We start from the raw sequence: 452,990 nt of genomic DNA on the forward strand, positions 1-452,990 counted from the left end.
CCGGGTGCAGCAGATGCCAGACGATGATGTAACCGGAATAGAGCACCATCACGAGCAGGCCCGGCAGGAAGCCGGCGAGGAAGACCTGGATGATCGAGACGTTCGCCGCCACCGCATAGACGACCATGGTGATCGAGGGCGGGATCAGGATGCCGAGCGTGCCGGCGCCGGCGAGCGAGCCGAGCGAGACGGTTTCGTTGTAGCCGCGCTTCTTCAGCTCCGGCAGGGCGATCTTCGCGACGGTGGCGCAGGTCGCGGCCGAGGAGCCGGAAACCGAGCCGAAGATGCCACAGGCCAGCACGTTGACGTGCATCAGCCGGCCCGGCAGCCAGTTGAGCCAGGGGGCGAGGCCGCGGAACATCTCTTCCGACAGCCTCGTCCGGTAGAGGATTTCGCCCATCCAGATGAAGAGCGGCAGCGCTGCCAGGGTCCAGGAGGCGCTGTTGCCCCAGATGGTCGTGGCCAGCACCGAGCCGGCCGGAATGCCGCCGCCGACGAACTGCATCGCCACCCAGCCGCAGGCCATCAGCGAAATCGCGATCCAGACGCCACCGGCGAGGAAAATCGCCAGCAATAGGAGCAGAAGCCCCGAGATTTCGATCATTGCCATGCGTCACACTCCGCTGGCCATGGCGCGCTCGACGATCTCCTCGTCGGTTTGCGCAGGGGGCTTCTCGTAGCGCGGCTCCTGGCCGCGGATCACGACATGGACGAATTCGTCGAGGATCGCGATGAACAGGATGGTCAGTCCGCCGGAATAGCCGAGCTGCGGAATCCAGAGCGGCATCGGCACGACGCCGCCGGCGACATCGTTGAACTCGAAGGACTGCCAGGTCATCACCGCCGCGTGCCAGGCGAAAAAGCCGGAGAAGCCGAGGCCGAGCACGAGCGAGAACACCTCGAAGCACCAGCGCTTGCGGCCCTTGAAATGGTCGATCAGCAGCCCGACGCGGATCATGTCGCCGGATTTGAAGGTGTGGGCGAGGCCGAGGAAGGCCATCGCCGCCATGCACCATGAGGTGAAGTCGTCGCCGGCGGGGATGTTGAAGCCGATCTCGCGGCCCACCGACATCACCATCATCAGGACGAAGATCAGGACGAGGAAGACACCGGCCGCATAGCCGGCCCAGAGGTAGAGCGCATCAAGCGTCCTGCGGATCATGGCGCGCGCCGCTCCCGCAGGTCGATGGCGCGTGCGCGCCCGGTTGCCAGGGTTGCTCGCATCGTCACATCCTCCGCATTCGTGCCGGCCCGGCCCCTCAGCCATGTTCCAGCCACAATCGGGATCGTAGCCAGCGGAATCGCCTTGTCAATAACTCATCGACGATTTATCGATGAAACGTCAGCGTCATCCATCGCTGGCATGGCGGAGGGGAGAACGTCTTATGTCGGCAGCGTCTTGGGACTTCTGGATCGATCGCGGCGGCACCTTCACCGACGTGATCGGGCGTGATCCGGCTGGCAATCTCCATGCCAGGAAGCTGCTCTCGGAGAATCCCGGCGCCTATCGCGATGCCGCGGTGCAGGGCATCCGCGACCTGCTCGGGTTGAAGGCGGGCGAGGCGATTCCGGCCGGCGCCGTCGGCGAGGTGCGCATGGGCACCACCGTCGCCACCAACGCGCTGCTTGAGCGCAAGGGCGATCGGACGCTGCTCGTCACCACCAGGGGGTTCCGCGACGCGCTGCGCATCGGCTACCAGGCGCGGCCCGACATCTTCGCCAAGCAGATCATCAAGCCCGAGCAGCTCTACGAAGACGTCATCGAGATCGAGGAGCGCGTGCTGGCTGATGGCACGATCGAACGTGCGCCCGACGAGGCGGCGATCCGCAGGGCGCTGCAGGCGCAGTACGATGCCGGCTTCCGCGCCGTCGCCATCGTCTTCATGCATGGCTATCGCTATCCTGCCCATGAGCAGGTCGCGGCCCGGATCGCTCGCGATATCGGCTTCCCGCAGGTCTCGGTCAGCCATGAGGTCTCGCCGCTGGTGAAGCTGGTTGGCCGGGGCGACACCGCCGTGGTCGATGCCTATCTCTCGCCCATCCTTGGCCGCTATGTGCAGCAGGTTTCGGAGGAGTTGGGGATTGTTGCTGGCGATGCCGGTGCGCGCGCCTCTCTCCCCCCTGGTGGGGGAGAGATGGAGAGGGGGGGCGAACGACTGGGTGAGCGCTCACCAAGCGGGACGCCCCCCACCCCCAGCCCCTCCCCACAAGGGGGAGGGGAGGAACCCATCCGCCTGATGTTCATGATGTCCTCGGGCGGGCTCACCGCAGCCGAGCTTTTCCAGGGCAAGGACGCCATTCTCTCCGGTCCCGCGGGTGGCGTGGTCGGCCTCGCCGAGACCGGCCGCTCGGCCGGCTTCGACAAGGTGATCGGCTTCGACATGGGCGGCACCTCGACCGACGTGGCCCATTTCGACGGCGAATATGAGCGCGCCTTCGAGACCGAGGTTGCCGGCGTGCGCATGCGCGCGCCGATGATGCTGATCCACACCGTCGCGGCCGGTGGCGGTTCGATTCTCCACTATGACGGCGCGCGCTTCCGCGTCGGTCCGGATTCGGCCGGCGCCAATCCCGGCCCGGCCGCCTATCGCCGTGGCGGGCCGCTCGCGGTGACCGATGCGAATGTCATGGTCGGCAAGCTGATCCCGTCCTACTTCCCGATGATCTTCGGGCCGCAGCAGGACCAGCCGCTCGATGTCGGGACGGTGCGGGCGAAGTTCGCCGCGCTGGCGAAGGAGGTCGGCGACGGCCGCTCGGCCGAGGAGGTCGCGGACGGCTTCATCCAGATCGCCGTCGCCAACATGGCCGAGGCGATCAAGAAGATCTCTGTCCAGCGCGGCTACGACATCACCCGCTATGCGCTGAACTCCTTCGGCGGCGCCGGCGGCCAGCACGCTTGCCTTGTGGCCGATGCGTTGGGCATCAAGACCGTGCTGCTGCACCCGTTCTCCGGTCTGCTCTCGGCCTATGGCATGGGGCTCGCCGAAATCCGCTCGACGCGCACCGCGGCGCTCGATGTCCCGCTCGACGGCGAGGCGAAGACCGCGATCGAGGCTGTGGCCGAGAAGCTCGCGGCCGAGACAAAGGCGGAGGTCGCGGGGCAGGGCGTAGCGGAGGGCGATATCGCCGTCCATACCAGAGCCCATATCCGCTATGCCGGCACTGATACCGCCATTGCGGTTCCCGCCGGCACGCGCGCCGCGATGCAGGAGGCCTTCCAGACCGCGCACAAGGCGCGCTTCGGCTTCATGGACGAGACCAAGGCGCTGGTCGTCGAGGCCGTCGAGGTCGAGGCTGTCGGCGGCGGCGCGAAGTTCGAGGAAGCCTCGACCGTCGAGCAGGCGGGCGAGCCGGCGGTTGCCGAGCGCACGCGGCTGTTCTCGAAGGGCGAATGGCATGATGCGGCGATCGTCCGGCGCGAGGCGATGCAACCCGGTCAGAGCGTCGCCGGTCCGGCGATCATCATCGAGCCCAACCAGACTGTCGTCGTCGAGGATGGCTGGAGCGCGAAGCTGACGGCCAAGGATCATCTCGTCCTGGTCCGCGTGAAGGCGCTGGTCCAGCAGGCCGCGATCGGCACCAAGGCCGATCCGGTCATGCTTGAGATCTTCAACAACCTGTTCATGTCGATCGCCGAGCAGATGGGCGTGACGCTGCAGAACACCGCCTATTCCGTGAACATCAAGGAGCGGCTCGACTTCTCCTGCGCCGTCTTCGATCAGACCGGCGCGCTCGTCGCCAACGCGCCGCATATGCCGGTGCATCTCGGCTCGATGGACCGCTCGGTCGAGACGGTCATCTCGAACAACCCGGTCATCAAGCCGGGCGATGTCTACTGCCTCAACGCGCCCTATAACGGCGGCACACATCTGCCCGACATCACGGTCTGCACGCCGGTCTTCGATGCCGAGGACAAGGAGATCCTGTTCTGGGTGGCGAGCCGCGGCCACCACGCCGATGTCGGCGGTACGGCGCCGGGCTCGATGTCGCCGCTGGCGACCAATATCGAGGAAGAAGGCGTCTATATCGACAACTTCAAGATCGTCGATCAGGGCCGCTTCTGCGAGGAAGACCTCGTCAAGCTCCTGACCGGCGCACGCTATCCCGTCCGCAACGTCGTGCAGAACGTCAACGATTTGAAGGCGCAGATCGCGGCCAACGAGAAAGGCGTGGCGGAGCTGCGCAAGATGATCCGCTCCTTCGGCCTCGACGTGGTGCAGGCCTATATGGGCCATGTCCAGGACAATGCGGCCGAGAGTGTGGCGCGGCTGCTGACCAAGCTGCACGACGCCGAGTTCACCTATCCGATGGACCAGGGCTGCGCGATCAAGGTGAAGATCACCATCCACCGCGAGAAGCGCGAGGCGACGGTCGATTTCACCGGCACCTCCGAGCAGCGGCCGGACAACTTCAACGCCCCGGCGCCGGTGACGCGCGCTGCCGTGCTCTACGTCTTCCGCGTCATGGTCGACGACGCGATCCCGATGAATGCCGGTTGCCTCAGGCCGATCCGGATCGTCGTGCCGGAAGGCTCGATGCTGGCGCCGCGCTATCCGGCCGCCGTGGTGGCTGGAAATGTCGAGGTGTCGCAGGCGGTGACGAACACGCTGTTCGGTGCGCTTCAGGCGATGTCGGCGTCGCAAGGCACGATGAACAATCTCACCTTCGGCAACGACCAATACCAGTACTACGAGACGATCTGCTCGGGCTCGCCGGCAGGCCCCGGCTTCAACGGCACCTCGGGCGTGCATGTCCACATGACCAATTCGCGGCTGACCGATCCCGAGATCCTGGAGACACGCTTCCCGGTCGTGCTGGAGGATTTCCACATCCGTCCCGGTTCCGGCGGCAAGGGCGAATGGACGGCCGGCGACGGCACCAGCCGCACCATCCGCTTCCTCAAGACGATGGACTGCGCGATCCTCGCCTCGCACCGCAGGGTTCGCCCCTTCGGTGTGAACGGCGGCGAGCCCGGCCAGCTCGGGAGGACGCTGGTGCGCAGGCTCTCGGGCGCGATCGAGGAACTGAAGCCGTCCGACCAAACGCTGCTGGAAGCCGGAGAGGCCGTGACGGTGATCACGCCGACGGCGGGGGGCTACGGCAAGGCGAAGGGCTGAGGCGCATTTTCCCGTCATGGTCGGGCTTGTCCCGACCATCCATGTCTTCGCTGGTCGAAGGTCGTGCTCAGGATGTGGATGCTCGCCACAAGGGCGAGCATGACGAAATTGCGTTGGCCGCTCTGGCAAGCCTTCCCGAAGGGGCCTAGCTGAGAGTCTTCTGTAAGGAGACTCTCATGCCTCAGACTTGGATGATCACCGGCGCCAATCGCGGCATCGGGCTCGCGCTCACCATCGAATTGCTGCGCCGGGGCGACCATGTCATCGCCGCGGCGCGCAACCCCTGGGGCGGAGCGCTCGGCGAGCTCGCGGCCGCGCATCCCGGGGCAGTGACGCTGGTCGAACTCGACGTCACCTCCGATGCGAGCGTCGCCGCTGCCAAGGAAGCGCTGGCCGGCCGTGCCATCGACGTGCTGCTCAACAATGCCGGCCTCTATGGTCCACGCGACCGGCAGGGCGGGCTCGACGTCGATTTCGACGCCTGGCGCGAGGTCTTCGAGGTCAATGTCTACGCGCCGATCAGGGTGGCGCAGGCTTTCCTGCCGAATATCGAGGCCGGGCAGGGCCGTAAGATCGCGACGATCTCGAGCCGCATGGGCTCGATCGGCGCCAATCCCGGCAACGCCCTGATCTACCGCTCGTCCAAATCGGCGGTGAATATGGCGATGGTGGTGTTCGGAAACAGCGTGCGCGAGCGCAATGTCAGCGTGCTGCTGTTCCACCCCGGCTGGGTCCAGACCGACATGGGCGGCAGCGGCGCCGACATCACCCCGGCCGAGAGCGCCGGGGGGCTGATCCGCACCATCGACGCTTCCGGCATGGGCGAGACCAACAGTTTCCGCGACTACACGGGCGAAAGAATCGCCTGGTGAGGCGAGGCCAGTGGCCGCTCAGTTCGCCCGTGTCGAGGCGAGCCAGAGGCCGCCGCCGACCAGGAAGCCGCCGCTGAGCTTCGACAGGAGCCGGACGCGCCGCTGCGAGAGCATGTGGCCGGCGCGCCCGGACAATACCGCATAAGCGCCATCGCTGAGCGCGGCGAAGGCCAGCGCCGTCGCGCCCATGATCGCAATCTGGGTGGCCTGGTCCCGCGACGGATCGAGGAATTGCGGGAAGAAGGCGCCGAAGAACAGCAGCGTCTTCGGATTGCTGAGGGCGACGAGCGCGCCCTGCAGGAAGAAGCCGCCGCGCGGCGGCTTAGCCGGCGCGCTGCCGTCGAGGCCGGCGCCAGCCGAGCGGAACATCTTGCAGCCCAGCCAGATCAGATAGGCGGCGCCGGCCAGCCGCAGCCACTCGAACCAGTGGCCGAGCGCTGCAATGACCGAGCTCAGCCCGATGCCAGCGACGATGACCATGATCGCGAGGCCGGCCTGGGTTCCTGCCACATTGAGGAGGCCGGCGCGGGTACCGTGCTTCAGGCTGTTGGCGACGATCAGCGTGACCGTGGGGCCGGGAACGATAATGATGACGATGCAGGCGAGCAGATAGGCGGCGTAGACTTCAAGCGACATGGCGCGGTCTCCGGCTGTGTCGCCTAGTGATCTGCCGATGTCGGCTTCCTGTCCAGCCGTCTCGCATCGCCATTGAAGGGAAGGTCGCGATGGACCGAACAGGTTTTTCCGTGGTGCCGCTCACGCCGGAGCGCTGGAGCGATCTGGAAGATCTCTTCGGGCCGCAGGGGCCTTGCTATGGCTGCTGGTGCAATCATTTCCGCATGCCGCAACGATTGCGCAAGCCGTTGCTCGGCGAGGGCGCGCGCCGGCTGTTCGAGGAACGGGTGAAGCGCGGGCCGCCTCCGGGCGTGTTGGCCTATGCGGAGGACAAGGCCGTCGGCTGGCTGCAGGTGGGGCCGCGGGCACATGTGCCCGAGTGGAACAATCCGCGCCGCGCCTCGACACCGCTGCCGGACGCGCCGGCCGAGGATGAGCGCAACTGGGCAGCTTCCTGCTTTTTTGTCAGGCGCGGATTTCGCGGGCAGGGCGTCACCGGCGCGCTGATCGAGGGCGCGGTCGATTTCGCGCGGGAGAGCGGTGCACGGCTGATCGAGGCCGCAGCGATGGACAACCGGGAGAAGCGCAGCGCCGACGGGCTCTATGTCGGACCGGAAAGCGTGCTCCGACGCGCCGGGTTTGTCGAGGTGGCCCGACAGAAGCCGGGGCGGCCCCTGCTCCGGCTGGTGCTGTGAGGGGCCCTAAGGTGCGACGCTTTGGATGAACGCCGTCAGCCGGTCCAGCGCCTGCCTGCCCTCGGGGCGATCGAGATCGAACTGGTACTCGTGCGGCAACTTCGGCTCGGTCTCCGGCGGGAAGAACAGCGTGTCGACCTTGACGCCGCGGTCGCGCAGGGCCTGGGCCATCACCACCGATTGTGGTGCCAGCGGGTCGCCGTTGCCGACCGAGATGAAGCTGCGGGGAAAGGCTTCCGTCACATAGCGAGGCACCGCGGCCTCTGTGATGCGCTCGTTGTCGAACGGATTCGACGTGCCGAAATAGGCCAGGAGCACGGAGCGGATGAAGCCGCCGAAGGGACCGGTCAGCTCGAACGCTGTCGGGTCGAAGGCGCCGCAGAACAGTACAACGCCCCGCAAGGTTGCAGGTGACGCGGTCGGCTTCAGGCCGAGCAGCTCGGCATAGTCCCCGCCTGTCAGGCCGGCGGCGAGTTGCGCTGCAACATGGGCGCCGGCCGAGTCACCTGCAAGCACAATTCGGCTGGGATCGAGGCCGAGACGTTGACCTTCGCGCTGCAGAAAGCCGAGCGCCTCGTTCACCTGCAGAACCGGCTCGGGATAGCGGGCGGTCGGTGCACGGGTATAGCCCACGGCAACGGTGGGAAATCCGCGCCCGGCCAGGATCTTCAGATAGGGAGCGACATCCCGGCGGTCGCCGGCGACGAAGGCGCCGCCATGGATCCAGACGACGGTCGGTCGCCCCGGCTTGGCATCGCCTTGCGGAAGATAGACATCGAGCCGTGCCTCTTCCGCTGCGCCATAGCGGATATCGAGCTGCTCGCGGATACTGGTCGGAACATGTTTGGCGAGGGCGGCATTGGTCTTCGCGGCGCCGTAGCCGAAGGCAAGCCGCGTCAGCAGGGTCGAAGGCCAGGGCGAAAGGACGAAGGCTGCATAGGCTGCCAGCGCAAGGCCAAGACAGAGCAGGAGAATCCGGGTGGCGCGAGGTCTCATGTCGCGAAGCTAGGCTGCCTCATCTTCGCGGGCAATGGCGGCGGAGGCGAACCGCAGAGCGGCTGTCTTCATCATTATGTAATCGGCTAAAATATTGATTTTGTTTTGGTATGTCAGTTCGCATTAACCTTGCGTTCGCTCGCATCTGCGAAAGGAGCCCTGGCTACGAGGTGGTGACGACCATGAGGCGACTGGGATTGACGGCGAAGATCATGGCATTCTTCGCGCTGCTGAGCCTCGCCGGGGCGCTCGGCCTCTTCAGCGCGTTGCGCGGCTTCGACGAGGCCCGGCGCATCGATGCCGCCGCCTTCACCGATATCGGCCTCGCCAGCAGCGCTTCCTTGCTGTCCAGCCGTGTCGCCGCCACGGCACTGCTGAGCAATATCGATCCTGAGATGTCGAAGCCGCAGGTCGAAGCCATGCTCGAGCGGCTGGAGGGCTCCCTTGATCTGGTCGATGCGGCACGCGCGCATCTGATCTCGGCCTTGCCTGCGGCCTTGCGCGAGGCCAACCCGACCCTGGACGCGCGGATCCGCACATTCATCGCCTTCCAGCGCGGCATCGTCGACATCGGCCGCCGGGTTTCGGCGAAGGCGGCACTTCTGGAAGCCGGGGCCGAAGACGCGCGCATCAATGTCGACCAGATCATCACGACGACATCGACCTTGCGCGACCAGCTTGCGCGTCGGGCCAGCGAGGCGACGGCCCGTGCCGGGGAGCGCGCAGGCAATGTCCGCCTCTGGACCATTCTGTTTGCCTGCCTGTTGCCGCTGGGCGGTGGGCTCGCGACTTTGCTGCTGCTCCGCAGCCATCTGACGCGGCCTCTGCGACGCCTGATGGCCGCGATCGGTGAGGCCGCGGCCTCGGACCGGGTCATCGAGGTGCCCTATCGCGGGAGGGCCGACGAGATCGGCCAACTCGCCCGCGTCGTGCGCCAGTTCAGCGAGGTTAGAGCGACGCTGGTGACACGCGAGGCGGAAGCGGGCGATGCGCGGCGCCACGCGCAGATGCGCAGCACGGAGCTTGCCCGGATCGCCGACGAATTCGAGACGCGGCTCGGCGTGCTGCTCGGCGAGATCGGGCGGGAGAGCGAAGTGCTGCGCATGGCGCTGCAGGACTCGGCGGTGCGGGTCCATCAGGTCTCGAAGAGCACGGAGACGGCTGCTGCTTCCGTCGACGGAGCCGGGGTCGAGGCGATTCGTTCCAGCGAGGCCGCGCTGCGGATGGAGCATGTCATCGGGCAGATCAATGCCGAGGTCAGGCGTGTCTCGGAGATGGCAACCGCCGCGACCCGCGAAGCGGCAGGAACCCACGCTCTGGTCTCGCGGCTGACGGAGAACGCCGCACAAATCCGCGATGTCGTCGGCATCATCGAGGCGGTCGCGCGCCAGACCAATCTGCTGGCCCTGAACGCCACGATCGAGGCGGCGCGCGCCGGAGCGCAGGGACGCGGCTTCGCTGTCGTCGCCGCCGAGGTGAAGACACTGGCGAACCAGGCGTCGGAGGCTGCCGCGCGGATCGTCCATCGCATCGCGCAGGCCGACGAAGCCCTGTCGCACGCGGCGCAGGCCGTCTCGGCCATCGGGGCGAGCGTCGCGGCGGTCGAGCAGACCGGCACCGAGATCGCGACGATGGTCGGATCGCACGTCGAGCTTCTCGGCTCGCTTGGCGAGACGGTCGGGCGCATCTCGGATGTGACCGCGACAGCCGCGATCGCGATGTCCGAGATCGCAACGGCCAATCTGCAGACCGTCGGGCAGGCCGATATGGGCGCTGAGAGCGCCGGCGAGCTTGACCGGCGGATCAATGCGCTGCAGGCGGAAGCCGGCGCCTTCGTCCGGCGCCTGCGCGCGGCCTGAAGCATCGTCGCGCTTGCCTTTGGCGCGCGACTCTGCCCCATCTGGGCCATGCCTTTTTCGACGTCTCCTTCGCGATGAGCTGGTCGCCCCAGCAGGATGCGGCTTTGACCGCCGTGGCGCGCTGGCTGCAGGCCGGCGAGCCGCAGCTCTTCCGCATGTTCGGCTATGCCGGCACCGGCAAGACGACGCTGGCGCGCCATATCGCCGAGGCGGTCGACGGCGAGGTCGTCTTCGCCGCCTATACCGGCAAGGCCGCGCTCGTGCTGCGCAACAAGGGCTGCACCGGTGCGCAGACCATCCACTCGCTGATCTATCGCTCGCGCGGGGTCGAGGAGGAGAGCCCGACCTTCGTGCTCAACCGCGAGAGCGCCGCCGCCAAGGCCAAGCTGATCATCATCGACGAATGCTCGATGGTGGACGAGGAACTCGGGCGCGACCTGCTCTCCTTCGGCACGCCGGTACTGGTGCTGGGTGATCCGGCACAGCTGCCGCCGGTCAAGGGCGGCGGCTTCTTCACCGAGCAGGAACCCGACGTGATGCTGACCGAAGTGCATCGGCAGGCGGCGGACAATCCGATCGTGCGGATGTCGATGATCGTGCGCGAGGGTGGCAGGCTCGAATACGGCGATTACGGCCCGAGCCGCGTGATCCGGCGCGACGAGGTCAACCCGGAGATCGTCATGGCGGCCGATCAGGTCCTGGTCGGCATGAACAAGACGCGGCGCAACTACAATGCCCGCATCCGCCAGCTGATGGGGCGCACGGACAACAGCCCCGTTGCCGGCGAGAAGCTGGTCTGCCTACGCAACGACAAGAGCAAGGGGCTGCTCAATGGCGGCTCCTGGATCGTGCAGGAGATCAAGACCTCGAAGAAGGGGCTGGTCACCATGCGCGTGACGCCGGAGGACGACACCGGCGCCAAGGCGGTGAAGGTCTCGGTGCTGCCGAACTTCTTCGACGGCACCGAGGAGGAGGTGCCGTGGGAGCTGCGCAAGCACACCGACGAGTTCACCTTCGGCTATGCGCTCACGGTGCACAAGTCGCAGGGCTCGCAATGGGATGACGTTGTGCTCTTCGATGAGAGCTTCGCTTTCCGCGAGCACCGGGCGCGCTGGCTCTACACGGGTCTGACGCGGGCGGCAGAGACGATCACGGTCGTGATGTAGCAGCGCGGCGCCTGCCTCTCCGCTCGCCCGGATGGCACGGACTTCAGTCGACGATGCCGTCGCGGCCTTCGATCGCCATCAGCGTCGCCGTCAGCAGGGCGACGAGCCGCTCCTTGCCGTCATTCTCGGCAAAAACCTCGGCTTGAGTGAGGATCAGGGTTCGGCCGCCTTTCACCACCTTGCCGCGTGCGATCAGGCGCCGGCCCGCTGCCGGAGCCAGAAGATTGATCTTGAACTCGGCCGTCAGAACGCCGCGGTCCGCCGGGAGTGTGCTGAGAGCGGCATAGCCGGCCGCACTGTCGGCGATGGAGCTCACCGCGCCGGCATGGACGAAGCCGTGCTGCTGCGAGATTTCCGGCCTGGGAACCAGCGCGATCTCCACCTGCCCCGGCGAGACATGGGTGACGCTGGCGCCGAGGGTCTGCATCAGGCCCTGCTTGGCGAAGCTGGCGCGGATGCGCCGGTCGATGCTGGCTTCGTCGATGGTCATCCCGAGCTCCGTTTCAGCGCACGGTGCCAGCGCCTCGATGCTGTCGCAACCGCGCAAGTGCACTCGAGTCGACGCCGGGATGCTCGAACATTGCCGAATTGTCATGAATCCCTTTGCTTTTTTGCCATAGTCGCTGTGGATGCTGGTGCGGATGGTCAGCGGAGGCCGGCGGCATGGCGGGACCGGACGATCTGAAGGCAGGAGCCGTCGCCCTGCAGCGTTTCGGCCTCGGGCCGAAGCCGGGGCAGGGCGAGGCCGTGCGCCGGCAGGCGCGGGACCGGCTGCTGGCAGAGATCGCGAGCGGGGTTGTTGCGCAGCCTCAGGGTGCGCTGCTTTCAGGAGCGGCCGAGATCGGCAAGGCGCTCTACGCTTTCGAGGACGAGGAGAAGCGCGAGCGCGAAGCGAAGCGTTCGGCTAGGCAGCCGCCTGCGCAGGGGATGCAGGTCGCCAATGCGACACAGCAGGCCGAAGCGCAGCCCGGCCCGTCGCAGAACCAGATGGCACAGCCTCCGAAGGCATCGAACGAGCCGGCGCTGCCCTATCGCACCTATCGCGACGAGGTGAAGGCGCGGGTTGATCTGGCGCTCGCGGCCGAGACCGGCTTTACCGAGCGGCTGGTGATGTTCTGGTCGAACCATTTCTGCATCGGTGCGACCAAGAGCAACATGTCCCGGATCATGGCGGGAAGCTATGAGCGCGAGGCCATCCGCCCGCATGTCTTCGGCCGCTTCGAGGACATGCTGGTTGCGGCCGAGAGCCACCCGGCGATGCTCGACTTTCTCGACAACCGTCAGTCGGTCGGTCCCAACTCTCCGGCGGGCCGGCGGCGCGGGCGCGGGCTGAACGAGAACCTTGCCCGCGAGATCATGGAGCTGCACACGCTCGGCGTCTCCGGCGGCTACAGCCAGGCTGATGTCACCAATCTCGCCCGCATCATCACGGGCTGGACTGTCGTGGGCCGCGAGGGTGTGTTGGGCTTTCCCGGCTCCTTTGCCTTCAATGCCGGTCTGCACGAGCCCGGCGTGACGCCGCTGCTCGGCCGGGCTTACGACCAACCCGGACGGGCGCAGGGCGTCGCGGCGCTGACCGACCTCGCACGCCATCCCGCCACGGCGCGTTTCATCGCCACGAAGCTCGCCCGGCATTTCGTGGCGGACGATCCTTCGCGCGAGCTCGTCGACCTGCTGGCCACGACCTTCCGTCAGAGCGATGGCGACCTGCCTGCCGTCTATCTGGCGCTGATCGGCAGCAACGCGGCGTGGGCAGCGCCAGCGAGCAAGATCCGCACGCCACAGGAATTCCTCCTCGCGTCTTACCGGGCACTCGGGCGCCAGCCCGATTTCGGCCAGATCGTCGGGCCGCTGGCGGCGATGGGCCAACCCTTCTGGCAGCCCTCCGGGCCGAACGGCTATGCCGACACCAATGCCGCCTGGGCCTCGGCCGAAGGCATCAAGACGCGCATCGACGTCGCTGCCGGCTGGGGCCGGCAGGCGGCGAATGCGGTGCCCGACCCGCGCAGCCTGAGCGAGGACATTCTCGGTCCGATCCTCTCGCCCGAAACGAAGCAGGCGGTGGCGCGGGCGGAGAGCCGGCCGCAGGCGCTGGCGCTGCTGCTGATGTCGCCCGAATTCCAGCGGAGGTGAGGCCGATGGATCACCACGACGACGATGATTGCGAACGGATGACGCCGTCGCGGCGCGCCGCGCTCGGCGCGGCGGGCGCGCTCTTCGCCTGGTCCTTCGTGCCGAAATTCGCCTATGCGGCGCCGGGCAGCCGCGATCCGCGCTTCCTGCTGGTGGTGCTGCGCGGGGCGCTCGACGGGCTTTCGGCGGTGCCGCCGATCGGCGACCCCGATTATGCCGGCCTGCGCGAAGGCATCGCGCTGGCCAAGGACGGCCCCGAGGCGGCCTTGCCGCTCGACGGCTTCTTCTATCTTCATCCGGCGATGCCAAACCTCGCCCGGCTCTATCGCGAGGGGCGGGCGGCGATCGTCCATGCTGCCGCCACAGGCTATCGCGAGCGTTCGCATTTCGACGGGCAGGATGTGCTGGAGAGCGGCCAGCCGGGGCCGGGCCACACCGAGAACGGCTGGCTCAACCGGCTGATCGCAAGCCTGCCGGCCGGGGAGGGCATCTCGCGCAAGGGCGTCCTCGGCGTCGGCGTCGTGCCGCCGCTGGTGGTGCGCGGGCAGGCGCCTGTGCTCGGCTGGGCGCCGCCGCGCATGGCGCGGGCCGGCGTCGACCTGACGATGCGGCTGGCCGATCTCTACGGTCAGCGCGATCCGGGCCTTGCCGCGGCGTTGCAGCAGGCGATCGAGACCGAGGGGTTGGCACGGCGCAGCGGCATGGCCGAGCCGAAAGGCGGCGGCGGGCCGGACACGGCCGACGGCATGCGCCGGATCACTGAGGGTGTCGCCGGGCTCATCGGCGCCGATGACGGGCCGCGCATCGCCGCGCTCGCCTTCGAGGGCTGGGACACCCATGCCAATGAGGGCGGCGCCAAGGGACGGCTGGCGAATCTGCTCGGCGGCCTGGACGGGGCTTTCGCAACGCTGGAGCAGGGGCTGGCGCCGGTCTGGAAGGACACCGTGGTGATGGTCGCGACCGAGTTCGGCCGCACGGCCGCCGTCAACGGCACGGTCGGCACCGACCACGGCACCGGCACGGTCGCCTTCCTCGTCGGTGGCGCGGTGAAGGGGGGCCGGATGATTACGGACTGGCCGGGGCTCAAGACGGAGCAGCTCTTCCAGAACCGCGACCTCAGGCCGACGACCGATATCCGCGCGGTCGCCAAGGGCGTGGTGGCCGATCTGTTCGGGCTCTCGGGACCGGTGCTGGCCGAGAAGGTCTTTCCCGGTACGGGCGATCTCAGGCCGATGCAGGGGCTGGTGGTTTAGCGCCGGCCGTCATGCTCGGGCGAAGACCCGAGCATCTCTTGCCGCAGCCTGGCCATGGGATTCTCGGGTCCGCGCTGTGCGCGGCCCGAGAATGACGCATGGAATCAAGCCCAGGCGCGCTGCTTCAGCTTGTCCTCGAAGGCCTCGATCTTCGACTCCTTCTCCATGGTCAGGCCGATGTCGTCGAGGCCGTTGAGCAGGCAGTGCTTGCGGAAGGGGTCGATCTCGAAGCTGATCTCGCCGCCATCCGGGCCCTTGATGGTCTGGTTCGCGAGGTCGATCGTCAGCGTCGCGTTGGAGCCGCGCTCGGCGTCGTCGAACAGCATGTCGAGCTGCGCGGGCGTGACCTTGATCGGCAGGATGCCGTTCTTGAAGCAGTTGTTGTAGAAGATGTCGGCGAAGCTCGTGGAGATCACGCAGCGGATGCCGAAGTCGAGCAGCGCCCAGGGAGCATGCTCGCGCGAGGAGCCGCAGCCGAAATTGTCGCCAGCGACAAGGATTTCAGCCTTGCGATAGGCCGGCTGGTTCAGCACGAAATCCGGGTTCTCGGAGCCGTCCTCCTTGTAGCGCATCTCCGAGAACAGCGCGGTGCCGAGGCCGGTGCGCTTGATCGTCTTCAGATACTGCTTGGGGATGATCATGTCGGTATCGACATTGACCACCTTCATCGGAGCGGGCGTCGAGGTCAGCGTGGTGAAGGGCTGCATGGTTCTTGTCCTTGCGTGAAGGCCGGCTCAGCCGGCTGCCTGTTCGATGGCTTCCATGTCCTCGTCGGAGAAGCCGAAATGGTGGCCGATCTCGTGGACCATGACGTGGGTGACGATGGCGCCGAGGCTCTCGTCATTCTCAGCCCAGTAGTCGAGGATCGGCCTGCGATAGAGATGGATGGTGTTGGGCATCTGGCCGGTTTGCGGAGAATAGCCCTGCTGGGGCAGACCGACACCGCTGAAGAGGCCGAGCAGGTCGAAGGGGCTCTCCGCCTCCAGCTCCTTCAGCACGTCGTCCTCGGGAAACTCGGTGACGTTGAAGACGACGTCGGCGCAGAGCGCGCGGAACTCGTCCGGCAGGCGGTCGAAGGCGGCCTGCGCCAGCACCTCGAACGCCTCCAGCGACGGGGCCTTGGCCCCGTCCCAGTTGATGTCCCTGCTTTTGGTCGCCACGGCGTCCATATCCGTCACCAGAATTTCAACTGATGGCCGAGCCACCAGGCCAGCACGATGACGCCCAGCAGCGAGAGGGAGCGGCCGATGCGCCGGCCCCAGAGCTCGATGCGGTCGCCCTCGGGCGCGTCGGCGCCCGAGAAATGCTGCGCCGCCCGGTTCATCGAGGAGCCGAGCACGGTTTCGCTGTCGCGCTTGACGCGCTCCAGCGCCGCCTTGGCCTCGGCTTCGCGTGCAGCTTCGCGGGGATCGTTCGACATGATGCGGTCCCCGCGTTTGCCGCTCAACCCAGCGTGCGGACGTCGACGAAATGACCGGTCAGCGCCGCTGCCGCTGCCATCGCCGGCGAGACGAGGTGCGTGCGGCCGCGATAGCCCTGACGACCCTCGAAGTTGCGGTTCGAGGTCGAGGCGGCGCGCTGGCCGGGCTTGAGCTGGTCCGGGTTCATGCCGAGGCACATCGAGCAGCCCGGCTCACGCCATTCGAAGCCGGCGGCGAGGAAGATCTTGTCGAGGCCTTCCAGCTCCGCCTGCTGCTTCACCAGGCCGGAGCCCGGCACGATCATGGCGTAGTCCAGGCTGTCATGGACCTTCTTGCCCTCGACGATCTTCGCCACCGTGCGCAGATCCTCGATGCGGCCGTTGGTGCAGGAGCCGATCCAGATCACGTCGAGCGGGATCTCGGTCATCTTGGTGCCGGCGGTCAGGCCCATGTAATCGAGCGCGCGCTTCTTCGAGGCACGCTTGACCTCGTCCGCGATCAGCTCCGGATCGGGCACCGCGCCGGTGACCGAGATGACGTCCTCCGGGCTCGTGCCCCAGGAGACGATCGGCGGCAGGTTGGCGGCGTCGAGCCTCACGATGCGGTCGAAATGCGCGCCCTCGTCGGAGCGCAGCGTCTCCCAGTAGCGCAGGGCGGCGTCCCAGGCCTCGCCCTTCGGCGCCTTGGGGCGGCCCTGCAGGTAGTCGAAGGCCTTCTGGTCGGGCGCGACCATGCCGGCGCGGGCGCCGCCCTCGATCGACATATTGCAGACGGTCATGCGGCCTTCCATCGAGAGGCCGCGGATAGCCTCGCCGGCGTACTCGATCACCGAGCCGGTACCGCCGGCGGTGCCGATCTCGCCGATGATGGCGAGCGTAATGTCCTTGGCGCCGACACCGGGAGCAGGCGTGCCGTCCACCTGGACGAGCATGTTCTTCGCCTTCTTCTGGATCAGCGTCTGCGTCGCGAGGACGTGCTCGACTTCGGAGGTGCCGATGCCGTGCGCCAGCGCCCCGAAGGCACCGTGGGTCGAGGTGTGCGAGTCGCCGCAGACGATCGTGGTGCCCGGCAGGGTGAAGCCCTGCTCGGGGCCGACGATGTGGACGATGCCCTGGCGCTTGTCGAGCTCGTTGAAGTACTCGACGCCGAAGTCCTTGGCGTTCTTGGCGAGCGCCTCGACCTGGATGCGGCTTTCCTCTTCCTGGATGCCCTTGGAGCGGTCGGTCGTCTGGATGTTGTGGTCGACGACGGCGAGCGTCTTCTCAGGGCTGCGGACCTTGCGGCCGGTCATGCGCAGGCCCTCGAAGGCCTGCGGGCTGGTGACCTCATGGACGAGGTGGCGGTCGATATAGAGCAGGCAGGTGCCATCTTCCTGCCGGTCGATGACGTGATCGTCGAAGATCTTGTCGTAGAGGGTGCGGGGGCCTGTTGACGCAGTCATGGCTTGGTCTCGGTCTTGGGAATTGTGATCTGGAAAATCGATGCATCGCCGCGCCGGTCATTCCGACGCGCTCAAATCAGTCGCCTGTCGCCGGCCGCGCGGAAGCGGCCGGTCTCAGGCGCCGGTAAGGCCCGCGGCGATGGAGGCGGTGAAGCGGCCGAAGAAGCGCCACGGCAGGCGGGCATGGTCATGCAGCGCGGCAAAATCCTGCGTCGTCGGCAGGGGCGGCAGATGGCCCTCTCCCTGCACGGCGCAGAAGCGCTGCAAATGATGCTCACACGGCGACATGGCCACTATGTAGCAGTTCCAATGAAGCCGGACAATCGACGCCGTGCAGGAGCGTCATCGCCGCGACGCAGAGGTCTGGAGCAGCATGAGAGCGGCCGGGTCCGTGGTCACAGCTCGCTGCGCAACTGCCAGAGTTCGGGGAAGAAGGAGCGCTCCAGCGCGGTCTTCAGGAACTTCACGCCGCTGGAGCCGCCGGTGCCCGGCTTGAAGCCGATGATGCGTTCGACCGTCTTCATGTGGCGGAAGCGCCATTGCTGGAACTGGTCCTCGAGATCGACCAGCTCCTCGGCCAGCTCGTAGAGATCGAAATGGTGCTGCGTGTCCCGGTAGATCGTCAGCCAGGCGGCCTTTACGGCGTCGCTCGCGGCGTGCGGCACGCTCCAGTCGCGCTCGACACAGTCCGCCGGGATCGGCAGCCCGCGCCGGGCGAGCAGGCGCAGCGCTTCATCATAAAGACTCGGCGCTTCCAGCAGCGCCTGCAGATGGGCGTGATGCTCGGCATGGTGCCGGTGCATCGCCAGCATGCGCGGGTCCTTGGCGCCGAGGCGGAACTCCAGCGCGCGATACTGGTAGGACTGGAAGCCGGAGGACTGGCCGAGCGCGTCACGAAACGCGAGGTAGTCGGCCGGCGTCATCGTCGAGAGCACGTCCCAGGCGGTGACGAGTTGGGCCTGGATGCGCGAGACGCGCGCCAGCGACTTGAAGGCAGGCTGCAACTGGTCGTCCCGGATCGCCGCGATGGCGCCGTCGAGCTCATGCGCCGCCAGCTTCAGCCAGAGTTCCTGGACCTGATGAATGGTGATGAAGAGCAGCTCGTCGGGGGCGTCGCTCAGCGGCTTCTGCGCTGCCAGCAGCAGATCGAGGCCGAGATAGGAGCCGTAATCCATGCGCTCCTTGAAGTCGGTCTGCATGCCCGGTTCGATGCGGCTGTGGTGCTCGCCTGTGCCGGTGCCCATTTGCTCTGCCCTCGCTCGCCATGCGCCTTGACGAAGGGAAGGCGCGATATATTTTAAGCTTAAAGTATTTTGCCGCGTGAGCAAAGCGAACAGGACATGGCGATGGCGAGCGACCAGGCGACGACTGTTCCCGCAGGGCTCGGACAGCCGCCCTTCAATCTTGCCGCCGACTTCTCCCACTTCCGCCAGAACTGGCCGGCTGAGTTGCATTTCGCCGCCCATAGCCATCATTTCTGGCCCGATGTCACGCGAGAGGCGCATCTGCGCTGCTGGGACGATGCCGCCCGCCTGGTCGACGGCAAATGGGAAGAGGTTCTCGGCCCGGTCTGGCGGAAGGTGGCTGAGGGCGTGGCGAAGCGCCTCAACCTGCCCGGCATCGACGGGCTCGTGCCGGCCAACAACACCCATGAATTCGTCAACCGGCTGCTTTCCTGCCTGCCGCGGGACCGCGTGCCGCGCATCCTGACGAGCGACGCCGAATTCCATTCCTTCCGCCGGCAGATCGAACGGCTGGCGGAGGAGGGACTGATCGCGCTCACCATCGTGCCGGCCGAGCCTTTCGCCAGCCTGACGGAACGATTGATCGCGGCGGCGAAGGCGGGCGACCCCGATATGGTCTTCGTCAGCCAGGTGCAGTTCAATTCCGGCTATGCGCTGACCGATCTGGAAGGGCTGGTTGCGGGGGTCTCCGCGCCCGGCCGTCTTGTCGTCATCGACGGCTATCACGGCTTTCTAGCGCGGCCGACCGACCTCTCGGCCATCGCCGACAAGGCCTTCTACATCGCTGGCGGCTACAAATACGCCATGGCGGGCGAGGGCGCCTGCTTCATGCACTGCCCGCCCGGCTTCGCCATGCGGCCGCGCGACACCGGCTGGTATGCTTCGTTCGGCGCGCTCTCCGGGCCGCAGGGCGGCGTCGGCTATGCCGAGACGGGCTGGCGCTTCATGGGGGCGACCTTCGATCCATCGGGTCTCTACCGTATGGGCGCCGTGTTCGACTGGCTCGATGCGAAGGGCCTCGATGTGTCGGCGATCCACGACCACGCCCATGCCCTTCAGGCGATCATCGCGGAGGGGTTGGCGCGCCGGCCCTGCGGCGTGCTTGCGCCGGAGAACCTCGCGCTGCCGCTCTCCGAACCGGCCCGCGGCAATTTCCTGACGTTCCGCCATGCCGATGCGCCGCTCTGGCATGAGCGGCTGGCGCGGGCCGGCATTACCGTCGACCTGCGCGGCGACCGGCTGCGTCTCGGCTTCGGCCTCTACCAGAACGCTGACGACGCTGGGCTTCTGCTGGAGCGGCTCGCGACGCTGGGTTGATGTGGCGCGGGGTCAGCGCCGCGAGGTATCGACGCTGACGACCACCGACATGCCGGGCGCCAGCTCTCCCGCCAGGGGCTGGCCCGGTTCGACGGCGATGCGGACCGGCACGCGCTGGGCGATCTTGATGAAGTTACCGGTGGCATTGTCCGCACGGATCACGCTGAACTCGGAGCCCGCTGCCGGTGAGAAGCGCTCGATCTTGCCGGTCAGCGTGGCATGGCGCAGCGCATCGACGGTGAAGCTCACCGGCTGACCGACGCGCATGCCGGGCAGCTGGGTTTCCTTGAAATTGGCGATGACCCAGGTCTGGGCGGGCACCAGCGCCATGAGCTGCGTGCCGGCCGAGACATATTGGCCGAGCCGGGCCGAGACCTCGCCGAGCCGCCCGTCCTGGGGCGCGGTGATGCGGGTGTTCTGCATATCGATCTCGGCGAGGTGGACGGCGGCCATCGCACCCTCGACCGCCGCCTCCAGCGACTGGCGGTTGACGATGGCAGTCTGGACGTCCTGTCGCGCGACGTCGACGGCGGCGTGAGCCGCTGTGAGCGAGGCGCGGGACTGGTCGAGCGCCTGCTGGCTCTGGTCGGTGCTGGTCTGGCTGACGACGCCGCGCTCGCGCAGCGGTTCGATGCGGCCCCAGTTCGCTTCGGCGGTGCGCAGCGCGGCCTCGGCGCCGGCGACATTGGCCTCGCTGGCACGCAGCCTTGCCTCCGCGGCGGCGCGGGACTGCTCGGAATTGGCGAGCGCTGCGCGCTGGGCGGCGAGTGAGGCGCGGGCCTGCTCCAGCTTCTGCGCATAGATGCGGTCGTCGATGCGTAGCAGTAGGTCGCCCTGCTTGACCGTCGCGAAATCCTGGACAGGCACCTCGGCGACATAGCCGGCGAGCTGGGGCGCGATGACCGTGATCTGGCCGCGCACATAGGCGTTCTCGGTGGTCTCGATGGCGTTGGCAAAGGGCGGCAGCCGCCATGCGTAGAGGATCACGGCGAGGCCGACGAGGCCGATGGCGAGCGCGATATAGGTCGAGACGGAGCGGAAGAGGCGGGTCATGGTCGATGTGAGTCAGCCGGCTGCCGGGGCAGGGGCGGTGGCGGATTGCGCCCTGAGGCGCAGGACGGCGAGGTGGATGAGAAGGCCCCCCAGCGCTAGGCTGGCGATCAGCGAGATCAGCAGGAAGGCGTCGTTATAGGCGAGCACTGTCGCCTCCCGGATCGCCTGCTGGCCGAGTAGCGTCACGCCCTCGGCCCGTGCCAGCACCGTGTCGGTCAGGACATGGCCGTAGCTGCTGCCGAGCTGGCTGATGCGCTGGGCGACGAGCGGGTCGGACATGGCGAAATGCTCGGCCAGCACATGGTAGTGGAAGCTGGTGCGCAGGGTGATGAAGCTGCCGAAGATGGCCGAGCCGAGCAGGCCGCCGATGCTCTGCGTGAACAGGAAGACGGTGATGAAGCTCAGGATGTAGACGGGGCCGCGCGCGATGGCGCCGCCGAGTCCCTGCGCCATTGCCGCCGGCAGGAAGAGCGCCGAACCATAGGCGACGAGCGCCTGGCTCAGATAGATGTCGTGCGGCCGCGTCTGGCTGGTGGCGCCGCTGTCGAGCCAGGCGCCGAGCGCGACGCAGGCCAGCGCCGTGCCGTAAAACCAGTTCTCGCGGCCCGGCCGCAGCAGGAGCGCGCAGGTCAGCCCTCCCGCGAGGATCGTGCAGAGGATCACGGTATAGAGCGACAGGGTCTGCTCGTTCTGGATGCCGAGCGCCTGGAAAAAGTTGGAGGCGCCGACCGTCTGCTCGGCGAGGACGACGCGCAGCAGCAGCAGCGCACCGGCGAAATGCAGCGTCGTCGGGCTGGTCAGCCAGCGGATGTCGATGAGCGGGCTGTCGCGATGCAGCTCGATGATCGCGGCCAGCATCAGGCAGGCCACCGCGCAGGCGAGTAGCCAGCCGAGCCAGGGCGCCTCGAACCACCAGTAGAGCCGGCCGAGGGCGAGCACGACGGCGATCGAGCCGAAGCCGACGGCGATGAACAGATAGCTGACGAGATCGAGCGGGCCGATCCATTTCACCCGCGGCGGCGAGGTCAGCGGCAGCGCGTAGACGAAGCCGAAGGCGAGCATGGCGAGCCCCGTCTCGAACAGGGTCAGGCCGTGGAAACCGCCGGTCTCCAGCAGCCAGGGCGAGATCAGCCGTGTCACCGGGATGCCGAGCGTGGTGTTGGTCAGCGCCAGCGAGATTCCGACGGTCAGCTTCTTCGGCGGCGGCAGCGGCTCGATCATGTAGAAGAAGGCGAGCGAGGACATCGGCGCTGCCGCCATGCCGCTCATGAAGCGGACCACCACGGCCGATTGCAGATCGTGGACGAAGAAGAAGTTGAGCAGCGTGGCGAGGACGAAGCCGGCGAGGCTCATCTCCGCAAAATTGCGTAAGCCATACTGCATCCGGATCTTGATCAGCGCGATCGAGAGCGAGACGTTCGGCGCCATATAGGCGGCGATCAGCCAGTTGGTCTCGGCGACGGTGGCGCCGAGCTCGCCCTGGATCTGGTAGACGTTGGTGTTGACGATGTTCTGGCCGATCTGCTGCGTCATCGCCAGCGTCACCGAGGCGAGCATATAGGCGAGCGCGCGGGCGGGTGGCATGGTGAGCCCGAACGGTTGGGCGGCAGGCGCGGTCGTGGTTTCGGGCGCGCTCACGGGGCGGCACTCCGCCCGGCTGCGATGTTGCGCGAGGTGCGGCGGAGAACGTCGAGCGCGGCCTCCAGCTCCTCCGGCGCTATGCCCTGCAGGATGCCGGCGCGCAGCTCGGCGAGGAAGTTCAGGATGTCCTGCGCCTGGGCGCGGGCGGTCTCGGTCAGGAAGACACGTCGCGCCCTCCGGTCGCCCTCCACGGCACGGCGCTCGATCATGCCGTTGCGTTCGAGCCCGTCGAGCAGGCGCACCAGCGTCGGCTGCTCGATGTCGAGCAGGCCGGCAAGATCGGACTGGATCGGGCCGTCTTCCTTGGCGAGTTCCATCAGCAGCCGGGCACGCGAAAGGGTCAAACCCATGTCGCGGGCGCGCTCGTCGACGAGCGCTCTCAGCTTCCGGTTGACGGAAGCGAGTTCAGCAGTGAAGGCGGCTTGAAGCGGGGCGAGGTCCATAGGATGAATATAAGTAGCATGCTAATGATTGGCTTACTTATATCTGAGTCTGACGCATATCAAATGCTCATGATGCGGTGCGATATGCGTTCTTGGAATGATTGTGGTTGCGGGCAACAAAAAACGCGGCCCCGAGGGACCGCGTTCCAATCTCTTTGCGCTGAGGCTGAGCTTACTTGCCGGCGGCCTTCGAGCCCTTGGCGGGCTTGGCCTCGACGCGCTCGGCGATGCGGGCCGACTTGCCGCGGCGATCGCGCAGGTAATAGAGCTTGGCGCGGCGCACCTTGCCCTTGCGGACGACCTTGATCGAGTCGAGGTTCGGCGAGAAGAGCGGGAAGACGCGCTCGACACCCTCGCCATAGGAAATCTTGCGGACGGTGAAGCTCTGGTTGAGGCCGCCGCCGTTGCGGGCGATCACGACGCCTTCATAGGCCTGGACGCGGCTGCGCTCGCCTTCCTTGACCTTGACGTTGACCTGCACGGTGTCGCCGGGCTGGAACTGCGGGATCTCGCGACCTTCGCTCAGCTTGGCAATCTGCTCCTGGTCGAGCTGTTCGATGATGTTCATGGGTCTCTCCATGGCCGTTTCGCGTGTGGACACGCGGGCGTTACGGCTCGCTGTTTTCAGTTGAGTGCGGGGCCTTACAGGAGCGCGGCGGATTTGTCGAGCGGCAATGCCGGCAAAGCGCGGCGGCGCCGAACCGCTTGTTGGCGATCCGCGCGACATGCATAGCCTTGGCCGAACCGAGACGCCACCTCGACCGGATGCAGGCCATGACCGACCAAGCCATCAAGACCGCTCTCGTGACCGGCGCCGCGCGGGGCATCGGCCTTGCGACGGCCAAGCGCTTTCTGGCGGAGGGCTGGCAGGTCGGGTTGCTCGACATCGACGGGGCTGGGCTCGAGCGGGCCGCCGCCGAGATCGCGCAGCCGGAGCGGACGCTGGTGCTGACCTGCGACGTCGCCGATCCGGCGCAGCTCGCGGCCGCCTTCGCCGGGCTCGCCAAGCGCTTCGGGCGGCTCGACGCGCTCGTCAACAATGCCGGCACGGCGGTGTTCAAGCCGCTGCTGGAGACGACCTATGAGGAGTGGCAGCGGGTGCTTGCGGTGAACCTCACCGGCCCGTTCCTGGCGACGCAGCTCGCCGCGCCGCTGATGGCTGACCATGGCGGCGGCGCCGTCGTCAACATCACCTCGATCTCCGGCCTGCGCGCCTCGACGCTGCGCGTCGCTTACGGCACGTCCAAGGCGGCGCTGGCGCATCTGACCAAGCAGCAGGCGGCCGAGCTTGCGGGCCTTGGCATCCGCGTCAATGCGGTTGCGCCGGGGCCGGTTGAGACGGCGATGGCCAAGGCCGTGCACAGCCCCGAGATCCGCGCCGATTATCGCGACGCGATTCCGCTCGGCCGCTACGGGCTGGAGGAGGAGCTGGCCGAGTCGATCTTCTTCCTCTGCTCGGAGCGCGCGAGCTACATCACCGGCCAGGTGCTGGCGGTCGATGGCGGCTTCGACGCAGCAGGTATCGGGCTGGCGACGCTGCGCGGGGAAAGGCGGAACCTGTAGGGCGTGTGAGTCCGCTTTCGACAGTGTCCGCCATTTGGGGAACTTTGCTCGACCTCGGCGATCACCACATCGACACCACGCCCCAGCGGATCTCCCGCGCTGCGCGCGGCAGTGTCGCTAGGCCGCGCGTTCAAGAATGACGTAGGTGTCGGTATATTCCGGTTCCTGCACCACGAGTTGCGTGCATGTGGCGTCGAGCCAGCTCGCCAGCTTCACGACCTGCCCGGTGGTCTGCTTGTCCTCCGTGTCCTGCGCGGGTTCGATGATGCTGAGCCCTTCGGCGTCGAGGAAGAAGGTATGCTCCCCGAAGGCGTCGCAGAACTTGGCGGCCACCGGGTGCTCTTCGGGCACGGCCCTTGCGTTCAGCTGGTTCAGAGTCTGTTGGATGTTCGCTTCCGCTAGCTTCATGACCAATCCTTTCGACGCAGTAATGACCGTTGGGGGATGCTCATCGATCGATTTCGCCGAAGACGATATCCAGCGAACCGATGATGGCCGCGACGTCCGCAAGCATGTGCTTGCGGGCCATGGCCTCGATCGCCTGCAAGTGAGCGAAGGAAGGCGCACGGATCTTGCAGCGATAGGGCCGGTTGGTTCCGTCGGAGACGAGATAGACGCCGAACTCACCCTTGGGCGCTTCCACGGCAGCATAGACCTCGCCGGCCGGGACGCGGTGGCCCTCGCTGTAGAGTTTGAACTGCTCGATCATGGCCTCCATCGAGCGCTTCATCGTCTGGCGACGCGGTGGCGTCACCTTGAAGTCCTGGGCCGCGACCGGCCCGGCCCCGTCCGGGGAGCGAAGGCGTTCGATGCATTGCCTGATGATGCGCACGGCCTGGCGCATCTCCTCCATGCGGATGAGATAGCGATCATAGCAATCGCCGTGGCTGCCGACGGGGATGTCGAATTCCATCTCCTCGTAGCATTCATAGGGCTGCGCCTTGCGCAGATCCCAGGGGGCGCCGGAGCCGCGCACCATCACCCCCGAAAAGCCCCAGGCCCAAGCTTCGTCGAGCTTGACCACGCCGATATCGACATTGCGCTGCTTGAAGATGCGATTGTCGGTCAGCAGCTCTTCCAGATCATCGCAATGTGCGAGAAATGGGTCGCAGAACGCCCAGATGTCGTCGAGCAGAGCCGGCGGCAGATCCTGGTGCACGCCGCCGATCCGGAAATAATTGGCGTGCATCCGGGCACCGGAGGCCCGTTCGTAGAAGATCATCAGCTTTTCGCGCTCCTCGAACCCCCAAAGCGGTGGCGTGAGAGCGCCGACATCCAGGGCCTGCGTCGTGACGTTGAGCAGATGCGAGAGCAGCCGGCCGATTTCGCAATAGAGCACGCGGATGAGCTGGGCGCGCCGTGGCACCGGCAGGCCCAGGAGCCTCTCCGCGGCAAGGCAGAAGGCATGCTCCTGATTCATCGGCGCGACATAGTCGAGCCGGTCGAAATAGGGCAGCGCCTGGAGATAGGTCTTGTGCTCGATCAGCTTTTCGGTGCCGCGATGCAGCAGGCCGATATGCGGATCGATGCGCTCGACGACTTCGCCATCGAGTTCCAGCACGAGGCGCAGCACGCCGTGCGCGGCCGGATGCTGCGGGCCGAAATTCACCGTGAAGGTACGGGCTGCGGCATCGGCCAATGCGGCTCTCCCTTCAACTGGCGCTTGCTGGGCTAGATGTGAGCACGCGCCGATCTGACTGCAACGCAGTCAGATCGGAGAACGCGTTCTCTCACTGTAAGTTGAGAGCAGGGTAACGAGGGGGAGCCCCCCGAGAAGGCCTGCTTCATTATCGCCAAATCACGCGAGCATGGTGTGAAGGAGCTGTGACCGAGGACGCGGCGATTGCGCGGGCGGGGCTTGTCCGGCCGTGAAAGCCGAGGCGGCGCGTGCACATCATGACCCTACGGTCAGACATCTTCTCCGATCGCCGTGATGCCGGCCGAAAGCTGGCGAACAGGCTTCGCCGGTATCGTCAGCGGAGCGGTGTCATTGTCCTGGCGTTGCCGCGGGGTGGCGTACCTGTCGGCTTTGAGGTCGCGCAAGCCTTGAAGGCCCCGCTCGACGTCCTCGTCGTGCGCAAGCTCGGCGTTCCCGGCGATGAAGAAATGGCCATGGGCGCGATCGCGACGGCGGGGGCTCGTGTCCTGAACCGGGATGTCATCGCCGTACTTGGCATCGACCCGCATATCATCGACATGGTGACCGCCAAGGAAGAGCAGGAGCTGCTTCGCCGCGAGCGCCTCTACCGGGGTGATCGCGCGCCGCTTCTTCTGGAGGGAAGGACGGTCATCGTGGTGGATGACGGCCTGGCCACGGGCGCGACGATGCGGGCTGCGGTCATGGCGCTTCGGGAGAAGCATCCGGCCCGCATCGTGGTTGCAGTTCCGGTCGGCAGCCGGGAGACCTGCGAAGCGATGAAGGCGGTGGCTGACGAGGCGGTTTGCGCGACGATGCCGCGCTACTTCGTGGGCGTTGGAAGCTGGTATTCGGACTTCTCGCAAACCAGCGACGACGAGGTCCGCTCCCTGCTGGACAAGGCCAGCGGATTGCCGCCCAGGCCGGGCCATTAGGACGATGCGCGACCCAGCTCAGGACAGTTCCGACCAAGCCGGCGGCGCATAGGGGCCGGCCTGCTCGTCGAAACGGGTCCAACCCTCGCGCTGGTATTCGGCGCGGCGCATCTCGGCATTGATCGGCCCGGCCCCATCCATGATCTTCTCGATGGCCGGAGCATGGCTATCGCTGGTGCGGACCGAGACGACCGCTCCGCCCCTGCGGATGGTCTCCGCCAGAAAATGGGCCTCATCGTCACTGAACCCGGCGCCGGCCATGGCTCCGATCAGAGTACCGACAGTGGCGCCGGCGGTCGCCCCGACCGCGAGGGTGCCGAAAATCCAGCCGGCAGCCAGGACCGGGCCTACTCCCGGAACCGGCAGAGCCGCCAGCCCCGCCAGCAGGCCGGCACCGGCTCCAACCGTGCCGCCGACTTCGGCGCCGACCGCCGCATCGTCCGCGACCTTCGCCGTGTGATAGCCGATGATGCTGATATCGTCCGAAGAGAGCCCGGCCGCTTCGAGCCGGGTCACGGCCGTCTCGGCATCCGCGTAGTTCTCATAGGAACGTGTGACTGTCCGTGCCATGAAGCATCTCCGTGGATGGGACGCCCCCTCGGGAACGAACCGGCTTAAATCGACCTTGTTCCCTGCTCGCTTGCCTTCCTGATTGCGGCCGCCGAGAGGGGCTCCCGCTGTCGATATCCGGGCAAAGCGATGTCGCCGGCGGCTGGCGCCGCGAGCGATGAGCGTTGGTTCGTTAGCGCCCTGCGCCGGCGGCCGAACCATCACTGTGTTTTTGTGCGGCGGGTCGGGGAAATTCGGGAACCAGGCGTGAGGCTCGTTGTTCCACGAGCAGCGACGACCGATGCTGCGCTCGCTGATCCGAGCGCAGCCTTCATCCGACCGACAGAAAGGGAGAGCCGCTATGCAAGTCAGCGAAGTGATGACGCGCGAGGTCTGCGTGGCCAATCCGCAGGAAACCATTCAACAGGCGGCCAGGCTTATGGCCGGCCTCGACGTCGGAGTGCTGCCAGTCGGAGATGACGAGCGGCTGGTGGGCATGATCACCGATCGCGACATCGCCATTCGCGGCGTCGCTGAAGGCAAGGCTCCGTTGACCAAGGTCAGCGAGGTCATGAGCAACGAGGTCAGATACTGCTTCGCCGATCAGGAGATCGCCGAGGTCCTGCAAAACATGGGGGATATTCAGCTGCGCCGCCTGCCCGTCGTCGATCGCGACAAGCGGCTTGTCGGCATCCTCGCCCTCAGCGATGCAGTAGCTGCCGTTGCCAATGGTGCGGCAGGTGAGGCGCTGGCAGGTATCTCGCGTCCGGGTGGCCTTCATAGCCAGACCGGCTAGGCCCAAGCGCGCCGTCGAGGTTCGTGCAGTTCTCGACCGGACGACGGGGTGTGGAATTCGAAGCGATGGGTGCGTGATTGCCGATCGCGGGAAGAATTCTCCCCAAGACGAGAGTGCAGCAACCGGCGGGTTTCACCCAGCCGGTTGCTTGCATGCTTGCGACCTATTCGATGACATCGATGATTTGGCGGCTCCGCGGGTCGACGATCAGGACGTCGTCACCCACCAGGGTGTATTGGTAGCCGCGAAGCTGCTGGTCCCGCCCTGGAGTGCCCGCTGCGGGACGGCCGAGCGCTAGTCGACGAAGCGCACGAGAGCGCCAGGTTTCACCATGCCGGCAAGATCCTCCGCATCCCAGTTCGTCAACCGCACGCAGCCATGCGACGAGGCTTTGCCGATCCGGGAAGGCTCGGGCGTTCCGTGGATTCCGAATGTCGGCTTGGAGAGCCCGATCCAGACGGTGCCGACAGGGTTGTTCGGGCCGCGGGGAAGCACGAGCTTGTGCGTATTGCGGCCTTGCTGGAAGTTCTTGACCGGATCGTAGTGATAGGTGGGTTGCCTGACGACGCGCGCGACCTGGTATTCGCCCTCCGGCGACGGGGTGTCGCCACTGCCGATGGTCGCCGGATAGCTGGCGATCATTTCGCCTTGTGATCCATAGGCGGTGACCCTGCCGGTCCGCTTGTCGGCTTCGATCAACTGCACCTCTGCGCGCGGGGCGGTGCGCCCGGCTGCGATGACCAGAAGTGTTTCACCGGCCGCGCGGTAATGCGCGCGCGGATTGAGGGCGCGGAGCAAGCCCTCTCCCATTTTGAAGCGCTCGGCGAACATTTCCGGAGCTCTGCTGTAGGCGAGGCGCCGCATCCGGGCCTGTCGGGCGTAATCGCGCGGGATTCGTTTTGAAAAGACATAGCGGGCATCCGCCTCCGTCACCGTGTAGGAGGTGACGATGTCCTGGCTACTGTCACCGCCGAGGGCGCGCCAGGTGGCGTCGTCAACGGCATCACCGGCGCCGAGATTTTCGCGTCGGCGGAACTGGGCAAGAGCCTTGCGATAGTTCTCGCCATCCATCCCATCGATCTCGCCGGGGGAAATGCCCTGGCGTACCAGCAGCGTCTGCAGCTTGACGATGGCCGCGCCTGGCTTTGCGCGCTGTACGATTGGCTTTGTTCGCTGGACGGAGGAGGGCACCGGCCTGCCCGCCCGATTGATCTCGTCGGCCGTAAGGGCACGTGCATTGCCGAAGGCCGCGAGGAGGAGCACGACCGCAACGATGGTCGGCACGGCGCGGGATTTCGGGACCGGCTTCGGCATCTGTGTGCGCTCGTCGCTCAGCTAGTTGCGAAGGCAAGACGCCCGCCACCGCTGGGTGGCGGGCATCACGTCTGGTTCGCTATTCGATGATCTGGACGACCCGGCGCGTGCGCGGCTCGACCAGGACCGGCCGGTCGTTCACGACCGTGTAGCGATACTCCTTGTTGACGCGGAACTCCGCCGGGACGCGGTGATAAACCACGCCGCGCTGGGGCAAGACGGTGCCGACGCGCAATTCCTCACCATAGGAGTAGGAGGGGACGCGCTGTTCGACGACGTATTCCCGGAAGCGCGGTGTGTTGTCGCCGACAATACCGCCTGCAACCGCGCCGCCGACGCCGCCGACCACCGCCCCTACGGGACCGCCGACAATCGCGCCGCCCACTGCACCCGCCGCCGCACCACCGGCGGCTCCGCCGCGGGCGCCCTGCGGATTCTGAGCGAAGGCCAGCGCGGGAATGACCGTGAGCATCGCGGCCAAAGCTAATTTCTTCATGGCTTTTTGTCCTCCTGGAACAACCCAGACCCAACCGGCAAACCCCCGGCGTCAAGGCTTGGTTCCGCAGAAGAGCCAAATGCCCAATGGCTGGCATAAAGTTGCCGGGTTGGTTCCAGGTTCCGGGAAAGCTCGGATTTCATTGGCGTTTCTTGCCGCGAAGAGACCTGCGGGCCGACAAACGACGCACGCCACGGGCGGGGTCCATGTGCATCGCATGCGAGGCGGCAGCGGCCGCCATGTTTCCGCTCGAAAAGCCTCGGACGCTGTTGGGAAACAGCATCCCTTCCGGTTTCGCTTGCCTTCATCCCGTTCGGACAGTTTATATGTAAACGTTGTGCAGAGCGGAACAGCCGGCGCTTGCGCCTTGGTTCGCCGTTCCGCACTCTATGACGATGACAGTTCAATGACATCGACAAGGCCCGGAACCCGGCGATGACGGGTAACCGGGCGACAGGGAGGAGAGGATGAACGCGATCGGCGCCACGCAGGCCAGGCATGATGCACGGCCGTGGCTTGCGCATTATCCACCGGCAGTGCCGGCGGAGCTGGACGACGCCAAGATCGGCACGCTGGTCGATCTGATCCGTTCGTCCTGCGCGCGCTATGCCAACAGGCAGGCCTTCGAGAGCTTCGGCAAGACGATCACCTTCGCGGAAACCTTGCGCGCGGCCGAGGCCTTCGCCGGGTGGCTGCAGGCCAAGGGGCTCAAGAAGGGGGACCGTGTCGCGCTGATGATGCCGAACATCCTGGCCTATCCGGCGGCGATCTTCGGCACGCTCATCGGCGGCTTCACCGTCGTCAACATCAACCCGCTTTATACGGCGCGCGAGCTGACCCATCAGGTCAACGACGCGGGCGCACGCGTGCTCGTGGTGATCGAGAACTTCGCCCATGTCGTCGAGGAGGCGAAGCCGAACCTGAAGCTTGATGCCATCGTCATCGCCACGGCCGGCGACCTGATGGGCTTCAAGGGCAAGATCGTCAATTTCGTCGCGCGCCGGATCAAGAAGGTCGTCAAGCCGTTCAACCTGCCGGGCGCGGTGCCGTTGCAGCAGATCCTGACGAGCGGCGCTGGCATGACCCCCGTGACGGTGACGTCGGAGGATGTCGCCTTCCTGCAATATACGGGCGGCACGACCGGCGTTGCCAAGGGCGCGACGCTGACGCATCGCAATGTCGCAGCGAATGTCCAGCAGGCCGGGCTGTGGCTGGAATGGGTGCTGGAGCCGCCCCAAGGGCGCGGCGAATACCAGCACGTCATGGTGACGGCGCTGCCGCTCTACCACATCTTCGCGCTGACCTGCTGCTGCATGTTCCTGCTGCGGATCGGCGCCAAGAGCCTGCTGATCGCCAATCCGCGCGACATTCCTGGCTTCGTCAAGACGTTGAGGTCGAGCCGCTTCACCCTGATCTCCGGCGTCAACACGCTCTACAACGCGCTGGCCAACCATCCCGAGATCAAGAACGTCGATTTCTCCGAGCTGCGCTTCGCCGTCGCCGGCGGCATGGCGACGCAGGCTGCGGTCGCCAAGCAGTGGAAGGCCGTGACCGGGCGCCCGATCATCGAAGGCTATGGATTGTCCGAGACCTCCCCGGTCGCGACGATCAACCGGCCCGATATCCAGGAATTCACCGGCACCATCGGCTATCCGATCCCCTCGACGGAGATCGCCATCCGCGACGCCGAGGGCCACGACATGCCGCTCGGCGATTCCGGCGAGATCTGCATCCGCGGGCCGCAGGTGATGGCCGGCTACTGGAACCGCCCGGACGAGACCGCCAAGGCGATGACGGCCGACGGCTTCTTCCGCAGCGGCGATATCGGCGTGATGCTGCCTGACGGGCAGATCAAGGTCGTCGACCGCATGAAGGACATGGTTCTCGTCTCGGGCTTCAACGTCTATCCGAACGAGGTCGAGGACGTGCTGGCCTCGCATCCGGGCGTGCTCGAAGCGGCGGTGATCGGCCTGCCCGACGAGCATTCCGGCGAGGCCGTCACCGCCTTCGTCGTGCGCAAGGACCAGACGCTGACGGCGGAGGAGCTGCGCGCCTACTGCAAGGAGAACCTGACAGGCTATAAGGTGCCCAAGCAGATCTTCTTCCGGGAGACCCTGCCGAAGACTAATGTCGGCAAGGTGCTCAGACGGGCGCTGCGCGAGGAGGTCGTCGCCAAGCGCTGAGACGCGGACGGTCGACAGCCGGGAGGACAACGTGTCTTCTAGGCGCGGCTTTGCGGGAAGGAATCGCTACTGCTGGCCGTCGCAGGAGAAGATTGTCGCTTGCCTCACCGCCTCGCCGAATTGCCGCTGCTGCGCCGGCTGAAGCCCGGTCTCCACGTCTACGATGAGGAGGCGCTGAATGCCGAGCCGGCCATCGGCCTGCTCGACCAGCAGATCACGCCGATCGACTCCTTCTTCATCCGCAACAACGGCGAACTGCCGGAGATCGGCGACGGACACGACTGGACGCTGACGATCGATGGCGAGGTCGAGCGCCCGACGGTCTGGACGCTTGCGGGCCTGCGCCAGCGCTTCGAAACCGTGACGGTCACGGCCGTCCTCGAATGCGCCGGCAATGGGCGTTCGCAGTTCTCTCCGGCCACTGACGGGCTGCAATGGCGGCTCGGCGCCGTCGGCTGTGCGCGCTGGACGGGTGTGCGACTGGCGGATGTGCTCGAGCATGCCGGCCCGAAGCCGAGCGCCGTCTATACCGCGCACTACGCACCCGACCGACAAATCGGCAAGCCGGAGAAGGCGGCGCTGTCGCGCGGTCTGCCGATGGCCAAGGCGCTGGCGCCCGAGACCCTGATCGCTTTCGCCATGAACGACGAGCCGTTGCCGCGCCTGCATGGCGGGCCGTTGCGGATCGTCGCGCCGGGCTATCCCGGTTCGGCCTGGCAGAAATGGCTCGACCGCATCAGCCTGCGCCCGGTCGAGCATGATGGCGAGAAGATGCGCGGCACCGACTACCGGATGCCGATCAGGCCGCTGCAGCCGGGCGAGGCGCTGGACCCGGCCAATTTCACAGTGATCACCGACATGCCGGTGAAATCGCTCATCACCACGCCGGTCGACGGTTTCACCATGAAGGTGGGCGAGCGGCTGACGGTCGGCGGTTTCGCCTGGAGCGGCGCCATTCCGCTCGCTTCGGTCGAGCTCTCCTGCGATAGCGGCGAAAGCTGGCAGGAGGTGCCGTTGCAGCCGGGCGAGGGGCCTTTCGCCTGGCGGCGCTTCGAGGCGGAGGTGTCCGCCGATCAGGCCGGACCGCTCGTCATCATGGCGCGGGCACGCGATGTCGCCGGCAATTGCCAGCCGCTGGAGATCGCCTGGAACCCGCGTGGCTACTGCAACAACCAGGTGCAGCGTCTGCGTGGCTCGGTCGTCGCCTGAGGATTGAACCTTTTCGGCTCTCGCTGCGTCTAATCTCCGGGCCAGCCGCTTCGGCAAGGCTCCGCCGCCCCGGTCTCTCCTCCTCCTCCCATCGGCGACCGGGGCGGCTATCCCCTTTCGCGATGGTTAGAACCAGCTGACTTTCGGTGGAAACGCGCCGTCATTCCGGGCTTGCCCCGGAATCCATCGTAGAGCGCTTAAGCCCTATGATGGATTCCGGATCGCCGCCGCTTCGCGGCTTGTCCGGAATGACGGGACCGTTTCCGTGAAAATCCAGCATGCTCTACGCCGCCAGCAAAGCGCGTGCGTCGGCCGCATGGCCGGTCGCTGCCACGATCTCGCCGGCCGCAATGTCGCGACCGAAGCGCACCAGCGTGAAATCCTCTGCCCGTCCGGTATTGCCGCGTTCGGTCAGGACGCTGAGCGGCCTGCCGATGCGCTCAGTGAGATGCCGCTCATGCGCGGCGCCTGCCGCCGCCCGCAGCCGCGCCGCTCGCTCTGAGACGACGGTGCCGGGGAGTTGCGGCATGCGCGCGGCCGGAGTGCCGGGACGGGCGGAATAGGGGAAGACATGGACGAAGCTCAGCCCGCATTCCTCGACTAGCGCGAGCGAGCGGGAGAACATCGCCTCGTCCTCGGTCGGAAAGCCAGCGATGAGATCGGCACCGAAGACGATGTCGGGACGCAAAGTCCGGATCTCGGTGCAGAAGCGGATGGCATCAGTGCGACTGTGGCGTCGCTTCATGCGCTTCAGGATGAGGTCGTCGCCGGCCTGCAGCGAGAGATGCAGATGCGGCATCAGCCGCGTCTCGGTCGCGAGCAGGTCGCGCAGTGTGTCGTCGACCTCGACCGCGTCGATCGAGGACAGGCGCAGCCGCGGCAATTCGGGCAGGTCGCGCAAAATCGCTCGCGCCAGCGTGCCGAGCGACGGCTGATCCGGCAGATCGCGGCCATAGCTGGTGAGGTCGACGCCGGTCAGCACGATCTCGCGCGCGCCGGCTTCGACCAATCGGCGGCATTGCGCGATCACATCATCGGCCGCAAGCGAGCGCGAATTGCCGCGGCCGAAGGGGATGACGCAGAAAGTGCAGCGATGGTCGCAGCCGTTCTGCACCTGGACGAAGCCGCGCGTATGGCCGGTGAAGCGGCCGGTGACCGGCGCACGCAATGTCGTGCGGGCCATGATGTCGCCGACATCGAGCTTGTCTACGGCGGGTGCATCCGCGTTTCCAAGGCTGTTCGATCGGGCAAGCGCGGCCCAGCTCTCGGGGTTGAGCTTCTCGTCATTGCCGATGACGCGGTCCGCTTCGGGCATCGCCGCGAAACGGGCGGGCTCGATCTGCGCGGCGCAGCCGGTGACGATGACCGGCCGGTCAGGCTGCTCGCGCTTGAGGTGGCGCACGGCCTGTCGCGCCTGCCGGGTCGCCTCGGCCGTCACGGCGCAGGAATTGACGATCGCGGCGTCCTTCAGCCCGGCGGCTTCGGCCTGGAGCCGCAGCGCCTCGCTTTCGACGATGTTGAGGCGGCAGCCGAAGGTGACGACCTCCAGTGTCATTAGGTCAGCCCCTTAGGCCGCGCGCTCGATCAAGGCCGGGTCGATCCGGCCTTCCCATTCGAATTCGATCGGGCCGGTCATCAGCACATGGCCGTCGCTCTCGCGCCATTCGATGGCGAGATCGCCGCCCGGCAGGCTGACCGTGGCCTTGCGGGCGGTAAGCTCGCGCCGCACGCCCGCGACCAGCGCCGCGCACGCGCCCGAGCCACAGGCCTGGGTGATGCCGGCGCCACGCTCCCAGACGCGCAGGACGATATGATCGGGCGCCTTCACCGCGGCGAGCTCGATATTGGCGCGGTCGGGGAAGATCGGGTGGTTCTCGAGCAGCGGACCGATCTGTTCGAGATTGTAGGCATAGGGGTCCTCGACGAAGAAGACCGCATGGGGATTGCCCATGTTGACGGCGCAGGGCGTGTGCAGGATCGGATTGTCGATCGGCCCGATCTGCAATTCGAAGCGGCTGGTATCCTCGAAGGGCTCGGCGAGCGGGATCTCGTCCCAGGCGAGGCGCGGCGCGCCCATGTCGACGGTGAAGAGGGCCTCGCCCTCGCGCACGGTCGGCAGCAGCCCGGCCTTGGTCTGGAGGGCGAGGCGGGTCTTGGCGGCATCGCCCATCTGCGGATCGGCGACCATCGCCCAGGCGACGCAGCGCGTGCCATTGCCGCAGGCGCCGGCCTCGGAACCATCGGTGTTGTAGATGCGCACGAAGGCGTCGGTGCCGGGCGTCACGGCGTCGTGCAGGACCATGAGCTGGTCGAAGCGGGCGCGCGGTTCGGCGGCGATGGCGCGGGCCTCGGCCTCGCTGACGACATGCTTCGTGCCGCGCAGGTCGAGCACCGTGATCTGGTTGCCGAGCCCGTTCATCTTCAGGAACCGGCGATTGGCCAGAGCGTTCATTTGGTCACACGTCCCATGAATAGTGGGTCTATGGCCGAGGCGACGTGAAAAAGCCACCCTCATCCCCGTTCCTGAGAAAAGGTGGACATTCTATGTTGCACTGCAAGGGCGCGAATCGCGTGAAACTCAGGGCCGTGACGATGCGGTATTCCCGGATTTGTGTTCTGGCTCTCGCCGGCATGGCGAGCATGTCCAGTGGAGTGGTCTTGGCACAGGGGCGCGTTGCTGCGCCAAGCCCTGTCGAATCCGCGCCGCTCGCGCCACCGCCCGGCGCGGCTCCCGCTCAGGTTCCTGCCGCCCCGGCACAGACGCCGCCGGCGCCCGCTCCCGAGCAGCCGTCGACCCCGCAGCCGGTGCAGCCGCCTCCGGCGCTGCAGGGGCCTGTGATGCCGCAACCCGTTCAGCCCGCGCCGACGATGCCGATCGAGCCGCAGCCGGTGCAGCCGCCGCCGACGCTGCCTGCGCCGGGGCAGCCGCTTCCGCCTCCGCCTTTGCAGCAGCAGGCCGGCGTGCCCGATCCCAATTCGACCTTGGCCGGGAAGGGCACCGACAGCAGCGATGTCGGCGAGGTCGTGCTCGCGCCGAAGCCGGTGCTGATGCAGTCGGGGCAGGCGACCTGGGACCAGGGGTTCCAGAAGCTCTCCAACAGCATCAAGGCCCTGCGCGCCGAGGCGCAAAGGGCGGGGTTGGCGGTTGCCGGACGGCCGCTCTCGCTCTTCGTCGAGACCACCGATGATGGCTTCCGGTTCGATGCCATGCTGCCGGTCGCGATCCCGCCCGGCGGGCAGGCGCCGTCCCTAGGCCCGGATTTCCGGATGGGCACCTCGCCCGCGGGGCGCGCGCTGCGCTTCCTGCATCAGGCGCCCTATGACGACATCGATTCGACCTATGAGACGATCACCGCCTATCTCGAAGCGAAGAGCATCGTCGTGAAGGACGCCTTCCTCGAGGAATATGTCAGCGAGCTCAACGATCCCGGCGATCCGAACCTCGAGATCAACGTCTACGTGCAGCCGAAATAGGGCGTGCAGGCTGCCGTGCGGTCATTCCGGGGCGCGCCGAAGGCGCGAGCCCGGAACCCAGAACCGATGCCGTTTATCGCAAGGGCGCCGGCGGTCTCAGCCTATCGGTTGAAGGACATCGGTTCTGGGTTCCGGGCTCATCGCTGCGCGATGCCCCGGAATGACGGCGGTGCGTGTCACGCGCTCCAGCTCAATCCCGGTCGCATCGGCCTGAAGCGCTCTTCCGGCAAACCGGCCGCCGCCAGCGCCGCTTCCAGCGCCTTGAGCGGGCGCTCCACGCCCTCGTCGGTGAGCTGGAAGGTGCCCCAGTGGTGGCCGATCGCCTGCTCCGCGCGCAATGCCAGCATCACCCTGACCGCTTCCTCCGGGTTCATGTGATTGTCTGACATGAACCAGCGCGGCTCATAGGCGCCGATCGGCAGCACGGCGAGGTGGAAGGGTCCATGCTCGCTTCCGAGCCGCTCATAGAGCGAGCCGTCGTGATAGCCGGTGTCGCCGATATGGAAGATTTTCGTGCTTGCCGTTTCCAGGACATAGGAGCACCAGAGCGCCATGCGCCGGTCGAAGGCGCCGCGCGCCGACCAGTGATAGCTCGGCAGCAGCGTGATCGCGACGGCTTCCGACAGCTGAAGCCGGTCGTTCCAGTCGTGGGCCTCGGCATGGGCGTCCGGAATCCGGGCCTTGACGATGGTGTCGTTGCCGAGCGGCATGATCATGCGCGGCTGGTCGCGGTGGTGGAGGCGTGCCAGCGTTTCGATGTCGAGATGATCGTAGTGGTTGTGGGTGATCAGGACCGTATCGATCTTCGGCAGGTCGTCGAAGGCGACGCCGGGCTCGTTCACGCGCCGGGGACCGATGAAGGAGAAGGGGCTGGCGCGCTCGGAATAGACCGGGTCTACCAGCAGGTTGAGGCCGCCGACCTGATAGAGAAACGAGGCGTGGCCGAGATGGACGATGCGGATGCCGTCGACGCGCGCCGGCGGCTTGTCCTGCGGCGGCGCGGCATATTGCAGGGGGAAGGCCTCACGCTCGCGCTTGCCCGCCTGCCAGCGCAGGACGTCGAGAAGTCCCTTGTTGACCGACCGGCCATCGCTGAAGACGATGCCGTCGAAATGGTCGCTGATCGGGCCCTGATAATAAGGGTTGCGCGAGCGGGAAATCGTGGCCCAGGCGGCACCGGTCGAAGCCAGCAGCGCACCGAGGCCGACGAAAGAGAGAAGTTTGCGGCGGGTCATGGCCCAGAAGAGGTAGGCCGCCGCAACGCGGCGTCAAGGCTACGACGCCTTAATCGCCAGGGCGTGAAGCCAGCGCGTGGCCATGCGGTCATAGCCTGAGCCCATCTCCTCCTCGATCTGCAGGGACTGCCAGCGGCTTGGGGCTCCGAAGGCGTCGCGCAACTCGGCGGAGGAGAGATAGTTGAAATAGCGGCCGAGGCTGTCGCGCCCTTCGGCTTCTCCGGCCTTGAAGCTGGCGTAGAAGGCGCCGCACGGCCGCAGCGCGGCATGGATGCGGTCGATGATGCCGGGCAAAGCCGGGCGCGGCGCGTGCAGCAGGCAGGCATGCGCCCAGACGCCGTCATAGGCCGCGACCTCGTCGAGATTCTCGAACAGCAGGACACGGACCTCGCGGCCGAGCCGCTGCGCCGCCTGCTGAGCCAGCTCCGGGGAACCGTCCGTCGGGACAACGTCGAAGCCGCGTCGCAGCATCTCCTCGCTGTCCTGGCCGCCACCGCAACCCAATTCGAGAATGCGGGCGCCGGGAGCAAGTCCTGCCGCGAAGATGTCGATGCGGCGGTGCTCGGCCTGCCGGTCACGCCCCGCATAGGCGCCGGCTTCCTCGGCATAGAAGCCGAGGGTCTGATCGTCCTTGCTCGACATGACAGGCGTCAGTTGCTCCCGGAGCGGATCGCGACCGTCGCGACGCCGGCGCCGATCAGCAGCGTGCCGCCGGCCTTGTTGAACAGCCCGATCGCGCGTGGGTTGCTGACCACGGCCCGGGCGCGCGAGGCGACCAGCGCGTAGCCCATGGCGTTGGCGAAGGCGAGGCTGATGAAGGTCGTCTCGAAGATCAGCATCTGCGTCCAGAAATCGCCCTTGGTGTCGAGGAACTGGGGCAGGAAGGCGACGAAGAAGGTGATGCTCTTCGGGTTGAGCGCGGTCACCAGCCAGGCATGGCCGAGCATCTTCCAGGCGGGCGCGGCATCCTCGCGCGGCTTGGCATCGAGCGAGCCACCGGCGCGGAAGAGCTTGATGCCGAGCCAGACGAGATAGGCGGCGCCGATCCATTTCAGCGCGGTGAAGACCATGGCGGAGGTGGCGAGCAGAGCGCCGACACCGAGCATGGAGAGCGTCATCGCCGTGAAATCACCGAGCGCGACGCCGACGGCGATAGGGAAAGCCGTGCGCCAGCCCTGGCCGAGCGCATAGGAGATCACGAGGAGAATCGTCGGTCCGGGGATGACCAGGAGGACGGCGGTGGCGGCAGCGAAGGCGGCCCAGGCTTCGAAGGTCATGATGATGGCTCCGCTAAAAACCAGAGCCATCACCAGAAGCGGGTGTTTGTAAAGAGGGTCAGCGAGCCGGTCGCGGATTATTGCCGAACGAGACCGCGGGGCCGGCCCCCTCGGCCGCCATTTCACGGCGTACCTCCGGCTCGGCCGCGACGACCAGCACCCACCAGGCGCGATAGCTCGTGCGCGGGTCCTTGGACAGCGCGATGCCGTAGCGGGTCACTTCCTTCAGCCTTAGATTGGCATCATGGCCGGGCGACTTGCGCCAGCCGTCGAAGGCCTCCTCGACCGAGAAATAGCCACCGCCCAGATTCTCCGCCGCTCGCGCGGCGTCGACACCAGCGGCATGGATGCGGGCGGTGAAGTTGCCGCCGGCATCATGAGACAGCGCGTTGGCGGCGACCATCGCGTCGGCCTGGCGCTGCGCCATCGCCATCAGCCGCGGATCCGGGCGGACCGGACCGAGGCCGTTGCTGGCGCGGTAGGTGTTGAGGATGCGCCCGGCCTGGGCTGGATCAAGGGAGACGGCGTTGAGCTTCTCGACCATGCGGGGATCGAGCGGGCCCTCGCGCCGCGGATCGCCAGCGCAGGCGGCGAGGAGGGCGGCGGAAACCAGCAGAGCCAGGGCGGAGAGGCGTTTCATCGCGGCATAGTCTCGAATCGGGCGGGCAGCGATGCCGCCCGATCAGGGCCTTTCTGGGGCCGTGGCAGGATTGGAGCATCGGACCGAAAAGTGGAATCCACTTTTCGGAGAAATCCGATGCTCAAACAAAGGGCTAGATCGCCACTTCGTGTCCGAAAGGGCGCACGGCGATCTAGCTGCGCGCGCCGCCGATCACGCGGCAGAAGGCCTTGCGGACATAGTCCTCCGGCGCGACCTGCCCGGCCTGGACGACGAAGACCGCATCGACGCGCGTGCCATTGCCGTTCTTGCGGGCGGTAATGCGCAGCGTCTGCGGGCGGCCCGAACCGGTGGATTCCTGGATGGCGACGACGGCGCTGGTCGGCTTGTCGATACGCATGTCGGCAAAGCCTTCTGCCGAGACGGCGGCGGCAAGATCTTTGAGCACGGCAGCGGGCTGACGATTGGGGACGAGATCCCAGGTGCGATAGCTGAGGCCCGTGACCATCGGCACGCCATCGACCTTGAAGTTGCTGGCGCAGGGCTGGGCGAGAGCAGGCGCCGCGAACAGGACCAAGCCCGCAGCAGAGGACAATGCCGTTCTGAAAAGTGAAGACATTCAGCGATCCTTTGGTAATGAAATGAAGCCGCGGAAAATTGCGGCAAGGTGCAGAGAGATGCAACGGCAGGCCGTGCGGGGCACCGGGGTTTTCCCAACTCAAAACTTGACTTTCGCCACATTCTTCCGCTTTAAGACCGCATCCGTTTCGCCGACATCGCCGAAACCACATCCGCCGACCGGGCCGCGCCAGCCGCTTCCATGAGCCCGGAGGTCAACGTCCGACAGCGCGTTTGCGCCCTCGGGCGCGAAACCGTTTGGCAATGAGGTTCTGACGCTGACGGTTTTCTGAGGCAAGTAGGCAGGTCCGCATGTTCGGCACGCTGAGCGAAAGACTCTCTGGCATCCTCTCGGGGCTGACCCGCAGGGGGGCGCTGACCGAGGAGGACGTCAACGCCGCGCTCCGCGAGGTGCGCCGCGCGCTGCTCGAGGCCGACGTCGCGCTCGAGGTCGTCCGCAGCTTCACCGACAAGGTGCGTGAGCGCGCCATCGGCGCCGAGGTGCTGAAGTCGGTCACGCCCGGCCAGCAGGTCATCAAGATCGTCAACGACGTCCTGATCGAGACGCTGGGCGGCGAGGGCGAGGTCATCAGCCTCGATGCCGTGCCGCCGGTGCCGATCCTGATGGTGGGTCTGCAAGGTTCGGGTAAAACCACCTCCACCGCCAAGATCGCCAAGCGCCTGACCGAGCGCAACAAGAAGAAGGTGCTGATGGCGTCGCTCGATACGCGACGCCCGGCCGCCATGGAGCAGCTCGCCGTGCTCGGCCAACAGGTCGGCGTGCAGACGCTGCCGATCGTCGCCGGCCAGTCGGCGGTGCAGATCGCCAAGCGCGCGATCGAGGCGGGTCGCCTCGGCGGCTACGACGTGGTCATGCTCGACACCGCCGGCCGCGTGACGCTCGACGATACGCTGATGGAAGAGGTCGCGCAGGTGAAGGCCGCGACCGGGCCGCATGAGGTGCTGCTCGTCGCCGACGCGCTGACCGGCCAGGACGCGGTCAACACGGCGCGCGCCTTCGATGCCCGCGTCGGTCTCACCGGCATCGTGCTGACCCGTATGGACGGCGATTCGCGCGGTGGTGCCGCGCTCTCGATGCGCGCCGTCACCGGCAAGCCGATCAAGCTGGTCGGCACCGGCGAAAAGACCGACGAGCTCGACGATTTCCATCCCTCGCGCGTCGCCAACCGCATCCTCGGCATGGGTGACATCGTCTCGCTCGTCGAGAAGGCGGTGCAGACGGTCGATGCCGACAAGGCGCAGGCCCTGGCGCAGCGCCTCGCCAAGGGTAATTTCGACCTCGACGACCTACGCATGCAGCTCCAGCAGATGGAGAAGATGGGCGGCTTCGGCGGCGTGATGGGGCTGCTGCCCGGAATGGCGCAGATGAAGAACCAGCTCGCTGCCGCCAAGGTCGACGACAAGATGATCGCGCGTCAGGTCGCAATCATCAATTCGATGACCCCGGCCGAGCGCAGGAATCCCGACCTGCTCAAGAACAGCCGCAAGAAGCGCATCGCCGCCGGCTCCGGCACCTCGCCGGAGGCGATCAACAAGCTGCTCAAGATGCATCGCGGCATGGCCGACATGATGAAGGCCATGAAGAAGCAGAAGGGCGGCATGCTCGGCAAGCTCGGCGGCATGTTCGGGCTCGGCGGCGGACTGCCTGCGGGCATGCCCGACCCGTCCAAGATGGATCCCGCTCAGCTCGAGGCGCTGCAGAAGCAGCTCGGCGCGGGCGGTGGCGGCCTTCCGCCGCTGCCGCCGGGCGGTTTCCCCGGATTGCCGAAGGGCGTCACCCCGCCGGCTGGCATGATGCCGAAGCTGCCGGGCCTCGGTGGCGGCGGCCTGCCGGGGCTGGGCGGACCATTCGGAGGCAAGAAGAAGTGAGACATCGTTCGGCCGTGACGCCTGCCGTCATGGTCGGGCTTGTCCCGACCATCCACGTCTTTGCGACGTCGAGGCCGGGTGAAGACGTGGATGCTCGCCACAAGGGCGAGCATGACGGACGAGTGCCCGGCGCGAGCCGGTAAGACCAATCAAGACCAAGACCAGAGAAAGAGAAGATCCATGTCCCTCAAGATCCGCCTGACCCGCGGCGGCGCCAAGAAGCGCCCCTACTACCGCATCGTTGTCGCCGACGCCCGCTCGCCGCGCGATGGCCGCTTCATCGACAAGATCGGTTCCTATGACCCGATGAAGCCGAAGGATGCCGCCGACCGCGTCGTGCTCGACACCGAGAAGGTCCAGTCCTGGCTCGCCAAGGGCGCCCAGCCGACCGACCGCGTCCTGCGCTTCCTCGACGCCGCCGGTCTTGCCAAGCGCCCGGCCCGCAACAACCCGAACAAGGCTGTTCCGGGCGAGAAGGCCAAGGAGCGCGCCGAGAAGAAGGCCGAGAAGGCCGCTGCTCCGGCTGCCGAAGAAGCCGCCGCCGAGTGAGCTTGTCTTGAAGACGGGGCTCCGTCATTCCGGGCGACCGAAGGGAGACCCGGAATCCATCCTAGAGCGGCGTCGCCCTTCGATGGATTCCGGCTCTGCGCCGCTTTGCGGCTTGGCCGGAATGACGAGCCATGTCTGACGAAAACCTTATCCTCCTCGGCGTCGTCGGCGCGCCGCATGGCGTGCGCGGCGAGGTCAGGATCAAGACCTTCACCGGCGATCCGCTTGCGATCGCCGATTACGGCCCGCTTTCCGACGACAAGGGCCGCAGTTTCGAGATCACCAATATCCGCCCCGCCAAAGAGGTGGTTGTCGCCCGGCTCAAGGGCGTGACCACGCGCGAGGCAGCCGAGGCGCTCAACGGCACCGAGCTGTTCGTAGCCCGCGACAGGCTGTCGGCCGGCGAGGACGAGGACGAATTCCTGCACGCCGATCTCCTCGGCTGCAGCGTGGTCGGGCCGGGCGGCGTCGTACTCGGCACCGTCACCACCGTCGAGAACTATGGCGCAGGCGACCTGCTCGATATCGAGACGCCGGACGGACGTTCCGTCCTGATGCCCTTCACCAAGGCCTTCGCGCCGCGCATCGACATCGCCGCGCGCCGGATCGAGGCCGAGCCGCCTCTGGGATTGTTCGAGCCCGACGATGACAAGCGATAGACCGGCCCGTGCGCTGATCTTCGACATGGACGGCACCATCGTCGACAACATGCGCTTCCATGACGACGCCTGGGAGAGCTGGCACGTCAGCAACCAATTGCCGTTCGACCGCAAGACCTTCGCGGCGCGCACCGCCGGCATGGCCGGCAACGAGATCATCTCCTCCTATTTTCCGCAGGCGGCCGTCGCCGAGCTCGATGCGATGAGCGACGCCAAGGAAGCCCTTTATCGGGAAGCCTATCTGCCGCATGTCGCCGCGAATGCCGGCTTCCTGGAATTGGTCGCACGCGCCGAGGCCGCCGGCGTGCCGATGGCGGTGGCGACGGCCGCGTCGCCGGCCAATATCGAGGTGGTGCTGGATACGCTAGGCCTGCGCCAGCGCTTCGCCACCATCGTCTCGCCGAGCCAGGGTTTTCGCGGCAAGCCGCATCCGGACATGTTCCTGGCCGCCGCGGAGCGGATGAAGGTCGAGCCGGCCGACTCATCGTCTTCGAGGATGCGCCGCTCGGCGTCGAGGCGGCGCGCCGCGCCGGCATGCGGGCGGTGGCGCTCTTGACCATGCTCGATGCGGGCGGCTTCGCGAATTACGACAACCTGATTGCGTCGGCTCCCGATTTCACGGCGCTGGACGGGCTGCCGGCGCTGCGCTTCGGTTAGTTTGCTTTTTCACCGGCGTGTCATCCCGGACAAGCGGCGAAGCCGCGCCGATCCGGGATCCATGCCTGAACTTTTTCGGTTACGCTCCGGCATGGATCCCGGGTCTGCGCTTCGCTTCGCCCGGGATGACCAGTCGAAACCAATCCTCTCGAACATCGATCGGCCATGCCCTTCCGCGCCTCGATCCTGACGCTCTACCCGGAGATGTTTCCGGGGCCGCTTGGCATTTCGCTGGCGGGCGAGGGGCTGCGCAAGGGGCTGTGGTCCCTCGATACCCACCAGATCCGCGACCACGGCATCGGTCGTCATCGCAATGTCGATGACAACCCGGCCGGCGGCGGCGCCGGCATGGTGCTGCGTTGCGACGTGCTGGCGGCGGCGATCGACGCGGCGGTGCCGGCGGATGACCTGCGTCCGCGCCTTTTGATGTCGCCGCGCGGGCGTCCGCTCCAGCAGCGCCAGGTGCGCGAATGGGCGGAGGGCCCCGGCCTCGTCGTCGTCTGCGGGCGGTTCGAGGGCGTCGACGAGCGCGTGATCGAAGGGCGCAACCTCGTCGAGGTCTCGATCGGCGACTACATCCTCTCCGGCGGTGAGATGGCCGCGCTGACGCTGCTCGATGCCTGTGTCCGTCTCATTCCCGGCGTGATGGGCAAGGTAGCCTCAGGTGAGGATGAGAGCTTCGAGAACGGGCTGCTCGAATATCCTCATTACACGAGGCCGCGCGAATGGGAGGGCAGGGGCCTGCCGGACGCACTGCTCTCCGGCGACCATGCCCGCATCGCGAAATGGCGGCGCGAGCAGGCGGAGAAGATCACGCGGGAGAGACGGCCGGATTTGCTCGCTTCTCCTTCTCCCCCTGCGGGAGAAGGTGCCCCGAAGGGGCGGATGAGGGGTCGCACCGCGGATTCTGATTAGCGGAATTGCAGGCGGTCCGGAAAGGGCAGCGCGCCCCCTCATCCGTCAGCGCTTCGCGCTGCCGCCTTCTCCCGCAAGGGGAGAAGGGACCTCACGGATACTCCGCCACCGGCAGCTTCTCAGCCAGCCACCCGCCCGGCCCCAATACACCACCCCGCACAGCCGCAAGATCGCGCCAGCCGCGTCCGGCGAGCTTCTGCGCGACGGCAACCGCCTGCGCACCGGTGCGATCGATCAGAACGATGCGCTTGCCGGGGTTGTCGAGACGAAGCCCGGCGATCCTGACCTCGAAGGCGGGCGCGTCGGCGTCGATCGGCACGGCGCCCTGTGGCAGGCCGGTATCGGCCCATTCCTCCGCGCTGCGGATATCGATCAGCACGATCCGTTTTGCCAATGCCGCTTCAAACGCTTCGCGCGGGGAGAGCGTATTCGCGCTTTGCCCGAAAACGAAACTGGCCGGGAGCACGAGGCTCCCGGCCAGAACAGTTCGGCGCGTTGCGGCGCCTCTCGTCATCCGCTTAGCGCAGCTCGGCGCAGAAGCGCTGGATCCGGCGGCAGGCCTCTTCCAGCTTCTCGTCCGAGGTGGCGTAGGAGATGCGGAAGTTCGGGCCGAGGCCGAAGGAGGAGCCGTGCACGGCCGCGACCGCCTCGGCTTCCAGGAGACCCATCACCAGATCCTCGTCCGTCACGATCTTCTGGCCGTTCGGCATGGTCTTGCCGATCAGCTCCGAGCAGTCCGGATAGACGTAGAAGGCGCCTTCCGGCGTCGGGCACTTCAGGCCACGGGTCTGGTTCAGCATGGAGACGACGAGATCGCGGCGGCGCTCGAAGGCCTTCTTGAACACCGGCAGATGGTCCTGAGGGCCATCCAGAGCCTCGACGGCGGCCCATTGCGAGATCGCCGAGGTGCCCGAGGTCTGCTGGCCCTGGACCAGATCCATCGCCTTGATCAGGTGTTCGGGGCCGGCGGCGTAGCCGATGCGCCAGCCGGTCATGGCGTAGGACTTCGAGACGCCGTTCATGGTCAGCGTGCGCTCGTAGAGGGCGGGCTCGACCTGCGCCGGGGTGACGAACTGGAAGTCGCCATAGACGAGGTGCTCGTACATGTCGTCGGTCAGCACCCAGACATGCGGATGGCGCATCAGCACATCCGTGAGCTTCTTCATTTCGGCGTGGCTGTAGGCGGCGCCTGACGGGTTCGACGGCGAGTTCAGGATCACCCACTTGGTCTTCGGGGTGATGGCTTTCTCGAGGTCTTCCGGCTGCAGCTTGAAGTCGTTCTTCAGGGAGGTCTCGGCGAAGGTCGCCGTGCCGCCGCAGAGCGCCACCATCTCGGGATAGCTGACCCAGTAAGGCGAGACGCAGACGACCTCGTCGCCAGGGTTCAGCGTGGCCAGCAGCGCGTTGTAGATGACATGCTTGCCGCCGGTCGAGACGATGGTCTGGCTCGCCTTGTAGTCGAGGCCGTTCTCGCGCTTGAACTTGCGGGCGACGGCCTCGCGCAGCTGCGGAATGCCGGGAACGGGGGTGTACTTGGTCTCGCCACGGCGGATCGCGGCGATGGCCGCCTCCTTGATATTGTCCGGCGTGTCGAAATCGGGCTCGCCGACGGAGAGCGAGATCACATCCTTGCCCTGGGCTTTCAGGTCACGGGCCTTCTGCGTGATCGTGATGGTCGCTGACGGCTTCACGCGCTTCAGGGCATCGGCAAGAAAGGCCATGGGACTGGTCTCCGGAGGAGCGGGAGGGTGAGCGCCCGATGAGGCGCGCGCGTGGTTTATGACTCGGCGGCCGTGATCGCAAGCGCAACTGCTTGATGTTTTGCAGAAGCGTCATGAATTTAGAGCCTCTAACAAAATCCGGAGGGGTCTCGATGGGCTTTGGAGGGCCGCCTGCGGCGTCGGAGCGACTTGCCGATATCAAAAATATCGGCTTCGCGCTCCTCCTGGCATCCGTCTCCTCCAAAGCCCATCGAGACCCCTCCGGATTTTGTTAGAGGCTCATGGAGCGGTTTGCCCTTGCGGCCACAGCATGCGAAGGCCGGGGCATGACGAGCGCTGCCGCAACCATCGCGATCTATGTCGATGCCGACGCCTGCCCGGTGAAGCCGGAGATCTACCGCGTCGCCGAGCGGCATCGCATCAAGGTGTTCGTCGTCGCCAACAGCTTCATCAATGTGCCGCGCGAGCCCTCGATCGAGCGCGTCACGGTCTCCGGCGGCTTCGACGCCGCCGATGACTGGATCGCCGAGCGTGTCGGGCGCGGCGCGATCGTCGTCACCGCCGACATCCCGCTGGCCGATCGCTGCATCAAGGCCGGCGCTGATGTGATCGGGCCGACCGGCAAGCCCTTCACCGAAGCCTCGATCGGCATGGCGCTGGCGACGCGGGACATGATGGAGGATCTGCGCGCGATGGGGACCGTGCAAGGCGGGCCGAAGCCGTTCTCGCAGAAGGACCGTTCCGCCTTCCTCCAGGCGCTCGATCTCGCGATCCAGCGGCTCAGGCGGGCGGGGTTCGGTGGGTAGCATCCTCTTTTCGATCGGCTGCCCGACCCGCGCTGGATGTAATGGGCGGAAGGCCGAAGATGGGAACAGCTAGCGCTGCACAGGCGATCGAGATGGCCGCGCGCGACTCCCCTCCCCCTTGTGGGGAGGGGATGGGGGTGGGGGTCGCTCCGCTTGGTGACCGGTCTGACATCTCGCCCGACCAGCGCCGCCTCACGTCGACACGCTGCACCCGGTGTCCGACCCCCCACCCCTATCCCCTCCCCACAAGGGGGAGGGGAAGAGCTTCCCGTCATGGCGCGACTCGCGTCGTTGCTCCTTAGCGAAGCAATCCAGGGAGACGTAGAGCTCTGCCGCCCCTGGATTGCTTCGTCGCTGTCGCTCCTCGCAATGACGGTGGAGCGGCAGGAGGGAACGAGCCGGGCAGAAAGAGTTGGCGGCTATGACTTTCGCCCCGCTGGACGTTCGCGGCCGTTGCCCGTAAATCCCCCGCCCAATCAATGCCTCGCCGCACGGGCGGGGCCGGAGGACGTTCATGTCGTTGACCCGCCGTTCCACGCTCGGCCTGATGGCCGGCGCCGTCTTTGCTCCGTCGATCGTCCGGGCCGAGAGCTTCCCCAGCAAGGTCATTACCCTGGTCGTGCCTTATCCGGCAGGCGGGCCGACCGACGCGATCGCGCGCTTCGTCGCGCAGGATCTGTCAACCGCCTTCGGCCAGAACGTCATCGTCGATAACCGGGCCGGCGCCTCGGGCGCGGTCGGCACGCGCGCCGTCGCTCATGCGGCTCCCGACGGCTACACCATCATCTTCGGCAACAACCAGACGCACGGCAACAACATGTTCCTGTTGAAGGAGCCGGGCTACGACGCAGTCAAGGACTTCGCGCCGCTCGCCGGCGTCGGCGCCTTCGAGCATGCCTTCGTCGTCCGCAACGACCTGCCGGCCAAGAACATCCAGGAGCTGATCGCGCTCGCCAAGGCCGATCCGGGCAAGCTGAACTACGGCTCGACCGGCGTCGGCTCCGGCTCGCATCTGGCGATGGAGCTGTTCATGCAGCGCACCGGCATCAAGATGACGCATGTGCCGTTCCGGGGCGCCGCGCCGCTGGTGCAGGAGATCGTCGCTGGCCGCATCGACATCGCCAATTCGACCCTGCCGAGCGTGCTGGAGCAGATCAACGGCGGTGCCCTGCGGGCGCTCGCCCTCGCCAGCCCCGAGCGCAACCCGCGCGCCAAGGACATTCCGACGCTGCGCGAGCAGGGCGTCACCAATGCCGACGCGGATTCCTGGGCGGCGTTCTTCGCCCCCGTGAAGACGCCGGACGCCGTGCTCGACACGCTGTCCAAGGCGGTCATCGCCTCGCTGAACAAGCCCGAGACCCGTGAGGCCATCCTGAAGCTCGGCTTCACGCTCAAGGTGCGCGATCCGGCGGCGTTCAGGCCCTATCACGTCCAGGAAATCGCGACCTGGAAGCAGATCATCGCTGAGGCCGGCGTGAAGCCGGAGTAAGCGGCACGTTCGATCGGCTTCGACGGCCGAACGTTTCCAGTGGCCGTCATTCCGGCCAAGCCGCGTGAGCGGCGCCGAGCCGGAATCCATCGTAGAGCGCCAACGCCCTTCGATGGATTCCGGGTCTTCGCTTCGCTCCGCCCGGAATGACGGTGCCTTTTGCTGTCCCGGCAGGAGAGCCTTGCCCATGAATCTGATGCCCAAGCTCGCCGCCCGTCGTGAGGCGGGGAAGCCCGTGCGCGCGGCGCTGATCGGCGCCGGCAAGTTCGGCTCGATGTTCCTGTCGCAGGTGCCGCATATCGAAGGGCTCGAAGTCGCGGTTATTGCCGATCTCGATCCCGAGCGTGCCCGGGCCGCCTGCCGCAATGTCGGCTGGGACGAGGCGCGGATCGCGCGGACCCGTTTCCTCGACGACGGCGCTCAGGCAGCCCGCGCCGATGGCGTCGAGGTGGTGCTGGAAGCGACGGGGCATCCTGCCGCGGGTGCCCGGCATGCCCTCGCCGCGATCGAGGCCGGGCGCCATGTCGTCATGGTCAATGTCGAGGCAGACGTGCTGGTCGGGCCGGTGCTGGCGCGGCGCGCGAAAGCGGCCGGCGTGGTCTATTCGATGGCCTATGGCGACCAGCCGGCGCTGGTCTGCGAGATGGTCGACTGGGCGCGTGCCACCGGCTTCACCGTCGCGGCCGCCGGCAAGGGCACGAAATACCTGCCGGCCTATCACGACGTCACCCCCGACGATGTCTGGACCCATTACGGCCTGACGCCGGAGGCGGCGAGGGCGGCGGGCATGAACCCGCAGATGTTCAATTCCTTCCTCGACGGCACCAAATCCGCGATCGAGATGGCGGCGATCGCCAATGCCTGCGAGCTCGACGTGCCGGAGGCGGGTCTCGCCTTCCCGCCCTGCGGCGTCGATGACCTCGCCCATGTGCTGCGGCCGCGCGCGGTTGGCGGCCAGCTCGAACGCGATGGCATGGTCGAGGTCGTCTCCTCCCTGGAGCGCGATGGGCGTCCGGTCTTTCGCGACCTGCGCTGGGGCGTCTATGTCGTGCTGAAGGCGCCGAACGACTACGCCGCGGCCTGCTTCAAGCAATATGGCCTGCCGACGGATGCGACGGGCCGCTATGCGGCGATGTACAAGCCCTTCCATCTCATTGGCCTCGAACTGCCGATCTCGGTGCTGAACGCAGCTCTGAGAACCGAGCCGACCGGCACGACGCGCGGCTGGCGCGGCGATGCCGTCGCGGTCGCCAAGCGGGCGCTCAAGGCGGGCGAGATGCTGGACGGCGAGGGCGGCTACACCGTCTACGGCCGGCTGATGCCGGCGGCCGCGAGCCGAACCTGCAGCGCGCTGCCGATCGGGCTCGCCCATGGCGTCAAGCTCAAGCGCGATGTCGCAGCCGGCCAGCCGGTGACGGAAGCGGATGTGACGCTGGACGAAAGCCAACCGATCGTCTCACTTCGTCGTGAGCTCGTCGCAACGGCTTGGTGATCCGCGACGTTCCCTTCTATCTCTGGCGGGCGCGGAGGATGAGAGGGAGATGTCGATGCGGCTTGTGTCTGTAGGGCAGGTGTTCGCCGCGGGAATGCTGGCGGCACTGATTGCGGACACGGCTGCGGCCCAGCAGCGCTTCCCCTCCAGCGCCGGCGAACTCGCCGTCGAGACCGTTGCCAGCGGGTTGGAGCATCCCTGGGGCCTCGCCTTCCTGCCGGACGGGCGCAAGCTCGTCACCGAACGGCCCGGCAGGCTCAGGATCGTCGATGCGGAGGGCAAACTCTCCCGGCCGATCACCGGCGTGCCCAGCGTGGTGGCGCGCGGGCAGGGCGGGTTGCTCGGCTTGGCGCTCGACCCGGCCTTCGCGCAGAATCGCCTCGTCTACTTCTCCTTCGTCGAGCCGCGTTCGGGCGGCAGCGGCACCAGCGTCGGGCGCGGGCGCCTCAACGAGCAAGGCACGGCGCTGACCCAAGTCGAGGTGATCTTCCGGCAGATGCCGTCGATCAACTCGAACATGCATTTCGGCTCCCGCCTCGTGTTCGACAGGACAGGAGCGCTTTTCGTTACGGTCGGGGACCGCTACAGCCAGCGTAACCAGGCGCAGAACCCGGCCAATCATCTCGGCAAGGTCATCCGCATCCGCCCCGACGGCGGCGCGCCAGCCGACAACCCGAAGAAGCAGGGTTGGGCGCCCGAAATCTGGTCGATCGGCCATCGCAACGTCCAGGGCGCAGCGTTGCATCCCGAAACGGGCCGGCTCTGGACGGCCGAGCACGGCGCGCGCGGCGGTGACGAGATCAACACGCCCAAGGCCGGACTGAACTATGGCTGGCCGGTCATCACCTATGGCGTCGACTATTCCGGTGCGAAGATCGGGGAAGGGACGGCGAAACCCGGCATGGAGCAGCCGCTGTTCTACTGGGATCCGTCGATCGCGCCCTCCGGCGCGGCCTTCTATACTGGACCGGTCTGGCCGGCCTGGAAGAACTCGCTCTTCGTCGGCGCGCTTGCCGGCCAGATGCTGGTCCGGCTTTCGACACAGGGCGAGACGGTGACCGGCGAGGAGCGGCTGCTCACCACGATCGGCGAGCGCATCCGCGACGTGGTCCAGGGGCCGGACGGCTTCCTCTACCTGCTCACCGACGACGATAACGGCAAGATCCTGCGGGTGCGGCCGGCGAAGTGAAGCCGGGCGATCGATTGGCGCCGTCATTCCGGGGCGCAGCGAAGCTGCGAGCCCGGAACCCATGAACACAGGTTTAAGACAAGGAAGCGCAGCCGGAGCAGCCACACCTGGCGCGACCTGTGTTCATGGGTTCCGGGCTCAAGCGCTGCGCGCTTGCCCCGGAATGACGGCAGCGGGTCTGCTACAAACGAACTCCGCTCTCACGGCCCGCAATCCCACTCGCTTTCGACGGCGAAGACCTTGCGGGTCGAGAGGTGACCGTTCGCATCATAGAGGTCGCCGACATAGTACTCTGTGCCGGCGGCATCGCGCGTGCTGCGCTCGACCTGCAGCGACCAGCCATAGCCGAGCTGCTTGCCGCCCTGCCAGCTGCGATGGATGGCGGCCGGCGAGGCGGCAGAGAGGATGCGGGCCGTATCGCTGCTCGGGCTGCAGGTTGGGCCGGCGATCGCCGCCGCCGGGGTGAGCACGAGGCCGCAGAAGATCAATGCCGTCTTGTTCAAGGCTGGTATCCCTAGTCGGTTGGTCGGTTGAGGCGCCGGCCGGGTCGAAGCGCCGTCTGCTCAGCCCTTGGCGTGGAAGATGAAGAAGGCCCCCGCCGCGATCAGGGCGAAGCCGATGGCGTGGTTCCAGCTCAGCGATTCCTTGAGCCAGAAGACGGAGAAGCCGGCGAAGACGGTGAGGGTGACGACTTCCTGCAGCGTCTTGAGTTCCGCTGCCGAATAGACGGCGGAGCCGATGCGGTTGCCCGGGACCGCCAGCATGTATTCCGGCAGGGCGATCATCCAGCTTGCGAGGATGGCGAGCCAGATCGCGGTGCTCTTGTAGCTCAGATGTCCGTACCAGGCGAAGGTCATGAAGATGTTCGAGCCGAACAGCATCACGATCGGCAGGATATGGGCGAGGCTCAGGGAGGGCATGCCGGGAGCTTTCTTCGCGACGGCAGATGACGGGTGTTCGGCGCTGCTGTTCCGGCCGTCAGCCGAAGCGGAGCTTCATGGTGAGGATGATCAGGACGAGTAGGAGCGTCAGCGCATTGGCGGTGATGACCGGCCAGGACAGGATCTGAATGCCATAGCTCAGCCACAGCGCAGTGCCCGCGGCAAAGAGCCCCTGCGTCCACAGCGAGATCGCACGGGTGTCGCGGGTGCGGATGGTCCGCCAGGCCTGTGGCAGCCAGCACAGGCTGGTCAGCGTGGCAGCGGCAAAGCCGAGGAGCTCGATGGCGGCTGGCGACATGGCGGCGAATCGCGGGAGGAAGGTTTGCTCCCCCATAACGGAATTCGCTTCTTCGTGCCGCCATTCTCGACGGTTAACCTCCATTAACCACAGCGACCTAGCCTGCCCGAGCATCTGTCCGAATCGGTGGAGACCATGCGCGTCTATCAACTGGCCTTGCCACTCGTCCTGTTTGCTTCCGCGGCTTCGGCCCAGGGCAGTTTCCAGTCCTGCCTTGCAGGCCTCCGTTCGGAAGCGGCGGCCAAGGGCGTCTCGGGCGCGACCTTCGATCGGGCCATGGCCGGCGTCGAGCCGGACATGAAGGTCATCGAGGCGATGAACAACCAGCCGGAGTTCAAGACGCCGATCTGGGACTATCTCGGCACGCTGGTCGACGAGGAGAAGGTGGCGGAAGGACGCTCGATGATGCGTCAGCATGCTTCGACCCTTGCTGCGGCCGAGCAGCGCTTCGGCGTCGACCGCCACACCATCGCCGCGGTCTGGGGCGTCGAGAGCGATTTCGGCAAGGCGCGCGGCAAGATGCCGCTCGTGCAGGCGCTCTCGACCGGCGCCTGCCTCGCGCCGCGCCGCAACGCCTTCTTCAAGGGCGAGCTGATCGCGACGCTGCAGATCATCCAGCGCGGAGACGTGCGCCCCGAACGGCTCTTCGGTTCATGGGCCGGCGCCTTCGGCCACACCCAGTTCATCCCCTCGACCTATCTCAGGCTCGCCGTCGACGGCGATGGTGACGGGCGGCGCGACCTCGTCGACTCCATTCCCGACGCGCTGCATTCGACCGCGAATTTCATGGCCAAGGCCGGCTGGGTGACTGGCGCGACCTGGGGCTACGAGGTGCGCGTGCCCAATGGCTATTCTGGCCCGACTGGACGCAATCCCAAGCAGCCGGTCTCGACATGGGCGGCGCGCGGCATCGTAAAATACGATGGCTCGCCGCTGAACGGCACCGGCAATGCCGGCCTGCTGATGCCGGCCGGCAGCAACGGGCCGGCCTTCCTCGTCTTCAAGAACTATGATGCCGCTTACAGCTATAACGGCGCGGATTCGTACGCGCTCGCCATCTCGCTGCTCTCCGACCGGCTGCGGGGCCGGCCGGGCGTGCAGGGAGAGTGGCCGACGGACGATCTGCCGCTTTCCCGCGAACAGCGGCGCGAACTGCAGCGCCTGCTGATCGCCCGCGGCTACAATGTCGGCGAGCCGGACGGCGCGGTGGGGTCGCTGACCCGGACGGCGATCAAGGAGATCGAGGCGAAGCTCGGCATGCCCCAGACCGGGCGGCCGGGCGAGAAGGTGTTGCGCGCGCTGAAGAACGGGCGGGTTTAACCGCAGGCGAGACCACGCCGTCATTCCGGACAAGCCGCGGAGCGGCGCCGATCCGGAATCCATCATGGAGCGCTGCGCGCTACAGTGGATTCCGGGTCTGCGCTTCGCTTCGCCCGGAATGACGGTGCATTTTCCTTGGCCGGCCGATCGCTCTGCCACCTTTCCAGAAATCGGGTGGTGCCGTGCTTCGACTCTCGCGAAGCCGGTGCTCGACCACAAGGAGCAATCACATGACACGCCGCCTCATTTCCACTGGCTCGCCCTTCGAGCGCTCCTTCGGCTATTCGCGCGCCGTCATCGACGGCGATCTCGTCTTCGTCTCCGGTACGACGGGCTACGATTACGCGACCATGACGCTGCCGGAGGATGCCGCCGAGCAGGCGCGCAACATCTTCCGCACGATCAGCTCCGTGCTGGAGGAGGCCGGCTCGTCCCTGTCGCAGGCCCTGCGGGCGCAGTACTTTGTTACCGACCGCAGTTATTGCGAGCCGGTTCTGGCCGTCTGCGGCGAATTCTTCCGCGAGATCCGCCCGGCCGCCGGCATCTATGTCGTCGCCGGACTGCTCAAGCCGGAGATGAAGGTCGAGATCGAGGTGACCGCACGTCTCAAGCCGGTCTGAGCCTTCGTCGAAGAGCCCGCATGGCGGCGTCTCGGAGTATCTGATATATCTCTTGCCTGACTCGAGCGGGCCGCCAGGAGCCCGAGGGCAGCAAGAGGGATGATGCCATGCCGATTGATCGCCGTAAGCTTTTGAAAGGGACGGCCGCACTGGCTAGTTCGGCCTTCATGGCGCCGAAGAGCTTTGCCCAGGCGCGTGCCGGGATGCTGCGCTTCATTCCGTCGACGCCGCTGCCTTCGCTCGATCCGATCGTGGCGACGAGCTATGTCATCCGCAATCACGGCTACCTGATATATGATACGCTGTTCGCGACGGATGCGCAGTTCGGCATCCAGCCGCAGATGGTGCAGAGCTGGGAGACCGCTCCGGACGGGCTGCGCTGGACCTTCCACCTGCGCGACGGCCTGACCTTCCACGACGACCAGCCGGTGCGGGCGCAGGACTGCATCGCCTCGATCAAGCGCTGGTCGGCGCGCGATGCCTTCGGGCAGACCTTCGCCACCTTCGTCGAGGGCTATGACGTCGTCGACCCCCGCACGTTCGCGGTGCGGCTGAAGAAGCCCTTCCCGATGCTGCCGGCCGCGCTCGGCAAGCTCTCCTCCAACGTGCCCTTCGTCATGCCGGAGCGGGTCGCCTCCGGCGATCCGTCGAAGCCGCTGACCGAGGCGATCGGTTCCGGCCCCTGGCGCTTCCAGGAAAAGCAGTGGATTCCCGGCCAGAACGCGATCTACGAGCGCTTCGCCAAGTACAAGCCGCGCGAGGAGGCCCCCTCCTGGGCCGCGGGCGGCAAGGTCGCCAAGATCGACCGGATCGAGTGGCTCGCCCTGACCGAGGCTTCAGCCGCCGTCGGCGCGCTCATGCAGGGCGAGGTCGACTGGTACGAGCAGCCGCCGGTCGATCTTCTGCCGGTGCTCAAGGGGAACAGCGAGATCACGATCACCAACGTGCCGCTCGGGCTGATCCTGCTGATGCGCTTCAACCACCTGCAGCCGCCCTTCAACAATCCGGGCGTCCGGCGCGCGGTGATGATGGCGCTCAACCAGGCCGACTACATGGAGGCGGTCGTCGGCGACAAGGCCTATTACCAGGACTGCAAGACCTTCTTCACGCCGGGCTCGCCGATGTCGACCGGAGCAGGGGGCGCCGAGGCGCTCGGCAACAATCTCGAGCGCGGCAAGGCGATGCTGCAGGAGGCTGGCTACAAGAACGAGAAGGTCGTGCTGCTCGCGCCGGCCGACCAGCCGATCGCCTACAACCAGTGCCTCGTCACCGAGCAGCTGCTGAAGAAGCTCGGGATGAACGTCGATCTTGTCGCGACCGACTGGGCGAGCTTCATCGGCCGCCGCTCCAATCGCGGCGGGCCGGAGCAGGGCGGCTGGTCGGTGTTCCACACGCTCTGGTCCGGCGCCGACGTGCTCAACCCGGCGCTGCATCCGCTGGTGCGCGCCAATGGTGCGGCCGCCTGGTTCGGCTGGCCGGATGATCCGACGCTGGAAGGCTTGCGCGACCAGTGGATCGCGACGCCCGACGCCGGCAAGCAGAAGGAGCTGGCCGCAGCGATCGAGAAGCGCGCCTTCGAGACCGTGCCTTATGCCCCCGCCGGGTTGGTGCAGCAGCCGATGGCCTATCGCAAGAGCCTCACCGGCATGGTGCTCTCGCCGGTCCAGTTCTTCTGGAACATGGAAAAGAAGGCCTGAGCATCGCTCCCGGCGCCGGCGCATGGTCCGCCATGCGCCGGCTTCGCACGCCTGGCGCTTGCGTCGTCACGGTTCCAACCGTAAGCACCGCCGCAAGACCGGAAACCGGTACGGTTCACGACCAAGCGCGAGGCAACGACCATGGCGACCCACAAGCTCCTGCTGCTCCCCGGCGACGGCATCGGCCCCGAGGTGATGGACCAGGTCGAGCAGATCGTGTCCTGGTTCGGCAAGCAGGGCCTCGCCTCGTTCGAGATCGAGAAGGGCCTGGTCGGCGGCGCGGCCTATGACGCGCACAAGGCGGCGATCTCCGAAGGCGACATGAAGCTCGCCCAGGACGCCGACGCCGTGCTGTTCGGCGCGGTCGGCGGCCCGAAATGGGCGGATGTGCCCTATCAGCATCGCCCGGAAGCCGGCCTGCTGCGCCTGCGCAAGGAACTCGGCCTCTTCGCGAATCTGCGCCCGGCGATCTGCTACCCGGCGCTGGCTTCGGCCTCCTCGCTCAAGCCGGAGGTTGTCGAGGGGCTCGACATCCTGATCGTGCGCGAGCTTACCGGCGGCGTCTATTTCGGCGAGCCGAAGGAGATCGTCACGCTGGAGGACGGCTCCAAGCGCGGCGTCGACACCCAGCTCTACACCACGCCGGAAATCGAGCGCATCTGCCGCGTCGCCTTCGAGCTGGCGCGCACCCGCCGCAACAAGGTCTCCTCGGCCGAGAAGCACAACGTCATGAAGACCGGCGTGCTCTGGAAGCAGACGGTCACCGCGCTGCACGCTGCCGAGTACAAGGATGTCGAACTCGAGCATGTGCTTGCCGACAACTGCGCCATGCAGCTCGTGCGCTGGCCGAAGCAGTACGACGTCATCGTCTGCGACAACCTGTTCGGCGACATCCTCTCCGACGTCGCGGCGATGCTGACCGGCTCGCTCGGCATGCTGCCCTCCGCTTCGCTCGGCGCGGAAGATCCCGCGACCGGCAAACGCAAGGCGCTCTACGAGCCCGTCCATGGCTCGGCGCCGGACATCGCCGGCAAGGGCCTCGCCAACCCGATCGCGATGATCGGCTCCTTCGCCATGGCGCTGCGCTATTCCTTCGGCGCGGGCGAGGCGGCGGACCGCCTCGAAGGCGCGATCGCCGACGTGCTCGGCTCCGGCACCCGCACCAAGGACATCGCCGTGCCCGGCGCGAACGCGGTCTCGACCAGCGAGATGGGCGCCGCGATCATCAAGGCGCTCGAAGCGCGCGGCTGACGCCCTTCCTTCTCCCCTTGTGGGAGAAGGTGGCCCGAAGGGCCGGATGAGGGGTCGCGCAGGTCTTGCCGTTTGGGTGTTCGGCTCGCGATCAACGTTGCGCGACCCCTCACCCTAACCCTCTCCCGCAAGGGGAGAGGGGACAGGCCGAGCCGCCTCTCCCCCTCGTGAATTGCCGTGACTCCGCTTTCATGGCCTAACAGCGGCCATAGCATCGGACCGAAAAGTGGAATCCACTTTTCGGAAGAATCCGATGCGATAACAAATCGGTAGATCACCGTTGTCGCGTCCGAACGGACGCGCGGCGATCTAGCGAAAGCGGAGTATGTCCGTCATGCTGATCAAGCGCCGTGCCGGCTGGGAAATGCCGGAAGCCGAAGCCACGCCGGAGAGCGTGTTCCTCAACCGCCGCCAGTTGATGAGCGCGGGAGCGGGGTTGATCGCGGGGGCGGCATGGCCTGGCCTCGCGGCAGCGGAGGCGCCCGATCCGACGCTCGATCTCTACCCCGCCAAGCGCAACGAGGCCTACAAGCTCGACGTGCCGCTGACCAAGGCGGAGGACGCGGCGAACTACAACAACTTCTACGAGTTCGGCATGTCGAAGGACATCGTCGATGCCTCGCGCCGGCTCGCGACGCGGCCCTGGAGTGTTCAGGTCGATGGCCTGGTCGAGAAGCCCTTCGAGATCGACTTCGACGAGCTCGTGCGCAAGCTGCCGCTGGAAGAGCGGCTCTACCGATTCCGCTGCGTCGAGGCCTGGGCGATGGCGGTGCCCTGGACGGGCATCCCGCTCAAATCCTTCGTTGCATTCGCCAAACCGCTCTCGGGCGCGAAATACATTCGCTTCGAGACCTTCCTCAACCCGCGGGTCGCGCCCGGCCAGGGGCAGCGCTGGTATCCCTGGCCCTATACCGAGGGGCTGACGATCGCGGAGGCGACAAACGAATTGCCGCTTCTGGTGACCGGCATCTATGGCAAGCCCCTGCCGACGCAGCACGGTGCGCCGATCCGGCTGATCACGCCGTGGAAGTACGGCTTCAAGTCGGTGAAATCGATCCGCAAGATCAGCTTCGTCGCCGAGCGGCCGAAGACCTTCTGGGAGGGGCTCCAGGCCTCGGAGTACGGCTTCTGGGCCAATGTGAACCCGGCCGTGCCGCATCCGCGCTGGAGCCAGGCGAGCGAGCAGGTGCTGGGCTCGCGCGACCGGCGCCCGACGCTGATCTACAATGGCTATGGCGAGCAGGTCGCCGGACTCTACAAGGGGTTGGAGAACGAGCCCCTGTTCATGTGAGGGGAAGCAGGTTTCGGGTGCCCAAGCCTCGCCGGGCCATGGTAGCGTGCAGCCACCATGTAGTTGGAACGACATGAGTCGCCCATGGCCACCCAGCATTTCCATCTCTTCGACACCGCGATCGGCAGCTGCGCGCTGATCTGGGAGGGCGAGCGCTTCATCGGCGCGCAATTGCCCGAACGCGATGAGGATACGGCGCGCAGGCGACTGGCGCGGCGCTATCCGGAGGCTGACGAGGCCGAGGCGATCGGGTTCGTCGCCGAGGCCGTGGCCGGCATCCGGGCGCTGTTCGAGGGCGAGAAGCGCGATCTCGCCCATCTGCCGGTTGCGCTGGAGACTGTTTCCGACTTCAACCGCAAGGTCTATGAGGTCGCGCGCTCCATCCCGCCGGGGGAGACGCTCACCTATGGCGAAGTGGCGCAGCGCATCGGCGAGCCCGGCGCGGCGCGGGCGGTCGGCGTCGCGCTCGGCCAGAACCCCTGGCCGATCATCGTGCCCTGCCACCGCGTGCTGGCGGCCGGCGGCAAGACGGGCGGCTTCTCGGCCGATGGCGGCGTCGAGACCAAGCTCAGGATCCTGACGATCGAGAAAGCGCGCACCAGTGCCGAGCCCAGCCTGTTCGGGGCGCTGCCGCTTGCGGCACGACCTGCCCGAAGCTGAGCCGCGCAATCACCTGTTTTTCTTGAAATCGCGCAATAGATCGCCGCACGTCCTATCGGACGCGATAACGGTGATCTATGCATTTGTTATCGCATCGGATTCTTCCGAAAAGTGGATTCCATTTTTCGGTCCGATGCTATAGCGCGCTTGCAGCGTGGTTGCTTGCGAGGCGCGCGCAGGGGCCGCTACTGTTTCGGCCTTTCCACGCTTCTTCGAGGGATATCATGGCCAAACTCAAGCTCGCCGTCATCGTGGGCAGCAACCGTCGCGACTCGATCAATCGCAAGCTGGCCCAGGCGCTGGTGAAGCTGGGAGCGAACGCTTTCGACGCGTCCTTCGTCCAGATCGACGACCTGCCGATGTTCAATCAGGATCTGGAGCCGAACCGGCCGGAGTCGACGCTGCGGCTGAAGCGCGAAATCGAGGCGGCCGACGCGATCCTGATCGTGACGCCGGAACACAACCGCTCGATCCCCGCCGTGCTCAAGAACGCCATCGACTGGGCCTCGCGGCCCCATGGCCAGAACTCCTGGGCGAACAAGACCGTGGCTGTGACGGGCACCAGCGGCGGCGCGGTCGGCACGGCGGTCTCGCAGCAGCAACTGCGCATGATCCTAAGCAATATCGCCGGCGTCGTGGTCGGCGGGCAGGTCTTCATCACCTTCAAGGATGATCTGGTCGACGCCGAGCATAACATCACTGTCGAGCGGACGCGGGCCTTCCTGCAGGGCTTCCTCGACAATTTCGCGAAGATCGCCGGCAAGCTCGCGGCCTGACGGGCCAGCGCGTCCCACAGCCATGCATTTTCGGGCGTCGCCTTGCCGGGCGGCGCCTTTTTTATGGCCGGCGTCGGGGCAAAAAAAAAGGGCCGGCGTCCCCGAGGGGAGCCGGCCTTGAAAGTTTGAAACATCTGGCGAAACCGCCAAACATCTCAGAGGGGAACGGCTGAAACGAACTCAACGCCGGGAGGAGATTGCGGAGCCCGTTCCGAACAACCGTGAGCACAATATTGAGCATGGCCTGCCGTTTTGCAATGCAGCATAGTTTGGGGCCGCCATGCGTAGATTGCATGCGATAGTGGCAAATGGTACGAATTTGAGCTTAAATGATTGAGAAATATGCATTCATTGCAAGGTCAAGCTTAGCTGGCGAGGCTGTTTCGTCCGGTTTCGCCGGGTGTTTGCGCCCCCTCTGAGTCTGAGGGACGCTTCGGTGTGCGGATTTGCGCATGGATTGCGCATCGCTGGTCACAATGTTGCCAGAATTGAAAACGGGCGCCATGGGCGCCCGATTCAAAGCCGTATCGCGTGCACTCGATCGCCGCGCGTCCTATCGGACGCGATAACGGCGATCTATGCTTTTGTTATCGCATCGAATTGTTCCGAAAAGTGGATTCCACTTTTCGGTCCGATGCTAGGGTTCGGCGTCAGTAGGTCCAGCGCTGGGCCTTCTGGATCAGGAAGTCGCGGAAGACCTGGACGCGGGCGACCGACTTCATCTCTTCCGGATAGACCAGATAGCTTTCAAGCTGCGGCATCTCGGTCTCGCGCATCAGCTGCACGAGCGGGGAGCCGGTCTCGATCAGATAATCCGGCAACACGGCGATGCCTGCGCCCGAATCGACTGCGCGCTTCATGGCGGTGATGTTGTTCACCGTCAGGTGGATCGGCCGCGGGTTGCGCTGGTCTCGCCCCATCGTGCCGAGCCAGTGCACTGCCGTCAGATAGGAGGGCGAGGTGCCGCCGAAGGAGAGGATGCGATGGTTGTCCAGATCGTCATAGGTCTTCGGCTCGCCGAAGCGCTTCACATAGGCCGGCGAAGCGTAGACGTGGAAGTGCACCGTGAAGAGCTTGCGCTGGATAAGGTCCGGCTGCTGCGGCTGGCGCAGGCGGATCGCGATGTCGGCCTCGCGCATCGACAGGTCGAGCTCCTCATCCGTGAGGATGAGCTCGACCCGGATGTCCGGGTAAAGATCCATGAACTCGGCGAGGCGCGGAGTCAGCCAGTGGCCGCCGAGACCGCGCGTCGCGGTGACCTTGAGCTCGCCGGACGGATGCTCGCGCGTCTCCGAAAGCTGCGAGCGGGTCCGCTCCAGGCGCTGCGTCATCTCGCGCGCGGCGCGCCAGAGCAACTCGCCCTGCTCGGTGAGGATCAGACCCCGCGTATGCCGATGGAACAGCGGTGCGCGCAGCTCCCGCTCGAGCGCCCCGATCTGCCGGCTGACGGCCGATTGACTTAAGCCGAGAACATCGCCAGCCTTGGTAAAACTGCCTGACTCCGCGACCGTATAAAATATTCTAATGCGGTCCCAATCCACCGCGCTTCCCCCGCTATGCGTTTTATGCATGATGGGGGATAAAGAGTTCGTGCGTCAATGTCCGTGTGACAAATGTCGCCCATTATCCGTACTTAATCTGGTTACAAATCCCATCAGCTTCGGTGATGAGTGCGGAAAAGGCGGCTATTCAGCCGCTTCCCGCTGGTCGAGTTCGCTGGCGGCGAGCCAGCGCTCTGCGTCGAGGGCGGCCATGCAGCCCAGGCCGGCCGCCGTGACGGCCTGGCGATAGTGCTCGTCGGTGACGTCGCCGGCCGCGAAGACGCCCGGGACGTTCGTGCGAGTCGTGCCGGGCTCGACATCGATGTAGCCGGATTCACGCATGGTGAGCTGGTCGGCGAAGAGCTCGGTCGCCGGCTTGTGGCCGATCGCGATGAAGACGCCGTCGGCCTTCAGCTCGCTCACCGCGCCGGTCTTGGTGTTGGTCAGGCGCAGATGCGTGACATTCGGCGGCTGCGTGCCGCCGCAGATCTCGGCGATGGCGCTGTCCCAGATCACCTCGATCTTCGGATGCTTGAACAGGCGCTCCTGCGTCACGCGCTCGGCGCGCAGATGATCGCGGCGATGGACCAGCGTGACCTTGCTCGCGAGATTGGCGAGGTAGAGCGCCTCCTCGACCGCCGTGTTGCCGCCGCCGACGACCACGACCTCCTTGTTCCGGAAGAAGAAGCCGTCGCAGGTGGCGCAGGCCGAGACGCCGAAGCCCTGGAAGGTCTGCTCGGAGGGAAGGCCAAGCCACTTTGCCTGAGCGCCGGTCGCGATGATCAGCGCGTCGCAGGAATAGGTCTCGCCGCCATCGCCCCACAAACGAAAGGGGCGCTGCGAGAGGTCGACGCGGGCGATGTGGTCGGAGACCATCTTCGTGCCCATGTGCTCGGCCTGAGCACGCATCTGCTCCATCAGCCAGGGGCCCTGGATCACGTCGGCGAAGCCGGGGTAGTTCTCGACATCGGTGGTGATCATCAGCTGGCCACCGGCCTGCAGGCCGGAGATCAGCACCGGCTCCAGCATGGCGCGGGCAGCGTAGATCGCCGCAGTGTAGCCGGCCGGGCCGGAGCCGATGATCATGACGCGGGCGTGGGTGTGGGCCATCGTCTCCATTCCTCTCCTGCGGGCGAGAGCCGCAGCTTCGATCCGTCACATACGGCGGCGCGGCGCCGAAACAAGAGCCATCGGGCTCAAGCAGCGCCCAGCCGCAAAGCGGCCCGGTGGCGCTGCCAGCCCTGCCGTATCGCATCGGCGATGACGGGCGTGGAGTCTATCGGCTGGTAGCCTTCACCTTCAAGGCGTCCACAGAAGCGATGCACAACGCCTTGGCGCTCCAGGGCCTGGATCAGCGCCGCGATCTTGGGATGGCCCCCTTGCGGCTCGAACACCAGGATCGGTGCGCCCGTCGCGGTGGCCTCGCCGATCATGTTGGTGGAATCGGCGGTCGCGACGATGGCGTCGGCATTGGCGAGCAGAGCGAGATAGGGATTCTCGCCCGAGCCGTCCCACCACCAGCCACGGTTCCGGGCGAAGACGGCTGCGACGGCGGCGGCCAATGCGGGGGAGGTGCGCCGGGAGGGCGAACCGATCAGGGACGCGCCTGACTGTGCCAGATCGTCGAGTTGCCCGGCGAAGCGCTCGATGTCAGCCGGCGTGAAACGGTGGTGGCGGCTGTCTCCACCGACCAGCACCGCGACGCGCGGACGTGGCAGGCCGGCGAGGGCTGCGGGTGGCGCAGCGCGCGCGGCGGCGAGCTTCTCTGGTGTCAGGCGATGAGGGGAGGTGGTGGTGACGAGGACATTGTCGCCGCGCAGCCGGTCATGTCCGGCCACCCAGATCAGGTCCGCGGTGCCGGGGCCGGTGAGCGGGTCCTTGAGGAAGACGGTATAGGTCGCGCCGTTCGAAACTTTCTTGAGCGTCCGCAGATAGGCGACGGCACGCCGCCCCGAGGCGATCGCGATCTCCGGGAAGGGCGGGCTGAGGGGGCTCCCAGGCCGGTCTGGCGCCTCGCGTGGATCGATCGGGCCGCGCGGCATCAGCCAAGTCCATAGCCGGCGTGGCTTCACCCGGCGGATTTCCGGAACGACGCCCAGCCGTTCGGCCACGCCGAGGCACTGCAATTCGTCGCCGGCCTTGCCGTCGCTCAGGACCCAGACGGTCGGCGTCGGATTTTCGTGCATGGCTGTCTGCGTCTGCGGCATGCGCCTTGTATCGCCCGTCACTGCCGTCTACACCAGCGCGGCTCTTCTTCGAGGATATTTTTGCCTTTTGGGGATATTCGTGCGTCCGAAACTCGACGATATCGACCTGCGCATCCTGCGCGAGCTCCAGGCCGATGGGCGCATGACCAATGTCGAGCTCGCCAGCCGCGTCGGCATCTCGCCACCGCCCTGCCTGCGCCGCGTCCGGGCATTGGAGGAAGCCGGGCTGATCCGCGGCTACCACGCCGATCTCGACGAGCGAAAGCTGGGCTATGAGGTGGTCTGCTTCGCCTTCGTGCATCTGGCGAGCCAGGCCGAAGCCGATCTCGCGGCCTTCCAGGGCCGCATCCGCGAATGGGCCACGGTGCGCGAATGCTGGACGCTCTCGGGTGACATCGACTTCGCGCTGAAATGCGTGGCGCCGGACCTGAAGGCCTTTCAGGACTTCGTGTCGGAACTCACGGCCATGCCGAATGTCCGCAACGTCCGTACCGCGCTCGCCCTCGACCGGGTCAAGGACGAGCCGATCGTGCCTTTCGGCTGAGAGCCCATCTCGAAACTCTACTGCGGCGGCCATCTGACGGCGCTTTCTGCGCTTCCGGTGCTCACGGACCGATATCCGCTGCGCTCCGGTTCTCAAAAACGCCGCCATCCGACTCACCACAGCGAGTTTCGACGGGCTTTGAGCGCTCAGCCGATATAGCGCTTGATCCAGTAGGCGTTGTTGCGGGCGAGCGCCCTCAGGCGAAGCTGATCGATGTCCGGCCGATACCAGGCGCCGGCCCCGCCGGAGAGCTCCGTCGACATGATCGGATAGCTGGCGAGCTCTCGGTTGCCGCGATCGTAGAGCGTCGCCGTGCTTTCGAGATAGTCATTAGCGCCCCCGCCATCGGACGGCTTGCCGCCGCCGCCACCGCCGGCATAGCTCGCCAGCCAGATCTTGCTGACGTTGACGACGAGATGCGTACCGGCGCCGCGCTGCAGCGACGGACCGAGCAGGTCGATCAGCGTGCGTTCGAGTTCGCTCCTGACGATCGCAACATTCGCGCCCCAGGCGTGGGTCACGGCTGGCAAGAACTGGATCTTGATCGAGCCGATCGGCACTTGAGCGGCGGCAATGCCGGGGACGAGAGTGAACGCCGCGGCACCGAGCGAGGAAGCCAGAACAAGTCGACGCGTCATCATGGCCGGGGTCTCCAAAGGCTTGCGTCTTCAATGTAGGCGCGCGGCTGCGATAGTTCCATGGCCGCGCGCCCGCGCCTCATCTTCGTATCGAAACACGCCGTCATTCCGGACAAGCCGCGTCAGCGGCGCCGATCCGGAATCCATCGTAAGGCGCCGGAGCCCTTCGATGGATTCCGGGTCAAGCCCGGAATGACGGCGTGGTTCCGTCAAAAGACCGCTCGATCCGGCGCATTTCCGCGTTTCTCAGAATCGCGGAGATGCTATATCGCCTGGCCGGCGATGCCCGAAACACGAATGCCCGCCACGAGGGCGGGCATGGTGCTGTCTGCGGAGGACGCCGACCTCAGCCGAAGGCGATGCTGACGACCTCATAGGACTTGCCGCCGCCGGGCGTGTTGACCTGGACGGAGTCGCCGACCTTCTTGCCGATCAGCGCGCGCGCGATCGGCGAGCCGATCGAGACCTTGCCGGACCTGACGTCCGATTCCGGCTCGCCGACGATCTGGTAGCTCTTCTCTTCCTCGGTATCGTCGTCGATCAGCTTGACGGTGGCGCCGAACTTGATCGTGTCGCCGCCGAGCTTGCTGACATCGATGATGTCGGCGCGGCCAATCAGCGATTCGAGTTCCAGAATCCGGCCCTCGTTCAGCGACTGCGCCTCTTTCGCCGCGTGATACTCGGCGTTCTCCGACAGGTCGCCGAGCGCGCGCGCCTCGGAGATCGCGGTGATGATGCGCTGACGCTCGACCTGCTGGCGGTGCTTCAGCTCCACCTCCAAAGCGGCGAAGCCGCTCACGGTCATCGGAACCTTTTCCATTCTTTCCGTCCCATAAAGCCCCGAAAACGCGGTTCGCCGGCAGCATCTCGGCCGCCGGCGCCTCCGCGCTTCCGCTCAACCCTTAAACTTCGCCGCGAACAGCCGGTCAGGCCGCGCGTTCGAAGTATGACTGCAACGATCGTACTTCGAGATCGCCGCTGCAATAGGCCTTGATGCCCTCCGCTGCTGCGATCGCTCCGGCCAAGGTGGTATAATAGGGCACCTTGTGCAAGAGGGCCGTTCGGCGAAGGGAGCGGGAATCTGCAAGCGCCTGTGGACCCTCGGTGGTGTTGAAGATCAGCTGAATCTCGCCATTCTTGATCGCGTCGACGACATGCGGCCGGCCTTCCAGAACCTTGTTGATCCGCGCGGCCTCGATGCCTTGCTCCTGCAGCAGGCGCAGGGTGCCGCCGGTCGCGACGATGCGGAAGCCGAGATCGGCGAGGATGCGCACCGCCGGAACGATGCGCGGCTTGTCGTCATCGCGAACCGAGACGAAGACCGTGCCCTTGACCGGCACCTTGGAGCCGGCGCCGAGCTGGCTCTTGGCGAAGGCGGTGTCGAAAGAGCGGTCGAGACCGATGACCTCGCCGGTCGAGCGCATCTCGGGCCCGAGCAGCACGTCGACGCCGGGGAAGCGCGCAAAGGGGAAGACGGCTTCCTTGACGCCGACATGGTCGAGTTTCGCGGGCTTCAGGCCGAAGCTTGCCAGCGCCTCGCCGGCCATGACGCGGGCGGCGATCTTGGCGATCGGCTGGCCGATGACCTTGGCGACGAAGGGCACCGTGCGCGAGGCGCGCGGATTGACCTCGAGGACGTAGATATCACCGTCCTTGATGGCGTATTGCACGTTCATCAGGCCGCCGACATCGAGCGCGAGCGCCATCGCCTTGGTCTGGCGCTCCAGCTCGGCGATCGTCGCCGGGGAGAGCGAGCGGGGGGGCAGCGAGCAGGCCGAATCGCCGGAATGGATGCCGGCTTCCTCGATATGCTCCATGATCCCGGCGACGAAGACGTCCTTGCCGTCGCAGAGGCAGTCGACATCGACCTCGATCGCGTCCGACAGGTAGCGGTCGAACAGCAGCGGGTTCTTGCCGAGGACGGTGTTGATCTGGCCGGTCTTGTCGTTCGGGTACTTGGCCTTGACCTCGGAGGGGATCAGCGAGGGCAGGGTGCCAAGCAGATAGTCCTCGAACATCACCTCGTCGCGGATGATCGCCATGGCGCGACCGCCGAGCACATAGGAGGGGCGGACGACGAAGGGCAGGCCGAGCTCGCCGGCAATGATGCGGGACTGCTCGACCGAATAGGCAATGCCATTCTTCGGCTGCTTCAGGTGCAGCTTGTCGAGCAGGCGCTTGAAGCGGTCACGATCCTCGGCGAGGTCGATCATGTCCGGCGAGGTGCCGAGGATCGGGATGCCCGCTTCTTCCAGCGCATTCGCCAGCTTCAGCGGGGTCTGGCCGCCGAACTGAACGATGACGCCGAGCAGCGTGCCGTTCTGCTTCTCGGTGTCGAGGATCTCGAGCACGTCCTCGGCGGTCAGAGGCTCGAAATAGAGCCGGTCCGAGGTGTCGTAGTCGGTCGAGACCGTCTCCGGGTTGCAGTTGACCATGATGGTCTCGTAGCCGGCGTCGCGCAGGGCGTAGCAGGCGTGGCAGCAGCAATAGTCGAACTCGATGCCCTGGCCGATGCGGTTCGGCCCGCCGCCGAGAATGACGACCTTCTTGCGGTCGGACGGGTTGGCCTCGTCCGCCGCCTTGCCGGCGAAGGGCATGGCGTAGCTCGAATACATATAGGCCGTCGGCGAGGCGAACTCGGCTGCGCAGGTGTCGATGCGCTTGTAGACGGGGCGGACGTCGAGGGACTTGCGCAGGGCCCTGACCTCGGCCTCGGTCTTGGCCGAAACGGCGGCGAGGCGCTTGTCGGAGAAGCCCATCGCCTTGATCTGGCGGAAGGCGCCCGGCGTCTGCGGCAGGCCGAACTTGCGGATCTTCTCCTCGGTCTCGACGATGTCGCGCATCTGGGCGAGGAACCACGGATCGATCTTGCAGCTCTCGTGGATCTCCTCGTCGCTGAAGCCGAAGCGCATGGCCTGGGCGACATGCAGGATGCGGTCCGGCGTCGGCGTCGAGATCGCCGCCTTGATGGCGTTGCGGTCGTCGCCATGGCCGAAGCCCTCGATCTCGATCTCGTCGAGCCCGTCCAGACCCGTTTCCAGCGAGCGCAGCGCCTTCTGCAGCGACTCCTGGAAGGTGCGGCCGATCGCCATGGCTTCGCCGACCGATTTCATCGCCGTGGTCAGGGTCGGCTCGGAACCCGGGAACTTCTCGAAGGCGAAGCGCGGAATCTTGGTGACGACGTAGTCGATCGTCGGCTCGAAGGAGGCGGGCGTCGCGCCGCCGGTGATGTCGTTTTCGATCTCGTCGAGCGTGTAGCCGACAGCGAGCCTTGCCGCGACCTTGGCGATCGGGAAGCCGGTCGCCTTCGACGCAAGAGCTGACGAGCGCGAGACGCGCGGGTTCATCTCGATGACGATCATGCGCCCTGTGGCGGGATCGATCGCAAATTGAACATTGCTGCCGCCGGTCTCGACGCCGATCTCGCGCAGCACCGCCAGCGAGGCGTCGCGCATGATCTGGTATTCCTTGTCGGTCAGCGTCAGGGCCGGGGCGACAGTGATCGAATCGCCGGTGTGGACGCCCATTGGATCGAAGTTCTCGATCGAGCAGATGATGATGCAGTTGTCCTTCTTATCCCGGACAACCTCCATCTCGTATTCCTTCCAGCCCAGCACGCTCTCCTCGATGAGGACCTCGCTGGTCGGGGAGGCGTCGATGCCGCGCTCGACGATGTCGATGAACTCGCCCTTGTTGTAGGCGATGCCGCCGCCGGTGCCGCCCATGGTGAAGGAGGGGCGGATGATGGCGGGAAGACCGATGTCCTCGAGCGCGTCGAGCGCCTGGCCGAGCGTCTTGATGTGATGCGAGCGCGGGGTGTCAAGGCCGATCTTGGTCATCGCCTCGCGGAAGAGCTCGCGGTCCTCGGCCTTGTCGATGGCCTCGGCGGTGGCGCCGATCATCTCGACGCCGAACTTGTCCAGCACGCCCATCTTCTTGAGCGAGAGCGCGCAGTTCAGCGCCGTCTGGCCGCCCATGGTGGGCAGGAGTGCGTCGGGGCGCTCCTTCTCGATGATCTTGGCGACGATCTCCGGCGTGATCGGCTCGACATAGGTCGCATCGGCCAGCTCCGGATCGGTCATGATCGTGGCCGGGTTCGAGTTGACGAGGATGATGCGGTAGCCCTCGGCCTTCAGCGTCTTGCAGGCCTGGGTGCCGGAATAGTCGAACTCGCAGGCCTGTCCGATGATGATGGGGCCGGCGCCGATGATCAGGATGGACTTGATGTCTGTGCGCTTGGGCATGATCTCGACCGGTCTTGGGCAGGCGCGCGCAAGGCCGGTCCGATCAGTCGAGCGGAGGCGAGGCGAGCGTCTGATTGAATGCTAGGCGCTCGCTATAGACGGGCAAGGCGACGGAAGGAAGCTAAAAGCGCTCGCCGCCCTGTTCAACGCACAGGCCGTGCTGCCGGAATGGCGAGATCGATCTCAAGTGGTCGAGGCGCTCGGCGTTTGCGCCGCATGGCGATGAACAGCACGGCGAGCGCCGCGATCTCGCAGGCGGCGCCGACGAAACCGAGCGGCCAGGTGCCGGCATGGCGCATGACCTGCTGGCCGAGCGCGGCGCCGGCCGCGATGCCGAAATAGAGCGCCGAGGCGTTGAGCGAGAGCGCGACGACGGCGGCATCCGGCGCCATCGCAGCGAGGCGCGACATCTGCGAGGGATGGCCGGCCCAGCCCGCCGCGCTCCAGATCAGCAGCACGAAGGGGATTGGCCAGATCGCCAGTGCCGGCGGCAGGCTTACGGCGATGAGCGAGGCGGTGAGCAGCGCCGCGGCCAGCACGGTCAGCACGACGGTCAGCGTGCGCTCGGGGCCGAAGCGGTCGCTGGCGATGCCGCCGAGCTGGTTGCCGATGGCGGAGCCGACGCCGGAGACGACGAGCGTCGCGGCGAGCCAGGGCCCGGCGATGCCGGCGTGGTTGGTCAGGAAGGGCGCGATATAGGTGTAGAGAACGAAGGCGCCGGTGGTCCACAGCATGGTCGTGGCCAGCGCCAGCAGCACATCGCCGCGGCCCGCGACCTGCAGGCGCTCGCGCAGGGTGTTGGTGCCGCGCGGCAGGCCCCTCGGCAGCTTGACGAGCAGGCCCGCCAGCGAAAGCACGCTGAACAGCGTCACGATCAGGAAGGCGAGATGCCAGCCGCCAAAGCCGACGACCGCGGTGCCGATCGGAATGCCGAGAATCAGTGAGACGGTCATGCCGCCGGTGACGAGGGCGATGGCGCGGCCGCGCCGCTCCGGAGCGGATACCGCCACCGCGACGGCGTTCGCTGCCGGCATGAAGACGCCGGCTGAAAGCGCCATCACGATCCGGGCGGCCATCACCACCCAGAAATCGCTGGCGAAGGCGGCGCCGAGATTGGCGAGGCCGAACACCGTCATCGCGCCGGTGAGCACCAGCTTGCGGTCGGCGTCGCCGAGCAGGGTCGAGAAAACGGGAGAGCCGATCGCATAGGCGAGGGCGAAGATCGAGATGAGCAGGCCGGCGGTGTCGACCGAAACGTTCAGGCCGCTGGCGAGATGGGGCAGGATGCCGGTGACGATCAGGCTGCCCGTGCCGATGGCGAAGGCGCCGCCGGCGAGGGAAAGAAGGCGCGTATCCATGGGAATGATCCTTGCGGATGATCGCTGTTTCGAAGGCGAGCTTCAAAATTTCAATGATCGTTGAATTTTAAGATCGCCGATCATTGTGCGCAAGGGTAATTTCAATGAATGTTGAATATTGTCAGGAGCGACGGCATCGCCTATCTCGAAGGTCATGAAGCCGGTCTTCCATCCCGATATCGAGGATGTCGCGCCCGCCGACGTGTTCGCGGCGCTCGCCGATCCGATCCGGCTCGGCATCCTCGTCGCGCTCTCCGACGTCAGCGAGGTCGACAAGGCGCGCTGCAGCCATTTCACCGCCTTTGCCTCGCCCTCGCTCTTGTCCTACCACTTCGCCAAGCTGCGCGAGGCCGGCATCACCCGCATGCGGGTGGAGGGGACGTCGCGCTATCTCAGCATCCGGCGCGACGAGCTGAACCAGCGTTTCCCGGGTCTGCTCGACAGCGTGATCGAGACCGCGCGGCGTGACCCGAACCTGCCACGGCTCGGGCCCGAATGGCTTGCCGGCAGCGACGAGACGCGGGGTCCGACTTCGCCCCGTTGACAGCGACCGGCGCAGGTTTAGCGTCCTCATTTCCGCGATGGCGTCGAGCCGGATCGCGACACGGCACCGGCCACGCCCGAATCCGAGGAGCATGGCCATGCGTGCTGCCGACCCTGAAAAACTCGATGTCCTGGTGGGGCGTCTCGTCGGTGACGTCGGAGCCTCCATCACCGGCGCCCTGATCGTGCTGGGCGACCAGCTCGGCCTCTACAAGGCGATGGGCGACGGCGAGCCCGTCACGTCCCAGCAACTGGCGGACAAGACCGGCCTCAAGGAACGCTATGTGCGCGAGTGGCTCGCCGGCCAGGCCTCGGCCGGCTATGTCGACTATGACGAAGGCAGCGACAGCTTCAGCCTCTCGCCGGAACAGGCCATGGCCTTCGCCGAGGAGGACAGCCCAGCCTTCTTCGCCGGTGCCTTCGAGGTCGTGCAGTCCATGTGGGTCGACGAGCCGAAGGTCGAGGAGGCCTTCCGGAAGGGTTCCGGCCTCGGCTGGCATGAGCACAGCAAATGCCTGTTCCGGGGAACAGAGCGCTTCTTCCGGCCGGGCTACAACGCGCATCTGACGGCGGACTGGATTCCGGCGCTGGAGGGTGTCCAGGCCAAGCTGATGCAGGGCGCGACCGTCGCCGATGTCGGCTGCGGGCACGGCTCCTCCACCATCCTGATGGCGCAGGCCTATCCGCAATCGCGCTTCTATGGTTTCGACTATCACGGGCCTTCGATCGAGCGGGCGCGGGAGGCGGCCGAGGAGGCTGGCGTGGCCGACCGCATCGTCTTCGAGCGCGCTTCCGCGAAGGACTTCCCGGAGCGGAAATACGACCTCGTGACGATGTTCGATTGCCTGCACGACATGGGCGATCCGGTCGGCGCGGGGAAGCATGTGCGCGAGTCGCTGGCGCAGGACGGCAGCTGGATGATCGTCGAGCCCTTCGCACATGACCATCTCAAGGACAATCTGAACCCTGTCGGGCGGATCTTCTACGGCGCGTCCACCATGATCTGCACGCCGGCCTCGCTCTCGCAGGAGGTCGGGCTCGGCCTTGGCGCGCAGGCAGGGGAGATGCGGCTGCGCAAGGTTGCGATGGATGCTGGCTTCTCGCATTTCCGTCGCGCGACCGAGACGCCGTTCAACATGGTATTCGAGGTGCGGGACTGAGCGGGCTGCGTTTTGACGGAACCGCCATCGTCATTCCGGAGCTTCGCGCTAACGAAGAGCCCGGAACCCATGAACACGACGTTAATCGGAAAAGCGCAGACAGCGCGGGGAACCCCTCTCCTGCATCGAAGTCGGCTGTTGCCGACTTCGACACTTTAAGTGCTGATCTCGGGCAAGCCCGAGATCAGTGAGAGGGGCAGGGGTGAGGTGTAGGCCGTTCAACCAGTTCATGATGCCCTCACGGCGGCAGCCGTCAGGTCACAGCTAAAGCGTCCAACGGCCTTCCCCTCACCCTGCCCTCTCCCTCTGGGAGAGGGTTCCCCGCGCAAACTGAATCAGCGCCGTGTTCATGGGTTCCGGGCTCATTGCTGCGCAATGCCCCGGAATGACGGAGCGCTTCCGATTGAGGCTCAGGCATGGATCCCGGATCGGCGCGGCTTTCGCCGCTTGTCCGGGATGACGACATCTTTCCGGAAACCCCGAGCATGCTCCATCCCTTTGTTTGATCGCATTTTCTTCAGGCGAACCGGTATCCACTTCGCTCGAAAATGCTCTAGGAAGCGCGGATGCCGTTTCGCCGCTATCCGCGCCAATTCCGCCAGCTCATGGCCTATGTCGTCGCCGGCGGGCTGACCGCGGTCGCGCATTACGGCGTGCTGATCGGGCTGGTCGAACTCGGCCGGATCGACCCCGTTCCGGCGACGCTCGCCGGCTTCGTCGTCGGCGCGCTGGTTTCCTATACGCTGAACCGCTGGATGACTTTCGACGCCACGCGCACCCATGCGCAAGCGGGATGGCGCTTTGCCCTGATCGCGGCCGGCGGCTTCGTGCTCACCGGCATCCTGATGCATCTCTTCGTAACGCGCGCAGGCTTGCCCTATCTGCCGATGCAGATCGTGACGACGGGGGTGGTGATGGTGTTCTCGTTCCTCGGCCACAAGTTCTTCAGCTTCGCCGACCGGGCGGCGTGAAGCTGCCGCCCGCAGGGGTTTGCCTTACTGCGGCGGGGCGACGGTCAGCGTGAGCTGGCGGCGGCCGATGCGGCCTTCCTTGTCGGTCGCCTCGATCTCGATGACGTGGTTTCCGCTCGGGACGATGACCGAGGGCGCGTCGATTCCGGCCGGCGTGATGAAGGGCTTGATGCGCTCGGTGATGTCGACCGGAGGCTGACGGCGGTAGAAGACGCGCACGGTTGCCGGATCGATCGGCACGCCATTGCTCGGCATGAAGCGAACGGCAAGGCGGAAGGGCTTGCCATCGATGCCCTTGTCCGGCGTCGTCAGGGTGTCGATGCCCGGGCCGCGAGTGAGGTTGCGCGTGCTGGCCGCGGTCTTGGCCGTCGTCGGAAGGTCGGCCTCCTCGCGGGTGATGAGTTGGACGGGGTCGGCGGCGTGCGCCGCCGTCAACATCGCGGCCGTGGCGAGAACAACACGCAGAATGTGCGGGATGAGCACAGTCTTCATCATCGTCCTTATTTCACTCCCAAGATTCCGGCGATCAGGCCGGTGATGGCAGAAATGATCGTACCGACCAGCAGGATGGTGGTCTCGATGGTCTTCAGCGTTTCCATCGGCACCTTGCCATGCACGGCCAGCAGCCCCTTTCGCAGTTCCGGCAGCGAGACGAGGCCCCGCGCGGCAAGCGCAGCCTGCGTCACGCGCAGCAACATCCCCGAGAACATGGAGGCGCCGATGCTCAGCGCGTAGAACGAGGTCTCGCGCCAGGCTGCCGGGCCCTGCGGAAGGAGCGGTATGTTGTCGTGCCAGCTCAGCAACGCGTTCATGGTCACGACAGAAAAAATCGCGAAGGCGATGGCGATGGCGATGTCGAAGGCGATCAGCCGCGGGCGAAGCCCGAAATAGAGCATGCCGGTGACGAAAGGGATCGCAATCGAGGCGAGGCGCAGCACCCAGAGCGGCAGGTCGAACCAGAGCACGATCGCGCAATAGGCCAGCAGCAGCAAAGTCAGGCCGAACGGCAACACCCAGTAGCGGCGGCGCGCGACGGGCAGGGCGATCGGCGGGGCAGGCTCCGGCGCATCTGCGGGCTCGGATGCCGCGGATGCTGCGGCCGCGACTGGTCTGGCCGCGAGCGCGGCACGGTCCTCTTCGGCACGCTTCTCGAAGGCCCCGAGCCGCTCCTCGAGCGCACCGAGACGACGCAGCAGGGGAAGGACAGGCGTCAGGTCGCGCCCGCAGCAACGACAGGACAGCACGCCTGCATTGAGCGCAGCATCGCAATAGGGACAGTTGAACTGGTCCTGCACGGAGCTCTCACGCCTTTGGGGCAAGCCGCGCTCAGAGCCATGTTTGCCCTGTCAGATCAAGATGTCTGGCGACTTACAGCTACGGAACTTTAGTATTAGTCGTGGCGGGGATCCGGGAGACGCGCCGCCTCGCCGGTTAGTTCGGCTTGGCCGCCTTGAAGGTCATTCGGTGCGGGTTGTGGCCGAAATTGGTGGGCCGCTGCAGATCGACGAAGCCGGCCTCGCTGATCAGTTCCGAGATGGCCTCGGATGTGTAGGTCGACAGCCCGTATTGGGCTCTCAGCTTGCGATAGTCCGAAAAGGCTGTGCGGACGAGGCCGGCGAGCGCCGCCGTCAGGAAGCCGCCGCGCCAGGCGAAGGCGAGAAGCTGCGAGGCATCTGTGAGCGGGCTGACATTCGGCGGGATCACGTCCGCGATCACCAGCTTGCCGTCGGGCTTGAGCTTGCCCCGCCAAGTCTCCAGCAATGCCTTCAGCTCGTCACGGGAGAGATACTGGACCAGCGAATTGGCGACGACGAGGTCGAGCGAGGCCTCCGGCAGGGCCTCGACCTCTTCGGGGGAGACGACCGTGATGTTGTCCTTGCGGCCGAATTGAGCGCGCAGCTTCTCGCGCACGTTGGGCGCAGCTTCGCAGAGAAGGAGCCTGCCGCAGGACGAGGCGACGCGCGCGGCGTCGAGCGCTTCGCCGCAGCCATGGTCGAGCACGACGGCGTCCGCAGCGGGAATATGTGCCATCAAGTCGCTAGCGATGGCGCGGTAATGCAGCGCCTTGTGGCGCGGCGAGACGTAGATGGAATGTTCGCCGTTCCAGAAATCGCGCCAGGACATGGGCAGTTTCGATCCTCGGGGGCCGCTCGCGACCGTTGCCCGATGACTAGAGCATCGGACCGAAAAGTGGAATCCACTTTTCGGGCAAATCCGATGCTACAGCAAAGAGATAGATCGCCACTTTGCGTCCGAAAGGACGCATGGCGATCTAGACGCAAGCGGTGGGGCTCCGCAACAGCCGGGGTTCCGGGATGCCGCGGTTTCCGCTTAAGTCACGAGCGCGTCCGCGACTCAGGGGCGCTCGGGACGGGGGATACCGATGCTGCTGCTGCCGCGATTGCTCAAGGGATTCGTCCGGCAGGGACGCCTCACCGTCATAACGCCGGACGGCAAGCGCCATGTCTTCGGTCCGGGACCGGCAGAGATGCTGTTCGCCGGCGTCACCAAGACTGCGCCTTCGGTCACCGTTCGCTTCCATGACGACCGCATCGAGCGCGAACTCTTCCTCAATCCCGAGCTCGCTTTGGCCGAGGGCTACATGGATGGCCGGATCGACTTCGAGGAAGGCACGATCCACGACCTGCTGACGCTGTTCTGGCTGCAGCGCAAGGAACTGCGCAAGCATCCGCTGCAGAAGGCGATCCGGCAGGTGCGCTTCCGTATCCGGCGCTGGCGCATGCACAACCCGCTCGGCCTCGCCGGCAAGAAGGTCAAACATCACTACGACATCCCGACCGATTTCTACCGGCTCTGGCTCGACGAGACGATGACCTACTCCTGCGGGTATTGGAGCTCTCCGGACATAGGACTGGAAGCCTCGCAGAAGGCCAAGCTCCGGCACATCGCTGCCAAGCTCAAGATCGAGCCGGGCATGCGGGTGCTCGACATCGGTTCGGGCTGGGGGGAGCTTGCGATCTATCTGGCCAAGGCCTGCGGGGCGAAGGTGACCGGCCTCAACGTCTCGCCCGACCAGATGGCGGCGGCCTCGAGGCGCGCCGAGGCGGCGGGTGTCGGCGATGCCGTGACCTTCATCAACAAGGATTATCGCGAGCTCACCGGCACCTTCGACCGCATCGTCTCGGTCGGCATGATGGAACATGTCGGCGTCGCGCATTACGGCGAGTATTTCGAGCGGATCCGCGACCTGCTGACGCCGGACGGGATCGCGCTCGTCCACTGCATCGGCCGCGCCGGCCCGCCCGGTTTCACCGGGCCGTTCTTCGAGAAGTACATCTTCCCAGGCGGCTATGCGCCGGCGCTGTCGGAGGTGTTCGCGGCGGTGGAGCAGACCGGGCTCTGGTCCTCGGACTGCGAGTTCTGGCGGCGGCACTACCACTGGACGCTGGAAGCCTGGCGCGAGCGCTTCATGGCCAGTCGCGAGGAGGTGGTTGCGATGATGGGCGAGCGCTTCGCGCGGATGTGGGAGTTCTATCTCTGCGCCTGCTCGATCTCCTTCGATATCGGCGGCGACATGGTGTTCCAGCTCTTGCTGGGGCCGCACAAGAGCGCCGTCCCGATCATCCGCGACTACATCGCCGATGACGAGAAGGCGCTGGCGGCGCGGGGATTTTAGGCTGCTCTGCCGCAGCCGCGTTTGCTCGGCGTTTCCACACGCGAAACGTCATCCCGGACAAGCCGCGAAGCGGCGCCGATCCGGGATCCATCGTAGAGCGCAGAGCCCTGCGATGGATCCCGGGTCTGCGCTGCGCTTGCCCGGGATGACGGAGGCGTTTCGAGCGCCGATCGGGTTCAGCGCTTCAGGTTGACGATCACCACACCGGCGAGCGCCATGGCGCCGCCGATCAGGCCGAAGACCGTCGGGACTTCGCCGAGCCAGAGGAAGCCGATCAGCATCGCCATCGGCGGCACGGCGTACTGGAAGTTCGCGGCACGCGCGGCCGGGAGACGCGAGAGGGTGATGGCCCAGGTGCCGTAGGCGATCAGGCTCGGCACGACGGCGAGATAGACCACCGACCAGAAGGAGACGGCCGGAGCAGCTTGAGCCTGCGCGATCGCTCCCGGCAGGAAGGGCAGCAGCACGAAGCCGCCGATCGCCTGGTTCCAGGCCGCGACATGCAGCGGCTTGTAGCGGGCGAAGAGCGGCTTCTGCACCACCGTGGTGATGGCGTTGCAGAAGGCGGCGCCGAGGATCAGCAGCACGCTCATGCCGATCTCGACATCGAGCCCCTTGCCGAGCGCGATCACGCCGATGCCGGCGAAGGACAGCGCGGTGCCGAGCCACGCGGTCAGGCTGAAGCGCTCGCCCAGGGTCATCATGGCGAGAACGGCGGTCATGATCGGGTTGGTGTTGATGATGAAGGCTGCGGGCCCGGCCGGCACGACGCGCTGGCCGAAATTCAGCAGCAGCGCATAGCCCGCGATGAAGATCACGCCGCCGACGAGGAAGCGCCAGATATCGCCGAACTCGGGCAGCTTTGCCCTTGTCAGGATGAGGAAGAGCGCGGCCGGGCCGCCGGCTAATGCGAAACGCAGCGCCGCCATCTCGGCCGGGCCGAAGCCGGCGAGACCGGCGCGGATCGCCGGGAAGGACGAAGCCCAGGCCATGACCGTGAAGGTCACGGTGAAGACCAGCGTCGGGTCGAGGCGCTGGCTGCCGGAGGCGAGGGCGGGAGAGGCGCAGCTTGAGGAGGACATGATGTCGATCCATCGGTGATGAGAAGTTGCTCCCGATAGACGCCTCGGCGAGCTGATTGACAAACGAACAATTCGCGCATGAGCTGTGACGATGGATCACAGCTCGAACCTGCCGCCGCTTGATACCTTGCGCGCCTTCGAGGCCGCTGCCCGCACCGGCAGCTTCTCCTCGGCGGCGGAAGCGTTGAACCTGACCCATGGCGCCGTCAGCCGGCAGATCGCCAAGCTGGAGCATTGGCTGGGCCTGCGCGTTTTCCTGCGTCAGGCGCGCGGCGTCTCGTTGACGCCGGAGGGCCAGCGCTTGCTCCAGCGCACGCAGGAGGCTTTTGCGCTGATCGCCGACACCTCGGAACGCTGGCGCGAGGCACGGGGCGCCGCGGTCGTGCGGGTCAGCGCGCCGCCTTCGGTCTGCTCGCTCTGGCTGATGCCGCGGCTTGCGGTGCTGGAGTCCGGCACGCCTTCGCTGCGGATCGTGCTGCAGGTCGAGCATCGCAAGGTCGACTTCGAGGAGGAAGGCGTCGATCTAGGTATCCGCTGCGGGCGCGGCGGCGCGCCGGATCGGCTCTCGCTCAAGCTGTTCGAGGAATGGTGCTTTCCGATTGCTTCGCCTGAGATCGCGGTCGCGATCGGGGAGGGAGCGCCGGAGCGTCTGCTCGCCCACCCGCTGATCCATGATTCCGATGCCGCCGGCTGGAAGGCCTGGTTCGCTGCGCAGGGGCTGGACTATCGTCCGCGGCCGCAGGATCGCCGTTTCGAGGATTACAACCTCGTGCTCGACGCCGCCGCCCACGGCCTCGGCATCGCGCTCGCCCGTCCACCGCTCGCACGCGAGCAACTGGCGGCAGGGCGGATCGTGCGCGTGGATGCGCGCGAGGCGCTGAACCCGGTGTCCTACTGGCTCGACCGGCCCCATGGCGCTCTCAGACCTTCGACGGCGGCACTCGCTGAGCGCATTGCGCGGGAAGCCGGAGCCGGGCCGGTTGAGGTTGAGGCGTTCCTCAGCCGAGAGGCGCGGGCTGCGTGATCCACGTCATGCTCGCCCTTGTGGCGAGCATCCACGTTTTGAACACCACCCTTGATGAAGGAAGACGTGGATGGTCGGGACAAGCCCGACCATGACGGCGAGGGCTCTTCTCACCGCAAGCTGTGCCGCGGCGCCGCGAACTCCCCGCGCTGGCTGGCGCGTGCCATCTCGAAGCTGTCGGCGATGCGCCGTGCCCGGACGATGAAGGCATCCGCAATGCCAGGCGCGCAGATCTCGCGCGCGGTCGCCTCGAACAGGTCGAGCCAGCGGTCGAAATGCTCGGCCGTCAGCGGCAGGATCAAATGCGGGCGCATCGGCCGGCCGTTGTAGCGGCCGGTGCGCAGCATCACGCCGCTCCAGAAATCGGTGATCTTGCCGATATGCTCGTCCCAATCCTCGACCGCCGCCGCGAAAACCGGGCCGATCACGTCGTCCCGCCGCGCCCGCTCGTAGAAGGTGCGGACCAGCTCGGCGATCATCGGCTCGCGCAGGTCAGGGTGGGCGGCGCCCGGATAGATGAGGGGATTGTCGGTCATCGTCGCAGGATCGGGAAGTGACGGCATCCGATATGGCGGATGTGAGCCTGGCTGTGTAGGCCCGCTGTTGTCGCAGCGTTCCGTTGGTTCGATCGCCATCCGTTTTCGGTCATCCCGGACGAGCCGCGTTAGCGGCGCCGATCCGGGATCCATGCCGGAACCTTCATCGGAGAGGCTCAGGCATGGATCCCGGGTCTTCGCTTCGCTACGCCCGGGATGACTCGCGCTTTGATCAGATGACCAGGCGCTGATCATCGGCTGCCGCCATAACGCTACCGGCTGGTTCGATCTGGGCTTGTGGGACATGCCCCTGCTCCAGAAAGAGCCGCATCTCCTCGGCCAGCGCGAAGAAACGATCCCGCACCGCCTTGGCATGCGGATTGGCGCGCTCGATCGCCATGAAGACGTTTGGTGCGTCGTAGCGGACCATCTCGGTCGCCTGCATCAGGAGGTCGAAGCTCGCGGTGGTCATCGTCCGGGGCAGCGGCTCCATGCGGATCAGGATCTTGGCGATCAGATGGGTCAGTCCCTGCACCATCGCAACCTCGCGGTCATGGGCGTCTGCCGTCGTCACGATGACCTTCAGCTTCAGCACATGGCGCAGGAAGGCGGCGATCCGTGGCGTGCTGCTGCCGCGGATCGGGCACAGCGCGATCTTGAGGCCGGCGAGGCCGTTGCGGGCGCTTTGCGGGCCGAAAAGCGGGTGCGTGCCGATGATCTCGACATCGCTCGGCAAGGCGGCCTCCATCGCCCGGGCCGGACCGATCTTGACCGAGCCGACATCGAGCACGATGGCGCCGGTCTTGAGATGCGGGCGCAGCGCCGCGACCGCCTCCGGGATCGCCGGAACGGGCACGGCGAGGATCACGAGGTCGCAGGCGGCGACTTCGGCAGTGCTCGCTGGAGCCACTCCCTTGCCCGATGAATCCAGCTCGGCTGGATGCGTGGGGTCGCAGATGCGCAATGTAAAATGCGGCTGGAGATGGCGGGCCATCAGCCGCCCAAAGGCGCCGAAGCCCATGATGCCGATGGAGGTAACGGTTCTGATCCTGGAAGACATCGCTCTGGTCCGGTGGAAGCCGCGATGTCGGATGAGAGCCTGATTTCAACCGCCAGCGCGGCGGTTGAACATGGGAATGCCACCGCCTCTATGAGGACGGGGCGTAATAGCTGCGGAAGCTGGCCATCAGGCTGGTCATGACCCGCTTAAAGCGCGCGGGCGCAACGCTGTCAATCGAGCGGGGGCGAATAGGCGGTCAGCGTCAGCGTGCGGTCCTCGATCGCGCCGACCATGTCGCCATGCTCGTTCTTGGTGAGGCGCTTGATCTCGCTCCATTCCGGATCGGCCATGAAGCTCGCCCAGGCCTTCGCCTTCGTCTCGGCATCGGGCCAAGCGAGGATATAGGCGAACTCGGTGCGTCCGGCGCTCGCCGTCTCCCACATCGCCACGATCTTGAAGCCGTGGCGGGCCATGATGCGGGCGGCGTGATCGCGGAAGCGGGCATGGAAGGCCGCCTTATTGCGCTCGAAGATCTCGTAGATGCGCAACTGGTGGATCATCGCGGCCTCCATCCTCATCCTGCCGAGCCCTCATCCTGAGGAGGCCGCATCGCGGCCGTCTCGAAGGATGATCCGGCGCTCGTCGGAGCCTCCTGAAGCATCCTTCGAGACGCTAGCTTTCGCTTGCTCCTCAGGATGAGGGCTGGCGCACGCCGTTAGCGGCTGTCAGGCCGCCTTCCTGCTCTTTTCCGCCACCATCAGCTCGACGAAGCGGTTGAAGAGATAGTGGCTGTCCTGCGGGCCGGGCGAGGCCTCCGGGTGGTGCTGGACGCTGAAGGCCGGACGGTCGGTGAGCGCGATGCCGCTGTTCGAGCCGTCAAAGAGCGAGACATGGGTCTCGACCGCATTCGTCGGCAGGCTGGCGGGATCAACAGCGAAGCCGTGGTTCATCGAGACGATCTCGACCTTGCCGGTGGTCTTGTCCTGCACCGGGTGGTTGGCGCCGTGATGGCCCTGCTTCATCTTCATCGTCTGGCCGCCGATGGCGAGCGCCATCATCTGGTGGCCGAGGCAGATGCCGAAAGTGGGGATCTTTTTGTCGAGCAGTTGCTTGATTACCGGCACGGCGTACTCGCCGGTCGCGGCCGGGTCGCCCGGGCCGTTGGAGAGGAAGATGCCATCGGGATTGAGGGTCAGGATGTCCTCGGCGGTCGCGGTCGAGGGCACGACCGTGACGTCGCAGCCGGCCTTGGCGAGCAGGCGCAGGATGTTGCGCTTCACGCCGTAGTCGATGGCGACGACCTTGAAGTTGCTGGTTTCGCGCTTGCCATAGCCGGCCGGCCAGACCCAGGGGGTCTCGTCCCAGTCGTAGCGCTGCGCGGCGGTGACGAGAGGGACGAGGTCGAGCCCGGCCATGGAGGGCAGCTCCGCCGCCTGCTTCTTCAGCCGGTCGATATCGAAGATGCCGTCCGGGCTGTGGGCGAGGATGGCATTGGGCATGCCGTTGTCGCGGATCAGCGCGGTCAGCGCGCGGGTGTCGACGCCGCAGATGCCGACGATGTTGCGCGCCTTGAGCCAGGCGTCGAAATGCCGATGGCTGCGCCAGTTCGAGGGCTCGGTGATGGCGGCATGGAGCACGCAGCCGCGCACGCCCGAGGAGGCGGCGGCGTTCACCGTCTCGGTGTCCTCCTCGTTCACGCCGACATTGCCGACATGCGGGAAGGTGAAGGTGATGATCTGTCCCGCGTAGGAAGGATCGGTCAGAATTTCTTGATAGCCGGTCATCGCGGTGTTGAAGCAGACCTCGCCCGGCGCCTCGCCCACGGCGCCGAGGCCGAAGCCTTCCAGCACCGTGCCGTCAGCGAGCACAAGGAGCGCGGTCGCGCGCGGTTCGGTCCAGCCGCCAGCGGCGGGGTTTCCTTCGGAAGCGGTCATGTCTATGTCTCGGTCCAGGCCGCGACAGCGGCAAAATGCGGGGGCGGGGCTGTAGCAATCCACTCCGCCGGTCTGGAACGCGAGCCATAAAGAGCCGGGCGCTGCCCGTCAATCGAAGCTGGCGCAGGCCGCACAGAACAAAAGAGCAAGAGAAAAAGGACAATCACCATGACGAGCCTGCGCGAGCGCTTCACCGGCGATCTCAAGGAAGCGATGAAGGCCGGCGAGAAGGGCAGGGTCGCGGCGATCCGTCTGATCCAGGCGGCGCTGAAGGACAAGGACATCGAGGCGCGCGGCGCCGGCAAGGGCGAAGCCTCGGCCGAGGAGATTCTCGCGTTGCTCCAGAAGATGATCAAGCAGCGCCAGGAATCGATCGCGATCTACGACGCCAACAACCGCCCCGAGCTTGCCGATGGCGAGCGCGCCGAGGTGGCCGTGATCTCCTCCTACCTGCCGAAGCAGATGTCGGACGACGAGGTGAAGGCCGCGATCGACAAGGCCGTGGCCGAGACCGGCGCGACAGCCGTCAAGGACATGGGCAAGGTCATCGCCGCCCTGCGCGCGGCCTATGCCGGCCAGATGGATTTCGGCAAGGTCAGCCCGATGGTGAAGGCTGCGCTCGGCGGGTGAGCGGTCCGCGGCGGGCGGGCCTCAGGCCCGCTCGATATCCGTTTCCGAGAAATCGTCGCCCTTGTAGAGCAGGGGCCAGCCACGCGCCTTAGCGAGCACGTAAGCCGCGCAGTCGCCCATGTTGAGCCGGGCGGGGTGGTGGCCCTTGCCGTAGCAGCCATAGGCCTCGAAGGCGAGGTCGGAGAGGGGTTCGTCGAAGGGCACGATGTCGATGCGTTCCCGGATCAGGAAATCGGGGGCTGTTTCCGGCACCAAGCCTTTGCCAAAGCTCAGGACCAGCCGGGCCTCCAGCAGGTTGACGCTGGTCATGATACGCCGCGTAGCCGACGCCATGATCGCGGTGAAGGCGTCGGCCTCGACTTCCTGCGCGACGATGGCGACGACGGCCGAGGTATCGATGACGAGGTTCACCACATCCCGTTCTCGTCATAGCCGATGATGTCGTCCATCTCCTGCTTGGTCATGGAGCGCTCGGCCGGCCTGATGTCGTACTTCTTGTAAAATTCCTGCATCCGCGCCCGGGCTTCCGCCACCCGCCGAGCCTTCTCCTCTTCGGACAATTCGTCCTTGCCGAGCTCGCTCCTGACGGCCTGGCGCACGGCTTCGGTCAGACTGAGGCCACGGCGGCGCGCGAGCAGGCGCACGGCCTCCTCGGTTTCGCGATCCTTGATGTTGAGGGCCATGGCTTTCTTCCTTTTTCGCGATTTTCTTTACCACGCGGGCTCTGCTGTGGATATGGTCCATAAGCCGCCGGAAGGAAGCCTCGGCTGTTGGCAAGAGGCTTCGCAAAGGCCAGATAGAGCAATATGAAATTCCCGCCCTCCGTCCTTGAGGAGATCAAGGCGCGGCTGCCAGTCTCGGCGGTCGTGGGCAAGCGCGTGCGCCTGCAGAAGGCGGGGCGCGAATGGAAAGGGCTTTCCCCCTTCAATGCCGAGAAGACGCCCTCCTTCTTCGTCAACGACCAGAAGGCGTCCTTCTTCGATTTCTCCTCGGGCAAGAACGGCGACATCTTCAAGTTCGTGATGGAGACGGAGGGCCTCTCCTTTCCCGAGGCGGTCGAGAAACTCGCTGCCGAAGCCGGCGTGATGCTGCCGAGGATCACAGCAGAAGCGCAGGTCCAGGAGGAGAGGCGCAAGGGACTGCACGAGGTCGTGGAGATCGCGGCGAAGTTCTTCGAGGCCGAACTGATGGGCGATCGCGGCGGCGCGGCCCGGCGCTATCTCGCGACGCGCGGGCTGGATGGCGAGGCGCGCACGCGCTTTCGCCTCGGCTACGGTCCGGCCGATCGCTTTGCGCTGCGCGACCATCTCGCCAGCAAGGGCGTGCCGGCGGAACTCATGATGGAGGCGGGGCTGCTCGTGCATGGCGAGGAGATCGCCGTGCCCTATGACCGCTTCCGTGACCGCGTGATGTTCCCGATCCACGATTCCCGCGGGCGCGTCATCGCCTTCGGCGGGCGGGCGATGAGCGCGGAGGTCGCGGCGAAATATCTGAACTCGCCGGAGACGCCGCTCTTCCACAAGGGCCATCTGCTGTTCAACCACCACAACGCCCGCAAGGCCGCGCATGACACCGGGCAGGTGATCGTGGTCGAGGGCTATGTCGACGTCATCGCCATGTCGCTGTCGGGCTATCCGCAGACAGTGGCACCGCTCGGCACGGCGCTGACCGAGGACCAGCTCGGCCTGCTCTGGCGGATGGCCGATGAGCCGGTGATCTGCCTCGATGGCGACAAGGCCGGGCGCAAGGCGGCGAGCCGGGCCATCGATCTGGCGCTGCCGCTGCTGGAACCGGGCAAGTCGCTCTCCTTCGCGCTGCTGCCGGACGGGCAGGACCCCGATGATCTCGCCCGCTCGGGCGGGCGGCAGGCGATCGCGGAAGTGGTTGCGGCGGCGCGTCCGCTGGTCGACATGCTCTGGCAGCGCGAGGTCGAGGCCGGCCCGCTCGATACGCCCGAGCGCCGCGCCGCGTTCGAGCGCCGGCTGAAGGAGCCGCTGACGCAGATCCGCGACGAGACGACCCGCAAGCATTATCGCCGCGAGATGGACGAGCGGCTGGCGCAGCTCTTCACCAGCGCCGCCCCGGCGCGGCAGGAGCGTGGCGGCGGGGGCGGCAACTTCCAGCGCGGCCGGGGCGGACCGGCTCCGCGCGGCGGCCGGCAGGTGCCGTCCTGGCTCGCCGGCCCCTTGCGCGCTTCGAGCGCGCTGACCCAGTCACGACTCGTGGCGAAGGTGCGTGGCGAGGATCAGCGTGAGGCATTCATCCTGCTGGCGCTGGCGAGCCATCCTGACCTCATCCTGCGTTGCGCCGACGACATTGCCGAGCTGTCGCTCGACGGACCGGCGGCCGAACGCTTCCGTCAGGCACTGCTCGATGCGGTGGAGGACAAGCTCGACCTTGAAACGCTGGCGAATCGGCTGGCGCAGCAGCGCGTGCGGGAGGCCCGGAGCCAGCTCATGGCCGTCACCGGCCCCGCCGAGAGGCGCAAGCTGGCACAAGATGCTGATCCTGAATCGGTTTTTGACTCGATTCATCAGGCCATCGTCTTGCATCATCGCGCGCGAACGCTAAATAGCGAGTTGAGAGCAGCCGAGCGTGCATTGGCTGACGACGCGACCGAAGCCAATTTCGCCTGGATCAAGGACGTGAAGGCCCGCCTCGAGACAATCGAAGGCACTGAGGCCATGTCCGAGGATTGATTGCCCAGCGAGTGGTGGACGCAGGTTCGATGCGCGCGGAGCTGCGGGGTGGTTCACGATTCGTCAATGACGTCTGGTGCCATCTGCGAATGGATTTGGGTGGGTGAGCGCGCCGGGCCTGCGGTCGCGCCGCCCTTTTATGCGTCGGTATATGACATCTGCTGTCATGGCCGGCGCGCGAGTGCGGAGCGCTGATTGATGGCGACGAAAGCGAGCGAACGGGAAAAGACCGATCAGGTCGCGCCGGATGCCCCCCCGACTACCGACGGCCCGTTGCTCGACCTGACCGATCAGGCCGTAAGGCGGATGATCAAGCTCGCGAAGAAGCGCGGCTATGTCACCTATGACGAACTGAACGAGGTGCTGCCCTCGGAGGAGTTCTCCTCCGAGCAGATCGAGGACGTGCTCGGCCAGCTCAGCGAGCAGGGCATCAACGTCGTCGACAATGAGGATCCGGAAGCGGCGGGCGAAGAACGCGCCAATCGCAAGGATGCCGCCGGCAACGACGATGACGAGGCCGAAGGCGGCGATCTGGTCGATGCTTCGCGCCAGACGCTTCCGGTCGAGACCAAGCGCAATCTCGAGCCAACCGAGCGCACCGACGATCCGGTGCGCATGTATCTGCGCGAGATGGGCTCGGTCGAGCTGCTCTCCCGCGAGGGCGAGATCGCCATTGCCAAGCGCATCGAGGCTGGCCGCGAGGCGATGATCGCCGGTCTCTGCGAGAGCCCGCTGACCTTCCAGGCCATCATCATCTGGCGCGACGAGCTCGTCGACGGCAAGGTGCTGCTGCGCGACATCATCGACCTCGAAGCGACCTATGCCGGTCCGGACGGCAAGAACCCCGACGCGATGGCGGGCGAGGAAGGCGCGGAGGAGGCCGAGGCCGCCGAGACTCCGGAGGGCGGTGCCCCGCCGGAGATGGACGAAGACGACATGGAGAACAACGTGTCGCTTTCGGCCATGGAGGCCGAGCTCAAGCCGCGCGTGCTCGAGACCTTCAACGCCATCGCCGACGACTACAAGAAGCTGCGCCGCCTGCAGGACCAGGACATCGCCGGCCGGCTGGAGAACAACAAGCTCTCGCCGTCGCAGGACCGCAAGTACAAGAAGCTCAAGGACGACATCATCACCGCGGTGAAGTCGCTCTCGCTCAACAACAACCGCATCGAGGCGCTGGTCGAGCAGCTCTACGACATCAACAAGCGCCTGATCGGCCATGAGACGCGCCTCCTGCGTCTCGCCGAGAGCTATGGCGTGGCGCGCGACGACTTCCTCAAGCAGCATGTCGGCGGCGAGCTCGATCCGAAATGGGTGCTGCGCGTCTCCAAACTCGGCTCGCGCGGCTGGAAGGAATTCGTCGCCTCGGAGAAGGACCGGATCAAGGACCTGCGCGAGGAGGTGCACACGCTCGCCTCCGAGACCGGCCTGGAGATCCAGGAATTCCGCAAGATCGTGCTGATGGTCCAGAAGGGCGAGCGCGAGGCCCGGCAGGCGAAGAAGGAGATGATCGAGGCCAATCTGCGTCTCGTGATCTCGATCGCCAAGAAGTACACCAACCGCGGCCTGCAGTTCCTCGACCTGATCCAGGAAGGCAATATCGGCCTGATGAAGGCGGTCGACAAGTTCGAGTACCGCCGGGGTTATAAGTTCTCCACTTACGCTACATGGTGGATCCGGCAGGCGATCACCCGCTCGATCGCCGACCAAGCCCGCACGATCCGCATCCCCGTCCACATGATCGAGACGATCAACAAGATCGTGCGGACCTCGCGCCAGATGCTGCACGAGATCGGCCGCGAGCCGACCCCGGAGGAGCTGGCCGAGAAGCTGGCCATGCCGCTGGAGAAGGTGCGCAAGGTCCTGAAGATCGCCAAGGAGCCGATCTCGCTCGAAACCCCGATCGGCGACGAGGAGGACAGCCATCTCGGCGACTTCATCGAGGACAAGAACGCGATCCTGCCGATCGACGCCGCTATCCAGAGCAATCTGCGTGAGACCACGACGCGGGTGCTGGCCTCACTCACCCCGCGTGAAGAGCGTGTGCTGCGCATGCGTTTCGGCATCGGCATGAACACCGACCACACCCTTGAAGAGGTCGGTCAGCAGTTCAGCGTGACCCGCGAGCGCATCCGCCAGATCGAGGCGAAGGCGCTGCGCAAGCTGAAGCATCCGAGCCGCTCGCGGAAGCTCCGGAGCTTCCTGGATAACTGATGGCTTAGGGAGATCACCCTCCCGGCCGATCGCGTATGGCGCCCGCCCCGCACCCGGAGGCGGGCGTTTCTTTTGAGCATGCAGAATGGCCTGCGGCGAAGGCGAGCCACCGGTGCCCGGTCGCTGATCGCCCTCCTATGAACGAAGGACGCTGCCGGGCCGGCCGCTGGTCAGTCTGCCGCCGCTCGATGATCGGGCAGGCGCTCGATCATCGTCGCCGCCTTGCGGTCCAGGAGGTTGCCTATGCTCCCGTTCACCTATGACGCGCTGCAGGAACGCTTCGCCACGATCCGCCCTTGGGCGAAGAACGCGATCGGCGATGCCACCAATCGCTGCGCCATCTGCATGGGCTATACGCTGCGGCTGACGCCGTCCCAGGACGACGCGACGATCCAGGCCATCATGAATGCGGAGCTCGGGACGTCTTTCCAAGGGGCGCCGCCGCTGGCAGGCGGGCCGCGCCCCGGCGTGCTGCCCGGCTCGGGGCAGCCACTGCGCGGGCTGAGCCAGCTCCTCTTCATCCGCGCATCAGAATTGCTGCCGCGTGTCCAGCGGGCCTATGGCCCGGCCGATATCGAGGGCGTCTGCAAGGACGTCACCCCCGAAGTGCTCGGCCGCAAGGGCGTGCTCTATCTGGAGAACTGCTACCAGACGAACGGCGACAAGAAGCGCTCCTTCCTGTTCTTTCAATGGACGAGTGGCGACCATTGGGACCTGTTCGACGGCACCAACATCGTCGCGCAGGAGCAGAAGCTGGTCGGCAACCGCCATTCCGGCCAGCTCTACTTCTGGCAGGCGCGATAGCCACCGCTACCAGCTGCCCGGTTCCGCCACAGTTCTGCTATGGTCACCTCGAAGATCGGAGCTTCCCTCGGAGGAGAGCAGATGACCGGTATCCCAACCGCCGAAGAGATCGAAGCCGCCAAGGCGGCGCTGCAGGCGAATGTCGAGGATGAGGCAAAGAAGCAGGCGGGCTCGTCGACCGGCGACATCGTCGGCGGCGCCCTTGATGTTGCAGGCGACGTTGCGGTCGAGGGCGTGGGCGCGGTGGTTGGCGCCGCCGTCGAGACCGTGGTCGAGGGCATCGGCACCGTCGCCGTTGCGACTGGCGAGGCGGTTGTCACGGTAATCGGCGGAATCTTCGAGGGGCTGAGCTCCTGATGTCCCCCGAATTCCTGCTGACCTCGCTGATCATCGTCGCTTCGCCCGGAACAGGGGCGATCTACACCATCGCTGCCGGCCTGACGCGCGGCAGCCAAGCGAGCGTGCTCGCCGCTTTCGCCTGCACGATCGGGATCGTGCCGCATCTGATCGCGGCGATGATGGGCATCGCGGCGCTGCTGCATGCCAGCGCGCTTGCCTTCGCGATCGTGAAATATGCGGGCGTCGCCTATCTGCTCTACATGGCCTGGCAGACGCTGAAGGAGCATGGCGCGCTCAGGGTCGAGACCAAGGCGGATGCGCGCTCGGCCTGGCGCGTGCTGCGCGACGGGCTCGCGATCAACCTGCTCAACCCCAAGCTCTCGATCTTCTTCGTCGCCTTCCTGCCGCAGTTCATCGCGGCCGACGAAGCCAGCCCCATGGCGCGGATGCTGGAACTCTCGGGCGTGTTCATGGCGATGACCTTTGTCGTCTTCGCGCTCTACGGGCTCTTCGCCGCGGCGATGCGCGACAAGGTCATCGGGCGCCCGGCGGTGATGGCGTGGCTGCGCCGCAGCTTCGCCGCCGCCTTCGTCGCGCTCGGCGCCAAGCTCGCTCTGACCGAGCGCTGAAACGGCCATGTCGCGCCAGACGATCCTGACGATCGATACGCGCGGGGCGGGGCTCTACGAGTTCACCGACCGCGCCGTGGCCTTCGTGCGGGCCGGCGGGGAGACGAGCGGGTTGCTGACGCTGTTCGTGCGGCACACCTCCTGCTCCTTGCTGATTCAGGAAAACGCCGACCCAGACGTGCAGCGCGATCTCGACGCGTTTTTCCGCCGGCTGGTGCCATCCGCCGACGATCCGGCGATGGATTATCTCGTCCATCGCGCCGAGGGGCCCGACGACATGCCCGCCCATATCAAGGCGGCGCTGACGTCGGTTTCCCTCTCGGTTCCGGTGATGGGTGGGCGCCTCGCGCTCGGCACCTGGCAGGGCATCTATCTCTTCGAGCACCGGGCCAGGCCGCATCGGCGCGAGGTCGCGCTGCACCTGAGCGCGTAGCGGCGCTCAAGCCGGCGGAGCGACGACCAGCGCGACGAGGCGCCGGACCACGGGCAGGACGAGCAGCAGGGTCGGGAAGGCGACGATCCAGGACAGGGCCCAGGAGCTGGGCCAGGTCTGCAGGAACGCGATCGTCGGTCCCAGCGCCTTCAGCGTCGAGATGCCCGAGACGACGAAGGTCATCAGCACGGACAGGAAGAACGGCATGGCCACCCCGGCGTAGCGGGCAGGAAGGCGGCGGAAGACAAGGCGAGGCATAGTCAGGCTTTCGCAAGTGGCAGGCCGTTCGGACGCATCCCGATACGGCCATGAGCCGGTTGGATGCGTTGCCTGACGTGAGACGCTTACGAACGGGAACGAAGCCCGATGGCGGCTCCATAGTCGATTGGCATGGCGCTGCCAAGCCGTCTACCGTGCTACGTACATGTCGGGAGTGGGCCGGGGCTCCCAAGCTTCGCCTGCGCCGACGAGGCAGCTGACGCCGCCCGGCGTTGTGGCGAGCAATGTCCAGGTGCCGGCCGGCCCGACATAGAGCTCGAACAGGACGCCGCTCTCCGCCAGACCGCTGCCGACCATGCGCTCGCCGAAAGTCTCTTGGAGCTTTCCGATGACATGGGTGCGTTCGGCACAGGGTGGCTCGCGCGGCACGGGCTGCTGGGCAAGGGCGGGAGGCGCAAGTGCCACACTCGCCAATCCTGCGATCATCAGGAACTTGATGAGTGTCATGGCCACCCCCCTGTCCGGAAGCGGCCGCCTGGGCGGCATCACGACGGGAAGTCTTGCGACCGCCCCTGAACACCTTTGATGTGGGAAGCTCAGCAGGGGTGTTCAAGCGGTTGAACCAGCGAGACGCGCCAGTTTTCGGCCTGCCGAAACAGTGCTCCACTTGGCGCAGCTCCTGTCCTAGATCGCGTCGCATTTTGACGGAACCGTCAAAATGCGACGAACGTGATCGGTTCTAACAGTTTAGAGCATTGCTTCGGCAAAAACCGGTGCCCACTTTTTCGCGCAATGCTCTATATCAGCCGCAAGCAATCCGGAGGTGCCATGTCTTTCTTCAAATCGCTGTTTGGCGGCCGCAAGGCTGCGGAGGAGAAGCCGGCCGGCCCGGTCAAGAGCATCGAGCACAACGGCTTCACCATTCATGCGACGCCTTATCAGGAGGGCGGCCAGTACCAGCTCTGCGGTGTTATCGAGAAAGTGATCGACGGCGAGACGAAGAGCCATCGCTTCATCCGCGCCGACCGTTTCCCGGGACAGGCTGAAGCCGCCGATTTCACGTTGGTGAAGGGCCAGCAGATCGTCGACATGGAAGGTGAGCGAATCTTCCGTTGAGCCTTGGCGCAGTCGACGCGGCCCAGGCGCGCTATTTGTGGGCGGCCCGCCGCAGCTCTTCCAGAAGCGCCTCTCCGGTCCATGAGGATCGCGGGCTTTGCGCTTCGGCGTCATGGACGAGTTCGCAGAGCCGGGCATTGACGGGGGCGGCTCGTCCGAGCCCTGCCGCCAGCCGGACCACCTCGCCATTGATCCAATCGATTTCGGTGGGGCGGCCGGCCGCGAGGTCTTCGGCCATCGAGGAGCGTGCGCTCGGGTCGATGGCGAGCATGCGCCGCGCCAGCATTCCGAACACGAAATCCGGCAATTCGAGCAGGGCGGGGAGCCACCGCGCAGGCAATGGTGTGAGCCGTGCGGGCTCGATGCCCGCCTTGTCCAGAAGCGAAAGCGCCTCGCGCTGCGCAGTGGCGAGGCAACGCCGATAGCCGCGCTGCGACAGTTCCTGCTTCAAGGGCAGGCCTGCCAGCGCATTGATGGCGTTGTTGAGGTTGAGCAGCAGCTTGGCCCACTGAACGGAGCGCATGTTGGCCGGTCGCGTGAGCGGCAGGCCGGCGCGGTCGAAGATCGCGAGGCGTTGATCGGCATCGCCGCCTGCCTGGACATAGAGATGCCCTTCCGAGGCCTGGTGGAACGTTCCCGGCCCCTTCGAGACGACATTGAACGGCACCATCCCGTCGAGAACAGTTCGGTTACCCAGTGCCTCCCGCAGCAGGGCGCCGTTGCCGAGGCCGTTCTGGAAGCTGATGACGGCGGCCGTAGGCGGCAGCACCTCTGCCAGATCGCGAGCGGCCGCGGCCGTGCTGCCCGATTTCACGGTGACGAGCACGAGATCGGCATCAGACGCCATCGTGGCATCCGGGCCGAAGACGATCGTCTCTGGCGGCGCATGCCAGCTGCGGCCGTCGTAACGGGATGAGGTCAGGCCCTTCTGCCGCAGGGCCTCGCCCATGGTGGGGCGGCCGACGAAGCGGACATTGCCGCCGGCGGCAAGAACGCGTCCGCCGAGGTAGCAGCCGATCAGGCCGGCGCCGTAGATGCAGATCCTCGTCATGTCCCGCGCTCCAGCCGTCCCGGTGTTCCGTCAAAGTGGAGGGTCGTCAAGCGCCCTCGGCAGACCGATCCTGCCGCGGCCGCGCGGCCGCCCTGCCTCCGATGCGCTTGTCCGGGGCATTCCAGTCGCTAAAGCTGCCGGGAGAAGAGCCATCTCCGTACAGGTGGCCGCCGAGGAAACATGTCCCACGCTGCCGACCGCTACCAACCCGATTCTCCCTATGCCTGGCTGCGCCTTGCCGTTGCGCTGGTGATCGGCACCGTCGCCTGCGTCGGCTCCTGGTCGATCGTGGTGGTGCTGCCGGCGATGCAGGGCGAGTTCGAGACGCTGCGTGCCGGCGCCTCGCTGCCCTACACCTTCGCCATGCTCGGCTTCGGCGCCGGCAACATCATCATGGGCCGGGTCGCCGACCGCTACGGCATCATGGTGCCGATCATCGTCGGCGCCCTGCTGCTCGCGGCCGGCTACACCGCTGCGGGGCTGTCGCATTCGCTCTGGCAGTTCACGCTGGCGCATGGGTTGCTGATCGGCTTGGGCACAGGCGCTGGCTTCTCGCCGCTGATCTCCGATTTGTCGCACTGGTTCCGCCGCCATCGCGGGCTCGCCGTGGTCTGCGGCGCCTCAGGCAGCTATCTTGCCGGCGTGGTCTGGCCGCAAGTCATCCACTGGGGACTGGCCAATCATGGCTGGCGCGCCACGCATTTCGGCATCGCCGTCGTGGCGCTGGTGGTGATGCTGCCGCTGGCCCCGTTCTTCCGGCGCCAGCCGGCGGCCGCGACGCTTGCCGCCGCGGAGGCGCATAGTGCCGGCGCGCGCGGCGATCTCGGCCTCAGCGCCAACCAGCTCCAGCTTCTGCTCTGCGTCGCCGGCTTCGCCTGCTGCGTCGCGATGGCGATGCCGCAGGTGCATATCGTCGCCTATTGCGGCGACCTCGGCTACGGCGTCGCGCGCGGCGCCGAGATGCTGTCGCTGATGATGCTGCTCGGCATCGTCAGCCGCATCGGCTCGGGCTTCGTTGCCGACAGGATCGGCGGGGCGGCGACGCTGGCGCTGGGCTCCTTGATGCAGGGCGTCGCGCTCTTCCTCTATCTCTGGTTCGACGGGCTGACTTCGCTCTATGTCGTCAGCGGCATCTTCGGCCTGTTCCAGGGCGGCATCGTGCCGATGTACGCCGTCGTCATTCGCGAGTACCTGCCGGCCAAGCAGGCGGGCGTGCGCATCGGCCTCGTGATGTCGGCGACGGTGCTCGGCATGGCGGTCGGCGGCTATCTGTCGGGCGTGATCTTCGACTATTTCAGCTCCTACCGGATGGCCTTCCTGAATGGTCTTGCCTGGAACCTCGTCAATCTGAGCGTGGTCTGCTGGCTGATGCTGCGGTCGCGGCGGCCTGCGTCGCCGGCTCAGCTGGTCGGCGAGGCGGGGCGGTAGGTGCCGAAGCACCAGATATGGCCTTCCGGGTCCTTGCAGATGAAATCCCGGCTGCCATAGGGCTGGTCCCGCGGTTCCATGCAGATCTCGGCGCCGGCCTCGCGGGCGCGCTCGCAGCGCGCATCGATGTCGTCGGTCGCGATATAGGGCGAGGCGGTGGTGCCACCGAGCTCGGCCGGGCGCGAGACCAGCTTGCCGAACTCGTTGTTCTCCGCCGAGCCGAGCATCACGAAGCTCGTGCCCATCCGCAATTCGCCGTGGAGCAGCGTCTTGCCGTCCTCGGAATAGGAGGCAGCGTGCTTCTCGAAGCCGAAGGCTTCGATCAGCCAGTCATACATGCGTGGGGCGTCGGCATAGCGCAGCGAGATGCAGATCATCGGTTCCGGGCTGGACATCGGCGGTGATCCCCTTTGGTTAAACCTCGGCGACTGTCGCCGGTAACGCTGTGCGGGGCAAAGGGTTCGGGGGCGCTTGCCTGCAATTCGCCGTCCCGCCATCATCGCTGGGCGGATCTTCCCGTACGCCTTGCAGGATGCCCATGACCAAAGCCCATCGCCATGAAGACGAGCCGCGCGGCACGCTGACGGTACGGACCATCGCCATGCCGGGCGATACCAATGCCAATGGCGATATCTTCGGCGGCTGGGTGATGTCGCGGATGGACCAGGCCGGCGGCATCGCCGGCGTCGACCGGGCGCAGGGGCGCGTGGTCACGGTGGCGGTCGATGCGATGACCTTCATCCATCCGGTGAAGGTCGGCGATGTGCTGAGCGTCTATACCGAGATCGAGTCGATCGGGCGGACCTCGATGAAGATCCACGTCGAGGCCTGGGCCAAGCGCTTCCGCACGATCCTGCACGAGAAGGTCACCGACGCGACCTTCACCTTCGTCGCGATCGACGAGGAAGGCCGGCCGCGCCCGGTGCCGAAACCGACCGAGGATTGAGGGCGCCGCAAATCCTAACGGGGCGTGAAGCCGGCCTCGAACAATGTGATTCAAAAGAATCCACTTTTAAACGTTCTTTAAGCGCGTCCGGACGATGCTGCGGCCCGACAGACCGGGGAAGACCCGGCCGGGGGAATTCATGTCCGTTCGATGCCGCATGCGGGTCCAGCCGCCTGGCCGTCGCCAGGGGAGGGAGGGGATTCCCATGGCCGCGGCGCTACCGGCTCGGCACCTCCCGGCTGTGGCCGGGGCGCCACCCATTTTCCCTTGAGTTCGTAGTCAGCGTTGCGTGATATCCGGAGTACGACTTCATGACGAAAGCCAAGCCCGCGCGTGAGGGCAAGCCGTTGCGGATCGGCATCGCGGCACGGATCTATGCCGCACTCGGCATGATGACGGCGCTGACCCTCGTTTCGTCCTCGGTCGCATGGTTTTCCTACGGCCGAATCGACCAGACGGTCGACGATCTCGTCGGCAAGAAGATGCCGGTCGTGGAGCTCGCGCTGGAGCTGTCGCAGGCGGCGACCCAGTCGACCGCGCTCGCGGCGCGCTTCAGCGAAATCGAGACGGTCCAGCAGCGCTCCGCTCTGACCGGAGATCTCGACAAGGTCGAAGCCCGGCAGATGGACCTGCTGCGTCGCATCGCCGAGCAGGGCCAGGTCGACAAGGCGAAGACGCAGGCCGCGATCGATGCGCTGGCGCGCCAGATCAACGACATCAACGACCTCACCGGCGATCGGCTGCGCAACGCCTCCGAGCAGGGCGAGGCGCTCACCAAGCTTTCGAAGGCCCGCGAAGGCTTCACCGCGCTCGCCGATTTCGAGACGGGCGATGCGCAGTTCAACGTCAAGATGAACATCGCCAGCGCGACCCAGCTCACCGGCAAGGAAATCGAGGAAGCGCTGTCCAACATCATCGACAAGGACCTGGCGGCGCTGCAGACGGCGCAGGCGCTGCAGCTCCAGCTCAGCGAGATGGTTGGGCTGCTGCGCGAGATTTCCCAGATCGAAAGCCCCGAGAAGCTCGAGAACGCGAAGGCGCGTTTCAAGGCGATCCTGGGCCAGGTCCGCGGCTTCCTCGCCGCGGCGGACAAGATCCAGCCCAATCCGGCGCGCGGCCAGGCGGTGAACGCCGTGATCGATCTCGGCGAAGGCCAGAGCGGTCTGATCGCGATCCGCGAGCGCGATCTCGCCACCCGCACCGCGATCGAGGCCGGTCTCAAGCAGACGCATGTCGCGGCCGAGGCCGTCCGCGGCCAAGTGGGCGAGCTTGTCAGCACCGCGCGTGGCGAAGCGGTCGCTTCGGGCGAAGCGACCTCGGCGCTGATCGATCAGAGCAAGCTCTGGCTCGGCGGCATCGGGCTTGGCTCGCTGCTGATCGCGCTGGCGCTGTCGCTGTTCTATGTCCGGCCGATGATCGTCGGGCGCCTCAACCGGCTCTGGGCGGCCACGAAGGCGATCGCCGACGGCGCGTTGGAGACCGCGGTCGACACCAAGGGCAATGACGAGATCTCGGACATCTCGAAGAGCGTGCTGCTCTTCCGCGACAACGCCGTGGCGCTGCGCGCCGCCGAAGCCGCCAAGATCGAGGATCAGGCCCGCGCTCAGGAGCAGCGCCGGCAGATGATGCGGGAGCTGGGCGAAGCCTTCGGCGTCGTCGTGGCGGCAGCCGCAGCCGGCGACTTCAGCCAGCGCGTCGCGGCCCAGTTCGCCGATCCCGAGCTCAACGCGCTCGCCGGCTCGGTCAACACGTTGCTGGAGACGGTGCAGACCGGCCTGTCCGAGACCTGCGAGGTTCTGGCGGAGCTCTCGGCCGGGCATCTCTCGGCTCGTATCGAGGGGCTCTATCAGGGCGCTTTTGCCGAGCTCAAGGACGGCACCAACGCGCTGGCCGACGAGTTCGAGAGCACGCTGGCGCGGCTGGCCGAGACGGTCTCGGCCGTGCGCAGCGCCACCAGCGAGATCCTCGACGGCGTCACCGATCTGGCCGAGCGCACCAGCGAGGAGAGCAACGCCGTCTCGATGGCGACCAACCAGCTCGGCGCCTTCGCCGGCACCGTCAAGAAGACGGCGAGCGAGGCGGCCCAGGCCACCGGCATGGCGCAGGGCGCCGAGGAGCGCGCGCAGCAGGGCGAGAAGGTCGTCGCCTCCGCGCTCGAAGCGATGCAGCGCATCCGCCAGTCCTCGAGCAAGATCTCCGAGGTCATCGCGATGATCGACGAGATCGCCTTCCAGACCAACCTGCTCGCGCTCAATGCGGCGGTGGAGGCGGCGCGCGCCGGCGATGCCGGCAAGGGTTTCGCGGTGGTCGCCACCGAGGTGCGCAGCCTCGCCAAGCGCTCGGCCGACGCCTCCAACGACGTCAAGAAGCTGGTCGAGGCGGCGCATGGCGACGTCAAGGTCGGCGTCGGCCTGGTCGAGGAGACCTCGGCGATGTTCGGCGCGATCGTCTCTTCGGTGAACGAACTGACCGGGCTGATGAACGGTATCTCGCAGACCGCGCGCAACCAGGCCAACGACGTCTCGGCCATCAACACCGAGATCGACGGCATCGGCACGATGGCGCACCAGAATGCGGCTCTGGTCGAGGAGACCAACGCTGCGCTGGCGCTGACCGACGAGCAGACCCGCGCGCTGACCGAGCACATCGCCCGCTTCACCTTCCGTGAAGGTCATGCCGCCGGGCATCACGACAAGTCGGCGATGGCGAGCGCAGCCTGAACCGCAACGCGCTAGATCGCCGCGCGTCCTATCGGACGCGAAGTGGCGATCTAGCCCTTTGTTTGGGCATTGGATTTCTCCGAAAAGTGGATTCCACTTTTCGGTCCGATGCTCTAACAAGATGAAGGCCCTGCGCAGCTGCGCGGGGCCTTTTCCTTTTCGATGTGGCCGCTATCGCCTTGCTTGCCGGCCTCGGGCGGTGCTAGGCGAGTGCTGGGCCGGTAGCTCAATGGTTAGAGCTCGCTGCTCATAACAGCGCCGGTGCCGGTTCGAGTCCGGCCCGGCCCACCAATTCCTGCAGAGCGCCGTCGACTTCGGACGCTCTCAGCCGGAGACCGCCACAAGCTGATGCTCGGTCCAGCGCATAGGGCGCCGGCAATTCGACCTTAGTGGTCGGATTTTCTCGTGTATTCTTCTTCTGGAATTGTCCAGTCTCGCGACCGGCCGACATGTTCGAGATCGGCCGCGAGCTTCTTCATCTTGTCGCCCTCGTCATGACGGTCGGCGAGATAGTGAACCATCATGAGCCGGCGGGCCTCCTTCAGCTTCCTGAGCCACGCCTCCCGCTCGTCTTCAGCCATCCCAGAACCTCTCATCCTTGATCGCGAATGGGGTAGAAGTCTGTCCTCTTCAATCTAAAGCACGCATGTTTCGCTTAGGAATTGGCCGAGGGGCGAGCGCTTCGGCCGCGTAGCTTGCCACAGGATACGCCAAAAGCGACGACAACGCCTTACGCTTGGATGGGCAGCGCTTCGGCGTTGACAGGCCTGCCTGCTTCGCCAACCCTGCGTGGGCTGTGCGCCGGCTTGGCGATCGCCCCTCAAGGTCTTGGACAATCGGCTGATGAAGTGCCTCGCGGTGGGCGAATGAACCGTTATCCGATGTTCAACCCACAGCTGCTGCTCAGCTTCGTCGCAGTGTGCGAGACCCTGAGCTTCACCCGCGCGGCCGATCGCGTGTCCCTGTCGCAATCGACCGTCAGCCAGCAGGTTCGGCGGCTGGAGGATCTGCTCGGCAAGCCGCTGCTGGAGCGGTCCTCGCATCAGGTCGAATTGACCGAGGAAGGGGGCAGGCTGCTGCGCTATGCGCGGCGCATCATCGCGCTGAACGAGGAGGCGCATGATGCGCTGACCGGATTCTGGCGCGACGGCGTGCTCAGGCTCGGCATGCCGGAGGACTTCACGGTACCGACCGTCGATCTTCTGGCGGCGTTCAGCCGCGAGCAGCCGCATTTGCGGCTCGATGTCACCAGCGGCCTCAGCGCCGATCTGCGCAGCGCCTATGACCGCGAAGAGCTGGACCTGATCCTGGTCAAGCAGCGCCGCCGCCAGCCGCCCCGCGCCGCCCGGCGGGAGCCGTTGCTGTGGCTCGACAGCATGGCTCATCCGGCGATCGAGCGCTCGCCGGTGTCGCTGGCCGTCTTCCCGCTCAATGGCCTCTACCGCGAGGAGCTTTGCGAGGCGCTCGACGGCCTCGGCATTCGCTGGCGCGTGAGCTACAGCAGCGCGAGCCTGGCTGCGCTCGCCGCCGCATCGGCTGCCGGGCTGGGCGTGACCTTGCTGCCCGCGAGCTGCCGCCTGCCCGGCCACCGGACGCTGGGAATGGCCGAGGGATTGCCGGAGATCACGGATTTCGAGCTCGCGCTCTACTATCGCGACAATGCACCCGCCGCGGCCATCGTGCTGGCCGAGCGACTGGCCGAGTTCTGCAAGCTGGAATGGTGAGCAAGCGGCGGCTTGCCGGGCGGCATTGCCGTTTCGAATAGCCAGGATTGGCAAATATCGCTGCCAAGCGGGGCTGCCCGCGCGTAAATCCGAGGGCGGAAACGCAACCATCGAGGCAACGGAAAACCGCCATGGAAACCAGGCATCACCACAGCCGACGGGCCTTTCTCAGCCAGACCGGAAAGGTCACCGCCGCCTATGCCGTCGCCGGGCTGGCGAGCGGAGCCGCCCAGGCCGCACCGGCTGCGCCCCCTCAGACGCGTCCGATGTCCGAGGCAGGTGTCAGCAAGCTGACGGATCAGCATTACTGCCTGACCGAGGTGCGGCTTGAGGAAGGCTTCGAGCGTGACGGCGAGATCGTCATCGGCACCCGCACGGCGCTGTACACGCTCGAGATCAAGGCCGGGAAGATCGCTGCGCTGCATCCGGCCGGTGCGGCCTTGCCGGCCGGCGTGCCCTGCTATCGCGCCCATGGCCAGCTCGCCCTGCCGGCGATGCGCGACATGCACATCCATCTGGACAAGACCTTCTATAGTGGTCCGTGGCAGGCCCCGCTGCCGCGCCAGGGCAAGACGATCCTCGACATGATCGCCCGCGAGGAGAAGCTGATTCCGCAATTGCTGCCGACCTCGCAGCAGCGTGCCGAGGCGCTGATCGCCCTGCTGCAGTCGAAGGGCACGACGGTGGCGCGCAGCCATTGCAACATCGATCCGGTCAGTGGCCTCAAAAGCCTCGAACACCTCCAGCGCGCGCTGGAAAACCATCGCGACGACTTCGTCTGCGAGATCGTCGCCTTTCCGCAGCACGGCTTGCTGCACTCGAAGGTCGACGGGCTGATGCGGGAGGCGATGAAGATGGGCGTCGCCTATGTCGGCGGGCTCGATCCGACCAATGTCGACGGGGCAATGGAGAAGTCGCTCGACGGCATGTTCCAGATCGCCCTCGATACCGGCAAGGGCGTCGACATCCACCTGCACGAGACCAATCCGGCCGGCGTCGCTGCGGTCAACTACATGATCGAGACCGTGGAGAAGAACCCGGCCCTGCACGGCAAGGTGACGATCAGCCACGCTTTCGCGCTCACCACGCTGTCTCAAGGCGCGCTGGCGGAAACCATCGGGCGAATGGCGGCGCAGCAGATGACCATCGCCTCGACCGTGCCGCTCGGAAGCCTGACGATGCCGTTGCCGCAACTGAGCGAGAAGGGCGTCTTCGTGATGACCGGCACCGACAGCGTCATCGATCACTGGTCGCCCTTCGGCAAGGGCGACATGCTGGAGAAGGCGAACCTCTACGCGCAGATCTACAGGGGCAGCGACGAGTTTCGCTTGTCGCGCGCCATGGCGATCGCAACCGGCGGCGTGCTGCCCCTCGACGACAGCGGCAAGCGGGCATGGCCGAAGGCTGGTGACGACGCAGCTTTCACGCTGGTTCCGGCCAGCTGCTCGGCCGAGGCGGTCGCCCGCCTGCCGGAGCGCAGCGCCACCTTCCATCGCGGCCGCATGGTCTTCGGCAGCGTCGGGGTTGCCTGATCCCGCACGCTTCGTTCGTTGCGAATTTCGTATGGGCGCCGCCTGTCGGTTACCGACAGGCGGCGCCAATACGCTGATCTTACTGCTTTAGCGGGACTGTCGGCCGCCGCTCAGATCGCGAGCTTGCCGGCCTTGGCCGCAGCATAGCGCTCGTTGACCTTCGCCCAGTTCACGACGTTCCACCAGCTCTTGAGGTAGTCCGCCCGGCGGTTCTGGTACTTCAGGTAATAGGCGTGCTCCCACACGTCGTTGCCGAGCAGGACCATCTGCTTTTCCATGATCGGGCTGTCCTGGTTCGGCTTGGCCAGCAAAGCGAGCTTGCCGTCCTTGTCGACGGTGATGAAGACCCAACCCGAGCCGAAGACGCGCAGGCCGGCCGCCTCGAAATCGGCCTTGAACTTGTCGAAGCCGCCGAGGTCGCGGGTGATCGCGGCGGCGACGTCGCCGGTCGGCGCGCCGCCGGCTCCCGGGCCCATCACCTCCCAGAACATGGTGTGGTTGGCGTGGCCGCCGCCATTGTTGCGCACGAGGGTGCGTACGCTTTCCGGCAACTGGTTTAGGTCGGCCAGCAATTCGCCGACCGAGGCCTTGGCGATCACACCATTGTCCTTGGCGGCGTTGTTGAGCGCCGCGACATAGGCGGCGTGGTGGCGGTTGTAGTGGATGTCCATGGTCGTCACGTCGATATGCGGTTCGAGCGCATTGGGCTCATAGGCGCGCTTCGGCAGCGAGAAGGGGCCGGTGGGCGCTGCCGGGGCGGTGGCCTGCGCCCAAACCCGGGGCGCGGCGGCGGCCGCGAGGGTACCGGCGCCGAGGCCGAGAACGGCACGGCGGGAGAAGACCGAAAACTCTGTCATGACGTCCTCCGATGTGAAGCTTTGTGCAGGCAGCGCTTGAGACTGCCGTCGGTGATGGTTGCTTTGTCTACGTCGAAAGGTCGAGCGGGTTCCCGTGGCTAAAGCGTCCCCCGAATAGAGGAAGGGCTGCTAGCCCCCCAGCCGGCGGCAGCAATGAAGGCTCACCCCATGTTCCGGCCGCCCTTGACGCCCGGAATGCCTTCTTAACCAGCGATTTACCGCGTTTCACTACGGTCTGGAAGGAAATCCGTCGGTTCGGGGAACGCCTCGCATGCACGCACTGGCTCTCAAGGCCGATCTGGCGACCCTGGACGAGTCGTTCAACGATGCGGCGGCGCCCGTCGGTGTATCCGCTCGCCCGATTGCTGCTCCGGAAACCGGCGCCGAGCGCGCCGTGCGCGAGATCGCGGATCGCTTCGGCAAGCTCAGTGCTGAGATCACCGATGTCGCGGGCCGGATCGGCGATGTGACCCAGCAGTTCGGGACCCAGACCGCAGGGCTTCGGCGCGTCGTCGGCGCGGTCGAGCAGGTCTCGCGCGCCAACCACGCGATCCGGCAGTCGGCCGAGGGAGCGCAAGCGGCGGCTTCGGTCGTGCGCAGCGGGCTCGAACGTGTCACCGGCTCGGTCAAGCTCGGCCTCAATGCCGCGCAGACGGATATCGAGACGCTCTCGGAGGAGGCGCAGTCGATGTCGCAGGCGCTGGCGCAGGCCGTCCGCGACGCGCACAAGGCGCGTGCCTCCAGCGACGCGATCCAGTCGATCACCCGCGAGATCCAGCTGCTCTCGATCAATGCCGGCGTCGAGGCGGCGCGCAGCGGCGAGGCCGGCAAGGGCTTCGCCGTCATCGCCGCCGCGGTGAAGGCGCTGGCGGAGCAGACGCGGGAAGCGACTGCCGCGAGCGCGACCCAGCTCGACCTTCTGGTCAAAGCGGTCGACGCGCTCTCCCGCCGTAGCCAGGAGAATGCGCAGACGGCACAGCGCGCCCGCGAGGGCAGCCGGTCGATCTCGCAGCAGGTCAGCGAGTTCGACAGCTTCGGCCGCTCGGTCGTCGAGCTGATCGGCGAGATCGAGGCGGTATCGCGGCCGACGCGGGAGAATGCCGAGGCCTGTGCCAAGGCCGGGCATGACCTAGCCGGGCTGGTCGCCGGCGTCGATGCCTCGACCGATATCCTCGACCAGGCCGTGCGGCGCACCGAGACGCTCGTTGCGATCAGCGAAGGGGTCCTGGGCTCGATTGCCGCTTCCGGTGTCCGGACGGCACAATCAGAGTTGATCGCGACGGCGATGGAGACGGCCGCGACGATCGGAGAGCTGTTCGAGGCCGCGTTGGCGCGGGGCGACATGACGCTCGCCGATCTGTTCGACGAAGCCTATCGGCCGGTGCAGGGCTCCGATCCGGTCCAGCACATGACCCGCTTCGTCGGCCTGACCGACCGGCTGTTGCCGCCGCTGCAGGAGAAGCTGCTGGCCTCGAACGGGCGGATCGTGTTCTGCGCCGCGGTCGACCGCAACGGCTTCCTGCCGACGCATAACCGCAAATACGCGCAGCCGCAGGGCAGGGACCCGGTGTGGAACAACGCCAATTGCCGCAACCGGCGCATCTTCGACGACCGGACCGGGCTCGCCGCCGCACGCAACCGCAAGCCCTTCCTGTTGCAGAGCTATCGGCGCGACATGGGCGGCGGGCAGTTCCTGGTGATGGAGGACCTGTCGGCGCCGATCATGGTGAAGGGGCGGCACTGGGGTGGCTTCCGCATTGGGCTGAAGGTGTAGCGGCCATTCGTGTCGTCTGTGGAGTTGAGTGAGCGAGTACCCGAGCGAGCGCCATGCATATTGCGCCAACCTTCCCGAACCTGTCGGTGCTGCTCATCGACCCGAGCCCGCACTATCGGCGGATCATCCGCACGATGCTATACCAGACACAGCTCAACCGCATCTTCGAGGCGCCGGACCTGTCCTCGGCCGCGACGACCTTCATCCAGAAGCAGCCGAACATCGTCATTCTGGACTGGGATCTGCCGGATGGCGGCAGCGTGAAATGCCTGGCCGCGATCCGCTCGTTCAAGACCTCGCCCTTCGCCAAGGCGCCGGTGCTGGTGATGATGGAACGGCCCGACCGGCGCTCGATCGTCCAGGCGGCGAAGCTCGGCGCGCACGAGATCATCACCAAGCCGATCTCGCCCAACAACCTCTGGCTGCATATGTCGGGCATCATCAACATGCCCCGGAAATACCGGGAGGCGAACGGCAAGATCACGCTGGTGCCCCGCGCCATCAGCAACAACATGTTCTGAGCCGGGGCGCGTCGCCGCGCAATTGTGGCGAAAGCGTCACGAGTATTGACGGGCCTCGCGCCATTTAGCGAAGTTTTTACCAGTTTGTTGTGATGCTCCGTGGGCAATCCTGGGTCGCCCTTCATGGTCATCACCGTCTCGCTTCCGCCCTTCCTCGGCCGTTCCGAGGCCGCGACGTTCCGCAACCAGTTGCTCGTCGCGCTGGAGCAGAAGGAAAGCGTCGCCGTCGAATGCGCCGAAGCCGGGCCGCTGCCGAGCCTCTGGATCCAGCTCCTTCATTCCGCAGCCGCCAGCGCCAGGGCGCGGGGGCTTTCGGTCACGCTCAAGGCGGCCTCGTCGGAGTGCCGCGAATCCTTGCGGGCGATCGGCTTCGATGCCGCTCACAGCGCTCTCGTTCTGGAGTGACAGGCATGAAAATCCTGGCCATTGACGATACCAAGACCCTGCTGAGCCTGCTCAGCCTGACGCTGCGCAATGCCGGCCATGAAGTGACCGAGGCCGAGAACGGCGAGGACGGGCTGAGCAAGTTCGACCAGTTCAAGCCCGATCTCGTCATCACCGACCTCAACATGCCGATCATGGATGGCATCGAATTCACCCGCGCCTGCCGCTCGCGGCCCGCCGGGCAGAACACGCCGATCATCGTGCTGACCACGGAGAACGGCGCCGAGATCAAGGCGGAAGGACGCCGCGCCGGCGCCAGCGCCTGGATGGTCAAGCCTTTCGAGCCCAACACGCTGCTCGGCCTCGTCGCGCGCTACCAGAACTGAAGGCCGGCCGATGGATCCGTTGGCAGAACTCAAGCAGACCTTCTTCCAGGAATGCGAAGAGCTTCTCGGAGCGCTGGAGCTGAAGCTCCAGGCGCTCGACGAGGGCTCCAGCGATCCTGAGGATGTCAACGCGGCCTTCCGCGCCATCCATTCGATCAAGGGTGGGGCAGGGGCTTTCGGCTGCACCGAGCTGGTCGGCTTCGCGCATGTCTTCGAGGCCTCGCTCGACCATCTGAGGTCCGGCCGCGTCGCCATCGAGGATGCGCCCTTCACCCTGTTCCTGCGCTGCTCGGATGCGGTGGCCGATCTGGTCGCAGCCGCGCGCAACGACGAGCCCGCGACCGAGCGCCCGGATCTGCTGGCAGCGCTCGAGCAGGTCGGCAAGGAACCGGTGGCGCAAGCCCCTGCACCCGTTCCCGAGCCTGCTCCGGTCGCTATTCCCGCGCCCGCTGCCGCGGCCACCCACAATGACGCGCCTCCCGGCATCGCCGCGCTCGGCAACCTCCTCGCGATGGTCGAGGCGAAAACCGCGGCGCCCGTCCAGCCCGTCGATGACGGCTGGGACGACGAGCCAGTCGTAGTGCCTGCGCCCGCGCCCGCCGCCGAGAAGCCGGGACGGGATCTGCGCCTGCGCATCACGCCGGAGAACGACCTGTTCCGCCGCGTGATCGAGCCGCGCGTGGTGCTCGGCTCCCTGCCGGCCGACGATGTCGTCGCGATCCGCTGCGATCTCAGCCAGGTACCGTCGCTCGAAACCCTCGACGTCACCGATTGCTGGATGCGCTTCGAGGTCGACCTGCGCACCGAATTGTCGGTCGAGGAACTGCACGGGCGCTTCGACTTCAGCCTGGCGAATGAGGAATTCGAGATCGAGACGCTCGAATCCGCCTCCGTTGCCGAAGCGGCTCCCCCCGCCGAGCCGGCTGCGGAAGCCTCCGAGGTTCCAAGCTCGGTCGCTGCCGATCTCTCGGCGATCCTGGCCAAGCTCGGCCCGGCGCCTGAGGCGGCGAGCCAGCCCGAGGTTGCTCCCGCGCCGGCACTGCCGCCGGTCGCCCCTGCCGTCGTTGCACCCGTCGCCGAAGCGCCAGCCGCCATCCGCACGGCGCCGCGGTCTCCGGCCAACGATCAGTCGGCGCGTCAGCGCCAAGCCGTCAGCGTGCGCGTCGATCTCGACCGCATCGACAAGCTGATGAACCTGGTCGGCGAGATCGTCATCACCCAGTCCATGCTGGTCGAATGCGTGCGCTCATTGCCCTATGACGTCTACGCCAAGACCGCCGAAGGCATCCTGACCCTGTCGCGTCAGACGCGCGAATTGCAGGACCATGTCATGGCGGTGCGCGCCCAGCCGGTGAAGGCGGTGTTCCAGCGCATGCCGCGGCTTGTGCGCGAGCTTGCGCAGACGCTCGGCAAGGAAGTGCGCCTCGTGCTCGAAGGCGAGAATACCGAGGTCGACAAGACGATCATCGAGGAACTCGCCGATCCGCTCACCCACATGATCCGCAACTCGATGGATCATGGGCTGGAGACACCGGACGAGCGCACTGATGCGGGCAAGCCGCGCGAGGGCACGATCAAGCTGATCGCCGAGCATCGCGCCGGCCGCATCGTCATCTCCGTCACGGATGACGGGCGCGGCATCAACCGCGATCGGCTGCTGGCCAAGGCCCGTTCGCGCGGCCTCGTCGGCGCCGACGAGAAGCTTGCGCCGGAGGAGATCGACCAGCTCATCTTCGCCGCCGGCCTCTCGACGGCCGAGCAGGTCAGCGACATTTCCGGCCGCGGCGTCGGCATGGACGTGGTGCGCCGCAACGTCGAGTCGCTCGGCGGCCGCATCAGCGTCGATTCCGAGCCGGGTCGCGGCTGCAAGTTCACGCTGGCGCTACCGCTGACGCTCGCCGTGCTCGAAGGCATGGTGATCCGCTGCGGCGACGACCGCTACGTCATCCCGATCGCCTCGGTCATCGAGACGCAGCACCTTGCCTCGACGCCGATCGAACGGCTGCCCTTCGGCCAGGAGGTGCTGCGCTGGCGCGGCGAGGTGACGCCGCTCTATCGCCTCGGCGAGGTCATGGGCTCGACCGGCACGACCAACGAGAACATCGTGATCATCGCCGAGACTGAGCGTGGCAACAATGTCGGCATCGCGGTCGACGAGATCGTCGGCCAGCAGCAGGTGGTCGTGAAGAGCCTCGAGGCGAATTACGGCACCGTCAACGGCGCCTCGGCGGCGACGATCCTCGGCGACGGCCTCGTCGCCCTGATCCTGGATATCGACTCCATGCTGCGGCTCGCCGCGTCCGGCGGCCGGCCTCCCGTGTCAGATCTCAAGATGGCTGGATGACCATGACCCTCCAACTCGGCGAAAAGCACTTCTCGTCTGCGCAGCCGGAAGCGGCGGCGCGTCGGATCGTCACCTTCAAGGTCGGCGACCGCACCTTCGGCATCGATGTCGGCATGGTCCGCGAGATCAAGGGCTGGCAGGCGACGACGCCGCTGCCGCATGCGGCGCCGCATGTGCGCGGCGTGCTCAACCTGCGCGGCGTCATCCTCGCGGTCTACGACCTGCGCACCGCGATCGGCATGGGCGTCACCGACGCCTCCGCCACCCATGTCATCGTCGTCGTCGACGTCGAGGACAAGACGGCGGGCCTCCTGGTCGACTCGGTCTCGGACATCGTCGACGTGCCGGTTTCGGCCGTGCGCCCGGCGCCGGATCTGGAGCGCGACGAGCACGGCCTGATCGAAGGCCTCGTCCTGCTCGACAGCGATATCGTGGCGCTGCTCGATCTGGCGGCGGTCATCCGCGACGGTGGCGGCGAAGCGCAGCTCAAGACCAGCCGCGCCGCCTGAATACCTTGTAGCCTATCGCCCGAGCGTAGCGTCCAAGCGGGCCAGAACAAGAAACGACAGGACCTATGGGCAGCGCGCTCGGCCCCCTTTCGCGACTCTCGGTCAGCCAGCCGCTGACCGCGGCCGGCTCTGCGGCGCTTGCCGGCGGGCTCGCCTATTACACGGCTGCGTCCGGAGCTCCCGTCATAGGGGCTCTCGCCGTCTCGGCCGTGGCGCTACTCGGCGGGCTCGCCGCCTGGGGCGCTAGCCGCTCCGTCGCCAGCCTCTCGCGGGTTGCGCCGCGTCTGGCGGAGGACGGCGATCTGGCTCTGCCGGAGGCTGGCGGAAGCCATGAAGCCGCAGAGCTGTCGCGGGCGCTCGCCAGCTTGCAGGATCGAGCGCAGGAAGCTGTCCGGCTGCGCTCCGCGCTCGATCATGGCCGCGCCAATGTCATGATCTGCGATCCCCAAGGCCGGGTCATCTATGCCAGCAAGGGGCTGCTGCGCTTCTTCGCCGAGGCGCAGGAGGATTTCCGCGCCGCCTTTCCGGGCTGCTCGGCCAAGGACATGCTCGGGCGCGTGATGGAGCGCGTGCGGGCCGAGCCCCGCCTTGCGACCGGCCCCTCCGTTCGCCTGACGCTCGGCCGGCGGATCGTCTGCCTGACGCTGACGGCCATCGAGGCTGCCGACGGGCGCAGCCTCGGGACGGCAGTGGATTGGCACGAGCTGACCGACGAGCTGGCCGTCGCCAAAGAAGTCTCGCAACTGATCGATGCGGCCGCCGAAGGCGATTTCTCGCGGCGGATCGCTCCGCAGGGCAAATCCGAAACCGTGGCCCGGATCGCCGAGGGCATGAACCGGATCAACGGGCAGCTTGATGAGGCTTTCGCCGATATCGACGCGGTGGTCGAGGCACTGTCGGAAGGCGACCTGACCCACCGGATGGGCGGCCGCCACTCGGGCCGACTGGGGCGGCTCCAGCACGAGCTCAACCAGGCGCTCGGCCTGCTCGCGGAGCGGATCGAAATGATCCGCGCGACGGCCGGCTCCGTCTGCCACGTCGCCATCGACGTGAACAGCATCGCGACCGACCTTGCTGCGCGGACCGAGAAGGTTGCGATCGAGCTGGGTGAGACATCGGGAGCGGCGGTCGAAATCGCGGCCTCGGTCGGACGGAGCCATGAGCGTTCGCGCGAGGCCAGTGAGCTCGCGGGCACGACCATGGGCGTGGCCCAGGAAGGCCGGAACGTGGTCGCCAAGGCGGTCGGCGCGATCGAGCGGATCGAAAGTTCCTCGCTGCGCATTGCCGAGATCGTCGGGGTGATCGACGAGATCGCCTTCCAGACCAATCTGCTGGCGCTGAACGCGGCGGTCGAAGCGGCGCGCGCCGGCGATGCCGGCAAGGGTTTCGCCGTGGTCGCCTCGGAGGTGCGGTCGCTGGCGCAGCGCTCGGCCCAGGCAGCGAAGGACATCAAGGGACTGATCGCGACCTCGAACGGCCAGGTTGCCGAGGGCGTCGGCCTCGTGCGCGAGACGGGCGAGACGCTCGGCCGCATCGTCGCCGCGGTGAGCAAGGTTTCCGAGACGGTCGCCGAGATTTCTGCCGTGAGCGCCGAGCAGGCGCGCGGCATGGGAGGGATGAGTCGCAGCGTGGCGCAGGTGGACAAGGGTATCCGGCAGAATGCCGAACTGGCCGGACGCGGCGTCGAGGTGGCCGGCGAGCTCGCCGATCAGGTTGCGACGCTGAGCGAGATCGTGGAAGCGTTCCGTCCTGCCGCCGTGGCGGCGCGGATCGAGCCTCCGCGCGCGCGCCGCGCATCGCCCGCTCCGATTCCGGCCGAACCGCGCATCGCGCCCCAGGCACCGTCGCGCCGTTTCGCCGCCGGCGCACGGATGGGGGGCTGAGGCATGTCCAGACCGGTATCGATCCCCAGCATGGCGCCGCTCCAGCCGGCCATGGCCGACATCACCCTGACGCGCGACGACATGAAGTTCATCGCGGCGCTGGTCTATGAGCAGGCCGGCATCGTCATCCGCGAGCACAAGGAAGCGATGACCCGCGGCCGCCTGGCGCGCCGCGTCAAGGCGCTCGGCATGGGCTCCGTCGCCGAATACTGCGCCTTCCTGAAGACGCCGCAGGCGGCGGGCGAGCTGCCCGAGCTGATCAATGCGGTGACGACGAACCACACCGCCTTCTTCCGCGAGCGCCACCATTTCGATCACCTGCGCAAGGAGGTGATGCCGCGGCTGCTGCAGGAGCGGGCGGGCCGGCGCGGGCGCATCCGCATCTGGTCCTCGGCCTGTTCTTCAGGCGAGGAACCCTACTCGATTGCGGCCTCCTGCCGCGAGGTGATGGGCGCGCGCAGCGATCTCGACTTCAAGATCCTGGCGACCGACATCGACACCGACATCCTGGTACGGGCCGAGGCCGGCATCTATCCGGCGGAGCTGTTCGAGCGCCTGCCCGCCGATGTGAAGCCATTGCTCAAGCTGGAGAGTGGAGCGGGACGAGGCGAAGCCCGGATCAGCGAGGATCTGCGCCGGCTGATCGCCTTCAAGCGACTGAATCTCATCGAGAAATGGCCGATGAGCGGGCCGTTCGACGTGATCTTCTGCCGCAATGTCTTCATCTATTTCGACACGCAGACCAAGGCCTCGATCCTCGATCGGTTCGTGGCGCTCTTGTCGCCCGGCGGCTTCCTCTATCTCGGCCATTCGGAATCGCTGCCGCAGCCGCACCCGCATCTGCGCCTGATCGGCCGGACTATCTACGAGAGGACAGCATGAGCGTTTCCCGGTCCTCCCGCCGCTATTTCGATCCCCGCTTCGAGGCGACGATCATCACCGTCGCGCCCGGCGAGCACGAGATCACCTCCGCCAAGGACGAGATCGTCGCGACGGTCCTCGGCTCCTGCGTCTCGGTCTGCATGCGCGATCCGGTGGCCGGCGTCGGCGGCCTCAACCATTTCCTCCTGCCGAAGAACAATGGCGGCGCCGATACCAGCGCCGGCGAGCGCTATGGCGATACGGCGATGGAGGTGCTGATCAACGACCTGCTCAAGCGCGGTGCCAAGCGCAGCAATTTCGAGGCCAAGGTCTTCGGCGGCGCTCGCGTGCTCTCCGGCGCCACGATGCTGGCGATCGGCGACGGCAATATCGCCTTCGTCAACGAATTCTTGAAGGTCGAGGGCATTCCCGTCGTCTCGCGGGATGTCGGCGGCACGCGCTCGCGGCGCATTCACTACCAGCCCTCGACGGGCCGGGCCTGGGTGCAGCATGTCCAGCCGACGGCGCGCGACAGCGGCCACGAGCAGGAAATCGCCTATCTCAACCGGCTCAAGAGCCAGCCTGTGGCTGGTGAAGTGGAGGTCTGGTGATGAGCATGCCGACGTCCTCTGCAGCGCCGGTCAAGGTTCTCGTCGTCGACGATTCCATCCTGATGCAGAAGCTGATGACGCAGATCATCGACTCTGCGCCGGGCTTCAAGGTGATCGGCGTCGCCGGCAGCGCCGAGGAGGGCTGGGACGCCATCCAGGAATTGCGGCCCGATGTCGTGACGCTCGATCTCGAATTACCCGGCCGGCACGGTCTCAAGCTGCTGGCACGGGTGCTGAAGCAGGATCCGCTCCCGGTGCTGATCGTCTCGGCCTTTGGCGGGCCGGGCGCCGACAACACGATCCAGGCGCTCGAGCTCGGCGCCATCGACTTCATCGAGAAGCCGGACGGCACGACGCACACGCTCGAAGGCTTCATGAAGCATCTCGTCGCGGCGCTGCAGCGCGCTGCAGCGAGCCGCAAGATGATCGCCGCCGCCCGCCAGATGGCGCAGATCGCCGCCCCGGCGCGCCCGAAGGAGCTGGCGCGCGCCGGCAAGACCTCGCTGATCGCGATCGGCGCCTCGACCGGCGGCGTGCCGGCCGTGCAGACGGTGATGCGCGATCTCGCCCATCTCAGGCTGCCGATCGTCGTGGTGCAGCACATGCCGCCGGGCTACACGGCGAAGTTCGCGGCAAGGCTCGCGACGGCGACGGGGCTCGATGTCCGCGAGGCGGTGGATGGTGACCGGTTGCGGCCGGGCATGGCCGTGGTGGCGCCGGGGGGCTTGCGCCATCTCGAAATCGAGGAGCGGCGCGGCGAGCTCGTCTGCGTCCTGAAGGAGGGGCCGCTCGTCAGCGGCCACTCGCCCTCGGTCGACGTCATGTTCCATTCGGTGGCGCGCAGCCTGGGCTCGCATGCGGTCGGCATCCTGCTCACGGGCATGGGCCGCGACGGCGCTGACGGTTTGTTAGCTATGCGCAAAGCAGGCGCCGAGACGTTAATCCAAAGTGGTGAGACCTGCGTGGTAAACGGGATGCCGAAAGCGGCCTTCGAGATGGGAGCCGCCGACAGGGTCGTTCCGCTCAGCCAGATCGGCGCGGCGGTCGGGCAGCTGATCGGCGAGCGCCCGAATCTGCGGAGCGCGTAAGGAGCAAAGTTATGTCAAAGGCCAGAAGCGAGTTCCGCATCCTGGTGGTCGACGACCAGAAGAGCATGCGCGGTCTGGCGACCTATTTCCTGAAGCAGATCGAGTTTCAGGACATCGACGAGGCGGAGAACGCCCGCGAAGCGCTGATGAAGATGCAGCAGAAGCGCTACGATCTCCTGCTGCTCGACTGGAACATGGAGGGCATGAGCGGCATCGACCTGCTGCGCGCCATCCGCTCCGTGCCGGAACTCAACCAGATCAAGATCATCATGGCGACCTCGGAGCGTTCGGTCGACAAGATGGACGAGGCGACCAGCAACGGCGCCGACCATTATGTCGTGAAGCCCTACGAGCTGCGCGACCTCGAAGTGCGGGTGAAGAAGGTTCTCGCCTGCTGAGGCAGCCGGTCTCGTCATCGTGAAGCGAATCCCTGCGCCGACCGGCTGCGGGGCTTTTTGCTTTGCGGCATGATCGGCGCGTCGGATCGCAGGGAGAAGCGCCATGAGCGTGTCGCGCCGGGAATTGCTTGCTGGAACAGCCGCGATGGCAGCGGGCCTCATGTCGCGTGAGGCTCTGGCGCAATCGCTTGCGGGAGCGCACGCCTTCGGCTTCGACCGGCCCGGCGGCGGGCGGCTTGCACTGTCAGACTATCGCGATCGGCCGATCCTCGTCGTCAATACGGCGACACGCTGCGGCTATGCCGGGCAGATGGCGACGCTGGAACAGCTCTGGCAGCGCTATCAGACGCGCGGAATGATGCTCGTCGCCGTGCCCAGCAATGATTTCGGCGGGCAGGAGCCGTTGGACGGCGCGGCCATCGCCGAGGCTGCCCATGACAGCTATGGCGCGACTTACGCCTTCGCAGAGAAGACCGTCGTGCGCGGGCCCGAGGCTCATCCCTTCTATCGCTGGGCGGCAGCGCAGCGACCGGCCGAGGCGCCGCGCTGGAACTTCCACAAATACCTGATCGGCCGCGACGGCACGCTGATCGGCGGCTTCCCGGCGGCGACCGATCCACTCTCCCCGCAGCTCGTCCAGGCGATCGGGCGGGAATTGCAGGCGGGCTGAGTTCAGCGGTTCCAGCGAGCACAGCGCCGTCATTCCGGGTTTTGGCGAGGGCGTCATTCTCGGGCGAAGCGAAGCGCAGACCCGAGAATCTCCGGAAGAACGAGGCGCCGGAGCCTCTTTCGGCAGGAGATGCTCGGGTCAAGCCCGAGCATGACGGAAAGCTCCTTCGGCCTCACTTCTTCGGCCGGAACGCGGCGATGACCGCCGGGTCGGTTTCCAGATAAGGCCCTTCGATCAGGTCGATGCAGTAGGGGATCGCCGGCATCACCGCGTCGAGGCATTCGGCGATGGCGCGCGGGCGGCCCGGCAGGTTGACGATCAGGGTCTTGCCGCGAATCCCGGCTGTCTGGCGCGAGAGGATCGCGGTCGGCACCTTGGCGAGGCTGACCTGGCGCATCAGCTCGCCAAAGCCCGGCATCGGCTTCTCGATCACATCTTCTGTCGCTTCCGGCGTGACGTCGCGCGGGGCGGGGCCGGTGCCGCCGGTGGTGACGACGAGGCAGCAGCCCTCGCGATCGGTAAGCTCGGTCAAGGTCTCGGCGATGAGCTTGCGGTCGTCGGGGATGACGCGCTCGACCGCTTCCCAGGGAGAGGTCAGCACCTTCGCCATGTAGTCGCGGATCGCCGGGCCCCCTTCGTCGGCATAGATGCCGGCCGAGGCCCGGTCCGAGACGGTGACAATTCCAATCCGGGCGGTTGCAGTCATCGGGTGTCTCCTGCGTAGCGCTCCGGCTCTATCGGCGAGCGGGAAGGGCGGTCAAGCGCGCTTCGCTACGCGCTCACGCCTTGCCGCGAGGGCTTGGCACAGCTGCCGAGCGCGCCTTCGCCGCCTCCCGCAGGCGCCGCAGCCACATCCGGCTGAGGGCCGCGAACTGCGCTGCGCCGGGTCGGCCGGGGCCGATGCGGATGATGGCGTTGGCCATCTCGCGGCGCTCGCCCCAGGCATAGGTGCCGGCATCGACGCCTTCGCCAGCACCGCTGTCGAAGAAGGCGGGCGGTGTGCCGGCAAGATCGGCCTGCAGCATCGCGATCGTCAGGGTGCGGCCGGGGGAATGGCGCGCCTGCGCTTCGTCATAGGCGATCTTGAGGAAGTGGCGGCGGTCGCCGCTTTCGATGAGCAGGCCCATGGCGAGCACCTGCCCGTCGAGCAGCAGAGTATCGATCTGCAGCGCGTCTGCGCCGGCGAAGAGCTCGGCCATCCGGCGGATATAGGCGGCATCCGCCGGCAGGCAGGCGATCGCCGTCCCGGCCTCGCCCTTCCAGCCCGAGGCTTCGAGCGTGAGGAAGACGTCGAGGGCGTCGAGCGCCGCGCGGCCGCGGCTGCGGCGGAAGGTCAGCGCGCCATGCTTCGCCACCGCCCGGAACTGCTGCATCCGCTTCTTGTAACCGGAGCCGAGGGAGCGTCGCAGATAGCGCTCCATATCGTCGCCGGGCTGAGGGATCATCACCGGCCGGATCCAGCGCTCGTAGAGCGAGATCTGGCTGCCCGTCTGGCGGCAGGCTTCCGAAAGGATGGCATAACAAGGGCCGTCGAGCGGCAGCAGCGGCAGCAGAAGCCCATGCGGCAGGTCGCGTGAGGCAAGGAGGTAGCGCATCAGCGCCCGTGCCGTCTCCGCTGCGTGGTCGTGGTCGAGCACTGGATGCGAGGAGACTTCGTAGAGCGGCACGAGCGGGGAAGCGAGGGTGCCGGCAAAGCCGCTGCGCCAGCCCTGCTCGCGCCGGAAGGCCCAGACACCAACCAGCCGTTCGAAGTCGAGCGCCTCGCTGAACCAGGCGCAGAGCACGATGATCTCGTCAGCGGGGACGAGCAGGGTCGCGGCGGTGACGGCAGCCGGCGCCATATGCGGATTGGGCTCGAGCGCATGGCGGGCGAGCTCCGCGAAAGCCGGTCCCAGCTCCGCATAAGCGGCCGGGCCGATGCGCCTGACGACGATGCTGTTCAAAGTCGATGGCCGTCGCGGTTCAGCCGACGCAATTCGCCGCGCAGCGACAGCACGAAGGCGATCACCTGAGCCGTTGCGCGGTAGAGCTCCTCCGGAATCTCGTCGTCGAGTTCGACGGCCGAGAGCGCCTGGGCGAGGATGGCGTTCTGTTGGATGGCGACATCATGTTCGCGCCCGGTCTCGACGATGCGTTCCGCCAGCTCGCCACGCCCCTTGGCGGTGACGCGCGGCGCGCCTTGCCCGTCATATTCGAGTGCGACGGCGATGCGGGGCGGCTGTGCGCTCATGACAGGCGGTCCAGGAACTGGCCGGCCGTCGGCTGCATCACACGGGGCTGGCCGGTATGGATGTCGACGGCGCCGCTGGCGAAATCGGCGTGGAGCAAGGCGCTTTCGAGGCCGGGCGCTGCGCCGCGCAGGAGATGACTGGTTTCCTCGCGCTCGGCCCAGAGCGTCACGCCGACATCGCGTCCCTGCAGGGTCACGACGCCTTGCAACGGCCCCATCGGCTCGACATCGAGGGCGAAGCGAATCCGCCAGAGCGGCGGGCTCACGCCTTGAACATCCCGCCGCGGGGCTTCGCGCTCGACTTGCAGCGGCAGGATCGCGGTGCCGTGCTGGAAGGCGAGCGGGATCTCGGCGAGCCAGCGCTGCGCGGGCTGGCTGCTGTCCTGTCGCGTTTGATCCAGAGGCAGCGAGGCGTATTGGCTGAGCTTGATGCGATCGAGCGCCGCGTCGGTCTGATCGAGCAGGGTCTCCGCGATGGCGAGCGGCTTCTCGCCTGGAGATAATGTTGGCTCGGTTGCCGCCTGTGGCAGCAGCGGGCCGTCACGCCGCGGCGGAGCAGCGCGGTTGGCATTGTCCGACGTGCCGCCCGGCAGGCTGTCGGATGGCCGGTCGGCCGCGAGCACTGCTGCCGCGCGTTCCTGCAGGCTTGCCTTCGGCCCGGGCGACAGGCTCTCGATGATCGGCAGCAATGTCTCGCGCAGCGCCTGGAGGCCGATCTTGAGATCGCCCTGCCTCGGAGCGGGCGCCCCGGCTGTCTGGCGAGCCTCCGCGAACAGACCTGAGCTCTGGAACGCCTCCTTCAGGCGCTGCGCCGTGACCGGCTGACGCTCGGCCGGTATGGCTTGGGCCAGCACGCGGTCGATGGCCGACAGCAGGGGTTTCGGCAAGGTCAGCGCGATCGAGCCCTGCGCCAGGCCGCGCAGATTGGCGAAGAGCGGAGCGAGGCTGTCCTGTCTCTGCAGCACGGAGCCGAGCAGCGGCCCGGCAAGCATCCGCGCCGCGGTGGGATTTGGAATGGCAGGGCCAGCCGGGGGCGGTGCCGAAGGCGCTCCGGGCTGCGCGGCCACGCCGGCAGACGAAACGAGCGCAGAGGCGGCAAGCGCATTGCCCGCGGATGGAACAATCGCATGGGCAGGAGCAGCCAACGGCACAGAAAGCGGCGACTGGCTGGTGGATGACGGCAAAGGCGTGGGAGCCGGGGCCGGTACCTGAGTGGTGGAAGGCGGGTTACCGGCCGGTAGCGGCATGTCCGGCCGCGGGCTCGGACCTGTGATCGCTGCTTGCGAGGCTGCCGGGCTTGAGGGCGAGGCCGCGGGCGGACGCACTTCGACCAGGGTGGCGCGCAGATCGCCGCCGGGTTGCTCGGGCGGGTCGAGCCGTAGCAGCAGCGTGGCTCCGGGCTGCAGCTCCGCCTGCTTCGCCTGCGGGCCGGCCAGCACGAGGGCGACCTTGCTGTCGCCGATCATGGCGGTTGCCGTGCCGTCCGTCTCCAGAGAGAGCAGCCTGGCCTGCACCGTCCGGCCAGCCGTCAGCTCGCCCGCCGCTTCGAGCGCCTGCAGCAGGGTGGCAAAGGTCTGGCTCTTGACGAGCTGGGCGAGGTTCATCTGGCTGCCATGTGACGACGGCTCATCCTGTCACGAAAGATTAAGCGTTTCCTTGCCGTTGGCCGCGTCGCGCAGGGCGCGTTTGCGCCTGCGCCTCTGGTGTCGTGGGGAGGGCTGCGGCAGGCTCGGCCCTCCTCGATCCGAAGGATGACCGCCATGGATTATCGCCGCCTCGGCCGCTCCGGCCTCAAGGTCTCGCCGCTATGCCTGGGCACGATGATGTTCGGCGGCCAGACGGATGAGGAGACCTCGCGCCGGATCGTCGACAGTGCCCGCGAGGCGGGCATCAACTTCATCGACACGGCCGATGTCTACAACGAGGGGCGCTCGGAAGAGGTCACCGGCCGCGCCATCGCCGCCAATCGCTACGACTGGGTGCTGGCGACCAAGGTGGCGAATGCGATGAGGCCGGGGCCGATGAGCGGCGGGCTGTCGCGTCGCTGGATGATGCGCGCCTGCGAGGACAGCCTGCGCCGGCTCGGCACCGAGACGATCGATATCTATTACCTCCACAAGGAGGACCATCAGACGCCGCTGGAGGAGACGGTGCACGCGCTCGCCGATCTCGTCCGCCAGGGCAAGATTCGGCATTTCGGCGTCTCGAACTATCGCGCCTGGCGGCTGGCGGAGATCTGCAGGCTCTGCGACGAGCTCGGCATCGACCGGCCAGTCGTCAGCCAGCCCTATTACAACGTGATGAATCGCATGCCCGAGGTCGAGCATCTGCCGGCCTGCGGCTATTTCGGGCTCGGCGTCGCCTCCTATTCGCCGCTGGCGCGCGGCGTGCTGACGGCGAAATATGCGCCCGGCGAGGCGCCCGCCGAAGACACCCGCGCCGGGCGCGGCGACCGGCGGATCATGCAGGCGGAATGGCGCGAGGAGAGCCTCGTCATCGCCCAGGCGCTCAAGGAGCATGCAGCGAAGAAGGGGCTGACGCCGATCCAGTTCGCGGTGTGCTGGGTACTGAACAACGCCTTCGTCACGGCCGCGATCGCCGGGCCGCGCACCTTCGAGCAATGGCAGGCCTATCTTGCGGCGCTCGACGCCGGATTCGACAAGGAGGACGAGGCGCTCGTCGACAGCCTCGTGCCGCCGGGCCACCCCTCGACGCCGGGCTATTCCGATCCGGCCTATCCGCTTGAAGGGCGGATCAGCCGGTCGGGCTAGCGCCGCCCGGGCGGGGCATGCGCGAGCGTTGCTCTCTCTCCGTCCCTGTTAAACACTTGCCCTGTTGAACACTTGCCTTGTTGAACAGTTGGCGCGCCCGCTAGTTTGAACGGCGGGCCGCAGCGAGCCCGCCGCGAAGGAGGGCAAATGGCGGCCGAGGCAGGATTGACGAGCGACCTCGTGAAGGTCGTGGCGCTGCTCGGCGCCGGTGTCGTGGCGGTGCCGGTCTTCCGCAAGCTCGGGCTCGGCTCCGTGCTCGGCTATTTCGGCGCGGGCATCGTGATCGGCCCCTTCGGCATTGGCCTGTTTTCAAATCCTGAAGGCATCCTGCACATCGCCGAATTTGGCGTGGTGATGTTCCTGTTCGTGATCGGGCTGGAGATGCAGCCCTCGCGACTCTGGGGCCTGAGAAGCAGCATCTTCGGCCTCGGCATCGCGCAGGTCCTCGCCTGTGGCTTCCTGCTGACGCTGTTCGGCATGGCCGGTGGCCTCGCTGCCAAGGTCGCCTTCATTGCGGCGATGGGCTTCGTTTTGTCCTCGACGGCCGTGGTCATGCAGATGCTGAACGAGCGCGGCGAGACCTCGACGCCCCAGGGCCAGAAGGCGGTCTCGATCCTGCTGCTCGAAGACCTCGCCATCGTGCCGCTGCTCGCCATCGTCGCGCTCCTGTCGCCGCAGCAGGGCGGCAGCGAGCAGGCCTGGGTCTCCTTCGCCATTGCCGCGGGCGCGCTCGGCGGGCTGATCGCGGCCGGGCGCTGGCTGCTCAACCCGATGTTCCGCGTGCTGGCGGCCGCCGAGGCGCGGGAGGTGATGACCGCCGCGGCGCTGCTCGTCGTGCTCGGCTCGGCGCTCGCCATGCAGCTCGGCGGCCTGTCGATGGCGATGGGGGCCTTCCTGGCCGGCGTGCTCCTCTCGGAGTCCACCTTCCGCCATCAGCTGGAGGCGGATATCGAGCCGTTCCGCGGCATCCTGCTTGGGCTCTTCTTCCTCGCCGTCGGCATGTCGCTCGATCTCGCCGTCGTGGCGCGCGAATGGCATCTCGTCCTGGTGGCCGTGATCGGCTTCATGGCGGTCAAGGCGCTCGGTATCTTCATCGTCGCCAAGCTCTTCGGCTCGGACTGGCGCGAGGCGATCACGCGCGTCGCCCTGTTCTCGCAAGGCGGCGAATTCGCCTTCGTGCTTTATGCCGCCGCTTTCGCCGCCGGCATCTTCGATCCGCGCATTACCGCCATCGCCAGCGGCACCGTGATCATCTCGATGGCGCTGACGCCACTATTGGCGATCGCGCTCGACCGCTTCCTGCCGGCGCCCCCGACCGATCTCGACGGCATCGAGGTGGCGGATGGGCTGAAGGGGCAGGCGCTGATCGTCGGCTTCGGCCGCTTCGGCCAGGTTGCGAGCCAGGCGCTGCTCGCCCGTGGCATCAGCGTCTCGATCATCGATTTCGACGTCGAGATGATCCGGGCCGCGTCGCAATTCGGCTTCAAGCTCTATTATGGCGACGGAACGCGGCGCGACATCCTGCACGCCGCGGGCGCCGAGCGGGCCGAGGTGATCGTGGTCTGCGTCGACAGGCGCCAGACCGCGGACGCGATCGTGCGGCTGGTGCAGGCCGAGTTCGCTCATGCCAAGCTGTTCGTGCGGGCCTATGACCGCGGCCATGCGCTCGACCTGGTCCATGTCGGGGTCGAGTATCAGATCCGCGAGACCTTCGAATCGGCGATGGTCTTCGGCACGGCGCTGCTGAAATGCCTCGGCGTTCCCGCGGACGAGGCCGAGGCGATCGAGGCGGATGTCCGCCGGCGCGACGACGAGCGCTTCGATCTGCAGCTGGCAGGCGATCTCTATTCCGGGCGGGAGCTGCTCCGGAGCAACGCGCCGACCCCGACGCCGCTGACCAAGCCGAAGCGGCCCGGCCAGATCCCGGCTAATCTGCCGGACGACATCGGTGGTGAATCCTGAGCGCCAGCGTCAGTTCATGATGCAGAAGCCGCCGACCACCACCTCGGTCCGGCACCAGGGCTTCTGATTGCCTTCGTTGGCGGTCAGGCGCAGCAGAACGGGTTCCTCGCGCGGTGTGCTGGACGGCGGGAAGGGCACCCGCTCGGGCTTGCTGGCCTCCGCCGCCTGCGCGCGATTGGCGGCGGCCGCGCCGGGGACGATGATGATGCTGCGGCTGGTCTTGGTGGCGGCGCTGCTACGGCCGCCACGGAAACGGGCAGCCTCTGCCTGAACGGGCAGGAGGGTGGCGGCAGCGAACAGGCAGGCGACGGCGGCAAGGCGGCGCATGGGCGATCTCCCGGTTGCGGGCAGGATGTCGCGATCTGCCGCAAGGGCAAGCAAAGCCTCGGATCAGCCTCAGCGAGGCGTTAACGCGAAGGATCAGGCTACAGCGCGCGGCCGGGTCAGGCTGTCCCATGCCGCCATGGCGCCATGCACGATCGCTTCCAGCATCGTGCGGGAGGCACCGTCACGGGCCTGGATCGACATGCCCTGCTGAACGGTGACGTAATAGCTGGCGATTGCCTGGAGATCGAGCGAGGCGGGCAGTTCGCCTTCCGCGATGGCCCGCTTCAGCCGTTCCTCGATCATGGCGACGCTGCCGGCGCGCATCTCACGCAGGATGCGACTGGTCTCCTCGCCGACGCCGACTGCGTTGACCGCCGAGAGCACGACCATGCAGCCGGGCGGGCGGCCGGGCCGGGTGAAGGTTCTCGCGCTGGCCATGAGATAGCCTTCGATCGCCTCACGTGCGGTCGGCGCGTTCTGCAGCGGCGCGAGGATGTCGTCGCTCTCGGTCGCGGCGAAATGCGCGACGGCCTCCCGGTAAAGCGCTTCCTTGCTGCCGAAGGCCGCATAGAGGCTCGGCGAATTGATCCCCATCGCCTCGGTAAGGTCGTTCATCGAGGCGGCGTGATAGCCGCGATCCCAGAACACCTCCATGGCGCGCTCCAGCGCGAACTGCCGGTCGAAGCTGCGCGGGCGCCCTCGCTCCGCCATCGTCATCTCGCCCCCGAAATTTCTGTGCTGATCATTATGTATTTCCCTTGACGGCATGAGGCAAGCGCGTCACCTATTTATGTATCGATCACCACACAAATGGAGTTTGCCATGTCCCGCCTTGCTGGAAAGCGCGCCCTCGTCACCGGTGGCAGCCGCGGAATCGGTGCCGCCATCACCAAACGGCTCGCCACCGAAGGAGCCGATGTCGCGCTCACCTATGAACGTTCCGCCGACAAGGCGGCCGAGGTCGTGAAGGCGATCGAGGCACTCGGGCGCAAGGGCGTCGCCATCGCTGCCGACAGCGCCGATCCCGCCGCCGTGAAACGCTCGGTCGACGAGGCTGCGAAGGCGCTCGGCGGCCTCGACATCCTCGTGAACAATGCGGGCATCTATCGCGGCGGCCCCGTCGCGGATTGGAGCCTGGCCGATATCGATACGACGATCGCCGTCAATATCCGCTCGGTGGTGCTGGCCTCGCAGGCGGCTGCCGCGCATCTCGGCAAGGGCGGGCGGATCATCTCGATCGGCTCCTGCCTCGCCGACCGGGTCGTGGAGCCGAACATCACGCTCTATGCGATGAGCAAGGCGGCGCTGATCGGCTTCACCAAGGGGCTGGCGCGCGATCTCGGCCCGCGCGGCATCACCGTCAACATCGTCCATCCCGGCTCGACCGACACGGACATGAACCCGGCCAATGGCCCGGGCGCCGAGGCGCAGCTCGCGCGCATGGCCATTCCCGCCTATGGCAAGCCGGAGGATATCGCCGGGGCCGTGGCCTATCTCGCCAGCGAGGAAGGGCGCTTCATCACCGGCGCGGGCTTTGCCGTCGATGGCGGCGTCAACACCTGAGGAGCCGTCATGCTCGGACTTGACCCGAGCATCTCATGACCAGGTAACTCTGGAGCCTCCTCCGGTCTGAGATTCTCGGGTCAAGCCCGAGAATGACGGCATGGTTCCGGCAACTCGATCACTCAGTGTCCGGGCAGAACGATCATGGTGGGGGTCGCCGGCAGCGTGGCCTTGCTCAGCGTGATCGTCGGCTGCTCGCGCCGCTCGACCGGCCAGAGATCCTGCGTGCGGGCGAGGAAGCGGTTGAGCGTGCCGCCGCCAAAGAAATGCATCGGGATCATCACCCGGGCCTGGATCGCCTTCAGCACCTCCAGCATGCCTTCCTGGTCGAGGGTGTAGCTGCCGTCCACCGGGAAGAGCACGACATCGACCCGGCCGAGCGCGCGCAGATGGCCGGGTTCGAGCGGATGGTGCAGATGGCCGAGATGGGCGACGCAGAGATCGCCGATCTCGAAGACGAAGATCGAGTTGCCGTCGAAATCGGTGCCGCCGTCATAGCTGCGGATATTGGTCGGCACGTTGCGGACGCGGACGTCGCCCAGCGTGACGTCATGCCTGGCCGCGCCTTGTCCCGACGGATCCCAGCCGGGCAGGACGCGTTTGATGGCGGGATCGGGATTGCGGGAGTTATGCGTCGAATGCGCCTTGTTCATCGTGGCGATGTCAGGCGTCACCGGCGGGCGGACATAGTCGTTGTAGTCGGTCGCGATCTTCACGCCGCCCGGCGTTTCGATCAGGAAGGTGGCGTGGCCGACGAAGGTGAGCCTGACCTCGTCCTTTGCCAGTTGCACGCGCTGGATCGGCAGGTCAAGGCGCGCCATCTCCGGGCGGCAGCCCGGCTCGTTGGATTGGGCGCGGGCGGGCGCGGGGATGAAACCGACGATCGTGGCGACAACGAAAGCCAGCGCTGCGAAGGGGCTCGACCAATTCATCGAACGGCTCCTGCTTTCCCATTGCCTGTGACGATCAGGCAAATGCGGGGCCGTTGGAAGCGCTCTGGCGATTTCGTGAACTGAGCCGCCGGGATGCGGCCTGCGACACCATTTCACTGTTGGGGCAATCTGACCTCAACATTCGCCTCGGCGAGGCGGCGGTAGAGCTTCCTGCGGCGCAGGATCGGCACCCAGTCGTAGAGAAACATCTCCGCCGGGCGCCAGATCACGACCCAGCCGATGATGACCAGGCTTTCCTGGAAGAGGCGCGCGAAGGGGCCTTCAAGGCCCTGTGTCAGCAGCCAACTGAGAAACAGGCAGGCGGCAAGCCCGACGAAGCCGATGGCGAAGGCCAGACGGCCGTCGCGAAACAGCTCGCGCAGGGCATGGGTCTCGGTCTTCGCCCGGCCGGCGAACCAGCTCGTGATCGCTGTGGTGAGATCGGGCACTGGCTTGTCGGCGGCGTCAGGTCTTTCGAGATGAATCACGATCGCGATCGGTTCGTCCTTGGGTAGGTCGCGCGCCCAATCGACGATGTACGCCTCGGCATCGGCGGCGATGTCCCCCTCGCGAAAGGGGAAGGGGTCAAGCGTGTTGAAGAGCTGCGCGCCGTCGCGCAGTCTCAACTCGATCGTCGCCTTGCCGTTCTGCTCTGGCATGTCGGATGGCCCTGGCCGGGGAAAACCCGCATTGTTCAGGACTGCCCCACGGTCGGCAATCCGCCCGATGCGGTTGCGGCGCGGGCTGCCGCTCGCTACATAGCGGCCAGATTTCCCGACATCCCGTGTCGCCAAGCGCCTGAAAGCGGAGCCCGCTCGCCTCATGTCCCGCCAGTTCATCTACCATATGCGCGGCCTGTCCAAGACCTATCCGGGCGGCAAGCAGGTCCTGAACAACATCCACCTCTCCTTCTATCCGGATGCCAAGATCGGCGTGCTCGGCGTCAACGGCGCCGGTAAGTCGACGCTGCTCAAGATCATGGCCGGCTTCGACAAGGAATGGACCGGCGAGGCCTGGGTCGCCGACGGCGCGCGCGTCGGCTATCTGCCGCAGGAGCCGAAGCTCGACGAGAGCCTGACGGTCCGCGAGAACGTCATGCTCGGCGTCGCACCGCAGAAGGCGATCCTCGACCGCTACAACGAGCTCGCCATGAATTATTCGGACGAGACCGCCGACGAGATGACCAATCTCCAGGACGAGATCGAGGCCAAGGGGCTGTGGGATCTCGACTCCAAGGTCGACCAGGCGATGGACGCGCTGCGCTGCCCGCCGGATGACTGGCAGGTCGACAAGCTCTCGGGCGGCGAGCGCCGCCGCGTCGCCATGTGCAAGCTCCTGCTGGAGCAGCCCGAATTGCTGCTGCTCGACGAGCCGACCAACCATCTCGACGCCGAGACCACCGCCTGGCTGGAAGGGCACCTCAGGACCTATCCGGGCGCGATCCTGATCGTCACCCACGATCGCTACTTCCTCGACAACGTCACGAGCTGGATCCTCGAGCTCGATCGCGGCCAGGGCATTCCCTATGAGGGCAACTACTCGGCCTGGTCGGTGCAGAAGCAGAAGCGCCTCGCGCAGGAAGGCCGCGAGGACGCTTCGCGCCAGAAGACGCTGGAGCGCGAAGCGGAGTGGATGGCCGCCTCGCCAAAGGCGCGGCAGGCCAAGAGCAAGGCCCGCATCCAACGCTATGACGAGCTGGTGCAGAAGGCCTCGAACAAGGGGCCGGACACCGCCCAGATCATCATCCCGATCGCAGAGCGGCTCGGCAATAATGTCGTCGATTTCGAGGACCTGTCGAAGGGCTTCCAGGACAAGCTCCTGATCGACGGGCTGTCCTTCAAGCTGCCGCCGGGCGGCATCGTCGGCGTGATCGGTCCCAACGGCGCCGGCAAGACGACGCTGTTCAAGATGATCACCGGCGTGGAGAAGCCGGATGGGGGCTCGATCAAGATCGGCGAGAGCGTCCAGCTCGGCTATGTCGACCAGAGCCGCGACTCGCTCGACGACAAGAAGAATGTCTGGGAGGAGATCTCGGGCGGCAACGACATCATCTATCTCGGCAAGAAGGAGATCAACTCCCGCGCCTATTGCTCGGCCTTCAACTTCAAGGGCGGCGACCAGCAGAAGAAGGTCGGCTCGCTCTCGGGCGGTGAGCGCAACCGCGTCCACCTCGCCAAGATGCTGAAGAGCGGCGCCAACGTCCTCCTCCTCGACGAACCGACCAACGATCTCGACGTCGACACGCTGCGCGCGCTCGAAGAGGCGCTGGAGGATTATGCCGGCTGCGCCGTGATCATCAGCCACGATCGCTGGTTCCTCGACCGCATCGCGACCCACATCCTCGCCTTCGAGGGCGACAGCCATGTCGAGTGGTTCGAGGGCAACTTCGCCGAGTACGAGGAGGACAAGAAGCGCCGCCTCGGCATCGACTCCACCATCCCGAAGCGGATTCAGTACAAGAAGTTCACGCGCTGAGGCGCTGATTTCGGACTTGAAAGCCCCGCGGCAGCGATCCTGCCGCGGGGCTTTTTGCTTGGGCAATATGAGGCTGCCATCCGGCGGAGCGAACAGCAGATGTGGGTGGAAGTCGCTCTCTAGAGTTCGCTGACTTTTACGGAACCACCGTCACCCCGGGCTTGACCCGCCATCGGGAGGATGAAACCGCACTCCGCGATGGTGAAGACGAAGGGCCTGCCGGGTTCCGGCGCCGGTCAATGACTCTGAGCCTTCAACGTTTCCGTGCCACGAGGAATGGCCGCGCGTCCCGGCCGCGCGAGGCGTGTTGGCCGCGTTCGATGATCTCGAAGCCCGCCGCGGCTATCGTGCGCTCCAGCTCTCCTGCGGACAAGGACGCCACATAGGGCGCCTTGCCGAAGGCCTGCATGACGGGCACCGCGATGCGCACGATCGGATTCATCTCCTTGAGACAAGGGGTCTTGGAGATGAACAGCCCGCCGGGTTTCAACAGCCGGTGCACGCCGCTCAGCGCCGCTTCGCGGGCGGCCACCAGATGCAGGACGTTGAAGCCGAGCGCGACATCGAAGGTTTCGTCCGGCCAGGGCGCCGCATCGGGGGTGCCAACCTCGAAGACGACGTTGGCGTGGTGTCCGGCCTCGGCTCTTTCCCGCGCGATGGCGATCATGTTGCCGGATATGTCGGTCGCCACGATGCGCGCGAGGAAGGGCGCGAGTTTGAGCGCCGTCGTTCCGGTGCCGCATCCGAACTCGAATGCCGTGTCGCCGCCGCTGAGGTAATGCCGTGTCCGCTCGAGCGTGCGCTCATAGCCGGCCATATCGGCAACCGGATCGGCAGCGTATTTGCGTGCGATGCGGTCCCAAAAGCGCGCGTCGTTCATGGCGCGGAACATGGTGGTCTCCCGTGCAGCGTCCTCCGGTAGATGCCGGGAACCGGCATCGCGGCGTTGTCGAACGGAAACGGCCGCGGCGGACGGCCGTTCTGTCAGCCCGCCAGCCGCTTGATCGCTCCCGCGCGGCCGCCCACCAGGATGCCCTCGTCGACATCCTTGATGTCGCGCAGGCCGCAGAGCGCCATGGTGACGTCCATCTCCTTGCGGATGATGTCGAGCGCGGCGGTGACGCCCGGCTCGCCCATGGCGCCAAGGCCGTAGAGGAAGGCGCGACCGATGAAGGTGCCCTTGGCGCCAAGCGCGATCGCCTTCAGCACATCCTGGCCCGAGCGGATGCCGCCGTCGAACAGCACCTCGATGCGGCCGCCGACCTGCTCGACGATGCCGGGCAGGGCCTCGATCGAGGACAGCGCGCCGTCGAGCTGGCGGCCGCCATGGTTGGAGACGATCAGCGCGTCGGCGCCGCTCTTGGCCGCCATCTCGGCGTCCTCAGGGTCGAGGATGCCCTTGAGGATCAGCTTGCCGCCCCACTGGTCCTTGATCCACTGCACATCGTCCCAGTTGAGCTGTGGATCGAACTGGCTGGCGGTCCAGGAGGAGAGCGAGGACATGTCGGCGACGCCGGTGACATGGCCGACGATGTTGCCGAACTGCCGTCGCGGCGTGTCCAGCATCTTCATGCACCAGCGCGGCTTGAAGGCGAGGTTGATCAGGTTGGCCACGGTTGGCTTCGGCGGGGCGGAGAGGCCGTTGCGGATGTCCTTGTGGCGCTGGCCGAGGATCTGCAGGTCGAGCGTCAGCACCAGTGCCGAGCAGCCCGCTTTCTTGGCGCGCTGGATCAGCCGGGAAATGAAGTCGCGGTCCTTCATCACGTAGAGCTGGAACCAGAACGGCGCCTGGGTGTGGTTCGCCACGTCCTCGATCGAGCAGATGCTCATGGTCGAGAGGGTGAAGGGCACTCCGGCCTTGGCGGCGGCGCGGGCGGCGAGAATCTCGCCATCGGCGTGCTGCATGCCGGTGAGGCCGGTGGGCGCGAGCGCGACCGGCATCGAGACCGGCTGCCCGATCATCTCGGAAGCCAGCGAGCGGTTGGTCATGTCGACGGCGACGCGCTGGCGCAGCTTGATCTTGGCGAAGTCGGTCTCGTTCGCGCGATAGGTGCCCTCGGTCCAGGCGCCGGAATCGGCGTAATCGTAGAACATGCGCGGCACGCGGCGCTTGGCCAGAAGGCGCAGGTCTTCGATGGTCAGGGGCTGGGCCATATCTCGTCTCGCCGTTCGCTACCCGTTGCTTCGGGCTGACTCGCATGACGGACGGCGGGGCGCAACCGCCTGAGGGGCAGGGCGACCTTCCGTCAGGAGATCGCCATGTAGCGGCCCGGCTTGTGGTTCATCGCCAGGATGGCATTGAGGACGAGCGTGCCGACCAGCGACAGGGCGACCTTGTCGAGCGGCAGCACGAAAAGGGCGGCGGCGAAGATCGCGGCGTCTATGCCGAGCTGGACCCAGCCAGCGCGCAGACCATGGCGCTCCTGCAGGTAGAGCGCGAGGATGTTGACCCCGCCGATGGCGGTGCGGTGACGCGCCAATGCCAGCAGGCCGAGCCCCATCGCGACGCCGCCAGCGATGGCGGCATAGAGCGGCGCCACCGCCTCGATCCGGAACCAGCCGGGCGTTGCCCAGACGAAGAGCGAGATCAGCGCGACGGCGGCGATCGTGCGCAGCGTGAAGGCGAAGCCCATTCGCCGGAAGGCGAGCCAGTAGAACGGCAGGTTGATGACGAAGAACAGCAGGCTGAAATCGGCGCCTGTGGCGAATTGCAGCAGCAGGGCGAGCCCGGCCGCCCCGCCGGTCAGCAGGGTCGCCTTGGCGAAGAGGACGATGCCGATGCTGATCATCAGCGTGCCCAGCGGAAGGGCGAGCAGATCTTCGTAGAGACGGTGCTGCTGCGGCATGGCGGCGATGGCGGTCTGGGACATGGCGAGCCCTGTATCGGCTGGAGGCTGCGGGCGCCAGAGGCTATGCAATGGCCGAGCCATGAAGCGGAGGGAACCATTCCGCAGGGCGCGGACTTCTCCTACTTCTCGTGTTCCTCGGAGAGATGCCTTTCATGCTTCTGCGGCTCGTCGCGGCCCTTCTGCTGCTCATTCCGGCGTCGATTGCCTCAGCCCAGCAGCCTGTCGCCTGGAAAACCGGGCTGGAGGCGCGCGAGATCGAGCGCAAGGTCGACGCGCTGATCGGGAAGATGACGCTGGAGGAAAAGGTCGGCCAGCTCCACCTGTCGGGGCGCGGCGAAGGCTTCGACATCAATCAGGTCCGCAGCGGCGACATGGGCGCGGTGATGAATTTCGTCGTGCCGGCCGAGGTCTTGGCAGTCCAGAAGGCCGTGCGCGAGAGCCGATTGAAGATCCCGCTGATCATCGGGCTCGACGCAGTCCACGGCTTCTCGACCTATTTTCCGCTACCACTCGGCCAGGCTTCGAGCTGGAACCCGGAGTTGATCGAGCAGGCGGCCTATTGGACGGGGCGGGAAGCCTCGGCCGCCGGCATCAACTGGACCTTCGCGCCGATGGTCGACATCTCGCGCGATCCGCGCTGGGGCCGTGCGCTGGAGGGGGCAGGGGAGGACGCCTATCTCGGCTCGGTCGTCGCGACGGCGCGTACGCGCGGCTACCAGCGCGGCGGGGTGGCGACGACGCCGAAGCACTTCGTCGGCTATGGTGCCGTCGAGGCGGGGCGCGACTACAACGCGACCTGGATCCCGACGAGCCAGCTCTTCGACCTGCATCTGCCACCGTTCAAGGCCTCCTTCGAGACCGGGGCGATGACGGCGATGGCGGCCTTCACGGCGCTGAACGGCGTGCCGACGACGGCGCATCGCGGCATGCTGACAGACCTCCTGCGCGGGCGCTGGGGCTTTCGCGGCTTCGTGACCTCCGATTTCGGCTCGATCACCGAACTGAGGCTGCATGGCATCGCCCGCGACGATGCCGAAGCGGCGCGCAAGGCTCTGCTCGCCGGGATCGACATGGACATGATGAGCGATGTCTACCACAAGCATCTCGCCAACGAGGTCCGCGTCGGCCGCGTGCCGGTGAAGGCGGTGGACGAGGCGGTCAGGCGCGTGCTGCGCGTCAAGTTCCATCTCGGCCTGTTCGAAAAGCCGGATGTCGACCCCGCCACCGCACCGAGCCTGATGCAGACCGAAGCTGCCCGCGAGGTCGCGCTGCAGGCGGCGCGCGAGGGTGCGATCCTGCTCAAGAATGCCGACGAGACGCTGCCGATCCGCGACACGGTGAAGTCGGTCGCCGTGATCGGCGCGATGGCTGTGCCCGAGGACGAGCGGGTCTGGACCGATCCCGCGGGGCTCGGCCGGCGCGTCATCACGCCCTTGCCGGATGCGCTGCGCGAGCGGCTGCCGAAGGACGTCTCGGTAAGCTACCAACCCGCCTTCACCAAGAACTGCGGCACCGCGTTCGCGGACAAGAAAGCAGCGATACACGCGGCCGCCGCAAGCGATCTCATCGTCACCATGCTCGGCGAGGATTGCGAGTTCATCGGCGAGGCCGCCTCGCGCACGAAGCTCGAGCTGCCGGGCGTGCAGCAGGAACTGCTCGAAGCACTGGTCAAGACCGGGAAGCCGGTGGTTCTGGTGCTGGCGACGGCCCGGCCGCTCATCCTGACCTGGGCGAGCGAGCATGTCGCTGCGATCCTGCAGATCTTCCATGGTGGCACGGAGGGGCGGACCGCGATCGCGGACATCCTGACCGGGCGCTACAATCCGTCGGGCCGGGTGCCGATGAGCTTCCCGCGCTCAGTCGGCCAGATCCCGGTCTATTACAGCCAGCTCCCCAGCGGCCGGCCGGAAAAGCCGGGCGAGCGCTACGCGTCCATCTTCATGGACGAGCGCAACGAGCCGCTCTACCCCTTCGGCTACGGGCTCTCCTACAGCCGCTTTACCTATGCCAATCCGCGCGTTTCGGCCTCGTCGGTGCGACTCGACGGCTCCGTCGAAGTGGCGGTTGACGTCACCAATACGGGTACGCGCGACGGGCAGGAGGTGGTGCAGCTCTATATCCGCCAGCCTGTCGCGAGCCTGTCGCGGCCGCTGCGCGAGCTGAAAGGCTTCGAGAAGGTCATGATCAGGGCCGGAGAGACGAAAACTGTACGATTCAAGCTGGAGGCCTCCCGGCTCGGGGCCCATGACGAACAGGGACGTTACGTCGTCGACCCGGGCGAAGTGGAAATTTACATCGGCGGATCGTCCCGCGCCGCAGCAAAAGCGCAGGTCATGCTGATCAGGTCTTGAGCGATTATTTGATTCGTCTGCTCCGTGTTTAATCTCGACAAGTTTCGGTTTTCGGTGAATCCTTCCGTTGCCGGCTTGCGCGCCTTGGCGCGCGGGCCGGTGGGCGCGGCTTCGAGGGATGTGGCGATGGCGACCGGAACCGTAAAATGGTTCAATACTGAAAAGGGGTACGGCTTCATTCAACCGGCGGAAGGCGGCAAGGACGTGTTTGTCCATATTACTGCCGTCAAGGAAGCCGGTATGATGACGCTGACGGAAGGGCAGAAGGTTTCTTTCGAGCTGAAGACCGAACGCGGCAAGACCGCGGCGGGCGATCTGAAACTGCTCTGAACGTTTCCTGCTGCAAGGAAGAACCGCCTGCCGCGTGCGGCCCAGGCCGCGGCAGGCGTGTACTGACATTCAAGGACCGGATCGGCGCTGACCGCCGTATCTCCGGTGCTGTGGTTTTCACTTTTCTGGAGAGACGCACCGAAAGCCCCGTCCAGGCCTGGCCTGCGGGGTTTTCGGGCTTTAGGCGTCCGAGGGATGCGCGGAGCCTTGCGGCGTTCGCAGTCGACGGCTGCGTGCCGATGTCGAGTCGATGTCGAGATGTCGAACAGCGACGACGCGCGCTTTCCGCCCAGCCGATCTCGGCTGGGCGTCAAGAATTCGCGCTAAGCTTTTGAGCATGTTCTGAACATGCTCGCGCTGCCCGGCTCCGCGCACGGGTATCTGGGGGTTCCGCTTCGTTCTGGGTTCCGGCGAAGGAGCGGGCCTGCCTGTTGGGCCCGGACGAAGTCGGCACCTCCGCGCTATCGCATCGGATGCTTCCGATGCGATACCACATAGATGGATCAACGTTATCGCGTCCTATCGGACGCGCGGCGATCCTGCGGACCCGCGAAGCCCGCAATCCCCTCCGGCCCACGATGCCTCGCGAAGCCCCTCGGTCGGATGGGACGGCGCAGCATAGGCATGGGTGGAGAGGGCGGGGATAAGTTTAGGCTCGCGCCAGCGGAGTGGTTTCGGATAGCGAATAGAAGCAACTGCTTCACGTCATGGTCGGGCTTGTCCCGGCCATCCACGTCTCTCTTTGTCGAAGGCGGTGTTCAAGACGTGGATGCTCGCCCCAAGGGCGAGCATAACGGCGAGGCGCGCGGCGCCTTATCCGCTGGACATGACTTAGTCTCACGTTGTCAGAAGAGCTTGAGTTTGTCACCGCGCGCTTAAAAATAATTCAATTACTTAGACGAGTCGAGGCGTTGAAGTCCGTCACCGTGGAGCGTTGAAACTGTCACCCGCGATCGGTGCCCCGGGCCAAAAAATGGCCCCGGAGAACGCCGGGGCCGTTAATGAAGCGGATTGTCGGGAAGGTGCGAGACTGCGTGGCGCCTTCTTAAGGGGCGACTTTTTGGGCTCTCTTACGGGTGGGGTCGCGCCAGAACTACCCACGGGCCTGCCGTAAAGAATGCGCCAAAGCGGAATTTGGCATAGCTCCCGGAGCCGGGCGTTCGGATGCCGGCGTCTAGCGTCGCGAACTCGCAGCTCCGGCCACCTCTCACGTACGATCTGACCAGCAGCAGGCGGGTTGAAACTCGATCCACCCAGGATCCGGATCAGGCTCTGCACACGCTGTTGCTCTTTCTTGTCTATGCCAAGGTACAGGTCCGTCTGGCGATCTATCGAGAGCAGACATCGGAGGGGCCAGTAGAGATCCAAGCGCTCAACGAGAACAATTTCCTTCGCTACTGCGCTGTCACCCCGCTCCGAGATCACGCGAGTGCTCGGTGGTGAGCGCACTTCGGCGAGAGGTGATTGATGAAAGCGATTTTGACGTGCGAGGCGATGCTCCCTCGAGGCCGCGCCGCTGCCGCGACGGTCGTCATCATGGTGGCGTTCAACGGCATCTTCCTGACCGCGAACGGCCTTTTCATGCTGATCGCGCCACTGGCTTGGTACGAACTTGTCCCGGGCGTGACTGATACCGGCTTCTTCAACCAGCACTTCATTCGCGACATCGGGATGATCCAGATGTTCCTCGGCGTGGCGTTCGGCCTCGGGCTTTTCACGCCCCGGCGCCGCGTTGGACTATGGGCAGCCGCGACGTCCTGGCTTTGCGCGCACGCGCTCTTCCATTTTTGGGAGGTTGCCGTCGGAATCTGCTCGCCTGCTGTCATTCCGCGGGACTTTCCGGCGGTGACGCTGCCGGCGCTTCTCGGACTGGCGCTTACGCTCTGGGCACTGCGGAATTCCTTGCCGGCAAGTCGAAGCCTCTCCCTGGCCGCGCCCGCCGAGCCGCCTGACTGCACCTTCTCCTGTCTTCGACGCCGACGTCTGGATTGACTGGCGAATTCTTTGGCCAAGCACCCCAGGCACGAGCTTGCGCTGGCTGCTCTGACCCTACCTACAAACCCGGAGAACGCATATGAAACCGAGTGTCTTCGCTTTGGCGGCAGCCGCCGCGCTGCTCACCATGGCTATGCGACCAGCGCAAGCAGCGCCTCGTACCAAACCGACCGTCATTCTGGTGCACGGTGCCTTCGCCGAATCCGCGAGCTGGAATGCTGTGATCGCCCGGCTCAACAAGGCTGGCTACGAAACGATCGCGGCCGCCAATCCACTACGCAGCGTGAAGGGGGACGCGGCCGAAGTCGCGACGCTCATACGATCCATCTCCGGCCCGGTCGTTCTCGTCGGCCATTCCTATGGCGGGCCGGTGATCACAGAAGCTGCGAACGGGCAGGCGAATGTGAAGGCACTCGTCTATGTGGCCGCGTTCGCGCCCGAGACGGGGGAATCCAGCCTGTCGCTTTCAGGCAAGTTTCCGGGAAGCACGTTGGGAAGTGCGATCCAGGCGGTCGCGACGCCGAATAGCGGGCGCGATCTCTATATCAGGCCGGAGAAATTCCGGATGCAGTTCGCAGCCGACGTTCCGAAGGCTCAGGCTGCGTTGATGGCTGCCACGCAACGCCCTGTTGCCGAAGCGGCACTGGCCGAGCCGTCGGGTGTGCCTTCGTGGAAGTCGCTGCCGTCATACATGATCTACGGAACCGGTGACCGGAACATTCCACCGGCTGCGATGGACTTCATGGCGCAGCGCGCGCGGATGGTGAAGACCGTCGCGATCAACGGCGCGTCGCACGCCTTGATGGTTTCGCGCCCCGGAGCGGTCGTATCCATGATCGAGATGGCTGCGTCGTCACGATAGTCGAACAACGACCATATCGGCCAGACTGCGCGCGCTCGATCGGATTAAACGCTGTAGTCGCTTATCGGATTTTGTATCTAACAGATATTACATGCACAAAACCGCCGATGGGCAGCGGTATGATAAAATAAATTAAATACGACATCTTTCGAGAGATTCAGATCAACCTATTATGCGGAATATATATACCTGTTCTTGGGTCCAGTATCCCGCATAATGGCATGAATCTAACGTCCTCCAAGCCGTGATCTGAACGGCATCTCAATTAGGAGAGAACCATGAGCATAGACGTCGCTTCACGCTCCGGACGACCGGCGCCCGAAGAACTGGTCCCGTCGCGCTACGCGGTGCGGGTCGGCGAGATTGATGTTCTAGTGGTCAGCGACGGGGTGCTGCCGCTCCCGACCAAGATGCTGGGGCACAACGTCGCCGAAACCGAACGGGCCGATTGGCTGAAAGACATGTTCCTGCCGTCCGACGCTTTCGACTGGGCGCTGAACGTGGTCCTGGTGCGCAGCGGCGAGCAGGTCATCCTTATCGACGCCGGACTGGGTCTTGATCCGGAACTGAACCTGCCGCGGGCCGGACAACTGGTTAAGCGCCTGGAGGCTGCTGGCATCGATCTCGGCACCGTCACCGACGTGGTGCTGACCCACATGCATATGGACCATGTCGGCGGTCTCCTCGTCGAGGGGGTGAAGGAGCGACTTCGCCCGGACTTGCGGATCCATGTGGCAGCCGCCGAGGTGAAGTTTTGGGATGCGCCCGACTTCACGCATGTCAACATGCCGGCGGGTTTCCCGGATGCCCTTCGTGCGGCCGCCAAGCGGTTTGCACAAGAGTATCGCGGTTACCTGAGGATGTTCGACGAGGAACACGAGGTCGCGCCGGGTGTCATCGTCCGCCGTACGGGCGGCCACACGCCCGGACACAGCGTGGTCCGTCTGTCCTCCGGCGGCGACCGACTGACGTTTGCCGGCGATGCCATTTTCGCTGTGGGGTTCGAACACCCTGACTGGTATAACGGCTTCGAGCATGACCCCGAGGAAGCGGCTCGCGTTCGCCACCGTCTGCTGACGGAGCTGGCGGGGACCGGTGAACAGCTCGTGGCCACCCACCTCCCATTCCCGTCGGTCGGTCGGGTCGCGGTCGAGGGCAGCGCCTTCCGCTGGGTTCCAGTCTTCTGGGACTTTTGAATACCAGTCTGGCTCTCGGCCGAGCCTGGCTGCGCAGTATCCAAAGCCATGCCGGCTCGGCCGACAACCCGACCTCGACGAGGTCGCCCCCATCACATCGATCGAACGACGCACCGCATGGGCGGCTGCGCAGGAGGCATCTCATGAAAATTGTCATTATCGGCGGCACCGGACTGATCGGATCGAAGACCGCGGAGCGCCTGCGCAAGCAAGGGCATGAGGTCGTTGCCGCAGCCCCAAATACCGGCGTCAATACGATCACCGGCGAAGGCCTGGCCGAGGTACTCGCGAATGCCGAGGTGCTGATCGACCTCGCGAATTCGCCTTCCTTCGAGGACAAGGCCGTGCTCGAGTTCTTCCGGACGTCCGGCAAGAACCTGACGGCGGCGGAGAAGGTGGCCGGCGTCAAGCATCACGTCGCGCTCTCCATCGTCGGCACGGACCGTCTGCCTGACAGCGGCTATCTTCGCGCCAAGGTCGCTCAGGAAGAGATCATCAGGAAATCCGGCATTCCCTATACGATCCTGCGGTCTACGCAGTTCATGGAATTCCTCGGCGGCATTGCCCAAGCCGGCACATCCGGCGACACTGCCCGATTGTCGACGGGCAATCTTCAGCCGATCGCATCCGACGACGTCGCCGATTTCGTAGCTGAGGCAGCGCTGGCAGCGCCGGCCAACGGCATTATCGAAATCGCGGGCCCGGAACGCGCGCGCCTTTGCGATTTCGTCGCCCGCTACCTCAAGGCGATCGGAGATACCCGCACCGTCGTCGCCGATCCGGATGCCCGGTATTTCGGGACCAAGCTGGAGGCTGGCTCGCTCGTCTCCGACAACAATCCCCGCATCGGCCGGATCGACTTCGATCGCTGGTTCGCGACAGCTCCCCGGAAATAATGGCGCGTGGATGAGTCGACTTCGAAGCGGCTCATCCACTTTCATAGTGAAAGGACGATAGACATGATCAAGTCACTGGCGTGCGCCTTTGCGCTGACAGCTCTTCTGTCGATTTCGGCATTCGCACATGACGCGCCCGGAGGTGGCGAAGGTGCCAAGGTTACGCTGGTCTACGACCACGAGCTGCCTAACGTACCAGGCAAGAGCATGAGGGGCGTTCTCGTCGAATACGCTCCGGGCGGATTCTCGGATGGCCACACACACCCGGCTTCCGCTTTCATCTATGCAACCGTGCTCGAAGGGGCGATCCGCAGCCAGGTCAATGATGGCCCCGTCACGGTCTACAAGGCCGGCGAGAGCTTCTCGGAATTCCCAGGCGACCGTCACGGAGTCAGCGAGAACGCGAGCAAGACCCACCCGGCAAAACTGCTTGCCGTGTTCGTCGTCGATACCGCCCAGCAGGAACTGACCTTCCCGCTCAAGAAGTAGATAGCGACGCCGGACAACCATCCGGCGCATCATCCCTCAGCATGAGCTACCGCCAACGGAACTTCTTTCCATGCCCGGCGAAGACCACTTCCTGCCTTTGGTGCTGATCAACATCCTCGGAGCCGCCGGCATCATCGTGTGGCACGTTCAGGGCTGCGAACGTCCGACGGGTCGCCTGATCGTCCAGATCCTGTTCTTCATCGGCATGAGCATCGTGCTCTATACCAGTGGTATCGCTCCGCACCAGGCCGATGACGTCTATGCGGAGGGGCTGGAAGCGGTGCTTTCCAAGTCCGCCAGAATTCTCTGGTGGACCCATCTCGCCTGGACGATCATCGGCTTCATCCACATCTACGTCAGGCTCAATCGTAAGCCGCAGGAAGCGCACCTGATCCTGGATATGGCCGTCGCCGGCATCTATCTCGGTGTGGCGCTGTCGGTCCTGGGGTTCGTCTTCGGCCTGCCGATCGCCACCCTGGTTACGACCTCGGGCGTCGTCGCCTTGATCCTGGGCCTCGCATTGCAGAACACGCTAGGCGATGTCTTTTCCGGCATCGCGCTGACACTCGGCAAGGCCTATACGATCGGCGACTGGGTCCAGTTGAGCGACGGTACGGCGGGCCGCGTCATGGAAACCAACTGGCGCTCGACCAACCTGCTGACCGGATTAAACAACATCGTCGTGCTGCCGAACAGCATGCTGGCAAAGCAAAGCCTGACCAGCTTGAGCCGCCCCGACGAGTCGCACCTCATAACACTAGGCGTGCGCTTCGCCGCGGGGCAAAGGCCGCGCATCGTCGAGGACGCGATGCGGACAGTGCTGGAAGCCAGTACCCGCATCGTCAAGGATCCCCCGCCAGCCGTTGCCCTGAAGGCCATCGATGCGGCGGCCATCGAGGTGGAATTGCAGTTCCGTGTCGCGAGCCTCGCAACGGGGACATCCGCCAAGAACGAGATCATCGACCTCATCCATGACCAATGCGGCGCGAGCGGTCTTTCGCTGGCCGGGCCTGCCTAGGAGTCTCCATTCTGGTGCCAAGGTGGGTTGCGGCGCTTGTCCGCACGCCGTCGCGCGCAGCAACGGAACACTGGACGATCTCCTTGCAAGTCATGGATTTCCATAAGTGCGGCCGAGGTGTCCTGGCGCTAGTTTCCACTGAATTTGCCAGCCGGATGTTCGAAGACTGGTGCTAGATGATGCTGTGACGGTTTCCAGGTAATCCGTCTCCGGAAGGGCACCCGACCATGATTGCAGCGCTCCATCGAACGCCACCGATCCTGGTGTCCCTGACTCTGGCTGTTGGCCTCCTGGCATACTGGTTGGCCGGGACCACCATAGGAATGCTGGCGCCGCTCGGTGCGCTCTTCCTCTATGCGCGCGGATATCTGCTTCGATCGCTCTGGGGCGGGCTGCTCGCCGCTTTTGCCGGGGCGGCGGTCATTGCCATTTTATATCCTGGCCCCGTACGGGAATCCGCACTTTCGCTTGTCGCATCCGTCGCGGTGGCAGCGTGCATCGGCGCGCTCATCGTGCGCGATCCGTCCAGACGAGGCGCCCGGGACGCGGCCGCGCAACGCCAAGAGCCGGTGCATCCCGGTGGTCGCGGTGCCATCCCAGATGACGTGGCCGAGGGTGCGATCCACCCGGATGACAGGGCTGCGATCGCACAGGCGGCGGCCTATGCGTTCTGGACGGGCGTGCCGCAGGTGACGAGCTATCGGTTGCGCCAGCCGGACGGCAGCTATCGCTGGACCGAGCTCCGTGCCGAGCCGGGCTATGGCGTCAGCGTCGATGTCGACGCCATGGTTTCGAGACCGGATGATCGCTGGACTGTCGCGGAATCGCTTGGCGAGACCGTGCAGGCGGTGCAGGCCGCCAAGGTGATCGAGAGCTTACACGGCAAGGCCTGGGCTTTCGATGCGACTGGGAAGTTCACTTATGTGACCCCTGCTGCCCAGATTGCCATCGACATGGCTCTGGAGGATCTCAATCGCCGTCTCGGCGAACGGGAATTCATCGATGGCGGTGAGGTCGGCTGGATGCGCGGTGTTCATCCGGACGACGTCGACGGGGCCGCTGCGACCCTGCGCCATTGCCTGAAGACGGGCGAGCCGTGGAACATCGAATACCGCATGCTGCGCGCGACGGGCCACTATGTCTGGCACCGCATTTCAGCGCGGCCGACACGGGATGGCGAGGGGCGTATCACCGGCTGGTTCGGCACCTCGATCGATATCGACGTCTACAAGAAGACCGAGGCTGCGCTGCGAGAGCGAGAAAAGCATCTCGAACAGCTCATCGACACGGTGCCTGCCATGATCTGGAGCATGTCATCGGAGGGTCGACCCATCTATCTCAACAGGCGGATCATGGAGGTCACCGGCGCCACGCTAGATACCGTCAAGGCGTCGGATGGGTCTCTTTCGTTGAAAAAAATGATTCATCCGAATTTCTGGGAGCTGGCAGAGCAAACCTTCACGAGATCGGTCGTGACCGGCGCGCCGTACAACATCAAGTACCTCCAGCATCGGGCTGGCGGCAGCTATCGATGGACGCAGACGCGCGCAGAACCTCTGCGCAACGAAGCCGGTAAGATTATTCGATGGTACGGTGTATCCGTCGATATCCACGATCTGATCACCACCCAGACCGAACTCAATCTCCGAAAGCAGGAATTGACGCGGCTGATCGATCTGGTTCCGAGCTTCCTCTGGCGACTGACCCCGACCGGGGCGCCGAATTTCTTCAACCGCCGCTTCATCGACTTCCTGGGCATTGACGAAGGCAACCTTGAGAAATCGCAGACGGAGCGATACGCAGCCGCCCTGAAGGCTGCGATCCATCCGGACGACGCCAGTCGCGTTTGGGCGGAAATCAAGGACTGTCTCAGCAGCGGTCGGCCCTACGCGATGCGCTATCGCTTGCGACGCCACGATGGCGTTTATCGCTGGATGGACGGGCGTGCCGAGCCGCTCCTGGACGACGATGGCGGCATCATCCAGTGGTATGGTCTGTCCCATGATATCGACGACCAGTTGCGCGTCGAGGAGGCGCTCAGGGAAAGCGAACGATCGCTGCGCCAGTTGGTCGAGACGCTGCCCGCCCTCATCTACTGCGCCGCGCCGAATGGGGAGCCCATCTATCGGAGCGAGAAGCTTGGGGAATTTCTCGGCTTTGGGCTAGAGGACAAGGACGAGGACGGTCAGACACGCCTCACCGGCACGCTCGAAGCGATCATCCACCCTGACGACCTTCCTGACGTCAAAGAGAAATATGGGCGCTCACTGGCGACCGGCGCACCCTATGCGATGAAGCACCGCCTCCGGCGGGCGGACGGCGAGTATCGCTGGGTGGAGACGCGAACCGCAGCGATGCGAAATGCCGAGGGGGAGATCGTTCAATGGAACGGCATCTGCTTCGAGATCGAAGATCAGGTGCGCGCTCAGGAAGCGCTGACATTGACGCAGGAACGCCTGGCACGCGCAGCGCAGGCTGCGAGCCTGGCAGAGCTATCTGCCTCGATCGCCCATGAGGTCAACCAACCGCTAGCGGCCGTGGTCGCCAATTCGCACGCATGCCAGCGCTGGCTGACCTCGGACCCGCCCAATCTTGAGCGGGCTCAGAAAACCATCGAACGCATCATCCGCGATGCGAATTCAGCCGCCGATGTCGTCGGCCGGGTCCGTGCCTTGTTCAGGCAGACGGACCAAGCACGAAACCTCTGCCCGCTCGACGCTATTCTTCATGAGGCGCGGGATCTGATGACGGAAGAAGCGGCCCGGCGTCGCATGCGTATCGAGGTCGAGGTCGAGGCTGGTCTTCCGTCGCTGGAGCTGGATCGCATCCAGATTCAGCAGGTCCTGGTCAACCTGATCCGCAACGGCCTTGAGGCGATGGAGCCTGCTCGGCGCGGGGTTCTGCGCGTCCGAACATTGCGCGCCGGCGATTTCGTCAGGACCGAAGTCCGGGACACCGGCATGGGTCTTGGTGCGCCCGATAAGGTCTTCGAAGCCTTCTTCTCAACGAAACCCAATGGGATGGGCATGGGGTTGGCGATATCGCGAACCATCATCGAGACCCATGGCGGGCGACTGTGGGCAGAGAACAACCAGGACGGTGGGGCGGCGTTCATCTTCACCCTGCCTGTCGAATCGAAAGCCGATCATGACCGTTGACGACGCCATCGTGTTCATCGTCGACGACGACGATGCGCTCCGGGAGGCCCTGGGTGAGTTGCTGGCGGCGAACGGTGTCCGATCAGTCCCATTCAGCTCCGCCGGCGACTATATCGGCTCGAACAAGCCCGATCTCCCGGCCTGCCTGATTCTCGATGTCGAGCTCCCCGATATCAACGGACTGGAGCTACAACGCCAGATCGCGCAGGGAGACCATCCGCCGATCGTCTTCATCACGGGGCATGGCGACATCCCGTCATCGGTGCGAGCCATCAAGCATGGTGCCGTCGATTTCCTGACTAAGCCGTTCAGCGACACGGCGCTGCTCTCGGCCATCCGCTCGGCGATCGCGCAGGATCGGGAAACAAGGGCGAAACGCGCCGATCTCACGCGGCTGAGGGAACGCTATCACGATCTCTCTCCGCGAGAGCGAGACGTGCTTCCGCTGGTCGTGAGCGGACTCCTCAACAAGCAAGCTGCGGCCGAGCTCGGCATCAGCGAAGTGACCCTTCAGATTCACAGAAGAAACGTGATGCAGAAAATGGCGGCGTCATCGCTCGCCGACCTGGTGCGAATTGCGGAGCGGTTGGAAATCCCGATCCAACATTCGCGCCGGATGGGAGGAATCTGAGTGTGACCAAGCATAAACATGTCATAGCCGTCGTCGATGACGATCCGAGATTGCTCGAATCGCTTGAGGAATTGCTCGAGTCCGCGGGGTATGCCGTTCGTAGCTTTTCGTCGGCGGCAGCGCTGACCCGGGCCGGCCTCTCCGGACTAGATCTCCTCATCACCGATGTCGGCATGCCGGGGTTGAACGGCTTCGAGCTGCGCGACTTCGTCAACCAAGAGCGCCCGGATCTGCCGGTCTTTCTCATCACCGGGCGCCACGAGATCGCAGAGCAGATCAGGGCGCGGGCCGTGGAGAGCTTCTTCTGCAAGCCGTTCGATGGCCAAGCCTTGCTCGCGGCGATCGCAAGGGCATTAACTCAACAGCACGTGGAAGGTGAACATGATCATTGACCGCTCAATCTCGCGGCTCTCCTCCAGGCGAGGTGCAGCCGAAGAACAGCAGCCTCTCGTCATCATCGTCGATGACGACGCGTCGGTCCGAGACGCACTGTTCGAGCTGATGGAGTCAGCCGGCTTTGCAGCGGTTTCATTCAGCTCGACACAGGCGCTGCTCGAGACCAGCATGCTCGACCGGCCGGGATGCCTCATTCTCGACGTGCGTATGCCCGGCTTCAGCGGACTCGACCTCCAGCGTCATCTGACGATGAACGGAAATCCAAAGCCGATCATCTTCCTCACCGCGCATGGCGACATTCCCATGACCGTCCAGGCCATGAAAGCAGGCGCGGTGGATTTCCTGACGAAGCCGGTTCGCGACCAGACGCTTCTGGACGCCGTCAATGCGGCGATCGGGCTGGATGCGGCGCGAAGGACGGAAGCTGCGAAGATCAAGGGATGTGTCGAACGCTTGCAATCTCTGACGCCACGGGAGCGCGAAGTCATGTGCGAGGTCGCACGGGGTCGCCTCAACAAGCAGATCGCCTTCGACCTCGGCATCAGCGAGGTCACAGTCAAGCTTCACCGGGGCAACCTGATGCGGAAGATGGAAGTTGCCTCACTCGGCGAACTTATCAGGGCGTGGGAGGCTCTTCCGGTCGGCATGCGTATGGCGAACGCCGCCTAGCCTTGGCGAGGCTGGAGCACCGGCTTCGGTGTTCCAGAGCTCATGGCCACGGCATGATGCCTCGCCAATTCGCCTGAATAGCTGAGGGAGGGAAGCGGCATGGCGACCTCTTCTGAGATCAGGTCAGCGTGATGCCGCCATCGACGGCCAGGTTGACGCCGGTGATGAATTCCCCGTCGGCGGAGCAGAGAAAGAGACCCGCCTGTGCGAGCTCTTCCGGCTTTCCCATCCTGCCGAACGGGATCATCCGAGCGGCCTGCTCTTCGACTTGAGCCTGCGTTTCCGGAGCGACGCCGAGCTTTCCCACAATCGGCGTATCGGTCGGGCCGGGGCTGAGCACACTTACGCGAATGCGCCTGTCCTTAAGTTCCAGTGCCCAGTTGCGCGCGAACGCTTCGATTGCTGCCTTGCTGCCAGCGTAGACCGCGTGACCATCCAGCACCTTGCGGCTCGCGATCGAGCTGGTGAGCAGGATCGCGCCGCCATCGCGCAACAGCGGAGCGATCTTCTGCACGCCGAAGAACGTGCCGCGCGCATTGGTAAGGAACTGCGTGTCGTAGTCGGCGGCCGTCACGTTGAAGCTTGGCTGAATGCGGATGCTGCCCGCATTCGTCACATAGATGTCGGCCTGCCCAAAACGATCGGAGACCATCGCGGCGACCCGTTCATGCGTGGCGAGGTCGGCAACGTCACCTGCGAAGCCGGTCGCCTGAGACCCGAGGGCGGCGACGGCTTTGGTCACGGCGTCTTCTCGACGACCGACGATCAGTACCTTCGCACCTGCGGCTATGAACAGGCGCGCTGTCGCGAAGCCGATCCCGCTGTTGCCGCCGGTGATCACGGCGACCTTGTTCGATAATTTTCCCATGTGGATCTCCATTGATGATCCACAGTCGGGCCGCTCCTCATCGAAATCAAAATATGCCGAAGTCGATATGATCTATACATTTGAATAGAATGAGCGGCCTTCGAGCGTATTGATCGTCGCTTTAGGAAGATGAAAAATATATCTACCTCAGAAACCCGACGATCATATCGATATCATCGCCGATTTGAGGTCGAAACATCGGGGTTTATCGCCGAATCGGGCACCCTGAGCATTTCGGTCCGCAACCAGTATCTGCGCCCTGGAGGCGCCAATGCCCAACGAAGTACCATCGAGTTCTACCGACCTCAGTCGGCGGGATCTCCTTTGCGGCGGCGCAGGCATAGCGGCGGCTGGCACGCTTCCGCTCCAGTCCTTGGCGCAGCCCGCCACCGTTCCCCCTCACAACAGCACAAGGAGCCGACGCATGAATTATGTCACGACGCGGGATGGCGTTGAGATTTTCTACAAGGATTGGGGCCCGAAATCGGCCCAGCCGCTGGTCTTTCACCATGGCTGGCCACTGAGCTCGGACGACTGGGACGCCCAGATGCTGTTCTTTCTGGCACAAGGGTTCCGGGTCGTCGCTCACGACCGGCGCGGACACGGCCGTTCGAGCCAGGTCAGTGAGGGACATGACATGGACCACTACGCGGCCGACGCCGCGGCCGTCGTCGACCATCTCGACCTACGCAATGCGGTGCATATTGGACACTCCACCGGAGGCGGCGAGGCCACGCGCTACGTCGCGCGCCATGGCAGGAGCCGTACCGCTAAACTCGTTCTCATCGGCGCAGTCCCGCCGATCATGGTCAAGACCGATCGGAACCCCGGCGGCCTTCCGATCGAAGTCTTCGATGGCCTTCGGAAGAGTCTCGCTGCCAATCGCAGCAAGTTCTACACCGATCTCGCAGCGGGGCCGTTCTACGGATTCAATCGCTCCGGGGTCGAGACGGATGCCAGCATCATCCAGAACTGGTGGCGCCAGGGCATGATGGGAGCCGCCAACGCTCACTACGAAGGCATCAAGGCCTTCTCCGAGACCGATTTCACCGAGGATCTCAAGGTCATCGAGGCTCCGGCTCTCGTCATGCATGGCGATGATGATCAGATCGTCCCGATCGGCGACAGCGCCCCGCTTTCGGCCAAGCTCCTGAAGCGGGCGACCCTGACGATCTACAACAAGTTCCCGCACGGCATGGCGACCACCCATGCGGACACGATCAACAGGGACATCCTTGCCTTCGTCCGAGGGTGACGCTCACGGACGAGGCGGCTGGCGAAGCCGCCTCGTCATGCTTGCCGTCCGCCGATCAGCTTCGGCGGCTCGGACGCTGGTGGGTGAGCCATCGCATAGGGAAGCTGCGGCCTGCGAACCGACCGTTCGCTGAAAACTTCTGGAACCCGTCGATCGAGGCCCTCGAAACCCATGTCAGAGATCCAAAAAGACCGTCAAATTCTGGCCGGGGTTGCTGTGCCGGATACCGAACTGGTAGCCAGCGCTCTCGCTTATGCCCGCCGAGCCTGCGAGCCTTACCTGTACAACCACGTTGTGCGCTCCTGGCTTTTCGCGGCTCGCCTAGGGCAGCTTCGGAATATCCATCATGATGAGGAAGTCGTCGCTGTGGGGACGCTCCTGCACGATGTCACGCTGAACGAGCGCTTCAACGGGCCGCGACGGTTCGAGGTCGAGGGCGCCGATCTCGCGCGAAGCTTTGCCCGAGAGGGCGGTGTCGACGAGCGTCGTGCTCAGTTGATTTGGGACAGCGTAGCCCTCAACTCAACACCGTCGATCGGCCTCTACAAGGAGACTGAGGTTGCGCTCTGCACGGCAGGCATCTGCCTCGATGTCGTCGGACTGCAATACGACGCGCTCCCGCCGGACGAGGTCCAGAAAATCCTCCTGGCCTATCCGAGGCTCGGGATGAAGCGGCTGATGACGCAGTGCTTCTGCCACATCGCCGGAACCCGTCCTGAAACCACCTACGACAATTTCGTGCGTGATTTCGGCGAGCGGCTCGTTGCGGGCTACCGAACGCCGTCATCGGTCGATTTTGTCGAGCGCGCGCCGTTCGATGAGTGACATGCCGGGCAGGAAGCGAGGATATCAAGGAGACGGCGGATGAAGATCGTTGTGGTAGGCGGGACCGGCATGATCGGGTCCAAGCTCGTCGATGCGCTGGCCGGCGGTAGTCACGAAATCGAAATCGCCTCGCCATCGCGCGGCGTCGATACGGTCACCGGAGAAGGCCTGGCCGAGGCGCTGTCCGGCGCGCAGGTAGTCGTGGACGTTTCCAACTCTCCGACCTTCGATCGGGACGTCGCGCTCGCCTTCTTCGAGTCCTCCGGACGGAACCTGCTCGCTGCCGAGGAGGCCGCCAGCGTCCGGCATCACGTCGTTCTCTCTGCCGTTGGGACCGATCGGCTGCCCGATAGCGGGTATTTCCGAGCCAAGATGATGCAGGAGGTGATCGTGAGAAGCGCAAACGTGCCCTATACGATCGTGAGGTCGACGCCCTTCTTTGAATACATCAACGGAATCGTCGAGGCCGACGCGGAAGGAGATTCGCTTCACATTTCGCCGGCCCTGCTCCAGCCCATCGCAGGCGACGATGTCGCGCTAGCGCTGCGCGACGTCGTCCTCGGGCGCGCGAACAACCGCGAACTTGGAAATCGCTGGCCCGGACCGCTTTCGGCTCGACGAAATCGCTCGTGATATACTGGCTGCGAACGAGGACCCGCGGCCGATCGTGGCCGATGCTAAAGCGCTCTATTTTGGAGCGGTATTGCGTGACGACACCCTCGTGCCTCGTGATCATCAGCTCATCGCGGCGCCAACACGCTTCGAGGATTGGCTGCGACTGTACGTGACACAATCGCTGGACCCAGCCAACTAAAGCAGTGTGCCTGCGGGCATCTACGCAGCGAAGTTCGGCTTTTACTCCGTGCAGTTTTCCGGGAGCGTGAAGTCAGAGGTGCGTCACCGCGACGGGAATGACGCGAGCGTCGGCGCCAACGACTCATTGCAAACTCGGCGCTGTTCGAGCAGGCGCAACGGTGGCGACCCGGACGACCTGGTGGGACTGCTGATCGAGCTGCGTCCTCTCGCCAATTTGGCGAACACGTTCTGCAATACGCTGGTCGTCGCGTTTTCTGTCTGCCTTGCTCATCTTTCCTAAGATGGCGGCCGTGGAAATGTCCGTCTGGCATCACTCCGCGCAAATGCATGGTCCTCAGGTGAATGCGAAATTTGATCCGATAGATCCGTAAGACGTCGCGCTACAAGATAGCGTGGTATTGATACCCGACCCGCCAGTTCAATAAATTCGGCGCCAAAGAGGTCAAGACAGATTCTGGATATCTATAAAAATCGGCGTCCAAGGCTCGATTAAATCAAAATTTCATGCCTGTGACGGCTCGTGTACAACTTATACATATGTTTATACTAGCGATCGTATAAATTACTAGCGATCGTATAAATTAGGTTTTGCAGATTAAGACCTAACCTCCGGCATAGTTCTAAAATCATTTACATTCGCCAAAGTGGTTCCGCGGAACAGACATCCGTCACCTGGTAAGGCCATGATTAGCATTGGGGGCCAAGATGAGCATACAGATCCACATCCCAGAACCTGGGCAGGAGTCGCGAGGCGCCGCCGATCAGTCGTTGCAGGCGATGGCGCGCCTATTGGCGGTCGCGGGGCATGATCTCAAGCAACCAATTCAGATTGCAATGCTGTCGATCGCCCTAGCGGCCGGAAAGAACACCTCGGCACCTGTCAGATCAAGAAAGCCCTGCCAGACATGGTCGAGAAGGCGACACATCCTGAGCTCAAGCGCGGCTTCGAAACGCACTTGCGCGAGACCGAGGGACAGATCACTCGCCTGAAGGAAGTCTTCCGTCTGCATGGGGTCGAGGAGAAGGGTGTCACCTGTCCCGCGATCGACGGCATCCTGGAAGAAGCCAACGATGTTGCCGGCGAGGTCGAAGACAAGCAGGTGCTTGATGCTGCGCTGATTGCCGCGGCCCAGGCGGTGGAGCATTACGAGATCACGCGATACGGCACGCTTGTCGCGTGGGCAAAGCAGCTCGGTCGGATCGACTGCGCGTCGCTGCTGAAGCAGAACCTCGATGAGGAGTTCTCGACTGACAAAAAGCTCACGAAACTGGCGACGGACGGTATCAATCGTCAGGCCGCCTGAGAGCCTTAGCTCATCGGGTCGGAACGCTTGATCGCTGCCGCGTGACCTTGAATCTTGCGGATTGTGCCGGAACGCGGGATGCCGTGGCGATACCCGCGGATCTCGACACGGTCGGGGCGCTCCCTGGCGACGATCGCCTTCAAGAGATGAGGCAATGCCGTCGTGACGGTTATCGTCAGCAATAGGTGGCTCGCATCGTTGCGACGAGCCTCTGGCTCCGCGCGCGAGGCGAGCCAATAAACCGAGCAGAGCGGAAGGAGGAGCCGCTCATCGGCGAGACGGGTGAGGACCTTCGCCAGGAATTCGACGCGGCGGTCAGTATGCTTGGCAATCGTCCTGGCGATGTGTCGATCGATCGAGAAAGCTCTGAGCCGCCACCGTTTCATCGTGCGTAGCCTGCTGGGGACCTGGCTGAAACGAGGCAGATCAGTAATTGTTCAAAGTGGTGCAGCAAAGCTGACGGGAGAGCCCGAGCATCTTCGACAAATGGATACGAGGGCGTGACATCCCGGCCTGGCATTCAATTGGAAAGTTGTGCCCTTCTCTCGCGCCATGCCGCGGAGGTTTGCGGCTTGACGAAAATTGCGACGATATCCGAGCGGCACTTCTTCAGCTTCGCTTCCACACGTTCCACGCAGTCTTCGATATCGGCTGTCGACCGGTCGTCCTTGAACTCCAGGCTCAGTGCTACGACGATCTGATCGGGGCCGAGATGAACTGTGGTCATGTCGTTGACGCGCTCGACGTCGGGGGCGCCACTGACCGCCGCCATGATCTCGTGCTGCACATGCGGCAGTGCGCCTTTTCCTATCAGCAACGCCTTGCTTTCGCGCGCAAGCAGCATCGCGGTGGCCGCGAGGATGACTCCGATCAGGATCGAGGCGACGCCGTCTCGTTCCGGCCTGTCGAAATAGGCGGCGGCCGTGAGGCCAAGAAAGGCGAAGAACAGCCCCAGCAGCGCTGTAGTGTCCTCGAACAATACCGTGAAGACGCAGGGATCCTTGCACTGCCGAACGGCGGCAAAGTCGCTCAGCGAACCTTTTGCCGCGCGAAATTCCTTCAGTGCGCTTGCCTCGTATCGCATCCACGCTCAGCTTTTGCGATCAGCAGCGTCCGCTCCGCGGAAGCCGATGGGCATCGGTGACCCCTCCGTCGTGTCGCGTTCCGTCTGCCGCTCAGCCTCTGCATTCAATTCAGCACCAATCAGAACGATGGTCGCTGAAAGCCACATCCAAGTCAGAAGCCCGATGACCACCCCCACCGCGCCGTAAGTCTTGTTGTAGTCTTCGAAGTTCGCGACATACCATGAGAACAGCATTGAACCTGCTAGCCAGGCGATGGCAGCAAAGAGTGCGCCCGGACTGACCCATTTCCATTGGGCATCATCCCGGCTTGGGCCCAGACGATATAAAATGGCCAGGGCAATGATCAGCACGGCGAACAGCACCGGCCAGCGGCCAATCGATATGAGCCACGCGCTCGCGGCACCGAGATAGACGAAATTCAGGATGACCGGGATCGCCGCCACGGCGCCCAAGGCGATCAACAGAAAGGCCAGGATGCCGGCGGTGAAAGCGAGCGAAATCGCATTAAGCTTGAGGAAGCCCCGCTTTTCGTCTTCGCCGTAAGCAACGTTCAGCGCATCAAAGAGAGCTTTGACGCCAGCATTGGCACTCCATAGGGCTGCGCCAAGGCTGATCAGGAAGGCGAAGCCGAGCGTGGTGGTACCTCCCGCGCTGATGCGAGAAACCTGATCCGCCAGAAAGTCCGTTGCTCCGCTCGGAAGAAAGGCGTTGAACATAGCGAGTTGGCCGCCGATCGAAACCGGATCAGCAACAAGCCCATATAGCGAAACAAACGCCGTCAGTGCAGGAAAAAGCGCGAGAAGACCGTAGAATGTGACACCCGCGGCGACGGCAAGAACCCGGTCTCGATCGACTTCCGCGTATGCCCGTCTGGTAATTTCCCACCAGCCGCGTGGCGGAATCTCTGTTGGCGTTGAAGCTAACGCTCCGGCCCCCGAACGATTCGCAGACTTCGCTGCAAACCTTCGTTCGCGAGCGTCAGGGCGATGTCCGCCGAATGCCAAGTGAAGGGCTATGGACAACCCGATGGAACCAGATACCAGCGCCAGCCATTCGCGCCAGCCAAACACGATCCGATATTCCCCAGGGCGCTCAGTCTTCATTATCGAGCTGCCGACGAAGTTCATTGTCTGCTGAACCCAGAAGGGCCTCGGCCATTCTGGAGGGCAAATCCGGAAACTCCTCCAGTATTTCCATTTCAGGTACGCCAGACGAGCGGGCTGCGCGCAGGGCATCTTTCGCCAGTTGCTCAAAGCCGGCTTGCGCTCCGCCCTCAATGGAGGTCTCGGAGGAAACGTTCTCCGCTATCCACCTCTCGATAAAAGCGACGCCCCGCTCTGACATCGATCACTCCAGGGACTACCTTCACGATCAACTCGGCCGTGTGCTGATGGTTCGACCTGTCGCCCGGCGATCGCGGATCAAACAGGGAAGGCGCGGCGTTGGTTCAGCGATGCTGCATTTTCTCACCGACGGAGAGTGATCAATGGCCGACGAGACCAAACAGGAGCCTCAGGAACGGGAGGCGAAGGCACAACTGAGGAAAGTGAACCGCAACCTTGCCGCGACCGCGACTGAAAACACCAACGAGCGCAACAAGGAACTGACGGCGAACCTCAAGGAGTTCGGAATCGATACTGACCGCATGACAGAGGCAGCCAACGAACGGGTCGGAGACCTCCAGCAGATGCTGATGGACGAAGTTCGCGCTCGGCCGATGCTGGCGTTGTGCTGGGCCGCAACGATCGGTTTATTTGTCGGCTTCCTGGCGGCGCGCTGATCATGCTCGGCGCAGGGTTCTCGGCATTGGTGGCCTCGATCTCCGACATGATCGCAATCTGCAGGTCAGCGTCGGACTGCTTCATCTTCCCGGCCTCGATCAGGCGGGGATAGACGCGCTTGCGCTGTGCGACCTCACGGGCGGCGGCGCGCTGCTTGTCTCGCGCGGTGAAGCGGTCAGCCATGGCGGCGCCCCCGAATCCTGTCGCGCAATGGAACTGTGACATTCCTCTGGCATTGAACATCATGAGCGTTCTGCGTCGGCGTTCTGCCACCAGCGCGCGCCATTGAGACTTTCCTCGCCCTCAAATTCACGGGGGAAACCGCCATGGCGTTCATTTTCGACGAGCATACTGCCCCTGATTTCGAACACGGGGGCTTGAGCATCCGGTTCTGCATGGTGAACGGCGACGAACGAGCCACCTGCCAGATCGGATGCGAAACGCTGCGCGAGCTTGGCCCGGATGAGGTCGAAACCGACCAAGAGTGGCTGGATCGGTTTTTCCTATACCGAGGCCCCATAGTCACCGCTGCTGCTCGCCTTCTCGCGAGGGGGGCGCATAAGGGCGGCACGGTCATACAGATCTTGCGGGCCAACATGGCGTGAGAGTCAGCCATGGCGGCGGGCCGCCCGAACGGGCGTCTCCCTGACAGCGCTTGCGGGGGTAATGCACCGGCGCTTGATGAAGGAAGACTTGAGCATCGCGCTATCGCTGACGCGATCGGAGCGCGCATTGAAGGTTTGCCTTCTTCTTCCACCACCCCGGAATGAGGCCCCATCGCGCCTTGCGGAGCCGATGCGGTGGAGGCGCGCGCGGACGAGCTGACGACCGGCATGATCTGTGAGCCGCCGGGCGTTTTCCCGCAGCGCTCGGCGAGCGCCTGCCCCGCGAAGGCGACGAGCTGCGCCAGTTCTCGGCGCGCCGGCTCCTCGCGCAGGATCACGAGCGCTTCGTCTGCCGCAATGGCCATCCGGGCTATTCTCGCGCGTTCTGTTCCTGCATTGGATCGTTGCCGGGCTCGACCGTTGTCGGTTCCGTTGGAGAGGCGACGTGCCCGGCTGGCGCCGCGACGGCTTCCTACAAGGTCGCAATCGGCGGCACCCAACCGGATCCCGCGAAAGCGTGTTAAAGCGCTTGGACCTCAATGAGGTCGGGAGCAGGTCGAAATCTCTGCAGTTTGAACCAGGCCTCTGGCAGCCCAGCTTGCTCGATCATCAGCCGTCCGAGGCCTACCTTGTCGTCCGGTGCCTGCCTGTACCAAGCCTCCAGCCGGTCAACATTCGCCGTGATACCGATCGCCTCGGCCATTTGTTCGGCATCGCGCCTGACTGCCGAGTTGGGCAGAACGGCGCGCAAAAAGAGCAAATGCCTCGATAGATCAGAAGTTGCATGGTCGGAGCTCGGCATAGCTTTGAGAACTTCAGAGTAAAGCGCTTCCCAAAACTCACCGGCGCCCGGGAGCACGAGTTCGAACGGCACAATCGTCAAATGCTCCAAGTCGTTATCGAGCGCCGCGACCTGAAGCCGTAGCCGTGCCGGCAATGCTTCGGCGGGAGCGAACTGCCAAACCCGATCAACCAGATAACGCTCCAGGTGACGCAACTCGTGAGCTTCAATTCGATGGTCGAGCTCGCCACTGACTACGACATGAGCGGCTCGCGCATTGGGATCGACCTTGGCAAATGAGCGGTTCCAAACATCGAGGAACCCCGCTTCGCTGGGAATGGGTCGACGTATTCTGACAAGGTAGCCTGATTGCTCCTCAATATCTTTAGCAAGAGTCCGGGCCTCTTGGCTGACTCTAAGACTGGAATCGATCCGCACCCGTCATCCCCTACCGCGCGCGACCGCCGCGCTCCGAGGCATTGATAGGGCCGAAGCAAGAGATGGTCGAGCCGGCCACCATGTGCCGTCTATCGCCTCGATCCCCGCCAGTATCCCGCCACTTGTAGGAGCCGATCTCGGTCGCAAGTTCGCGGCCGGCCGCCAACTCGGCGTTCTCGAGCGACGATAGCTTGAAGTTGAGGCCGATGGGGTGTCGCGGCCGATGGGCTTGGACACTGACAATGCCAGGCCGTGCAAAACTGGCAGGGCTTCGCGATCGGTCCCCCTGGCTCGACAGCCGTCACAGAGGCATCACCCAATGTGCGCCCGGAGATCGAGTTCATGCCTTTGGAGAATGCGGCGGCGGCCTATCAGCGAATGAAATCGGGCGAGGCCAAATTTCGCGTGGTTCCGACGATGGTGATCCTCAACGCTGGTCGGCTAGCGCCAGAGGCGGACCTTTGCATTGACCCCGAAAGTGGAATTTGGACCGAGGCAGTGGCACGGCTGACAGGCCGATTTCAAGCAAAAGGCGCGATGTTCAGCTGTGGCGTGTGTCGGGCGAGAACACACCAGCCTTACGCGGGGCAGCGGTGGGCCGCTCGATCGAGAGTGTCATTTCCGGCGCCTCCTGCCCCAAGTGCAGATCGACGAGGCTGGCATCCAGCGCCCTGTCGGCGGCGGTCCGGCGGTAGTTGAAACGCAGGTAGTCGTTCCAGGTGGGTGTACGGAACGTCTCGGTCCAAATGGCCGTATCGTGCAGATTGCGTGTCAGAATCCATCGGCGTGCGCCGTTGCGCCCCTGGGCGCGCCGGCGCTGTAGCATCAGGGCGAGGAACGGCTCAACCTTATCGGCTGCGATCCGGTATTCGATTTTCACCGCGATCGGTCCGCTTCTCGGCTTCAAGTCGAGGCTGATTGCAGGCGCCTCGAAGTGATTCGGTGTCGACACATCTGCGTCCTTGCGTTGATGGATGGGCAGGATCAAACCAAGAATGGCGACGCCGAGAGACGCGGCGGTCGACCCCTGCAAGGCGACACTCAGGGAATAGCTCTCGGTGACCATGCCCCAGAGCCAGCTCCCGACGGCGAGCCCGCATGAAGTGAGAGCGTAATAGAGCGAGATCGTCCGGCCGACGACCCAGCGGGGACTTGCCCATTGCACGCTGATGCTCAAGCCCGACCATCCCAGGACCCATCCGGCACCGCCGAGTATCAGCGCCGCCACGGCGACGGCAGCGGTTTGCGTCAGCGAGAGGCTGATCGTGCAGGTCGCGCAGGCGACACAAGCCAGCTTCAACAGCTGTTCGTCAGACAATTTTCGCCTGAGTGCCGTCGAGGTCAGGCCTGCCAGCAGCGCCCCTGCGCCGAAGCCGGCCATGAGGACGCCATAGGCGACGGCTCCCAATTTCAGCTGATCGCGAACCACCAGCGGAAGAAGGGCGAGGATGGCGATGCCCGCAAGGCCGAACAGGAAGCCGCGCGTCAGCGCCGTCTTGATCTCCGCCGACAGCGACGTGAAGCGAACGCCATCGGAGATCGCCGTCAGCATCGCTTCGGGCGGCAGCCTCGATACGGGCACTTTCCATTTGGACCGCCACACCACGATCAGCGGCGCGAAATGGCCGAGGGTGTACAGGCAAAAGGCGGTCAAGGGCCCGAAGGTCGCGAGAATGATGCCGCCGAGCGCCGGACCCACGCTGCGGACGGTGTTGAACCCGACGGATGTCAGCGTCACCGCCGCGGCAAGATCGTCTCGATCAACGATGTCGCCCACCGATGCCTGCCAGGCCGGGTCATTGAAGGCGATGCAGCATCCTGCGAGGAAGCTGAAGAACAGAATGATCCAGGGATTGATCAATCCGACCGCCACGAGGACCGTCAGTGTGGCGGCGGTCAGGGCCATCAGGGAGCGCGCGATCAGCATCACTCTGCGACGATTGAAGTTATCGACGATAGCGCCGGCAAAAATCGAAAGGATGAAGGCGGGCAGGTTCGTCGCGGCCTGAACCAGTGCGACCATCATGCTGGACGGTGTGATGGTCGCCATCAGCCAGCTCATGGCGATAGTCTGGATCAGCCATCCCAATCCGGAGATCAGCCCGGCAAGCCAGATCGCCCGGAAAGTGACGTTTCTGAGCGGCGCAAACGGCCCAGTTGCCGCCACGGGCTTTCGCACATCCATAACCGGCTTATTTCCGACGTCTGTTGATGGGGCGCCGGTTGATTCCGAGCGTGACGCCGAATTCTTATGTCACGACCTCTGTTTGGAAAGCGTCATTTCCGTCTCCTGCTCATTACCGGAAAGCGGAGGTCGAGAACGCATAAAGGCGCCCCGCGGCAGATGTCTCGGGTAAGACAATCTTGCCGGCCTAGCGCTATAAGCGGAAGTTGGCGCTTTGCCCGACAGCGGACACTCTTCAACCTAGGCGAAGGACGCCCTGGATCGAGCGGCGCACCGTATAGCGGGCGTTTAGGCTCCGTTGCGGGCGTCACCGGATCTCTGCCAGCCGGGTGTCCTGCGATAACACCAGGCACCTGTGCGGCTCGAAATCAGCGCCCATCGGCCAAATCCAGCTTTCGAAGATCGTCAGCATCGGCGCCTGGTAGCGCTCGAACCATTGGCGCTGGCACAGCACGAACTTGGTCGCGGCCACGACGCTTTCGCGATCGATGAGGCATAGCGCCACGATGTCGGGATGGGCGTCGAGAAAATGCTGCACGGCGACCATGAGTGTCGGGTAGCCAGGGTGCAGCATGTCGTCGAGCACGATCAGGCCGCCCTCGGCCAGGCAGGCGGTGGCGAGCGCGAGATCCTTCGCCAGAGCAGCGCGCGAGTGTTCGCCATCGATATGGATGAGCCGCAGGCGCTCGCCCCGCGCGTGCGCGATGAGATCCGCCGGCGTCATCGTGCCGCTGTCGGCTTTCACGGTGACGCGGCGCTCTGGGCCGATACCATGGCGTGCCGCGTTCGCCTCAAATCGCTCTTGCACGCCGGCATCCGGCCACTCGAAAAGGTCGACCGCCAGTGCGACCTCGCCTGGTTCCAGCGCATGAGCGAGTGCGATCAGGAAGCGGCCCTCGAAGGCGCCGATCTCCGCGATCGGTCCGCTCACGCCCTGTTCAGTCTGAAGCCGCAACAGCCGGGCGCATATCGCAGCGGCGAAGCGCGAGGACATGCCGGGAACTCGGTCGTATCCGTCCTCGAGGTAGGCAGAGACGGCGGGATGGGCCGGGCTAGGATCGGCGCTCATCGAAATCCTCCGCATACCGTTTGGCGCCAACTCCGGACATTGAGAGCTTGCCTCAAACCAGACATCAGTATCGCAATTGGGCCACGGGGGCTGCTCCATTCCGCGTCCCTGTTGCACGGGTCGAGCGAAAAATTTCGATGAAGTGGCCGTGGAACTGGCGCGGCGCGACAACGAGGCTCCGGCATTGGAGCGGATCGCCGTCGCCGTCGATCTCGGTCGCCAGGCATCCCGCTTCCCGCGCGATGATCACGCCGGCCGCCAGATCCCAGAGATCGAGCCTGGCGCCGGAGGTCCAGAAGCCGTCGAAGCGGCCTTCGGCGACATAGGCGATTTCCAGTGCTGCCGAGCCGGGACTTCGGATGCCAGAGACCCGCGGCATGATCGCGGCCATCTCACGGGCGGCCCTTTCGGTGTCGCCCTTGCCGTTATAGGGGAAGCAGGTTCCGACGACCGCATGGGCGAGGGACTTGCGGCCAGAGCCGCTTAGCCGCCTGTCGCCGAGATAGGCGCCTTGTCCGGCCGCGGCCCAGAACATCTCGCCGCTCAGGGGATTGTAGGTCACGCCGGCGGTCACCTCATCGCCCTCCATCAGGGCGAGCGAGGCCGAGAATTGCGGGATGCCGTGCAGGAAGTTGTTGGTGCCATCGAGCGGATCGATGATGATCCTGAGCCCATTGCCGGCATCGGGGGAAGCCGCGCCTTCCTCGCCGAGCACCGCGACCTCGGGCGGCTTTTCGTTGAGATGGGCGACGATCAATCGCTCGGATTCAATGTCGGCGGCAGAGACGAAGTCGGACGGGCCCTTTTCCAGGATAGGCAGCGCGGAGAGGCGCGCGAAGTTTTCGGCCGGCGACTCGCCGCCGATGCGCGCGGCCTCCTTCATGGCATCGACGATCTCGCTGCGGGTTCGGGGCTTATCGTGCATGATGGTAACCTGGCAGGAATCGATGGGCTCACCGGTGGGTTCACGCCGCCGGCACGATCCCGGCTCGCGGAACCGCGATCCGGCGCAGCGCCGCCTGGTGCAATTCTGCATTGGCCGCTGCCAGGCAGTGCCCGCTTGAATGCAGCGTCAGCGGGGCGCCGTCCCAGTCGGTGATGACGCCGCCGGCATTGGTGATGACCGGGACATGGGCGAGGACGTCGTGCGGGGTGGTGAAGCGGTCGATCGCGATGTCGATCCCGCCTGAGGCGAGCCGCCCATAGGAATAGCAGCTGCCGCCATAGACACACCAATGGACGGACGAGCGCAGCGCCTGGAAGACCGGAAGGCTCTCGGGATCGTAGAGCTCGATATTGCTGGTCGACAGGACGGATTGCGCGAGGAGCTTGCGGCCGGAAGCTGCCGGTTCGCAATGGGAGACGTTTCGGAGATCATGGACAATCGGCGCGGCCCGCGCAGGTCGGTCCGTCGGGCTCGGTCGAGACGTCGTCAATGGCTGGCCACCGCATGGTCTCATCGTAGCACAGCGGTAGCGCTTGGCTGCCCGGCCCTCCGCATTCGACGAGACGGGTCGCGATCGGAACAATAGGTGTGCGGCGCTGTTCGAGGTGGATCACTGCAACGCTGGAGGATCCCATGGCGACCGAACCCAAGAAACTCGACGACCTCTTTCTCGATACCCTCAAGGATATTTACTACGCCGAGAAACAAATCCTTAAGGCGCTGCCGAAAATGGCGAAGGCCGCAACGTCCCCTGACCTCAAGAACGCCTTCGCGAAGCACTGCGACGAAACCGAAACCCATGTCGAGCGCCTCGGAGAGGTTTTCGAACTCATCGGCAAGGCACCGCGCGGCAAGACCTGCGATGCCATCCTCGGCATCATCGAGGAAGGCAAGGGCATCATGGAGGAGTTCGAGGGAAGCCCCGCGCTGGATGCCGGCCTGATCGCCGCGGCCCAAGCCGTCGAGCACTATGAGATGTCCCGCTACGGAACCTTGAAGGCCTGGGCGCAACAGCTCGGGCACAAGGATGCAGTCATGCTGTTCGAGCAGACGCTGGGCGAGGAGACCAAGACCGATCAACTGCTCTCCAAGCTCGGCATTTCCGGCAGCAACAAGAGGGCAGCTTGACGTGACGGCGCCCCGGTCGCTCGGCCGGGGCGCCTTTCGGGGAAGACCTCAATGGGCAGCTCGATCGAGCATCTGATTCACAAGGGCAACAAGGCCTCGCTGTTCACGCGCGTCGCTCAAGCCGTCGCGACCTGGACCGGGAAACCCCTGACGTTCTTCGTCGCGGTCAGCTTGATCGTCGTCTGGGCCGTGTCGGGGCCGATCTTCAACTTCAACGATACGTGGCAACTCGTCATCAACACCTCGACGACGATCATCACCTTTCTGATGGTCTTCATCATCCAGAACAGCCAGAACCGCGACACGGCTGCGATGCAGATCAAGCTCGACGAGCTCATCATCCGGCTCGAGGGCGCCCGGGAAGAGCTTCTGGATCTCGAGGAACTGGACGAGGCGGACCTGTCCGAGATCCGCAAGGACTTTTGCGGCCGCGCTTCAACCGCTCGGGAAAAGTCGGCCCGCATGAAAACACGGCGCTAGGCAGCCGCCCATTCCGGGCGGCGGGTGACAATGAGGCGTCCAGCAAGAACGACGGCGAGAGAATGTTGTGCCGTATCGGTCGAGCCTCGACTGGCTGAACTTCCTGCTGGCTGATCTCCGCGGCGGCCTGGGGCCTTACGTCAACGTCTTCCTGCTCACCGAGGTCGGTTGGGACCAGGCGACGATCGGGACCCTGCTGACCGCGAGCGGTCTGATCGGCATTGCCTTTCACGCCCCGATCGGTGGCCTGATCGATGCGACCCGGGCCAAGCGCGGCCTGATTGTGGGGGGAGCCTGGGCCTTGGCGGCCTTGGGCGGAGCAATTGCGATCTATCCGACGCTCACGATCGTTTTCCTCGCCGATGTCGGCATGGCGTTGCTCGGTGCCGTGTTCGCACCGACAGTCGCGGCGATCACGTTGGGGCTTTCCGGCTCCCCGGGCATCGCCACGCAACTCGGGCGCAATGCCGCCTTCGACCGTTTCGGCAACCTGTTCATTGCCGCGGTAGCCGCGGTGGTAGGCACCCAATTCGGACAGCGCGGCGTGTTCTACATGCTGCCGCTGTTCGCCGCGCTGACGACCACCGCCGTACTCTCGATCCCGGCCAACGCCATCGATCATCAGCGCGCTCGGGGCCTCGATGAAACCCGGCTCGGGACGGGCCAGCCGTCCCCATGGCGGCGCTTGTTCGCCGAGCGGCCCTTTGCCGTGCTGGCGATCGGCACGACGCTGTTCCATTTCGCCAATGCGCCAATGCTGGCTCTCGCCAGCCAGAAGCTTGCCTTGGAGGCCCGAGGGTTCGAGTCCGCCGTGACGTCGGCGGCGATCATCGTCGCCCAGCTCGCGACGATCCCGATGGCGTTCCTCGTCATGCGCGCCAACCTGATCGGCGGCAAGCCGCTGCTCATCCTGGCATTCGCCGCCCTCCCGCTGCGCGGCATCCTGTTCGCCATGGTCGACGATCCCTACTGGATGATCGCCTTCCAGATCCTCGATGGGGTCGGGGCCGGGTTGTTTGACGTGCTCCTGCCGCTCGTCCTCTATGGCGCCGTCCTGGGCAGCGGTCGCTACAACATGGCGCGCGGTATCATCGGGACCATTCAAGGCATCGGCGGCGCATCGAGCTACGTATTCGCCGGCAGCCTCGTCGTGTGGGGCGGATATGCTGTCGCCTTTGCGGTGCTGGCCGGGGTCGGGCTCGCCGCCCTCCTTTTGATGCTCACGGCCATGCCAGAGACGGTGCCCCGAGACCGGGTGGCAACCCCTCTTGGCGGGACCTGACCCCGAACTTTCGGGGCTGGTCGGCGTTGTTAACTCGCCCGCATTCGTGGGGCGTTGTCCGCTTGGAGACGGAGGATGCGAATCGCGCAAGTGGCGCCGCTGGCTGAGTCGGTTCCTCCGCGGATGTACGGGGGGACGGAACGCGTCGCCTCATGGCTCACCGAGGAGCTCGTTAGGCAAGGACATCAGGTCACCCTGTTCGCTTCGGGCGATTCCCAAACCTCGGCCAAGCTGGTTGCCTGCGCGCCCCAGGGCCTGCGGCTGGCTGGCATTCGCGATCATACGGCCAGCCACCTCGCCATGCTCGCCAAGGTCCGTGAGCGGCAGGCGTCATTCGACATCATCCATTTCCACCTCGACCTGCTTCAGCACGCCATGTTCACGGACCTTGCCCAGAAATGCGTGACGACGCTGCACGGTCGCCTGGATCTCCCCGACTTCCTGCCGGTCTATCAGACCTTTCCGCGGATGCCGCTGATATCGATTTCCGAGGGCCAGCGGATACCGATGCCTGCGGGGGTGAACTGGCTGGCAACGGTCTACCATGGCCTGGGGCCGGGCCTGTGTCCGTTCAACGCGCGGGGAGGGGAGTATCTCGCGTTCCTCGGACGGATCACGCCCGAGAAACGGCCGGACCGCGCGATCGAGATCGCCAAGCGCGCCGGACTGCCGCTTCGGATCGCGGCAAAGGTCGATCCGGTCGATGAGGAGTATTTTCGGAGCCGAATAGAGCCGTTGCTGAACGATCCGCTGATCGAGTTTATCGGGGAGATCGACGAGGCGCAAAAGGCGCCGTTCCTCGCCGGCGCCCGGGCCCTGCTATTTCCGATCGACTGGCCCGAGCCGTTTGGGCTCGTCATGATCGAAGCGATGTCGGCGGGAACTCCGGTCATCGCCTGGCGCAACGGTTCAGTGCCCGAAATCGTCGAGGACGGCGTATCCGGGATCATCGTCGACTCGATCGCTGAGGCCGTTGCCGCCTCCCAACGCAGTGCCGCCATGGACCGGTTTCGCGTGCGAGCCCATTTCGAACGCAATTTTACCGCTGCCCGGATGGCCCGTGACTATCTGACGGCATTCGACCGCTTGCTGGGCTTGCCGCAGGATTCTCGCCGGGCCGCAGAATAGACGCAGAACCATGAGCCTATCGGCCGGACAAGCCGCATGACCTCCGGCGAGGAGAGCTTCGGATGCATGAACAGGACCTTCCCCCAAAGCCGCCCGGGATTGCGGCACCGCAGGAGCGTTCGACCGATCATGCGCTTGATGCGCATCCCTCGCTCGTCGAGCGCCCGCTTCGCACCTTGAAATCCGGCGACGTCTTCGCGGTTCTCGACAACTATGGTGACATCGGCATCACCCCCGACACCTCCGAGGGGCTGTTCAGCAACGACACCAGGCATCTTTCGCGGCTGCAACTGTTCTTCGAGGACACGCGCCCCCTGATTCTCGGTTCCGTGATCCAGAGCGACAATACCGCCTTGACGGTGGATCTCGCCAATCCCGAGATCACGCGTGAGGACGGTTCAACCTTGATTCCGCGGGACGCGATCGCGATCGAGCGGACGAAATTCCTCTGGAACTCGGTCTGTTACGAGCGGGTCGGGTTGCGCAACTTCGATCGGGTTTCGCACGAATTCACCTTGTCATTGTCGTTCGGAGCGGATTTTCGCGATCTCTTCGAGGTTCGAGGGATGAAGCGCGCCCGTCGCGGCGAGACGGAAACCCATGTTTCCTCGGGGGCGGCGCGCTTCGCCTATCGTGGTCTCGACGATAGGGTCAGAAGAACGGTCCTGCGCTTCAAACCCAAGCCGTGCCAATTGAGGAACGGGTTCGCCTCGTTCGGATTTCGCCTCGAGCCCGGCGAACGAACCTCGCTGCTCGTCACCGTCGCCTGCGATCTGATCGATGTGTCGGAGTGCGACGATCATCTCCTCATGAGCGCGCCCGGCGTACCGCCGAAGGATTTTTCCAGAGCTTACCAGGATGCCCGCCGGGGCCTTCGCGCGCTGACGGCCAGCATATCCAAGGTGGGTTCGTCGAATACCCTTTTTACGGATCTGATGAGCCGATCGACCTCGGACCTGTACACGCTGATGACGCGCGGGCCGGACGGGCTTTACCCCTACGCCGGCATTCCGTGGTTCTCGACGATGTTCGGGCGCGACGGGATCATCACGGCGATGATGCTGTTGTGGGCCGATCCGGCGGTCGCCCGTGGTGTCCTGCTGCAATTGGCGAGGACACAGGCGGTCGCCTGCGATCCCGTCGCCGACGCCCAACCCGGGAAAATCCTGCACGAATGCCGAAGTGGCGAGATGGCCAATCTCGGGGAGGTTCCGTTCGGGTTCTACTATGGCTCGGTGGACGCCACGCCGCTCTTCGTCATGCTGGCGGGTCAGTATTTCGATCGCACCGGCGATCTCCCCATGATCGAGCGGCTCTGGGGAAACATCGAGGCCGCTCTCCTCTGGTGCGAGACGTTCGGCGACCGCGACGGCGACGGGTTCATCGAATATTACCGCGAAACGGAAAACGGGCTCGCCAACCAGGGCTGGAAGGACAGTCACGATTCGATTTCCCATGCCGATGGAGCTCTCGCCCGAGGCCCGATCGCTCTCGTCGAGGTACAGGCCTATGTCTATGCCGCCAAGCAGGCCGGGGCGACGATGGCGCGAGCTCTGGGGCTGGGCGCACGCGCCGACAACCTTACGCGGCAAGCTTCAATCTTGCGGGAGCGTTTCGACCGAACCTTCTGGTGTGAGGAAATCGGCTCCTACGCACTGGCTCTCGACGGTGATAAGCGTCCCTGTCTGGTTCGCTCCTCGAATGCCGGACATGCGCTGTTCGGGGGCATTGCCTGTCCCGAACGCGCCGCCCGGGTCGCTCAAACCCTGATGAGCGAAGGCAGCTTCAGCGGCTGGGGCATCCGCACGCTGAATGTAGGTGAGGTACGCTACAATCCGATGTCCTATCACAATGGCTCGGTGTGGCCGCATGACAATGCACTGATTGCTCTGGGCTTCGGCCGTTATGGCTTCCAGCTCGAGGCGGCGCGATTGTTCGAGGCCATCTTCAACGTGGCGACCCACGAGGATCAGCAGCGCTTGCCGGAGCTGTTCTGTGGCTTTCTGAGGAAGCCACGACGGGGGCCGACTGCCTATCCGGTGGCCTGTTCCCCTCAGGCCTGGGCCGCGGCGGCTCCGTTCGCGATGCTGGCGGCATGCCTCGGACTGCAACTTCCGGCCGCGGCAAACGAGATCAAGCTGGTCGATCCCGTTCTGCCGTCATTTCTCGATGACCTGATCATTCGCGGTTTAACGCTGGGTGCCTCGCAATTCGATCTGCGCGTCCATCGCCATCAAAGCGACGTCACGATCAACGTCCTGAAGCGTTGGCACGATAGCAACGCGCAGCTCACCATGATCAAAACCAAATAGGACCCGCGGGTGAGCCGGCTCCGAGGGCAAGGAACAGCGCATGGCCGCGCAGGGACTGGTTCATGGACCGCTGGACAAGAGCTGCCTTCATCTGTGCGTCGACATGCAACGGCTGTTCGGACGTGGCTATCCCTGGGCGGTACCCTGGCTCGAAAAGGTTCTGCCCGCGATCGAAGCCTTATGCGCTCGGCATCCGGACCGCACCGTCTTCACCCGCTTCATCCCGGCGGTTCGGGCGGGAGAGGGACGCGGGACCTGGGCTCGTTACTATCGACGATGGGCTTCCGTTACCCTGGAGCGTATCGGCGACGATGCCGTTCGCCTTGTGCCGGCCCTCGAACGTTTCGCCCCGCCGGCGCGCATTCTCGACAAATCGGTTTATTCACCCTGGACGGAAGGGCGGCTCGATCGATTGTTGGCGGGATCCGGCGTCGACACCGTGATCATCTCCGGCGGAGAGACCGATGTCTGCGTTCTCGCAACTTTTCTCGGGGCCGTCGATCGCGGCCTGCGCGTCATTCTCGTGACCGACGCTCTGTGCAGTTCGTCGGACGAGACCCACGACGCGCTGATGGAGCTGTATCTCTCGCGATTCAGCGAACAGGTCGAGGTAGCGCGGACCGAGGAAATCCTCGACGGCTGGCGATAGCGGAGGAGCCGTGACCGGAGCCGCTGACCATCACGCGAAGATCGCCACCTTCAACGTCAACGGCGTGAATGGGCGGCTTCCGGTGCTCTTGCGCTGGCTCGGAGAAGCCAAACCGGATGTGGTGTGCCTCCAGGAACTGAAATGCGGGGACGAGCGCTTCCCTGCACGCGAGGTCGAGAAGGCTGGTTATGGCGCCATCTGGCACGGCCAAAAGAGCTGGAACGGCGTCGCCATCCTGGCACGGGGTCGCGACCCCATCCTGACCCGTCAGGGACTTCCCGGGGATCCCGACGACACGCACAGCCGCTACATCGAGGCCGCCGTCGACGGGGTGCTGATCGGGTGTCTCTATCTTCCGAACGGCAATCCCGTCCCCGGCCCGAAGTTCGACTACAAACTGCGCTGGTGCCGTCGACTGCAAGCCTATGCGAGCGAACTGCTTGGGTTCAAGATTCCCATCGTGCTCGCGGGCGACTTCAACGTGATCCCAACCGATCTTGACGTCTACAAGCCGGAGCGGTGGCGCGATGACGCCCTGTTCCGTCCGGAAGTGAAGCAGGCCTTCCGAACCCTGATCGAAGGGGGCTGGATCGACGCGCTACGCAGGCTGCATCCGGACGAGCGCATCTATACGTTCTGGGATTATTTCCGAAACACCTGGAGCCGAGACGCCGGGCTCCGGATCGACCACCTGCTGATCTCTCCAGTCCTTGCGAGCCGCCTCATCGCCGCTGCCGTCGACCGACATGTGCGCAGTTGGACCAAGGCAAGTGATCACGCCCCGGTCTGGATCGAACTAGCGCGGTGACGTGCGAACTTTGGTCAGGCCGTTGAGAATTCAGAGCACGCGGAAGCCTTTGGAGCACGCCGCATCGCCGTCGGAAACTGCCGCCGGTCTCAGCCAAGACCGCGTCGATCTCATCGTCGCCCACCGGAAAGGGATCAGGTCCAGGCGAGCCCAGCGGCTCGACTGCTGATATCATGGTTCATGTCCTCGAACGCTGGAACAAAAAAAGAACGAACTCGCCTTGGAGTCAAGCGCTGATCGCAGGGGATCACGATGCCAGCTCCCGCCAGTCCGGCTCGACTTCGACATCGCGATCCTTGTCGATCTCGAAGCCTTTGATCTGGTGCTCCCTGTCGACGGGTTCATCGGTGACGGGATCCGGTGCAGAAACACCTGCTGAAGCTGATCGCTTCGAAGAAGCGCCGGAAGGGTACGAGGGTTTCGGCCAGCCGTGAAGACGGCAGGCCCGCCAATATGGTCAATCTGTTCGACGCTCTGAAGAAGAGCCTGCAAGCCGATAAATCTCTGAGAAGCTGAAACTCGGCGGAACAGAATCGGCGTTCTGATCGTTCGAAATTCATCCGCGGCTAGTTCGCGAATTTCGAGGTGTCCGAACATGAAGAAGCTCTTAATCGCGTCGCTAATCGCGACGGCGACTACCTTTGGTGCGCTCGCTCAGACCGCCACCACTTCGCCAGTACCATCGCCCAAGGGCGACGCGGACAAGAATGCCCCGCTGCCCGGCGCGAATAGCTTCACCGAAGGGCAGGCCAAGAGCCGCCTCGAGGCCAACGGCTATTCGCAGGTCGGCCCGCTGACCAAGGACGCAGACGGCGTCTGGAAGGGTAGCGCCACTCACGGCGGAACGAAGCTGAACGTGACCGTCGACTACCGCGGCAACATCACCCGCAAGTAACTCGGGAGGAAGCAAGATGACCCAGACACTCACTCGTTCCTACGATAGCTACGAAACCGCTCGTTCGGTGGTCGAGGCCCTCGAGGCAGGCGGCGTTAGCTCCGCTGACATCAGTGTCGTCGGTCGACACGCCAAGGCGGATGACAGCAACGCGCGGGAGGGCGCAGGGATCGGCGCAGCTCTCGGCGGCGCAGCCGGACTGCTGGCAGGCATCGGACTGATCGCCATTCCTGGGATTGGTCCCGTGGTCGCGGCGGGTTGGCTGGCGGCCACGGCGGCCGGAGCCGCGGCAGGCGGAGTTGCCGGGGGCATCGTCGGGGCGCTCACCAGCGCCGGTCACAGCGAAGAGGATGCCAACTACTATGCCGAAACGGTTCGGCGCGGCGGCACCGTGGTTTCGGTTCGCGTTGCCGATGAGCAGGTTCCGGCGGTCGAGGCCATCCTCGACGGGGCAACGCCAATCGACAGGGATGCCCGCCTCGCCGAATACCGTGCGGCAGGCTGGAACCGGTTCGATGAGACGGCGGCTCCCCACCGTTCCACGGTGATCTAACCGAGGCTGGCCAGCCCTCGCAGGAGGGCTGGCCAGTTCGCATGAACGGCCAAGCGCTGGGGATTCTCCTACAGATGGAGAGCGGCATGGGTTGGTTTTCCAAGGATATCGCCACGATGGACGACCTCTTCGTTCATACATTGCGAGACGTCTACTACGCCGAGAACCAGATCAAGAAGGCGCTGCCGGACATGGTCGAAAAGGCGACGAACCCAGACCTCAAGCGTGGGTTCGAAACGCATCTGCGCGAGACGGATCACGCGCCTGAAGCAGGTCTTCCGCCTGCACGGGGTCGAGGAGAAGGCGTTACCTGTCCCGCGATCGACGGCATCCTAGAAGAGGCCAATGACATAGCCGGTGAGGTCGAGGACAAGCAGGTGTTCGATGCCGCGCTGATTGCCGCGGCCCAGGCTGTGGAGCACTACGAGATCACGCGCTACGGCACGCTTGTTGCCTGGGCGAGACAGCTCGGTCGAAACGAATGCGGCTCGCTGCTGAAGCAGAATCTCGACGAGGAAGCCTCGACCCACGAGAAGCTTACCAAGCTCGCGCTCGACGACATCAATCGCAAGGCCGCCTAAGAGCCGAGGCCCCGCCGGATGTGCGGCGGGGCCTTCTTTGTCCCCGACGATCGGGAGGCTTCCATGGTTCCGTCAGAGCCGGTTACCTCCGGCCAGGATCTCGCCCTGCACATGAAGGCCGCGTTTCCGGAGCGTGATTGGGTTGCGCTCCTGGCGGAACGGGCCGGAAAGAGCCGTGACTTCGTGGAATGGCATCTCCAGGAAGACATGGCCCCTCCTGAAGCACTGCTGCGAGCCGCCTCCGAACTGCTCGACGAGAATGCCGCCAGCCGCAAACCTCAAACGGATTCCCAGCGATGACGCTCAAAAACCACGAGGAATACGAGGCTGCCGTAGAGTGCGCCGCCGCGCTGAGCGACGCGCCCGAAGGTTCTCCGCAGGCAGCCGAGTTTCAGCAGCTCACGGACGAGATCCGGCACTGGAACGAGGCGCACAAGGGCGAGAACAGCCACGGCCCGGAGCCGGCGGATAACTTGCTCAGGCCGGGCTCTCGGGGCTGCCGGGCAACCTCGGGAATCTCAACGACAATTGAGCCGCGTTCGCCATCAGAGGATCGGATGACCGCCGGTCACGGCGACGGTGGCCCCCGACACGTAGCTCGAGAGGGGATCGGCCAGCATTACATAGGCCGTCGCCAGTTCGGCCGGCTGTCCCGGCCGTTTCATCGGAACCTGCTTGCCGAAATTCGAGACGCTGTCCCTCGGCAGGGTCGAGGGGATCAGCGGCGTCCAGATCGGTCCCGGCGCGACGGCGTTGGCCCGGATACCTTTCTCAGCCAGCAGCTGCGCCAACCCACCGGTGAAGTTCTGAATCGCGCCCTTCGTGGTGGCATAGGCGAGCAGGGTCGGATTGGGCTTGTCGGCGTTCACCGAGGCGGTATTGATGATGCAGGACCCGGGCTTCATGTGCGGGACGGCCGCCTTGGTCAGGTAGAACATCGCATGGACGTTCACCGCGAAGGTGAGCCGCCACTCCTCGTCCGAAATCTCGCCGATATCCTTGAAACTCGCCTGATGGGCGGCGTTGTTGACGAGGATGTCGACGCCGCCGAGCTCGCTCACAGCGCGGTCGACGATCGTGCGGCAATGGGCCGATTCCTGAATGTCGCCGGGCACCAGGACGGCCTTCTGTCCAGCCTTCTCGATCCAGCGGCGGGTCTCATCAGCGTCCTCGTCCTCGTTCAGATACGAGATCAGGACGTCAGCACCCTCCCGTGCGAAGGCGATGGCGACAGCCCTTCCAATGCCACTGTCCCCCCCGGTGATGATCGCGCGCTTGCCCTTGAGGCGGTTGGCGCCGACATAGCTGTCTTCGCCGTGATCCGGTCGGGGCGACATGGCATCGGTCCGTCCTGGCATGGGCTGCTGTTGCGCCGGGAAAGGCGGTTCGTAACGTGCCGTCATCCCTGCCTCCTTGAGTGTTTCAGTCTTTGCTCTTGTGCTCGGGCTTCCCCTTACGGCTGGTCGAAGCCATCTTCTCGAGCTCGGTCTCGCTCATCGATTTCTCCATCGATTTCGATGCGCCCTTGAGCTCGCTCTTCTTCATGTCCCCGCGCTTGGCGGCGAGCGCTGCGCCGGCGGCCTTCTGCTGAGCGGCTGATTTTGCAGGCATGTCGTCCTCCTCAACGCGTGACGGCGTCGTCGGAATTGAACCCCGGCGACGGATCCGTGTTCCCTGCTCGCAGCGATGCTTCCTCTCGTCGCCCCCGGGGAAGCCTAGGTTCCTTTGGCGGGCGAAGAAAAAGAGGGTACGCCTTCTCGGCGGTAGCGTGCGATCGCGCGACGCTTCAGGTCGTCCTCGTCTTGGGCGATGGCAACCAGGGCTGCTACGATGCAAGCAAGCTTGGTTCGCTTGCGTTCATCAAATACATCAGAGATCGTCGCGAGTTCCTCCCAGGCTGCTTCGAAGGCGGCCTCGGCTCGAGCTATGTCCACTGGGTCAGTCAACGATGAAAAGAGCATAATTCCTGCCCTTGCGAATGTCGTCAGACAAGGTTGTTTTAGCTTCGCCTCGCGCCCTCAGAAAGGAATGGCGTGATCGTTTGCGGACCAAGGTGCTCATTCCGTTCGGTCGCAGGATCAGCCCTGACCGCTTCGAGTTTGCCGAGCGCGCTCCACGGACCGCGCCGCTCGCCTGGCCACGCGCAGTTCCTCGAGCGTAGGTTGCCACCACCCGCGGAGGAGGGCGCTCGGCGCGGTTGGATGGCGGTCGGGCCAGGTTCTGACCAATTCTCCGTGCGTGGGACGCCGCCACAATGCCCAAACAAGATCGTCAGGCTGCGCGACGCTCCATGGATAATGCCGATGAGCGGTTTCCTCGGGCACGATCTCTCCGGTCACCTCAAGGACGACGAGCGGCCCCTCATGGGACATCAGTACTCTGTCGGCCGGCGGCAATTCGGTCGCAGAGACAGGATAGCGGCGGCGCCGCCGCTCGATCGTCGTCGCTTTCGTTTCTTCGTACCCGGGCGCGGATTTTGCCGCTTCACTCCGTTGCCTTCGCGCCTCCGGTTCATGGCGCTTGGCAGCCGCTTCGATCACCGGCCATCTTTTGCGAAGTTCCTCGATTGATCGAAACGGAACGTGCCAAGCCTTTTCCTCGCCGTTCCACCAGGCCCAGGGCACCGCACGCAATTCCTCAACAACCGTTCGCGAATACGGCGTGCGCACGACGATCTCACCAGCGGCCGTTACATAAGGGCTGGCGATCGGCTCGAACGAGAAGGAGTCACGGCCGCGCTGATCGGCGAGAGAGAATGCACTGGGAAGCTCGCGATCGAGCCATCGCATTGCTCGTTGGACCGCGTTCGTGCCCGGTAGCCGCCACGCTCCCAATCGATCGCTCCAGCGCGCTCTCGGAAAGGCCTGCCGGAAACGCTCAACGAATCCGACGTCGAAAGGAAACGAGACGATGGCGCCCAGGCTTTCATCATCGTCGCGAATTTCGACATCGCTGTGCTCGTGTTGGACCATGGCCAGTGCGACTCGTACCACCAGTAGCGAGCTGACCCGGGAAATCTGGACACGCCGTCAAACGTCGATGACCTGCTTGACGTGTTGGGCCTTACTTCCCTTTCATCACCTGGCCGCGCACTTCACCATTCGGGTTTGCGGCCGTGTGAATGTTGAAGTAGGTCTGGCCCGCGGCCAGCGCCTTCGCTTGATCGTCGGTCAATGTGACCGATCCTTCGAATGGCCCCGTCGTGATGCCCGGCACCGGGATCATAATTCCTGCGTTCTTGCCGGTTTCGGCCGGGCCATGAAAGTGCGCCGCCGTCGCCGGGCCACTCAGCCCTGAGACGGTGCCCTTCCAGGCAAGCTTCTTTCCGACGGTGTCGTACGTTGCAGTCACACTGCCGCTACCCTTGCTTGTCACCGGCGGGACTTCAGACGCTCCCTTCAGGTCTGCCTTGAACGACATCATCTCAGCCCAAGCCGGCGTAGCGCCCAGAGCCGCTGCTATCGCTAACCCAGCGAATGTCGCGCGTACAAATCTCGTCACTCTAGCCTCCCGTCGATATCGATCGACTGCTGGCCGATCAGAAGCTTTTGGGGCTCGAGAAGAGACGTTTGGCGCGGCCGTTTGTTCCGTCGGACGTGTGGTGCCGACAGCACAGCACGTCCGCGACGGGGCGATACCACGCGTGCGGCAGGCGCGATGAGACTCATGGGCAAATGAACACGGTCAGTTAGCTGAAGCCCGGCCGCATGCCTCGGTGATCATCCGCGCTAGTTCGCGCGGCTCGTACGGCTTTTGCAAGGTGAGTTCAGTACAAAACTCGGCCGAAAGACCGGCGCTGCCGTATCCCGTGGCGAACACAAACGGGATACCCCGGCGACGCAGGATACCGGCCACCTGAAAGGACTTCATCTCACGTAGATTGATATCCAGAATCGCAAAGTCGATGTCTGCCTCTTCTGCGAATTGAGCCGCTTCATTGACGCGGCTGAAACTGGCTATCACTTCGTGTCCCATGTCCGCGAGAAGGTCCTCCAGGTGCATGGCGATGAGGGGCTCGTCCTCAACGATCAGAACTTTCCTCGTCCGCTGAATGGTCACCTTGCCCTCCCAGCAAAGCTTGCCCGGCGGGCAGAGGTGCGACGATCGTGCACACAACGCCGGAGGACTCGTAGTCAACACTCACTTTGCCGCCGAGTTCCGTTGCCAGGGCGCGCTCGATCAGGCGAGAGCCAAAGCCCTTGCGCTTCGGCTCGGCGACAGGAGGCCCGCCGCTCTCCCGCCAGTCCAGGATGACCTCGCGGCTGGCATGCTTCCCTTCGATCCGCCAGGCGATCACGACGTGCCCGCTTTCGCAGGACAACGCCCCATACTTCGCGGCATTGGTGCCGAGCTCGTGAACCGCCATGGCGACCGCCAGAGCAGCTTTCGGCGCGAGCCGGATCTGCGGACCCGTGATGCGGAAGCGGCCATCTCTACCCGCGTGCGGCTTGAGCGTATCGGTGATGATGTCCGCCAGGTTTGCGCTCTGCCAGCTTTCACGCGTCAGCACGTCATGCGCTTGCGCCAGGTTGATCAGCCTGGCCCTGAATGTGTCCCGGGCGTCCTCCAACGTTGATGCGTGACCCAGGGTCTGAGACGCGATCGACTGGATGACCGCCATCGTATTCTTGACGCGGTGGTTGAGCTCGCCCATCAGGGTTTTTCGATGTTTGTCGGCGCGCCTGCGCTCGGTCATGTCCCGGGCGATCGTGGATGCCCCGACGATCCGGCCTCCGGAACCACTCAGCGGCGACAGGGTCAAAGAGACCCAGACCCGGCTCGCGTCCTTGCGCTGGCGGATTGTTTCGTAGTGCTGGATGTGTTCCGCCTTGCGGAGACGGTCGAGAATGTCGAGTTCCTCGTCCCGGCGGTCCGCCGGCACCAAGGTCATGATCGATTTGCCGACGATCTCGTCAGCTCGATAGCCGAAGAGTCGCTCAGCCCCACTGTTCCAGGTCGTGACGATGCCGTCGAGAGTCTTGCTTATGATGGCGTCATCGGATGACTCGACGATGGCGGCGAGACGTTCCGCAAGCTCTTCGGCCCGCTTTCGCGCGGTGATGTCCACCAGCATGTTCACCGCGCCGGTGACTTTGCCCGCCGCGTCGTGCAAGGGAGTGGGGTAAGCAAGGAACGGGATCCGCACGCCATCAGGTCGTTCGGCGACGGCCTCTGCACCTCGTATCGGCCGCTTTTCCTTCAGGGCGATCGCCATCGGACACTCGTCATGCGGCAAGGGTGTGCCGTCGGGGCGATACATGCGCCAGGACCCGCACCATTCATCTGAGCCCAGTTCTGGCTCACACCCCCAAAGCTCGGCGGCGGCAGGGTTATAAGAGGTGATCCGACCTTTGGCATCGGTCGTGTAGACCGCGCCCGGAAGCGCTTCGACGAGATCGTTGAGGCGCTGCTCGCCGGCGCGGATGGCATTTTCGCCTTCCCTGCGCTGCGTGATGTCCTCGATCGCCAGCAGGATCAGCTCTTCGTGACCACCTCCCTGGACCAATTTGCGGGCATTGAGCAACATGCATCGCCGACCAAGTTCACGAAATTCGTGCTCAACCTCGTAGTCGGCGACCTCCCGGTTCTTCGACAGCACTTCCTCGAGGAGCGTCCGCAGGGCGGGAATGTCCCATTGCTTGTTGCCGAGGTCATAGAGGAGCTTGCCGGTGGTCTCCTCCGCGGTGACACCGAACAGTCCATAGAAGGCTGGATTGGCCGACTGGACGCGCAGTCCCGCGTCGAGGACAAGCAGCGGCTGCCGGACGGTCCCTACGATGGCTTCGGCATAGAGCCGTGCATCATTGACCGCTGCCGCGGCGGCCCGGCGATCGGTGATGTCGCTGAAGGTGATCACGACGCCCGCGATGTGGTTGTCGCGCGTGCGGTAGGGGAGCATGCGCCGCAGGTACCAGCGTCCCGCATCGCTCGGAACCTCGGCCTCGACCGTAGTGAGCTTCCGCAGCACCGTTTCGGCGTCCGACAGCAGGTTCTCGTCCGAGAACTTCCGCGCGAAATGGGTGATCGGTCTGCCGATGTCGGAGCTTACGAGATCGAATAATTCTTTCGTCGCCGGCGCGAACCAGCTGATCGCAAGCTTGTTGTCCAGGAAAAGCGTCGCTGTTTCCGACCCCGCCAGCAGGTTGTTGAGATCGTTGGTGGTGCGTTCCAGTTCCGCGATCTTGTGCTGGAGCTGGCTGTTGACGATGTTCAGCTCCTCGTTGAACGACTGCAACTCCTCCTTCGAGGTTTCCAACTCCTCATTGGTGGACTGAAGCTCCTCGTTCATCGAGGTCGCTTCCTCGTTCGAGGCCTTCAATTTCTCGTTGGCGGTCTCCAGATGCTCGATGGTGTTGCGCAGTTCAGCGCGCATCGAGACCAGTTCTTCCTGAAGCGCTCGCTCGCCGGCGTTCGATTCCCCGGTATCGTCGCGAATGGGCGGCGGGTTGGGAGCGCCTGCTGGAGTCCCGGGCGTGAAGCTGACCAAGACGAGCCTGCCGCCTTGCGGCGAGGCGGGCAGCGGCATCACCGCCATGACGACGTCCCGTGGCGCTTCGCTTTGATGCAGGCGGCCATGGACCGTGACGCTCCTGTCGCCCTTTAACGCCTCGCGTATCGCGCCGCGCAGTTTCAGGGCCAGCCCCTCGCGCGCCATGGCCAGCAGATCCCTGGTCGGTTCGCCCGATGGCTGTTCCAGATAGTCGCGCGTCGTGCCGTGGAAATAGACGACACGGCCCTTGTGGTCGATCAGCACTGACGCAGGGGCGAAGCGCTCCAGCAGGGCGCGCCGGGCGATGTCGGCGACAGGCGCGGAGGCTGCGTCCGACTGTATAGGCGGATCGCTCGCCATTGCCGATGTCGCCGAGCCCCGGGGCGGCCGATAGTCGAGAAGATCATGTCGGGTGGGGCCAATCCGGCGGTATATTCGCCACTTCTTCGACACTGTGTCGAAGAGATCGTCGTGGCGCCCGATCGTTTCGGCGTTGCCGAGAAACAGATGCCCATCCGGACGCAAGGCGAAGTGGCATTGGCCTATGACGCGGTGTTGCGCTTCAGGCTCCAGATAGATCAGGAAATTTCGGCATGAAATAATGTCCAGTCGGGAGAACGGCGGATCGCGCAGCAGGTTCTGTGCCGCGAACACCACCATGTCGCGGAGTTCCTTGCGCACCTGAAAAGAGCCATCGAGCATTTCGAAGAAGCGTCGGATTCGTTCGGGCGGAAATCCGGCCAGCGCTACGGCAGGGTAGATGCCATCGCGCGCCTTGCGCAGGTTGTCCTCCTGAGCATCCGTGGCGAAGACCTTCACGTCAAAGCGCTTTCCGGCGGCTTCCGCCTGCTCGGTCACCAGCATGGCGATCGAATAGGCTTCCTCCCCGGTCGCACACGCCGGAACCCAGACACGAACAGGCGCGCCGCTCCTGCGCTCCGTGACGAGAGGCGCGATCACCAGCTCTCCGAGCGCCTTCCAGGCCTCAGGGTCGCGGAAGAAACTGGTGACGCTGATCATCAGGTCGGCGGCGAGGGTGGCTACCTCGGCCGGATTGGCACGCAAGTCATCGGTGTAGTCGGCAAGCGTCTCGATGTTCCGAAGCCCCATGCGACGATGAATCCGCCGTCTCAGTGTGTTGCGCTTGTACCTGCCAAAATCATGTCCACCCCGGGCACGCAGGACCTCGAGAACCTGTTCGATTGTCGCTTCACCGCTCAATGAACCGGGTTCGACCTCGGCGGCGGCAGAGAGGTAGCCATGACGGACATAAGCGAGCAGAGCCTCCGGCATCTTGTCCGGAGCAAGCACGTGGTCGGCAAGACCCGAGGCGATCGCGCTCCTCGGCATGCCGTCGAACTTGGCCGTTTCCGGCGCCTGAACCAGGCTCATGCCACCCTCGGCGCGGATCTCCTTCAATCCCTCGGTTCCGTTGCTCCCGGTTCCGGAAAGCACGATCGCGACCGAACGCTCGTGCTGTCCTGCCGCGATCGAGGCAAACAGGACATCGACCGGATGTCGTAGACCGCGGGGTTCAGACGGTCGCGACACTTTCAACCGGCCTTCCGTGACTATGAGATCTGTATCGGGGGCGATGACGTAGACGTGGTCGGCTGCCAGCGCCATTCCGTCTTCGACCTGCGCTACGGGCATTTTCGTGCGGGCACTCAGGATGCGGGCCATGGCGCTTTCGCGCTTAGGATCGAGATGCAGCACCACGACGAAGGCGCAGCCGCTGTCGGCAGGCATGGCGTCAAAGAAGCTGCCCAGCGCCTCGATGCCGCCTGCGGAGGCGCCGATGCCGACGACGGGAATTGTTCTGGCGAGCGGGCGATCGGCGTCAACCGCCTCATCGCCGTGCCCTGGCCCGGATCGGGAGGCCAGTCCCGAATGTCCAAGGCTCAATTTTGACCGCTTCGCCATCGCGCCTGCTCAGAAATCCACTGGGGATACACGACGCCCAAAGTCCACCCCCCAAATAAACGTCTTCTGGCGTGTAAAGAGAGGACGGCCTCGAAAGCCCCATTGCGGAAGAGTTTCGAAGCCCACATTCCACTGAACCTCAAAACCATTCCTAGTCTTCCAACATGCGCCCAAGTGGGCGTTGACTGACCGGCTGCCCCCAGAGCGGCAAACGACAGCGTCATTATTAAGCCGAGCCAAGTTAGAGCGCTGATCATCAGGAAAGTGGAAAAACCCTGCGAGGTTTGCATGGTCGTCTCAATGAGAACGTCAGCGGCATGACGAGCAAGCAATCTATCAGCGGAACGATACCCGCAATGGATCGCGACCTGACACCGGTCAGCGGCGTGTCGCGCGCCGAGTCTCCTTCACAACCGTTGGAGCTGTAACGGCACCTGCCGCTCCGCCGACAACCGCGCCAACCGGTCCGCCTACCGCGGCGCCGGTGCCAGCTCCGACAGCAGCTCCTCCAACCCGTTGCTCGGTCGTGCTACAGGCAGTCGCGACGATCGCGGCCGTGATTAGCATGGATATCGTCAGGGCATTCATGGGGCATCCTCCCTAGCCCGGCAACGCGCACCGAAGATCGCAGTTCCGCCAATCCTTGACGCGTGGCGCATCTCCGCCGGAACCATTGTTACGATGACGCCACCGGCGCCATGAGGGAGTCAGCAATCGGTTGGTGGAGGACCTCAGCCCTTCGCCTTCAGCGCCGCATAGCGATCGACCTCGGCTCGCGCCCACCCAATCCGTGCCTTGTCCCACTGGGCTTCGTCGGATCGGTTTCAGGGCCTTTTGCGGTTCCGAGGACCCCTGGCTGTCACGGCGGGGTTTCGCTCCCAGATCCCTGAATTCAGAGGAGCGCAACCATGAAAAAGCTAGCTTTGATAGTGGTGTTTGCCGGGGTGGAGCATAGCGCCGGGAATGTCAGATTAGCGGGCGGTCCGATACCACTTACGACCTCAGCGACTTGTCCGCCTGCAGGCTCTTCTTCAGCGCATCGAAGAGGTTGACGACATTGGCCGGCCGGCCGTCCTCGCGGCTTGCAGATACGCGCGCGCCCTTGCGACGCTTCTTCGAGGCGATGAGCTTGAGCAGGTGTTCCTGGACGGGATCCTTGACCAACTCCGGTGACCAATCGGCGCTTTTCGCCTTGATGAATTTCTGCGCCAGGTCGAGCAGCTCGGGTTCCGGCTTTTCCTCGTCGATCTCGGAGAAGTAGGCTTTCTCGTCGCGGACCTCGTCGCCGTAGCGCAGTGTCCAGAGCACGATGCCGCGGTCACGCGGCTCCAGCATCACCGCCCGCTCGCGCCGGTAGAGCACCACGCGAGAAATGCCGACCATCTTGGCGGCGGCCATGGCATCGCGGATCACGGAAAACGCCTCGACCCCCGACCTCATCGTCTGGAACCAGATAGTGCGGGCTGTCGAGGTAGACCCACGGGATCGAATCCCTTGGCACGAAGGCGTCGACGTCGATGGTGCGAACCGTGTCGAGCCGGACTGCCTCCAACTCCTCCTCTTCGATCACAACGAAGCGGCCGGATTCGGCCTCGTAGCCTTTGGCCTGATCTTCGGGGTCGACGGGCTTGCCGCTCTCAGCATCGACGTAGCGGCTGATGATCCGGTTGCCGGTGTCCCTGTTCAGCGTATGGAAGCGGACCTTCTCGCTTTCGGAGGTCGCTGGCGTCATCGCGACCGGACACGTCACCAGCGACAGCTTGAGATAGCCCTTCCAATAGGTCCGAGCGGGCATGACAACGTAACTCCGCGAACGAAACTGCGGATTCAATGCTGATCGGCCAGAACAGTTCCCGCGTCTGGGAACATGCTGGTCGACGCGGCATTGAATCGGGTGGTGTTGCGTCCGGAGTTTAGTGCCATGGTTGCGGCGCGGGCGAACTGGAAGGGCGTAGAGTTCGGCAATGCGGCTCCCGGTGGCCCGCCTGAGTAGGAAGCGCCTATCGGGCCACCGGAGCATCAATCGCGCCCGTCCAGATCGTTGTTCTCGCGTCATCGCAGCCAAACTTGATTGCGAGGCTGTCCTTTGGTGATTAAGCAAGGCGACGGTCAAGCCGACGTGCACAGAAGCGAACAGAGCTCCTATGCGGCTTTGCGGTTCAACAATCGGCGATAGTGATCGGCCTGCTGATAATGGCGTTCAGCATCAATCTTGTCGCCTACCGCTTCAAACCCTCGGGCCAGAACGATGAGGCGGTCGTAACGTGCTTGAAGGTCGCACGCCATCTGCCCCTCGGCTTGATTGCGCCCATCTCGACCTCGCAGCCTGCGATTTGTGAGATTCATGTGTTGCCCTCCTAAGCCCCATTATCTGCGCGGCGATTTTGCGCATTAAGGCTGGGCTTCGCCGGATCGCTGGATGCGGTGGATCAATCCTCGCAACGAGTTAGCATTTTCCCCGACGGAAGCGAGAAGCGGTACTCGTCTTCGTAACGAACCGGCGTGCCGTCCTTGAGCGTGTAGGACGTCGTTGGGAGGCCGGGCCACTCGCTCCAGACAATGACGATATAGTGGTTGCCATACTCATCTTGGCAGCGCTCCCGATAAAGCTCGCGCCGAGGTGGCATCGGCCGGCGCGCGGACGGCCCTGCAGGCTTTCGCAACGCAACCATGGCACACCTCACACAACGCACTGCTGAGGAATTCAACCTGATCAATAGGGGCGCGGTTCCGTGCTGGTGTGAAGGCTCTTGCGAACTGAACCGCCCCGGGTTTGTCGGAGGCCCCAACTCCTGAGTATCCGTGTTGGTCAAGCGCGGGTTGCAGCCCATCGACGGCCGTCGCGGATGAGGGCGTTGGCCATCACGATGATTTTCCGCATGATCGCGGTCAGCGCGACCTTCTTCTCCTTCCCGGCAGCGATGAGCTCTTCGTACTTCTTCTTGAGATCGGGGTTGAAGCGTGCCGCGGCTATTGCCGGGAAGTAGAGCGCCTGGCGCAACATGGCGCGACCGCCTTGGATGCGTTCTTTGCCCTGCCATTTGCCCGACTGACGGGCGACAGGCGCCAGTCCGGCCAGACTCGCTGCCTGCTTTCCCTCAAGCTCCCCGAGTTCCGGCATATCGATGATGAGCGCTATGGCGGTTACGTCGCCGACGCCCGGTATGCTGCGCAGGATGGCAAGGCGCTCCGCCAGGCCAGCATCCATGTTAGCCAGTGCCGCCAACTCGGCGTCGATGCGCTCCAGGTCATCGTCAACGCGCTTCAGCCGCGCATCCAGCTGGCGCCTTTTCAAGGCGAGTCTTGCGGTCGATCGGCGTATCTTCGCAGCGGTCCTGTCCTTGATGAGAGCACGCCGTGCGGCGAGCAACTCTCTGAGATCATGGAAGCTCTGCCGCCGAGGTGCCTGCGGTGCCAGAGCAAGGGCAGCGCCCATCCGAGCAAGCATTGCCGCATCGACGCGATCTGTCACCGTCGGCCACGAGGAGTTTTGCATACGCGGCCTTTAGCGAAACCGACCAGATGCTGCCTGATGCGAACTCTCTTCTCGGATCTGCTCCGGTGACAAGTTATTTGCGCCGCGGTGACACTTTAGGGGTGCAGGTGTCATCGGCCCTGCATTTTGAGATCACGTTCGCTATGTCCGTCCTGTTTTCCGCACGACAATCCGCTTGCACGAACGATGTTTCTGACATAAAGATATCTTTATATCTTTTTTTCGAGCGCGGGAGGCGTTTGCGTGCGGCAGCCGACAGCATTGTCCTCCGATGTGCTTCTCGCCGGCCTGCGGGCCGCGGGCGAGGAGACGCGCCTGCGTATTCTGGCGCTCCTGTCCGAGGGCGAGCTCTCCGTTTCCGACCTGACCGACATTCTCGGCCAGTCGCAGCCGCGCATCTCGCGCCATCTCAAGCTCCTGGCCGAGGCTGGGCTGGTCCGGCGCTCGCGCGAGGGGGCCTGGGCCTTCTTCCGGCTCGATGAGACCGGGCCGGGCGGGGCCTTCGCTGCTTCGCTCGCCGCCTGGCTCGACCGCGCCGATCCTGTGCTCGCGGCCGATCGCGAGAGGCTGGCGGCCGTGCGGGCGAATCGCGCCGAGGCCGCGCAGAGCTATTTCGCCAGCGTCGCACGCGACTGGGACCGTTTGCGCAGCCTGCACGTGCCCGACCATGCCGTCGAGGCGGCGGTCGAAGAGGCTGTCGGCGAGGGGACGCCGGGTGCGATGCTCGATCTCGGCACCGGCACCGGCCGGATGCTGGAGCGGATCGCGCCGAAATTCGGCCGCGCCGTCGGCGTCGATGCCAATCATGCGATGCTGGCGGTGGCGCGTGCCAATCTTGAGCGGGCGGGATTGTCGCGCGTCGAGCTCAGGCAGGGCGATATCTATGCGCTGCCCTTCGCCCGAGGCTCCTTCGACCTCGTCATCGTCCATCAGGTGCTGCACTTCCTCGATGATCCCGGCCGGGCCGTGCGCGAGGCCGCGGCGATGCTGGCGCCGGGCGGGCGGCTGATCGTCGTCGACTTTGCTCCACACGACATGGAATTCCTGCGGACCGAGCATGCGCATCGCCGGCTCGGCTTCTCGCGGCAGCAGATCGCCGGCTGGTTCGCTGAAGCCGGTCTCTCCTGTGATCTTTCCCGCGAAGTCACCTTGGCCGATGGCGGCTCGGGGCAGTTGCCGGTCATGCTTTGGCGCGGGCGCGACCGGCGCGTCCAGTCCGATCCGCCGACCCGTATGATCAATCTCGAGGTTGCGTGATGAATGCCTTTCGCCCCAGCCGGCACGGTTCGCGCCGTCCCAGCGTCTCCTTCGAGTTCTTCCCGCCGAAGACGGCGGAGATGGAGGTCGCGTTGTGGGAGAGCGTGCGCCGGCTTGAGCCGCTCGGCCCCAGCTTCGTCTCGGTGACCTATGGCGCGGGTGGTTCGACCCGCGAGCGGACCCACGCCACGGTGAAGCGCATGATCGAGGAGACCGCGCTGAAGCCGGCAGCGCATCTCACCTGCGTTTCGGCCTCGAAGGCCGAGGTCGACGAGGTCATCCGCTCCTATTGGGATGCCGGCGTGCGCCATGTCGTGGCGCTGCGCGGGGACCCGGCCGGCGGCCTCGGCACCACCTACGAGGCGCATCCGGAGGGCTATCAGCAGACCTCCGATCTCGTCGCGGGCTTGAAGAGCATCGGCGATTTCGAGATCACCGTCTCGGCCTATCCGGAGAAGCATCCGGAAGCGGCCTCGCTCGATGCCGATATCGACGCACTGAAGAAGAAGGTCGATGCCGGCGCGACGCGGGCGATCACCCAGTTCTTCTTCGATAACGATGTCTATTTCCGCTATCTCGACAAGGTCCGCGCCCGCGGCATCGAGATCCCGATCGTGCCCGGCATCGTGCCGGTGCAGAACTTCAAGCAGACCGCCGGCTTCGCCCGCAGGACGGGCGCAAGCGTGCCGCAATGGCTGGCCGATCGCTTCGAGGGGCTTGAAGATGACCCGGCGACGCGCCGGCTGGTGGCGGCCGCCGTCTGCGCCGAGCAGGTGCTCGACCTGATCGACCGCGGCGTCACCGACCTGCATTTCTACACGATGAACAAGGCCGACCTCGTCTACGCCATCTGCCATCTCGTCGGCCTGAAGCCCGAGAAGCTGGCGGCGCAGGCGGTGGCGGCGGAGTGAGGAACGTCATTGCGAGCGAAGCGAAGCAATCCAGGGGGACCGGGTCGAGCCGTTCAGCTCTGCGGCCCCTGGATTGCTTCGTCGCTTCGCTCCTCGCAATGACGGTCGAGACCGAGCATCAATTGTTGAAAGCGTAATGATGTCCGACTTCATTCCCACCCCCGTCGACGGCGCCGAGATCGAGCGCTCACTGCGCCAGGCCGCGTCCGAGCGCATCCTCGTGCTGGATGGCGCGATGGGGACTCAGATCCAGAACCTGAGGCTTTCGGAAGCGGATTTCCGCGGTGAGCGCTTCAAGGGGTTTAACCACGACCTCAAGGGCAACAACGACATCATCGCGCTGACGCAGCCCGAGGCGCTGCGCGACATCCATCTCGCCTATTTCCGGGCGGGCGCGGATATTGTCGAGACCAACACCTTCTCCGGCACCTCGATCGCCCAGGCCGATTACGGCATGGAGGCGCTGGTCTACGAGCTGAACGTCGAATGCTCGCGCATCGCCCGCGAGGCGGCATCCATTGCGCAGAAGGAAGACGGGCGCCGCCGCTATGTCGCGGGCGCGATCGGCCCGACCAACCGCACGCTCTCGATCTCGCCGGACGTCAACAACCCCGGCTTCCGGGCCGTGACCTTCGACCAGGTTCGTGAGTCCTATGCCGAGCAGGTGAGGGGGCTGATCGACGGTGGCTCGGAACTGCTGCTGATCGAGACGATCTTCGACACGCTCAACGCCAAGGCCGCGATCGTTGCGATCGAGGAGGTGTTCCGCGCCAAGGGCATCCGCCTGCCGGTGATGATCTCCGGCACGATCACCGACCTTTCGGGCCGCACGCTCTCCGGCCAGACGGTGGAGGCCTTCTGGAACGCGGTGCGCCATGCCGCGCCGCTGACCGTCGGCCTCAACTGCGCGCTCGGTGCGCGCGAGATGCGGGCGCATATCAAGGACATGTCGCGCGTCGCCGACACGCTGATCTGTGCCTATCCGAATGCAGGCCTGCCCAACGAATTCGGCCTCTATGACGAACGGCCGGAGGCGACCGCCAAGATGCTGGCCGAATTCGCCGATGCCGGTTTCGTCAATGTCGTTGGCGGCTGCTGCGGCACGACGCCGGACCATATTGGGGCGATCGCGCAGGCGGTGGCCGGCAAGGCGCCGCGCCAGATCCCGGAAGCGAAGCCCTATCTGCGCCTTGCCGGTTTGGAGCCCTTCACGCTCGACGAGACCATTCCCTTCGTGAATGTCGGCGAGCGCACCAACGTCACCGGCTCGGCCAAGTTCAGGAAGCTGATCACCGCCGGCGACTATGCCGCTGCGCTCGACGTGGCGCGCGACCAGGTCGCCAATGGCGCGCAGGTCATCGACGTCAACATGGACGAGGGCCTGCTCGATTCCGAGAAGGCGATGACCGAGTTCCTCAACCTGATCGCCTCGGAGCCCGACATCTCGCGCGTGCCGATCATGGTGGACTCGTCGAAGTTCCCGGTGATCGAGGCCGGCCTCAAGACGATCCAGGGCAAGCCGATCGTCAACTCGATCTCGATGAAGGAGGGCGAGGAAGCCTTCCTCGAGCATGCCCGCATCTGCCGGCAATATGGCGCGGCGGTGGTCGTCATGGCCTTCGACGAGGTCGGGCAGGCCGACACCTTCCAGCGCAAGATCGAGATCTGCACCCGGGCCTACAAGCTCTTGACCGAGAAGGCCGGCTTCCCGCCGGAAGACATCATCTTCGACCCGAACATCTTCGCGGTGGCGACGGGCATCGAGGAGCACGACAACTACGGCAACGACTTCATCAATGCCACCCGCGCGATCCGCGAGACGCTGCCGCATGCCCATATCTCCGGCGGCGTCTCGAACCTCTCCTTCTCCTTCCGCGGCAACGAGAAGGTGCGCGAGGCGATGCACTCCGTATTCCTCTACCACGCCATCAAGGCGGGGATGGACATGGGCATCGTCAATGCCGGCCAGCTCGGCAGCTACGACGATCTCGATCCCGAGCTGCGTGAGCTCTGCGAGGACGTCGTCCTCAACCGCCGCAAGGATTCGACCGAGCGGCTGCTCGAAGCCGCGCCGCGCTTCAAGGGTGACGGCTCGGTGGCTGCCTCCGGCAAGGACCTCGCCTGGCGCGAGCTGCCCGTCGAGAAGCGGCTGGAGCACGCGCTGGTCGCCGGCATCACCGAGTTCATCGAGGTCGATACGGAAGAGGCACGGCTGAAGGCCGAGAAGCCGCTGCACGTCATCGAAGGCCCGCTGATGGCCGGCATGAACGTGGTCGGCGACCTGTTCGGCTCGGGCAAGATGTTCCTGCCGCAGGTGGTCAAGTCCGCCCGCGTGATGAAACAGGCCGTCGCCTATCTCATGCCCTTCATGGAGGAGGAGAAGCGCCTCAACGGCGGCTCCGAGCGCGCCGCCGCCGGCAAGGTGCTGATGGCGACGGTGAAAGGCGACGTCCATGACATCGGCAAGAACATCGTCGGCGTCGTGCTCCAGTGCAACAATTACGAGGTCATCGACCTCGGCGTGATGGTGCCGACGCAGAAGATCCTCGAGACGGCGCGCAAGGAGCAGGTCGACATCATCGGCCTCTCCGGCCTGATCACGCCCTCGCTCGACGAGATGGTGACCGTCGCCTCCGAGATGGAGCGCGAAGGCTTCGACATCCCGCTGCTGATCGGCGGGGCGACGACCAGCCGCGTCCATACGGCGGTGAAGATCCACCCGGCCTATAGTGCTGGGCAGACGGTGCACGTCAACGACGCCTCGCGCGCCGTCGGCGTGGTGTCGAGCCTGCTCTCGCAGGAGCAGAAGCCTGCTTACGTCGCCGGCGTGCAGGCGGAATATGCCAAGGTCGCCGAGGCGCATCGCCGCTCGGAGGCCGACAAGCAGCGCCTGCCGCTGGCCAAGGCCCGCGCCAACGCCTTCAAGCCGGACTGGGCGAACTACGTGCCGCCGAAGCCGAGCTTCCTCGGTACCCGCGTCTTCCGGACCTACGACATCGCCGATCTCGTGCCGGTGATCGATTGGACTCCGTTCTTCCAGACCTGGGAGCTAAAGGGCCGCTTCCCGGCGATCCTGGAGGACGAGAAGCAGGGCGAGGCGGCGCGTGCGCTTTGGGAGGATGCGCAGGCGATGCTGAAACGCGTCGTAGAGGAGCGCTGGTTCAACCCGAAGGCGGTGATCGGCTTCTGGCCGGCGAACGCCGTCGGCGACGACGTCCGCCTCTATACCGGCGAGAGCCGGCAGGAGACGCTCGCGACCTTCCATGGGCTCCGCCAGCAACTCTCGAAGCGCGACGGCAAGCCGAACATGTGCCTCTCCGACTTCGTCGCGCCGGAGGGCGGAGCGCCCGATTATGTCGGCGCCTTCGTCGTCACGGCGGGCGCGGAAGAGGAGCGCATCTCCGAGAAGTTCGCGCGCGACAACGACGACTACCGCTCGATCATGGTCAAGGCGCTGGCGGATCGCTTCGCGGAAGCCTTCGCCGAGCGGATGCACCAGCTCGTGCGCAAGGAGTTCTGGGGCTATGCGCCGGACGAAGCCTTCAGCAATGACGAGCTGATCCGCGAGGAATACCAGGGCATCCGCCCGGCGCCGGGCTATCCGGCTCAGCCCGATCATACCGAGAAGGAGACGCTCTTCCGGCTGCTGGAAGCGGAGCGGCGCGTCGGCGTGAAGCTGACCGAGAGCTATGCGATGTGGCCGGGCTCCTCGGTCTCGGGCCTCTATTTCTCGCATCCCGACGCCTATTATTTCGGCGTCGCCAAGGTCGAGCGCGATCAGGCCGAGGACTATGCCGCGCGCAAGGGCATGAGCATCGAGGAGGTCGAGCGCTGGCTCGCGCCGATCCTCAACTACGACACTGCCGCCTATCGGCTGGAGGCGGCGGAGTAGCTCACGTCATGACGGGAGGCTCTTCCCCTCCCCCTTGTGGGGAGGGGATAGGGGTGGGTGTCGAACGACCGGGTGCGGCGTATCGACGTGAGGCGGTGCTGGTCGAGCGAGATTTCGGACCGGTCACCAAGCGGAGCGACCCCCACCCCCATCCCCTCCCCACAAGGGGGAGGGGAGTCGCGCGCATCTCGATCGCGTCCCGCGCCGCCAGCCGTCCTCCATCTTCCGCCCGCGGCTCGTGACAGCAAGCGCGGGTCGGCGGCCGGCTGGTGCTGAACGCGCAATGACGGCGCGCTTCCGTTTCGGCGCGGCGGGCGCTATGGGGCCATCACAGGGTTTTGAAGGAGTGGATATGGCCGACGACGATTACGTTTATGACGAGGCGACGGGCGAGTGGCGCCCTGCTTCCGAGGTGGCGGCAGCCGCTACTGCCGCGGCGCGCGTCGAGGTGCGCGATTCCGCCGGCAATGTGCTGGCGGAGGGCGATTCCGTCGTCCTGATCAAGGATCTGAAGGTCAAGGGCGCCGGCCAGACCCTGAAGCAGGGCACGGTGATCCGCTCCATCCGCCTGACCGACGATCCCGAAGAAATCGATTGCCGCCACGACACCATCAAGGGTCTCGTGCTGCGCACTGAGTTCGTCCGCAAGCGGTGAGCGGGCGGCCGTGATCCGCAAAGCCACTCCCGACGACCATGCGCGCATCCATGCCATCCGCATGGGCGTGCGTGAGAACATCCTCAGCGATCCGTCGCTGGTGACGGCCGAAGAAGTCGACTGGTATCGCGATCACGCCATCTTCCTGGTCGCGGAGGAGGCGGGCGAGATCGTAGGCTTCACCTGCGCCAACCATCAGACCGGGCTGGTCTGGGCGCTGTTCGTCGATCCCGCGCATGAGGCGCACGGCCATGGCCGGGCGCTGCTCGATGCGGCGTTGGCCGAGCTCGCGGCGGCGGGCCACGCGCAGGCCTGGCTGACGACGGGTTCCGGTACGCGGGCCGAGCGCTTCTATCGCCGCCATGGCTGGCGCGAGATGGGCCGATCGATCGACGAGCAGATCGTGTTCATCCGCGCGTTGGCGCAAGAGGACGCTGGCTGAGCTGCGACGAAGCCCCGATCAGGCCGAAGTGGCCCGGGCACGGATCGCCGTAACCGGCCCGTCGAAGACGCGGACGCAGTCGCCGCCTTCCATGCCGGCGACATGGAGTGCGGCTTCCGCCTCGGCGAGGATTTCCTGCTGCTGGCGATAGCCGTCCGCTGTCGCGAGCGCGGCGCCGATCGACAGCGTGAAATCGAGCACGAGCGCGCCATGCGAGACCGGGCGGCAGAGCAGCCGGCGCGTGCCGTCGAGCACTGTCCTCAGATAGTGCCGGTCGCCCGGCATCTGCAGCAGCAGGGCGAAGGCGCCAGGTCCTGCCTGATCGATGGCCAGGGCATCGGGGAAGAGCCGCTTCAGCCGCTCGGCGATGCAACGCGAAAGCGTCTCGCTCGCCGCCTTGCCGAAATCTTCGACCAGATTCCGGAAGCGATCGATCTGGAAGATCGCGAGGGCGAAGCGGTCGGGACCCGAGCGTCGATCGTGCCTGATCTGCCGCAGCGTGTCGGCAAAGCTGTGCGGCACGACATGGCCGGTGAGCGGTTCGCTGCGCGCCATGACGGCAAGGTCGGTCCAGAGCCCCTTTTCGGCGGTGACGTCCTGCTTGGAGCCGAAGATGCGCAGCGGGCGGCCATGCTGATGGCCGACGCCGACGACAAGGCGCATCCAGCGCTTCTCGCCGGTCGCTGCCTTGATCCGGCAATCCAGCGCAAAACCCTGGCCGGTGCTGATCGCCTTGCTGCGCAATTGGTTCATCTCGCGGCGCGATTGATCCTCATAGAGATCCAGGATCGAGCTCCGATAGATGCCGGAGCTGCGCTGCAGGCCGAAGAGGTCGTAGACGCCGTCGGTCCAGCTCAGCGATTCATTGGCGAGGTTGCATTCCCAGGCGCCGATGGCCGCCGTGGCTACGGCGCGATCATAGAGGGGCCGCGTCGCCGCGATGAGCTGCTGGCTGTTCAAGACGCCCCTCCTGCCTGCCGACAGGTTGACCCTAGGCTGGGTCCGTTAAGGGACCTTTGCGCTACGCGCGCGGAGGCGGGGATTTCATTCGCGCCTGAGCGCTTCGATCGGATCGAGCCCTGCCGCGCGCTGTGCCGGGTAGAAGCCGAAGAAGACGCCGATCAGCCCGGAGACGCCGACCGCGATCAGGATCGTCTCGATAGAGATCACCGTGGGCCAGCCGGCTACATGGGCGATGGTGAGCGCCGCTGCGATGCCGAGCGCGACGCCGGCTGCACCGCCGATCGTCGCGAGCGTGGTCGCCTCGATCAGAAACTGGGTCAGCACCGCGCTCTGGCGGGCGCCGACTGCCAGCCTCAGGCCGATCTCGCGGGTGCGCTCGGTCACCGAAACCAGCATGATGTTCATGATGCCGATGCCGCCGACCAGCAGCGAGACGGCGGCCACCGCTGCGAGCAGCCAGGACAAGGTGGTTGCGGCGGCGGTCGCGGTGTTGGCGATCTCGGTCAGGTTGCGGACGATGAAATCGTCCTCCTGATCCTCCATCAGCCGGTGGCGCTGACGCAGCAGGGCGCTGACCTCGGCGATGCCCGGATTGATCGCCTCCTCGCTCGCGAACTTCACCATGATGCTCTGCACCGAGCGGTCACGGGCATAGTTGCGGCCGACGATGCGGCGCCGGCCGGTATCGAGCGGCACGAAGATGACGTCGTCCTGGTCCTGCCCCAGCGCCGACTGGCCCTTCGGCGCCATCACGCCGATGACCTTGAAGGGCACGTTGCGGATGCGGAACTGCTGGTCGAGCGGGTTCTCCTCGCCGAAGAGATTGCGTGCGACGGTCTGGCCGATCACGGCGACGATCTCGCCCTTGCGCAGCTCTTCGGGCTCGAACAGCCGGCCGTCGGCAAGCTCCCACTCGCGGGCGGCGAAGAAGTCGAGATTGGTCGCGGTGATCTGTGTCGACCAGTTGGTGCCGGCATAGACTGCCTGGGCGCGGGTGATGATGACGGGGGCGGCGGCGGTGGCGTCCTCGACCTCCTTGAGGATCGCCGCTGCATCCTCGTCGGTGAGAGTGGAGGAGGCGCCGGCGCCGAGGCGCACGCCGCCTTGCGTGACGTTGCCGGACTGGATGATGGCGAGATTGGCGCCGAGCGACTTGATCTGGCCGGTGACGCGCTCGCGCGCGCCGGAGCCGATCGCGACCATGGCGATGACGGCGGCGACGCCGATGATGATGCCGAGCATCGTCAGGGCCGAGCGCAGCGCGTTGGCGCCGATGGCGGAAAGGGCGGAACGGAGGGCCTCAGTGAGGCTCATGCGGCGGCCTCCGGCAAATCTGTCTCCGGCAAGGTGGCGCCGGCATCGAGCGCTGCCAGCGCGGAGCGGGCATCCGCCGGCTCCTGCCTGATATCGCTGAGCAGATGCCCGTCGCGGAAGCGGATCAGCCGGCGCGCATGGCGGGCGACTTCGGCGTCATGGGTGACGAGGACGACGGTGACGCCCTCGCGGTTCAGGTCCTGGAAGAGCGCGAGGATCTCGAGCGCGGTGCGGCTGTCGAGCGCGCCGGTCGGCTCGTCGGCGAGCAGCAGGCGCGGCTCGTTGACGAGGGCCCGCGCAATGGCGACGCGCTGTTGCTGGCCGCCGGAGAGCTGCATCGGGCGATGATGGGCGCGTTCGGTGAGGCCGACGCGGGAAAGCGCCGCTAGCGCGCGTCTTCTGCGTTCGGCCCGCGCCACGCCCGCATAGACCATCGGCAATTCGACATTGGCGCAGGCATCGATGCGGGGCAGCAGGTTGAATTGCTGGAAGACGAAGCCGAGCTTGCGGTTGCGCAGCTCGGCCAGGCCGTCGCTCGACAGCGTCTCGACCGCGACCCCGTCGAGCACGTAATGGCCGGCGCTCGGCCGGTCGAGGCAGCCGATCAGGTTCATGAAGGTCGACTTGCCCGAGCCGGACGGCCCCATCACCGCGACGAGATCGCCGGCCTCGATCGCGAGCGAGACCCGGTCCAGCGCCGTGACGCGGCCGGAATCGAGATCGTAGACGCGGGTGAGGTCGCGGGTTTCGATCAGGGGCATCCTGGCCTCCATCGCGACCGACGGCTCGCTACGCCGTCATGCTCGCCCTTGTGGCGAGCATCCACGTCTTGAACACAGGCTTCGACCAGCGAAGACGTGGATGGCCGGGACAAGCCCGACCATGACGTGGGAGGTGGGGCCATAGATGCGAGCCCCCTCATCAGAACAGCCGCGGTCCGCGGGGACGGGAGGCCGGCGGCTCGGGCGTCGTCGTGATGCGCGGACCGCCGCCGACCACGACCTGCATGCCCTCCTTGACCTCGCCGCCGAGCAGCTCGGTGAAGGCGCCGTCGGTCGGGCCGAGCATGACCGGCACCGGCCTGGGCTGGCCGGTCTCGTCGAGCACATAGACGCGGCCCGGGACGCCCTGGCGTGGGGCAGCACGCCCTTCCTGCATGATCGCCTCGAACCTGGCGCGGCGCTCGGGATCGAGGGCCGCGCCAATCTTCGCGACGAGCTCGTCGCGTGCGGTGCGGAAGGCGGCGCGGCGCTCTTCCGGCGAGAGACCGGCCATGGCTTCGCGCGTACCGCGGCGCTCCTTCATGATCTCGGCGATCGCCTGCTTCTGCTCGGCCGTCGGCTGCAGCTCGGTTTCGATCCGCTCGCGCAGGGCCGCAGCGGCGCGCGGGCCGCGTTCGCTCGCCGGGCCATCTGATGCCGGGGCAGCCGTGGAGACGGCGGGGGCTGCCGCGGCACCGGCCGGGCGGAAGCGCAGGGCGGCGTTGGGCACGCGCAATGCTTCGGACCGGTCCTCGGTCACGACCTGCAGATTGGCGGTCATGCCCGGCAGCAGCGCCATGTCACGGTTCTCGACCCGCACGATGCCGGTATAGGTCACGACGTTCTGAATGGTCTGCGCGCCGAGGCGGACCATCTCGACGCGACCCTGGAAGGTGCGGTTCGGATAGGCGTTGACGGTGAAGGAGACCGGCTGACTTGGCTTCAGCCGGCCGACATCGGCCTCATCGATATTGGCGTAGATGTCGATGGTGCGCAGGTCCTGCGCGATCTGGAACAGTGTCGGCGCCGAGAGCGAGGCGGCGACCGTCTGGCCGAGATCGACTTGGCGCTGGACCACGACGCCGTCGACCGGCGAGCGGATGTCGGTGCGTTCGAGATCGATCAGGATGTCCCTGAGCTTGGCGTCGCGGCTGGCGATCAGGGCGATGCCGGACTGGACCTGTCCCTCGGCGAGCTGGATATCGGCATCGAGCCCCTTGAGTTCGGCGCGGGCCGAGGTGAGCTGGGCCTCGTTCGAGGCGAGCGTCGCGGTCTGGATCTCGACCTGCGTGCGTGCTGTGTCGAGATTCTGCTGCGAGCCGGTGCTGCGGTTGAAGAGCTGGTCCTGCCGCTCGAAGGTGCGCTTGGCATCGGTGAGCTGGGCGGTGGTGCGATCGCGCTGGGCTTCGAGGTCGCGGATGATCGAGTCGGCTTTGGTGCGGGCGGTGCGGGCGCGCTCGAGCTGCGCGCGCTTGACGATGAGATCGGCCTTGGCCTGTTCGAGATCAGCCTGCGCCGCGTCGCGGCGTGTCCTGATCTGATCGCTGTTGAGCCGGGCGACGATCTGGCCGGCCTTCACCTGCGAATTGTAGTCGACGAGGATCTCGACGATCTGGCCGGAGAGCTGCGAGCCAACGAGGACGGTGGTGACCGGCGTCAGCGTGCCGGTGGCGCGCACGGCGGCGGTGATGCGGCCGTGATCGAGCGCCGCGGTGCGATAGGGCGGTTCATTGGCGGCCCCGCCGGCCGGGCGCAACGCCCAGTAGCCGCCGGCTGCAGCGAGCACGACCAGCCCCGTTCCGATCAGCCATTTGCGCAAGGTCGCTTCCCCATCCCGCCTGCGCGCAAGCGCAGTTGGGCAGGACTTTGCCAGAAAGCGGATCGGCCGGCGAGTTAACTTCCTGCAATCTTTGGGTTAGCCACCGCTCAGGCCGTACGGGAGCCCTGCGTCGCCGCCAGCAGGTCCCGCAACGTCGTGATCGTCGAGGAATCGGCGACGCCGTCGACCTTCTCCGGCCGCCAGTGACGCTGGAAGGCGGCGACCACTGCTTCGAGCCTCTCATCGAAGACGCCGTCGACCGTGACGCCATAGCCGAGCATGGCGAACATCGCCTGCAGCGCCTCGACCGGCTGGCCGCTCTCGCCACGGGCGAAGAAGCGTCCGCCCCGGATCGGGGCCGGTTCGCTCCACAGGCCGACGCCGGCCTCGGCAAAACGCCGCCAGGGGAATTTCTCGCCGGGATCGACCTTGCGGCCGGGCGCGATGTCGGAATGGGCGAGCACGCGCTCGGGCGGGATCGACCAGCGCTCGCAGATGTCGCGGCAGAGGTTCAGCGTCGCCGCGATCTGCTCTTTCGGGAAATCGGGCAGGCCGCCGGGATGGCCGGGATTGGCGATCTCGATGCCGATCGAGCAGGAGTTGATGTCGGTCTCGCCAGCCCAGTGCGAGGCGCCGGCATGCCAGGCGCGACGGCCTTCCGGCACGAGCTGGAGCACATGGCCGTTCTCGAAGACGAAATAATGCGAGGAGACCTGCGAGACCGGATTGCAGAGCCACTGCAGCGCTTCGCCTGAAACCGGCATGCCGGTGTAGTGCAGGATCAGCATGTCCGGCCGGCGGCCGGGAAGGGCGCCGGAATTCTTGCCGTCGCGCTGCTTGCGCTCGCCGTGATTGGGCGAAGGAAACACCTTGGCGGCGAAGCGGCTGTCGGGGGTTGCGGCTTCTGCGCCGAGCACGGCTTTTGCGTCTGCTGTCGTCATCGTCCCATCGCGCCGTCATTCCGGGCTTGACCCGGAATCCATCGTAGAGCGCCGAACTCTACGATGGATTCCGGATCTACGCCGCTTTGCGGCTTGTCCGGAATGACGAGCCTTTTCTTGTTGGAAGGCGGCATCTGTTAAGCTGGTTCGGGCGCGAGGTTGCGGCTCATTCCGCGTTCTTTCCGGATCGCGTCCCAGGCGGCATTGATCGCCGAGAGCCGCTTCGTCGCGATGGCGATCGCCTCCTCGGGGAGGCCGCGGGCGATCTCGCGGTCGGGATGGGTCTCGGCGACGAGGCGGCGGTAATGGCGCTTCAGCTCGGCGTCGTCCATCTCGCGGCTGGCGCCGAGGACGAGATAGGGATCGTCCGCACGGCGGGCGTGGCGCGCCTCGATGCGCGCGAAATCGCGCTCCTCGATGCCAAAGATGCCGGCGACCGAGCACAGATAGGCGTGCTCCGCCTCATGGATCGCGCCATCGGCAGCCGCGATCAGGAAGAGGCCGTCGAGGACGTCCTCCAGCAGTGCCGGCTCGTCCTTGAAGGCGCCCGCGATCTGCGCGGCATAGGCCTCGAAGCCGGCGCTGGTCTGCTTGGCGAGATCGAACAGGCGCTCGACACGCTGCTGCTGCTCGGGCGGGACCTCGATGATGCGGCGGAAGGCGGTGACCTCGTCGCAGGTCACGACGCCGTCCGAGCGCGCCATCTTGGCGGCGAGCGCGACGAGGCCGGTGGTGAAGACGAGCTCGCGCGGCGCCGGCCCGAAGGGGGCGCCCTCGCGATCGACCAGCACATGGCCCGCAACCGCGCCGAGCAGAGCGCCGAGGGGGCCGCCGAGCACGAGCCCGAGCCCGCCGCCGCCGAGTGCACCCCAAAAAGAGGAAGCCATGAACCGAGTGACCCTGGTGAATCCGAAGGGCGAATGATGTGGGGAGCCGCGACTCCGATGCAAGGGGCGTGGCTGCGGCCGCCTGACGCGCCGAAAAAGTTCGCCAAGCCGAAAATTGGGCGGGAATGGGGCGCTTCGGATGCCTGCTTGATTCGTTCTTGCCGGCGCGGGCCGGCCAAGTTTTCAAGGTGCCGAAATACATGGAAATACTGAATGGATAAATATAGAATAAATTCCTGTTTACGTATTGAATTGTATGTTTTTCTTCGCTTTGAGACAGATTATCGACACATTCGACCATCAATTGAGCGCCCCCATTAGCCAGTCATGGCGTAAGATGGGTTCAGTTCGACATGCGATATATCTGTGGTGGTCTCGCGGCTGTGTGCCTGATTAGCCTCTCCGGCTTGGCTTCGGCGGAGGAATTCGTGAACACGGAAACGGACGCCAGAGCCTTTATCGTTCGCGAGGCGGAGATCGCCCGCGAGAAGGCCGGGGAGGCGAAGGGCGAGCAGACCGAAGCGACTGCCATGAAGGCGGGCACCAGGGCCGAGCGCAAGGCGGCGCGGACGGCCAAGGCCGAAGCGGCGCGTGCTGCCAATGCCGAGACAGAGAAGGCCGAGCCTCGCGCGAGCCATGCGCTGGCCGCTCCGGCCGGGGCCGAGGGCATCAAGGCGATCGTCGCGCGCCATGCCGCCGCCAACGGCGTGCCGTTCTCTCTCGCCGACGCCGTGGTGCGGGTCGAGAGCCGCTACAATCCCCGCGCCGCACATGCCGGCAATCTCGGCCTGATGCAGATCCGCCACCAGACCGCGCGCGGCATGGGCTATTCGGGCGGCGCCGGCGGCCTGCTCGATGCCGAGACCAATGCCCGTTACGGCATGAAATATCTGGCGCTGGCCTACAAGTTGGCCGGCGGCGACACCTGCCGCACCATTATGAAATATCAGAGCGGCCACATGGCGACCCGGATGAGCGGCGCCAACCGCACCTATTGCGCCAAGGTGCGCACCATCACGGCGCGCAACTGAGGCGACAAGCCGGCTCAGGCTTGACGCCGGCCGCGCCAGCGCGCATCTCCCCCTCGCCAGTCGGCCGGACGGCCGCTCCCGCAAGAGCTCAGGTTCTTTCGGGGGAGGAAAGTCCGGGCTCCACGGAAACACGGTGCCGGATAACGTCCGGCGGGGGCGACCCCAGGGAAAGCGCCACAGAGATCGAACCGCCGCCGGTCAAGGGCTTCGGCTCCTGCCCGTCGGTAAGGGTGAAAAGGTGCGGTAAGAGCGCACCGCGGACCCGGCAACGGGGACGGCATGGCAAGCCCCACCGGGAGCAAAACCGAATAGGGACGACGCTTTCCGCGCAAGCGGAAAGGGGCTGGTTTCTGAGCCCCGTCGTCCGGGTTGGTTGCTCGAGGCGCGCAGCGATGTGCGTCCCAGAGGAATGGCCGTCACGTCGGGGGAGCGATCCTCCGGCCATCCAGAACCCGGCTTACAGGCCGGCTGGCGCCCTCACGAAACGAGAAAGGGCTGGGAGCGATCCCGGCCCTTCGTTCGTTCTGGCCTGCGGTCAGCCCATGCGTTCAGAGCGTGTAGCTCCACTCGGCCGGCACGAAGCGGAAGGCGTTGCCGTTCTTCTTCACGGTGCCGAAGCCGGGGAAGGGCATATGGGCGCCGCTGAACGGAATGCCGTCCGCCGCGATCATGTCGAGGACGCGCCGGCGCGAGGCTGCGGCCTGGGCGCCATCTCCGTCGAAAACGAAGGTGATCTCCGGCCGGGCCGTCTGAATCGCGACGTTGTGCACGCAGTCGCCGACCAGCAGAACCTGCTCCTTGCCCGAGGAGAGCCGCAGGACGCTGTGTCCCGGCGTGTGGCCCGGCGCATCCTCGAGGGTCAGTCCCGGCGCAATCTCCCCGGCCTTCACCTTGCGGGTGCGGGCGGCGTAGGGCGCGAGCGCCCCGCGCGCCGAGGCGAAGAACGGCTTCATCTCGGCCGGCACCCGGCTGAGGATGCCGTCATCATGCCAGAAGGCGTACTCCGTTTCATGGATGACGACCTCCGCATTCGGGAAGCGGGCGGCCTTCTGCGCGGTGACGAGCCCCTCGGCATGGTCGGGATGGGCATGGGTCAGGATGACGGCGTCGATCTGGGCGGGCTCGATGCCGGCCGCGCGCAGATTGGCCTCGGCTCGACCCATGGTATCGCCCATGCCGGTCCAGGCGCCGCTGCCGGTGTCGAGCAGGTAGGTCCGGTCCTTCGTATTGACGACGAAGGCGTTGACGGAGGTCGGGAGCGCCTCGGTCAGGCCGGCCTCGGCGACGAGGCGCGACACCTCGCCGGCGTCACCGCCCATATAGGATTTCGCTCCGAGCGGCACGTAGCCGTCCAGGATCGCGGTGACCTCGATGTCGCCGACCTTGCGGCGATAGATGCCGGGCACCTGCGCGGCCGTTAGCGGGGCGCGGGCGAGAGCGGGTAGGGCCGGGAGAAGCGCGGCGGCGGAGCCGGCGAGCCATTGGCGACGGTTCAACATGGCTATGTTCCAGAGGCTAGAGGAGAAGGCTTCCGGAAACGACGCCCGCGCCTCCATGGGCGCGGGACTTGGTCGTCTCGCGGCCGGGGTGGCCCGGCCGCGCGAAGAAGATGGGTCGCCGGGTCTCAGGCCGCAACCTGCAGATCGACCGAGATGTTGCCCCGGGTCGCGTGGGAATAGGGGCAGACCACATGGGCCTTCTGGACGAGGCCTTCGACCTGGGCCTTGTCGAGGCCCGGCACCGAGATGGTCAGCTTGACCGCGAGGCCGAAGCCGGTGCCGTCGTCGCGCGGGCCGATACCGACATCGGCACTGACGCGGGCGTCCTCCGGGATCTTCACGCCTTCCTTGCCGGCGACGAATTTGAGCGCGCCGAGGAAGCAGGCCGAATAGCCCATCGAGAAGAGCTGTTCGGGGTTGGTGCCTTCGCCGCCGCCGCCGCCGAGCTCCTTCGGCGTATTGAGGACGAGCTTGACGTTGCCGGTATCGGTCGCGGCCTGGCCTTCGCGGCCGCCGGTGGCGGAACCATGGGCGGTGTAGAGGATTTTCATGGGAATGCTCCTTCTCTGCGGGAAACCAATGCTTGTCATTTAGATTGTGCGCAATTAGATTGTCAACAACTAATTTGCGCAAACGTTGGAGCGGTTGATTGCGCGGGCAAATTCGGGTTTGCCTCAATGCGAGAGGATGAGGGCGAGATGGCTGATCAGGATAAGACCGAACAGGGGATGCCGCGGCTGGAGCAGCAGCTCTGCTTCGCCGTCTATCAGGTCGGTCACGCCTTCAACCGCGCCTACCGGCCGATCCTGGCCGAGCTTGGGCTGACCTATCCGCAATATCTGGTGATGCTCGTGCTCTGGGAGCAGGACGGGTTCACCGTCAAGGAGCTCGGCGAGAAGCTGATGCTGGATTCCGGCACGCTGACGCCGCTGCTCAAGCGGCTCGATGCTGCCGGCATCATCCGGCGCGAGCGTGATGCGCGCGACGAGCGTCAGGTCCGCATCCTGCTGACCGAGAAGGGCGAGCGAATGCGCGAGCGGGGCCGTTGCGTCCAGGATGCGATCGGGCAGGCGCTGGGGACGACGGCGCCGGATGCGGGGCGGCTGCGCGACCAGCTCGACTTGGTTCGCGATGCGCTGCTGGCGGCGTCCCGGGACGTTTAAGCATTTCGTCTTTCACCGCGTCGTCATTCCGGGCTTGACCCGGAATCCATCACAAGGCTCCGGCGCCCTCCGATGGATTCCGGGTCAAGCCCGGAATGACGGGGCATTTCCGTAAAAATTTTTCGTCGCGGTCGTGCTGCGTGTTGCCGCACCCAAGGGCTTCGCGGCGCCAAATTCCGCGCGCTTACGGATACTTAACCTTAACGAGCTGTGATGGCAGAGAGTCCCCGCAGCTGCGTTGGTGCATCTGCGATTCCATTGACGCCCATTATTGCCCATGCTATCCCAAATCATCCCGTCGAAGCCGGCAGGCAAACTTCAGATCAAGGTCCGTGTGCCGCGCGGATTTTGGTTGTCGGAGGTGCCTTGCCCGCTTCGGCGGGGGGTCTTTCCGCCGCCCGCCACGCAGCGCTGCGGCGCCATGAGGTGCAAGCCGGGAGGCGGCGTTGACGGACCGCTTCGTCTCGAACTTCACCAACCGGCTCGACGCCAAGGGGCGTGTTTCCATTCCTTCAAGCTTCCGGGCTGTCCTTGCGAAGGACGGCTACGAGGGGCTCTATGTTCACCAGGCGCTCGACCTGCCGGCGCTGGACGCCGGCGGCAACGCGCTGCGGGCCACGATCGACGACATCCTGGCGCGCTTCTCGCCGTTCTCGGACGAGTGGGAGCTGCTTTCGACGGCGCTCAACGGCACCTCGGAGGTGCTGAAGGTCGACACGGAGGGGCGGATGGTGCTGAGCGAGGCGCTGAAGGCGCATGCCGGGATCGGCGACACGGTGACCTTCGTCGGACACGGCCACAAATTCCAGATCTGGGAACCGGAGCGTTTCCGTGCCCATCTCGAGGCGGCGCGGACGCGGCTGCGCGATGTCAAGCGCACGCTGGGCGGGTTGACCATTCCAGCCGGAGGCGTGGGCACATGACGGATCATGGCGACCGTCGCGGTGCGGCCGTCGGCGAACCGGCTCGTCACGTGCCCGTGCTGCTCACCGAGGTGCTGGAAGCGCTCGCGCCGCAGCCGCGCGGGCGCTATCTCGACGGCACCTTCGGCGCCGGCGGCTACACGAAGGCGATTCTTGAGGCAGCGCCGGATGCGATCCTGCTCGGGCTCGACCGCGATCCGACGGCGATCGCCAGCGGGGCCGACCTCGTCGCGGCGATGGCCGGGCGGCTGACGCTGTCGCAAGCCTGCTTCGGCGAGCTTGCCGAGGAGGCCGAGCGTTTCAAGATGACGCCGCTCGACGGTGTCGTGCTCGACATCGGCGTTTCGTCCATGCAGCTGGATCAGGCCGAGCGCGGCTTCTCCTTCCGCTTCGACGGGCCGCTCGACATGCGCATGAGCGGGCAGGGGCAGAGCGCGGCCGACATCGTCAACGAGGCTGAGGAAGGGCTGCTCGCCAACATCTTCTACCACTACGGCGAGGAGCGCCGCTCGCGCGCCGTTGCCCGCGCCGTCGTGGAAGCGCGCCGCAAGGCGCCGCTCACCACCACCAAGCAGCTCGCCGATCTCGTCGCCGGGATCGTGCGCGGCGAACCGGGCGGGGCGCATCCGGCGACGCGCGTCTTCCAGGCGCTGCGCATCGCGGTCAATGACGAACTCGGCGAGCTGGTCAGGGCGCTGCATGCGGCCGAGGCCGTGCTGAAGCCCGGCGGGCGACTGGTCGTCGTGACCTTCCATTCGCTGGAAGACCGCATCGTCAAGCAGTTCTTCGCCGAGCGCTCGGGCCGCGTCCCGGCCGGTTCGCGCCATGCCCCGGCCGTAGCGGCCGCACAACCGACCTTCCGGCTGATCGCCAAGGGCGCCGTCGCGCCGTCCGAGGCCGAGATGCGGGCCAATCCGCGGGCGCGCTCGGCCAAGCTGCGCGCCGCCGAGCGCAATGAGGCGCCGGCACGCCATGCCGATGCCGGGCTCGTCGCGCTTTCGATCGTCCCTGACCCGCAGCCGCGCCGGAGATCCTGAGCGTGATCAAGCTCCTGCATGTCATTGCCATCGGCGCGCTGGTCTCCTCGGCGGTCTATGCTTACTCGATCAAGTACGAGACGACGCTGGCGGCCGAGCATCTCCAGAAGCTCAAGGCCAAGACCCAGCGTGAGCGCGACGCGATCCAGGTGCTCAAGGCGGAGTGGCAGTTCCTGAACCGGCCCGACCGGGTCCAGGCCCTGGCGGAGCGGCACCTCGACCTGCAACCCTTCGTCGTGACGCAGGTGGTGAAGCCTTCCGACATCCCCAATCGCGGCCCCAAGGTCGACACGATCGGCCGCAAGCTCGAGGATCTCGGCCTCAGCGTCCCGACCGAAACGCCGAGGAATACCAAGGCGGGCGCGACCACGCCGGGACCGATGCCATGACCGAGCCGACACAGAACGAGGCCCCGATGGAGCAGCAGCACGAGGTCGCTGAGGGCGCGGTCAAGCGCGGGCGCCTGGCCTGGCTGCGCGACGTCTTCCGGATGAGCGGCGAAAAGAGCCAGCCGCGTGTCGGCCTGGTCATCCTCGGCTTCTCGGCGCTGTTCATCGCCATCACCGGCCGGCTCGTCATGCTGGCGACGCTGCCGAACGAGCAGGTCGGCCTGCGCCGCGCGACCTCCAACGCGATCTCCGCGGCGCGGCCCGACATCACCGACCGCAACGGCGAGGTGATGGCGACCGACATCCGCACGGTCTCGGTCTTTGCCGAGCCGCGCAAGATCCTCGACAAGGACGAGGCGACCGAGCTGCTGACGGCGGTTCTGCCGGACCTCGACGCCAAGGACCTGCGCGACAAGCTCGGCACCAAGAAGGGCTTCGTCTGGGTCAAGCGCGAGATCACGCCGCGCCAGCAGGCCGAAGTGCACCGGCTCGGCATCCCCGGCGTCGGCTTCGTGCCTGAGAACAAGCGCGTCTATCCCAACGGCACTGCGGCGGCGCATGTGCTCGGCTTCGCCAGTATCGATAATGTCGGCATCGCCGGCATCGAGAAATACATCGACTCGCAGGGGCTGCAGGACCTCAACGGCGCCGGCCTCGCGACCGAGGCCTCCGACCTGAAGCCGGTTCAGCTCTCTATTGACCTGCGTGTCCAGCATCTGCTGCGCGACGAGCTTTCCAAGGGCATGGAGCGCTTCAAGGCCATCGCGGCGGCCGGCGCGATCATGGAGGTGAATACCGGTGAGGTGATCGCGCTGGCTTCGCTGCCGGATTTCGACCCGAACAACCCGGTCGATGCGCTGGAGAAGGACCGGATCAACCGGATGAATGTCGGCGTCTACGAGATGGGCTCGACGTTCAAGGCGCTGACCATCGCGATGGCGCTCGATTCCGGCAAGGTCAACATCAATTCGAGCTTCTCGACCGCCGGCGGGATGATGCGGTTCGGCCGCCAGGTCATCAAGGAATACCACGGCACGGGCCGCACGCTGACGGTGCCGGAGGTCTTCCTGCACTCGTCGAACATGGGCTCGATCAAGATGGCGCTCGCCGTCGGCGTCGAGGGCCACAAGGCCTTCCTCAAGAAGATGATGCAGCTCGACCGGATGACGACGGAACTGCCGGAAAGCGCAGCCCCGATCGTTCCGCAGCGCTGGGGCGAGATCAACACGGCGACCATCGCCTTCGGCCACGGCCTCGCGGTGGCGCCGCTACAGGCGCTCTCCGCCGTCGCCGCGCTGGTCAATGGCGGCTATCTGATGAAGCCGACCTTCCTGAAGCGCTCCGAGGAGGATGCGCGCAAGGTGGCGACGCGCGTGATCAAGCCGGAGACTTCCGAGGCGATGCGCTTCATCATGCGGCTCAACGGCGAGAAGGGCTCGGCCCGCAAAGCGGACATCCCCGGCTACTTCGTTGGCGGCAAGACCGGCACGGCCGAAAAGGTCATCAATGGCCGCTATGCCAAGAACAAGAACTTCACCACCTTCACGGCGATCGCCCCCTCCGATAAGCCGAAATACGTCTTCCTCGCGATCTATGACGAGCCGAAGGGCTATGCTGAGAGCGGCGGTTACTCGACCGCCGCCTGGAACGCGGGCGTCACCACCGGCAGGGTCATCGAACGCGCGGCGCCGATCCTGGGGCTCTCGCCACGCTTCGACCCGCCGCCGTCGCCGTTCCCTCTGATGGCGAAGCTCGGGGCCTGGGGTTCCCGCTGAGCGCAGTCTATAACGGTGACCATGACGATGACCGGATACAGCCTCGGAGACCTCTTCCCCGAGATTTTCGACGCTGACACCGCCAGCCAGCAGGTGCATGGCGTCGCCTTCGACAGCCGCAAGGTCACGGGCGACGACGTCTTCGTCGCGCTCGCCGGCGCGAAGGCGGATGGCGCCCGCTTCATCATGGACGCGGTCGGGCATGGTGCCGTTGCGATCGTTTCGGGCGGACCGCGCCCGGCGGATCTGCCGGCCGGCGTCGCCTTCGCTCAGGTCGACGATCCTCGGCTCGCATTGGCGCTGGCCGCTGCCAAGGTTCATCCGCGCCAGCCGCAGACCATCGTCGCGGTGACCGGCACCAGCGGCAAATCCTCCGTCGCGGATTTCACCCGCCAGATCTTCCAGGCGCTCGGCCATGAATCGGCGAGCCTCGGCACCATCGGCGTGGTAACGGCCAAAGGCGCCGATTACGGCTCGCTGACGACGCCGGACCCGCTCTCGCTGCATGCCTCGCTCGATACCCTGGCCGGGGAGGGCATCACCCATCTCGCGATGGAAGCCTCTTCGCATGGGCTCGACCAGCGCCGCCTCGACGGCGTGCGGCTGAAGGCCGGGGCCTTCCTCAATCTCGGGCGCGACCATCTCGATTATCATCCCAGCGTCGAGGACTATCTCGCCGCCAAGCTGCGACTCTGGTCCTTGCTGCCGGAAGGCGCGCTGGTCGTGATCAACCGCGACGAGCCCTATGCGGAGGAGGCGGCGCAGGCCGCAGCCGCCGCCGGGCATCCGGTCATCGGCATCGGCCGCAAGGGCGAGACGCTGACGCTGCTCGCCAATGAGCGCGATGGCTTCTCGCAGCGCCTGACGGTCGGCTTCGACGGGCAGCAGCTCTCGGTCGCCCTGCCACTGGTCGGCGATTTCATGGCCGGCAACGCGCTCGTCGCCGCAGGGCTCGCGATCGCGACCGGCGAAGACAAGGCGGCAGCGCTGCAGGCGATTGCGGGCCTCCAGGGCGTGGCCGGACGGCTGGAACGCATCGGCGAGGCCAATGGCGGGCTCGTCGTGGTCGACTATGCCCACAAGCCGGATGCGCTCGCCGCGGTGCTGACGACGCTGCGGCCCTATGCGACGGGGCGGTTGATCTGCGTCTTCGGCTGCGGCGGCGACCGCGACAAGGGCAAGCGGCCACTGATGGGGGCGATTGCGGCCGAGAAGGCCGATATCGCCATCGTCACCGACGACAACCCGCGCAGCGAGGACCCGGCGACGATCCGGGCCGAAATCATGGCTGCCTCGCCGAAGCTCCTGGAGATCGGCGACCGCGAGGAGGCGATCAGAAGCGCGGTGTGCATGCTGATGCCTGGGGATTTGCTGGTCGTTGCCGGAAAAGGCCATGAAACCGGCCAGATCGTGGGCGACCGCACATTGCCCTTCTCCGATCACGACGTGGTCCGGAAAGCGCTATCGGAGATTGCAGGATGAGCGCCCCGCTCTGGACCGGAGACAAGCTGATCGCGGCGCTGGGCGCGCGGCCCGAGGGCGCCGTACCGCCGGCCGTGACCGGGGCCTCGATCGATACCCGCACGCTCGAGCCAGGCGACGTCTTCTTCGCCATCAAGGGCGAAGCGCGGGATGGGCATGACTTCGTCAAGGCTGCGCTTCAGAAGGGTGCTGCGCTCGCTGTGATCGACGAGGCGCATGCGGCGGAGTTCAAGGGCGCTGGCGCGCTTGCGATCGTGCCGGACGTGCTGAAGGCGATGGAGCAGGCCGGCTCGGCCCGCCGGGCGGAGCTTAAGGCCGGCGTCATCGCCGTCACCGGCTCGGTCGGCAAGACCGGCACCAAGGAGGCGCTGCGGCTCGTGCTCTCGCGGCAGGGCAAGACGCATGCGCCGGTTGCGTCCTACAACAATCACTGGGGCGTGCCGCTCACATTGTGTCGTACTCCCAGCGACGTGGCCTATGCGGTCTACGAGATCGGCATGAACACCCCCGGCGAGATCGTGCCGCTGGCGCGGATGGTGCGCCCGCAGGTCGCGATCATCACCACGATCCAGCCGGTACATCTCGCCGCCTTCGCTTCGGTGGAGGGGATCGCGGAAGAGAAGGCGGGCGTCTTCTGGGAGCTGGAGAAGGGCGGCACGGCGATCGTCAACGCCGACATCCCGCAATCCGAACTGCTGCGCGATATCGCCAAGTCCGGGCCGGCCGGGCGGATCATCACCTTCGGCGAAAGCCCCGATGCCGATGTGAAACTCGTCTCCTGCGCGCTGAAGCCGGATATGTCGACGGTCGAGGCGCGCGTCTTCGGCGAGCCTGTCGCCTATCGCCTCGGCAGCCCGGGCAAGCATATCGTGCTGAATTCGCTTGGCGTGCTCGCCGTCGTCCATGCGCTGGGCGCCGACCTCGCGCTCGCAGCGCTGGCACTGGGAGACCTGAAGCCGCCGGCGGGACGCGGCGCGCGGCAGATCCTGCATGCGCCGGGCGGGGCGATCACGCTGCTGGACGAGAGCTACAACGGCAATCCCGCTTCGATGCGCGCGGCGATCGCGAATCTCGGCCGCCTGCCGGTCGAGGGGCGGGGCCGGCGCATCGCCGTGCTCGGCGACATGCTGGAGCTCGGATCAACCGGCGCGGAGCTGCATCGGGGCCTGGCCGAGCCGCTTGTCGCCAACAGGATCGACAAGGTCTTCGCCTGCGGGCCGCTGATGAAAGGGCTCTATGAGAGCTTGCCTTCGGCCATGCGGGGGGCTTATGCCCCCGGGGCGGGCGAACTGGAGCCGCTCGTGCTCGATGCGATCCGTGCCGGCGACGTCATCACGGTCAAGGGGTCGCTCGGCTCGCGCATGGGGCCGATCGTCAAGGCGATCCTCGCGCGCTTTCCTGCCGTGCCTGCCGAAAACTGACCTTCAAGAGAACACCCAAGCATGCTCGTCTGGCTCGCCGAACTCTCCGGCACCTTCCCCGTCCTGAACGTCTTCCGCTACATCACCTTCCGGGCTGGTGGGGCGACGGCGACGGCGCTGCTCTTCGTCTTCTTCTTCGGCCCGGCGGCGATCTCCTGGCTCCGGATCAAGCAGGGCAAGGGCCAGCCGATCCGCACCGACGGGCCGGAATCGCATCTCGCCAAGCGCGGCACGCCGACCATGGGCGGGCTGATGATCATGTCCGGGCTGTTCGCTGCGGTGCTGCTCTGGGGCAATCTGCGCAACCCCTATGTCTGGATCGTGCTCGGCGTCACCGCAGCCTATGGCGCCATCGGCTTCTATGATGACTACCTCAAGGTCACGAAGCAGTCGCACAAAGGCTTCTCGGGCAAGGCGCGCATTGCCATCGAGGTCGTGGTCGCGCTGATCGCCTGCTATTTCATCATGCAGATCCAGCCGCCGGCGATCTCGTCCGGCTTCGCGATGCCTTTCCTCAAGGAAGCGATCATCCCGCTCGGCATCCTGTTCCCGCTGGTCACGGCCTTCGTCGTGGTCGGCGCCGGCAACTCGGTGAACCTGACCGACGGGCTCGACGGGCTTGCCATCGTGCCGGTGATGATCGCGGCCGGCACCTTCGGCTTCATCTCCTATCTCGTCGGCAACGCGATCTTCGCCAACTACCTGCAGCTCCACCACATCCCCGGTGCCGGCGAACTCGCCGTGGTCTGCGGCGCGGTGATCGGCGCCGGCCTCGGCTTCCTCTGGTTCAATGCGCCGCCGGCCCAGATCTTCATGGGTGACACCGGCTCGCTCGGCTTAGGGGGCCTGCTCGGCACCATCGCGGTCGCGACCAAGCACGAGATCGTGCTCGCCATCGTCGGCGGCCTCTTCGTCGTCGAGGCGCTCTCGGTGATCATACAGGTCGCGGTCTACAAGCGCACCGGCAAGCGCGTCTTCCTGATGGCGCCGATTCATCACCACTTCGAGAAGCTGGGCTGGACCGAGCCGCAGGTCGTGATCCGCTTCTGGATCATCTCCGTGGTGCTGGCGCTGGTCGGCCTCTCCACGCTCAAGCTGCGCTGAGAGTGTGAGCATGACGCCCGTCACGGTCTTCGCCGGGCGCAGGGTCGCCCTTTTTGGCCTTGGCGGCTCCGGGCTTGCCACGGCGCACGCGCTCAAGGCCGGCGGTGCCGAAGTCGCTGCCTGGGACGACAATCAGGGCAGCCGCGACAAGGCCGCGTCGGAAGGCATCGCCGTCGTCGATCTGGCGGGCGCGGACTGGTCCGGCTTCGCTGCCTTCGTGTTGTCGCCCGGCGTGCCGCTGACGCATCCCGAGCCGCATTGGACCGTGGGCAAGGCCAAAGCGGCAGGCGTCGCGATCATCGGCGATGTCGAGCTGTTCTTCCGCGAGCGGGCGAAGATCGCGCCGGGCTCAGCCGTCGTCTGCATCACCGGCACCAACGGCAAATCGACCACGACGGCGCTGATCGCGCATGTGCTGAAGGAAGCCGGCCGCGACGTGCAGATGGGTGGCAATATCGGCACGGCCGTGCTGGCGCTGGAGCCGCCGGCGGCGGACCGCATCCACGTGATCGAGTGCTCGAGCTACCAGATCGACCTCGCGCCGACATTGGCGCCGACAGTCGGCATCCAGATGAACCTGACGCCTGATCATCTCGACCGGCACGGCTCGCTTGAGAATTACGCCGCGATCAAGGAGCGGCTGGTCGCTGCGGCGGAGATCGCCGTGGTCGGCGTCGACGATGAGGCCTCCAAGCAGATGGCACGCCGCCGTGCCGCGGGGGGCCGCCCGCTCGTGAAGATCAGCGGCGAGCAACCCTTGGATGAGGGCGTCTTTGCGGGCGTTACTGCCAATCAGGGCCGGCTCGACACTCGCATCGTCGAGGTCAGGGACGGCAAGCCGAAGGTCGTCGCCAATCTCGCCGGTATCGGCTCGCTGCGTGGATCGCACAACGCGCAGAACGCGGCAGCGGCCTTCGCCGCCTGCTCGGCTTTGGGCCTGAGCGCGGCCGAGATCGAGGCTGGCTTCAAGACCTATCCGGGGCTGGCGCATCGGATGGAGGAGCTCGGCCGCATCGGCCGGGTCGTCTTCATCAACGACTCCAAGGCGACCAATGCCGACTCGACCGAGAAGGCGCTGACCTCCTTCCACGACATCTTCTGGATCCTCGGCGGCAAGGCCAAGGATGGTGGCATCGAATCCCTGCGCCGCTATTTCCCGAACATCGCCAAGGCCTATCTGATCGGGGCGGCGAGCGACCTCTTCGCCGCGACCTTCGACGATGACGGCCGCGTCGCCTATGAGCGCAGCGTCACGCTCGACAAGGCGGTGGCGGATGCGACCCGCGACGCGCTGGGCAAGCCGGGCGAGGGCGAGATCGCGGTGCTGCTCTCGCCGGCCTGCGCCTCCTTCGACCAGTTCCCTAACTTCGAGGTCAGGGGCGACAGCTTCCGCAAGCTGGTCGCGGCGCTGCCGGGTTTCGTGCCGTTCGGAACGGCCGGAAAATCCACCGCTCCGTAGAGCCCGCTGATTTGACGCGGAAACGCGCCGTCATTCCGGGCTTGACCCGGAATCCATCATAGGGCGCCGAGCTCTACGATGGATTCCGGATCGGCGCCGCCATAGCGGCTTGTCCGGAATGACGGCGCGTTTCCGCCAAACTCCAGCAGGCCCCGATCCGACTCAGGACGCCGGGCAAGCAGCGCCGCTATCGGCCCAGGCCTGCATCAGCGCGGTGAACTCGGCGGGGGCGCCGGGCGCCGGCTCGCGGCCCTTGCCGGGCTTCCAGGCCCAGAGCACCAGGCTGTCGGTCGTCACGTGCTTGATCAGCGCGGCGGTATCGCGGCTGCCGTTGCGGCTCTGGTCCTTCAGTTGCTCGCAGATCTGCGCGAGGCTCTTGCCCTCCCAGGCCATCGAGGCCGGCGCCAGCGCCCAGTGCTCGTTGCCGGGGATTCGGGCGGGGTCGAAGTTCTCCTTGCCGTGGCAGGTCGCGCAATGGAGAGCGGTCGCGCCATGCCCGTCCTTGCCGCGCACGACGACCGGCTCATGCAGCTTGCGCGCATCGCCCTGCCGGGGCCGCTCCGTTGCCGGATGGCAGTTCATGCAGCGCGGATGCGTGAGCACCTTGCCCATCTCGTTGAAGAGCGCGACCGAGCGGTCGCGCTGGTTGGCGATGGTGGAGAAGCTTGAGGCCGGGCGCAGGGTGGCGCCGCCCGGCTGGGGTTGGCCGGCATTCTGCGCCAGCGTCAGCGCGCTGCCGCCGACGCAGACGGCAAGCGCCGCCGCAGCGGCGAGGATCAGGTTCCGGCTCATCAGACCGTGCCTCCCTGCATCGGCAGCTGGCGTGGCCGGCCATGACCGAGCGCCGCGAGCGCATTGGCGACGGCGGGGCCGATCGGCGGCACGCCGGGTTCGCCGACGCCCGTCGGCTTCTCGGTGGAGGCGATGATCCTGACCTCGACCTCCGGCATCTCGTGGATGCGCAGCGAGCGGTACTCGTGGAAGTTGGTCTGGACCGGCCGGCCGCCATCGAGCGTGATCTGGCCGTAGAGGGCGTGGCCGAGGCCGAAGCCGATGCCGCCCTCCATCTGGGCGCGGATGACGTCGGGATTGACGGCGACGCCGCAATCCACCGCGCACCAGACCTTGTGGACCTTCGGCTCGCCCTCCGGCCCGATCGAGACCTCGGCGATCTGGGCCACGAAGGAATCGAAGCTCTCGACCACCGCGACGCCGCGGGCGCGGCCATCGATCGGGGCGGAGCCCTTCCAGCCGGCCATCTCGCCGACCGCCTTCAGCACGGCTGCGGCGCGCGGGTGCCTGTCGCCCATCATGGCGAGCCGGCCCTGCAGCGGGTCCTGCCCCGCGGCCTGCAGCAACTCGTCGACGAAGCATTCGACTGCATAGCCGGTATGGGTATGACCGACTGAGCGCCACCACAGCGTCGGCACGCCGACCTTGGGATTGTGCACCTCGCAGCGGAAGTCCGGCACCTCGTAGAAGATCTCGTTGGCGCCCTCGACCGAGGTCGCGTCGATGCCGTTCTTGACCACGAAGGACTCGAAGGGCGTGCCGAGGAAGAAGGACTGGCCGACCAGCGTGTTCGACCAGGCGGTGATCTTGCCGTCCTTCACCGCGCCCCTGAGGCGGTGCACGAAGAGCGGGCGGTAGTAACCGCCGGTGAGATCGTCCTCGCGGGTCCAGACGATCTTGACCGGCCGGTTCGGGCCGATCGCCTTGGCGGCCATGGCGAGCTCGGCGGCAAGGTGCTGGCTGACCTGCGCGCGCCGGCCGAAGCTGCCACCCGCGAGCATGGTCTCGAGGTTCACCTTCTCTGGCGGCAGGCCGAGGATGGTGGCGATGGTCTGGTGCTCGGTGGTCTGGAACTGGCTGCCGAAGCGGGCATGCGCCTTCTCGCCATCCCACTCCAGATAGCCGTCGAGCGGCTCCATCGGCGCATGCGCCAGATAGGGGAAGACGAACTCCGCCTCGATAACGCGGTCGGCCTTGGCGAGCGCGGCCTCGGCGTCGCCATGGCTGCCCGCGAGGGTGCCGGGCTGCCGGGCGAGGCGACGATATTCGGCGATCAATTCGGCGCTGCCGCGCTTCTCGGCTTCGCTGTCGTCCCAGGTGACCTTGAGCGCCTCGCGACCCTTCAGAGCGGGCCACATCCCGTTGGCATAGACGGCGACGCCGGAGCCGATCTGCTTGACGTCGACGACGCCCTTGACCTTGAGCGCCTGCGAGGCGTCGAAACTCGCGACCTTGCCGCCGAAGCGCGGCGAGCGGGCGACCACCACCGTCAGCATGTTCGGCGTGTGGATATCGATGGTGAACTGCGCCTTGCCGCGTGATTTGTCGGCTGTGTCGAGGCGCTTGACCGCGCCCTCCTTGCCGATCAGCCGATAATCCGAGGCCGGCTTCAGCGGCGGGTTCTCGGGCACGGGCAGCTTCGCGGCGGCCTCGGCGAATTCGCCGAAGCGACCCCGCTTGCCGGAGGCGTGGCTGATGACGCCTGCCTCGACCTTGACCTCGGCGACGGGAACCTTCCAGGCATCAGCGGCAGCCTGGACGAGCATGGCGCGGGCGGCGGCGCCGGCCTTGCGCATCTGCTCCCAGCTATTGGCGATCGCCGTCGAACCGCCGGTGCCCTGAACGCCCAGCGCGAGATTGGCATAGCGCTTGACGTCGGCCGGCGCGTGCTCGGCGCGCATCTGGCTCCAGGCGGCGTCCATCTCCTCGGCGGCGAGAGTGGCGAGGCCGGTGAACGGCCCCTGGCCGAACTCGATATGCTTGACGATCACGGTGACGGTGTCGTCCGGCGCGACGCGGATGAAGGCGTTGGGGGCGAAGCTGTCATTGCCGCCGGGCTTGAAGCCGGCAGCCGCGCCGGACTGGGCGCGGGCGTTGCGCGGCAGGCTGAAGCCGATGATGAGGGCGCCGGCGCCTTTCAGCAGCGTGCGGCGGGAGAGAGCAGGATCATGTGCGGTCATGGCTCAGATCTCCAGCGCGCGGGCCGCGTCATGGATCGCGGCGCGGATGCGGACGTAAGTTGCGCAGCGGCAGATGTTGCCGTTCATCGCGAGGTCGATGTCGCGGTCGGTCGGCTTGCGGTTTTCCTTGAGCAGGGCGATGGCGCTCATCACCTGGCCGGACTGGCAATAGCCGCATTGCGGGACGTCGCGGGCGATCCAGGCGGCCTGGACGGCATCCGCCTCCTTGCCGGCGAGGCCTTCGATGGTGGTGATCTCGCTGTTGGCGACCGCCGAGACCGGCGTCACGCAGGAGCGCAGGGGCTGGCCGTCGATGAAGACGGTGCAGGCGCCGCATTGGGCGACGCCGCAGCCGAACTTGGTGCCGGTGAGGCCGAGATTGTCGCGGATGGCCCAGAGCAGGGGCGTATCGTCGTCGACGTCGACGGTATGCGTCGTCCCGTTGACTTTGAGAGAGACCATGATTGCCTCCGATGCTGGCATGACGCAGCGCGGCACCATGGTGCGGATCGAGGGCTCGCCCTCGATGGCCCGATCTGACATATCAGATGGCGGGCGATGAATCCGTAGCCCTGGGTCGCGCGACTGGACTAAATAGACGTTTTGAGTCTATTTGGGATGGTCGCGCGCAGTTTGGATTTTGTCAAGACTACTGACGCCGCAATGCAGGACAGAGACGAAAGTTCCAGCTCTCTCCCCGTCGACGATGCCAGCGCTCGCGTTGACCAGATCGCCGATGCGGCGCTGCGTCTGTTCGCCCGCTATGGCTACAAGCGCAGCTCGATGGACGACATCGCCAAGGAGGCGGGGCTCGCCAAGGCGACGCTCTACCTGCACTTCAAGGGCAAGGACGATGTCTTCCGGGCGATGCTGGACTTGCTCGGGCGCCGCGTCGAGGCACGTTGCCGTGAGGTCGTCGCGACGAAGGGGCCGTTTCCGGAACGGCTCGCCGCCCTGCTCCAGGCTCATCACGGGCAAGCCTATGCGAGCTTCGGCACCGGCGAACATCTGGTCGAGCTGAAGGCTGTGATGTACGCCATCGCGACGCGCGAGTTGCAGGCGTTCGAGCAGATCTTCGCCAGGCTCGCCGCGCAGCTTCTTCACGAAGCCGAGAGCCAGGGCGAGATCGTCTTTTCCCGCGCGTCCGTCACCACCGGGGACTGGATCGCCGGGCTGATGTTCGCCGCGGCTGGCGCAAAGACGGGCGAGCCGCCGAGCTGCGAGGTCTATGCGCAGCGGCTCGCCGGCATCGCCCGCATCTTCGCGGCGTCGGTCGCCGCCGGCTGACGCGCGGTGGACAACCCCGCCGCTCGCAGCAGCATGGCCGTGCGACCCCGAGCATCGGAATCAATCGGTTAACCATTCATTGACAGAGTGATTCGTCACGCAGGCGCGGCTTCGGCCGCGCAGAATTTGTCGATGGGATACCCGTCATGGTCTCGCGCGCGGAACCTTCTCTCAGCGGCCGCTGGTGGTGGTCGATCGACCGCCTGATCCTCACCGCGCTCGTCGCCCTGATGGTATCGGGCGTCGTGCTACTGATGGCCGGCGGGCCGCCGGTCGCCGAGCGGCTCGGGCTCTCGACCTTCCATTTCGTCAATCGCCAGGCCGCCTATCTCGCCGGCGCGATGGTGATCTTCCTCGGCGTCTCGCTGATGACGCCCCGGCAGGTGCGGCGCGTGGCGCTGATTCTCTACATCGTTTCGCTCGCCATGGTGGTGGCGACGCTCTATTTCGGCGTCGAGGTGAAGGGCGCCAAGCGCTGGCTGACGCTCGGGCCGCTGGGCTCGGTGCAGCCGTCCGAGTTCCTGAAGCCGGCCTTCGTCGTGCTCGCCGCTTGGGCCTTCGCCGAGGGCACGCGCCGGCCGGACTTGCCGGGCACGATCCTGGCGCTTCTGCTGCTGCCGGTGACGATCGTGCCGCTGGTGCTGCAGCCCGACTTCGGCCAGACCATGCTGGTCAGCCTCGTCTGGTGCGGCCTGTTCTTCGTCGCCGGCCTGCACTGGTTCTGGGTGATCGGGCTCGGCGGCGTCGGCGCCGTCGGCATCCTCGTCGCCTATGAACTGGTGCCGCACGTGCGCGCCCGCATCGAGCGCTTCATGGACAAGGGCTCAGGCGACACCTTCCAGGTCGATACGGCGCTGGAGAGCTTTGCGCAGGGCGGCTGGCTCGGGAAGGGACCGGGCGAGGGCACCGTGAAGCGCATCCTGCCGGACGCGCATACCGACTTCATCTTCGCGGTCACCGCCGAGGAGTTCGGCGTGCTCGTCTGCATGCTGCTGGTCATGCTCTTCGCGGTGATCGTGCTGCGCTCGCTCTTCGTGGCGCAGAAGGCGGAGGATCCGTTCATTCGCCTGGCGGTGACCGGGCTCGCGCTGCTCTTCGGCATCCAGGCGGCGATCAACATGATGGTCAACCTGCACATGATGCCGGCCAAGGGCATGACGCTGCCCTTCATCTCCTATGGTGGCTCCTCGCTGCTCTCGCTTGCGGTCGGTACCGGCTTCCTGCTGGCGCTGACGCGGCGGCGGCCGCGATCGGTCGATTTCGGTTCACACAGGCGTTAGGGTCTGGATCCATGATGGACGCTATTCTGACGCAGGGCATTTTGATTGGCGGGCAGGAGCGTGGCCGCCGCAAGCCGCCTGGCTTGCAAGGCCGCGCGATGCACCGGCCGAACAAAGGGCCCGCGCCCCGGAGGGGGCGGGCGAAAACGGCTGACAGCTGCGTCGGTCCCTTGCCCGATGCCTGGGGCATCGGGCGGCGGGCGCCTCCTTGCTCTCGGCCGTTTTGGCCCGATCAGAACAGCGCCCATCATGGATCCAGACCCTAAACCATGGCCACGGGCAAGCTCATCATGCTGGCTGCCGGCGGGACCGGCGGCCATCTCTTCCCCGCGGAGGCGCTGAGCCACGCGCTGCACGCCAAGGGCATGCGCGTCGTGCTGATGACCGATACGCGCGCCGCCGAATATGCCGGCAATTTCCCGGCCGAAGCGGTCCATGCCGTGCCGGCGGCGACGCCGTCGGGCCGCTCGCCGCTGCAGAAGGCGATGGCGCTGTTCCACATCGCCAAGGGGACTTTCGCGGCGCGACGGATCATCAGGCAGGTCAGGCCGGATGTCGTCGTCGGCTTCGGCGGCTACCCGACCGTGCCGCCGGTGCTCGGCGCCTCCCTTGCCGGCGTGCCGACGCTGATCCATGAGCAGAACGCCGTGATCGGCCGCGCCAATCGTTTCCTCGCCGGCCGCGCCGATGTGATCGCCACCGGTTTCGCCAAGGTCGGCGGCCTGACGCTGGCGCAGCAGGCGAAATGCCGCCATGTCGGCAACCCGGTGCGCCCGGCAGTGATCGAGGCCGCAGCCCGCGACTACGACTGGCCGGGCGAGGGCAAGATCAGGCTGCTCGTCTTCGGCGGCAGCCAGGGCGCCCGCATCATGGCCGACATCATGCCGCCGGCGATCCAGCTCCTGACCGATGCCGAACGGGCACGGCTGGCGGTTGTCCAGCAGGCACGTGCCGAGGACGAGGAGCGCGTGCGCGGCATCTATGACAAGCTCGGCATCAAGGCGACGATCGCGCCCTTCTTCAAGGATCTGCCGGCGCAGATGGCGGCGGCGCATCTCGTCGTCGCGCGCTCCGGCGCCTCGACCGTCGCGGAGCTCACCGTGATCGGCCGGCCCGCCATCCTGGTGCCGCTGCCGGGCTCGCTCGATCAGGACCAGGCGGCCAACGCCGCCTTCCTCGAAGGAGCAGGTGGTGCGATCCGCATTCTCCAGCCGGAATTCACGCCGCGGCGCCTCGCCAGCGAGTTGTCGCAGCTCATTGCGCAGCCAGCGCACTTGACGAGCATGGCCGCAAACGCGAAGAGCGCCGGCATCCCCGACGCTGCCGACCGCCTGGCCGATCTCGTGATCGCCACGGCCCATTCTTCGAACTGACAGGACCCACCGATCATGAAGCTGCCGCCGAAGCTCGGCTCCATCCATTTCGTCGGAATCGGCGGCATTGGCATGTCCGGCATCGCCGAGGTGCTGCACAATCTCGGCTACAAGGTGCAGGGCTCGGATGCGTCTGACGGCGCAAACGTCAAGCGCCTCGCCGAGAAGGGCATCACCACCTTCGTCGGCCACAAGGCCGAGAATCTCGGCGAGGCCGAGGTCGTGGTGATCTCGACCGCGATCAAGCGCGACAACCCCGAGCTGCTCGCCGCCCGTGAGAAGCGCCTGCCGGTCGTGCGCCGGGCCGAGATGCTGGCCGAGCTGATGCGGCTCAAGACCTGCGTCGCCGTCGCCGGTACCCATGGCAAGACGACCACGACCTCGCTCGTCGCGACGCTGCTGGAGAAGGGCGCGCTCGACCCGACCGTGATCAATGGCGGCATCATCAACGCCTACGGCACCAATGCCCGCATGGGCGAGAGCGACTGGATGGTGGTCGAGGCAGACGAGTCGGACGGCACCTTCCTGAAGCTGCCGGCGGACGTCGCGATCGTTACCAATATCGACCCCGAGCATCTCGACCATTTCGGCACCTTCGACGCGATCAAGGCGGCCTTCCGTTCCTTCGTCGAGAACCTGCCCTTCTACGGCTTCGCGGTGATGTGCATCGACCATCCGACGGTGCAGGGCCTTGTCGGCCAGATCACCGACCGGCGCGTCATCACCTATGGCGAGAACCCGCAGGCCGATTTCCGCCTGCTCGACATCGATCTCTCGGGCGGGCAGGCGCGCTTCACCCTGCTGATCCGCGACCGCAAGAACGGACGGGACGAGGTAATCCGCGATCTCGTCATGCCGATGCCGGGCCATCACAACGCGCTGAACGCCACCGCCGCCATCGCGGTCGCCTATGATCTCGGCATCCCCGTCGAGCGCATCCGCGAGGCGCTGGCCGGCTTCGGCGGCGTGAAGCGCCGCTTCACCAAGACGGGCGAGTGGAACGGCGCGCTGATCTTCGATGATTACGGCCACCATCCCGTCGAGATCGCCGCCGTGCTCAAGGCGGCGCGCGCCTCGACCAAGGGCAAGGTCGTCGCCGTGGTGCAGCCGCATCGTTACACCCGGCTCTCCAGCCTGTTCGATGACTTTGCCGCCTGCTTCAACGATGCCGACACGGTGATCGTGGCCGACACCTATGCGGCCGGTGAGGCGCCGATCCCAGGCGCCGACCGAGACTCGCTGGTCGCCGGCATCAAGGCGCGCGGCCATCGCCATGCGCTGGCGCTTGAGGGGCCGGACAAGCTCGCCGGCATGGTGGCGGAGCTCGCGGGGCCGGGCGACTACGTCGTCTGCCTCGGCGCCGGCAACATCACGCAATGGGCCTATGCGCTGCCGGGAGAGCTCAAGGCGCTGAACGGGTGAGGTTGGGTTCGCCGCAATTGCGCCGTCATGCTCGGGCCTGACCCGGGCATCTCGTGAAAGAGATTCTCGGGTCTCCGCTGTGCTTCGCCCGAGAATGACGACCTGTTCCGTCCCAGATCATCATGCTCTAAAGCGACGCCATGGCATTCCAAGACCTCTCCTCCGACATCCGCGCTTCGGCCCCCGACCTGCGGGGGCGGCTCCTCGCCAATCAGGACCTCTCGGGGCTGACGTGGTTCCGCGTCGGCGGTGCCGCGCAGATCCTGTTCACGCCGGCCGATGACGAGGATCTCGCCTATCTGCTCTCGAAGCTGCCGGAGGAGATCCCGGTCACCGTGGTCGGTCTCGGCTCGAACCTGATCGTGCGCGACGGCGGCATTCCCGGCGTCGTGATCCGGCTCGGCGGCAAGGCTTTCGGCGAGATCACGCTGGAGAGCGGCGATCGGCTGCGGGCCGGCACGGCCGTGCCGGACGTCAAGGTCGCGCGTGCGGCGGCCGATGCCTCGCTCGAAGGGCTCGCCTTCTATCGCGGCATTCCCGGCTCGATAGGTGGAGCACTGCGCATGAATGCCGGTGCCCATGGCGGCGAGACCACCGATGTGCTGGTCGAGGCGCGTGGCGTCACCCGCAGGGGCGAGATCGTCACGCTCTCCCATGCCGAGATGGGCTTCACCTATCGCAACAGCGCGGCGTCGACCCGCGACATCATCTTCACCTCCGCCCTGTTCCAGGGGCGGCCGGGCGATCAGGCGGTGATCCAGGCCGAGATGGACCGGGTGACGCAGGCGCGCGAGGCGGCTCAGCCGATCAAGGAACGCACGGGCGGCTCGACCTTCAAGAACCCGGAAGGTGGCAAGGCCTGGAAGCTGATCGATGCCGCCGGCTGCCGCGGCCTGCGCGTCGGCGGGGCCCAGGTCTCGGAGATGCACTGCAACTTCCTGATCAACACCGGCGGCGCGACGGCCGCCGATGTCGAGGGGCTCGGCGAGGAGGTTCGCCGCCGGGTCAAGGATAATTCCGGCTTCGAGCTCCAGTGGGAGATCAAGCGGCTCGGGGTTGCGGCGTAGCCGAGGCCGTTGCGGCCGTCGCGGCGCGGCGGGAGAGCCGCATGCCGGCGATCGTCGAACTCAGGATGATCGCGATGCCGAAGAACTGGACTCCGCCGAGCCATTGCCCGAGCAGGACGGCGCCGAGGATGGTCGCGACCGTCGGGCTGAGCAGGCCGAGGAAGGCGACGCTGGCGCCGAGCGTGGTGATACCCCTGATCCAGAGCCAGTAGGTGAGGGCGGTGCCGATCAGGACGAGGTAGCTCAGTCCGAGCCCGTTCAGCGCGGTCGGCCTCGGCGGCAGGCCTTCGACCAGCAGCGCGACCGGCAGTAGGATCAGCCCGCCGAGCGTCAGCTGCCAGGCCGCCAGCGCCAGGGGGGAGCCCATCTTGCCCCAGCGCTCGATCAGCACGGTTCCGGTCGCCATCGAGGCGGCGCTGGCGAGGCCGGCGATGATGCCGATGGCATCGGGCTTCGCATGCGGATCGAGCACCAGCAGGGCGACGCCGACGAGACCGGCCAGCGCGGCGAGGATCTGCCCGCGGCGCGGACGCCGGCCGAGCAGCGGCCATGCCAATAGGCCGACGATCAGCGGCTGGGTCGAGCCGACCGTGGCAGCAAGCCCGCCCGGCAGGCGCGCGGCGCTGACGAAGAGCAGCGCGAAGAACAGGCCGATATTGGCGAGACCGAGCGCCGCGAGCGGCAGGAGCTTGTCGCGCGGCGGCAGGCCGGGGCCGAGCGCCATCAGCAGGAGACCGGCGGGAAGAGCCCGGAGCGCGCCGACCAGCAGCGGATGATCCACCGGCAGCGTCTGGGTGAAGATGATGTAGGTGGAGCCCCAGATGCAGGGCACGAGGATCGTGGTCAGCAGGGTTCTGTTCAGCGGCATGGCGGTTTCCGATGCGCGTGGAGCTTGGCTCGCGAAAGCGCGGCTGCTAGGTTGGTTTGATGCAAGATAATTTGATATTAAATTATCTGACGTGAAGTTATCTGGCAAGGAGCGGAGATGAGTCAGGATCGGCCCGGCGTTCAGGGCGGTGCGATGGATTCGATCCTGGCGCAGTGGCGGCGGGAGCGGCCCGATCTCGACACGAGCGTCATGGCGGTCTGCGGCGATCTCTGGCGGGCGGCCGACCGCGTGCGGGACGGGGTTTCGGCCAACCTCGCGGCCGATGAGCTCGATTTGGCCGGTTTCGACGTGCTGCTGACGCTGCGGCGCCAGGGCGAGGGGCGGGCGCTTTCGCCGTCTGAACTCGCGCAGGACATGATGATCTCGACTTCGGCGATGACGAACCGCCTTGATCGCCTGCAGAAGCGCGGGCTGATCGAGCGGCAGGCCGACCCGGAGGATCGCCGGGCGCTGCGTATCGTGCTGACTGCGACGGGCTTCGCGCTGGCGGACCGAATCGTCGTCTCGCATGTCGCGACCGAGGAGCGGCTGGTGAGCGCTCTCTCCCCGGATGAGCGTGCACAGTTGCGACAGTTGCTCGCGAAAATCGGTTGATTCCGAACTCGTTAACGAGCGCAGGCTTATGGTTAACGGGCTGTTAACCATCTCGGGCTGAGGTACGGCCATCGCGTCGAACGAGGCCGGCATGAGCAAACACGTCGTAGTGCTGATGGGGGGATGGTCCGTTGAACGGGAGGTCAGCCTCAACAGCGGTGCGGCTTGCGCGCGGGCTCTCGAAGGGCAGGGCTTCCGCGTCACCCGCCTCGACGTGCAGCGCGACATTGCCGAGGTGCTGGCGAAGCTGAAGCCGGATGTCGCGTTCAATGCGCTGCATGGGCGCTTCGGCGAAGACGGCACGATCCAGGGCGTGCTGGAGATCCTGCGCATTCCCTACACCCATTCGGGCGTGCTCGCTTCCGCGCTCGCCATCCGCAAGGACCGGGCGAAGACGGTGGTGAAGGCGGCGGGCGTGCCGGTCGCTGATGGCGTCAACGTCTCCCGCTTCGCCGCGGCGAAAAGCCATGTCCTGCCGCCCCCCTACGTGCTCAAGCCGATCGACGAGGGCTCCTCCGTCGGCGTCGTGATCGTGAAGAAGGGCAGGGAGCATCCGCCGCAGGAAATCGCCCGGCCGGACTGGCCTTGCGGCGAGATGATGCTGGCCGAAACCTTCATTGCCGGGCGCGAGCTGACCTGCGCCGTGATGGGCGAGCGGGTGCTGGGCGTGACCGAGATCAAGGCCGCGACCGGCGAGTTCTACGATTACGATGCGAAGTACGCGAAAGGCGGGTCGATCCACATCTGCCCGGCTCAAATTTTACCGAAAATTTACCAGCAGATCGAAGAGTGGGCGTTAACGGCGCATCAAGCAATCGGATGCCGGGGCGTCAGCCGATCTGACTTCCGCTACGACGACGAGACCGACACGCTCGTCTGGTTGGAGGTCAATACGCAGCCCGGGATGACCGAAACCAGCCTGGTGCCCGAACTGGCTGCCCATGCGGGTCTGAATTTCGGTGAGCTCGTCAAATGGATGGTGGCAGACGCCTCCCTCGATCGGTGAAAGCGATGACGGCGAAACCCGTTTCAGCGCAGCGACGTAGCCCGGCCACGGTGCCGGCTGCGCGCCTGCCGGTCCGGCATGCCGGGCCGCAACTGCTCGTCGGCGAGCGGCAGGGGCGCTGGATGCGCCGCACGCGCCGCAGCGCCATCGCCGTGCCGCTGTCGCAGCGCCTGCCGCGCAGCCTCGGCACCTGGCTCGCCCTCGGCTTCCTGACGCTCAGCCTCGGCACCGGCTTCGTCATGGGCGGCCACTGGCAGAACCTCCAGGACAATTACGGCGAGCCGCGCCACATGTTTGCGCGCGTGCTCGGCTTCGGCATCGACCGCGTCACCATCTCCGGCCTGTCGGGGCTCTCGGAGCAGGAGGTTCTCGTCGCAGCCGGCATCGATTCGAAGACCTCGCTGGTGTTCTTCGACGCCGACGAGGCGCGCAAGCAGCTCGAGGCGACGCCGCTGATTCGCGAGGCGACGGTGCGCAAGCTCTATCCGGGCGAGGTCTCGATCGCGCTGACCGAGCGCGATCCCTATGCGCTCTGGCAGGTCAAAGGGGAGCTTTTCGTGATCGCGGCCGACGGCACGGTGATCGACAAGATGGATGATGGCCGCTTCGCCTATCTGCCGCTGGTCGTCGGCAAGGACGCCAACAACCGCGCCGGCGAATATCTGGCGCTGCGCAACCAGGCTGGCCCCTTCGCCCAGCATATCCGCGCGGCGACGCTGATCTCCGGGCGCCGCTGGAACCTGAAGCTCGACAACGGCATGGATGTGCGCCTGCCCGAGACCAAGCCGGAAGCGGCGCTGAAGCGCCTCGTCTCGCTGGAAAGCGACTTCCGCGTCCTCGACAAGGACGTGCTCGCCATCGATCTGCGCCAGCCGGACCGGGTGGTGATGCGCCTCTCCGAGGAGGCGGCCGCCGCGCGCGCCGACCAACTGAAGAGCAAGGCCAAGAAGAAGGGAGGCGAGGCGTGAACCACGTCACCTCCCAGGGTCTCACCCCCCGCATGCGTCCGCTGTCGTCGCGCAAGAGCGCGACCTTGTCGATTCTCGACATCGGCACGAGCAAGGTCGTCTGCCTGATCGCCGAGCTCAACCCGGCCGAGGCCAATGAGCGGCTGCGCGGACGCACCCATGTCGCCCGCATCATCGGCATCGGCCATCAGCGCTCGCTCGGCCTGAAGGGCGGGGCGATCATCGATCTCGAAAGCGCCGAGCGCGCCATTCGCGCCGCGGTCGACGCGGCCGAGCGCATGGCCAAGGTCGAGGTGCAGTCGGTCATCGTCAACCTGACCGGCGGGCGCATCGGTTCGCAGCATTATGCGGCGAGCGTCGATCTGCGCTCCGGCTCGGTCGGCGACAGCGACGTCAAGCGCGTGCTCGCCACCGCCGCGACCCATGCGATCCGCCCCGGCAAGGCCGTGCTCCACGCCCTGCCGACGGGCTATGCGCTGGATGGCGTGCCGGGTGTGCTCGATCCGCGCGGGCTGATCGGCGGCAAGCTCTCGGTCGACATGCATGTCGTCGCCAGCGAGGCCGCGGCGGCACGCAACGTCATGCTGGCAGTCGAGCGCTGCCATCTCGAGGTCGAGGCCGTGGTGGCGACGCCCTACGCCTCCGGCCTCTCCGTCCTGGTCGACGACGAGGCCGAGATGGGTGTGGTCGTGGTCGATCTCGGCGGCGGCACCACCAGCCTCGGCGTCTTCTCGGGCGGCCATCTCGTCCATGCCGACGCGATCGCGGTCGGCGGCAACCACATCACCATGGACGTGGCGCGCGGCCTTTCCACCCGCGTCTCGGCGGCGGAGCGGCTGAAGACGCTGCACGGCTCCTGCATTTCCAGCGCTTCCGACGAGCGCGACATGATCGCAGTGCCGCAGGTGGATGACGACGAGCGCGACATGCCGAACCATCTCGCCAAGTCGCATCTCGTGCGGATCATCAAGCCGCGCGTGGAAGAGATTCTCGAACTGGTGCGCGACCGGCTGACCAATGCCGGCTTCTCGGCCCAGGCCGGGCGGCGCGTCGTCCTCACCGGCGGCGCCTGCCAGCTCACCGGCCTGCCGGAAGTGGCGCGCCGCATCCTCGGCGGGCAGGTCCGTACGGGCCGTCCCCTCGGGATCAAGGGTCTGCCGGAAGCGGGCAAGGGCCCGGCCTTCTCGGCGGCGGTCGGCCTGCTGGTCTACCCGCAGGTCGCCCATGTCGAGCACTTCGAGCCGCGTACTGCCGGTGCGCGCTACTTCGCGACCGGGACGGATGGCTACTTCTCGCGTGTCGGGCGGTGGCTGAAGGACAGTTTCTAGTGAGTTCGGCTCGTTCGAAAGGGCGGGCCACGGCGTCAAACGTAGCAATCGGGACGGCTCCCGCCAGGCGCCGGACACAGGATCAAAAGAGGCAACCATGGCGATGAATCTGCAAGCCCCGGACATCCGGGAACTGAAGCCCCGAATCACGGTCTTCGGCGTCGGCGGAGCCGGCGGCAATGCGGTCAACAACATGATCGAGGCGGGCCTGGATGGCGTCGACTTCGTCTGCGCCAACACCGATGCCCAGGCTCTGGCGCTCTCGCGCGCCCCGCGCATCATCCAGATGGGCCTGCAGGTCACCGAAGGCCTCGGCGCCGGCTCGCAGCCGGAAGTCGGGCGCGCGGCGGCCGAGGAGGTCATCGACGAGATCCGTGACCATCTGGCGGGCGCGCACATGGTCTTCATTACGGCCGGCATGGGCGGCGGCACCGGCACGGGCGCCGCTCCGGCCATCGCCCGCGTTGCCCGCGACATGGGCATCCTGACCGTCGGTGTCGTCACCAAGCCGTTCCAGTTCGAGGGCCAGCGCCGCATGCGCATGGCGGAAGCCGGCATCGGCGAGCTGAACGAGGCGGTCGACACCCTGATCGTCATCCCGAACCAGAACCTGTTCCGCGTCGCCAACGAGACCACCGGCTTCGCCGACGCCTTCGGCATGGCCGACCAGGTGCTCTATTCGGGCGTCGCCTGCATCACCGACCTGATGGTCCGTCCCGGCCTGATCAACCTCGACTTCGCCGACGTGCGCGCCGTGATGCGCGGCATGGGCAAGGCGATGATGGGCACCGGCGAATCGCAGGGCGAGAAGCGCGCGCTGACCGCCGCCCAGGCCGCGATCAACAACCCGCTGCTCGACGATGTCTCGATGAAGGGCGCGCGCGGCCTGCTGATCTCGATTACCGGCGGGCGCGACATGAAGCTCTATGAGGTCGACGAGGCCGCCACCCGCATCCGCGAGGAGGTCGATTCCGAGGCCAACATCATCGTCGGCGCCACCTTCGACGAATCGCTCGAGGGCACGGTCCGCGTCTCGGTCGTCGCCACCGGCATCGACAAGCCGATCTCCCAGCATGGCGAGGTCGACGAGACCGAAGCCCGCATCGCCCAGGTCGCCGAGCGCCTGAAGCAGGAAGCCCGTCTGCGCTCGACCGCCGCCGCTCCCCGTCCGGTCGCCCATGCGGCTCCGGCCCCGGTGATCGAGACTGCGCGCGTCGCCCCGATGGCGGAGCCGGCCCCGGTCGCCCCGATCGCGCAGGACATCCGGATCGAGCCGGTGCAGCCCCGCCCGGTGATGGTCGCCGCTCCGGCCCCGGAGCCGGTCCACCATGCCGAGCCGAGCCTGCATCTCGACGACAGCTTCATCCCGCCGATGCCGGAGCGCGCCGTTCGCCCGACCCGCATGCCGCGCGTCGAGGATCTGCCGGCTCCCGGCCAAGCTCAGCTCAACGCCCAGCGCGGTGCCCAGCCTGCGCCGCTGCCGCCGAATGCCGTCGAGCAGAAGCGGATGTCGCTGATGCAACGACTCGCTTCGGTCGGCTTCGGCCGCAAGGACGAGGAATATGCCGAGCCGGCTCCGGCTCCGGCGCCCGTCCGCCACGCCCCGCAGGCTCCGATGCCGCAGGCGGCTGCGCCGAGCGCTGCGCATGCCGAATACATGCGCCGTCCGGCTCCGCAGCCGGCCTCGCGCCCGGCCCAGGGCCAGCTCGACCCGCATGGCCGAGTCGCCCCGACTCGCAGCAGTGAGGAAGATCACCTGGAGATTCCCGCTTTCCTGCGTCGCCAGGCGAACTGAGCTCCAGCCGTTCTTTACGGTTCTGTAACAAATCCCGCCGCGGCCTTCCGCGGCGGGATTTTCGTTGTTAGAAAATCGTTATCTTTCAGCGTGTTATAAAGACCCGTCCGCGGGCTTTCGGTTGTAACACAGCGAAAGAAAGCGTGATTTTGAGAGGTTGCTCCAAGAGCTTATGTTGCAGCCGCATCAAGAGGATAGCGTGTCGGGTCTGACCTGACGTCAACCTCGGAAGACATCGTCGGCGGCGGCCACTGCCCAAAGCAGGTTCGGTGCGGCCCGGTGATCAGGATTGGATAGCGGAATGAACTTCGATCGGCAGACGACCTTGCGGACAGCCGTGACCCTGACCGGAATCGGCGTGCATTCCGGAGCCCCCGCGAGCATCTGCCTGAAGCCTTCCAGCGCGAATTCCGGTGTCGTCTTCCTGCGGACGGGCATCGAGGGCATGCCGCCCCAGCTCATCCACGCCAAGCACACCAAGGTCAGCGCCACCGAGCTCTGCACCGTGATCGGCGATCGCGGCCCGGCCTCGGTCTCGACGATCGAACATCTGATGTCGGCCTGCGCCGGCCTCGGCCTCGACAATGTCCTGATCGAGATCGACGGCCCCGAGATGCCGATCATGGACGGCAGCGCCACGGCCTTCGTCACTGCGATCCAGGCGACCGGGACGGTCACGCTTACCGCGCCGCGCCGCTATCTCAAGGTTCTCCAGCCCGTGCGGATCGAGAACGGCCGCGCCTTCGCCGAGCTGATGCCGGCCAAGCAGGGCTTCCGCCTCGATGTCGAGATCGATTTCGACAGCGCCGTGATCGGCCGCCAGCGCAAGATCTTCGACCTCGACGCCGAGGCCTATGCCAGCGAGATCTCGAAGGCGCGCACCTTCGGCTTCATGCGTGATGTCGAGCAGCTCTGGAAGGCCGGCTTCGCGCAGGGCGCCTCGCTCGACAACACCGTCGCGATCGGCGAGGACAAGGTCATCAACCCCGAAGGGCTGCGCTACAGCGACGAGTTCGTGCGTCACAAGGTGCTCGATGCGATCGGCGATCTCGCGCTTGCCGGCTATCCGATCATCGGCGAGTTCCGCTCCTATTGCGGCGGCCATCGCATGAACGTCCGCATTCTCGAAGCGCTCTTCGCCGACCGCGCCAATTTCGCGATCATCGAGGCCCAGCCGGTTTTCGCCACGCCGCGCGCCGTGAAGATGGCTGCGGCCTCGCCGGCCGCCTACGCGCCGGATCTGCACTGAAAAGTCGCAGGGCGGCGCTTTTTCGCCTTTCCTTCGCCGGGTTTTTGTCCCAGATGCCGCAGGGCGGCGGAATCGTGCCCTGACCGGCTTTCGGCAGTGGCGCGGTGGAAGCGTCTGAGGTAAGGCATGCTTCCCGCCAACTGGGACGATCGAAAGAGGACGGACGACGTGAGCGTGAAGCGGCATAGCCTTCCGGCAATCCATCGCGGCCAGTATCCGCGCAAGGGCATCGCCCTGGCGCTGGGCGCCGCCATGCTGCTCGGCGGCTGCGATACGCTGTCGTCGCTCAATCCTTTCGACAAGCCGGAGGTCTACAAGCCGGACCTCACGCCGCCCGAGCCCGCCGACAAGCTCTATAACGAGGGCCTCGCGCGCCTGCAGAATGGCGACAGCGAAGGCGCGACCAAGAAGTTCGAGGGTATCGACAAGGCGGCACCGTTCTCGCCCTACGCCCGCAAGGGCCTGTTGATGACGGCCTACACCAATTTCCAGGCCTCGAAGTGGGAAGAGGCGATCACCGCCTCGAAGCGCTTCATCGCCCAGAATCCGGCCAGCCCCGATGCTGCCTATGCGCAGTACATCCTGGCGATGTCCTATTATAACCAGATCCCCGACACGACCCGCGACCAGGAGCGGACGGTTCAGGCGGTCCAGGCCTTCGAGCAGCTCATCGCCCATTATCCGAAGTCGGAATACGTGCTGGACGCCAAGGAGAAGCTCCTGGTGGCGCGCGACCAGCTCGCCGGCAAGGAGATGAACGCCGGGCGCTATTATCTCGAGAAGCGCAACTACACCGGTGCGGTGAACCGCTTCCGCGAGGTGATCATCAAGTACCAGACGACGCGCCATGTCGAGGAGGCGCTGATGCGCCTGACCGAGGCCTATATGGCGATGGGCATCACCAACGAGGCGCAGACCGCCGCGGCGGTGCTCGGCCACAACTTCCCGGACAGCCCCTGGTATAAGGACGCCTACAAGCTGCTGCAGAGCGGCGGCCTTGAGCCGCGCGAGGATCGTGGCTCCTATATCAGCCGCGCCTTCAACGGCTTCCAGAGCACGGTCGGCAGCCTCCTCGGGTTCGGTGGTCGCTGACGAGGCGTGCATGACGGGCCTCGGGCGACCCTGCCGGCTCCGAAAACCGAGCTGAGCGCCGATGCTGGCGCAGCTCTCCATTCGTGACATCGTTCTGATCGATCGCCTCGATCTGGGCTTCCGTGAGGGCTTGAGCGTCCTCACGGGCGAGACGGGTGCCGGCAAGTCGATCCTGCTCGACGGCTTTGCGCTGGCGCTCGGCGGACGTGGCGATGGCTCGCTTGTCCGCCATGGCGAGGCGCAAGGGCAGGTCAGCGCTGTCTTCGACCTGCCGCTCGAACATGCAGCGCGCAAGCTGGCGCAGGCCCAGGAAATCGACACCGACGGCGACCTGATCCTGCGCCGGGTGCAATATGCCGATGGGCGCACGCGCGCCTTCATCAATGACCAGCCGGTTTCGGTGCAGATCCTGCGCATGGTTGGCGCCGCGATCGTCGAGATTCACGGCCAGCATGACGACCGCGCGCTGACCGATCCGGCCCAGCACCGCGCCATCCTCGACGGCTTCGGTGGGCTCGAAAGGCAGGCGGAAGCCGTCGCCGAGGCCAGCGAGACGCTGAAGCGGGCGCGGCAGGCCCTGCAGTCGCAGCGCATGCGGGTCGAGGCCGCGCGCAAGGAGGCGGATTTCCTGCGCCACGCCGTCGAGGAGCTCGGCAAGCTCGCGCCGCAGCCGGGCGAGGAAGATGCGCTCGCCGCCACCCGCCAGTCGATGATGCAGGCGGAGAAGGTGGCGCGCGACCTGATCGATGCCCATGAGGCGGTCGGCGGGCAGGCATCGCCCGTCGCGGCGCTCGCCGCGGTGCTGCGCCGGCTGGAGCGCCGGGCCGGGCAGGCGCCCGAGCTGGTCGATCCTTCGATCGCCGCCCTCAACACGGCCATCGTCGCTCTGGAGGAGGCCGGCGAGACGCTCGAAGCCGCGATGCGCGCCGCCGAATACGATCCACGCGAGCAGGAGCGCATCGAGGAGCGGCTCTTCGCGTTGCGCGCGGCCGGACGCAAATACGACGTGCCGGTCGATGGGCTGGCGGTCCTGGCCGCCACGATGGCGAGCGATCTCGCAGCACTCGACGAGAGCGAATCATCTTTGTCGCGACTGGAAGCCGAGCTGAACGAAGCGGAAGGCGCCTTCGTCGTGCGGGCGCTGGCCCTGTCGCAAGCGCGCAAGGCGGCGGCGGCGCGGCTCGATACCGCCGTGAAGGCCGAACTCCCGCCGCTCAAGCTGGAGCGGGCGCGCTTCATCACGCGGATCGAGAGCGACGAGGCCGCGCGTGGGCCCGAGGGCTTCGACCGGGTCGAGTTCTGGGTCGAAACCAATCCGGGCACGCGGCCGGGGCCGATGATGAAGGTCGCCTCGGGCGGCGAGCTCTCGCGCTTCATGCTGGCGCTCAAGGTCGTGCTGGCCGAGCGCGGCTCGGCGCCGACGCTGGTCTTCGACGAGATCGACACCGGCGTCGGCGGCGCCGTCGCCGATGCGATCGGCGAGCGGCTGGCGCGGCTCGCCGGACGGGTGCAGGTGATCTCGGTCACGCATGCGCCACAGGTCGCGGCCAAGGCCGGGCAGCATTTCCTGATCGCCAAATCGGCGGAGGGCGAGGCTTCGCGCACCGTGACGCGCGTCACGGCGCTGGCCGAGCAGTCGCGGCGCGAGGAGATTGCGCGGATGCTGGCCGGCGCCTCGATCACCGAGGAGGCCCGCGCCGCGGCCGGACGCCTGCTGGGAGCGGCGGGCTTACGGGGGTGAGCTTGGCTCGGTGGAGCTGGGGCGAACTCAGCTAGATCCTGCTGTGTTTTGACGGAACCACCCTCGTCATTCCGGACAAGCCGCGAAGCGGCGCCGATCCGGAATCCATCGGAGGGCTCGGCGCCCTACGATGGATCCCGGGTCAAGCCCGGGATGACGGCGTGTTTCTACATGAAATCAGCAGGATCTTATGCGCTCAGGCCGGGATCAGCTCATAGCCCGAGCCCTTCCTGACGACACGCCGGAAACCCTCGACATGGCCGCCCGAGACGAGCCAGCCTTCGCGCGCGGCTTGCTCCAGGATGGCGCGGCGGGAGGCAAGCGCGCTCGCGGCGTCGAAATCATAGACGAAGCCGATCTCGGGGACCGAAGCCTGCAGATCGGACAGATGCAGCGCATCGCCCCAGAGCAGCAGGCTCTCGTCTTGGCCTTCGATCAGATAGCCACTGTGGCCGAAGGTATGGCCGGGCAGGGGGATGAGCGTGATGCCGGGATGCGCCTCGCCGGTCACGCTGCGGATGCGGCCGGCATAGTGCTTCTTGAGCGTTGCAGCGATGGCGAAGCCGCCCTGCTTCTTCTCCGGCGTCCGCGCGCGATTGGCCTCGTCGCCGAAGTAGCCGAAATCGGCTTCGGGCACGATGATCTCGGCATTGGGAAAGCGGGCGCGGTCGCCATCGAAGAGGCCGAGCGCATGGTCGCCATGGAGATGGGTGATCAGGACCCTCTCCACCTGTTCGGGCGCAATCCCGATAGCCGCCATGGCGGCAGGCGCGTGGCCCATCGCCTCGCCCCAGGACGGGCCGGTGCCGGCATCGACCAAGGTGATGCCGTCGGGGCCCTTCAGTGCGAAGCAATTGACCACGATACTGACCTTCGGCTTGCCCCAGCGCGCGACCGCCTCGTCGCGGGCAGCTTCGCCGCGGGCATGGATCAGCACGTCGAGCGCTGCTTCGAAGACGCCGTCGTGCAGGATCGAAACCTCATAGGCGCCGATGCGACGTGATTTCTGATCCATGGGCGTTCTCCATTCAGGCATCGGGCTTCACCGATCGTGCCGGAAGCTAGCGGCGTCGGCGGGTTGGCGGCAAGGCGCGTTCTGCTTCGCCCGGCCCTGCGCAGCGCGCTGGCGACACTGCATTTCCTTTTGCCGCGCTTTGCTTTATGAGCCGCTCTCATCCGATGGTGCAGCCTGCCCGTCAGTGCCGCTCGAACCCATCGCCCACGCTTCAGCGTCGTTCCGCCGACTACGCCGCAACCCTAGGCCCGTTATCGCATGTCCTTCTCCCTCACGAGCCCGCCGCTCGCGCGCGCGCTCGCCGATCGCAACTATTCCGAACCGACGCCGGTGCAGAGCGCCGTGCTCGAAGACGCCGCGCTTGGGCGCGACCTGCTGGTCTCGTCGCAGACCGGCTCCGGCAAGACCATCGCCTACGGCCTCGCGATCGGCGAGACGCTGCTGGGCGGGGCCGAGCGGCTGGGCGCCGCCGCCGAACCGCTGGCGCTGATCATCGCGCCGACCCGTGAACTCGCCCTGCAGGTGCAACGCGAGCTCGCCTGGCTCTACGCCCAGACCGGGGCGCGGGTGATCTCCTGCGTCGGCGGCATGGACCCGCGCCGCGAAGCGATGCTGCTCGACGAAGGCGCGCATATCGTCGTCGGTACGCCTGGCCGCCTGCGCGACCATATCGAGCGCCGCCGCCTCGACGTCTCGGCGCTGAAGGCGGTCGTCCTCGACGAGGCCGACGAGATGCTGGATCTCGGCTTCCGCGACGATCTCGAATACATCCTGAAGACGACCCCCGAGGGGCGGCGAAGCCTGCTGTTCTCCGCGACCTTCCCGAAAGCCATCGTCCAGCTGGCCCAGAGCTACCAGCGCGACGCGCTGCGCATCGAAGTGGAAGCGGCGCGGCGCGGCCATGCCGACATCGCCTACAAGGCCGTGCGCGTTTACCCCAAGGAGGCGGAGCTTGCGGTCGTCAACCTGCTGCGCTTCCACGATGCGCCGGTGGCGCTCGTCTTCTGCAACACCCGCAACGCCGTGCGCCATCTCGAGGCGATCCTGCTGGAGCGCGGATTCACCTCCGTCGCGCTGTCGGGCGAGCTCGGCCAGAATGAGCGCAATGCCGCGCTGCAGGCGCTGCGCGACGGCCGGGCGCGGGTCTGCGTCGCGACCGATGTCGCGGCGCGCGGCATCGACCTGCCGGGGCTCGACCTCGTCATCCACGCTGAGTTGCCGAACGATTCCGAGGTGATGCAGCACCGTTCGGGCCGGACCGGCCGCGCCGGCAACAAGGGCACGAGCGTGCTGCTGGTGCCGCAGTCGCGCCGGCGCAAGGCCGAGCGGCTCCTGATGGAGGGCCGGGTCGAGGCCGAGTGGATCGGCCCGCCGACGGCGGAGGAGATTCGTGCGCTTGATCAGGAGCGTTTGCTCGCCGATCCGATGCTGAGCGGCGAGGTCGGCGACGACGATGTCGGGATGATTGAGGCGCTGATGGCGGGCCGCGAGGCGCGCGAGATCGCCGCCGCTCTGGTCCGGCTCTATCGCGCGCGTCTGCCTGCAGCGGAGGAGGCCGGCGATCCCGGTTATGGCCGCGACGAGCGCAAGCCCGCTCGCACGACCGAGGATTATGCCGCCAAGCGCCGGCCGTTCGGGGCCGGGCGCGAGGGCGGCGAAGACGACGAGCGGCCGCGCAAGCCGGCGGGCCCGCGCGGGGACACAGTTTGGTTCCGCCTCGATATCGGCCGCAAGCAGGGCGCCGATCCGCGCCAGCTTCTGCCGATGCTCTGCCGCCGTGGCCGGATCACCCGCGACGAGGTCGGTGCCATCCGCATCTTCGATCGCGAGACCAAGGTCGAGATCGACGCCGATGTGGCCGATCGCTTCTACGAGTCGGCGCGCGTGCCGGACCGCGACCGGATCACCATCGAGCCGACGACCGAGGCGGAGCGTCGGCCAGCCAAGTCGTTCTCCGACAAAGCCGAGCGCCCGGCCGCGCCGCGTGCGTTCCGGGATCGGCCCGAGACGGGCGAGGACAGGCCGCAGCGCAAGCGGTTCCCACCCAAAGACGGTGAGCATCGCGAGCCGCGTGGAGAGGATCGGAAGCCCTATCACGCGGAAGGCCGGCCCCAGCGCGATGACGCTCGTCCGCGCCGGGATGATGGCAAGCCTGGTGGCGGTTTCAAGAAGCCGTTTGCTTCGAAGGGGAAGCCCTTCGCCGGCAAGCCGGAGCGGCAGGATGGCGGGCGTCCCGCAGGCGGCAAGCCGTTCGGAAAAGGCAAGCCGCGCCGCGGTTAAGCGTCGTTGCCCAGCCGGTGTCGGTCACTTGCGGACTCTCCCGCCTCAGCGCAGGCCGAGGAAGGAGAGAATGACGAGGACGACGACGACGAGGCCGACGATATAGATGATGTTGTTCATGAAAACCCCCTGGCTGAGGGAGCCGTTCGGCTCGATTTGGCAGGGGGTGAACCCCATGCGGCCCCCAAAGGTTCCCGCATGGGAAAGCAAGGGCCCTCGTCGGGCGTCAGCCCACGAGCTTGCGGTAGAGGTGCCAGGTGGCGTGGCCGAGCACCGGCATGACCACGACCAGCCCGACCAGCACCGGCAGGCAGCCGAGCACCAGAAGCCCGGTCACGATCAGGCCCCAGTACATCATCATGCGCGGATTGGCTTCGACGGCGGCGATCGAGGTGCGGATCGCGGTCGGTGCATCGACATGCCGGTCGATGATCAGCGGGAAGGACACCACCGAGATCGAGAAGGCGACGATCGCGAAGAGCAGCCCAAGTGAGTTGCCGATGACGATCATGATCCAGCCATCGGCCGTGGTGAAGACGGCCCGCAGGAAATCGGCGGTCGAGACATCGGCGGGTAGCCCGAGGATGCCGCGATAGAGGAGCCAGGCGCTGAACAGCCAGGCGAGGAAGAGCCCGGTCAGCATCCCGCCCAGTAGCAGGATCTGTCTGATCGAGGGCGAGCGCAGCACTTCGAGTGCGTGGCTCCAGGAGGAGTCGAGCCCCTTCTCGCGCCGGCGGCTCACCTCATAGAGCCCGATCGCGGCGAAGGGGCCGATCAGTGCGAAGCCGCTGAGCAGCGGGAAGAGCAGGGGGAAGATGTTGTAGCTCACGGTGAGCTGCGCCAGCAGGATGCCGGCGATGGGATAGATCACCGCGATGAAGACCAGATGGCTCGGCTGCGCCATGAAATCTTCCCAGCCGCGCTGCAGCGCCTCGCGCAAATCCATCGTGGTGATGGTCTTGATGCGAGGCTGCGACAGCGTGACGATGTCATGTACGGTGCCGTCGACATTGGCCATGGCGTGCCTCCCGGTTCCGGCCCGGTTCACCACGGCTGTCGACATGTCCCTGGCGTCAACGGCCTGCGGCGTCGAGCTTCCAAATCCCAGCTCGCAAACTATACGCGCGAAAGCCGGATTTGTCGCAAGCCTTCTCGCGGATGTGAGTCGAGTTGCTTTCTCAGGAGGTTGTTGGGCGGTCGGCTGCTGCCCTTCCTCGTCACCGCCATCTCGCCTAATGCTGTGCCATGAGCGACGCCAAAGACACCGCCCTCTCCGAAACGTCGATTGCCGAGCTGACGCCGCGCAAGGCGAAGGCCGAGCACAAGCAGCTCGCCGCGCAGGTGCAGGCGGCGAACGACGCCTATTTCCAGGAAGACCAGCCGATCATGGACGACGCGGCCTATGACGCGAAGCGTCGGCGACTGGTCGCGCTCGAGGAGGCCTTTCCCGAGCTGAAGGAGACCGGCGGCGTCAGCGGCAAGGTCGGCGCCAAGCCTTCCGGCAAGTTCGCCAAGATCCGGCATCGCGTGCCGATGCTATCGCTCGACAACGCCTTCTCGGACGAGGCCGTCGCCGAGTTCGTCGGCCGGGTCTACCGCTTCCTCGGCCGCAAGGAGGAGGACGGCATCGACTTCACCGCCGAGCCCAAGATCGACGGTCTGTCGCTTTCGCTGCGCTACGAGAAGGGCGAGCTGGTCGCGGCGGCGACGCGCGGCGACGGCGAGGAGGGCGAGGACGTCACCGTCAACGCCCGCACCATCTCTGAAATCCCCGCGACGCTGGCCGGGCCGGATGTTCCGGAGATCGCGGAGGTGCGGGGCGAGGTCTATCTCGGCCATGCCGATTTCGCAGGGATCAACGAACGCCAGCGCGAGAAGGGGCTGACCGAATTCGCCAATCCGCGCAACGCCGCGGCCGGCTCGCTGCGCCAGCTCGACGTAGGCGTCACCGCCTCCCGTCCCTTGCGCTTCTTCGCTTATGCCTGGGGTGAGATGCCGGTGCTGCCGGCGCCGACGCAGATGGGCGTGGTCGAGACCTTCAGGCGCTGGGGCTTCCGCACCAACCCGCTGATGCGGCGCTGCGGGAGCGTGGAGGAGCTGATCGCCCAGTATCGGCTGATCGAGAGCCAGCGCGCCACGCTCGGCTACGATATCGATGGCGTGGTCTACAAGGTCGATGATCTCGCGCTGCAGGCGCGGCTCGGCTTCGTCTCGCGGGCGCCGCGCTGGGCGATCGCCCATAAATTCCCGGCCGAGCTGGCGACGACCGTTCTGGAAGCCATCGACATCCAGGTCGGCCGCACGGGTGCGCTCTCGCCGGTGGCGCGGCTGAAGCCGGTGACGGTCGGCGGCGTCGTGGTGACCAATGCGACGCTGCACAACGAGGATTATATCCGCGGCTTCGATTCCAAGGGGCTGCCGATCCGCGACGGCACCGACATCCGCATCGGCGACACGGTGACGGTGAAGCGCGCGGGCGACGTCATCCCGCGCGTCGAGGCGGTCGATCTGTCGAAACGGCCTGCGGATTCGAAGCCCTATGAATTCCCGACGCTCTGCCCGGCCTGCGGCAGCCATGCGACGCGCGAGCTCAATCCGCGCACCGGCAAGGAGGATGCAGTGCGCCGCTGCACCGGCGGCCTGATCTGCCCGGCGCAATCGGTCGAGCGGCTGAAGCATTTCGTCTCGCGCGATGCCATGGACATCGACGGCCTCGGCGACAAGCAGATCGAGTTCTTCCACAGCGATCCCGAGTTGCCCGTGAAGGAGCCGGCGGACATCTTCACGCTGGCCCAGCGCGATGCGGCCAATCTCAAGAAGCTCAAGGACAAGGAGGGCTTCGGTGCCGTCAGCGCGAAGAAGCTGTTCGACGCGATCGAGGATCGGCGCCGGCCGCCGCTCAACCGCTTCATCTTCGGGCTCGGCATCCGCCATATCGGCGAGACGACCGCACGGCTTCTGGCGCGCCACTACGGCTCGTTCGAGGCGCTGCGGGCGGCGGGCATCGCTGCCGCCGACGAGACCTCGCCCGAGCGGCAGGAACTCGATGCCATCGACAGCGTCGGACCGACCGTGGTCGAGGCGCTGATCGAGTTCTTCGGCGAGCCGCATAACGAACAGTTGCTCGACCGGCTGCTGGTCGAGGTTGCGCCCCAGCCGCTGGAGGCGGTGGCCTCGGCCAGCCCCGTCGCCGGCAAGATCGTTGTGTTCACCGGCGCGCTGGAGCGGATGACCCGTGACGAGGCCAAGGCGATGGCCGAGCGGCTTGGTGCCAAGGTCGCGGGCTCGGTCTCGTCGAAGACGGACCTGCTCGTCGCCGGGCCGGGCGCCGGCTCCAAGCTCAAGGATGCCGCCAAGCACGGCGTCGAGGTGATCGACGAGGCCGGCTGGTTCGATCTGGTGGGTGGGTAAACTGGCTCGTCATTCTCGGGCGGAGCAAAGCGCAGACCCGAGAATCTCGTCCCGGATAGGGCGCCTTCTCGTCCTGAGATGGTCGGGTCAAGCCCGACCATGACGCGAGAGTGTCGCCAGCTACTCCGCTGCCGCCACCGATGGTGTGAACATCGCGGCCGGCGGCGCCTCGCCCGCCGCCCGTACCTGGCTCGGAGCCAAACCGGTGATGCGCTTGAAGGCGCGGCTGAACGAGGCCTCGGACTCGTAGCCGAGGCGCTGGGCGACCACTGCGATCCGCAGCTTGTCGCGTGCCAGCCATTGCCGGGCCTGATGCATCCGGACCTGCGCGACATAGCGCGCCGGGGTTTCCCCGACGACCTCGGCGAAACGCTCGGCGAAGCCGGAGCGCGAGGCGCCCATCAGCTCCGCGAGGCTTTCGACCGTCCAGTCGGTCTCGGGATGGGCGTGGATCGCCGCCAGCACACGGCCGATCGTCGGGCAGCGCGCCGCCGCGACCCAACCCTTGGCGGTGCCGCAGCCGAACTCGACCCAACTCCGGATGATCGTGGCGGCGACGACATCGGCGAGGCGGGCGAGAATTCCGCCGGCACCGACCCGGTCCATCGCAACCTCCCGGCCCATCGCCTCAAGCAGATGCGGAAGGCCGGGCTCATTGGCGGTGAAATCATAGATCTGCATCACATCCGGCATCAGCCGCAGCAGCGGGTGGTCGAGATCGACATTGAAGGTCATGCGCCCGGTGAAGAGGAGCATATGCTCACCCGTGCCGCCGCCCTCGACGTCGAAGACATTGCCATAGGCCTCGCGCACCCGACAATTGCAGGGCGGAGACGCGACGACTTCCGGCGAACTCGCCAGCACATGGCCGCCGCCGCGCGGCAGCAGCACGGCGTCGCCGTCGCTGAGCCCCAGCCATTCGCCAGCAGGCGTCTTCAGCCAGCAGCCGCCGCGCGAGATGAAATGGAAGCAGGCCTCGCGGCTCTGCGGGAAAGCGACGCCCCAGGGGGCGGCCATCTGACAGCGGCTGTAGTCGACGCCGTCGAGTCTCAGGCCCCGGAGCATCTCGGTCAGGTGATCGGCGGAAGCGGTCATCGCAAACCTGGACGAATGGTCATGAGATGCGGATTATATAGCATGGAAACTCCATGGGGCCACGCCCATCTTCCGGCGACCTCATGGAGACCCCCATGTCAGATTCCCTTTCTGCCACTGCACTCGAATTTGACGACACAGCCGAGGAGGCCCGCGAAAAGCCGGCCTGGGCCGCCGTCGTCTCATTGACTTTCGGCGTCTTCGGCCTCGTCACGGCCGAATTCCTGCCCGCCAGCCTCCTGACCCCGATGGCCGCCGATGTCGGCGTTTCGGTCGGGGCGGCCGGGCAGGCCGTGACCGCCACCGCGGTCGTCGGTGCCATTGCCGGCCTCGCCGCCGCCATCGTAACGCGCGGCATCGACCGGCGCATCGTCATCTGGTCGCTGACCGGCTTGCTGATCCTGTCCAGCGCGCTCGCTGCGGTTGCCACCAATCTCACGACATTGCTTTTCGCCCGCGTCCTGCTCGGCATCGGGCTCGGCGCTTTCTGGTCGATGGTCGCGGCGACCGCGATGCGGTTGGTGCCGCCGAGCGCCATGCCCAAGGCGATGTCCTTGATCTTCACCGGCGTCTCGGTCGCCACGGTGAGCGCCGCGCCGATCGGCGCCTATGTCGGCAACCTCATGGGCTGGCGTGTCGTGTTCTGGCTTTCGGCTCTGATCGGTGTGGCGACGCTCGTCATCCAGATGGCCGTGCTGCCGCGGTTGCCGGCGCGCGGTTCCCCCGATATCCGCACGCTCTTCCGCCTGCTCGGCCGACCGAGCATCGCGCTCGTCCTGGCCGGCATCGTCGTGGTGATCTCCGGGCATTTCGCCGGCTTCACCTATGTGCGCCCGTTTCTGGAGCAGATCCCGCAGCTCTCGGTCGAGGCGATCTCGCTCGTCCTGCTGGCCTATGGCGTCGGCGGCTTCTTCGGCAATTTCCTCGGCGGTGCGATCACGGCGCGCAGCGCCAAGGCCTCGGTGATCTTCGGCGCCTTCGCGATTGCATTGATGGGGGGGAGCCTGCTGCTCGTCGGCGCTTCGCCGATCGCCTCGGCCGTTGCGGTCGGACTCTGGGGCTTCGCCTTCGGTGCGCTGCCGGTCGGCTTCCAGACCTGGCTGGTGCGCGTCGCGCCGGAGGAGGAAGCTGAATCGGCCGGCGGCCTGCTCGTCGCGGCGTTCCAGGTCGCGATTGCGAGCGGTGCCATCTTCGGCGGGCTCTTGGTCGATGGCTTCGGCACGCTGGGCGTGATCGCCTATGCCACTGTCGCGACGCTGGTCGGCGGCCTCGGCGTGCTGCTGCTCGGCGCGAAGAGCCCCGAGCGGGTCGGCGCGGGTGGCGCTGCCCACGCCGTCTGAGGCGCGCGACAGCGACGAAACCGATCGGGCGCGTGATGCGCCCGATCACTTTTCTTCAAGACAAGGGCAGTGCGATCGGCTGTATCCTGCCGGCATGGATTTGATCAGCCAAGGCGAAGCGCTCGCGCAGACGCCCCTCCTGCCGGGGGAGCACGCGCGCATCTTCACGGCGGCCCGCTTCGACGGACTTGAGTTCCTGTCGGCGCGCTTCTCCACCCATGCCTATGCCCCGCATGTCCACGAGACCTTTGCGATCGGTACGATCGAGGCGGGTTGCGAGGTCTGGCATGCGCGCGGCCGGCGCATGTACGCCTCGGCCGGCGATGTCGTCTTCAACCACCCCTTCGATGTCCATGACGGCCTGCCTTACGACGGTGGGTATCGCTATCGGATGAGCTATCCGACGATCGAGCTGATGCGCGAGATCGCCGCCTCACTCGCGGGGCGTGAGGATGTCGGGACGCCGTTCTTCCACGAACCGATGGTGCACGACCCCGAAGGAGCCGCGATCTTCGCCGCCGCGCACCGGTTGCTCGATGATGGCCGGGATATGCTGGCCGGGGAGGAAGGGCTACTGCGCGCCTATGCCTATTGCGTGGCGAAGCATGCCGATCTGTCGGTGCGCGAGATCGGCCGCGAGCAGGGGCCGGTCGCCTTCGCCAAGACGATGCTGGAAGCGCGCTATGACGAAGACCTCTCGTTGGCCGAGATCGCGCGCGGCTGCGGTTTGCCGCGCCATCATCTGATCCGGGCCTTCCGCCGTGAGACCGGGCTGACGCCGCATGCCTATCTGGTCGATATTCGCGTGCGGCGGGCACGGGAGCGCCTGCGCCGGGGCGAGGCGCCGGGCGCCGTCGCCGCCGCCACCGGCTTCTGCGATCAGGCCCATCTGACGCGCGCGTTCAAGGCGCGGCTCGGCGTCACGCCCGGCGCCTTCCGCGCCGCGCATACCGGCTGAGCGGCACGCTTTCCGAAAGACGGACACGACATGTCATCCCTTCGCGACGATATCAGGCGCGGCCTGAACGACATCTGGCCGGCAGCGGTGGCGGCGGCGCCGATCGGCCTGCTCTTCGGCGCGGTGGCCGCCAGCAAGGGGCTTTCCCCGCTGGAGGTGTTCCTGATGAGCGCCATGGTCTTCGCCGGCGGCGCTCAGTTCGCGGCGGTGGAGCTCTGGGCGACGCCGGCTCCGGTCGCTGCGATCGTCTTCTCGACGCTGCTGATCAATGCCCGCCATGTGCTGATGGGGGCTTCGCTTGCGCCCAAGCTCGAAGGCTTCAGCCGCTGGCAGAAGTTTCCCGGCCTCTACTACATGGCCGACGAGAACTGGGCGTTGGCCGAGAAGCGAGCCCGCACGCATCGCCTGACCCCGGCCTACTGGTTCGCGATGGTCATCCCCTTCGTCACCGGCTGGCTCGTCAACTCGACGCTGGGCGCGACCATCGGCGCCGTTCTGGGCGATCCGAAGCGGCTCGGCGCCGATTTCGCCTTCACGGCATTGTTCATCGCGCTGGTCGCAGCCTTCTGGAAGGGGCGGGTGACGTTCTGGACGGTCGCGGCGGCCGGTATCGCCTCGGCCGTGACCTATCGCCTTGCCGGGCCGCCCTGGCATGTCGCGGCGGGGGCGATCTGCGGTTTGCTGGCGGCCTGGCTCGCGGCTGGTGCGGAGGAGCAGTCGGCGACGAAGGAGGCGCAGGCATGAGCGTCGATCCGATCAACCTCCTCGCCTTCCTCGGCATGGCGATCGTGACCTATGCGACGCGCGTGGCCGGGCTCGCGCTCGCCGGGCGGCTCAACCTGTCGCCGCGGGCACAAGCTGCCTTCGACGCGATCCCGCCCGCGGTGCTGGTCGCGGTGATCGCGCCGAGCGCGCTCGCCACCGGCTGGGCCGAGACGGCCGCCGCGGCGATCGCCGCACTGGCCGCGACGCGGCTGCCGCTGTTGGGCGTCGTGGCCGTGGGTGTCGTGGCCGTGGTGGCGTTCCGGATGGTGATGTGAGTAGCGCCCTTCTCCCCTTGTGGGAGAAGGTGCCGGCAGGCGGATGAGGGGTCGCACAGCCGTTCATCGTTGGCGCACCTGTCCAGTACAACTCCGGATGCGTAGCGAGACCCCTCATCCGTCTCGGCTTCGCCGAGCCACCTTCTCCCGCAGGGGGAGAAGGGAGGAGGTTCACAACGGCCGGCAGGCCTTCTCCAGCCAGCTCTTCGCCTCGCCCTCGACCAGCGGAGACAACTTCTCCCAGACCTTCGCGTGATAGGCGTCGATCCAGGCGATCTCGCCGGCATCGAGCAGCGCGGTGTCGATCAGGGCTCGCTCATAGGGGCACCAGGTGATGGTCTCGAAGCCGTAGATCGTGCGCTCGGCGCCGGGGATCAGGCGCTCCTCGACGACGATCAGGTTCTCGATGCGGATGCCGTACTCGCCCTGCTTGTAGTAGCCGGGTTCGTTGGAGAGGATCATGCCCGGCTCCAGCGGCGTGGTGCCGAGCTTGGAGAGGCGCTGCGGCCCCTCATGGACCGAGAGATAGCTGCCGACGCCGTGGCCGGTGCCATGGTCGAAGTCGAAGCCGCCCTGCCAGAGCGGCAGCCGGGCGAAGGCGTCGAGCTGTGCGCCCGAGGTGCCCTTGACGAAGACCAGCCGCGAGATCGCGACATGGCCCTGGAGCACGCGGGTATAGCGGTCGCGCATCTCGGCCGTGGGCTCGCCGATGACGATGGTGCGGGTGATATCGGTGGTGCCGTCCTCATACTGGCCGCCTGAATCGACCAGGAAGATGCCTGGCTCCAGCCGGCGGTTGGTCGCCTCGCTGACGCGGTAATGCGGCAGGGCGGCGTTGGGGCCGGCGCCGGCGATGGTCGTGAAGGAAACGTCCTTGAGCAGACCGGTCCTCAGCCGCTCGGCCTCGAGCGCCGCGACGGCGTCGATCTCGGTGAGATTGCCTTTCGGCGCCTCGCGCGCGAGCCAGGAGAGGTAGTTCGTCATCGCCGCACCGTCGCGCAGATGGGCGGTGCGGGTGCCCTTGAGCTCGGCTGCGTTCTTGCGCGCCTTCATCAATGCGATCGGGTCGCTGCCGGCATCGGGCGTGCCGCCGGCCTGGGCGATCAGCGTCGCCAGCGCCGAGGCGGCAGTGGTCGCATCGAGGCGGACCTTGGCCTTGGCCGCGCCCAGCTTCCTGAGCTGCTCTTCGAGCGCCGCGGGTGCCGCGATCTCGCCGACCGCGCCGATGGCGTCGCCGGCCTCGTTGGTGATCTTCTCGGGCGCGAGGAACACGGTCGGGCGGCCTTCGCGCGGGACGACGGCATAGCCGAGCGGCAGCGGCGTGTGCTCGACATCGCCGCCGCGGATGTTGAAGACCCAGGCCAGCGCATGCGGATCGGAAACGACGAGCGCATCGACCTTCGCCTCGGCAAGCGCCTTGCGGATGCGGTCAAGCTTCGAGGCGGAGTCCTCGCCGGCATAGTCGGCCGGATGGGGCTTGACCGGAGCGCTGGGCGCGGCCGGGCGGTCCGCCCAGAGCGTGTCGATCGGATTGGCAGCGAGGGCGACAAGGCTGCCGCCGGCCGCAGCGGCCGCCTTCTCCAGCTTGGCGACGCCGTCGACAGTGTGCAGCCAGGGATCGTAGCCGAGCTTGCCGCCGGCCGGCAGGTTCTGCTCGATCCAGCGCTCCAGCGGCGTCTCCTCCATGCGGACGGGGGTGACCACCGCCGTGTCGGTCTGCGCGGCCGACTGGATAGTGTAGCGGCCATCGACGATCAGCGCCGCCTTGTCGGCCAGGACGATGGCATTGCCGGCCGAGCCGGTGAAGCCGGTCAGCCAGGCGAGGCGGGCCATATGGGCCGGGACGTATTCGCCCTGATGCTCGTCGGCGCGCGGGATGATGAAGCCGTCGAGGCCCTGTGCCGCGAGCGCCATGCGCAGCGCGGAGACGCGGCCGGCGACCAGCCTGGGGTCGCTGGGCTCGGAGAAGGACTGGAAGCGGCAGGTCGGCAAGGTCGATTCGGTCATGGCGAGGTCCGGCATAATGTGAGCCATCGTCGCGCTCCACCGGCGAAAGCGCCAGCGCAAATGCATCGCGGCGGCGATGCCTGTTCCGTGGGATCGCGGTGCCTCACAGCTCCGCATTGTGCCGTTTCGTTATGCAATCGACGCAAATATTAACGGATCTGGGCAGATTGCATGCGTTTTGCGCATATCTTGCATATGCGAACACATCTTCTCGCAATTGCGAAATGATCCCACTTTAGTCGCATAAGAGAACGAGGAAGCGACCGGGACTGTCCTTCGTTTTTTCGGAGATAGACCCATGACCTATGTGTTGAACAATGCCGACGTGCTGCCCCTAGCAGTGGTGGCCGAAGTCAAGGCCCGCAAGGCCGACAAGCCGAGCCTGATGCAACGCCTTTATGCCGCGCTGATCGAGAGCCGCAAGCGCTCCGCTGCGCGCGAACTGCGCGCCCGCAACCTCCTCGTCAACGAGGCTGAGATCGTCCTGGGCGGCTATCCGTCCGCGACGCTGTCGAACGACGTCTCGCTGCCTTTCAACCGCTGAATTTCCGGCCGCTGCGGCTTGCCCGCGCGCCGACAACGCAAAGGACCAGAACCATGATCGCCATCATCAAGCATGTCGCCGAACAGATCGCCAATGCGGCGAAGTTCGCCGCCGCCGTCTGGCACGATGCCCGCAGCCTGCAGGCTGAGGCGGAGCAGAAATACGGCCACATCGACCATTGGGAATGACGGTCGCGAGCGACAGCGCAGGCCGAGGCGGAGCAGAAGTACGGCCACATCGACTTCTGAGTCTTAAGGCTCGAAGCGACGGCGCGCTTCAGGGCGCGCAAGTGGTCTAGCAAAGGTGGCGCGGCCTCGGGGCTGCGCCGCCTTTTTTCATGACCAGCGTCGCCCAGCCTTCGCGCAACGACTGGCTGACGAGATAGATGCCGTGGTGCCGATAGGCCGAGACCACCCCGGCGACATCCATGGCCAGCAGGCCGGACAGGATGAGCGTTCCGTCCCGCGAGAGCACGCGCGCGATCGCGGGCGCGAGCTGCCTCAGCGGCCCGGCCAGGATATTGGCGAAGACCAGGTCGAAATGGCCGGGGCGGTTCGCCTTGGCGTGGCGCAGGCCCGGCGCGACATAAAGGTCGAGCGCGTTCGGCGCGTGGTTGAGGCGGGCGTTGTGGGCGGAGACCTCGACCGCGATCGCGTCGATATCGCCGGCGACGACCTTGCGCTTGATCTGCTTGGCCAGCGCCAGCGCCAGGATGCCCGTGCCGGTGCCGACATCGAGCCCGTGGCGCGGGCGGCGCTTCTTCAGTTCGGCGTCCAGCGCTAGCAAACAGCCTGAGGTGGTGCCGTGATGGCCGGTGCCGAAGGCGAGCGCCGCCTCGATCTCGATGGCGACGTCGTTGACCCGCACGACATCCCGGTCATGCGCGCCATGGACGATGACGCGGCCGGCGCGCACGGGCTTCAGCCCGTCGAGACTCGTCGCGACCCAATCCCGCGTGTTCACGGTGGTGAACGGTGTCGCGTCGACGAGATCGCCGACGATCGGCCGCAGCAGGTCGCGCACCGCCTCTTCGTCCGGGTGCTGAGCGAAGTAGATCTCGACCTTCCAGGGCGCGTTCAGCGAGAGGGTGGTTACGCCTTCCTCGATCTCGAAGGCCGAAATCGCGGTCTCGGTCGGGTCGAAGATCTCGCCGAGCAATTCGGTCAGGGCCCGGGCCTTCTCGCCCGAGGTGGAGAGTTCAAAGACGGTCGCAACCGTCGCTGGCAGAAGGCCTTCGCGCATGCGGTGGCATTAGCAGGGGGCGGCGAGGTTGTCATGCGCGTGAATGCAGGCTCGTCATGGTCGGGCTTGACCCGACCATCTCTCGTTGCCTCGCCGTCATGCTCGCCCTCGTGGCGAGCATCCACGTCTTGAACACCGCATTGCACGAAGAAAGACGTGGATGGTCGGGACAAGCCCGACCATGACGGCAAGCGTCGCGTCTTCTTATGCGTGCTGCGCATTCAGTGCTGCGAAAACCTGACCAAAAGTGCCCGCGGCCTCGGCATAGCGCAGCGGCTTGCAGCGCTCGACGATCACCTCGGCGGCGTCGGGCCCGGTTTCGAGGATCGTCATGACCTCGGCGATGAAGTCGGCGAGCGGCATGGCGGCCGGATCGACCGCCTGCTGCGGGCCGAGCAGTTCGGTCTGCACATACGGCGGAGCGATCTCGATGACCTCGACCGAGGTACCCTTGAGCTGCTCGCGCAGGCTGATCGACCAGGAGTGGATCGCTGCCTTGGTCGCGCTGTAGGTCGGGGTCGCCGCGAGCGGCACGAAGGCGAGGCCGGAGGACACGGTCAGGACCGTGGCGCCGGGCTGCTTCAGGAGATGCGGCAGCAGCGCCGTCGTCAGGCGGATCGGCCCGAGCAGATTGGTCGTGATCGTCTCTTCGGCGATGGCGAGATTGTCGGCGGCCGGGACGTCTTCCGGCTTCATGATGCCGGCATTGTTGAGGACGGCGTTGAGCTTCGGGAAGCGCTCGACCACCTGCCGGGCGAAGGCCTCGATGTCGGCCTTGTCCTGGATGTCGAGCAGCATCGAGGCCATGCCCGGATTGGCGGCGGTGACCTCGTCGAGGACGTTCTCGCGCCGGCCGGCGATGATGACCTGATTGCCCTTGGTGTGCAGCGCTTCGGCCAGCGCCCGGCCGATGCCCGAGCCGCCGCCGGTGATCAGGATGGTGTTTCCGGAGATGTTCATTGGAAGCCCTCTTGTGGTTGCGTCCCAGGAGGTGGCATCGTCAGTCTTCAAAGGAAAGAAGGCGCTTGAAAGTGCCATACATACCAAAAGGAGAGTGTCGGATGCAGGCGATCCGAACCGCGATGGCGGCGATGCATGCGCGCAGCGACGCCATTCCGCCGGTCAGCCCGGCGGTGGAGTCGCTGGTGCGGCAGGTCATCGCGCAGGTGGCGGACAAATGGACGATGCTGGTGCTGGAGGCTCTGGAGGAGCATGGCACGCTGCGCTTCACCGAGGTCGGCCGCATGGTCGGCGGCATCAGCCAGAAGATGCTGACGAAGACCTTGCGGGAGATGGAGCGCGACGGGCTCGTCATCCGAACCGTCCATCCGGTGATTCCGCCCCATGTCGACTATACGCTGACCGAGCTGGGGCGCGAACTCAGCGCGGCCTTCTGCGGGGTCTGGGTCTGGGCTGAGACCTACTATGGGGAGGTCTCGGCGGCGCGGAAGGCGTTCCGCGAGCGGGAAGGCGGCGCCTGAGCGCTCACAGGTCCTTGGTCAGGTAGACCCGGGTCGCGCCCGGCGGTTTCGGCGCGATCTCGCCGAAGACCTGCCAGCCGAGCTTCCTGTAGAACTCCGGTGCCTGGAAGCTGATGGCGACGTAGTGGGTCAATTCATTCGGCTGCGATACGCGCCGGTGTCCGGCCAAAGGGAATCGCCATCAGGATGGCGTCCTTGGAGGCGTCGACAAAATCGGGATCGGTGCGCAATTCGTCGATCGAGCGCGGCTCCGGAAAGTCGGAGGCTGTATCCTCGATCCAGCTTTCCGCTGCAAACTCGAGGGCGTCCCGGGCTTGGCTGAAAGCTTCTTCCAGCGTATCGCCGGCCGTGAACACCCCCTTCACGTCCGGAAAGAACACGCCGTAGCAGGATGTTTCGTCCTTATGGACGACTGCAATGTAGTGTCGCATGGCGACGTCCGTTCAATCTCGTTCCCAGCCCGCATCCTTATATATCGCATAGACCGTTCCGATTGGAATGTCCCGCTTCGGATGGGGGACGATCACCATGCGCTTCGTTGCCTCATGCACGTATTTCTGATGAGAGCCGCGCACGCTTTTCAATACGAAACCCTCACGTTTCAGGCGGCGAATGATGTCGGCGCTGTTGGTGAGCATTGGAACAAGGCCTCAGTTTAGACCTTGACCGTATAGCGGATGAAAGGTTGTTATCAATAATTGTCATATTGATTTACTTGCTTAAGCCGCCGCAGCCGCAGAATGGATCAAGCACTCACCCCGCCTTCTGCACGAACGAGTCCAGCACCATCTTCCGGCCGGCCTTGTCGAAATCGACGGTGAGCTTGTTGCCATCGACGCTGGCGACGGAGCCGGGGCCGAACTTGACGTGGAAGACGCGGGCGCCGGTGCCATAGGCGGACTCACCGGTGGATTTTGCGGTGAGCTCGCCCTCGATCAGCAACGGGCCGCGCTGGCGCGACGAGCCGCCGAAACCGCCCGAGCCGAAGCCGCGGCCGCTCTCGGAGAAGCCGCTGCCACCGCCATTGCGTGCGCGGTTCTCCTGCGCGCGCTGCCAGCCCGGCGTGTTGTAGCTGGAGCCGAAGCTCTCCATCCGGTCGAAGCGCGAGGCGCCGTAGCCGCCTTGCGAGTAGCTGGTCGGGGCCTGCTCGACCTCGACATGCTCCTCCGGCAATTCGTCGATGAAGCGGGAGGGCAGGCTGGTCTGCCAGAGGCCGTGGATGCGCCGGTTCGAGGCGAAATAGAGCTTCAGCTTCTTGCGGGCACGGGTGAGGCCGACATGGGCGAGACGGCGCTCTTCTTCCAGTCCAGCGCGGCCGTTCTCGTCGAGCGCGCGCTGGTTCGGGAAGAGCCCTTCCTCCCAGCCGGGCAGGAAGACCGTGTCGAACTCCAGCCCCTTGGCGGCGTGCAGCGTCATGATCGAGACCCGCGCCTCGGCCTCGCCGTCCGCGACATCCATCACCAGCGAGACGTGCTCGAGGAAGGCCGGCAGATCGGGGAACTCGTCGAGCGAGCGGACGAGCTCCTTGAGGTTTTCCAGGCGCCCGGCGGCGTCGGCCGAGCGATCCTTCTTCCACATCTCGGTGTAGCCGCTCTCTTCCAGCACCAATTCGGCGAGCTCGCCCTGCGGCATGTGCTCGGCGCGGGCCGACCAGCGGCCGAAGGCCTCGACCAGTTCGCGCAGGGCCGTGCGGGCCTTGGGCTTCAACTCGTCGCTCTCGACCGCAGCACGGGCCGACTGCATCAGCGAGAAGCCGGTGGCGCGGGCGTGGTTGTGCAGGAGCTGGACCGTCGCGTCGCCCAGCCCGCGCTTGGGCACATTGACGATGCGCTCGAAGGCGAGATCGTCGGTCGGCGAGACGACGCAGCGCAGATAGGCGAGCGCGTCGCGGATCTCGGCGCGCTCATAGAAGCGCGGGCCGCCGATGACGCGATAGGGCACGCCGGCCTGGACGAAGCGCTCCTCGATCTCGCGCATCTGCGCGGAGATGCGGACGAGGACCGCGACCTCGGCGAGATTGTACTTCTTGGCCTGCATCGCCTCGATCTCGTCCGAGATCAGGCGGGCTTCCTCCTGGCTGTCCCAGGCGCCGGTGATGGTGACCTTCTCGCCGAGTGCATCCTCAGTGCGCAAAGTCTTGCCAAGGCGGCCCTCGTTGCGGGCGATCAGCTTCGAGGCGGTGGCGAGGATATGGCCGGTGGAGCGGTAGTTGCGCTCCAGCCGGATCACGGTCGCGCCCGGGAAGTCGTGCTCGAAGCGCAGGATGTTGTCGACCTCGGCACCGCGCCAGCCATAGATCGACTGGTCGTCGTCGCCGACGCAGCAGATGTTGCGGCGGCCCTGGGCCAGCAGGCGCAGCCAGAGATACTGCGCCGTGTTGGTGTCCTGGTACTCGTCGACGAGGATGTAGCGGAAGCGGTCGTGATAGCTCGTCAGCACGTCCGGATAGTCGCGGAAGAGCGTCAGGCAGTGCAGCAGCAGGTCGCCGAAATCGACGGCGTTCAGTGCCTTCAGCCGCTCCTGATAGGCAGCGTAGAGCTTGCCGCCCTTGCCATTGGCGAAGACGGCGGCCTCCCCCGGCGGCACGTCCTTGGGGCTAAGGCCGCGGTTCTTCCAGCTATCGATGAAGCCCGCCAGCATGCGGCCGGGCCAGCGCTTCTCGTCGATGTTCTCGGCCTGGATCACCTGCTTCATCAGGCGGATCTGGTCGTCGGTGTCGAGGATGGTGAAGTCGCTGCGCAGGTCGAGCAGTTCGGCGTGACGGCGCAGCAGCTTGGCCGAGATCGAGTGGAAGGTGCCGAGCCAGGGCATGCCCTCGGCGACCGGGCCGACGAGATGGGCGACGCGCTCCTTCATTTCGCGCGCCGCCTTGTTGGTGAAGGTGACGGCGAGAATCTGCGAGGGATAGGCGCGGTTGGTCGCGATGAGATGGCCGATGCGGGTGGTGAGCACGCGGGTCTTGCCCGTGCCGGCGCCGGCCAGCACGAGCACCGGGCCTTCCGTCGCCTCGACCGCCTGGCGCTGCTCCGGGTTCAGCCCCGTCAGATAGCCGGCCGTGGGCTGCGCAGCGGCGCGCGCGGCAAGGCCACCGGGGCGGGGCAGGGGGGCGGAAAAGGGGTCAGTCTCGGACAAGGGACCAGTGTGCTCGTGCGTGATTCGTTCTCCGGCGAATATAGGGCGCTCGTGTCAGGATTGCGCCCTGCCGGAGCGATCATTTTATATCCCGTTCCACAGGGAGGTGGCAGCAATGGCCAAGCAGAGCGGGGACGAGCGCTGGGAGATCACCAATCAGGTGCCGGTGCTGGCCGATTACGATGCCTTTGCCGCCGATCCGGTGCTGCCCGGCATCGTCTCGACCTCCGGTGCCGACTGGGCGCGGGAGCGGCTGCATGAGGCGGGGCGGACGGTGGGGTCGGCGCGGGTGCAGGAGTTGGCCTATCTCGCCAATCGCTACACGCCCGAACTTCGCGCCTTCGACCGTTTCGGCAACCGTATCGATGAGATCGCTTTCCATCCGGCCTGGCACGAGTTGATGAGCCTCGCCATCGGGCAGGAGACGCACGCGCTCGCTTGGAACCGGCGGGAGCCCGGCGCACAGGTGGCCCGCGCCGCCCTGCAATATCTCTGGTACGGCGCCGAGAGTGGCATTTGCTGCCCGATCAGCATGACCTACGCCGCCGTGCCGGTGCTGAAGCAGGATGCGACGCTGTGGGGGCAATGGGGCTCCCTCGTTACCTCCAATCGCTACGATCCGCGGCAGGGGCCGGCGCATCTCAAGACCGGCGCGACGGTCGGCACGGCGATGACGGAGACGCAAGGCGGCTCGGATCTGCGCCAGACGCAGACTTATGCCGAGAACAACCGCGACGGCACCTGGTCGCTCCACGGCCGGAAATGGTTCTTCTCGGTGCCGCATTCCGACGTCTTCCTGACGCTGGCGCGGACGCAGGAAGGCATTTCCTGCTTCGCCGTGCCGGGCTGGCTGCCGGATGGATCGCGCAACGGCATCGCGATCCAGCGGTTGAAGGAAAAGGTCGGCAACCGCTCGAATGCCTCCTCCGAGGTCGAGTTCCGTGGCGCCATCGGTCATCTCATCGGCGAGCCTGGGCGAGGCATCCGCACCGGGCTCTCGATGAACCACAATTCGCGGCTCGACATCGCGGCGGCCTCATCCGGGCTGATGCGGATGGCGGTCTCGCTCGCGGCGCATCACGCGCAGCATCGCCGTGCCTTCCAGAAGGCGCTGATCGACCAGCCGATCATGCAGAACGTGCTCGCGGACATCGCCATCGAGGCCGAGGCTGCGGCCTGGCTTGCCTTCCGGCTGTTCGCGGCGCTCGACCGGCAGGAGGACTCGCAGAGCGAGCGGCTGCTGGCGCGGGTCGGGGCGCCGATCGCGAAATACTGGATCACGCGACGGGCGCCGGCCGTCGTCACCGAGGCGCTGGAATGCCTTGGCGGCAACGGCTTCATCGAGGAGAATCCGATGGCGCGGCTTTATCGCGAGGCGCCGCTCAACGCGATCTGGGAAGGCTCGGGCAACGTCATCTGCCTCGACGTGCTGCGCTCGCTAGCGCGGGAGGAGGGGGCGGTCGACGTGCTACGGGCGGAGCTGCTAGCCGCTGCGGGGGCGGACAAGCGCTACGATGCGGCGCTGAAGCGGCTTGAGGGCGAACTGCCGGAAATGATCCGCAACGAAGGGCAGGCACGGCGATTGACGGAGAGATTGGCGTTGCTGCTGCAGGCCTCGCTGCTGCTGCGGTTCGCATCGACTGCCGTGGCCGATGCCTTCGTCGCCACACGGCTAGCTGGCGGCTGGTCGGGGCAGTTCGGGGACTTGCCGCCGGCTGTCGATGCGGCGGCGCTGGCGCGACGGGTGGTGCCGGTGGTTTCGTAGAGCGCATCGTCATTCCGGGACAGGCCGAAGGCCTGAGCCCGGAACCCATGAACATCGGTTTGGCCGGAGAATCCTGCAGCTTACCGCCTCACTTTTCTCTCCCAGCGTGGTGTTCATGGGTTCCGGGCTCGCCGCTTCGCGGCGCCCCGGAATGACGAAGAGTGCGTCAAGCCGCTTCCGGCTCGAAATTCATCGCCACGCCGTTGATGCAGTAGCGCAGGCCGGTGGGCGGCGGCCCGTCCGGAAAGACGTGGCCGAGATGGCCGCCGCAATTGGCGCAATGCACCTCGACGCGGTGCATGCCGTAGCTGAAGTCTTCCGAGGCGCCGACGGCTCCCTCCAGCGGTTGGTCGAAGCTCGGCCAGCCGGTGCCGCTCTCGAACTTCTTGCCCGATCTGAACAGCTTCTGGCCGCAGCCGGCGCAGGAGAAGGTGCCGGCGCGCTTCTCGTAGTTGAGCGCGCAGGAGCCCGCCCGCTCCGTGCCATGGCCACGCAGGATCTGATACTGCTCCGGCGTCAGCCGCTCGCGCCATTGCGCATCGGTCAGCTGGAAGGGGAAGGTCTCGTCCTGCTTCTTCGGCTCGCCGAACATGCTCATCAGACCCATTGCGATCTCCTTGTCAGCGGGGCGGTGGGGCGCCTCATCGGCTTTCGTGCCGCCAATATGGCGTCTCATGCGCCGGATTTCAGCCCCGCCGATTGCCGGCAATTTCACCATGCCGTGGCAATCGCCGGGGCACCGTCACCTGACCGTCACGCGACTCCTCTAGATCGCCGCGCGTCCATTCGGACGCGATGTGGCGATCTATCCCTTTGCTTAAGCATCGGATTTGCCCGGAAAGTGGCTTCCACTTTCCGGTCCGATGCTAGCAGGCCCGCCACCCGCAAAGAGAGGAAAACCTGTGACGCAACAGGCGATGCAAACCGCGCGCGCGGCCCGCCGCATGACGAGTTCGGGCCTGGGACTGGCCGTCCGGCGCAGCAAGACGCTGTCGAAGGCGGGCATGCTGGAGTGGCTCTTCGCCCGCGCCTTCTCTGGCCTGGTCTATCCGCAGATCTGGGAAGATCCGGTCGTCGACATGGCGGCGCTGCAGCTCAAGGCCGACGACCATGTCGTGGCGATCGCCTCCGGCTCCTGCAACATCCTCTCCTATCTGACGGCCGCGCCGATCCGCGTCAGCGCCGTCGATCTCAACGGCGCGCATATCGCGCTCGGCCGGCTGAAGCTCGCGGCTCTGGCGAAGATGGAAAAGCAGGAGGATTTCCTGCGCTTCTTCGGCCGGGCGAATGCGCGCGACAATGTCGGCGTCTACGACCGTGAAATCGCGCCGCATCTCGATGCCGTTTCGCGCGGCTATTGGGAGGGGCGAGGCCTCAATGGGCGCCGCCGGATCAACCTCTTCGCCAAGGGCTTCTATCGCTACGGCCTGCTCGGCCGCTTCATCGGCACCGGCCATGTGCTGGCGCGGGCGCTGGGCGGCAATCCGCGCGCGATGCTGGCGGCGCGCGCCCTTGCCGAGCAGCGGGCGCTCTATGAGCAGCATCTCGCGCCGGTCTTCGAGCGCAAGCTGGTGCGCTGGCTCGTGCGCCAGCCGGCCTCGCTCTATGGGCTCGGCATCCCGCCGGCGCAGTACAAGGCGCTGGCCGCCGATGGCGAGGACGGCATTCTCGGCGCGCTGAAGCTGAGGCTCGAGCGTCTGGCCTGCGATTTCGACCTGAAGGATAATTACTTCGCCCAGCAGGCCTTCGGCCGGCGCTATGGCGAAGGGGCGGATGCGGCCTTCCCGCCCTATCTGCAGCCGCAGCATTTCGCGGCGGTGAAGGAGCGGGCGCCGGGCGTCTCCTATCGCCAGAGCGCGGTCACGGCATTCCTGGAAGACCAGCCGGCCGAGAGCTGTGACGCCTATGTGCTGCTCGATGCGCAGGACTGGATGAACGACGCTGATCTTACGGCGCTATGGTCGCAGATCACGCGCACGGCCCGGCCGGGCGCGCGGGTGATCTTCCGCACAGCGGCCGACGAGCGTCTGCTGCCCGGCCGGATACCCGCTGCGATCCTCGACCAGTGGCATTATGAGGAAGAGCGCAGCCGCGATCTCTGCCGGCAGGATCGCGCGGCGATCTATGGCGGCTTCCACCTCTATGTGCTGAAGGGGCAGGCCCGGTGAACGCGGCCGAGGCGCCAGCAGGCTCCGCCGCCGGGCTGATGGACCGGATCTACCGGCATCAGCGCCATATCTACGATGCCAGCCGGAAGTTCTACCTGCTCGGCCGCGACCAGTTGATCGACGGGCTGCAGCCGCCTCCCGGCGCTACGGTCCTGGAGATCGGCTGTGGCACCGGGCGCAATCTGATCCGGATCGCGAGGCGTTACCCATCCTGCGTCTGCTACGGGCTCGACGTCTCCAGCGAGATGCTGGCGACGGCGCGCGCGTCGGTTGCGAAGGCGGGTTTGGAAGATCGCATCCGGCTCGCCCAGGCCGACGCCACCGATTTCTACCCGCAGGCGCTGTTCGGCCTTCAGGGCTTCGACCGGATCGTGATCTCCTACGCGCTGTCGATGATCCCGCCCTGGCAGGGCGTCGTCGCCGAGGCGCTACGCCGCCTCAATCTGGGCGGCTCGTTGCACATCGTCGATTTCGGCGATCAGAGCGGGCTGCCGGCGGCCTTCAAGGTGGTGTTGCTGCGCTGGCTCGCGTTGTTCCATGTCATGCCGCGCGAAAATCTGCCGGGGACGGTGAAGGCGCTTGCGGAAGCGGCCGGGGCCGAGTGCCGGCTTGGCGCGCCGTATCGCGGCTATGCGGTGCATGCGGTGGTGAGAAGACGGGGCGAGGAAAGGGCGCAGGGAACCCCTCTCCTGTAAGGGACAGGGGTGAGGTGTAAGCCGTTTCGGGGCGGAGCTGGCGCTGATGCGGCCGTAGCGAATCCTTCTCCCCTTGCGGGAGAAGGTGCCCCGAAGGGGCGGATGAAGGGTCGCACCGCCCTTTGTCGTTGAGCTCGGCTGAAGCGTCGCGCGGCAGTCGTTGCGAGACCCCTCATCCGTCACGGCTTCGCCGTGCCACCTTCTCCCGCAAGGGGAGAAGGGTTTCCCGCGCCTGATGGGAGGGAGGCCCGCTCCTGAAGCCCGCGCTCAATGCCGGGTCTCGGTTTCCGTCTCGCGTTCCTCCGCCTCATCGACGCGGATCGCCGACTTCTTCGGCATGCCGATGATACGACCGATCGTGGCCGGCCGCGGCATCATGCTGTGCGCCGCCTTCATCAAGGCGAGATTCGCGAGGATGTCGGCGGGAAAGGGCACGACCCTGCGATGGACCATGTCGACATGCAGCGACAGGTTCTCGCTCGTCGCGGCGAGCCAGCCCTCATGGGCGTGGCGCATCTCCAGATAATAGTGCAGGCGCTTGTCGTCGAAGCTGATCAGCTGGGCGGTGACACGCACGAGGTCGCCGTCGGTCAGCTCACGCTTGTAGAGGATGTGGCATTCCGCGGTGAAGGTCGAGGCGTGGCGTGTCTCGACATAATCCCGCGTCAGGCCGACCAGCGAGAAGACTTCGTCCACCGCACGGTCGAACAGGACATGGTAATAGGCCATGTTGAGATGGCCGTTATAGTCGATCCATTGCGGCTCGACCCGCATCGCCGACGAGACAAAAGGCGAGAAGAAGAGCGCCAGAGCGCGTGTGTCATTCGTCATGATCGCCCTCCCTGTCAGGCGCCTCGTTCAAGGGGCGGCCGCAGAAACGCGGCTGCCCATTTCGTCGTCTCATGATCTACTATGCATCGTTCGCAACCAGCGTCAGTATCTTGGCCCGGCGAATAAAGCCGGATCATGTCGGACCGTAACCGATTGCGAAACCGAACTGTTCCAAGTCTAAGCGTCAAAACTGGATCTTGACAATGAGCCTGCCAGCCACCGCCTCTCATGACAGCCCTGTCCCTGCCGCAGCGCTGCCCCCGTCGCCGGAAGCTGTCGCGGCCGTGACGCAGGCGCTGGCCGCGCGCTTCGGCAATCGGCTCGTCACTAGCCTGGCGGTACGCCAGCAGCACGGCCACACGCTGACCTGGATCCCGAACCTGCCGCCGGATGCGGTGGTGTTTCCGCAGAATACCGCGGAAGTCTCCGAGATCGTGAAGCTCTGCGCCGCCCATGCCGTGCCGGTCATCGCCTTCGGCACCGGCACCTCGCTGGAGGGCCATGTCAACGCGGTCTATGGCGGCGTCTGCATCGACATGTCGCAGATGAAGCGGATCATCGCCGTCCATGCCGAGGATCTCGACGTGGTGGTCGAGGCCGGCGTCACCCGCAAGGAGCTCAACGAGCATCTGCGTGACCAGGGCCTGATGTTCCCGATCGATCCGGGCGCCGACGCCTCGATCGGCGGCATGGCGGCGACGCGCGCTTCCGGCACCAATGCGGTCCGCTATGGGACGATGAAAGACAATGTGCTGGCGCTGAAGGCGGTGATGGCCGACGGCTCCGTCGTCAAGACCTCGACGCGGGCCCGCAAGACCTCCGCGGGCTACGATCTCACCCGCCTGCTCGTCGGCTCGGAAGGCACGCTCGGCATCATCACCGAGGTGACGCTGAAGCTGCACGGCATCCCGGAGGCGATCGCGGCCGGCGTCTGCCCCTTCCCGTCGGTAAAGGCGGCCTGCGACGCGACGATCCTGACCATTCAGACCGGCCTGCCGGTCGCGCGCATCGAGCTCCTCGACGACGTGATGATCCGCGGCGTCAACCTGCACGCCAAGCTCGGCCTGCCGGAGACGACGATGCTCTTCGTCGAGTTCCATGGCACGGAAGCCGGCGTCGCCGAGCAATCCGAGCGCTTCGGCGAGATTGCGGCCGAGTTCGGCGGCGGCCCCTTCGAATGGGCGACCAAGGCCGAGGACCGCTCCAGGCTTTGGCAGGCGCGCCATGACGCCTACTGGGCGGCGAAGGCGCTCCGGCCTGGCTTCGACTCGGTCGCGACCGATGTCTGCGTGCCGATCTCGCAGCTCGCCGAATGCGTCGAGGAGACCAAGCGCGATATCGAGGAATCCGGATTGATCGCGCCGATTGCGGGCCATGTCGGCGACGGCAACTTCCACACGCAACCGCTGGTCGATCTCAACGACAAGGCCGAGGTCGAGCGGGCCCAGGCCTTCATCGACCGGCTGGTGAAGCGTGCTCTCGCCATGGGCGGCACCTGCACGGGCGAGCACGGCGTCGGCCAGAAGAAGATCAAGTATCTCGAGCAGGAGCACGGGGCGGAAGCGCTCGCGGTCATGCGGACTCTGAAGCGTGCGCTCGACCCGCAGAACATCCTCAACCCGGGAAAGATCATCGTCCTGTGACATCGCATCCGCTTGCGCCGCCCGCTCGCTTCGCTGAAACGTCGTGATCTTGCCGCGACTTGCGGGCAAGGTGGAGCAGGCCTCGGCGCTGACCGTCATTGCGACGGAACACGCCCGTCATTCCGGACAAGCCGCGAAGCGGCGCCGATCCGGAATCCATCGAAGGGCGCTGCGCTCTACGATGGATTCCGGGTCAAGCCCGGAATGACGGCATGGTTCGGTGCAAGGTCAGGACAGACTAGGAACCGGAGCGGTTCCACCATGGCGACAGGAATAGAAAGCGGACGTTGCGTGAAAGCCTGACAGTTCTGGCCGGCCTGCTGGTACTGGCGCTGCTGGCGGCCCTGGTCGGCCCCGGCTTTGTCGATTGGCGCGCCTATCGTCCGCAGATCGAGGCCAGGCTGAGTGAAGCGCTGGGCGTGGAGACGCAGATCGGCGGGGCGATCGGCCTGCGCCTGCTGCCGTCGCCGCGCATCTCCCTTGAAAATGTCCGGATCGGCAATAGCGACGGCACAACCAGCACGGCGATGGCCGAGCAGGCGACCGTCGAGCTGGCGCTCGCCGCCATGGCGCGCGGGGAGTTCCGGTTTTCGGAGGTCGAGATCGACGGGGCCACGATCACGCTTTCCCTCGACGAGACGGGGGCGATCCGCCTGCCCGAACGGACCGGCAAGGGCCTGCCGGCGGAAGCGCGGCTCGACAGGTTGCGGATCAGCCGTTCGGCTCTGATCTGGCGCGAGCCGGGCAAGCCGGCGGTCGCACTGGCGCCGATCGCCGCGGAGGTTTCCGCCGTCAGCTTTGCGGGGCCCTGGCGGTTCGAGGGCGAGGTGGCGGGCGCGTCCCTGCGCGTGACGACGGGCGAGCTGGAAGAGGGCGGCCGGCTGCGTGCCAAGGCCTTCCTCACCGGCGAGGATCTGCAGCTCAATTTCGACGGCTCGCTGGTCCTGCCGACGGGGCCGGGGCGGGTCGCCGTCGAGCTCGACGGCGCCTTCGGCCTGTCGCCGGGCGGAGCGGTCTCGCTGTCGGGGCGGGTCAAGGGCGGCGGTCGCCAGCTCGACCTTGCCGGTCTTACGCTGGACCTTGCCGGCGGTGCAGCGAGGCTGGAGGGTGAAGGACAATATCTGCCGGGAACCGGAACCGGCTCTCTGGCGCTGCGGGCTCGCCGGCTCGATGCCGATGCGCTGGCGGCGGCGCTGGCGGAGCGCCAGGGCTTCGAGCGGGCGCTGCAGGGCCTGCCGGGCGCTCTCGATATCGGCCTCGACCTCGATCAGGTCATCTGGCGTGGCGAGGATTTTTCGACATTTGCGCTGCGCGGACGGCTGCATGACGGCGGACTGGGCGATGCTTCGGCCTCGGTCCGCGTAGCCGGCGCCTTGGTCGGGGCGAGCGGCAGTCTGGGCGCCAAAGGGGCGTCGGGCCGCATCAACCTCAAGGCGGATGATGCGCGGCGCGTTGCGCTGGTTCTGGCCAGGGCGGGACTCGACCCGGCCATGGCCGATTTCATTGCCGGGCTCGGGCGTATCGATGCCGATGCGGTCGGCGCTTGGGCGTCGGGGCGGATCGCGTTCCAGCGGTTGCTGGTTGCGGGTTCATCCGGCTTGCGGCTCGACGCTTCCGGCGAGGCCGGGCCGACCAGGCTCGCCGCCAAGGCGACGGTCAGCGGGCTTGCGCTCGACACGCTGCCACCGGGGACGAGCTTCAGCGGGTTGTTCAGGCAGCGCGATATCGCGCTCGACCTGACGCTCGCCAATGCGCGCTTCCGCAATGCTCCGCCGGGTTCGGCCAGCCTCGATATCCGCCGCGAGGGCGATGTCTGGCGATTGAGCCGGCTCTCGGTCGACGGTTTCGGCGGCGTCAACGTCACCGGAGCAGGCTCGCTGCTGGCTGAGGGCGGGGAGATCTCGGGACGGGTCCGTGCGCCGCGTTTCGAGACCCTGACGGCACTGGCCGGGCCGCTGCTGCCGGATGCGGCCGTGCAGGCGTTGATGCGGGCGGGAGAGGGGGTAGCACGGCTGGACACCGGCTTCCGCCTGACGCGGGCGGCCTCGGGCGAAACCGCGCTCTCGGCCGAGGGCAACGCCGCGGCGGGGAAGCTGACGGTCAAAGGCCAGCTCGACCGTGCGGGAAACTGGAGCCGCACCACCCTGGGCTTCGATCTCGCCGACCGGCGCCAGGCCTTCACGGCGCTTGGCCTGCCCGCGCCGATGCAGGGCGGTGCTGGCCGGCTCACGCTCGACATCGACAAGGGCCGCATGGTCGGCTCGCTGGCCGGGCCGGGGCTGTCGATCGTCGTTGAGGATGGTACCGGGCAGATGCAGGTCTCGCTGCAGGCCGAAGGGCCGGGCCAGGTTCTGGCGGAGGGGCCGGCGCGGCTGTTGCCAGACGGCGTGCTCGATGCCCATGCGCGGCTGCAGGTGACCAGCGAGGCGGTTCGGCTCGACGCCGTCGCAGCCAATCTTGGTGGCATGGCAGCCAGCGGCTCGTTCACCTTGCCGCGCGATGGGCGCTACACGGGACGTTTCGCGATTCCCGCCGCCGATCTGCGCCAGCTGATCGCGACGGCTCTGGGGCCGGCGCCGCTGGCGCCCGGATCGATCTGGTCCACCGCGCGGTTCGGGAGCGTCGGCGAGTTGCCGGAGTTCGACATTGGGGTCGAGGCCGGCTCGCTCGCAGTCTTCGACGGTGGGACGATCCGTAATGCGAGCTTCACGTTGCGTTCGGATCAGGACGGGCTGAGGGTCGAAGACATCAAGGGAGCCTTCGGCGGAGGCCAGGTCACAGGCCGCCTCGGCCTGCGCCGTGATGGTGGGCTCGCCCAGCTCAATGGACGCCTCGGCTTGACGGCGATCGACGTCGTGGAGCTGACCAAGGGCGCTGTCGGCGGCAAGGCTTCGGGGCAGGTCGAGTTCGGTGGATCGGGCGAGACGCCGGCCCGCCTGATCGCGGGCCTGAGCGGGGCCGGCAGCCTGTCGCTCACTGGCACGCGCCTCGCCCGTTTCGATCCGAATGCTTATGCCCGCGTCATCGCCAGCACCGGGGAGGATGCCTCCGAGAGCGATGCCTCGCGTCTGCAGGACCGGCTGGCTGAAGCGCTCGATCGCGATGCCTGGGCGCTCGGCGACGTCACCTTGCCGTTCACGCTGGCGGGCGGACTCATCCGGCTGCAGCCATTCAGCTTCGAGCGCAACGGCTTGCGGGCGGAGGCGAGCGGCATCGTCGATCTGCGCGCGCTCAATGCCGATCTCCGGCTCGGCCTCAAGCCTATCGGCGCGCTGCCGAAGGGCTGGCCCGGCGATGCGCCGCAGATCGGGATCGCCTGGCGTGGCCCGCTCTCGAACCTGCGACGGGAGAGCGATGTCAGTGCGCTGTCGAACACGGTGGCGGCGCGGGCTCTGGCGCGCGAGATCGAGCGCGTCGAAGCCTTTGAGGCGGATGCGCGCGAGCGGGCGACGCATGCGCGGCGGCTCAGGGCCGAGCGCGAGATGCGCGAGAACGAGCGCAAGCTCAACGAGTTCCTGAAGGTGCAGGAGGAGACCCGCCTCGCCGAGGAGAAGCGGCAGGAAGAGCTGCGACGGGCCGAGGAGCTGCGCAGGCTAGCCGAGGAGAAGCGGGCTGAGGACGCCCGCAGGGCGGAGCAGGCGCGCATCGAACAGGAAGTACGTCGGCGCATCGAGGCCGACGAGCGCGCCCGGGCCGCGGCCGAGCGCGCCGCTGTACAGACTACTCCCGCGCCTCAGCAACAGCCGGGGCCACTTGTCCTGCCGGGTGCGCCGCGTACCAGCTCTCCGGAAGGCGCCGTTCAGCAGCCGGCCCCGCCGCTGCAGATCCTGCCGGGCGCGCGGCCGCGCAATTGAGAGCGTGGTTCAAGGGCTTCGCGACCTGAATCCGATTTCCTTCACAAGTATTTGAAATCTCGTGCTTTGTGCGCGCCGATGGGGTGCTTCACTTCGCTCCTCGCCATGACGGGAGGCTCTTCCCCACCCCCTTGTGGGGAGGGGATAGGGGTGGGGGTCGGACGACTGGGTGCGGCGTATCGAAGTGAGGCGGCGCCGGTCGAGCGAGATGTCGGACCCGTCACCAAGCGGCACCACCCCCACCCCCATCCCCTTCCCACAAGGGGGAGGGGAGTCGCGCGCGACCATCGCGATTGCCTGTTGCACCGCTAGCCGTCCCCATTTTCCGCTCTCTGTCCGTTACATCCAGCGCCCGCCGGCCGGCGGCCGATGCTCCGCTCGCAATGACGGCGGAAGCGGATCGGGTTGTGTTCAGCTCCGTTCCCCGGCCAGCTTGCGGTAATGCGCGAGAGCGTGGAGGCGCAGGGCCGCGGAGAGGTTGATGTCGCCGCGCGCAGTATCGATCTCGGCGATCAGGACGGAGAGGCTGCGCCCTTCGCCGGCCGCGATCTCCTTCAGCGCCTCCCAGAACGCGTCTTCCAGTGAGACGCTGGTGCGATGGCCTGCGATGCTGAGGGAGCGCTTGCGCTCCGCGCTCATGCCTTCTCCGGCGCGTCGTCCCGCGACAGGCGATGACCGTCGATGTGGCGGGCGGCCTTGTCGCGCTCGGCCTCGGTGAGGCTGCGCTCGGCCTTGGTTCGGCCGAAGCTGATGCGGTTCTGCTCGGCCGCCTTGTCCGCCTCCGCGCGCGCCTTCTGCTTGCGGGCGCGGCGAAGGTTGATGATCTCGGCCATCGGCGCCGCTCCGTCAGCGCGGGCCGAGCATCTGCTCGGGCTTGACCGTCTTGTCGAAGAGATCGGCGTCGACACCGGCCTTGAGCGCTTCCTCACGCAGCGTCGTGCCGTTGTGATGCGCGGCCTTGGCGATGTTGGCGGCCCTGTCGTAGCCGATCGCCGGGGCGAGCGCGGTCACCAGCATGAGCGAGCGCGACAGCAGCTCCTTGAGCTGCGTCTCATTGGCCTCGATGCCCTCGACGCAGTTGGTGCGGAAGCTCTCGGCCGCGTCGGCCAGCAGCCGGACCGACTGCAGGAAGGCGGCGGCGATCACTGGCTTGAAGACGTTGAGTTCGAAATGGCCCTGGCTCGCGGCGAAGCCGATCGTCGCCTGGTTGCCGTGAACCTGGGTCGCGACCATGGTCAGCGCCTCGGCCTGGGTCGGGTTGACCTTGCCGGGCATGATCGAGGAGCCGGGCTCGTTCTCCGGCAGGCTGATCTCGCCGAGGCCTGAGCGCGGGCCGGAGCCCATCAGGCGGATGTCGTTGGCGATCTTGAACAGGTCGGAGGCGAGCGCCGCCAGCGCGCCATGGGCGGCGGCGAGCGCGCCATGGCTCGCCAGCGCCTCGAACTTGTTCTCGGCCGTGCGGAAGGGCAGGCCGGTCAGCGTCGCGACCTCCTTGGCGAAGAGCGCGGCGAAATCCGGATGGGTGTTGAGGCCGGTGCCGACGGCGGTGCCACCCTGCGCCAGCGCGTAGAGCCCGCCGAGTGCGGCTTCGATGCGGCCGATGCCGAGATGGAGCTGCATCGCATAGCCGGAGAATTCCTGGCCGAGCGTGACGGGCGTGGCATCCTGCAGATGGGTGCGGCCGATCTTGACGAGGTGCTTGAAGGCCTCGGCCTTGGCGTTGAGCGCCTTTTCGAGATTGCGCAGGGCCGGGAGTAGCTTGCGGCTGATCTCGAGGACAGCCGCGACATGCATCGCGGTGGGGAAGGAGTCGTTCGAGGACTGGCCGCGATTGACGTGGTCGTTGGGATGGACCGGGCTCTTGGCGCCGAGGCCGGCGCCGAGGAGCTCGTTCGCCCGGTTCGCCAGCACCTCGTTGGCGTTCATGTTGGACTGGGTGCCTGAGCCGGTCTGCCAGATCACCAGCGGGAAATGGCTGTCGAACTTGCCGGCAAGCGCCTCGTCCGCCGCCTGGCCGATGGCGCCGGCAACGCGCTGCTCGAGCAGGCCGAGCCTGGCGTTGACGTGGGCAGCCGCCTTCTTGACCAGCACCAGCCCATGCACGAGCGGCAGCGGCAGGCGCTCACGCTCGCCGCCGATCCGGAAATTTTCGAGGGAGCGCTGCGTCTGCGCGCCCCAATACCGGTCCGCGGGCACAGCGATGGGGCCGAAGGAATCGGTTTCGGTGCGCGTCTCGGTCATGGGAGGTCCGTCAGGTCTTCTTGCGGAAGGAATCGAGGCTGACGACTTCGGCGCCGCTCTTGCCGTCGTCATCGGTCTCGCTGATCGTCGCGTCGCTGCCCTTGTCCGAGGCCTCTGCCGCCGAAGCTCGCGTCTTCAGCGCCGGCACGCCGGCTGGTACGACCTTGGTGGGAACGCTCGCGGGGGCGGCTACCGACTCAGGTTGCGGGGCATCAACCTCCTCCGGCTCGCCCTGCGTCTCGAACTTCAGGCCGAACTGCACGGAGGGGTCGAAGAAGGTCGTCACCGCATCGAAGGGAATGAGCAGCCGCTCCGGCACGCCCGAGAAGGACAGGCCGACCTCGAAGGCATGGTCGCTGACGCTGAGGTCCCAGAACTGGTGCTGGAGGACGATCGTCATCTCGTCCGGGTGCTTCTCGCGCAGGCGCTGCGACAGGCGCACACCGGGCGCCCCGGTCCGGAAGGTGATGTAGAAATGGTGCTCGCCCGGCAGGCCGTCCCGCGCCGCCTCCGTCAGGATCTTGCGGACAACGCCCTTCAGCGCTTCCTGCACCATCAGATCATAACGAAGAACATCTTTGGACATCGGGTGCGTTTTTCCGCTTGCTGCTCCGGCGGGAACAGCCGGCAGGCCAGAATGAAAGTGGAGGCTTCTGTTGCCAGGCGCCTCCGAGCCCCGCCTTACGCGGCTAAGCGCAAGGACTTTGGTTTGGGAACCAGCACCGCTTACGCGGCGACAGCAACCCGAGCATTGTTGTCGTTGGCAACTATGCTTTGGCCCGATAACGGCGGAACCATGCCGAGCAAAAGGATAACTTTTACACCCTCGTCGATCCTATTTCGCCCCCGCCAAAACCCTGCGAAATCAGGGCTTTGGTGGAGGCGCCGGGTACCGCCCCCGGGTCCGAAAGGCTTATTCCGAAATCCGTTTATCGCCATAGCCGCTCTTGCGAGTGGCACTCACGAATATAGGCGCAGCATCGGCGCGGGGAAAGAGTGCTGAGCCGATTTCGACAGGCAATGCGGCATTCGCGCCTCAATCGAGAATGCGACCATTTCGAATGTCGATGTCGAGGATCATCTCGTTGTCGTCGACGCTGCGGCCGGATATCTCCCAGCGGTCGTCGGTGCGCGTTATCGCCTCGACATGGACGAGGCCGGCGCTCCAGGCGATGTTCCGGGCCTCGCTTTCCGAAATGAGGGCTCCCGTTTCCCGGGCATGCCCGGCCACTCCGACAAGACCGTTCAGTGCGAGGGCGACCAGCAAGCGGATTCCGGTCGTTTTGATCCACATCGACATATCCCCCACGAATCAGGCGGCGATGAGCCGCCCGGATTGAGGCGGGTTTGCGGATGTCGATGTTCACGGCTGGTCGCAATGGCGTGAGCCTTGGAGCATTTCCGCGACCCTTCAAAACGCGGAAGTGACCCAACCCTTTATTTTATCGCATTTCTTCACGCGCGCCGGTGTCGATCCCGCTTGAGAATGCTCTAGTTGCGTCCGGCTTCGGCGGAGGCTGGACGCTCGCGCTCCATCTTGATGATGACACCGTCGCTGGCCCGCAGGCTGATCTCGATCACGGCGCCCGTGCTGTCCCGGCCCTCGACCTTCCAGGCGTCCTTGTCGAGTTTGATCTCCTCGACGCGGACGACGCCGTTCTCGGCGGCGATGCGGCGGGCCTGGTCCATCGAGACCGGCGGCTGCGCGGGGTTGATGGTCTCGGGCGTCTGCGCGTGGCCTTCATGGCCCTGGAGCCAGAACGGGCCGGAGGCGGCAAGTGCCAGGAGCGATCTGCGCGAAAGCATGGAAATGCCTCCCTCTTGGGCTACGAAAGAGGGAACCGGGGGCCTGCGCCATTGTTCCGGCCATCGGCTGGCCGGAGCGCATGCAAAGTCTGGGGATGCCTGCAGCGGCGAGGGGGGCCAAGACGCTGCCGAGCCGCTATGTTCGTCCGCCTTCCAGAGAGTCGCCATGCGCCAGTACCATGACCTGCTTCAACGTGTCCTGACCGAAGGCGTCCGCAAGGACGACCGCACCGGCACCGGCACGCTCGCCGTCTTCGGCCACCAGATGCGCTTCGACCTGTCGGAAGGGTTCCCGCTCGTCACCACCAAGAAGCTGCATCTGAAATCGATCATCCACGAGCTGATCTGGTTCCTGCGCGGCGACACCAATGTGCGCTACCTGCAGGAGAACGGCGTCACGATCTGGGACGAGTGGGCCGACGCGAATGGCGATCTCGGGCCGGTCTATGGCCGGCAATGGCGCTCCTGGGCGGCGCCTGACGGGCAGGTGATCGACCAGATCGCCTGGGTGGTGAACGAGATCCGGCGCAATCCGGACTCGCGCCGCCTGATCGTCTCGGCCTGGAACCCCGCTGACATTCCGAAGATGGCGCTGGCGCCCTGCCATTGCCTGTTCCAGTTCTTCGTCCAGCCTTCCGAAGACGGGCGCGGCAAGCTGTCCTGCCAGCTCTACCAGCGCTCGGCAGACGTCTTCCTCGGCGTGCCTTTCAATGTCGCGAGCTATGCGCTGCTGACCCACATGATGGCACAGGTCACCGGCCTCGGCGTCGGCGATTTCGTCCATTCCTTCGGCGATACTCACCTCTATGTGAACCATCTCGATCAGGCCCGGTTGCAGCTTTCGCGCGAGCCCCGCGCGCTGCCGAAGCTCTCGCTCAATCCGGCGGTGACGCGGCTGGAGGATTTCCAGTTCGGGGACGTGACGATCTCGGACTATGATCCGCACCCGCCCATCAAAGCGCCGATCGCGGTCTAACCGGAACCACGCGGCGGCTCTTGCCCGAGGGAACGAAGCGACGGGCGACAAGATCGACGCCGAACGATTCGATCGACAGACCGATCACTATCGCCGCTTGTCGAACAGCAAAGCCGCGTAAAGCACCACGCTTCGGCTATGACGATGAACTGGAACGAGACTTGCCGCGACAAACCGAAAAATCGCGGGAGGTGTCGTCTTGGATCAGACAGAGTTCCGTTGCGAAACTTGCTGGTCGCCGCATGTTTCAATCCCGGACGACCTCAAGCCGGAGAGCGAGGTTCTTTGCGGTCGCTGTGGTGGCGTTATCGCGAAGTGGTCGGATTTCTGCGGGTCGATTTCACTGGCCGTGACCAACCAGGTGCGCGTTCAGCCTGCTGCGGAATTGTTCCGGATGGCAGGCTGATTGACCATGAGAAAACTCATTCCGGCCCGTCTGAAGAAGTGCCTTCACGATGCTTTCCTTGTCACGGTCATGCTCCTCGGCGGCGCGCTGACGGTGGCCTGGCTCCTCTTCCTGGGCTGCGCCGCCTGGGAGATGCTGCTGTGGGCCCAATCGATCAGCGGCGCCTGAAAACGGCAAGGCAAGGCATCCGGAGATCCTCTCAGGCGCAAAATGCTCGCCAGAGGCGGGCGGATCGGTCGGACCGTCAGACGGCAGCTAAAGCTGGCCGGGGAGAGTGGCTTCGAATTGAGCCGGGCTGCGGCGCGCGTCAGAAGCAGTTTACGTTTTGGCCCTTCATCGTGCAGGTGCTCGTAATTCGCTCCTCGGCAGGCGGCGGCTCGAAGCTCCCTGCTGTTCGGGGTACATAGGTCTGCCCATTGCTTTGCATCGGATCGACGCCTGCGGAATCCGACAGGCCGCCGACGGCAGCGCACCCCGTCAGAAACAGACAGCACGCGGCCAGGAAAAGTTTCTTCATACCAAGGGCTCCTTACCAAACCCGATCCTGCCGCGATGCGAGAGCGAAGTCACGGCTCCTTCGGACGGCCCTTGCGTAGCTGAGCCTGTCTGAGCTGGCGGTAGAAGCACCCGGAACACGGGGCCAACCAGCCTCTCGGTTAGACCCTTCGACGCATGGTCGGGATGCCGAAACAGGGGATGGTCGGCGAGGGCACTGGATCGTTACCATGCTGCGTCGCACAAATTTGGATGCGATGCACAATGGGCTTTCGAATCCATCATGGCCAAACGAAACAGCGGATCTGTCCGGCGCCGAAAAGCTTCCGTGCAGCGTAAGCAATGGAAAGCGGTTGTTTCAGCCTGGCAGCAGGGTGAACTCGACTGGCAACCCGCCTGGGGCCCCCCGCCGAACGATCCGGCCTGCCTTTGCCCGCAAGCCGTTCTGGCCGAGCTTGGCATGACATCGAAAGCAGCAGCCTGAGCTCGATACCCACGGGTTGTGCGAAGGAGGGCCATTCAGCGCCCATTCGCGTCGGGAACATCGCTGCGTGCGCCAGCTTTGCGGTATTGGGCCACCTCCGCACGGGTGCCCAATCTGGGCGCTGCGCTTCAGCCCTGAACGCTTCCGTACTTTCCCCTGGCTATTCGCTTCGCCACGCCGGCGGCACTCTTCATTCGCTGGCCATCCGGATTGATCGGCATCACCCAAAACTCTTTGCTCGCGCCTCCCCAGGATAGCACGAGCTCGTCATCCATCTCCCATGTCCCGGTTTTTCCGGACGCGTCGCGAACGGTCCCGTTCGGATTCACGCAGAGCGATTCGTCGGTGGCGTATGTGCCGTTCTTGATCGGCCATTCGAAGATGTATTTCCCGCCGCCGGGAACAGACCAGGTTCCGACCAGCCGGATCGCATTCAGCTCTTTGATGATGTCGGCATGCTGCATGAGCGGGAACCGCAACCATAGGTCGGTTCGGGCCAATGATTCAGCCCATGCAGCTTGGAGGCTGGGGCCGAAAAGCGTGTTCAGCATCTTGAATTTCGGGCCGTCGCCGTTGTGAACTTCGCTGACTGACGGGTTCTTGAATGAATGCTCCGAGGTTGTGTGGCCATAGATCCAGACTCCCAGACCGATCCTGTCGAGCAGCATCGTGGTGAGGCCACCTGCAGAACCGGCAAGGCAAGAGTAGAACACGATACTGCTGCCGGGCTTCATCTTCGGCTTGAGTGCATCAGCCAGCTTGCCGATGTCGTCTTTGGTCAGGATGTGCCCGCCCAACTGCGTGTTGAAGCCATGGCCAAAATAGGCAAATAGATCGAGGCCCCCGGCCATCATGTCGATCTTTTTGAGGAAATCGTCTCGGTTTTCCGGATAGCTCAAGCCATTGCCGAACTCTGAATAGCCTGCCTTGTAAGCATCCCGTACTCTCACCGCGGCTGGCTTGAATACGATATCGCAGTCCTTCTCTCCGCGTTTGTTATCTCTGGTCGTGATGGCCCAGGCATTGATCATGGCGGCCTCCAAAATCGGGCCCATGCGACAGACGCCATTCAAGGGATCAAAATTGGCGGTCTGGAACGTCCACCAAATGATGGAGCCGTCCTCGGTGCTGGAGTTTGATCGGGCAAGGCCCTGCGCGCCCGGCCGCTCTCCGGAGCGCGACCAGGGCAACAAGCGATCCTTCGGGACGAACTGAGCGCGAGCTCGAACCTTTTGAGGCAGAACATCGGCCCTACTGATCCGGCAGATCGTAGACCGACGCCTCGTCGGCGCTCTCGCGCAGGCCCTTGAAGGATCCATGGCGAAGCTCGCCGTCGTCGGTCCAGGCACGGAATTCAATCTCCGCGACCAGCTCCGGCTTGATCCAACGATACGCCTTGCTTCGACCGGTCATGTTGACCGCGGGCTTTTCGATGATGAGTTGGTCCATCTGCTCCCGCAGGGCTGTCGCGCTCGCATCGGTGAAACCAGTGCTAACACTTCCAACATAGACGAGCTGGCCGTCCTCTCGAGCTGCGACCAGAATGCGGCCGACACCGCCAGGCGCCGCGACCGAAGGCTCATAGCCAATGATGACGAAGCTCTCGGACTGGACGCACTTGATCTTGAGCCATTCCCCGCCACGCCCAGATCGGTAGGGAGCGGATCGCCGCTTCGCAATAATGCCCTCTAGCCCCATCTCGCAGGCCAGCCGCAGGAATGCCGGCCCATCCGCGTTGATGTCCTCGCTCAGGTGGATCGAATTGTGCGGCGAGCCTCCCAGGATGTCCTCGAGAATTCCTCGTCGCTCCTCGCAGGCGAGCGCGCGGATATCGTGGCCATTCAGATAGAGCAGGTCGAAGGCATAGAGGATTGCCTGGGATGTGGTCCGCTTCCCGCCGAGGCCGCCCAAGGCCTTCTGCAGCGCTCCGAAGTCTGAGGCTCCGCGCTCGTCGACGATGACCGCCTCCCCGTCCAGGATCGCGCTGTTGACTCCGAGTTCAAGGGCGTCGTGAGCAATGATGGGAAAGCGCGACGTCCAGTCATGCCCACCTCGCGTGATAATCCGGACCCGCTCGCCAGGCTCGATGTGGAGGGCGAGGCGATAGCCGTCCCATTTGATCTCATAGGACCAATCCCGGCCGGTCGGCGACTTGCTGGTCAAAAGCGCGAGACACGGCTCGACACGTTGCGGCATTGGATCCGTGAAGAGGCGCTCCAACTTCCGCCGCCGGGTGAGCGGTCCCTGAAGCGTATGCCCGCCCAGCCCGGCCCTGAGAACGCGCCGCGCGCACATCGACGCAACTCCACAACGCACGAATAAGGAACGGGCGACGGATGGATTCGTTCCTCTCGGAGCCGCGTGCGATCAAGAGGCGCTAGCCCCATAATTTCAGTGGCACGGCAACAAACACAGCACCGCGCTTGCGTGCCGCTTTGACGTCACGATCTGCCTGAATCTCCTGAAGAGCACGAGCCGAGGGCAATCGCTCGCCCTGTGCGAGGGCGTCAACGGCCCAGGCGAGGAGGCTCGATCGTGCCGACGCGACGCATTCGTCCAGTGTAGTGCCGACTGAGATGGCGCCGGGAACGTCCGGAAACCAGCCGCCGTAGAGCGACCGTGGCTCCTTTTCGATGACGGCTACAAACTGCATGGCTCAACACAATTCTGGTTCTACCGCGATCCGACGATGGAAGGCGTCGGATTCTGGCATGGGGTAAGGATGAGGTCATTAAATCAGCCGCTTTCGCCCTCGAACGCCATCACAGCAAGGACTGATGACCCAGCGATAACGAGCCATATGGCATCACCGATCCAGGTGGTTGGAATCGTTGGCGACGCCACCACCGATGTAATCCCAGCGACCGAGAACAATGCCGAGAGAAACGAAACGCGCCACATTTCCGCCTCCATTTTTGGAGGCGCTAACGCAATTTGTCAGAGCGGGTTCCGTGGAATTTCGTGGGTCATTGAAAATCGTCGATCCCAGCATGTCCCTTGATCGCGCCGCGCCGAAGCGACACCAAGCGTGCGTCCCCAAAGTCGGGGCGGGGAGCACCGATCACATCGGCGCGGGCTCGGAACGAGCGGCATGCGGCGCTGAAGGCGAAAGGCTGAGGTCAGCTATCGCAAGCCGGGATTGAGAGACGCCGAGCCACCCACGCCATGGGAGGAAAAAGGCGGCAGCTCGGCGCCACGCCGCATCGAAGAGGCGCAGCGGGAGATTGCCCACTAATGATGAACGACAGACCAACAACCAAGTCGGTGGCACGGAATGTCGAGGGGCCAGGCCGGCCGTTCGGTCCGGGGCTTGACGGTTGCTCGCTTTACAAATGAGGCCCTGGCCTACAAGGAAAGTCGGTAACTTCACGGGCCTGCGGACGGGCACTTGCTATTTTGGGTTCCCCTTCGCGGTCTGAGCCGCCGCGACAGCGCGATTGCAGCCGGGCAGGTTCTGCTTGCGGTTGCATGCGGCTATGCCGGTGCGGGCGTTGTCGCTCTGCTGTCGACGAGGCTTTTCGGGCATGAACCGAGTTTCGACGGTCGAGAGGCGGCTTTCTTCCTGAGCGTCGGCATTGCCACGCTGCTGCTGGCGTCGGTTTCGGGCATGTCGACGCGCCATGCGCTGGCCCTGTCCTGGCCCGCCGAGCGGCGGATCGTCATCCGGTTCACGGCCGCCCTCCTGGGCATTTTTGCGATCGAGGCCGCCGTCCTGTTCTCGGGGCTTCTGGGATCGCTGGACGAACTCAAGGCGATGTCCGGTTCGGAGCGCAGCCTGCTCGGCCTGGTGAACGCCGTCATACTGGCGCCGGTCGTCGAGGAGTCCCTGTTCCGTGGATTGCTCTTCACGCGCCTGCGCCGCCACTACGCGGTGTTGCCGACCCTTGCCGTCGTGACGCTGGCCTTCGGCTTCCTGCATGTCGAGAACGGGCTGCTTCACGTCGTCTCGGTTTTGCCGGCCGGGGCCTTTCTCGGCCTGGCCCGCGAATTGTCGGGCGGAATTGGATTGCCGATGCTGCTCCATGCCTGCATGAACCTCGCCGTCGTCATCGTGGGACTTGCCTTATGACCCTCAACATCCGTTCCGCCCGCCCCGGCGACGCCGGGCTCGTGCTCGCTTTCATCAAGGAACTGGCCGAGTACGAGAAATTGCTGCACGAGGTGGTCGCGACCGAGGCGGAGATCGGCGAGGCGCTGTTCGCGCCGAATCCGAAGGTCTTCTGCGACATTGCCGAATGCGATGGCGAACCGGTCGGTTTCGCAGTCTGGCTCTACACCTATTCGACCTTCTCGGGCCGCCACGGCATCTGGCTGGAGGACCTCTATGTCCGGCCCGGCCAGCGTGGGCGCGGTATCGGCAAGGCCCTGATCGCGGGGCTGGCGCGTCGCTGCGTCGCAGAAAATCTGCCGCGCCTCGCCTGGTGGGTGCTGAACTGGAACGAGCCTTCGCGCGTTTTCTATCGGTCGATCGGCGCCAAGGCGCAGGACGAGTGGACGGTGAAGCGGCTGGAGGGTGAGGCGCTCAGGCGGTTGGGCGCGGAGGGTTGAAGCCATGGAGAAGCGCCCGATCGTGGTGATCGCGGCCGTCGCCGACAATGGCGTGATCGGCGACGACAACCGCCTGATCTGGCGGCTCAAGAGAGATCTGCAGCGGTTTCGCGGTCTGACGATGGGCCGCCCGGTGCTGATGGGGCGCAAGACCTTCCTTTCCATCGGCAAGCCGCTTCCGGGACGCGAGATCATCGTGCTGACCCGCAACCCCGGCTTTGCGGCGCAGGGAGTCCGGGTGGCGCATAGTCTCGACGAGGCGCTGGCGCTCGGACAGGAGCTGGCGGCGGCGAGCGGGGCTGATTCCGTCACGGTGGCGGGCGGGGCGGAGCTCTATCGCCAGGCGCTGCCGCTGGCCGACCGGCTGGAGCTGACGCTGGTCCATGCCAAGCCTGCCGGCGACGCGCTTTTCCCCGACTGGGAGCGTTCCTGCTTCGACGCGGGGGCGAACGAGCATCACCCGGCCGATGCCGACAACGAGCATCCTTATACTTTCGTCACCTATCGCAGATACTGCTAGAGCCTGCTGATTTTCCACGGAACCAAGCCGTCATTCCGGGCTTGACCCGGAATCCATCGTAGAGCGCCGAGCCCTATGATGGATTCCGGATCGGCGCCGCTATCGCGGCTTGTCCGGAATGACGGCGCGTTTTGGTGCAAAAGCAGCATGCTCTCGTCGCCGCCACGCGGCGACCTGCGGACGGGGCCGGGGCCGTTCCCCGAAAAGGCGCGCCGCCACCCGCCGTTCACGATGAACAGCTTGCGCGGTTGACGAATCCGTGGCCCATGACCAACTCAGCCCTGCGTCTTCAGCCGAAGGCGCTGACAAGCGGCCGCTATTCGCCTATGGCTCGGCCTCGACAGAACGGAAGGGATCGGCTCGGGAATGCCTTGGAGCAATCAGAGCGGCGGTGGCAGTGGCGGGGGTGGACCCTGGGGCCAGCGCGGGGGTAGCGGTGGCGGCGGCCCATGGGGGGGCGGCTCAGGCGGAGGCAACGGCAATCCGCCCGATCTCGAGGAAATCCTGCGGCGCAGCCAGGACCGGCTGAAGAACCTGATACCGGGCGGCAATATCGGTGGGCGCGGGCTCGTGCTCGGCCTTCTGCTGCTCGTGCTGATCTGGCTCGGTTCCGGCATCTATTTCGTGCGGCCCAACGAGGTCGGCCTCAACATCGTGTTCGGGCGCTTCGCCGGCAAGACGGGCGAGGGCGCCAACTGGAACTGGCCCTATCCGATCGGCAGCGTGATCAAGCCGCAGGTGACGAATGTCATCACCACCGAGGTCGGCTTCCGCACGGTCGAATCGGTGCGTACCTCGCGCCAGACCGACGTCATCGAAGAGAGCCTGATGCTTACCGGCGACGAGAACATCGTCGACATCGATTTCATCGTGCAGTGGCAGATCGATCCGGCCGCGCCCGAAAACTACGTCTTCAACATCCAGGATCCGTCCGGCACGGTGAAGGCCGTGGCCGAGAGCGCGATGCGCGAGATCATCGGCCGTCGCAACATCCAGCCGGTGCTGACCACCGACCGCGGCGCGATCGAGACCGAGGTGCGCCAGCTGATGCAGGAGACGCTCAACGGCTACAATGCCGGCGTGCAGATTCGCCTTGTCCAGCTCCAGAAGGTCGACCCGCCGCAGCAGGTCATCGACGCCTTCCGCGACGTCCAAGCGGCGCGCGCCGACCAGGAGCGCCTGCGCAACGAGGCACAGACCTACGCCAACCGCGTGGTGCCGGAGGCGCGCGGTCGCGCCGCCCAGCTCGTGCAGTCGGCCGAGGCCTTCAAGGAGCAGACCGTGGCGGAAGCGCGCGGCCAGGCCAGCCGCTTCAACGCAGTCTACGAGCAGTACAAGAATGCTCCGGGCGTGACGCGCGAGCGTCTCTTCCTGGAGACGATGGAACGCGTGATGGGCGGGACCGACAAGATCATCCTCGACACCCCCGCAGGTGGGCAGGGCGTGGTGCCCTATCTGCCGCTCGACCAGCTCAATGCGGGCCGACCGGCCCAGGGCTCCCGTCTGCAGGGAGGGGCCAACCGATGAACGGCTCCTTCCTTCGCGCGGCGCTGCTGGTCGTCGTCGCCGCTGTCGCCGTCGTGTTCTATGCCTGCACCTTCGTGGTGTCGCAGACGCAGTCGGCGATCGTGCTCCGGCTCGGCGCCGTGCGCGCCGTCAAGACGGCGCCCGGCCTCTACTTCAAGTGGTTCGCGCCGATCGAGACGGTGACGCTGCTCGACAACCGCATCCTCGATCTCGACCTGCCGGCGCAGGAAATCATCGCCTCGGACCAGAAGCGTCTCGTGGTCGATGCCTTCACGCGCTATCGCATCTCCGATCCGCTGCGCTTCTACCAGGCGGTCAACAACATCCCGCGCGCCAACTCGCAGCTCGCCTCGATCGTGAACGGCAATGTCCGCTCGGTCCTGGCGGAAGCGACCTTCACGGCGATGGTGCGCACCGAGCGCTCGCGGCTGATGAACCGCATCCGCGACGACGTGAACCGCGAGGCTGCCCGCTTCGGCATGACCGTGGTCGATGTCCGTCTGCGGCGCGTCGACCTGCCGGCGGCGAACTCGGCGGCGGTGTTCCAGCGCATGCAGACCGAACGTCAGCGTGAAGCTGCGGAAGCGCGCGCGCTCGGCGGCCAGCAGTCGCAGGAGATCAAGGCGCGCGCCGACAGGGATGCGACCGTCGTCGTGGCCGAAGCCCAGCAGCGCTCGGACGTGATCCGTGGTGAAGGCGAGGCAGAACGCAACAAGGTCTTCGCCGAAGTCTTCGGCAAGGATCCGGAGTTCTTCTCCTTCTACCGCTCGATGCAGGCCTATGAGGCCAGCATCAAGCCGGGGGATACGCGGATGGTGCTGACGCCGGATTCGCCGTTCTTCCGCTACTTCAACGGACCGAACGCGCAGCGTCAGGATGGTCAGGCCGGAGCCCCGGCGACGCCTGCCACGCCTGCGCCGGCCCGGCCCTGATTAAGGCGAGCGACGCGAATGCTTGATTTCATCGCGGCGCTCGGCCTGGTCTTCGCTATCGAGGGCATCCTTTTCGCCGCGATCCCGCATCTGGCGAAGGATGCCCTGCGCAGCGCGGCGGAAACCCCGCCGGACCGGATGCGGCTCATCGGCCTCGGCTCGGCGGTGCTGGGCGTGATCCTGGTATGGTTTGCGCGCGGTAGCTGATAGAATGACGGCATGGGCACGTGATCGTGTTCAATGACATGATCGTGCGTCGCCCTTCCGCCGCATTTCGGAGTTCAATCAACGGGCGCGCCTGCCTGCATCAATCGGCCCGCATCTTTCCGACATGAGGATCCATATGGCATTGAAATCCGTTCCCGCAGTCCGGTCCGTCCGCATCGCTCTTGCTGCCGGCGTCGCTGGCCTCGCGCTGCTGGCGTCTCCGGTTCTGGCGCCGGGGCAGGCGCAGGCGAACACCCCGCTGCTGCAGGGGCAAGTCTCCCTTGCCGACCTTGTCGACAAGGTCATGCCGGCGGTGGTCAACATCTCGGCGGTGACCACCAATGACCAGAAGGGGCGCAACCTGCCGCAGCTGCCGCAGCTCGGTCCGGACACGCCCTTCGGCGACCTGTTCGAGGAGTTCTTCAACCGCCGCAACCAGCAGGGCGAACGTCAGGCGCCGCAGCAGCGCCGCTCGCAATCGGCCGGTTCCGGTTTCGTGGTCGATCCGTCGGGCATCGTCGTCACCAACAACCACGTCATCGGTGACGCCAACGAGATCACGGTGATCTTCAACGACGGGCTGCGGCTCAAGGCCGAGGTCATCGGCAAGGACACCAAGGTCGACCTCGCCGTGCTGCGCGTGAAGCACGACAAGCCGCTGCCGGCCGTCAAGTTCGGCGATTCCGACAAGATGCGGATCGGCGATCCGGTGATGGCGATCGGCAATCCGTTCGGCCTCGGCGGCTCGGTTTCCTCGGGCATCGTTTCCGCCCGCAACCGCGACATCAGCCAGGGCCCGTACGACACCTATATCCAGACCGACGCGGCCATCAACAAGGGCAACTCGGGCGGCCCGCTGTTCAACATGGCGGGCGAGGTCATCGGCATCAACACGGCGATCCTGTCGCCGACCGGCGGCTCGGTCGGCATTGGTTTCGCGGTCCCCTCGACGCTGGCGACCAACATCGTCGATCAGCTCAAGGAGTTCGGCGAGACGCGGCGCGGCTGGCTTGGCGTGCGCATCCAGACCGTCGATGACGCCACCGCTGAAGCGCTCGGCCTCGGCACGGCGCGTGGCGCCCTCGTCGCCGGCGTCGACGACAAGGGCCCGGCCAAGCCCGCCGGGATCGAGACCGGCGACGTCATCGTCAAGTTCGATGGCAAGGAGGTAAAGGATTCGCGCGATCTGCCGCGCATCGTCGCGGCGACGCCGGTCGGCAAGGACGTGCCGATCGCGGTGATCCGCAAGGGCAAGGAAGAGGTCAAGACGGTCAAGCTCGGCCGCCTCGAGGATGGCGAGAAGGTCCAGGCGGCATCGGCGAACAAGCCGGCGGCCGAGCCGGCCAAGCCTGCGGTGACGAGCGCGCTCGGCCTCGAATTCTCGCCGCAGACTGACGAGCTCAGGAAGCGCTACTCGATCAAGGACGGCCTCAAGGGCGTGGTCATCACCAAGGTCGACGCCAACTCCAATGCCGCCGACAAGCGCATCCTCGTCGGCGAACTGATCGTCGAAGTCGGCCAGGAGCCGGTGAATGCTCCGCAGGACGTGACCAAGCGGCTCGACACGCTCAAGAAGGAGGGCAAGAAGTCCGCTCTCCTGCTCGTCTCAAACGGCCAGGGCGAGGTCCGCTTCGTCGCCGTCTCGATGAACTGAGACGGACGACATTTGCAGAATGTGAAGGGCGGCCCCTCAGGGCCGCCCTTTTTCATGCCGCTGCCGCAGCCCGGTGGGCAGGCGATCGCGCTGGCGCAGAGCGCCGGAACATGGCTAGAGCTTCGCGACGCTGCTCCGGAAATCCGGACGCGCCGGGAGAGGCCAGATGAAAATCAGCGAGATTCCCTTCGTCACCACCGACTGGTCGACGATTCCACCCGAGCGCCATGCCGGGGACAGCGGCGAAGCGACCTGGCGCGTCCAGTATTTCGGACCGGAGGAGAACCGCATCCGCGTCCGCATGGTCGAGTATTCACCCGGCTACGTCGCTGATCACTGGTGTTCCAAGGGCCACATCATCCTGTGCCTGGAGGGCGAGATGGAGACGACACTCGCTGACGGGCGCGTGATGCCGCTCAAAGCGGGTATGAGCTATCAAGTCGCGGATGGCGCCGAAGCGCACCGCTCCGCGACCAAAACCGGCGCGAAGCTCTTCATCGTCGACTGATCAGACGCGGACGATCTCGCTGCCGGCATAGCCCTGAGCGTAGAGCAGGGCGGTGAGGTCGGCGTGGTCGAGGCGGGCGTCGGCGGCCGCGGCCACAGCCGGCTTGGCACGGAAAGCTGCGCCGAGCCCCGCTTCGCCGAGCATGGCGAGGTCGTTGGCGCCATCGCCGACGGCAAGTGTCGCTTCAGGCGCCAGACCGAAGCGCGCGCGCAGCTCGATGAGGGCGTCGAGCTTGGCCTGCTTGCCGAGTATCGGATCGGCGACCTCACCGCGCAGGATGCCGTCATCGGCCAGCAGCGTGTTGGAGCGGTGCTCGTCGAAGCCGATCGTCGTGCTGATCGGGCCGGTAAAGACGGTGAAGCCGCCTGATACGAGGGCGGTATAGGCGCCGTTGGCGCGCATGGTGCGAACGAGTTCGCGCCCGCCCGGCGTCAGCGTGATGCGGTCGCGGATGATCTCGTCGACGACCGAGAGCGGCACGCCCTTGAGCAGTGCGACGCGCTCGCGCAGCGCCGGTTCGAAATCGATCTCGCCGCGCATCGCCCGTTCGGTGATCGCGGCGACGTGCTCCTTCAGCCCGACGACGGCGGCGAGCTCGTCGATGCATTCCTGGCCGATCATGGTCGAATCCATGTCGGCGAGGAACAGCGCCTTGCGGCGCGTCGCTGCCGGCTGGACGATGACGTCGATCGCCTCGCCTTCCAGCGCGGCGCGGATATCGGCTTCGAGCTTGCGCATATCGGCCGCTTCCGCGAAGAGGTCGGCGGCGACTGCGCCGTCGAGCACGGCGGTGCGGACAGCCCCCGGAACGGTGCTGATGAGGCGGGCCAGCAGAGCTTCGCCGACCAGCGCCTGGCCGTGGGCGGATACGAGTGTGGCGACGAGCATGTGAGGACCGGGTGGGGCAGGCGGAAGGACAGGTCAGGGCGGTGCTCATCGCAGGTCCGACCGCCAGCGGCAAGTCCGCGCTGGCGATCGAGATCGCGCGCCGCACCGGTGGCACCGTCGTCAACGCCGATTCCATGCAGGTCTATGCCGATCTGCGCATCCTGACGGCGCGGCCGAGCGAGGCGGAGGAGGCGATGGTGCCGCATCGCCTCTACGGACATGTCGACGGCGGCGTCAACTATTCGGCGATGCGCTACGCTGACGATCTGGCGAAGCTGCTGGAGGATTTGCAGGGGCAGGGCTCGCTACCGATCCTGGTCGGCGGCACGGGGCTCTATTTCAAGGCGGTGACCGAGGGGTTCTCGGCGATGCCGGCGGTTCCCGAGAGCGTCCGCTCCGCGTTCCGCAACCATGCCGAGGGGCTCGATACCGCGGCGCTCCATGCCGAACTCGCGGCCTGCGATCCGCTGATGGCCGAGCGGCTGAGGCCGACCGACCGGATGCGGATCATGCGGGCGCTCGAAATCTTCCGTGCGACCGGGCGCTCGCTGGCAAGCTTCCAGGGCGAGCGCGAGCCGGGGCCGCTTGGCGAGGGCGGGTTGCTGCGGCTGTTCATCTATCCCGAGCGCGAGGCCGTCCGCCAGCAGATCGACCGGCGTTTCGAGACGATGATCGCAGCCGGGGCGCTCGACGAGGTCGCGCGGCTGAAGGCGCGCGGGCTCGATCCGCTGCTGCCGATCATGCGCGCCCATGGCGTGCCGGGGCTGATTGCCCATCTCGACGGCGAGATCACGCTGGAAGAGGCGATCCAACGCGGACAGGCCGATACGCGTGCCTATGCCAAGCGACAGGTGACGTGGTTTCGGCATCAGATGGCGGGATGGCGTGCGGTTGCGCCGGCCGAGGCGCTGGCAGTCGCCAGCGAAGAGCTCGCGATCTGATCAGGCGGCGGCGGCGATGGCCTCGGGCGGGGCGGCGATGCCGAGGCGGTTGCGGCCTTCATTCTTGGCCCGATAGAGCGCCTGGTCCGCACGCGCCGTCAGGGAGGCGAGCGTTTCGCCGGGATAGCGCGCGGCGATGCCGAGGCTTGCGGTGACATGCAGCGCCAGCGTCTCGGAAACCGGCATGGCGCGGGTCAGCAGGGCGTCCTGGATCTGGCGGGCGCTTGCCGCGGCGGAGCCAAGGTCGCAATCCTTCAGCAGGATTCCGAACTCCTCGCCGCCGAACCGTCCGACGAGATTGTGCTCGTTGCGGAACTGCCCGAGCAGCAGATCGGCGAAGGCGCGGATCACGGCATCGCCGGCCGGATGGCCATAGCTGTCGTTGACCTGCTTGAAATGATCGAGATCGACGATGATGAGCGCGACATCGGTGTCGTCCGCCTCGCTCGCTGCGATGGCGGCATTGGCCTTCTCGGTGAAGGAGCGGCGATTGAGCAGCGCCGTGAGCGGATCGGTCTCGGCCAGGCGCCTGAGTTCGCGCTCGCGTTCCTCGCGCTGGCCGATCTCCTCGGAGAGCGCGCGCCGCGTCGCCCGCTCGCGGCCGATCTCGAGTGCGAGCGTGGCGGCGCGCAGCTGCAGCGTCTGATTGGCGACGGTGAGGTCGGTGATATCGGTCAGGGTCAGCAGCAGGCCGTCGCCCAGCGGCGCGATCGCGATGCGCAGCCAGAGGGTCCTGCCCTGCTGGGTGAAGGAGGTCTCCAGCATGTCGGAGCGCTGCAGGTTCATCGCATGGACGCAGCGCTGCCAGATCGACGGGTCGGAGAGGAAGGGCAGGCTCTCGCGGCCGTCGGTGTCGAGGAGATCGGTGTCCGGGCGTCCGCTGAGATCGGCCGCTCGCTGGTTGGCCGTGACGATGACGACCTGCTCGATGCCACCGAGGTCGTCGCGGATGGCGCGCAGCGCCACGATCCCGCTCGGCGAGGTCTCGAGGACGGCGTTGAGCAGGTCCTCGCGGAATTGCAGTGGCCGGCTGAAAGCGACGACGAAGCGGCGCCCGTCCTGCGCGATCGTTGGCAGCAGCAGCCGCTCCCAGAGCGCCACGCGCACAGTGCCACTCGAGCGGTGCACGGTGTAGAGCGGGCGGTCCTCGGCCAAAGCCTGGTCGAGGCTGCAGATGGTGAAGCGGGCGACCTGCGGGCGCATGCCCGAGACGCGCTGTCCCAGGCGGGTGGCGCCGGAATAGCGCACGATCTCGCGCCCGAAATGCAGCCAGCGGTAGTCGCTGTCGCCCGTGGGCTCCAGGATCATCAGATCCTCGCCGAAGAGGGGCAGGACCTCCGCCGCAAACTCCTCATAGGCGACCGGGGCGCCCTCGCGGCCGTGCGAAACGAACCGGCGCAGGATCTTGGCGATCTGCGGCGCATGGCTGCGTGCCGCGATATTCTCGCTGTGGACTTCGTAGTACATGTCCGTCCCGGTTCAAGCTTGTGAATCCTAGGAAGGACGCATTGAGAAATCGTTCCGTAACGGCACCGGATTTCCGGGTGTGCCGCAGACCGGCCGGTAACCATGTTGTTGGCGCTTGACCGGCAGGGCGCTCTCCGCTAGCGTTCCCGCAACTTCCGCCAAGGACCATGAGCGCGATGCGCAAGCTTATTATCGTAGAGGTGCGCTGGTAGGGGCCGGTTTCACAACCGGGCGTCCCCGACGCCAGCGCACGCCCAGGCCCCTCCGAGGGCCTTTTTTATTGCCTAAATTCCCAGACAGACCAGAAGATCAGCCAGGAGAGCGTAATGAGCGAGATGATGACCGGCGCCGAGATGGTCGTCCGCGCGCTTCAGGACCAGGGTGTCGAGCACCTGTTCGGTTATCCGGGCGGCGCCGTACTCCCGATCTACGACGCCATCTTCCAGCAGGACAAGGTCAAGCACGTGCTCGTCCGCCACGAGCAGGGCGCGGTCCATGCCGCGGAGGGCTATGCCCGCTCCGGTGCCGGCAAGGTCGGCTGCGTGCTCGTCACCTCCGGCCCAGGCGCGACCAACGCCGTCACCGGCCTGACCGACGCGCTGCTCGACTCGATCCCGCTCGTCGTCATCACCGGGCAGGTGCCGACGCATCTGATCGGGTCCGACGCCTTCCAGGAATGCGACACGGTCGGCATCACCCGCTCCTGCACCAAGCACAACTATCTGGTGAAGAGCATCCACGACCTGCCGCGCGTCCTGCACGAGGCCTTCTATGTCGCCGCCAACGGCCGCCCCGGCCCGGTCGTCATCGACATTCCGAAGGACATCCAGTTCGCGACCGGCACCTATAGCCGCCCGCGCGACAACCAGCACAAGACCTACCGCCCGGTGGTCAAGGGCGACCTCGCCAAGATCAAGGCGGCGGTCGAGCTGCTCGCCAGCGCGAAGAAGCCGATCCTCTATACCGGCGGCGGCGTCATCAATTCCGGCCCGCATGCCTCGGCGCTGCTGCGCGAGCTGGCGCGGCTGACGGGCCATCCCGTCACCTCGACGCTGATGGGGCTCGGCGCTTTCCCGGCTGCGGACAAGCAGTGGCTCGGCATGCTCGGCATGCACGGCACCTACGAGGCCAATCTCGCCATGCACGATTGCGACGTGATGGTCGCGATCGGCGCGCGCTTCGACGACCGCATCACCGGGCGGATCGATGGCTTTTCGCCGCGCTCGAAGAAGATCCACATCGACATCGATCCGTCCTCGATCAACAAGACGGTCAAGGTCGATATCGGCATCGTCGGCGACTGCGCCCATGTGCTCGAGGACATGGTCCGGATCTGGCGCGAGACCGGCGCGCAGGTCGACAAGACCGCGCTTGCCGCCTGGTGGACGCAGATCGAGGGTTGGCGCGGCCGCAAGAGCCTCGCCTACAAGCGCTCGGACACAATCATCAAGCCGCAACACGCCATCGAGCGGCTCTATGAGCTGACCAAGGATCGCGATCCGTTCATCACGACCGAGGTCGGCCAGCACCAGATGTGGGCGGCGCAGCACTTCCACTTCCAGGAGCCGAACCGCTGGATGACCTCCGGCGGGCTGGGCACCATGGGCTACGGCCTGCCGGCGGCGATCGGCGTGCAGATGAAACACCCGAAGGCGCTGGTCATCGACATTGCGGGCGAGGCCTCGATCCTGATGAACATGCAGGAGATGTCGACGGCGGTGCAGTACCGGCTGCCGGTGAAGATCTTCATCCTCAACAACGAGTACATGGGCATGGTGCGCCAGTGGCAGGAGCTGCTGCATGGCGGGCGCTACTCGGAGAGCTATTCGCAGTCCCTGCCGGACTTCGTGAAGCTCGCCGAGGCCTATGGCGGCCATGGCATCCGCTGCGACGACCCGGCCAAGCTCGACGACGCGATCATGGAGATGATCGAGACGCCGAAGCCGGTGATCTTCGACTGCATCGTCGCGAAGGAGGAGAACTGCTTCCCGATGATCCCGTCGGGCAAGGCGCATAATGAGATGATCCTGCCCGATTTCGAAGGCGATACCGGCCAGATCATCGACGCCAAGGGCAAGCAGCTCGTCTGAGGTCGAATCCTGTAGCCGTCATCCCGGACAAGCCGCGGAAGCGGCGCTGATCCGGGATCCATGCCGGAACGGTTCAGGCATGGATCCCGGGTCTCCGCTTCGGTGCGCCCGGGATGACCCTGAGAAATGGGCTAGGACATCATGGCCACCATCGGTCTGATCGGCGGAATGAGCTGGGAGTCGACCGCGGTCTATTACCGGCTCCTCAACGAGGGCGTGCGCGCCCGTGCGGGCGGGCTGCACTCGGCCGATGTCTTGCTGCATTCGCTCGACTTCGCTGATATCGCCGAGATGCAGGCGCAGGGTGACTGGGCGGCGGCGGGCGCGGCGCTGGCCGATAGCGCCCGCCGGCTGGAGCGCGCCGGCGCCTCCTGCCTCGTGCTCTGCACCAACACGATGCACAAGGTGGCCGACCAGATCATCGGCGCGACCAAATTGCCCTTCCTGCATCTGGCCGATGTGACGGCGCGGGCGATCCGGGCTGCCGGCGCACGCCGTCCGCTGCTACTAGCGACGCGCTTCACCATGGAGCAGAGCTTCTATCGCGACCGGTTGAGGGCCTTCGGCGTCGAGGCGCTGGTGCCGCAGCCGCAGGAGCGCGACGAGGTTCACCGCATCATCTATGAAGAGCTGTGCCGTGGTCGCGTCGAGCCGGTCTCGCGCGAGCGCTACCGCGCGATCGTCGAGCGTGCCGTGCGGGAAGAGGGCGCCGACGGCGTGATCCTCGGCTGCACGGAGATCATGCTCCTGGTCTCGCAGGCGGATTTTCCGGTTCCGGTCTTCGATACCACCGCGCTCCATGTCGCGGCGGCGCTTGATTTCGTCGGCGAAGTGGAGAGCGTGGCTGCATGAAGCTGCTCATCGGCAACAAATGCTACTCCTCCTGGTCGCTCAGAGCCTGGCTGCTGCTGCGCGCCAAGGGGATAGGCTTTACCGAAAAGCTCATCCCGCTCGACGAGCCCGGCTTCAAGGCGGCGATCTTCGCTGAAGCTCCCGGCAGCGGCGGCACCGTGCCGACGCTGGTCGATGGTGATGTCGCCGTCTGGGAGACGCTGGCCATCGTCGAATATCTGCATGAGACCCATCCCGAGGCCGGGATCTGGCCGCGCGATGCCGCTGCCCGCGCCCATGCGCGCGCCGCGTCCAGCGAGATGCATGCCGGCTTCACCGCGCTGCGCGGCGCCTGCCCGATGAATCTCGGCAAGCGTTTCTCGAAGCGCGACCGCGGTCCGGGCGTTGCCCGCGACGTCGAGCGCATCACCGCATTGTGGCGGCAGGCGCGCGAGCGCTTCGGCGGGCAGGGGCCGTTCCTCTACGGCGAATTCTCGGCGGCGGACGCGATGTATGCGCCGGTGGTCACCCGGCTCGACACCTATGGCATCGCCGTCGATCCGGTCTCGCAGGACTACATGCGCGCTGTCCTCGCGCTGCCCGCCTATCGCGAATGGCTCGCCGCCGCGCTGGACGAGCCCTGGATCGTAGCCCAGGACGAGGTGGACGAGCCCGCCCTCGTCGATCTGCGCCAATCTTGAGCCTTCCCTTCCGCCAATCTTCTGCTCCAACCCGCCTACAGGTTCGTCATGTCGAAGCCCGCCACCCATTATCCGAATGCTCCGAAGTCCCAGCCGGTCGCGCGCCACACTTTGGCGGTGATCGTCGACAACGAACCGGGCGTTCTTGCCCGCATCGCCGGGCTGTTCTCGGGGCGCGGCTACAATATCGAGAGCCTCACCGTCTCCGAGACCGAGCATGAGAAGCATCTCTCGCGCATCACGGTCGTGACCTCCGGTACCGCCAGCGTCATCGACCAGATCAAGGCGCATCTCGACCGGCTCGTCCCGGTCCATCGCGTCGTCGACCTGACCGAGCAGGGCGAGGCGCTGGAGCGCGAGCTGGCGCTGGTCAAGGTCGTCGGCAAGGGCGAGCACCGCGTCGAGGCGATGCGGCTGGCCTCCGCCTTCGGCGCGCGCACGCTCGATGCTTCGCTCACCTCCTTCGTCTTCGAGCTGACAGGCTCGACCGAGGAGATCGAGCGCTTCATCAAGCTGATGACCGTGGTGGGGCTGACCGAGGTCTCGCGCACCGGCATCGCCGCGATGAGCCGCGGCCCCGAGGCGATGTGAGCATGGCGCTGACGCCAGAGGTACTCAGCCTGATCGCGCTCGGGCTCGGCCTCGTCGGTTTCGCCTGCCTCGCCGGGCCGGTGCTGATGCGCCTGTCCGGCCGGGCGCCGGCCGAACCGATGGGCAGCGGCAAGAGCCTGCGCTCGCCACTGTGGTGGGCAGGGTTCATCCTCACGATCGCTGCGATCTTCCTGCAGCGGATGGCAAGCCAGCAGGGCGGCTGAACCTCAGCCGCTGAAGCCACCCTCGTCGAGGAAAGCTCTCTCCGGCGCTGTGGTGTCGCGTCCCAACACCGGGTTGCGATGCGGGAAGCGGCCGAAATCGCGGATGATGTCGCGGTGGATCTCGGCGTATTTCACGCCTTCGGCGTCCTCGGCCGCGGCGCAGAGCGCGATGCAGCGCTCCTGATGAGCCAGCTCCTCCGAGTGCATGAAGGGCATGTAGAAGAAGCGCTTCTCGGGCGCCTCGTAGGCATCGTCGAAGCCGCGCCCAATCGCGCGCTCCGCCACGGCGAGCGCCTGCGCATCGGTTGCGAAGGCGCGCGGGCTGTTTCGGAACATGTTGCGCGGGAACTGGTCGAGCAGGATCAGCAGTGCATAGACGCCCTCCGGCGTCGCCTCCCAAGCGCTGAGCTTGCCGGCTGCCGCGGCTTCATGGACCGGCTGGAAGCGCCGGATGATCTCCGCATCGAAGGCCTCGTTCCTGGCGAACCATTTCTCGGGGCCGGCCTCGCGCCAGAAGGTGACAATGTCAGCGGCGCTGGGCAGGGGCATCGGCGGTTGTTCTCCTCTTCGAAAGCCGGCTGATTTTACGCGGAAACACACCGTCATCCGGGCTTGACCCGGGATCCATGCCAGAGCGCTTCCGTTCGAGACTCAGGCATGGATCCCGGATCTCCGCTTCGCTCCGTCCGGGATGACCCGCGTTTCCACGAAAACGTGGCGTACTCTGTCGGCTATGCGGAGATAATAGTTTCGTGGCGTCGTGCCAGCCCCGAAAAACGCTTGCCCGGGTGCCGCGGCTGCGCTAGACGACTGAACCGTAACGTACGGTACTGGATTGCTCCGAGACCATGATGCAGGCTCAGGCAGAGACGCAAGGCGAGGCGCTGACCGTGCGCCAGCAGGCCGTGCTCGACGCCGTGCTCAGCCTGATGGTCGAGAAGGGCAGTGGCCTCACCATGACCGCCGTGGCGCGGCGCGCCAGCTGCTCCAAGGAAACGCTCTACAAGTGGTTCGGCGACCGCGATGGTTTGCTGACTGCGACGGTGCAATGGCAGGCCTCGAAGGTGAGGGCCGGCAATTACGACCGGCAGAATCTCGACGCCGGCACCCTGCGCGAGAGCCTGAAGGGCTTCGCTGCGAACTGGCTCGAAGTGATCGTGAGCCCGACCTCGATCGCGCTCAATCGCGTCGCCGTCAGCCAGGCGGCGTCCCGCGACGGCAATCTCGGCTCGATCGTGCTGGCCAATGGCCGTTTCGCCATCGGCGAGCGCCTGAAGCCGGTGCTCGATGCCGGCCGCCAAGCGGGCCTCATCGCCTTCGACGATACCGAGACGGCCTTCCGTACCTTCTTCGGCCTCGCGGGCCGCGACGTCCAGATCCGGCTCCTGCTCGGCGATACGCTGACCTTGAGCAGGGCCGAAATCGCGCGCGATGCAGAGCGCGCGACCGAACAGTTCCTCACCCTCTACGGCACGGGGTGGAATGCCTCGGGCCGGGACAAAACCAACGCGTGACAAAGGAGACACCCATGCGCGTCTATTACGATCGTGATGCCGACATCAATCTGATCAAGGGCAAGAAGGTCCTCATCGTCGGCTACGGCTCGCAGGGCCATGCCCATGCGCTCAACCTGCGCGACTCCGGCGTCAAGGATGTCGCGATCGCGTTGAAGGAAGGCTCCGCCACCCGCAAGAAGGCTGAGGGCGCAGGCTTCAAGGTCTTCACCCCGACGGAAGGCGCCAAGTGGGCCGACGTCATCATGATGCTGACGCCGGACGAGCTGCAGGCCGACATCTATCGCGACGAGCTCGCCGCCAACATGAAGCAGGGCGCTGCGCTGCTGTTCGCGCACGGCCTCAACGTCCATTTCAACCTGATCGAGCCGCGCAAGGACCTCGACGTGCTGATGGTCGCGCCGAAGGGCCCGGGCCACACTGTCCGTTCCGAGTACGAGCGCGGCGGCGGCGTGCCGACCCTGATCGCGATCCACCAGGACGCTACCGGCAATGCCCATGATCTCGGCCTCTCCTACGCCTCGGCCAATGGCGGCGGCCGCGCCGGCATTATCGAGACCACCTTCAAGGAAGAGTGCGAGACCGACCTGTTCGGCGAGCAGGTCGTGCTCTGCGGCGGCCTCGTCGAGCTGATCAAGGCCGGCTACGAGACGCTGACCGAGGCGGGCTATGCCCCCGAGATGGCCTATTTCGAGTGCCTCCACGAGGTGAAGCTGATCGTCGACCTCATCTATGAGGGCGGCATCGCCAACATGAACTACTCGATCTCGAACACCGCCGAGTATGGCGAGTACGTCACCGGCCCGCGCATCATCACGCCTGAGACCAAGGCCGAGATGAAGCGCGTCCTCAACGACATCCAGTCCGGCAAGTTCACCCGCGACTGGATGCTCGAGAACAAGGTCAACCAGACCTCGTTCAAGGCGACCCGCGCCCGCATGGCCGCTCATCCGATCGAGGAAGTCGGCGCCAAGCTGCGTGACATGATGCCGTGGATCAAGGCCAAGGCGCTGGTCGACAAGTCGAAGAATTGAGCCGCCGCGGGCTCCGTCATGCTCGGGCTCGACCCGAGCATCTCATGAAGGAACGGCGCCCTTTTCGGCAGGAGATTCTCGGGTCGCCGTTCCACGGCGCCCGAGAATGACGTGAAGTGCACAGGCTTCCCAGATTGATTGAAGGCGCTCCGAGGTTGATTCCGATCGCTCTCGCAATTGTTTGATATCAATCGATTTTTGAGTTGTGCGGGCGGCGGCCGGAAGGCTGCCGCCCGCTGCGTTTTAGAGCATGCTGTCTTTAGTCGGAACTTCGCCGTCATTCCGGGCTTGACCCGGAATCCATCATAGAGCCCTGCGCCTTACGATGGATTCCGGATCGGCGCCGCTATCGCGGCCTGTCCGGAATGACGGCGCGTTTCCGTGCAAAAGCAGCAGGCTTGAGCGGCGACGGGAACACAGCAGGCCGACAGGAGTTTCCCTTGCGGTGCCCGGCCGTGATCGCGTGGATCGCGGTCGAACGGCTCGTCTACTGAGGTCTTGCGTAGGACGGATCGTATTTGCCTGCTGCCTGGGGAGGCTGCGATGGAACTCTTGCGGATTCTCGACGCGCCCGCCGTGATCCGGATCATGCTGGCGCTGTCTCTAGCGATGATGATGGCGGTCGTTCTCGGCCTGCTGTAGCTCACGCCGCCGCGATCGATGCCGTAGATCACGTCGCATTTTGACGGAACCGTCAAAATGCGAAGAACGTGATCGCTTCTAAGAGTTTAGAGCATTGCTTCTGCGAAAAACCGGTACCCACTTTTTCGCGCAATGCTCTTATCGGCGAAGGCCTCCGGCGCAGGGCGCCGGAGGCCTTTTCGTCGATCAGAAGGTAACCTTGTCCTTGATGTCGGCCTCGACGTTCGAGGGCAGGGTTCCGCGTTTCACCAGATCGGCGAAATCCTTGAACTTCGCCTTGCTGCGCTCCTCGATGATCTTCTTGGCACGGGCCTCGCCGATGCCCTTGAGGGTATCGAGCTCGGCGGCGGTGGCCGTGTTGATGTTGATCTTCTTGGTCTGGGTGGCTGCGGGCTGGGCGGCGGCGGGCGTCGCCGGCTTGGTTGCGGGTGCCGCCTGCGTTGCCGGGGCTGCGGGCGCGGTGGCAGGTGCGGTCGGCTTTGCGCTGGGGGCTGGCTGCGTCGCAGTCTGGGCGAAAGCCTGGCCGCCCATGGCGGCAAGCGCGACGAGGGGGATGAGGAAACGAGACATCGTCATGGCAGGGACCTCGCTGGGTCGGCCCGGATCATCGCATCCGACGGGGGCCGGGTCCCGCCGCCGGACGACGCTGGCGGCACGGGGCCGTTCAGCGTGTCGCGCCGGGCTCGCCGAGAGGGTGGCGTGCCGCGATGCGACGACGCGAATAGACGCCTTTCGAATTGAACCGACGCCGAATGCCGCGTTCACCCGGCAGTCAGGTTCGGAGCAGCTTCAGCGCGCGAAAAACTCGCTCACGCGGCCGACGCCATAAAGCAGCCCGAAGCCCCAGGCGAAGGAGGCGGCCCAGTTCGCGAGCTGGAACGCCCAGAACGGCATGGCGACGATGCCGGCAACGATCGCGATCACCGCCCGCAGCGGTCCGAAGAAGTGACCGATCAGGATGCTGGCGATACCCCACTTCTCGAAGAAGGCGTGACCGCGGTCCAGCAACTCAGGGTTCTTGGTGAAGGGCCAGTAGTCGTGGACGCGCGGGCCGAGGATGAGCCCCGCCCAGTAGGACACCCAGAAGCCGGCACCGGCGCCGAGCGAAGCCGCCAGCGCCAGCGGCACGAGGTTGAGGCCCGAGGCTCCTGCGACGGCGCCGAAGGTGGTGAAGAACACCGTGGCCGGTACGAGCCAGGACAGAATCGCGACGCATTCGGCGAAGGCGACCGCGAAGACGATCGGTATCGCCCATTGCTGATTGGCCTGCATGAATTCGACGAGCGCCTTCATGGCTTGTTCGATGTCGGCCATGGCGTTCGGCTCGGCTCTTGCGGGGTCGGGTCGGCCCAGGCATATGGCCGCGTCGGCGGAGCGATGCAAGCGACGGGCAGCCGCAGGCAGTGGCGGCGTTGCCTTCCCGGAACGATCGCCTATTAATTTCGGCAACGCAGAAAAGCTGACGGCGCGGCGCAAGGCGGCCGACGAGGAAACGGATTTCATGGAGTTGCAGGATCGCCCGCGTGCTCATGCGGGGGGAGCGCCGGTTTCGTCGGGGGATCCGGCGGTCGCGCTCGGCGGAGTCGACATCACCTTCCATCTCGCCGATGGCGGGCGCTATCAGGCGGTCAGGGGCATCAACCTCAAGGTCCATCCCGGCGAGTTCGTCTCGATCGTCGGACCGACCGGCTGCGGCAAGTCCACGCTGCTCAATGCGGCGGCGGGGCTGCTGTCGCCGTCTGCCGGTTCGGTCGGCATCTTCGGCAAGCCGCTCGTAGGGCTCAACCGGCGTGCCGGCTATCTCTTCCAGCAGGATGCGCTGATGCCGTGGAAGACGGCGCTGGACAACGTCAAGGTCGCGCTGGAGCCGATGGGCGTGCCGGAGCGGGAGGCGGATCAGCGTGCCCGCGAATGGCTGGCGCGAGTGGGCCTGCGCGCCTTCGTCGACCGCTATCCGCACATGCTGTCGGGCGGCCAGCGCAAGCGCGTCAGCCTCGCGCAGATGCTGATCCGCAACCCCGAGATCATCCTGATGGACGAGCCCTTCGGGCCGCTCGACGCGCAGACCCGGCAGATCATGGGCAATCTGCTGCTCGATCTCTGGTCGCGCGACCGCAAGGCACTGATGTTCGTCACCCACGATCTCGAGGAGGCGATCGCGTTGTCCGACCGCGTCGTGGTGATGTCGGCCGGGCCGGCGGCAGGCATCGTCGCCGACTACAAGGTCGATCTGCCGCGCCCGCGCGACATTGCCGATATCCGGCTGGAGAAGGCCTTCCACGAGATCCATCGCGATATCTGGACCTCGCTACGGGTCGAGGTGCAGAAGGCCTATGCCATGGGCGAGGGGCGCGAGCTGGTCGGAGGAGACGCATCATGAGGCGGCTGAAGCTCATTTCGCTCCAGGTCCTAGTGATGATCGTGTTTCTGCTGATCTGGCATGTCGCGACGACCACGAGCCTGTTCGGCGACGTCAAGACGATCCAGTTCTTCTTCTCGACACCAGCCGCGGTGCTGACGCGCACCTTCAAGCAGCTCACCAGCGCCGACATCTACTGGCATCTCGGCATCACGCTGACCGAGACGGTGCTGGCCTTCGTCATCGGCTCGCTCGCCGGCATCCTGTTCGGCTTCGCCTTCGCGCGGCGCGAGCTGCTCTCGGCGGTGTTCGACCCCTATATCAAGGCGGCGAACGCCTTGCCGCGCGTGGTGCTGGCGCCGATCTTCGCGCTCTGGTTCGGGCTGGGCATCTGGTCGAAGGTGGCGCTCGGCTTCACGCTCGTCTTCTTCATCGTGTTCTTCAACGTCTACCAGGGCGTGCGCGAGGTCTCGCCGACGATCCTTGCCAATGCCCGCATGCTCGGCATGAACGAGCGCCAGCTTTTCAAGCACGTCTACTGGCCCTCGGCACTGACCTGGATGTTCTCCTCGCTGCACACCTCGGTCGGCTTCGCGCTGGTCGGCGCAGTGGTCGGCGAATATCTCGGCTCCTCGGCGGGCCTAGGCTACAAGATCCACGAGGCCGAGAGCGTCTTCGACGTCACCGGCGTGTTCTCGGGCATGCTGATCCTGGCGATCTTCGTCATCGCCATCGATACGGTGGTGACGCTGGTCGAGAAGCGGCTGCTGGTCTGGCGGCCGGTCCAGAGCGCGACGACCGCGACCTAGCGGCGCATTTCCGTCAGCGCCCTCTGCAGGGGAGCGGACGAGACCTGGATCGGCCCTTCGAAGGGCACGTCCATGTCGACGATCAGATAGATCGCTCCGCCGATAAGGGCTGCCGCCGCGACAAAGCCGGTCACGACTACGGCGTTCCGCGGTGCCCGGAACCCGAAGATCGCGAAGATCAGGACCAGCCAGGCGACGACCATCAGCATCAGCGGTCGTGGCAGCGAACCCTCGGCCTGCTCCACCAGGCTCCAGCGCAGCTCGAGCACCTTGCGATATTGTTCGCGCATGTCGTTCCAGATTGAGAGCTGAGGGTCGCGGTTCGGTTCGAGGGTGCGCAGGCGGGTTCCGACATCCTCCAGCAATTGTTCGGACGTCTTGTCCGACAGCCCGCCTTCGGCGGTCCAGTGGCCATTCGCGGCGCGCTCGGTATAGGCGAGAAGCCTCTGGCGGGTTTCGCCGGCCTCCGGGCCATAGAGGAACAGCATCCGGTCGAGCAGGATCAACTCGGTGGCGTAGCTGTGAACATCCTGGTTGACCGCATCGAACCTGCTCTTCGCCGAGGTGATCATCAGGCCGAGCACCAGAGACGTCATCACGACGAAGATGTTGGCGATGAGATGCAGAACCTTCTGCGTGTCGTCCAGCCGCTGATGCTCCGGAAGACGCTGGTAGCAAAACAATGCGCCGAGCGAAGCCGCGGTCAGGCAGATGAACACGAAAATGGCGATGCGCACCTCGTTCATGGCCAGCCCTCGTCTTGCTGTTGCAGCAGGTAGGCATGCGTGAACAGGCCAGACGGCACCGCCTAGATCGCCGCGCGTCCTATGGGACGCGATAACGGTGATCTACACCTTTGTTATCGCACCGGATTCTTCCGAAAAGTGGATTCCACTTTTCGGTCCGGTGCTATAGTCGGCTGGCTCGGGATTCTTGCTCCCGCTGTTCAATCTAGCCTATGTTCGGCGCAAATGCGCGCCCGCCAGAAGCGCCAGCAGGATCCAAACCGGAGGAAATCCATGCTCTTGTCCCGCCGCAGCGCGCTGGCCGCGCTCGCCCTTTCGACCGCGCTCGGCGCGGCCTCCCACGCGCTCGCCCAGAATGCCGAGAAGCCGAAGCTGACGCTCGGCGTCGGCGGCAAGCAACTGCTCTACTACCTGCCGCTCACCGTCGCGGAGAAGAAGGGGTACTTCAAGGAGCAGGGCATCGACGTCGAGATCAACGATTTCGGCGGCGGCGCCAAGTCGCTGCAGGCGCTCGTCGGCGGCTCGGTCGATGTCGTGACCGGTGCCTATGAGCACACCATCCGCATGCAGGCCAAGGGCCAGGACATCCGCGCGGTGATCGAGCTCGGTCGTTTCCCGGCGATCACCATCGCCGTGCGCAAGGACCTCGCCGACAAGGTGAAGTCCGCGGCCGACTTCAAGGGCCTCAAGATCGGCGTGACGGCGCCGGGCTCCTCGACGGCGCTGACGGCACAATACGCCATGGTCAAGGCCGGGCTGAAGGCGACGGACGCGCCGATCATCGGCGTCGGCGCCGGCGCGAGCGCGGTCGCGGCGATCAAGCAGAAGCAGGTCGACGTGATCTCGCATCTCGATCCGGTGACCTCGAAGCTCGAGGCCGATGGCGACATCGTCTCGCTGATCGACACCCGCACCGAGGCCGGCACCAAGGCGCTGTTCGGCGGCGCGAACCCGGCGGCGGTGCTCTATCTCAAGAACGATTTCGCCGAGAAGAATCCGGTCACGACGCAGAAGCTGGTCAACGCCTTCATGAAGTCGCTGAAATGGCTGGAAACCGCGAAGCCGGAAGAGGTCGCCGACCTCGTGCCGGAAGAGTTCCTGCTCGGCGACAAGCCGCTTTACATCCGCGCGGTGAAGAACTCGCAGGAGAGCTATTCGCGCACCGGCATCTCGACGCCCGACGGCATGAAGAGCATGTACGACTCGCTCAAGCTACTCGATCCGGAGCTGACCAACTCCAATGTCGACCTGTCGAAGACCTTCATCGACAGCTTCGCCAAGAAGGCGGCCTCCGGCTCCTGACGCCATGCGTTTGGCTTAGAGCCGGATACGATCAGGTTGAATCAATCTGATCGGATGCGGCTCTAAACCTGAGTGAGAGAACGCGTCCTCCGATTTGGCCGCGGTGCAGTCAGATCGGCGCGTGCTCTGGGGCTGTCATTTGACGTCGCGCGCGATCTGCATCCGGTGCAGGCTGTGCGGATTCGCGCTGGGGGGCATATGAGCGGCGAGACGGCATTTCTGGATGGCGGTGGCGATATGGCCGCTGCCATCCGCGCCTATGATTGGGGGACGACCCCGCTCGGGCCGATCGGCGACTGGCCAACGGCGCTGAAGACGGCTGTCAGCATGATGGTCAATTCGCACTTCCCGAAATGCATCGCCTGGGGCGCGGATCTGATCACGATCCATAACGATGCCTTCCGTCCGATCCTGGGCGACAAGCCGCCAGCGCTCGGGCGCTCATTTCGCGAGGTCTGGTCTGAAGTCTGGGATGAGATCAGCCCGATCGTCGCCAAGGCGCTGGTTGGCGAAGCGACCTTCGTCGAAGACTTTCCACTGACCATCAACCGCTACGGCCATCCCGAGGAGGTCTGGTTCACCTTCTGCTACAGCCCGATCCGCGACGAGGCCGGCCGGATTCTTGGCATCATCGACACGGTGATGGAGACGACCGGCAAGATGCTGGCCGAGCGCAACAGCCGCCTGCTCAACGCCGAGCTGGCCCACCGCATGAAGAACACGCTGGCGATGATCGCGGCGATCGCCAGCCAGACCTTCCGCTCGGCGGAGACACTTCAGGAGGCACAGTTGATCCTCAGCGAGCGCATCGCCACGCTCGGCGAGGCGCATTCGATCCTGACGCAGTCGAGCTGGAGCAGCGCGCCGATCCGCTCCGTGGTCGAGGGCGCGCTGGCGCCACACCGTTCCGGGCTCGGGACGATCCGCATCCAGGGCCCGCCGCTGCAGTTGCCGGCCGACCTGGCGATGACGCTGGCGCTCGCCATCAACGAGCTGGCGACCAATGCGATGAAGTACGGCGCGCTCTCGGTCGAGGCCGGAGAGGTCGTGATCGGCTGGTCGACAGGCCGGCCGCACAGCGAGGACGCCTTCCGATTCGAATGGGCGGAGAAGGGCGGGCCTCCGGTCGTCAAGCCGAAGCGTCAGGGCTTCGGCACCCGGCTGGTCGAGCGCGTGATGGCGCAGAAGTTCCATGGCGAAGTCGAGCTCGACTATCGGCCGGAAGGGCTGCGCTACGTGCTGGCCACGACGATGATTCACGTCGCGCCGCGCGAGTGACCGTCCGGGGTGGGCGGTGTGTCGGTTCTCTGCCTTGCCATGACAAGAATCTGCGCCTCGCCGTTGCGGGGCTTTTTCCTTTGGCACGCGGTTCAAGTGCACGCTGGACTTGCAGCCATGTCGGCGCGAAAGTGAGGTGCTGACGTAAGGAGAGGCGACATGACAGAACGCGCCGCCGTCGAAGCCTTGATCCGCGATGCCTATGCTGCCCGCCATCGGGGTGATCTCGATGCCCTGATGGAATACCTCCATCCCGATTGCAGCTATCGGCTCGCCGGCGGACCGCAGGCGGCCGAGGTCTTTGCTGAGCCGGACGGGCATTCCGCCGTGCGCGAGCAGATGGCCGGGCTGATCGCGACCTATGCCTTCAGCAACATCGAAGAGTTGGCGCTGACGGTCGATGGTGACAGGGCGACGTTCCACTGGCGTGCCGATGTCGAGTGCAAGCCGACCGGCCGCACCGGCTCCTTCGAGGTCCTGGACATCTTCACCATCGCCGACGGCAAGGTGAAGAGCCTGACCCAGTTCACCGACACGGCCGGCGTGGCGCGGCTGTCGATGCCCTAGAGCACGCGCCGATCAGATTGCAATGCAATCTGATCGGATAACGCGTTCTCTATCAATATCTGAGAGACGGATTCACCGATCAGGTTGATTCAACCTGATCGGATCCGGCTCTAGCCTCCGCTCTGATCGCGGTCATCACCGCTTTCGATTTGCGCCTCGCGTGAGAGCCGTTAGGTTCGCGGGCTCATCGCGAACGGAGTATCGCTTCGGACCATGAATATTCTCTCGATCCAGTCCCATGTCGCCTATGGCCATGTGGGCAACGCCTCCGCGACCTTTCCGATGCAGAGGCTCGGCGTCGATGTCTGGCCGATCCATACGGTGCAGTTCTCGAACCACACCGGCTATGGCAACTGGAAAGGCCGCGTCTTCGACGGCGGCATGATCGATGAGGTGATGGAGGGCATTGCCGAGCGCGGTGTGCTCGCCAAATGCGACGGCGTGATCTCCGGCTATATGGGCTCCGCCGATATCGGCCATGCGATCCTCTCCGCTGTCGAAAAGGTGCGGGCGGCTAATCCGAAGGCGCTCTATTGCTGCGACCCGGTGATCGGCGATGTCGGCCGCGGCGTCTTCGTGCGGCCGGGCATCCCGGAATTCATGCGCGAGCAGGCCGTGCCGGCCGCCGACATCGTGACGCCCAACCAGTTCGAGCTGGAGTTGCTGACCGATATCGAGATCAAGACCATCGCCGATGCGCATCGCGCCGTGGAGGCGCTGCGCGACGCCGGTCCGAAGGTGGTGATGGTGACCTCGCTCGTGACCGAGGAGACGCCGGCTGACTCGATCGACCTGGTGGCGGCTGACGCCAAGGGCAGCTGGCGGGTGCGCACCCCCAAGCTCGACGTCAGCGTCAACGGCGCGGGCGACGCGATCGCGGCGCTGTTCTTCACCCATTACCTGCGCGAGGAATCGGCGGTGGCGGCGTTGTCGAAGGCCTCGTCCTCGATCTATGGGCTGCTGAAGCGCACCAAGGAGGCGGGCTCGCGCGAGATCCTGACCGTGGCGGCGCAGGACGAGTTCGTCACGCCGTCGCAGGTCTTCGAGCCGCAAGCGATCTGAGTGCATGGCGATGAGGCTGCGTGTCGGCACCTTCAATGTCGAGAACCTGCTGACGCGTCACCGCTTCGAGCCGGGCGGGCGCACCGAGACGGCGGCTGCGATGTCGCTGTTCCACTTCCCGCGCTCCGACGAGCGCGACGCGGTGGAGCGCTCTCTCGCCGTGGCGCTGGAGGATGACAAGCGCCAGATGACGGCGCTCGCCATCGCTGAGGCGCAGGCCGATCTCTGGATGCTGCAGGAGGTCGACTCGCTTGCGAGCCTGCAGGCCTTCTTCGCGAACTACGTCCATCGCATCGCCGACCACCGCTACGGCCATTTCACGCTGATCGACGGCAATGACCGCCGCAACATCGATATCGGCTTTGCGGCGCGACGCGATCTGTTCGGCTCGGGGCAGGTCACGGTGCGCTCGCACAAGGACCTGACCTTCGACGAGGCCGGTGTGCATGATCGCGAGCTCGCCATGCTCGGCATCGGGCCGCACGGCAAGGTCTTCGCACGCGACTGCCTGGAGGTGGAACTCACCTTCGACGGGCGGCGGCTCAGCCTGTTCGGCTGCCATTTCAAATCGATGAACAATGGCCGCGAGGATGGCCGGGAACTGACGCTGCCGGTGCGCCGCGCCGAGGCACGGGCGGTGAAATGGCTGATCCAGCAACGTTTCGGCGGCGGCTGGCGCGAGACGAACTGGATCGTGCTCGGCGATCTCAACGGCTATCGCTACGGCCTCGGGCCGCGGGCCGAGCCGGTCGACGAGGGGGCGAGCGGCATCGAGCCGCTGCTCGACGATTTCGCCGTCGATCCGATGAAGACGCTGCCCGCGCATGAGCGCTGGACGCATTTCCGGCGCTACTGGTCGGACAGCCAGGAGAAGCTGATCGATAGCCATATGCCGCTCGACTACATCCTGCTTTCGCCGGCGCTGGCGGCGGTCAATCCAAAGCCCGCCATGCAGATGATCCGGCGCGGCCTGCCCTACCGCGTGCCGCTCGATCCGCGCGAGCCGGACCGCTCGATGGCGCGGCTGGCGACTTGCGCCGACCGCTATCCGCGCGTCGGCTGGGACCGGCCCAAGGCTTCCGACCATTGCCCGCTCACCATCGATCTCGAAATTCCGGCAGGGTGATCTCATGAAACGCCGCTTCGTCACGCTCGACGTCTTCACCACGCGCCGCCATGCCGGCAATCCGCTGGCGGTGGTGCTCCAGTCGGAGGGGCTGGATACCGAGGCGATGCAGGCCATCGCGCGCGAGTTCAACCTGTCGGAGACGGTCTTCGTTTCGCCGCCCGAGAAGCCGGGGCATCGCGCTTCGGTGCGCATCTTCACGCCGGGCGGTGAGCTCCCCTTCGCCGGCCATCCGACGGTCGGTACCGCGGTCTGGCTGGCGCTCACCGACGATGCCGAGGGGCGGCCCGCCGATATGCTGGTGCTGGAGGAGAAGGTCGGCCCGGTCTCCTGCGCGGTCGAGGTCAAGGGCAGTCATGCCGGCCACGCCGTCTTCACCCTGCCGCGCCTGCCGGAGCGAATTGCGCAGCCGGTCGCTGATGCGGTGCTGGCGGAAGCGCTCGGACTCGATGCGGGCGACCTCGGTTTCGACGAGCATCGACCGAGCGCCTTCTCGGCGGGTGTCGCTTATACGATGGTGCCGGTCGCCCGCCGCGAGGCGGTCGCTCAGGCTCGAGTTGCGGGAGCAGCCTTCGAGCGCGCGATGGCAGAGACGCCGAACGGCAATGCCTTCATCTATTGCCGCGAGACTGCCGAGGCGGGACATCATTACCATGCCAGAATGTTCTGGCCCGGGGCGGGAGTCGTCGAGGATCCGGCGACCGGCTCGGCGGTCGCGGCCTTCGCCGGGGCGGTCATGGCCTCTGACAAGCCGGATGACGGCGACCATCGCTTCGTCATCGAGCAGGGCTACGAGATGGGCCGGCCGTCGCAGATCGCGCTGGAGTTGAGTGTGCGGAGCGGCGCGCTCGTCTCGGCGCGCATCGGCGGTTCGGCCGTCGTGGTCAGCGAGGGCGTGCTGCTGTGAGCGAAGGCATCGAGAACGGCACGATCATCCGCTTGTCGCGGGTCGACGCCAGGATCGAGCCCTACAACTGGGGCTTTGCGCGCGAGAGCGCCGCAAACATCGAGGCGCATTGGGCCAGGATCAGCGCCGGCAAGCCGGCCATGTTCAACGGTCGCGTCATGCTGCAGCACCGCGCCGCGATCCGCGACGGCGTGTTCGAGGCCGGCTATTTCGAGACCGACTATGCCGCCTTCATGACCTGGCGCGATGTCGGCCATCCCGGCCCGATCATCCGCAACGGCTTCGCCATGGCGGCGCTCAGGGCCAATGACGGCGCCTTCCTCTGCGGCAAGATGGGCGAGCACACCGCCAACGCCGGCAAGGTCTATTTCGCTGCCGGCACGCCCGACCGCGAGGATGCCCGTCCTGACGGCACGCTCGACCTCGCCGGCAGCGTCACCCGCGAACTTGCGGAAGAGACGGGCTTGAACGTCGAGGAGCTCAGCGTAGGCGAGGGCTGGACGGCGCTGATCGAGCAGGGCCGCATCGCTTTCATGCGCGACGTCCGCATCGACCTTCCGGCGGATGAAGCGCGCGCGCTGATGCTGGAGCGGATGAAGAACCTCGAAGAGGAAGAGCTCTCCGACATCGTGATCGTGCGCGATCTCGCCGAGACCGAAAAGCATGACATGCCGCCCTTCATGCGGCGCTATCTCGCACATATCTTCGACGGCGACTGATCCCGCCCGCCTCGCGAAAGTGACCCTATGAGCTCTGCCGACGCCGCCTACCCGGAAGCCAGCCATCCCGAGGCTCTTGCGCTACCGGCCGAGAATCCTTTCGCCACGCGCTGGGAAACGCCGTTCCGCCTGCCGCCCTTCGCTGCGATCAAGCCGGAGCATATCCGGCCCGCCTTCGACGCGGCGCTCGCCAAGCACAAGGCGGAGATCGCCGCGATCGTGGCGGAGAAGGCTGTGCCCGACTTCGTCAATACGATCGAAGCGCTGGAGCGGGCAGGGCGTGCTCTCAGCCGCGTCGGCGGCGTGTTCTACAATCTCACGGGTGCCGACACGAACGAGGCGCTGCAGGCGATCGAGCGCGAGATGTCGCCGATCACTTCGCGGCACTGGTCGGCGATCATGATGGATGAGGGGCTCTTCGCCCGTGTCGACACGGTCAACGCCGGGCGCGATACGCTCGGTCTCGATGCCGAGCAGGCACGGCTCCTCGAGCGGACTTACAAGGGCTTCATCCGCTCGGGTGCGAAGCTGGACCCCGCGGGCAAGAAGCGCCTCGCGGCGATCAACGAGCGGCTGGCGGCACTCGGCACGCAGTTCAGCCAGAACGTGCTGAAGGATGAATCCTCCTATGCGCTCTTCATCGCGGACGAGGCCGGGCTCGCCGGCCTGCCCGAGTTCCTGAAGGCGGCGATGGCGCGCGCTGCGGCCGATCGCGGCAAGCCCGGCCAGCATGCGGTGACGTTGTCGCGCTCGATCATCGAGCCCTTCCTGACCTTCTCGACCCGCCGCGACCTGCGCGAGGAAGCCTTCATTGCCTGGAGCAAGCGCGGCGAGAACGGGGCTGAGAGCGACAACCGCGCCATCGTCGCCGAGATGGTGAAGCTGCGGGCCGAAAAGGCGAAGCTGCTGGGCTATCCGACCTTCGCCCATTTCAAGCTCGACGACGCCATGGCGAAGACGCCGGAGCATGTGCGCGACCTGCTGGAGCTGGTCTGGAAGCCGGCCAAGGCGCGGGCGGCGCGTGAGGCGGCCGATCTCGCGGCGCTCGCCCAGGACGAGGGCGAGAACGGGCCGATCCACCCCTGGGATTGGCGCCACTATGCCGAGAAGGTCAGGCAGAAGACCTATGCGCTCGATGAAGCCGTGCTGAAGCAATATCTCCAGCTCGACCGTGTGCGGCAGGCGGCCTTCGACGTCGCCGGCAAGCTCTTCGGGCTTTCCTTCGCCGAGCGGCCGGAGCTCGCGGGCTACCACCCGGACGTGCGCATCTTCGAGGTGACGGAGGCGGCGAGTGGGCGCCATATCGGCCTGTTCATCGGCGATTATTTCGCCCGTTCCTCGAAGCGCTCCGGCGCCTGGATGAGCGCCTTCCGTGGGCAGCGCAAGCTCGACGGCGAGACCCGGCCGATCATCGTCAATGTCTGCAATTTCGCGAAGCCGGCCGAGGGCAAGCCGGCGCTGCTCTCGCTCGACGATGCGCGCACGCTCTTCCATGAGTTCGGCCACGCGCTGCACGGGCTGCTTTCGGACGTGACCTATGGCTCGCTTGCCGGCACGGCGGTGGCGCGCGATTTCGTGGAGCTGCCGTCGCAGCTCTACGAGCACTGGTTCCTGACGCGCGAGGTGATGCGGGACTATTGCCTGCATGCCGAAACCGGCGAGCCGATCCCGGAGGCGCTGATCGAGAAGATCGAGAAGGCGCAGACCTTCAACCAGGGCTTCGCCACGGTGGAATATTCTTCCTCGGCGCTGGTCGATCTCGCCTTCCACTCGCTGGAGGAGCCGGCGGAGGTCGATCCGCTCGCCTTCGAGGCGGCGGAACTCGCGCGCATCGGCATGCCGGCCGAGATCATCATGCGCCACCGCACGCCGCACTTCACCCATGTCTTCTCTGGCGACGGCTATTCGGCCGGCTATTACAGTTATCTCTGGTCCGAGGTGATGGATGCCGACGCCTTCAACGCCTTCACCGAGACGGGCGACGTGTTTTCGGCCGCGGTGGCGGAGAAGCTGAAGCGCTACATCTACGCGGCCGGCGATACCCGCGATGCGGCGGAGGCCTACACGCTCTTCCGCGGCCGGTTGCCGACGCCGGATGCGCTGCTGGAGAAGCGCGGGCTGGCGGGGTAGGGGCCTGCATTTGTGGGGTAGCCGCGCCGATTGCCTTCCAGGCTCGGACAGCGCGGGGAACCCTCTCCCGGAGGGAGAGGGCAGGGTGAGGGGATGGCCCCTAACCGATTTTGCTGTGTGGTGGTCGCTGCTGCGGTGAGGCCGAGTTTGACTGGTCCAGCGGCCTACACCTCACCCCTGCCCCTCTCCTTCCAGGAGAGGGGTTCCCGCGCCTTGCGGTGAAACCTTCGCCTTTCAGCACTCACTCCTCGCCCTGCAAAGGTGATGTCGTGGACGTCAGCCCCGATGCACGATATGTTGGAACTAAGGTCCCAGCGATGCGAGCCGGCTCATGATGACCGCTGCGCAGATGCGAGCTGCCCGGGCCATGCTCGGGATCGACCAACGCCAGCTCGCCGAGATGGCGGGTGTCTCCCTGCCGACGATCCAGCGGATGGAAGGCAGCCAGGGCACGGTGCGCGGCATGATCGAATCCCTGACCCGCGTCGTGGAAGCGCTCGACCGCGCCGGCATCGTGCTGATCGGGGAGAATGCGGCCAGCAGCGGCGGCGGGCGCGGCGTCCGCCTCAAGGCCCCTCCCTGACCTCCTGCCGAAACACCCATTGCGACAGAGCGGCGCCGACCGCGACCCGGCCGACGAACCCGCTCCGAGGTGGCAAAGGAAAGGGTTGTCATGGCGGCCACGAGCATCAAGCCCAGCTTCGTCGAGCTCTACACCCCCAAGCTGCTGACCGTCCTGCGCGAAGGCTACGGCTTTGACCAGCTCAGGGCCGATGCGATCTCCGGGCTGACGGTCGCCATCGTCGCGCTGCCGCTCTCCATGGCGATCGCCATCGCCTCGGGCGTCACGCCCGACCGGGGGCTCTACACCTCGATCATCGGCGGCTTCATCGTCTCGGCGCTCGGCGGCAGCCGCTTCCAGATCGGCGGGCCGGCCGGCGCCTTCATCGTTCTGGTCTCGGCCTGCGTGGCGCAGCATGGGCTGGATGGGCTCTTGCTCGCCACCTTCCTCTCCGGCCTGATGCTGGCGGCGATCGGTCTGCTCGGCCTCGGCACCTTCATCAAATACATCCCCTATCCGGTCACGGTCGGGTTCACGGCTGGCATCGCCGTGATCATCTTCGCCAGCCAGATCAAGGACCTGCTCGGGCTGACCCTCGCCCATGAGCCGGGGCCGCTTCTGCCGAAGCTGGAAGCGCTCGCCGGCGCGCTGCCGAGCGCGAGCCCCGCGGCGATCGTCGTCACCATCGTCACCATCGGCCATATCCTGCTGCTGCGCTTTCTGCGCCCGCACTGGCCGGCCTTCATCATTGCCGTGTCGGTCGCGGCTGCCGGTGTCGCGATCGTCGGCGCGCCGGTCGAGACCATCGGGACGCGCTTCGGCGGCATTCCGCAGACGCTGCCCTTGCCGCAGCTGCCGGCGATCTCCTGGGAGAAGGTCGCGGCCGTGCTGCCAAACGCGCTCTCCTTCACGCTGCTCGGCTGCATCGAGAGCCTGCTCTCGGCGGTCGTGGCGGATTCGATGACCGGCCGGCGGCACCGCTCCAATTGCGAGCTGGTGGCACAGGGGCTCGCCAACATCGCCTCGCCGCTGTTCGGCGGCATCTGCGTCACTGGCAACATCGCGCGCACCGCCACCAATGTGCGCTCCGGCGCGCGCGGGCCAGTCTCAGGCATGCTGCATTCGGTTTTCCTGCTGCTGTTCATGCTGGTGGCGGCGCCGCTCGCCGCCTACATCCCGCTGGCGGCGCTTGCCGGCGTGCTTGCGATCGTCGCCTGGAACATGGCCGAGAAACATGAGTTCGCGACGCTGATCCGCGCCTCGCGCGGCGATGCCGTCGTGCTGCTGATCACCTTTCTGCTGGTGATCTTCGTCGATCTGAGCACGGGCATCGTCGCCGGCTTCGTCGTCAGCGCGCTGCTCTTCCTGCACCGCATGGCGCAGTCGGTCGCCGTCGAGAACGGCATGCCGATGATGGACGAGGACCGGGCCGATACGGTCGACGGCAACGGGCGCAAGCCTTACGATGCCGCGCCGGCGACCGATCCCGATGTCGTGGTGGTGCGGATCTCGGGCGCCTTCTTCTTTGGCGCGGCGGCGGCAGTGGGCGCGGCGCTCGACCGGATCGGCGAGGCGCCCAAGACCTATGTCGTCGATCTCTCGGCGGTCTCCCTGCTCGACTCGACCGGCGCGGCGACGCTCGAAGGCTTCGTGCGCAAGGCGAACCGGCGAGGCGTGGTCGTCCATATCGCCGGAGCGACGCGGGCCGTGCGCCGCACGCTTCTCGTCCACGGCATCAGGCGGCCGCGGGTGCGCTTCGTTCAGGAGGTGGGCGATGTCGCAGCCATGCGCGCCAAGGCCGAGGCGCCGTAGGACCGCGCCGTCATGCTCGGGCTTGACCCGAGCATCTCATGCCGCGAGGAGGGGCCTCATTTTGCCAGAGATTCTCGGGTCTCGCTGCGGTCGCCCGAGAATGACGCGGCGGTTGCGAATGAGTCTCTTGCGTGCCGGATTTGGCGATGCTGTCAGTTCGGATAGCCGAACTTCGCTTTCGTGGCCCTGATCTGGCCGATCGCGCCGGCCTCGTTGCCGGCCGTGCAGGCGGTGCGGGCTCGCGCGATCTCGCTGCTGACGCGGCCGTGGACGCCCTTCGTCGTGTGGCCGGTGGCGAGGTCGTTGTCGATCACCGCCTGGAAGCGCTCGACCTCGCCGGAGCAGCCCGTGCCGCCCGGCATCTGGAAGGTGCTCGGCGTCACGCCGGGGGCGGCCTGCCCGGGCGGCGGCGCCGGAGGCGGGCCGGCGCTCTGGCAGGCGGCGAGGGCGAAGCTCACGAAGGCGAGGAGGGGCAGCGCGCGCATCGATCTCTCCGGCATGGTCAGGATGGTGACCATTGCCGATTCTCTGAGACCGCGCCAGCGAGGTTCCCTCAGCCGTCGCGCAGGAAGAAGGTGGCAGCGACCGTCATGGCGGAGGCCGCGGCGGCGGCGAGCCAGATCGCCATCAGGCCGATCCAGCCATGGACGGTCGCGCCGAGGAAGGCGCCGCCCATCAGGCCGAGCCAGAGCAGGAAATGGCGCAGGAAGGCGCGCTTCGGCCCGCCGAGCATGGCGGCCGCAATCCGCTGCCCCATCTTGACCAGTGTGCCTGTCATGTAGGTGAGGCCGATGGTGACCTCGCCGTCGCGCTGGAAGACGGCGTTTTCCGTGCCCATCGCCACCGCGAGGAGGCCGACCGCTGCCAGCGTCTCGCCGCTCGTCTCCAGCAGCGCGGCAAGCGCGAGCAGCACCGTCACCACGGCGAGCACCGCAGGCGCGCGCTGCCGCTTGGCGGCATGGCCGATGAGGGAACCGAGCACGACGCCGCAGACGAAGAGGGCGATGATGCCGCCCGCCAGCCCGATCCCGCCGACATGGCCGGCTGCGAGCTCGATGCCGAGCCGCGTCGTGTTGCCGGTCATGAAGGAGACGAAATAGCCGCCGAGCGTGATGAAGCCGAGTGCGTCGACATAGCCGGCTAGCGCCGAGAAACAGGCGGCGAGCGCAATCTCGCGTCTCTGGTAGCGCATCATGACAAATACAGATCCCAGATCTGCGACCCGGCGCGGGAGCCGGCCGAATCGCGCTGTGCCAGCATAATCCACAGGCCGGTTCTGTCATTTGATGCGCGCGCATGAGACACATGCTTGCGCTCGGCCTGTGCTTTCGGTTACATCCTGTCCCGTCGATTTGAGGAGCGCCCGTGGTTTCGACCGCCCGCCATGACCTGACGAAGGACTGCGCCGCTGCGCAGACCGTCGGCATGTGCGCTCGCGCTCCCCTCGCACGCGCTTCGTTCTCGCTTCTTGGCCTTCTTCTCCTTAGCTGCCCCTGAGGGCCGGCCGGGCATGCTGCCTGGGCGCTCAGGGGAGTGACGAGAACCGCCGACAGCAAACCCAGCGCCCGCCTTTTCCGATCTCGCGGCGCACCGAAACCGGAAGCAGACCATGACCAATCCGACCCAGAACAGCTCCTCCAAAGAGCGCGTGCTGATCTTCGACACCACGCTGCGCGACGGCGAGCAGTGCCCCGGCGCCACCATGACCTTCGAGGAGAAGCTGGAAGTCGCCGAGGCGCTCGACGTGATGGGCGTCGACATCATCGAGGCCGGCTTCCCGATCGCCTCCGAAGGCGATTTCGAGGCCGTCTCGGAGATCGCGCGCCGGCTGAAGCGCGCCACCGTCGCCGGCCTCGCCCGCGCCATCAGCGCCGACATCGCCCGGGCCGGCGAGGCGGTGCGCCATGCGGTGAAGCCGCGCATCCACACCTTCGTATCGACCTCGCCGATCCATCTGGAGCACCAGATGCGCAAGAGCCAGGAGGAGGTTCTGCAGATCATCACCGCCACGGTGACGCAGGCCCGCAACCTGGTCGAGGACATCGAGTGGTCCGCCATGGACGCGACCCGCACGCCGATCGACTATCTGTGCCGCGCGGTCGAGACCGCGATCAAGGCCGGCGCGACCACGATCAACCTGCCGGATACGGTCGGCTACGCCACGCCGGACGAGTATCGCGCCATGTTCAAGGCGGTGCGCGAGCGCGTGCCGAATGCCGACAAGGCGATCTTCTCCGCGCATTGCCATAATGACCTGGGACTGGCCGTCGCCAATTCGCTGGCGGCGATCGAGGGTGGTGTCCGCCAGATCGAATGCACGATCAACGGCATCGGCGAGCGCGCCGGCAATGCCGCGCTGGAAGAGATCGTGATGGCGCTGCGCGTGCGCGGCGACGTGATGCCTTACGATACCGGCATCGACGCGACGCAGCTGATGCGCGTTTCGAAAGCTGTGTCGAGCGCCTGCTCCTTCCCGGTGCAGTACAACAAGGCGATCGTCGGCCGGAACGCCTTCGCCCATGAGAGCGGCATCCACCAGGACGGCATGCTGAAGAACAACACCACCTACGAGATCATGACGCCGGCCTCGGTCGGTGTGACCAAGACCTCGCTGGTGATGGGCAAGCATTCCGGCCGCGCCGCCTTCCGCTCCAAGCTGAAAGACATGGGCTACGATCTCGGCGACAACCAGCTGGAAGACGCCTTCACCCGCTTCAAGGCCCTGGCTGACCGCAAGAAGCACGTCTACGACGAGGATATCGAGGCGCTGGTCGACGAGAACATCGCCACCGCCCATGATCGCATCAAGCTGGAATCGCTGACGGTGATCGCCGGCACGCGCGGCCCGCAGCGCGCGACGATGAAGCTCGACGTGGAAGGTCGCTTCGTCACTGAGGAGGTCGAGGGCAACGGGCCGATCGACGCCATCTTCAATGCGATCAAGACGATCGTGCCGCATGAGGTGACGCTGGAGCTCTACGACGTCCACGCCGTGACCGAGGGCACGGACGCCCAAGCGGAGGTGACGGTGCGCCTCTCGCGCGACGGCTCCTCCGTCACTGGCCGCGGCGCCGATCCGGATACGCTGGTCGCTTCGGCCAAGGCCTATCTGGTGGCGCTCAACAAGCTGATCGCCCGCGGCGGGCGCCTGCACGCGCAGGCGGCGGAGTAAGGGAAGGGCGTCATCCCGTGCGCGCCGCAGCGTGAAACGCTGCTGCGCAGACACGGGACCGCATGACGCTTAGGCGGTGTGGACGGTTGTCGAGATGGATCGGCCGGAACCGCCGCCGTCATTCCGGGGCGGCCCCTTGGGCCGAGCCCGGAACCCATGAACACGACGCTCCAGATAGGGCCGGACCGGTTCGGAGCACTGCTCTTCCTGCTGAGACGGTGTTCATGGGTTCCGGGCTCAGGCCTTCGGCCTGCCCCGGAATGACGGCGGTGCCACAGCAAGGCCAGCTCGGCCAGGTGTCCACGGGACCCAGTGCTCCTACCCACGCGGCCTCAGTGAGGGGCGCCTCTTCCGGAAGACGGTCCCGTGTCTGCGCAGCGGCACTGCGTGCCGCAGCGCGCACGGGATGACAGCCCTTGATTCCGGTGGATGACGCCGGCGTGATCTGGCGCTGGCCTGCCTCTTGCCTTCATCTGCTCTTCCGGTGCGGTCGCCCCCCGGCGACCCTGGGGAGCGATGGCGATGGGCTATTTTCCGAACTGGACCCTGAAGACTTCCGGCGCGGTGATGCCGGACGAGCGGCTGCCGACCGGGCAGACGATCATCGCCGGCTTGCAACATGTCGTCGCCATGTTCGGCGCGACGGTGCTGGCGCCGGTGTTGATGGGCTTCGACCCGAATGTCGCGATCTTCTTCTCGGGCATCGCGACGCTGCTGTTCTTCGTCATCACCCGCGGGCAGCTGCCGAGCTATCTCGGCTCCTCCTTCGCCTTCATCGGCGTGGTCATCGCGGCGACGGGCTATGCCGGCTCGGGCCCCAATCCGAATATCGGTGTCGCGCTCGGCGGCATCATCGCCTGCGGTGCGGTCTATGCGCTGATCGGCCTGATCGTGCAGGCAGTCGGAACGAACTGGATCGAAAAGCTGCTGCCGCCGGTGGTGACTGGCGCGGTCGTGGCGGCGATCGGCCTCAATCTCACCGCGGTCGCGATCGGCATGATCTCGGCCAGCGCCTACACCAAGTGGATTGCGCTCTTCACCGTGGTCGCGGTGGCGCTCGTCGCGGTCTACGGCCGCGGGCTGCCGCAGCGCCTGCCGGTGCTGATCGGCGGGCTCGCCGCCTATATCCTCTACGCGCTGTCGGCGCCGAGCTTCGGTGCGCCGCCGATCGATTTCGGCAAGATCGCCGCGGCCTCCTGGTTCGGCCTGCCGCATTTCGTGGCGCCGGTCTTCGACATGAAGGCGATCACGCTGATCGTGCCGGTCGCGATCATCCTGGTCGCGGAGAACCTCGGCCACATCAAGGGCATCTCGGTGATGACCGGGCGCAACTTCGACCATCTGATCGGCCGTGGCTTCTTCGCCGACGGGCTGGGCACCATGATTGCCGGCTCGGGCGGCGGCACGGGCGTCACCACCTATGCCGAGAACATGGGCGTGATGGCGGTGACGCGGGTCTATTCGACGCTGGTCTTCGTCGCCGCCGGCATCATCGCGCTGGCACTCGGCTTCTCGCCGAAGTTCGGCGCGGTGATCGGCACGATCCCCGTCGCGGTGCTCGGCGGCCTCGCGGTCGTGGTCTTCGGCCTCATCGCCGCCACGGCCGGCCGGATCTGGGTGGAGAACAAGGTCGACTTCTCCGAGCCGAAGAATCTGATCACCGTCGCGACCGCGCTGATTCTCGGCGCCGGCGACCTGAAGCTGCCGATCTTCGGCTATGAGCTCGGCGGAATCGGCACCGCGACCTTCGGCGCGATCCTGCTCTATCACCTGCTGAACCGCCGCGCGGCGTGACAATCCACAGCTCGGCGGAGCCTTTCCCGCCGAGTTTGAAAAATCTGTCACAGATGGGTGGACAGGGGGCGGGGCCTTTGCTACACGCCCCCTGCCTGACGCGGCCGACGCCGCTGACCGGCGACGCTTCGTGGCGTATGGGTGATTAGCTCAGTTGGTAGAGCAGCTGACTCTTAATCAGCGGGTCGTAGGTTCGAGCCCTACATCACCCACCACGGCCTTAAGTGCTTGATACAGCACTCTTTCTTCCCCTGATGTTGATCTTGGAACCGAGCTTCTTTGAAGGCCGGTTTTGCACTTTTTGCAGCCCGTTTTGCAAAATTGTCCCGGCTTCGTTCTCCTCGACGCGCCGGATGCAGGTCATGGCCAACTCCAAGTTGCGCTGCAAATAGCTGGCGCCGAGCGTGCCCGATCCCTCGATTTGATGCCCGGTGACACTCGCGATCTCGCTCGGCGTGCAGCCGGCGGCAGCCGCGCGATTCGAGAAGGTGCCGCGCAGGTCGTGGAAGGTCAGGTCCTCGATGCCGGCTTTCTCGCAGACCTTGCCGAACGAGGTGCGGAAGCCGTCGCTGGTCCAGGGCAGGCCGTCGCTGTTGTTGAAGATGACGAGGCCGTGCGCAGGGTTGCGCGCCAGGCCCTCGGCGAGCGGCGTGGGCACCGGCATTGCGACCCGCGCGCCGGTCTTGCTCTGCTTCAGGCGCAGGATGCCATCCTTGATGCTCGACCGGGTCAGTCTCAGAAGGTCGTTCTGCCGCTGTGCTGTCCAGATCGCGGCCCAGAAGACGATCGCGACCTCGAATGGCGCCACAGTGAGGAAGGCCTCGATATGCGTATCGGTCCAGACATTGTCGGTCCGGTCCGGTGAGGATAGACGCCCGCCGCGGTCGCAAGGATTGACCGAGAGGTCGCCGCGGTCCTTGGCATAGTTCAGCAGCTTGACGAGCACGCTCCAGGCATAGTCGGCCTTGCGGGGCGTCTCCTTCATCTCGTCGCGCCAGTCCTTGAAGACGCCTCGCACGCGGCGATCCTCGAGCGCAGCCATCTCCATGTCGCCGAAGCGATCCTCGATCAGTCGCAGATAGGTGCGATAGGCCTTCTGCGAGGATGCTGCATTCGGATAGTCGCTCGATGCCGTGTAAAGCCGGATCAGCCCGGCGACCGTGCCGGACTTCGCGGCTGCGAGGCTACGGCCGGCGACGGCCTTGTTATAAGAATCGACAAATTCGGGCGTGCCGGGTTCGCCCTGCAGGCGCGGCCCGCCCCGCCAGGCATAGTAATAGGTCTGGTAGCTGCCATCTGGCAGCTTGCGCTTGGCGCTGGCGACACCCTTAAGCCGCACGCGAACCATTCTTGCTCAACCATCGATCGAGAGCGGAACCGGCCTTCTCAGGAGAGGCGAGGCCGGCGAACTTGTCCAGAGCGGCATCGATCGCCATGCGATCCCAGCGCGTCGTGCCGGGCACGGCAGCCGGCAGCGTGCCGGCCTTGACGAGCTGCGAGAAGCGCGAGGGCGTCATGGCGCAGTAGCCGGCCGCCTGGGCGCGCGTCAGCAGCCGAGGCGTGATCGGAGGCGCCGCTGCCATGTTGACGCTGCCGGCCACGGCTCATGCTCCCAACTGGCTGAAGAGGTCACCGGTCCGATCCTGCTGAGCCTGGGCGCGCAGGAGTGGGGCCGCGATCCGCCGGTTGAGTTCGGCGCGCAGCACGTCGGCTGTCGCCTTGACGAGATCGGCGCGCGCAGCGGCAACGCCGCCACGGTGACGGCGGGCCTTCTTGTTGAGGCAGAGAATCGCCTCGGCACGGCGCCTGCGAAGGGTGGCGAGGCTAGCCATCGGTTAGCCCCCCTCCGCGAGCGCTGCCGGCGATAGGCCGGGCAGAGGACCGCGACCGTGGCGCGTGGCACGCTTCGCCCGAATGCGAGCGATCGTCTCGGGCTGTACCAGTTTCGCAAGGTCCGCCTCGGCGCACGCCATGAGGTCGTGCCCCGCCTCCCTCGCCAGAGAGGCGAGCGTCGTCATTGCCGCGCCGATCTCTTTGCTGGGCTCGCCAATCGGCCGGCAGTAGGTGTAGTCGATCAGTCGATGGGCGTCCTCGCGAGACATGCCGAACGCTTGGCAGACCTCGTTGGCCTCTTCGGCGAAACGGTCGCGCCTCTCGGCAACGTCAGTCGGATCGCCGTCAAACAGGACATCGCAAGCCGCCGCGACGCGAGCCTGATAATTCGCTTCGTCCTTTTCCCCCACGCTCGCCCCGGTTTCCGAGGGGGCGGGGTCGTTCAGCCGCTTGTCGATGCAGGTTAGGCAGACATAGCCGCCCATTTCGTCACGGCTCAGAGGCGTATGCTTGTGCTCGCCGCAGGCGGCGCACGCGGTCGCCTGGGTCGAGCTGTAGGTAAAGGCCGTGGCCGGCGAAAAACCAGAAGCGGCGAAAGTCCGCAACGCGCCCTTCTCGCAATCGGTCGCCTCGATGAGGACTTGCGGATCGGGATGCCACTCATTCGAGCCGAAGTACACGCGATGCGGAATGAATGTCCGCTCGGCTGTCTCGCCGCGCCAGTTGGTGTAGCGCGCGGTGATTGCCTCCCCGCCCGTCGCGGCAGGGGCTGCGAGCGCAGCGCGGCGGTCCGCTCGGGTTTTTCTGTCCGCGATGAAGTCCAACCAATCTTCGACGGAGGGCTTGGCGATGGGGCGCTTCTCGTAAGCGACGCTCGACATCACGGCCATGGCTTCGCAGATGCTCAGCCCGCCGCGTTCGGCCAGTCTCTTCAAGGATTGATAGTGGTTCTTCTGCGCCTGCGCTTCATAAGGCGCGATCAGCGACCACGGCACATTCGGGCCGCCCATGATCGGGAACATCGGTTCGGCTTGCGGCGTGGTCATGAGCGGGCCTCCGTCGTCTGGGATCGAAGTTGGCGCAGGATCTCGGGATGCGCGTAGATGACGCCGCCGATCTCGAAGGCGGCGGGGCGATAACGGCGATCGATGTTCTGTCGGAAGCCTCGCTTCAGGCGCCGCTGGGCACGAGCCGGCGAGCGCACCCGAGACCAGTCGTCAAAGGCTTCGACGGCTGTCAGGGTTTCCCGAAACGTCATGCCCGCGAGACTTCCGGTCAGCATCGCCCGCTCCCTACTTCGGCGTGACGAGTTCGGCGATGGCGGGCTTGGCGGCGGCGAAACCGCGCAGCACCCGGTCATAGGCGGCTGCGTTCGCGTCGATCCAGGCGACATTGGCGACGAAGAGCGCGTCGACCGTGATCGTCTTCACTGCCTTGGTGCCATAGAGATTGCCGCCCGGCTGGATGCGCGGATAGGTGCCGCTCGGGATCTCGGAATAGCCGTAGACCTCCTTGCCGCGGGCATCCTTTGCGACCTTGCCCATGTCCCAGTCGTCAGTGCCGGCGAGCACGATCCGGTCGCCGTTCTGCTGGGCATCGTTCTTCAGGTAGCTGGAGCCGAGGGCGCCGACCCAGAGCAGGCACTGCACCTGGCTGCCATCGGCAACGGCCGAGAGGGCGCGAACACCGCTGCGCGCGTCGACCTGGACCGGCGCATAGCGCTTCTTGTCGGCCAGCACGAAGGCGTCCCAGGTGGTGCGGGCGCCGCTGCCGTCCGGCCCGACTGCGACGGTGTTCTTGTTGGTCAGGTCGGTGACGCGGTCGACCTTCGAACCGCGATTGCAGAGCAGATGCGCGTGCTCCTGGTAGAGCACGCCGGCCCTCTCGATCGCGGAGAGCGCCTGCGCATTGCGGCTGGAATAGACCAGCAGTGCGTCGGACTGGACGAAGGCGCCGTCGCATTCGCCCTTGGTGACCTTGTCGAGATTATCGAGCGAGCCCTGCGTCGGGATGACCTCGACCTTGAGCGAGGTCGCGACCTTCTTCAGCAGGTGGCCGGCCTTGAAATAGTTGCCGGCATCGGAGCCGGTGCAAAGCCGGAAACTCGGCTGCTGCGCCATTGCCGGCGAACAGGCGAGGGCCGAGAGGGCGGCGCCGGCGATCAGGAGGGGGCGGAACATGGTCGACTTCCTTTCAGGGAATGCGCCGCTCAGTGGCGGACGAGGCGGGACAGGAAACGGGTGAGGCGCACGACGCCGTAGATCACCGTGCCGAGGCCGATGAGCGCGAGAACGTCGGAGAGGCGGGTGACGAGAGCCCAGAGCATTTGTCAGGGCTTCCGCCGATTGGCTGGGTCGAGGCGGCAGTTCTCGACGCAAACCATCGACTGGTAGTAGGCGGCGCTGTCGCAGGCCTTCACGACTTGCGACCAGTCGCTGGTGTGGGTGACGCGCGGCCCCTCCGGCACAGCCTTCAGGCAGTCCTGAAAGATCTGGGCGCGCTTCACCTGGTCAGGTTCGCGGCGCATGGGCCTGATGTCGTCGCAAGCGGCGAGGGGCATTGCGACCAGGAGCGCGAGAGCTGATCTCATGCGACTGGCCTCGCGACATGCATGCGGCCGAGCAGCGCCATGCTGGGGCTGCCTTCGCGCGGGGTGAGAATGTTGCCGTCTCGCTTGCTGCTCATGCGGAGCATGAGGGTGTCGCCCGGCAGGTTGGCGACGATCCTGGCCAGCAGGCGATAGTCGAAGGCGGTCGAGAAGGGCTCGCCCTCGAATTCGCAGGTAATCTCCTCGCGCATCTCGCCGGCCGAGGGGCTGATGCGCGTCAGGGCGAGCGTGCCGTCCGAGAAATCGAGATGGGCGGCGCTGTCGTGCGCGTCGGCCATGATGCTGATCCGCTCGACTGCGGCCTGCAGCGCGTCTGTCTCGACGATGGCGATGCGCTCATTCTCCCACGGGATGATGCGCTCATAGGGCGGGAATGCCGAGTTGATCAGCACGCTGGTGAGGGTGACGCCGGCGCGGGTGGCGCGCAGTTTCGTCGCCGACAGCGACAGCGCGACCTCGTCCTTGGCCTTGTCGCACAGGCGCAGCAATTCGCCCGCAGTCTTGCTCGGAATAGTGATGCCGGGCATGCCAGAGGCCTTCTCCGGCAGATCGAGCAGCCGGCGCGTGACGACGGAGCTGCCATTGGTGGAGACGGCGGCAAGGCGCGGGCCTTCCGTGGTCTCGGCGACATGGAGATAGACGCCGCAGATAAAGGGGCGGGTGTTGTCGCTCGATGCGGCGTGCAGCGTCTCGCGCAGCATCTGCGCGAGATCCTCGGCGGCCAGGGTGAAGCCGTGATCGAGCCCTTCCGGCACGATAACGGGGTAATCGACCGATGGCAGTGTCGGCAGGCGGGTGCGATTGCGGCCGGCGGAGACGAGCATGCGCCTGTCGTCGTCGAGTGCTAGGACGATCTCGTCGGCAGGCAGGCGCCGCGCCAGATCGTGCAGGGTGGCGGCCGGCACGGCAATCTCGCCGGGGGTTTCGATGACGGCGGTCGCAGACGTCCGGATTTCGATATCCTGATCGGTGCCGCAGATGGCGAGGGATTCGCCCTCGGCGACGAGCCGGACATGCGACAGGATCGGCCGCAGCGGCTTGCGATCGATGATGCGCGCAGCCGGCTCAAGCGCGGCGAGCAGAGCCTCGCGGGCGATGGTCAGCTTCATCGCGCCGTCCTCAGGGCGTCGTGGAGCTTGTCCGCGATCGGTGCGTATTGCGCCGGTAGCGCCCGCCCGAGATGGATGGCGCAATCCTCGACCTCGCCTCGCATGGCGCGGGCAAGAGATTCGTCGATCTCGCTTGCGTCGAGAGCGGGTGGCGGGTCCTTCTCGTCTTCCTCGCTCGACACCTTGTAGCCGAATGGTTCGGCCAGCTCGCGCAGGCCTGCGAGGATTTCCGAGCGGTAGGTGATCGTGGCTTCGCCCTTGAGGAAGGCGAGCAGGGCCTCGGTGGCCTGCCGCGCCTCCGCAATTTCCTCCGTGGCGATAATGTCCTCGGCCGCGATGGACGGCCGTCCGGCATGAGCGTTCATGGCTTCAGCCCTCTGTGAATGGGTGCCGTCTCTCCGTGCTGTCACCGCTTCGCTGGGGCTTTGGCCTGCGGTTTCGGCCAGATCCGGACCAGCTCCGGATGGGTGTCAGGCCGTCTCGCCGACAGCCTGCAGGTAGAGGTCGAGGATCGCCTCTTCTTCCTTGCGCTCGTCGAGATCGCGCTTGCGCAGGGCGATGACCTTCTTCAGCACCTTGACGTCGTAGCCGTTGCCTTTGGCCTCTGCGTAGACCTCCGTGATGTCGTCGGAGATGGTCTTCTTTTCTTCCTCGAGGCGCTCGATGCGCTCGACGATAGACTTGAGCTGATCGCCCTTGACGGGATCGTCCATTGGTCAGGCCTCCATGGGCATGCGGCGCGCCGCTCGGCCGCTGCCGGTTTTCGGTTTCGGGGGGGCGACGGCGCCGAAGCGCTCAGGCAGGTATTTGCGCAGGCGGTCGCGATATTCGTCGGCGGCGTGGTGCCACTGCCAGGGCGTGATCTTGCCGACGATACGCAGCGGCTCGGCCGTGTCGTAAGGCGCACCCCATGGCTTCGGCGCCGGTCCGAGCAGATGTGCGCATTCGGTGACAAGCATGCGCACATCGTAAATCTTGACCATCTCGCGCAGATCGAGCGGGCAGCCCTTCTCGCCCATGCCGGCAGCGAAATAGATTTCGCGGTCGACGGTCGATTTGAGCGACTTCAGGCTCTTGCTGACGACGTCGCCGAGGATGTGCCCTTCGAGAAACCGCACGCGCTCGACCAGCGCTTGCGCGATCGGCGTGGCGATATCGCCGAGATACGCCTCATGCGCATCGTGCAGCAGGAAGGCTGCGGCCGCCTCGCGGCTCTTGGTGTCGCGGAAGATGGCGTCGGCGCCGATGACGCAGTGCTGCGCCACCGAATACGGGCCGGAGCGGACATGGCCCGTGAAGCGGGCGATGCGCCCCAGCGCCTCGGCAATGTCAACGTCGAAGTCGACATCGCGCCAGTCAGGACGCAGCAGATCGAAGGCGCGGCCGGATGCGGTCTGAAGCCAGGTCATCGCGGGAAATCCTCGAGCGAGAGCCATTCGCCGGGATTGAGGGCGAGCTCGGCGCCGTTGCGGGTGAGGCAGAAGAACAGGGATGACTGGCGCCGTGCCGGCTTGCCGCCCTCTGCTTCGCCGGCCTCAATCATGGCGCGCCACTGATTGCTCACCTCGCCGTTGGCAGGGGTGAAGTAGCGGTTGCGGTAGGAGCGCCCTGTCGCGTTCGGCAAACCGAGCGCGTGGCGGGCTAGTTCGCGTTGGGCCGGGGTCATTCGCGCCCCCGAACTGTCAGGCGAAGCGCCTGGGCGCCCGCATAGGTGACGAGGAGCCAGAGCGCGGCCATCAGTGCAGCGTCCAGAGCGCGAGGCAGATGTGGGTCGGCGGCGACGCGAGCAGCACCGCGACGGCGGAGAGGCCGACGAAGAGGCCGACCGAGTAGCCGGCCGTGAGCGCGAGCTCACGCGCGGCTTCCGCCATGGTGATGAAGGGGATGGGCTCGCTCATCAGGCCATGCTCGCAATGAGGTGGCGCGCCCAGAGCGCGACCGGCAATGCCAGCATGACGAAGCAAGCGGCCTGCCCGCGCCAGTCCGGACGGCGGACGGTGGAGCGGTTGCCGGTGGTGCGGCGGCGCGGCTTGCGATGCGCCGCCTCAAAGAGGGCGAAGGCGCGGGCGCCACAGCGGCGCGTCTGCTCGGGCAGCCAGCCCAGGCGGGTGAGATCGTCAAGGAATACGACCGCGGCCTCGCCGCCATCGTTCACCAGGGCGCCGATATCCTCGACCATGCGCTCGGTGATGGCTCCCTCGGAGACCATCTTCGGCCGGTCGAAGGGCCAGATATAGCCGTCATCGACGGCGATGCGGCTTTCGAGATAGCCGCGGCCATGAGTGTCCGCAGGCAAACGGTGGGCAGGCTTCAAAGCGGCCTCCATCGGTTAGGATGGAGGGTGTTATGACAGGGTAAATTCACCCTGTCAATAATTAGAGGGTAAATTTCCGCATCTAGGGTCGCGAAAGGGCGTCCAGCGGCAATTCGCGCTTGTAGATGCGCCGGAAGAGGGCCTGGGCGATTCGGGCCGCGTCGGCGCGCTCCGAGGTATCGACGCGCTCCGCGCCGCAATCGACGTCGAAGTTCATTTTGTCGCCGGCATCATAGCGCCGGTCGCGCCCGGCCTTCAGTACCATCCGCCATGCGCAGCCGGTGATCCAGTCCGGGTTCACCGCCTCGTCGCAGCCGGTCATCAGGCAGAACGCGACATTCCGCTGCCCTTGGTAATCTCCCTTCAGTGCCTTGGGGAACCAGGCATTGAACTGCTTTCGGCTGCTCTCGCAGAACGGCTTGTCCGATGCGGTTTCGCAATCGCGCACATAGTCGGAAGCCTTCTGAGCCGCGGCGGGATTTGACAGCAGGGCGAGGCTGATCAGAAGGAAGGCGCCGCGCATTTCAGACGCCGAACAGGTCGTTCATCGTCAGGACCTTGTGGACCGACGCGACAAACTGCATGTCGAACTCGATCGTGGCCGGCGGGTTGAGCTGCTGGACAATCAGCTTGGTCTCGGTACGGCGGACCAGGTGCTTGATGAAGCTCTCATAAGGGCCGTGCTCGGAATACTTCGCCGTCACCACAACGGAATCGCCGATATGCGCCTTGCGATCGGGGTGAATGAAGCGGAGGTCGCCGGGGTTGTGCTCTGGCACCATCGACGAGCCTTCGACATACATGCTGTAGGCATTCTTGGCGCCGACCAAGGCCGGCGGCCTCGCAACATAATCCACCACGCCACCTTCGAACTGAAACGCGCCGCCTAGAGAGCCCGCCGCGGTTCCCATCACCGGAACGTCCCGCGCCAGCGTCGCCAGGACGGGTGCCTTCACTCCGGCCATGCGGACATTGGACGTGGGGCGTCCGGCGAGAGGTGCCGGCGCAGGCTCGCCATCTCCCTCCATCAGCCACTCTACGGTCGTCCCGAGGGCATCGGCAACTTTGCGGATCGTGTCTGTCCGGGGGTTCTTCGTGCGCCCGTTCAGGATGTCGCGCAGAAGATCCTTGTTGTCGCTGATGGTGAGCGAAACGGCGGTGGCATTGGTTTGAAGCGCATCCAGCCGCTCGAGGATGCGGCGGACAAGCGGCGACTGTTCGTCCGGCGCGAGGGTGGGCTTCTTCATGAGGGGAATTTTACCCGCCGGTTCTACGGACGTCCCCCCTTTCAATTCACCCTTGACGAGAGGGTGAATTTCCGCATTATGGTCGACATGGGTATTTTCACCGGACAGTTGCTGGCCGTTGCCGCCGCGTATTGCGAGGCCACCGGCGTGAGCCTCAGCGCTGCGGGGCGCAGAGCCTTCGCGGAGTCGAAGCTGCTCGTCAATCTGTCGAGTGGGATCTCTTCCCCGACCCTCAAGCGTGCCGATACCGCCCTGGAGTGGTTCTCGCTTCATTGGCCTGACGGCGCGGCGTGGCCTGCCACGGTCCCGCGTCCCTCCGTTCCCTGCGAGGCCTCGGCATGACGCTTCGCCTTCGCCAATCCGACCAGCGCCTGGCGCAAGCGGCCTTCCGCCGCTTCGCGCTGTGGCCGGTTCGTCGTTTTTTCCTTCTGGTCCATGGGGTTCGCCCTCCGTGATCTGACGCGCTGACTGTCCGCCCGAACCGCCGTTTTCCCAACGAAAATGCGAGGGAGCATTTTTCGTGAGCGATATTGCTTTGCCCGATGGCCTGTTGCCGCTTCTCAAGACGGCCTCCCGCGCCCTGGTGAATGCCTGCGCCGCGCCTGGCCAGACCGGGCCGCAGCGCGTTGAAGCTCTCACCGGTTACAGCCTGGGCCAGATCTCGAAATGGCAGAGCGAAAGCGCGCCGGACCTGATCCCGATCCATATCGTCGCCGTGCTGGAAGCTGCGACCGGCAAGCCGATCGTCACCCGCATGCTGGCCTCGCTGACCGGGCACGGCGTGGCGCCGATCTCCGACGAGATCGGATCGGCCGGCGACTTGATGCTCGATGTCGTCCGCATCACCGGCAGCCATGCCCGATTCACCACGGCCGCGGCCGAAGCTCTGGAAGACCAGAAGCTGACGCCCGGCGAGGTCAAGGCCCTGCTGAAAAGCGCGATGGCCCATGTCGACCAGATGACGGCGCTCATCGGCCGGCTCGCACCCTTGGTGGATGCGTAACATGCCGGGCAAGGGTCATATTCGCGCTGGCGGCCTGACGGAGCGGCTCCTCGCCGCGATCGAGATTGCGGAGCGGCCGGTGCAGCGACATCTGCTGCTTTCGCCGCTTTCGCCTAGAGAGCGGATCAATTTCGGCCGCAGCATCGACCGGCTGGTGACGTGCGGCCGCATCCGCGAGACGCGGGCCGGCTTCATCTCAACGGCCATCCCGCCGGTCGAGCCGACGCTGAAGGACGAGCCGGAAGCCCGCAGGCTTTCGCCGGGGCAACGGGCGATCGTTTGCGCGGTCATCGATCGTGCCCATCGCTATCGCCGCTCCGGCTCGCCCTTCTGCGCGGCCAACCTTCTCCAGCGCGCATCCGAGCGGAAACTGCCGCCGCATGTGCAGCAGGATCTCGCCGCGCTCGCCAGCCTGTTCGGCGCGCATCGCCAGACCTTCCCCGAAGTCGATCTCGGGAGGGCCGCGGCATGACGACGGCCCAGAAGGCGGCGCTGGCCTGGCTCCGCAAGCACAATGGCGACGGTTGCTTCGACGTGAACGGCGTGCTGCTCGCTGCCGGCGAGCTGGCGCCCGTGATGCGCAGCACCTGGAACGAGCTCGAGCAGCAGGGCTTCGTCGAGTTCTACAAGCCGACTGGCCGGGGCCGCGGGCGCTGCCGCCTGACCGCGCGAGGCGCCGCATGAAGCGCGCCTTCGCCCTGCAGAAGGTCGGTCGTTTCCGCCGCTCCGCCGCGCGCGGCATGGCGAAGGCGGGATTCGCGGCTGCTGTCATCGCAATCGTGCTGCGGCTGAAGCGGTCGACGGACGACGACATCGTCGCCGGACGACAGGCTCCGGGGGCGCTTTGGAGCGCGGCCGAGCGCGCGCTGTTCAAAGAGGTGGCGTGATGATCTGGTCAGCTTTGTTCAACTTCTCCAGAGAGCTCCAGGAGCTTTTTATAGAGGGCGCCGACTTCTTCGACACCCTTTTCCATGGAGGCCCGGAAGCTCTCGAAGGTTTCTTGATTATCCGGAAAATCAAGCCTCTTTTTTCGGAATTCGATAAAAGAACATCGTGCCGAGTTTATCTCCGAAATAATTCCGTACCAGCGACGTTTTTGGTCGCCATTCAGCCACGGCAGCACGGGGCCTGCAGGAGCAATACTGGAAGATCTTGCATAACACTTTTCATAGCCTGCTTGGTCGCCGTACCTGGTGCGGTCGTAGGCGTGAGCCAACTCAAAAAAATCATCTGCATATTGAGTAATAGCCTGGCTAGCGGCAGCCCGACCGGTGCGAAGATTGTTCTGATGATTTTGGCCGGCCAGTTCGAGCGCTGCGCGCGTCATCTCATTTTGCCGTGTGATTTCACGCAGTTGTTTGACGACGAAATAGAGGCCGAAGACGGCAATTGTCGAAGAGACAATGGTTTGCAGTGTCGTCTGGTAGCGATTCAGCCAGAATTCTACTGGCCCGCAAATCTCCTTGTTATCCGCCACGAGCTTCAATTCCGCTTGGCAAGACAGGCCCGCCAGCAATGTCTGCGTGGCGTAGAGGCCAACGGCAAATGCGAGGAGGGCGGTAAAGGTGATGATCGGCCAGCGGTCTTTCATCCATACACGCTGACGCTGGGGCATTGCGGCCGCAAGGTGGCTGTCTCTGGCCTCCACAGCTTTGCGAGGGCGGCATGAGCGAAGCCCGCGCCTTCCTCGACGGTCGTGTCGTGCTGCATCCCGGCGATTGCCGCGAGGTGCTGCGCGGGCTCGCCGATGCCTCGATCGATTCCGTGGTGACTGATCCGCCCTATGCGCTGGTCTCGATCGGCAAGCGCTTCGGCAAGCCGGGCGCCGCGCCGACCCGCGATGGCGATGTCTACAGCCGCGCCTCGGCAGGCTTCATGGGCCAGCAATGGGACACCGGCGAGACAGCTTTTTCGCCCGCGTTCTGGGCCGAGGTGCTGCGCGTGCTCAAGCCCGGCGGCCATGTCGTCGCGTTCTCGGGCACGCGCACCTATCACCGCATGGTCTGCGCCATCGAGGATGCGGGGTTCGAGATTCGCGACCAGCTGGCGTGGATCTATGGCTCGGGGTTCCCGAAGTCGCACGACGTGTCGAAGGCGATCGACAAGCATCTCGGCGCCGAGCGTCCGGTCGTCGGCGTCGAGCGCTTGAGTAATGACATTAGCGGCGGGGCGCTGCTGGATGCCGCACATGATGGGAGCCGCCCCGGCTTCGAACGGAACATCACCGCGGCCGCTCGGCAGTGGGAAGGGTGGGGCACGGCCTGCAAGCCGGCCTGGGAACCGATCGTGCTGGCACGGAAGCTGCTCTCCGGTACGGTAGCGGAGACTGTGCTCGCGCATGGTACCGGCGCGCTGAATATTGATGGCTGCCGCGTCCATGCTGATGACGCCCAGGGCGGCGCTTATACGATCAAGCGATTCAAGCCTGGGGCGACGCTCGACAAGGAAGGCGGCACCTGGAAGCCGGAGGGCGACGGGCCGCTCTATCAAGGAGAGATGAAGCCCGGCCGCTGGCCAGCGAACATCGTCCATGATGGCAGCGACGAGGTCGTTTCCGCGTTCCCGGACGCGGCAGGACAGCAGGGTGTTGTTACCGGCGATGAGCCGTCGTCGCCCTTCGCCAATGTCTATGGCGACATGCCGTCGCGGGCTGGTGGTGCCGTTCCGCGCGGTGATTCTGGCTCGGCCGCGCGCTTCTTCTACAGCGCCAAGGCCGATGCCAATGACCGCATCGGCTCGAAGCACCCGACGGTCAAGCCCGTCGATCTGATGCAGTGGCTCTGCCGGCTGGTGACGCCGCCAGGCGGAACTGTGCTCGATCCGTTCGCCGGCACTGGCACCACGGGCGAGGCGGCGTTTCGCGAGGGCTTTCGGGCCGTGCTCGTCGAGCGAGAGGAGGCGTTTCAGGCTGATATCGCGCGCCGCATGGAGTTGGCTCTGGCCGGGCCGACGACGCGCAAGGTCGCGAGTGTGAAGGCGCGAGCGCGCGAGGAGGCGCCGTTGGGCGGCTTGTTTGCCGAGGCGGCGGAATGAGCACGCTCGAGCACGCTCTGGTCTATGCCGCTCGCGGCTGCCCAGTGTTTCCCTGCAAGGCGACGACGGACAAGTCGGCCGGCTCGAAGGCGCCGCATCTGCCGGGCGAAAGCAAGCCCTGCGCGCATGATGGCGGGCATTGGCTGGCCAGCGTCGACGAGGGGGTGATCCGCGGCTGGTGGAAGCGCTGGCCCTCGGCCTTGATCGGCTTCCCGACCGGGCTGCGGACGCAATGCGTTGTCGTCGATCTCGACCCGCGTGAGCATTCGACCAAGGCGATGCTGGCCGCGCTGACGCGGTTCTGCGGTCATCTGCGCGAGACCGACCCGGAGACCGGCGAAGTGGTCGAGCCGGTGATCGCGCGCACACAATCGGGGGGCTTGCACCTCTATTTTGCGTGGCCGGATGAGGCCACCTTCGCCGAGGTTGCCGAGAACCTGACGCGGCTGGGCAAGCCCAACACCGGGCTGATCGGCAACAAGGCGAACCTGTTCACGCGCTTCCTGCGCGACGGCGAATGCCCTGCCGAGCTCGCCCATGTCGATGTGCGCGGCGAGGGTGGCTATGTCATCGCGCCTCCTTCGGTGATGGCGGATGGCAAGCGCTATGAGTGGCTCTTGCCGCAGATCTCGCGCCTGCCGGCCCTGCCCAGGCGCCTGCGCGGCGTCATCACCGGCGAATTCCTGACCGATGCCGAGCGGGCGCTGCGGCGCGCTGCTCGCTCGCCCGCTGGCCGCCAGCCTTGCGCGATCGACGGCGATCGACGGGTGAAGGCCTATATCGAGAGGGCAATCGACGCCGCGCTGCAGGATGCGCGCACAGCTCCGGAAGGCGAGCGCAACCAGCGCGTCTTCGAGGCGGCCGTCTCGCTCTCGCGTTTCACCCGCTCCGGTCATCTCGACAAGGGCCAGGCCGAGGCCCTGCTGCTGGCGAACCTGCCGGCCGGCGTCTCGCCGAACGAACATAAGATCCGCGGCACGATCGCGAGCGGGCTTTCCGCCGATCGCGTGCCGGCATTTTCGCCCGAGCAGCTCGGGCCGGGGAGGTCATCGTGAAAAATCGCCTGTCTGATCTCAACAATCATCTCTTCGCTCAACTGGAGCGGCTCTCCGACGAGGAACTGACCGCGGAGCAGATCGATCAGGAGGCCAAGCGCGGCGAGGCGATTGTGCAGGTCGCCGATACGATCATCCGCAACGCTGCGCTCCAGATACAGGCCGCGAAGATCGCCTTTGAGGGTGGCGCGGACCCCGTCCCCTACCTGCCCGCGCCGGGCGTTGCTGCGGCACCTGTCATCGAAGGGAAGTCGTCGTGAGGGGCGGCCGCATCGCGTATTCCGACGATGAAATGGCGTGGCTGGAAGCCAATCGCACTATGGTCATCAGCGACTACCATCGCGCTTTCTGCTCTGCCTTCGATCGCAGCGATGTTGCTGCCACGCATCTGCATGCCTTGCGGAAGCGCAAAGGGTGGAAAGTCGGCCGTGCTGGGGGGCGCTATGTCGGCCGGCGCCGGCTTTATAGCCCTGCCGAGATCGATTGGCTGAGGGCCAACTGCACGCTGCCGCTGGCCGAGTATCACGGCGCGTTCTGCGAGCGTTTCGCGCGGCAGGACGTCACGGCTGCGCAAATCCTCGGCTTGCGGAAACGCGAAGGTTGGCAAACTGGCCGGACCGGTCGGTTCGAGCCGGGCCAGCCGTCATACAATAAGGGCAAGCGCTGCGCGCCTGGGACTGGAGGCCGGCACCCAAATGCGCGGCGCACTCAATTTCAAAAGGGTGCCCGGCCGCACACTTATCGTGGCGCTGGACACGAGCGGATCGACGAGAAAGACGGCTATGTCGTTATGATCGTCGAGGAGACGAACCCTTGGACCGGAGCTGCCACGCGCCCCGTTCTGAAGCACCGTTACCTATGGGAGCAGGTCAACGGCCCCCTGCCGGAGAGTCACTGTCTCAAGTGCCTTGACGGCGACAAGACCAACACCGATCCGGCAAATTGGCAGGCGATTCCTCGTGGTGTGCTGCCGCGTCTCAATGGCGGGCGCTTCAAAAAGCGGATCGCGTTCGATGCCGCGCCCTCAGAGCTGAAACCGACCATCATGGCGGTTGCTCGGCTTGAACATGCACTCCGAGCCAAAGCGCAGCCATGACTGATCTTCCCTCCGAAGACCTCTCGGCCGAGAGCCTGCGCGCGCTCATCACCGGGGCTGAGGCCGAAGCCGGCCCCGCAACCCCGTTTGATGGAGAGGACGATAGCGACGGCCCTTCCGATATGCCGGTCGGCGATGTCTCGCTGGCCGATGTCGAATGGTGTGCCCGGCTCGACCATTCCGACACCGACAATGGCAAGCGCCTGCTGCGGCATCGTGGGCAGGATCTCGCCAATATGCTCGAGGAGGGCTCGGACAAGGCCAATTGGGTGGTCTGGACCGGCGGCAAGGTCTGGGACCAGAGCGACGGCGCCAAGCAGGCGCTCGCCATTGCCCAGACCATCGGCGGGCTGATCGGGCTGGAGGCGGAGTACCTCAACCCCACGCCTGGCGAGAGCGCCGCCATCCGCAAGGCCAGCCGCGAGCCGACCGAGGAAAACCTCAAGGCCAAGGCCGCGGCGATCCTGGCTCTGGAAAAGCGGCAGGGAAAGCGTCGCGCCTTCGGCGTGACCTCAAAGAACCTCGCCCGCATGAATGCGATGCTGACCTGCGCGGCGCCGTTCTGCGTGGTGAAGCCGGAGGCATGGAATGCCGAGCAGCGGCTAGTCTATGTCAGCAATGGCACGCTGCGATTCCTGCGCGAGCCGACCGTACCGGACCCAGACGACCCGGCAACTTACCAGAACAGCCATCGCGGCCGCGCCGTGTTCGAAGCGGAAGGCTGGCGCCGCGAGGACCGCGTCACGCGCATGGTGCCGGTGGATTACGATCCGAAGGCGCAATGTCCGCTATGGCGCGCCTTCGTGGCGAAGTTCCTACCCGAAGACCTGGTTCCCGGCGTTGCAAAGGCGGTGCAGATCTATTGCGGGCTCGGCCTCACCGGCCTTCCGGTGCAGCGGCTGTTCTTCCATTACGGGCTCGGCGCCAACGGCAAATCGGTGTTCCTCGAAGTGCTGTCGCGCGTGCTCGGGCCGCTCTCCGAGGGACTGCCTGCGGAATCGATTTCGGGCCAATCGCAGAGCGCGGCCGGCGCGGCCTCGCCCGATCTGGCGCGCCTGCCGGGCGTCCGCTTCCTGCGCATCACCGAATTGCCGCAGGGCGAGCCTTTGCGCGAAGCGCTGGTGAAGCGCCTGACTGGCGGCGAGAAGATGGACGTGCGCACCCTGTTCAAGGGCTATTTCTCCTTCCAGCCGCAGTTCAAGGCGCATCTCTCCGGCAACGGCTATCCGAGCATCTCCGGCTCCGACAACGGCATCTGGCGGCGCATGGCCGTGGTGCCGTGGAAGGTGACGATCCCGGAGGCGGAGCAGCGCGATTTCGAGGAGGTGGTGAGCGAACTCGTCGCCGAGGCGCCCGGCATCCTCAACTGGCTGATCGAGGGCATGGAGCTCTATGACGGCGAGGGGCTGCACTTCCCGCCGGCCATGGTCGACGCGGCCAAGGAATACCGGGACGAGATGGACCCGATCTCGCTCTTCATCGAGCGCTGCATCAGGAAAGCCGAGCCGGAGGCTGACGCGCAGATCCGCGCCAACTTCGCCTATGACGCCTATGTCGCCTGGAGCGAGGCGAGCGGCAAGAAGCCGAAGAGCAACACGATGTTCGGCCGAGTGATGGCCTCGCGCTTCGCCCGCAAGGAGACGTCGTCCGGCAACGTCTATGTGGATATCGAGCTTCACGATGTCCCGGCGCGTCCGCCGCGGCCCCGCAACCCCGATGACGACGGGTACGCTGGTCCATGACCCTCCATTTTTGCCGATATCGTGGAGGGTCGTGGAGGGTTCATGGAGGGTTTTTGCCAACCCTCCATCGCGATTTCCGGTTTTGCCTCAATGACTTGGCAAGCGCGATGGAGGGTATGGAGGGTTTACGCGAGCGTATGCGTAGCTTTCGGGGTTCGGGGGAATTCAGTTCTCTCAATGCGTATAGGCCCTTCAAACCCTCCATACCCTCCATTCAATGTCTCAAGTATCTGATTTTGAACCGTTATTTCCGATGGATAGTTTGTAAAAACCCTCCATCAACCCTCCACAACCCTCCATTGGCGGAACAAGGGCGCTGACATGGCCAAAGAGACCATCGGAATCGAAGCTCTGCTGCACCGGGCCTATGCCCAGTATCGCGTCGACAAGGTGACCCCGGCGGCGGTGCTGGGGATGCCGCGCTTCAAGCCGTCCGGCTCGCTGGTCGGGGCGATGCAGGCCCTGCAGCTCGGCACGATCATCGACAATTCCGGCGCTGCGGCGCGGATGCTGGGCTTTCAGTCCATGGCCGCCGCGACGCCGGACGATCTCCTCGTCGTGCATGACCATGTTCTGGCGCTGTCGGCCTGGCTGATCGAGGGCGCGCAGGGTGACGAGCCGCAGGCGTGGAAGCGCAGCGAGATCGCGGCGCAGGGCTGGCGCGTCGAGGATGCGGCGAGCGGGCTCTGGCTGGTGCGTCCGGGTGAGGAGGGCGCGGCGGATGCGTGGTCGCGCCTGCATGACCCGTTCCTGACCGCGCTCGTCATCGAGCACGCCCGCAACGGCACGCGGCCGGATCATGGCGGGCCGATGCCGGCGCGGCGCGGCAGGCCGGACGAAGCGGCGCGCGCCGAGCGGGCCGGGATCATGCTGGCGCGCGCGATCTACGCGACCTGGCATGCGGCGCTCGGCCTGCTCGCTGTCGAGCTGGATGGGGTGTTGCTCAAGCATCAGGTGACCGGCCCGACCAGCCCGGAAGCACCATGGGATAGCGAAGCGACAGGCAATGTGCTCGCTTCTCAGGCTGGAAGGAGTGATTTAGGGCGTAATTCAACCCCAGCTAAGCTCTTGAACAGGAAGGCAAATCGACGCCTTTGACCGCCTCACCCTCTTGTGGCATGTTCGGAGCATCCCAATAGGGAACTGAACCCGCCCCGACGCTCCTGCGCCGGGGCGCATTCATTTCCGGCTCGGTCGGAGGAGGGCGCCATGTGACCCCGTCGCCCCCATCGACCCCGGCCCGACCGGCCCCCGGCCTCGGGTCCTTCCCGGGCCACCCCACCCCGCGACGAGTATTCGGCGCGGGATTTTTCTAGCCGCACCTTCCGAAATCTGACCGAACACCCCGAACATGGCCGAGATGGACCCGAACACGCCGGATGCCGCGTGGGTGTCCATCAGCGAGCTCGCCCGCCTGAAGGGCTTGAGCAAGGCGGCCGTTTCGGAGCGGGTGAAGGGGCTGATCCAGAAGGGCCAGCTTTCAACCAAGCCCGGCAAGGGCAAGGTCGTCCTCGTCAACCTTGCCGCCTTCGACCGCGTCATCGGTGAAACCACCGACCTGGCCAAGGCAGCCGGCGCTGAGACGAAACGGCTTTCGACTTCGCCGCAACCGCGCGACGACGCAGCGCCGATCTACACCGCCGAGCAGGCGCGTCACATGGCCTACAAGGCCGAGAGCGCCCGCCTCGACCTCGAGGAGCGCCAGAGCAAGATCCTGCAAGTCGCAGACGTATCCAATGCCATCGCGGCCGCAGGAGATGCTATCGCCCGCGCGATCGAAAAGCTTCCGACCATGGCGGACGATATCGCCAGTGCGGTAGCACAGAGCGGCGCGACGGGAGCGCGTACCGAGCTTAAGGCGAAAGCCCGCGACCTGCGTGAACTCGTCGCGAAGGAGCTGGCGCAAGCCCTGAACCTGAAACCGAACCCGAGCGAGGCGCCGGAGGAGACCCCGGACGACTGACGATGCAGCTTCCCGACGCTCTGACGATCGTCGTCGAGGCCCTGATCGCAGCCATCGCCCCGCCGCAGCAGATCGACCCGCCGACCTGGGCAGAGCGCGAGCTCACCGTTCCGGACGGACCGAAGAAGCTGGAAAAATGGAGCCGGCATCTCACGCCCTTCGTGGCCGAGCCGCTTTCACACACCAGCATCGACAGCCCGGTCAACGAGTTCTGCGTGATGAAGTCGGCTCAGACCGGCTTCACCACTCTGATGATCGCCGGAATCGGGCACACGATCGATATCGAGCCGTGCGACCAGATGATTGTGCAGCCGACCGACGGCGCGCTGACGGACTTCAACTCGAAGAAGCTCCAGATCGCGATCGAAAACTCGGATGCGCTCGCGAAAAAGGTCGCGCCCCAGACGGCGCGGTCCGGCAAGGCCTCGACCACCTATGAGAAGCGCTACGGCGCCTGCTCGCTGACCCTGGCTCTAGCCTCGTCCACCGCCGATCTCCGCTCCAAGTCGGTCCGTAAGGCCTGGTGCGACGAGATCGACGAGTATGCCGAGGATCTCGACGGCCAGGGTTCGCCCTTCGACATGATCGAGGCGAGGCAGGAGAGCTTCCTGGCCGACGGCTCCTGGAAACGGATCTACGTCTCTACCCCGACCATCAAGGGCGGCTCGCATATCGAGCGCTACTGGGAGGGCTCGGACAAGCGCAAATGGTTCGTCAAATGCCCGCATTGCCGGGATGAATCGGGAGAAAGCAGCGAGTTCGTCTTCGAATTCGGCCCGAATTTCCGATATTCCGACGAATGGCCGTATCGGGCCTATTACGTCGCACCCTGCTGCGGCTCTGTCGTCGAAGAGCACGAGAAGCGCGAGCTGGTACGGAACGGGCGCTGGAAGGCGACCGACCCCGGCCCGGGCAAGATGCCCGGCTATCATTTCAACGCGATGTCCTCGCCCTTCGTGCCCTGGCCGAAGATCGCGGAGCGGGCTGTCAAGGCTGGCAGCGACATTGCCAAGCAGAAGACCTTCTACAACCTGACGCTCGGCCTGCCCTTCGAGATGAAGGGCGACGCGCCCGACCATGTGCGGCTCTTCGAGCGGCGGGAGGACGGCCTGCCGCGCTATCGCGTGCCGCCCGCCGGCCTGCTGCTGACCGCGGCTGCCGACGTGCAGATGCGCGGCATCTGGTACGAGGTCACGGCCTGGGCGCCGAACGGCGAGAGCTGGACGGTCGACGCAGGCTATTGCGATGGCGATACATCGTCTCCGGACGGCGAGGCCTTCGGGCTGCTGCATAAGGCAACGCTCGGGCGCGAATTCGACGATGCCTTCGGCGGTAAGCGCACGCTCGACGCGCTCGGCATAGATTCCGGCTACCGCTCGCATGTGGTCTATTCGTGGGTGCGGCAGAACCAGCGTCTGCATCCCGACACGGGCAAGGATGTCGTGCTCGCGCTTGACGGCCGCGACGGCTGGAGCCTGCCGGCGATCGGCATGCCAAAGCTCGTCGACATCGATCTCGGCGGCCACAAGATCAGGCAGGGCTGCAAGCTCTGGCCGGTCGGAACCTGGTCGTTGAAGGGTTCGATCTATGACGATCTCCGCAAGGAGGGTCTGAAATCGGGCGCGCTACGTGATCCGGATGGCTATTGCCACTTCGGCACATGGCTCGATATGGCCTATTTCGAGCAGATCACAGCGGAATATCTCTCCGACGAGAAGCTCCGAGGCCGCAGCCGCAAGGTCTGGAAGGTCAGGCGGGATAACCACCTGCTCGACTGCCGGGTCTACAACAAGGCGCTCGCCGAATATCTCGGCCTGTCGACCTCGACGGCGGACGAATGGGCCGCGCTCGCGCGACACCGTGGCCTGCCGGTCGAGGTGACGAAGCGGGACCTGTTCACGCCGCCCGAAGCAACACCGCAACCCCTGCCGCCGCCTGAAGCCGATCCGGAACCCGTGCAAGGGGACTGGATCGGCAGGCGCGGGCGCAACTGGCTCCGTTGAACCCATGGCCTGGACGCAGACCGATATCGACCGCCTGAAAAAGGCGATCGCGACCGGTGCGCGCCGGGTCGAGTTCGGCTCGGGGGAGACCCGGCGCGTGCAGGAGTTCCAGACCATCGACGCCATGCTGAAGGCATTGGCCGCGATGGAGGAGGAAGTCTCCGGATCGGGTGCCTTGTCCTCGCGACGCACGGTCGCTGGCTACAATTCGGGGCTCTGAGATGGAGCGCAATCTCCTCGACAGGGCGATCGAAGCGATCTCGCCAGCGGCCGGGGCGCGTCGGGCCGAGGCGCGGCTGCGCCTCTCGGCTCTGCGCAATGCCCAGGCGATGTATGACGGCGCCTCGCGAGGTCACCGCACGCAGGGTCGCAAGATCGGCTCGACCTCGGCCGATGTCGAAACGCGGATGTCTCTGCGCCGTCTGCGTGACGTGTCGCGCGACATGGAGCGGAACAACGCCTATGCCCGGCGCGGCCTGACGGTCATCCCGACCAATGTCGTCGGGACCGGCATCGTGCCGTCTGTAAGGAAGGCGTCGAGCGACCTTGTTAAGCGCAAGGTCGAGGCTCTGATCAAGAGCCATCTCGACACGACCGATATCGACTATGACGGCCGGCAAAACTATGCCGGTCTGCAGTTCACCGCGGTACGGACGCTCGCTCGTGACGGCGAGGTCCTGGCAGTTCGCTACCGGCCGAAGGCTAGCCTGAAGCTGACGGTGCCGCTGCAGGTCCGCCTGCTCGAAGCCGACTATCTCGACGACAGCAAGGACGGTCCGGACGGAAACTTCGTCAATGTCCAGGGCGTTCGCTATGACGCCGCCGGTCGGCGCGTCGGCTATTGGCTGTTCGAAGAGCACCCTGGCAACGCCTCGCGGGCGGGGCGCAGTGCAGAATCGAAGCTGATCCCGGCTGCTGACGTGGCCCATCTCTACCGGATCGACAGACCCGGTCAGACGCGCGGCGTGCCGTGGCTTGCGCCAGGCATCATGACCCTCTGGGACATGAAGGACTATGAAGAGGCCGAGCTGATCCGCCAGAAGGTGGCGGCCTGCTTCGCCGGCTTCGAGACGAACACGAACGCTGGCCAGACGCTGGCCGGGGCCGCGACCACCAAGGCGGGAACGCCGGTCGACATCCTCGAGCCCGGCATGATCCACCGGATGGCGCCGGGCAGCGAGATCACATTCGCGACCCCGCCGCAGGTGACGGGCTATCCGGACTATATTCGGATGAACCTGCGCAAGGTCGCATCGTCGTTGGATGTGCCGTTCAACGAGATCGCCTCCGACGACAGCCAGGAAAACTTCGCGTCCTCGCGGCGCGGATACATCGTCTTCCAGCGCGTGGTCGAGGTCTGGCGCTGGCAGGCCGTCATCCCGCAATTCTGCGACCCGATCGGGCAATGGTTCCTTGAGGCCGCGACCGTCCCGCTCGGCGGGCCGCCGCGGGCGGAACTGGATCACACCCCGCCGCGGCGCGAACTGATCAGCCCGAAGGAAGAGGTCCCGATGATGAGGGACATGATCCGCTCGGGCCTGATGACGCGCCGAGAGACGCTGCGCTCGCTCGGATACGACCCGGAGGCCGTCGAGGCTGAATTCGTTGAAGAGAACCGCAGCGCCGACATGGTCGGCAACAGCTTCGATTCGGATGGTCGCCGGCCGGTGACCGGTCCGCTTCCCGACAAGGACACCCCGCAATGACCGCACTCGATCGGCTCTATGTCGATGGCGAGATCCTGCTCTATGGCGATGTCGGTGATCCATGGGGATGGGGCGATGGCTTCACTCCCTCCGATGTCGCGCAGGCGCTGGCGTTGCACGGCGCCGGCGACATCGTCGTCCGGGTCAATTCCGGCGGCGGCATCGCCTTCGACGGCGTCGCGATTTACTCGCTGCTACGTGCCCATGCGCTGACCGGCGGCAAGGTCGCGATCGTGATCGACGGCATCGCCGCCTCGGCGGCCTCTCTGATCGCGATGGCCGGCGACGCGATCGAAATGCGCGCCGGCGCGATGATGATGATCCACGACGCCGCGGGCATCACCTGGGGCACGGCCGAGGATCACGAGAAGTCGCGCAGCATGCTCGACAAGCTCTCCGGCCAGTATGCCCGGGTCTATGCCGACCGTTCCGGCCGTCCTGAGGCCGAGATGCGGGAGCTGATGCTGGCCGAGACTTGGTTCACGGCGGAGGAGGCTGTCGAGGCCAAGCTCGCCACCTCCGTGCTCTCCGACGCGGCGCTCTCCACCGCATCCTTCGATTACCGCGTCTACGCGCATGCCCCGGACGGGCTGCCTCGTCGCGTTAAGCCCACTTCCCCCGCGGCCACCGCCGCTCAACCCAAGGAGCCGAACATGACCGTTCGCCCCGATCCGGCGGCCGCTGCACAGGGCGCTGATCCCAAGGACAACCCCCCGGCCAAAGCCTGGACGGCGAGTTTCTACAAGTCTGCCGAGAAGTCCGGGCTGCCGCTGGCCGATCTCAACAAGATCGTCGACGAGAATGCCTCGCTGGCCGACGCTCTGGCGTCGCTGATCGACGCCCAGGCCGAGGCTGGCAATCGCGACAAGCCGAAGCCCGGCGGGACGCCTGCCGTCGTCACGGCCGATGCCCGCGACAAGCTGGTCGAGGGTGCTACCAAGGGTATCCTGATGCGCGCCGGCATCGAGGGCGGCGAGCGCAATGAGTTCACCGGCATGCGCCTGGAGCGCCTGGCGGAGGAGGCACTCGTCCGCGCCGGCCTGCCGACGAGTGGCAACCGCCTGCAGGTGGTCGGCCGCGCCTTCACCATGATCGGCCGCCCCCTCGCTGCCGGCGGCATGCATTCGACTGGCGACTTCGGCACCATCCTCGAGGCCGTCGCCAACAAGTCGATGCTGGCCGGCTGGGACCAGGCCGATACGACCTATCAGGTCTGGACGAAGAAGGGCTCGCTGTCCGACTTCAAGATCGCCAACCGCTATGGCGTCGGCCCGCTGCCGATGCTGAAGAAGAAGCCGGAAGGCTCGGCCTACGAGTATGCGACCCTGCAGGACAGCAAGGTCACCGTCATGCTCGCCACCTATGGCCAGGCCTTCGCGATGACCCGCGAGATGGTGATCAACGACGATCTCGACGCCTTCTCCGATATTCCGCGCAAACAGGGCATCGCGGCGCGCACGACTGTCGACAGCCTGCCCTATGCGCTGATCATCGCCAACGGCCCCTTCATGGGCGGCAATGCGATCTTCCATGCCAGCCGCTTCAACCTCTCCGGCGCCGGTGGCGGTGCCCCGGCCAACGCCGTTCCGTCGGCGGATGCCTTCGAGGCGGTCGCGACCTGGATGCGGACCAAGCAGGTCGGCGGCACCGACGGCAAGACGCGCTACCGAATCCGGCCGAAGTTCGGCCTGTTCCCGGTGGCGAAGGAGATGACGGTCCGTCAGCTCCTCAACTCGTCGACTGAGCTCGGCCAGGCGAACCCGGCGCTCAAAAACCGCGCGCAGGGTTTCATCGAGCCGGTCTTCTCCGACTGGCTGGACGATGCCTCGGCGATCGCCTGGTACTTCGCCGCGGACAAGACGCAGGACACGGTCGAGGTCTCCTTCCTGGATGGGGTAGACTCTCCCTTCCTCGACCAGGAGAACGACTGGAACGTCGATGGCACCAAGATGAAGGTTCGCATCGACGCCGGCGCCTCCGTGCTCGATCCACGCGGCCTGTTCAAGAACAACGGCGCCTGATCGGCGCCGGCGATCCGAAGGCCTTTCGCCCAGCCCGCCGCCTCCGGGTGGCGGGTTACGGAAAGGCCTTTCCCTTTCCTCTTCTTCGGAGTGCCAGTCATGGCCAAGAACTACATCGCTCCGTCCGACCCCGTTACCGTGCCGGCGCCGGCCGGCGGCGTCGTCTCGGGCCTCGCCTATCTCATCGGCGCGCTGTTCGGCGTCGCCGGCAACACGGCCGCTGCCGGCATCGGCTTCCCGCTGCATGTGCGCGGCGTCTGGTCCCTGCCGAAGGCGGCCGGCGTCAACTGGCTCGTCGGCGCCAAGCTCTATTGGGACAACGCCAACAGGGTCGTCACCAATGTGGCGGCCGGCAGTACCCTGATCGGAACTGCACGCAACGATCGGATCAATACCGATACCGATGCCGAGGTGATCTTCGGGATCGTGGCCTGATGGCCTGCGGCGGCTGCGCCGAGCGGCGCGGGCTGATCGCTCGCGCCGGCTCGGCCGCGGTGCGTGGCGCCTGGCAAGAGGCGGGGTCAGCGGCAAGAGCCGCCGCCGCCTCGGCCCAGGCGGATCTCGGCAAAGTGGCTGGCAAAGTCGCCCAGGCGGCGCAGGCCGCGCTGGCGCGCAGATCGACGCGATAGATCGGGCGGTACCATGAACGGCCTGCAGCTCCGGACCGATATCACCATGAAGGGGCTCGACGCCCTGGTGATGGCGGCGGGGCCGAAGGCCAACCGGGCGATCGCGCGCGGCGTGAACCGCGCCGGCCAGCCGACCGCCAATACCGGCAAGCGCAATATCCGCGAGGTCCTCGGCCTGCGGAAGCACCCTTACGCCAAGGGCACTGCCGTTCAGGCGGTGAAGCGCTACACCTCGATCCGCAAGGCCACAGCGGCGACGCTGACCTTCTCGATGGCCGGCTTCGGCCGCGGCCTCCCGGCGATCTGGTATCAGCCGAAGGAGACACCGGCCGGCGCGACCATCAACTGGCTTGGCGCCCGCAAGCTGATTGGGCGGAGCTTCTATCTCAGCGGGCGCTTCCCGCGCCGCAAGCGCAGTTCGATCTCGCATGCGGTCTGGGAGCGCACCGGCAAGGGCCGCTGGGCTCTGTCGCGGCCGCGCGGCCCCGGCGTGCCGGAGGCGATGCAGTCGCGTCCCTTTGGTAGCGCCTGGGAGCGCGACGCCTCGGCCCGGCTGCCGCACCACATGAAGGAAGCGCTGCTCGCCGCGCTCAGGGGCTATTGATGTCGGCTTTCGACGATCTCGACGCCATGGTGCTCGACACCGCCGGGGTCCTGTTCGGCGACACGGCGACGATCTTCCCGATGACGACCGGCGGCGGCGTCAACGGCAAGCCTGAGGCGGATGCCTCGCGCGAGTCGATGACAGGCGTCACCGTGATCCGGTCGGAATGGTCCGAACGGGTGCAGATCGGGGGCAATGGTCTTCCGACGCCACCAGGTGCGTTCAAGGTCGCGGCTGCTGGTTTCCGCGTGGTTGCAACACTTCAGCCTGCAGGCCTGCAGTGGGTGCCGAGAAAGGGCGATGAGATCGTCTTCGATGATCGCCTGAGCATCCGCTACCGCATCTCCGAGCCGATGCCGGACGGCCTGTCCGGCCTCCATCTCGGCTTGACGAGGATATCCGGATGATGCTCGCCCGCACGGCGCTGCGCCTCGCCATCGTCGAGACGCTGGCGCCCTACGCGCAGATCGTAGCGCCTGATCCGGCTTGGCCTACCTTCGCCGGAAAGCATGTCTATGACACGCAAATCAGCGCTACGGCGCTTGCGGATGTCGACGCGCCAGTGCCGGTCATCGTCGTCCTGACCGACGAGACCGAACTGAAGGCAGACGGAACTGATGTCACGTTGGCCTCGAGCTCGACGCCTCAGATCGTCACCGTCGCCTTCGAGATCATGGTGCCGGTACGTGTCGATGAAGGCTCCGAGAGTGTGGTTCGGCTGGTCGGCCCGATCGATGCTGCCGCCGAGGCTTTGCTCGACCTGATCGAAGACCAGATCAAGCAGCGCATCGACGATGGGCGGATGATCGGACCGCTCGACCGGGTCCTGGCCGAGGTCGTGGAGATCAAGAGCCTGCCATATCGCGACCCCGATACCGAAACGCGTCTGTCGGCGAGCAGGGTCGAGTTTTCCTGCCGCGTTCTGCGCGGCCAGCGCTGGCCGAAGGATCTGCCGGCCTCTCCGCAGCCCTTCGACTATCTGCCATCTCCGATGCGGGAAGTCGCCGAAGCTCTGCCAGCCGGAAGCTATGGCGCGAAGATCGCGACCATGCTCGGCAGCCTGATCGGCCGCCCCGCCGATTTCCCGGCGCTGAACGAGATGCGTCTCGCGGCGAACCTCGCCCGCGGCGCCGACGATACGCCTGCCGCTCCGGCCGACGCCTCGACCACGCCGCCGACCGGCGATCTGGGCGGTTCCGTCACCTTCTGACCTTCGAGGACAGCAATGAGCCTGACCAAGACCGTCGTCCTGGCGGATAAGGAGGCGCGCGTGCCGTGGCCGAATTCGCCCGGGCGCTTCCTGCCGAACGAGCCCTTCGAGGCCTCGCTGATCGACCCGTTCTTCGCGGCGCTGATCGCCGATGAATCGCTGGTCGATCCGCCGCCTGATCCTCCGGCCGAGACGGCGCCGCCGCCGAAGTCGAAACCCTGACCCCTTCCACATCTCCGGAGCGCTGCAGATGGCGACGCTGTTCAATTTCATCCCGGGCAGCGGCCTGATCGCGCCGGGCACCTTCTTCGAAGTCAATTCCGGCGGCCAGTACGAGAGCCAGTCTTACGGCGTGATCTTCGGCCACAAGTCCACCGCCGGCTTGCTCGCTGACAACACGCCGACCCTGTGCTCGACCGCCGGCGAGGCCGCACAGCTCGCCGGCGTCGGCTCGCAGCTCTATGAGATGTTCCGCGTCGCGCGCCGTGCCGCGCCAGCGCAGCGCATCTACATCGTCTCCATTCCGGTGGCCGGAACCTCCGGCCAGTGGACGATCGCGGTGGGCGCGCTCGCGGCGGCTGCCGGTGACGGCGTGATCGAGATCGCCGGCCGCAAGGTCTCGGTAGCGAAGGCAGCTTCGGAGACGGCCAACGCGACCGCAACTGCAATCGCGGCCGCCATCAATGCCTATGTCGACCCGCTGACGCTGGCCTATCTGCCGGTCACTGCGACGGCGGCGACCAATGTGGTGACGCTGACGGCGCGCCATGCCGGCACAACGATGAACGAGCTTGAGATCTTTGCCGATCCGAATCTGGCCGGGAATGCTTACGCCGCCGGGTTGACGATCGCGCAGTCCGTGCCGGCGACGGGGACGGCCTCGATCGCTGCTGCGCTCGCCGCGCTCGGCGACCTGCCGATGGACTGGATCATCTCGCCCTTCGTCGAGACCACCAATCTCGACGCCGCGGCGGCGGCGCTGTCGGATGTCTCGGGCCGTTGGGCCTGGAATGCCCAGCTCTACGGGCATTATTTCACGGTCAATACCGGCAACACCGCGGCGCAGACCACGCTCGGCCTCGGCCGCAACGACCGGCACATCGCCGTGATCGGCCGGGTCGCCTCGCCGACACCCGGCTGGGAGTGGGTTGCGGCTTATGTCGCGCGCGTCCTGCCCTGGCTGACGGACGACACCAACGGCAATGCCGCACGCAACCAGAGCGCCCTGGCGCTCGAGGATATCCGCCCGCCGCGCGACCGCTCGCTCTGGCCGAACTACGCGGTGCGAAACACGCTGCTCGGCTCCGGCATTTCGACCTGGACCGTCAACGGCGCCAACCAGGTGGTTATCGACAAGCTCATCACCATGCAGCGCCAGAACGCGCAGGGCCTGCCGGACACGGTCTTTCGCGACATCCAGGCGATCGCGCAGGCCATGCTCGGGTTGCGCTATCTGCGTTGGGGTCTGTCGACGCGCAATGCCAACAAGGCGTTGGCGCGGGCGAACCCATCGAACCTCCCGACGATCGCGACGCCGGACGACATCAAGGCCGACTGCATCGCCCTCTATGGCGATCTGGTCGACCGCGGCCTGTTCGAGGACAAGCCCACCTTCGCCAAGCGGGTGAAGACGGAGGTCGATGCGTCGAACCCGGCCCGCGTCAACATCAAGATGGATCTCGACCGGGTGAACCCGCTCGACATCCTGGCTGCGAACGCGACGTTCTACGCGCAGTATCCCGCCAACTGACGGCTGCCGCCGTGGCATAGGCCCGCCGCCTGGCGGCGGGCTCCTTTCCCTTCATTCCGGAGCCTGACGCCATGTCGAATAACGGCGGCATCATCAAATTCCGCCTGCCCACCGGCCAGAACCTTGCGATCCGCGGTTCGGTCACCCGCAATCCGGCCCGCATGAGCGCCGAGACCGTCGCCAACTCGGACGGCACGCTCGACCGCAGCTTCACCGTGCAGGGCTATCGCTTCGGCATGTCGCTGGCCGACAAGGATGTCGATGGCAACCCGATCGATGTCGACGCGCTGCTGGCGTTCGACAAGGTCGATTTCACCTTCCTGCACGATACCGAGCGGGTCGATTACCACTATGGCCGGGCGCATCTGACCGGCGATCCGCAGATCGACGCCATGACCGGCGAGCTCTCCGGCATCACCGGCGCCGCCGAGACCTATCTGGCGGTGCCGCGGTGAGCGCCGCCCCGGCGCCCCGGCGCGAGGATCTGCCGGACGGATCGGTGCGGATCTTCTTTGCTGCGCCGATCGTCGATCATGGGCAGGCGAAGGGGCATCTCACTCTTCGCCAGCCCACGGCCGGTGAGATCTGGGAGTTGGGCGATCCGCGCGGCTTCATCTACGACAAGGGCGGCCTCGGTACGCCATATGTCGACCGACCGCTGCTGCTGCAGTGGATCAGGAAGCTGATCACTGAGCACGATGCTGATGTTGTCGCGCGTGAGCGTGATCCGTCGCTGGGCTTGCTGATCGAGGAGGCGGTCCTCGATTTTTTCAGGAACGCGCGGATGCGGTTGAAGCCCGCCTCCGCGCCCTCGCCAGTGCAGGCGTGAGCCCGCGGGAATTCTTGGCGATGAGCCTGTCGGCGCTGAAGCGCTGGGCGGAACTTTACGGGTGAGACATGGTCGTTGCGGTCCGGGCCGAGGCTCTTGTCACTGCCAAGAACCAGCTGCGCCCGGGCCTTGCTTCGGCCTCGCGCGAGCTCGACCGCTTCCGCGCCCAACAGTCGCGCGGCATGGCGGCGTTCCAATCCGTCGCAGCGCGCGCCATGGCGGCTGCCGGCAGTGCCATCGCCGGTTACAGCATCGCGCAGAACCTCAAGGAGGCACAGAAGCGCTTTGCCGAGGTCGATCGCTCGATGTCGCGCATCGGCATTACCGGCGACGCCACCGTCGAGCAGACCCGCAAGGGAACTGTCGAGCTGCGCAATCTCGCCCGCGAGACGGCGACGTTGTTCGATCCGGCGAAGCAGGGCCTCGATGCCATCACCGCTTCCGGCCGCGATTTCGGCGATGCCATGAAGATGATGCCGTCCGTGCTGCGGACGGCGCAGGCGTCCGGCGCAGGCGTCGAGGATATCGCCAACTCCTCGACCGCACTCATCGATCACATGAAGATCGCGATCGAGGGGTTGCAGGAGGCGCAGGATACGCTCGCCATGGGTGGTAAGCTCGGCAAGTTCGAGCTGAAGGATATGGCGCGCTACCTGCCGTCGATGTTGCCGGCCTTCAAGGCGCTCGGCGCCAGCGGTCAGAGTGGCCTGCGCTCGCTCGTGGCGATGCTCCAGGTCATCCGCTCCGGCACCGGCACCTCGGAAGAGGCTGCATCCTCGGCTAACAACATCTTCCAGAAGATGGAGAGCGAGGAGACGACGAAGCGCTTCAAGAAGTTCGGGATCGACCTCCGCAAGGAGATGGAAAAAGCGCGGAAGGAAGGCAAGAACCTCGTAGAGGTCTTCACCGAGCTGTCGAACAAGGCGGTGAAGGGCGATCTGTCGAAGCTGCCGCAACTCTTCAGCGACATGGAATTCGCGCGCGGCATGCGTGCCCTGATGTCCGGCATGGACAAGTATAAGGAACTCAACAACTCGCTGCAGAAGTCGAAGGGCACGATCGACGTCGATTTCAAGCGCATCGTCGGCGACGCCCAGGCGAATCTCGACCGCTTTGCCGAGGCCGGCGACCGCGCGAAGACGGCCGTTGGTGGGCTGGCGACGGAGCTGGGCTCGACCCGTTTGAAGGTCGGCGCCGACAATCTCGACAGCCTCGCTCAGTCGATGGAGCGCTTCACGGCTGCCGTTCGCGAGAAGGGCATCGTGCAGGCCAGCAAAGACGCGGCCAAGGATGCCGTCGGTGCTGTCACCGACGAGATCCGCAAGCATAATGACGATTGGCAGGGCTTCGTCGATGCGCAGACGCTCGAAGGCGTGACCGACCCGACGAAGGGCTCCTGGTCTGATGTCTTCTTCGGCGACACCAGCCGCATGGAGACGATGAAGGCGCTCGAGGCCTTGCGTGCGAAGGAAAAGCGTCAGGGCTACCTGTCTTATTTCGACAAGCACAACAAGAAGACCTTCGAGGACCGGATGGCCGCGGGTGATGATGCCTGGTCGCGTGACCAGCTGCGTCGCCTCGGCGTTCTCCCAGGCATGTCGCTGACATCGGCTTCGCCGGAATTCGCCGACGTGATCGAGGCGGCCCGCGAGGCCCGGCGCGGCAAGGCGATGGCGTCGAGCTCTGGATCACCGGAATTTCAGAAGGGACCGGTGAAATCCAAATCGGGTTCAGTTCTCCCGCCCGAACGGCCGAAGGAGTTTGGCGGCGTTTCCATCCCTGGCGTTACTGCACTCGACGAGGTGAAGACCAAGAGCGAGGCAGCTGCATCGTCCTTCAGTCTGCTCGGACCCGCTGCGCAGTCGGCGGGGACGGAGATGGCTTCGGGCTTCGTTGCCGCGGAAGGCAGCATCGACCGCCTGACGGCCAAGGTCGCGCGGCTGAAGCAGGAAATCGGCTCGATCCGCGCGCCATCGCTCTCCTTCGGCAGCGTCAGCGGCCTTCCAACTGGCCGGCAAGGCGCGGAATGACCTAGTTAATCAATGTCTTATAAAACATTGATATCGCTAGCAAATTGGCGATTTGCGCGCTGTCGTTGCTTGACACTATAGTGGCCATGGTTCCATCCGCCCCGACGCTGTTGCGCCGGGGCTTTTTGTTTTGAGGCAGCTCGATGGTCTTCGACCCGCGCAGGCTCCGCCGCGCCTCCTTCAACGGCATCGGCTTCCATGTCGATACCGGCGATGTCGAGGCTGGGCACCGGGTCGCGACGCCGACCATTCCGAACGGCACCTGGCTGAACGAGAGCTTCGGCCCGAACCCGCGCAAGTTCGAGATCGAGGCCTATCTAGCCGGCGATGCGGCGGAGGCGGTGAGCGAAACGCTGCTCGCCGCTGCAGAGACCAAGCATCGCGGCCTGCTGGTCATGCCGGTCGGGGGCGCCCGCATGGTGCGCCTGACCAAGGCGAAGCGGCAATTCGCCAAGGACAAGCTCGGCTATCTCTCGGTTTCGATCGAGGCGGTGGCGGAGCCCGATCTGTCGCAGACGCGGCTCTCGCCGAATGCGCTGGCGGCCTCGCTCTTCGCCTCGGCCGGGCTGGTGACCGACGGGCTCGCCGGTTTCGCCATGGCTGGCCTGCAGCTCGTCGGCTTCCCGGTCACGGTGCTGGAAGCGGCGATCGAGGCTGGCGCCGATATCCTTGGCGACCTTGCCGCGATCACCGAGTTGCTGCGCCTTTCACCCGAGGCGAAGGCGCCGGTCAGCCTGGCACTGTCCAGCGCGACCGCTTCACTCGCCGCTCTCCCGAACGATCCGGCCGGCTTCGGCCGCGCCGTCGCGAACCTTGCGGTTGCGATCGGCGATGCGGCTGATCCGGCGATGCTGGCCGGCGTGCTCAATGATCTCGGCCCGCCGGCCGATGCGGCGCCGGCACAGGTCAGCCGCGGCACGTCCGTGACGATCGCCGAGAATGCCGCAGTCGCCGTGGCGATCACGGCGGCGGCGCGGGCGCTGGCGACAGGGGAGGCGCAGGCGCGCCGAACCTATGCCGATCGGCCCCAGGCAGTGGCGGCGCGGGCGGAAGCCATGGCCGTCTTCGACGATGCGCTGTCGCGGATCGGCCGGTCTGGCCTCGACCTGCTCGACCAGCTCTCCGCCATGGGCGGCATCGTCGCCGAATTGGCGCAACGGCAGGAAGCGGATCTTGCGCCGCTGATCACCGTCTCGGCGAACCGGCCGCTGCCGGCGCTGGTCTGGGCCTGGTCGCTCTATGGCGATCCCGGCCGGGCAGATGAGTTGGCGACGCGCGCTGGCGCGTCGCATCCCGGCTTCATGCCTGAGCGTTTCGAGGCTTTGGCATCATAATCGCAGGATGATGCCAAATGGCATTCGAGATCGTGACCTTGCGGACGGCGGGGTTGACCTTCCGTCCGCAGACGATCGCGATCGAAATCGCCATGGACGAGGCGGCCCGGAATTTCGAGGCCAAGATCAAGCACCCCGTTCTGTCGCAGGCCGATCTGCTAAAGGCGCTGCGCGGCTCGCCGGCCGTCACGATCCACGCAACGGCCAGCGACGGCTACTCGCAATCTTTCGGCGCGGATGGCGGCGATCTGCTGCTGACGGGCCATGTCGAGAAGCGTTCGCCGGCCCTGCGCTCCTCGGAGCAGGAATTGCCGATCGCCGGCCGCTCCAAGACCGGTGACCTGGTCGATTCGAGCGCCGAGCATGAGACCGGCGAGTTTCGCGACCAGGACGCCAAGGCTATGCTCGGCACCCTGGCCAAGTCCTATGGCATCTCGGTCGAAACGGATCTGTCGCTTGATCGCGAGCCGATAAAACGAATTCGGCCGGGTGAGACGGTCCATACCTTTGCCCGCCGCCTCTCGCGCAAGGAAGGCTTCGCCATTGGCGACACGCCCGAGGGCAATCTCAAGCTGGCGAAGGCTGGCACCAAGCGCCATGCCGGCACGCTGACCGAGGGCGTGAATGTCTTCGACGCCTCTGCCGTCCATGACGACAGCAAGCGCTTCTCTAAGGTGAAGGTGAGGGCGCAAGCGCCATCCGGATCGAGCAACACCGATCTGCGCATCGAGGCCGAAGCTGACGACGACACACTATCGCGCAAGCGGGTGAAGATCATCGTGCCGCCCGAGCTGATCCGCAACGAGGACGCCCGCGAGCGGGCACAGTGGCATCGCGACCGGGCAACCGGCGAGGGGCTGACCTGCGAGGTGACGCTGGCCGGCTGGCGCGATGAGGACGGCGCGATCTGGACGCCCGGCCGCCTCGTCTTCACCGAGATCCCGAGCCTCGACGTAGTGCAGGACATGCTGATCAAGAAGGTGAGCCTGCGCCAGTCCGACGAGGCGAGCAGCGGCACGCAGGCTATTCTCAGCCTGACCGATCCGCGCAGTCTCGGCGGCAAGAAGGGCAAGGCCAACAAGGGCACGGACTACACCGGCAAGGCCGGGGGCGACGATGACTGATGTCACCGAATTCGGCGAGGCCTCGACCATCACACGCGGCCGGATCGTTGCTGTCGATGATAGTGGTGAAACGCAGAAGCTGACGGCGGAAGGCTATGCCGGCGAGCGCTTCAGCGAAGTGCAGCGCCCGCAGGCGCATGGGTTTTCGTCACATCCGCCGGAAGGCGCGATCGGCACCTTTCTGCGTATGGGTTCGTCCGACCGCCTGATGGCGCTCGGCTATGAGATGCCGTCGCGCCCGCGCAACCTGCCGCCCGGTGTGCCGGCGCTCTACAATGCAGACGGCACGATCTGGAAGCTTCTGCCGAACAAGGCCGATCTCGATCACGGCAACAAGAACAGCCACGAGCGCGCGATCGGCAAGAAGAAGATCGAGGCGGCGGACTGGTTTCATGTCGACAGCGGCGCGATCTATCTCGGGAAGCCGCCCTATTATCCGGTCATGACTTCGGCCGGGCCTTCGCAGCATGTGTTCGCCGGCATCGCGCCCGGCGCGCCGGATAGCCCGCAAGGTGACATCGGATGAGCTACGGCATCGCGATCAGCCGCGAGGCGGCCGCACGCCCAGCCATGTTCTGGTCGACCTTCTGGTCGGCGGAGGAGGGCCTTGGCGACTGGCAGGTGGCCCCAGCCAACGACCCGGTCAATCCGGGCGGGCTCGATGCCTCCGAGCAGCTCGCCAGCGCGGTCATCATCTCGCTTTTCACCGACAAGCGGGCGCCGGAAGGCTGGCGGCCCGACGTGGTCGACCGGCGCGGTTGGTGGGGTGATGCGATCGCGCCCGAGGGCGAGACGCCGGAAGAGATCGGCAGCCATCTCTGGCTGCTGCAGAACGAGGTGGCAACCGAGGATGTCGCCAATCTCGCTCGGATCTATGCCGAGGAAGCCTTGGCCTGGATGATCCGCGACCAGGTCGCGGCCCGGGTCACCATCACATCCGGGCTGATCGAGAACCCGCGCCGCGGCGTCTGGCTCGATGTCAAAATCTATGGGCGCGACGGCGCGCTTCGCTACAGCCAGCGCTTCGAGCGCCTCTGGCAGGAACTCATCTAGAAAGAGATCTGGCTGATGGCCTGGAACACCCCGACGCTGCTGGCGCTGGTGACGCGCGTCTCGCGTGCCTTCACCGGCAAGCTGCAGGGCGCCGATGCGGCGCTCGCGCGCAACAACCTCGCCCCCACGGCGAAGGTGATCGCCGGCGAATTCTCGATCCTGCACAAGAAGCTGGCGAAGGCGGCGGATCAGCGCTTCGTGCTGACCAGCGACGAGGAGTTTCTCGATCGCCATGGCGCGGAGATGAAGCCGCCCGTGCCGCGCAAGGAAGCGACAGCCGCGCGTGGCGCGGTGACGGTGGTGGCGACCGGCGCGATCGTGCTGGCAACCGGCGCCGTTCTCATTCGCTCGGATGGCGCAGCCTTCACGGTCGATGCCGGCGTCACGCTAGCGGCAGCCGGCAGCGCGACGGTGCAGGTCACGGCCGCGGCCGCCGGTGCCGCTGGCGCAACCGATGCCGGCGCGGTGCTGACCGCCAGCTCCGGCCTGACCGGGCCGGCGACCTTCGCCGTTGCCGAAGGCGGGCTCGGCGGAGCCGCTGATCGCGAGGAAAACCAGGCTTACAAGGCTCGCCTGTTGCTGGCCAAGGCCTTCCCGGAGCATGCCGGTGCCCCGGCCGACTGGCTGAAATACACCCTCGCCATTCCCGGCGTGACCCGCGCCTTCATCGACCCGCTCGGCCATGGCCGCGCGACGGTCGTGGTCTATCCCTTCTTCGACCTGACCCGGCCGAACGGCATCCCGCTCGAAAGCGATCGGCTTGCCGTCGAGACGGCGTTGCGCAGCGCCGGCCCCGGTGCCAGCCTCGGCGTCGTCCGTATTCCGCAGGCCGTGCCGGTCAATTACAGCATCGATGCGCTGACGCCGGACACGCCGGAGGTGCGGGCGGCGGTGGTGGCCGAGGTGGCGACAACCTTCTTCCGCAACAGCCGGGTCGCTGGCTGGTCGACGCCGCATCCCTCGATGCCGTTCCTGGCGACGCCGACCAGCTTCTCGCGCAGCTGGATCTGGCAGGCTGTCGCCAATGCCACCGGCGAGGAAAGCCATGTCCTGGTCGATCCCCCGACGAACATCGCCTTGGGCCCCGGCCAGACGGCCGTGCCGGGCAACCCGACCTTCCTTTGAGAGGCGCCATGATCTGCCCGAGCGATGGCGAGGTCGCGGCCTCGATCGCCGCCCTGCGCCCGCGCGGCGCCGCCTGGCGCAATGGCGGCCACGACGCGCTCGCCGGCTCCACCATGGGCGATTTCTTCGACGCCCTCGGAGAGGTTTCCGGCGAGGCCGACCGGCGCATCTGCGCGCTGGTCGACGAGTATTTCTGCTCGAGCGCGGTCGAGACGCTCGATCTCTGGGCGCTGGAATACGGTGTCCCGGACGGTTGCGACCCCTTCGCCGATGTCTGCGAGAAGGTGAACGCGGTCGGCGACAGCATCCCGGCCTATGCCGAGGCCGCCGCGCTCAGGCGCGGCTGGTCGATCTCGATCGATGAGGAATTCATCACCACCGTGCAATCCGGCCGCCTGGGCAACGGCCGCCTGGGCGTGATGCGGATGGCAGCGGCGCAGGGCGTCGCCTGGCGCATCACCGTCGATCTGGCCAATTCTCCAGCCTATGTCGCCGCCGACCGGCGCAAGCCATTGATGGGGCGAATGCGCCTCGGCTTCGCCTTCGACTGCGGCCCCGCCATCACCCCCTTGTCCTGCCTGATCCGGCGCATCGCGCCGGCCCATGCCGATCTCGTCTTCGCGACGATCTGAGGAGCTTCCTATGGTTGATCTCTGGGGTCCCGGTGCCTTCGGCGCCGCGGATGCTGCCGCCGAGCGCCCGCCCTATACGCCGACGAACCTGCCGGGCGATTCTGATACCCATTACAAGGACTGCTCGTCACCGGCTGCCGACGACGGCACGCAATGGGTTTCAGCCGCACTCAACATCCTGCTGGCGCAGCTGCGCTCGCTGGCGCGGAAATCCGGCATCACGATCAGCAATCTCGACGATGACCTGCTGACGCGGGCGCTGCGCCGCAGTGGCGCGAATTTTCGGACCGGCGCCGGCTCGGCAACCGCGCTTTCGATCACGCTCGATCCGCAGCCTGCCGATTGGGCCGAGCTGACCGGGGCGACGCTCAAGATCGTGCCGGCCAATACCAATACAGGCGACGCGACGCTCGCGATCGCGGGTCTGCCCGGTACGAAATCGATCCTCCGGCCGGGCGGGGCCGCGCTGGTCCCCGGCGACATCGGCGCAGGCGGCATTCTGGCAGTGACGTTCGACGGCACTGCCTTCCAGATGATGGGGCTGACGCAGCCTTCGGCTTTCAACCGCGCGATCTATTCCACGCCTGGCACCTTCAGTTGGACCTGTCCGGCCGGTGTCTTTCGGGTTCGTGCCAAGGTTTGGTCGGGCGGCGGTGGCGGCGGCGGGTCGTCCGGTGCCGCCAACTCCATCGCTTCGGCCGGCGGCGGCGGAGAGTATCGCGAGGGTGAATTCGCGGTCGTTCCCGGCACTGCGTATCCGGTCATCGTTGGAGCCCGAGGCGCAAGCGGTGCCGGTGGCGGCTCACCTGGAAACGGCGGTAACGGTGGCTCGTCATCCTTCGGCGCTTTCATCACCGCCCTAGGCGGCGGCGGTGGCGTAGCCGCAAACGGAGCGGTGCAAGCCAATGGTGGCGCAGCTGGGTCCGGTGGGTCCGGCGGTGCGATCGCGCTGTCAGGAATTCCAGGTGGTATCGGCTACGGGATTGGCGTCGGATTTGTCATGTCGCAGGGCGGATCCTCGTTTCAATCGAACTATACCCCTACCCAGACGACGGGCACGGCCGCGAATGGGCTGCCCGGTAATTTCCCCGGTGGCGGAGCGGGTGGGGGAGCGCTCTCAGGCAGCGGCGGGCTCGGATCGCCCGGTCAGATCATTCTCGAATACTGAGGCAATCATGGCGCCCGGTATCGCACACGGCTTGATGGTCGAGATCATCACGACAGACCAGCTCGACGCGGCTTTTGATGTGGGGAACAGGAAATGACTGTCGTGCGCGCCTCTCCCCGCGGCCTCGTCATTGGCGACAGCCTGTCGAGCATGGTCTATGCGGATGATCCGATCATTCCGGATGCGTGTGCGCTCTGGACGGCCGTTCTCTCGCAGTCGACGGGTATCAATTTCCAGAGTCTATCAGCGCCCGGGAACCGCGTGACTGCTGGTTCCGCTCCGGACGCCAGCATCAAATACAATGCTGCTGCCTTCAACCTGATGCGCGGCGTTGCTTTGCCGGTCGTGGCGATCCTGTTCGCCGGGACGAACGATTGGGCCGGCTCGGACACCTACGCGTATCATCCGACGCTGCCGAACTTCATCGCTGATTATCGGGCGATCGTGGGCTACTGGCGCTCCAACGGCGTTCCGCTGATCTGCATCCCGCCGCTTTGGCGCGCTGACGAGTTCGATGCATCCAGTGTAGCAGTGAGTAAGGCGCACCCTGACGGCAACTTCACGCTTCAGGGCTATCGCAACTGGATTTTCGATCTCGCGCACGAGTACGCTCCGAACGCCCATTATCTGCCGCATACGTCGTTCGGGCTGGAACCTGCTGATTTCGCCGGAGACGGCTTGCACATGGTGGCGACCGGACACGCCAAAGTGGCGTTGGCAGTCGAAGCGAAGCTCCGGGAAATCGGCATCATCCAGTAGCCTGGGCGGCCTTGCCATCGGCGGGGCGCTCTCTATGGTTGCGCCTCCTATCAGACGAGGCCGACGAGATGGTGTTCAATGCCGGGGGGATTTTCAGGGAACCCCTTCTTGATCTGGGGCAGCATGAGGACGCCGCTTTCGCAGGAGTGCTTTCACCGAAGGGAGAAGTCGGCGCGGCTCGCGAAGGCGTAAACGCGGTCTTTCTGGAGAACGCCGAGGATTACTACCAGCGCTATCAGGGCTTCAATTATTGGCACGGGCTCTGTCGAGAAGCTGGCGAGCGGATCGGGTTGAAGGACCCCAAGCTCATCGTTGAAGTGGGATGCGGCTTCGGGAACGCGACGCTGCCGATGCTTGACCTGCACCAGGGAGCCCGGCTGGTCGCGACGGACATCAGCCCCAACCTCCTGGCGATCTTGAAGCGCTTGCTGGATGCTCGAGGGCTCAATGACCGGTGCGTGCCGGTCGCGATGGACGCCCAGAAGCCCTATCTGAAGGAAGGGATTGCTGACTGTGTCTTCGGCGCGGCCATCTTGCATCACCTCGCAGAGCCGCGGCCGTTCATCGATATGGCGATGCGGATGCTCAAGCCAGGCGCCTCCGCATTCTTTTTCGAACCCTTCGAAGCGGGAAACGCTGTCCTGAGAGTGATCTGCCAGGAAGTTACCCGCGAGGCGAAGACCCGCGGTGAAAACGGGCGTGCTCTGGAATTCGCGGAGTTGCAGATCAGCGAGCTTGAGCCTCAGATTTTCAGGCAGAAGACTGAGGGATGGCGCGATCGAGATGACAAATGGGCGTTTCCGCGCTCGGTCCTGCAAGATCTGGCGGATAACGCCGGGGCAGATCTGCGCGTGTATCCGATTCACGACAACGTGGGGCAGTTTCGTCGGCACTTCGCTTATCAGATGAAGGCTTACAGAGAGATGGAAGAGGCCGAGCTGCCTGATTGGGCATGGGCGATCTTCGATCGGTATGACCGCGACACCTTTTCTCCCGATCAGCTACGAGATCTGCCGATGGCGGGGTGCGCAATTTTCACCAAGCGAAAGCCCCGAAAATGGTGGCTATAGCGCTCGATTAAACAGCCGCCTCCGGGCGGCTTTTTCATGTCCGGAGCCCCATCATGAAGCTCGCCGCGCTCTTGGCGCTGGCGCTGGTCGCGCTCGCCCCGGGCGCTGCTGCCGCGCACAGCTGGTATCCCTACGACTGCTGCTCCGACCGCGATTGCTGGCCGATGGGCGAGGACGCGGATGCGCGCGAGCCCGATCCGAAGATCGTGCCCGGCGGCTACCTGACCCATGACGGGATCTTCGTGGCGCAGCGCGACACGCGGCCCTCTCGCGACGGGCGCTTCCACGTCTGCCGCGCCGGTGGCCACCCGGCCGGCAGCGTGATCCGCCCGGGTGACAGGCCCGTCTGCCTCTTCGTTCCCCAGCCGACTTTCTGACGGTCGCGCGCGGTCGATCTCCTCCCTGACATCGGAGCCTATCCATGAAAGTCACCGCCGATGTGGCGCTGGAAACAGCGGCGCATGAAGGGCTCGTGCGCCAGACCTATCGCGACTCCAAGGGTGTCCTGACCTGGTCGATCGGCGTCACCAATGCCAGCGGCCATAATGTCGATCGCTATATCGGCAAGCCGCAGCCGATGGAGCATTGCCTCGCCATTTATGCGTGGCTGCTGGAGACGCGCTATGCCCCCGCAGTGCGCGAGGTCTTCGCCAAGAAGCCGCTGACCGAGGCGCAATTCGCCGCGGCCCTGTCGTTCCACTACAACACCGGGGCAATCAAGTCTGCGACCTGGCCGAAGCTCTGGCTCGCCGGCGACATCGCCGCCGCCAAGACGGCCTTCATGGCGTGGAACAAGCCGGCGGAGATCGTCGAGCGTCGCCGGAAGGAGTGCGACCTCTTCTTCGGCGGCAAGTGGTCGAATAACGGGCGGATCACGGAATACACCCGCGTTACCGCCAAGATGACGCCAGATGGGGCGAGCGCGAAGCGGGTCGATGTCCGCGCGGCGATCGCCGCGGCGCTTGGCGCCCCAGCATCGCAGGCCGCCGAGCCGGCCCCGGCTCCCCCGCCGCCTGCTCCGCCTCCCGACCGCTCTATCTATCTCGACCCTCCTGCCGCCGAAGGCGGCTTCTGGTCACGCTTCTGGGCGGGCCTCAAGAGATCCTTCGGAGGCTGACCATGGACTTCGCGACCACTCTCGGCTCGCTCGCCGGGCAATTGTTCAAGCTTGGCGCGCCGCAGCTCGGCGGCATCATCGGAACCGCCATCGGCGGCCCGGCCGGGACCGTCGTCGGCGGTGTCGCCGGCAAGGTCATCGAGGAGCTCGCTGGCAAGCTCGGCACGCCGGCGACGCCGGAGGCTGTCAAGGAAGCGATCGAGACGAAGCCGGAGGCGTCAGCGCCGATCGTCGCGCAGGTCGAGGCGACCGCGCCGGATCTCGTCAAGCTCTGGCAGAGCGAGTCTGACCGCTCGACCGAGGCGCAGCGCGCCGAGATCGATAAGGGCTTCGGCGCCTGGCAGTTCTGGCGGGGCGCCTGGCAGGCGGTCATCCTCGGCGGCTGGGCCGTCATCCTGCTCTCCGCCCTGTTCGGCGCCCTGATCGGGCTCAAGCCGCTAATGCCGCTCTCCGACCTCATCAACAACTGGGGCTCGGTCACGCTGGCGTGGCTCGCGGTCTTCAATGGCGGCCACACGATCAAGGAGATCGCGCCGCATCTCGGCTTCGGGAGGAAGCGCGCTTGAACCTCTTCGACGGAATCTCTGCGCCTGTGGTCATTTCGGTGGCGACGGCCATCTGCGCGATCGTTTCGAGCTATGCCGTAGTCCGCTTCCAGGCGGCGCAGCACGACAAGCGCATCGCCCGGCTCGACGAGCGCTGCGAGGCGCTCGGCCGCGAGCTCGCCGCCTTCAACATCGAGGCGGTGCAGCGCTTCGTCAGCGATGAGATGCTGGCCAAGGTCGAGACCCGGATTTCCGACGCGATCAACCGGCTGGCCGATCGTCTCGACAAGGTCCTCGATGCGCGTGCCAGCAGCCGTGGCAGGGCGGGCTGAACATGGGTGTGCAGCATCTCAACAAGCCGCTCGACCGGCAGGCAGCGGAAGCGACCGTGCGCGCCGTCGAGCGCGCGATCGAGGGTGGCGCCGCCTATCCGGTCGCTCGCGGCCAGGCTGGCCGTTCTGCTCTGGTCGAGGCGGCGGCCGCTCTCGGTCTGGCTGCGACGACCGTTCGCAACCGCCTCGAGCAGGGTTTCCGCCTCTACGGGCTGAAGCCCAACGGGATCGAGCCGCCGGAACGTGCGTCGGCTCGAAAGGGCGGAAAGGGCCGGACCGCCGCGGCCGAGCCGGATAACGCGCTCCAGCGCAAGCTGACCGGGCTGCAGGACGAGGTGACGAGCCTGCGCAAGCAGCTCAAGGCGCAGCAGCGCGAGGACCTCGATACGGAGGCGGTGCGGCTGCTGCTCGGTCGAATCTCGGCCGCGCCGTCGTCTCCGCCGCGTTGGACGATCGAGCCCGGCGCGAAGCGGGGGAACGGTACGCCGGAGGTGCCGGTGACCGTCTGGTCCGACTGGCATATTCCCGAGGTCGTGTCGCTGGCCGAAACGGCTGGCAAGAACGAATACAACCCGGAAATCGCCGAGGCGCGGGTGCGCCGGTTGGTGGCATCGACCATCTCGCTCGCCAGGAAGCACGGCCCCGGCGACTATCCTGGCATCGTCGTCAACCTGCTCGGCGACTTCGTCTCTGGCGGTCTGCATCCCGAGCTCGCCAAGACTGATGCCGAGGAGGTACTGCCGAGCGTTCTGCGCTGCGTTGACCTGCTGATCTGGGGCCTGCGCCAGATCGCCGATGCCTTCGGGCACGTCTACGTGCCATGCACATCGGGCAATCACGGCCGGGCGACGCAGAAACCGGAGTTCAAGCGCTACATCTTCAAAAACTACGACTGGCTGATCTATCAGCTGGTGGCGCGCGCCTTCGAGGGCGACCGGCGTCTGGTCTTCGACATCCCTGACACCAACGAGGTGCATTATCGCGTCTTCGGTCAGCGATACCTTGCCATGCACGGGGACATGCTCGGCGTGAAGGGTGGTGATGGCATCATCGGCTCGCTCGGCCCCATCGCCCGCGGCGAAACCAAGGTCGGCAAGCAGGCCGCGGCGCTGGGGCAGGACTATGACGTCCTGGTCATCGGCCACTGGCATCAGATGATCTGGCTGCCGCGCGTCATCGTCTCGAATACGCTGAAGGGCTGGGACGAATACGCCCGCTCGGCCCTGCGCGCGCCGCCGACGCCGCCGAGCCAGCCGCTGTGGTTCGTGCATCCGCGCCGCGGCATCACCTCGCGCTGGGAGATCCGCGTCGACGAGCCCGGTCGCGGGGCCGGGGAGGAATGGGTCAGCTTCAGGAGGGCGGCGTGACAGTTCATCCGGTCGGCCTGGCTGCCAATGGCGCCTGCGCTCATTGCGCGAAGGGCTATGAGAACCACGAATACAACTGCACCGGGGGGTGTATGGCCGATTTCCGGGTGCGGACGATCGGCTTCTGCGGCCCGGCCGGCGCCGGCAAGTCGACCGCCGCCGATAGGCTGGCGAAGCGCTGGCGCTTCAGCCGGGTGCGCTTCGCTGCCCCCCTCAAGGCAATGCTGGCGGCGCTTGGTCTCTCGGCCGAGCATCTCGACGGTGCCCTGAAGGAGGAACCCACGCCGCTTCTGTGCGGCCGCTCGCCGCGGCAGGCGATGCAGTGGCTCGGCACCGAATGGGGCCGAAATCTGATCGGGGATGAATTCTGGATCGAAGCCTGGCGGGCTGCGATCGAGCGCACGACGCCGACCACCTTTCATGGCGGCTTCGATCCGATCCGCCTGATCGTCGCCGACGATGTCCGCTTTGCCAATGAGGCGAAGGCGATCCGGGAACGCGGCGGCATCGTCGTCAAAATCGAGCGGCCCGGCTCGGGCTCATCGAGCGGCGGCGATCACGCTTCGGAACGGCTCGAATTCACGCCGGACCGGGTCATCCACAACCACGGCGACCTGGCGGCGCTGCGGGCGGAGATCGACGCTCTGGCGTTGTCGCTGAGATAGCGTCTTTCTTCGGATTTCTGTTGAAGATTGGCCTGCTGCCTCAAAAGAGGCAGCAGGCCTTTTTGTGTTTCGAGGCCCGGGAATCTAGATTGCTGGTGTGCGAATATCCAAATCTCGGTGTTTCATGCCAAACGATAATCTGGAAGACGCAAAAATAAGATACAAGTGGGCTGAGGAGAAAATCTTTGAATTAAAGCGTTCGATGGATGAATTCTTCAAAACGTTATTCTATGCTCCATATTACACAAAGACTGCAGATGGCTCTAAGAGCGTTATGGGCATCGAGCTCATTACTCCACTTCCATTGGAGTGGAAGAAACTGACATCCGAAGCATGTCAGCATCTGAGATCGGCTTTGGATTCCGCAGTTTGGGCGGTCGCTGTCCATAAGGGCATTCAGGCTAGGCAAATCACATTCCCGGTCGCAAAGGCAGAGGAGGATTTTCAGCAGGAGCTAAAGAAAGCACGGCTGAGAAATAAGAGTCCTGAATTGTGCGATTTTATAGTTCGACAAAAGCCGTATCTGGCGGGAAATCCTGTGCTTTACTCTCTTCATGATCTCAATAGAAACGAGAAACATAGAAGATTATCCGTGTTTCAAACTAATGGCGGTGTTTATTTCAATTACATAAAGGCGGATGGCCCCTGCGCTATATCTGGTGATCTGAAATTTAAAGATGGGCGTATGGATGTGATTTATTATGATCACGGTGTGAGGGTTCAAAGCTTGATGTATCCTACATTCGCTGTGGCATTCGAGAGCGCGCCAGGATTAGGGAAGGTAACTATCGAAGTCGGCCTTGAGGCTATGGCGCAGGAGGTCAGCCGCATCTTGGGCGAGGTTGAGGCTAGCTTTTTCTGACAGTAACCGACCACGGTTCTCAGCAGGCGGTAGCCGAGCCCGCGCCGGACGAGCGGCGCAAGCGTGTCGGGGCTGATCCAGCCATTGGCACAATCTATGTGGAACATGCCGACCAGCTCGGCATTGAATCGGGTGGTGTTGCGTCCGGAGTTTAGTGCGATGGTTGCGGCGCGTGCGAACTGGAAGGGCAATCTGAGATTCGGCGAGATCAGTTGTCCGGTGGCGCTCTACACCGGCGCGAGCACATCCGAACGGGTCTCGTTCCATATGGTCAATCGCGACACCGGCCATCGCCTGCGACGCGAGTTCGTCGATCCCGTCACGGACGAGTCGGTTGATCGTGAGCACCAGATCAAGGGCTTCGAGTTCGAGAAGAACCACTATGTCGAGGTGGAGCCCGACGAGATCGCCCAGGCCGTCCCGGAGAGCAACAAGATCCTGGCCGTGGCAGCATTCATCCCCTGCGCTGAGATCGACACGCTTTACTTCGACAAGCCCTACTATCTCGCCCCGGTCGGTGCGAGCGCTGGCGCGGCGTTCGCCGTGATCCGTGAAGCGCTTCGCGCCAGCAACGTTGGAGCCCTGGCCCATGCAGTGCTGTTCCGGCGCTATCGCGGGCTGATGATCCGGGCTCAAGGCCGGGGCCTCGTCGCCCATACGCTGAACTTCGATTACGAGGTGCGATCGGCATCGGATGCCTTCGACGACATCCCCAAGCTAAAGCTCGACAAGGAGATGATCGACCTCGCCAAACACATCATCAACAGCAAGCGCGGCGAGTTCAATCCGGCTACATTTGATGACCGGTACGAGGCTGCCGTCGCTGAGCTGGTAAAGGCAAAGCTTGCTGGCGAGCCGATCAAGGTGCCGAAGAAGGTTGAGCCACCGAAGGTCGGCAGTTTGATGGAGGCTCTACGCGCCAGCGCGGGGCAGGCCGGCAAACCACCGCCGCCGCCGAAGCGCCGCGCCACCAAGAAGGCGGCTTAGCCAAGCCGTTCAGCCTCTCGCAGAGCGTCCGATCCGCGCCATGTGCTCGACATGCGCCGCCCAACCCTCTTCGCCGACATAGGTCAGGAATCGCTCGAAAGCCTTGCGGAAGGCCGGCATGGCTGCGTCGCGGGTTTCCGCATGACCGTCAGTGGCCGTGACCTGCCTGACGCCGTTCGCATGTTGCCCGGCGTGGACGTGAATCACCCATGTCCAATATGGCGCCTGGTCCGAAGCCCCATGCGTCTGGTTGATGCATCCGACCGTCAGCCCCTTATGGATGACCGACCAGAACCTGTCGTCATCCTCTGGGCGTGGATGGTCGTTGTAGGTGCGTCGAAGGGTGAGTTCAGGCTTCATAGCGCCCTGATCTGTTCCTCGAATTCTTCGGGGATAGCGCCATGGCGGGCGAGGACGTCGATCGATGCGACTTCGCCGGTCTCGTCGTCAGCCACGACATGCACCACGGCGACGCCCTCGGCAGAGCGCCCGAGCCGCTCCCCTTCGTTCAGCGCGTGATGCTTCGTTTTCGCCGGGACGCGCTGCGCCGGGACGAGCTTCTTCCGATGCGTCTTGAAGGGCTGCAGAAAGAAGGTGTCGACGTTCATGGCTTGACTCCCGATGTCTGTTTGTTCTCTCTGTGTTCTCATATCAGGAGGCGGCGATGGGAAACAAGATCCCGGCGAATTGGATCGTAGACAGCATCACGCCTGAAGGGGTCGAGGAGTGGATTGCCGAGTCCGGAAATGTCTGCGTCGCCCGGGCGGCGTATGAGGAAGCTCTGAAGCATCGCTACGGCCGCGTGGTCCGCTTCCGCCATGGCCAGCAGATCCTCTGTCAGGCTGTCGGGAACGTGAAGGAGTGGTGGGTGAAGGATAAACCCAGCCGCTCCTGACAAGATCAGGTGGGCCGGCGCTTGACGGCTCCCGCCCACTACCTGAGTTTTCGGCTCAGGAGGCCCCATGTGCAATCTCTACAGCCACACCCGCAACGTCGAGGCTATTCGGAAGCTCTTCGCCCGCTTCGACGTAGCGGCCCAGGTAGTGCCACAACCCGGCATCTTCCCGGATTATGCGGCCCCCATCATTCGCAATGAGGGCGGTACCCCCACGCTCGCGATGACGCGGTGGGGCATGCCGTCGTCCAAGAAGGCGCTGCTCGATGCCGCGACGAAACGAGCTGACAAGCTCCGCGCGAAGGGCAAGGAGGTCGACTTCGATCAGCTCTTGCGCATGGAGCCAGACGGCGGCACGACGAACGTCCGCAACACCTCGAGTTCGCATTGGAAGCGCTGGCTCGGCGTCGAGAGCCGCTGCCTTGTTCCCTTCACTAGCTTCAGCGAGTTCGACTGGAGCGCGAAGCAGGACGTTTGGTTCGCATTCGGAGAGGAGCGGCCGACCGCGTTCTTCGCCGGCCTCTGGACGCCGCAGTGGACCAGCGTCCGCAAGATCAAGAACGGCGAAGAGACGATCGACCTCTACGCCTTCCTGACGACCGATCCGAACTCCGAGGTCGGCGCGATCCATCCGAAGGCGATGCCGGTGATTTTGACGACGCCGGAAGAGTGCGAGGCCTGGATGACGGCGCCCTGGGAGCAGGCGAGGGCGCTACAGCGTCCCTTGTCAGATGGCTCGCTCGATATCGTCGCTCGCGGCGTGAAGAAGGACGGCGCAGAGCCCGACGCAGATCGGCTGGCGCAAGCGTCGCTCCTCTAAGTCAATGCCACGTCTCTGGTTCGATCCTCCCGTCTCGATAGAGGGCGATCGGCCGGGTCTGACAATCGTGATTAGTTCGGTCGAGCGTGCGGCAGAGCAGCTCCTGACTTGGGAGGATCGTGGCCCGAAATGGCGCGGCGCGGTTCAAGCCTGCATGGACGCCATGAGCGGCGGCGGAACGGCAAAGCAGGCGCGCGAGGCGTTTGTCACAGCGGCCGAAGAAGTGGGGAAGCTGCTTTAGATTTGAGGCAGGGCTTGCGCTCCGGATGGGACGGCCATTGTCCCGGGCCGAAGAATTTTCACCGAAAACGTGTAGTATCAACCGATGATTATTTTTGAAATTCGCCTGTAAGCCCTTGATCTGCCGTGACGGTTTTTTTGCTGGCTTTGCGGAAATCATGAGATAAAACAGGCGCGGGAACATGACTCTTAATCAGCGGGTCGTAGGTTCGAGCCCTACATCACCCACCACGGTTTTCCTGAACATCGCTGGACCGCTTCCTCGCTAAAGCCACGCGGCTTGCGCGATATCTTCGCCGGCTTCGCGGCTGTGCTATCGTCAATTCCTGGCGATGGTGGAGCGAACAGCAGCGTGGACGAGCTTGAGTTGATGCTTCGGCTGCTGGCAGGCCTGGTCGCAGGCGTGGCTGTCGGCTGGCAGAGGACCCTCCAGCGCAAGAGCGCGGGCCTGCGGACCTTCGGCCTGGTGGGAATCGGAACCGCGGCGGCGGCGAGCCTGTTCAGCGAGACACTTCATCCCGATGCTGCGAGCCGCGTGGTTCAGGGCGTGCTGACCGGCATCGGCTTTCTCGGCGCCGGCCTGATCATCCATCGCAATGGTGAAATGAATCCACACGGGCTGACCACGGCCGCGGCAGTCTGGGTGACGGCTTCTCTGGGCTGCGCCGCCGGACTTGGGAAATGGCTGGTGACGCTGACGGCCACGGTCCTGGTGCTCGTTCTGCTCGCCCTCGATCATTCAGTGGAACGCCGGCTCCAGGGGCGCCCCCCAATGCCCGAACATGACGAAGAGACAGGTCCTTCGCCGGACTGAGGAGGCGGCTGCGTCTCTCCAGCGCCTGCCGGGCGGAGCCTTTCGTCGGTTGAGGCGTTTCTGTCCGAAAGGACCGATTTCGCATGATGCAGTTCAATCACGGCGTTGAGGCGATGCCGGGCGATACGCCGGCGATCCCGAATCCGCCGCCCGAGGCGCCGCCTTTGACGCCTGGCAATGTGCCGCCGGCGCCGCCGGTCGAGTCGCCGCCGGACGAGGAGCCGCAGGGCATCCCGACCGAGCCACCGCAGGAATTGCCGCCGAACACCCCACCGGAAACGCCGCCGGCGACGCCGGTCGACCTGCCGCCCGGCCGGGATCCGCGTCAGCCGCAGGAATAGAAGCGAGCGGTTGCTAGACCGCCGGCGCCTCGCCCGAGCCGATATCCCAGTAGAGCCCGGCCATGGCGGTCAGTCCCTCGCGGGCGATGGCGACCGGCAGGTGCTCGTCCGGGGCGTGCTGCGAGCAGCCCGGATAGGAATGCGGCACCCAGATGGTGCGCAGCTCCAGGATGTCCGCGAAGATGTCGTTCGGCAGCGACCCACCCAGATTGGGCAGAAGCGCCGGCTTCTTGCCGGTGCTCTCGGCGATCGAGGCGAGGGCGAAGTCGACCCAGGGATCTTCCGGGTCGAGGCGCGTCGCGCCGAAAATTTCGGAGCGGCTGAGCGAAACCTCGACCATGGGGAAGCCATGGCGCTGGAGATGCCGCTTCAGGGCCGGCACGACATCGTCGTGGTCGATGCCGACGACGAAGCGCAATTGGCAGCGCGCCCAGGCGCTCGGCGGCACGGCATTGACCGGTGTCTCGGGCACGCCCGATTTCATCGCCAGCACGTCGAAGGAGCACCAGCCGAAGACCTGTTCGGCCGGGGTCAGCCCCGGCTCGCCCCAGTTCGGATCGATGGTCGGGCCGTTCGGACCACCATCGATCTCGCAGCCGATCAGCGCCTTGCGCACCGCCGGCGGCAACTCCTTGGGCACCCATTCATGGATGCGGATCTGGCCGGTCGGCGAGGTGATCGAGGCGATGGCGTGGGCGAGCTGGATCGCCGGGTCGGAAAGGATGCCGCCCCAGTTGCCGGAGTGATGGCCGCCCTCGCGGGCATTGATCGAGAGGTCGAAGGTGACGCCGCCGCGCGCACCGAGAAACACCGTCGGGCGCTCGGCGTTGAGGCGCGGCCCGTCCGAGGCGATCAGGATGTCGGCCTTGAACAGGTCCTTCTGCTCGCTGCAGAGCTCGCGCAGGCCCGGCGAACCCGATTCCTCGCCCATCTCGATCAGATACTTGGCGTTGAAGCCGAGCTTGCCGCGGGTCTCCAGCACGGCGCGCAGCGCGCTCAGATTGATCAGGTGCTGACCCTTGTTGTCGACGACGCCGCGGCCGTACCAGCGGCCTTCGCGCTCGCTGAGCTTCCAGGGCGAGAGGCCCTCGCTCCACTGTGCATCAAGGCCGCGGATCACGTCGCCATGGCCGTAGCCGAGAATGGTCGGCAGGGCGGGGTCTTCGATGCGCTCGGCATAGAGGAAGGGGCCGCGCGCCTTGGAGTGGGTGAGGGTGCGGCAGGTGAAGCCGAGCGATTCGAGCAGGGGCTGCATCTCCTGCGCGAGATATTCGCCGAGGACAGGGGCGCGGTCCGGGTTCTGGCTTTCGGTGGGAATCGCGACGAGGCGGCTAAGGTCGCTCTTCATCCGGCCTGAATCGAAATAGTCCTGAGCTTTCGCGATCGCCTGCGCGCGGGTCATGGTCGTAAGGTCTCCCGGATTTATGGCCGACACAGTGCCGGTGGACGCGCGAATGCGCCAGTGCCAAGAGAGCCGGGCGCGCCATGCCTGCCGGGCAGGGCGGATCATGCGAGCGCCACGTAGCCGTCATTCCGGGCGGAGCGAAGCGCAGACCCGGAATCCATCGTAGAACACCGAGCCCTTCGATGGATTCCGGATCGGCTCCGCTTCGCGGCTTGTCCGGAATGACGGCGCGGTTTTGTATCGGCGCCGCATGATCAAAAGGCCTCTTGTCCCTCAATGACCTTCATCCCGCATCCTCATCAGCTCGTCGCATGCGACGCCATCCTCGCGGCACGGGCGAAGGGCGCGTCCGGCTTCCTGCTCGGCGACCTTACCGGCCTTGGCAAGACGCTCTCGGCTTGGCTCGCGCTTTCGGCGATGCCGGAACAGGATGTGCTGGTGATCTGTCCGAAAGGCGCGATCCCGCAATGGCGGCGCACCATGACGCTGTCGGGCCTGCCGGCGAAGCGCGTGACGCTGATGAATTTCGAGAAGACCAAGTCGCTGCTCGCTCCGGTGGCGGACAGCCGGAAACGCTCGACGCGGGCGAAGAACAACGAGCTCGCCAAGCATGGCCGGCCTAAGCGCATCTGGCCGCTCGTGGTGATCGACGAAGCCCACCGCATCCGCAATCCGAACTCGCAGCAGGGGCTGGTCTGCCGGCAGATGGCGGAAGCGGCTGATTTCGCCATCTATATGAGCGCCACGGCCGGCCAGTCGCCGCATGAACTCTCTTATCTCGCGCCGCTGCTGGCGAAGGCGGCCGGCATGCCCACCGCCGATCTCGATGGCTTCCGGGCGCTGATGAAACGCCTGAAGATCGGCAAGGCCAAGGGCCGCTGGAAGAACTGGAGCTGGGAGCCGAACGAGACCGACCGCAAGGTCATGGCCGATCTGCTCTATCGCGGTACGAACGCCATTGGCCTGCGCCGCCGGCCGGAGGAGATCGCCGGCTGGCCGGAGGTGCAGCGAGAATTGGCGCCGGTGGCGCTCGATAACGCCGCCCGCAAGCTCTACGACGCGACCTGGCGCGAGTTCCGCAGGGAGCTGGGCCTCGCCGGCGGCTCCACGCGCAAGCCGCAGGGCTGGGCGGCCGATCTGCGCTTCCGGCAGAAGGCGAGCCTGCTGCGCATCCCCGGTACGGCGGATTTCTGCGAGGATCTGCTCGGCAATGACGAGCAGGCGGCTATCTCCGTCGCCTTCCTTGAGACCAGCGCGATGCTGGCCGAGACGCTGAAGGGCCGCGGCTGGCGTGTCGGCGAGATCAATGGCGAGCGCTCGGGCGCGCAGAACGAGGAGACGCGCATCGCCTTCCAGACCGGTGCGCTCGATGCCGTGATCTTCACCGTGACCGAGTCGATCTCTTTGCATCGCGGCGAGATGCCGGGCGGCGAGCGCGAGCGGGCGCTGGTCATCCACGACATGCGCCACAGCGCGATTCAGCTGCAGCAGATCGAGGGCCGCTGCCATCGCGACGGCCAGCATGCGACGATCTTTTACGCCTATGCCGAGGATACGGTGGAGGAGGCGATCGCCGGCACGGTGATCCAGCGCATGGCAGCGATGGAGGGGTTGGCGGGCGACGACACGCGGATGCTCGAGGCGATTGCGGAGATCGTCGAAGCACGGTCGGCGGCTTGACCCTTGCCGACATGGCGCGGAAACACGCGGTCATCCCGGGCTTCACCCGGGATCCATGCCGGAGCGTTCCCGATGGAGGTTCAGGCATGGATCCCGGATCTCCGCGGAGTTTATCCTTGGGCCGATCGAAGATCGGACCCGAGGGCTGCGTCCGGGATGACCCGCGCATTTGACGAAAAGGCGTGCAGCACTTCGGCGCTCAGTTGCGGGTGCGCTCGCCAAGCTCTTTGGCGCCCTCGACCGATGAACCGGTCAGCCGCACCATGCTGTTCCAGACATCGCGCGTATAGGCGCCCTGATGGACGATCGCGTCGTAACCGATAACCAGCACGAGGATGATCAGAACCACGCGGAACACGAAAACCTCTTCCGTTCTCCCGCGCATCAACGTGGCGGGAGCAGGGGAGGTTCCGGGGAACGCGTCATTCTCGGGCGTAGACCCGAGAAACTCTGGACCAGAGAGAGCTGGTTTCCGAGATGCTCGGTTCAAGCCAGAGCATGACGGAGCTGCAGTTGGCCGGGCTCAGCCTGCCGGCAGCAGCTCCTTCAGCCGGAACAGAGAGATTTTCTCGACCTCAGCCAGCGCGGTCGCGAATTCCTGCGCGGGGGTGTTCTTCAGCCGTGCCTCGAAGGCGTCGAGGATCGCGGCCTTGCTCACGCCCTTGACGGCCATGATGAAGGGAATGCCGAAGCGAGCTTTGTAGGCCTCGTTTAGCGCCGTGAAACGGACGCGCTCGTCGCTGGAGAGACGGTCGAGCCCGGCCGAAGACTGCTCCTGCGTCGATTCCTGCGTCATCTCTCCGGCCGCGGCGAGCTTGCCGGCGAGATCCGGATGGGCGTTGAGCAGGATCTTCTGCCGTTCGGGCGAAGCCCTGCGCATCGCCGCGACCATCGCCGCATGCAGCCCTTCGGCGGTGTCCTGCGCCGAGTCGATCCCGGCATCGTGGGTGGCTTCGGCGATCCAGGGCGAGTTCTCCCAGACGCGGCCGAAGACCTCGCCGAAGAGCGCCTTCGGCAGCTTCGAGGGCACATAGCCGCCGGCCGGAGGATGCGTTTTGACCCAGTGTCGGGCGATGTCGAGCCGGGTCGCGACCCAGACCCGGTCATGGCTCTTCACATAGTCGAGGAAGCGGGCGAGCGCGGCGGCACGGCCCGGCCGGCCGACGAGGCGGCAATGCAGGCCGATCGACATCATCTTCGGCGCGGTCTCACCCTCGGCATAGAGCGTGTCGAAGCTATCCTTCAGATAGGCAAAGAACTGGTCGCCGCTGTTGAAGCCCTGCGGCGTGGCGAAGCGCATGTCGTTGGCGTCGAGCGTATAGGGCACGGCGAGCTGCGGACCTTTCGGGCCCGCAAGCCAGTAGGGCAATTCGTCGGCATAGACGTCGGCGGTGTAGAGGAAGCCGCCTTCCTCCATCGTCAGCGGAATGGTGTTCTCGGAGGTGCGGCCTTGATAGCAGCCGAGGGGGCGTTCGCCTGCGAGCTCCGTCTGGATGCGGATGGCCTCGAGGATGTCGGCGCGCTCGCGCTCCTTCGGCGTGTCGCGATAGTCGATCCATTTCAGGCCATGCGTTGCGATCTCCCAGCCGGCCTCCTGCATCGAACCGACGATCTCCGGGTAGCGCGCCAGCGCGCTCGCAACAGCGAAGACGGTCACCGGCAGGTTGCGCTCGGTGAACATCCGCCACAGCCGCCAGTAGCCGGCGCGGGAGCCGTATTCGTAGATCGACTCCATGTTCATGTGGCGCTGGCCCGGCCAGGGCGCTGCGCCGACGATCTCGGAGAGGAAGGCTTCCGAGGCGGCGTCGCCGTGGAGGATATTGTTCTCGCCGCCTTCTTCGTAATTGATCACGAACTGGACGGCGATGCGGGCCTCGCCGGGCCAATGCGGGTGAGGGGCATTGCGGCCATAGCCCTTCATGTCGCGGGGGTAGGTCGTCTGGGTCATGATGGTCTAGCTGCCGCGATAGGTGGAGTAGCTCCAGGGCGAGGCCAGGAGCGGGACGTGATAGTGCCCGTCCGGCTCGGCGATGCCGAAGCGGATCGGGACGAGATCGAGGAAGGCAGGCTCCGGCAGGGCGGCGCCGAGGTCGCGGAAATAGGCGCCGATGGCGAAGCTGAGTTCATAGGTGCCGGGCACGAGCGCCCCGGAGAGCAGCGGGCCATCGGTGCGGCCGTCGGCGTTGGTCACGACCTGCGCCATGCGTTCCCGCGAGCCATCGGCGTTCAGGCGCTCCAACGTAATCGCGATGCCGGCGGCCGGCCGGCCATTGACCGTGTCGAGCACATGCGTCGAGAGGCGTCCCATTCCCTGCAGTTCTCCTGAAAGCCCGGTGTCCGGCGGGCGGCCGATTCCGGCGCCGCCTCGCTTTGCGCGACTGTAAAGCGCGAATTGCGAAAATCGATATCGGCTTTTGCGATAAGATCATGTTCCCGGATGTCAAATCTCGGGCGCATTCGGGCGATTTCGGGCGGGCCGAAAGCAGGTTAGCTTCATGACGCCGGAGCCGCATCCTCCGGATTCGGGTTCACCACCAGCCCTCGCGGAGCGCAGCGCCATGCTCGAAGCCTATGTGATGGAATGGGGCGGCATGATGCTGCGCTGGCTCCACGTCATCACGGCGATCGCCTGGATCGGTGCCTCCTTCTTCTTCATCCATCTCGACGCCTCGCTGAAGCCGGCCGACGATATTCCGCCAGGCACAGGCGGGCGCGCCTGGCAGGTCCATGGCGGCGGCTTCTACGAGATGCGGAAGTACATGGTGGCGCCCGCCGTGATGCCGGCGGAGCTGACCTGGCACAAATGGCAGAGCTACTGGACCTGGATCTCCGGCTTCTTCCTGCTGGTCTGGGTCTATTACGCGCAGTCGGAGCTCTACCTGATCGACCCGGCGGTGATGCAGCTCTCAGCCTTGGCGGCTGGGGCCATCGGCATCGCGGCGCTGGTCGTCGGCTGGCTGATCTACGACCTGATGTGCAAGTCGCCGCTCGGCAAATACGACGTGCTGCTCGGGCTGGTCGGCTTCGGCTACGTCGTCGCCGCGAGCTGGGCCTTCGCCAACGTCTTTTCCGGGCGCGGCGCGCTGATCCACACCGGCGCGCTGATGGCGACGATCATGACCGCCAACGTCTTCTTCAACATCATGCCGGGGCAGCGAAAGGTGATCGCGGCGCTCGTCGCCGGCGAGAAGCCCGATCCGAAATACGGCAAGGCGGCCAAGCAGCGCTCGACGCACAACAACTACATCACGCTGCCGGTGCTGTTCCTGATGCTGTCGAACCACTATCCGGTGACCTATGCCAATTCGGCGGTGATCCCGCTGCTGGTGGCGCTGGTGATCGTGGCCGGTGCGCTGATCCGGCACTTCTTCAACGTCCGGCATGGAGACCATGCGAAATCGCCGTGGTGGTGCTGGGCGGTGGCGATCCTGGCGCTCTGGTTTGCCTTCTGGGTGGCGATGTCGTCCTCGCCGGGCGGGCGCGAGCAACTCGGCCTCAAGCCGCGGGAGATGCCGAAACCCGTCCTGATGGCCGGCATGACGCTGCCGCCGGCGGAGGTCTCCAACATCGTGACCGGGCGCTGCGCCATGTGCCATGCGCCGGAGCCCTCCTGGCCCGGGATCCAGATCGCGCCGAAGGGCGTGCTGCTGCACGAGCCCGAGCAGATCGCCATGCACGCCCGCGCCATCCGCACGCAGGCCGTGATGACCCATGCGATGCCGCCGAACAACCTTTCCGGCATGACATCGGCGGAGCGTCAGGCGCTCGCCGGCTGGCTCGCCGCGGCGCGCTAGCGCCCGGGAGTTTGCACGGAACCACACCGTCATCCCGGGCTTGACCCGGGATCCATCATGGAGCGCTGAGCCCTCCGATGGATCCCGGATCGGCGCTGCTTCGCAGCTTGCCCGGGATGACGCCGTGGTTCCATCGAAACGCAACATGAGGCGCGTCCCCGAAAAGGCGCTCTTTCCGCTTTCTTCAGCTTGTCCGCAGCTCCGCTCACGGATGCGTGATCGCGTTCAGATTCGGTTCAGGTGCGCGACAGCATGGTTCGGTCACTGACAGGGCTGGAGACAGGATCCCAGAACGGGACCGTTCGTGCCGAGGACCGTGGGGGTCCAGTTGAGACGCGTAGATGCAAGGGGCGCCGGCTACCTGCTGGCGGCCATCGGTTTCGTCGTGGCATGGGGCGTCCTGTGCTGGCCCTGGCTTTCGGGATCGGTGACGATTCCGTTCGACGCGAAAGCTCATTTCCAGGCACAGGTGCAGTTCCTTGCGAACGCGCTCCATTCCGGCCAGTCGCCCTTCTGGAACCACAACGTCTTCGCCGGCTCGCCGCAGATCGCCGATCCGCAGTCGCTGATCTTCTCGCCCGCGATCCTGCTCGCGCTGCTTTCGCCCGCTCCGAGCTTCCGCGAGGTCGACGCCTATGTGCTGGCGCATCTGCTCGCCGGCGGCCTCGCGTTCATCCTGTTCTTCCGCGACCGCGGCTGGCATCCGGCCGGCGGGTTGATGGCGGCGCTGGTCTTCGCCTTCGGCGCCTCGGCGGCCTGGCGGGTCCAGCATGTCGGCCAGATCGCCAGCTTCGCCTTCTTCGCCATCGCCTTCTGGCTGACGGCGCGGATGCTGCAGCGTTCCTCGATTCTCTCCGGCGTCTTCGCCGGCCTCGCAGCCGGGCTGATGGTGCTGGAGCCGGATCAGGTCGCGCTGCTCGGCGGCTATGTGCTGTTCGGCATGGTCGTGGCGCACTGGATGTCCGGCGGCTGGCCCGCCTTCCGCGCCAGCCTGCTGCCCATTGCAGCCGCCAGTGTGGTGGGGCTCGCCGTCATCGTCATGCCGCTGCTCTGGACCTGGCTCTTCGCCGAGGCGACGACACGGCCCGAGATCGATTTCGGCGTGGCCGGGCGCGGCTCGCTGCACCCTGTGTCGCTGCTCACCGCGTTCATCGGGGACCTGTTCGGCGCCAAGGATCCGAATGTCGAGTTCTGGGGGCCCTATAACGACCCGCAGGTCCTCTACCTGTCGCAGAACATGGCGCAGGTCTATTTCGGCGCGCTGCCGCTGCTGCTGCTGCTGGCGCCAGGCCTGACGCGTGGCTGGCTCTGGGACAAGGCGGTCCGCCCGCTGACGCTGATGCTCGTCTTCATGGTGCTGTTCGCCCTTGGCCGCTACACGCCGCTGTTCCACCTCGCCTATGAGTATCTGCCGGGCGTGAAGCAGTTCCGCCGGCCGGCGGACGCGACCTTCCTCATCGGCGGGCTGGCAGCCGTGCTTTCCGGCTATGTGCTGCATCGCATCCTGACCGCGGAGGAAGGGACCTCCTTCCGCCGCGACCTGCTGCTCGGCGCGGGAATGGTTCTGGCCACGGTCGTCCTCGCGCTCGTGGTCTCGCGCGGCGCCGGCCATCTCGCCGATGCCTGGAAGCCGGTTGCGCTGGCGCTGGGCTGGTTCGCTGTCGCGGGCGGCGCGTTCTTCGCCCTGCAGCGCTGGCGCGGCGCGCTCGGCACCACTGCCGCTGCCGTTCTGGTCACCGGCGTGGTGGCGGCGGATCTCGGCATCAACAACGGCCCCAACGAATCCACCGCGCTGCCGCCGCAGATGTACGACGTGCTGGAGCCCGGCACGAAGAACGAGACGATCGCGCTGCTGAAGCATCTGACGGCCCAGCCCGCCAGCTCGCCGCGCCGCGACCGGGTCGAGCTGCTCGGCATGGGCTTCGAATGGCCGAATGCCGGCATGGTCCACGGCTTCGACCACACGCTCGGCTACAACCCCTTGCGGCTCGAGGATTTCTCCGAGGCCGTGGGCACCGGCGACGGCATTGCAAAGCCCGCGGACCGCAAGTTCACGCCGCTCTTCCCGTCTTATCGCTGCCGGCTCGCGAACCTGCTCGGCCTGCGCTACATCGCCTCGCCGGTGCCGATCGATCAGGTCGACCATTCGCTGCGCAGCGGCGATCTCAACCTGATCGCGCGAACCAAGGAAGGCTATGTCTACGAAAACCCGCATGCGCTGCCGCGGGTGCAGTTCGTGGGCGGCTGGCAGTTCGCCGATTTCGAGAGCATGAAGCTCTCGGGCCGTTGGCCGGACACCGATCCGCAGCAGGCCGTGCTGCTCGATGTCGAGCCGCCCGTCGCGACGCCGGAAGGACCGGTCGCGGTACAGGCCGACGTCAAGCTCACGCAATATCGCAACGCGCATGTCGAGATCGAGGTGACGACGCCGGCGGCCGGGTTCGTCGTGCTCAACGACATCTGGCATCCCTGGTGGAAGGTGGAGGTCGATGGGGTCGAGGCCGAGATGCTGAGGGCCAATGTGCTGTTCCGCGCGGTGCAGGTGCCGGCCGGCACGCACAAGATCCGGTTCGCCTTCCAGCCGCTGGCGGGAGCGCTTGCGGAGCTCAAGGCGCGGATCGAGCCTGAGGAACCGGAGGATCATCTGCCGCTGCCGCCGATGGATGAGCGCGACGCACCGCAGATCGTCACTGCCCCGCAAGTCAACGGGCCCGTGCTGGCCGGACCTTCCGAGAGCGTGCGTAATTCGCTCGGCCTCAGCCCTGCGCAGAGCGCAGCGCGCAGCAGCACGGCCGCCGCCCCGCAAGTCAACGGGCCCGTGCTGGCCGGACCTTCCGAGAGCCTGCGTAATTCGCTCGGCCTCAGCCCTGCGCAGGGCACAGCGCGCAGCAGCACGGCCGCCGCCCAGATCCCGGGCGAGACGACGGCGCATTGAAAAAGCCGCGGCCCTGGCCGCGGCTTCTCGCATTCAGCTGCTTGCGGGAGGCGGCCCGCTCAGGCGACGCCGAGCTTCTTCTGCAGGCTCGTCGAGGACGTCGTGTACTGGAAGGTCAGCCGCTTCTCCGGATAGACGTAACGGTGAACCTTCTGGGCGCAGAGGGCGGCCTCGTGGAAGCCTGAGAGGATGAGCTTGAGCTTGCCCGGATAGGTGTTGATGTCGCCGACGGCGAAGATGCCGGGCACGCTGGTCTCGAACTTCTCGGTGTCGACCGGGACGAGGTTCTCGTTGAGGTTCAGGCCCCAGTCGGCGATCGGGCCGAGCTTCATCGTCAGCCCGAAGAAGGGCAGCATCGTATCGCAGGCGATCTCGAAGGTTTGGTTGTCGGTGCCGCGGCAGATGACGGCTTCGAGCTTGCCGTTTTCGCCCTTGAGACCGGTGACCTGACCGAGCTTCATATCCATCTTGCCCTGGGCGACGAGGGCGCGCATCTGCTCGACCGAATGCGGCGCGGCGCGGAAATCGTCGCGACGGTGCATCAGCGTGACGCGGTTGGCGATGGGCTGGAGGTTCAGCGTCCAGTCGAGGGCGGAGTCGCCGCCGCCGACGATCAGGATGTTGCGGCCGCGGAAGGCCTCCATCTTGCGCACGGCGTAGAAGACCGAGCCGTTCTCATAGGACTCGATGCCGGGGATCGGCGGCTTCTTCGGCTGGAAGGAGCCGCCGCCGGCTGCGATGACGATCGTCTTGGTATCGAAGACCGTGCCGGCGTCGGTGGTGACGCGGAAGCGCGGCGCCTCGGTGGTGCCGGTCGGCTCGACCGACTCGATCATCTGGCTGAGGTGGAAGGTCGGCCCGAACGGCTTGACCTGCGTGAGTAGGTTGTCGACCAGCGCCTGGCCGGTGACCATCGGGAAGCCGGGGATGTCGTAGATCGGCTTCTCCGGATAGAGCTCCGCGCACTGCCCGCCGACCTTCGGCAGGATGTCGACGAGATGCGCGCGGATGTCGAGCAGGCCGAGTTCAAAGACCGCAAAGAGGCCACAGGGGCCGGCACCGACGATGACGACGTCGGTGGTGATGACTTCGTTTTCGTTGGCGGCAACCGCTTCGCTCATGATCCTGCCTTCGATCCGGTCCAAACTGTACGGTTTAACGAACTCAGACGCAGGAGGACATGAGGCTTCGAAGGCTGAATGGCAAGTGCAAAAACCGGGGATCAGGCCCCTGTGTCGGCGGTGAGACCCGCCGCGGCGATGCCGGCGCAGGCCGCGGCTTCGTCATTGTCTGAAGTGTCGCCAGAGATGCCGATGGCACCGAGCACCGGGCCTTCGGGCGAGCGGATCAGCACGCCGCCGGGCACCGGTACCAGCGAGCCGCCGACGGCATGGGTCGCCGCCTCGACGAAATAGGGGCGATCCAGCGCCATCTTGTGCAGCGCGCGCGAGCCGACGCCGAGCGCGATGACGCCATGCGCCTTGCCGAGCGCGATCTCGCCGCGCTTCAGGCTGGTGCCGTCCTGGGCCGCGAAGGCCTTCTGCGCGCCGCGCGCATCGAGGACGGCGATAGCGAGCGGCTTGAAGCCGTTGGCCTCGGCATGGGCGAGCGCTACCTGGAGGATGGTCTGTGCCTGGGCGAGACTGAGCATGGGGAAACTCCGGTTTGGACGCAGGCGTTCTTGCCAGTCGCGCGGCGAGCAGGAAAGGGCCCTCCGAGCCCTTTACGCGCAATCAATGGTCGGGTTGGGAGAAAACACCTTTTCCGCCACGGCTTGCGTACGGCGCTGCGACAGGGCTTGATAGCGACCCGAGACAAGGAGTGCATTCCATGGGTTTGTTCAGTTTCATCAAGGAAGCGGGCGCCAAGATCTTCGGTTCGGGCTCGGCCAAGGCCGCAACCGCCGATGATCTGCAGAAGGAACTGGCGGGGCACGGCCTGCCCTCCGACGTCAACATCCAGATCGATGGCGACAAGGTGAAGGTCTCCGGCAACGCCGTCTCGACCGAGCAGGCGGAGAAGATCATCCTGGCGCTCGGCAACACCACCGGCGTGGCGCAGGTTGAATCGGACCTCGCCGTCACCAAGGAAGCGCCGGCCGCGGTATTCTACACGGTGAAGAAGGGCGATACGCTCTGGAAGATCGCCGAGGAGCATTACGGCAAGGGCCAGGGCGCGAAATACACCGAGATCGTCAAGGCCAACACGCCGCCGGTGAAGAACCCGGACCTGATCCAGCCGGGCTGGGTGCTGCGCATCCCGCCGCAGGGCTGAGGCACCTGAACGCAAGGCAGCCGCGGGCCGCCGGTCCGCGGCTGCCGCCCTTCTGGTCGGCGCGACCACCCACTTGCTGGCATTCCCAGCCGCGCCGCCCTATCTCGACGGACCGACAGGCTCGAGCCGGAGATGCTGCCCATGATCGTGAACGACCTCGACATCGACGCTATCAAGGCGGGCTTAAGCGACGGCTCCATCCTGCTCGTCGATGTGCGCGAGCCGCATGAATTCGCGGCCGGGCATATTCCGGGCTCGGTCTCGCGGCCGCTCTCGCAGTTCGATCCGGCCGACCTGCCGAACGAGCCTGGCAAGCGCGTCGTGCTCTCCTGCGCCGCCGGCGTCCGCTCGCGGCGGGCGCTGGAGTTCGCGCAATCGGCCGGCCTCGACATCGACAGCCACTATGCCGGCGGCTTCAAGGACTGGCTGATGCATGGCGAGCCGATCGCGGAGGACTGAGGCTCAGGCCCGATCCGCGCGACATGCTGTAGACGACGGAAATTGGATACATGACGACCCGAGCATTTCTCCGTGGTGCCGCCTGCGCTGCCGCACTGATCCTCTCCACGCCCGCGGCTGTCTGGGCGCAAGGCGGGGCGACCGTTCCGGCTGGCAGCGCGAGCAAAGCGCAGGATGACGATCTCCAGGCCGCGATCACCAAGTCGAACGCCTATACGGCGTTGATGAACCGCACGCTGCGCGCCATCCAGTCCTGGGAGCGTTACGGCAGCTGGGTCGACGTGAAGAAGGGCCCGACCGGCAAGGAGCGCTACATCACCTACGGGCTCTACAGCCTCTATGACGTCAACGGCGAGATCAAGAAGGCCGAGGAGGCGATGGCGCGCGAGCCGAAGCTGCCGGCGATCGACGAAACCATGGGCCGCTATATCAAGGCCTATCAGGAGCTGGCGCCGCTGATCACCCGCGCCGAGCGCTATTACGACCGCAAGGACTATCGCGACGACAATCTCGCCGAGGGGCAGAAGCTGCATGCGGCGATGGTGCCGGCGGCCAAGGCCTTCCTCGATGAGCGCGCCAAGCTCGATGCGCTGATGCGCGTCTACAAGCGCGGGCTCGACCAGCGCGAACTCGCCTCGGTGGAGCAGCGCGAGGGGCGTTCCGCGCGCTGGCAGGTGCGCAACATCATGATCAATGCGCGCGCCGTGATGGATCTGATGCCGAGCAACGAGCAGCCGGTCGTCGATCTCAAGACGTTCAATGCCGCGATTGGCGACTATGCCGGAGCGATCCGCGAGATGGATGCCTTCAAGGAGAAGAATCCGGGCGGCGTGCCCTTCATCGAGAGCCAGGCGAGCTCCTGGCTGGGCAAGCTGCGCGACTTCAGTGAAAAGCTCGCCAAGAGCAAGGGCGATGTCCGGCGTGGGGCGGCCAATGACGCCAACTGGATCGTCAACAACTACAACACCATGGTTTCGCTCTCGGAGACGGCGATCCGCACATCGCGCTGAGGGTAATGCGTGCGACGCATCCCCGGCGCGGCACGTGCCGGGGCTGACGTGGCGCGATTTCTGTTTCAGTCTTTCATGAGAGAAGTTCTTGATGAGGCAGGATCGTCATTGCGAGGAGCGAAGCGACGAAGCAATCCAGGGGCCGCTGAGCTCTACGTCCCCCTGGATTGCTTCGCTGCGCTCGCAATGAGGGCGCCTGTGGTCCATCCTGATCGGAAAGCGCGTTAGACCTAACTGAGGATATGCCTCATGCGTCCCATGAAATTCGGTTTCGGCCAGCCGGTGCGGCGGGTTGAGGATCAGCGTCTGACGACCGGCACCGGCCGATATACCGATGACACCGCCGTCGAAGGCGCGCTACACGCCTTCGTCCTGCGCTCGCCCTATGCCCATGCCCGCTTCAGCATCGGCGACGCCGAGGCCGCCCGGAAACTGAAGGGCGTGAAGCTGATCCTGACCGGCAAGGATGTCGCTGAGTATGGCGACCTGCCGTGCAAGGGACACGTCAAGACCGTCTCGGGCGAGATGTCGCAATCTCTCCCGGTTCCGGTGCTGCCGACCGACACCGTGCGCCATGTCGGCGAGGCCGTTGCCTTCATCGTCGCCGAGACGCTGGCGCAGGCCCGAGACGCGGCGGAAGCCATCGAGATCGACTGGGACCCGCTGCCGGCCGTGACCGGCATCGCGGAGGCGTTGGCGGAAGATGCGCCGCAGGTCTGGCCCGACCGAGCGGGCAATGTCGCCTTCGTCGCCGAGCAGGGCAACCGCGAGAAGACCGAGAAGGCCTTCACCAAGGCGGCACGCACGGTCTCGCTGACCGTCGTCAACAATCGGCTTGCCTCCAACTACATGGAGACGCGCGCCTGCATCGCCGAATACGACAAGGCCGACAAGCGCTGGACGCTGACGCTGGGCAGCCAGGGCAGCCATGACATGCGCAACCTGATTGCGAATTATGTGCTCAAGGTCGATCCCAAGCGCATCCGCGTGGTGACGCCGGATGTCGGCGGCGGCTTCGGCACCAAGATCTTCCTCTACCGCGAATATCCGCTGGCGATGATCGCGGCCGAGAAGCTGAAGCGCCCGGTGCGTTGGGTCGCCGATCGCAACGAGCATTTCCTCGCCGACACCCATGGCCGCGCCAATCTGACGACGGCGACGATGGCGCTCGACGCCAAGGGCCGGTTCATCGGCCTCAAGGTCGATCTCTCGGCCGAGATGGGCGCCTACCTCTCGCAGTATGGGCCTTTCATCCCGTGGGTCGGCACCACGATGACGCCGGGCTGCTACAACATCCCCGCCGTGCATGTTGTCTTCCGCGGCGTGCTGACCAATACCACCCCGGTCGATGCCTATCGCGGGGCCGGGCGGCCGGAGGCGGCCTATCTGATCGAGCGGCTGGTCGATGCCATCGCCCGCGAGACCGGCAAGACGCCGGATGCGGTGCGGGCGCTCAACTTCGTCAAGCCCTCCGAAATGCCGCACAAGACGCAGACCGGCCCGGTCTACGATTCCGGCGAGTTCGAGGGCCATATGCGTCGAGCCATGGATGTGGCCGACTGGACGGGCTTCAAGACCCGCCAGAAGGCTTCGGCCAAGGCCGGCAAGATCCGCGGCATCGGCATGGCCAGCTATATCGAAGCCTGCGGCGGCGGCGGCCCCGAGAGCTCGACCGTGATCCTGGAGAAGGACGGCACGGTCACCGTGCTGATCGGCACACAGTCGAACGGGCAGGGGCATGAGACGGCCTATTCGCAGCTCGTCTCGCAGCATCTCGACATCCCGATGGACCGCATCCGCGTCGTGCAGGGCGATACCGACCGGGTCGAGACCGGCTCCGGCACTGGCGGCTCCCGCTCGATCCCCGTGGGTGGTGCGGCGCTGAACAAGGCGACGGAGATCCTGACCGACAACCTCAAGCAGCTCGCTTCGGAGAAGCTCGAGGCGGCGGTGGGCGATCTCGAGGTCGCCAACGGTGCGGTCCGGATCGTTGGCACCGACAAGTCGCTCGACCTCGCCGCCATTGCGGCGCTGCCGGGCGCGACGCCGACCATGCTCAAGGTCCATCAGAGCTGGACGCCGCCGGAGGCGACCTATCCGAACGGCACGCATGTCTGCGAGCTGGAGATCGACCCCGGCACCGGGGCGACCCAGATCCTTAACTATGTCGTGGTCGACGATTTCGGCGTGACGCTGAATCCGCTGATGCTGCAGGGGCAGGTGCATGGCGGCTCGGCCCAGGGCATCGGTCAGGCGCTGATGGAGGAGATCCGCTTCGATCCCGATGGGCAGATGCTGACCGCGACCTTCATGGACTACGCCCTGCCGCGGGCGGTCGACATTCCGAACTTCCATTTCGAGACGCGCAATGTCCGCTGCCTCACCAATGCCATGGGTGTGAAGGGCGCGGGCGAGGCCGGCGCGATCGGCGCCTGTCCGGCCGTGATGAACGCTGTGGTCGATGCGCTCGACCGCGCCGCCGGTATCAAGGCGATGGACATGCCGGCGACGCCGCTCAAGGTGTTCTCCGCGCTGAAGGAGGCTGGTTACCGGCTTTGATGCAAGGGCTGGTTTGCATCGATGCAAACCCATTCACGCAAAAGCGACTTGGCTTACGTCGCGATCATCGTTTGATCTGGACGCGTTCTAAACGGCGCCATTCGGCGCCGGCTCGTCTTGAAGGGAAACTGAATGATCCGCACCGCTTTCGTGCTCGCCGGCCTTGGGCTTGGCCTCACCGCCGTCATGGCGCAGTCAAACCCGATCGCGGAGCGCCAGCAGGCGATGAAGGCGCTCGGTGCTGCCACGCGCGAGGGCGCGGCTATGGCCAAGGGCGAGGCTCCCTTCGACTCCGCCAAGGCGCAGGCGGTCTTCAAGACCTATGCCGATGCCGCCAAGAAGGCGCCGGCCCTCTTCCCCGACAATTCCAAGACCGGCGGCGAAACCACCGCCGCGCCGAAGATCTGGGAAGACCAGGCCGGCTTCAAGGCCGCCTTTGTCAAGTTCGAGAGCGATGCGGCGGCCGGCGCCAGCGTGACCAGCCTCGACGGGTTCCGCACCGCCTTCGGCGCCGCGACCAAGAACTGCGGCGGCTGCCACGAGGCCTATCGCATCAAGAAGTGAGGCGGCCTGCCGCCTTTGCAAAAGATCGCAAGCGGGCGGCTGCATTGGCCGCCCGCTTTTTCATGACCTGATTTTCCCGGCTTGCGGGAGCCATCGCGACTGCGCCACGTTAGAACTGTCGCGGTTCGAGACTGGTGGCTTGCCGTCTTCCGGTTCGGATTCCGCCGCCTGCGCCTTGTGGAGATGCCGATGCTGTTGCTGCGCCGCCTGTTCGTGACCCTCGTCGTGCTGGCGGCTCTTGCTTTCGCCGGCTTCTACGTCCTCACCGATCCGCGCGTCGTCTCACCGTCGCCGGAGATCGGCGCGCTGCCGGCGGCGGATATCGAGAACGGCAAGCTGCTGTTCGCGGCGGGCGGCTGCGCCTCCTGCCATGCCACGCCCGGCCAGGACGACAAGCTGAAGCTCGGCGGCGGATTGGCAATGGCCTCGCCCTTCGGCACCTTCCATGCGCCCAACATCTCGCCGCATACGCGCGACGGCATCGGCAATTGGGGCGTGCAGGACTTCGTCGATGCGATGGCGGCTGGTGTCTCGCCGCGCGGCCAGCATCTCTACCCGGCCTTCCCCTACACCTCCTACCGGCTGATGCCGCCTAAGGCGCTGGCTGATCTCTTCGCCTATATCCGCACCCTGGCGCCGGTCGAGGGCAGGGCACCGCCGCATGACCTGCCGTTCCCGTTCAATATCCGCCGCATGGTCGGCGGCTGGAAGCTTCTGTTCTTCGAAGGTGCGTCGTTCCGGCCCGACCCGACCAAGAGCGAGGCCTGGAACCGCGGCGCCTATCTCGTCAACGGCCCCGGCCACTGCGCCGAGTGCCACTCAGCCCGCAACGCGCTCGGCGCCATCATTCCGGCGACGCGCCTTGCCGGCGGGCCGGATCCGGAGGGCAAGGGCTGGGTGCCGAACATCACCCAGTCCGAGAACGGTCTGGCGAAGTGGTCGAAGGAGGAGATCGCCGAGCTCCTCAAGACCGGCTTCACCCCGAGCTTCGACAATGTCGGCGGCTCGATGGCGGCGGTGGTGCGCAACATGGCGCAGCTCCCCGATGCCGACCGGATGGCGATGGCGGAGTATCTGAAGTCGCTGCCGGCGGTGGAGGGACCGGTCCGGCCGAAGAAGGCGGCGAGCGATTAGGGGAGGCTTCCGAGCGTCTGCTTGGGGTGGGGAACAGAATTTCGGCGGCACACTCAGTTTCTGCCGATCCGCGCCATTCGCAGAACTTGAGGATCTGCCCAGAAGCAGAGTTTTGTCGGGCACCGGAATGACGCCGGAACGGTTGCGTCAGCCACCGTAAATTGCCCGGCAAATCTCCTGAGGGAAGCGCCCGCCTCCGGACATGCCTTCCAGAGCGGTATTGGTGAAGGCGACGACGCTGAGCTTGCGGGCTCGGTCGACGAACCAGGAATGGCCATAAGCGCCGCCCCAGCGCCAGGTGCCGGGTGATTCCGAGGTGCCGGCCGCGGCGGCGTCCTTCAGCACCGAGAAGCCGAGGCCATAGCCCCAGCCGGGCCAGCCGGCGACGGCGACCTCTCCAGTCTGCACACGCCCCATCTCGCAAACCAGCGCGGTCGGCAGCAGTGGCTCCCCACCCTTTCGCAGCGCCTCGAGCAGGCGCAGGGTCTCATCCGCCCGGCCGATCATGCCAGCTCCGCCCGAGGGGAAAGCCTCAGGATCGAACGCCCGCGACGGATCCATGACGATGTCGGCGAGTCCTTCGAGCATCGGAATGCGGTCAGGTTCAGACATGCGGCGCGGCGCCGGGCTGTCATCGGCATAGGCTGCCGCGAGCCTGGCGGGATCCGGCACGACAAAGCCGGTATCGGCGAGGCCGAGCGGTCGTGCGAGCAGCGCACCGATGGCCACAGGAAGAGACCCGCCAAACGCCGCCGACACGATTGCGCCGAGCACGTCGATTGACAGTGAATAGAGCCATGCCGTGCCGGGGGTGAAGAGCAGTGGCACCGAAGCGAGTCGCCGCAGATTCTCATGCAGTGAAATCTCCGCGCGGTCCATCCCGTCGGAGACACCGACGCGGTGATAGGGACCGTCCTCCGGCTCGAGGAAGCCGTAGCCCAGCCCGGCCGTGTGGGTGAACAGATGCCGGATGGTGATGGTCGCCGCGGAGCCGTCAGGCAAGGTGGGCCGGAACTCCGGCAGCCATGTCGTGACCGGGGCGTCGAGCGAGAGCCTCCCTTGCGAGATCAACACCATGGCAGCGACCGAAACGAAGAGCTTTGAGACCGAGGCGAGCCGGAAGAGGGTGTCCTCGCGCATTGGTACATTCAACTCGCGGTCAGCCAGACCCATGGCGCGGCGATAGACGGTCTCGCCGTCGCGGGCGACGAGAACGACCGCGCCAACGATTCGCTTCTCGTCGATGGCGCGAGCGATCGCCGCGTCGATGCGGGCAGAGAGATCCGGAGATGGGGCGGGAGCGCGTGCATGCATGGCTGTTCCTTCGTCGCCTGAGAGAAATTGGAGGGGACGGCTCAGACCGCTGGAAAGCCGTGGCGGCGCGACGTAAGCGTGATCAGCAGCGTCGGAACCAACAGGGCTAGCAACGCCCAGGGAAAGGATCCGACCCCGAGTTCGTCGAGCAGGAGGCCGCCGATCAGGCCGCCGCCGGCGATGGCCGCGTTCCAGACCGTGACCAGCATCGCCTGCGCCAGGTCAGCGGCATTTCCGGCAGCCTGGGCGAGAGCCGTCTGGAAGAGCGTCGCAGCGCCTCCGAAACCGAGACCCCAGACCGCTATCGCCGTCAGGACCGCGCCTGGCTCGGCACTGCACAGGCCGAGCACAAGGCTGACGGCGCTGAACGATGCCGTGCTGGCGAGCACGAGGCTGCGCAGGCGCCGGTCTATCAACATGCCGGTGAGCGCGATGCCGCCGAGCGCCGCCACCCCGAAGACGAGCAGGGCGATGTCCACGCGGGCGCCGAGGCCTGCGACCGACAGGAAGGGCGCGATGTAGGTGTAGAGGATATTATGGGCGAGCACGAAGAGCAGCGTGACCAGCAGGATCGGTGCGACGCCGGGCAGCAGGAAGACTTCCCGCAAGCTTGCGCGCCGGCTGTCCGCCCGGCCTGCGAAGTCCGGCACCTGCCACAACACCCAGACGATCAGCAGGAGCGTCAGCCCGCTCATGCCCAGGAACAGCGGGCGCCAGCCCAGCGCCGTCCCGAGGAAGGTGCCGGCGGGGATGCCGAGCGACAGCGCGAGCGGCGTCCCGACCATGGCGATCGCAATGGCGCGACCGCGCAAATGGGCGGGCGCCATGCGCGCCGCATAACCGGCGACCAGCGCCCAGAGAAGCCCGGCCGACACTCCGGCGACGAAGCGCGCGGCTATCGTCAGTCCATAATCGGTCGAGACCGCCGTTACCGTATTCGCGACGGCAAAACCCGCGATCGCAGCCAAGAGCAGTGGCCGGCGGCGCAGCCCCTGCGTCGCCGCCGTGAGTGGGATTGCTGCGGCGAGCGAGCCTACGGCATAGGCGGTGACGAGCTGGCCGACGAGCGATGGCGAGATTTCGAGATCGGAGCTCATCTGCGGCAGCAGCCCGGCCGGCAATGCCTCGGTCAGGATGGTGATGAAGGCCGCCGTCGCCAGCGCTAGCAGCCCCGACAGCGGAAGCAGCGCCGACGCGGACGGTCCAATGGCAACGCCATTGCAAATATTAGCTCTGGTCATCATGCCGCCTGCCAGCCTGTCGGGGTTCGATCGACCCCGACGTTAGCCTTCGACGCGTGACGGAAAAATAAGCTAGAGCTCCTCTCTTAGCGGACATTTATATCCGCAATCGGAGGCGGCACTGATGATCGACCAGATGGCGGGCTTGAGTGCGTTCGTGCAGGCGGCCGAAACGCGCAGCTTCGTCGCCGCGGGACGCCAACTCGGCGTCTCGGCCTCGGCAATCGGCAAGGCGGTGGCGCGGCTGGAGGAGCGGCTCGGCGTCAGGCTGTTCCACCGCTCGACGCGTTCGATCACGCTGACGCCGGAGGGCTCGCTCTTTCTCGAGCGCTGCCGGAAAATCTTTTGCGAGATCGAGGCGGCCGAGCTCGAATTGTCGCATACGCGCGAGGCGCCGCGCGGGAAGCTGCGCGTCAGCCTGCCACTGATCGGCATGCTGATGATGCCGGCGGTGATGGCCTTCATGCGCGCCTATCCGGAGATCGAGCTTGATCTCGACTTTACCGACAGGCTGGTCGATGTGATCGACGAAGGCTTCGATGCCGTGATCCGCACTGGCGCGGCCGAGGATTCGCGGTTGATGACACGCAGCCTCGGCACCTTCTCGCACCGCATCGTCGCATCGCCCGATTACCTCGCAGCTAGGGGAACGCCCCAGCATCCCGAGGACCTGATGGCACATGCCTGCCACCATCACCGCTTCCCCTCGACCGGTAAGCTGGAGCGCTGGCCCCTGAGTCGGGACGGTGAGGAGATCGTCATCGACTTGCCCGTGACCAGCGTGGCGAGCACGCTGGAGCCGCAGATCTGCCTCGCCGAAGAAGGCTTCGGCCTCGCCTGCCTGCCGTTCTTCGCGGTGCGGCGGCAACTGGCGAATGGAACGCTAGTGAGCGTGCTCGACAAGCACATCGCCGATGTCGGCGCGTTCCGCATCCTTTGGCCGGCAAGCCGTCACACCTTACCCAAGATCGCAGCCTTCGTCGGCTTCATGGCCAGGACGCTGTTTGCAGACCCGCCCCCGGAGCCGTGCCGGGGGTAAACTGGGGGCGCCGATGCGACGCAGAGCGTCAGCAGGAAAAGGGCACGGACATCAGCGAGGACGCAGGGACCCTCGCAGGGGGCCGGGTGTAGAGCGAGCAGGATGACTGCCTGACATCACCGCGCTGGGTTGCGCCAATAGTTGACTCTGGCCCGGCGCCGGAAAGCCGACATTCAGGAAAGGTGCTCGAGGGCCGGTCACGACCCAACTGCGACATTCGCGGCGAGCCGCTGAACGGTCAAAAGCAGCCCATTCCCGACGTCCGAAACGACTGCTTTCGGGCAATCCGACGAGCATTCCGGCGGTGAGGCCAAGCTGGCGTGTAGTGATCTTTGGAAGTGCTTGTTCCGCTGTCGCGTGTTGTCAGCTCTCAGGCAGCCCGGCGGCGATCATAAGGCTCACGACTCGTTCGGAGGCCTTGAGATACACCGGGCTCGTATTGCTGGTGGGCGGCGGCACATTGCGTGCCGTCGAACCTGGTCTCAGTTCGAGGGCCTTGGCGACGGCCGCCCTAGCGTCGTCGGTTCGGCCCAATTGCTGATAGGCGGCTGCCAGCAGCAAATGCGTGCGTCCGCTGGCCGACGTGATGGCGATCGATCGCTGCAGCCAGGGCAATGCTTCTTCGGCGCGGCCCATGAGCAGGCAGGCCAAGCCCGCTCCGATCGCCCATGTCCAGCGAGCGACCTGTGGCGTATCGAACCGATCCGCTTGCTTGAATGTTGCGAGCGCGTCGTCGAAACGGCCCAGGAAGATCTGGGAAAGTCCGGTGAGGTACAACGCGCTTCCGTCCCATGGATCGAGGGCGAGTACCTTGCCGCATGCCACCAGGCTTTCGACGAAGCGGTTGGTCGTCGACAGAAACCGGCAATGCGTTTGGAGCACCGGGATGTAATTGGGCTGCGCGCGCAACGCGCGTTCCATGATCACGCCGACGCGGTTCTCGACCGACTCGCGCTCCGCAGCAGGGAACCAGGCCATCTGAATCCCGCGCAGTTGAAATGCTGCGAGTGCAACTTGCAGGTCGACATTGCCGGCGTCGTCGGCGAGGGCTTGTTCCAGCATCGCCTGCGCGGCACGAAAGCGCTCCAGCGTCGTTTGGTTGATCGAGGCCGTTGCTTGTTCTATGGCGACTTTGGTGCTGCCCGCCGGCAAGCCGTCGGCCGAGCGTTCTCCTGAATTCAGAAGCACGTTGATGCGCAGCGCCAGCGCGTGGCCCATGCCGGCCGTCAGGCGGGTCTGCTGGAGTTGCGCGTCGGTGCCGGTCAGGCCGACCGACACCGATGTGGTCCACTTGACCGCGCCGGTCGTCGGCTCGGTCATGCGCACGCGCAAATTCCACGCTGCTTCGGTCTTCTCCAGTTCACTGCTCACGACGAGATCGGTGGCCGGTACGGCGCCGCCGGGCGGGATCATCACCTGGATCGTCTCGATTTTCGCCAGGCCGTCGGTCAGGTCGCGGGTGACGCCGGCCGCCATCCGGGCGGCCAGCGGGTCATTGCTCGCGGTTGTCACGGGGATCACGGCGACGGTCGGGCGCGAGCCCGCGAAGAGACGGGGAAGCCGCGTCGCGGCCGCCGCCAAAGCCGACACGCCGAGCCCCGCCATGGTCAAGAGTGCGGCGCGGCGCCGCATCTTGAGATCGAGCCAGCTTCCGGCCAGTTCGCTTTCCGTTTCGGGTCCAACAGCCGGGGCGGCGTCTTCCCGCGCGCTCGTATCCGTTGTGTCCGATACCGCGGCCTCTAACAGATAGCCCCGACCGGAGACGGCTCGGATCAACTGGCGCTTGTCATCGCCCAGCGCGGTCCGAAGCTCCCGGATACACTGGAACAGGCTGTCGTCGCTGACATGGACGCTCGGCCAGACCGCCTCCATCAGTTCGTGCTTGCTGATGATTCGCCTTGGGTTGGCGGCGAACAGCCACAGCAGATCGAAAGCCTTCGGCCGCAGCTTGATCGTCCCGCCATCGGGGCCCCGCAGCTCGGAACGCTGCTGATCGACTTCAAATCCTGCGAATCTGAGCACCTGCCCCCCTTCTCCAGCGATGCCACAGAACCGCGGCATCCTGCCAAAAGCACGCAGATTCCTCAAAAGTCATTCGGATTCCCTCAGGAAAAAGAAAATTTCAGCGAAATTTCAGAATTCCCCCGCCGCCCTTTCAGGACCCTTCCGGCCAGCGCTGACATAAGGCGCAGGAACACAACGAACGCGCTCGCGGGGCTCGATCGCGGGAAGCGCGGAAAAGGCATGACGCCTGGATGCGCTGCGGGAACACAAGTCCCGCTTCCAGGCTGGGGGAACGATGTCTTCACGGGTGCATTCGGCTTCGGCGCGCGGCGTCATGGGCGACCTGTTGCGCGCCGCGTTGCTGGCCTCCACGGCGCTGACGGTGACCTGCATCCGGCTTCGACGCGGTGCCACCTGGGTACCCTCTCCCGGCCGCGGCGATACCGGCGCCAAAGCGCGCGGGGTATCGCGGTGAGTGCTGTCAGAATTTCCGAGGCGCGCGCCAGCCGCTCCGCGCTGCGTGTGCCTGCATCGGGTGTCGTCGTCGCCTCTTTGGCTGCGGCGCTTGCGAACTCCGTCGCGCCGTTGGCGCTGATCCTCGCGGCGGGACCTGCGCTGGCGGACAGTATCGGCCAGAATGGCGGGACCGGCGGCAATGCGCCGAACTATTCGACTGCGGGCAGCGGCGCGTCGGCGGGCCTTGCAGGGGACGGCTCGACGACCGGGTCGAACGGCGGCGGCGGCTCGACCGGCGGCTCGGGCAACCGTGGCGGCTCGGGAGGGGGATCGGACGGCGGCGGCGGCGGTGGCGGAGGCTACGGCCTGGGCGCCGGCGGCGGCGGCGGCGGCGCGGGTGGGGCGGGCCTCACGCTGACGACTGACCTTACCAACAACGCTACGATCAAGGGTGGCAATGGCGGCGATGGTGGGTCCGGCTCCGCGAATTATGCGCAGTCGTGGAACTATGCGGGCGGCGGTGGTGGCGGCGGCGGCGGGTCCGGCCTCATTGTCACGACCGGAGCCAGCCTTGCCAATTCAGGCGTGATAGCGGGCGGCAAGGGCGGCGGCGGCGCAGCCGTTGTCGGGCCGGGCATCACCAATCCCTTCGCCGACTTCTCGGGCAACGGCGCGGGCGGCAATGGCGGCAACGGCATCACCGCCACCGCCTCCAGCGGGCTGACGATCACCAATTCCGGGACGATCCAGGGCGGCGGCGGGGGAACGGACTTCCTGAACTCCCAGCCCTATCGCCCGCAGGCCGGCGGTTACGGCATCATTGGCCAGAACCTGACCATCATCAACAGCGGGAGCATTCAGGGCGGCGCGCGCGGCGGCGCCGGCGGCCTGTCGGGAAACCTCTCCTCCGCGATCGTCATCACCGGCGGCACGAACAGCGTCACGGCGCTGACCGGCAGCAATATCGGCGTGATCGAACTGGTCGGCGGCAGCACGGAGATTTCCGGCACTTACAACAATGTTCTCAATGCAAATGCAGGTGTCATGCTCGCCTTGGGTGCTGCCGGAAATGCCACCGGCTTTACGAGCCTCAACAATGCGGGCGGCACGATCAACATCGGTGACGGCAACATGCTGTCCGCCGGAACCATCTGGAATGCCGGTGGAGGGATAATCAACCTGGGGACCGGTGCCACACTTTTCGGCACCGGCAACACGCTGAATAACGATGCCACCATCAATGTCGGTACCGACGGCGTCGTGATGGACAATGGCGACATCAACAACAACGCTGGCGGCATCATCAACTTCAATGGCCCCGGCGGCACGGCGATACTTTCCCCTGGGGCTGGTTACAACGTCAACAACAGCGGCCAGATCAAGGTTCTCGGCGGCGATGTTGATGTCCAGACGAGCAACATCAACAACCAGGGCAACGGTTCGGTGTCGCTCACTGGCGGCGACATGTTTGGCGTCTCCACATTCACAAATTCAGGCGCGGCGACCCTCAATATCGGCGCAGGCCGCAAGCTCAGCCTGCAAATCCTCGCATTCAATGGCGGCAGCATAAGCGGCACTGGCACAATCGAAGCCGCGAACGCGTTCAACCTCTGGGGCGACGGCACGGTTGGCGCAACACTCTCCGGCGCAGCGCAGCTGACCAGAGGCGGTCCCGGGACGACGATTCTAACCGGCAGCCACAGCTACACCGGCGGCACCACGATCAACGCCGGCATTTTGCAACTTGGCACCGCTGGCACCGCCGGCTCGATCCAGGGCCAGATCAATGTGAACGGCGCTGGTACATTCACCGTCACCAATACCACCACCACGGGCATCATCGGTATCACGAATACCGGCACAACCAACTTCCAGAATGGAACCAGTGCCGGCAGCACCACCATAACCAACAGCGGCGAACTCTATTTCTACAATACCAGCAGCGCCGGCAGTGCTGTCGCGACCAACAACAATGTCCTCGAATTTCACGATACGAGCTCGGCCGGCGGCAGCAACATCACCAACAACAGCAATCTGTTATTCTACAACGACAGCCTTGCCGGCACCGCCACGATTGCCAACAACAGCGGTTTTCTGAACTTCCACAATGCAAGCTCCGCAGCCAATGCTAGCATCACAAATGGCGCCACGCTGTCCTTCTACGACACGAGTACGGCCGGCGGCGCCAGCATGACCAACAATAGCGATCTCACATTCTACGACGCGAGCGGCGCCGGCAGCTCGGCGATCACCAACAACGGCACCCTGACTTTCCGCTCCACCAGCGCGGCCGGCAACGCCAGGATGATCAACAACTCCAGCCTGGTGTTTCTCCACAACAGCAACGCCGGTGGCGCCGAGATCATCAATGGCTCGGCTGGCACTGTCGATTTCTCGGGCTCGACGGGTGCCGCCAGTGACAAAAAACTCACCGCCGGCTCGATCGCAGGCGGCGGCTCCTATCTGCTTGGCGCCAACGAACTGACCGCCGGCTCGAACAATCTCTCGACCGAGGTGGGCGGCGTGATCTCCGGCACAGGCGGCTCGCTGGTCAAAACTGGCACCGGCACACTGACGCTGTCGGGGATCAATACTTATACCGGCGGCACCACGATCAATGGCGGCACCTTGCAGCTCGGCAATGGCGGCATGAGTGGCTCGATTCTGGGCGATGTCGTCAACAACGGTGTGCTCGCCTTCAACCGCTCCGATGCGGTGACTTTCTCCGGTGCCATTTCCGGCAGCGGCGCGATGCAGCAGATCGGCACGGGCACGACGATCCTGACCGGAAACAGCGGCTATACGGGCGGCACGACGATCAGCGGCGGTACGCTGCAACTCGGCAGTGGTGGCAAGAGCGGCTCGATCGTCGGCGATGTCGCCAACAACGGCACGCTCGCCTTCAACCGCAGCGATGCGATGACCTTCTCCGGCGCCATCTCCGGCAGCGGTGCGGTGCAGCAGATCGGCACGGGCACGACGATCCTGACCGGAAACAGCGGCTACACGGGCGGCACGACGATCAGCGGCGGTACGCTGCAACTCGGCAGTGGCGGCACGAGCGGCTCGATCGTCGGCGATGTCGCCAACAACGGTACGCTCGCCTTCAACCGCTCCGATACGGCGACCTTCTCCGGCGCCATCTCCGGCAGCGGCGCCGTGCGGCAGATCGGTACGGGCACGACGATCCTGACCGGAAACAGCGGCTACACGGGCGGCACGACGATCAGCGGCGGCATGCTGCAACTCGGTAGTGGCGGCACGAGCGGCTCGATCGTCGGTGATGTCGTCAACAACGGCACGCTCGCCTTTAACCGCAGCGATGCGATGACCTTCTCCGGCGATGTTTCCGGCAGCGGCATGGTGCGCCAGACCGGTGCGGGCACCACGATCCTGACAGGCACGAACACCTATGCCGGCGACACCCTCGTTTCCGGCGGCCGGTTGCAGTTCGGCGACGGCAGTGCGGGCGGCAGCAGCAACAATCTCGGCGGCAATCTGATCGTGGCCGGCGGCACGCTGGCGATCCAGACGTCGGCGACCCTGGGCGTCGCTCAGGTTGCGACTTTTGGCGACAACACCACGCTGTCGATCGGCGCCACTGCCGGCGGTCCCTCGCTTACCGCCGATAGCCTCATGCTTGGAACGGGCGTCGCCTTCAATCTCAGCGGCGTCAGCGATGCAAGTCAGCTCGACAAGGTGCTGATCGACACGCGCAACGGCTTCGACGGCGATTTCGGCACGGTGACAGTGGGCGGGTTCAGCGGGACGGTAGATTATCTCACCCTCTCGACCCACATTTCGGCAGATCATCTGCAATATCTCGCCAGTTTCGGCCTGAGCTGGACGGCCAACAACAATCTGGCGCATGGCACGTTCACGCTGACCAATCCCTCCGACACCTTCACGGTGGGGGTGGCGCTCACCGATCGGGCGGCCAATCCTGTGACCGGCTGGGATGGCAGATCGCTGACCAAGGCCGGTTCGGGCACGTTGGTCCTCTCGGCGGATAATTCCTATACCGGCGGCACGGTCATCTCGGGAGGCACGCTGCAACTCGGCAATGGCGGCATGAGTGGCTCGATTCTGGGCGATGTCGTCAACAACGGTGTGCTCGCCTTCAACCGCTCCGATGCGGTGACTTTCTCCGGCGCCATTTCCGGCAGCGGCGCGATGCAGCAGATCGGCACGGGCACGACGATCCTGACCGGAAACAGCGGCCACACGGGCGGCACGACGATCAGTGGCGGTACGCTGCAACTCGGCAGTGGCGGCACGAGCGGCTCGATCGCCGGCGATGTCGCCAACAACGGCACGCTCGCCTTCAACCGCAGCGACGCGGTGACCTTCTCCGGCGCCATCTCCGGCAGCGGCGCCGTGCGGCAGATCGGTACGGGCACGACGATCCTGACCGGAAACAGCGGCTATACCGGCGGCACGACGATCAGCGGCGGCACACTGCAACTCGGCAGCGGTGGCACGAGCGGCTCGATCCTCGGCGATGTCGCCAACAACGGCACGCTCGCCTTCAACCGCTCCGATACGGCGACCTTCTCCGGCGCCATCTCCGGCAGCGGCGCCGTGCGGCAGATCGGTACGGGCACGACGATCCTGACCGGAAACAGTGGCTATACGGGCGGCACGACGATCAGCGGCGGCACACTGCAACTCGGCAGCGGTGGCACGAGCGGCTCGATCCTCGGCGATGTCGCCAACAACGGTGTGCTCGCCTTCAACCGCTCCGACGCGGTGACCTTCTCCGGCGCCATCTCCGGCAGCGGCGCCGTGCGGCAGATCGGTACGGGCACGACGATCCTGACCGGAACCAACAGCTACTTCGGCGACACCACCGTTTCAGCCGGCCGGCTGCAGTTCGGCAACGGCAGTGCGGGCGGCAGCAATGCCCTCGGCGGCAACCTGACCGTGAACAGCGGCACGCTGGCGATCCAGACGCCGGCGACCGTGAGCCTCGAGCAGGCCGCGACCTTTGCCGATGGCACCGCGCTTTCCATCGTCGCCGGCTCGAACGGCCCGGCGCTGTCGGCCCGCAGCGTCACGATCGGCAACGGCGTCGCCTTCAATCTCAGCGGCATCAGCGATGCGGGCCAACTCGACAAAGTGCTGATCGATACCCGCTTGGGGATCAGCGGCGACTTCGCCCCTGTCACCGTCGGCGGCTTCAGCGGCACGGTGGACTATCTCACCATGTCCACCCGCAAATCGGGCGACGGCCTGCAATACCTCGCAAGCTACGGCCTGAGCTGGACCGCCGGCAACAATCTCGCCCATGGCACCTTCACGCTGACCAATCCCTCCGACACCTTCACGGTGGGGGTGGCGCTCGCCGACCGGGCGGCGAACCTTGCGACGGGCTGGAACGGGACCTCGCTGATCAAGGCCGGCGCCGGCACGCTCACCCTGACCAGCGACAACACCTATACCGGCGGCACGACGATCGCGGGCGGTGTGCTGTCGGTGTCGCGCGACGCCAATCTCGGCGCAGCGACGGGCGGCCTGTCCTTCACCGGTGGCGCGCTTTCGACCATGGCGAGCTTCGATACCGCGCGCACCGTGTCGCTGACGCAGGCAGGCCGCTTCGACGTGGCAGCCAACACCGAGCTTGGCCTGACCGGGATCGTCTCCGGCAGTGGCGATCTGATCAAGCAGGGCGGCGGCACGCTGCGGCTCGACAACGGCGCCAACGCCTATGGCAACACCCTCGTCACGGCTGGCACGCTGATAGGCAATGCCCGTTCGATCTCGGGCAATGTCAGCAATGCCGGCACGGTCGTCTTCAATCAGGCGACCGACGCCGCCTTTGCCGGCGACATCGGGGCGCTCAATGGCTCGCGGGGCGCGATGATCAAGCGCGGTGCGGGTGTTCTGAGCCTGACCGGGATGTCGTCGCTCGACTGGAAGATCGAAGCCGGCGGGCTCGCCACCTCGGCCGAGCGCTTCGGCGGCAATGCCGCTCTCGGCTCTGGCGCCTCCCTCAGGTTCGACCAGGCGGTCAACGCGACCTATGCCGGCGTGATTTCGGGCAGCGGCAGCTTCGCAAAGGCCGGCGCGGGCCTGCTGACCCTGACCGGCAACTCCTCCGCCTTTGCCGGAACGACCACGATCGAGAGCGGCACGCTTGCAGTCAACGGCTCACTCGGCGGCACCGTCGACGTGCTGGCCGGCGGCCGCCTGCAAGGCAGCGGCGTGGCGAGCAATGTGAACGTTTCGGGCACGATTGCGCCAGGCAACTCGATCGGCACACTGAACATCGCCGGAAACGTCATCTTTGCGGCGGGCTCGATCTACGAGGTCGAGGTGAACGCAGCGGGGCAGTCGGACAAGATCGTCGCCAGCGGCACGGCGACCATCGCCGGCAGCTCGGTCAAAGTGCTGGCCAACATGGGCAACTATGCGCCGCAGACCCAGTACACGATCCTCACTGCCAATGGCGGCCGGAGCGGCACCTTCAGCGGCGTGACCTCGAACCTCGCCTTCCTCGATCCCTCGCTCAGTTACGACGCCAACAACGTCTATCTGACGCTGACGCGGAATGTCGTCAGCTTCCAGAACGTCGGCCTGACCCCGAACCAGATCGCCACCGGCGGCGGCGTCGAGAGACTTGGGGCAGGCAACCCGGTCTACAATGCGGTGCTGAACCTGTCGGCTCCGCAGGCGCAGTACGCCTTCGACCAGCTCTCGGGCGAGATCCACGCTTCGGCGAAGTCGGCGCTGGTCGAGGATAGCCGCTTCATCCGCAACGCTATCAACGACCGCATCCGTGCGGCCTTCGACAGTGCCGGCGCCGCGAAGGGCATGGTCACGACCTATGTCGACGGCAAGCCGGTTGCGGTCGCCGCGACGACGGATCGTCTGGCGGTCTGGGGCCAGGGCTTCGGCTCCTGGGGGCACACCAATGGCGACGGCAATGCCGCGCGCCTCAACCGCTCGACCGGTGGATTCTTCATCGGCGCGGATGCGCCGGTGTTCGACAGCTGGCGCTTCGGCGCGGTCGCGGGCTACAGCCGCGTCAGCTTCGACGTGAAGGACCGTCACTCCTCCGGCTCGAGCGACAATTACCATGTCGGCCTTTATGGCGGCACGAACTGGGGTGATCTCGCCTTCCGGACCGGCGCCGCCTACACTTGGCATGACGTCTCGACCTCACGGAACGTGATGTTCCCCGGCTTCGGCAATGGCCTGAAGGGCGACTACAACGCCGGCACGGCGCAGGTCTTCGGCGAGCTCGGCTACGGCTTCACCATGGGCGCGACCCGGTTCGAGCCCTTCGCCAACCTCGCTCATGTGAGTGTCCATACCGATGGCTTCACCGAGAGGGGCGGGGCGGCTGCGCTGACCAGCCAGGGGGCCACGACGGATGCGACCTTCACGACATTGGGCCTTCGCGCCTCGACCACCTTCGACCTCAACGGCGCGGCTGTGACGGTCAAGGGCATGGCAGGCTGGCGTCACGCCTTCGGCGATGCGACGCCGCTCTCGACGATGCGCTTTGCCGGTGGCGGCGACGCCTTCTCGACCGGCGGGGTTCCGATCGCGCGCAATGCGGCGGTGGTTGAAGCCGGCCTCGACTACGCACTCTCGCCAAACGCGACGCTCGGCGTCACCTATGGCGGCCAGTTCGGCTCAGGTCTCTCCGACCAGTCCGCTCGCTTCAACCTCAATGTCACGTTCTGAACTGGAAACTGAGTTGACTGTGACCAAAGACACGCAAGCAGGGACAGGGACGTCGGCGCTTCCACTCTTCTACAGAGACCCCGTGCTCCTGCGCTTTGAAGACCACAGCGATGTGGGTCTCGCACCGTCCACCATTTTCGGGTTTGCGAGCGAGGCCGTCGCCGTTCCCCTTTGCATCGGCGCGTTTTGCCCTCGCCATGCGCCACTCTCCGATCGTCTTCGCGACGGATGGCGTGGCTTCGCCGCTTGCCGTTGTCGGCATCCGGCAAGGGCGCAACCTCTTCATCGAACGCGATGGGGGATGGCGCGCGCAGCCATGTTCCGGCCTATGTGCGCCGCTACCCCTTCATCGGGAGCGAGGCACCCGACAAGGCGCAGCAGCTGCTGGCCATCGACCGGAAGTCAGACCGCTTTGTTGCTTCGATATCGACGCGATCGGACGCGGAAGCGCCTGTTCGACGGAGAAGGCAAGCCAACTTCGACGGCGCAGGCGGCCATGGCCTTCTGCCACGCCTACCATGTCGTTGTCGTCAGCACGCTCGCGTTCGCCAGAGCGCTTGGCGAGGCGAAGCTGCTCATGCCGAACCAGTCCAGATACAGTTTCCCGATGGCGCCCAACAGATGCTGAACGGCTTCTGCGCGGTGGATGAGAAGGCATTCCGGGCGTTGCCCGCTAGGACCGTCACCGACTGGCACGCGAAGGGCTGGCTCGATCTCGCCACGCTCCACCTTGCTTCGCTTCAGAGCTTTCAGGGTCTGCTCGATCTCAATGCGCAGCGCGCAAACGAACGAAAGGCGCTCGCATGATGAGCAGCAAGGTCCGCTTCTTTGGAACCGGCTCGGTGGCCGTATTGGTGATCGCTGCGGGCATGACAGTGTATATGGTGCCGGGCGTCGCCGTCTCGACGCCGAGCCAGGCGGCTTCGATCACCGACAGCCACGACGATCCCGCCCCGCAACGCTTCGAACTCGCACAGGCCCAATCCAGTGGTCAACCGGCTGGCGGGGCCACTGCGTCCGGTCTTCCCGGTGGGGCATCCTCGCTGAACGAGACCTACAAGGACTGGCGTGCCACCTGTGCGCAGCAGGGCAATCAGAAGCGTTGCGTGCTGTCGCAGGTTCAGGCGCAGCAGAACGGTCAGCGGGTGCTCGCCATCGAGCTCGACGCGCCGAACGGCAACACCGTGTCGGGGACGCTGGTCCTGCCGTTCGGCCTTGCGCTCGACTCCGGCGTGACCTTCCAGATCGATGACAAGCCTGCGATGCAGCCGCTGCGCTTCCGCACTTGCGTGCCGGCTGGTTGCCTCGTTTCAGTGACCTTCGAGGCCCCAATGCTGGTCGCGCTGCGCGCGGGCACGGGGCTGAAGGTGAGGGCTGTCGCCGATGGTGGTGGCGCCACGCCATTTTCGATCTCGTTGCAAGGCTTCGCTGCCGCCCTCGACCGCATGGCGGTGCTGTCGCGTTGAATTCGGAGCTGATCGATCCGCGCGTACCGGTGAGCGGCGACGGCGATTCGCCGGCGGATTGAGGGGACGCTACGCTGTGCGACATCCACCATGGTCGGGCGGGTTCCGTAAACGAAGCAGATGTCGCACGGAGCTGTGGATGGGGCGTGGGAAGTTCTCAGGCTAGGTCCCTGAGAGTGGGCTGCGCCGGATAGGCTCAGGACAGCAGCTCATTGATGCGGCTGTTGGGATGCCTGTTGACGAAAGGATTGAGCAGGAGCCGGCCAAACATAGTGAGGAGGCTAGCTGACCCCTTGCCGACGCTCAATGCTCCGAAACGTGTTGGATGTCCGGTTCTGGGCATACATTCAATGTCTGGTCATGGCGCAGCCGAGACGCGGCCCATGAAAACAATGACCTTGGCTCTGGGCTGAATGACTGAACCCCAGAGCCCGAACAGCTTCTCGAAAAAGTTCTTCTGGCGCTCGGCGCGCTGCCGGAATTAGGGGCGGTGACGGCTGCGCCGATCACCGCTTGCCGGGGCTACGGCGAGACGAGCTCGAAATGCGAGCGGTCCATGTGCTTGTAGCCATGGAAATGACCACCCCACCGGAGCGATACGCCCAATTCACTTGCGGCCTGCTCCAGCGCGTCAGCAATCCGGTTCTGAACGTCCGGGTCAAAGATGATCTGTCCCGTCTGATCGAGCGGCCATAGGTCCACTGCCTTGCCCGACCGGTGCGAACTGGCACGTGTCATGGACCAGCCCCAGGCAACCGCCATGCGTTGCTGTTTGCGGTCACGTCTCCCGGAACCAATCACGAAGCGCAGCCCTGGATTGTCAGCTTGCGCCTTCCGCACCACCTTGGCGAGGATCGGTCGGAGGGCGCGAAGGTTCGCCTCGTGATTTGCCAGTGGATTTTGATTCCATGCGCGAAACATCGCGAGTTGATCCCGCCCGAATTCATCCCGAGCGGGAATTTTCGCGTAGATGCCACCCGGTCCGTATCGCAGCGGATCGACAAAGACGTCCGGCGACGTCCGCAATCTCCTGCCTGGTTGGCCGTGAACTCCGCTGTCCAGGCCGAAGCTGAAGAGCGCAATGCCCAACAATCTCCAGAGGTAACGTGCCTTTCCACGCATCATGGCCCGTACAATCGCAGTCCCATGGTGCCAAAGGAAGGCAGGGCCGCTTGAGTTTGAGTTCAGGCAAAGTCGAGCGCCCGCGAAAGGAGCAGACCTCCGTCGACCCGGTCTGGAATGTCCGCTTCGCGCCAATGAGCCCGCGTCCGCACCTGGCGCAACGCGACCCCAACCCCACCGTCAGACAGCGAGCCGGATCTTCTCCAATCGGGCAAAGGCCTGCGCGATGTTTTGCGCAGTGGTTGGCTGCCCAAAATAATAGCCCTGCACCTCCGTGCAGCCCACCGCCATGACGGCCTCCAGCTGTTCGCGGGTCTCTACCCCCTCGGCAGTCGTGGTTATGTCCAGGCTCTGACCCAGATTGGCGATCGAGGTGACGATGGCGCGACAATCCTCCTGCCTCACCATGTCTTTGACGAAGGTTCGGTCGATCTTGATCTTGTCGAAGGGAAAGCTGCGCAGATAGCTAAGCGACGAGAAGCCGGTGCCGAAATCATCCATGCATGTGCGGATGCCGAAGCCGCGCAATTTGTGGAGGGTCGCCAGCGTCGCGTCGCTGTCCTGGAGCAGCACGGATTCTGTGATTTCCAGTTCTAGCCGGTCCGCCGGAAGCTGAGTGGCGGCCAACGCGCTGAACACGGTTTGGGTGAAGTCGGTGTTGCGCAGCTGGACGGCCGACAGGTTGACGGATACGTGCGTGCCGTTCGGCCATTGGGTGGCATCGGCACAAGCTCTCCGCAGGACCCATTCGCCGATCGCGACGATGAGTCCCGTTTCCTCCGCGACGGGAATGAACTCGTCGGGCGAGACACGGCCGCGCCCGGGATGATCCCAGCGCAGCAAGGCCTCGAAACTGACGATCTCCATCGATTTCAGGTCGACGATCGGCTGGTAATAGACTTCGAGCTCATCGTCCTGAAGCGCGTGGCGGAGCGCGTCTTCCAAGGCGCGACGAGCATCGATCTGCTCTTCCATCAGCGTTTCATAGAAGCAGTAGGTGCCGCGGCCGGTGTTCTTTGCTGCGTACATCGCCATGTCGGCATGGCGAAGGAGCGAGTCGCAATCGTCTCCGTCCTTGATGGCCAGCGCGATGCCGATGCAGGTGCCGATTCTGATCTCATGGCCGGCGATGGAAAAGGGCTGCCCCATGCGTTCGACGATTCGACCGGCGATCCGGCGAAGCTCGTCGAGGGTGGGCCTCCCCCTGCAAAGTACGGCGAATTCGTCGCCGCCGAACCGGGAGACGATATCGGTTTCCCGAACCGATTCCTTTAATCGGGCGCCCACCGATTTCAGCAGCGCATCGCCCAGTTCGTGGCCGAGCGTGTCGTTGACCGCCTTGAACCTGTCGAGGTCGAGATAAAGCACCGCCAGGCTGCAGGACTCGCGGCAATCCTGATCGAGCGAACGCTCGAGATGTTCACGAAACAAGGCGCGATTCGGCAGATCGGTCAGCGCATCGTGATGCGCCATATAGGCGATGCGCTCCTCCGACCGCCGGCGCTCGGTGACATCCTCATAGGTGGCAACCCAACCGCCGTCTGGCATGGGCTGCTGGGACACCGAGCAGATGGTGCCGTCGGCGAGCTCGAACGAGAATGTTGCCGACCGCGGTCCGGATGCGATCACCTTCTGATGTGCGAGCAAGGCCGAGAAGTGTTCATCATGGATAGCCGCAAGGTTTGCCCCGGGCTTGGTGCTTGCCGCCGATAATTTGAGGATCTGGCGATAGCGCTCGTTGCAGACGATGAGGCGATGTTCGCCGTCCACCAGAAGCAAGCCCTGCGACATGTTGTTCAAGGCCGCATCGAAGCGCTGGTTCTGGGTGCGCAGTTCGATGTCGCGAACCACCAGAATCTCGTTTTGCTGCTTCAGGCTCTCGTTCTTGCTGGAGATATCCTCGTTGGCCAGTTCGAGATCGTGTTTCGCCTCCTTCAGGACGTCCGTCAGGACATGCATCTTGCGGTGGGCTTCATTGAGCAAGTGGTGGCGAAAGTGAAGCTGCAGGACGAGGCCGAGCGATATCAGGACGAGCGTGACGATCAGGCCGGAAAAGAACCAATGCAGGCGTTGAAGCTGACGTTGATCGTTGTCGACCTGATCGCCCGAAATGCGGTTGGCCGTAGCCGCGAGACTCGACATTTTCTGGTCGAGCGACACCAGCCGGGCGCGGATACGGCCCACGTTCTCGTCGTTCAGGTTGTCGACCCAGGGCTCGATCTCGGTAAGCGCCTGGCGGAATTGGTCGACGGTCGTGCGGCGCTCCGCGCTTTGGTCGACAAACTCCTTGAATTCGCCGGAACTGAGCAGGGTGAGCCGGTTGAGCAGGATCTGATAGCGCAGCGCCACCTCGTCCGCGTTGACCCCGCTGGAAGGAATGCGGAAGCTCGCGATCCGCTCCTGGAAACGCTCGAGTTCCACGACGGCCTGACTCGCAAGCCAGGTTATGTTGTAGCGAGCGGTCTGCCTGATGAGATTCTGACGGTCGACGATCAGCTTCGACACGAACAGTGATGACAAAACGAGGCCGAGAAGAACGGCCCCGAGAACGATTTCGATTTTCCGCACCTTCAGCATGAGACGATCCTCGGAAGGTCCTCCCCAGGTGCGAGAGCATTTTCGAGCGAAGTCGACGCCGGTTCGCGTGAAGAAAATGCGATAAAATAAAGGGCTAGGGCATTTTCGCGATTCGGGGAAACGCGAAAAGGTTCTAGCCGTTCGATAGTGTCGACTTTGCCGTCATCGGACAATCAATTTTGAGAGTTGCCAAGCCGATCGGCTGTAGAATTTCTGGCTGCGCAGTTCCGGGTTGCTGTCGTAAGGGTATACAATGAATAATGGCCCTTTATCGCGAATCGGCATGTATTCGTTATTTCGTTTTAGAGCAAGAATGACATTATATTTGGCAAAGTCGGCGATCGGAATTTCAGTCGTATAGTCGTTGAGGGCAATAGCCTGAACGTGGTCGCCCTGGGCGCCGATCAATTTCATCAATTTATCGAGCGAGATTCCCTCGAATTTCTGCGGGCCCGTGTACCACGGCGTCGTGGTCTCAAAGGAGACGAGTCCCATCGCCTCGAGGGCGGCGCGGTCGAACTGCGCAGTGTCGCCGTTGTTGGTCGCCGAGATCTTGCCAGATATCGTGAGGATGACGCTGCCCGTCGGTGCGGCCAATGTCTGTGCGCCAGCCTGCGCTGTCATGAGCAGGCCGAGGGACGAGATCGCACCCAGGCAAATTCCACGTCGCAATGCGTCGATTGGCATAACAGGCTCCAGATCCATCGAGGTTCAAGATCTCGATATCCTGCGTTTAAAAACAATTAACGCACGAAATAGGTTGAATTGTTAATAAATTTACCAAGGCCGTCAACCACTTAATAAATGGTTTTGAACTTACTAGTCTCCTAGGAACCATCACTCCCACCCCGTTGATGCATTTGGACGCGACATGTCCCAATCGAATTGCCTGCCAAATTCAGCCTGGCTCGGAAATGAAGCCGTCGAGGGGTACCTGGACAACGCCGAGCGCGCTGTAATGATGGCCAAGGCTGCTCGGAAGATCGAAGAGCTCTTTGATATCTTGAAAGTCGATCACCGGAACGATCACAACACGCGCGATACGCCGGGGCGGGTTGCCAAAATGCTCGTCGAGGAGATCCTCTACGGCCGCTACAACGCGCCGCCGAACATCACCGAATTCGACAATGCCGCGCGTTATGACCAGTTGATCGTCACCGGCCCGATCGATGTCCGCTCGACCTGCGCCCATCATTTGATGCCGATCTATGGCGTCGCATTCATCGGCATCCTGCCCTCAGCCGAAGGCAAGATCATCGGCCTGTCCAAATACGATCGCATCGTTCAGCATTTTGCTGCCCGGCTCCAGATCCAGGAGGAGTTGGTAAAACAGATCGAGCGCCATATCGTCGAGACCACCGAGCCTCGTGGGCTGGCGGTCAGGATCAGCGCCGTCCATATGTGCAAAACCCATCGCGGAGTTCGAGCCCCGCATGCCAGCCGCATGGTGAACAGCACATTCTACGGCGAACTTGCCACCAACGCCTCGTTCAAGTCCGAATTTCTTCAGGAATGTGCATCCTTGGAACGTCAATAGGTCAAACATTATGGACGGCGGGGCAATGATGCAGGACGAGAGACCTGCGCAAACAAGGTACCGGGATATCTATCGGTCCACCAAGACCTATGACTTCAATGAAGGCTTGTCCTGCTGCTTCAGGCAGTGGCGTGCGACCCATTCGCATTGCAGCCTGCTCCATGGCTATGCGCTGTCATTCAAATTCGTCTTCGCGACCTACGAACTCGACGAGCGCAACTGGTGCTGCGATTTTGGCGCCATGAAGGACGTCAAGGCCTGGCTGAAGATGATGTTCGATCACACGATGGTCGTCGCAGCCGACGATCCGCATCTCGACACGTTCCGGGAGCTGGCCGACAAAGGCGTCGTAGATCTGCGGATCATGCCGGCGGTCGGCTGCGAAGCGACCGCCAAATATGCCTTCGACCACGTGTCGGCTTGGCTCGCCGATCTTATGGGCGATCGCGTTTGGCTGGAATCGGTCGAGGTTCGCGAACATGCCGGCAATTCGGCGATCTTTGAGCGTCGGCAATATTGACGGGATTTGGCGCCGACGGGGGGGCAACAATAAAGGCATACCGATCTGTCGCTTGGCAGAAATGCAAGAATGCGTCGGTTTGGTTGAGAACTGGCATTTAATTAGGGTCTTCCTCAATTTGCGTGGAGCGGTGGCAGCATTCGCGCTCTCAGGAGTTCTGGGCCGGCTCTACCGTCCATTGCGCGCTTGAGCGTCTTCAGTCGGTTGATCTGCCCTTCGGCCTGTCCATTGCTCCAGGGTAGCTCGATGGCGTTGTTGACGGCCGCGATATCCCTGCGCAGGACGCGCGCGAACCGCATGATAGGTGTGAGTTCGGTGTCGATCGCATCGTCGCTCCATGCATCCAGTGATGCCGACCTCTTGCCGCGAAGGATGCCGTTGAAGCGCATTGCCAACCGATCGGTGAACGTTTGTCGCTCACACTGCTGATGGGAACATCGCCAGCGGCTCAGCAGGAGCTTAACCGTCACAGGTTTGCCCTGAAAAGGCAGATCCTGAAGGCTGCGATTGGACCAACCATGCCGACTTCGGCTTTGCCAACCACAATCGGGGCAAATGCCGATCGCGGGTCCGGCAGCCGAAACAACCCAATCGTGGTCGTCAGTCAGCGCGACACCCAGAATTCTGACGCCTGGGCCGGGCGACCATTTCGATTGCGAGCGCATGCCCGCCAATAGCGATAGCGTCGCTAACAGCGCATCAACCACGCAAATTGAGGAAGACCCCCATTAAATGGAAAGTGACATATCACTCGGTCAGCGATCCGGACGCGTTGGCTGCATATGCCAAGCTGAGCGGACCAGCTATCCTTGCAGCAGGCAGTCGAATTCTTGCGCGCGGAATGCCGAGCAACCTTTATGAGGAAGGCTTGCACCAGCGAACGGTTGTGATCGAATTCGTGATCAAGAATCAGATTTTGCCCAAAGCTTCATGAGGTCTTCTTTGAAGCGGCGGGCCGCCGCCGATAAATGGCCCCCGCGTCGCTCCAGCAATCCTAGCGTACGTGAAATGATTGGCTCTTCGATACGAAGCGCGACAAGATCAGGATGTCTCGTCAAAGGGAGTGCCAGTTTTGGCAATACAGTTGCTCCCAAGCCTGCCTCAGTTAATCCAACAGCCGTCGACACATGATTCACCTCATAGAACCATTTAACGTCAATCCTGTTCTGAGCCAACGCGTTGTCTAGAACGACGCGATTTCCACTTTCACGGCTCACGCCGATTAGGCGTTGTTCTGTCAGCTCATTCCAGGTAACGGATTCGCGTTTCCCGAGCGAGTGGTCGCTTCGGCAGAAGAAAATAAACGGATCGTCCATTATCGGCGTATTGACTAGATCTGGGTGAGTTTGCCCTAAAATATTAATCCCAAAATCAACTTCACCTCTTGCGATGCATTCTAGCCCTTCATTCGAAGAGAGATCCAGTATTCTGAATCTAATGTTTGGAAATCGTGTATTGAAATCATGAATTAACTTGGGCAAAAAACTGATTGCAGCGGTCGGAATCGATGCAATCGTTATCCTGCCATGCTGGCGAACAGCCAGATCTTCGGACGAAAGCACCGAATTTTCGATGTCAAAAATGATGCGTCGCAATTGCGGCTCAATCGCTCGTCCGATCGCCGTTGGCGTAACGGATCGCTTCGATCGCTCCAGCAGCGCCGCACCTAAGGTCGCTTCGAGCGCCTGTATACGGCGTGACAGCGCTGATTGGGAAAGTCCTATCGCGTCTGCCGCCTGATGGAAGTTTCTCAGGTCGTAGACGGCCAGGAAGGCTCGCAAGTCGAGGATTTCGAAGTTGATGCGCATCCTGCATCGATAGTCGAAAACATAGCATTTCACCAGTCTGATTCTGGCTGCTAACACAAAGAAAGCGATAATAGAATGTGCGCGTATAACAACGCAGCGCAGTGGGGAGGTTTTTTCATGACGAAAATACCTTGTGTATTGATGCGCGGTGGAACATCTCGCGGGCCTTACTTTATTTCCTCCGATCTTCCGTCAGATGAGGCGAAAAGGGACGAAATTTTACTGCGCGTCATGGGTTCCGGTCACCCCCTGGAGATCGACGGAATTGGCGGTGGAAATCCGGTTACGAGCAAAGTTGCAATCGTATCTCCCTCGGCGCGCGCCGGTATCGATGTTGAATATTTATTCGCGCAGGTGAAAGTCGAAGAGCGTAAGGTTGATACCTCTCCTAATTGCGGCAATATGCTCTCAGGTGTCGGTCCTTTTGCTATCGAGGCGGGGCTGGTGAAAGCCGCTGATGGAGTCACCAGCGTTCGCATACTCAACTTGAATACCAACAAAGTGATCGAAGCCAAGGTTCAAACGCCGGGCCGCCGCGTGACATACGAGGGCAGCGCCTCAATTGATGGCGTGCCTGGCACGGCCTCGCCGGTACATCTCGCCTTCCTGGACGCTGCCGGCTCCAAGACCTCGGGGCTTCTACCCACCGGTTCGGCGGTGGACATCGTCGAAGGAATCGAGGTTTCGTGCGTGGACGCTGCGACGCCGATCGTCCTGATACGCTCTATGGATCTTGGAAAAGCGGGGACTGAAGCCCCCGCGGAGTACGCCGCGGATCGCGAGTTCATGGCCCGTCTGGAAAGAATCCGCATTGCAGCTGGCAAGCAGATGGGAATACTCGATGCAGCAGAGCGAGTGATCCCCAAACCTGTCCTGATTGCGCCACCCGTCAAGGGGGGGCATCTCGCCGTACGTTATTTCATGCCTCACCAGTGTCACTCGGCACTTGCGATCACGGGAGCGGTCGCAGTGGCGTCGGCTGTTGCCACGCCAGGGACCGTGGCTTTCGAGATGGTCAGGCCCAACTCTCTGCCGATGGACATCACGCTCGAGCACCCATCGGGACGGCTTGACGTCAATCTCGACCATTTGCCCGGATCTCAGGAGCCAGTTGCTCGCGTTTTGCGCACCGCACGTCGCTTGTTCGAAGGACACGTATTTGCTTCGTGAGTGGATGGTCCGAAGTGTTTCGAGCAGGTTGCCTGTAATAACAAATAATAAAATTGGGAGGTTTCTGAAATGATGGCAGTGCACGCGAGAGAAATTTCCGGAAAAAAGCCGTTCTACAAGCAGCTGTACTTCCAGGTGTTGTTCGGCGTTCTGGTCGGCGGATTCCTTGGGCATTTTGCTCCTGACTTCGCGGTACAGTTCAAGCCGATGGGCGATGCGTTTATCAAAATCGTCAAGATGATGATCGTCCCCGTAGTATTCTGCACGATCGTCATCGGAATCGCGACGGTAGGCGCTAACGCCAGTATTGGGGGGGCGCTTCTGAAAGCGATGTTGTTGTTCTACGCCCTGACAATTATTGCGCTGATAGTTGGGCTGGTTGCCGTTGAAACCATTAAGCCCGGCGATGGGATGCATATCGCGGCGAGCTCGATCGATCCTGCTCAGGCCGCGGCTTATGCCAAATCGGCCAAGAAGCTCGATTTCGTCGGGGTGCTTCTCCATATTATTCCGCCGAGCTTCTTCACGCCCTTTGCCGAAGGCGAGGTTCTCCCGGTTCTCTTCATTGCCATCATCACAGGCTTTGGATTGAGGCGCGTTGGCGAAGCTGGCCGACCGTTCCTAGGGGGGCTGGAATCTTTCTCCAGTGGCCTTTTTGCCGCCTTTGGGTTCCTCATGCGATTGGCGCCCTTTGGAGCCTTCGGAGCCATTGCGTTCATCGTGGCGAAGAATGGCATCAAGTCGATCGGCAATCTCGGCCTGCTGATTGCAACGTTCTATGTAGCCAGCATCTTCTTCGTGTTTGTCGTTCTTGCATTGCTGGCTCGCTTCCATGGGTTCAGCCTGATCAAGCTCCTGCGCTACATTCGCGAAGAGCTTTTGGTCGTGCTTGGCACGTCCTCGACCGAACCGGTGCTTCCAGCGATGCTGTACAAGCTCGAGAAGCTGGGCTGCAGCAAGGGGTCGGTCGGCCTGACACTTCCGCTGGGCTATTCGTTCAATCTCGATGGAACGGCCATTTACCTGACGTTGGCCTCGGTGTTCTTGGCTCAGGCTCTCGATATCCAGCTTAGCCAATGGCAGATCGTTTCGATGATCCTGGTCATGTTGCTGACGTCGAAGGGCGCGGCCGGCGTGACCGGCAGCGGTTTCGCGGCGCTTGTCGCGACCTTGGCGGCGATGCCGGATACCGTGCCTGTCGCCGCGGTCGTGATCATCGCCGGCATCGATCGTTTCATGTCGGAGGCACGCGCTCTGACGAGTCTCTGCAGCAACGCCGTGGCCTGTATTGTTCTCGCGATCTGGGACGGTGCTTGCGACATGACCGTTTTGAAACGCGAACTGGATCAAGGATACATGCAGCAGCTCGATGAGATCGCAGAGCCGCAGCAGATTGCAGTGCACGTCTAGAGATAGGGCACTCACAAGCGCTGCTCAGTCGACATGCGCATCCGGATAATCGATTGCCCGGATAGCGTCAGAGACTGGGGACGCCGTCGGGATCGCGCTGACCGTAACTCCTGAAATGTCCGCACACCACGGATTCGTCCGCGTGAAAGGATTGTTTTGACCATGACTAGTCTCGACAGCTTTAGCTGCAAGCGCACCCTGGACGTAGCCGGTGTAGCCTATACCTATTTCTCCTTGCCTGAAGCGCAGAAGAACGGCCTCGCCGGCGTCTCGCGCCTGCCCTATTCCATGAAGGTGCTACTCGAGAACCTGCTGCGCAACGAGGACGGGCGTTCCGTCACCAAGGCCGATATCGAGTCTGTCGCCGCCTGGCTGAACGACAAGGGTACGGCCGGCGTCGAGATTTCCTATCGCCCCGCCCGCGTGCTGATGCAGGACTTCACCGGGGTGCCGGCGGTGGTCGATCTCGCCGCGATGCGTGACGGCGTCGTCGCACTCGGCGGCGATCCGCAGAAGATCAATCCGCTGGTCCCGGTCGACCTTATCATCGACCACTCGGTCATCGTCGATGAGTTCGGTTCGCCCAAGGCGCTCGGGCACAATGTCGATCTCGAATATGCGCGCAACGAGGAGCGCTACAAGTTCCTGAAATGGGGCCAGCAGGCCTTCCGCAATTTCCGTGTCGTGCCGCCCGGCACCGGCATCTGCCACCAAGTCAATCTCGAATATCTCGGCCAGGTCGTCTGGACCAACGAGGAGGGCGGCGAAACGGTCGCCTATCCCGACACCTGCGTCGGCACCGACTCGCACACGACGATGATCAACGGGCTGGGCGTGCTCGGCTGGGGCGTCGGTGGCATCGAGGCAGAAGCGGCGATGCTCGGCCAGCCGGTCTCCATGCTGCTGCCCGAAGTGATCGGCTTCAAGCTGACCGGCAAGCTCAAGGAAGGCATCACCGCGACCGACCTTGTGCTGACGGTCACCCAGATGCTGCGCAAGAAGGGCGTCGTCGGCAAGTTCGTCGAATTCTTCGGCTCCGGCCTGATCAACATGACGCTGGCCGACCGCGCCACTATCGGCAACATGGCGCCGGAATACGGCGCGACCTGCGGCTTCTTCCCGGTCGACGGCGAGACCCTGCGCTATCTCAACATGTCCGGCCGCGCCGAAGCGCGCATCGCGCTGGTCGAGGCCTACAGCAAGGCGCAGGGCTTGTGGCGCCATGACGGCTCGGCTGACCCGGTCTTCACCGACACCCTCGAACTCGATCTGGGCGATGTCGTCCCGTCCATGGCCGGGCCGAAGCGCCCCGAGGGCCGCGTCGCCCTGCAGGACATCCCCGCCGGTTTCGCCGCCGCGATGGAGGCCGACTACAAGAAGGCGGCCGAGATGCACAAGCGCTACGCGGTCGAGGGCACCGGGCATGATCTCGGCCACGGCGACGTGGTGATCGCCGCGATCACCTCCTGCACCAACACCTCCAACCCCTCGGTGCTGATCGGTGCCGGCCTGCTGGCGCGCAACGCCAATCGCCGTGGGCTGAAGCAGAAGCCCTGGGTCAAGACCTCGCTGGCGCCGGGATCGCAGGTCGTTGCCGAGTACCTCGCCCGGTCGGGCCTGCAGCAGGAGCTCGACCAGATCGGCTTCAATCTGGTCGGCTTCGGCTGCACCACCTGCATCGGCAATTCCGGTCCGCTGCCGGCGCCGATCTCGAAGGCGATCAACGACAAGGGCCTGATCGCTACCGCCGTGCTCTCGGGCAACCGCAATTTCGAGGGCCGCGTCTCGCCGGACGTGCAGGCGAACTATCTCGCCTCGCCGCCACTGGTGGTGGCGCATGCGCTCGCCGGCACGGTCACCAAGGACCTGACCAAGGAGCCGCTCGGCGAGGATCGCGAGGGCAAGCCGGTCTATCTCAAGGACATCTGGCCGACCTCAGCCGAGATCCAGGAATTCATCGAGAAGAACGTCACGCGCGAAGTGTTCGCGCGCAAATATGCCGACGTCTTCAAGGGCGACGCCAACTGGCAGGCGGTCAAGGCGCCGAGCGGCCAGACCTATGCCTGGGACGACACGTCGACCTATGTGCAGAACCCGCCCTATTTCCAGGGCATGCAGAGAACCTTCGGCAAGACGGGCGACATCAGGGGCGCGCGCATCCTCGGCCTGTTCGGCGACAAGATCACCACCGACCACATCTCGCCGGCCGGCTCGATCAAGACCACCTCGCCGGCGGGCCAGTACCTGACCGAGCACGGCGTCGCCGTCGCCGACTTCAACCAGTACGGCACGCGTCGCGGCAATCATGAGGTGATGATGCGCGGCACCTTCGCCAATATCCGCATCCGCAACCACATGCTCGGGCCCAATGGTCGCGAGGGCGGCTACACCGTCCACTATCCCTCGAAGGAAGAGCTGCCGATCTACGACGCCTCGATGCTGTACCAGGCGGAGAAGGTGCCGCTGGTGATCTTCGCCGGCGTCGAGTACGGCAACGGCTCCTCGCGCGACTGGGCGGCGAAGGGCACCAACCTGCTCGGCGTCAAGGCCGTGATCGCCCAGAGCTTCGAGCGCATCCATCGCTCGAACCTGGTCGGCATGGGCGTCGTGCCCTTCACCTTCGAGCCCGGAACATCCTGGGCGAGCCTGGGCCTGAAGGGTGACGAGACCGTCGAGATCGATGGTCTCGCCGATATCAAGCCGCGCCAGACGATGACGGCCAAGATCACCTATGCCGACGGCGCGGTGAAGAACGTCCCGCTGCTCTGCCGCATCGATACGCTGGATGAGCTCGACTACTTCAAGAACGGAGGAATCCTCCAATACGTGCTGCGCGACATCGCAGCCTGAACACGCCGCAACAACAAAAATCTCACTTTCGAAAGGGAGGGAAGCGTGACGACAGCGATACCCGCCACGCTCATTGCGGGCGATGGCATTGGCCCCGAGATCACCGAAGCCGTGGTGCAGATCCTGGAGGCCGCCAAGGCGCCCTTCGCCTGGGACCGCCAGTTCGGCGGCCTGGCCGGCATCGACAATGGCGGTGAGCCCATGCCGCAGGCGACGCTCGACAGCATCCGCCGCACCAAGCTGGCGCTGAAGGGGCCGCTGACCACGCCGGTCGGCGGCGGCTTCCGCTCCGTCAATGTCCGGCTGCGCGAGACCTTCGGTCTCTATGCGAATGTGCGGCCGGCCAAGACGCTGACTCCCGGCGGTCGCTACGAGAACATCGACATCGTCCTCATCCGCGAGAATCTCGAAGGGCTCTATGTCGCCTTCGAGCACTTCATCGCCGTCGGCGACGACCCGGAGGCGGTGGCGATCTCGCAGGGCATCAACACCAAGGCGGAGTGCCGCCGGATCGTCCGGTATGCCTTCGACTACGCCCTCGCGAACGGCCGCAAGAAGGTGACCGTGGTGCACAAGGCGAACGTGCTGAAGGCGCTGACCGGCATCTTCCTCGCCGCCGGCAAGGAGATCGCCAAGGAATACGAAGGCCGCGTCGCGATGGACGAGCGCATCGTCGATGCCTGCGCGATGCAGTTGGTGATGAAGCCGGAGCAGTTCGACGTCATCGTCACCACCAACCTGTTCGGCGACATCCTCTCCGACCAGATCGCCGGCCTCGTCGGCGGGCTCGGCATGGCGCCGGGCGCCAATATCGGCCCGGACGTGGCGATCTTCGAGGCGGTCCACGGCTCGGCCCCGGACATCGCCGGCAAGGGCATCGCCAACCCGCTCGCTCTGCTCCTGGCGAGCTGCCTGATGCTCGACCATGTCGGCGAGGGCGGGAAGGCGACGGCGATCCGCAACGCCGTCGATACCGTGCTCAACACCGACAAGATCAAGACCGGTGACCTCGGCGGCACGGCGTCGACCAAGGATTTTGCAGCAGCGATTATGAAGCGACTGGCATGACGAAAGCACAAGCGAACCACGCCTCTTCGGAGCAGGGCAAGAAGACTGGGCAACCCACGGTCAAGGGGTCGGATCTCCTTGTCGCGGCCCTGGAGAACGAGGGGGTCGACCGCATCTTCGGCGTGCCGGGCGAAGAGAACCTCGACGTCGTCGAGTCGCTGCGGAACTCGAAGATCCAGCTGATCCTGACCCGGCATGAGCAGGCGGCTGCTTTCATGGCAGCCACCCATGGCCGGCTGACGGGCAGGCCCGGCGTCTGCATCGCGACGCTGGGGCCGGGCGCGCTCAACTTCTCGACGGGCGCGGCCTACGCCCATCTCGGTGCGATGCCGATGGTGATGATCACCGGCCAGAAGGCGATCATGAGCAGCCGCCAGGCGCGCTTCCAGATCGTCGACGTGATCGCCTCGATGAAGCCGCTGACCAAGATGACGCGGCAGATCGTCAGCGCCGCCAGCATCCCGACGATCGTGCGCGACGCCTTCCGCACCGCGATGGAGGAGCGGCCCGGCCCGGTTCATCTCGAATTGCCGGAGGACATCGCCGGGGAGAAGGTTCCGGCCGTTTCGGTCGTGCCGGTCCATCCGATCGAGATTCCGGTCGCGCACCGCACGGCGCTCGACCGCGCCGCCGAGATGATCGTTAAGGCGAAGCGGCCGCTGATCATGTTCGGCGCGGCCTCGAGCCGGCCGCGCGGGACCCACGGGATCGCCAGCTTCGTGCGGCGCACCGGCATCCCGTTCTTCAACACGCAGATGGGCAAGGGCACGGTGCCCGGTGGCTCCAACCTCTATATGGGCACCGCCGCGCTCTCCGAGCGCGACTATGTGCATGACGCCGTCGACAAGGCCGACCTGATCATCTCGATCGGTCACGACACGGTCGAGAAGCCGCCCTTCATCATGGGCCCCACTGGACCGCAGGTGATCCATGTCGGCTATCAGTCGGCCACGGTCGAGCAGGTCTTCTTCCCGCATGCCGAGGTGGTGGGCGATGTCGGGCCGAGCCTTGAGGCGCTGGCCGACCGGATCGAGGGCAAGCTGCCGAATGCCGGCGCGCTGCTGCCGCTGCGCGAGGAGATCCTCGCCAAGATCGCCGATCGCGCCGACGAAGAACGCTGGCCGGTGACGCCGCAGCGCCTGATCCACGACATCCGCAAGGTCATGCCGGAGAACGGTATCCTGGCGCTCGACAACGGCATGTACAAGATCTGGTTCGCCCGTAATTACCGGACCTATGTCGCCAACACTGTGCTGCTCGACAACGCGCTGGCGACGATGGGGGCAGGGCTTCCTTCGGCGATGATGGCGGCGATGCTCCATCCGGAGCGCCGCGTCATGGCGGTCTGCGGCGATGGCGGCTTCATGATGAACAGCCAGGAGCTCGAGACCGCGGTCCGTCTCAAGCTCAACCTGGTCGTGCTGATCTTGGACGACGGCGCCTACGGCATGATCCGCTGGAAGCAGGCGGTCGACGATTTCCCGGATTTCGGCCTGACCTTCGGCAATCCGGACTTCGTCGCCTATGCGCAGTCCTATGGCGCGAAGGGCACGCGGATAGAGTCGCTGGAGGCGCTCGCGCCGACGCTCGAAGCCGCCTTCCAGGGCGGGGGCGTCCATGTCGTCGCGGTGCCGATCGACTATTCGGAAAACATCCGCGTGCTCGTCGACGAGCTCCGCGGGCGCGCCCAGCCGGAACCCGCCTGAGCCACCGGCATAAGCGGCACGATCCTGCAGGCTCCGACGGTGTATCGTCGAAGCCTGACGGAGCAGCCGCCCGCTGAGAACGCACTTCCCGCGAGAGCAGGCCCTGCCGCAGCAGGGCCTCCCGGACCTCACGCCCCCAGGACGGAAGATCACGGCATGACACCTTTTACCTTCCAGGCACCCGCCAACATCCTCTTCGAGGCCGGTGCCTCACGTAAGATCGCGGAGCGCGTGAAGGACTATGGCGCCCGCCATGTCCTGCTCGTCACCGACAAGGGGGTGCGGGGCGCCGGGCTGACCGGCAATGCCGAAGCGGCCCTGGCCGCGGCCGGGATCGCCCTCACCATCTTCGAGGACGTGGTCGCCGATCCACCCTCACATGTCATCGAGACGGCGGCGGAGCTCTGCCGCAGCCAGGGCGTCGACCTCGTCCTCTCGATCGGCGGCGGGAGCGCGCTCGACACCGCCAAGCTGGTCGCCTATCTCGCCAAGACCCCGGATCGGCTTGACGACATCTACGGCGTCGGCCTCGCCAAGGGCGAGCGGCTGCCGCTGCTGCTGGTCCCGACCACGGCCGGCACCGGCTCGGAGGTCACGCCGATCGCGATCGTGACGACGCCGACCACGGAGAAGAAGGGCGTGGTCTCGCCGCGCCTGATCCCGGACTGGGCGATCCTCGATCCGGAGCTGACGCTCGGCCTGCCGGCGCATGTCACCGCCGCCACCGGCATCGACGCCATGGTGCATGCGATCGAGGCCTATACCAGCAGGATCAAGAAGAACCCCATGTCGGACCAGCTCGCCCTTAAGGCGCTGGATCTGCTGTCGCGCAACATCCGGACCGTCTGCACCGACGGCAAGAACCTGGAAGCGCGCTCGCAGATGCTGCTCGGCTCGATGCTGGCCGGCATGGCCTTCGCCAATGCCCCGGTCGCCGCCGTCCATGCGCTGGCCTATCCGATCGGCGCGATCTTCCATGTGCCGCACGGGCTCTCGAACGCGCTGGTCATGCCGCATGTGCTTGCCTTCAACCGCCCGGCGGCGGAGGCGCTCTATGCCGAGCTCGCCGATGTCGTGAAGCCGGGCCATCAGGCGCGCTCCGCCGCCGAGGCGGCCGGTGTCTTCATCGAGGAGATCGTCGCGCTCTGCCGGGATTGTCAGGTGCCGGACACGCTCGCGGCGGTCGGAATCGCCGAGAAGGACCTGCCGAAGCTCGCCGAGGACGCGATGAAGCAGACCCGGCTGCTGGTGAACAACCCGCGCGAGCTCGACTACCAGCAGACCTTCGAGATCTACCGCAGCGCGCTCCTCGGGCGCGGCGCGGCGGCCTGACCGGACGGTAGGAGGCGCGCGATGGCGGGCGAGCAGGACGATCAGCCGGAACTCTCCAGGATGTTCCTGCGCATGAGCGAGGTCTGGCGGGAATCGGCCGAGAAGGCCGGCGCCGCCGGCAAGCTCTGGTCGGAATCGATGATGCCGTTCCTGACGCAACGGGCGACGGACAGCAGCCTCTTCGGCGCGGCGCAGGGCGGTGAGATCACCGAAGCCATCAAGCGCATGGCGGAAGGCCCCAAGCTGGCCGATGTCTGGAACCTCGACCGCGAAATCTACACGCTCATGGCGGCCTGGATGGATATCCAGCAGCGCATGGCCGCCTATCGCGCCGTCGTCTCCGTGCCATGGAACCGGGCCTTCGAGCGCTACAGCGCCGCGCTCAAGGAGAAGCAGGACCAGGGCGGCGAGCAGGAGACCGACTGGCGCAAGGCCTTCGGCGTCTGGAGCGGCATCGCCAATGAGGAGCTGATCAGGAACCAGCGTTCCGAGGAGTTCTTGGGCGCCCAGCGCGAGCTGCTGCGCTCGGCGCTTGTCGTGCGCACCCAGCAGCAGCGCATCGCGGATTCCGTCGCCAAGCTATTCGGCCTGCCGACGCAGCAGGATTTCGACGAGGTAACCCGGCAGCTCACCGAGCTGCGCCGCGAGCTGCGCGCGCATTTGCGCTCGCAGCGCCGGGCGGAGCGTGCCGGCCACGACGAGGCCTCCGAGGCCCGGAAACCCGCTCCGGCTACCGCGAAACGGACAGGGAGGGGGAAGGCATGACCGACAGCAACGCCGCCCTGAACGCCTTCTTCAAGGATTTTGCCCAGAATCTCGGCCGACTCCAGAAGGGCGCCGACGTGATTGCCGGCATCCGCGATGCCGATGTCGATGTCGGCTCGACGCCGAAGCGGCTCGTCCTGCGGCGGGACAAGGTCGAGCTGTTCCGCTACGAGCCGCAGGTCGAGCAGAAGATCGAGACGCCGGTCCTGATCGTCTACGGGCTGATCGGCCGCTACACCATGGCCGATCTCCAGCCCGACCGCTCGCTTGTGCGCAGCCTGCTCGCCAAGGGGTTGGACCTCTGGCTGATCGACTGGGGCCAGCCGGGACGCAACGAACGCTGGCTGACCATCGACGACTATGTCGACGACTATATCGACGAGGCGGTCGAGCGCATCTGCCGCGAGACCGGGCACGACAAGATCACCCTGCTCGGCATCTGCGAAGGCGGCGTCTTCACCACCTGCTACGCCGCCCTGCACAAGGAGCGCGTCCGCAATCTCGTGCTGACGATCACGCCGGTCGACTTCCATGCCGACGTCGACGATCCGGCCGCCCATCACGGCTTCCTCAACGTCTGGACACGCAGCCTCGCGCCCGAGGACATCGACAAGATGGTCGACGCGCTCGGCGTCATTCCCGGCGAGTTCATGAGCTCGATCTTCTCGCTGATGACGCCGATGCGCTCGCTGACGAAGTACAATGTCGATCTCGTCGACATCATCGACGACAAGGACAAGATGATGAACTTCCTGCGCATGGAGAAGTGGCTGGCCGACAGGCCGGACCATCCCGGCGCGGCGGGCCGGCAATGGCTGCGCGAGCTCTACCAGGAGAACCGTCTCTTCGAGGGCAAGTTCGAGCTCTCGGGCCGCGAGGTCGATCTCGGCGAGATCGATGTGCCGGTGCTCAACATCTTTGCCCTCGACGACCACATCATCCCGCCGACCTGCTCGAAGGCGCTGGCGGAGAAGGTCGGCAGCTCCGACTACACCGAGATCCCGCTGCCCGGCGGCCATGTCGGCCTCTTCGTCTCCAGCAAGTCGCAAGGCGCTCTGACCAAGAGCATCGCCGACTGGCTGCAGGCGCGCGACGGCTGAGGGACGGGCGATGCGCAACAAGATCGTCTCGGCCGCCGAGGCCGTCGCCATCATCCGCTCCGGCGACACCGTGGCATCCTCGGGCTTCGTCGGCGTCGGCACCCCGGACGAGGTGATCAAGGCGCTGGAGAAGCGCTTCCTCGACACGCGAGAGCCGCGCGACCTCAGCCTCGTCTTCGCCGCGGCGCCGGGCGACGGCGCCGAGAAGGGGCTGAATCGCCTCGCCCATGACGGCCTGGTCAAGCGCCTCGTCGGCGGCCATTTCGGCCTGGTGCCCAAGCTTGCGCGCAAGGCGGTCAGCGGCGAATACGAGGCCTACAACCTGCCGCTCGGCTGCGTCTCGCATCTGTTCCGCGAGATCGCCGGGCGCAAGGCCGGGCTCCTCTCCAAGGTCGGGCTGCAGACCTTCGTCGACCCGCGCAATGGCGGCGGCAAGCTCAACCCCAACACGACGGAGGACCTGGTCGAGCTGATGGAGATCGGCGGCGAGCCCTGGCTGTTCTACAAGGCCTTCCCGATCCATGTCGCGATCCTGCGCGGCACCACCGCCGACCCCTATGGCAACGTGACCATGGAGAAGGAGGCGCTGACCCTCGACAATCTCTCGCTGGCGATGGCCGCCAAGAACTGCAAGGGCTTCGTCATCGTCCAGGTCGAGCGCATCGCCGCCGCCAACTCGCTCAATCCCCGTGCCGTCAGGATCCCGGGCGCCCTGGTCGACTGCATCGTGGTGGCCGAGCCCGAGCACCATGCCCAGACCTATGCGACGCATTACAACGGCGCCTTCTCCGGCGAGTTCCGGGCGCCGCCCGACCGCAGCCGGCCGATGATGCTGGACGAGCGCAAGGTCATCGCGCGCCGCTGCGCCTTCGAGCTGCCGATGGGCGGCGTCGTCAATCTCGGTATCGGCATGCCGGAGGGCGTCGCGGCCGTGGCGGCCGAGGAAGGCATCATCAACCTGGTCACGCTGACGGCGGAGCCCGGGATCATCGGCGGCATCCCGCAGAGCGGCCTCGATTTCGGCGCGGCGGTCAACGCCGAGGCGATCATCGACCAGCACCAGATGTTCGATTTCTACGATGGCGGCGGGCTCGATCTCGCCTGCCTCGGCCTGGCTCAGGCGGACGCGCAGGGCAACGTCAATGTCAGCCTGTTCGGCGGCCGGCTCGCCGGTGCCGGCGGCTTCATCAACATCTCGCAGAATGCAAGGCGGCTGGTCTTCTGCGGCACCTTCGCCGCGGGCGGCCTGAAGACCGAGATCCGGGACGGAGAGCTCCACATCCTGCAGGACGGCAGGCAGTCGAAGTTCATCGACAAGGTCGAGCAGATCACCTTCTCCGGCGAGCTGGCGCGCTCCATGCACCAGAGCGTGCTCTTCGTCACCGAGCGCTGCGTCTTCTCGCTGACGCCGGAGGGGCTCGAACTCACCGAGGTCGCGCCTGGCGTCGACATTGAGCGCGACATCCTCTCGAAGATGGGCTTCCGGCCGATCGTGCGTTCGCCGCGCCCGATGGCTGCCGCGATCTTCGATCCGCAGCCGATGAAGCTGGACGAGCTCTTCCTCAACCGGCCGCTGGCGCAGCGCATGGAGTTCAGCGAGGAGCGCAACACGCTCTATCTCAACCTCGGCGGCTACCGCGTCCATACCAGCGCCGATGTCGAGGCCGTCAGGGATGCGCTGCACGCGCTCGCCAGCCGCATCGGCCGGCGCTTCTCGGCCGTCATCAACTACGATGCGATCGATATCGCGCCATACATGAACGACGCCTGGTTCGCCATGGCGAGCGAGGTCGAGCGCGCCTGCTACGACCATGTCTCGCGCTACACCACCAGCGCCTTCCTGCGCCTCAAGCTCGGCACCGCCCTGGCGGACCGCGAGGTCGCCCCGCACGTCTTCGAAAGCCGGCGCGAGGCGACCGACCATGTGCTCGGCCGCTTCGATCAGGCCGCGGCAAATCCCAGCCAACCCCTGTCGCCCCTTTGACGGGCACTTCGCCCACCGCAACCAGCCATCAGCAACCGGGAGAACGCGATATGGCCAAAGCCCCCGAACCGAACCTCAACAGCGTGACCGACCAGATCAAGGAGATGGTCGAGAAATTCAAACTGCCGGGCGTCGACGCTCAGGCTCTGGTCGAGCAGCAGCGCAACAACATCAATGCGGCCGTCGAGACGATGAGGATCGCAGCCGACGGCACGCACAATGTCGCCAAGCGGCAGCTCGAGCTCTTCCACGCCGCCTCGACGCAGCTCCTCTCGATGTTCAGCGAAGCCAAGCTGAAGCCCGAGGAGCGGGCGGAGCTCGCCAAGAAGGCCTTCGACGCTGCGCTCGCCGGCTCGCGCGAGGTCTACGACATCACCGCCAAGGCGAGCGAGGAGGCGTTCTCCGTCGCCCGGCAGCGCGTCACCGAGGGTGTCGAGCAGTTCCGCAAGCATATCGAGCGCAAAGACGGCTAGATGTCCGAGGCGACGCTGAACAAGCCAGAATCGGCGCGGGGGCAAGCCTCCGCGCGCAAGGCGCCCGAGCCGGCTCGCAGCGGCTCGGTGCTTGGCCTGTCGACGACCGATTTCCACGAGATCGCCTATGTCGAATGGGGGCCGGAAGAGAGCGACGTCCCGGTGCTCTGCGTCCATGGCCTGACGCGCCAGGGCCGCGACTTCGACCATCTGGCCGCCAATCTCGCCCGGCGCCGGCGCCGGGTCGTCTGTCCGGACCTGCCGGGCCGCGGCCGCAGCCAGTCCCTCTCCGATCCCGCCGACTATGCGCTGCCGCAATATTGCGCCGACATGAACGCGCTGATCGCGCGGCTCGGCGTTACCCAGGTCGACTGGGTCGGAACCTCGCTTGGCGGCCTGATCGGCATCGTGCTGGCGGGCATGCCGGGCTCCTGCATCCGCCGGCTGGTCGTCAACGATATCGGTCCCTACGTGTCGTCGGTCGGCCTGATGCGCATCGGCTCCTATCTCAACGAGATGCCGCGCCTCTTCGGGACCATCGAGCAGGCGGAGCGATATTTCCGCGAGATCCTCGCCCCCTATGGCGATCTCAGTGACGAGCAATGGCGGCACATCACCGAGCATAGCATCCGCTGGGACGACGAGCGCCGGGTGTTCACCATGCTGTGCGACCGCGAGATCGCGCGCGCCTTCCGCAGTTCCTGGCTCGTCAGCCTGAACCTCTGGAAATACTGGGAACGGATCGGCGTGCCGACGCTCGTCCTCCATGGCGCCAAATCCGACCTGCTGACGCACGAGCTCTGCGACGAGATGCTCGAGCGCAATGCCAACGCCACGCTTCATCGCTTCGAGGAGTGCGGCCACGTCCCGCCGCTCTTCGAGCCGCACCAGATCAAGATCGTGACGGATTTCCTGACCGACAAGCGCCCGACCGGGCCGGATTAGGCGCGACATCGAGACCACCAAACCCAGCCCTGGAGCTCCGGGAGACAGACTATGCAAGGGAACGCCGACAACGAGACGACGGGGGGCTACCCCGTCCCCGCCGATTGGGCCGCGCGCGCCCATGTCGACGCGGGCGCCTACGACATCATGTACGAGAGCTCGGTGACCGCGCCGGAGGCATTCTGGCTGCATCATGGCCAGCGCATCGACTGGTTCAGGCCCTACACCAAGGTCAAGAACACCTCGTTCGCGCCCGGCGCGGTCTCGATCAAATGGTTCGAGGACGGCACCACAAACGTCGCGCACAACTGCATCGACCGGCATCTGGCGAAGCGCGGAGACCAGGTTGCGATCATCTGGGAGGGCGACGATCCCACCGAGGATGCGCAGATCACCTATCGCGAGCTCCACACCCGGGTGATGAAATGGGCGAACGTCCTGAAGGCACAGGGTGTGGGGAAGGGCGACCGGGTCACGCTCTACCTGCCGATGATCCCGGAGGCGGCCTACGCCATGCTCGCCTGCGCGCGCATCGGCGCCGTCCATTCGGTCGTCTTCGGCGGCTTCTCCTCGGACGCCCTCGCCAGCCGCATCGCGGATTCCGGCTCGCGCGTGGTGGTCACCGCCGATGAGGGGATGCGCGGCGGCCGCAAGGTGCCGCTCAAGGCCAATGTCGATGCGGCCCTGGCGATCCTGCCGGAGGGGGCGGTCCGGAGCGTGATCGTCGCCCGACGCACGGGCGCGCCCATTGCGATGCAGGCCGGGCGAGACCATCGCTACGACGATCTCGCCGCCGCGGTGCCGGACTGGTGCATCCCTGAGGAAATGCAGGCCGAGGACCCTTTGTTCCTGCTCTACACCTCAGGCTCGACCGGCAAGCCGAAGGGCGTGCTGCACACCACGGGCGGCTATCTGGTCTACGCCGCGATGACGCATCAATACGTCTTCGACTACCATGACGGCGACATCTACTGGTGCACCGCCGATGTCGGCTGGGTGACCGGCCACAGCTACATTCTCTACGGCCCGCTCGCGAACGGCGCGACCACGCTGATGTTCGAGGGCATCCCGACCTATCCGTCGATCTCCCGCTTCTGGGAGGTGATCGACAAGCACAAGGTCAACACCTTCTACACCGCGCCGACCGCGATCCGCTCGCTGATGGGAGCCGGCGAGGAGCCGGTGAAGAAGACCAGCCGCGCCTCGCTGCGGCTGCTCGGCTCGGTCGGCGAGCCGATCAATCCGGAAGCCTGGGAGTGGTATCACCGCGTCGTCGGCGACCACCGCTGCCCGATCGTCGACACCTGGTGGCAGACCGAGACCGGCGGCATCCTGATCACGCCGCTGCCGGGCGCGACCAGGCTCAAGCCCGGTTCGGCCACCCGGCCCTTCTTCGGCATCAAGCCGGAGATCGTCGATGCCGCGGGCCAGGTGCTGGAGGGGGCGGCCGAGGGCAACCTCGTCATCGCCGACAGCTGGCCGGGTCAGATGCGCACGGTCTATGGCGACCATCAGCGCTTCATGGACACCTATTTCGCGACCTATCCGAACAAGTACTTCACCGGCGACGGCTGCCGGCGCGACGCCGACGGCTATTACTGGATCACCGGCCGCGTCGACGACGTGATCAACGTCTCCGGCCACCGCATGGGTACGGCCGAGGTCGAGTCGGCGCTGGTCGCCCATCCGAAGGTCTCGGAGGCGGCGGTCGTCGGCTATCCGCACGACATCAAGGGCCAGGGCATCTACGCCTATGTCACGCTGATGGCGGGCGAGACGTGGAACGAGGATTTGCGCAAGGAGCTCGTCGCCTATGTGCGCAAGGAGATCGGCCCGATCGCCTCGCCCGACCTGATCCAGTTCGCGCCCGGCCTGCCCAAGACCCGCTCCGGCAAGATCATGCGCCGCATCCTGCGCAAGATCGCCGAGGACGAGTTCGGCGCGCTCGGCGACACCTCGACCCTCGCCGATCCCGCCGTCGTCGATGACCTCATCAAGAACAGACAGAACAAGCGCAAGGCCGGGTAACGGCCGGCGCTCCGGACAACGCGCGATAGGAAACGCCGATGCGTCTTCAGTCGATCAGAATCGGTATCCAGCCGCCCGACGACATCAATGTTCTCGTCGAGGTGCCGATCGGCGGCGAGCCGATCAAATACGAGCTCGACAAGGCCGCCGGCGTCCTCGTCGTCGACCGCTTCCTCTACACGCCGATGCGCTATCCCGGAAATTACGGCTTCGTCCCGCACACACTCTCGGAAGACGGCGATCCGATCGATGTCCTCGTCGCCAATACGCGGCCGATCGCGCCGGGCGCGATCATCAATGTCCGCCCGGTCGGCGTCCTGAAGATGGAAGATGATGGCGGCGGCGATGAGAAGATCATCGCCGTGCCCTCAAGCAAGCTGACGCAGCGCTACAGTCACGTCGAAAACTATACCGATCTGCCGGAGATCCTGTCCCGCCAGATCGAGCATTTCTTCACGCACTACAAGGATCTCGAGCCCGGCAAATGGGTGAATCTGCTCGGCTGGGGCGATGCCGCTGAGGCCCGCCAGCTGATCAGCGCGGCGATCGCGCGGGCCGAAGGCGCTCGGATTAAGGAGGAGAAAAGCCCATGAGGGTGATCATGCTCGGCCCGCCAGGAGCGGGAAAAGGAACGCAAGCATCGCGCCTGTCGGAGCGGCTGGGGATTCCGCAATTGTCGACGGGCGACATGTTGCGCGCCGCTGCCGCGAAGGGCACCCCTGTCGGTCTTGCGGCACGGGAGGTCATGGCGCGCGGCGAGCTTGTCAGCGACGAGGTCGTCATGGAATGCGTGCGCGAGCGCATCGCGGAGCCTGACGCGGCAACGGGGTTCATCCTCGACGGGTTTCCGCGCACCATAACACAGGCCATGGGTCTCGATGAGATGCTGGCCGTTGCCGGGACCGTGCTCGACGCGGTCCTGGAGCTCAGGGTTGGCGAGGCCGCGCTGCTCGATCGTGTCATCTCCCGGGCGCGCGAGGCCAAGGCGGCGGGGCAACCAGTGCGCGCCGACGACAATCCCGAGGCACTCAAGGTCCGCCTCGACGCCTATCGCAGGCAAACCGAGCCCCTGAAGGACTACTACCGCCTGGCCGGCTTGCTTCGGACTGTCGACGGTTTGCTCCCGATCGACCGGATCACCACCCGCCTGCTGATCGAACTGCAACTGTGACCTGCACCGGCGCCGGAAGCGCACACTGGCACAAGGATCTGAAGATGCTGATGCTTCTGAAGCTGATCCACGAGCTGGCGCCACATCTGGAATGCGATGGCGAGATGGAGGCCGATACCGCCCTCGTGCCGCTGATCCGCGAGCGCGTTCTACCCTCCTCGACGCTGAAGGAGATGGCGAACGTCCTGATCTTTCCGAATCTCGACGCCGCCAACATCTCCTACCAATTCGCCAAGGTAATGGCCGACGCGCTGCCGGTCGGGCCGATCCTGATCGGCACGGCGAAGCTCGCCCATATCCTCACCGGCTCGGTGACGGCTCCCGGCGTGGTCACCATGACCGCCGTCGCGGTCGTCGAGGCGCAGGAGAGCGCTGCTGCTGCGGCCGGGCGCGGATGACACAGCGTCCGATCGCGCTTGGCCCGATTAATCTGCAGCGAATCCCCACTCTCGCAGCGAGTTATCGCGCCAGCGGAAAAGCGGCCTCGCACTGATCCACGAAACCATGTCCGGGCTGGCGCAAGACTGCGCCTCCCCGCATTTCTGAAAGGCTGAATCATGTCCCAGTGGAGCGATTTCAAGCGCGACGCGATCTTCGTCGGCGGGCGCTGGCTGGACAAGGCGTCGGGCGGAACGATTCCCGTGACCGACCCCGCCACTGGTAAGACGATCGGCACCGTTCCTTCCGCCGGCGTGGAAGAGACGCGCGCCGCGATCGAAGCCGCTCACGCCGCTTTCCCGGCCTGGGCCGCCAAGACCGCGCAGCAGCGCGCGGTGCTGCTGCGCCGGCTCGCCGACGAGATCCTAAAGCATCAGGACGCGCTGGCCGAGCTTCTGACGCGCGAGCAGGGCAAGCCGCTGGCCGAAGCCAGGGGCGAGGTCGGCATGAGCGCGGCCTATGTGCTGTGGTTCGCCGAGGAGGCGCGGCGCGTCTATGGCGACGTCATTCCCTCGCCCTGGGCCGACCGGCGCATTATCGTGACCAAGCAGCCGCTCGGCGTGGTCGGTGCGATCACGCCCTGGAATTTCCCCTCCTCGATGCTGGCGCGCAAGATCGGCCCAGCGCTGGCCGCGGGTTGCACCGTCGTCGCCAAGCCGGCCTCGCAGACGCCCTATTCGGCCCTGGCCTGGGGCGTGCTGGCCGAGAAGGCCGGCATTCCGGCCGGCGTCGTCAATGTGGTGACCGGCGATGCCCGGACGGTCGGCGGCGAGCTCACCGGCAATCCGCTGGTGCGCAAGATCACCTTCACCGGCTCGACCCCGGTCGGCAAGGTGCTGCTGCGGCAGGCGGCCGAAACGGTGAAGAAAGTCTCGATGGAGCTCGGCGGCAACGCGCCCTTCCTCGTCTTCGACGATGCCGATCTCGACCGCGCGGTCGAGGGCGCGATCGCCGCCAAGTTCCGCAATTCCGGGCAGACCTGCGTCTGCACCAACCGCTTCTATGCGCAGGCCGGCATCTACGATGCCTTCGTCGAGAAGCTGGCGGCGGCGACCCGGAAGCTCAAGGTCGGCTCCGGCCTCGAGGCCGGCGTCACGCAGGGCCCGCTGATCGACGACAAGGCGCTCGCCAAGGTCGAGGAGATGGTGGCGGACGCCAGGGCCAAGGGCGGCGTCGTCGCGACCGGCGGCAAGCGCTCGGAGCTGGGCCTCAGCTACTACGAGCCAACCGTGATCGCGGGCGCGACCAGCACGATGGAGTTCGCGCGTGAGGAGATCTTCGGGCCGGTGGCTCCGGTCTTCCGCTTCGAGACCGAGGAAGAAGCGATCCGGCTGGCCAACGACACCGAATACGGCCTCGCCTGCTATTTCTACACGCGCGATCTCGGCCGCACCTTCCGGGTTTCGGAGGCGCTGCAATACGGCATCGTCGGCGTCAACGAGGGGCTGGTCACCACCGAGGTCGCTCCCTTCGGCGGCGTCAAGGAATCGGGACTGGGCTCCGAGGGCTCGAAATACGGCCTGCAGGACTATCTCGACATCAAATATACCTGCATCGGCGGAATCGGCGCCGACGTGAGCTAAACCGCCATCGTAGTTAGGGCGATGAACGTCATCCAGCGGCCACCCGGCATAAGACTTATGGCGATTGTAAATCGGTGCGGGTTTCCGTCGCAGGAGACGTGGCGTTTTGTCGGCTGGCCTCACATGAAAGTGTACAGCCTGCTAAAGCAGGGCATCGATGTGCACCACCTGGTCTGGCGTCAGCGGCGCGATCAGCGCTTCCGCAGTCCAGTCGCCGTGCCCGCGCGCGCCCTGTGGCGCCGGCGCGCTCCAGTGTCCCCGGAGCCGGCAGGATGATCTTTCGATCGCGGAGCCCCTCCATCAGCGCATCAGTGATGTCGACGCCTCTATCGGTCGACCAAGCGGCCCCCCGTCGCGATGTCGACCATCAACGGCATGTCGGGCGGGTCGCTGCCGACGCTGAACCTTGTCAGGTTCAGCTAACGGCTTCAATCCGCATCCGGGCCCCGCCACGTTCCGAGCAGCATCTCCAGGAAGCGCTCGGCCGCCGGCGCCAGCTTGACGCCGCGCCGCCTGACCACGCCGATCGTGCGCGAAACCGCCGGATCGCTGATCGGCCGCGTCACGATGATCGGATGGTCAACGCCGGGCGTCGCCAGTCGCGGTAGCACCGAAATCCCCAAACCCGCCTCGACCAGGCCGAGCGAGGTCGACAGATGCGTCACCTCGAAGGTCCAGTCGAGGCGGACGCCGAGCTTGACCAGGGCGGCGTCGAGGATGGCGCGGTTGCCGCTCGCCCGGCTGACGGTGACCAGCGGGTGGCCTTCGAGGTCGTTCCAGCCGAGAGCGGGCCTGCCGGCGAGCACATGGTCGCGCCGGCAGGCGAGCACGAACGGGTCGTCGAGCAGCGGCTCGAAGGTGAGCTCTGCATCCGAGCCGCCGAGCAGGTTGATGCCGAATTCGACCTCGCCGCGCGCCACCGCCTCCAGCCCGTCATTGGCCGAGAGGTCAAGGATGCGGAAGCGGATGTTCGGATATTGCTGCGAGAAGCGCGCGATCACCGAGGGCAGGAAATAGAAGGCGGCCGTCGGGATGCAGGCGAGCGCGATCTGTCCGGCGCGGCGGCTGCCGAGATCGCGCATCGCGAAGATTGACGTATCGAACTCGTCGAGCATGCGCCGGACCAGGGGCAGCATTTCGCGCCCGACCATGGTCAGCGCCACCCGCCTGGTCGTCCGTTCGAGCAGGGCTGCGCCGACCGCGGTCTCGAGCCGCTGAATGCGCCGGCTCAGCGCCGGCTGCGACATGTTCAGGGCCTCCGCCGCCCGGTGGAAACCGGCGAGCTCGACCACGGCGACGAAGGCGCGCAGGTCGAGCGCTTCAAAATTGATGCTCATGACGCATCAATAGCGCCGATCTCTGCATTTCACAGCAGTTATTCGATCTGGGATGAGACGGCATCGCCAATCGCCGGATCGCGCCCTTGTCCGCTCCCACCCGCCCGCTGCATCCAAAGGCCTTGCGCATCCCCTGCGTGCTGATGCGCGGCGGCACCTCGCGCGGCCCCTTCTTTCTCGAATCCGACCTGCCTGCCGAGCCCGGGGCGCGCGACCGCGTCCTGCTCGCGGCGATGGGCTCGCCACATCTGCTCCAGCTCGACGGGTTAGGGGGCGGCAACTCGCTGACCAGCAAGGTCGCGATCGTCAGCCGCTCCTGCCGGCCCGATGCCGATGTCGACTATCTCTTCGCCCAGGTCGCCATCGACCGCGCCCATGTCGATCTCGGTCCCAACTGCGGCAACATGCTCTCCGCCGTCGGGCCCTTCGCCATCGAGGCCGGGCTGGTTCCCGCGGCCGAGGGCGAGACGGTGGTGCGCATCCACAACCGCAACACCGCTTCGCTGATCGAGGCGACCGTCCAGACCCCGGGCGGCTTGGTCGACTATGACGGCGCGACCGCGATCGACGGCGTCGCCGGCACGGCGGCGCCGGTCAAGTTGAGCTTCCTCGAAGCGGTCGGCTCCAAGACCGGCGCCCTGCTGCCGACGGGCCTTGCCCGCGAGGAAATCGACGGCATCCCGGTGACGCTGGTCGATTATGCGATGCCGATGCTGCTGGTCAGCGCTGGCGATTTCGGCCTCGCCGGCGATGAGATGCCGACGGTGCTCGATGCCGACGCAATGTTGCTGGCACGGCTCGAGGGGATTCGCCGCGAGGCCGGTCGCCGCATGGGTCTCGGCGATGTCGCTGGCCGCGTCATTCCCAAGGTCGGCGTGCTCTCGCCCGCGCGCCGCGGCGGCAGCCTGACCTCGCGCTATTTCACGCCTGATCGCTGCCATCGCAGCCACGCCGTTACCGGCGCGCTCTGCGTCGCCGTGGCGAGCCGCATCGGCGGCAGCGTTGCCGCCGAGATGCTCTCGCCCGGAACCGACTCGCTGGTCGCGGTCGAGCATCCCAGCGGCACCATCCAGATCGATCTTTCGCTCGACGCCGCCGGCCAGGTGGCGCGCGCGAGTCTGGTGCGCACCGCGCGCCGCATCTTCGAAGGAAACGTCATCGTCCCCGCAAGCACGATCCTCGCGCTTGCCGAGAGGGCGGAAACGGGAGGAGAACAGACCCATGACGATCACGCGCCGCCATCTCTGCAGCCTGCTGACGGCCGCAGCGGCCAGCTCCTGCCTGCCTGAGCTCGCTTTCGCCCAGGCCGCCTTCCCGACGCGGCCGATGAAGCTGCTCGTGCCCTATGCCGCCGGCGGCGGCACCGACGCGATCGCGCGCCTCGTCGCGCAGGGCGTCGGCGAGCGGCTCGGCCAGTCGCTGGTTGTCGAGAACAATGGCTCGGCCGGCGGCAATCTCGCGACGGCGCAGGCGGCCGCGGCGCCGGCCGACGGCTACACCGTGCTGATGGCCAATCAGGGACCGATGGTGGTCAATCCGCATCTGTTCAAGAATGTCAGGGTCGATCCGCTCGTCGCCTTCGACCCGATCACGCTGATCTCGGCCGCCCCGCTCGTCGTGGTCGTCGCACCGAACTCGCCCTACAAGAGCCTCGCCGAGCTCGTCGGCCAGGCCCAGAAGAACCCAGGCAAGCTGACCTATGGCTCTGCCGGAAACGGCTCCGCCAGCCATCTCGCCACCGTGCTGCTGGCGCAGACCGCGCAGTTCGAGGCCGTTCACGTGCCCTATCGCGGTGCCGGCCCGGCGCTGACCGACCTGCTCGCCGGCAATTCCGATTTCATGGTCACCACGGTGCCTTCGGTGCTCGGCCTGATCGAAGGCGGCAAGGTCAGGGCGCTGGCGGTGACCGGCAAGGCGCGCGCCAGGCTCTTCCGCGATGTCCCTTCGGTCGCCGAGGGCGGCTGGCCGGATTACGAGGCGACCGCCTGGTATGGCTTCGTCGTGCCCAAGGGGACGCCGAAGGATGTCGCGGCGAAGCTGCGGGCCGCGACCGTCGAGACGATCAACAGCCCGCTCATCCGCGAGCGCCTGCAGAACGAGGGCGCCGAGCCGGTCGGCAACGCGCCCGAGGAGTTCGCCGCCATGATGGAAGCGGAGTCGCGCCGCTGGGCCGGCATCATCAAGAAGGCCCAAATCGGCGTGAACTAGCTTTCCCTCGCTCGTCGCATACGGGGGTCTTCCTCAATTTGCCTGGTTGATGCGCTGTTAGCGACGCTATCGCTATTGGCGGGCATGCGCTCGCAATCGAAATGGTCGCCCGGCCCAGGCGTCAGAATTCTGGGTGTCGCGCTGACTGACGACCACGATTGGGTTGTTTCGGCTGCCGGACCCGCGATCGGCATTTGCCCCGATTGTGGTTGGCAAAGCCGAAGTCGGCATGGTTGGTCCAATCGCAGCCTTCAGGATCTGCCTTTTCAGGGCAAACCTGTGACGGTTAAGCTCCTGCTGAGCCGCTGGCGATGTTCCCATCAGCAGTGTGAGCGACAAACGTTCACCGATCGGTTGCCGGCGGTTGCTTCCCCTTATGCGCGCCGGACGCATCAAGCGCTCGCCAGGTCGGCCACCAGCGTCGGATGGTATCGTCGCTGACCGGCATGCCGAGCCGCTGCATCACGATGGAACCGGTCCGGGATCTGGAAACCGGGCATGCGATCTCGCCGGTGGTTGCCGCAGCCCTGTGCATCAAGCCACGAGGCCTGCTGACCGCCCGGCAGGCAGGGAAGGTTGATGCCCTGAAGCAGGGATCTGACGCTTTCGCCGAGATGCGACGCCTGGCAATGCGCTTCAACGGGGCATCCTTCGCGGCAAGAGGTCGGCATCACTGGATGCATGGAGCGACGATGCGATCGACACCGAACTCACACCTATCATGCGGTTCGCGCGCGTCCTGCGCAGGGATATCGCGGCCGTCAACAACGCCATCGAGCTACCCTGGAGCAATGGACAGGCCGAAGGGCAGATCAACCGACTGAAGACGCTCAAGCGCGCAATGGACGGTAGAGCCGGCCCAGAACTCCTGAGAGCGCGAATGCTGCCACCGCTCCACGCAAATTGAGGAAGACCCTTTAATTATGAGAATCGTGGCGATGGGATTCTCAAATTGACGGCCTCTGCTGGAAGCACCCCTTGGCTTGTTCGGTTGCAAGCCGCCGGCTCCGGAGGCTTTCATGCCTGCCATGACCGCGCGGACGGCCGTACAATCCAGACCAGCTATGCCGTCCCCGCTAGGCGCAAACACGGTCATCGCTCCGAGGCTATTGTCGATCTTGGGCGTCCGGCAATGATCGCTCCCTAAGTGTCCGTCGAGCCACTGCCAATGTTGGCAACGGGTCGAGAGCTATCGCTCAGCCCCGAAGCGCGGAATGTCCGTGTGTGGACGCCCCTTCGGATGCAAGAGGTTTTTGTCGAGGCGATTGGCGCTCAGGTTCAGGTGCGTCCGTGTGTCCGGCCTACTGGTGCGGCCGTTCACGGGACCGCTGGCCTGTATGGAGATCGCGGGTCGGGTCCACACCGCTTCCGCGCGCTCGAGGCGCTGGGACATATTCCCTGGTTTTCCCGACCCCGTCTTCTGACCGTTGCGCCATACCTCTCTTCGGACCTTCCTGCCTCCCTGACCGCCTCTGACCGCCTCGGCTTCTATGCCGCAGCAGTCGGAGCTCTGTAGGATCCGCCGTGCGCCATGAGCGCCCAGACGATCCTGGCAATCTTGTTGGCCAATGCCACCGTCACCAGCATGCGTGGCTTGCGTGCCAGCATGCCGTCGAGCCCCGGACTGGCTCGCGATCTGTCGCGGGCCGCGACCTTGACCGCCGAGCTTGCGCCCAGGATCAGGAGTCTGCGCAGGCTGCGTTCGCCCATCTTTGTGGTCCTGCCCAGACGCTCCTTACCACCACTGGAATGCTGCTGGGGGGTAAGCCCCAACCACGCGGCGAAGTCTCTGCCCCGTCGAAAGGTGTGCGCTGCTGGCGCCAATGCCACCAAGGCTGTGGCCGCGATTGGTCCGATGCCAGGGATCGTCATCAACTGCTTTGCGACAGGATCGGCTTTCGACCGGGCCGCGATCTTTCGATCGAGCTCTGCGATGTTTGATTGGAGCATCTGCAAGCTTGTGGCGATCATTGCCAGGACCGGCCGAGCCTCGGCCGGCATGTCACTCGCAGGATCGTCAATCAGGTCGATGAGCTTGCTCACATGGCCGGGTCCCTGGGCCACGATGAGGTGGCCGCGCAGCGCGTTGATCAGCTGAGTTCTCTGGCGCACCAGAAGGTCGCGCGTGCGGAAGATCACCGCCGCCCCCTGCGCCTGCGCGCTCTTGGGCGTGACGAACCGCATCGTCGGCCGCTGCGCCGCCTCGCAGATCGCCTGCGCGTCGGCCATGTCATTCTTCTGCCGGTGGACGAAGGGCTTCACGTATGCTGGCGGGATGAGCCGGGTCTCGTGCCCTAGGGTGGAGATCTCCCGAGCCCAATAATGAGCACTGGCGCAGGCTTCCATCGCAACCAGGCAGCGTGGCAGGGCGGCGAAGAAGGATAGCACCTGATTCCGCCGGAGCCTCTTGCGGAATATGACCGAGCCGGTCGCGTCAGCCCCATGCGCCTGGAAGACAGCCTTCGCCAGATCGAGGCCAATGGTGGTAACTTCACTCACGGACGCCTCCTTTGCAGTGGTGCGCTCAAACACCACCACTTTGGCACTTCGATGCCGTCAGGGGGCGTCCACCCCATCGCTTCCAGGCAAAGACCCAATGTCCGGATCTGGCGCTGGGCTGCCCCGATCGTTGCTCGAACCTAGATGTCCGGCCCGGGGTGGCATCCGGACATTGGTCCCCTTGCCCGAAATAGGACATTCTCCCAAACAAGAAGCAAAGAACGGCGCTACCCCTCCAGCGCCTCAATCATCTCCACCCGCGTCGCATGCCGGCCGCCCTCGAACCGGGCGGTCAGGAACGCATCCACGATATCGAGCGCCAGCCCTTCGCCCACCACTCGCGCGCCAAGCGACAGCATGTTGGCATCGTTGTGTTGGCGGATCATGCGGGCTGAGAACGTGTCGGCGCAGACGCCGCAACGGATGCCCTTTACCTTGTTCGCCGCCATCATGATGCCCTGGCCGGTGCCGCATAGGATGATGCCAAGCCGGCAATCGCCGGAGGCGACGAGCCGCGCCGCCACTTCGCCGTGCTGAGGATAGTGTGTGCTCTCCGGCGTCGTCGGTCCGATGTCGACCACCACCCAGCCATGCGCCGCGATATGAGTGGCAATAGCCTGTCGGAGCTGAATGGCGGCATGGTCGCTGGAGAGGACGATGCGGTTGCTGGCTGTCAAGGAGAAGTCGTCCCGTTTCTCGAGGCAATCTGGCGGCTTGGCCGCGTTGGATCAGGCGCTTTTTGTTTCGTCAATTCTTCCAGTTTTCGAATGACAGCAACAACCTGCCGGAAAGTGGACCTTGCGAGCGCCCGCAACGGGGCGCGGAAGCCGACGTCGGAGCGACCGATCGGCAATGTCCGAGAAGGGTGGATGTCGTTGAAGAAGTCGGCCTTGAGAACGACGTCATAACGTTTTGGGTTGCAGAGTAGTCGGAGAGCAGGAAGGCCGGCGCTACGGCGCCTTCGCGCACGAACTGCCGGAAACGGCGCTCGTGAACCGCGGACATCACGTCGTCGGCGAAGATGCCGAAGGTGCGCACGAAAGATAGGCGGTCCAGAAGGTCGTTGATGTTCGTCCGGGATCTCCCTCTGGTATGCCTAAGAGGCGTCCTCGCTCGTCATCGGTCAGCAGCTCCCGCCGCGCCATGTCAGCCATCGCTCCATTGAGGAGCAAAGACCCTAACCCGCCCCGCGAACCTCGCCGAGTTCGATGATCTCACCTGTGTCACACCGTCAACAGATCAATGCGTCTGCTGATCTTTGACGGAATGTCCGGATTACCGCCTAGCCGCGGCCACAAGGGAACTCACATCAGGCGGATGAAAGCTGCGCGGCCGCGAGTCCACGTCGCAGCGTTCTCGATCCGTCCAACCAAACGCGGTTTAGCGAACAAACCTTGAGGTGCCCCCCGAGTTCCGGGCATTTTGCAGGCGGCGGCAAGAGAATGATGCTCTTCGGGACGATCAGTTGGCTCGACAGGTGCCAGCCGGCCTGATCGAGGAGGAGGATAGCGTGCTTTTCGGGCGCGACCTCGGTGGCGTTTTCGGCGAAATTGCAGGTTCATCGCCTCGGTGTTGCAGGTCGGCAGAACCAGGGGCGCCCTTTTCCTCCTTCGGACAGATAGCGCCGAATACACCCAATCTCGGTGTCCACGAAACCGGAAGACGACCAGTCCTGGCCACTCAATTCCTCTCGCGGCTTGGAAGCTTCACATTGCACCGAACTCCCGCGAGCAGGCGATTGGCCGCATTATCGACGACGAGCCTAATTCGGAAGGTATCGCTTGCGGCATCGACGACCGGATCGATGACATCGATCAACGCGGCTACCGTCCGATTTAACGGTGCGTCTAACGTAAGAGCCATTGTCATCCCCACTTTCAATTGAGAATAATATTCAGCAGGGACAAAAATATCAGCGTGAAGAATATTAACCTCCGCGATTGACATCATCGGTGTCGTGTCGCGGATGTATTCGCCAAGATTAAGCTTTATATCGGTTACAACTCCATCAATAGGGCTTTTTATCATTTTTAGTTGCAGCTGAGCCTCGGAGCGAGCTAGCTCCAACTGGGCTGATTTCTGGTCGAATTCCCCACGCCGAATGGATAGAAGATCCTGGGCGATCTTTGTTTCGAGTTCATCAACATCATTGATTTTCGAGAACATATTGTCGCGAAGCTTTTTCTTTCGTGAAAGTTCACGTTCGTTCCAGCTCATATTAGTTCGAGCGGATTCAATCGCCATCGGGTTTTGCGCGCGATGACGATCAAGCTCAACTTGGGCCTCTTCTACTGTGGTGTTCAGCTTAGCAACGACCTGCCCCCTTTGAACCCAGGAGCCGCGGTCGACAAACATCTCGTCGATGACGCCAAAAACTGAGCTTCCAAGCTGAATTGTTCGCTTCGGTCGCAGCAGACAGGCGCTGTAATCGTCCTGCGAAAACGCTTTCTGTCCCTCAAATAAAAAAGGCCCGATATAGCTTAAAATTGCTGCAAATAGGACAGAAATCGAGCGAATCATGGCGGACTTGTTTCCTATTTAATTTAAAATCCGAGTTATTCAGCAGTAAACATTATACGGCATCCCATTTCACGTAGAAGGAGTCGGATCCAGCATTGAGCCAATGCTGGCCTCTTTTCGATGCGCCGACAAGCTGGATCTCTGTGGCCGGTCATCTCGGTGCGAGGCGTTCAATCCGATATTTCAGATGACCCGCCGAACTTATTGATAACTTTGGGCAAACAACTGGGCGGCTTGTGAGCCGGCAGGTTCCCTTCGGAAAGGTAATAGAAAAAAACTTGGATTCCCTTGCGAAACAGGCTTTTCGATCTTTTAGAGCCCCTCTATGGTGGGCCGAATTATTCTAGCCCTGGAGTGTATGGTCATGACTAAAGGGCCTAATTTCGAAACAAATCTATTCAATAGCTCTGCAATGGCGACGATACTAGGAGCCATGGCATCCCGAGCGCGCCAGTGGAGGATGGTGCAGCAGCCGTCTCGCGCCAAACGCCGCAGCGGTGCCGTGCCCGCGCGCAATCAAAATTTCAATATTGAAGCGGTTGAGCCGCGCATTCTGATGTCATCTGACATTAGTTATGCTGCCGCGCCATCCGATATGCTTGACGTAGATGGGTTTGATCTGACCTTGCGCGTGGTCAACGATGGCGGCCAGGCAAGGTTGCAGCTTTATAATAACGAGTCCAACAGCGAAGTTGGCTCGAGTCTCCTTGACGGGGCTGTCACGGTCAATCTCACCGGAGGAGAACTTGACGACATCCTGAAAATCGATCTGACGCTGCCTGCTGGCGTGAACCCCGGCGCACAGAATATCACGGTGATGTTTGATGGCGCCGATGAAACGGTGCCGTTGCTCTTCGACGATACAGTCACGATCGCGGCTTCGGGCGCTGATGTTTATGCTGCGGACCTTCTGCGCGTTGATCTAAGCCATGGCGATGCCATCAGCTTGTCAGGACAGGTTGCAACGCATGCTGGCCTTGAGATCAACGCGAAGGATGGCGCGTCCATTTCGGTGCTGGCCGGCGCGGAGATCACGGCCGATACGAGCGGGCACGTCACGCTTGATTCGTCGCTCATCAAGACGGTTACGGGCGACGCCGACTCGCTCGACTTCCTGCAACTGCATTCGGCCCAGATCAGTGTCACGGATGCCGCGATTACGGCGGGCACGATCGATCTGAGCGCCCACATCGACCTTGATGTGACGATCAATGCGGCCTCCGCCTTTGGTGGCAATCTGAATTTCAGCGAAGTTCTGCCCATCCTCGAGAGCTCGGTCACGCTGGACGGTGCAATGCTCACCGCCACCGATACGAGTGCGGATCCGGGCAAGGGCGACGTGCAATTGCGCGCCGATACGGACGTCACCACCGTGCTGACGCGCGGGGGCGAGAGCAAGTCCGACACCAAGACCGATGCCGGCGTTGCGGTGGCCGTGATCCTGAGCGACGTCAACGTCGACGTCACCAATGCGTCGTCGGTAACCGCGCAGGGGGATATCGGGGTTTCGGCTTCGAACACTGTGAATGCGACAACCACAGCCGACGGTACCCTGGGCAGCTCGGCCGGCGCGATGGTGGCCGTCACGGTGATCAACGGCTCGACCGCGGCCCTGATCGACCATAGCACGCTCGATGGTGCCTCGATCGCGGTCAGTGCGACCAGCGATCGCCGCGCGACCACGCTGGCAAAGGCGACGGCGGACGGCGCAACTCAGGGTGACGCCGGAAACACCAATGAATCCGAAGCCCGGCTGAAGGATCCCAACAAGGACAATAACACCGCTGACAGCGCCAAGACCGGCGATGGCAGCAGCGTCGATTTTGCTGCAACTGTCGCGGTCAGCGTGCTGACCGGCGATACGACGGCGACCATCAATTCCGCAACCTTGACCTCCGATGCCGCAGTGACGGTTGCGAGCAGTGCCAAGGCGATCGTCTCGACCACGGCGGATGGTTCCTTCACCGAAGACACCGCCCCGGGGGTGGGTGTGGGGGTGGGCATCGGCGTTCATCTCGCCGACGCCAAGGCCGAAATCCTGGGCACCAATTCGGTCACCGCTCCGGCTGGCATGACCGTGTCGGCAACGATCCCTGAAAGCCATTTCGACGTAACTGCGAAGTCCGGCGCGAGCGGCGACAGTTCTGGGCTTGCCGCCGCGGGAGCCCTTGCGATCAACGTCACCATGGTCGATGCATCGGCGCGCGTTGCTCCGAGTGCCACGATCGATCTGCATGGCGGTAGCCTGACGCTCACCGCGACCTCGGAGACGCACACGAGCGCCGACGCGAGCGCGCATGTTGGCGGCGGGGGCAGCACCGGCATCGGCGCATCGATCGCCATCAACTATGCAGAGAACGGCGCCAGCGCCGTGGTCGCGGCGAACGCGCAACTCCAGAATGTCAACGATCTGACGCTGAACGCCACCGCGACGCACACCATGACGACGACGGCTGCCGGCGGCACCGAAGGCGGCACGGCGATCACGCCGGTGGCTGCGCTGTCGTTTGCGACCTACAAGACCGAGGCGAAGATCGAGTCGGATGTAGGCGGGCCGCTAACGCTTGACGGCGCCCTGTCGCTCACGGCTTCGAACAACACCGATGTCCAGACGACGGCGACGGGCTCGACCGCGAGCTCGGGCAGCGCGGCCATCGGCGCGTCCTTGGGCCTGGCGATCAATACATCGTCCGGTCTCGCCTCGATCGATCGCAGTATCAGTGCCGGCGGCCCGATCTCGCTGACGGGGCGCAATCGCAGCAATACCAAGACCTCGTCGAGCGCCTCGGCCTCGGGCTCCGAGGACAAGGGCGACGGCGGCAATGTCGACAGCCGCGCTGCCGGTCAGCGCAGCGGCGGTGACGCGCAAGGCAAGGCGCGCGGTGGCAGTGGCACCGCGGGCGCAGGCGATAATGGCAAGGCGAGCACCTCGGACGGGCCGGTCGCCGTTGCGGCGGCCGTGACGGTCAACGTCGTCGATTCCGACAGCGGCGCCACGGTTGGCGCGGGCCGCCAGATCACGAGCACCAATGGCGGGCTAACCCTGCTTTCGCAGAACAACACCGACACCGAAGGCAAGGCGACCGGTGAAGCGACCGATGCCGGCAGCGCCGGCGTCGGCGTCGCGGTTGCGCTCAATCACGTCGACATCGATAACATCGCCGAGATCCAGTCCGGCGCCAGCATCGACGCGACCGGGATTTCGGTCAAAGCCGAGATGGTGGACGAGCCGGCGGAAGCGACCGACACTCATACCTCCCTGGTTGAAGCGAAATCCGGAGCCGGCGCCAAGAAGGTCGGGGTTGCCGGCGGCGTCGGCATCAATCTGGTGGATGTCGACACCACTGCGCGGATCGGCAGCAACGTGACGCTGACCCCGCACAATGGCGACATCGCGGTCCAGGCCGTCTCGACGACACTCAACAAAGCCGACGCCCTGCCGGAAGCCAAGGCTTCCGGCTCCGATGCCGGCATCGGAGCCTCAGTGGCGTTCCAGGTGATCGACACCACCACGCTGGCCGAGATCAAGAGCGGCGGCACGATGGCCGGTCAGGCCAATGACCTGACGGTCACGGCGACGGCAAGTCATCTCAACGACACCAATGCCACCCATGGCGCAGCCGGTGACAGTCTGGCGATCGGCGGTGCGGTGGCGGTTGCGATCGTCACCAACAACACGACCGCGCAAATCGAAAACGGCGGGGCCTATGACGAACTGACCGGCTCGATCCTGATCGACGCCAACCACACCAGCACGACCACGTCGCACGTCAAGGCCGATGTGGAATCCGACAAGGTCGGTATCGGCATCGCGGTCACCGTGAATGTCGTCAACGAGACAGTCGTGGCGAAGCTCGGACGCACGGTCGCAACGACTGGCGGCTCGGCGACGGTGGCGGCGCATGCAACGGTGGTCGGCACCGCCGAGGCCACGGCTTCGGCTGCCGGCGGCGACCAGAGCGACTCGAAGAATTCCGACCAGAAGAGCGACGAAGCGGTCAACAACAACGCCAATAAGGGCCAGGATCGAACTGTCCCGAAGGCGGCCGACAGCCAGAGCTCCGGCAATGGCCAGGCGCAGGGGCAATCCGGAACCGGCTCCAGCGGCGTCGGGATTGCGGCTGCCGCAGCGGTCAACGCGGCGACGGTCAACGCGACGGCGCAGATCGCCAATGGCGCGGATGTCACGGCATCCGGCCCGGTCGTGGTGCGTTCGCTGGCGAGCGTCGACGAGACTGCGCAGGGCGTTGCCACGGCCGTCGATCTCTCCAAAGGAAACGTCAACATCGGCGCGGCCGTCGGCCTCAATATCGCGACCCTGAACAATCGCGCGCTAATCGGCAGTGGCTCGACAGTCACCGGCAGCAATATCACGATCGAGGCGGTGACGCCGGACGGCGAGCGTAACGATTACAGCGCCAGCGCCTATGCGGCCGGCGGCAACAAGGGCGGAAGCGTCGCAGGCTCGGCCGTGCTGGCGCTGAACGTCGTCACGGCGACGACCGTCGCGCGCAGCGATGACAATGCCGATCTCAATGCGACGGCTGGCGGCATCACGGTCACGGGCCGTCACAGCATGGCAGTCGGTGCCGTCGCCGCTTCGGCAGGCTTCTCGCTCGATGGCGTTGCCTTCGGCGCCGCCGCGGCCATGAATCTGATCAATGTCGGCGACGACAGCAACAATGCCTTCGACACCGGCACCTTCGCGAGCATCGGCAATGGCGAGACCGCCGTGTCCGGAGCTTCGGCACAGGCAACCGGCGCCATCTCCGTTTCGGCAACCACGACGATCACCCATCTCGACGTGCTCGATCTGCCGACGGCGATCAATGACAACGGTGTTGATGATCCCGGCTTCGGGCTGACTTCACTGGCCGTTGCCGCGGGCGCCAGCTCCGGCAATGCGGCGGTGGCAGGCTCGGCCTCGATCAACGTCATCAAGTCGAATACGCGCGCCTATATCGACGATGATGTCTCGGTGCCGGATTCCGGCTCGATCTCCGTTGCCGCGACCGACAGCCTGACCCTGTTCTCGCTCGCCGGTTCGGTCAGCATCAGCGCCGATGGCGTCGGCGTCGGTGCAGGCCTCGATCTTGCGGTCATCACCAAGGAGACCCGCGCCTATGTCGGCGCCGGAGCCGATCTCCATAGCGACGGCGATATTTCGATCACCGCGAATTCGACCGAAACCCTCACCTCGGTTGCCGCCAATGGCGGCATCAGCGCGAGCTCGGCCGGCATTGCCGTGTCGGCCTCTGTCGTGGTGGTCGATACCAAGACCTTTGCCGGCCTCAACGACGGGACGGCGGGCGACTATGCCGAGCTCACTGCCGGCGGCAACGTCACCATCCACGCCCAGGGCGACCTGACCCTGAAGGGCATCGGCGGCTCGATCGCCGTCGGCAGTTCGGCCGGCATCGGCGGCTCGAACCAGACCTTCGTGCATACGGACAATGTCGAGGCGGCGATCGGCGATTACGGCCGGGTGACCTCCTCGGGTCTCGGCGCCACGACCGGAGTCGAGGTTTCCGCAAACTCCAACGAGACCGTCGTCGGCATCTCGGCTGCCGGCGCAGGGGGGCAGAGCGTTGCCGTCTCGGGGTCCGCGACCGTCAATCTGTTCGATGAGACGACGACCGCGCGTGTCGGCCGGGGCGCGCATGTCACGACGGCCAATCTTGCGGGCTCGCCTGGTCTGACGGTGAAAGCCGAGGACGTGACCACGCTGGTTTCGGTCGCGGGCTCGCTTGCGGCTTCGGGTTCCGCTGCGGTCGGCGTCGGCGTTGACGTCGCGACCTTCAGCAAGAAGACCAAGGCCTATATCGATTCCGGCGTCATAACCTCGATCGACGGCAACATCATCGTCGATGCCAATGCCGTGGAGGATGTGACCTCGGTCGCCGTCGGCGTCTCGGCAGCCAGCAATATCGGCGTCTCCGCCGATGGCAGCGTCCAGGTCTTCGGCAACACCACACGTGCCTTCATTGGCGACGAGGACGGCGTTGACGTCCTCGGACCGGGCGATGTGCACGCGACCGGCTCGATCGCCATTGCCGCGAACGACTCGACCGAGGTCGACAAGGTGATTGCCTCGGCGGCTTTCGCCGGGACAGGCGGCATTACAGCTGCGGCCGGCGTCACGGTCTCGAACAAGACGACCGAAGCCTTCATCGGCAAGGATGCCAAGGTCTCCGGCGACGGTAATTCGATTGTGGCGGCGCCGACCGGCGCCTTCGACCCAAATGCGACCAACGCAGGTCCTGAGCAGGCCTATGATCCCAACGCGGCCGATAACAGCGGTGCAGCCGGCGTCGAGGCACAGGGCTCGGCGAACGCCAGCGCTGCGGACCTCGCGAGCGCAGGCGAGGTCGCGCCGCCGACGCCGGTCGGCAGCGGCGACGGCTCCCATACGGTGAACGGCCAGCCGGGCAGCATCAGCAACCCGGGGCTGACGCAGAATGTGCATCTGTCGCCGACGAAAGGCTCGGCCCAGGGCGTCATCGTCGCAGCGACCAGCAACGACGATATCGAGAGCTATTCCTTCGGCGTTGCCGGCGGCGGCACCTTCGCGGTTGCCGTTGCGGCATCGATCAACGTCGTCAACGCGACGACGACGGCCTATATCGCCGACGGTGCGGATGTCGATTCCGCGAACAGCGACGTGACGGTGGTGGCGGCCAACGACTTCCGTCATACGGCGGCCGCCGCAGCGGCCGCGATAGCCGGCACCGCCGCAGTCGCACCGGGCGTCGACGTGACGACCAGCGACAATCACACCAAGGCCGAAATTCGCGATGCCAGCGTGACCGCCGGTAACGATGTGCGCGTCATTGCGACCGCGGCCGAGGATATCCTGCTCGTCGGCATCGGCATCGGTGGCGGCACGGTGGGCGTCGGCGGCGGCGTCAACGTCCTGTCGTTGAATGCCGAGACGGCTGCCACCGTTGGTGGCACGGTGCGGGCCGACGGCGATGTCGTCGTGCGGGCCCAGGACGACACCAGCCTGATGCTGATCGATGGCGGCCTTGGTGTCGGCTATGTCGGCGTCGGCTTTGGTGTCGGCGTCGTCGTCGTCGACAAGCATACCTCGGCGATCATTGCCGACAGCGCCGATGTCACGGCACTTGGACATGGTGCTGGCGAGACGGTCGTCAACGGCACCATCACCGGCTCGACCTTCAACACCACTGAAGCGCATGGCGTCATCGTCGATGCCGCCTCGAGTGAAGACCTGTTCCATATGGCGATCGCCGGTGGCGGCGGCTTTATCGGCGCAGCAGGCTCGATCACGGTCGATCTCATCAGTTCGGAGACCAAGGCCCGCATTGGCGATGCCGATGTCAACAAGAACGACAATGCCCTCGCTTCGTCGGCCCAGGACGTGTTCGACAACGCGGCCAATCGCGCGACGATCCAGACCTATACGCTGAGCATCGCGGGAGGTGCCGGCGGCATTGGCGGGGCGGTCGATGTCGGCACGCTGAACAACAACACCAGCGCATTGATCGATACCGGCGCCGATGTTCACGCGCGCGACGATATCAACGTCAATTCGGTCGCCTATAAGTCGCTCGATGGCGTTGCCATCAGCGGTGGCGGCGGCATCGTCGGCGTTGCCGGCTCGGTCTCGGTGTGGTCGATCGGTACCAAGCTCGACGGCACCTATGAGGACAAGAAGAACGACGGTTCCTCGAGCCCCGGGCAGAACTCCCTTGCCGGCGGCTCCGACAGTGTCAGCGACGAGGCAGACACACAGGCGACCGAAACCCGTACCAGCAGCATGAGCCATATCTCGGCTCTGAAGAATGTGCAGGGCGGCAAGACCGGCGATCGCATTCAGGGCGGAACGAGCGGCGCGACGGGTTACGTCAACACGAGCAAGGCAGTGACCACTGACTTCTCGAACCAGATCAGCGCAGCCCCGCCGATCATCGGGACCTCGGCGATCATCGCCAACAGCAGCTCGACGACGGCCGATGGCGATATCGGCGTGCGTGCTGCGGAAAGCGTCGATGTCGACACGACCACCGGCGGCATCGGTGGCGGCGCGGTCGGCGTGGCCGCTGGCATCAGCATTCTCAACCTGGCAACCAATGTCACGGCCGCCGGTGGCGGTGTCATGTCGGCCGGTGGGGCCATCGTCATTCACGGCGACATGCGCGAGAAATTGGAGGTCGACGCCTTCGCGGTTGGCGTGGGCGCTGTTGGTCTTGGCGCAGGCGTTGCGGTGATCAACGACGTCAGCACCAACACGGCCATGCTGAGCGACGGCGGCATCATTGCGAAGGCCGCGTCCGTCGAGATCAGCGCCACCACGGTGCAAACCGCCACGCATATCTTTGGCGGTCAGTTTACCGGCGGAGCGGCCGGCATCGGCGCTGTCTGGGTCGATGCCACCTTCGCTGGTTCGACCACCGCGAAAGTCGGCGCCGATGCCGAGATCGGCCAGACGGGCACGGTTGGCAGCCTGCAGATCACAGCGGATTCGACGGTCGATGTCGGAGCGACGGTGGTCGGCGCCGGCGGGGGGGCAGGGCTGGCTGTCGGCGCCAATTTTGGCTTCGTCCGGGTGCAGCCAACCGTGACGGCCAAGATTGACGACGGGGCCGCGGTGACGACATCGGGCGCCCTCAACGTCGATGCCGACACGCATCATAATGCATCGGCAACGGTGACCGGCGCTTCGGTCGCCGGCGGTGTCGGTGTCGCGCTGAGCTGGACGAGCGTCACCATCGATCCGACGGTGACGAGCGCGCTTGGCCTCAATGCGGTGGCGCGCTCCAACAATGCCGGCGTGAACTTTCGCGCGCGGCACAACGCCTCGCAAAACGATAGCGACAAGAAGGCTTACGCTTCGGCGATTGCCGCTGGCGGTGGCATTGGCATCGGGGCTGGGGCAGGCGCTCGCGCCGAAGCCATCAATTCGGCCAAGGTCAGCGCGACTGGCGGCAAGGGCTCCCAGCTCATCGCGGCGGATGCGAGTGGCTTCCTGTCGAACAATATCGGCAAGGCTGAGGCCCGCGGCTCGGGTGGTTCCGGCTCGCTCGGCGGCGCGATCGCGTTCATGAGCTCGACCGCCAAGGCCCAGGGCTCGAGCATCGTCACGTTCGACGGTACGGCGAGCGACAGCAATGGCCAGAATTCCCTGACGCTGAGTGCCAATGCCCAGCGCAGCGCTGATTCCTACGACTTCGTGATCTCGATCGGCCTCATCCTCGGTGGCTCGGCGGCGCTTGGCGAAGCGTTCGCGGGCGGCGATACGCTTGCCACGCTCGACGCCGATGCCAGCATCGACATCGGCGGCGATCTGACGGTGACCACGGCGACGACCGACTTTGCCAAAGCCAAGGTTGAGGGCGGGGCGGGCGGGCTGATCGGCGGTTCGCTGTTGGATTCCCACGCGGAGACTGGCGGCAAGTCCGAGGCCAAGATCGTGACCGGCGCCAAGGTGCTGGGCGCTGCCAACGTCAAGGTCGAAGGCAATGGCTCCAGCACGGCGGCCGCGACGACAACGACCGCAACCGGTGGTGCCGTCTCGGCTGGCGGAGCGAAGGCGCGCGTCGATGTGAAGCCGATCGTCAACGCGCTGATCGGCGAGAGTGTCTCGATCACCGGCGTCGGCGGCTTCGTGAGCGTGAAGGCCGATCTCTCGCAAAGCGAGGGCGACGCCACCGCGGCCGTCTATGGCGGCGGCCTGGCCCAGATCGGCGGTTCGACCGCCACCGGCACGATCGATCCGACCGTGGCGGCTTCGATCGGCAAGAACGCGCATATCGAGGCGGGGGGCAGCGTCACGGTTTCCGCGGCGTCGCGTCGGACCGACAAGAGCGCTGACTTCGGTAACACGTTCAATGCCGACGCGTCCGGAACCCACGCGACCGACTACGATAACGACGTCATCTTCTTCAACAGCCATGGCCTGGCGACCGGCGACACGGTCGTCTACCGCAGGAACAATAATTCGGCGATCACGACGTTCGGCGGTGGAACGTTGACCGACGGCCGCGAATACACGGTCATCGTGCGCGGCGACAACACGCTCACGCTGGGCAACCAGTTCGATGGTGACGAAGTCGACGCGCTGAAGCTGTTCTATCTGAACAACGACGTGCAGGAGGGTGTCGACAGCGATCGCGACATGATCCGCTTCTCGACGCCGCATAAGTTCGTTACCGGCGACGCGGTGCGCTATGACACCGGGCTCGGCGCGACGACGATCGGCCTCGCTGAGGGGACCTATTACGTCCGTGTCATCGACGATTATACCGTGCAGCTCTTCGCCACCAAGGCGGAGGCCGAAGCCGCGCCGGCGCTCTTCGGCGTCGGCTCGGTCGCGTCCAACCGTATCGACATCGGCGGCTTCGCAGATGGCGATCGCGTCACCTATCGCGATCCTGCGCCGGTGCGGTTCCGCGCCAGCGGCGTTGATGCCGATCTTTCGAACAACCTGCCGAACGGCAGCTACACCGCTGGCAGCAATACGATCTTCATCGGCGCCAATACGTTCAATAACGGCGACAAGATCATCTACCATACGGACGGAACGCCGATTTCCGGCCTGCAGAACAATCACGTCTACTATGTGATCAAGGACAATGCTGATCCGCTGCGGATCAAGCTGGCGCTGACTCTGGATGCGACTGATCCAGACGATGCCGACGATGATGTCCCGATCACGCCGATTGCCATCACGGGCAGCAATACGCTCGACGAGAACGACGCCAACAAGGTCAAGCACTGGCTGTCGCGCCCCGGTCTCGGCGAGCTGGTGGACGGCACCACCTATGTGGTCATCAATTCCGGAGCGGGCGGTTTCCAGCTGGCCGCGCCCGGCTCGAACACACCGCTTGATCTCTCGGATGTCGAACGAAGCGGCTTGTTCAGCTTGTCGAAGGCGGGCCTCGATCTTGCGGCGGCCTCCGGCAGCAATCCGCACGAGCTGATCATCGATATGACCAGTGGCTCGGGCAACCAGATCCTTTACGGGCCGGGTGACATCTCGTTGCGCGAGATTGCACCGCCCGCCGGCGACGGTACCTCGTCGGTCTCCGCCAAAGGCGGCGGTGGCGGCGGTCTGGCGATCGGCTTCCCGAGCTCGTCGATCATTGTGACGCCAAGTGTCACGGCGAATATCGGCGCCGACCTCGTCATCGCCGGCGATGACGTCGAGGTGAAGAGCTACGCCCAGGGCAAGGTCACCGCCTATACGGAAAACGCCGGTGGCGGCTTTATCCAGGTCGGTACGACCGACGCGACTGCAAAATTCAATGCCGAGAACAACGCCTTCATCGGCAATGACCCCGGCAAGGATGGAACCGGCGTCGATATCGTCGCCAAGGGCGATGTCTTCGTGACGGCGCGGACCGATGCGGATGTGGCTTCGCGCGCCCGCTCGGTCGGTGGCGGCTTCCTGGCCTTTGCCGATTCCGACTCGCATGGCGCGATCGATCAAGGCGCTGCCGGCGTGTCGGCTGTGATCGGCAACAATGCGACGGTCGAGGGGCGCGGCATCGCGGTCAACGCGGGCTATGACGCCGCGCGCTTGAGCGTGACGGCGCGCAGCGAGGCCGGCGGCTTCACCGGCACATCGGTCGCCGATGCCTATGACAATAGCGGCCTGGCGGCTGCCGTCCGCATCGGCGCCGGCGCGAAGGTGGACGGGCGCGAGGGCGTCGATCTGCGCGTTCTCAACTTCAACATCTACGACAAGGACGGCGCGGTGGACGCCAGCGCCTCGTTCTATGGCCTCAGCATCCCGGTCGATGACGACCATGAGGACGGCACGCTCGACAGCAGCATCACCACCGACGACAACGCGCTGATCATCGCGGCGCCGCGCATTTCGGGCGACACCGCGCTCGACACGACCGATCTTGCGGCGCTGCCTTCACTCGCGCTGCTATCCGAGATCAACAGCCCCCGTGGCGGTATCGTCACGACCTGGGGCGCCGATGTGGTGCTGCAGAGCGGCCCGAGCCCGACGCTCGTCGTCAACAGCGCCGGCAAGGTCGTCAAGGCGGTCAACGTCACCGTCGACGGCGGCCATGGCGTCGATTACCAGACCAATGCCGGCTCGTTCAGCGTCGACGACATCATCAACGACGATCGCGGCCAGGCGATGTTCAAGTCGAGCGGCGGCTCGATCAGCGAGGCGGACCCCACCGGCTTCCCGCTGTTCACCTTCCGCGACACTTATCGCGACGTGACGCTGACGAACGAGTCCGACCGGACGATGGTCGTCAACAAGATCGAGGTCATCAACCGCACCGCGACGACGCCGGCGCACGAAGTCTTCATCCGGATTCCGACGGATATCGGCTTCGAATTCGACGTCACGCATGATTTCAAGCCGACGGTCGTCACCGTCGAGAATACGCGCCTCTCGGGCGGCGCGCCGGATATCCAATTCGCCGGCGACGTCAACAACCCGATCGGCATCACGCTGATCACCAACCAGCTCGGCAATATCTATTCGGTCGGCAACGGCGTGGTGCGCACCGATACCTTCGCGATCTTCGCCGCGACCGGCAGCGTCGGCACCGACGATGCTCACCGCCTGCGCCTGGAAATCGTCGAAAGCAACGATGGCCCGACCGGCGATGACCGCTATCGCCGGGTCGATGCCGCGCAGAACATCTATCTCGATGTTCGCGGCCTGCAGCGCCGCGCGCTTGCCGGCGCCGAGACCGCCGACAGCGGCTTCACCACCGACATCGACCGGCTGCAGGCCGGTGCCGACGTCAATATCCGCATCCAGCACGGCACGGATCAGACGACGCCGAGCACGGTCGACTATCAGATCGAGGTCGATCAGAGCGCCGTGGTGATCGCTCCTCAGCCGTCGGCGGTCGATACCGTGCGCACGCATTTCCGCTCGACCAACGAGCCGGGGGCGGTCACGCAAGCGTACCCGCTCGGCGTGTTCGGCACCGGCACTGCCGATACCAACGTCACCTATCTGGTTGGCGAGGCCTCCGACAATGCCAAGCGGATTATCGCGGGCAACGACATCGATGTGCTCGGCCCGACCAGCGGGGCGCTGACCCATTTCACCGCCTTCACCAACATCCTGGCGCTCGGCAATATCGACGTCATCACCAAGGGCGACATCACCCTGACCGAGGTGACGGGTGACCTGCGCGTCGGGCGGATTGCCTCGATTGGGCGCGACGTCAATCTGCATTCACCGCGGCGCATTCTCGATGCGCTCAGCGGAACGCAGAACACCGGCGATCAGGGCGTCGGCATCGATGCCGACGTGACCGGCCGCAACATCACGATGACAGCGGGCGACAACGGCATCGGTGGCGTGGAAGGCCAGGGCGGCATCGGCACGCGCAGCAACTTCCTCGAAATCAACGTCGATGTGCTCGACGGCGTCGGGCCGGATCTCGGCGTCTTGCGCGCCTTCGATACCGCCTCGGGCCTCAATACCGAGGGCATCTTCATCACCGAGGTGCTGCGTGCCGGTGATGTCGCGGCTGTTCTCGGGGCCGAGACCGCCGGCGACCTCAAGGTGCATACGGTCGATACCAAGGGCGACGTTACGCTGGCGACGCAGAATGGCTCGATCGTCGATGCGCGCAACGATGGCGCCGGCGACGATGCGGCCGATGTCTTCGGCAATACGATCAACCTGTTCGCCCAGGGCGGCGGCATCGGCAGCTCGGCCGGCGCGCCGATCAATAATGCGCAGGCGAACGGCAACAACGACCTTGAGATCGACTCGCAATTCTACGCCTCGGGCACCATTGGTGCGCGCGCGACGGGCGATATCTACGTCACGGAGGTCGATAAAGAGGCCGATGTCGTCCTGCTGCAATCGAGCGGCGGCAATATTCGCTTCACGGTCCGCGAGTCGGCCGTGCTCGGCGAGGACCTCAACCTGCTGCATTCCGGCTCGGTGCTGTTCGTGCAGAACCAGCCTGAACTCGTTGCCCAGGGCTTCATCAATGCGCAGAACGGCTCGATCCTGCTGCGGGTCGGCGACAATGTGAACACGGACGCGAATGCGCGCATCGTTGCGGCGCGGAACGTCGATATCTATGGCGACTTCGCGCGCACGACCGGGCCGGTCTTCGATGTCGGCGACCCGGGCTACGGCACGATCATGCATCTCGCCGGCGAGATCACCGCGGGCCCGAACAGCGCCTATCTGACCCGGATCTTCGGCAATGCCGATGCCGACACGATCAATTTCGACCAGACCTATCTCGGCGGTCTGACGCGGGCCTACGGCAGCAACACGCCGACGCCGGCGGGTGGCTTCGCGCCGCTCGGCGACGGTGAGGATCTGTTCAACGTCAACCAGTTGCAGACGATGAATGTCGCTGGCGGCGACACGCTGACGCTCGACGGCCAGTCGGCGACCGACTTCTACGTCATCAGGACGACCGGATCGCAGGGCGCCGAGCGCGGCTATGTGATCAATGTGCTCGACTCGGGTGCGGCCGACGATGGCGTCGACATCCTCTCCGTCTACGGCGCCGATAGTCCGCTCAACGGCAAGTCCGGACCGAACACGCCCTATCCGACCGACGACATCTTCCTGCTGCGGCGGACGACGGCGCTGCCCGGCAGCGAGACGGCGGCGCGCAACGCCCTGTATCAGGACAGCTCGGCTTTCGTCGCGCTCCTGCACGGCTCGCTGACGCAGACGCAGACCAGCGACCCCTCCGGCGATGCGAGCCTGCGGCCGCAAGGCGTCCAGCGCATCAACTACGACGCGGCCATCAATGGGCGCCTCGAGGTTTTTGGCCAGGGCGGCAACGACTACTTCGCCTCGGACGACAACGCCGCCATCACCACGCTCGACGGCGGGCTGGGCGACGACACGTTCCAGATCGGCCAGCTCTACGGCCTGCAGCGCGATGCGAGCGAGCATCTGTCGTCGCCGATCGGCAACACTTTTGGCGGCTCGCTGTCGCCGAAGGATGTGTTCGGCACGGTTGCGACCACGCGCGGCTGGCTCAGCCGCGGCAACAGCGAGGCTCTGCTCGCGGTCGGCGGCACCGGGGACGATACCTTCACCGTCTACAGCAACCAGGCTGCGACGCGCCTCGAGGGCAATGACGGTAACGACCTGTTCGTCGTCCGTGCCTTCGCGCTGGCTGAAACCACGGCGCAAGGCGAGATCGACTGGATCGATCCGGTCGCGCAGATCGCGCGGCCGAAGCTGACCAGCGGCTTCTCGACCGCTGCTGAGACCGACATCCGCACCGGCTCGGGCAACAACCAGGTCCAGTACAACATCAACGCCCCGGTCTCGATCGACGGCGGCAACGGCTTCGACAAGGTCGTCGTGCTCGGCACCGAATTCGCCGACCATATCGTTGTCACCGAGAATGGCGTCTTCGGCGGCGGCCTGACGGTCAGCTACGCCAATGTCGAGGTGCTCGAGATCGATACGCTCGAGGGCGACGACACGATCGATGTCCTGAGCACCGCCCCCGGCATGGCGACCCGTGTCATCGGCGGCCTCGGCAGCGACTCGTTCAATGTTGCCGGCGACATGACCGGCGATGTGTTCTCACGCGATATCGAGGGCACCAGCGGCTCGATCAACCACGAGGTGCGCTCGGATGGTACCGATTACGACGGCAAGTCGGTGCCCGGCATCGACGTCACGGTTGCGCGCGGCAACCAGGGCCAGGTCATCATCGACGAGAGCGGCGGAGTCAGCGACGGCTTCACCGATGTCCGCGAGGGCGGCGCAGCCGACAGCTACAGCGTCTATCTCGCGCAGGCCCCGACCTCGAACGTTTATGTCACCATCTCGGTCGCGGATTCCCCGCAGGACGAGCAGATCGCGGCGCTTCCGGATGGCGACCCGCGCCGGCAGCGTCCGCTCAGCAGCGGCCAGACGGTGGTTCTGTCGGAAGTGCCGCCGATCATCGCGGCGGTCGATTACGACCGGCACATGATCCTCAACGGCGTGCCGATCGACGTGCCCAAGCACTCCATCGTCATGGTGTTCACGCCGGCTGCCTGGGACAAGGCCCACGCGCAAAAGGTCAGCGTATCGGCGCTGGAGGACAATCGCGCCGAGGGCGATCGCGTCATCGTCGCCAGCACCTCGGTGCTCAGCGCCGATGCGAATTTCGACCATGCGGTGGTGCGCAACGTCGAAATCACCGTGCACGACAACGACCAGCCCGACATCGTCGTCACCCAGCTCGATCCGACGACGCCTGCGCCGACCGTGTACGGCTATGCGACGGATCGCGACACCAAGGTCCTCGAGGGGGCGACGGTGGCGCAGGAGGTCGTCGACCTCTATGCGATCCAGATTGCGACTGCTCCAGCGCTCAACGAGACGGTCACCATCCGGATCAACCTGTCGGATAACCAGCTGCGCCTGGCGAGCTCCGACAGCCGGTTCCAGATCATCCGGGAAGCCGACGGCTTCGGGCCGGGCATCTATGCCGTGACCTTCGATCACAACAACTGGAACCAGCCGATCATTGTCGAAGCGCATGCGCGCTATGACGTCGAGCCGGAAGACACGCACAACACCGCGATCATCCATACGATCGACGTGGTGGCGACGACCGATGCGAGCTACGATGCCGCGGCGGGACTGCTGTCGGACAAGCGCATCGACGTGCGCATCTATGACGATGAGAATCCTGGCGTCTTCCTGCAGGAAAGTGCCGGAAAGACTCTGGTCGTGGCCGGCGATACGGTCAACGGCCCCGGCCCCGGCGATTCCTATACGATCCGCCTGACCAAGCAGCCGACCGATGAGGTGAAGGTCGTGCTGCGTACGGATGGCCAGACCGACATTCAGGTTGGCGGTCAGATCTCCTATGAGGCGATCGGCCGGGTCGTGCCGTCCGAGCTGTTCCATGGCTTCGTCTCGACCAGCGGCGCTACGATCACGTTGGCGCCGGGCTCGGAGCTGATGAACTTCCTGAACATGGGCTTCGCGCCTGGCCAGCTGATCCGCATCAGCGGCGCCGGCGCGCTCGACGGCGACTATACGATCGCGGCTGGCGCCGGATCGGTGACCGCCAATACGATCACGCTGACGAGCCCGATCGGCGCGAGCGGCCCGCTGTCGGATGTCTCGATCAGCCGCCTGGTCTCGCACGGCATCTTCACCGGCGATGTCAGCTACGACTTCGCCACCGGCAGCATCACCCGCACGGATGGCGGCAGCTGGCTGGATAACGGTTTCTTCGAGGGCCAGCTGATCAAGATCGGCGCCGACCCGGATCTCTACAAGATCGAGTCGTTCTCCAGCGCCAATGGCGGCGTGCTGAACGTCATGACCCTGACCGCCAAGGACAAGCCCGCGGCGCTGTCCGGAGTGGTGACAGTCACGCAATGGGCGGCCGTCGCTCATTTCAGCACCGTGAACTGGGATGACCAGCTGACGGTGAATGTCGTCGCCGACCCGTTCTTCGATCTGGCGCCCGGGCGCGAGAACCTGAAGATCTTCTCCAAGCCCGATCATCTGCTCAGCGGCATTCGCGGGCCGCTGGCGATCGAGGGCGGCACCACCGCGGCCGACCGTTCGCTGAAGGCGGCCGTGCTGCTGCCGGGCGAAGGCAATGCGCCATTCTTCCAGATCGCGCAGCAGCCGCCGGAGACATTCCAGATCGACACGCTGAACATCTACAATGATGGCAGCGCCGAGAATCTCTCCGGAACGCTGACCGCGACGGCGCTGACCGGTTTCAACATGGGGCCGGATCTCGTCTTCCCGGTTCCTCCGGGCGGCATGCCCTTCGGCGAACCCTCGACCTTCCCGGGCGGCATCAGCTACGGCTCGATCGTCGTCGATCCGGTGACCGGGCAAATCAATCAGGGCAATACCGAGAGCACGGTCGAGGTGGTCAACATCCTGCTCGGCCAGGGCAATGACCGGCTCGATATCCTCAGCACGCTGGTGCCGGGGCCGGACCATAACGCCGATGGCAGCCTCGGCTCGGTCGCGGCGCATGGCGGCATCACCACGGTTCATGGCGGTGGCAATGCGCTGATCTCCCGCAGCGGCGTGTTCGATGTGGCGCCGGGCGCAATCACCCGTGTCGATGGTCTCTCCTGGATCAAGGCCGGCTTCGCGGTTGGCCAGCAGATCACCCTGACGGGCGACTTCGCCGGCTCCTACACGGTGACGGGCTTTGCCGACTCGGCCAACGGACCCGCAAGCACGCTGCTCCTCAGCGGCCCGGCGAGTGGCGTGGCCTTGACGGCCGCGACCAACGCGAAGCTCACCGTCGCGGTCCGCGATTGGCTCAGCACCACCGGCGACTTCCAGCTGTTGTCCGACCGGATCATCCGCAAGGACGGTCTATCGTGGCAGAGCCCGGGCTTCGCCATCGGACAATCGGTGTCGATCACTGGCGTCACCGGCACGCGGGTCATCCTCGGCTTCGACAATTCCGCCTTCGGCGACGGCACGGCCCTGCTGCTCGGTGGACCTGCATTGGTGCCGGCCGGCAATCTTGCTGGAACGGTCGCGGTCACGGATCGCTATGCGATCGACCATGTCCGCGTCGGCGGCGACACCATCGTCGTCACCGGCGGCGCCGGCCCGAACTCGCCGCTGGTCGTCTATGGCGACACCACGCAGGACGGCGTCTGGTATGGCGGCAATCCGCATGCGCTCGCGCTGCACGATTTCGGTGCGAAGCCGATGCCGCACGAGGACGATATCGCGGTCACCAAGGTCGCGGCGAGCATCGACCCGGTGACGCTGCAGACGATCGGCCAGATCGTCCGTGCCTCCGGGTCTTGGCTCGACTCGGGCTTCACCGTCGGCTCGCAGATCCTGGTCGATGGCAAGCTTGTCGGGCTGGTCCGCAACGTCACCGCGACGACATTGACGCTGATCGATCTCACCGCCGATTTCACGGCGATGAGCGATGGCGTGCATGACGTTGCCGTGAAGAACCGCATCGGCAACGGCGCCGATCACTTCATCTTCCCGCTCGCCAACCCGTTCAAGCTGGCGGGCAACGACATCATCGACGCATCGGCCCTGTTTGCCGGCGCGCCGGTCGGCAACCTGCCGTCGGTCGGGTTCACGGCCTATGGCGGCGCCGGCGATGATCTGATCATCGGCAGCCAGGCGGGCGATCACCTGGCGGGCGGCTCCGGCCGCGACACGATCATCGGCAACCGCGGCGTCGACCACATCTATGGCGACTCCGGCGTCAATGTCGACGTCATCACCCGCCTGCTGTCGATCCCGACCATCAATGCGAGCGTCACGCCGAACCGCGACAGCCTCGTGGCTTCGACCGATGAGCTCTATGGCGATGCCCGCGGCTCGGTGCAGACCGATATCTACGGCAATTTCGACGATGTGATCTTCGGCGACCATGGCCGCATCGATCAGGATGTGACCGGCGCTCGCGATACGACGAAGCCGATCCCGGCCAAGCTCCAGGGCATTCAGACGACGCTGTCGGCGCGGCTGGTGCAATCGCTGGAGACGCAGAACGGCGCCAGCGACATCATCTACGGCAATGGCGGCCAGGACATCCTGATCGGCGGCACCGGCGATGATGCGATCGACGGCGGCACCGGTGTCGACCTGATCTTCGGCGATCATGCCTCGCTCGATCGCTGGAGCCATCTCGACAACTTCACCAGCCCGCGCTTCCAGGCGCTGAGCGGCACGCAGATCTATGCGACGACCGGCGCCAATACGGGCAGTGACCTGACCAACGGCGTCGCGCAGCTCGATCCGCGCGGCAATCTGGAGCCGCGCGTCAAGGCGGTGTGGGGCCCGGTCTGGGGCGACTATGTCATCACGCTGGTCGGCCACAGCGCCAGCGCGGAGGCGAATATCGCGGCCTATCGCGGCAACGACTACATCGCGGGCGGCGCCGGCGACGACACCATCTTCAGCGCCCTCGGCAACGATGTGGTGCAGGGCGACGGTTCGATCGACTATATCGCGCGCAGCCAGCGCGACGCCTCGGACCTCACCGGCTTCGTCTCGACGCTGGGGCGTGTCGGTGCGTTCCGGACGCCGAGCCCCAACGATCCGGTGGGTCCGCTGACCTGGTTCGCCTCGGTCGATCGCGCCGGCGACGGTCACGACTATATCGAGGCGGGCGGCGGCAACGATGTCGTCTTCGGCAATCAGGGCCAGGACGACATCATCGGCGGCAGCTCCGACCTTTACGACATGACGAACGGCGTGAGCTTCGTGCGCGACACCAATCGGGACAAGCGCCCGGATGGGTCGGACCTGCTGTTCGGCGGCTCGGGAACCCATATCCTGCGCTCGGATATCGGCGACGCGGCGATCGCGGCGAACACCAACGTCATCACCACGACGCCGGCTGGCCATGCCGCCGATTCGGACATGATCCTCGGCGACAATGGCGACATCTTCCGTCTGGTCGGCGTCAACAACACGCCGGCAGCCACGCCGACCTTCCTGACCTTCAACTACGACGACTACACCAACGCCCTGCCGGCGGCGCAGCAGACGCATATCGTTGTGCGGGCCGCGCGCCTGATCGACTACACGCCGGGCGGCGTCGACTATAATCCGGTCGGCTTTGCCACCGACATCGGCGCGCGCGATGAGGTGCACGGCGAGTCCGGCGACGACTTCATCTACGGCATGGGGGGTGACGACGCCCTGTACGGCGACGGGCAGGACGACGACATCATCGGCGGCTACGGCAATGATTGGATCTCCGGCGGCGCCGGCGATGATGGTGTGATCGGCGATGACGGCCGCATCTTCACCAGCCGCAACAGCCTCAGCGCCGATCCGGCCAATCCGGGCTATCTGGTCAGCCTCGGCGAGTCGCTCTACGGCATCGCGCCGCTGCGCCAGGTCGATACCGATCTGAAGAACACCAACGGGGATGTGCTGAACGAATTCATCTATACCCCCGGCAATATCCAGACCGCGACGATCAATCTCAGCGGCGCGCTCAAGAAGACGGTCGACATCACGCCGTTCAGCTCCGACCCGACATGGGACGGCTCGACCGACGAGTTCGATATTACAGGCGGGCGCGGGGTCGGTGTCTCGAAGCACCACAATGACGACATCATCTATGGTGGCCTGGGGAGCGATTGGCTGCACGGTGGTTCCGGCGATGACGCGATCTCCGGCGCCGAAGCGCTGCCGCTCGCGGCTGCCGGCATTCCGGACGCCGTCCAGCCGACCAGCGTGGCCGGTATCCCGGGCGTTGTCTCGGTGACGAACCTGGTGATCTCGGGCTTCGACCGGCCCTACAACCCGGGCAATATCCTGGGCTTCGAGCCAGTCGATGCCGACGGGCAGCACACCGAACACCGCACCCGTACCGGCGAGTTCGCGCTCTACGACGAGTACAATCCGCTCCGGCAGATTGTACTCGCGGCCTCGGGCTCGACCCAGACCTACCAGTTCCTGCTCAATTTCGATCCGACCGAGGGCGTTCTGCGCCCGGCCGGGACGATCCCCAGCGCCGTCGGGCAGCAGGCGTCGAGCTACCCGAATGCCTGGGACGACGGGCAGGATCGCATCTTCGGTGATCTCGGCAATGATTGGCTCGTCGGCGGCACCGGCAAGGACGACCTCTACGGCGGCTTGGGCAACGACCTGATGAATGCCGACGACAACCATGGCAGCACCGCGAACACGGCAAATCCGCTCGCCAACAACGTCCCGGACACGCATCCCTTCTACGAGGATCGCGCGTTCGGCGGGGGCGGGCGCGATGTCCTGATCGGCAATACCGGTGGCGATCGTCTGATCGACTGGAACGGCGAGTTCAACAGCTATCTCGTGCCGTTCGCCCCCTTCGGCATGGCGACCGTCAGCCGTACGCTGCAGCCGCAGCTGCACGAGTTCCTCTATGCGCTGTCGCGCAGCGACGGAGCGGATGCGACGCGGGCGACCGACATCGTCGGCGCCGACCCGGTGCGCAACGGCGAGCCGTTCGGCGAGCTTGGCCTTGTCCTGCAGAAGGATGCCGCCTGGCACGACCAGCAGGGCGGACCGTCGGATCCGCAGGCCGGCAACATCCCCGGAGGCAAGCGCGACATCCTGCGCACGGCTAGTTTCAGCGACGGCACGACGCAGGGCTTCAATGCCGTGGTCGGCGCGCCTGCGCTGGTGAACGGTCGCTACCAAATCGCGGCTTCGACCGCTGGCGGTGACGCCATCAGCGTCTTCGACCAGAGCGACACGGTTCTGCCCGGTTATTTCGAGATGCAGGCGACGATCAACGCGGTGAAACCGCTCGCCGGCGCCAAGGCCAATGCCTATCTGATCTTCGATTACCTCAGCCCGACCGACTTCAAGTTCGCCGGAATCAACATCTCGACGAACAAGCTCGAGATCGGCCATCGCACCGCGAGCGCTTGGGTGGTCGATATCGCGACGCCCGCCCAGCTCAAGGCCGGCAGCGACTATATCGTCATGCTCAAGATCGACGGCAGCAAGGCGACCCTCGTCCAGGGCCAGACCACGCTGAGCTACACCTTCGGTGTGCGGGTCGACACGTTCGGCCTCAAGCACACGCTCAACTACGGCCTCGTCGGCGTCGGCTCCAGCGGTGGCGCCTCGTCGCAAATCGATGATGTCGTCGTCCAGGCGCCACCTGGGACGATCACGCTCGACAAGACGGCGGACTTTAGCGCTGCCAAGCCAGCGAGCCTGTTGTCGTTCACCAACCCGATGCCCGCCAGCGGCACATGGCAGACGACGACCGATGGTCGCTATCTGGCAACCGCGACGGATGCCAATAACCCGACGATCAACCTGATCGGCTACCCGGTGGCTCCGGGCTCGATGCTCAGCATCCAGACCACGATGAAGACGTTCGGCCAGGGCGGCATCGTGTTCGACTACTACGGCGCGCAGGAATTCAAATATGCGACGCTGTCGAGTGATGGCCGCCAGATCATCATCGGCCATCACAGCGGTGCGGCTTGGGTGGTCGATTCCGTCTACAGCACCAACATCGGCTCCGGGACGGACTATCAGGTCGGTGTTACGCTGAAGGGCGGCTTGATTAACGTCTCGCTCAACGGTGCCGTGGTGGCGAGCAAGCTCTACAACAGCGTCGTCACCGATGGTGGTTACGGCCTGATCAGCTTCAAGGGGCTACGCTCCGGCCAGACCTCGTTCGACGTCGTGCAGATCAAGACCGATGACAGCGCCTACGCACCGCCGCCGGCCCTGCAGGTCGAGGCCGCTCCGGCTTCGGCAGGTACGGTCACGCCGATCACCAGCGAGCAGCTGGCCAGGGAAGCGGCGGCAGCCAAGCAGATCTGGACAGCGGCGCTCGGGGCTGGCGACGTGCGGCTTGCTGCCTTGGCAACCGTTAATGTCGAGCTCGGCAATCTCGGCAATGGCGTGCTCGGGCAAACAGCCGCGAACACGATTGTCATCGATGCCGCTGCTGCCGGCTGGGGCTGGTTCGTCGACACCTCGCCGTTCGACAACAGCGAGTTCACGACCAGACTGTCGGACGTCGCCCTCGCGGCAACGCCGGGCAGCGCAGCCTATGGGCGTATGGATCTCCTCTCGACGCTTCTGCACGAGATGAGCCACGCGATGGGCATGGATCATGCGGCGCCAGACGCTCCTCTTTCGGTCACGACCGAAGAGTTGTCGGCCGGTGTCCGCGTGCTGCCGGTTGAAAACAGCTTGCGGCTCGACGGCGCGCGGTTCCTGGCGATGACGCCTGCAGCGTTTGCAGCCGATGCCGGTCAAGCCGCCACGGACAGCGGCAGCCAGAGCGGCGAGCATGCGCCTCTGATCAATTGGGAAACCTTGTCGCACGCGCCGCGGCGTGCGGGCGTCTCGGACCTGAATGATCAGGATTGGCTTAACGGCTTCCTGGGTCTCAACGACGGTGAAGACATGGCCAATATCAACAAGAAAATTCGCGTATTCGTGCCACCGAATGCAGGCGCATCGCCGTCGAGTAAGTAATAAAATTTTGATTTTGAACTCAAATCGAGGGGCAAAATATGAGTACTCAGCTGTTGATCTACCGCAGCGCCGTCCCGGTCACCGGAGCGCGTCATTTCGATTGCTCGATCGAAGCGCGCCAGGATTATGCCTTTAGCAGCGAGGTGAATTCCGTTCCCTTGATGGCGGTCGAGTTCCCGCTGGCCGCGAGCGAATACCCAATCGTTTTCGTGGCCTCGGAAAACGAGGTTCTTCCCGCGGTCATCCTCGGCCTCCGCGACAAGCAGAATCTCTACCTGACGGAGACCGGCAGCTGGGACGCCAGATATGTGCCTGCCTTCGTGCGCCGCTATCCCTTCGTTTTTTCGAAGGATGAGGATCGCTTCCTGCTGTGCATCGATGAGCGCTTCGAGGGCTTCAATCGCGAGGGCCGCGGTGAAAGGCTGTTCGACCAGGAAGGCAAGCCAACGCAATACGTGGAGAACGTCCTGAAATTCCTTCAGGACTACCAAGCCCATTTCCATCGGACGCAGGCGTTCTGCGCCAAGCTCAAGGAACTGGAGCTGCTCGAGCCAATGCAGGCGCAGGTTTCGCTTGGGGCGGGTAACCAGTTCTCGCTGAGCGGCTTCATGGCGGTCGACCGCGCCAAGCTCAAGGCCTTGAGCGGCGAGACACTTCAGGCGTTGGCGCAAACAGATGAGCTGGAACTGCTCTATTTGCACCTCAACTCGATGCGCATCTTCGATCGGCTCAAAGATCGCCTGGGACGTCAGCAGATGAAGGACACAGCCTCGGCCACACCAGATGATGAAGCGGAAGGCCGCAGTGCGGCGTCGCCCAAGCGGGGTCGGGCGAGCGAGGCTGCAAAGGAGCCTGCGGATGCGCCGGCCTAGCCCAGCGTCGAGGCCAGCGTAATCCCGTCCTGAGGGCGTAGAGAGTTTCATGAACGCAGCAACATCGGTCTACGCAACCGAGTCCGATGAGCTCGCTCGCGAGGAGGCGGTCAATTGGTCGAGATTCTCAAGCGCCAAGGACAGTAGCGAGTTTTGCGCAAGCTGGCTCGCGATCCTGTGCTTGCAGCTTGAGCGGGTAAGGACCGCATTCCTGGTCCTGGGGCCAGACGACAAGGGCGCCTATACGCCTGCTGCTGTCTGGCCCAACCAGGCGAAGAACCTGCAATATCTCGCGCCTGTCGCCGAACGGGTGCTCAAAGAGCGCCGCGGCATCGTGGTGTCCGAGGATCAGAGTCTGCCGGATCTGCGCAAGGCTGCGGTGATCGGCTACCCGATCGAGGTGTCGGGCGTCTTGCATGGTGCTGTCATCCTCGATATCGCCGCCAGCCCCGGGGCTGCGCTGCAAAGTGCCTTGCGTCGGGTTCACTGGGCGAGTGCCTGGCTGGTCGACCGTTTCCGCCAGCAAAATCTGGTGGTCAGAGAAGCGCAGCTTGGCCGGACCGTGCAGGCGATGGACGTGCTTGCGTTGGCTATTCAAGAGCGCACGCTGAATGCCGCAGCACTCGCTGTCTGCAACGAATTGGCGGCACGCCTGGATTGCCAGCGCGCCAGCATCGGCTTTCTCAAGCGCGGTTCGATTGACGTCGCGGTCATCTCGAACACTGCGACCTTCGATCCGCGAATGAATCTGGTTCGCTTCATCAACGAGGCGATGGACGAGGTTCTCGATCTAGAAAGCACCGTGGTTTATCCGCCGGTGCACGACGCAGATGCGGCGACCATCGCTCATGCCGAACTGGCGAGCTCGTTCAACGATACCGATATTTGCTCCGTTCCGCTGCTGGATGACGGTGTCCTCGTCGGCGTGATGATGCTTGAGCGTAGCAACGGGATGCCGTTTGACTCGCAGACGGTCGAGCTCGGCTCGACCCTTGGTCGGTTACTCGGGCCGGTTTTCGCGCTCAAGCAAGAGAATGAGCTTGGCCTTCCACGCCGGGTAGCGCGCTTGCTGAGCCGTGCCGGAGCGATCGCATTTGGACCGCGGCACCTCGGTCTCAAGGTGATGCTGGTCGCCGCCTTTGCCGTGGGCGCAGCCTTGGGTCTCGTCAAGGATGTCTACCGCGTGCCGGCAAAAACCGTTGTCGAAGGGCTCGTCCAACGCGCTGTCGTTGCCCCTTTCGAGGGGCATATCGCTGAGAGCAGGGTCCGTGCTGGTGATCTAGTCAAGATGGGCGAGGTGTTATGTCGGCTCGATGATCGCGAGATCAGGCTTGAGCTGACGAAGTTCAGCTCGGAACGGGAGCAACTGGTTCGCAAGCAGCGGCAGGCCTTGGCGGGACAGGATCGCGGGGCCCTGGTGGTGCTGGCGGCCCAGATCGCGCAGGCTGAGGCGCAAATGGCGCTGGTCAACGACAAGCTCCAGCGCGCGACGTTGACGGCTCCGATCGACGGTGTGGTCGTGTCGGGTGATCTCAGCCAGTTGCTCGGAACACCGACGGAACAAGGCAAGCTCCTGTTCCAGATCGCGCCGATGGATGCCTATCGTATCATGCTGGAAGTCGATGAACGCGATGTTGCGCTGGTCCGATTGGGTCAGAAGGGCGAGCTGACCGTGACAGGTCTGCCGGATGACCGCTACGGCTTCACCGTGCAGCAGGTCACGCCGGTGGCAAAAGCTCAGGACGGGCGCAACTTTTTCCGGGTCGAAGCGAAGCTCGACGCCGCGTCGGAGCGGATTCGTCCCGGCATGGAGGGGGTCGGCAAAATCGCGACGGTCGAGAGCCGTTTGATCTGGATCTACACGCGCGGTTTGGTCGACTGGGTGAGAGCGCTGTTCTGGAAATTCATGCCATAAGGGAGCTCAGGGTCGCGGCGTGACCACACCGATGCTCAGCAGTCTGTGGTACCGTGTCTCGGCCCTGCGGCCGCGACTGCGTTCGCATGTGCGCCTTTATCGGCATCAATATCGCGGTGAAATCTGGTTCGTCCTGCAGGACGCCGCCTCAGGTCGGACACATCGCTTCACTCCCGCGGCTCGCCTTGTTATGGCACTCATGGATGGTCGTCGAACCGTCGAGGAGATTTGGGAGACCGCAAACCAACAACTTGGCGAAGACGCGCCAACGCAAGACCAGCTTATCCAACTGCTTGGTCAGCTCCATGCCCGGGATCTGTTGCAGAGCAATATGGCTCCCCAAGTGACCGAGCTCCTGGCGCGTGGCGAGCGGGAAGAACGCAGGCGTTACCGACAATCGTTCGGTAACCCGATGGCGATCCGCGTGCATTTGTGGGACCCGGACGCCTTCCTCAACCGGATCCGGGGCCTCGTTCAATCGCTTTGGAGTCCATGGGGCGCCGCTTTGTGGTTGGCGATTGTCATCCCGGCACTCCTGCTCTTGCCGCAGCATTGGCCTGACCTCAGTCATAATTTCCGCGATCAAGTCCTATCGGTCGACAATCTCTTCGTGGCGTTCTTCGTCTTCCCGGTGCTGAAAATTCTGCACGAGATGGGGCATGCGACCGCGACGAAGGCGGGCGGCGGCGAGGTTCACGACCTCGGCGTGCTTTTCCTGGTCTTCTTGCCTGTGCCCTATGTCGACGCCACTGCTTCGGCGACGTTCAAATCGAAATATCAGCGCGCCCTGGTCGGGGCCGCCGGCATGGTGGTCGAGCTCTTCTGTGCTGCGGTCGCCTTTTTGCTCTGGACGTTGGTCGAGCCTGGGCTTGTCCGCGCCGTTCTGTTCAACGTCATGGTGATCGCCGGTGTCTCGACCGTGATCTTCAACGGCAATCCATTGCTGCGGTACGATGCCTATTACATTCTGGCCGATCTCATTGAAATTCCCAACCTGGCATCCCGATCGCTCAACTATTGGTCGCATCTGCTCGAGCGCTACGTGCTCGGCGTCGAAGACACGACCTCGCCGGCGGCGGACTGGGCTGAGAAATGTTGGCTGCTGGTCTATGGCGTTGCATCGACGCTCTATCGGATCGGCATCACTTTTGTGATCGCGATCTATATAGCGAGTCATTTCTTCATCATCGGCGTCCTGCTTGCGCTATGGTCGGTTTGTGCGATGGCGCTGCTGCCGTTGCTCAAGGGCGCCAGACACGTGATCGGCCATCCGCGTCTGCAGCGCCGTCGCTTCCGCGCCATCGCGGCGATTGCGACGCTGGCGAGTGTCCTTGTCACCGGCGTCTTTCTCTGGCCGGCTCCGAGCCACACTTCAGCGGAAGGTATCGTCTGGTTGCCCGAAAAGTTCCTTTTGCGCATCGGTGCCAATAGCTTTCTGGACGAGGTTCTGGTCCCGCCGGGCAGCGCAGTGAAGCCGGGAGAAGCTGTGATGGTTTCGCGCGACCCGGCCTTGACGACGCAACTGCGCGTCGGCGAGGCGCGCGTCATCGAGCTTGAGGCGACCTATGCCATGGAGTTCGCCAGCGACCACAGCAAGGCGCAGGTCACCATGGAGCGCCTCCGGCAGGAGCGGGCGACTTTGATGCGATTGCGCGAGCGAGAAGCCGAATTGACGATCCGGGCGCAGAGCATGGGCAGGTTCGTCGGTCCGCAGATCGAAGACATGGTCGGTCGATACTATCCGCGTGGCGAGCTGCTCGGCTACGTCATCGGCGAGGCGGAGCCACTGGTGCGTGTGATCGTTGCCCAGGACGCGGTCGACAAGGCAAGGCTAGATACGCAACGTGTCCGGCTGAAGCTCGCGGGCCAGCTCGACACTGCGTTTGAAGGGCGGATCATACGGGAAGTGCCGGCAGGCGAAGACTTATTGCCCAGCCGGGCCCTGACGACCGAAGGGGGTGGCCAAATTGCCGTCGATCCCCGCGATCAGAAGAACATCAAGACCTTCGAGCGCATGTTCCAATTCGATATCGCTCTCAAAGATCCAAACATCGTCCAGTATTTTGGCCAGCGCGCACTCGTCCGTTTCGAGCATCGCCCGGAACCGCTGGCCCTGCGCTGGTATCGCGCCGGACGCTTGCTATTCCTGTCTCGCTTCGGTGTTTGAGGACAACTTTGCCGAAGCCGCAGCCGACTACCATGACAGGAACGACACCAGTGCGCCAGGAATTGCGAGCGTTACAAGAGGCGGTTTCGTGAAGGCTAAGCTCAGCCTCAGCGCGTTGCTCGCCGACACAGATGCCCTCGCGCCTGGCGCGCCCTATGCGGAACGGCAGGAGCCTCCGAATGCCTGGCATGATCAGCTTGGACAGGTGATTGCGGCCCCGATCAGAACGCTTGTACACGCTATCCACAGCCCGACTTCGGCCCTGCGGGCGATCTTGCCAGAGGTTCAGCGGCACGATGCAGCCATGCGGCGGCTTTCGGACATCGAGCTTCGTGAGCATGCGACCGGGCTTCGCCGCCGCCTGCGGCAAACCGGGTTTGAAGCTCCGCTGGTTGGTGAGTGCTTCGCGCTCGTGCGCGAAGCAGCTTCGCGCACGCTGGGCATCCGCCACTACGACACCCAATTGCTCGCCGGGTGGGGGCTCATCCAGGGTAGGCTGGTCGAGATGGCGACAGGGGAGGGCAAGACCGTGGCCGCGACCCTGGCCGCCAGCACGATGGCCCTGGCCGGGGTGCCGGTGCATGTGGTCACCGTCAATGACTATCTCGCCCAGCGCGACGCCGACGAAACAGCCCCGCTTTATGATTTCCTGGGCTTGAGCGTTGGCGCTGTCGTGCAGAAGATGAGCAAGGCCGAGCGGCGCGGCGTTTATGCACGAGCGATCGCTTATTGCACCAATAAGGATCTCGCCTTTGATTATCTGCGCGATCGAGTCTCGCTCGGAGCGCGGACTAGCAAGCTTCACCTTGAACTCAGCAAGTTGCGGGGGGATCACTCTGAAGACGATGCTTTCGTTCTGCGCGGCCTTTATTTTGCAATCGTGGACGAAGCCGACAGCGTTTTCATTGATGAGGCGCGAACTCCTCTCATCCTGTCGGCATCGACGGATGCCAAGTCGGAGGATGTCGATATCGATCGAGCGCTTACGATCGCGAACGCGCTGGCTTTGCGGCAGGACTTCCGCGTCGATTGGGCCGATCGTCGGATTCATTTGACCGAGACGGGCAGGGACAGAATTGAGGCGCTTTCGGAAACATTCGCAGGGATCTGGCTGCGCCCCCGGCCGCGTGAGGAAATCGTCACCCAAGCCTTGTCGGCGGTGCATCTCTATCGGCGCGACGAGCATTACGTCGTCACCGACAACAAGGTGCAGATTGTCGATGAATCGACGGGCCGGATCATGCCGGACCGAGCCTGGGAGCGAGGTCTTCATCAGTTGATCGAGGCCAAGG

At 65.5% G+C, this 452,990-nt stretch carries 421 protein-coding genes, 2 tRNA genes, 2 other RNA genes and 9 pseudogenes (2 of these 434 only partly in view); 262 read left to right on the top strand and 172 right to left on the bottom strand.

Annotated elements, in window-relative coordinates:
• Window positions 1-610 carry the beginning of a TRAP transporter large permease gene (locus FQV39_RS27065; protein WP_149133115.1) on the bottom strand. Its footprint begins 701 nt before the window's first position, so the window shows 610 of its 1,311 coding nt (coding positions 1-610); its start codon is at window positions 608-610; its stop codon lies beyond the left edge, outside the window.
• Window positions 611-613: 3 nt separating this feature from the next.
• A complete protein-coding gene (locus FQV39_RS27070; RefSeq protein ID WP_149133116.1) occupies window positions 614-1,162 on the bottom strand; it encodes a TRAP transporter small permease in 549 nt (182 codons plus the stop codon).
• Between the two features lie 223 nt (window positions 1,163-1,385).
• Here FQV39_RS27070 and FQV39_RS27075 point away from each other — a divergent pair, with 223 nt between their 5' ends.
• Both FQV39_RS27075 and FQV39_RS27080 read left to right on the top strand, forming a co-directional pair.
• A complete protein-coding gene (locus tag FQV39_RS27075; protein WP_149133117.1) occupies window positions 1,386-5,117 on the top strand; it encodes a hydantoinase B/oxoprolinase family protein in 3,732 nt (1,243 codons plus the stop codon).
• 176 nt (window positions 5,118-5,293) lie between these two features.
• Window positions 5,294-5,989, top strand: a complete 696-nt coding sequence (locus tag FQV39_RS27080) for an SDR family oxidoreductase (protein ID WP_149133118.1) — start codon at window positions 5,294-5,296, stop codon at window positions 5,987-5,989.
• A gap of 18 nt (window positions 5,990-6,007) precedes the next feature.
• Here the strand turns inward: FQV39_RS27080 and FQV39_RS27085 are convergent, their stop codons facing one another.
• On the bottom strand, window positions 6,008-6,625 hold the full coding sequence (locus FQV39_RS27085) for a LysE family translocator (RefSeq protein WP_149133119.1): 618 nt from the start codon (window positions 6,623-6,625) through the stop codon (window positions 6,008-6,010).
• Between the two features lie 89 nt (window positions 6,626-6,714).
• Between FQV39_RS27085 and FQV39_RS27090 the strand changes: the two genes are divergently transcribed.
• Complete coding sequence (locus FQV39_RS27090) at window positions 6,715-7,299, top strand: GNAT family N-acetyltransferase (RefSeq protein ID WP_149133120.1); 585 nt, start codon at window positions 6,715-6,717, stop codon at window positions 7,297-7,299.
• A 6-nt stretch (window positions 7,300-7,305) separates the two neighbouring features.
• On the opposite strand, the gene FQV39_RS27095 is transcribed toward FQV39_RS27090, so the two are convergent.
• Entirely contained in the window at window positions 7,306-8,295 is a 990-nt protein-coding gene (locus FQV39_RS27095; RefSeq protein WP_149133121.1) for an alpha/beta hydrolase, read from the bottom strand.
• A gap of 212 nt (window positions 8,296-8,507) precedes the next feature.
• Between FQV39_RS27095 and FQV39_RS27100 the strand changes: the two genes are divergently transcribed.
• Entirely contained in the window at window positions 8,508-10,154 is a 1,647-nt protein-coding gene (locus FQV39_RS27100; protein ID WP_187640075.1) for a methyl-accepting chemotaxis protein, read from the top strand.
• A 74-nt stretch (window positions 10,155-10,228) separates the two neighbouring features.
• Window positions 10,229-11,320 carry an ATP-dependent DNA helicase gene (locus FQV39_RS27105; RefSeq protein ID WP_149133123.1) on the top strand — a complete coding sequence of 364 codons (1,092 nt, stop codon included), beginning with the start codon at window positions 10,229-10,231 and terminating at the stop codon, window positions 11,318-11,320.
• A 43-nt stretch (window positions 11,321-11,363) separates the two neighbouring features.
• On the opposite strand, the gene FQV39_RS27110 is transcribed toward FQV39_RS27105, so the two are convergent.
• Window positions 11,364-11,810 carry a PaaI family thioesterase gene (locus FQV39_RS27110; protein ID WP_149133124.1) on the bottom strand — a complete coding sequence of 149 codons (447 nt, stop codon included), beginning with the start codon at window positions 11,808-11,810 and terminating at the stop codon, window positions 11,364-11,366.
• Between the two features lie 173 nt (window positions 11,811-11,983).
• On the opposite strand from FQV39_RS27110, the gene FQV39_RS27115 reads away from it, so the two are divergent.
• Together FQV39_RS27115 and FQV39_RS27120 are read left to right on the top strand one after the other, a co-directional pair.
• Complete coding sequence (locus FQV39_RS27115) at window positions 11,984-13,453, top strand: DUF1800 domain-containing protein (RefSeq protein ID WP_149133125.1); 1,470 nt, start codon at window positions 11,984-11,986, stop codon at window positions 13,451-13,453.
• Window positions 13,454-13,458: 5 nt separating this feature from the next.
• Window positions 13,459-14,706 carry a DUF1501 domain-containing protein gene (locus tag FQV39_RS27120; RefSeq protein ID WP_248313156.1) on the top strand — a complete coding sequence of 416 codons (1,248 nt, stop codon included), beginning with the start codon at window positions 13,459-13,461 and terminating at the stop codon, window positions 14,704-14,706.
• 104 nt (window positions 14,707-14,810) lie between these two features.
• On the opposite strand, the gene leuD is transcribed toward FQV39_RS27120, so the two are convergent.
• The 6 genes from leuD to kynA all read right to left on the bottom strand — a co-directional run bounded on the left by leuD (window position 14,811) and on the right by kynA (window position 18,812).
• Window positions 14,811-15,413 (bottom strand): 3-isopropylmalate dehydratase small subunit, encoded by a 603-nt coding sequence (leuD, locus tag FQV39_RS27125; RefSeq protein WP_149133126.1) that lies wholly within the window; start codon window positions 15,411-15,413, stop codon window positions 14,811-14,813.
• Between the two features lie 27 nt (window positions 15,414-15,440).
• Complete coding sequence (locus FQV39_RS27130; protein ID WP_248313157.1) at window positions 15,441-15,866, bottom strand: metallopeptidase family protein; 426 nt, start codon at window positions 15,864-15,866, stop codon at window positions 15,441-15,443.
• A gap of 14 nt (window positions 15,867-15,880) precedes the next feature.
• Window positions 15,881-16,126, bottom strand: a complete 246-nt coding sequence (locus FQV39_RS27135; protein WP_149133127.1) for a hypothetical protein — start codon at window positions 16,124-16,126, stop codon at window positions 15,881-15,883.
• Window positions 16,127-16,149: 23 nt separating this feature from the next.
• The gene (leuC, locus tag FQV39_RS27140) at window positions 16,150-17,568 is read right to left on the bottom strand and encodes a 3-isopropylmalate dehydratase large subunit (protein ID WP_149133128.1); all 1,419 of its coding nucleotides are present in this window, start codon (window positions 17,566-17,568) and stop codon (window positions 16,150-16,152) included.
• A gap of 114 nt (window positions 17,569-17,682) precedes the next feature.
• Complete coding sequence (locus FQV39_RS33335) at window positions 17,683-17,835, bottom strand: hypothetical protein (RefSeq protein WP_187640076.1); 153 nt, start codon at window positions 17,833-17,835, stop codon at window positions 17,683-17,685.
• Between the two features lie 128 nt (window positions 17,836-17,963).
• Complete coding sequence (kynA, locus tag FQV39_RS27145) at window positions 17,964-18,812, bottom strand: tryptophan 2,3-dioxygenase (RefSeq protein ID WP_149133129.1); 849 nt, start codon at window positions 18,810-18,812, stop codon at window positions 17,964-17,966.
• A 102-nt stretch (window positions 18,813-18,914) separates the two neighbouring features.
• Between kynA and FQV39_RS27150 the strand changes: the two genes are divergently transcribed.
• A complete protein-coding gene (locus FQV39_RS27150; protein WP_149133130.1) occupies window positions 18,915-20,129 on the top strand; it encodes an aminotransferase class V-fold PLP-dependent enzyme in 1,215 nt (404 codons plus the stop codon).
• A 12-nt stretch (window positions 20,130-20,141) separates the two neighbouring features.
• Here FQV39_RS27150 and FQV39_RS27155 read toward each other — a convergent pair whose 3' ends face one another.
• From FQV39_RS27155 to rplS, 4 genes are all read right to left on the bottom strand, one after another.
• Entirely contained in the window at window positions 20,142-21,182 is a 1,041-nt protein-coding gene (locus FQV39_RS27155; protein WP_149133131.1) for an HlyD family secretion protein, read from the bottom strand.
• 12 nt (window positions 21,183-21,194) lie between these two features.
• On the bottom strand, window positions 21,195-22,766 hold the full coding sequence (locus FQV39_RS27160; RefSeq protein WP_149134064.1) for an efflux MFS transporter permease: 1,572 nt from the start codon (window positions 22,764-22,766) through the stop codon (window positions 21,195-21,197).
• Window positions 22,767-22,816: 50 nt separating this feature from the next.
• On the bottom strand, window positions 22,817-23,266 hold the full coding sequence (locus tag FQV39_RS27165) for a MarR family winged helix-turn-helix transcriptional regulator (protein WP_149133132.1): 450 nt from the start codon (window positions 23,264-23,266) through the stop codon (window positions 22,817-22,819).
• Window positions 23,267-23,438: 172 nt separating this feature from the next.
• The gene (gene rplS, locus FQV39_RS27170) at window positions 23,439-23,834 is read right to left on the bottom strand and encodes a 50S ribosomal protein L19 (protein WP_149133133.1); all 396 of its coding nucleotides are present in this window, start codon (window positions 23,832-23,834) and stop codon (window positions 23,439-23,441) included.
• A 206-nt stretch (window positions 23,835-24,040) separates the two neighbouring features.
• On the opposite strand from rplS, the gene FQV39_RS27175 reads away from it, so the two are divergent.
• Window positions 24,041-24,829: an SDR family NAD(P)-dependent oxidoreductase gene (locus tag FQV39_RS27175; RefSeq protein WP_149133134.1), complete on the top strand. Its 789-nt coding sequence runs from the start codon at window positions 24,041-24,043 to the stop codon at window positions 24,827-24,829.
• A gap of 117 nt (window positions 24,830-24,946) precedes the next feature.
• Here the strand turns inward: FQV39_RS27175 and FQV39_RS27180 are convergent, their stop codons facing one another.
• Together FQV39_RS27180 and FQV39_RS27185 are read right to left on the bottom strand one after the other, a co-directional pair.
• Window positions 24,947-25,237, bottom strand: coding sequence for a hypothetical protein (locus tag FQV39_RS27180; RefSeq protein ID WP_149133135.1), 291 nt, complete (start codon window positions 25,235-25,237; stop codon window positions 24,947-24,949).
• 40 nt (window positions 25,238-25,277) lie between these two features.
• Complete coding sequence (locus FQV39_RS27185; protein WP_149133136.1) at window positions 25,278-26,468, bottom strand: NADH-quinone oxidoreductase subunit D; 1,191 nt, start codon at window positions 26,466-26,468, stop codon at window positions 25,278-25,280.
• A gap of 257 nt (window positions 26,469-26,725) precedes the next feature.
• Here FQV39_RS27185 and FQV39_RS27190 point away from each other — a divergent pair, with 257 nt between their 5' ends.
• On the top strand, window positions 26,726-27,400 hold the full coding sequence (locus FQV39_RS27190) for a phosphoribosyltransferase (RefSeq protein ID WP_149134065.1): 675 nt from the start codon (window positions 26,726-26,728) through the stop codon (window positions 27,398-27,400).
• Between the two features lie 18 nt (window positions 27,401-27,418).
• Here FQV39_RS27190 and FQV39_RS27195 read toward each other — a convergent pair whose 3' ends face one another.
• The gene (locus FQV39_RS27195) at window positions 27,419-27,970 is read right to left on the bottom strand and encodes a general stress protein (protein ID WP_149133137.1); all 552 of its coding nucleotides are present in this window, start codon (window positions 27,968-27,970) and stop codon (window positions 27,419-27,421) included.
• A gap of 340 nt (window positions 27,971-28,310) precedes the next feature.
• On the opposite strand from FQV39_RS27195, the gene FQV39_RS27200 reads away from it, so the two are divergent.
• On the top strand, window positions 28,311-28,745 hold the full coding sequence (locus FQV39_RS27200) for a CBS domain-containing protein (protein ID WP_149133138.1): 435 nt from the start codon (window positions 28,311-28,313) through the stop codon (window positions 28,743-28,745).
• 294 nt (window positions 28,746-29,039) lie between these two features.
• On the opposite strand, the gene FQV39_RS27205 is transcribed toward FQV39_RS27200, so the two are convergent.
• Both FQV39_RS27205 and FQV39_RS27210 read right to left on the bottom strand, forming a co-directional pair.
• Entirely contained in the window at window positions 29,040-30,059 is a 1,020-nt protein-coding gene (locus tag FQV39_RS27205; RefSeq protein ID WP_149133139.1) for a L,D-transpeptidase family protein, read from the bottom strand.
• A gap of 79 nt (window positions 30,060-30,138) precedes the next feature.
• Entirely contained in the window at window positions 30,139-30,555 is a 417-nt protein-coding gene (locus FQV39_RS27210; RefSeq protein ID WP_149133140.1) for a DUF1236 domain-containing protein, read from the bottom strand.
• A gap of 467 nt (window positions 30,556-31,022) precedes the next feature.
• On the opposite strand from FQV39_RS27210, the gene FQV39_RS27215 reads away from it, so the two are divergent.
• Entirely contained in the window at window positions 31,023-32,738 is a 1,716-nt protein-coding gene (locus tag FQV39_RS27215) for an AMP-binding protein (RefSeq protein WP_149133141.1), read from the top strand.
• Window positions 32,739-32,837: 99 nt separating this feature from the next.
• Window positions 32,838-33,947, top strand: a complete 1,110-nt coding sequence (locus tag FQV39_RS27220) for a sulfite oxidase (protein ID WP_149133142.1) — start codon at window positions 32,838-32,840, stop codon at window positions 33,945-33,947.
• 283 nt (window positions 33,948-34,230) lie between these two features.
• Here FQV39_RS27220 and mtaB read toward each other — a convergent pair whose 3' ends face one another.
• Both mtaB and dapF read right to left on the bottom strand, forming a co-directional pair.
• Complete coding sequence (gene mtaB / locus FQV39_RS27225) at window positions 34,231-35,502, bottom strand: tRNA (N(6)-L-threonylcarbamoyladenosine(37)-C(2))-methylthiotransferase MtaB (RefSeq protein WP_149133143.1); 1,272 nt, start codon at window positions 35,500-35,502, stop codon at window positions 34,231-34,233.
• A gap of 12 nt (window positions 35,503-35,514) precedes the next feature.
• Entirely contained in the window at window positions 35,515-36,399 is an 885-nt protein-coding gene (gene dapF / locus FQV39_RS27230; protein WP_149133144.1) for a diaminopimelate epimerase, read from the bottom strand.
• 386 nt (window positions 36,400-36,785) lie between these two features.
• On the opposite strand from dapF, the gene FQV39_RS27235 reads away from it, so the two are divergent.
• On the top strand, window positions 36,786-37,421 hold the full coding sequence (locus FQV39_RS27235; protein ID WP_187640077.1) for a GyrI-like domain-containing protein: 636 nt from the start codon (window positions 36,786-36,788) through the stop codon (window positions 37,419-37,421).
• Between the two features lie 176 nt (window positions 37,422-37,597).
• Here FQV39_RS27235 and FQV39_RS27240 read toward each other — a convergent pair whose 3' ends face one another.
• The 5 genes from FQV39_RS27240 to FQV39_RS27260 form a co-directional block, all read right to left on the bottom strand.
• The gene (locus tag FQV39_RS27240) at window positions 37,598-38,656 is read right to left on the bottom strand and encodes an MBL fold metallo-hydrolase (protein WP_149133146.1); all 1,059 of its coding nucleotides are present in this window, start codon (window positions 38,654-38,656) and stop codon (window positions 37,598-37,600) included.
• Between the two features lie 39 nt (window positions 38,657-38,695).
• A complete protein-coding gene (locus tag FQV39_RS27245) occupies window positions 38,696-39,298 on the bottom strand; it encodes a class I SAM-dependent methyltransferase (protein ID WP_149133147.1) in 603 nt (200 codons plus the stop codon).
• Between the two features lie 8 nt (window positions 39,299-39,306).
• On the bottom strand, window positions 39,307-39,933 hold the full coding sequence (locus FQV39_RS27250) for a LysE family translocator (RefSeq protein WP_149133148.1): 627 nt from the start codon (window positions 39,931-39,933) through the stop codon (window positions 39,307-39,309).
• Window positions 39,934-39,991: 58 nt separating this feature from the next.
• Entirely contained in the window at window positions 39,992-40,573 is a 582-nt protein-coding gene (locus tag FQV39_RS27255; RefSeq protein WP_149133149.1) for a CAP domain-containing protein, read from the bottom strand.
• A gap of 172 nt (window positions 40,574-40,745) precedes the next feature.
• Window positions 40,746-41,171, bottom strand: coding sequence for a hypothetical protein (locus FQV39_RS27260; RefSeq protein WP_149133150.1), 426 nt, complete (start codon window positions 41,169-41,171; stop codon window positions 40,746-40,748).
• Between the two features lie 311 nt (window positions 41,172-41,482).
• Between FQV39_RS27260 and ffh the strand changes: the two genes are divergently transcribed.
• The 5 genes from ffh to trmD all read left to right on the top strand — a co-directional run bounded on the left by ffh (window position 41,483) and on the right by trmD (window position 45,840).
• Window positions 41,483-43,060 (top strand): signal recognition particle protein, encoded by a 1,578-nt coding sequence (gene ffh / locus FQV39_RS27265; RefSeq protein WP_149133151.1) that lies wholly within the window; start codon window positions 41,483-41,485, stop codon window positions 43,058-43,060.
• Between the two features lie 180 nt (window positions 43,061-43,240).
• Entirely contained in the window at window positions 43,241-43,609 is a 369-nt protein-coding gene (gene rpsP, locus FQV39_RS27270; RefSeq protein WP_149133152.1) for a 30S ribosomal protein S16, read from the top strand.
• Window positions 43,610-43,740: 131 nt separating this feature from the next.
• Complete coding sequence (gene rimM, locus FQV39_RS27275; protein WP_187640078.1) at window positions 43,741-44,268, top strand: ribosome maturation factor RimM; 528 nt, start codon at window positions 43,741-43,743, stop codon at window positions 44,266-44,268.
• Window positions 44,255-44,824 (top strand): HAD family hydrolase, encoded by a 570-nt coding sequence (locus FQV39_RS27280; RefSeq protein WP_210251148.1) that lies wholly within the window; start codon window positions 44,255-44,257, stop codon window positions 44,822-44,824. Before rimM ends, FQV39_RS27280 begins: the two co-directional genes overlap by 14 nt.
• A 266-nt stretch (window positions 44,825-45,090) precedes the next feature.
• A complete protein-coding gene (gene trmD / locus FQV39_RS27285; protein WP_149133153.1) occupies window positions 45,091-45,840 on the top strand; it encodes a tRNA (guanosine(37)-N1)-methyltransferase TrmD in 750 nt (249 codons plus the stop codon).
• 91 nt (window positions 45,841-45,931) lie between these two features.
• Here the strand turns inward: trmD and FQV39_RS27290 are convergent, their stop codons facing one another.
• Window positions 45,932-46,234 (bottom strand): rhodanese-like domain-containing protein, encoded by a 303-nt coding sequence (locus FQV39_RS27290; protein WP_187640079.1) that lies wholly within the window; start codon window positions 46,232-46,234, stop codon window positions 45,932-45,934.
• A gap of 124 nt (window positions 46,235-46,358) precedes the next feature.
• Window positions 46,359-47,561: a pyridoxal phosphate-dependent aminotransferase gene (locus FQV39_RS27295; protein WP_149133155.1), complete on the bottom strand. Its 1,203-nt coding sequence runs from the start codon at window positions 47,559-47,561 to the stop codon at window positions 46,359-46,361.
• Between the two features lie 326 nt (window positions 47,562-47,887).
• Between FQV39_RS27295 and FQV39_RS27300 the strand changes: the two genes are divergently transcribed.
• The 4 genes from FQV39_RS27300 (at window position 47,888) to FQV39_RS27315 (ending at window position 52,537) form a co-directional block, all read left to right on the top strand.
• Window positions 47,888-48,367, top strand: coding sequence for a YaiI/YqxD family protein (locus FQV39_RS27300; protein WP_149133156.1), 480 nt, complete (start codon window positions 47,888-47,890; stop codon window positions 48,365-48,367).
• A gap of 514 nt (window positions 48,368-48,881) precedes the next feature.
• A complete protein-coding gene (locus tag FQV39_RS27305; RefSeq protein WP_149133157.1) occupies window positions 48,882-49,856 on the top strand; it encodes a Bug family tripartite tricarboxylate transporter substrate binding protein in 975 nt (324 codons plus the stop codon).
• Between the two features lie 187 nt (window positions 49,857-50,043).
• Window positions 50,044-51,348: an NAD(P)H-dependent oxidoreductase gene (locus FQV39_RS27310; protein ID WP_149133158.1), complete on the top strand. Its 1,305-nt coding sequence runs from the start codon at window positions 50,044-50,046 to the stop codon at window positions 51,346-51,348.
• Between the two features lie 55 nt (window positions 51,349-51,403).
• Window positions 51,404-52,537, top strand: a complete 1,134-nt coding sequence (locus FQV39_RS27315; protein WP_149133159.1) for a PQQ-dependent sugar dehydrogenase — start codon at window positions 51,404-51,406, stop codon at window positions 52,535-52,537.
• A gap of 200 nt (window positions 52,538-52,737) precedes the next feature.
• Here the strand turns inward: FQV39_RS27315 and FQV39_RS27320 are convergent, their stop codons facing one another.
• Genes FQV39_RS27320 through FQV39_RS27330 form a run of 3 tightly spaced genes read right to left on the bottom strand, consistent with a single transcriptional unit; the run spans window position 52,738 to window position 53,776 of the window.
• Entirely contained in the window at window positions 52,738-53,040 is a 303-nt protein-coding gene (locus FQV39_RS27320; RefSeq protein WP_149133160.1) for a hypothetical protein, read from the bottom strand.
• A 60-nt stretch (window positions 53,041-53,100) separates the two neighbouring features.
• On the bottom strand, window positions 53,101-53,457 hold the full coding sequence (locus FQV39_RS27325) for a DMT family protein (RefSeq protein ID WP_149133161.1): 357 nt from the start codon (window positions 53,455-53,457) through the stop codon (window positions 53,101-53,103).
• A 58-nt stretch (window positions 53,458-53,515) separates the two neighbouring features.
• Window positions 53,516-53,776, bottom strand: coding sequence for a SemiSWEET family sugar transporter (locus tag FQV39_RS27330; protein ID WP_149133162.1), 261 nt, complete (start codon window positions 53,774-53,776; stop codon window positions 53,516-53,518).
• A gap of 135 nt (window positions 53,777-53,911) precedes the next feature.
• Between FQV39_RS27330 and FQV39_RS27335 the strand changes: the two genes are divergently transcribed.
• The 7 genes from FQV39_RS27335 to FQV39_RS27365 all read left to right on the top strand — a co-directional run bounded on the left by FQV39_RS27335 (window position 53,912) and on the right by FQV39_RS27365 (window position 61,391).
• Window positions 53,912-55,096, top strand: a complete 1,185-nt coding sequence (locus FQV39_RS27335; protein WP_149133163.1) for a lytic murein transglycosylase — start codon at window positions 53,912-53,914, stop codon at window positions 55,094-55,096.
• Between the two features lie 230 nt (window positions 55,097-55,326).
• Entirely contained in the window at window positions 55,327-55,716 is a 390-nt protein-coding gene (locus tag FQV39_RS27340; RefSeq protein WP_149133164.1) for a RidA family protein, read from the top strand.
• 107 nt (window positions 55,717-55,823) lie between these two features.
• The gene (locus FQV39_RS27345) at window positions 55,824-57,413 is read left to right on the top strand and encodes an ABC transporter substrate-binding protein (protein WP_149133165.1); all 1,590 of its coding nucleotides are present in this window, start codon (window positions 55,824-55,826) and stop codon (window positions 57,411-57,413) included.
• Window positions 57,414-57,554: 141 nt separating this feature from the next.
• Window positions 57,555-58,664: a 3-isopropylmalate dehydrogenase gene (leuB, locus tag FQV39_RS27350; RefSeq protein ID WP_149133166.1), complete on the top strand. Its 1,110-nt coding sequence runs from the start codon at window positions 57,555-57,557 to the stop codon at window positions 58,662-58,664.
• 334 nt (window positions 58,665-58,998) lie between these two features.
• Entirely contained in the window at window positions 58,999-59,955 is a 957-nt protein-coding gene (msrP, locus tag FQV39_RS27355) for a protein-methionine-sulfoxide reductase catalytic subunit MsrP (RefSeq protein ID WP_149133167.1), read from the top strand.
• 84 nt (window positions 59,956-60,039) lie between these two features.
• Window positions 60,040-60,615: a methylated-DNA--[protein]-cysteine S-methyltransferase gene (locus FQV39_RS27360; protein ID WP_149133168.1), complete on the top strand. Its 576-nt coding sequence runs from the start codon at window positions 60,040-60,042 to the stop codon at window positions 60,613-60,615.
• Window positions 60,616-60,839: 224 nt separating this feature from the next.
• On the top strand, window positions 60,840-61,391 hold the full coding sequence (locus tag FQV39_RS27365; protein WP_149133169.1) for an NADPH-dependent FMN reductase: 552 nt from the start codon (window positions 60,840-60,842) through the stop codon (window positions 61,389-61,391).
• A 650-nt stretch (window positions 61,392-62,041) separates the two neighbouring features.
• On the opposite strand, the gene FQV39_RS27370 is transcribed toward FQV39_RS27365, so the two are convergent.
• The 3 genes from FQV39_RS27370 to FQV39_RS27380 form a co-directional block, all read right to left on the bottom strand.
• Window positions 62,042-62,932 (bottom strand): LysR family transcriptional regulator, encoded by an 891-nt coding sequence (locus FQV39_RS27370; protein ID WP_149133170.1) that lies wholly within the window; start codon window positions 62,930-62,932, stop codon window positions 62,042-62,044.
• A 144-nt stretch (window positions 62,933-63,076) separates the two neighbouring features.
• Window positions 63,077-64,042: a thioredoxin-disulfide reductase gene (gene trxB, locus FQV39_RS27375; protein ID WP_149133171.1), complete on the bottom strand. Its 966-nt coding sequence runs from the start codon at window positions 64,040-64,042 to the stop codon at window positions 63,077-63,079.
• 86 nt (window positions 64,043-64,128) lie between these two features.
• Complete coding sequence (locus FQV39_RS27380) at window positions 64,129-65,118, bottom strand: mitochondrial fission ELM1 family protein (RefSeq protein ID WP_149133172.1); 990 nt, start codon at window positions 65,116-65,118, stop codon at window positions 64,129-64,131.
• Window positions 65,119-65,218: 100 nt separating this feature from the next.
• Here FQV39_RS27380 and FQV39_RS27385 point away from each other — a divergent pair, with 100 nt between their 5' ends.
• Complete coding sequence (locus FQV39_RS27385) at window positions 65,219-65,683, top strand: Lrp/AsnC family transcriptional regulator (protein WP_149133173.1); 465 nt, start codon at window positions 65,219-65,221, stop codon at window positions 65,681-65,683.
• 146 nt (window positions 65,684-65,829) lie between these two features.
• Here the strand turns inward: FQV39_RS27385 and FQV39_RS27390 are convergent, their stop codons facing one another.
• From FQV39_RS27390 to FQV39_RS27405, 4 genes are all read right to left on the bottom strand, one after another.
• Window positions 65,830-66,324, bottom strand: coding sequence for a hypothetical protein (locus tag FQV39_RS27390; protein WP_149133174.1), 495 nt, complete (start codon window positions 66,322-66,324; stop codon window positions 65,830-65,832).
• Between the two features lie 343 nt (window positions 66,325-66,667).
• Complete coding sequence (gene greA, locus FQV39_RS27395; RefSeq protein WP_149133175.1) at window positions 66,668-67,141, bottom strand: transcription elongation factor GreA; 474 nt, start codon at window positions 67,139-67,141, stop codon at window positions 66,668-66,670.
• A 106-nt stretch (window positions 67,142-67,247) separates the two neighbouring features.
• Window positions 67,248-70,565 carry a carbamoyl-phosphate synthase large subunit gene (carB, locus tag FQV39_RS27400; RefSeq protein WP_149133176.1) on the bottom strand — a complete coding sequence of 1,106 codons (3,318 nt, stop codon included), beginning with the start codon at window positions 70,563-70,565 and terminating at the stop codon, window positions 67,248-67,250.
• Window positions 70,566-70,708: 143 nt separating this feature from the next.
• The gene (locus FQV39_RS27405) at window positions 70,709-71,923 is read right to left on the bottom strand and encodes an MFS transporter (protein WP_149133177.1); all 1,215 of its coding nucleotides are present in this window, start codon (window positions 71,921-71,923) and stop codon (window positions 70,709-70,711) included.
• Window positions 71,924-72,077: 154 nt separating this feature from the next.
• Here FQV39_RS27405 and FQV39_RS27410 point away from each other — a divergent pair, with 154 nt between their 5' ends.
• The 3 genes from FQV39_RS27410 to FQV39_RS27420 all read left to right on the top strand — a co-directional run bounded on the left by FQV39_RS27410 (window position 72,078) and on the right by FQV39_RS27420 (window position 74,597).
• Window positions 72,078-72,467, top strand: coding sequence for an ArsR/SmtB family transcription factor (locus tag FQV39_RS27410; protein WP_149133178.1), 390 nt, complete (start codon window positions 72,078-72,080; stop codon window positions 72,465-72,467).
• Between the two features lie 97 nt (window positions 72,468-72,564).
• Window positions 72,565-73,626, top strand: a complete 1,062-nt coding sequence (locus tag FQV39_RS27415) for a class I SAM-dependent methyltransferase (RefSeq protein WP_149133179.1) — start codon at window positions 72,565-72,567, stop codon at window positions 73,624-73,626.
• Between the two features lie 566 nt (window positions 73,627-74,192).
• On the top strand, window positions 74,193-74,597 hold the full coding sequence (locus tag FQV39_RS27420; protein ID WP_248313159.1) for a GtrA family protein: 405 nt from the start codon (window positions 74,193-74,195) through the stop codon (window positions 74,595-74,597).
• A gap of 24 nt (window positions 74,598-74,621) precedes the next feature.
• Here FQV39_RS27420 and FQV39_RS27425 read toward each other — a convergent pair whose 3' ends face one another.
• From FQV39_RS27425 to FQV39_RS27435, 3 genes are all read right to left on the bottom strand, one after another.
• Window positions 74,622-75,092 (bottom strand): hypothetical protein, encoded by a 471-nt coding sequence (locus tag FQV39_RS27425; protein ID WP_149133180.1) that lies wholly within the window; start codon window positions 75,090-75,092, stop codon window positions 74,622-74,624.
• Window positions 75,093-75,097: 5 nt separating this feature from the next.
• Window positions 75,098-75,892: a hypothetical protein gene (locus tag FQV39_RS27430; RefSeq protein WP_149133181.1), complete on the bottom strand. Its 795-nt coding sequence runs from the start codon at window positions 75,890-75,892 to the stop codon at window positions 75,098-75,100.
• Between the two features lie 136 nt (window positions 75,893-76,028).
• On the bottom strand, window positions 76,029-76,721 hold the full coding sequence (locus FQV39_RS27435) for a class I SAM-dependent methyltransferase (protein ID WP_149133182.1): 693 nt from the start codon (window positions 76,719-76,721) through the stop codon (window positions 76,029-76,031).
• A 259-nt stretch (window positions 76,722-76,980) separates the two neighbouring features.
• Between FQV39_RS27435 and FQV39_RS27440 the strand changes: the two genes are divergently transcribed.
• Window positions 76,981-78,234, top strand: coding sequence for an SAM-dependent methyltransferase (locus tag FQV39_RS27440; protein ID WP_149133183.1), 1,254 nt, complete (start codon window positions 76,981-76,983; stop codon window positions 78,232-78,234).
• Between the two features lie 176 nt (window positions 78,235-78,410).
• Here FQV39_RS27440 and FQV39_RS27445 read toward each other — a convergent pair whose 3' ends face one another.
• On the bottom strand, window positions 78,411-79,316 hold the full coding sequence (locus FQV39_RS27445) for a DMT family transporter (RefSeq protein WP_149133184.1): 906 nt from the start codon (window positions 79,314-79,316) through the stop codon (window positions 78,411-78,413).
• A 91-nt stretch (window positions 79,317-79,407) separates the two neighbouring features.
• On the opposite strand from FQV39_RS27445, the gene FQV39_RS27450 reads away from it, so the two are divergent.
• Window positions 79,408-80,340: a LysR substrate-binding domain-containing protein gene (locus FQV39_RS27450; protein WP_149133185.1), complete on the top strand. Its 933-nt coding sequence runs from the start codon at window positions 79,408-79,410 to the stop codon at window positions 80,338-80,340.
• Window positions 80,341-80,450: 110 nt separating this feature from the next.
• Here the strand turns inward: FQV39_RS27450 and FQV39_RS27455 are convergent, their stop codons facing one another.
• From FQV39_RS27455 to carA, 4 genes are all read right to left on the bottom strand, one after another.
• Window positions 80,451-80,876: a group III truncated hemoglobin gene (locus FQV39_RS27455; RefSeq protein WP_149133186.1), complete on the bottom strand. Its 426-nt coding sequence runs from the start codon at window positions 80,874-80,876 to the stop codon at window positions 80,451-80,453.
• A 232-nt stretch (window positions 80,877-81,108) separates the two neighbouring features.
• Entirely contained in the window at window positions 81,109-81,936 is an 828-nt protein-coding gene (locus tag FQV39_RS27460; protein ID WP_149133187.1) for a prephenate dehydrogenase, read from the bottom strand.
• A gap of 170 nt (window positions 81,937-82,106) precedes the next feature.
• Complete coding sequence (locus tag FQV39_RS27465) at window positions 82,107-82,436, bottom strand: NIPSNAP family protein (RefSeq protein ID WP_149133188.1); 330 nt, start codon at window positions 82,434-82,436, stop codon at window positions 82,107-82,109.
• A gap of 165 nt (window positions 82,437-82,601) precedes the next feature.
• Window positions 82,602-83,810: a glutamine-hydrolyzing carbamoyl-phosphate synthase small subunit gene (carA, locus tag FQV39_RS27470; RefSeq protein WP_149133189.1), complete on the bottom strand. Its 1,209-nt coding sequence runs from the start codon at window positions 83,808-83,810 to the stop codon at window positions 82,602-82,604.
• Between the two features lie 168 nt (window positions 83,811-83,978).
• Here carA and FQV39_RS27475 point away from each other — a divergent pair, with 168 nt between their 5' ends.
• Window positions 83,979-84,440 (top strand): GatB/YqeY domain-containing protein, encoded by a 462-nt coding sequence (locus tag FQV39_RS27475; RefSeq protein WP_149133190.1) that lies wholly within the window; start codon window positions 83,979-83,981, stop codon window positions 84,438-84,440.
• Between the two features lie 21 nt (window positions 84,441-84,461).
• On the opposite strand, the gene FQV39_RS27480 is transcribed toward FQV39_RS27475, so the two are convergent.
• Window positions 84,462-84,851 (bottom strand): type II toxin-antitoxin system VapC family toxin, encoded by a 390-nt coding sequence (locus tag FQV39_RS27480; protein ID WP_149133191.1) that lies wholly within the window; start codon window positions 84,849-84,851, stop codon window positions 84,462-84,464.
• Window positions 84,848-85,123 (bottom strand): type II toxin-antitoxin system VapB family antitoxin, encoded by a 276-nt coding sequence (locus FQV39_RS27485; protein ID WP_149133192.1) that lies wholly within the window; start codon window positions 85,121-85,123, stop codon window positions 84,848-84,850. Before FQV39_RS27485 ends, FQV39_RS27480 begins: the two co-directional genes overlap by 4 nt.
• Before the next feature lie 123 nt (window positions 85,124-85,246).
• On the opposite strand from FQV39_RS27485, the gene dnaG reads away from it, so the two are divergent.
• From dnaG to FQV39_RS27515, 6 genes are all read left to right on the top strand, one after another.
• Entirely contained in the window at window positions 85,247-87,139 is a 1,893-nt protein-coding gene (gene dnaG / locus FQV39_RS27490) for a DNA primase (protein WP_149133193.1), read from the top strand.
• Window positions 87,140-87,337: 198 nt separating this feature from the next.
• Window positions 87,338-89,353, top strand: coding sequence for an RNA polymerase sigma factor RpoD (gene rpoD, locus FQV39_RS27495; protein WP_149133194.1), 2,016 nt, complete (start codon window positions 87,338-87,340; stop codon window positions 89,351-89,353).
• A gap of 243 nt (window positions 89,354-89,596) precedes the next feature.
• Window positions 89,597-90,157 (top strand): hypothetical protein, encoded by a 561-nt coding sequence (locus FQV39_RS27500; protein WP_149133195.1) that lies wholly within the window; start codon window positions 89,597-89,599, stop codon window positions 90,155-90,157.
• A gap of 81 nt (window positions 90,158-90,238) precedes the next feature.
• Window positions 90,239-90,514 carry a hypothetical protein gene (locus FQV39_RS27505; RefSeq protein ID WP_149133196.1) on the top strand — a complete coding sequence of 92 codons (276 nt, stop codon included), beginning with the start codon at window positions 90,239-90,241 and terminating at the stop codon, window positions 90,512-90,514.
• Window positions 90,514-91,125, top strand: a complete 612-nt coding sequence (locus tag FQV39_RS27510) for a LysE family translocator (protein ID WP_149133197.1) — start codon at window positions 90,514-90,516, stop codon at window positions 91,123-91,125. The genes FQV39_RS27505 and FQV39_RS27510 overlap by 1 nt, the downstream gene beginning before the upstream one ends.
• Before the next feature lie 7 nt (window positions 91,126-91,132).
• Entirely contained in the window at window positions 91,133-91,558 is a 426-nt protein-coding gene (locus tag FQV39_RS27515) for a secondary thiamine-phosphate synthase enzyme YjbQ (RefSeq protein ID WP_149133198.1), read from the top strand.
• Window positions 91,559-91,564: 6 nt separating this feature from the next.
• On the opposite strand, the gene FQV39_RS27520 is transcribed toward FQV39_RS27515, so the two are convergent.
• Window positions 91,565-91,816, bottom strand: a complete 252-nt coding sequence (locus FQV39_RS27520) for a DUF2798 domain-containing protein (protein WP_149133199.1) — start codon at window positions 91,814-91,816, stop codon at window positions 91,565-91,567.
• 150 nt (window positions 91,817-91,966) lie between these two features.
• Window positions 91,967-92,284 (bottom strand): hypothetical protein, encoded by a 318-nt coding sequence (locus FQV39_RS27525; RefSeq protein ID WP_149133200.1) that lies wholly within the window; start codon window positions 92,282-92,284, stop codon window positions 91,967-91,969.
• Between the two features lie 321 nt (window positions 92,285-92,605).
• Between FQV39_RS27525 and FQV39_RS27530 the strand changes: the two genes are divergently transcribed.
• Window positions 92,606-92,893 carry an HlyU family transcriptional regulator gene (locus FQV39_RS27530; RefSeq protein WP_149134067.1) on the top strand — a complete coding sequence of 96 codons (288 nt, stop codon included), beginning with the start codon at window positions 92,606-92,608 and terminating at the stop codon, window positions 92,891-92,893.
• Window positions 92,894-92,924: 31 nt separating this feature from the next.
• Here FQV39_RS27530 and FQV39_RS27535 read toward each other — a convergent pair whose 3' ends face one another.
• On the bottom strand, window positions 92,925-93,944 hold the full coding sequence (locus tag FQV39_RS27535) for a 2-dehydropantoate 2-reductase (protein ID WP_149133201.1): 1,020 nt from the start codon (window positions 93,942-93,944) through the stop codon (window positions 92,925-92,927).
• 180 nt (window positions 93,945-94,124) lie between these two features.
• Here FQV39_RS27535 and FQV39_RS27540 point away from each other — a divergent pair, with 180 nt between their 5' ends.
• A complete protein-coding gene (locus tag FQV39_RS27540; protein ID WP_149133202.1) occupies window positions 94,125-95,372 on the top strand; it encodes an MFS transporter in 1,248 nt (415 codons plus the stop codon).
• Here the strand turns inward: FQV39_RS27540 and FQV39_RS27545 are convergent.
• Window positions 95,345-95,767: a VOC family protein gene (locus FQV39_RS27545; RefSeq protein ID WP_149133203.1), complete on the bottom strand. Its 423-nt coding sequence runs from the start codon at window positions 95,765-95,767 to the stop codon at window positions 95,345-95,347. The two genes, FQV39_RS27540 and FQV39_RS27545, sit on opposite strands and share 28 nt — an antisense overlap.
• A gap of 143 nt (window positions 95,768-95,910) precedes the next feature.
• Here FQV39_RS27545 and FQV39_RS27550 point away from each other — a divergent pair, with 143 nt between their 5' ends.
• The 3 genes from FQV39_RS27550 (at window position 95,911) to FQV39_RS27560 (ending at window position 99,329) form a co-directional block, all read left to right on the top strand.
• A complete protein-coding gene (locus FQV39_RS27550) occupies window positions 95,911-96,318 on the top strand; it encodes an acyl-CoA thioesterase (protein ID WP_149133204.1) in 408 nt (135 codons plus the stop codon).
• Window positions 96,319-96,629: 311 nt separating this feature from the next.
• Window positions 96,630-99,038 carry a methyl-accepting chemotaxis protein gene (locus FQV39_RS27555; RefSeq protein WP_149133205.1) on the top strand — a complete coding sequence of 803 codons (2,409 nt, stop codon included), beginning with the start codon at window positions 96,630-96,632 and terminating at the stop codon, window positions 99,036-99,038.
• 215 nt (window positions 99,039-99,253) lie between these two features.
• Window positions 99,254-99,329 (top strand) — tRNA-Ile (locus FQV39_RS27560).
• Between the two features lie 95 nt (window positions 99,330-99,424).
• On the opposite strand, the gene FQV39_RS27565 is transcribed toward FQV39_RS27560, so the two are convergent.
• The gene (locus tag FQV39_RS27565) at window positions 99,425-99,619 is read right to left on the bottom strand and encodes a hypothetical protein (protein ID WP_149133206.1); all 195 of its coding nucleotides are present in this window, start codon (window positions 99,617-99,619) and stop codon (window positions 99,425-99,427) included.
• Window positions 99,620-99,904: 285 nt separating this feature from the next.
• Between FQV39_RS27565 and FQV39_RS27570 the strand changes: the two genes are divergently transcribed.
• Both FQV39_RS27570 and FQV39_RS27575 read left to right on the top strand, forming a co-directional pair.
• Complete coding sequence (locus FQV39_RS27570; RefSeq protein WP_149133207.1) at window positions 99,905-100,762, top strand: LysR substrate-binding domain-containing protein; 858 nt, start codon at window positions 99,905-99,907, stop codon at window positions 100,760-100,762.
• A 131-nt stretch (window positions 100,763-100,893) separates the two neighbouring features.
• Window positions 100,894-102,294: an amidohydrolase family protein gene (locus FQV39_RS27575; RefSeq protein ID WP_149133208.1), complete on the top strand. Its 1,401-nt coding sequence runs from the start codon at window positions 100,894-100,896 to the stop codon at window positions 102,292-102,294.
• 110 nt (window positions 102,295-102,404) lie between these two features.
• On the opposite strand, the gene FQV39_RS27580 is transcribed toward FQV39_RS27575, so the two are convergent.
• Complete coding sequence (locus FQV39_RS27580) at window positions 102,405-103,151, bottom strand: superoxide dismutase (RefSeq protein ID WP_149133209.1); 747 nt, start codon at window positions 103,149-103,151, stop codon at window positions 102,405-102,407.
• A 271-nt stretch (window positions 103,152-103,422) separates the two neighbouring features.
• On the opposite strand from FQV39_RS27580, the gene FQV39_RS27585 reads away from it, so the two are divergent.
• The 12 genes from FQV39_RS27585 (at window position 103,423) to FQV39_RS27640 (ending at window position 114,580) form a co-directional block, all read left to right on the top strand.
• Window positions 103,423-104,925: a methyl-accepting chemotaxis protein gene (locus FQV39_RS27585; RefSeq protein WP_149133210.1), complete on the top strand. Its 1,503-nt coding sequence runs from the start codon at window positions 103,423-103,425 to the stop codon at window positions 104,923-104,925.
• A gap of 53 nt (window positions 104,926-104,978) precedes the next feature.
• Complete coding sequence (locus FQV39_RS27590; RefSeq protein WP_149133211.1) at window positions 104,979-105,446, top strand: response regulator; 468 nt, start codon at window positions 104,979-104,981, stop codon at window positions 105,444-105,446.
• 99 nt (window positions 105,447-105,545) lie between these two features.
• Window positions 105,546-105,851 (top strand): STAS domain-containing protein, encoded by a 306-nt coding sequence (locus FQV39_RS27595; protein WP_187640080.1) that lies wholly within the window; start codon window positions 105,546-105,548, stop codon window positions 105,849-105,851.
• A gap of 5 nt (window positions 105,852-105,856) precedes the next feature.
• The gene (locus FQV39_RS27600) at window positions 105,857-106,216 is read left to right on the top strand and encodes a response regulator (RefSeq protein WP_149133213.1); all 360 of its coding nucleotides are present in this window, start codon (window positions 105,857-105,859) and stop codon (window positions 106,214-106,216) included.
• Between the two features lie 10 nt (window positions 106,217-106,226).
• Window positions 106,227-108,560, top strand: coding sequence for a chemotaxis protein CheA (locus FQV39_RS27605; RefSeq protein WP_149133214.1), 2,334 nt, complete (start codon window positions 106,227-106,229; stop codon window positions 108,558-108,560).
• Complete coding sequence (locus FQV39_RS27610) at window positions 108,557-109,069, top strand: chemotaxis protein CheW (RefSeq protein ID WP_149133215.1); 513 nt, start codon at window positions 108,557-108,559, stop codon at window positions 109,067-109,069. Before FQV39_RS27605 ends, FQV39_RS27610 begins: the two co-directional genes overlap by 4 nt.
• Window positions 109,070-109,134: 65 nt before the next feature.
• Complete coding sequence (locus tag FQV39_RS27615; protein WP_149133216.1) at window positions 109,135-110,952, top strand: methyl-accepting chemotaxis protein; 1,818 nt, start codon at window positions 109,135-109,137, stop codon at window positions 110,950-110,952.
• A gap of 3 nt (window positions 110,953-110,955) precedes the next feature.
• A complete protein-coding gene (locus FQV39_RS27620) occupies window positions 110,956-111,834 on the top strand; it encodes a CheR family methyltransferase (RefSeq protein WP_248313160.1) in 879 nt (292 codons plus the stop codon).
• Window positions 111,831-112,424 carry a chemoreceptor glutamine deamidase CheD gene (locus tag FQV39_RS27625; protein WP_149133217.1) on the top strand — a complete coding sequence of 198 codons (594 nt, stop codon included), beginning with the start codon at window positions 111,831-111,833 and terminating at the stop codon, window positions 112,422-112,424. Before FQV39_RS27620 ends, FQV39_RS27625 begins: the two co-directional genes overlap by 4 nt.
• Window positions 112,424-113,512: a chemotaxis-specific protein-glutamate methyltransferase CheB gene (gene cheB, locus FQV39_RS27630; RefSeq protein WP_149133218.1), complete on the top strand. Its 1,089-nt coding sequence runs from the start codon at window positions 112,424-112,426 to the stop codon at window positions 113,510-113,512. Before FQV39_RS27625 ends, cheB begins: the two co-directional genes overlap by 1 nt.
• An 11-nt stretch (window positions 113,513-113,523) precedes the next feature.
• A complete protein-coding gene (locus FQV39_RS27635; protein ID WP_089174559.1) occupies window positions 113,524-113,910 on the top strand; it encodes a response regulator in 387 nt (128 codons plus the stop codon).
• A gap of 103 nt (window positions 113,911-114,013) precedes the next feature.
• A complete protein-coding gene (locus FQV39_RS27640; RefSeq protein WP_149133219.1) occupies window positions 114,014-114,580 on the top strand; it encodes a glutathione peroxidase in 567 nt (188 codons plus the stop codon).
• A 172-nt stretch (window positions 114,581-114,752) separates the two neighbouring features.
• Here the strand turns inward: FQV39_RS27640 and mog are convergent, their stop codons facing one another.
• The 4 genes from mog to fliK all read right to left on the bottom strand — a co-directional run bounded on the left by mog (window position 114,753) and on the right by fliK (window position 118,414).
• Complete coding sequence (gene mog / locus FQV39_RS27645) at window positions 114,753-115,286, bottom strand: molybdopterin adenylyltransferase (protein ID WP_149133220.1); 534 nt, start codon at window positions 115,284-115,286, stop codon at window positions 114,753-114,755.
• A 73-nt stretch (window positions 115,287-115,359) separates the two neighbouring features.
• Window positions 115,360-116,523: a GNAT family N-acetyltransferase gene (locus FQV39_RS27650; RefSeq protein WP_149133221.1), complete on the bottom strand. Its 1,164-nt coding sequence runs from the start codon at window positions 116,521-116,523 to the stop codon at window positions 115,360-115,362.
• Window positions 116,520-116,810 carry an EscU/YscU/HrcU family type III secretion system export apparatus switch protein gene (locus tag FQV39_RS27655; RefSeq protein ID WP_149133222.1) on the bottom strand — a complete coding sequence of 97 codons (291 nt, stop codon included), beginning with the start codon at window positions 116,808-116,810 and terminating at the stop codon, window positions 116,520-116,522. The genes FQV39_RS27650 and FQV39_RS27655 overlap by 4 nt, the downstream gene beginning before the upstream one ends.
• Entirely contained in the window at window positions 116,807-118,414 is a 1,608-nt protein-coding gene (fliK, locus tag FQV39_RS27660) for a flagellar hook-length control protein FliK (RefSeq protein ID WP_149133223.1), read from the bottom strand. Before fliK ends, FQV39_RS27655 begins: the two co-directional genes overlap by 4 nt.
• 156 nt (window positions 118,415-118,570) lie before the next feature.
• On the opposite strand from fliK, the gene FQV39_RS27665 reads away from it, so the two are divergent.
• Window positions 118,571-119,581, top strand: a complete 1,011-nt coding sequence (locus FQV39_RS27665) for an aldo/keto reductase (RefSeq protein ID WP_149133224.1) — start codon at window positions 118,571-118,573, stop codon at window positions 119,579-119,581.
• 147 nt (window positions 119,582-119,728) lie between these two features.
• A complete protein-coding gene (locus FQV39_RS27670; RefSeq protein ID WP_149133225.1) occupies window positions 119,729-121,543 on the top strand; it encodes a monovalent cation:proton antiporter-2 (CPA2) family protein in 1,815 nt (604 codons plus the stop codon).
• 9 nt (window positions 121,544-121,552) lie between these two features.
• Here FQV39_RS27670 and FQV39_RS27675 read toward each other — a convergent pair whose 3' ends face one another.
• Complete coding sequence (locus FQV39_RS27675) at window positions 121,553-121,870, bottom strand: hypothetical protein (protein ID WP_149133226.1); 318 nt, start codon at window positions 121,868-121,870, stop codon at window positions 121,553-121,555.
• Between the two features lie 93 nt (window positions 121,871-121,963).
• Window positions 121,964-122,587: a TetR/AcrR family transcriptional regulator gene (locus tag FQV39_RS27680; RefSeq protein ID WP_349238568.1), complete on the bottom strand. Its 624-nt coding sequence runs from the start codon at window positions 122,585-122,587 to the stop codon at window positions 121,964-121,966.
• Window positions 122,588-122,692: 105 nt separating this feature from the next.
• Between FQV39_RS27680 and FQV39_RS27685 the strand changes: the two genes are divergently transcribed.
• Entirely contained in the window at window positions 122,693-123,433 is a 741-nt protein-coding gene (locus FQV39_RS27685; protein WP_149133227.1) for a 3-oxoacyl-ACP reductase family protein, read from the top strand.
• A gap of 122 nt (window positions 123,434-123,555) precedes the next feature.
• On the opposite strand, the gene FQV39_RS27690 is transcribed toward FQV39_RS27685, so the two are convergent.
• A complete protein-coding gene (locus FQV39_RS27690; RefSeq protein WP_149133228.1) occupies window positions 123,556-124,365 on the bottom strand; it encodes an MBL fold metallo-hydrolase in 810 nt (269 codons plus the stop codon).
• A gap of 113 nt (window positions 124,366-124,478) precedes the next feature.
• A complete protein-coding gene (locus FQV39_RS27695; RefSeq protein WP_149133229.1) occupies window positions 124,479-125,024 on the bottom strand; it encodes a hypothetical protein in 546 nt (181 codons plus the stop codon).
• A 163-nt stretch (window positions 125,025-125,187) separates the two neighbouring features.
• On the opposite strand from FQV39_RS27695, the gene ettA reads away from it, so the two are divergent.
• Window positions 125,188-126,840: an energy-dependent translational throttle protein EttA gene (gene ettA / locus FQV39_RS27700; RefSeq protein ID WP_149133230.1), complete on the top strand. Its 1,653-nt coding sequence runs from the start codon at window positions 125,188-125,190 to the stop codon at window positions 126,838-126,840.
• A 253-nt stretch (window positions 126,841-127,093) separates the two neighbouring features.
• On the opposite strand, the gene FQV39_RS27705 is transcribed toward ettA, so the two are convergent.
• The 3 genes from FQV39_RS27705 to FQV39_RS27715 form a co-directional block, all read right to left on the bottom strand.
• Window positions 127,094-127,657: a class I SAM-dependent methyltransferase gene (locus FQV39_RS27705; protein ID WP_349238569.1), complete on the bottom strand. Its 564-nt coding sequence runs from the start codon at window positions 127,655-127,657 to the stop codon at window positions 127,094-127,096.
• A 167-nt stretch (window positions 127,658-127,824) separates the two neighbouring features.
• Window positions 127,825-128,994 carry an alpha-hydroxy acid oxidase gene (locus FQV39_RS27710; protein WP_149133232.1) on the bottom strand — a complete coding sequence of 390 codons (1,170 nt, stop codon included), beginning with the start codon at window positions 128,992-128,994 and terminating at the stop codon, window positions 127,825-127,827.
• 92 nt (window positions 128,995-129,086) lie between these two features.
• Window positions 129,087-129,710 (bottom strand): YitT family protein, encoded by a 624-nt coding sequence (locus FQV39_RS27715; protein ID WP_187640081.1) that lies wholly within the window; start codon window positions 129,708-129,710, stop codon window positions 129,087-129,089.
• A 131-nt stretch (window positions 129,711-129,841) separates the two neighbouring features.
• Between FQV39_RS27715 and FQV39_RS27720 the strand changes: the two genes are divergently transcribed.
• The 12 genes from FQV39_RS27720 to FQV39_RS27775 all read left to right on the top strand — a co-directional run bounded on the left by FQV39_RS27720 (window position 129,842) and on the right by FQV39_RS27775 (window position 143,680).
• Window positions 129,842-132,040, top strand: coding sequence for a glycoside hydrolase family 3 N-terminal domain-containing protein (locus FQV39_RS27720; protein WP_187640082.1), 2,199 nt, complete (start codon window positions 129,842-129,844; stop codon window positions 132,038-132,040).
• Window positions 132,041-132,166: 126 nt separating this feature from the next.
• Window positions 132,167-132,370 carry a cold-shock protein gene (locus tag FQV39_RS27725; RefSeq protein ID WP_149134071.1) on the top strand — a complete coding sequence of 68 codons (204 nt, stop codon included), beginning with the start codon at window positions 132,167-132,169 and terminating at the stop codon, window positions 132,368-132,370.
• A gap of 1,467 nt (window positions 132,371-133,837) precedes the next feature.
• Window positions 133,838-134,362 carry a hypothetical protein gene (locus FQV39_RS27730; RefSeq protein ID WP_248313467.1) on the top strand — a complete coding sequence of 175 codons (525 nt, stop codon included), beginning with the start codon at window positions 133,838-133,840 and terminating at the stop codon, window positions 134,360-134,362.
• Window positions 134,363-134,444: 82 nt separating this feature from the next.
• On the top strand, window positions 134,445-135,227 hold the full coding sequence (locus tag FQV39_RS27735; protein WP_149133234.1) for an alpha/beta fold hydrolase: 783 nt from the start codon (window positions 134,445-134,447) through the stop codon (window positions 135,225-135,227).
• Window positions 135,228-135,505: 278 nt separating this feature from the next.
• Complete coding sequence (locus FQV39_RS27740; RefSeq protein WP_149133235.1) at window positions 135,506-136,423, top strand: MBL fold metallo-hydrolase; 918 nt, start codon at window positions 135,506-135,508, stop codon at window positions 136,421-136,423.
• A gap of 143 nt (window positions 136,424-136,566) precedes the next feature.
• The gene (locus FQV39_RS27745; RefSeq protein WP_149133236.1) at window positions 136,567-137,319 is read left to right on the top strand and encodes an SDR family oxidoreductase; all 753 of its coding nucleotides are present in this window, start codon (window positions 136,567-136,569) and stop codon (window positions 137,317-137,319) included.
• A 63-nt stretch (window positions 137,320-137,382) separates the two neighbouring features.
• Entirely contained in the window at window positions 137,383-137,808 is a 426-nt protein-coding gene (locus FQV39_RS27750) for a cupin domain-containing protein (protein ID WP_149133237.1), read from the top strand.
• Between the two features lie 70 nt (window positions 137,809-137,878).
• Complete coding sequence (locus FQV39_RS27755; protein ID WP_149133238.1) at window positions 137,879-138,826, top strand: mechanosensitive ion channel family protein; 948 nt, start codon at window positions 137,879-137,881, stop codon at window positions 138,824-138,826.
• Between the two features lie 323 nt (window positions 138,827-139,149).
• Window positions 139,150-141,984: a PAS domain-containing protein gene (locus FQV39_RS27760; protein ID WP_248313161.1), complete on the top strand. Its 2,835-nt coding sequence runs from the start codon at window positions 139,150-139,152 to the stop codon at window positions 141,982-141,984.
• A complete protein-coding gene (locus tag FQV39_RS27765) occupies window positions 141,974-142,615 on the top strand; it encodes a response regulator transcription factor (RefSeq protein WP_149133240.1) in 642 nt (213 codons plus the stop codon). Before FQV39_RS27760 ends, FQV39_RS27765 begins: the two co-directional genes overlap by 11 nt.
• A gap of 2 nt (window positions 142,616-142,617) precedes the next feature.
• The gene (locus FQV39_RS27770) at window positions 142,618-143,007 is read left to right on the top strand and encodes a response regulator (RefSeq protein ID WP_149133241.1); all 390 of its coding nucleotides are present in this window, start codon (window positions 142,618-142,620) and stop codon (window positions 143,005-143,007) included.
• Complete coding sequence (locus FQV39_RS27775; protein ID WP_149133242.1) at window positions 142,997-143,680, top strand: response regulator transcription factor; 684 nt, start codon at window positions 142,997-142,999, stop codon at window positions 143,678-143,680. Before FQV39_RS27770 ends, FQV39_RS27775 begins: the two co-directional genes overlap by 11 nt.
• Window positions 143,681-143,798: 118 nt before the next feature.
• Here the strand turns inward: FQV39_RS27775 and FQV39_RS27780 are convergent, their stop codons facing one another.
• Entirely contained in the window at window positions 143,799-144,548 is a 750-nt protein-coding gene (locus tag FQV39_RS27780) for an SDR family NAD(P)-dependent oxidoreductase (RefSeq protein WP_149134072.1), read from the bottom strand.
• Between the two features lie 424 nt (window positions 144,549-144,972).
• Between FQV39_RS27780 and FQV39_RS27785 the strand changes: the two genes are divergently transcribed.
• The 5 genes and pseudogenes from FQV39_RS27785 to FQV39_RS27805 form a co-directional block, all read left to right on the top strand.
• The gene (locus tag FQV39_RS27785; protein ID WP_149133243.1) at window positions 144,973-145,803 is read left to right on the top strand and encodes an alpha/beta fold hydrolase; all 831 of its coding nucleotides are present in this window, start codon (window positions 144,973-144,975) and stop codon (window positions 145,801-145,803) included.
• A 171-nt stretch (window positions 145,804-145,974) separates the two neighbouring features.
• Entirely contained in the window at window positions 145,975-146,628 is a 654-nt protein-coding gene (locus FQV39_RS27790) for an HD domain-containing protein (protein WP_149133244.1), read from the top strand.
• Between the two features lie 39 nt (window positions 146,629-146,667).
• Window positions 146,668-147,442 (top strand): annotated as a pseudogene (locus FQV39_RS27795) (SDR family oxidoreductase).
• A gap of 78 nt (window positions 147,443-147,520) precedes the next feature.
• On the top strand, window positions 147,521-147,724 hold the full coding sequence (locus tag FQV39_RS27800) for a hypothetical protein (RefSeq protein WP_149133245.1): 204 nt from the start codon (window positions 147,521-147,523) through the stop codon (window positions 147,722-147,724).
• A 601-nt stretch (window positions 147,725-148,325) separates the two neighbouring features.
• Window positions 148,326-148,748: pseudogene (locus FQV39_RS27805) on the top strand (YciE/YciF ferroxidase family protein); the annotation flags it as partial.
• Between the two features lie 5 nt (window positions 148,749-148,753).
• On the opposite strand, the gene FQV39_RS27810 reads toward FQV39_RS27805, so the two are convergent.
• The 4 genes from FQV39_RS27810 to FQV39_RS27825 form a co-directional block, all read right to left on the bottom strand.
• Complete coding sequence (locus FQV39_RS27810; protein WP_149133247.1) at window positions 148,754-149,134, bottom strand: phosphatase PAP2 family protein; 381 nt, start codon at window positions 149,132-149,134, stop codon at window positions 148,754-148,756.
• Window positions 149,135-149,268: 134 nt separating this feature from the next.
• Window positions 149,269-149,832 carry a cation diffusion facilitator family transporter gene (locus tag FQV39_RS27815; RefSeq protein ID WP_149133248.1) on the bottom strand — a complete coding sequence of 188 codons (564 nt, stop codon included), beginning with the start codon at window positions 149,830-149,832 and terminating at the stop codon, window positions 149,269-149,271.
• Window positions 149,833-149,838: 6 nt separating this feature from the next.
• Entirely contained in the window at window positions 149,839-150,936 is a 1,098-nt protein-coding gene (locus FQV39_RS27820) for a YihY/virulence factor BrkB family protein (protein ID WP_187640083.1), read from the bottom strand.
• Window positions 150,926-151,177 (bottom strand): DUF768 domain-containing protein, encoded by a 252-nt coding sequence (locus FQV39_RS27825; RefSeq protein ID WP_149133250.1) that lies wholly within the window; start codon window positions 151,175-151,177, stop codon window positions 150,926-150,928. The genes FQV39_RS27820 and FQV39_RS27825 overlap by 11 nt, the downstream gene beginning before the upstream one ends.
• 142 nt (window positions 151,178-151,319) lie before the next feature.
• On the opposite strand from FQV39_RS27825, the gene FQV39_RS33340 reads away from it, so the two are divergent.
• Window positions 151,320-151,613: a hypothetical protein gene (locus FQV39_RS33340; RefSeq protein WP_187640084.1), complete on the top strand. Its 294-nt coding sequence runs from the start codon at window positions 151,320-151,322 to the stop codon at window positions 151,611-151,613.
• Between the two features lie 243 nt (window positions 151,614-151,856).
• On the opposite strand, the gene FQV39_RS33880 is transcribed toward FQV39_RS33340, so the two are convergent.
• Window positions 151,857-152,096 carry a hypothetical protein gene (locus FQV39_RS33880; protein ID WP_248313511.1) on the bottom strand — a complete coding sequence of 80 codons (240 nt, stop codon included), beginning with the start codon at window positions 152,094-152,096 and terminating at the stop codon, window positions 151,857-151,859.
• Between FQV39_RS33880 and FQV39_RS34465 the strand changes: the two genes are divergently transcribed.
• Entirely contained in the window at window positions 152,010-152,219 is a 210-nt protein-coding gene (locus tag FQV39_RS34465; protein WP_472840664.1) for a hypothetical protein, read from the top strand. The two genes, FQV39_RS33880 and FQV39_RS34465, sit on opposite strands and share 87 nt — an antisense overlap.
• Before the next feature lie 520 nt (window positions 152,220-152,739).
• On the opposite strand, the gene FQV39_RS27840 is transcribed toward FQV39_RS34465, so the two are convergent.
• The 5 genes from FQV39_RS27840 to FQV39_RS27860 form a co-directional block, all read right to left on the bottom strand.
• Window positions 152,740-153,438 (bottom strand): hypothetical protein, encoded by a 699-nt coding sequence (locus tag FQV39_RS27840; RefSeq protein WP_149133253.1) that lies wholly within the window; start codon window positions 153,436-153,438, stop codon window positions 152,740-152,742.
• Window positions 153,439-153,979: 541 nt separating this feature from the next.
• Window positions 153,980-155,623 carry an MFS transporter gene (locus FQV39_RS27845; RefSeq protein WP_149133254.1) on the bottom strand — a complete coding sequence of 548 codons (1,644 nt, stop codon included), beginning with the start codon at window positions 155,621-155,623 and terminating at the stop codon, window positions 153,980-153,982.
• A gap of 307 nt (window positions 155,624-155,930) precedes the next feature.
• The gene (locus tag FQV39_RS27850) at window positions 155,931-156,692 is read right to left on the bottom strand and encodes a class I SAM-dependent methyltransferase (RefSeq protein WP_187640085.1); all 762 of its coding nucleotides are present in this window, start codon (window positions 156,690-156,692) and stop codon (window positions 155,931-155,933) included.
• A 64-nt stretch (window positions 156,693-156,756) separates the two neighbouring features.
• The gene (locus FQV39_RS27855; protein ID WP_187640086.1) at window positions 156,757-157,617 is read right to left on the bottom strand and encodes an inositol monophosphatase family protein; all 861 of its coding nucleotides are present in this window, start codon (window positions 157,615-157,617) and stop codon (window positions 156,757-156,759) included.
• A 40-nt stretch (window positions 157,618-157,657) separates the two neighbouring features.
• Window positions 157,658-158,128: an inositol monophosphatase family protein gene (locus FQV39_RS27860; protein ID WP_187640087.1), complete on the bottom strand. Its 471-nt coding sequence runs from the start codon at window positions 158,126-158,128 to the stop codon at window positions 157,658-157,660.
• 143 nt (window positions 158,129-158,271) lie between these two features.
• On the opposite strand from FQV39_RS27860, the gene FQV39_RS27865 reads away from it, so the two are divergent.
• The 12 genes from FQV39_RS27865 (at window position 158,272) to FQV39_RS27920 (ending at window position 167,754) form a co-directional block, all read left to right on the top strand.
• Complete coding sequence (locus tag FQV39_RS27865) at window positions 158,272-158,766, top strand: YciE/YciF ferroxidase family protein (RefSeq protein ID WP_149133258.1); 495 nt, start codon at window positions 158,272-158,274, stop codon at window positions 158,764-158,766.
• Between the two features lie 51 nt (window positions 158,767-158,817).
• The gene (locus tag FQV39_RS27870; RefSeq protein ID WP_149133259.1) at window positions 158,818-159,246 is read left to right on the top strand and encodes a low affinity iron permease family protein; all 429 of its coding nucleotides are present in this window, start codon (window positions 158,818-158,820) and stop codon (window positions 159,244-159,246) included.
• Window positions 159,247-159,313: 67 nt separating this feature from the next.
• Entirely contained in the window at window positions 159,314-160,528 is a 1,215-nt protein-coding gene (locus FQV39_RS27875; protein ID WP_149133260.1) for an MFS transporter, read from the top strand.
• A 75-nt stretch (window positions 160,529-160,603) separates the two neighbouring features.
• Window positions 160,604-161,656 carry a glycosyltransferase family 4 protein gene (locus FQV39_RS27880; protein ID WP_149133261.1) on the top strand — a complete coding sequence of 351 codons (1,053 nt, stop codon included), beginning with the start codon at window positions 160,604-160,606 and terminating at the stop codon, window positions 161,654-161,656.
• 62 nt (window positions 161,657-161,718) lie between these two features.
• Entirely contained in the window at window positions 161,719-163,968 is a 2,250-nt protein-coding gene (locus FQV39_RS27885; RefSeq protein ID WP_149133262.1) for an amylo-alpha-1,6-glucosidase, read from the top strand.
• A gap of 40 nt (window positions 163,969-164,008) precedes the next feature.
• Window positions 164,009-164,617, top strand: a complete 609-nt coding sequence (locus FQV39_RS27890) for a cysteine hydrolase family protein (protein WP_248313162.1) — start codon at window positions 164,009-164,011, stop codon at window positions 164,615-164,617.
• Between the two features lie 10 nt (window positions 164,618-164,627).
• On the top strand, window positions 164,628-165,425 hold the full coding sequence (xth, locus tag FQV39_RS27895) for an exodeoxyribonuclease III (RefSeq protein WP_149133263.1): 798 nt from the start codon (window positions 164,628-164,630) through the stop codon (window positions 165,423-165,425).
• A gap of 173 nt (window positions 165,426-165,598) precedes the next feature.
• Complete coding sequence (locus FQV39_RS27900) at window positions 165,599-165,859, top strand: hypothetical protein (RefSeq protein WP_149133264.1); 261 nt, start codon at window positions 165,599-165,601, stop codon at window positions 165,857-165,859.
• A gap of 161 nt (window positions 165,860-166,020) precedes the next feature.
• A complete protein-coding gene (locus FQV39_RS27905) occupies window positions 166,021-166,320 on the top strand; it encodes a PepSY domain-containing protein (protein ID WP_149133265.1) in 300 nt (99 codons plus the stop codon).
• A gap of 16 nt (window positions 166,321-166,336) precedes the next feature.
• On the top strand, window positions 166,337-166,873 hold the full coding sequence (locus FQV39_RS27910) for a hypothetical protein (protein ID WP_149133266.1): 537 nt from the start codon (window positions 166,337-166,339) through the stop codon (window positions 166,871-166,873).
• 86 nt (window positions 166,874-166,959) lie between these two features.
• On the top strand, window positions 166,960-167,454 hold the full coding sequence (locus tag FQV39_RS27915) for a YciE/YciF ferroxidase family protein (RefSeq protein WP_149133267.1): 495 nt from the start codon (window positions 166,960-166,962) through the stop codon (window positions 167,452-167,454).
• 111 nt (window positions 167,455-167,565) lie between these two features.
• Window positions 167,566-167,754, top strand: a complete 189-nt coding sequence (locus FQV39_RS27920) for a hypothetical protein (protein ID WP_149133268.1) — start codon at window positions 167,566-167,568, stop codon at window positions 167,752-167,754.
• Here FQV39_RS27920 and FQV39_RS33345 read toward each other — a convergent pair.
• The 11 genes and pseudogenes from FQV39_RS33345 to FQV39_RS27975 form a co-directional block, all read right to left on the bottom strand.
• Entirely contained in the window at window positions 167,733-167,906 is a 174-nt protein-coding gene (locus FQV39_RS33345) for a hypothetical protein (protein WP_187640088.1), read from the bottom strand. The genes FQV39_RS27920 and FQV39_RS33345 overlap by 22 nt on opposite strands.
• 93 nt (window positions 167,907-167,999) lie before the next feature.
• Complete coding sequence (locus tag FQV39_RS27925; RefSeq protein WP_472840611.1) at window positions 168,000-168,857, bottom strand: SDR family oxidoreductase; 858 nt, start codon at window positions 168,855-168,857, stop codon at window positions 168,000-168,002.
• Window positions 168,858-168,876: 19 nt separating this feature from the next.
• Window positions 168,877-169,065 carry a DUF3008 family protein gene (locus FQV39_RS27930; protein ID WP_149133269.1) on the bottom strand — a complete coding sequence of 63 codons (189 nt, stop codon included), beginning with the start codon at window positions 169,063-169,065 and terminating at the stop codon, window positions 168,877-168,879.
• 104 nt (window positions 169,066-169,169) lie between these two features.
• Window positions 169,170-169,415 (bottom strand): hypothetical protein, encoded by a 246-nt coding sequence (locus tag FQV39_RS27935; protein WP_149133270.1) that lies wholly within the window; start codon window positions 169,413-169,415, stop codon window positions 169,170-169,172.
• A gap of 117 nt (window positions 169,416-169,532) precedes the next feature.
• Window positions 169,533-170,426, bottom strand: coding sequence for a hypothetical protein (locus FQV39_RS27940; RefSeq protein ID WP_248313163.1), 894 nt, complete (start codon window positions 170,424-170,426; stop codon window positions 169,533-169,535).
• A gap of 91 nt (window positions 170,427-170,517) precedes the next feature.
• Window positions 170,518-170,877 (bottom strand): CHRD domain-containing protein, encoded by a 360-nt coding sequence (locus FQV39_RS27945; RefSeq protein WP_149133271.1) that lies wholly within the window; start codon window positions 170,875-170,877, stop codon window positions 170,518-170,520.
• A gap of 261 nt (window positions 170,878-171,138) precedes the next feature.
• The gene (locus FQV39_RS27950) at window positions 171,139-171,513 is read right to left on the bottom strand and encodes a response regulator (protein WP_149133272.1); all 375 of its coding nucleotides are present in this window, start codon (window positions 171,511-171,513) and stop codon (window positions 171,139-171,141) included.
• Window positions 171,476-175,867 carry a chemotaxis protein CheB gene (locus FQV39_RS27955; RefSeq protein WP_149133273.1) on the bottom strand — a complete coding sequence of 1,464 codons (4,392 nt, stop codon included), beginning with the start codon at window positions 175,865-175,867 and terminating at the stop codon, window positions 171,476-171,478. Before FQV39_RS27955 ends, FQV39_RS27950 begins: the two co-directional genes overlap by 38 nt.
• A gap of 993 nt (window positions 175,868-176,860) precedes the next feature.
• Window positions 176,861-177,662: pseudogene (gene ku, locus FQV39_RS27965) on the bottom strand (non-homologous end joining protein Ku).
• A 347-nt stretch (window positions 177,663-178,009) separates the two neighbouring features.
• Window positions 178,010-178,213 (bottom strand): DUF4167 domain-containing protein, encoded by a 204-nt coding sequence (locus FQV39_RS27970; RefSeq protein WP_149133274.1) that lies wholly within the window; start codon window positions 178,211-178,213, stop codon window positions 178,010-178,012.
• 463 nt (window positions 178,214-178,676) lie between these two features.
• Window positions 178,677-179,363, bottom strand: coding sequence for a transposase (locus tag FQV39_RS27975; protein WP_149133275.1), 687 nt, complete (start codon window positions 179,361-179,363; stop codon window positions 178,677-178,679).
• A gap of 243 nt (window positions 179,364-179,606) precedes the next feature.
• Between FQV39_RS27975 and FQV39_RS27980 the strand changes: the two genes are divergently transcribed.
• From FQV39_RS27980 to FQV39_RS28000, 5 genes are all read left to right on the top strand, one after another.
• On the top strand, window positions 179,607-180,620 hold the full coding sequence (locus tag FQV39_RS27980) for an ArsR/SmtB family transcription factor (RefSeq protein ID WP_149133276.1): 1,014 nt from the start codon (window positions 179,607-179,609) through the stop codon (window positions 180,618-180,620).
• Window positions 180,620-181,531 carry a methylenetetrahydrofolate reductase [NAD(P)H] gene (gene metF, locus FQV39_RS27985; RefSeq protein WP_149133277.1) on the top strand — a complete coding sequence of 304 codons (912 nt, stop codon included), beginning with the start codon at window positions 180,620-180,622 and terminating at the stop codon, window positions 181,529-181,531. The genes FQV39_RS27980 and metF overlap by 1 nt, the downstream gene beginning before the upstream one ends.
• A 139-nt stretch (window positions 181,532-181,670) precedes the next feature.
• Window positions 181,671-185,423, top strand: a complete 3,753-nt coding sequence (gene metH / locus FQV39_RS27990) for a methionine synthase (RefSeq protein WP_149134076.1) — start codon at window positions 181,671-181,673, stop codon at window positions 185,421-185,423.
• 352 nt (window positions 185,424-185,775) lie between these two features.
• Entirely contained in the window at window positions 185,776-186,078 is a 303-nt protein-coding gene (locus FQV39_RS27995) for an alkylphosphonate utilization protein (RefSeq protein ID WP_149134077.1), read from the top strand.
• A gap of 10 nt (window positions 186,079-186,088) precedes the next feature.
• The gene (locus tag FQV39_RS28000; RefSeq protein WP_149133278.1) at window positions 186,089-186,520 is read left to right on the top strand and encodes a GNAT family N-acetyltransferase; all 432 of its coding nucleotides are present in this window, start codon (window positions 186,089-186,091) and stop codon (window positions 186,518-186,520) included.
• An 18-nt stretch (window positions 186,521-186,538) separates the two neighbouring features.
• Here the strand turns inward: FQV39_RS28000 and FQV39_RS28005 are convergent, their stop codons facing one another.
• The 6 genes from FQV39_RS28005 to FQV39_RS28030 form a co-directional block, all read right to left on the bottom strand.
• Window positions 186,539-187,480 carry a sensor domain-containing diguanylate cyclase gene (locus FQV39_RS28005; RefSeq protein ID WP_149133279.1) on the bottom strand — a complete coding sequence of 314 codons (942 nt, stop codon included), beginning with the start codon at window positions 187,478-187,480 and terminating at the stop codon, window positions 186,539-186,541.
• A gap of 84 nt (window positions 187,481-187,564) precedes the next feature.
• Window positions 187,565-188,797 carry an ABC transporter permease gene (locus tag FQV39_RS28010; RefSeq protein ID WP_149133280.1) on the bottom strand — a complete coding sequence of 411 codons (1,233 nt, stop codon included), beginning with the start codon at window positions 188,795-188,797 and terminating at the stop codon, window positions 187,565-187,567.
• Window positions 188,794-189,558, bottom strand: a complete 765-nt coding sequence (locus FQV39_RS28015; RefSeq protein ID WP_149133281.1) for an ABC transporter ATP-binding protein — start codon at window positions 189,556-189,558, stop codon at window positions 188,794-188,796. The genes FQV39_RS28010 and FQV39_RS28015 overlap by 4 nt, the downstream gene beginning before the upstream one ends.
• 160 nt (window positions 189,559-189,718) lie before the next feature.
• Entirely contained in the window at window positions 189,719-191,377 is a 1,659-nt protein-coding gene (locus tag FQV39_RS28020) for an efflux RND transporter periplasmic adaptor subunit (protein WP_149133282.1), read from the bottom strand.
• 107 nt (window positions 191,378-191,484) lie between these two features.
• Window positions 191,485-192,318, bottom strand: a complete 834-nt coding sequence (locus FQV39_RS28025) for an N-acetylmuramoyl-L-alanine amidase (RefSeq protein ID WP_149133283.1) — start codon at window positions 192,316-192,318, stop codon at window positions 191,485-191,487.
• A 137-nt stretch (window positions 192,319-192,455) separates the two neighbouring features.
• Window positions 192,456-193,205, bottom strand: a complete 750-nt coding sequence (locus FQV39_RS28030; RefSeq protein WP_149133284.1) for a J domain-containing protein — start codon at window positions 193,203-193,205, stop codon at window positions 192,456-192,458.
• A gap of 428 nt (window positions 193,206-193,633) precedes the next feature.
• Here FQV39_RS28030 and FQV39_RS28035 point away from each other — a divergent pair, with 428 nt between their 5' ends.
• Together FQV39_RS28035 and rnpB are read left to right on the top strand one after the other, a co-directional pair.
• Window positions 193,634-194,236 (top strand): transglycosylase SLT domain-containing protein, encoded by a 603-nt coding sequence (locus tag FQV39_RS28035; protein WP_187640089.1) that lies wholly within the window; start codon window positions 193,634-193,636, stop codon window positions 194,234-194,236.
• A gap of 56 nt (window positions 194,237-194,292) precedes the next feature.
• An RNA gene (rnpB, locus tag FQV39_RS28040) (RNase P RNA component class A) lies at window positions 194,293-194,712 on the top strand.
• Between the two features lie 72 nt (window positions 194,713-194,784).
• Here the strand turns inward: rnpB and FQV39_RS28045 are convergent.
• Window positions 194,785-195,735, bottom strand: coding sequence for an MBL fold metallo-hydrolase (locus FQV39_RS28045; protein WP_187640090.1), 951 nt, complete (start codon window positions 195,733-195,735; stop codon window positions 194,785-194,787).
• A 125-nt stretch (window positions 195,736-195,860) separates the two neighbouring features.
• On the bottom strand, window positions 195,861-196,286 hold the full coding sequence (locus tag FQV39_RS28050) for an organic hydroperoxide resistance protein (protein WP_149133287.1): 426 nt from the start codon (window positions 196,284-196,286) through the stop codon (window positions 195,861-195,863).
• Window positions 196,287-196,433: 147 nt separating this feature from the next.
• Here FQV39_RS28050 and FQV39_RS28055 point away from each other — a divergent pair, with 147 nt between their 5' ends.
• The 9 genes from FQV39_RS28055 to murD all read left to right on the top strand — a co-directional run bounded on the left by FQV39_RS28055 (window position 196,434) and on the right by murD (window position 206,488).
• Window positions 196,434-196,898, top strand: a complete 465-nt coding sequence (locus FQV39_RS28055; RefSeq protein ID WP_187640091.1) for a MarR family winged helix-turn-helix transcriptional regulator — start codon at window positions 196,434-196,436, stop codon at window positions 196,896-196,898.
• A gap of 446 nt (window positions 196,899-197,344) precedes the next feature.
• The gene (locus FQV39_RS28060) at window positions 197,345-197,821 is read left to right on the top strand and encodes a division/cell wall cluster transcriptional repressor MraZ (RefSeq protein ID WP_149133288.1); all 477 of its coding nucleotides are present in this window, start codon (window positions 197,345-197,347) and stop codon (window positions 197,819-197,821) included.
• Window positions 197,818-198,858 carry a 16S rRNA (cytosine(1402)-N(4))-methyltransferase RsmH gene (rsmH, locus tag FQV39_RS28065; RefSeq protein WP_149133289.1) on the top strand — a complete coding sequence of 347 codons (1,041 nt, stop codon included), beginning with the start codon at window positions 197,818-197,820 and terminating at the stop codon, window positions 198,856-198,858. Before FQV39_RS28060 ends, rsmH begins: the two co-directional genes overlap by 4 nt.
• A 2-nt stretch (window positions 198,859-198,860) precedes the next feature.
• Window positions 198,861-199,247, top strand: a complete 387-nt coding sequence (gene ftsL / locus FQV39_RS28070) for a cell division protein FtsL (RefSeq protein ID WP_149133290.1) — start codon at window positions 198,861-198,863, stop codon at window positions 199,245-199,247.
• Window positions 199,244-201,022 (top strand): peptidoglycan D,D-transpeptidase FtsI family protein, encoded by a 1,779-nt coding sequence (locus FQV39_RS28075; protein ID WP_149133291.1) that lies wholly within the window; start codon window positions 199,244-199,246, stop codon window positions 201,020-201,022. Before ftsL ends, FQV39_RS28075 begins: the two co-directional genes overlap by 4 nt.
• Before the next feature lie 27 nt (window positions 201,023-201,049).
• Entirely contained in the window at window positions 201,050-202,504 is a 1,455-nt protein-coding gene (locus FQV39_RS28080; protein WP_149134079.1) for a UDP-N-acetylmuramoyl-L-alanyl-D-glutamate--2,6-diaminopimelate ligase, read from the top strand.
• Window positions 202,501-203,925 carry a UDP-N-acetylmuramoylalanyl-D-glutamyl-2,6-diaminopimelate--D-alanyl-D-alanine ligase gene (locus tag FQV39_RS28085; protein WP_149133292.1) on the top strand — a complete coding sequence of 475 codons (1,425 nt, stop codon included), beginning with the start codon at window positions 202,501-202,503 and terminating at the stop codon, window positions 203,923-203,925. The genes FQV39_RS28080 and FQV39_RS28085 overlap by 4 nt, the downstream gene beginning before the upstream one ends.
• 21 nt (window positions 203,926-203,946) lie before the next feature.
• The gene (gene mraY, locus FQV39_RS28090) at window positions 203,947-205,029 is read left to right on the top strand and encodes a phospho-N-acetylmuramoyl-pentapeptide-transferase (protein WP_149133293.1); all 1,083 of its coding nucleotides are present in this window, start codon (window positions 203,947-203,949) and stop codon (window positions 205,027-205,029) included.
• A 10-nt stretch (window positions 205,030-205,039) separates the two neighbouring features.
• Window positions 205,040-206,488: a UDP-N-acetylmuramoyl-L-alanine--D-glutamate ligase gene (murD, locus tag FQV39_RS28095; protein ID WP_149133294.1), complete on the top strand. Its 1,449-nt coding sequence runs from the start codon at window positions 205,040-205,042 to the stop codon at window positions 206,486-206,488.
• A 162-nt stretch (window positions 206,489-206,650) separates the two neighbouring features.
• On the opposite strand, the gene FQV39_RS28100 is transcribed toward murD, so the two are convergent.
• Genes FQV39_RS28100 through FQV39_RS28110 form a run of 3 tightly spaced genes read right to left on the bottom strand, consistent with a single transcriptional unit; the run spans window position 206,651 to window position 209,922 of the window.
• Window positions 206,651-207,280, bottom strand: a complete 630-nt coding sequence (locus tag FQV39_RS28100) for an Isoquinoline 1-oxidoreductase subunit (protein WP_187640092.1) — start codon at window positions 207,278-207,280, stop codon at window positions 206,651-206,653.
• Window positions 207,280-209,460 carry a xanthine dehydrogenase family protein molybdopterin-binding subunit gene (locus FQV39_RS28105; RefSeq protein WP_149133295.1) on the bottom strand — a complete coding sequence of 727 codons (2,181 nt, stop codon included), beginning with the start codon at window positions 209,458-209,460 and terminating at the stop codon, window positions 207,280-207,282. Before FQV39_RS28105 ends, FQV39_RS28100 begins: the two co-directional genes overlap by 1 nt.
• Before the next feature lie 3 nt (window positions 209,461-209,463).
• On the bottom strand, window positions 209,464-209,922 hold the full coding sequence (locus FQV39_RS28110) for a (2Fe-2S)-binding protein (protein WP_149133296.1): 459 nt from the start codon (window positions 209,920-209,922) through the stop codon (window positions 209,464-209,466).
• Between the two features lie 201 nt (window positions 209,923-210,123).
• On the opposite strand from FQV39_RS28110, the gene FQV39_RS28115 reads away from it, so the two are divergent.
• The 5 genes from FQV39_RS28115 to murB all read left to right on the top strand — a co-directional run bounded on the left by FQV39_RS28115 (window position 210,124) and on the right by murB (window position 215,889).
• Window positions 210,124-210,747, top strand: a complete 624-nt coding sequence (locus tag FQV39_RS28115) for a TetR/AcrR family transcriptional regulator (RefSeq protein ID WP_187640093.1) — start codon at window positions 210,124-210,126, stop codon at window positions 210,745-210,747.
• Window positions 210,748-210,893: 146 nt separating this feature from the next.
• On the top strand, window positions 210,894-212,027 hold the full coding sequence (locus FQV39_RS28120; RefSeq protein WP_149133298.1) for an FtsW/RodA/SpoVE family cell cycle protein: 1,134 nt from the start codon (window positions 210,894-210,896) through the stop codon (window positions 212,025-212,027).
• A gap of 269 nt (window positions 212,028-212,296) precedes the next feature.
• Complete coding sequence (gene murG, locus FQV39_RS28125; protein WP_149133299.1) at window positions 212,297-213,400, top strand: undecaprenyldiphospho-muramoylpentapeptide beta-N-acetylglucosaminyltransferase; 1,104 nt, start codon at window positions 212,297-212,299, stop codon at window positions 213,398-213,400.
• Between the two features lie 15 nt (window positions 213,401-213,415).
• Window positions 213,416-214,822, top strand: coding sequence for a UDP-N-acetylmuramate--L-alanine ligase (gene murC / locus FQV39_RS28130; RefSeq protein ID WP_149133300.1), 1,407 nt, complete (start codon window positions 213,416-213,418; stop codon window positions 214,820-214,822).
• Window positions 214,823-214,962: 140 nt separating this feature from the next.
• On the top strand, window positions 214,963-215,889 hold the full coding sequence (gene murB, locus FQV39_RS28135) for a UDP-N-acetylmuramate dehydrogenase (protein ID WP_149133301.1): 927 nt from the start codon (window positions 214,963-214,965) through the stop codon (window positions 215,887-215,889).
• Here the strand turns inward: murB and FQV39_RS28140 are convergent.
• Window positions 215,864-216,757 carry an EamA family transporter gene (locus tag FQV39_RS28140; RefSeq protein ID WP_149133302.1) on the bottom strand — a complete coding sequence of 298 codons (894 nt, stop codon included), beginning with the start codon at window positions 216,755-216,757 and terminating at the stop codon, window positions 215,864-215,866. The two genes, murB and FQV39_RS28140, sit on opposite strands and share 26 nt — an antisense overlap.
• Before the next feature lie 117 nt (window positions 216,758-216,874).
• Here FQV39_RS28140 and FQV39_RS28145 point away from each other — a divergent pair, with 117 nt between their 5' ends.
• The 8 genes from FQV39_RS28145 to recN all read left to right on the top strand — a co-directional run bounded on the left by FQV39_RS28145 (window position 216,875) and on the right by recN (window position 226,551).
• Window positions 216,875-217,372 carry a MarR family winged helix-turn-helix transcriptional regulator gene (locus FQV39_RS28145; protein WP_210251151.1) on the top strand — a complete coding sequence of 166 codons (498 nt, stop codon included), beginning with the start codon at window positions 216,875-216,877 and terminating at the stop codon, window positions 217,370-217,372.
• Window positions 217,373-217,463: 91 nt separating this feature from the next.
• Window positions 217,464-218,378, top strand: coding sequence for a D-alanine--D-alanine ligase (locus tag FQV39_RS28150; RefSeq protein WP_149133303.1), 915 nt, complete (start codon window positions 217,464-217,466; stop codon window positions 218,376-218,378).
• Between the two features lie 5 nt (window positions 218,379-218,383).
• Complete coding sequence (locus FQV39_RS28155; RefSeq protein WP_248313164.1) at window positions 218,384-219,346, top strand: cell division protein FtsQ/DivIB; 963 nt, start codon at window positions 218,384-218,386, stop codon at window positions 219,344-219,346.
• 32 nt (window positions 219,347-219,378) lie between these two features.
• Window positions 219,379-220,674 carry a cell division protein FtsA gene (ftsA, locus tag FQV39_RS28160; RefSeq protein WP_149134082.1) on the top strand — a complete coding sequence of 432 codons (1,296 nt, stop codon included), beginning with the start codon at window positions 219,379-219,381 and terminating at the stop codon, window positions 220,672-220,674.
• A gap of 97 nt (window positions 220,675-220,771) precedes the next feature.
• A complete protein-coding gene (gene ftsZ / locus FQV39_RS28165) occupies window positions 220,772-222,469 on the top strand; it encodes a cell division protein FtsZ (protein WP_149133305.1) in 1,698 nt (565 codons plus the stop codon).
• 301 nt (window positions 222,470-222,770) lie between these two features.
• Window positions 222,771-223,718, top strand: coding sequence for a UDP-3-O-acyl-N-acetylglucosamine deacetylase (gene lpxC, locus FQV39_RS28170; protein ID WP_149133306.1), 948 nt, complete (start codon window positions 222,771-222,773; stop codon window positions 223,716-223,718).
• A gap of 168 nt (window positions 223,719-223,886) precedes the next feature.
• Window positions 223,887-224,810 (top strand): outer membrane protein assembly factor BamD, encoded by a 924-nt coding sequence (locus FQV39_RS28175; RefSeq protein ID WP_472840612.1) that lies wholly within the window; start codon window positions 223,887-223,889, stop codon window positions 224,808-224,810.
• 61 nt (window positions 224,811-224,871) lie between these two features.
• Window positions 224,872-226,551, top strand: a complete 1,680-nt coding sequence (gene recN / locus FQV39_RS28180) for a DNA repair protein RecN (protein ID WP_149133308.1) — start codon at window positions 224,872-224,874, stop codon at window positions 226,549-226,551.
• Window positions 226,552-226,747: 196 nt separating this feature from the next.
• Here recN and aidB read toward each other — a convergent pair whose 3' ends face one another.
• Window positions 226,748-227,566, bottom strand: coding sequence for an AidB family quorum-quenching N-acyl homoserine lactonase (gene aidB / locus FQV39_RS28185; RefSeq protein WP_149133309.1), 819 nt, complete (start codon window positions 227,564-227,566; stop codon window positions 226,748-226,750).
• A gap of 258 nt (window positions 227,567-227,824) precedes the next feature.
• Between aidB and FQV39_RS28190 the strand changes: the two genes are divergently transcribed.
• On the top strand, window positions 227,825-229,846 hold the full coding sequence (locus FQV39_RS28190) for a DEAD/DEAH box helicase (protein ID WP_149133310.1): 2,022 nt from the start codon (window positions 227,825-227,827) through the stop codon (window positions 229,844-229,846).
• 45 nt (window positions 229,847-229,891) lie between these two features.
• On the opposite strand, the gene FQV39_RS34160 is transcribed toward FQV39_RS28190, so the two are convergent.
• Together FQV39_RS34160 and FQV39_RS28195 are read right to left on the bottom strand one after the other, a co-directional pair.
• Window positions 229,892-230,023: a hypothetical protein gene (locus FQV39_RS34160; RefSeq protein ID WP_282570121.1), complete on the bottom strand. Its 132-nt coding sequence runs from the start codon at window positions 230,021-230,023 to the stop codon at window positions 229,892-229,894.
• A gap of 49 nt (window positions 230,024-230,072) precedes the next feature.
• Window positions 230,073-230,864 (bottom strand): DUF2189 domain-containing protein, encoded by a 792-nt coding sequence (locus FQV39_RS28195; protein ID WP_149133311.1) that lies wholly within the window; start codon window positions 230,862-230,864, stop codon window positions 230,073-230,075.
• A gap of 227 nt (window positions 230,865-231,091) precedes the next feature.
• Here FQV39_RS28195 and ligA point away from each other — a divergent pair, with 227 nt between their 5' ends.
• Window positions 231,092-233,257 carry an NAD-dependent DNA ligase LigA gene (gene ligA / locus FQV39_RS28200; protein ID WP_149133312.1) on the top strand — a complete coding sequence of 722 codons (2,166 nt, stop codon included), beginning with the start codon at window positions 231,092-231,094 and terminating at the stop codon, window positions 233,255-233,257.
• A 120-nt stretch (window positions 233,258-233,377) separates the two neighbouring features.
• On the opposite strand, the gene FQV39_RS28205 is transcribed toward ligA, so the two are convergent.
• Entirely contained in the window at window positions 233,378-234,352 is a 975-nt protein-coding gene (locus tag FQV39_RS28205) for an AraC family transcriptional regulator (RefSeq protein WP_149133313.1), read from the bottom strand.
• 95 nt (window positions 234,353-234,447) lie between these two features.
• Here FQV39_RS28205 and FQV39_RS28210 point away from each other — a divergent pair, with 95 nt between their 5' ends.
• From FQV39_RS28210 to FQV39_RS28225, 4 genes are all read left to right on the top strand, one after another.
• Window positions 234,448-235,692 carry an MFS transporter gene (locus tag FQV39_RS28210; RefSeq protein ID WP_149133314.1) on the top strand — a complete coding sequence of 415 codons (1,245 nt, stop codon included), beginning with the start codon at window positions 234,448-234,450 and terminating at the stop codon, window positions 235,690-235,692.
• Window positions 235,693-235,786: 94 nt separating this feature from the next.
• Window positions 235,787-236,650: an AraC family transcriptional regulator gene (locus tag FQV39_RS28215; RefSeq protein WP_187640094.1), complete on the top strand. Its 864-nt coding sequence runs from the start codon at window positions 235,787-235,789 to the stop codon at window positions 236,648-236,650.
• 30 nt (window positions 236,651-236,680) lie between these two features.
• Window positions 236,681-237,394: an AzlC family ABC transporter permease gene (locus tag FQV39_RS28220; protein ID WP_149133316.1), complete on the top strand. Its 714-nt coding sequence runs from the start codon at window positions 236,681-236,683 to the stop codon at window positions 237,392-237,394.
• The gene (locus FQV39_RS28225; protein WP_149133317.1) at window positions 237,391-237,690 is read left to right on the top strand and encodes an AzlD family protein; all 300 of its coding nucleotides are present in this window, start codon (window positions 237,391-237,393) and stop codon (window positions 237,688-237,690) included. Before FQV39_RS28220 ends, FQV39_RS28225 begins: the two co-directional genes overlap by 4 nt.
• A 171-nt stretch (window positions 237,691-237,861) precedes the next feature.
• Here the strand turns inward: FQV39_RS28225 and FQV39_RS28230 are convergent, their stop codons facing one another.
• Entirely contained in the window at window positions 237,862-239,724 is a 1,863-nt protein-coding gene (locus FQV39_RS28230) for an aminopeptidase P family protein (RefSeq protein ID WP_248313165.1), read from the bottom strand.
• A gap of 271 nt (window positions 239,725-239,995) precedes the next feature.
• On the opposite strand from FQV39_RS28230, the gene FQV39_RS28235 reads away from it, so the two are divergent.
• Together FQV39_RS28235 and FQV39_RS34165 are read left to right on the top strand one after the other, a co-directional pair.
• On the top strand, window positions 239,996-240,241 hold the full coding sequence (locus tag FQV39_RS28235; protein WP_149133318.1) for a hypothetical protein: 246 nt from the start codon (window positions 239,996-239,998) through the stop codon (window positions 240,239-240,241).
• Window positions 240,242-240,294: 53 nt separating this feature from the next.
• A complete protein-coding gene (locus FQV39_RS34165) occupies window positions 240,295-240,429 on the top strand; it encodes a hypothetical protein (RefSeq protein WP_282570122.1) in 135 nt (44 codons plus the stop codon).
• 106 nt (window positions 240,430-240,535) lie between these two features.
• On the opposite strand, the gene FQV39_RS28240 is transcribed toward FQV39_RS34165, so the two are convergent.
• Both FQV39_RS28240 and FQV39_RS28245 read right to left on the bottom strand, forming a co-directional pair.
• Entirely contained in the window at window positions 240,536-241,483 is a 948-nt protein-coding gene (locus tag FQV39_RS28240; RefSeq protein ID WP_149133319.1) for a 50S ribosomal protein L11 methyltransferase, read from the bottom strand.
• Window positions 241,484-241,687: 204 nt separating this feature from the next.
• Entirely contained in the window at window positions 241,688-242,443 is a 756-nt protein-coding gene (locus FQV39_RS28245; RefSeq protein WP_149133320.1) for an SDR family oxidoreductase, read from the bottom strand.
• Between the two features lie 101 nt (window positions 242,444-242,544).
• Between FQV39_RS28245 and FQV39_RS28250 the strand changes: the two genes are divergently transcribed.
• Window positions 242,545-242,964, top strand: coding sequence for a winged helix-turn-helix transcriptional regulator (locus FQV39_RS28250; RefSeq protein ID WP_149133321.1), 420 nt, complete (start codon window positions 242,545-242,547; stop codon window positions 242,962-242,964).
• Window positions 242,965-242,968: 4 nt separating this feature from the next.
• Here the strand turns inward: FQV39_RS28250 and FQV39_RS34170 are convergent, their stop codons facing one another.
• From FQV39_RS34170 to FQV39_RS28265, 4 genes are all read right to left on the bottom strand, one after another.
• A complete protein-coding gene (locus FQV39_RS34170; RefSeq protein WP_282570123.1) occupies window positions 242,969-243,097 on the bottom strand; it encodes a hypothetical protein in 129 nt (42 codons plus the stop codon).
• 1 nt (window position 243,098) lies between these two features.
• On the bottom strand, window positions 243,099-243,395 hold the full coding sequence (locus tag FQV39_RS28255) for a type II toxin-antitoxin system HicB family antitoxin (RefSeq protein ID WP_149133322.1): 297 nt from the start codon (window positions 243,393-243,395) through the stop codon (window positions 243,099-243,101).
• A 12-nt stretch (window positions 243,396-243,407) separates the two neighbouring features.
• Window positions 243,408-243,602, bottom strand: coding sequence for a type II toxin-antitoxin system HicA family toxin (locus tag FQV39_RS28260; protein WP_149133323.1), 195 nt, complete (start codon window positions 243,600-243,602; stop codon window positions 243,408-243,410).
• 115 nt (window positions 243,603-243,717) lie between these two features.
• Window positions 243,718-246,096, bottom strand: coding sequence for an ATP-dependent helicase (locus FQV39_RS28265; RefSeq protein ID WP_187640095.1), 2,379 nt, complete (start codon window positions 246,094-246,096; stop codon window positions 243,718-243,720).
• A gap of 115 nt (window positions 246,097-246,211) precedes the next feature.
• On the opposite strand from FQV39_RS28265, the gene FQV39_RS28270 reads away from it, so the two are divergent.
• On the top strand, window positions 246,212-247,861 hold the full coding sequence (locus FQV39_RS28270; RefSeq protein ID WP_149133325.1) for an acyl-CoA dehydrogenase family protein: 1,650 nt from the start codon (window positions 246,212-246,214) through the stop codon (window positions 247,859-247,861).
• A 166-nt stretch (window positions 247,862-248,027) separates the two neighbouring features.
• Here FQV39_RS28270 and msrB read toward each other — a convergent pair whose 3' ends face one another.
• Complete coding sequence (gene msrB / locus FQV39_RS28275; protein ID WP_248313472.1) at window positions 248,028-248,459, bottom strand: peptide-methionine (R)-S-oxide reductase MsrB; 432 nt, start codon at window positions 248,457-248,459, stop codon at window positions 248,028-248,030.
• Window positions 248,460-248,805: 346 nt separating this feature from the next.
• On the opposite strand from msrB, the gene FQV39_RS28280 reads away from it, so the two are divergent.
• Complete coding sequence (locus tag FQV39_RS28280) at window positions 248,806-250,029, top strand: BtaA family protein (RefSeq protein ID WP_248313166.1); 1,224 nt, start codon at window positions 248,806-248,808, stop codon at window positions 250,027-250,029.
• A complete protein-coding gene (locus tag FQV39_RS28285) occupies window positions 250,026-250,724 on the top strand; it encodes a class I SAM-dependent methyltransferase (RefSeq protein ID WP_472840613.1) in 699 nt (232 codons plus the stop codon). Before FQV39_RS28280 ends, FQV39_RS28285 begins: the two co-directional genes overlap by 4 nt.
• 267 nt (window positions 250,725-250,991) lie before the next feature.
• Here FQV39_RS28285 and FQV39_RS28290 read toward each other — a convergent pair whose 3' ends face one another.
• A complete protein-coding gene (locus tag FQV39_RS28290; RefSeq protein ID WP_149133327.1) occupies window positions 250,992-251,555 on the bottom strand; it encodes a thioesterase family protein in 564 nt (187 codons plus the stop codon).
• 203 nt (window positions 251,556-251,758) lie between these two features.
• Here FQV39_RS28290 and FQV39_RS28295 point away from each other — a divergent pair, with 203 nt between their 5' ends.
• Together FQV39_RS28295 and FQV39_RS28300 are read left to right on the top strand one after the other, a co-directional pair.
• The gene (locus tag FQV39_RS28295; RefSeq protein WP_149133328.1) at window positions 251,759-253,198 is read left to right on the top strand and encodes an FAD-binding oxidoreductase; all 1,440 of its coding nucleotides are present in this window, start codon (window positions 251,759-251,761) and stop codon (window positions 253,196-253,198) included.
• A gap of 287 nt (window positions 253,199-253,485) precedes the next feature.
• Complete coding sequence (locus FQV39_RS28300; protein WP_149133329.1) at window positions 253,486-257,052, top strand: AsmA family protein; 3,567 nt, start codon at window positions 253,486-253,488, stop codon at window positions 257,050-257,052.
• 411 nt (window positions 257,053-257,463) lie between these two features.
• On the opposite strand, the gene FQV39_RS28305 is transcribed toward FQV39_RS28300, so the two are convergent.
• From FQV39_RS28305 to FQV39_RS28335, 7 genes are all read right to left on the bottom strand, one after another.
• Window positions 257,464-257,691 (bottom strand): ribbon-helix-helix domain-containing protein, encoded by a 228-nt coding sequence (locus FQV39_RS28305; protein ID WP_149133330.1) that lies wholly within the window; start codon window positions 257,689-257,691, stop codon window positions 257,464-257,466.
• Window positions 257,688-257,885 carry a DUF4169 family protein gene (locus FQV39_RS28310; RefSeq protein WP_149133331.1) on the bottom strand — a complete coding sequence of 66 codons (198 nt, stop codon included), beginning with the start codon at window positions 257,883-257,885 and terminating at the stop codon, window positions 257,688-257,690. The genes FQV39_RS28305 and FQV39_RS28310 overlap by 4 nt, the downstream gene beginning before the upstream one ends.
• Window positions 257,886-257,898: 13 nt before the next feature.
• Window positions 257,899-259,293 carry a class II fumarate hydratase gene (fumC, locus tag FQV39_RS28315; protein ID WP_149133332.1) on the bottom strand — a complete coding sequence of 465 codons (1,395 nt, stop codon included), beginning with the start codon at window positions 259,291-259,293 and terminating at the stop codon, window positions 257,899-257,901.
• Window positions 259,294-259,303: 10 nt separating this feature from the next.
• The gene (locus FQV39_RS28320; RefSeq protein ID WP_149133333.1) at window positions 259,304-259,879 is read right to left on the bottom strand and encodes an SspB family protein; all 576 of its coding nucleotides are present in this window, start codon (window positions 259,877-259,879) and stop codon (window positions 259,304-259,306) included.
• 56 nt (window positions 259,880-259,935) lie between these two features.
• Window positions 259,936-260,291, bottom strand: a transfer-messenger RNA (tmRNA) gene (ssrA, locus tag FQV39_RS28325).
• Window positions 260,292-260,329: 38 nt separating this feature from the next.
• On the bottom strand, window positions 260,330-260,587 hold the full coding sequence (locus tag FQV39_RS28330) for a PepSY domain-containing protein (RefSeq protein ID WP_187640096.1): 258 nt from the start codon (window positions 260,585-260,587) through the stop codon (window positions 260,330-260,332).
• Between the two features lie 197 nt (window positions 260,588-260,784).
• Entirely contained in the window at window positions 260,785-261,099 is a 315-nt protein-coding gene (locus FQV39_RS28335; protein ID WP_187640097.1) for a PepSY domain-containing protein, read from the bottom strand.
• Window positions 261,100-261,265: 166 nt separating this feature from the next.
• On the opposite strand from FQV39_RS28335, the gene FQV39_RS28340 reads away from it, so the two are divergent.
• The 3 genes from FQV39_RS28340 (at window position 261,266) to FQV39_RS33350 (ending at window position 262,649) form a co-directional block, all read left to right on the top strand.
• Window positions 261,266-262,075, top strand: a complete 810-nt coding sequence (locus FQV39_RS28340; protein WP_149133336.1) for a thymidylate synthase — start codon at window positions 261,266-261,268, stop codon at window positions 262,073-262,075.
• 199 nt (window positions 262,076-262,274) lie between these two features.
• Entirely contained in the window at window positions 262,275-262,481 is a 207-nt protein-coding gene (locus FQV39_RS28345) for a hypothetical protein (protein WP_149133337.1), read from the top strand.
• A gap of 6 nt (window positions 262,482-262,487) precedes the next feature.
• Window positions 262,488-262,649, top strand: coding sequence for a hypothetical protein (locus tag FQV39_RS33350; protein ID WP_187640098.1), 162 nt, complete (start codon window positions 262,488-262,490; stop codon window positions 262,647-262,649).
• A 139-nt stretch (window positions 262,650-262,788) separates the two neighbouring features.
• Here the strand turns inward: FQV39_RS33350 and FQV39_RS28350 are convergent, their stop codons facing one another.
• The 4 genes from FQV39_RS28350 to FQV39_RS34470 all read right to left on the bottom strand — a co-directional run bounded on the left by FQV39_RS28350 (window position 262,789) and on the right by FQV39_RS34470 (window position 266,113).
• Window positions 262,789-262,998, bottom strand: coding sequence for a hypothetical protein (locus FQV39_RS28350; RefSeq protein ID WP_149133338.1), 210 nt, complete (start codon window positions 262,996-262,998; stop codon window positions 262,789-262,791).
• A gap of 590 nt (window positions 262,999-263,588) precedes the next feature.
• Window positions 263,589-264,650: a hypothetical protein gene (locus FQV39_RS28355; protein ID WP_149133339.1), complete on the bottom strand. Its 1,062-nt coding sequence runs from the start codon at window positions 264,648-264,650 to the stop codon at window positions 263,589-263,591.
• Between the two features lie 61 nt (window positions 264,651-264,711).
• On the bottom strand, window positions 264,712-265,755 hold the full coding sequence (gene ligD / locus FQV39_RS28360; protein ID WP_149133340.1) for a non-homologous end-joining DNA ligase: 1,044 nt from the start codon (window positions 265,753-265,755) through the stop codon (window positions 264,712-264,714).
• Between the two features lie 82 nt (window positions 265,756-265,837).
• Window positions 265,838-266,113 (bottom strand): type II toxin-antitoxin system HicB family antitoxin, encoded by a 276-nt coding sequence (locus FQV39_RS34470; RefSeq protein WP_149133341.1) that lies wholly within the window; start codon window positions 266,111-266,113, stop codon window positions 265,838-265,840.
• A 735-nt stretch (window positions 266,114-266,848) separates the two neighbouring features.
• Between FQV39_RS34470 and FQV39_RS28370 the strand changes: the two genes are divergently transcribed.
• The 8 genes from FQV39_RS28370 (at window position 266,849) to FQV39_RS28405 (ending at window position 273,356) form a co-directional block, all read left to right on the top strand.
• Window positions 266,849-267,529: a CPBP family intramembrane glutamic endopeptidase gene (locus FQV39_RS28370; RefSeq protein WP_149133342.1), complete on the top strand. Its 681-nt coding sequence runs from the start codon at window positions 266,849-266,851 to the stop codon at window positions 267,527-267,529.
• Window positions 267,526-268,008: a GNAT family N-acetyltransferase gene (locus FQV39_RS28375; RefSeq protein ID WP_149133343.1), complete on the top strand. Its 483-nt coding sequence runs from the start codon at window positions 267,526-267,528 to the stop codon at window positions 268,006-268,008. The genes FQV39_RS28370 and FQV39_RS28375 overlap by 4 nt, the downstream gene beginning before the upstream one ends.
• Window positions 268,009-268,012: 4 nt before the next feature.
• A complete protein-coding gene (locus tag FQV39_RS28380) occupies window positions 268,013-268,528 on the top strand; it encodes a dihydrofolate reductase (protein WP_149133344.1) in 516 nt (171 codons plus the stop codon).
• A gap of 366 nt (window positions 268,529-268,894) precedes the next feature.
• The gene (gene hflK, locus FQV39_RS28385; protein ID WP_149133345.1) at window positions 268,895-270,055 is read left to right on the top strand and encodes an FtsH protease activity modulator HflK; all 1,161 of its coding nucleotides are present in this window, start codon (window positions 268,895-268,897) and stop codon (window positions 270,053-270,055) included.
• Window positions 270,052-270,987: a protease modulator HflC gene (hflC, locus tag FQV39_RS28390; RefSeq protein ID WP_149133346.1), complete on the top strand. Its 936-nt coding sequence runs from the start codon at window positions 270,052-270,054 to the stop codon at window positions 270,985-270,987. Before hflK ends, hflC begins: the two co-directional genes overlap by 4 nt.
• Before the next feature lie 18 nt (window positions 270,988-271,005).
• A complete protein-coding gene (locus tag FQV39_RS28395) occupies window positions 271,006-271,194 on the top strand; it encodes a DUF2065 domain-containing protein (protein ID WP_149133347.1) in 189 nt (62 codons plus the stop codon).
• 136 nt (window positions 271,195-271,330) lie between these two features.
• Window positions 271,331-272,848 (top strand): DegQ family serine endoprotease, encoded by a 1,518-nt coding sequence (locus FQV39_RS28400; protein ID WP_149133348.1) that lies wholly within the window; start codon window positions 271,331-271,333, stop codon window positions 272,846-272,848.
• A 166-nt stretch (window positions 272,849-273,014) separates the two neighbouring features.
• Window positions 273,015-273,356, top strand: coding sequence for a DHCW motif cupin fold protein (locus FQV39_RS28405; protein ID WP_149133349.1), 342 nt, complete (start codon window positions 273,015-273,017; stop codon window positions 273,354-273,356).
• Here FQV39_RS28405 and serB read toward each other — a convergent pair whose 3' ends face one another.
• The gene (serB, locus tag FQV39_RS28410) at window positions 273,357-274,244 is read right to left on the bottom strand and encodes a phosphoserine phosphatase SerB (protein WP_149133350.1); all 888 of its coding nucleotides are present in this window, start codon (window positions 274,242-274,244) and stop codon (window positions 273,357-273,359) included.
• Window positions 274,245-274,255: 11 nt separating this feature from the next.
• On the opposite strand from serB, the gene miaA reads away from it, so the two are divergent.
• Complete coding sequence (gene miaA / locus FQV39_RS28415; RefSeq protein WP_149133351.1) at window positions 274,256-275,185, top strand: tRNA (adenosine(37)-N6)-dimethylallyltransferase MiaA; 930 nt, start codon at window positions 274,256-274,258, stop codon at window positions 275,183-275,185.
• Here the strand turns inward: miaA and FQV39_RS28420 are convergent, their stop codons facing one another.
• A complete protein-coding gene (locus FQV39_RS28420; RefSeq protein WP_149133352.1) occupies window positions 275,186-276,652 on the bottom strand; it encodes a GGDEF domain-containing protein in 1,467 nt (488 codons plus the stop codon).
• Between the two features lie 326 nt (window positions 276,653-276,978).
• Between FQV39_RS28420 and FQV39_RS28425 the strand changes: the two genes are divergently transcribed.
• The 5 genes from FQV39_RS28425 to FQV39_RS28445 all read left to right on the top strand — a co-directional run bounded on the left by FQV39_RS28425 (window position 276,979) and on the right by FQV39_RS28445 (window position 281,089).
• Window positions 276,979-278,742, top strand: a complete 1,764-nt coding sequence (locus FQV39_RS28425; protein ID WP_149133353.1) for an acetolactate synthase 3 large subunit — start codon at window positions 276,979-276,981, stop codon at window positions 278,740-278,742.
• Between the two features lie 141 nt (window positions 278,743-278,883).
• Window positions 278,884-279,594: an aspartate/glutamate racemase family protein gene (locus FQV39_RS28430; protein ID WP_149133354.1), complete on the top strand. Its 711-nt coding sequence runs from the start codon at window positions 278,884-278,886 to the stop codon at window positions 279,592-279,594.
• Window positions 279,591-280,274, top strand: a complete 684-nt coding sequence (locus FQV39_RS28435; RefSeq protein WP_149133355.1) for a glutathione S-transferase family protein — start codon at window positions 279,591-279,593, stop codon at window positions 280,272-280,274. The genes FQV39_RS28430 and FQV39_RS28435 overlap by 4 nt, the downstream gene beginning before the upstream one ends.
• A 48-nt stretch (window positions 280,275-280,322) precedes the next feature.
• On the top strand, window positions 280,323-280,865 hold the full coding sequence (gene ilvN, locus FQV39_RS28440) for an acetolactate synthase small subunit (protein ID WP_149133356.1): 543 nt from the start codon (window positions 280,323-280,325) through the stop codon (window positions 280,863-280,865).
• Window positions 280,866-280,867: 2 nt separating this feature from the next.
• Window positions 280,868-281,089, top strand: coding sequence for a hypothetical protein (locus FQV39_RS28445; RefSeq protein ID WP_149133357.1), 222 nt, complete (start codon window positions 280,868-280,870; stop codon window positions 281,087-281,089).
• A 3-nt stretch (window positions 281,090-281,092) separates the two neighbouring features.
• Here FQV39_RS28445 and FQV39_RS28450 read toward each other — a convergent pair whose 3' ends face one another.
• Window positions 281,093-281,638, bottom strand: a complete 546-nt coding sequence (locus FQV39_RS28450) for a DUF924 family protein (RefSeq protein WP_149133358.1) — start codon at window positions 281,636-281,638, stop codon at window positions 281,093-281,095.
• 302 nt (window positions 281,639-281,940) lie between these two features.
• On the opposite strand from FQV39_RS28450, the gene FQV39_RS28455 reads away from it, so the two are divergent.
• Both FQV39_RS28455 and ilvC read left to right on the top strand, forming a co-directional pair.
• Entirely contained in the window at window positions 281,941-282,603 is a 663-nt protein-coding gene (locus FQV39_RS28455; protein WP_149134086.1) for a TetR/AcrR family transcriptional regulator C-terminal domain-containing protein, read from the top strand.
• A gap of 14 nt (window positions 282,604-282,617) precedes the next feature.
• Complete coding sequence (gene ilvC / locus FQV39_RS28460) at window positions 282,618-283,637, top strand: ketol-acid reductoisomerase (protein WP_149133359.1); 1,020 nt, start codon at window positions 282,618-282,620, stop codon at window positions 283,635-283,637.
• Window positions 283,638-284,465: 828 nt separating this feature from the next.
• Here ilvC and FQV39_RS28465 read toward each other — a convergent pair.
• Together FQV39_RS28465 and FQV39_RS28470 are read right to left on the bottom strand one after the other, a co-directional pair.
• On the bottom strand, window positions 284,466-284,855 hold the full coding sequence (locus FQV39_RS28465) for a ComEA family DNA-binding protein (RefSeq protein ID WP_149133360.1): 390 nt from the start codon (window positions 284,853-284,855) through the stop codon (window positions 284,466-284,468).
• A 213-nt stretch (window positions 284,856-285,068) separates the two neighbouring features.
• The gene (locus FQV39_RS28470) at window positions 285,069-285,593 is read right to left on the bottom strand and encodes a DedA family protein (RefSeq protein WP_149133361.1); all 525 of its coding nucleotides are present in this window, start codon (window positions 285,591-285,593) and stop codon (window positions 285,069-285,071) included.
• 187 nt (window positions 285,594-285,780) lie between these two features.
• Between FQV39_RS28470 and FQV39_RS28475 the strand changes: the two genes are divergently transcribed.
• Together FQV39_RS28475 and FQV39_RS28480 are read left to right on the top strand one after the other, a co-directional pair.
• Window positions 285,781-286,659, top strand: coding sequence for an ABC transporter ATP-binding protein (locus FQV39_RS28475; protein ID WP_149133362.1), 879 nt, complete (start codon window positions 285,781-285,783; stop codon window positions 286,657-286,659).
• On the top strand, window positions 286,656-287,447 hold the full coding sequence (locus FQV39_RS28480) for an ABC transporter permease (RefSeq protein WP_149133363.1): 792 nt from the start codon (window positions 286,656-286,658) through the stop codon (window positions 287,445-287,447). The genes FQV39_RS28475 and FQV39_RS28480 overlap by 4 nt, the downstream gene beginning before the upstream one ends.
• On the opposite strand, the gene FQV39_RS28485 is transcribed toward FQV39_RS28480, so the two are convergent.
• Entirely contained in the window at window positions 287,444-288,193 is a 750-nt protein-coding gene (locus FQV39_RS28485; RefSeq protein WP_149133364.1) for a bestrophin-like domain, read from the bottom strand. The two genes, FQV39_RS28480 and FQV39_RS28485, sit on opposite strands and share 4 nt — an antisense overlap.
• Before the next feature lie 279 nt (window positions 288,194-288,472).
• Here FQV39_RS28485 and FQV39_RS28490 point away from each other — a divergent pair, with 279 nt between their 5' ends.
• The 10 genes from FQV39_RS28490 (at window position 288,473) to FQV39_RS28535 (ending at window position 299,658) form a co-directional block, all read left to right on the top strand.
• Window positions 288,473-289,495: an ABC transporter substrate-binding protein gene (locus FQV39_RS28490; protein WP_149134087.1), complete on the top strand. Its 1,023-nt coding sequence runs from the start codon at window positions 288,473-288,475 to the stop codon at window positions 289,493-289,495.
• A 198-nt stretch (window positions 289,496-289,693) separates the two neighbouring features.
• A complete protein-coding gene (locus FQV39_RS28495; protein WP_149133365.1) occupies window positions 289,694-290,773 on the top strand; it encodes a sensor histidine kinase in 1,080 nt (359 codons plus the stop codon).
• Window positions 290,774-290,932: 159 nt separating this feature from the next.
• Complete coding sequence (locus FQV39_RS28500; protein ID WP_149133366.1) at window positions 290,933-291,340, top strand: nuclear transport factor 2 family protein; 408 nt, start codon at window positions 290,933-290,935, stop codon at window positions 291,338-291,340.
• A gap of 213 nt (window positions 291,341-291,553) precedes the next feature.
• Window positions 291,554-292,402 (top strand): pyridoxal kinase PdxY, encoded by an 849-nt coding sequence (pdxY, locus tag FQV39_RS28505; RefSeq protein WP_149133367.1) that lies wholly within the window; start codon window positions 291,554-291,556, stop codon window positions 292,400-292,402.
• Window positions 292,403-292,406: 4 nt separating this feature from the next.
• Window positions 292,407-293,528: an endonuclease/exonuclease/phosphatase family protein gene (locus FQV39_RS28510; protein ID WP_149133368.1), complete on the top strand. Its 1,122-nt coding sequence runs from the start codon at window positions 292,407-292,409 to the stop codon at window positions 293,526-293,528.
• A gap of 4 nt (window positions 293,529-293,532) precedes the next feature.
• Complete coding sequence (locus FQV39_RS28515; protein ID WP_149133369.1) at window positions 293,533-294,435, top strand: PhzF family phenazine biosynthesis protein; 903 nt, start codon at window positions 293,533-293,535, stop codon at window positions 294,433-294,435.
• Window positions 294,432-295,154, top strand: coding sequence for an NUDIX hydrolase (locus FQV39_RS28520; protein WP_149133370.1), 723 nt, complete (start codon window positions 294,432-294,434; stop codon window positions 295,152-295,154). The genes FQV39_RS28515 and FQV39_RS28520 overlap by 4 nt, the downstream gene beginning before the upstream one ends.
• 27 nt (window positions 295,155-295,181) lie before the next feature.
• A complete protein-coding gene (locus tag FQV39_RS28525) occupies window positions 295,182-297,284 on the top strand; it encodes a M3 family metallopeptidase (RefSeq protein ID WP_149133371.1) in 2,103 nt (700 codons plus the stop codon).
• Between the two features lie 331 nt (window positions 297,285-297,615).
• Complete coding sequence (locus tag FQV39_RS28530; protein ID WP_149133372.1) at window positions 297,616-297,867, top strand: helix-turn-helix domain-containing protein; 252 nt, start codon at window positions 297,616-297,618, stop codon at window positions 297,865-297,867.
• 90 nt (window positions 297,868-297,957) lie between these two features.
• Window positions 297,958-299,658 carry a SulP family inorganic anion transporter gene (locus tag FQV39_RS28535; protein WP_149133373.1) on the top strand — a complete coding sequence of 567 codons (1,701 nt, stop codon included), beginning with the start codon at window positions 297,958-297,960 and terminating at the stop codon, window positions 299,656-299,658.
• 152 nt (window positions 299,659-299,810) lie between these two features.
• Here FQV39_RS28535 and FQV39_RS28540 read toward each other — a convergent pair whose 3' ends face one another.
• Window positions 299,811-300,143, bottom strand: a complete 333-nt coding sequence (locus FQV39_RS28540) for a hypothetical protein (RefSeq protein ID WP_149133374.1) — start codon at window positions 300,141-300,143, stop codon at window positions 299,811-299,813.
• Between the two features lie 68 nt (window positions 300,144-300,211).
• Window positions 300,212-300,853: a YoaK family protein gene (locus FQV39_RS28545; RefSeq protein WP_149133375.1), complete on the bottom strand. Its 642-nt coding sequence runs from the start codon at window positions 300,851-300,853 to the stop codon at window positions 300,212-300,214.
• A gap of 414 nt (window positions 300,854-301,267) precedes the next feature.
• Between FQV39_RS28545 and FQV39_RS28550 the strand changes: the two genes are divergently transcribed.
• The 3 genes from FQV39_RS28550 to FQV39_RS28560 all read left to right on the top strand — a co-directional run bounded on the left by FQV39_RS28550 (window position 301,268) and on the right by FQV39_RS28560 (window position 304,839).
• A complete protein-coding gene (locus FQV39_RS28550; protein ID WP_149133376.1) occupies window positions 301,268-302,830 on the top strand; it encodes a 2-isopropylmalate synthase in 1,563 nt (520 codons plus the stop codon).
• Window positions 302,831-303,346: 516 nt separating this feature from the next.
• Window positions 303,347-304,624 carry a solute carrier family 23 protein gene (locus FQV39_RS28555; protein WP_149133377.1) on the top strand — a complete coding sequence of 426 codons (1,278 nt, stop codon included), beginning with the start codon at window positions 303,347-303,349 and terminating at the stop codon, window positions 304,622-304,624.
• 139 nt (window positions 304,625-304,763) lie between these two features.
• A tRNA-Lys gene (locus FQV39_RS28560) sits at window positions 304,764-304,839 on the top strand.
• A gap of 5 nt (window positions 304,840-304,844) precedes the next feature.
• On the opposite strand, the gene FQV39_RS28565 is transcribed toward FQV39_RS28560, so the two are convergent.
• The 17 genes from FQV39_RS28565 to FQV39_RS33360 form a co-directional block, all read right to left on the bottom strand.
• A complete protein-coding gene (locus FQV39_RS28565; protein ID WP_149133378.1) occupies window positions 304,845-305,972 on the bottom strand; it encodes a tyrosine-type recombinase/integrase in 1,128 nt (375 codons plus the stop codon).
• On the bottom strand, window positions 305,953-306,225 hold the full coding sequence (locus FQV39_RS28570) for a helix-turn-helix transcriptional regulator (protein WP_149133379.1): 273 nt from the start codon (window positions 306,223-306,225) through the stop codon (window positions 305,953-305,955). The genes FQV39_RS28565 and FQV39_RS28570 overlap by 20 nt, the downstream gene beginning before the upstream one ends.
• Before the next feature lie 3 nt (window positions 306,226-306,228).
• On the bottom strand, window positions 306,229-306,456 hold the full coding sequence (locus FQV39_RS28575; protein ID WP_149133380.1) for a hypothetical protein: 228 nt from the start codon (window positions 306,454-306,456) through the stop codon (window positions 306,229-306,231).
• Between the two features lie 3 nt (window positions 306,457-306,459).
• Complete coding sequence (locus FQV39_RS33890; protein ID WP_248313168.1) at window positions 306,460-307,503, bottom strand: aldehyde dehydrogenase family protein; 1,044 nt, start codon at window positions 307,501-307,503, stop codon at window positions 306,460-306,462.
• On the bottom strand, window positions 307,500-307,739 hold the full coding sequence (locus FQV39_RS28590) for a hypothetical protein (protein WP_149133381.1): 240 nt from the start codon (window positions 307,737-307,739) through the stop codon (window positions 307,500-307,502). The genes FQV39_RS33890 and FQV39_RS28590 overlap by 4 nt, the downstream gene beginning before the upstream one ends.
• Before the next feature lie 10 nt (window positions 307,740-307,749).
• Window positions 307,750-308,637 carry a TAXI family TRAP transporter solute-binding subunit gene (locus FQV39_RS28595; protein WP_149133382.1) on the bottom strand — a complete coding sequence of 296 codons (888 nt, stop codon included), beginning with the start codon at window positions 308,635-308,637 and terminating at the stop codon, window positions 307,750-307,752.
• 149 nt (window positions 308,638-308,786) lie between these two features.
• The gene (locus tag FQV39_RS28600; protein WP_187640100.1) at window positions 308,787-309,047 is read right to left on the bottom strand and encodes a hypothetical protein; all 261 of its coding nucleotides are present in this window, start codon (window positions 309,045-309,047) and stop codon (window positions 308,787-308,789) included.
• Window positions 309,044-310,174: a DNA polymerase III subunit beta gene (gene dnaN / locus FQV39_RS28605; RefSeq protein ID WP_149133384.1), complete on the bottom strand. Its 1,131-nt coding sequence runs from the start codon at window positions 310,172-310,174 to the stop codon at window positions 309,044-309,046. The genes FQV39_RS28600 and dnaN overlap by 4 nt, the downstream gene beginning before the upstream one ends.
• On the bottom strand, window positions 310,171-310,539 hold the full coding sequence (locus FQV39_RS28610) for a hypothetical protein (RefSeq protein WP_149133385.1): 369 nt from the start codon (window positions 310,537-310,539) through the stop codon (window positions 310,171-310,173). Before FQV39_RS28610 ends, dnaN begins: the two co-directional genes overlap by 4 nt.
• A gap of 105 nt (window positions 310,540-310,644) precedes the next feature.
• Window positions 310,645-310,887 (bottom strand): DUF2312 domain-containing protein, encoded by a 243-nt coding sequence (locus tag FQV39_RS28615; RefSeq protein ID WP_149133386.1) that lies wholly within the window; start codon window positions 310,885-310,887, stop codon window positions 310,645-310,647.
• Window positions 310,888-310,890: 3 nt separating this feature from the next.
• Complete coding sequence (locus FQV39_RS28620) at window positions 310,891-311,583, bottom strand: hypothetical protein (RefSeq protein WP_149133387.1); 693 nt, start codon at window positions 311,581-311,583, stop codon at window positions 310,891-310,893.
• A complete protein-coding gene (locus FQV39_RS28625) occupies window positions 311,580-311,840 on the bottom strand; it encodes a hypothetical protein (RefSeq protein ID WP_149133388.1) in 261 nt (86 codons plus the stop codon). Before FQV39_RS28625 ends, FQV39_RS28620 begins: the two co-directional genes overlap by 4 nt.
• 70 nt (window positions 311,841-311,910) lie before the next feature.
• Window positions 311,911-312,072 carry a hypothetical protein gene (locus FQV39_RS33355; protein WP_187640101.1) on the bottom strand — a complete coding sequence of 54 codons (162 nt, stop codon included), beginning with the start codon at window positions 312,070-312,072 and terminating at the stop codon, window positions 311,911-311,913.
• Complete coding sequence (locus tag FQV39_RS28630; RefSeq protein WP_149133389.1) at window positions 312,072-312,488, bottom strand: hypothetical protein; 417 nt, start codon at window positions 312,486-312,488, stop codon at window positions 312,072-312,074. Before FQV39_RS28630 ends, FQV39_RS33355 begins: the two co-directional genes overlap by 1 nt.
• 82 nt (window positions 312,489-312,570) lie before the next feature.
• A complete protein-coding gene (locus FQV39_RS28635; RefSeq protein ID WP_187640102.1) occupies window positions 312,571-313,011 on the bottom strand; it encodes a hypothetical protein in 441 nt (146 codons plus the stop codon).
• Between the two features lies 1 nt (window position 313,012).
• On the bottom strand, window positions 313,013-313,735 hold the full coding sequence (locus FQV39_RS28640; protein WP_187640103.1) for an XRE family transcriptional regulator: 723 nt from the start codon (window positions 313,733-313,735) through the stop codon (window positions 313,013-313,015).
• 269 nt (window positions 313,736-314,004) lie between these two features.
• Complete coding sequence (locus FQV39_RS33360) at window positions 314,005-314,172, bottom strand: hypothetical protein (RefSeq protein WP_187640104.1); 168 nt, start codon at window positions 314,170-314,172, stop codon at window positions 314,005-314,007.
• 83 nt (window positions 314,173-314,255) lie between these two features.
• Here FQV39_RS33360 and FQV39_RS28645 point away from each other — a divergent pair, with 83 nt between their 5' ends.
• Genes FQV39_RS28645 through FQV39_RS28660 form a run of 4 tightly spaced genes read left to right on the top strand, consistent with a single transcriptional unit; the run spans window position 314,256 to window position 315,625 of the window.
• Window positions 314,256-314,738 (top strand): phage regulatory CII family protein, encoded by a 483-nt coding sequence (locus FQV39_RS28645; protein WP_149133391.1) that lies wholly within the window; start codon window positions 314,256-314,258, stop codon window positions 314,736-314,738.
• Between the two features lies 1 nt (window position 314,739).
• A complete protein-coding gene (locus FQV39_RS28650) occupies window positions 314,740-315,210 on the top strand; it encodes a hypothetical protein (RefSeq protein WP_149133392.1) in 471 nt (156 codons plus the stop codon).
• The gene (locus FQV39_RS28655; RefSeq protein WP_149133393.1) at window positions 315,207-315,422 is read left to right on the top strand and encodes a hypothetical protein; all 216 of its coding nucleotides are present in this window, start codon (window positions 315,207-315,209) and stop codon (window positions 315,420-315,422) included. Before FQV39_RS28650 ends, FQV39_RS28655 begins: the two co-directional genes overlap by 4 nt.
• Window positions 315,419-315,625 (top strand): hypothetical protein, encoded by a 207-nt coding sequence (locus FQV39_RS28660; RefSeq protein WP_149133394.1) that lies wholly within the window; start codon window positions 315,419-315,421, stop codon window positions 315,623-315,625. Before FQV39_RS28655 ends, FQV39_RS28660 begins: the two co-directional genes overlap by 4 nt.
• 8 nt (window positions 315,626-315,633) lie before the next feature.
• Here the strand turns inward: FQV39_RS28660 and FQV39_RS28665 are convergent, their stop codons facing one another.
• Window positions 315,634-316,353 carry a hypothetical protein gene (locus tag FQV39_RS28665; RefSeq protein WP_187640105.1) on the bottom strand — a complete coding sequence of 240 codons (720 nt, stop codon included), beginning with the start codon at window positions 316,351-316,353 and terminating at the stop codon, window positions 315,634-315,636.
• A 50-nt stretch (window positions 316,354-316,403) separates the two neighbouring features.
• Here FQV39_RS28665 and FQV39_RS28670 point away from each other — a divergent pair, with 50 nt between their 5' ends.
• The 37 genes from FQV39_RS28670 (at window position 316,404) to ku (FQV39_RS28850) (ending at window position 350,549) form a co-directional block, all read left to right on the top strand.
• Window positions 316,404-317,771 (top strand): DNA-methyltransferase, encoded by a 1,368-nt coding sequence (locus FQV39_RS28670; protein WP_149133396.1) that lies wholly within the window; start codon window positions 316,404-316,406, stop codon window positions 317,769-317,771.
• Window positions 317,768-318,826, top strand: a complete 1,059-nt coding sequence (locus FQV39_RS28675) for a bifunctional DNA primase/polymerase (RefSeq protein WP_149133397.1) — start codon at window positions 317,768-317,770, stop codon at window positions 318,824-318,826. The genes FQV39_RS28670 and FQV39_RS28675 overlap by 4 nt, the downstream gene beginning before the upstream one ends.
• On the top strand, window positions 318,823-319,086 hold the full coding sequence (locus FQV39_RS28680) for a hypothetical protein (RefSeq protein WP_149133398.1): 264 nt from the start codon (window positions 318,823-318,825) through the stop codon (window positions 319,084-319,086). Before FQV39_RS28675 ends, FQV39_RS28680 begins: the two co-directional genes overlap by 4 nt.
• Window positions 319,083-319,922, top strand: a complete 840-nt coding sequence (locus FQV39_RS28685) for an HNH endonuclease (protein WP_210251152.1) — start codon at window positions 319,083-319,085, stop codon at window positions 319,920-319,922. Before FQV39_RS28680 ends, FQV39_RS28685 begins: the two co-directional genes overlap by 4 nt.
• On the top strand, window positions 319,919-321,664 hold the full coding sequence (locus tag FQV39_RS28690) for a DNA primase family protein (RefSeq protein WP_149133399.1): 1,746 nt from the start codon (window positions 319,919-319,921) through the stop codon (window positions 321,662-321,664). The genes FQV39_RS28685 and FQV39_RS28690 overlap by 4 nt, the downstream gene beginning before the upstream one ends.
• Window positions 321,665-321,985: 321 nt before the next feature.
• Window positions 321,986-322,762: a hypothetical protein gene (locus FQV39_RS28695; RefSeq protein ID WP_149133400.1), complete on the top strand. Its 777-nt coding sequence runs from the start codon at window positions 321,986-321,988 to the stop codon at window positions 322,760-322,762.
• 253 nt (window positions 322,763-323,015) lie between these two features.
• Complete coding sequence (locus tag FQV39_RS28700) at window positions 323,016-323,627, top strand: hypothetical protein (protein WP_149133401.1); 612 nt, start codon at window positions 323,016-323,018, stop codon at window positions 323,625-323,627.
• 2 nt (window positions 323,628-323,629) lie between these two features.
• Entirely contained in the window at window positions 323,630-325,630 is a 2,001-nt protein-coding gene (locus tag FQV39_RS28705; protein ID WP_149133402.1) for a phage terminase large subunit family protein, read from the top strand.
• Window positions 325,631-325,634: 4 nt separating this feature from the next.
• Window positions 325,635-325,850 (top strand): phage head-tail joining protein, encoded by a 216-nt coding sequence (locus FQV39_RS28710; protein ID WP_149133403.1) that lies wholly within the window; start codon window positions 325,635-325,637, stop codon window positions 325,848-325,850.
• 1 nt (window position 325,851) lies between these two features.
• Window positions 325,852-327,336: a phage portal protein gene (locus tag FQV39_RS28715; RefSeq protein ID WP_149133404.1), complete on the top strand. Its 1,485-nt coding sequence runs from the start codon at window positions 325,852-325,854 to the stop codon at window positions 327,334-327,336.
• Window positions 327,333-329,357: a ClpP-like prohead protease/major capsid protein fusion protein gene (locus tag FQV39_RS28720; protein ID WP_149133405.1), complete on the top strand. Its 2,025-nt coding sequence runs from the start codon at window positions 327,333-327,335 to the stop codon at window positions 329,355-329,357. Before FQV39_RS28715 ends, FQV39_RS28720 begins: the two co-directional genes overlap by 4 nt.
• A 99-nt stretch (window positions 329,358-329,456) precedes the next feature.
• Window positions 329,457-329,792 (top strand): DUF2190 family protein, encoded by a 336-nt coding sequence (locus FQV39_RS28725; RefSeq protein WP_149133406.1) that lies wholly within the window; start codon window positions 329,457-329,459, stop codon window positions 329,790-329,792.
• A 207-nt stretch (window positions 329,793-329,999) separates the two neighbouring features.
• Window positions 330,000-330,590 carry a hypothetical protein gene (locus FQV39_RS28730; RefSeq protein WP_149133407.1) on the top strand — a complete coding sequence of 197 codons (591 nt, stop codon included), beginning with the start codon at window positions 330,000-330,002 and terminating at the stop codon, window positions 330,588-330,590.
• 26 nt (window positions 330,591-330,616) lie between these two features.
• A complete protein-coding gene (locus FQV39_RS28735; protein ID WP_149133408.1) occupies window positions 330,617-330,997 on the top strand; it encodes a hypothetical protein in 381 nt (126 codons plus the stop codon).
• On the top strand, window positions 330,994-331,800 hold the full coding sequence (locus tag FQV39_RS28740; RefSeq protein ID WP_149133409.1) for a hypothetical protein: 807 nt from the start codon (window positions 330,994-330,996) through the stop codon (window positions 331,798-331,800). The genes FQV39_RS28735 and FQV39_RS28740 overlap by 4 nt, the downstream gene beginning before the upstream one ends.
• Before the next feature lie 15 nt (window positions 331,801-331,815).
• A complete protein-coding gene (locus tag FQV39_RS28745; RefSeq protein WP_149133410.1) occupies window positions 331,816-332,022 on the top strand; it encodes a hypothetical protein in 207 nt (68 codons plus the stop codon).
• A gap of 28 nt (window positions 332,023-332,050) precedes the next feature.
• On the top strand, window positions 332,051-333,550 hold the full coding sequence (locus FQV39_RS28750; protein WP_187640106.1) for a phage tail sheath subtilisin-like domain-containing protein: 1,500 nt from the start codon (window positions 332,051-332,053) through the stop codon (window positions 333,548-333,550).
• Window positions 333,551-333,621: 71 nt separating this feature from the next.
• Window positions 333,622-334,005, top strand: a complete 384-nt coding sequence (locus tag FQV39_RS28755; RefSeq protein ID WP_149133412.1) for a hypothetical protein — start codon at window positions 333,622-333,624, stop codon at window positions 334,003-334,005.
• Window positions 334,002-334,379: a hypothetical protein gene (locus FQV39_RS28760; protein ID WP_149133413.1), complete on the top strand. Its 378-nt coding sequence runs from the start codon at window positions 334,002-334,004 to the stop codon at window positions 334,377-334,379. The genes FQV39_RS28755 and FQV39_RS28760 overlap by 4 nt, the downstream gene beginning before the upstream one ends.
• A 68-nt stretch (window positions 334,380-334,447) precedes the next feature.
• Window positions 334,448-336,409 (top strand): phage tail tape measure protein, encoded by a 1,962-nt coding sequence (locus FQV39_RS28765; protein WP_149133414.1) that lies wholly within the window; start codon window positions 334,448-334,450, stop codon window positions 336,407-336,409.
• Between the two features lie 143 nt (window positions 336,410-336,552).
• Window positions 336,553-337,743: a DNA circularization N-terminal domain-containing protein gene (locus FQV39_RS28770; protein WP_149133415.1), complete on the top strand. Its 1,191-nt coding sequence runs from the start codon at window positions 336,553-336,555 to the stop codon at window positions 337,741-337,743.
• 17 nt (window positions 337,744-337,760) lie between these two features.
• Window positions 337,761-338,867, top strand: a complete 1,107-nt coding sequence (locus FQV39_RS28775) for a phage baseplate assembly protein (protein WP_149133416.1) — start codon at window positions 337,761-337,763, stop codon at window positions 338,865-338,867.
• Window positions 338,860-339,393, top strand: coding sequence for a phage baseplate assembly protein domain-containing protein (locus tag FQV39_RS28780; protein WP_149133417.1), 534 nt, complete (start codon window positions 338,860-338,862; stop codon window positions 339,391-339,393). Before FQV39_RS28775 ends, FQV39_RS28780 begins: the two co-directional genes overlap by 8 nt.
• Entirely contained in the window at window positions 339,390-339,920 is a 531-nt protein-coding gene (locus tag FQV39_RS28785; RefSeq protein WP_149133418.1) for a phage GP46 family protein, read from the top strand. Before FQV39_RS28780 ends, FQV39_RS28785 begins: the two co-directional genes overlap by 4 nt.
• 15 nt (window positions 339,921-339,935) lie before the next feature.
• The gene (locus FQV39_RS28790) at window positions 339,936-341,045 is read left to right on the top strand and encodes a baseplate J/gp47 family protein (protein ID WP_149133419.1); all 1,110 of its coding nucleotides are present in this window, start codon (window positions 339,936-339,938) and stop codon (window positions 341,043-341,045) included.
• 8 nt (window positions 341,046-341,053) lie between these two features.
• A complete protein-coding gene (locus FQV39_RS28795) occupies window positions 341,054-341,677 on the top strand; it encodes a DUF2313 domain-containing protein (protein WP_149133420.1) in 624 nt (207 codons plus the stop codon).
• 10 nt (window positions 341,678-341,687) lie between these two features.
• On the top strand, window positions 341,688-342,845 hold the full coding sequence (locus FQV39_RS28800; protein WP_149133421.1) for a glycine-rich domain-containing protein: 1,158 nt from the start codon (window positions 341,688-341,690) through the stop codon (window positions 342,843-342,845).
• 93 nt (window positions 342,846-342,938) lie between these two features.
• Window positions 342,939-343,604 (top strand): SGNH/GDSL hydrolase family protein, encoded by a 666-nt coding sequence (locus FQV39_RS28805; RefSeq protein WP_149133422.1) that lies wholly within the window; start codon window positions 342,939-342,941, stop codon window positions 343,602-343,604.
• Window positions 343,605-343,672: 68 nt separating this feature from the next.
• Window positions 343,673-344,674, top strand: a complete 1,002-nt coding sequence (locus tag FQV39_RS28810; RefSeq protein WP_149133423.1) for a class I SAM-dependent methyltransferase — start codon at window positions 343,673-343,675, stop codon at window positions 344,672-344,674.
• A 53-nt stretch (window positions 344,675-344,727) separates the two neighbouring features.
• Window positions 344,728-345,051: a hypothetical protein gene (locus tag FQV39_RS28815; protein WP_187640107.1), complete on the top strand. Its 324-nt coding sequence runs from the start codon at window positions 344,728-344,730 to the stop codon at window positions 345,049-345,051.
• Between the two features lie 44 nt (window positions 345,052-345,095).
• On the top strand, window positions 345,096-345,791 hold the full coding sequence (locus FQV39_RS28820) for a lysozyme (RefSeq protein ID WP_149133424.1): 696 nt from the start codon (window positions 345,096-345,098) through the stop codon (window positions 345,789-345,791).
• A gap of 2 nt (window positions 345,792-345,793) precedes the next feature.
• Window positions 345,794-346,357, top strand: coding sequence for a hypothetical protein (locus tag FQV39_RS28825; protein WP_149133425.1), 564 nt, complete (start codon window positions 345,794-345,796; stop codon window positions 346,355-346,357).
• Window positions 346,354-346,668: a hypothetical protein gene (locus FQV39_RS28830; RefSeq protein WP_149133426.1), complete on the top strand. Its 315-nt coding sequence runs from the start codon at window positions 346,354-346,356 to the stop codon at window positions 346,666-346,668. The genes FQV39_RS28825 and FQV39_RS28830 overlap by 4 nt, the downstream gene beginning before the upstream one ends.
• Window positions 346,669-346,670: 2 nt before the next feature.
• Window positions 346,671-348,035: a hypothetical protein gene (locus FQV39_RS28835; protein ID WP_149133427.1), complete on the top strand. Its 1,365-nt coding sequence runs from the start codon at window positions 346,671-346,673 to the stop codon at window positions 348,033-348,035.
• The gene (locus FQV39_RS28840) at window positions 348,032-348,700 is read left to right on the top strand and encodes a deoxynucleotide monophosphate kinase family protein (RefSeq protein ID WP_149133428.1); all 669 of its coding nucleotides are present in this window, start codon (window positions 348,032-348,034) and stop codon (window positions 348,698-348,700) included. The genes FQV39_RS28835 and FQV39_RS28840 overlap by 4 nt, the downstream gene beginning before the upstream one ends.
• A gap of 124 nt (window positions 348,701-348,824) precedes the next feature.
• Complete coding sequence (locus tag FQV39_RS28845; protein WP_149133429.1) at window positions 348,825-349,562, top strand: hypothetical protein; 738 nt, start codon at window positions 348,825-348,827, stop codon at window positions 349,560-349,562.
• Between the two features lie 63 nt (window positions 349,563-349,625).
• Window positions 349,626-350,549, top strand: a complete 924-nt coding sequence (gene ku / locus FQV39_RS28850) for a non-homologous end joining protein Ku (RefSeq protein ID WP_248313169.1) — start codon at window positions 349,626-349,628, stop codon at window positions 350,547-350,549.
• Between the two features lie 9 nt (window positions 350,550-350,558).
• Here ku (FQV39_RS28850) and FQV39_RS28855 read toward each other — a convergent pair whose 3' ends face one another.
• Window positions 350,559-350,909, bottom strand: coding sequence for a hypothetical protein (locus FQV39_RS28855; protein ID WP_149133431.1), 351 nt, complete (start codon window positions 350,907-350,909; stop codon window positions 350,559-350,561).
• Complete coding sequence (locus tag FQV39_RS28860; protein ID WP_149133432.1) at window positions 350,906-351,157, bottom strand: hypothetical protein; 252 nt, start codon at window positions 351,155-351,157, stop codon at window positions 350,906-350,908. Before FQV39_RS28860 ends, FQV39_RS28855 begins: the two co-directional genes overlap by 4 nt.
• 56 nt (window positions 351,158-351,213) lie before the next feature.
• Between FQV39_RS28860 and FQV39_RS28865 the strand changes: the two genes are divergently transcribed.
• The 5 genes from FQV39_RS28865 to FQV39_RS28885 all read left to right on the top strand — a co-directional run bounded on the left by FQV39_RS28865 (window position 351,214) and on the right by FQV39_RS28885 (window position 353,659).
• Window positions 351,214-351,444 carry a hypothetical protein gene (locus FQV39_RS28865; protein WP_149133433.1) on the top strand — a complete coding sequence of 77 codons (231 nt, stop codon included), beginning with the start codon at window positions 351,214-351,216 and terminating at the stop codon, window positions 351,442-351,444.
• Between the two features lie 67 nt (window positions 351,445-351,511).
• Entirely contained in the window at window positions 351,512-352,264 is a 753-nt protein-coding gene (locus FQV39_RS28870) for an SOS response-associated peptidase (RefSeq protein ID WP_149133434.1), read from the top strand.
• A gap of 4 nt (window positions 352,265-352,268) precedes the next feature.
• Complete coding sequence (locus tag FQV39_RS28875; protein ID WP_149133435.1) at window positions 352,269-352,505, top strand: DUF982 domain-containing protein; 237 nt, start codon at window positions 352,269-352,271, stop codon at window positions 352,503-352,505.
• A 279-nt stretch (window positions 352,506-352,784) separates the two neighbouring features.
• On the top strand, window positions 352,785-353,318 hold the full coding sequence (locus FQV39_RS28880) for an MgtC/SapB family protein (RefSeq protein WP_210251153.1): 534 nt from the start codon (window positions 352,785-352,787) through the stop codon (window positions 353,316-353,318).
• Between the two features lie 83 nt (window positions 353,319-353,401).
• Window positions 353,402-353,659 (top strand): hypothetical protein, encoded by a 258-nt coding sequence (locus FQV39_RS28885; protein ID WP_149133436.1) that lies wholly within the window; start codon window positions 353,402-353,404, stop codon window positions 353,657-353,659.
• A 13-nt stretch (window positions 353,660-353,672) separates the two neighbouring features.
• Here FQV39_RS28885 and FQV39_RS28890 read toward each other — a convergent pair whose 3' ends face one another.
• Window positions 353,673-355,061, bottom strand: coding sequence for a M20 family metallopeptidase (locus FQV39_RS28890; RefSeq protein ID WP_149133437.1), 1,389 nt, complete (start codon window positions 355,059-355,061; stop codon window positions 353,673-353,675).
• A gap of 279 nt (window positions 355,062-355,340) precedes the next feature.
• Between FQV39_RS28890 and FQV39_RS28895 the strand changes: the two genes are divergently transcribed.
• Window positions 355,341-356,744, top strand: coding sequence for an SNF2-related protein (locus FQV39_RS28895; protein WP_149133438.1), 1,404 nt, complete (start codon window positions 355,341-355,343; stop codon window positions 356,742-356,744).
• Between the two features lie 199 nt (window positions 356,745-356,943).
• On the opposite strand, the gene FQV39_RS33365 is transcribed toward FQV39_RS28895, so the two are convergent.
• The 3 genes from FQV39_RS33365 to uraH form a co-directional block, all read right to left on the bottom strand.
• Window positions 356,944-357,102 carry a hypothetical protein gene (locus FQV39_RS33365; RefSeq protein WP_187640108.1) on the bottom strand — a complete coding sequence of 53 codons (159 nt, stop codon included), beginning with the start codon at window positions 357,100-357,102 and terminating at the stop codon, window positions 356,944-356,946.
• A gap of 165 nt (window positions 357,103-357,267) precedes the next feature.
• A complete protein-coding gene (gene puuE / locus FQV39_RS28900) occupies window positions 357,268-358,692 on the bottom strand; it encodes an allantoinase PuuE (protein ID WP_149133439.1) in 1,425 nt (474 codons plus the stop codon).
• Between the two features lie 6 nt (window positions 358,693-358,698).
• Complete coding sequence (uraH, locus tag FQV39_RS28905) at window positions 358,699-359,052, bottom strand: hydroxyisourate hydrolase (RefSeq protein WP_149133440.1); 354 nt, start codon at window positions 359,050-359,052, stop codon at window positions 358,699-358,701.
• A 250-nt stretch (window positions 359,053-359,302) separates the two neighbouring features.
• Between uraH and FQV39_RS28910 the strand changes: the two genes are divergently transcribed.
• Window positions 359,303-360,538, top strand: coding sequence for a urate hydroxylase PuuD (locus FQV39_RS28910; protein ID WP_149133441.1), 1,236 nt, complete (start codon window positions 359,303-359,305; stop codon window positions 360,536-360,538).
• 328 nt (window positions 360,539-360,866) lie between these two features.
• A complete protein-coding gene (locus FQV39_RS28915; RefSeq protein WP_149133442.1) occupies window positions 360,867-363,473 on the top strand; it encodes a YfhO family protein in 2,607 nt (868 codons plus the stop codon).
• Window positions 363,474-363,532: 59 nt separating this feature from the next.
• Here the strand turns inward: FQV39_RS28915 and FQV39_RS28920 are convergent, their stop codons facing one another.
• The gene (locus FQV39_RS28920; protein WP_149133443.1) at window positions 363,533-364,594 is read right to left on the bottom strand and encodes an NAD(P)/FAD-dependent oxidoreductase; all 1,062 of its coding nucleotides are present in this window, start codon (window positions 364,592-364,594) and stop codon (window positions 363,533-363,535) included.
• Between the two features lie 101 nt (window positions 364,595-364,695).
• Window positions 364,696-365,124 carry a GlcG/HbpS family heme-binding protein gene (locus FQV39_RS28925; RefSeq protein WP_149133444.1) on the bottom strand — a complete coding sequence of 143 codons (429 nt, stop codon included), beginning with the start codon at window positions 365,122-365,124 and terminating at the stop codon, window positions 364,696-364,698.
• A gap of 179 nt (window positions 365,125-365,303) precedes the next feature.
• Here FQV39_RS28925 and lysM point away from each other — a divergent pair, with 179 nt between their 5' ends.
• The 6 genes from lysM (at window position 365,304) to FQV39_RS28955 (ending at window position 371,473) form a co-directional block, all read left to right on the top strand.
• Window positions 365,304-365,747 (top strand): peptidoglycan-binding protein LysM, encoded by a 444-nt coding sequence (gene lysM, locus FQV39_RS28930; protein WP_149133445.1) that lies wholly within the window; start codon window positions 365,304-365,306, stop codon window positions 365,745-365,747.
• A 141-nt stretch (window positions 365,748-365,888) separates the two neighbouring features.
• Window positions 365,889-366,206, top strand: a complete 318-nt coding sequence (locus tag FQV39_RS28935) for a rhodanese-like domain-containing protein (protein WP_149133446.1) — start codon at window positions 365,889-365,891, stop codon at window positions 366,204-366,206.
• Window positions 366,207-366,256: 50 nt separating this feature from the next.
• A complete protein-coding gene (locus FQV39_RS28940) occupies window positions 366,257-367,216 on the top strand; it encodes a YiiG family protein (protein ID WP_149133447.1) in 960 nt (319 codons plus the stop codon).
• A 249-nt stretch (window positions 367,217-367,465) separates the two neighbouring features.
• Entirely contained in the window at window positions 367,466-369,775 is a 2,310-nt protein-coding gene (locus tag FQV39_RS28945) for a xanthine dehydrogenase family protein molybdopterin-binding subunit (protein ID WP_149133448.1), read from the top strand.
• Between the two features lie 132 nt (window positions 369,776-369,907).
• A complete protein-coding gene (locus FQV39_RS28950; RefSeq protein ID WP_248313170.1) occupies window positions 369,908-370,339 on the top strand; it encodes a c-type cytochrome in 432 nt (143 codons plus the stop codon).
• A 195-nt stretch (window positions 370,340-370,534) separates the two neighbouring features.
• Window positions 370,535-371,473, top strand: a complete 939-nt coding sequence (locus tag FQV39_RS28955; protein WP_472840665.1) for a c-type cytochrome — start codon at window positions 370,535-370,537, stop codon at window positions 371,471-371,473.
• Window positions 371,474-371,620: 147 nt separating this feature from the next.
• On the opposite strand, the gene FQV39_RS28960 is transcribed toward FQV39_RS28955, so the two are convergent.
• Together FQV39_RS28960 and FQV39_RS28965 are read right to left on the bottom strand one after the other, a co-directional pair.
• Window positions 371,621-372,832: a serine hydrolase domain-containing protein gene (locus FQV39_RS28960; protein ID WP_472840666.1), complete on the bottom strand. Its 1,212-nt coding sequence runs from the start codon at window positions 372,830-372,832 to the stop codon at window positions 371,621-371,623.
• Window positions 372,829-374,031, bottom strand: a complete 1,203-nt coding sequence (locus FQV39_RS28965) for an MFS transporter (protein WP_349238572.1) — start codon at window positions 374,029-374,031, stop codon at window positions 372,829-372,831. The genes FQV39_RS28960 and FQV39_RS28965 overlap by 4 nt, the downstream gene beginning before the upstream one ends.
• A 121-nt stretch (window positions 374,032-374,152) precedes the next feature.
• Here FQV39_RS28965 and FQV39_RS28970 point away from each other — a divergent pair, with 121 nt between their 5' ends.
• Window positions 374,153-375,067 carry a LysR family transcriptional regulator gene (locus FQV39_RS28970; protein WP_472840614.1) on the top strand — a complete coding sequence of 305 codons (915 nt, stop codon included), beginning with the start codon at window positions 374,153-374,155 and terminating at the stop codon, window positions 375,065-375,067.
• A gap of 363 nt (window positions 375,068-375,430) precedes the next feature.
• On the opposite strand, the gene FQV39_RS28975 is transcribed toward FQV39_RS28970, so the two are convergent.
• Window positions 375,431-377,089 (bottom strand): winged helix-turn-helix domain-containing protein, encoded by a 1,659-nt coding sequence (locus FQV39_RS28975; RefSeq protein ID WP_248313171.1) that lies wholly within the window; start codon window positions 377,087-377,089, stop codon window positions 375,431-375,433.
• A gap of 453 nt (window positions 377,090-377,542) precedes the next feature.
• On the opposite strand from FQV39_RS28975, the gene FQV39_RS28985 reads away from it, so the two are divergent.
• From FQV39_RS28985 to FQV39_RS28995, 4 genes are all read left to right on the top strand, one after another.
• Window positions 377,543-385,219, top strand: a complete 7,677-nt coding sequence (locus tag FQV39_RS28985) for an autotransporter-associated beta strand repeat-containing protein (protein WP_187640109.1) — start codon at window positions 377,543-377,545, stop codon at window positions 385,217-385,219.
• A 197-nt stretch (window positions 385,220-385,416) separates the two neighbouring features.
• Window positions 385,417-385,869, top strand: a complete 453-nt coding sequence (locus tag FQV39_RS34475) for a hypothetical protein (protein ID WP_472840667.1) — start codon at window positions 385,417-385,419, stop codon at window positions 385,867-385,869.
• A complete protein-coding gene (locus FQV39_RS34480; protein ID WP_472840668.1) occupies window positions 385,814-386,026 on the top strand; it encodes a SapC family protein in 213 nt (70 codons plus the stop codon). Before FQV39_RS34475 ends, FQV39_RS34480 begins: the two co-directional genes overlap by 56 nt.
• Entirely contained in the window at window positions 386,023-386,685 is a 663-nt protein-coding gene (locus FQV39_RS28995; protein WP_248313173.1) for an invasion associated locus B family protein, read from the top strand. Before FQV39_RS34480 ends, FQV39_RS28995 begins: the two co-directional genes overlap by 4 nt.
• A 522-nt stretch (window positions 386,686-387,207) precedes the next feature.
• On the opposite strand, the gene FQV39_RS29000 is transcribed toward FQV39_RS28995, so the two are convergent.
• From FQV39_RS29000 to FQV39_RS29010, 3 genes are all read right to left on the bottom strand, one after another.
• Entirely contained in the window at window positions 387,208-387,774 is a 567-nt protein-coding gene (locus FQV39_RS29000; RefSeq protein WP_187640112.1) for a M15 family metallopeptidase, read from the bottom strand.
• A gap of 213 nt (window positions 387,775-387,987) precedes the next feature.
• Window positions 387,988-390,384, bottom strand: a complete 2,397-nt coding sequence (locus tag FQV39_RS29005; protein WP_149133454.1) for a putative bifunctional diguanylate cyclase/phosphodiesterase — start codon at window positions 390,382-390,384, stop codon at window positions 387,988-387,990.
• Window positions 390,385-390,546: 162 nt separating this feature from the next.
• Window positions 390,547-391,071: a putative pterin-binding protein gene (locus FQV39_RS29010; protein ID WP_472840615.1), complete on the bottom strand. Its 525-nt coding sequence runs from the start codon at window positions 391,069-391,071 to the stop codon at window positions 390,547-390,549.
• A gap of 184 nt (window positions 391,072-391,255) precedes the next feature.
• Here FQV39_RS29010 and folE point away from each other — a divergent pair, with 184 nt between their 5' ends.
• Together folE and FQV39_RS29020 are read left to right on the top strand one after the other, a co-directional pair.
• On the top strand, window positions 391,256-391,921 hold the full coding sequence (gene folE / locus FQV39_RS29015; protein WP_149133455.1) for a GTP cyclohydrolase I: 666 nt from the start codon (window positions 391,256-391,258) through the stop codon (window positions 391,919-391,921).
• A 25-nt stretch (window positions 391,922-391,946) separates the two neighbouring features.
• Complete coding sequence (locus FQV39_RS29020) at window positions 391,947-392,441, top strand: 6-pyruvoyl trahydropterin synthase family protein (protein WP_248313174.1); 495 nt, start codon at window positions 391,947-391,949, stop codon at window positions 392,439-392,441.
• A 113-nt stretch (window positions 392,442-392,554) separates the two neighbouring features.
• On the opposite strand, the pseudogene FQV39_RS33900 reads toward FQV39_RS29020, so the two are convergent.
• Window positions 392,555-392,839: pseudogene (locus FQV39_RS33900) on the bottom strand (transposase); the annotation flags it as partial.
• Window positions 392,840-392,881: 42 nt separating this feature from the next.
• Window positions 392,882-393,106, bottom strand: a pseudogene (locus FQV39_RS33905) (transposase family protein); the annotation flags it as partial.
• A 74-nt stretch (window positions 393,107-393,180) separates the two neighbouring features.
• Here FQV39_RS33905 and FQV39_RS29030 point away from each other — a divergent pair.
• Window positions 393,181-393,375 carry a DUF1330 domain-containing protein gene (locus tag FQV39_RS29030; RefSeq protein WP_248313175.1) on the top strand — a complete coding sequence of 65 codons (195 nt, stop codon included), beginning with the start codon at window positions 393,181-393,183 and terminating at the stop codon, window positions 393,373-393,375.
• On the opposite strand, the gene FQV39_RS29035 is transcribed toward FQV39_RS29030, so the two are convergent.
• Complete coding sequence (locus tag FQV39_RS29035) at window positions 393,344-394,249, bottom strand: LysR family transcriptional regulator (RefSeq protein WP_149133456.1); 906 nt, start codon at window positions 394,247-394,249, stop codon at window positions 393,344-393,346. The genes FQV39_RS29030 and FQV39_RS29035 overlap by 32 nt on opposite strands.
• A gap of 117 nt (window positions 394,250-394,366) precedes the next feature.
• On the opposite strand from FQV39_RS29035, the gene FQV39_RS29040 reads away from it, so the two are divergent.
• The 16 genes and pseudogenes from FQV39_RS29040 (at window position 394,367) to FQV39_RS29115 (ending at window position 414,272) form a co-directional block, all read left to right on the top strand.
• Window positions 394,367-395,419 (top strand): 4-oxalomesaconate tautomerase, encoded by a 1,053-nt coding sequence (locus FQV39_RS29040; protein ID WP_149133457.1) that lies wholly within the window; start codon window positions 394,367-394,369, stop codon window positions 395,417-395,419.
• Between the two features lie 69 nt (window positions 395,420-395,488).
• Window positions 395,489-396,829 (top strand): cation:dicarboxylate symporter family transporter, encoded by a 1,341-nt coding sequence (locus FQV39_RS29045; protein WP_149133458.1) that lies wholly within the window; start codon window positions 395,489-395,491, stop codon window positions 396,827-396,829.
• Window positions 396,830-396,991: 162 nt separating this feature from the next.
• Window positions 396,992-399,679: an aconitate hydratase AcnA gene (gene acnA / locus FQV39_RS29050; protein ID WP_149133459.1), complete on the top strand. Its 2,688-nt coding sequence runs from the start codon at window positions 396,992-396,994 to the stop codon at window positions 399,677-399,679.
• A gap of 45 nt (window positions 399,680-399,724) precedes the next feature.
• Entirely contained in the window at window positions 399,725-400,747 is a 1,023-nt protein-coding gene (locus tag FQV39_RS29055) for an isocitrate/isopropylmalate dehydrogenase family protein (RefSeq protein WP_149133460.1), read from the top strand.
• Window positions 400,744-402,453: an acetolactate synthase large subunit gene (locus tag FQV39_RS29060; protein ID WP_149133461.1), complete on the top strand. Its 1,710-nt coding sequence runs from the start codon at window positions 400,744-400,746 to the stop codon at window positions 402,451-402,453. The genes FQV39_RS29055 and FQV39_RS29060 overlap by 4 nt, the downstream gene beginning before the upstream one ends.
• A gap of 156 nt (window positions 402,454-402,609) precedes the next feature.
• Window positions 402,610-403,785, top strand: a complete 1,176-nt coding sequence (locus FQV39_RS29065) for an iron-containing alcohol dehydrogenase (RefSeq protein WP_149133462.1) — start codon at window positions 402,610-402,612, stop codon at window positions 403,783-403,785.
• Between the two features lie 21 nt (window positions 403,786-403,806).
• Window positions 403,807-404,550, top strand: coding sequence for a poly(R)-hydroxyalkanoic acid synthase subunit PhaE (locus tag FQV39_RS29070; RefSeq protein ID WP_248313176.1), 744 nt, complete (start codon window positions 403,807-403,809; stop codon window positions 404,548-404,550).
• Complete coding sequence (gene phaC, locus FQV39_RS29075; RefSeq protein ID WP_149133463.1) at window positions 404,547-405,650, top strand: class III poly(R)-hydroxyalkanoic acid synthase subunit PhaC; 1,104 nt, start codon at window positions 404,547-404,549, stop codon at window positions 405,648-405,650. The genes FQV39_RS29070 and phaC overlap by 4 nt, the downstream gene beginning before the upstream one ends.
• 10 nt (window positions 405,651-405,660) lie before the next feature.
• Window positions 405,661-407,634 (top strand): acyl CoA:acetate/3-ketoacid CoA transferase, encoded by a 1,974-nt coding sequence (locus tag FQV39_RS29080; protein WP_149133464.1) that lies wholly within the window; start codon window positions 405,661-405,663, stop codon window positions 407,632-407,634.
• 50 nt (window positions 407,635-407,684) lie between these two features.
• Window positions 407,685-408,107 (top strand): TIGR01841 family phasin, encoded by a 423-nt coding sequence (gene phaP / locus FQV39_RS29085; protein ID WP_149133465.1) that lies wholly within the window; start codon window positions 407,685-407,687, stop codon window positions 408,105-408,107.
• Complete coding sequence (locus FQV39_RS29090; protein ID WP_149133466.1) at window positions 408,108-409,052, top strand: alpha/beta fold hydrolase; 945 nt, start codon at window positions 408,108-408,110, stop codon at window positions 409,050-409,052.
• 51 nt (window positions 409,053-409,103) lie between these two features.
• Window positions 409,104-411,080 carry an acetate--CoA ligase gene (acs, locus tag FQV39_RS29095; RefSeq protein ID WP_149133467.1) on the top strand — a complete coding sequence of 659 codons (1,977 nt, stop codon included), beginning with the start codon at window positions 409,104-409,106 and terminating at the stop codon, window positions 411,078-411,080.
• Between the two features lie 38 nt (window positions 411,081-411,118).
• A complete protein-coding gene (gene ppa, locus FQV39_RS29100; protein ID WP_149133468.1) occupies window positions 411,119-411,673 on the top strand; it encodes an inorganic diphosphatase in 555 nt (184 codons plus the stop codon).
• On the top strand, window positions 411,670-412,251 hold the full coding sequence (locus FQV39_RS29105; protein WP_149133469.1) for an adenylate kinase: 582 nt from the start codon (window positions 411,670-411,672) through the stop codon (window positions 412,249-412,251). The genes ppa and FQV39_RS29105 overlap by 4 nt, the downstream gene beginning before the upstream one ends.
• A gap of 41 nt (window positions 412,252-412,292) precedes the next feature.
• Window positions 412,293-412,649, top strand: a pseudogene (locus FQV39_RS29110) (phosphate acyltransferase); the annotation flags it as partial.
• 159 nt (window positions 412,650-412,808) lie between these two features.
• Window positions 412,809-414,272: an NAD-dependent succinate-semialdehyde dehydrogenase gene (locus FQV39_RS29115; RefSeq protein ID WP_149133471.1), complete on the top strand. Its 1,464-nt coding sequence runs from the start codon at window positions 412,809-412,811 to the stop codon at window positions 414,270-414,272.
• 55 nt (window positions 414,273-414,327) lie between these two features.
• Here the strand turns inward: FQV39_RS29115 and FQV39_RS34485 are convergent.
• Both FQV39_RS34485 and FQV39_RS29125 read right to left on the bottom strand, forming a co-directional pair.
• Window positions 414,328-414,606, bottom strand: a pseudogene (locus FQV39_RS34485) (hypothetical protein); the annotation flags it as partial.
• A 94-nt stretch (window positions 414,607-414,700) separates the two neighbouring features.
• A complete protein-coding gene (locus FQV39_RS29125) occupies window positions 414,701-415,609 on the bottom strand; it encodes a LysR family transcriptional regulator (RefSeq protein WP_149133472.1) in 909 nt (302 codons plus the stop codon).
• An 86-nt stretch (window positions 415,610-415,695) separates the two neighbouring features.
• Between FQV39_RS29125 and FQV39_RS29130 the strand changes: the two genes are divergently transcribed.
• From FQV39_RS29130 to FQV39_RS34490, 3 genes and pseudogenes are all read left to right on the top strand, one after another.
• Window positions 415,696-416,898 carry a 4-oxalomesaconate tautomerase gene (locus tag FQV39_RS29130; protein WP_282570129.1) on the top strand — a complete coding sequence of 401 codons (1,203 nt, stop codon included), beginning with the start codon at window positions 415,696-415,698 and terminating at the stop codon, window positions 416,896-416,898.
• Window positions 416,831-417,817, top strand: a complete 987-nt coding sequence (locus tag FQV39_RS29135) for a Bug family tripartite tricarboxylate transporter substrate binding protein (protein ID WP_149133473.1) — start codon at window positions 416,831-416,833, stop codon at window positions 417,815-417,817. Before FQV39_RS29130 ends, FQV39_RS29135 begins: the two co-directional genes overlap by 68 nt.
• 84 nt (window positions 417,818-417,901) lie before the next feature.
• Window positions 417,902-418,724, top strand: a pseudogene (locus tag FQV39_RS34490) (transposase).
• A gap of 581 nt (window positions 418,725-419,305) precedes the next feature.
• On the opposite strand, the gene FQV39_RS29145 reads toward FQV39_RS34490, so the two are convergent.
• The 3 genes from FQV39_RS29145 to FQV39_RS29155 all read right to left on the bottom strand — a co-directional run bounded on the left by FQV39_RS29145 (window position 419,306) and on the right by FQV39_RS29155 (window position 422,836).
• Complete coding sequence (locus FQV39_RS29145; RefSeq protein WP_149133474.1) at window positions 419,306-420,316, bottom strand: IS110 family RNA-guided transposase; 1,011 nt, start codon at window positions 420,314-420,316, stop codon at window positions 419,306-419,308.
• Between the two features lie 227 nt (window positions 420,317-420,543).
• A complete protein-coding gene (gene rpiB / locus FQV39_RS29150; RefSeq protein ID WP_149133475.1) occupies window positions 420,544-420,993 on the bottom strand; it encodes a ribose 5-phosphate isomerase B in 450 nt (149 codons plus the stop codon).
• 1,003 nt (window positions 420,994-421,996) lie between these two features.
• Window positions 421,997-422,836, bottom strand: coding sequence for an efflux RND transporter periplasmic adaptor subunit (locus tag FQV39_RS29155; RefSeq protein ID WP_149133476.1), 840 nt, complete (start codon window positions 422,834-422,836; stop codon window positions 421,997-421,999).
• A 460-nt stretch (window positions 422,837-423,296) separates the two neighbouring features.
• Here FQV39_RS29155 and FQV39_RS34495 point away from each other — a divergent pair.
• The 6 genes and pseudogenes from FQV39_RS34495 to FQV39_RS29175 all read left to right on the top strand — a co-directional run.
• Window positions 423,297-423,422 (top strand): annotated as a pseudogene (locus FQV39_RS34495) (LEPR-XLL domain-containing protein); the annotation flags it as partial.
• A 9-nt stretch (window positions 423,423-423,431) separates the two neighbouring features.
• Complete coding sequence (locus tag FQV39_RS29160; RefSeq protein ID WP_282570130.1) at window positions 423,432-446,744, top strand: hypothetical protein; 23,313 nt, start codon at window positions 423,432-423,434, stop codon at window positions 446,742-446,744.
• Window positions 446,745-446,797: 53 nt separating this feature from the next.
• Complete coding sequence (locus FQV39_RS29165; protein WP_210251154.1) at window positions 446,798-447,616, top strand: SapC family protein; 819 nt, start codon at window positions 446,798-446,800, stop codon at window positions 447,614-447,616.
• A 49-nt stretch (window positions 447,617-447,665) separates the two neighbouring features.
• Window positions 447,666-449,531, top strand: a complete 1,866-nt coding sequence (locus tag FQV39_RS29170) for a GAF domain-containing protein (RefSeq protein WP_149133479.1) — start codon at window positions 447,666-447,668, stop codon at window positions 449,529-449,531.
• 19 nt (window positions 449,532-449,550) lie between these two features.
• Window positions 449,551-451,698: a PqqD family peptide modification chaperone gene (locus FQV39_RS33380; protein WP_187640114.1), complete on the top strand. Its 2,148-nt coding sequence runs from the start codon at window positions 449,551-449,553 to the stop codon at window positions 451,696-451,698.
• A gap of 88 nt (window positions 451,699-451,786) precedes the next feature.
• Window positions 451,787-452,990, top strand: the 5' portion of a protein-coding gene (locus FQV39_RS29175; RefSeq protein WP_187640115.1) for a preprotein translocase subunit SecA. 821 nt of this gene lie beyond the right edge of the window; the window shows 1,204 of its 2,025 coding nt (coding positions 1-1,204); its start codon is at window positions 451,787-451,789; the stop codon falls past the right edge of the window.

Origin of the sequence: Bosea sp. F3-2 (assembly GCF_008253865.1) — a bacterium.
GTDB lineage: Bacteria > Pseudomonadota > Alphaproteobacteria > Rhizobiales > Beijerinckiaceae > Allobosea.

What these genes read in the sequence shown, in the direction of transcription:
- FQV39_RS27760 (WP_248313161.1), top strand. Translation starts at nt 139,150, where the DNA reads ATGCTGGCGCCGCTCGGTGCGCTCTTCCTCTATGCGCGCGGATATCTG.
- FQV39_RS27815 (WP_149133248.1), bottom strand. Translation starts at nt 149,832, where the DNA reads ATGCGATACGAGGCAAGCGCACTGAAGGAATTTCGCGCGGCAAAAGGT.
- FQV39_RS27510 (WP_149133197.1), top strand. Translation starts at nt 90,514, where the DNA reads ATGTCCCCCGAATTCCTGCTGACCTCGCTGATCATCGTCGCTTCGCCC.
- FQV39_RS27190 (WP_149134065.1), top strand. Translation starts at nt 26,726, where the DNA reads ATGACCCTACGGTCAGACATCTTCTCCGATCGCCGTGATGCCGGCCGA.
- FQV39_RS28770 (WP_149133415.1), top strand. Translation starts at nt 336,553, where the DNA reads ATGGTCTTCGACCCGCGCAGGCTCCGCCGCGCCTCCTTCAACGGCATC.
- FQV39_RS28780 (WP_149133417.1), top strand. Translation starts at nt 338,860, where the DNA reads ATGACTGATGTCACCGAATTCGGCGAGGCCTCGACCATCACACGCGGC.
- metF (WP_149133277.1), top strand. Translation starts at nt 180,620, where the DNA reads ATGAATGCCTTTCGCCCCAGCCGGCACGGTTCGCGCCGTCCCAGCGTC.
- FQV39_RS33340 (WP_187640084.1), top strand. Translation starts at nt 151,320, where the DNA reads ATGGCCGACGAGACCAAACAGGAGCCTCAGGAACGGGAGGCGAAGGCA.
- FQV39_RS27855 (WP_187640086.1), bottom strand. Translation starts at nt 157,617, where the DNA reads ATGCACGATAAGCCCCGAACCCGCAGCGAGATCGTCGATGCCATGAAG.
- FQV39_RS28450 (WP_149133358.1), bottom strand. Translation starts at nt 281,638, where the DNA reads ATGCCCCTGCCCAGCGCCGCTGACATTGTCACCTTCTGGCGCGAGGCC.
- trxB (WP_149133171.1), bottom strand. Translation starts at nt 64,042, where the DNA reads ATGGCCCACACCCACGCCCGCGTCATGATCATCGGCTCCGGCCCGGCC.
- FQV39_RS27295 (WP_149133155.1), bottom strand. Translation starts at nt 47,561, where the DNA reads ATGGCCTTTCTTGCCGATGCCCTGAAGCGCGTGAAGCCGTCAGCGACC.
- FQV39_RS27530 (WP_149134067.1), top strand. Translation starts at nt 92,606, where the DNA reads ATGTCTTTCTTCAAATCGCTGTTTGGCGGCCGCAAGGCTGCGGAGGAG.
- FQV39_RS27610 (WP_149133215.1), top strand. Translation starts at nt 108,557, where the DNA reads ATGACCATGACCCTCCAACTCGGCGAAAAGCACTTCTCGTCTGCGCAG.
- FQV39_RS27870 (WP_149133259.1), top strand. Translation starts at nt 158,818, where the DNA reads ATGGGCAGCTCGATCGAGCATCTGATTCACAAGGGCAACAAGGCCTCG.
- FQV39_RS27780 (WP_149134072.1), bottom strand. Translation starts at nt 144,548, where the DNA reads ATGGGAAAATTATCGAACAAGGTCGCCGTGATCACCGGCGGCAACAGC.
- FQV39_RS27810 (WP_149133247.1), bottom strand. Translation starts at nt 149,134, where the DNA reads ATGAAACGGTGGCGGCTCAGAGCTTTCTCGATCGATCGACACATCGCC.
- FQV39_RS28350 (WP_149133338.1), bottom strand. Translation starts at nt 262,998, where the DNA reads ATGAAGAAACTTTTCCTGGCCGCGTGCTGTCTGTTTCTGACGGGGTGC.
- FQV39_RS28725 (WP_149133406.1), top strand. Translation starts at nt 329,457, where the DNA reads ATGGCCAAGAACTACATCGCTCCGTCCGACCCCGTTACCGTGCCGGCG.
- FQV39_RS27300 (WP_149133156.1), top strand. Translation starts at nt 47,888, where the DNA reads ATGACGAGCGCTGCCGCAACCATCGCGATCTATGTCGATGCCGACGCC.
- FQV39_RS28305 (WP_149133330.1), bottom strand. Translation starts at nt 257,691, where the DNA reads ATGAGCGCGGAGCGCAAGCGCTCCCTCAGCATCGCAGGCCATCGCACC.
- FQV39_RS29155 (WP_149133476.1), bottom strand. Translation starts at nt 422,836, where the DNA reads ATGATTCGCTCGATTTCTGTCCTATTTGCAGCAATTTTAAGCTATATC.
- FQV39_RS28735 (WP_149133408.1), top strand. Translation starts at nt 330,617, where the DNA reads ATGGTGCTCGACACCGCCGGGGTCCTGTTCGGCGACACGGCGACGATC.
- FQV39_RS28195 (WP_149133311.1), bottom strand. Translation starts at nt 230,864, where the DNA reads ATGGCCAATGTCGACGGCACCGTACATGACATCGTCACGCTGTCGCAG.
- FQV39_RS28820 (WP_149133424.1), top strand. Translation starts at nt 345,096, where the DNA reads ATGAAAGTCACCGCCGATGTGGCGCTGGAAACAGCGGCGCATGAAGGG.
- FQV39_RS28190 (WP_149133310.1), top strand. Translation starts at nt 227,825, where the DNA reads ATGTCCTTCTCCCTCACGAGCCCGCCGCTCGCGCGCGCGCTCGCCGAT.
- FQV39_RS28620 (WP_149133387.1), bottom strand. Translation starts at nt 311,583, where the DNA reads ATGACCTGGCTTCAGACCGCATCCGGCCGCGCCTTCGATCTGCTGCGT.
- fliK (WP_149133223.1), bottom strand. Translation starts at nt 118,414, where the DNA reads ATGAACCTCGCCCAGCTCGTCAAGAGCCAGACCTTTGCCACCCTGCTG.
- FQV39_RS28890 (WP_149133437.1), bottom strand. Translation starts at nt 355,061, where the DNA reads ATGACCCGCGCGCAGGCGATCGCGAAAGCTCAGGACTATTTCGATTCA.
- rpoD (WP_149133194.1), top strand. Translation starts at nt 87,338, where the DNA reads ATGGCGACGAAAGCGAGCGAACGGGAAAAGACCGATCAGGTCGCGCCG.
- carA (WP_149133189.1), bottom strand. Translation starts at nt 83,810, where the DNA reads ATGACCGCTTCCGAAGGAAACCCCGCCGCTGGCGGCTGGACCGAACCG.
- FQV39_RS27485 (WP_149133192.1), bottom strand. Translation starts at nt 85,123, where the DNA reads ATGGCCCTCAACATCAAGGATCGCGAAACCGAGGAGGCCGTGCGCCTG.
- FQV39_RS27890 (WP_248313162.1), top strand. Translation starts at nt 164,009, where the DNA reads ATGGCCGCGCAGGGACTGGTTCATGGACCGCTGGACAAGAGCTGCCTT.
- puuE (WP_149133439.1), bottom strand. Translation starts at nt 358,692, where the DNA reads ATGACCCAGACGACCTACCCCCGCGACATGAAGGGCTATGGCCGCAAT.
- FQV39_RS28290 (WP_149133327.1), bottom strand. Translation starts at nt 251,555, where the DNA reads ATGACGAATGACACACGCGCTCTGGCGCTCTTCTTCTCGCCTTTTGTC.
- FQV39_RS27360 (WP_149133168.1), top strand. Translation starts at nt 60,040, where the DNA reads ATGGCCACCCAGCATTTCCATCTCTTCGACACCGCGATCGGCAGCTGC.
- FQV39_RS28380 (WP_149133344.1), top strand. Translation starts at nt 268,013, where the DNA reads ATGGAGAAGCGCCCGATCGTGGTGATCGCGGCCGTCGCCGACAATGGC.
- FQV39_RS27970 (WP_149133274.1), bottom strand. Translation starts at nt 178,213, where the DNA reads ATGAATCTCACAAATCGCAGGCTGCGAGGTCGAGATGGGCGCAATCAA.
- FQV39_RS28875 (WP_149133435.1), top strand. Translation starts at nt 352,269, where the DNA reads ATGCCACGTCTCTGGTTCGATCCTCCCGTCTCGATAGAGGGCGATCGG.
- FQV39_RS28540 (WP_149133374.1), bottom strand. Translation starts at nt 300,143, where the DNA reads ATGCGCGCGCTGCCCCTCCTCGCCTTCGTGAGCTTCGCCCTCGCCGCC.
- FQV39_RS27710 (WP_149133232.1), bottom strand. Translation starts at nt 128,994, where the DNA reads ATGGCCCAGCCCCTGACCATCGAAGACCTGCGCCTTCTGGCCAAGCGC.
- FQV39_RS28235 (WP_149133318.1), top strand. Translation starts at nt 239,996, where the DNA reads ATGACCTATGTGTTGAACAATGCCGACGTGCTGCCCCTAGCAGTGGTG.
- murC (WP_149133300.1), top strand. Translation starts at nt 213,416, where the DNA reads ATGAAGCTGCCGCCGAAGCTCGGCTCCATCCATTTCGTCGGAATCGGC.
- FQV39_RS27735 (WP_149133234.1), top strand. Translation starts at nt 134,445, where the DNA reads ATGAAACCGAGTGTCTTCGCTTTGGCGGCAGCCGCCGCGCTGCTCACC.
- FQV39_RS27635 (WP_089174559.1), top strand. Translation starts at nt 113,524, where the DNA reads ATGTCAAAGGCCAGAAGCGAGTTCCGCATCCTGGTGGTCGACGACCAG.
- FQV39_RS29160 (WP_282570130.1), top strand. Translation starts at nt 423,432, where the DNA reads ATGCTTGACGTAGATGGGTTTGATCTGACCTTGCGCGTGGTCAACGAT.
- FQV39_RS29020 (WP_248313174.1), top strand. Translation starts at nt 391,947, where the DNA reads ATGATGCAGGACGAGAGACCTGCGCAAACAAGGTACCGGGATATCTAT.
- FQV39_RS28710 (WP_149133403.1), top strand. Translation starts at nt 325,635, where the DNA reads ATGGCCTGGACGCAGACCGATATCGACCGCCTGAAAAAGGCGATCGCG.
- FQV39_RS27580 (WP_149133209.1), bottom strand. Translation starts at nt 103,151, where the DNA reads ATGACAGAGTTTTCGGTCTTCTCCCGCCGTGCCGTTCTCGGCCTCGGC.
- FQV39_RS28970 (WP_472840614.1), top strand. Translation starts at nt 374,153, where the DNA reads ATGATCGACCAGATGGCGGGCTTGAGTGCGTTCGTGCAGGCGGCCGAA.
- FQV39_RS27535 (WP_149133201.1), bottom strand. Translation starts at nt 93,944, where the DNA reads ATGACGAGGATCTGCATCTACGGCGCCGGCCTGATCGGCTGCTACCTC.
- FQV39_RS29040 (WP_149133457.1), top strand. Translation starts at nt 394,367, where the DNA reads ATGACGAAAATACCTTGTGTATTGATGCGCGGTGGAACATCTCGCGGG.
- FQV39_RS27940 (WP_248313163.1), bottom strand. Translation starts at nt 170,426, where the DNA reads ATGGTCCAACACGAGCACAGCGATGTCGAAATTCGCGACGATGATGAA.
- FQV39_RS27310 (WP_149133158.1), top strand. Translation starts at nt 50,044, where the DNA reads ATGAATCTGATGCCCAAGCTCGCCGCCCGTCGTGAGGCGGGGAAGCCC.
- FQV39_RS27410 (WP_149133178.1), top strand. Translation starts at nt 72,078, where the DNA reads ATGAAGCCGGTCTTCCATCCCGATATCGAGGATGTCGCGCCCGCCGAC.
- FQV39_RS28525 (WP_149133371.1), top strand. Translation starts at nt 295,182, where the DNA reads ATGAGCTCTGCCGACGCCGCCTACCCGGAAGCCAGCCATCCCGAGGCT.
- murB (WP_149133301.1), top strand. Translation starts at nt 214,963, where the DNA reads ATGGCATTCCAAGACCTCTCCTCCGACATCCGCGCTTCGGCCCCCGAC.
- FQV39_RS28995 (WP_248313173.1), top strand. Translation starts at nt 386,023, where the DNA reads ATGATGAGCAGCAAGGTCCGCTTCTTTGGAACCGGCTCGGTGGCCGTA.
- FQV39_RS28145 (WP_210251151.1), top strand. Translation starts at nt 216,875, where the DNA reads ATGAGTCAGGATCGGCCCGGCGTTCAGGGCGGTGCGATGGATTCGATC.
- ligA (WP_149133312.1), top strand. Translation starts at nt 231,092, where the DNA reads ATGAGCGACGCCAAAGACACCGCCCTCTCCGAAACGTCGATTGCCGAG.
- FQV39_RS28965 (WP_349238572.1), bottom strand. Translation starts at nt 374,031, where the DNA reads ATGATGACCAGAGCTAATATTTGCAATGGCGTTGCCATTGGACCGTCC.
- hflC (WP_149133346.1), top strand. Translation starts at nt 270,052, where the DNA reads ATGAACGGCTCCTTCCTTCGCGCGGCGCTGCTGGTCGTCGTCGCCGCT.
- FQV39_RS29065 (WP_149133462.1), top strand. Translation starts at nt 402,610, where the DNA reads ATGACACCTTTTACCTTCCAGGCACCCGCCAACATCCTCTTCGAGGCC.
- FQV39_RS27690 (WP_149133228.1), bottom strand. Translation starts at nt 124,365, where the DNA reads ATGAATTGGTCGAGCCCCTTCGCAGCGCTGGCTTTCGTTGTCGCCACG.
- FQV39_RS27235 (WP_187640077.1), top strand. Translation starts at nt 36,786, where the DNA reads ATGCCGCAACCCGTTCAGCCCGCGCCGACGATGCCGATCGAGCCGCAG.
- FQV39_RS27825 (WP_149133250.1), bottom strand. Translation starts at nt 151,177, where the DNA reads ATGTCAGAGCGGGGCGTCGCTTTTATCGAGAGGTGGATAGCGGAGAAC.
- murD (WP_149133294.1), top strand. Translation starts at nt 205,040, where the DNA reads ATGACGCCCGTCACGGTCTTCGCCGGGCGCAGGGTCGCCCTTTTTGGC.
- FQV39_RS28210 (WP_149133314.1), top strand. Translation starts at nt 234,448, where the DNA reads ATGTCAGATTCCCTTTCTGCCACTGCACTCGAATTTGACGACACAGCC.
- FQV39_RS27475 (WP_149133190.1), top strand. Translation starts at nt 83,979, where the DNA reads ATGACGAGCCTGCGCGAGCGCTTCACCGGCGATCTCAAGGAAGCGATG.
- FQV39_RS28885 (WP_149133436.1), top strand. Translation starts at nt 353,402, where the DNA reads ATGATGCAGTTCAATCACGGCGTTGAGGCGATGCCGGGCGATACGCCG.
- FQV39_RS27180 (WP_149133135.1), bottom strand. Translation starts at nt 25,237, where the DNA reads ATGAAGCTAGCGGAAGCGAACATCCAACAGACTCTGAACCAGCTGAAC.
- FQV39_RS27165 (WP_149133132.1), bottom strand. Translation starts at nt 23,266, where the DNA reads ATGGACCTCGCCCCGCTTCAAGCCGCCTTCACTGCTGAACTCGCTTCC.
- FQV39_RS28220 (WP_149133316.1), top strand. Translation starts at nt 236,681, where the DNA reads ATGTCATCCCTTCGCGACGATATCAGGCGCGGCCTGAACGACATCTGG.
- FQV39_RS28750 (WP_187640106.1), top strand. Translation starts at nt 332,051, where the DNA reads ATGGCGACGCTGTTCAATTTCATCCCGGGCAGCGGCCTGATCGCGCCG.
- FQV39_RS27605 (WP_149133214.1), top strand. Translation starts at nt 106,227, where the DNA reads ATGGATCCGTTGGCAGAACTCAAGCAGACCTTCTTCCAGGAATGCGAA.
- FQV39_RS28115 (WP_187640093.1), top strand. Translation starts at nt 210,124, where the DNA reads ATGCAGGACAGAGACGAAAGTTCCAGCTCTCTCCCCGTCGACGATGCC.
- FQV39_RS27515 (WP_149133198.1), top strand. Translation starts at nt 91,133, where the DNA reads ATGTCGCGCCAGACGATCCTGACGATCGATACGCGCGGGGCGGGGCTC.
- FQV39_RS29115 (WP_149133471.1), top strand. Translation starts at nt 412,809, where the DNA reads ATGTCCCAGTGGAGCGATTTCAAGCGCGACGCGATCTTCGTCGGCGGG.
- FQV39_RS27260 (WP_149133150.1), bottom strand. Translation starts at nt 41,171, where the DNA reads ATGTCTTCACTTTTCAGAACGGCATTGTCCTCTGCTGCGGGCTTGGTC.
- mtaB (WP_149133143.1), bottom strand. Translation starts at nt 35,502, where the DNA reads ATGACACTGGAGGTCGTCACCTTCGGCTGCCGCCTCAACATCGTCGAA.
- ftsZ (WP_149133305.1), top strand. Translation starts at nt 220,772, where the DNA reads ATGGCGATGAATCTGCAAGCCCCGGACATCCGGGAACTGAAGCCCCGA.
- FQV39_RS28475 (WP_149133362.1), top strand. Translation starts at nt 285,781, where the DNA reads ATGGAGTTGCAGGATCGCCCGCGTGCTCATGCGGGGGGAGCGCCGGTT.
- dnaN (WP_149133384.1), bottom strand. Translation starts at nt 310,174, where the DNA reads ATGAAGCTGACCATCGCCCGCGAGGCTCTGCTCGCCGCGCTTGAGCCG.
- FQV39_RS27720 (WP_187640082.1), top strand. Translation starts at nt 129,842, where the DNA reads ATGCTTCTGCGGCTCGTCGCGGCCCTTCTGCTGCTCATTCCGGCGTCG.
- FQV39_RS27340 (WP_149133164.1), top strand. Translation starts at nt 55,327, where the DNA reads ATGACACGCCGCCTCATTTCCACTGGCTCGCCCTTCGAGCGCTCCTTC.
- FQV39_RS28445 (WP_149133357.1), top strand. Translation starts at nt 280,868, where the DNA reads ATGGCGCTGACGCCAGAGGTACTCAGCCTGATCGCGCTCGGGCTCGGC.
- FQV39_RS27075 (WP_149133117.1), top strand. Translation starts at nt 1,386, where the DNA reads ATGTCGGCAGCGTCTTGGGACTTCTGGATCGATCGCGGCGGCACCTTC.
- FQV39_RS27085 (WP_149133119.1), bottom strand. Translation starts at nt 6,625, where the DNA reads ATGTCGCTTGAAGTCTACGCCGCCTATCTGCTCGCCTGCATCGTCATC.
- FQV39_RS28935 (WP_149133446.1), top strand. Translation starts at nt 365,889, where the DNA reads ATGATCGTGAACGACCTCGACATCGACGCTATCAAGGCGGGCTTAAGC.
- FQV39_RS27755 (WP_149133238.1), top strand. Translation starts at nt 137,879, where the DNA reads ATGCCCGGCGAAGACCACTTCCTGCCTTTGGTGCTGATCAACATCCTC.
- FQV39_RS29070 (WP_248313176.1), top strand. Translation starts at nt 403,807, where the DNA reads ATGGCGGGCGAGCAGGACGATCAGCCGGAACTCTCCAGGATGTTCCTG.
- FQV39_RS28800 (WP_149133421.1), top strand. Translation starts at nt 341,688, where the DNA reads ATGGTTGATCTCTGGGGTCCCGGTGCCTTCGGCGCCGCGGATGCTGCC.
- acs (WP_149133467.1), top strand. Translation starts at nt 409,104, where the DNA reads ATGCAAGGGAACGCCGACAACGAGACGACGGGGGGCTACCCCGTCCCC.
- ettA (WP_149133230.1), top strand. Translation starts at nt 125,188, where the DNA reads ATGTCCCGCCAGTTCATCTACCATATGCGCGGCCTGTCCAAGACCTAT.
- FQV39_RS28610 (WP_149133385.1), bottom strand. Translation starts at nt 310,539, where the DNA reads ATGAACGCTCATGCCGGACGGCCGTCCATCGCGGCCGAGGACATTATC.
- rpsP (WP_149133152.1), top strand. Translation starts at nt 43,241, where the DNA reads ATGTCCCTCAAGATCCGCCTGACCCGCGGCGGCGCCAAGAAGCGCCCC.
- FQV39_RS28640 (WP_187640103.1), bottom strand. Translation starts at nt 313,735, where the DNA reads ATGAAGAAGCCCACCCTCGCGCCGGACGAACAGTCGCCGCTTGTCCGC.
- FQV39_RS28815 (WP_187640107.1), top strand. Translation starts at nt 344,728, where the DNA reads ATGAAGCTCGCCGCGCTCTTGGCGCTGGCGCTGGTCGCGCTCGCCCCG.
- FQV39_RS28720 (WP_149133405.1), top strand. Translation starts at nt 327,333, where the DNA reads ATGACCGCACTCGATCGGCTCTATGTCGATGGCGAGATCCTGCTCTAT.
- FQV39_RS34475 (WP_472840667.1), top strand. Translation starts at nt 385,417, where the DNA reads ATGCGCCACTCTCCGATCGTCTTCGCGACGGATGGCGTGGCTTCGCCG.
- FQV39_RS29170 (WP_149133479.1), top strand. Translation starts at nt 447,666, where the DNA reads ATGAACGCAGCAACATCGGTCTACGCAACCGAGTCCGATGAGCTCGCT.
- FQV39_RS28245 (WP_149133320.1), bottom strand. Translation starts at nt 242,443, where the DNA reads ATGAACATCTCCGGAAACACCATCCTGATCACCGGCGGCGGCTCGGGC.
- FQV39_RS27865 (WP_149133258.1), top strand. Translation starts at nt 158,272, where the DNA reads ATGGCGACCGAACCCAAGAAACTCGACGACCTCTTTCTCGATACCCTC.
- FQV39_RS28025 (WP_149133283.1), bottom strand. Translation starts at nt 192,318, where the DNA reads ATGACGACAGCAGACGCAAAAGCCGTGCTCGGCGCAGAAGCCGCAACC.
- hflK (WP_149133345.1), top strand. Translation starts at nt 268,895, where the DNA reads ATGCCTTGGAGCAATCAGAGCGGCGGTGGCAGTGGCGGGGGTGGACCC.
- FQV39_RS27685 (WP_149133227.1), top strand. Translation starts at nt 122,693, where the DNA reads ATGTCCCGCCTTGCTGGAAAGCGCGCCCTCGTCACCGGTGGCAGCCGC.
- FQV39_RS28425 (WP_149133353.1), top strand. Translation starts at nt 276,979, where the DNA reads ATGAGCGAGATGATGACCGGCGCCGAGATGGTCGTCCGCGCGCTTCAG.
- FQV39_RS28860 (WP_149133432.1), bottom strand. Translation starts at nt 351,157, where the DNA reads ATGAACGTCGACACCTTCTTTCTGCAGCCCTTCAAGACGCATCGGAAG.
- FQV39_RS28565 (WP_149133378.1), bottom strand. Translation starts at nt 305,972, where the DNA reads ATGGTTCGCGTGCGGCTTAAGGGTGTCGCCAGCGCCAAGCGCAAGCTG.
- FQV39_RS28910 (WP_149133441.1), top strand. Translation starts at nt 359,303, where the DNA reads ATGCTCGAAGCCTATGTGATGGAATGGGGCGGCATGATGCTGCGCTGG.
- uraH (WP_149133440.1), bottom strand. Translation starts at nt 359,052, where the DNA reads ATGGGACGCCTCTCGACGCATGTGCTCGACACGGTCAATGGCCGGCCG.
- FQV39_RS27575 (WP_149133208.1), top strand. Translation starts at nt 100,894, where the DNA reads ATGGAAACCAGGCATCACCACAGCCGACGGGCCTTTCTCAGCCAGACC.
- FQV39_RS28455 (WP_149134086.1), top strand. Translation starts at nt 281,941, where the DNA reads ATGCAGGCTCAGGCAGAGACGCAAGGCGAGGCGCTGACCGTGCGCCAG.
- FQV39_RS27520 (WP_149133199.1), bottom strand. Translation starts at nt 91,816, where the DNA reads ATGCCTCGCCTTGTCTTCCGCCGCCTTCCTGCCCGCTACGCCGGGGTG.
- FQV39_RS27365 (WP_149133169.1), top strand. Translation starts at nt 60,840, where the DNA reads ATGGCCAAACTCAAGCTCGCCGTCATCGTGGGCAGCAACCGTCGCGAC.
- FQV39_RS28635 (WP_187640102.1), bottom strand. Translation starts at nt 313,011, where the DNA reads ATGCGCGGCGCCTTCCTTCTGATCAGCCTCGCCCTGCTGTCAAATCCC.
- FQV39_RS33355 (WP_187640101.1), bottom strand. Translation starts at nt 312,072, where the DNA reads ATGAGCGAGCCCATCCCCTTCATCACCATGGCGGAAGCCGCGCGTGAG.
- FQV39_RS28855 (WP_149133431.1), bottom strand. Translation starts at nt 350,909, where the DNA reads ATGAAGCCTGAACTCACCCTTCGACGCACCTACAACGACCATCCACGC.
- FQV39_RS27775 (WP_149133242.1), top strand. Translation starts at nt 142,997, where the DNA reads ATGATCATTGACCGCTCAATCTCGCGGCTCTCCTCCAGGCGAGGTGCA.
- FQV39_RS27745 (WP_149133236.1), top strand. Translation starts at nt 136,567, where the DNA reads ATGAAAATTGTCATTATCGGCGGCACCGGACTGATCGGATCGAAGACC.
- FQV39_RS28465 (WP_149133360.1), bottom strand. Translation starts at nt 284,855, where the DNA reads ATGACGATGTCTCGTTTCCTCATCCCCCTCGTCGCGCTTGCCGCCATG.
- FQV39_RS27245 (WP_149133147.1), bottom strand. Translation starts at nt 39,298, where the DNA reads ATGTCGAGCAAGGACGATCAGACCCTCGGCTTCTATGCCGAGGAAGCC.
- FQV39_RS27655 (WP_149133222.1), bottom strand. Translation starts at nt 116,810, where the DNA reads ATGAGCGCACAGCCGCCCCGCATCGCCGTCGCACTCGAATATGACGGG.
- FQV39_RS27695 (WP_149133229.1), bottom strand. Translation starts at nt 125,024, where the DNA reads ATGCCAGAGCAGAACGGCAAGGCGACGATCGAGTTGAGACTGCGCGAC.
- FQV39_RS28535 (WP_149133373.1), top strand. Translation starts at nt 297,958, where the DNA reads ATGGCGGCCACGAGCATCAAGCCCAGCTTCGTCGAGCTCTACACCCCC.
- FQV39_RS28515 (WP_149133369.1), top strand. Translation starts at nt 293,533, where the DNA reads ATGAAACGCCGCTTCGTCACGCTCGACGTCTTCACCACGCGCCGCCAT.
- FQV39_RS27920 (WP_149133268.1), top strand. Translation starts at nt 167,566, where the DNA reads ATGAAGGCCGCGTTTCCGGAGCGTGATTGGGTTGCGCTCCTGGCGGAA.
- FQV39_RS27160 (WP_149134064.1), bottom strand. Translation starts at nt 22,766, where the DNA reads ATGCCACCCGCCCGCGCGCTCGCCTATATGCTCGCCTCGGTGACGCTG.
- FQV39_RS28555 (WP_149133377.1), top strand. Translation starts at nt 303,347, where the DNA reads ATGGCGATGGGCTATTTTCCGAACTGGACCCTGAAGACTTCCGGCGCG.
- FQV39_RS28055 (WP_187640091.1), top strand. Translation starts at nt 196,434, where the DNA reads ATGGCTGATCAGGATAAGACCGAACAGGGGATGCCGCGGCTGGAGCAG.
- FQV39_RS27405 (WP_149133177.1), bottom strand. Translation starts at nt 71,923, where the DNA reads ATGGATACGCGCCTTCTTTCCCTCGCCGGCGGCGCCTTCGCCATCGGC.
- FQV39_RS27885 (WP_149133262.1), top strand. Translation starts at nt 161,719, where the DNA reads ATGCATGAACAGGACCTTCCCCCAAAGCCGCCCGGGATTGCGGCACCG.
- FQV39_RS34160 (WP_282570121.1), bottom strand. Translation starts at nt 230,023, where the DNA reads ATGGGGTTCACCCCCTGCCAAATCGAGCCGAACGGCTCCCTCAGCCAG.
- FQV39_RS28700 (WP_149133401.1), top strand. Translation starts at nt 323,016, where the DNA reads ATGGCCGAGATGGACCCGAACACGCCGGATGCCGCGTGGGTGTCCATC.
- FQV39_RS27090 (WP_149133120.1), top strand. Translation starts at nt 6,715, where the DNA reads ATGGACCGAACAGGTTTTTCCGTGGTGCCGCTCACGCCGGAGCGCTGG.
- FQV39_RS27465 (WP_149133188.1), bottom strand. Translation starts at nt 82,436, where the DNA reads ATGATCCACCAGTTGCGCATCTACGAGATCTTCGAGCGCAATAAGGCG.
- FQV39_RS27250 (WP_149133148.1), bottom strand. Translation starts at nt 39,933, where the DNA reads ATGACCTTCGAAGCCTGGGCCGCCTTCGCTGCCGCCACCGCCGTCCTC.
- rimM (WP_187640078.1), top strand. Translation starts at nt 43,741, where the DNA reads ATGTCTGACGAAAACCTTATCCTCCTCGGCGTCGTCGGCGCGCCGCAT.
- pdxY (WP_149133367.1), top strand. Translation starts at nt 291,554, where the DNA reads ATGAATATTCTCTCGATCCAGTCCCATGTCGCCTATGGCCATGTGGGC.
- FQV39_RS28805 (WP_149133422.1), top strand. Translation starts at nt 342,939, where the DNA reads ATGACTGTCGTGCGCGCCTCTCCCCGCGGCCTCGTCATTGGCGACAGC.
- rplS (WP_149133133.1), bottom strand. Translation starts at nt 23,834, where the DNA reads ATGAACATCATCGAACAGCTCGACCAGGAGCAGATTGCCAAGCTGAGC.
- FQV39_RS33890 (WP_248313168.1), bottom strand. Translation starts at nt 307,503, where the DNA reads ATGACCACGCCGCAAGCCGAACCGATGTTCCCGATCATGGGCGGCCCG.
- FQV39_RS27555 (WP_149133205.1), top strand. Translation starts at nt 96,630, where the DNA reads ATGACGAAAGCCAAGCCCGCGCGTGAGGGCAAGCCGTTGCGGATCGGC.
- leuD (WP_149133126.1), bottom strand. Translation starts at nt 15,413, where the DNA reads ATGCAGCCCTTCACCACGCTGACCTCGACGCCCGCTCCGATGAAGGTG.
- FQV39_RS27255 (WP_149133149.1), bottom strand. Translation starts at nt 40,573, where the DNA reads ATGAAACGCCTCTCCGCCCTGGCTCTGCTGGTTTCCGCCGCCCTCCTC.
- FQV39_RS28420 (WP_149133352.1), bottom strand. Translation starts at nt 276,652, where the DNA reads ATGTACTACGAAGTCCACAGCGAGAATATCGCGGCACGCAGCCATGCG.
- FQV39_RS27545 (WP_149133203.1), bottom strand. Translation starts at nt 95,767, where the DNA reads ATGTCCAGCCCGGAACCGATGATCTGCATCTCGCTGCGCTATGCCGAC.
- FQV39_RS27330 (WP_149133162.1), bottom strand. Translation starts at nt 53,776, where the DNA reads ATGTCGCCAGCCGCCATCGAGCTCCTCGGCTTTGCCGCTGCCACGCTG.
- FQV39_RS27205 (WP_149133139.1), bottom strand. Translation starts at nt 30,059, where the DNA reads ATGCCGAAGCCGGTCCCGAAATCCCGCGCCGTGCCGACCATCGTTGCG.
- FQV39_RS28205 (WP_149133313.1), bottom strand. Translation starts at nt 234,352, where the DNA reads ATGACCGCTTCCGCCGATCACCTGACCGAGATGCTCCGGGGCCTGAGA.
- FQV39_RS28920 (WP_149133443.1), bottom strand. Translation starts at nt 364,594, where the DNA reads ATGAGCGAAGCGGTTGCCGCCAACGAAAACGAAGTCATCACCACCGAC.
- FQV39_RS28485 (WP_149133364.1), bottom strand. Translation starts at nt 288,193, where the DNA reads ATGAACGAGGTGCGCATCGCCATTTTCGTGTTCATCTGCCTGACCGCG.
- FQV39_RS28495 (WP_149133365.1), top strand. Translation starts at nt 289,694, where the DNA reads ATGAGCGGCGAGACGGCATTTCTGGATGGCGGTGGCGATATGGCCGCT.
- FQV39_RS27425 (WP_149133180.1), bottom strand. Translation starts at nt 75,092, where the DNA reads ATGATGAAGACTGTGCTCATCCCGCACATTCTGCGTGTTGTTCTCGCC.
- FQV39_RS27420 (WP_248313159.1), top strand. Translation starts at nt 74,193, where the DNA reads ATGCCGTTTCGCCGCTATCCGCGCCAATTCCGCCAGCTCATGGCCTAT.
- FQV39_RS27715 (WP_187640081.1), bottom strand. Translation starts at nt 129,710, where the DNA reads ATGTCCCAGACCGCCATCGCCGCCATGCCGCAGCAGCACCGTCTCTAC.
- FQV39_RS28625 (WP_149133388.1), bottom strand. Translation starts at nt 311,840, where the DNA reads ATGACCCCGGCCCAACGCGAACTAGCCCGCCACGCGCTCGGTTTGCCG.
- FQV39_RS27665 (WP_149133224.1), top strand. Translation starts at nt 118,571, where the DNA reads ATGGATTATCGCCGCCTCGGCCGCTCCGGCCTCAAGGTCTCGCCGCTA.
- FQV39_RS29045 (WP_149133458.1), top strand. Translation starts at nt 395,489, where the DNA reads ATGATGGCAGTGCACGCGAGAGAAATTTCCGGAAAAAAGCCGTTCTAC.
- FQV39_RS27565 (WP_149133206.1), bottom strand. Translation starts at nt 99,619, where the DNA reads ATGGCTGAAGACGAGCGGGAGGCGTGGCTCAGGAAGCTGAAGGAGGCC.
- FQV39_RS29010 (WP_472840615.1), bottom strand. Translation starts at nt 391,071, where the DNA reads ATGCCAATCGACGCATTGCGACGTGGAATTTGCCTGGGTGCGATCTCG.
- FQV39_RS29125 (WP_149133472.1), bottom strand. Translation starts at nt 415,609, where the DNA reads ATGAGCATCAATTTTGAAGCGCTCGACCTGCGCGCCTTCGTCGCCGTG.
- FQV39_RS27935 (WP_149133270.1), bottom strand. Translation starts at nt 169,415, where the DNA reads ATGCTCTTTTCATCGTTGACTGACCCAGTGGACATAGCTCGAGCCGAG.
- FQV39_RS28335 (WP_187640097.1), bottom strand. Translation starts at nt 261,099, where the DNA reads ATGCTTTCGCGCAGATCGCTCCTGGCACTTGCCGCCTCCGGCCCGTTC.
- FQV39_RS28775 (WP_149133416.1), top strand. Translation starts at nt 337,761, where the DNA reads ATGGCATTCGAGATCGTGACCTTGCGGACGGCGGGGTTGACCTTCCGT.
- FQV39_RS27730 (WP_248313467.1), top strand. Translation starts at nt 133,838, where the DNA reads ATGAAAGCGATTTTGACGTGCGAGGCGATGCTCCCTCGAGGCCGCGCC.
- FQV39_RS27995 (WP_149134077.1), top strand. Translation starts at nt 185,776, where the DNA reads ATGGCCGACGACGATTACGTTTATGACGAGGCGACGGGCGAGTGGCGC.
- FQV39_RS28340 (WP_149133336.1), top strand. Translation starts at nt 261,266, where the DNA reads ATGCGCCAGTACCATGACCTGCTTCAACGTGTCCTGACCGAAGGCGTC.
- FQV39_RS28400 (WP_149133348.1), top strand. Translation starts at nt 271,331, where the DNA reads ATGGCATTGAAATCCGTTCCCGCAGTCCGGTCCGTCCGCATCGCTCTT.
- aidB (WP_149133309.1), bottom strand. Translation starts at nt 227,566, where the DNA reads ATGGATCAGAAATCACGTCGCATCGGCGCCTATGAGGTTTCGATCCTG.
- ftsA (WP_149134082.1), top strand. Translation starts at nt 219,379, where the DNA reads ATGCGTCCGCTGTCGTCGCGCAAGAGCGCGACCTTGTCGATTCTCGAC.
- FQV39_RS28745 (WP_149133410.1), top strand. Translation starts at nt 331,816, where the DNA reads ATGAGCCTGACCAAGACCGTCGTCCTGGCGGATAAGGAGGCGCGCGTG.
- rsmH (WP_149133289.1), top strand. Translation starts at nt 197,818, where the DNA reads ATGACGGATCATGGCGACCGTCGCGGTGCGGCCGTCGGCGAACCGGCT.
- FQV39_RS28665 (WP_187640105.1), bottom strand. Translation starts at nt 316,353, where the DNA reads ATGCCCCAGCGTCAGCGTGTATGGATGAAAGACCGCTGGCCGATCATC.
- FQV39_RS28755 (WP_149133412.1), top strand. Translation starts at nt 333,622, where the DNA reads ATGTCGAATAACGGCGGCATCATCAAATTCCGCCTGCCCACCGGCCAG.
- serB (WP_149133350.1), bottom strand. Translation starts at nt 274,244, where the DNA reads ATGCTCGTCGCCACACTCGTATCCGCCCACGGCCAGGCGCTGGTCGGC.
- murG (WP_149133299.1), top strand. Translation starts at nt 212,297, where the DNA reads ATGGCCACGGGCAAGCTCATCATGCTGGCTGCCGGCGGGACCGGCGGC.
- FQV39_RS28045 (WP_187640090.1), bottom strand. Translation starts at nt 195,735, where the DNA reads ATGTTGAACCGTCGCCAATGGCTCGCCGGCTCCGCCGCCGCGCTTCTC.
- FQV39_RS27615 (WP_149133216.1), top strand. Translation starts at nt 109,135, where the DNA reads ATGGGCAGCGCGCTCGGCCCCCTTTCGCGACTCTCGGTCAGCCAGCCG.
- FQV39_RS33360 (WP_187640104.1), bottom strand. Translation starts at nt 314,172, where the DNA reads ATGGACCAGAAGGAAAAAACGACGAACCGGCCACAGCGCGAAGCGGCG.
- FQV39_RS27150 (WP_149133130.1), top strand. Translation starts at nt 18,915, where the DNA reads ATGGCGAGCGACCAGGCGACGACTGTTCCCGCAGGGCTCGGACAGCCG.
- FQV39_RS27500 (WP_149133195.1), top strand. Translation starts at nt 89,597, where the DNA reads ATGCTCCCGTTCACCTATGACGCGCTGCAGGAACGCTTCGCCACGATC.
- FQV39_RS27975 (WP_149133275.1), bottom strand. Translation starts at nt 179,363, where the DNA reads ATGCAAAACTCCTCGTGGCCGACGGTGACAGATCGCGTCGATGCGGCA.
- FQV39_RS29060 (WP_149133461.1), top strand. Translation starts at nt 400,744, where the DNA reads ATGACGAAAGCACAAGCGAACCACGCCTCTTCGGAGCAGGGCAAGAAG.
- FQV39_RS27450 (WP_149133185.1), top strand. Translation starts at nt 79,408, where the DNA reads ATGGATCACAGCTCGAACCTGCCGCCGCTTGATACCTTGCGCGCCTTC.
- FQV39_RS28705 (WP_149133402.1), top strand. Translation starts at nt 323,630, where the DNA reads ATGCAGCTTCCCGACGCTCTGACGATCGTCGTCGAGGCCCTGATCGCA.
- FQV39_RS28155 (WP_248313164.1), top strand. Translation starts at nt 218,384, where the DNA reads ATGACGGCGAAACCCGTTTCAGCGCAGCGACGTAGCCCGGCCACGGTG.
- FQV39_RS28870 (WP_149133434.1), top strand. Translation starts at nt 351,512, where the DNA reads ATGTGCAATCTCTACAGCCACACCCGCAACGTCGAGGCTATTCGGAAG.
- FQV39_RS28100 (WP_187640092.1), bottom strand. Translation starts at nt 207,280, where the DNA reads ATGAGCCGGAACCTGATCCTCGCCGCTGCGGCGGCGCTTGCCGTCTGC.
- FQV39_RS27080 (WP_149133118.1), top strand. Translation starts at nt 5,294, where the DNA reads ATGCCTCAGACTTGGATGATCACCGGCGCCAATCGCGGCATCGGGCTC.
- FQV39_RS28895 (WP_149133438.1), top strand. Translation starts at nt 355,341, where the DNA reads ATGACCTTCATCCCGCATCCTCATCAGCTCGTCGCATGCGACGCCATC.
- FQV39_RS27505 (WP_149133196.1), top strand. Translation starts at nt 90,239, where the DNA reads ATGACCGGTATCCCAACCGCCGAAGAGATCGAAGCCGCCAAGGCGGCG.
- FQV39_RS27790 (WP_149133244.1), top strand. Translation starts at nt 145,975, where the DNA reads ATGTCAGAGATCCAAAAAGACCGTCAAATTCTGGCCGGGGTTGCTGTG.
- FQV39_RS27675 (WP_149133226.1), bottom strand. Translation starts at nt 121,870, where the DNA reads ATGCGCCGCCTTGCCGCCGTCGCCTGCCTGTTCGCTGCCGCCACCCTC.
- ilvN (WP_149133356.1), top strand. Translation starts at nt 280,323, where the DNA reads ATGTCGAAGCCCGCCACCCATTATCCGAATGCTCCGAAGTCCCAGCCG.
- ffh (WP_149133151.1), top strand. Translation starts at nt 41,483, where the DNA reads ATGTTCGGCACGCTGAGCGAAAGACTCTCTGGCATCCTCTCGGGGCTG.
- FQV39_RS28405 (WP_149133349.1), top strand. Translation starts at nt 273,015, where the DNA reads ATGAAAATCAGCGAGATTCCCTTCGTCACCACCGACTGGTCGACGATT.
- FQV39_RS28120 (WP_149133298.1), top strand. Translation starts at nt 210,894, where the DNA reads ATGGTCTCGCGCGCGGAACCTTCTCTCAGCGGCCGCTGGTGGTGGTCG.
- FQV39_RS28765 (WP_149133414.1), top strand. Translation starts at nt 334,448, where the DNA reads ATGGTCGTTGCGGTCCGGGCCGAGGCTCTTGTCACTGCCAAGAACCAG.
- FQV39_RS28480 (WP_149133363.1), top strand. Translation starts at nt 286,656, where the DNA reads ATGAGGCGGCTGAAGCTCATTTCGCTCCAGGTCCTAGTGATGATCGTG.
- FQV39_RS27440 (WP_149133183.1), top strand. Translation starts at nt 76,981, where the DNA reads ATGCTGCTGCTGCCGCGATTGCTCAAGGGATTCGTCCGGCAGGGACGC.
- FQV39_RS28080 (WP_149134079.1), top strand. Translation starts at nt 201,050, where the DNA reads ATGACCGGATACAGCCTCGGAGACCTCTTCCCCGAGATTTTCGACGCT.
- FQV39_RS28660 (WP_149133394.1), top strand. Translation starts at nt 315,419, where the DNA reads ATGAAGCGCGCCTTCGCCCTGCAGAAGGTCGGTCGTTTCCGCCGCTCC.
- FQV39_RS27195 (WP_149133137.1), bottom strand. Translation starts at nt 27,970, where the DNA reads ATGGCACGGACAGTCACACGTTCCTATGAGAACTACGCGGATGCCGAG.
- FQV39_RS27460 (WP_149133187.1), bottom strand. Translation starts at nt 81,936, where the DNA reads ATGTCTTCCAGGATCAGAACCGTTACCTCCATCGGCATCATGGGCTTC.
- FQV39_RS28270 (WP_149133325.1), top strand. Translation starts at nt 246,212, where the DNA reads ATGGCCAAGCAGAGCGGGGACGAGCGCTGGGAGATCACCAATCAGGTG.
- FQV39_RS27640 (WP_149133219.1), top strand. Translation starts at nt 114,014, where the DNA reads ATGAGCGTGTCGCGCCGGGAATTGCTTGCTGGAACAGCCGCGATGGCA.
- FQV39_RS27120 (WP_248313156.1), top strand. Translation starts at nt 13,459, where the DNA reads ATGGATCACCACGACGACGATGATTGCGAACGGATGACGCCGTCGCGG.
- FQV39_RS27345 (WP_149133165.1), top strand. Translation starts at nt 55,824, where the DNA reads ATGCCGATTGATCGCCGTAAGCTTTTGAAAGGGACGGCCGCACTGGCT.
- FQV39_RS27550 (WP_149133204.1), top strand. Translation starts at nt 95,911, where the DNA reads ATGACCAAAGCCCATCGCCATGAAGACGAGCCGCGCGGCACGCTGACG.
- lysM (WP_149133445.1), top strand. Translation starts at nt 365,304, where the DNA reads ATGGGTTTGTTCAGTTTCATCAAGGAAGCGGGCGCCAAGATCTTCGGT.
- acnA (WP_149133459.1), top strand. Translation starts at nt 396,992, where the DNA reads ATGACTAGTCTCGACAGCTTTAGCTGCAAGCGCACCCTGGACGTAGCC.
- msrP (WP_149133167.1), top strand. Translation starts at nt 58,999, where the DNA reads ATGCTGATCAAGCGCCGTGCCGGCTGGGAAATGCCGGAAGCCGAAGCC.
- FQV39_RS28085 (WP_149133292.1), top strand. Translation starts at nt 202,501, where the DNA reads ATGAGCGCCCCGCTCTGGACCGGAGACAAGCTGATCGCGGCGCTGGGC.
- FQV39_RS34465 (WP_472840664.1), top strand. Translation starts at nt 152,010, where the DNA reads ATGGTGAACGGCGACGAACGAGCCACCTGCCAGATCGGATGCGAAACG.
- FQV39_RS27305 (WP_149133157.1), top strand. Translation starts at nt 48,882, where the DNA reads ATGTCGTTGACCCGCCGTTCCACGCTCGGCCTGATGGCCGGCGCCGTC.
- FQV39_RS28075 (WP_149133291.1), top strand. Translation starts at nt 199,244, where the DNA reads ATGACCGAGCCGACACAGAACGAGGCCCCGATGGAGCAGCAGCACGAG.
- FQV39_RS27785 (WP_149133243.1), top strand. Translation starts at nt 144,973, where the DNA reads ATGAATTATGTCACGACGCGGGATGGCGTTGAGATTTTCTACAAGGAT.
- FQV39_RS27740 (WP_149133235.1), top strand. Translation starts at nt 135,506, where the DNA reads ATGAGCATAGACGTCGCTTCACGCTCCGGACGACCGGCGCCCGAAGAA.
- ilvC (WP_149133359.1), top strand. Translation starts at nt 282,618, where the DNA reads ATGCGCGTCTATTACGATCGTGATGCCGACATCAATCTGATCAAGGGC.
- FQV39_RS29090 (WP_149133466.1), top strand. Translation starts at nt 408,108, where the DNA reads ATGTCCGAGGCGACGCTGAACAAGCCAGAATCGGCGCGGGGGCAAGCC.
- FQV39_RS27200 (WP_149133138.1), top strand. Translation starts at nt 28,311, where the DNA reads ATGCAAGTCAGCGAAGTGATGACGCGCGAGGTCTGCGTGGCCAATCCG.
- FQV39_RS28575 (WP_149133380.1), bottom strand. Translation starts at nt 306,456, where the DNA reads ATGGCTAGCCTCGCCACCCTTCGCAGGCGCCGTGCCGAGGCGATTCTC.
- FQV39_RS27620 (WP_248313160.1), top strand. Translation starts at nt 110,956, where the DNA reads ATGTCCAGACCGGTATCGATCCCCAGCATGGCGCCGCTCCAGCCGGCC.
- ppa (WP_149133468.1), top strand. Translation starts at nt 411,119, where the DNA reads ATGCGTCTTCAGTCGATCAGAATCGGTATCCAGCCGCCCGACGACATC.
- FQV39_RS27570 (WP_149133207.1), top strand. Translation starts at nt 99,905, where the DNA reads ATGAACCGTTATCCGATGTTCAACCCACAGCTGCTGCTCAGCTTCGTC.
- FQV39_RS28715 (WP_149133404.1), top strand. Translation starts at nt 325,852, where the DNA reads ATGGAGCGCAATCTCCTCGACAGGGCGATCGAAGCGATCTCGCCAGCG.
- FQV39_RS28615 (WP_149133386.1), bottom strand. Translation starts at nt 310,887, where the DNA reads ATGGACGATCCCGTCAAGGGCGATCAGCTCAAGTCTATCGTCGAGCGC.
- phaP (WP_149133465.1), top strand. Translation starts at nt 407,685, where the DNA reads ATGGCCAAAGCCCCCGAACCGAACCTCAACAGCGTGACCGACCAGATC.
- FQV39_RS28050 (WP_149133287.1), bottom strand. Translation starts at nt 196,286, where the DNA reads ATGAAAATCCTCTACACCGCCCATGGTTCCGCCACCGGCGGCCGCGAA.
- FQV39_RS28110 (WP_149133296.1), bottom strand. Translation starts at nt 209,922, where the DNA reads ATGGTCTCTCTCAAAGTCAACGGGACGACGCATACCGTCGACGTCGAC.
- FQV39_RS27105 (WP_149133123.1), top strand. Translation starts at nt 10,229, where the DNA reads ATGAGCTGGTCGCCCCAGCAGGATGCGGCTTTGACCGCCGTGGCGCGC.
- mraY (WP_149133293.1), top strand. Translation starts at nt 203,947, where the DNA reads ATGCTCGTCTGGCTCGCCGAACTCTCCGGCACCTTCCCCGTCCTGAAC.
- FQV39_RS27705 (WP_349238569.1), bottom strand. Translation starts at nt 127,657, where the DNA reads ATGGCCGGCTATGAGCGCACGCTCGAGCGGACACGGCATTACCTCAGC.
- FQV39_RS28015 (WP_149133281.1), bottom strand. Translation starts at nt 189,558, where the DNA reads ATGCCCCTGATCGAAACCCGCGACCTCACCCGCGTCTACGATCTCGAT.
- fumC (WP_149133332.1), bottom strand. Translation starts at nt 259,293, where the DNA reads ATGACCGAGACGCGCACCGAAACCGATTCCTTCGGCCCCATCGCTGTG.
- FQV39_RS28435 (WP_149133355.1), top strand. Translation starts at nt 279,591, where the DNA reads ATGAAGCTGCTCATCGGCAACAAATGCTACTCCTCCTGGTCGCTCAGA.
- FQV39_RS28150 (WP_149133303.1), top strand. Translation starts at nt 217,464, where the DNA reads ATGAGCAAACACGTCGTAGTGCTGATGGGGGGATGGTCCGTTGAACGG.
- FQV39_RS27455 (WP_149133186.1), bottom strand. Translation starts at nt 80,876, where the DNA reads ATGACCGACAATCCCCTCATCTATCCGGGCGCCGCCCACCCTGACCTG.
- FQV39_RS28470 (WP_149133361.1), bottom strand. Translation starts at nt 285,593, where the DNA reads ATGGCCGACATCGAACAAGCCATGAAGGCGCTCGTCGAATTCATGCAG.
- FQV39_RS28655 (WP_149133393.1), top strand. Translation starts at nt 315,207, where the DNA reads ATGACGACGGCCCAGAAGGCGGCGCTGGCCTGGCTCCGCAAGCACAAT.
- mog (WP_149133220.1), bottom strand. Translation starts at nt 115,286, where the DNA reads ATGACTGCAACCGCCCGGATTGGAATTGTCACCGTCTCGGACCGGGCC.
- FQV39_RS27110 (WP_149133124.1), bottom strand. Translation starts at nt 11,810, where the DNA reads ATGACCATCGACGAAGCCAGCATCGACCGGCGCATCCGCGCCAGCTTC.
- FQV39_RS27390 (WP_149133174.1), bottom strand. Translation starts at nt 66,324, where the DNA reads ATGATGACGCGTCGACTTGTTCTGGCTTCCTCGCTCGGTGCCGCGGCG.
- FQV39_RS28030 (WP_149133284.1), bottom strand. Translation starts at nt 193,205, where the DNA reads ATGGCTTCCTCTTTTTGGGGTGCACTCGGCGGCGGCGGGCTCGGGCTC.
- FQV39_RS27765 (WP_149133240.1), top strand. Translation starts at nt 141,974, where the DNA reads ATGACCGTTGACGACGCCATCGTGTTCATCGTCGACGACGACGATGCG.
- FQV39_RS28790 (WP_149133419.1), top strand. Translation starts at nt 339,936, where the DNA reads ATGGCCTGGAACACCCCGACGCTGCTGGCGCTGGTGACGCGCGTCTCG.
- FQV39_RS28925 (WP_149133444.1), bottom strand. Translation starts at nt 365,124, where the DNA reads ATGCTCAGTCTCGCCCAGGCACAGACCATCCTCCAGGTAGCGCTCGCC.
- FQV39_RS28590 (WP_149133381.1), bottom strand. Translation starts at nt 307,739, where the DNA reads ATGCTGACCGGAAGTCTCGCGGGCATGACGTTTCGGGAAACCCTGACA.
- FQV39_RS27680 (WP_349238568.1), bottom strand. Translation starts at nt 122,587, where the DNA reads ATGACGATGGCGGAGCGAGGGCGCCCGCGCAGCTTCGACCGGCAGTTC.
- FQV39_RS27585 (WP_149133210.1), top strand. Translation starts at nt 103,423, where the DNA reads ATGCACGCACTGGCTCTCAAGGCCGATCTGGCGACCCTGGACGAGTCG.
- FQV39_RS29080 (WP_149133464.1), top strand. Translation starts at nt 405,661, where the DNA reads ATGCGCAACAAGATCGTCTCGGCCGCCGAGGCCGTCGCCATCATCCGC.
- FQV39_RS27240 (WP_149133146.1), bottom strand. Translation starts at nt 38,656, where the DNA reads ATGACCCGCCGCAAACTTCTCTCTTTCGTCGGCCTCGGTGCGCTGCTG.
- FQV39_RS27910 (WP_149133266.1), top strand. Translation starts at nt 166,337, where the DNA reads ATGACCCAGACACTCACTCGTTCCTACGATAGCTACGAAACCGCTCGT.
- FQV39_RS29105 (WP_149133469.1), top strand. Translation starts at nt 411,670, where the DNA reads ATGAGGGTGATCATGCTCGGCCCGCCAGGAGCGGGAAAAGGAACGCAA.
- FQV39_RS28950 (WP_248313170.1), top strand. Translation starts at nt 369,908, where the DNA reads ATGATCCGCACCGCTTTCGTGCTCGCCGGCCTTGGGCTTGGCCTCACC.
- FQV39_RS28310 (WP_149133331.1), bottom strand. Translation starts at nt 257,885, where the DNA reads ATGGCCGAGATCATCAACCTTCGCCGCGCCCGCAAGCAGAAGGCGCGC.
- FQV39_RS27905 (WP_149133265.1), top strand. Translation starts at nt 166,021, where the DNA reads ATGAAGAAGCTCTTAATCGCGTCGCTAATCGCGACGGCGACTACCTTT.
- FQV39_RS28690 (WP_149133399.1), top strand. Translation starts at nt 319,919, where the DNA reads ATGACTGATCTTCCCTCCGAAGACCTCTCGGCCGAGAGCCTGCGCGCG.
- FQV39_RS29005 (WP_149133454.1), bottom strand. Translation starts at nt 390,384, where the DNA reads ATGCTGAAGGTGCGGAAAATCGAAATCGTTCTCGGGGCCGTTCTTCTC.
- FQV39_RS28230 (WP_248313165.1), bottom strand. Translation starts at nt 239,724, where the DNA reads ATGGCTCACATTATGCCGGACCTCGCCATGACCGAATCGACCTTGCCG.
- FQV39_RS28320 (WP_149133333.1), bottom strand. Translation starts at nt 259,879, where the DNA reads ATGTCCAAAGATGTTCTTCGTTATGATCTGATGGTGCAGGAAGCGCTG.
- FQV39_RS28010 (WP_149133280.1), bottom strand. Translation starts at nt 188,797, where the DNA reads ATGAGCCTCACTGAGGCCCTCCGTTCCGCCCTTTCCGCCATCGGCGCC.
- FQV39_RS27070 (WP_149133116.1), bottom strand. Translation starts at nt 1,162, where the DNA reads ATGATCCGCAGGACGCTTGATGCGCTCTACCTCTGGGCCGGCTATGCG.
- FQV39_RS27380 (WP_149133172.1), bottom strand. Translation starts at nt 65,118, where the DNA reads ATGCACGAAAATCCGACGCCGACCGTCTGGGTCCTGAGCGACGGCAAG.
- FQV39_RS27540 (WP_149133202.1), top strand. Translation starts at nt 94,125, where the DNA reads ATGTCCCACGCTGCCGACCGCTACCAACCCGATTCTCCCTATGCCTGG.
- FQV39_RS28330 (WP_187640096.1), bottom strand. Translation starts at nt 260,587, where the DNA reads ATGTGGATCAAAACGACCGGAATCCGCTTGCTGGTCGCCCTCGCACTG.
- FQV39_RS29035 (WP_149133456.1), bottom strand. Translation starts at nt 394,249, where the DNA reads ATGCGCATCAACTTCGAAATCCTCGACTTGCGAGCCTTCCTGGCCGTC.
- FQV39_RS33350 (WP_187640098.1), top strand. Translation starts at nt 262,488, where the DNA reads ATGAGAAAACTCATTCCGGCCCGTCTGAAGAAGTGCCTTCACGATGCT.
- FQV39_RS28595 (WP_149133382.1), bottom strand. Translation starts at nt 308,637, where the DNA reads ATGTTCCGCCCCCTCCTGATCGCCGGCGCCGCCCTCTCGGCCCTCGCC.
- FQV39_RS28740 (WP_149133409.1), top strand. Translation starts at nt 330,994, where the DNA reads ATGATGCTCGCCCGCACGGCGCTGCGCCTCGCCATCGTCGAGACGCTG.
- FQV39_RS28845 (WP_149133429.1), top strand. Translation starts at nt 348,825, where the DNA reads ATGCCAAACGATAATCTGGAAGACGCAAAAATAAGATACAAGTGGGCT.
- FQV39_RS27820 (WP_187640083.1), bottom strand. Translation starts at nt 150,936, where the DNA reads ATGAAGACTGAGCGCCCTGGGGAATATCGGATCGTGTTTGGCTGGCGC.
- FQV39_RS28695 (WP_149133400.1), top strand. Translation starts at nt 321,986, where the DNA reads ATGGCCAAAGAGACCATCGGAATCGAAGCTCTGCTGCACCGGGCCTAT.
- FQV39_RS28375 (WP_149133343.1), top strand. Translation starts at nt 267,526, where the DNA reads ATGACCCTCAACATCCGTTCCGCCCGCCCCGGCGACGCCGGGCTCGTG.
- FQV39_RS27625 (WP_149133217.1), top strand. Translation starts at nt 111,831, where the DNA reads ATGAGCGTTTCCCGGTCCTCCCGCCGCTATTTCGATCCCCGCTTCGAG.
- FQV39_RS28825 (WP_149133425.1), top strand. Translation starts at nt 345,794, where the DNA reads ATGGACTTCGCGACCACTCTCGGCTCGCTCGCCGGGCAATTGTTCAAG.
- FQV39_RS28600 (WP_187640100.1), bottom strand. Translation starts at nt 309,047, where the DNA reads ATGAGATCAGCTCTCGCGCTCCTGGTCGCAATGCCCCTCGCCGCTTGC.
- FQV39_RS28500 (WP_149133366.1), top strand. Translation starts at nt 290,933, where the DNA reads ATGACAGAACGCGCCGCCGTCGAAGCCTTGATCCGCGATGCCTATGCT.
- FQV39_RS28670 (WP_149133396.1), top strand. Translation starts at nt 316,404, where the DNA reads ATGAGCGAAGCCCGCGCCTTCCTCGACGGTCGTGTCGTGCTGCATCCC.
- FQV39_RS28650 (WP_149133392.1), top strand. Translation starts at nt 314,740, where the DNA reads ATGCCGGGCAAGGGTCATATTCGCGCTGGCGGCCTGACGGAGCGGCTC.
- FQV39_RS27095 (WP_149133121.1), bottom strand. Translation starts at nt 8,295, where the DNA reads ATGAGACCTCGCGCCACCCGGATTCTCCTGCTCTGTCTTGGCCTTGCG.
- FQV39_RS27280 (WP_210251148.1), top strand. Translation starts at nt 44,255, where the DNA reads ATGACAAGCGATAGACCGGCCCGTGCGCTGATCTTCGACATGGACGGC.
- FQV39_RS27135 (WP_149133127.1), bottom strand. Translation starts at nt 16,126, where the DNA reads ATGTCGAACGATCCCCGCGAAGCTGCACGCGAAGCCGAGGCCAAGGCG.
- lpxC (WP_149133306.1), top strand. Translation starts at nt 222,771, where the DNA reads ATGAACTTCGATCGGCAGACGACCTTGCGGACAGCCGTGACCCTGACC.
- FQV39_RS28255 (WP_149133322.1), bottom strand. Translation starts at nt 243,395, where the DNA reads ATGCGACACTACATTGCAGTCGTCCATAAGGACGAAACATCCTGCTAC.
- FQV39_RS27945 (WP_149133271.1), bottom strand. Translation starts at nt 170,877, where the DNA reads ATGATGTCGTTCAAGGCAGACCTGAAGGGAGCGTCTGAAGTCCCGCCG.
- FQV39_RS27845 (WP_149133254.1), bottom strand. Translation starts at nt 155,623, where the DNA reads ATGGATGTGCGAAAGCCCGTGGCGGCAACTGGGCCGTTTGCGCCGCTC.
- FQV39_RS27415 (WP_149133179.1), top strand. Translation starts at nt 72,565, where the DNA reads ATGCGTGCTGCCGACCCTGAAAAACTCGATGTCCTGGTGGGGCGTCTC.
- FQV39_RS29135 (WP_149133473.1), top strand. Translation starts at nt 416,831, where the DNA reads ATGACGATCACGCGCCGCCATCTCTGCAGCCTGCTGACGGCCGCAGCG.
- FQV39_RS27445 (WP_149133184.1), bottom strand. Translation starts at nt 79,316, where the DNA reads ATGTCCTCCTCAAGCTGCGCCTCTCCCGCCCTCGCCTCCGGCAGCCAG.
- FQV39_RS27850 (WP_187640085.1), bottom strand. Translation starts at nt 156,692, where the DNA reads ATGAGCGCCGATCCTAGCCCGGCCCATCCCGCCGTCTCTGCCTACCTC.
- msrB (WP_248313472.1), bottom strand. Translation starts at nt 248,459, where the DNA reads ATGAGCATGTTCGGCGAGCCGAAGAAGCAGGACGAGACCTTCCCCTTC.
- phaC (WP_149133463.1), top strand. Translation starts at nt 404,547, where the DNA reads ATGACCGACAGCAACGCCGCCCTGAACGCCTTCTTCAAGGATTTTGCC.
- FQV39_RS28395 (WP_149133347.1), top strand. Translation starts at nt 271,006, where the DNA reads ATGCTTGATTTCATCGCGGCGCTCGGCCTGGTCTTCGCTATCGAGGGC.
- greA (WP_149133175.1), bottom strand. Translation starts at nt 67,141, where the DNA reads ATGGAAAAGGTTCCGATGACCGTGAGCGGCTTCGCCGCTTTGGAGGTG.
- kynA (WP_149133129.1), bottom strand. Translation starts at nt 18,812, where the DNA reads ATGGGCACCGGCACAGGCGAGCACCACAGCCGCATCGAACCGGGCATG.
- FQV39_RS27590 (WP_149133211.1), top strand. Translation starts at nt 104,979, where the DNA reads ATGCATATTGCGCCAACCTTCCCGAACCTGTCGGTGCTGCTCATCGAC.
- FQV39_RS28835 (WP_149133427.1), top strand. Translation starts at nt 346,671, where the DNA reads ATGGGTGTGCAGCATCTCAACAAGCCGCTCGACCGGCAGGCAGCGGAA.
- FQV39_RS27155 (WP_149133131.1), bottom strand. Translation starts at nt 21,182, where the DNA reads ATGACCCGCCTCTTCCGCTCCGTCTCGACCTATATCGCGCTCGCCATC.
- FQV39_RS27335 (WP_149133163.1), top strand. Translation starts at nt 53,912, where the DNA reads ATGCGCGTCTATCAACTGGCCTTGCCACTCGTCCTGTTTGCTTCCGCG.
- FQV39_RS28545 (WP_149133375.1), bottom strand. Translation starts at nt 300,853, where the DNA reads ATGATGCGCTACCAGAGACGCGAGATTGCGCTCGCCGCCTGTTTCTCG.
- FQV39_RS27600 (WP_149133213.1), top strand. Translation starts at nt 105,857, where the DNA reads ATGAAAATCCTGGCCATTGACGATACCAAGACCCTGCTGAGCCTGCTC.
- dnaG (WP_149133193.1), top strand. Translation starts at nt 85,247, where the DNA reads ATGAAATTCCCGCCCTCCGTCCTTGAGGAGATCAAGGCGCGGCTGCCA.
- FQV39_RS28810 (WP_149133423.1), top strand. Translation starts at nt 343,673, where the DNA reads ATGGTGTTCAATGCCGGGGGGATTTTCAGGGAACCCCTTCTTGATCTG.
- FQV39_RS27915 (WP_149133267.1), top strand. Translation starts at nt 166,960, where the DNA reads ATGGGTTGGTTTTCCAAGGATATCGCCACGATGGACGACCTCTTCGTT.
- FQV39_RS27955 (WP_149133273.1), bottom strand. Translation starts at nt 175,867, where the DNA reads ATGGCGAAGCGGTCAAAATTGAGCCTTGGACATTCGGGACTGGCCTCC.
- FQV39_RS27925 (WP_472840611.1), bottom strand. Translation starts at nt 168,857, where the DNA reads ATGACGGCACGTTACGAACCGCCTTTCCCGGCGCAACAGCAGCCCATG.
- FQV39_RS28785 (WP_149133418.1), top strand. Translation starts at nt 339,390, where the DNA reads ATGAGCTACGGCATCGCGATCAGCCGCGAGGCGGCCGCACGCCCAGCC.
- leuB (WP_149133166.1), top strand. Translation starts at nt 57,555, where the DNA reads ATGGCGACCCACAAGCTCCTGCTGCTCCCCGGCGACGGCATCGGCCCC.
- FQV39_RS28795 (WP_149133420.1), top strand. Translation starts at nt 341,054, where the DNA reads ATGATCTGCCCGAGCGATGGCGAGGTCGCGGCCTCGATCGCCGCCCTG.
- FQV39_RS27175 (WP_149133134.1), top strand. Translation starts at nt 24,041, where the DNA reads ATGACCGACCAAGCCATCAAGACCGCTCTCGTGACCGGCGCCGCGCGG.
- FQV39_RS27725 (WP_149134071.1), top strand. Translation starts at nt 132,167, where the DNA reads ATGGCGACCGGAACCGTAAAATGGTTCAATACTGAAAAGGGGTACGGC.
- FQV39_RS28295 (WP_149133328.1), top strand. Translation starts at nt 251,759, where the DNA reads ATGAGCCTGCCAGCCACCGCCTCTCATGACAGCCCTGTCCCTGCCGCA.
- FQV39_RS28140 (WP_149133302.1), bottom strand. Translation starts at nt 216,757, where the DNA reads ATGCCGCTGAACAGAACCCTGCTGACCACGATCCTCGTGCCCTGCATC.
- metH (WP_149134076.1), top strand. Translation starts at nt 181,671, where the DNA reads ATGTCCGACTTCATTCCCACCCCCGTCGACGGCGCCGAGATCGAGCGC.
- FQV39_RS28240 (WP_149133319.1), bottom strand. Translation starts at nt 241,483, where the DNA reads ATGCGCGAAGGCCTTCTGCCAGCGACGGTTGCGACCGTCTTTGAACTC.
- FQV39_RS27900 (WP_149133264.1), top strand. Translation starts at nt 165,599, where the DNA reads ATGGTTCATGTCCTCGAACGCTGGAACAAAAAAAGAACGAACTCGCCT.
- FQV39_RS28510 (WP_149133368.1), top strand. Translation starts at nt 292,407, where the DNA reads ATGGCGATGAGGCTGCGTGTCGGCACCTTCAATGTCGAGAACCTGCTG.
- FQV39_RS27100 (WP_187640075.1), top strand. Translation starts at nt 8,508, where the DNA reads ATGGCATTCTTCGCGCTGCTGAGCCTCGCCGGGGCGCTCGGCCTCTTC.
- FQV39_RS27315 (WP_149133159.1), top strand. Translation starts at nt 51,404, where the DNA reads ATGCGGCTTGTGTCTGTAGGGCAGGTGTTCGCCGCGGGAATGCTGGCG.
- FQV39_RS28945 (WP_149133448.1), top strand. Translation starts at nt 367,466, where the DNA reads ATGCGTCCCATGAAATTCGGTTTCGGCCAGCCGGTGCGGCGGGTTGAG.
- FQV39_RS27750 (WP_149133237.1), top strand. Translation starts at nt 137,383, where the DNA reads ATGATCAAGTCACTGGCGTGCGCCTTTGCGCTGACAGCTCTTCTGTCG.
- FQV39_RS28530 (WP_149133372.1), top strand. Translation starts at nt 297,616, where the DNA reads ATGATGACCGCTGCGCAGATGCGAGCTGCCCGGGCCATGCTCGGGATC.
- trmD (WP_149133153.1), top strand. Translation starts at nt 45,091, where the DNA reads ATGCCCTTCCGCGCCTCGATCCTGACGCTCTACCCGGAGATGTTTCCG.
- FQV39_RS27325 (WP_149133161.1), bottom strand. Translation starts at nt 53,457, where the DNA reads ATGCCCTCCCTGAGCCTCGCCCATATCCTGCCGATCGTGATGCTGTTC.
- FQV39_RS28105 (WP_149133295.1), bottom strand. Translation starts at nt 209,460, where the DNA reads ATGACCGCACATGATCCTGCTCTCTCCCGCCGCACGCTGCTGAAAGGC.
- FQV39_RS28430 (WP_149133354.1), top strand. Translation starts at nt 278,884, where the DNA reads ATGGCCACCATCGGTCTGATCGGCGGAATGAGCTGGGAGTCGACCGCG.
- ligD (WP_149133340.1), bottom strand. Translation starts at nt 265,755, where the DNA reads ATGTGCGCGCGGCGCGTTCTCAGGGCCGGGCTGGGCGGGCATACGCTT.
- FQV39_RS27880 (WP_149133261.1), top strand. Translation starts at nt 160,604, where the DNA reads ATGCGAATCGCGCAAGTGGCGCCGCTGGCTGAGTCGGTTCCTCCGCGG.
- FQV39_RS28675 (WP_149133397.1), top strand. Translation starts at nt 317,768, where the DNA reads ATGAGCACGCTCGAGCACGCTCTGGTCTATGCCGCTCGCGGCTGCCCA.
- folE (WP_149133455.1), top strand. Translation starts at nt 391,256, where the DNA reads ATGTCCCAATCGAATTGCCTGCCAAATTCAGCCTGGCTCGGAAATGAA.
- FQV39_RS27210 (WP_149133140.1), bottom strand. Translation starts at nt 30,555, where the DNA reads ATGAAGAAATTAGCTTTGGCCGCGATGCTCACGGTCATTCCCGCGCTG.
- FQV39_RS28550 (WP_149133376.1), top strand. Translation starts at nt 301,268, where the DNA reads ATGACCAATCCGACCCAGAACAGCTCCTCCAAAGAGCGCGTGCTGATC.
- FQV39_RS28940 (WP_149133447.1), top strand. Translation starts at nt 366,257, where the DNA reads ATGACGACCCGAGCATTTCTCCGTGGTGCCGCCTGCGCTGCCGCACTG.
- leuC (WP_149133128.1), bottom strand. Translation starts at nt 17,568, where the DNA reads ATGACTGCGTCAACAGGCCCCCGCACCCTCTACGACAAGATCTTCGAC.
- FQV39_RS27435 (WP_149133182.1), bottom strand. Translation starts at nt 76,721, where the DNA reads ATGTCCTGGCGCGATTTCTGGAACGGCGAACATTCCATCTACGTCTCG.
- FQV39_RS34165 (WP_282570122.1), top strand. Translation starts at nt 240,295, where the DNA reads ATGATCGCCATCATCAAGCATGTCGCCGAACAGATCGCCAATGCGGCG.
- FQV39_RS27670 (WP_149133225.1), top strand. Translation starts at nt 119,729, where the DNA reads ATGGCGGCCGAGGCAGGATTGACGAGCGACCTCGTGAAGGTCGTGGCG.
- FQV39_RS28260 (WP_149133323.1), bottom strand. Translation starts at nt 243,602, where the DNA reads ATGCTCACCAACAGCGCCGACATCATTCGCCGCCTGAAACGTGAGGGT.
- FQV39_RS28215 (WP_187640094.1), top strand. Translation starts at nt 235,787, where the DNA reads ATGGATTTGATCAGCCAAGGCGAAGCGCTCGCGCAGACGCCCCTCCTG.
- FQV39_RS28250 (WP_149133321.1), top strand. Translation starts at nt 242,545, where the DNA reads ATGCAGGCGATCCGAACCGCGATGGCGGCGATGCATGCGCGCAGCGAC.
- FQV39_RS28865 (WP_149133433.1), top strand. Translation starts at nt 351,214, where the DNA reads ATGGGAAACAAGATCCCGGCGAATTGGATCGTAGACAGCATCACGCCT.
- FQV39_RS27115 (WP_149133125.1), top strand. Translation starts at nt 11,984, where the DNA reads ATGGCGGGACCGGACGATCTGAAGGCAGGAGCCGTCGCCCTGCAGCGT.
- FQV39_RS27215 (WP_149133141.1), top strand. Translation starts at nt 31,023, where the DNA reads ATGAACGCGATCGGCGCCACGCAGGCCAGGCATGATGCACGGCCGTGG.
- FQV39_RS28730 (WP_149133407.1), top strand. Translation starts at nt 330,000, where the DNA reads ATGAACGGCCTGCAGCTCCGGACCGATATCACCATGAAGGGGCTCGAC.
- FQV39_RS27930 (WP_149133269.1), bottom strand. Translation starts at nt 169,065, where the DNA reads ATGCCTGCAAAATCAGCCGCTCAGCAGAAGGCCGCCGGCGCAGCGCTC.
- dapF (WP_149133144.1), bottom strand. Translation starts at nt 36,399, where the DNA reads ATGAACGCTCTGGCCAATCGCCGGTTCCTGAAGATGAACGGGCTCGGC.
- cheB (WP_149133218.1), top strand. Translation starts at nt 112,424, where the DNA reads ATGAGCATGCCGACGTCCTCTGCAGCGCCGGTCAAGGTTCTCGTCGTC.
- FQV39_RS34470 (WP_149133341.1), bottom strand. Translation starts at nt 266,113, where the DNA reads ATGCAGTTTGTAGCCGTCATCGAAAAGGAGCCACGGTCGCTCTACGGC.
- FQV39_RS28225 (WP_149133317.1), top strand. Translation starts at nt 237,391, where the DNA reads ATGAGCGTCGATCCGATCAACCTCCTCGCCTTCCTCGGCATGGCGATC.
- FQV39_RS27525 (WP_149133200.1), bottom strand. Translation starts at nt 92,284, where the DNA reads ATGACACTCATCAAGTTCCTGATGATCGCAGGATTGGCGAGTGTGGCA.
- recN (WP_149133308.1), top strand. Translation starts at nt 224,872, where the DNA reads ATGCTGGCGCAGCTCTCCATTCGTGACATCGTTCTGATCGATCGCCTC.
- carB (WP_149133176.1), bottom strand. Translation starts at nt 70,565, where the DNA reads ATGCCCAAGCGCACAGACATCAAGTCCATCCTGATCATCGGCGCCGGC.
- FQV39_RS28280 (WP_248313166.1), top strand. Translation starts at nt 248,806, where the DNA reads ATGACGAGTTCGGGCCTGGGACTGGCCGTCCGGCGCAGCAAGACGCTG.